Here is a 461,373-nt window from a genome sequence, read left to right on the forward strand (position 1 = left end):
GGTGCAGGTCGTCCTTCTTCGCGAAGTGGTAGGTGAGGTGGTCGAACACCGTGGCGATGCCGTGCAGGTAGCGCTCGCTCTTGGCGGGGTTCTGCTCCAGCAGATGGCCCATGGTCAGGTCGAACGACTCCATGCCGGCCATCCGGCGCATCGCGCGCTCGAGCGTGCGCTTGTGCTCCTCGGTGGGAAACGCGGCGTTGCGCTCGATCTCGTCGCCCAGCAGTTCCGCGAGCCGCTTCGTCCGCGCGTCGAAGCGCTTCGCGTGCAGCTTCTCGTAGGCCAGGTACCCGAAGTTGAACGCGATCATCATCACGCTGATGAACAGGTAGAACGCTATGAGCCACTCGATCTTCACGAGGTGCCGCCCGCTACGACGGCATCCGTCGTCTCACCACCCGTTGCCGCGTCCTCGCGCCACAGCTCCTCGGCCGGGACGCCTTCCGCCCACATCCGCTGCACGATGTAGTAGCTCTCCTTCAGGCGCTCGTGGTACGTCACCTTCGTGCCCCAGCCCTTGAGCGGCTTCTCGAACAGCGGGATGGCCTGCCCGTCCGCGCCGTCACCCACTCCCACGTACATGCGGTCGATCTTCATGTTCTCCACGCCGTAGTGCTCGTAATAGTCGTCGTGGATCTGCATCTCGGAGGGATTCGAGAAGTTCAACAGCTGCCACGGCAGCTTGATCTCCACGAACCCGTCGCCATAGCAGAAGTCGGCCATCGAGTCGAAGTTTTCGTGCGCGGGGTTCGCGTCCCCGTAGACGAGTTTGCCGGTCTCGTAGGACTCGAAGTAGAAATTGTCCGCGATGGCGTTCTTCTGGTTGGCGACCGCATCTGCAATGGCCTGGGTTTCCGTTATGGTCTGCAGCACCAGGTCGATGTGCTTGAACCGGGTCGTGTCCTTCGCAGGGATGTTCTCATAAGGATCCTCGCCGGTCGTGGTGCGCAACGCCATGGCGCGCATGACCTCGTAGCGTTCCTGCACCAGCACGCGGCTCTCGTCCTCGCCGTCGAGCACGATGAGGAAGTCGGCCGCACGCTCGAACGACACGACCGGGTCGGCGCTGGCCGTTGCGCCCGTCTTCTGCGTCGTGTCCACTGGCAGGTACAGCGGCGTGCCCGGTCCGACGTCGCTTCCGCGCACCATGAGGTACACAAACTTCTCGTCGTACTTCATCGACAGCGTGCGACCGTCGGCCTCGCCGATCACGTCTGCGTCCGTCCACTCCTCGTCGTCGCCGTCCGCATAGCTCACGCTGCGCTCCGTGCCAGGGTCGAACGACAAAAGCCCGAAATACTGCTCGTTGGTCTGGTAGTCGCTCCAGTAGGGCGTCTTCAGCAGATCCACGTTGGCCATGGTGTTCCACGTGCGTTTGAACCATTCATCTTGCCAGGTGAAGATCACCGACCCCGCGCATCCCGAAGCCATGATATCGACATAGGAGCGAACGATGGCCCTCCCTTGGTCGTCCTCGCTCATGCCGCCCTGGTTGCGACCGGTGTTCGCGTCCACCTGGGCGCGCCCGCGCGAGCTGGGCACGCCGAACTCCGATATGACAACCGGCACGCTGTGGTGCGCAACGAGCGTCTCCAGATACGCGCGGTAGGTGTTCACCTGGCCCGTATCGTCCACAGCGTTGGCGTATTCGGGCAGGTACTGCAGGTAGTCGGGATAGTAGGGGTACACGTGGTAAGAGGCGAACATGCCCGACACCACGGTCTCCTCGGCCACGATGTTCTCCACATCCACCTGGCTGTACTTCTCGAAGAACAGCTGCAGCGGCAGCGGATAGCTCATCGGGTCGGTGGTGGGCCAATTGCTGAAAGCAAGCAGCCGCTGCTGCTTGTAGCGCTTGGACTCGTAGCCCATCAGGTCATCGCCCACCTGGGCGAGCATGATCTCGAACGCGCTCGCCTCCGACGTGCTGCTCACGTAGGAGCCATGGTAGGTGCCCATGCCCTCGTGCGTGCGATCGGTGTAGATGACGGTAGGCGCCTCCCATTCGACGCCCAGGATGTAGCCGAGCACCCATGGCGAGATGTCCTTCGTGTACATGCCCGTTCCGGACAGCCGGCCAAGCTCGATCCAACGTTGGCCGTGTATCACGTCCACCACCGCGCGCGCATCCTCTTTGAACCGCCCGAGATAGGCGGGGTCGTATGCGTCCATATGGGAGTTCTGCGCGTAGTCATCGATCCACACGCCGTGGATGAGGTAGAGCGGATCGGGATTATCCTTGTTGAACTCGTAGAAGGCCTCGTAGAAGTCGGTGCCCAGCAGGATGTAGACGCGGATGGTGTTCGCACCCATATCCTTGACCTGCTGAAACCATCGCAGGTACGTCTCCTTGTCGATGGCGTAGTCGGTGGCGAAATGCCCGGGGATGCCCGCGCCCATGTCCACGCCGCGTATCTCGAAATCCTCCCAACCGTCGCCGCGATCGATCTGGATCGCACGTCCCTCTTGGCGCACCCAGGCGGTCACGGGCTTTGAGGGGTCGAGATCGATGCTCACGCTCGTGCCGAACACGGTGAACGCCGCACAAGCCGCCAGCGCGAACAGGCACGCGGCAGCGATGATGAACTTCTTCACGGACCCCCCCCTTCCCTAATGGTTGAACTTCTTGACGGCCGACTCATGAGAGTATTGGCGCAGATGCTCGATGGAACCGTCGAGCCACGCACCGCGCTCCGTCACGAACGACTTCAACTGATCGATGGCCTCGTCGAACGAGCGCGGGTTCCGCTCGTCAGGCTCAACCTTCTGCGCATGGGAAACATTTTCAGCGTCGAGCAGATAGCCCCACACCTTGAAGTTGCGCTCCACGACCGGGCCCAGGTACTCCGTCGTCTCGTCGATGTAGGCGTTGAGGTGCTCCTCGCTCAACGCGCCCGCCCGAAGCTCCCTATAGCGGCTGATCACGCGCTCGGTGAACGCCTCGTCTTTGAATAGCATGAAGTACCACGCACGATCGACCAGGTAGAACTTGTCAGTAGGCGTGGCCAGTCGATAATTGTCGAACACGTTGTTGAAGTCCCAAGGAGGCCCCAGCGTGAGCTTGCCCCGAACGTCCTTGTACAGATACGTCGAGTAAGCGGCGAAATCGTCGTTGATGACGAACTCGTTCCACACGAAAGAATCAACGAAGCTGTCGACGTCGATGTAGTTGGCGTATCCGTAGTCGCGGGTGTCGTAGTCGTACGAGAACAAAGCCTTCTCGAACGAGCTCACATCCTGCTCGATCCACGCCTTCTGCTCATCGGTGAGCGTGGTCGCGTTCGGATACTCGATGTTCATGTACTTGCTCAGGCGCAGCGTGTAGCGGAGGAAATCCGAGATGGTCAGCGGACCGGAGCCCGTCAGATCTATGCCGAGCACGTAGCTGGTCGTGGGGCTTTTCGGATCGGCGGGGTTGAGGTCGAGCCGGCCGTCCTCCACCTTCACCGTCTCGGTTGCCAGATAGAGTCCCTGGTACTCGCCGTCGATGAACAGCTCGCAATAGCGCACGTCGGGCACGTAGTCGTTCATGAACTCGCCAGCGATGCCGTACGCCAGGTAGTTTCGCATGAGGGTCTTGTCGAGCGAGGGACCGTGCAGCGTCCACGTCTCGCTCTTCGCCATGCCCAAGAACTCTTGGTCGTTGTCGGTTCCGTCGCTTTTCACGAACGTGATCTGGTAGTTCTTCTTGTCGAAAGCGCGCGATGAGTTGCCGCGGATGCGCAGCAGGCACGAGCTTTCAATCTCAGGCTCGTCGGAGAGCCGGTTCGCGCGCACCGCGTCCTGGCTCTCGGCGTCGAAGGCGACCAGGCTGGCGGTGATGGACGGCTCGCCGGAAGGCGCAGCAGTGACGACGGCCCGGCCGTCTTCGCCTTCGATGGTCTTGCCGTTCTCGTCGCGGACGAGCTCGCCCGGTATCTCCTGCCCGCCGGTGTCGATGCTCACGACCGGCAGGTGCGAGGCGAAGGTGGCCGCATCGGTGTTGGTGCCGGACGCCGCCGCGCGGTCGGCCTCTGGCAGGTCGGCCAGCTGCTGGGCTTTTTCATGCTGATGGTACCGCTCCGGCAGCAGCTTGTTCGCGTCCGCCAGCGTGCCCACGACGCCCGCAGCCACGACGGCCGCGATGGCCGCCACGGCTATGAGCTGGTATTTCCTGCCTCGCAATGCCTCCATGGCCAACGCGCTAGCTGCCTATCTCGTCGTTTTGCGCCACGATGTTCACGTAATCGATGCCACCGAGGGCGTACAGCTCGTCGGTGATAGGGCGCTCGGCCTTCTTCTGCGCGCGGTCGAGCATGCCGCGGGACAGCTCGAACATGAACTCGACGTCGGTTTCCGTGGTGTTCTTCACGCGCTGCACGGCGCGGCCGCCGAAGTACTCGTACACCTTGCCCTCGATGGGCAGCTCCTGCGTGCGCGCGGCGCGCACCACCAGAAGGGTCCGCACGTCGTTGCGCACGCGGCCCAGGATGAGCAGCACGACGAACACGGCCACGCTGCCGATGGCCGCCGCCAGGAACATGCCCACGCCGCAGCAGATGCCGCAGATGATGGCCCAGAAGATGTAGGTGGTGTCGCGCGGGTCCTTGATGGCCGTGCGGAAGCGCACGATGGACAGCGCACCCACCATGCCGAGCGACAGCGCGATGTTGTTGCCGATGACCGTCATCACCGTGGCCGTGAGGATGGTGAGCGTGATGAGGTTGATGTTGAACTTCTGCGAGTAGATGGTGCCCGCATGCGAGATCCAGTACGACACGAAGATGGCCAGGCCGATGACCACCGACACGCCCACGCGCAGCAGGAGGTCCTCCACCGTGGGCGCGCCCGTGGTGCCCTGGAACAGCTGGTACAGTTGCTCTTTCACGCTCTCTCCTCTTTAGAACTGGTACGCCATGCGCGCGCCGCGCGCCAGGCAGTACTTGCTCACCGACAGCTCGCTCTTGTCCGCCATGTTCAGCACCGACCGGACGTAGCTGAGCAAAAAGCCGTCGAACTTCACTTCCAGCACCACGTTGAACGGGTCGAACACCGGATACAGGGGCAGCTTCGGGTCGAACAGGTCGCAGTTCAGCTCGGTCGCGCGGATCGACCGGTCGAACGTCACGCGCGTCTTGTTCTCCTTCGCGATGAAGGCCGTGCGGTCGTACTCGACGACGGCCTTCGGCCGATAGCCGTTGATGCTCATGAGCGCGTGCATTTCCGCGGCGAAGGGCTCCTCGCGATCGAGCAGCACGTCGAAATCGCCGTCGATGAGGCGGCGCGCCTCGGCCTGCGTCAAGGGCAGCGAGCGCTTCCGCTGGTTCTCTCCCTGCTTCTGCTTGAGCTCCAGCAGCGCGAAGTCCGCCGCTGGGTCGTACACGCGCAGCCGCACCTTGCGGCGCGGATCGGTGCCGAACGTCTTCTCGGCGAAGTCGCGGTCGTGCAGCGTGTCGAAGTAGAGCGACCTCACCGGATAGCCGCGTGAGCCATTGTGCGGATCGCCGGGCATCACTTGCGAGAGCAGCCCTTCGAGCTTCTTCGCACTCGTCAGGTCGACGAGGAATTTCTTCTCTTTTCGGCTAATGTTTCTCATGCGTGACTCAGGCTTCTCTTTATTAGAAAGCTGATTTTACCGTTCCCCGAAGGCCCGTGCAAAATTTACGGTTCCGCAACACTTCAACTCAATCAACGGTTGAGTCAACCTACACACCGTCCCTTTCATGCAAAAAAACGCCGCCCCTCGGAAGGGGCGGCGCGTGGCAGATGCACTACTTGTTCGGTCGAAGCTACAGCATGGGCACCGTGATCGTTACCGGCAGGGCCGCCATGACCACCAGGAAGCGCAGCAGGAAGCCGCCTACCAGCACGCCGGCATCGGAGCCGAAGCTGATCCAGTGGGCCTTGCGGCTCTCCTCGAACTCCTTCGGGCTGAAGAACAAAAGCCATGTCTCCAGTGCCGTGGGCAGCACGAGGCCGATAAGCACCAGGCCGATCCAGAACAGCGGCGCGTACTGGCCCACCAGCAAGCTCATGACCGAGTTCCAACCCGCAACGGAGTTGAAGCTGGTAATGAACATGAGCGAGGCCACCAGCACCAGCTCGATGATGGGCAGGCAGAAGTGGAACTTCTTCAGCACGCCCACGCGGTTGAACTCGTCCGCATGGCGGATAACGGCCACCAGCAGCACGCTGGCAGCACCGGCCGAGACGGCCGACACCAAAAACAGGATGGGCAGCAGCGCGTTGTTCCACAGCGGGAACGTCTTGCACACGCCCAAGAGCGCGCCGGTGTACACGGCCACGCACACCGCGAACACCACGCCCACGATGTCCAGCCACACCGGCACCGACTTCTTAAGGAAGTCCAGCACCACCACGACCAGGGCCACCACGGTGAAGCCGCCCAGGAACACGACGCCCCACGTCATCACGGAGCCGAAGTTCGTCAGCAGCAGCGCGAAGCGCAGCGGGTTGTGCAGGCCTCCCTCGGCATCGAACATAAGTAGCACCAGGCCGATGATGACCGCGATGGGGGCGATGAGGTGCCCCACCTTGCGCATCGACACGGCCTCGGGATGGCGCCAACCCAGGAAGGCGGAGGTGATGAACGCGCCACCGCCCAGACCGGCGAGGAACAGGTACCATGCGATGATGGCGCCCCAGATAGGTTCAAAAGACATCGCTCATCACCTCACGTAGAATACTTTGGATTTGGTCAGGTCGCCCGCTATGGGCTGGGCGTTCGTCGCGGCGATCTCCTTCGAGATATCGCTTTCGGGATCGTCCAGGTCGCCGAAGATGCGGGCGTTCGTCAGGCACGCCTCCACGCACGAGCACATCTTTGTGCCGCTCGTCTCGGCCGACACCGTGCAGAAGCGGCACTTGTCAACCGTGCCCGTCTTCTCGTTGTGCACGCGAACCTGGTAGGGGCAGGCGGCCATGCAGTACTTGCAGCCGATGCAGCGCCCCTCGTCCACTCCCACGATGCCATCGGCACCGATGAAGGCCGCGCCCGTGGGGCACACGGCCACGCAGGGGGCGTCCTCGCAGTGCATGCACTGCAGCGGCACCGTCTCGATGGCCACGTTGGGATACGTGCCCGTCTCGTGCTCCTCGTAGCGGATGAAGTCCTGCGTGGGCAGCAGGTCGTTCTGGCGCTGGCAGGCCACGCGGCACGCGTAGCAGCCGATGCATTTCTTGGTGTTGATGAGCATTCCGTAACGGGCCATTACGCACCTACCTTCTTAACGGTCACGACCGCCTCCTGCGTGCATGCGCCCCCGTAAGCCGGCTCCAAATGGAACGGCACGAAGTCCATCTGGCGCAGGCCCACCTCGTAGGCGGTGTGCTGGTCGGGCGACGAGCAGCCGTAGTGGCTGGGCATGTACAGCGCCGTGGGGTTCATGCGCTGCGTCACCTTCGCGCGGACGCGGCCCGTGTGCTGGGGGTTCGACACCTCCACCTCGTCGCCGTCCTCGATGCCCAGGCGCTTGGCCACGTCGGCGTTTATCCAGACGCGGGTCAGGTCGTAATCCTTCGTGATCTGCATGAGGTCTTCGATGTTCGCGGTCTGCGTGTGGCTGTGGATGGCCTGCTTGCCGCCGATGAGGCGCAGCTCGTCGCCCATGGGCATGACGGCCGGCTCCACCCACACGGGTGCGGCCGACAACCCCGCCTTCTCGCACGCTTCGCTTGTGAACTGCACCTTCTCGGTAGGCGTCTTGAACTTCGGCGCCGTGCCGTAGGCGAATTCCTTCTCGGGGAAGTGCGCCGTGCCCGTCTGCTTGAGCGCATCGAGCGAAAGGCCCACCGTCTGCAGCTGCGCGTCGGCCAGCTCGTCCACGCCGAAGCGGAAGTACTCGCCCACGCCGCACGCCTCGGCCAGCTCGGAGAATATCCGGTCGACCGGCTTCGTGTTCGGGTGCACCACGTCGATCACCTGGTCGCGCAGCGCCACGGCCGGCACCTTGCCGCCGATGAACTCGGGCAGCTCCAGGCGCTCCAGGTAGCTCGTGTCGGGCAGCACGTAGTCGGCGAGCATCGCCGTCTCGGACATCTGCACGTCCACGACCACCATGAGGTCCAGCTTGCCCAAGAGCTCGGCGAGCTTCGCCGTGTTCGAGTAGCCGGCGGCCATGTTCGAGTTGTAGAAGAACATGCCCTTCACGGTACCGTCCTCGGCGGCCTGGGCGGCGGCGAGGTTCGTGCCCATGCTCGACAGCGCGAGCGGGTACTCGGCCGCGCCCACCTGCTTGCCCTCGGGCTTCTTCGGGTCGGCGAAGCGCTCGTCGGCCAGCTTGCCGGCCGACACGCTGGGCGTGAACAGGGCGCCGCCCTTCTGGTTCCAGCAACCCAAGAGCGTGTTGAACAGGCAGATGGCGCGCGCCGTCTCGCCCGAGTTCTCGTACGAGCAGCCGAACGCACCGCGCCAGCTGGGCTCGATGGAGGCCGCGGGGGCCGCCTCGGCGAACTCCATGGCCAGGCGCGCGATGGTGTCGGCCGGGATGCCCGTGACGCCCTCGGCCCATTCGGGCGGGTACTCCGCGAGCTCCTTTGCCCACTCGTCGAAGCCGACGGTGTTCGCGGCCACGAACTCCTTGTCGTAGCGGCCGCGCGTCACCAGCACGTTGCTCATGGCCAGCACGAGCGCGAGGTCGGTGCCCGGGTTGATGGGCACCCATTCGTCGGCGAACACGCGGCTGTTGTTGCAGCGCGGGTCCACCAGCACTATGTGCGCGCCCTTCTCGTGCGCCTTCTGCAGCGCGACCACGGAGCTGGGGCGGATGGCGTCAGCGTAGCTGCGGCCGATGAACATGGTCATCTTGGAGTTCGCCACGTCGGACGAGTAGCTGCCCGTGCCGATGGCCTGAGTCATGCCGCTTTCCTTGGACAGGTTGCAGGCGGCGCCGTGCGTGTACACGTTCGCCGACCCCAGCGCGTTCATGAAGCGCTTCGTGTAGTACTTGCCGCTGGGGCGCGGGTCCTGCACCATGGCCAGTGCCTGCGGGCCGTCGGCGTCGATAATGGCGCGCACCTTCTCGGCAATCTCGCTGTACGCCTGGTCCCACGAGATGGCCTCGAACTTGCCCTGCTCGTTCTTCTTCAGCGGGTCGGTGAGGCGATCCTCCGAGTAGGCGATCTGCGAGTAGCCGTAGCCGCGGGCGCAGAGCTTGCCCTTGGAGTAGGGGTGGTCGGCATCGCCGATGAGCTTCGTCAAGCGGCCGTTGACCACGTAGGCCGTGTAGCCGCATTTGCTCGAGCAGGCGTTGCACAGCGTGTGGACGGTCTTGGTCTCGCCGCCTCCCGATGCGTCATCAGCATGCGCCTGCTCCCAAGCGTCGAAGCCCATATAGCCGGCTGCCGCCGTGAGCGCAACCGCCCCAGCGCTGCCAGCCAGGAAGCTTCGCCTGGTTATAGCGTTTTCTGACATAGCTGTTTCCTCTCTGTATGCATGCACGTGAGTTCTCTTATCGTCGGCGCTCATGCGACCACCGCATCGGCGGTCGTCTGCTGCGCGCGAATGGCCAGGATCACGTCGACGAGCCCGATGTAGAAGCGGGCCTCGTCCTCCAAGGTCAAGAGCCGCATGCGGTACGCGGTGAGCCAGGCGAAGCGCTCCGCGAGGAACTGCCGGGCCTCCTCCCGCATGCCGGACCGCAGCATCACGGCCACGAGATCGAGCTCGAGCGCCAGGTGGTCGGGGCACGCCGAGAACGCCGGCGGCACCTCCATGCCCAGCCGCTCGACCAGCTCGCGCAGGTAGTGCGCCGAATCTCCCAGGTACAGCCCCTGTTGCTGCGAGAACGGAGCGGGCGCGGCCCCTGCAGACCACGTGCGGTAGAGCGACTCCACCGGCACGGCGGACTCGGGGAGCCCTCCCGTGAAGTGGCGGGCGGCGAAGGCCTGCTTCTCGTCGTATGCCGGCGGCGCGAACAGCGCGTTCACCTCGCCCGACGACAGGAACTCCTGCAGCGGGCAGCGCTTGCGCGCCCGTGCGAGGGGGGCTGCCTGCACGCCCAGCTCGTCTGCCTGCATGACGCGGCGGGCACCGTCGAGGAAGTCCGACCACAGCGAGCTACCCACCAGCTGGCTCCAAGAGCCCTCGTCCACGGGGCCAAAGCACTGGGCAAGCACCGAGAACACGGCCTCGTCTTCCATCATCGCTCATCCTCCTTTCCGTTTTCGCTGCTTTCCGAGCCAATGGCACGGAAAGCGGGGGCTGCACCGGGCGTCATCACGCCTGCACGAGGGTCGTCGTCCTCACGACGCCCTGGTCGATGACCTTCTGCGCGATATCCTCCCAGTCGATGAACTTGATGGCGCCGTTCGGGCACTGCTCGGCGCAGCGGCCGCACGAGATGCACTTCGTGGACACGCCCGTCTCGGAATCCACTACCGGCATGTTCCACGGGCACGCCTGGCTGCACATGCCGCAGCCGATGCAGCGGTCGGCGTCCACCTTGCGCGCACCGGACTTCTCGTCGGCGTAAATGGCATGCACGGGGCAGTAGTTCATGCACGCGGGATCCTCGCACTGCTTGCAGTGCTCCACGGTGAACTCGCAGTTGCCGTAGGCACCGTCGGTGCTGCCCACGTTCGTGCCGAAGTTGTAGTTGGGCCACACGCGAACGCGCGCGATGTGCTGGCAGACGCGGCCGTCGTTCTTCAGCGTGCACGCCATCTCGCAGCGCTGGCAGCCCGAGCAGCGGGCGCGGTCGGTCACGATCATCTTCGTGGGCGTCGTGCGGATCTCGATGCGCCCGGAGGCGATGGACTTCGACGTCACGCCCCACGAGGCCAGCACGCCGCCGACCACGAGGCCGGCAACGCCGCAGCCCGCCATGGCCAGCACGCTGCGCCGCGTGAAGGTTTTGCTTTTACGATCCCCCTCGCCTGCCACGTTCTCGGGCGCGGGCGCGGTTCCGTTCGTCGCAGGCGCGCCGCTCGGGACGCCCTGGTCCTCGGAGGTGTTCTGGTGCAGATTGGAATCTGACATAGCCTGGTGCTCCCTCCCTCACTTAAGTTCCGTGAGTGTCGTTTCCGTATGCCTCCCCCGCCGGCGCGCTCGTGCTCGCTCGTCTCCCCGCCGTCGCCTTCGCGCGGCGGGCGTGCGCCCTCGGGGTGGCTGCGCTCGGCTCGCTTCCGATTCGCGGTACCACACAACACTTGGAAGTATGCCGTGCGCTGGATGGACGCCCTCCCCTCTTTGAGGGAATTCTGCTTCCTGAACGGCGATTTTGCGGAATTACCCCCAAAGAGGGTATACCCTGGGCGCGCGGGTCGGCATACTGGCGGCACGACGATTGTTGTCAGCGCTCGCATCGCGGCCGACGGTTCCCACACAACACGAACCTCAGTAGTCTATCCAAGATTTGGAGATGCAACATGGCTGACGAAACATCGTACGGATGGGCCGGTAAGATCCTCCGCGTCAATCTGAGCACCGGCTCGGTCACGACGCAACCGACCGACCCCTACAAAGAATATATCGGAGGCATGGGCCTGGCGAACAAGATCATGTTCGACGAGGTTCCCGCCGGCACCGATCCCTTCTCCCCCGAGAACAAGATCGTCTTTGCCGTAGGCCCCCTCACGGCCTCCGGCGTGCCCCTGGCCGGCCGCACCACCATCTGCTCGCTGTCCACGTTCTCGAAGGACCACCTCATCGTCGATGCCCACTGCGGCGGCATGCTGGGCGCGAAGATCAAGCTGGCCGGCTACGACGCCATCGTGGTGGAGGGCGCCTCCAGCAAGCCCGTGTACCTGAACATCAAGAACGACCAGGTGACCATCAAGGACGCCTCCGGCGTGTGGGGCCTGGGCACCCGCGCCGCCACCGAGGCGCTCTGCCGCAAGGAGAGCGTGCAGGCCTGCGTGGCCGCCATCGGCCCCTCGGGCGAGAACCTCACGCCGTACTCCTGCATCATCAACTCGCGCAACCACTCCGCCGGCGCCGGCACGGGCGCGGTCATGGGCTCGAAGATGCTCAAGGCCCTCGTCGTTGAAGGCGACGGCTCCGTGAACGTGAAGGACCCGCAGACGGTGGCCGACCTGTCCGACTACATGCTGCGCGAGATCATCGGCTCGAACAACAACCACGTGGTGCCTTCCACCCAGCAGGAGTGGGCCGAGTACTACGACAAGGGCTCCCGCTGGACGGCGCGCAAGGGCCTGTTCTGGGAGGCCGCCGAGGGCGAGCCCATCGAGACGGGCGAGCCGAAACCCGGCGAGATCAACACCGTGGGCTACCGCTGCATGAAGTCCACGAAGGACCTGGGCGAGGCCGCCTCGAAGTACACCATCAAGATGAACGGCTGCCACAGCTGCCCCATCCACTGCTACTCCGACCTGCGCGTGGAGGGCACGAAGGAGACCACGGGCTACGAGACCGCGGGCAACACCTGCGCGGCGAACTTCCCCGTGAGCGTGTACATGGAGCCCTTCCTGAAGATGGGCCTGAAGGACGACGGCGACCTTTCCATCCTGTGGGACACCACCACGTCCAACACGATGGACAACCTGGGCCTGTGGTGCAACTACGCCCAGCTCTACCGCGACATCGCCTACTGCCACGCCAACGGCGTGTTCAAGCGCGTGCTGCCGGCCGACGAGTACGCCTCCATCGACTGGGGCAAGTTCGACGCCGATCGCCGCGACCCCACGGTCATGATCGAGATCCTCACGAAGATCGCGCAGAACGACTCCGAGATCTCGTATCTGGCCCACGGCCCGTACGTGTGGTGCGAGCGTTGGAACGAGCAGGCGTGGTTCGACAACGCGAAGTCCACGCTCATCAACTACCGCGGCTGGCCCGTGCACCACGCCATCGAGTGCTTCGGCCAGGTGGGCGCCGTGTACAACATGATGTTCAACCGCGACGACATGATCCACTCCGCCGTGAACTTCCAGGGCTGCGGCCTGCCCTTCGAGCTGAAGCAGCAGATCGCCGAGGAGGTCTGGGGCGGCGCCGACGCCATCGACCAGGACAAGAACTACACGCCCATGAACGACCACAAGGCGAACTTCGCCTGGTGGAGCCTCGTGACCGACGTGCTGCACGACTCGCTCACGCTGTGCAACTGGGTGTGGCCCATGACCATGAGCCCCACGAAAGCTCGCAACTACCGCGGCGACCTCGACCTGGAGGCCAAGTTCTTCAAGGCTGTGACCGGCGAGGACCTGACCACCGACGACCTGTACCAGGCCGGCGCCAAGATCATGACGCTGCAGCGCGCGAACACGGTGCGCGGCATGACGAAGGCCGACGGCTCGCTCGGCAACAACGACTTGCGCGCCGACCACGACGTGATCACCGCCTGGGCCTTCGATAAGGACCCGGACAAGAAGCCGTTCACGGAAGGCACTGACAAGATGGACCGCGACGACTTCCAGACGGCACTCGGCATGGTGTACGGCAAGTTCGGCTGGGACGAGAAGCTGGGCTGCCCCACGGCCGCCTGCCTCGACGCGTACGGCATGGCCGACGTGAAGGAAGAGCTGCAGTCGCTCAACCTGCTGCCGTAAACTGACAACCCCGAGCAGGCGCCGGCCTCCCCCTCCTTCCCCTTTCCCGGCGCCCGCACCCTTATACATGCAGAAGGCCCCGACATCGTCGGGGCCTTCTGCATGGAGGCGCGGGAGCTGCATCAAAAGCCTCGCCTCGCCGTCTCTCCCGGGGCGAGCGTAGGGCAAGAGCAGAGCACCTGCCCTACGAGGCGGTCCCCTGTCGGGCTTGCGATCTGGGGTCTTTGATACAGCCCCCTGATTCCCGCTTGGCGCGAGCCACGCGCAACACGGCGTACGCGCCGAACACGACCGTGTAAGCCGCCACGCTCTGCACGGCTGCAGCGCCACCACCGAGAGCGCTCGGCAGGAGCATGGCCAGCACGTGCACGTACGTCAAGCCGAAGAACACGTAAGCCCACTTCTGCACCTTGACCCATATCTGCTTGCTCATACGCGCCTTCACGGAATTGAACGACGTGACGCCCAGCACGACTAGCAGCACGGTGATAGCCGCTGCCACCGCCAACCCGACGGCAACGAAGGGGTTAACGCCACCCGCCCCCATCATGCGCGGCACGTACGACAGGCAGTACGCGACGATATGCCCGCATACCAGGATGCATGCGATGACGGAAAGCTCGGCACGGATGGGCATGAGATGCTTGCGCGGCCCCGAATCGCGCGGGAGCGCGCCGATGAACATCACCACCGCGAACAGCGCAACCGCAAGGGTGCCCTTTTGCAGCAGCAGGAACAGCACGCTGCGAACCGGAGCCGGCAACGGCAGCCAGCCCTGCAGCCCCGCAACGTAGAGCACCATCAGGATGCCTGCCGACACGTACCACGCCACCGGCACCTTTTTGATGGCCGGTTTCAGCAGAAACGCCGCCGCTGCCGTACATGCGAACACGATCAGAAACGTCATGCGATCACCCCTTGCAGGACGCAAAGCTCACAATTCCAATATCGGCTCCCGTTTCGGTCGCCAGTTCACCCAAATAGCGCACACCCAAACGGGCAAATGCACGATATTCTCCCAAGCGGCTGAAGTCCGCCACTTCCTGCATGAAAGCAGGAAGCCACTTCAAAGCATGATCGCTGGCAAACGAGCACAGACGGTCGCGCCATTCCCTCTCGGCGTCACCGTCTCCAACTCGAAGCGCCTCGCCGATACAAGCGTGTAGATGCGCCAGAAACTCGAATTCGTGGAATACGCTGTCGACAGGTTCTCGGCACAGATCGACCGTGACCACGCCCGCTGCTGCCATGCAGCGCTCGACGTCCATCGAAATGCGAGTTCGGAACAGCGACGGAGCTCCTTCGGCGCCCACCATACGATGTAAAAAAGGACTCTCGTAGGGCCAAATCGGCACGTCGACACCAGGTGCCAGGAAAAGGCGGCTGTACTCGCGTCGCAACAGCCCTTCGTCGGTTTCAGCGAAAGCCACAGCACAGCGACTTGACAAGCGCGCATCGCCCGCCGATTCCCTGCCGCACGCATCGACGATGCTCGCACGCCAATCATCGAGAAATGCCCCGTCGGAAAGCGCTTGGGCGAGCTTACCGTCCGGAAAGGAGAAGCCAGTCGCCAGAAGTGATGCGAGGTCGGATAAACCTACAGCCCGATGAAGCTTCCATTCGATGCCTTCACCCATATGAACCACTCCACCTATTGGGGAGCCGTCGCGCACAGCAGGACGCGACGGCTCAAACGGCTACTTTGTGAGATAGAACACATTGGGGCTGGTTCCCGCCGATTCGCGCAACTTGTAGTAGCTGCGCCCTTCGATGGCTTTCGATACATCGGACTCCGGGTCGTCCAAATCGCCCCAGAACCGGGCGCGACCCATGCACAGTTGCATGCACGCCGGCACTTCGCCACGATCGACCAGGTTATGGCAGAACGTGCACTTTTCCACCGTGCCAGCCTCGTGCGTCGGTGCATCAGCTTCACCCACCACAACATCGAGATAATACTCGGGCGCACCTTCGTTCATCGACCGCACGTGATCGTACGGGCATGCCATCATGCACGCGCGGCAACCGATACACAGCGAGTTGTCGACATATACGATGCCGTCAGCACGTTTCTTCGTCGCACCTGTCGGGCATACGCTCAGGCACGGGGGATTGTCGCAGTGCTGGCATTGCACTGGCAGGAATTCCAGCATGCAGTTTGGAAACTCGCCGAATGCATTATCGTTGGCAGTAGCGCCATGCACGACTGCCGTGCCGAAATCGTCCGGGTTGGTGCTCGTCCTTGTATACACCGTGTTGTAGGTTATATCCTTGGGCAGATTGTTGGCGATCTTACATGCCGTGGCGCATGCTTGGCAGCCAACGCAGCGCTCAAGGTCGATTGCCATACCATATCGAGTCATAGTATCAGTCCTCCTACAGCTTCTCGACGGCAACGGCCTGGTCGAAGTAGCACTGATTGCGCGTCACCTGGTTGTAGTCGTTAAACGAGATGGTTGCGAAATCTCCATCGATGTGCTCGCGCGTAAGGAAACTACGCGGGCAGTTGATGGTCTTGGGCGCTTGGCCGGCGTTAATGGTGGCCAACAGCGTTACCGAGCCCCTATCATTGTAGAGGCGCACGGTATCGCCCTCGGCAATCCCCAGCTCCTTGGCGTCATGAGGGTTGAAGCGCGCAACTGGCTGCCTCTCGTATTCCTTCATATAGCCCACATCCCACCACTGCGTGTGGTTGCGCGTGCGCATATGCTCGCCAAGCACAGAGTACGGATACTTCTCGCGAATGGGCGCTTCCAGGTTTGCCTCACGCGCCGGCTCCCAGTACAGAAGCAGGTGCTCCTTGCTCTCGTCGACTTCTTGGCCCAGGTTATATTCGGGAACGACCTTTTCCGTCCAAAGCTTGGCTCGGCCGTTCTGGTAGAAGAATTTACCACCTAGAAGCGGATTGTCTTTAAGTTGGTGATTGCGGGCAATCTTCGTCTCGCGAAGCGATTCGTATGTGACACCCTCCTTCTTTGCCACAGGACTGTCGAGCCACAGAGAAATATAGTCTTTTTCGGTGAAGTCGAAGAAATCACCGAAGCCCATGGCAGTTCCGATCATCTTGTAAATGTCGAAGTCGGGCTTGCTTTCGTACAGGGGCTCAATCGCCTTGTCGTTGTACAAAAGGTACGGCATGTTGTACGAACGAACGCGCACATCTTCGCACTCGAACCAATGGCAAGCTGGCAGCAGGATATCGGCATACAGGGCCGTGTCGCTCATGGTCATTTCCTGGACAACCAAAAACTCTATCTCCTGCAGCGATTTGATGGTCTCGTTCTGCTCGGTCTGGTTCGACACGATGTTGGTGCACGAGCAGTACAGGCTCTTCAGTGGGAACGGTTTGCCCAGTAATTCCTGGTCGTGGACAATGCCGTACAGCGCAGTCCAGTTGATATTGCGACCGGGACCCGCAGGCTTTTCGCCTTTGGAGCTAGGCTGGTTTATGCAGCCCTTTGAGTTGCTGATGCCGAAGCTGCCACCGCCGGAAATGACGCCTGCAGAAGGCTTGCCTATGTTGCCCGTGATAAGCATAAGGGCAAAGATGGCATCATAAGTGTAGATGGCATTGAAGTAATGGTTCAAGCCCTGGTTCATGCCGGTGAGCACGGGGCCCTCCTGGCCATACATGCGCGCAAGGCGCTTGATGTCTTCAACGGGCACGCCACAGGTCTCAGAGGCGCGCTCGGGTGTCCAAGCGGAAATAGCTTCGAGAATCATGCTCCACACCGGACGGATTCTAAAACCTTCTACCTCTCCGGGGATACCCTCGAGCGCAGGCATTTCGGCTTCTGAATAGGGCTTGACGGACTGTGTCGCCTCGTCCCACACCACTTCAGGGTCAATGACGGTAGGTTTGCCCGTCATAGCGTTCACCGGGCCCTCCTTAGCCGGAACACCCAAATCGCTCATGCGCAAGAACGTGTTGTCTTCTTTCACCAGGAAAGGAGCCTCGGTATGGGCTCGCAAAAATTCGGAGTCCTGCCAGCCCTGGGCAATAACTTCGCTCAAGATGCCGAACACAAGCGCACCGTCGGTTGCAGGATGGACAGGGACGTACCAATCGGACTTCGCTACATTGGTGTTGTACTGAATATCGATGGTGGTAAGCTGCGCGCCCGCCTCCTTCGCATCAAGGTAGAGGTGCATCATGCGCTTGCAGGAAACGGCGGGGTTGCAGCCCCAGATGACGATATGATTGGCGCCACTCCATTCTTTGGGGGACACGAACGCACCGCCAGGACCGAACATCTTCGACATGGCCGACTGGAACGCGATGTCGCGATCGGGAAGCACGCTGCAAGCGCCCATGACGGTCTGCAGGTGCTGCATGACCGACCCGTCGGCTGTGCCGCCGCCCAGCACGGCCGTGTTGCCACTGCCCATGAAGAAGGCGATGGATTCCGGACCGAACTCCTCGCGATAACCCTTCCATTTGTCAGCGATCTCCCTGATGGCCTCATCCCAGGAAATGCGCTCGAATTCACCAGCACCACGCTCGCCCACACGGCGCATAGGGTATTGCAGGCGCCCGGCGCTGTAAACGCGAGCAGGGTGGCTTAAACCCTTCGGGCAGATATGTTCGTAGAACGGCTCTTCCTCGATGCGACCAGCCGTAGTGCGCACAATCTGACCGTCACGCACGTGCACGTTCAGATAACAGCCCTGAATGCACTGAGAGCGGCACGCACCTGAGAAGATCTCCTCAACGCCGGCTTTCGACGAGTCGGCCGCATGCGGGGCGAGTCCCTTGGCAGTAGCCGAGCAACCGGACAAAGCGCCGGCAGCAGTGAGGGCCGCGGCGCCCGCGATGAACGAGCGGCGGGTGAAGCCGCGGGATTTGCTGGAAGTAATGTCGGTCATTTTCTCCCCCTTACCTTACAGAGCGTATGCGGCGTAGAAGCCGTAACGGGCCAAGGCGACGCCGACGAAAGCGCAGGCGAACGCGGATAGCACGGCGGTCTTCGGCGACAACTTGCCCGACTTCGCCATGAACTGCAGCACGGCGGCTGCGGCCACGGCCACGGCGCCGATAACCAGCAGTACCATGTCCGCGCCGACACCCGCGAAATGCACGGCTTCCAACGCGATGGCGACGACGGCGAGCACGCCCAAGACGGCGGACGCCGTCAGGTACGTGCCGTCCTCGGCCAGCTTCGCCTCGAACAGCACCAGGAGCGCCGCGCCCATGGCCAGGTTGCCCAAAATGAACAGCGGGAACGTCTGCCACGATGCCCATGCCGGGATGCCGACCGACATGAAGTAGGCGTTGGCCATCACGAACGTGAGGCCGAGCGCCGCGACGGCGCCCACGATGCGCAGCGCACGCGGCGCAGAGCCCTTTACCTTGGAAACCACCAAATCTATGATCAGGATGACACCCAGGCCCATCGACCAGTATGCCTCCTGAGCAATCATGGCGCCGGGCTGCGTGAGCGCGATGAGCATGCGTTCGGGACGACCTAGATGCAGCGGCAGGCCCACCAAGCCAACGGCCAAAAGGATACCGCATACCAGCGGAAACAGCCACGCCTTCTTGGCATCCTTACCCACCGGGAGCACGGCGCTCACCGCATAGGCACCGGCGGCCAGGCCGGCCAAAGTCGTGAACAGGAACAATGGGAATTCAGAAATCATTGCAACACCTCGCTATCAGCTTCGGTGCCGAAGATGGGCAGGTGCTCGCGCGACGCGCCATCCTTCTTCGGACAGACCCCTAACAGGATGTGGGCGACCCACCCTTTGTTACGGTTCGCCCACTGAATGGAAACACGCCATCCCCTCCGCGGCCGACGGACGATGCCGTATTCATTCACTGGTGACATAGTATTGCGATTCACTGTTTCAGTCAATAAGTATTTCCCTAGAGAATCATTTCGTGGGATAATGCCGGAAGACTCGATCGGAATGAATGCGGGGTGCTTTGTACGGATCTTTGGTCATAGTGTATTTGTTCTTGGGCGGCGCAGCTGCAGGCGCGCTTTTCGTCATGTCTGCGTGGAGTTTCGCTTTTCGCCGCTCCGAGAACCCTGCCCGCCTGCTCACAGCATTCGAGTCGTTGCGCAGCCGAACATACACCGTGGGTTTTCTGTTGCTCGCTTTCGCTATGATTTGCCTGCTCGGAGACTTAGGGAACCCCGGGCGCGCTTTGATGGTGTTCTTTCTTCCCCATCCCACTGTCATCACCTTCGGTGCCTATACGCTCGCCATCGAAGCCCTTTTGGCGGCGCTTCTGCTGGCGGCATCGCTGCCGAACAGCCCCCTTACCCTTCGCGGGCGTTGGCTGGATATCGTCGAAGCCCTTTGCTGCATCGGGGCCCTGGCGACGATGGCCTATACGGGAATATTCCTTTTCCAGGGCAGCATCCCCTTTTGGAATCATTGGTCAATCATCGTCCTGTTTGTGTTTTCCTCTCTTTCATCGGGAGTATCCGTCGTGCTGTTAATCGACTGGTTCACGCAAGGTCAGTCCCTTTTGTTGCGCGCGACCAAGCCGCTCCAGATATGCCATGTGGCCTGCCTTGCTGCAGAGGTGGTATTCTTGACCTTATTCGTCAACGCGGCTTTTCGGAACCCCTTGGCAGACGCTTCCCTCAGCCTTTTGATGGAACCCGAGATGCTGGCCATTGCGGGCGTAGGCGTGATTGGCATGGGAATCGCGCTGCCCATTACGCTCGAAACCTACTCGATTACTCGAAAGGAATGCCGTGCCATACCTGTCTCGGACTTCATTTGCTTGCTTGGCGGATTATGCTTGCGTTATTGCCTCATTACATGCGGAGTCCATTGACTGAGGCCTGATACATGGACTCCACCTATTCTATCCAGCTCGATCTAAAAGGTGACAGATTGCAAAGTAACGACGACAACCCGTTGTTTCGCGTGGACGAGACATCCGACCTGCCCATCTGGGCTCAGTTGCGAAACCGCTTCGCCTATCTGATTCGCACGGGATTCTTCAAACCCGGCGAACAGCTCCCAAGCGTGCGCAGCATAGCCGCCGAAGCCAAGATCAACTACAACACCGTGACAAAAGCGTACCGCGATCTCGAGCTTTCAGGGCTGGCTGTATCCGCACGAGGACGCGGCATGTTCGTTCAAAGGAACATCTCGTCGGAAGAATCCGAAGAAGACGCCATCGACGCGCTGCTTGAAAACTGCATCAGGCAATACCGATCGAAAGGCATGACGTACCGCGAAGCACGCGAGCGCATGCTTTCGATTATCGACGAACTGGAACGCAAGGCCCGAAAAGCGGAAGAGGAGAAGAGCGAATATGGGATTGTTCAATAACAGAGCGAAAGCCGGCGCCTCGGGCAGCGCGAATGCTCGATCCGGCGAAATCGAATTTCTCAATTCACCGAGCACCAGGCACGTTGACGACAATGCCTCGAATGTTTTCTCGGCCTTCGTCTTTGTCGCCGTATTCGCGGTCGTCGCTTCTATCGGATATATGTCAACAGGGGAAATGAGCATCTGGGTGCTATGCTCGAGTCTCGTTTTTGCAACCATCGCCATCTTCACGGTACATATTGCCTCGCAGTGGGAACGCGACGTCATCCTGCGATTCGGCGCATACAACCGCATGGCAGGCCCCGGTCTATACCTCACCATCCCGTTCATCGAGCACGTTGCCCTGAAGGCAGACTTGCGCACCATGCTGACGGGCTTCAGTGCAGAAGAGATCCTGACCTCCGACCTCGTGCCTGTTAACGTAGATGCCGCCATATTCTGGATGATCTGGGATGCCGAAAAGGCATGCATGGAGGTGGAGAACTATTACGACGCCGTATCCATGGCGGCGCAAACCGCCCTGCGTGATGCAATCGGACGAAACAGCCTCTCCGACGTAACGGTTCATCGCGACAAACTGGACCAGGAATTGCGCGAAAAAATCGAAGAGAAGACAAACTCGTGGGGCGTATCCATCATGTCGGTGGAAATCCGCGACATCGTCATCCCCAAGGACCTCCAAGACACCATGGCCGCAGCAGCAAAAGCGGAGCGCGAGAAGGACGCGCGCATCGTGCTGGCGGAAGTAGAGAAAGACGTGGCCGCCATGCTGCACGATGCCACCGACATCTACAAGGAAGACGAGCTTGCTTTCAAGCTGCGCCAGATGCATCTCGTGAACCAAAGCCTGCGGGAATCGGGTGGCTCCCTCGTAGTGCCGAGCGCCTACGCCGAGGGCTTCGTTGAAAAGGCTCCCGGCAAAGCCGCTCCTGAGCACAAATAAACCGAATCTCGTGGCAGGGAGGCATGCGAGACATCGCCCCGCCTCTCTGCCACCCAACCCTTCTGCGCGAGACACAGGGACGGGGATGATGCCTCATCCCCGTCACCCTACAAATGCATCTTGCGCTCCACCGCGTCCCATTCGGCCAGCGAGGCGGCGTATGCCGGGCTCAGGTGCTCCGTCGAGAAGTAGTAGACGTCCCCGTTCGAGGCTGTCGTCTGCTGGATGTCGGGATAGGCGCCCGACTCGCGCACGATATCCCATGTCTGGGCGACCGCATCCTCTGCCAGGTTGAACGGCGGGTTGCCTAGGCTGGATGCGGCGAGCGGGCGCGGATATATGCGAGAGTCCTCGCGCACGCAGTCCACGAACGTCACCACGTTGTCGTCCTCAGCCGCCAGGAACGCCCAGTGCGCGTAGGCATCGGTCATGACGGTGCGGTCGTACAGGTAGTAGCTGTGCGCGCCCACCAACGCCACGATACCCGAGCAGTCGATGGCACGCTCCACGGGCTCGGCCTCCTCGTCAGGCACGAGCACGAATTCGCCCTCCATCTCCACCAAGCGGTAGCCAGGGGGAAGCTCCACGCCTGCAAAAGGGTCGCCGCCATCATCGCCCTCGGGCGGCGCCGTGGCCGGCGACGCCTTCACCGTCTCACGGGCAGCAGCCGTCTCCGAGGCCGACGGCGCGCCCTCTAAGGCTTCGCCCGAAGCATCGGCAGCTGCCGGATCGAACGACACCTCGTTGCAAGCCGTAGCCTCGGCATCTGCCACCCCAGCGCTTGCCTCCTCGGCATCCTCCGGCTCGGCATTCGCGAACACGCCGTCCGCCGCCGCCTCGGCAGGCGCAGAGCCCCCGAACGCCCGCGGCACGCCCACCGCCCGCGTGGCCGTGCGGTACACGGGCGCGGCATCCGCCTCGTCCTCGGCCTGGGCCGCGCGCTCGTCCTCCAGATACTCGTACACGAGCATCTCGAACTCCTCGGCATCCAGATGCTCGGGCACCAGGCCGATCTCCGGCCAGCGCGTGGGTTCCACCAGCGCGCTCTGCGCCGACTGCGCGCGCACGTCGTCGAACACGTCCGCCAGCGCGTTGTGCTCGGCCAGCTCACGCGCGGCGGCATCCTCGGACGCAGCCTCGCCGAAACCGTCCGCGCACGCCGGCCCCATCGCCTCTTCGCTCATGCGCGCACCTCTTCCGCCCCGTCGTCCTCGCCGCCGAACAGCAGCTCCACCCGCGCGTCGCGCAGCGAGCAGTGCTCGCACATGGCACAGGGGATGGACAGCTCGTCGCACGGCACCGCACGGTCCAACTCCTCGATGGACGCACCGCGACGGATGAGGAAGTCGCCCACGAGGGCGCGCACGCCTTCCGTGGCGAAGTACGTCGTGTGCAGCTTGTCCGACGGCACGCCGTCAAGGGCAGCCTTCACGTCTTCGGGCCTTATGGCCAGCGCTTCCGCGAACGTCTTGCCCTCTACCATCGAGCAGATCGTGCTCGCGCACGCCGTCATGGCCAGGCAGCCGCGCGACTTGAAGCCCATGCGCACGAACGTCTCCGCCTCCGGATCGATGACGGCGAACAGACGCAGGGCCACCTCGCCGCGCTTCGACTTGCCCACCATGCTCTGCGCGTTGAAGCCCTCGGGGGCGCCGCTGTTCTTGAAGTTCGCCACCACGGCCAAAAGCGTGTCCGAGTAGCCGCCCGTACCCGCCTCGACCTCCGTCTGGTACACGTCGGCCGTGCGGATGACGGCGCGCTCGTCTGGCTCGACGTACACGTTCCTCGACTCTCCCATCGCCTGCTCCTTCTCGTCGTCAGACCGTCCGCCGAACGACGAAGCGCGAGCGGACGGCAGCGGAAAGCTTCACCGAATGGTTCAATAATGCACGTTGCCCCCGCGCCGGCCTACCCTCTTTAGGGATAAAATTCGGTTTCGCGGCGGAAAGTCCTGCTATCCTGATTTCCACGCCGCGCGAGAACGAGAGCGCGGGAATAGTTGACCCAGTTTGTTTACAAAAAGCCGACGACGATTACGCACGGCGGCCGAAGCGTTACCATGTTGCCATTATACGAACGGGGAGGATCGGTTTTGGCATATCAAGCGCCCCATGAGGCAGCGGCCCGCACAGCCGAGCGGGCATCCGGCCGCCTGGAGCCGACCGCAGACGGTCATGCTGGCACCATCGCAAAGCAAACAGAAGACGAGCACAGCGCCCGGCAGACACCGGGCGACTTCTTGCGCACCTGCGCACAGCTCTGGCCGCTCGTGGTGGGCCTTGCGTTCGGACGGGCAGGGCTTATCGTTGCCAGCTATGGCAGCTACACCAGCACGGACGAGGGCATCTTCACCGACGGCGCCATGCTCGTGACCTTGAGCGTACTGGCCGTGTTCTTCGTCGTCATATCGGTTGGCAAGGTCTCCCTCGGCAAGCGCGTCACGAACGCCGCCATGCGCATCTGCATCGCGTTGGAGGCCTTCACGCTCGTGGCCTTGGCAACGCCCGAGCTGGCCGATATCAACAACCCAGCCGTAAGGTTCGCCTTGAGCGCACTCTGCACGCTCGTGTCGTCGGCCACCATCTACTACTGGCTGCGCCGAGCCCGCGGCACCGGCACCATCGTCGCGGCCCTGTTCGTGTTCTCGGCTCTCATCTTGAGCGAAGTCGAAATCTACCTGTGCACGCTGCTGCCCGTCGCCGTGGGGAACCTGGTTGCCACCGTGCTCGTGCTGGTGCAGTACCCGTGCATGCTTTGGGCCAGAAAACGCACGCAGCCGCACGACATCGCGGCAGGAGCATCGCAGTCCAACGACTATTTCGGCTTCACGAAGACCATGATCCAGAGCAAGCAGTTCCTCGCGGCCACGGCCATCGGCATAGGCGTCCTCTCTGTCGTGATCGGCTTGCTGCGCGGCTATCCCAGCGGCGAGGCCATCGCGTTCACACCGGTGACACGCGCAGCGTATGGCCTGCTCACCGTCGGTATTAGCGGTGCTATCATAGCGCTGGTCCTGCACGGCCGCCAGCGGGTGCTCACCGTGGGCATCTTCATCGTCATGGAGCTTCTGGCCTGCCTCGCGCTCGTTGCCTATGCCGCCTTCCCCGACATGTTGGACATAGGCGCCGTGTTCACCACCACGCTCAACGCGCTCATGGTGGCTTTCACCTGGTACGTCGTCATCGCGTTCATGAGCTACGGTTGGCGCGACCCGTACTACTACGCCATCGCCGGCTGGCTCGTGTGGCTGGGATGCCGCGCTATCGCGCGCGTGGCGCTGTTGGGGTCGTTCGACCTTGTGCCGAACGAGACGCTCATGAATGCGCTCATGGGATCATGCATCGTCGTATCGGCCCAGGTCATTTTCGTGCAGTTCCTGAACATCGCACGCCGCGACGTTCAGGAACAGGAGCAGCAGAACGCCCGGCAGGAGAGTGTCCTCGTGAAGATCATGGGACTGGACGAGCACGAGAGCCTGGCCGACGTGCGCCAGGCGTCCATGAAGCACAACGCCGAGGAGATGGGGCGGCAGTTCCTGCTGTCCGACCGCGAGATGGAGGTGCTCGCGCTCTACGCGCTCGGCTACACCCAGAAGCGCGTGGCCGAGGAGCTCTACATCACGCCGGGCACCGCCCATGCGCATATCAAGCGCATCTATGCGAAGACCGGCTTGCACTCGCGCCAGGAAATCCTAGACTATATGCAACAGTACACATCGTAGAACGGGGAGGGGCAACCGGTGCTTCATTTCGATTCGGACTATATGGAGGGTGCGCATCCGGCCATCATCGAGCGGCTGGCTGCAACAAACCTCGACCAGACGAGCGGCTACGGCACCGACGAGGTGTGCGAGCGCGCCCGCGGCCGCATCCGCGAGGCGTGCGCGTGCCCCGAGGCTGCCGTGTACTTCCTCGTGGGCGGCACGCAGGCGAACGCCGCGGTGGCCGACCAGATCCTGCGACCGTGGGAGGGCATCATCTCCGCCACAACCGGGCATATCACCGCCCATGAGGCGGGCGCGGTGGAGGCGTGTGGACGCAAGACGCTGCCGCTGCCGCAGCACGACGGGAAGCTGGACGCCGCCGAGGTGCGGGCGCTCTGCGAGGCGTACTGGGCCGACGAGAACCGCGAGCACATCGTGGCGCCCGGGGCCGTGTATATCTCGCATCCCACCGAGTACGGCACCGTCTACTCGCTGGCCGAGCTCGAGGCGCTTTCGCAGGTGTGCCGCGACTTCGGCATGCGGCTGTTCATGGACGGCGCGCGCCTGGGCTACGGCCTTGCCGCCGTGGGTGCCGACGTCACGCTGCCCGACATCGCGCGTTTGTGCGACGCGTTCTATATCGGCGGCACGAAGGTGGGCGCACTGTGCGGCGAGGCCGTGGTGTTCACCAAGCCGGAGCTCGACGACCACTTCTTCACGCTCATGAAGAAGCGCGGGGCGCTGCTGGCGAAGGGGCGTTTCCTGGGGCTGCAGTTCGACGTGCTGTTCGAGGAGGAGAACAGCGGGCTGCGCTACGTGAACGCCGGCCGCCACGCCGTGGCGCTCGCGCAGCGCCTGGCCGAGGGGTTCCGCGCGAAGGGCTACGACCTGCACCTCGACTCGCCCACCAACCAGCAGTTCGTCGCGCTGGACGACGCCTCCAAGGCGCGCCTGGCCGAGCACGCCTCGTTCGGCTTCTGGGAGCTCACGCCCGACGGCCGCACCGTCGTGCGCTTCGCGACCAGCTGGGCCACACGGCCCGAGGCCGTCGACGAGCTGCTGGCCCTGTTGTAAGGGAAGAAGGGGGCTGCCGTGCCCGATCTGATCGCCATAGCCGAGCGCCTGGCCGAGCGGCCGCCGATGGCAGCGCTCGACGGCGGGCGCTGCCTGCGCGTGCGCGACCGCGAGTCCTCGTGCGCCGCCTGCGCCGAGGCGTGCCCCGTCGGAGCCATCGTCGTGCGTGCGGCGGCCGTGGAGGGGGCCGCGTTCTACGGCTCGGTGGACGCGGTGAGGGACGCCGGCCCGCGCATCGACGACGAGGCATGCGTGCGCTGCGGCGCCTGCGTGGTCGCCTGCCCCACGAACGCGCTGCTAGCGCTGCCGCCGCTCGACGATGGAGGGCTGATCGCGCAGGTGGACGCCGCTGGCACTGCAGCGCGCGAGCGGGCGGCCGCGGAAACGGCGGCCGCGGGCGCATCGAACAGCGTCGGGGAAGAAGCCGCAACGCCCATCGAGCCGCCAACCGCCGGCTTCGCCTGCGAGCGGCTGGCGCAGGCCCTGCGCCTCGACGGCAGCCGCGTCGTCGTGCTGCCATGCCTCGCGTGGGTCGACGTGGCGCTGCTCGTCCACCTGGCCTGCAACGGCGCCGAGCGCATCGCCGTTCCGCTTGATGCCTGCCCGTCATGCGAACTGACCGATGCCGCGGAGCTCGTGCGCGCCGCCGTCGACGGCTCCCGACGCATCTGCGCCGTGGCGGGAATCGACGCCACCTTCGAGACGGCCGACGGCGCCAGCCTGCGCGACCTCGAAGCTGCGCCCGAGGCCGATGCCACCGGCGAGCTTTCCCGCCGCGGCCTGTTCGCCCAGGTAGGAGCCTCGCTGCTCGATACTGCGCGGGCAGAGACCGCCCGCCAGCTGCAATCGCTCGCGGACGCCCCTGTGGGCGACGATGCCCCGATCAAACCCGACACCCGCCGCTGGCAGCTGCTCGACGACCTGCACGCCGCAGGACTCGCTGGCGATGACGCGGTCGTCCCCCGCGTGCTCGCCCCGCGCATGAGCATCGACGTGGAGCGATGCTCGGGATGCGCCCAGTGCGCCCTGTTCTGCCCCACCGAGGCCCTGCGAAGAATCGGCCGGGCGCCCGGCGGCCGCACCCTGCTCGAATTCGACCCCGCCCGCTGCCGCGACTGCGGCGTCTGCGAGGCCACCTGCCGCTACGGCGCCCTCACCTGCGAGGAGACCCTCACCGCCGCCGAGCTCTTCGCCCTCGACCCCCAGGAGATCCTCATACCCAAACGCCGCGTCCTCCCCGAGCGCCAATCAAACGCCTGAGCTCCGCACGGCATGCCAGCAGGCAGTTTGCGAATACGAACGGAGGGGGACGCATGCCGAACCCCCTCCCCGTCAAATTTTATGTCCCTTTACTTCTCCCCCGTTTCAGCCGTCACGGCTATACGGTAGATGTTGCTGCTTCCGAACTCGCAGATATAGAGGTACCCGTCGTGAATGCAGAGGTTGTCGACGAAGATATCGGCGTCCTCCGGGGCGGGTATGCGCTCTATCTGGAAGCCGTCCTTGTCGAACACCAGCACTTCCTTCGCCTCGAGGTGGGCCACGTAGAGGTTGCCGTCAGCATCGACGGTGATGCCGTCGGGGCCATGGCCGCCGTCCATGCGTGCGAACACATAGGGCGTGGCACGGCCCAACGTGTACGCCGCCGACGGGATGCACACGAGCGAGTTCGTGTTGAACTCGGCAACGTAGATGAACTGCCCATCGGGCGAGAGCGTGATTCCGTTCGGGTAGGCAATGCCATCCTGGATGAGCTGCAGCGCAGGCTCGTCCTCGTCGTACTTCACGTAGTAGACGCAACCGATCCTCTTGAAATAGTCCGACTGCCCGGGGTCGGTGAAGTAGGCGCCGCCCTGGCCGTCGAGCACGAGGTCGTTCAAGCCGTTGAACGGAGTGCCGTTGAAGTTGGGAACCCAAACGGAATACTCTCCCGTCTCGGTGTCGTACCGGCAGAGCCCCTGGGAACGGTCGGTGATAAGCATGGTGGTGCCGTCGATGAACTTGGCACCGTTCGGCATCGATTTCCCCTCGTTGTCGTGAACGGTCACGGCCTCGCCGTCCACCACCTTGTGGATGCGGCCCTTGACCACGTCGATGAACCACAATGTCCCATCTTGTGAGAAGTTGAGGCCTTCGATCAGGCCGCCATCCTCCACATGCGCCACCAGCTCCCAGCTGGCACCCTCCGCCAAAACCGACGGCTGGGCCTCCGCTTGCGGCTGCTCCTTCGGGTCGGCATCGTTCGCCGTCGCCGGCTCCGACGAGCAACCGGCGATCATCCCCATGGCCGCCACGCCGCCCATCAGGCCGAGCCCCTTCACGAAGCTCCTCCGGTTTACCATTGTCTCGTCCATAGCTTCCTCCTCGTCTTTGTTTTCCCCTTGCACGCGCCAAGCTTTCCGTTATCCTTCTCGCCGCACCTCCCTCAATCGAACCTGCACGCGATGACCAGGGCAGCCCCCGCCAAACCCGCCGCACACAGCACCGCACCGCAGAGCGCCCACTGCGTCAGGTCGGGCCCAAGCAGAAGCGACGGAACGAACGACCCGAGGAACTGGCCAAGCGACTGCACGAGCAGCAGCACGCCCATCCCGACGCCAAGAAGCTCCGGCTTGCCGAGCATGCGCGGGTACGCGGCCACGACCACGGTCGGTGCGCCCATCGCGAACAATCCCATGGCCACGGCCGCCGCCCACATGACCGGACCCGTCGTCGTCAAGAGCAGCAACGCGCATGGCGCCATGGCGAGCATCCCCGTAAGGTAGAGCGGCTTGTTTCGCCCGAAACGATCGGAGAGCCGGCCGAACGCCAACGACGACACGATGGCCAGCAGCATGGGAAGCGTGCTGGCGAACCCCGATTCCACCGCCCCCGCGCCCCGCTGCTGCATCGCCGTCGGCGCGAACGACAGCACGCTCAGCAAAAGCATCTGGAACAGCGCAAACGGCACTAGGAAGCACCACGTGTCGCGCGCGAGGAACACACGCAGCCTCCCTTCGTCCAATACCAGTCTGCGCGGGGTCGTCCCTGAAGGAACGCGCTCGTCAACAAGATCGCCCGCCGCATCGTTTTGCGGCACCTTCACCGCCACCTGCAAAACCACCCCCGAGAGCGCCGCCAGGCCCGCATAGGCGAGGCAAAGCCCGCGAAAACCCACCGCCTCGTACAGCACGGGCGTCGAGATGCCCGCCAGCGTCGCCCCGAGCATGCCCCCGAGCATCCAGATGCCCGTGGCCGATCCGATGCAGCGAGGATCGACACAGCGCTGCATGACCAACGGCCCGCTCGCGACGATGGCGACCAAACCCAGGCCCTCGAGGGCCCGCAGGGCGAGCAGCATGGGCGCCGCGTTGGCGAACGCCGAGGCCAAGGCGGCAAGGCCGGCCAGGAACGCCGCGCCCACCATGAGCCTTTTCGCCCCGATCCGTCCGGCAAGGCCCCCGACAGGCAGGGCGGCGACAATCCCGACGAGCGTGAACACCGACATGAGCCACGAAGCGCTGCCGGCATCCATAGAGAACTCGTCCATGACGCGTTCCATGATGGTGGGTATCTGGTACTGGATAACCGTCACGGACAGCGCGACCAGCATGAGCGGCAACGCCACCCGCACATAGTGCCGGCGCGCACCGCCTTCGCGCCTCATGGACGCCCGCCTCGCGCTAGCTGGCCGAACCTGGAGGCTGCGGGGCCCCCGGCTTCGCGGGTGCCCCGGGCATTCCCGGCGCCGCCGGCGGCTTCGGCGCTCCCGGAGCACCGGGCGCGCCGGGAGCGCCCGGCATGGGGGGCATTGCGGCCTGGGGCAGGTCGGCGCCACACGCGGAACACGTCGTGGCGTCCCCGGCACAGGTTGCGCCGCACGCAGGGCAGGTCTTGTCGGGGGCGACCGTGGCTGGTCTGAAGCACATAGGATTCTCCTTGTCTGTCGAAACGTTTGCGTTGTCCTCGGCCGGCACCACGCATCGCCGGGTGCCGGCCGCCTCTATCCGGGAGCCTAGGAGAAGACCACGCACCGCGTCTTCTCGGCGGCCTTCGCCGCCAGCTCCTCGGCCGGCCCGAGCGCCATGCAGTGGGCCGGGCAGTGGTGGGCGCAGGCGGCGTCCTTGCCCTCGGCCAGGCGGGAGGCGCACAGGTCGCACAGCGAAGTGGGCATGGGCAGGAAGTTGTACTCCCACCTGCCGTTCTCCAGCTCGCGGGGGCCGTCCTGGAGCACGCGGATGCCGTGCTGGCCCGCGGGCAGGCCCAAATGCTTCTTGCAGGCCACCTCGCAGGCGTGGCAGCCCGTGCAGAACTCGTAGTCGATCATCAATGCGTTAGCGCTCATTTCGAGTACCCGTCCTTCCTCGTCACGCATGCCGTGGGCAGCTCGGCGCTGTTCTCCTCCGTGCAGGCGTACACACGGCAAAGCTGGTTCTTGTACGGGGCACCGTAACCGGTCGGCCCGTTCTCGCACTGCGGCAACAGGTTGTTGATGTTGGAGTCGAACACCCCGAACAGGACAGGTTCCGCGGCCTCCTGCTCCGGGAACCACCAGCCGTGCTCGGCGCGCACCACGCGGTCGTCGAGCGAGGGGTTCACGTGCAGCTTCTGGCGGCAGCGGCCGCGATGGTTCTCCAGCCAGCACCAATCCCCCTCGGACAGCCCTGCGGCCTCGGCAGCCTTCGGGCTCATCTCGAACAGCGGGTCGGGGTGGAACTCGCGGCTCGTCTCCAGCTGGCGATGCTCGGAATGGAAGAACTCCACCGAGCGCGCGCCCGTCGTCAGCACGAAGGGGTACTGCTCGTACAGCTCCGGCGAGGCGTACGGCGAGCAGGATGGCTCCTCCCACTGCGGCAGCGGGTCGTAGCCCCACAGCGCGAAGATGCTGTTGTAGAGCTCGACGCGGCCGGACGGCGTGTTGAAACCGGGCTGCCCGTCGGGGCGCAGCAGGCCCTTCTCGTGCTTGCGGTACTCGAACGCGGGATAGACGTACACGTCCTTGCACAGCTGGTCGAAGTCGCCGTCGTAACCTGGCGTGTCGTTGACGAGGATGTCGTTCGTCCAGCCGATGTCGTCGGTCCAGGGGAAGTTCTCGGGATGCAGGCGGCGTCCGAGATCCGTGACGATGGTGTCGTCGGAACGCACGTCGGCGAACTGCGTCACCTTCTTCATGCCGCGCAGCGGCACCCACCACACGCGCTGCGTGTTGCGCTCGCAGCTCATGGACGCCGGCAGGAACACGTCGGCAAACGCCACGGCCGTGGGGGTGAGGAACGGGTCGGACACCACGACGAAGTCGAGGGTGCGCACCGCCCGGTAGACGCGCGGCGCGTCGGACGCCATGTTGGCAATAGGGTTCGTGGAGGAAAGCCAGAGCATGCGGATGGGATACGGCTTGCCGGTCTCGACGGCCTGCAGGATGGAGTCCGAATGGGCCGTGGAGCTGAACCCGGCCTTGGACATGAGCGGGTACTCCGCGCCGATGCGCTTGGCCTGCACCTCGGCGGGAAGGGTCTGGTAGCCGTAGTTGTACGACACGTTCTGCTCGAACGCGTTGCGGATGATGATGTTACCGCCCGGCACGTCCGTGTTGCCAGTGACGGCCCACAGCGCGTTGATGGCCTGCGCCGTGGGGATACCGACAACCGCCTGGTCGATGGGCAGGCCCCAGTGGATGGTGGCGGGCTTGGCCTTCGCGTAGGCGCGCGCCGCCCCGATTATGGTGTCCTTCGGAACCCAGCACACCGCCTCTGCCCGCTCCGGCGTCCATTCCTTGACGCGCTCGGCAAGCTCGTCGAACCCGTAGCACCACTTCTCGACGAACTCGCGGTCGTAGAGGTCCTCGGAGATGATGACGTTGAGCATGGCCAGGGCGAGCGCGCCGTCGGTGCCGGGGCGCAGGCGCAGCCAGTAGTCGGAACGGGCCGCCAACCAAGTGAGCGACGGGTCGACGGTGATCAACCGGCTGCCGCGCTGCATGCAGTCGACGACCCAGCCGCCGTAGAAGTTGTCGGAGTTCGAGGCGATGGGGTTGCATCCCCAGACCACGATCATCTCGGGCGGAACCCACTCGGTGTTCTCGGTGTCGTAGCGGCTCTCGAACTGCTGCGACATGTCGGCGATGAGGAAGTCGCCGTTCATGGAGGCCATGGCCGCCGAGCGCGGCTGGAAGCACGACTCGCCCGAGAGGAATCCCAGGCAGAAGTTCGGCGAGCCGAACGCCGCATAGCACAGGTACGGGATCTGCCAGCAGTTGTTGCGGCCGGTGCCGATCATGCACGCGATGGACTCGGCGCCGTAGTCCTTCCAGATGGCGCGCACCTTCTCCTCGATGATGTCGTAGGCCTCGTCCCAGGTGACGGGCTCCCACTTGTTCTCGCCGCGCTCGCCCGCCCGCTTGAGCGGACCGGTCGGCCGGTCGGGATGGTTCACGGCTTCGGGCATCTCCAGGCAGCGCATGCACAGCGTGCCCTGGTTGAAGGGGCAGTCGGGATCGCCCTCCACCTTCTCCAGCTTGCCGTCCTTCGTGTAGTACAGCACGCCGCAGCCGTCATGGCAGCCGGGTCCCGACCACACCGTCGTGCGCGTCACCGTGTAGTCGCCGTCTCGCCACTCCACCTCGCCCTTATGGGCCTCGTAGTAGCTATTGGCCTGATCCATTGCTTCTCCTTCCATAACCGCGCCGGGCGGCAGGGCACCCGGCGCGAACCGTCGTTACTGAGCGGGAACGAACAGCGCGCGGTCGACCTTCCCGTCGAACCGTGCCGCCAGCTCCTCGGCCGGCCCGAGCGCCATGCAGTGGGCCGGGCAGTGGTGGGCGCAGGCGGCGTCCTTGCCCTCGGCCAGGCGGGAGGCGCACAGGTCGCACAGCGAAGTGGGCATGGGCAGGAAGTTGTACTCCCACCTGCCGTTCTCCAGCTCGCGGGGGCCGTCCTGGAGCACGCGGATGCCGTGCTGGCCCGCGGGCAGGCCCAAATGCTTCTTGCAGGCCACCTCGCAGGCGTGGCAGCCCGTGCAGAACTCGTAGTCGATCATCAATGCGTTAGCCATAGATAGCACCCACCTTCACGTCGCCGTTGGACTCGTCGATTACCTTGGAATAGCCCCCGCGCCTCGTGACCTGCTCGCCCGGCAGGACACGGCTGTTCTCCTCGGTGCACGGGTACACGCGGCACAGCTGGTTCGCGTACGGGGCGCCGAAGCCGGTGTCGCCGTTCTCGCACTGCGGGGTGAGGTTGTTGATGTTGGAATCGAACACGCCGTACAGGTTCGGCTCCGCCCCCTCGGTCTCGGGGAACCACCAGCCGTGCTCGGCGCGCACCACGCGGTCGTCGAGCGAGGGGTTCACGTGCAGCTTCTGGCGGCAGCGGCCGCGCTGGTTCTCGATCCAGGCCCAATCGCCCTCGGAGATGCCCGCGGCCTCGGCGGCGGCAGGGCTCATCTCGAACAGCGGGTCGGGATGCAGCTCGCGCGACGTCGTGCCCTCCTGGCGATGCTCGGAATGGAAGAACTCGAAGGACCGCGCGCCGGTGGTCAGGACGAGCGGGTACTTCTCGGCGAGCTCGGGGCTGCTCACCGGGGAGCAGCTGGGCTCCTTGAAGTCGGGCAGCGGGTCGTAGCCCCACAGCATGAGGTTCGTGTTGTACAGCTCGATGCGACCGGACGGCGTGTTGAACCCGGGCTGCCCGTCGGGGCGCAGCAGGCCCTTCTCGTGCTTGAGGTAGGTGAACGCCGGGTAGGACCACACGACCTTCTGCGCCTCCTCGAAGCTCTTGTAGGGCAGCTCGTCGTTCGTCTCGTGCTCGAAGATGTGGTTGATCCATCCCACGTTGTCGTCCCAGGGGAAGTTCTCGGGGTGCAGGCGCTTGCCCACCATGGTGACCAGGTCGTCGTCCGAGACGCACTCCTCGTACTGGGTGACCTTGGTGAGCGTGCGGTTCGGAACCCACCAGCAGCGCTGCGAGTTGCGTTCGGGAGACATGGCGGCCGGCAGCACCAGATCGGCGAAGGCGATGGCGGTTGGCGTCATGAACAGGTCGTTCACCACCACGAAATCGACGCTCTTCAAGGCGCGGAACAGGCGCGGCGCGTCGGCGCCCATGTTGGCGATGGGGTTCGTGGACGTCATCCACACCATGCGGATAGGATACGGCTCGCCAGTCTCGATGGCCTTCAGCACGGAGTCCGCATGGGCGGAGGAGCTGTAGCCCGCACGGCTCATCAGCGGGAACTCGGCCCCCAGGCGCTTCGCCTGCACCTCGGGCGGCAGCAGGTGGTACCCGTAGCCGTACGAGAGGTTCTGGTCGAAGGCGTTGCGGATGATGATGTTGCCGCCGGGATTGTCCACGTTGCCCGTGATGGCCCACAGCGAGTTGACGGCGCACGCGGTGGCGGTGGCGTTGGTGGTCTGGTCGAGCTTGAGCCCCCACTGGATGGCGGCGGGGTCGGCCTGGGCGTACAGGCGGGCGGCGCCCACGATGTCCTCGGCCTCGACCCAGCAAACCTCCGCAGCCCGCTCGGGCGTCCAGTCGCGCACGCGCTCGGCAAGCTCGTCGAAGCCGTAGCACCACTTGGCCACGAAATCGTGGTCGTAGAGGTCCTCGGAGATGATGACGTTGAGCATGGCCATGGCCAAAGCCGCGTCGGTGCCCGGGCGCACGCGCAGCCAGTACGCCGAGCGGGAGGCCAGCCAGGTGAGCGACGGGTCGATGGTGATCATCTTGGAGCCGCGCTGCATGCAGTCCACGATCCAGCCGCCGAAGAAGTTGTCGGAGTTCGAGACGACCGCGTTGCAGCCCCAGTTCACGATGACTTCGGGGCAGCGCCAGCCCGTGCTCTCGTCGTAGCGCTTCTCGAACTGCTGCGAGCAGTCGGCGATCATGAAGTCGCCGTTCTGCGACGCCATCGACGCGGAGCGCGGGCAGAAGCAGGAGTCGCCGGCCAGATAGCCCATGGAGAAGTTCGGCGATCCGAACGCCGCGTAGCACAGGTACGGTATCTGGTCGCAGTTGTTGCGCCCGGTGCCGATATGGCAGACGATGGACTCGGGGCCGTAGTCCTTCCAGATGGCGCGTACCTTTTCCTCGATGAGGTCGAGCGCCTCCTCCCAGGACACGCGCTCCCATCTGTTCTCGCCCCGCTCGCCGGCACGCTTCATGGGGTGGCCGAGGCGCGTGGGGTTGTTCACGAACTCGGGCATCTCCAGGCAGCGCATGCACAGCGCGCCCTGGTTGAACGGGTTATCGGGGTCGCCCTCCACCTTCTCCAGCTTGCCGTCCTTCGTGTAGTACAGCACGCCGCAGCCGTCGTGGCAACCGGGCCCCGACCAGGCGGTCGTGCGCGTGACGGTGTACTCGCCGTCCTGCCACTGCCATTCGCCTCGGTGGCTTTCGTAGTAATCGTTCGACATGGATGTCTCCTCTCTTTGTTGCTTCGATGTGCGAACCGAACAGGGGAAGCGGGCAATCCTCCTGGAATGCCGTGCGCTTGGCGCGCCGTCTCGCTTAGGCGTCGTGATGCAGCTCGACCTTGCCGTAGCCGTCATCGTATTCGGACATATCGGTGAAGCCCGCCAGCACGAACTGGAGCACGCCCAGCACCACGATGACGATGCTGCAGGGAAGCAGCAGGTCGGTGACCGCCTGCGCGCCCAGCAATCCCATGACCAGCGTTGCCACCGGGGTCGCAAGGAAGCAGCCGGCCTGATGGAACGCCGTGTTGAACCCCATGGCGCGCGTGGCTGCGCCAATGGGCACCAGGTTCGTGATCATGTTGCCCGTGGCGGGGATCACGATGGCGAAGCCCCAATGCCCCACGAGGAACGTCGCGATGTACACCACGAGGTTGAAGCTGCCCGGCTGCGCGTTGAGGGCGCAGACGACGTACAGCACGCCCAGGAACAGCCCCGCTACCGGCAGCGTCCACTTCTTGAGCTTCTTGTACACCGGCCCCAGCGTGAAGCCCGTGACGGCGCCCACAAGCGTCATGGCCGAGAGCACCCAACCGGAGATGGCCGAGTCGGGCAGCACGAACGAGCAGTACAGGATCGTGGGCATGGCGAACGCAACGATAAGCGTGAGCATGAGCATGTACAAAAAGGCGATGGGCGGTATCTTCGTCTTCACCTCGCCGCCCGTCTCGGCAGCGAGCTCGGCCGCCTGCTCGGAATCACGCTCGGGCTCTTTCAGCATGAAGATGACGATGACGAGCGGGATGATGCCGATCAGGTAGACCAGGAAGCACGCCTGCCAGCTCACAAGCGCAAGGTACCCGCCGGCAAGCTCCATGATCAGGCTGCCAAGATTGAAGAACGCCATGCCGGCGCCGAGGATGCTCGCGCGCTTGTTCTCGTTGTCGAACGTCTTGAACGTGAGCGCCTGGGCGAGCGGGTACGACCACCCTACCGCGAAGCCGAACACGAAGCGCGATGCCAGCAGCATGCCGAACGACTCGCCGCTCCCCATGAAGAACGGCCAGCATCCTGAAACGATGTACAGGACGATGGCGGCTATGATGGAGGTGCGGTACTTGATGAACAGGCCCGTGACCGCGCCCGAGATGATGCCCGACGGAATCATGCCGAGCGCCACCATGCTGATCACGTAGCCGATGTTCGGCCCCGCCTCCGGGAACGCCGCCCCCATGGTGGCCAGGCCAGCGTTGACGCCTCCTTGGGAGGCGCCGAGCGCGAAGATCGCCATGATGGGAATGATCGCCTTGTTGAACCCCTCTTTAACCTGTGCGGAACTCATAGAATTCCCCTTCCTCTCGGCTGTTCTGCCGAATTCGGCCCGCTTCCCCGTTCGGTCCGGCATCGGATGGGGCGCATTATAGGAAGGGCATGCCGCATGGAAATAATGATAAAAAGCTCCGCGATGGATTCTTTTTATGCCTGCCGCCCATGCCACCCGGGAATTCGAACCATGCCGGGCGAATGTGGTATGTTGGTTCGAGCGAGAGGTGGAAAAGGGAATCTCATAGATCGAAAAACACATCGTTGACCTCGGTGGTTATAACAGGGGGCGAGTCGGCTTTGGATATCAGCGCCTTCAACGAGTTCGTCGAGCTGGCCAAGAGGCTGAACATCACGGAAACAGCCCGCATGCTCAACATGTCCCAGCCAACGCTGAGCAAGCACATCATCTCGTTCGAGAAGGAACTGCGCTTGTCGCTGTTCGAGCGGACGGGATCTGCCATGCGCCTCACCGAGGCCGGCAATGCGCTGCTCCCCTTTGCATACAAGATCCTCGATGCGCAGAGCATGTTCTACGAGGAGGCACGCCGCATAAAGAGCGAGGCGCCGGCACGCCTTTCCGTGACGGGACTCACCGACGAGACGGTCGTGATGGCCCTGCTCGGACGCTTCATCACCTCTGCGGAAAGCGAGTACGGCACCGGCTTCATCCAGGTTCGAAGCTGCCACCATAAACGGCCCATCGACTTCGTCAAGGCCGGCTCCATCGACGTCGCCTTCGATTACTTCGAACCCAGCGAGCTCGATGACGACACCGTGGGGGCCGTGATCGTGGGCCGTTGCCCATGGGCCGCCATCGTCGACGCCGGCCACCCCTTCGCAAACCGCGCATCCATCGACATCGAGGATCTTCGCCACGAGACGCTGGTCAGGATAGAGGGCGCGCACGTCAGCGAGGCATGGCGGTTTATCGAGCGGGCCTGCCTGCTCAACGGGTTCGCACCGAAAACACGGCGAAGGTACTCCATGCGCCTGACCGATCTTCTCACGCTCTCGTCGACCATCGGCAACGACGTGCTCATCGCCGGGGTCAACTTCGTGAAGCGCATCGAAGCGGGGCTCCCCTCGTCATGCCGCGTGATCGAGCTCACCGGCGAGGCGACCTCGTTTCCCCTTTCGGCCCTGTACCACATAGGGAACCTCAACCCGGCGCTCGATCGCTTCATCGACTTCATGGAAGCCGACCTTGCCGAGCGCGAACACTGTTAGGAATTGCCATGCCCTGCTACCCGTGCAACCACTGCAACAAATGCGGGATATTCTCCCTCAAACTTGAGCTCACCTGCTCCTCATGCGGCGAACCCGTCAAGCCAGGCGCAGCCGCGTGCCCTTCGTGCCATGAACCCTATTTGCACAACATGAGGCGCGGGGCTATCGGCAAGCCACAGGGAGCATCCGACTATTACACGGCCCAGGAAGCGCTCCGCGCGAATGGCGAAAGCCGAGCACTATGACAAGGGGCGCGCCGTTGCGATAACGGCGCGCCCCTTGCTCTAAAGATCCAACAGCCAGATTCTCACATCCGGCGTTCGCGATAATCGGCAAGCGCCCGCTCGACAATCTCCTTGTTCATGCAAACCGTCCACGTGGGCTCCGAAACGCTTTGCTGGACGGCCATGCCCTCCACACCGAGGAGCACCTGGGGCTCGCCGTTCGTTTCAGTCACCTTTACCTGCGCCTTCATGGCCCCAGGCTCGAATACGTAGTGGTCGATGCCCGTCGCCTCGTCGTACACGTGCTCCGATACCGTCAGCATGTTCTCCTCCTGTCGATCGCCGCCTACTTGACGTTGCTCGCAGTGTAGGTTCTGACCAGCGCATAGGGGAAATGCGGTTTTGCCGAACGCTCTATGCCGTGGCGGCATACCCCGCAACGAAGCGACGGCGGCCCTCCGGCCGCCGTCGCTTCGTTGCGCGCGAAGTTGGGAGCCCCTACCCCCGGTACTCCTCCATGAGCGCCTTGAACGCGGGCATCGAGCGCTCGATGGTGGCGCGCGAAACGCAGTAGCTCACGCGCACCCAGCCGGGCACGCCGAAGCTGTCGGAGGGCACCAGCAGGAGCTCATGGGCCTTCGCGCGGTCGCTGAACGCCTGGGCGTCGTCCTCAAGCGCGCGCACCCACAGGTAGAACGCGCCGTCGGGCTCCACGAACTCGTAGCCCAGCGCGCCCAGGCCCTCGGTAAGCAGGCGGCGGTTCTCGGCGTAGGACGCCACGTCGCTCGGCTCGTCGATACAGGCGGCAATCACGCGCTGGAACAGCACCGGCGCGCATATGAACCCGAGCGCGCGTCCCGCGCCTGCCACGGCCGTGGACACCTCGGCCGCATCGTCCATGAGGTCGGACACGTAGATATAGCCGATACGCTCGCCCGGCAACGAGAACGACTTCGAGTACGAGTAGCATACGATGGTGCGCGGCCACACGCACGGCACGTAGGGAACCTCGGCGCCGTAGGTGATCTCGCGGTACGGCTCGTCGCTGATGACGTAGATCTTGCGTCCCAGCTCGGCCTCCTTGCGCGCCAGCAGCGCGGCGAGGGCCTCCAGGTTCTCGCGCGTGTACACGGCGCCCACCGGGTTGTTCGGCGAGTTGATGATGACGGCGGCCGTTGCGGGTCCGATGGCCGCGTCCAGCGCATCGATGTCAAGCTGGAAGTCGGGCACGTGCGCCGGCACCTCCACGCGCGTGCAGCCGGCGGTCTCTATCCACACCTGGTACTCGGGGAAGAACGGCGCGATGACGACCACCTCGTCGCCCGGCTCCGTGACGGCGCAGATGGAGATGGCCAGGCCCGCCGCGGCACCCGCCGTCAGGTACACCTGGTCGGGCGAGGCCGGCACGTCGAAGCGGCGGCGGATATGGTCGGCCACCGCGGCCCGCACGCGCGGGTCGCCAGCCGCCGGCGAGTAGCCGTGCAGCGCGCTCGGCTCCTCCTCCATGAGCTCGAGCACCGCCTGCTTCACGGCGTCGGGCGCGGGCACGCTAGGGTTCCCGATGCTGAAGTCGAACACGCTGTCGGCGCCGATCTCCGCCTTGCGCGCCATGCCGTACGCGAACAGCTCGCGAATCGCGCTCGGCTCCGCTCCCAGCCCGTACATTCTCTCGTTCACCATGTGCACCACGTCCTCGTCTTCCCGCCTGCTTTAGATGATGAACAGGGTAGCACAACGAACGGCGCGCAAGACCAGCGGCGCGTGTACCGCCCGGCCGGGGGCGTGCCTGCCCGGCCGGGCCCTCGCCCTGAATGCCCGGTCGTGCAATGCGCCCGGCGATTGGTCGCACTTTCACCTGATTGCACGGTCGCACGGTCGGCGGGCTACCCGGTTGCCGAATCGCAACTTCGGAACAGTTTGCCCGAAAGCCTTGCATCCCCCTGGACGAACTCTCATAATGAACAACGTTCATTTATTGCTATTTGAAAGGAATCATATGAAGCGCCTCATCAACACGGCCCTCGTCTACCTCATTGCCGGTGCGGCCGCCGGCGTGTTCTTCCGCGAGTTCACGAAGCTCTCCGGCTTCGCCGGGCAGACCGCGCTCGGGTTCATGCATCCGCACCTGCTGGCGCTCGGCTTCCTCGTGTTCCTTATCGCCACGCTGTTCGCCCTCGCCAGCGACTTCACCGGCGACCGGCTGTTCAAGCCGTTCTACCTCGTATACAACATCGGGCTGGTCATCACGGCTGGCATGATGCTCGTGCGCGGGGTGGCGCAGGTGACGGGCACGGTCCTGTCGCTGCCCGACGCGGCCCTGTCCGGGATTGCGGGCATCGGCCATATCATGGTGGGCGTGGGGCTGGTGCTGCTCGTGATCATGTTCAAGCGCGTCGTCAACCGCAAGGCGGCCGCCGCGCGCGCTTAGCACGCGTCCGCCTGCCGCGCACAGCGGGAATCCAGCGGCGGCTGCCCGACGAACAGCATGCCAGCGCGTCGGGCGCTGCACACCCGCTTACGCGCCGAACAGCATCTGCTCGAACTCGGCCACCGGTACGGGACGTGAGAACACGTAGCCCTGCAGCATGTCGCAGTTGATGGCGCGCAGGCGGGCCGCCTGGCCGGGCTCCTCGACGCCTTCGGCCACCGTGCCCAAATCCAGCTTCTTCGCCAGGTCCACCACGGACTCCACCACGTCCCATTCGCGCTGGCCAGCATCGTCGCCGGCCGAGAAGAACGCGCGGTCGAGCTTCATCGTGTCTATGTCCACGTCCTTCAGCACATTGAGCGACGAATACCCGCTGCCGAAGTCGTCGAGCGAGCAGCGGTAGCCGCGCGCGTGCAGCAGGTCGATCACGCCCATGAACGTCTCGGGATCGCCGAACACCAGCGTCTCGGTCAGTTCGAACTCGATGAGCGATGCCGGCACGCCGTAGCGTGCGCGGATCTGCTCGTAGGGGGTGAGAAAATCCTGCTCGCGCAGGTGCGCGCGCGACATGTTCACCGAGATGGGCACCGGCTGCCGCCCCTGCTCGATCCACGAGGCCAACAGGGCGCACACCTGCTCGAACACGCACAGGTCAACGTTGATGATAAAGCCGTTGCGCTCGAAGTACGGCACGAAGTCGTCGGGCGGCACGAGACCGCGCGCCGGGTCGATCCACCTCACGAGCGCCTCGGCACCCCCGATGGAGCCGTCGGCCAGGCGTTGCTTGGGCTGGAAGTATGCCACGAACTCGCCCCGCTCGAGCGCGCCGTGCATGCGGTTCTCCATGTCCTGCTCGGACAGCAAATTCTGGCGGTCGACATCGCTGTAGAACACGCAGGTGAAATGGCGCGCATTCGACGCTTCCTTGCTGGAGCCGCGCGCGACGTTCGCCCGGTCGCGCACAAGCGTCATGGGCAGGCTCGTGTCGTCGATGGGGTACACGCCCACCGTGAACGAGAGGAAGTACGGCCGCTCCGCATCCACGTTGAAGCGGTTGACGTCCTGGACCATGCCGTCGATGCGCTCGTACATGGCCTGCTGGTCCTCGTTGCGCATGAGCACGTTGAAGGCGTCGGCGTTGATGCGGCCCACACATTCGTCCCCGTCGAGATGCGCGCGCAGGCAATCGTACACATAGCGCAGCACCATGTCGCCGCTTTCCGTGCCCTGTATCTCGTTGAGCAGCTTGAACTTCTTCAGATCCAGCGCCACCAGGGCGTAGGCCCCCGGCTCGGCCCGGTCGATGGCATGGCGGGCGGTCAGGTCGAACCGCGTTTGGTTGAAGCCCTCCGTCACGGGGTCAACGAACGCGAGCCGTTCCAGCTCCTCGTTCGCTTCCTCCAGATGTTGCCGCGCCTCCACCAGGTCGGTCACGTCGGTCATGGTGGTGTAGGACAGCTGGTAGCCGTCCACGTACTCGTCGAGGAACGTCGAGGCGAATTTCACCCATTTATGGCCGCCCTTCACGTTCAGCCCGGCGATGCACTCGTATCCACCCGTGTTCTTCTCGAAAGCCTCCGTCACATGCTCGGCAATGACGGCAAAGTCCTCGGGATTGTCCGCGAAGTAGAGATCGGGCCGATTGTGGAACAGCGCCTCGTACTCGTCTTTGGGATAGCCGATGAAGTCGTAGTAGTAGCGGTTGGCCCACACGAGCGTGAAGTGCTCGTCAACCTTGTGCTTGCTCACGCTCAGGCGAAGCGTGTCCACAAGAACGCTGTCGCCCTCGCTCACGAGCGACGAAGGGGCCGGACGATCGGGAACGTGCGTCATCGCGAGCTTCTCTCTGCCTCCGCCCATCGAACGCTCCGACGCCACATCCGCGGGCACCGCTAAATCAACGTGCCATTTTACGCCTTTTCACCGAGCGAAACCAGCAAGTGCAACCATTAAAGCAAAGATGGAAAACAAGGTAGGGAGCCGGGGCCGATCCGCATCGGATAAGGCTCAGGCCTGCTTCACCACCAGCACGTCGCAGCGCAGGTTGCGGATGAGGTAGGTGGACACGCTGCCCACGAACACGTACTTGATGTTGGAGAGCCCGCGCTCGCCGCACACTACCAAATCGGGCGCGAAGGGCTCGATAAGCTGCTCGGCCAGCGTTTCGGCCACGCGCCCCGCGCGCACCTGCACGTCGACGGACGGGATGGCGGGGTTCTCGCGCACCGCGCGAAGCTCGTCGGCGAGCTCGTCCTCGATGCGCATGACGCCTTCCGCGCACAGGGCTTCATAGTCGGCCCCGTTCGCCTCGTTGGGAACCGAGTCTACCACGTGGCCGAACAGGAGCCGTGCCCCGTTGTCGGCCGCGAGCGCCACAGCCCGCTGGGCCACCGCCTTCTGCGTGGATGCGCCGTCGAGTGCTGCGAAGATGCGTTGGTACTGCGCCATGGATGCTCCTTGCCTCGCCTTGCCCCTATTGTACCGGTTCCGATCCCCGTCCGTGAACCCCCAGCGCACGCCGTTTCGGCAACGGAATCGATAAGCGCGCGGTTGCAGTCGCAGCAGCGGAATGCGAGCAGGAGGAGATGCCGAACCAACGCATCGGCCCTGCCCGGAAGCCCAGCTGCCGTCCGGATCCCGCGGCGCGTACTGCAAGTAGGGCGCCTGCGGCAGCAACAGACGATCGCGATGCACGGGACGGCATGCAGCGCAGGAAGGGCCCGATGCTCCACGCACCGGGCCCTTCCCTCGAGCGCTAGCAGCAGTGGCAGCTGTGGGCTTTGCGGCCCTTCTTCTTGCCGTTGATGCCCTTGTCCTTGCAAGACAGGATGAGCTTCTCGGTAAGGGCGTTCAGCTGGGCCACCTCGTCGGCGGACAGGCAGTCGAGGATATCCTCGGCCGTCTTGTCGTTGGCGGCCACGCGCTTCTCGGCCACCTTGCGGCCCTCGTCGGTCAGCTTCACGGCATAGGTGTGCTTCGCGTCGCAGTCCTCGATGGTCACGTAGCCGTTGCGCTCGGCCTTCTTCACGATGCCCTTGAGGTCGCCGCGGTCCATACCCATGGTCTTCACCAACTCGCGCTGCGTGGTGCCGTCGTCCGCCAGCAGGGCGTTCAGCAGGGCGCCCTGGCCGCGCTTGTAGCTTTTCGGGCCGTTCTTGTGGAACGCGAGGCGCGTGAGCTTGCTGGCCTTCTTCAGTTGCGCCAGGGTCTTGGTTGCTTCGGTCATGAGGGGTTCCTTCTTTCGGTTCATCGTCTCTCTCTGTAATTGACGTTGACACTATAGTCTTGTTCCCCTCATGCGATCTATTATTCATATAATGTTCAAAGAACAATAGTTATCCGAGATGAATACGCATAGCTATATTATTCATGAATAATATAGCGAAAGATGATTCATGCTCCAAGCAAAACGAAACCGAGCCCCCGTCCGCCCGAAAGGGCACCCGTCGGCCAGAACCGTGGCGGGCCTATGACGTCACCAGCAGCACCACGCCGATGAACAGCAGCAGCACGTACGTGAGCTTCAGGAACTTCTCGCGGCTGATCTTCTTCTGCAGCTTGTTGCCCAGCACGGTGGCCACGATGGCCAACGGGATGCACATGACGATGATCTGCACGACGTCGCCCGTGAAGTGCCCTTGCTGGAACGCGATGCACGCGTAGATGAAGTTCAGCACCGTCCAGATGAGAGAGAGCGTGATGCGGAACTCCTGCTGGTCGCGCAACTTCTGCACAGCGTAGATCACCAGCAGCGCGCCGCCCGACACGAACATGCCTTGGATGAGGCCCGCCAGCGCCAGGATGATCCACAGCGCCCACTCCGGCAGGAACTTCTGGCGGGTGAAGATGAGGTTCTTCGCGCCGATGAACACGATCACGGCGCCGTATATCTTAAGCAGCACATGCAGCGGCATGAGCGTATCCAGCCAGATGCCCACCACCATGAACACGATCATGACGGCGATGATCTTGCCGAACTCGCGCCAGTTCACGTGCTTGATGTTCAGCACGGCCAAGAGGCCGCATGCGAAGAAGCCCATCGCGTTCAAGATAGACACCGTGGGGCTCAACCCCAAGAGCGTGGTGCCCACGGGCATGGCGAATATGTTGCCGGCAAAACCCGTGACCGCCTGCACGGTGTAGGCAAAGAAGAACGCCGCAAGAAACAGTGCTTTTTCCATATATGCTACAATCCTATCGAGATAACCGATAGATAAGTGTAGCATTGATGGGCAGAGCCATCGATGCGTACCGGTGGGCGATGCCGGTACCGGGCCCCTGCGGTCGTGCGGCGATGCGGCCGAACCCCTGCAATCGCGCAGCAGCGGCCCAACGGACGAGAAACGGAACCACATGGCGGGATTCAGCATCACCATCGCCGGCGATTCGGCGCTCAACCTGGAGTTCGCACACGCGATCTCCCCGGAGACGAGCGCGATGATCCGCCTGGCCGCGGAGAACCTCACTGCCGACCCCATCGAGGGCATCACCGAGCTCGTGCCCACGTTCTGCTCGCTCATGGTGTACTACAACCCCCTGGTGGTCACGTTCGACGAGCTGTCCGCGCACCTGCGCGGGAAGCTGCGCGACGTGGGCGAGGCCGACCTCTCCGTGCGCAAGATCGTGCAGATACCCGTGTGCTACGGCGGCGAGTACGGTCCCGACCTGGCCAACGTGGCCGCGCATGCCGGGCTCACCCCGCAGGAGGTCGTGAACATCCACACCGCGCACGATTACCTCATAGACATGCTGGGATTCCTGCCCGGGTTCGCGTACCTGGGCGGCCTCGACGAGCGCCTGCACACGCCGCGCCTCGCCACGCCGCGCACGCGCATCGAGCCCGGCAGCGTGGGCATCGGGGGCGCGCAGACGGGCATCTACCCGCTGGCCTCGCCCGGCGGCTGGCAGATAATCGGCCGCACGCCGCTGCGCCCTTACGACCCGGACCGCACCGAGCCCATTCTGTACGCGGCCGGCGAGTACCTGCGTTTCGTGCCCATCACAGCCGACGAGTACGCCGCCATCGAACAGCAGCTCGCCGCCAACACCTACGAGTACCAGATCTTCGTGGAGGACGAATAGCATGGGCCTCGTCGTCAGAAAACCCGGCGTGTACACGTCGATCCAAGACAACGGCCGCTTCGGCTACCAGGGCAGCGGCTTCTCCACGAACGGCGTTATGGACCGCCGCGCCTACGTCATTGCCAACTTGCTGGTAGAGAACGACCCGAACACCCCCGTGCTGGAGTTCGCGCTGGCCGGCCCCCTTTTGCGCTTCACCACCAAGACGATCATCGCCATCACGGGCGCCGACTTCGGCGCCACCATCGACGGGGAGCCCGCCCCGCGCTACACGGCCCTCATGGTGAAGCGAGGCTCCATCCTGCGCTTCGGCGCCGCGAAGACGGGCTGCTACGGCTACCTGGCCATCGCGGGCGGCAGCGTGCGCATACCCGAGATCATGGGCAGCCGCTCCACGAACCTGAAGTGCGAGTTCGGCGGCTGGAAGGGGCGCACGCTCATGACGGGCGACTACCTCCCGTTCGTCACCAAGGGCGTGGACTTCCTGCCGAATTTAGGCTCGCACCGCCTCGATGCGGGCAACGATGACGCCTTCTACGGCTTCGCAAATGACGAGGTGCTCGTGCGCGTGGTGCCCGGGCCGCAGGAAGACCTGTTCACCGACCAGGGCATCGAGACCTTCTACGGCCAAACCTACACCACCACCGCGAAGTGCGACCGCATGGGATACCGCCTGGACGGCCCGGAGATCGAGACGAGGCACGGGTCGGACATCATATCGGACGGCATCGCGTTCGGCGCCGTGCAGGTGCCCTCGCACGGGCGGCCCATCATCATGCTGGCCGACCGCCAGACCACGGGCGGCTACGCGAAGATCGGCACCATCGCCACCGTGGACATCCCCAAGCTCGTGCAGCGCCCGCCGGGCAGCCGCGTGCGCTTCGAGCCCGTGACGGTCCAGCAGGCCCAGGAATTGCTGCGCGCCGAAGCGCGCCAGTTCGAGATGCTGGCGCTGAAAGTGCGCCGACCCAGCGCCGACGGCATCTCGCCCCGCCGCACGGCCCGCCGCCTCACGCCCATCTTGGAGCGCCAGGCGGCGAAGACGCAGGCCGACACGCTGTGGATCGACCGCGCGAACCGCGCCGAGCGGGTGGGGAGCCGCAACGCGCTGCAGTACGACGAAACCCCCGACGAGAAGGCGGGCGCCAACGACGCCCCGCAGAATGCGAGCCGCGGCAACGGCCGCACCGCCTAGAGAAGTGCAAGGAGAAGCGCCATGGACACGAAAGCCATCGAAGAACTCATCGCCATCATGGACAAGGCCGAGCTCACGGCCCTGCGCGTGGACGACGGCGAGACGAAGATCGAGCTGGAGCGCAGCCACGGACCGCTGCCGTCGTCGGCCCTGCCGCTCATGGCCGACCGCGTGAGCGCGCTTCTGGCCGGCAAGACCGAGAGCCACGAGGCCGCGGCGCTCGAGGACGTGGACAAGGACTCGCTGCTGGTGCGCAGTCCCATGGTGGGCATGTTCTACCTGTCGCCCAGCCCCGACGAGGACCCGTTCGTCAAGGTGGGCCAAGAGGTGCTCTCCGGCCAGACCATGGCCATTGTGGAGGCCATGAAGATGATGAACGAGATAACGGCGCCCGCCCCCGGCGTGGTGGTGGAAGTGCTGGCCGCCAACGGGACGCAGGTGGAGTACGACCAGCCGCTGTTCCGCATCGCCACCGCAGAAGCGCGCTAGGGCGCGAGGGCTGCCATGTTCGAGAAGATCCTCATAGCGAACCGCGGCGAGATAGCCGTGCGCATCATCCGCGCGTGCCGCGCCATGAACATCAAGACCGTGGCCGTGTACTCCACGGCCGACAAGCATGCGCTGCACGTGTACCTGGCCGACGAGAGCGTGTGCATCGGGCCGCCCGCGGCGCGCGACTCGTACCTGAACATCGCCGCCATCCTGTCCGCCGCGAAGGGCACCGGCGCGCAAGCCATCCATCCGGGCTACGGCTTCTTGTCCGAGAACTCCACGTTCGCGAAGCTGTGCCGCGAGAACGACATCGTGTTCATAGGCCCCGCGCCCGAGGTCATCGACCGCATGGGTAACAAGAGCCAGGCCCGCAAGACCATGATGGAGGCCGGCGTGCCCGTGGTGCCCGGCACGAAGGAGCCGGTGCATGCGCCAGAGGAGGCGCTTGCGAAGGCGCGTGCCGTGGGCTGGCCCATCATGATCAAGGCGTCGTCGGGCGGCGGCGGCAAGGGCATGCGCGTGAGCCTGTCCGAGGACGACTTCTGCGAGCAGTTCTCCATCGCGCAGCGCGAGAGCGTGGGCGCGTTCGGCGACAACACCATGTACCTGGAGCGCTGCGTGCTGAACCCGCGCCACGTGGAGGTGCAGGTCATCGCCGACACGTACGGCACCGTGGTGGCACTGGGCGAGCGCGACTGCTCCGTGCAGCGCAACCACCAGAAGATGATCGAGGAGAGCCCCTCCCCCGCGCTGTCCGCGGAGGTGCGCGCCGAGATGCTGGACGCTGCCGTGCGCGCGGCGCAGGCCGTGGGCTACACGTCGGCCGGCACGATAGAGTTCCTGCTGGACGACCAGATGAACTACTACTTCATGGAAATGAACACGCGCGTGCAGGTGGAGCATTCCGTGACCGAGATGGTCACGGGCACCGACATCGTGCAGGAGATGATCCGCGTGGCGGCGGGCGACCCGCTCACGTTCACGCAGGACGACATCACGTATCGCGGCCACGCCATCGAGTGCCGCGTGAACGCCGAGCAGCCCGAGCGCGGCTTCCTGCCGTCGCCCGGCACCATCTCCCAGATGCACCTGCCCGGCGGCAACGGCGTGCGCGTGGACACGGCTGCCTTCGACGGCTACGAGATCTCGCCCTACTACGATTCCATGATAGCCAAGATCATCGTGCACGGCCGCGACCGCACCGAGGCCATCGCCAAGATGCGCACCGCGCTGGAGGAGATGGTGGTGGTGGGCGTGAAGACGAACCTGGACTTCCAGTACGCCATCATGGAGAACGAGACGTTCGCCGCCGGCGCGGCGGACACCAGCTTCATCGACCGCTTCATGAAGGGCGAGGTGTAGGGTACGGGGCTGCCGGGGCCCGTGCGGCACCGGCTTTTATATATGACTTTCCATGTCATGGAAGAGATCTTGCGCTATGGCATGATGCGAAGGAGCGCAGCAGAGCGCGATCTGGGGTTATGATGTTCGGAGCGGTATTTTTGCTGCTTCAGATGCAGCAGATCTTGCCATAGCCTCCGATTTCGTCCAGCACTCCTCATCGCCTGCGCGGCGTGCGATAATGGGGGCAGTTATCGAGAAGGGAGTTCTGCCATGTTGAATGCTCCGGAACCTGCCAAGCCCGAGGGCGTTGCCGACGAGGTTTGGGCCCAGATGCTTGCCGCGTCGCCGGTGGAGGCGCGTCGGCTGATCCGCTCGGGCGCGTTCACGGCGCCGACGAGCGGCCTGTGCCCCGGCTATGCGCAGGCGAACCTCATCGTGCTGCCGCGCGAGCAGGCCTACGACTTCCTGCTGTTCGCGCAGCGCAACCCCAAGCCTTGCCCGCTGCTCGAGGTCACCGAGACGGGCGCGCGCGAGGCCACCATCTGCGCCACCGACTGTGACATCGCCACCGACTTCCCGCGCTATCGCATCTACGAGCACGGCCAGCTGACAGCCGAGGTGGAGAACGTCGAGGACTACTGGCGCGACGACCTGGTGTCGTTCGTCATCGGCTGCTCGTTCTCGTTCGAGAGCGAGCTCATCGAGGCCGGCATCGAGATCCGGCACAACACCATGGGCTGCAACGTGCCCATGTACCTCACCGGCGTGCCGTGCACGCCCGCCGGCAGCATGTCCGGCAACATGGTCATGTCGATGCGCCCCATCCCGTATAACCAGGTGGTGAAGGCGGTGCAGATCTCCGGCGCCATCCCCAAGGTGCATGGCGCGCCCATCCACATCGGCAACCCTGCGGCCATCGGCGTGCGCGACCTGGCCCACCCCGAGTTCGGCGACCCGGTGGAGATCCGCGACGGCGAGGTGCCCGTGTTCTGGGCGTGCGGCGTCACGCCCCAGTCCATCGTCATGAACAGCAAGCCACCGTTCGCCATCACCCACGCCCCGGGATGCATGCTCATCACCGACACGAAGAACATCGACCTGAAAGAATAGAACCCCGGAACAACTGCTCTGCGAGGGAAAATCGTCGGGGCTGTATCAGCCTCGACACCAAGCAGCAAAAATCCCCCGCCTTTCTTTTTGGAAGGCGGGGGATTTTTGCTCTTGCAATTAAACCTTCAGTGTATTAGATTATGCGCTACAAAGAACCAGTGCAGGCGCCGCTTCCGAACAGACGGCCCATAGATGGTAGCGCGTTCCCCCGTTGCCCGTACCACGCCTGCAAGATCCAGCAAGATCTTCTCATCCTTGGGAACCGAAGAGGAGGCTTGCCATGTCTTATGAAGAAATCGCATCCTACGAGTCCGTTTTCAACGACATCAAGCGCGTGTTGGAACAGGGGCGTCGGCGTGCTATTGCGCACGTGAACCATGAGATGCTGGTCACGTACTGGAATGTCGGCCGCATCATAGTGGAACACGAGCAGGAAAACCCCGATCGCGCGGAGTACGGCGCTGCAACGCTCAAGCGGTTGTCTCGAGAATTGACCGAGACATACGGCAAGGGGTTCTCGCGCTCGAATCTGCAGAACATGCGCCTACTCTATCTGGATTATCCAATTTGCCAGACACTGTCTGGCAAATTGAGTTGGTCGCATTATTGCGAGCTTTTGAGCATCTCGGATCCTGACAAGCGGCGTTTCTACGAGCGAGAATGCATCGAAGCCGGATGGTCGGTACGTGAGCTCAAGCGACAGATATCGACATCGCTGTACGAGCGGCTGATCCAATCGGGCAGCACTTGGAGCATGCAGCGCAGGCTCTCCCCCTCGAACGACGAAGCCCGCGTCGTGCAACCCGCCGATATCATCAAGGATCCATACGTCTTCGAATTCCTGGGAATTCCCGACGACGCACCCCTCCCGGAGAGCGAGCTTGAACGAGCACTCGTCACCCATATTGAAAAATTCCTCCTTGAACTGGGTCAGGGCTTTATGTTCGTGGGCACGCAGCAGCGGATCACGCTCAACAACACTCACTACCATGTCGACATGGTCTTCTACAACAAGCTGCTCCGAGCATACGTGCTCATCGAGTTGAAAACCTCCAAGCTGATGCCGGAAGCGGTCGGGCAAATCAACATGTACCTGAACTACTATGCTTGCGAAATTAACGACGAGTTCGATAATCCTCCCATCGGCATCATCTTATGCACGGACAAAGACGCCGTCACAGCCGAATACGCGCTCGGAGGATTGCAGAACACCGTTTTCGCCTCGCGATACGTATCTCACGTACCCGGTAAAAAGCAGCTGATACAGCAAGTGGAAAGCGTGCTGGTAGATTGGGGGCAATCCGAAGGCGCGTGAAGTATTCGCAGCGTGCCGACCCTTGCTCTACAATAGGAGCTAACACCGTGGGAAAGAAGGCAGCTTATGTACCGTATCGACCTCAACAGCGACCTGGGCGAGAGCTTCGGGCGCTATACGCTCGGGCTCGACGACCAGATCATCCCGCTCGTTTCCAGCGCGAACGTTGCGTGCGGGCAGCATGCGGGCGACCCGATGGTCATGCGCGACACCGTACGCATGGCAGCGGATGCCGGCATAGCCATCGGCGCGCATCCCGGCTACCCCGACCTGCAGGGCTTCGGCCGCCGCGACATGAACCTGTCGCCCGACGAGGCTTACTCGTACATGCTGTACCAGATAGGCGCGCTGCAAGCGTTCTGCGCCGCCGCCGGCGTCCCGCTTCGGCACGTGAAGCCGCACGGCCAGCTGTACAACCATGCCGCCGTGGACCCGGAGCTTGCCGCCGCGCTCGCCCAGGCGGTGCGCGACGTGGACGATCACCTGGTGCTGGTGGGCCTAGCGAACAGCGCGCTCGTGGACGAGGGGCGAAAGATCGGCCTGGTCACCGCCGAGGAGTTCTTCACCGACCGCAACTATACGGACGAGGGCAAGCTGGTGAGCCGCAACGACCCCGCCGCGCTCATCCGCAACGAGGAGGAAGCTATCGAGCGGGTGAAGAACGCCATCCGCGACGGCGCCATCCTCTCCGTGAACGGCAAGCTCATCGACCTGCATGCCGACACGATCTGCGTGCACGGCGACTCCCCTACCGCCCTCGCCTTCGTGCGCCGCATCCGCGAGGCGCTGGAGCAGGATAGCATCGCCATCAAGCCGGTGGGCGCACGCTAGGCCGAGGATAGGCGTCGCCTGCGCCTGGCGCATAAGCGCCCGCCACGACCCACCGTGAATCATAAACAGATGCGCCCGCCGAACGGCGGGCGCATCTGCGGTTGCGAAGGCCCTAGCCCTAGCCCCCGATGAGCGCCTGGAGCGAGGTGAGGAAGCTGGACATGTTGCGCCAGCACATGAACAGCGTGATGACGATGATCACCACGCCCGCGCAGTTCGCGAAGATGTGGTTGCGCCACTTGCCCAGGTCCTTGCCGTTCGCGCAGTAGATGACGAAGAACGCCATGATGGGCAGCAGGATGGCGTTGGCCGCCTGCGCCACCAGGATCAGCTCGGTGGGGCTCTTGCCCAGCACGACCGCCATGATGCAGCCGGCCAGGAGCACGATCATCCAGATCACTTTGAAGCGCAGGTCCTTCGTCGTCTTCTTCCAGCCCAGCACGCCGTTCACGGCATACGCGGCGGAGAACGAAGCCGTGATGGCGCTCGAGAAGCCGGCGCACAGAAGCCCCAGGCCGATCATCCACGTGGCCCACGAGCCCAGCAGCGGCTGCAGCGCCAACGCCATGTCCTTGCCGTTCGCCACCACGGCATCGGTGCCGTAGATGTTGGCGGCGGCGCAGATGAGGATGGCCATGGAGATGATGCCGCCCAGGCCGATGCTCAGGATGGTGTCAAAGCGGGCGTCGGAAACCTGCTCGGGGTCCTTGAAGCGCTCGGAGGCACCGGACGCATGCAGGAACAGGTTATACGGCACGATGGTGGTGCCGATGAGGCCCACGGCCGTGAGGATGCCCTTCGAGCCTTCTTCGGGCAACGTCGGCACGAAGAGGCCCGTGGCGATGGCGCCCCAGTCGGGCGACGACGCGATGGCCGTGACGAAGAACACCACGCCCATGAACACCACGATGGCCGTGAGGATGACCTCGACCACCTTGTACGAGCCGATCCACATGGCGATGAACGCCAGCACACCCAGCACGATGACGATGGGGATCATCGGCACGTCGGGCAGGACCGCCTGGATGCCCAGGATGCCGCCCGTGATGTTGCCCGTCTCGTATGCGATGTTGCCCACGAAGATGGCGATGATAACAATCACGATCGCAATCCACATCAGCGCCTTGTTGGGAATACGATCGCGGATGTTTTCACCCAGTCCCTTGCCCGAGACGATGCCCACGCGCGACGCCATCTCCTGGAAGATGATGGTGGCCACCGTGGCGAACAACAGTGCCCACAGCATGGTGTAGCCGTAGCTCGCACCCGAAACCGTACACGTGGTGACGGTGCCGGGCCCGATGAAGCCGGCCGCCACAAGCGCGCCGGGGCCCACGTTCTTGAACTTCTGTACCAATGTACTGCTCATACCCTCTCCTTTCCCTTCTCACGTTGGGGCCGACCTTCTTGCCTCCCCAATGATCCCCCTTGCATGTTTCGCCTCGGTTGCGCGAAACCTACGGCGCGGTGCGCCGCGCAGATTCGTCTACTTTAGCAGAACGGAGGACACGCGTATATGGAAGAACGGCGCGGCGTCGCCGGTTGGCAGCGACACCGCGCCGAACGCACGCCCGCATCGCCATCGCTATCGAATCCGGCGTCGAAGCGGGATCGGCCAAGGCCGCTCGCGCGCGGGCCCCGCCCTGGGCGAGGCGCTGTGCAACTACCAGTTCGACTTCCTGGTCAGCGACATCGTGAGCATGTTGAGAAGATGGCTGGCGGAGCAGTAGAGCGAGCGCGACAGGGGAGCGTGCCAAAAGCCCGGGGGCAATGGCACATTTTCCGATGTGCCATTGCCCCCGGGCTTTTGGCACGCTCTAGGCCGTTCTACGATGTCTTCCAGAAATCCTGGACGAGGGCCTGGCGGTTCGGCTGGCCCGTTTTCTGCAGGATGTTGTGCACGTGCACCTTCACGGTGCTCAAGGCCAGGTGCATGGCGGAGGCGATGTTCTGGTTGTCCTTGCCCACCAGCACGTAGCGCAGCACCTCGCACTCGCGCTCGGACAGGCGGTAGCGCTTGCCGTACAGGAGCAGGTTGTCGTCGATGAGCTCCTCCTGCCGGCCGCCCTCGTGCATGGGAGGCCGCTCGAAGCGCAGCGACAGCACGCGGAAGGCATCGCGGCAGGCGAAGAACGCGCAGCACAGCATAAGCACGTTCTCGGCGAAGTTGCGCTCGGGCGCATAGGCGCGCGGCCCGAGCAGGACGGGGTCGGGCAGCAGGAACACGCAGGCGTCCTCCGCAACGATCATCAGGCCCAACACCCACAACAGCACGTAGAGCAAGCGGTGGCGGCGCAAGCGGTTGCGCCCGGACTCGTCCTTCGTCACGAGGAAGCGGAACCCGGCGAACAGCAGCATCCAGAACAGGTACAGCTCGCGCGGGAAGTAGAACAGGAAGCTGCGCAAATCGCCCTTGGGCAGCAGCGCCAGCACGGCCACGCTCGCCGCCACGAACAGCACGGCCGGCGCCACCTTGAACACACGGCGCTCCTCGCCCAGGTAATCGCATACCAGAAGCCAGAACGACGTGAGGAACCCGCCGCCCGTCACCACGAGCACCAGCGACATGACCACCGCATACGCCGCGCCCAGCCCCGCGTCGGCGCCGGTGAAGAAGTCGTCTTGGAACACCCACGCCACGTCGAAGAAGTAGAACAGGAAGCCAGCGAAGGCGTACCGCATGGCGCGCTTGCGCGATACCAGGTAGGCGGAAAGGCATGCAGCCGATGCCATGATAGAACCCAACAGCACGAAGAGCGTGTAGTGGAAGAGCACGAATCCCACGAAGGAGCACCTCTTTCCTCGCTTGCGCACGGCCGTCTGCAACATGACCCATGATACACGAATCGGCATCGTTTCGGAAAAGGCTGCGGCATCCGAGCCGAACGCGCGCGGCCGCAGTGTATGGTTGCAGGATGCGCATTGCTCCCACCTGCGGTTTATTTGAGGTTTAGCGTCTTTCCCGGCCGGGTACACCCCGATCGATGCACCGGTAAACCCGCTTTACATCTTTCCTTCACGCAGCGGAGGGCGCATGGTGAGACCAACGCGTCACGGCATCGCGCCGCGGACGCACTTGGCGAAGAAAGGCCGGCGCGCTTAAAGGACGCGCGGGCCGACAAACCGAAGGAGGGTTGCACATGTCAGGAGTGAACGTCAAGAGCGAGATCAAGCCCTTGAAGAAAGTCCTGCTGCACCGCCCGGGCAAAGAGCTTCTGAACCTGACGCCGAACACGCTCGAAGAGCTGCTGTTCGACGACATCCCGTTCTTGAAGGTCGCCCAGGAGGAGCATGACGCGTTCGCGCAGGCTCTGCGCGACAACGGCGTCGAAGTGTTTTACCTGGAAGACCTCATGGCCGAGGTTCTCGAGGCCAACCCCGAGCTGCGCGAGCAGTTCCTCAAGCAGTGGATCGAAGAGGCCGGCATCCGCACGGATCGCTACCAGAAGATCATCTTCGACTACCTGCAGGAGAACTACCCCGACGCCAAGGACCTCGTGCTGAAGACGATGGAGGGCATCAACCTCACCGAGCTCCACACCGACAAGTCCAACTCGCTGGTGGACCTGGTGTCCGAGTCCTCCAAGATGGTCGTCAAGCCCATGCCGAACCTGTACTTCACCCGCGACCCGTTCGCGATGATCGGCAACGGCGTGTCCATCAACCGCATGTACTCCGAGACCCGCAACCGCGAGACCATCTACGGCGAGTACATCTTCAAGTACCATCCGATGCTCAAGGGCACGCCTGAGTACTACAGCCGCTACAACACGTTCCACATCGAGGGCGGCGACATCCTCAACATCAACGACAAGGTGCTGGCCATCGGCATTTCCCAGCGCACCGAGCCCGATGCCATCGACGCTATCGCGAAGAACATCTTCGGCGATCCGACGAGCCCCATCGAGACCATCCTGGCGTTCAACATCCCGAACTCCCGCGCCTTCATGCACCTCGACACCGTGTTCACGCAGATCGACACGGACAAGTTCACCATCCACCCCGGCATCATGGGCCCGCTGACGGTGTTCGAGATCACCGCCGAAGGCGACGGCATCAAGGTCAAGGAAGTGAACGGCACGCTGGAGAGCATCCTGGAGACCTACGTCGGCCATCCCGTGGAGCTCATCCCCTGCGGCGGCGGCGACCGCATCGCGGCCGAGCGCGAGCAGTGGAACGACGGCTCGAACACGCTGTGCATCGCCCCGGGCAAGATCGTGGTGTACGAGCGCAACGACGTCACGAACAAGGTGCTGCGCGACAAGGGCCTCGACCTCATCATCGTGCCCTCCGCCGAGCTGTCCCGCGGCCGTGGCGGCCCGCGCTGCATGAGCATGCCCATCGAGCGCGAGGACTAAGCTCTTCCGCTATCACCGGTGGTCGCGCGCGACGCGCTCCGCGTGGCCACCTCTTCCCCCTGCGCCCCCTGCGCTGAATCCGGTCCCAAATGGCGAACGAGAACCGGATTCAGCGCAGGGGGCGTTCTCTCTGTACAGCTGGAGGCGCCGCCCCGCATGCGCACTCCCGGCAACGTCCTGCGTCATTCTAAATAACACCTGTTCAAACGTATTGTAAAGCACTTTTGACACAGAAAAGGGTCGCGAAGCGAGACGTGTCAAAGCCCTTTGATGGTACACTTCCCTGCGTCATGGCAACCTTGGATCAACGAAGGGAAACGCATGGAGCTCGGCAGCCAGATCAAACGCCACCGAACGGAACGCGGACTCTCGCAAGACGACCTCGCCGCGAAGATCTACGTCTCGCGCCAGACCGTCTCAAGCTGGGAGAACGACAAGACCTACCCTGACGTGGAAAGCCTGCTGCTCCTTAGCGTCCTCTTCGACGTAACGGTCGACGAACTGATCAAAGGAGACGTGGAAGCCATGAAGGAAGCAATCGAGAAAGACTACCGGAAGATGATCTACCTGGCGTGGGGAGGGACCGCAGTCGTGGTCGTCGGATGTGCGCTCTTCATCGGAGGGTTCACCTTCTGGGATTGGGGGCTCGTGCCGTCCGCCATCATCGGGCTGCTGGTGTGGGGCATCGGCTTGGTCATGCTCACGGTGGTCGAGCACCTGAAGAAGCAGCACGACGTGGTGACGTATCGCGAGCTGGTGGCCTTCTCGAAAGGTGAGCCCATCGACCGCAACAACGCCAAAAGCCTGCGCGCACGGCGGCATCCCGTGCTCAGAGGCGTGCTCCTCACCCTCGCAGCCGCCGCGGTAGGCGCCGTTCTAGGCTACTTCGGCTACCAGCTCTTCGGGTAGAGTCGCAGCGAGCAAAACGCACGTCGTGTGTCGATCAGAAGCAAGTTGATCGCGTTCACGATATCGAATATTCGGCTACGGTAATGGATTTGGAATTTTTTATCGATATATTACCGAATCGCGGGAATTCTTGTCCGAAGCCCGCTTTTGGGCATCCAACGTGCGGCTCTTCCCGCTGTTTTGGGCGGTTTTCTCGCCTTCGGAGGGGATTTCGGGGGCCTGATTGCCCGTTACGGTAAAATATCAGAAATTCTTTTCAATTCTATTACCGTAATCTAAATAAGAGGCCCTTCTGCTTTCCTCCAGCACCGAAAAAGCGCCCCGACCGGGGAGGTCGGGGCGGGGTCGGCGCACTTACTTCTGCGTGGTCTTCGCCTTCGTCTGGACCTTCTCGACCTTGTCGACGGCAGAGCGGCCGCCGTGGTTGAAGCCGGTCTGGATGACGCCCTGGGTGTTGCCGGTGACGAACTTCGCCTTGTTCAGCGTGTCCATCTCCTTCTTCATATCCTCGACCAGCTTGATACACAGCTGCATCGAGAAGTCGGCGCGCGCCACGACGCGCTGGACGGTGGTGTCCTGCATATCGGCGGGCATCGGGTACGCGGGCACCAGCCAGCCGCTCATGCGCAGGCGGTCGGACAGGTCGTACAGCGACCACTCCACGTCGGCGTCGTCCTTCAGGCCCCAGCACACGATCGGAATGTGCGACGCATCCTCGTAGATCTCGAAGATGCCCATCTCCTTGAGCTCGGCGGCCAGGTAGCGCGCCACGTCGAGCGTGCGCTCCTGGATCTCCTTGAAGCCCTCGAAGCCGTTGCGCATGAGCACGTAGTACTGGCCCACGATCTGCGAGGCGCTGCGCGAGAAGTTGATGGCCATCGTGGCCTCCTCGCCGCCCAGGTAGCTCACCCAGAAGATCAGGTCCTCGGGCAGCGCTTCCTTGCTGCGCCACACCACCCAGCCGATGCCGGGGTACACGAGGCCGTACTTATGGCCGGAGCAGTTGATGGACCACACGTTCTTCAGCTGGAAGTCCCACACCAGGTCGGGCTCCACGAACGGGGCGAACATGCCGCCCGACGCGCCGTCGACGTGGATGCGGATCGGCAGCTTCGGATGCTCCTGGTTGTACGCTTCCACCAGCTCGTCGAGCTTCTGCACGTCGTCGAACTTGCCGGTGTAGGTGATGCCGAGGATGGCCGTAATGCCGATGGTGTGGTCGTCCACGTAGTCCATGACCGTGTCCATGTTCAGCGACAGATGGTCCTTCTCAAGCGGCACGAGGCGCATCTCGATGTCCCAATAGCGGCAGAACTTCTCCCAGCACACCTGGTAGCCTGCGGAGATCACCAGGTTCGGGCGCTGCTCGGTGTAGATGTCGATGCCGGCGTCCTTCGCGAGCTTCTTCCAGCGGAACAGCATGCCCAAGCCGCCCAGCATGCAGGCCTCGGACGAGCCCACCGTGGAGGTGCCCATGGGCTCCTCGTCGGGGTTCGCGTGCCACAGGTCGCCGATCATGGCGACGCAGCGGTTCTCGAGGTCGGCCGTCATGGGGTACTCGTCCTTGTCGATGGCGTTCTTCTCCATGGTCTCGGCCATGATCTTCGTGGCCATGGGCTCCATGTAGGTCTGGCAGAACGTGGTGAGGTTCTGCGTGGCGTTGCCCTCGATGGACAGGTACTCCTTGATCATCTCGTAGGCGATGCGCGGCTCGACCGGCTTGTCGTTCATCTGCGTGCGCGGCATGGCCACGTCGGACGCCTCGGAGCCGAAGATGGGCGTGGAGTACTTGGTGCCCTCGTCCATCGTGTCGAGGATCTTGCTGGTTGACGTTTGTTCCTTCATGAAAACCTCCTGGTAAGTAGGGTTGGAACCAGAATCAGAGGGCGAACGGGTGCCCCGCCTGCACCGCGCCCGGCGGCGCAGGCGGGGCGTGCCGGCGCGGATCGCCGCGCCGGCCGTCTACCCGTTGCCGAGAGGGGCCTAGCGCGACGCCGGGCCGTTCGAGTCGGGGCCGTTCGTGTCGATGCCGGTCTCTCGTCGCGGGTCGGGCGAGTCCGGATCGGCACGGGGGACACGCTCGCCCACCACGGCCTCGGTGACGCTCGCACGCAGCGACGGGTCGCCCTCGGCCTCGCGCTCCAGCAAGTCGTCGCGCACCTCGCCGGCATCCTTGACGTTGCTCTTGCGCGCATGCGCCGCCACCCCGCACGAGGGCGGCGCCTCATGGGCGCCGGCGCCCGTATCGAGGTCGATCTCGCGCACCGCCACCTCGTCGCGCATGACAGGCTGGGGCTCGGCCGGCACGTCGTCCGTGGTGACCGTGGGGCCGGAATCGACTGCCATGGGGCCGGAGGGACGACTGGTCACGCTGACCACCGCGGCGGAGATGCCGCGCGCGACCGTCGCGCCGAAATCGGAACCGGGCCCGCCGCCGGCCGACATGCCGGCCGCTCCCGCCCCGCTCGGCTTGCCGCCGCGCAGGTTCTCCGACGCCCGGGTGCGCTTGTTGATGGGCCCGCTGTCGCCGAGCGTGCTCGACTTCGTCGTCGGGGCCGCGCCCTTCTTAGGATCGGCCGCGGCCGGATCGGACGGATGCGCCGCCTTGCGGGCGTTCGGGCCCAGGGGCACCGCGCGCGCCGCCGTGCCCATCGGGGCGCCCTTGCCGACATGCGCGCCGGCAGCATGCGTCCCAGCTGCCGCACCAGCGCCCGCGCCGACAGCGGCACCGACCGCTGCACGGTCGGTCGGGCCCTGCGGCGCCCACCTATGCCGCAGCGCGTAGATGACGAACGGGATGGCCACCGATATCACGAACGCGATGCCGAGCGTGGCCTGGTACACCATGTTCGACTGAGCGTCGAGGTTCGACGACGGGAAGAACGAGATGATGAGCGTCGCCACGGTCATGAACAGGCCGGCGCCCGCCACAATGGCCTTGAACGGCGTGCCGCCCGGCAGCTGGAACGAACGCGGCAGGTCCTTCTTCTTGAAGATCAGATAGAAGTACCCGAGGAAGAACAGCACGTAGCCCACCAGGTAGATGACCACCGTCAGGCCGATGGCCGTAAGGTAGCCCACCGACGAGCTGGACCCGCCGGACAGCGCGATGGAGCCGCAGAGCACCGCATCCCACACCGTGACGATGCAGGCCTGGATGACCACGGTCTTCACCGACACGCCGTGCTTGTTGACCTTCTTGAAGGAGGGGGGCAGGATGCCGTCGTGCGCCGTGTCGAGCAGCGCGCGCGACGGGCCCACGATCCATGCCGAAATCTCGGCCAGCACGCCCAGCGCCAAAAGCAGCGCCACCGCGAACACGATCCAGCTGAGGCCGGGACCGATGTGCTGCACGAAGATGGCGCGGAACGCCTCGATCACGCCGAACGACAGGTTGCCGTCCAGCACCGACGCCGGCAGCGTCGTGGCCACGGCCAAGCCGCCCAGCGCATCGAGCGCGATGGTGAGCACCGCCAGGATGATCATGGCCAGGGGGTAGTTGCGGTTAGGGTTCTTCAGCTCGTTCACGTGCGAGGCGGACGCTTCCACACCCATGTAAGCCAGGATGAACGATGCGAAGATCACGAGCGTGTCCACCTTGCCGAAGTCGGGCACGAACGTGGCCGGCGTCATGTTGATCTGCGACACGCCGCCCGTGGCGAAGTAGTACAACAGGCCCACCAGAAGCACGATGACCGGCAGGATGATGCCGCCCACGAAGCCCACCTTCGAGATGCGCGCCGTGTACTTCGTGCCGCCCAGCTGCGTGAGCGTGAGGATCCACACGATGGCGGCCACGCCGAAGAACATGACCAGCGGGTTGTTGTAAAGCGCGTCCCATTTCACCACGTAGGCGAACGCCGCCAATATGAAGAACGCCATGGTCACGAAGCCCACGGTGATCTGGAACCACTGGAAGAACAGCGCGGCGAAACCCCAGCGCCTCCCCAGCGTGTTGCCAACCCACGAGAAGATGCCGCCGGACTCCCATCCCTTCACCGTGGCCATTTCCGCCGCGCACATGGCAACGGGCAAAAACCACAGGATGCCGCCGATGATCAAGAAGAACACCAGCTGGAACCCGGACGAGGCGAACGAAGGGTACTCGTACACCGTCATCACCATGGACGCGGTGATGGCGAAGAACCCGAAGAACGTCAAAGACCGCTTGAAAGACGGGCGGCTCACCTTGCCCACGGGACCGGGATCGGCCGAGGGCGCGACCGCCTGCTGACGGGTTTCGCTCATGCTCCAACTCCTTTCCTAGACGGGCGACGCCGCCATCCCAAAAGGCAGATGGATGCCGTCGCATTTGCTTGCGTCCGTCCGTTCTACCAGACGCAGGAAAGGGAGAGCGATGGAGGGAAGAAGGTTCACCCTCCCGTCGCTCAAGCGTGAGGTTCGGGATATGAAAGGAGGTGCAGGAGGCTCGGCTGCAGGCGCATGCAGGCGCGGTGCCGGGCAAGGGCGCAACGACGGCGCCGGGCGCAGGTGCGTATACAGCGGTGCCCCTGGATGCGGGATGCGCAAACGGACGACGGCGAAGCCGAGCTAGAGGCTTTCAGGGCCGGCGGGAAAGCCTCTAGCAGCCAGCGGCCTTCGTGTAGGCCTCGATAGCCTCGTCGAGCAGCTTGCCGGTGGTCTCGCGCACGTCCAGACCCTCGGAGATAGAGGCCACGGCGGCACCATCGACGATGGCCACCACGATGCGCGGCGTCATGGGAACGCCCGCCCGCTCGAGGATGCGCGCGATGGCGGCATCCAGCAGAACGCGGCCCTTGCGGTAGGCCTCCGTGACCACGCTCGAATCAGCCGCGCCGATGAGCTGCGCGTAGTGCGCCTTGGGCACGATGGAGTCGTCCGGCAGGCACGCGCGCGTCAGAAGCTCGGTAATGCGCGCGCGGCATTCCTCGGGCTCCAGCTTCTCGCACAAATCCGCCACCCGCTCGGCGCGCTGCGCCCACAGCTGGATGTTGTACATGCCCGCCTCGTGCAAGAGCTCGGTGACGGAGTCGAAGTAGTAGCCCACCGACGAGGACGCCGCCCCGGCCCACTTCGCCACCTTGCGGTACGTGACGGCCTTGGGACCCTCCTCGCGCAGGAGCGCGGCGGCGGCGAGCACGAGCGACGTGCGCGTGATCTGAGCCTTCAATGACTTCGGCGTTGACGATTCGCTCATAGAACCCTCCAACCTGCTCCCTGCCGCTGTTGCAACCGCCCCATTATACGATGAAATACGCGCCGGTGCCGAGACGGCCCGCCGCCGCGGCCCGGACGGCCGCCGAAAGAAGGAGCCGCCCCAACGGAGCGGCTCCCGGCAGGCCTCGCAGCGCGCGGCGCACGCACCCCGCCTACACCTCGGACAAGTCCTTGCCCGTGTGCTCGTGCGACAGGATCATGGCCACCAGCGCCAGCGCGGCGATGAACACCATGTAGAACCCGGGCGCGATGTCGTTGCCCGTCATATCGATCAACCAGAACGAGATGAACGACGCCGAGCCGCCGAAGATGGCATTGGCCAGGTTGAAGCTCAACGCGAACCCGGAGTAGCGCACGTCGGTGGGGAACGTCTCGGTCAGGTAGCTGGACAGCGTGCCGTCGTTGATGGTGAGTATGAGGCACATGACCAGCTCGACCAGCAGGATGATCCAGAAGTTCTTCGTACCCAGCAGCATGAACGCCGGGATGGTGAGCACGATGAACCCGACGCAGGCGATGATGAGCATCTTCTTGCGGCCGAAGCGGTCGGAGATGCGGCCGGACACGAAGATGAACCCGATGTAGGCCACCAGCACGATAGTGGTGATGATGGATGCCGCGCTCGGATCGTAGTTCAGCGTGGTCTCGAGGTAGTTCGGCAGGTAGGTGAGCACCGCATAGAAGCCCACGGCGTTCAGCACGCAGGCGCCGAACGAGATGATGAGCACGCGCAGGTGCTTCTTGAACAGCGTGCGGATAGGATGCTTCACGCTGGAACCCTGCTGCTTCAGATGCTCCTGCATCTCCTCGTACACCGGAGAATCCTCAAGATGCGTTCGGATATAGTGCGTGATGTAGCCCAGCGGCAGCGCAAGCAAGAACGGGATGCGCCAGCCCCAGTCCACGACGAAGTCCGACGTGGCGCCCCAGGTGTTGAACATGAACGTGGCGAACAGCGAGCCCACGAGCAGGCCCGTGGCCGTGGATGCCGGCACCATGGAGCAGTAGAAGCCGCGGTGGTTCTTCGGCGCGTACTCCGCGATGAACGTGGCCGCGCCCGCGTACTCGCCGGCGGCCGAGAAGCTCTGCACGATGCGCAGCAACAACAGCAGCAGCGGCGCACCCACGCCGAGGATGGCGTAGCCGGGCAGGCACCCGATGAGGAACGTCGCCCCGCTCATCATGAGGATGGAGATGGACAGGGCCCACTTGCGGCCCTTCTTGTCGCCCATGTTCCCCCAGAAGATAGCGCCGATGGGGCGCACGAGGAACGAGAGCGCGAACACGGCAAACGTGCTCATGACCGCCACGAAGCGGTCCTCGCCCGGGAAGAACACGAGCGCGATGACCGTGGCCAGATAAGAGTAACTCGCGTAATCGAACCATTCGATAAAGTTGCCGAGGAAGGACGAGAACGTGACCTTTTTCAGGGTTTTATGCTGCTCTTCTTCCGAGAACGACCGGGGAGGAACAGCGTTGGCAGTACCGCTTTCAACATTCATGATAGTCCCCTAAGAAATGCGCGGCTTTGTGGAGCCGGGGACAAAACCGCTTGGCAAGCCTTCGCTTCATGTGGAGCCCTCCTGACAAAAATGGGGAGATACGCTTCCAGCAACCGTTATGATAACGCCAAAACTCGGCCTACCACCAAGATGTAACGTTTACCCGGCAGGCAGCGCTCCGCGACCGGGGTCTGGGAGAAGGCGCGGAACGCGCGGAAACCAGCTGGAGCAAGCGGCGGCAAGGGAAGATCGCAGCGAGAACCCCGACGCTGCGATGCCCGAGGCGCGGCGGCCGGCAGAACCGAGCCGCCGCGTTTTCAGAACCCCTGTCGTGCCCAGTCGGCTATCAGTAATCTTCGAGCAGGTCGACCTGCGCCTTGCTCGCACGCATGATGAAGTTGTGCTTGGCCCGTTGACCGCCCTGGGCCAGCTTGCGCAGGATGACGCGCTTCAGGCGCGGGTACTCGTTCATGCCGTACCAGGCGAACGCCGTGCCGCCCACGTAGCATTCCACGATGCTGTGCACGGGGGCGTTGGCATCGCGCTTGGCGTCGAGCTCCAGGTACTCGCGGATCTCGTCGGCGCATACGTCGCGGATAACGTCGGCGCTGATCTCCAGCTCGCGTGCAAGCTGCTTGAGCTGGTAGGTCACCTCGGCGTCATCGGCATGCGGGAAATACGTCACATCGTAGGTGACGGCCGCCACGCCCGACGCCTGGGCGAACCCGAGGAACGAGTCCAGCGCCATCATCTGCACATGCTCTTCCGTGCGTTCTGCAATGTCCAGCTCGGCGGGGAAGCCCTTGAGGCCGACCGCCTCGAACGCCTCTTTGAGTTGCTCCTCCGTCAGGGCAGGCTCGAACTCGACCTCGGTGGCGATGTGGGTCAGATTGGTCGTGATCTTCATATTGACACACCGTTCCTTTCTTCGCTCGGCCTACTGCAGGTGCTCGTCTTCCTCGGCCTTTTCCAAGCGGGCAGCCAGGTTCTCGCTGATCTCCTCCTGCTGCTTCTGCTTGCGACCGACGATCATGCCCCGGATGGAAGGCACAGCGCCGCCGCCGATGATGAGCAGGCCACCGATGATGGTGTTGATGGTGAGCGCCTCGCCGAACACCACGAGGCCCACGAAGATGGCGACGGGCACCTCCCAGTACGCGATGGTGCCATAGTCCGCGGCAGGCAGGTTACGGCCGGCAACCAGCAGGAAGCCGAGCGCGATGGGACCGCAGATGATCCACAGGAGCACGGCGCCAATCCAGTTGAACGGCGTGAAGTGGATGTTGAGCGCCCAGTTGGCCATGCTCGGGTCGATGCTGCCCAGCGAGTTCAGCACGATGGTGATGGAGCCGGCGCCGATGACGGCGAAGATGAAGTTCCACACGCCGCGCGCCGTGGTGTCGGCGTCCTTGCGGTAGCCGTTGAAGAACATCGAGGCGCCATAGAAGAAGCCAGAGGCCAGGCCGAACGCGTCGCCGATGCCCTTCTGCGGGAACTCCGGCGTGGACGGCACGAGGTTGAAGTCCACGAAGAAGCCGTTGTCGCCGAAGCCCATAAGGTTGTTGCCGAACAGCATGCCGATGAACACCGCGCCCAGGCAAATCCACTGGAGCTTAGACATGGGCTCCTTGCGGAAGATACGCGCGAGCAATACGCACACGACGGGGCCTATGTAGATGAACAGAACCGCATTCGACACGGTGGTGAGCAGCGTGGACGTGACGTAGCACGCCAGCGACATGCCGATCATGAGGCCGCCGAGCGCGATAGCCGGCGTGAGCTTGAGCTTCTTGAACACATGCACCTTGTGCGTGGCAAGAAGCAGGACGACGAAGAAGAGGACGCCCATGCCCATGCGTCCCACGGCCATGAGGGCGCCGATGGAATCGCCGGCGTTCAGGCCCGCCGCCCCGTTGAACATGTCGGTGCGCGTGGCCCAGCGGCTGAACAGCGGCACGAGGCCCATGCCGGTCGCCGAGATGAGCATGGCGATGGTGCCGAAGCCCACCCTCATCTGGTAGCTGCCGGAGCCGTCCTTGCCGTTGCCGAGCTCGGGCTTGTCACCCAGATCCGGCGTGTTGGTGGTTTTGTTGGTATCTGCCATTGGTCCTCCTTAAAACCAGTAGCAAGAAAAAGGAAATCCCCTTTGCCAGCCGCAAATCGGGCCCTGTGAGGCCGAATGGGTATACGGGTACCTAGTCGGCCTCACAGGGCCGAATCGTGCATGCGGTGGTATAGGTTGAAGAGCAGGAAAGGGGATCTGGAGCGATAAACCCTGCCAGATCCCCTTTCTTCTGTTAATCGACGCTTGCTTTCAGCAAGTGGCTTGTTGTGCTAGGCGGCTAAGCGACTAGTCGTTCCACATCTCCGGGCGCACCAGGGTGGGATCCTTGACGCGGTTCGGGAAGTAGTCGAGGCAGTCGCCCTCGCGGTAGACGTCAGCCGTGGAGCAGTGCAGGCCGCCGCCGAACGGATAGGCGTCGCGCAGGTCGCAGGGGATGACGTTCATGCCGAGCTTGTCCATCTGCTCCTGCTGGTGAACCTCGGAAGCCTCCACGATGACCGTCTTCGGGTCGAGCACGAGGCAGTTCATGGACAGCCAGACGGAGCTGTAGCACAGCGCCGGCGGCTCGTCGTGGGCCGGCTGGGCGGCTTCGACGATCTGCCAATCGTTGGCCTCGAAGATGGCGCGCTGCTCTTCGGGGAGCTTGCGGTGCGGGTTGTTGATGATCAGGCCCGGACGCAGCGGCACGAAGGTGGCGTCGATGTGGATCGGGTACGGGTCGCCGGGGAAGTTCACGGCGTGCACGCGGTACTCGGGGTAGTAGCGCTGGAACCAGTCCATGGCCGTGCGGTTCGTGGTCAGGCCGTGCTGGATGAACAGGTCCTTGCCCATGCGCATCACGTCGGCGGCATCCCACATCGGCTCGACCTCGGTGGTCACGAAGTCCTTGTTGGCCGTGCGGACGAGGCGCTCTTCCAGCGTGATCTTCTCGTCGTAGTAGTTGTGCTTGTAGGAGGCGTCCGTCAGGCGGGGACGGGGAGCCTGGGTCCACAGGAAGTCGGGATCCTCGTCGAAGTACTGCTTCATGAGGGGCCAGTAGGCCAGGTACTCGAAGTAGCGGCAGCGGAAGGAGTTCGCGGAGGCCATGATCTCGTTGCCGACGGTGAGCAGGATGTCACGCGGAGGCATGCAGGTCATCATGGAGTCGTTGCGGAAGTCCGGCGTGCCGATGGCCTGGTTCCACTGCAGCGGGGTGGGACGGTCGACGACGACACCGCGGTCCTCGAGGATCTTCACGAGGTTCTCGAGGCACTCGTTGCCACGCTCGACGGTGGCGAGGGGACGCAGGCCCCACATGCCGCGCATCTCGGAGTCGACAGGCACCTTCTCGGAAGTCGCGGGCTCCTCGGGGGGGATCATCGAGTTGTCGCAACGACCGACGATAACGCGCTTCAGCGGATCCCAGTCGTTCCAAGAATTGACTATCTTCGCCATGACAGTCTCCTTTCTGTGGCAGCGCTCTTCGCTACCGTTGGGTGGCACACTACATACTACTGCAGCTTGCTGGTTTTTGCGCTGCAACTCAGAGTGCTGGGAGACTGGTGGTTCATGACGCTCCCGGTTTTCCTACCGTCGCATGCTTACCAGATTTGCCGTTGAGGAAGTTATACCATCTTTTTTGTTCACCTGCAACACAAATTTTCGAATGATTTTTAACAAAAAAACAATGATCTTGTTCATATGCACAAAAATATTACGGTTTGGTGAAGCTTTGCGCGAAACGAGATCATGACCATATTGGATATTCTTCTTCTTTGTTTCCATAGTTCTGCATAAAAAGGAATCAAATCGTAACCTCATGCAGGGGAGCTGCCCGCGGTTGCCGTAGGAAAAACGGCGGCGTTTTGCACAAAACGAGGGGATCCGAAGAATCGCCGGGATAGAGGGGGCGGGAAAAAACACATCTTGCCGCTCATCGGCCCACCTGCAAACGTCCACCGCCGCTTCCATTCAGTCGGCCGCGCTGCTCTTCCATTCAGCCGGCAGGGACCACGCGTGCAGGGGAGGCCGTCCGGCGCATGTGGTCAACCTCGGAGGTTTCTCCATGCGCCGGACGGCTCCCCCGATACGCATGCCCCCAGCCGGCTCTATGCGGGCGACACGCCTTCGGCCGGCTGATCCTACGAGATATGGCCCAGGAAGTCCTTCGTGCGGTCGGACGTCGGATGGTCGAACACCTCTTCGGGGGTGCCCTGCTCCACGATGTGGCCGCCGTCCATGAAGATGACGCGGTCGGCTACGTCGCGGGCGAAGCCCATCTCGTGCGTCACCACGATCATGGTCATGCCGCCGCGGGCGAGCTCCTTCATCACGCTCAGCACGTCGCGCACGAGCTCGGGGTCGAGCGCGCTCGTGGCCTCGTCGAACAGCATGACGTGCGGGTCCATGGCGAGCGCGCGGGCGATGGCCACGCGCTGCTGCTGGCCGCCGGAGAGCTCGGAGGGCCGGTAGTCTATACGCTCGCCCAGGCCCACCTTCTCCAGCTGCTCCTCGGCGATGCGCGCGGCCTCCTCCTTGTTGCGGTGCAGCACCTTCTGCTGCGCCAGCATAACGTTCTTCTTGGCCGTGAGGTGTGGGAACAGGTTGAAGTTCTGGAACACCATGCCCACCTTGGCACGCACCTTGTTGATGTCGGTCTTCTTCGCGGTGATCTCGGTGTCCTCGAAGAAGATGCGGCCGCCCGTGGGCTTCTCCAGCAGGTTCACGCAGCGCAGCAGCGTGGACTTGCCCGAGCCGGACGGGCCCAGGATCACCACTACCTCGCCGCGGCGCACGTCGAGGTCGATACCGCGCAGCACCTCGTTGTCGCCGAACGTCTTGCGCAGGTCCTCGATGCGGATGACCGTCTCGTCCGCAGCGTCCGCGCCGGCGATGTCTGCCGCCCCGATACCCGCCGCGCCGTTGTTCGCTTCGCTCATGATCCGCACCTCCTTAATGGCTGATATGGTTGCCGTTGCGCTTCGCATCCTCGTAGATGCGCGTTGCCGCGTCGGTCTGCGAGGCGGGCCCGGCGAACGTCTCGGACAGGCGGATGCTGCGCGCCACGCCGGCGTCGGAATCAGGCACCACCGAGGCGGCCGACGTGATGCTGCGGTCGGCGGGGCCCTTCTTATGCTTGCGGCGCCCGTTGGACATGCGCGCTTCCATGGTGTTGATGAGCTTCGTGAGCGGAATGGTGACGATGAGGTAGAACCCGGCGGCCACGATATAGGGCGTCACGTTGCCCGTGGCGGCCGTGATGGTCTTCGCGTACATCATGAGCTCGGTCACGCCCACGGCGGCCAGGAGCGAGGTGTCCTTGTACATGAGGATGAACTCGCTGGTCATAGTGGGAATCACACGCCGTACCGTCTGCGGGATGATAACGAAGAACATGGTCTGCGCACCGTTCATGCCCAGCGACCGCGCCGCCTCGAACTGCCCTTGGCTGATGGACTGGATGCCCGCGCGGAATATCTCGGCCAGGTACGCGCTGGAGTTCATGACCAGCACGATGGCGCCCATGGTGAAGTTGTCCATCTGCACGCCCATGAGCGGCAGGCCGAAGAACGCGATGTAGAGCTGCAGGAACAGCGGCGTTCCGCGCACGATGTTGATGTACGTGGCGCCGATGGCGCGCGGAAGGCGGTGCTTCGCCATGCGTAAAAACGACAGCAGAAGGCCCAGGGGGATGGCCAGCGGGAAGCTCACCACCACCACGCCGATCGACACGAGCCAGCCGGCGAACAGCGCCGGCACGGACGTGACGATGATGGCCGGGTCGAAGAACAGGTGCAGGAACTTGTTGGAGTTCCACGCCTTCACCCAGTCCTGCTGGTTGAGCCAGCTGGACAGCTGCTCGGCGGGCGAGGTGCCCGTCACGTTGATGACCTGGTCCGTGGCCGGCATGTCGTGGCGCTGCCCGTCGGCCGTGGTGTAACTGCCCGCCAGGCCGAACGACCCGCCGCCGCCCGGCAGGAGCGTGCGGTTGCACTCCACCATGACGAGCGCACCGGCCGGCGCAGGCTCGGCGAGCGTCACCGTGACGTCGTTGCCGTCCACGACGGCCTCGGACGCCGCATCCAGGCGATCGAGCCCCACGAGCACGGTGGTCTTCACGTTCTCGGCCCCGACGGTGGTGCCCTCGGGCATCTCGATGGTCACGGAGGCAAGGGACTCGTCCTCCGCCGTCTGGCCCTGCCACGTGACGCGCGTCGCCGTGGCTCCCAGAACCGTGGTGTTGTCGCCGTCCTTGTTCGGCTTGGCGGTCCAGCGCTCCACGTCGAGCGCGTGCGCTTGGACCGGCAAGACGAACGAGACCGCCAGCGCCGCGGCGAAGAGAACCGCCGCGGCGCCTGCGAGGTGTTTCCGCGCAAATGCGAATGCGATCTGCATGCTCACCCTATCTGTGCGTTACTGCAACCACTTGGCGGCAAGCTCGTCGTACTTCCCGTTCTCGCGCACGGCCTTGAGCGCCGTGTTGAGCGCCTTGGTCAGCTCGGGGCTGTCCTTGCTCACCGCGATGGCGTACTGCTCGCCCGTGGGGATCTCCTTGATGACCTGGCAGTCGGTGTAGGCCGTCTTCACGTAGTAGTTCGCCACCGGCAGGTCCACCGCAATGGCGTCGATCTGGCCGGACTGCAGCGCCAGGAACACGGCGGTCATCTCGTCGAAGCCCACCATCTCCACGTCCTTGATGTTCTCGGCAGCCCACTCGTAGCCCGTGGTGCCGGTCTGGGCGCCCACCTTCTTGCCCTCGAGCTGCGCCACGTCGGTGACGCCCGAATCCTTGAGCACGGTGATGCTCTGGTTCACGTCGCACACGGCGTCGGTGAAGTCGACCTGGTCCAGGCGCTCGTCGGTGATGGTGATGCCCGAAACACCCACATCGGCCTTGCCGCCGGTCTGGATGAGCGGAACGATGGTGTCGAACTTCGTGGACGGCAGGTAGTTGATCTCCAGGCCCATCTCCTCGGCCAGAAGGCCCATGAGCTCCACCTCGAAGCCCTCGGGCGTGTCGCCGTTCAGGTTCTCGAACGGCGGGAAGTCGAGCGAAGCCGCCACCGTCAGCTTGCCGTCGTTCACCAGCGTGTAGCCGGACTCGTTGCCGGCCGCCTTGTCGTCCTTCGCGCCGGAGTCCTGCCCGTCGCCCGACGAGCAGCCGAACAGCGCGAGCGACGCCGCGAGGGCGCCGGTTGCAACGAGCGCAACCATTTTCTTGATGTTCATTGGTCTCTCCCCTTTCCTCTGCATCTCGCTTTCACGTCATGAAGTATGATGCAGTCGCACTACTATAAAGCGCCAGCCCTCTCTTTTCAAACAGTTATCCGTCGCCGAACGACGTTTTCGATGAATGGGCCCCCGCGAACGGGGCGTTTTGGCATGTGTACGGTTTAGCACACTAAAGCGGTGGAGTGGAAACCCGTCCGGCACGCCCCTACACGAAGGGCGCGCACACGAACAGGAGCACGGCGAGAAAGGCCGCGTTGTACGCGGTGAAGCGGGCGAGGTAGGCACCGGGCGTGACGCGGGAGAGCGCAGGGCGGCCGGGGAAGCCGCGGCGGACGATGCGGTACTCGTTGAACGTGATGAGACTGGCAAGCGATGCCACGAGCGTGCCGGCGCCACCGATGTTCACGCCCACGAGCAGCGCCGCGTAGCCGTCGGCGAAGTGCGACAGCAGCACGGCGGCAGGAACGTTGCTGATCACCTGGCTGGCGCCTGCAGCCACGAGCAGCGCGTTCTCGTGCATCCAGAACGAGAAGAAGCCCTCCACGGCCGGGATGCGCGCCATGTTGCCGGCGAACACGAAGAAGCAGGCGAACGTGAGCAGCAGCCCCCAATCCACCGTCCTCAGCGCCCGCCGGTCGAGCGCGCCGAGCGCGACCACGACGGCGCCCACCGCAACCGGATAGGGCACGATCCGGAACACCGACGCGATGACCAGCGCCATCAGTGCCGCATAAGCGAGCGCTCGCGGCCGGCGCGCCGAGACGATGCGCGGGGCGGCGGTATCGGCATCTTTCCCCTGTTCGGAGGCGGATGTTTCACGTGAAACATCCGTTCGTTCGAGGGGCTCGCCAGATGCGGAGGATGCCGCCTGCTGCCGGCCCTCATCTGCAAGCGAGCTTTCCGTTGCTCGTTCCTCCGCTGACCGATTCTTCCCAACGCGCTTTTCTTCCGCTCGTTTTTTCGTCACGCCTTTTTCTGCTGCCTCTTTTTCCGATGCTCGTTTTTTCGTTGCTTTCGGGGGCTCTGGCTTGGCGAACAAGACGCAGCAGAGGGCGATGAGCACGACCGAGACCGCGAAGGGCAGCGCCATGCTGGAGAGGAAATCACCCAGCGGGATGGAGAAGCGCTCGTACAGGTAGAGGTTCTGCGGATTGCCGAACGGCAGGATCATGCCGCCGAGGTTCGCCGCCAGGTTCTGCATGATGAACGCGAAGGGCAGGGAGCGCTCCCATCCGGCTTTGAGCAGCGTGGCGGCCGAGAGGGGCAGCATCATGATGAGCGCCAGGTCGTTCGTGGCGAACATCGAAAGCACGAGCGTGGACCCCACGAGCGCTGCCACGGCCGACCGGCAGGTGAAGAAGCGCGCTACGATGAGGCGCGCCGCATGCTCGAACAGGCCGATGCCGCGCAGCGCACCCACGACGGCGAGGATCCCGAACAGGCAGGCGAGCGTCTTCACGTCGAAATAGCCGAGATACGCTTCGTCGGGCGGGACGAAGGCCACAGTTGCCAAGGCGGCTAAGGCCGACACGACAAGCACCGTGCGCTCGCGCGCGAACCGGGCGATCCGCGAGGTAAGCGGGCGCATGGAAGCGCTCCCGCATCGGGCATTCGTCATTTCAGGCGCTCCCCTGTGCCGAAGCCCTCGCCGTGCGCGAGTAGGTCGAGCGCGCGGGTGCCCAGCAACTCGCCGCCGAGGTCGAACGCCGCGACCTTCGTATGCGTGCCGCCCACGTCCACGCCGAGAACGACGGGATCATCGGGAAGGCAGCCGACAGGTCCGTCGATCCGGGTGCGCTGCGCGATATGCAAGGTCTGCTTTTCCATAGCTGGTAAGTGTAGCGCGAACAGCAGGCATGGGCCACGGACGGCGATTCAACTTCTCGCCGAAAGACAGCTTTCCGATAAGCCGGCTCCGGATGGCGACCCCGCTTCGTCGGCGTGTGCATCAAGCCATTCAGCCTGCTCCGCATCCGCGCCGCTAAGCACGCGTCATCGGCATGCCGGAACGGCAGAGGGAAGCGAGCTCACACCGGCAAAGCCCGACGGCGGCGGCCGCCAACATCGAGGCATTTTGACGGCAGGGGGATTCGCGGTCAGGCTTGGGGAATGCGGTAGCCCACGTGCGGGATGGAGCCGAAGCGGCCGTGGTAGTCGGAGCCGCCGGTGCAGGCGAGGGCGTAGCGTTCGGCCAGCTGGGCGCAGCGGTCGTGGTCGGCGGGCGTGTGGTCGGGGTGGTGCTGCTCGATGCCGGCGAGGCCGAGGGGGACGAGCTCGGGGACGAGGTCGTAGCTGTCCAGCTGGCCGGGATGCGCGAGCACGGGCAGGCCGCCGTCCTCCGCAATGGCACGCACGGCGTCGCGGACGTCCACGTAGGCGATGTCGCGGTCGCAGATGCCGCCGTCCTTGAACAGGCTGCGGTAGAGCGCGCGGTAGGCGGCGCTCGGGTGCGGCTCGCCGGTGAGCGCGGCCATGAGGTGCTGCTTGTACAGGCAGGTGGAGGCGCGGCCGAGGGCGAGGGCGCGCTCGACGTCGACGGGGAGGCCGGCTTCCACCATGCGGTCGAGCTGCCAGAGCGAGTTCTGGTTGCGGCGCTCGAGCAGCGGGCCGCAGAGGGCGGCGAGCGCGGGCGCGTCCTCGTACAGGCCGAGGCCCAGCACGTGCACCTTGCGGCCGCGCTGGAAGTCGTAGGCGCTCACCTCGATGCCGCCCGTGACCTGGACGCCGTAGCGCGCGCCGAGGGCCGCAGCCCCGTCCAGGCCGCACGTGGTGTCGTGGTTCGTGAACGCGATGCGCCCGATGCCGCGCTCGCGCGCCTGGGCGAGCACCTCCTCGAAGGTGTCCGAGCCGTCCGACATGGTGGTGTGCACGTGGAGGTCGGCTTTCATGCCGTCACCCCTTCCCTGCCGAGCCCGCGCGCACGAGAAACCTTCAGTCGTGGCAGAAAACGACGATAGTTGATCATCGCCTCGGAGTCGGCTCGTTCATAGCGATTCTCGCCACGCTTATGACCAGGTGAAATGCAGGGACGCGTATTCTCTGCCGACACCTTGGCCCGATTCGGCGCTTCCGAATGATCAACTACCGTCAAAAACTGCCACGTAACCGGAGTTCGCCTGCGCGCTGCGTGGAGAGCCGGGCCGTGCGCGGCCGCCGTCGCGATTCGTCCTTGCTCCCGCCCGTTCCTCACGCCATCATCCCTTCCTGCATGTTGAACTCATGATCGCACAAGCCGTCCATGAATTCGAGGTCGTGGAAGATGCCGAGCATGGTGGTGCCCTCGGCCTTGAGCTGCTCGATGAGGGTGCGCACCTTGAGCTTCGACGCGTTGTCGAGCGAGGCGGTGGGCTCGTCCAGGAGCAGCAGGCGCGGGCGCTTGATCATGGCGGCGGCGATGTTGAGGCGCAGCTTCTCGCCGCCGGAGAAGGTGCGCGGGTAGAGCTCCCACAGGCTCTCGTCCAGGTCGAAGTGGCGCAGCATGCGCTCGGTCTCCTGCTCGGCGCGGGCGCGCTCGTCGGCGCCGTAGGCTTCGAGCGCGCTCTTCAGCACGATGTCACGGGCCGTTTGGCGCGGCAGCGCGTTGAGGAACTGGGACACGTAGCCCAGCTCGAAGGCGCGCAGGTAGAGCATCTGGCGCTGCGTGGCCTGCGCGAGGTCGACGAGGCCGAAGCGGGCGGAATCGTACAGGATGCGCCCCTGCTCGGGCAGGTTCGTGCGCCAGATGCAGCGCAGGATGGTGGACTTGCCGCTGCCGCTGCGCCCGGTGATGCCCACGAACTGCCCCGGCTCAATGGCGAAGCTCACGTGCTGGCACCCTTGGATGCGCCGGTCCACGCGATGCAGCAGGAAGGACTTCGAGAGGTCATCGATTTCCAGGAGCGCCATGTCACACCGCCTCGGAGGCGAGGGCGCGCCCGACCTGCACGTGCTCGCCCAGGTCGCGGGCGTAGCCGAGAGGCTGGTCGGGGTAATGCGAGCGGAACACGGAGCGGCCTCCCACGAACGCGCGCGTGACCACGGGCATCGTGCGCGTGCCGGCCTCGCCGCAGGCGATCTCGCGCACGAGCAGCACGTCGGCGCGCTTGCCCACCGCGAGCGATCCCACCTCGTCGGCGATGCCGGCGGCCTTCGCCGGGTTCGCGGACACGAGCGCGAAGGCCCGCGCGATGTCGAGCCCGCACTCGTCGCGCAGCGCGAACACGGCGTCGAGCAGCGCCGCCGGGTAGTAGTCGCTGCACAGCACGTCGATGGCGCCGGCCGCAACAGCCTCGCGCGCGCTCAGGTTGCCGGAGTGGCTGTGGCCCAGCATCACGTTCGGCGCGCCGGCCACCGTGTGCAGGCCGCGGGCGCGCGCCTCGCGGGCCACGTCGAGCGAGATGGGGAACTCGGAGATGGAGGCCTCCAGGCCGTCCATGAACGCGAGCTTCTCCGCGCTGTCGTCGTCGTGCGACGCGATGGAGATGCCGCGCTCGCACGCGATGGACGCCAGGGCCGCGATCTGCGCGTACGTCATCTTGCTGCTCTCCTGCTGCTGGCGGATGATGTCGCGCACCTCGTCGTCGGTGACGTCGCGGTAGCCCTTGAGCGTGTCGCCGAACAGCAGGAGGTCGCGGTACTGGCCCTGGCCGGGCGTGTGGTCCATGAACGACACGAGGTCCACCTTGCCGGAGCGCAGGAACGCCTCGATGTCGTCGTAGAGGTCGACCGAGTCCAGCTCCACGCGCATGTGCAGGCGGTGGCGGATGAGGTGGTCGCGCTCCTCGCCCGCGCGCAGGCCGGCCACACGGTCGATGAGCGCGCTCACGTTGCCGAAGTCGCGGATGGGCTTGTGGTCGAAGATGTGCGCGCCGTACACCGACAGGGAGTGGAAGATGGTGGTGATGCCGTGCGACACGAGCTCGCGGTCGGCCTTGTACAGCGACGTGTTCAGGTCCATGACCACGCTCGGACGCGGCGAGGCGACGTTCTCCACGTAGTCCGAGTGGATGTCGATGAGGCCGGGCGCCACGAACGCGCCGCGCGCGTCCACGATGGGCAGCACGCCCACGGTGGCGTCGGGCTGCGCGTCGAAGTCGGACGCGCCGGCGGGCTCGATGGCCGCGATGCGCCCGTCGATGACCACGACGTCGTGGTCGGGAAGCACCCGGTCGGCGCACACCACCGTGCCGCCGCGGATGATGCAGGAGTTGTCGTTCATGGGATGAGTCCTTTCGGGACTACAGAAGCGAATAGACGAGCTGCTGGGTGTAGGCGTGCTGCGGGTCTTCCAATATCTGGTCGGTCAGGCCGCTTTCGATGACGCGGCCGTCCAGCATGACGAGCGTGCGGTCGGCCAGCATGCGGATGACGCCCAAATCGTGGCTGACCACGAGCATGCTGACGTTGAAGTCGCGACGGATCTGCTGGATGAGGTCGAGCACGGCGGCCTGCACGGACAGGTCGAGCCCCGTGGTCACCTCGTCGAGCAGGAGGATGGGCGGGTTGTTCGACAGCGCCTTGGCGATCTGCACGCGCTGCTGCATGCCGCCGGAGAAGTTGCGCGGCGGCTCGGCGGCGCGCGAGAGCGGGATGTTCACGCGCTCGAGCAGCTCCTTGCCGCGATCGCGCATGGCGCCCACGTGGCGGTTGCCGGCGGCGATCATCTGCTCCGCGATGTTCGACAGGCTGGAGAAATCCATGCGCAGCCCCAGGTAGGGGTTCTGGTACACCATGCCGAACACCGTGTTTCGGATGGCGCGCTGATGCTGGGACGACCGTTCCAGCAGGTTCGCCGCGCCGCCGTCGAACGGGCGGGCGCGCACGTCTCCTTCCGTGGCCTCCTCGTCGAAGAACAGGCACTTCATGAGCGACGACTTCCCGCTGCCCGACTCGCCGACGATGCCGACGATCTCGCCCGGGAACACGTCGAGGCTCACATCGCGCACGGCGTGCACCGTGCCGCACCGCGGGCACACGTTGCGCTCGAGCTGCGCGACCGCGCCGAGGCAGTGCGGGCATCCCACCCCGAAGCGCTTCGACAGGTGCCGCACCGACAGGCACGGCTCCTCGTCGACGCCGAATCGTTGCGCATCAAGCATGGGGAGCTCCTTCCTCGCGTCGCTGCGCGCGATGTCCCACATGGGGACTGTCCCCATTTGGGACACGCGCGCACCATGAGGTGTCGTTGCATTGGTAGTACGTTTCGCCGGTGGCTTCGTCGACGAGCTCGTCGAGGTAGACGCCCGTCGCGCCGCAACGGCGGCAGCGCTTCCCGTCGAAGCGCTCCACCGCGAAGGGGTAGTCCTCGAAGTCGAGGGGGACGACGTCGGTGAAGGGCGGCACGGCGTAGATCTTCTTCTCGCGGCCGGCTCCTAACAGCGTGAGGTGCCGCGCCTGGTTAAGCTTCAGGTTATCGAAGCGCGGGATGGGCGACGGGGCCATCACGTAGCGGCCGAACACCTGCACGGGATGGTCGGCGCCGGTCGTGGTAGCGTCGTACCGCACGATCTGGTCGAACAGCTCGAGCCATGCGCCGGTGTAGTCGGCTTCGGCATGGAGGCGCTTGGTGGCGGCCTCGCTGGGCTCGAAGCTGCGCAGCGGCTCGGGCGTGGGCACTTGCAGCACGAGGATCTGGCCCTCGTCGAGCGGATGCTCGGGAATACGGTGGCGCGACTGGATGAGCGTGGCCGATTCCGTGTCGTCAGTCACCTCCACGTCGGTGGTGTCAACGACGAGCTTCTTGATGTTAACGGCGTTCACGCTGTCGTCGGAGCCTTGGTCGATCACCTTGAGCGTGTCATCGGGACCGATGATGGCCAGCGTGATCTGCAGGCCGCCCGTGCCCCAGCCGCGGCCGATGGGCATCTCGCGCGAGGCGAAGGGCACCTGATAGCCGGGGATGGACACGCCCTTGATGAGAGCGCGGCGGATCTCGCGCTTCGACGCCTCGTCGAAGAACGCGTAGTTATAGCGCTGCTGCATCGGTCGCCTCCTTCGCTTCCAGTGCCGCGATGGCGGCCTGGTCGGCGGCTTGGTCGTCGTCGGGAGCCGCGTCGCCGCGCGTGCCGCGCACGCTGGACAGCTTCGACTGGAACGTCACGTAGTGCGGCAGCTTGAGGTGCGAGATGAAGCCCGTGGCCTCCACGCCGTCCACGTGGTAGAGCACGAACTCCTCGTCTTCCGTTGGGTAGCGCGCGTCGCCATGCTCGAGGCAGTGGTCGAGCACGCTCATGGCAATGGCCTTCGTCTCGGCGCGGCCGATCACGCACCCGTAGCCGATGTCGAGCGCGAGGCCGTCCTCGCCTTCGCCCTCGAACACGCTCTCCACCTCGGTCACGGGGAGCGAGCCCAGGTAGTAGGCGTCGTCCGGCCCGCCCGCCTCGAGCGGATCGTCCACGGCCACCGCCACGCGGCCCTGCCGCAGCTCGCCCACCGTGGGATGCGCCGGGCCGAACCCGCGAATGGCGGCATAGCCCAGCGCCTCCACCGCTTGCGTCATGCCGCGCGCGAGCGTCTGCAAGCGCACGGAGCGCGGCGCGGGAAAAGCGAGCGGCACCATGGTGGCATCCACGGGCGGGGCCTCGTCGGCAGGCACGCGCGCAACGAGCCCCTCGGTGCGCAGGTAGTCGAGCACGCGAGGAAGGGTTGCGGGGGACTCGGGGGCGTCGCCGACGGCTTCCTCGAAGTGGCGGGCCAGCGCGGCGCGCTTCCCGGCCAGCTCCTCGGCACCTTCCGTTTCCAGATCGAACGCGAGCAAACGGTGGCTGTAGTCGCGCGTGGCGCCGAGCACCTGGCCGCCGGGCACGTCCTTGAAGGCGGCCGACACGCGGCGAGCGACGCGCATGGCTCCGGTGTCCACCGGACGCGAGACATAGGGGCGCTCCAGCGTGGAGCGGAACGCGCGCAGCAGGAACACGGCCTCGTCGGGCGAGCCCTGCGCCTGCTTGAGCGCGAGCGCCGCCAGGCGCGGGGCGTACAGCGATGCCTCGCCCATCACCTGGTCCACCAGCTCGGGGAACGTGCCCTCGATCTCGTCGGTTCCCCAGGCGGACGACGCGCTCACGCGCTCGTACTCCAGCAGCTTGAGGCTCTCCTCGATGGCCTTCCCGCCACCGCGGACGGCTACGTAGCCCATCTAGCGCACCTCCTTCGCGGCGGACGCGCAGCCCACGGCAGACGCGGCGGATACGGAGAAAGCGCGGTCCTCGGCGGAAGCGGAGGACGCGCCGCCTGCGACCGAAGCGCCGGTCTCCACGGCCTCGCCGGGCGCAGCCTCGGAATGTTTCACGTGAAACATTTGTTCCCTTGTCGCACCACCTTGTGCCGATTGTTTCACGTCAAGCAACGTCGCGCGGGAGCTGCGCGGCACGGCAACCACGCGGCCGTCCGGATCCACCAGCACGATCTCGATGCCGCAGGGGAACTCGTCGCCCCGCGCGTCGCGGGCACGCAGCCAGTCGGCGCGGTCGACGGCGAAGCGGTTCTCGCGCTCCACGCCCGGGCCGCGCAGCGCCACCACATGGACGGCCGGCTCGGCCACCTGGCCGTCCTCGGGCACCTCGGCCAGACGGGCGCAGCCCATGAGCACGGTCGCGCCCTTCTCGGGCGAGGTCAGCGTGCCGCGGCACGCTTCGGCCACCGCCTCGCGTGCCGTCTGCGCGTCGGCACGGGCGGGAACCACCACGAAGTCGGCATCGCGCAGGGGCGCGCGGCGCGCATGCGTCTCGCTCGTCAGGTAGGCGGTCGTCGCGTCCGTCTCGGAATCGGCAACGCAGAACGTCACCGCCTGATCCACGAACAGCCGCGTGGCCGCCTCGAGCGCGGCGTCGAGCGCGGCCGGACGCGCCGGGTTGCCGGGCGCCAGCTCGATGCTCTGCACGGTGCCGGGCCGTGCGAACGCGTCGAGCACGCTTCGGAACGCCCGCTGCGCCCGGTGCAGCTCGGCATCTTCCCTTATCATCATGCTTCCACCTTCATAGTCGAAAAGTCCACCTTCGTCGTGGCGACGCGGCGCGCCTCGGCCGCCTCGCGGGCCTCGATGCGCGCGAGCTCCTGCCGCAGCCGCCCGTCCCAGCGCTCCGCGCGCGGCGCACCTGCCTCGCCCGCGAACGCCGCGTCCACCACGGCCAGCTCGTAGGCGCGGCAGCGATCGCTGCCCAGCACGAGCCCCAGTCCCACGGACGGGCCCACGCGCACCCGGCACGACGTCATGAGCGCCTCGCCCAGGTAGAACAGGCCGCCCTGCGCCGTCTCGCGCACCTGCACCATCACCAGCTCCTCGCGCGGCGCATCGAGCTCCTCGAGCGCCTCCGCGCCCAGCTCGCCTTCCACCTCCCGCACAATCTCCCGCGCCAGCGACGGATCCCCGTCCACCAACGCCCGCGTTCTCTCGTATCGCTTCAAACTCACAACAATCCTTTCCGTCCGTCTCAAAACCGACTTCTCTTTCCCCAACGACAAGAGAACCGTCCCCCTGTCACGGTCTCCCCCTGTCACGGTCTCCCCCTGTCACGTCCCCCTGTCATCCACAGTCCCCTCATAACGTGCAGCCGCTAATCTGCGGAAACGCCCGCGTGAGCAGTAGGCCATCGACTCGAAGGGCCTCGGGTAGCGCCCACCAAGCGAGTTCCGCACGAGCCGAAACGTCCAGTGGACGTTTCGTGCGAGCCAGGACTGCCGAGCGACTGGGCGCTGCCCGAGGCCCCGCCGCAGGTGGAACCTACCGCTGCACCAAGTACCGTTTCCGCAGCTTCGTCGCCGCCACTTCCAGCACCACGGCCACCGCAAGGCACAAGTACACGATCAGCCCCACCTCGTGGATGTTGTAGTAGAAGCTCCCCGCCAGGAACAGCTGGTAGCCGATGCCGCCCGCGCCCGCCACGGCGCCCACGGCCACGGCGTTCACGAAGTTGATCTCGAAGCGGATGAACGTCCACGACAGCATCTCGTTCACCTTCTCGGGCACCACGCCCTGGAACACCACCTGCCACCACGACGCGCCGCTGGCGCGCAGTGCCTCGATCACGCCGGCGTCGACTTCCTCGAAGCTCTCCGAGTACGCCTTCACCAGGTACGCCACGCTGTGGAACAGCAGGCCGATGACGGCCGCCTCCGGCCCCAGCCCGATGGCCACGCTGAACACGAGCACCCACAGGATGGTGGGCACGGCGCGCGCCACGCTCATGAGCACCTTGATGGCGTTGCTCGCGGCGCGGTTCGACAGGTTGGACGCGGCCAGAAGCCCCAGCACGAAGGCGATCGCCGCCCCGATGAACGTGGTGAGCAGCGCCAGCGCCAGCGAGACGAACAGGCCCTCCACCACGTCGGGCAGCGTGAAGTGCCCGCCGAGGCCCGGCTGCAGCATCATGGTGAGGAAATCGTCCACCGCGGCCGCCATCGCCGCGGGGAACGCCACCTTCCCGTAGTCCATCGTGGCCAGCGCGAACGCCGTCACCAGCGCCAAAGCGGCCAGCACGGCGAACAGCGCCACGTTCGACGGGTTGGGCACCCGCACCTTGATCTTGCCCGACCGGGTCAGACGCGCACCGTTCGCCCGCATCGGCGCGACACCCGCGCCAGCGCCGACGCCGCGCTCGTCGGCCGGCATACTGCGCGTCGCGCCCACCTCCTCCGCCAGGGAGGCCGCGGCGGCTTCGGCCGCGATCTTGTCTGCACAGCCCGTCACAGGATCTTCCTCCTCACGAAGTTCGAGGCGAGCTCGCACGCCACCACGGCCAGGATGATGACGAGTATCACCAAGCCGGCCACGTCGTGGCGGAAGCTCTTGTAGTACACGTCGAACACGAAACCGATACCCGTGCCGGTGAGCAGGCCGATGAGGGTGGCGTCGCGGATGTTCGTCTCAATCATGTAGAGCACCCAGCTGACCACCGACGTGATGCTCATCGGAATGACGGCCTGCACCACGATCTGGCCGTACGTGGCGCCCGCCGCCCGCAGCGCCTCCACCGGCCCGGAGCCCATCTCGTCGATGCTTTCCAGGAAGCAGCGCGTCAGGTAGCCGAAGCTGGTGAGGAACAGGGCGAAGAACCCGGTGAACTCGCTCTGCTTGAACGAGAACAGCAAAATGAAAGCCCAGGCCACCACCGGGATATTGCGGAAGAGCGACGCGATGCCGCGCACGATGAGGGGAACGGGTCCCCCCACCCCCACCGTACGCGAACCGAGCACTGCGACTATATAGGCCAACACCGCCGCCGTGCAGCTGGAAGCGATGGAGGCGAGGATCGTCGAACCCAAGGCGGGAAGGATGGTGCCCAATTTGCCAAGGGAAGGGAGGGAGGGGGCGAATTGGGCGGCCATCCACGCGAACCCGCCCGGGACGTCGAGGATTGCCTGCACGAAATCGAATCCGACGTACGTGCCCGACAGCGCGCCGAGCGCCACGAACACGAGCGCCGCAACTACGAGGGACGCGGTGCGGCGGACGAAGAAGGACGCGTCGTATTGGCCGCGCCGCTGGGCCTTTCCACCGCGCAAGCCAGCGATCAGGCCCGACGGCCGCAATGTGCGCTCCATCATGCGGCCTCTCCCGCCACGGGCGCGGCGCCAGTGATATCGCCGGGACCGCCCGATGCCGGTGCGCCCGCAGCCCCCGCACCACCTGCACCGCCCGCGTCGCCGCCAACCCCTTCGCCATCGCCCTCATCCGTCTCGTAGATAGCGGCGATGGCGGCCTCGTCGAGCTGGGACGGCGATCCGTCGAACACGAGCCGGCCCCTCTTGAGCGCCACGATGCGATCGGAGAACTCCAACGCGAAATCCACCTGGTGCAGGTTCACGAGGCACGCGATGCCCAGCTCGTCGGCCGCCCAGCGCAGGTGCTCCATGACCGTGCGCGACGACTTCGGGTCGAGGCTGGCGATGGGCTCGTCGGCCAGCATGAGCAACGGGTCCTGCACGAGCGCCCGGGCGATGCCCACGCGCTGCTTCTGCCCGCCGGACAGCTGGTCGGTGCGCGTGTAGGCGAAGTCGGCCAGGCCCACCTGGTCGAGCGCCTCGAACGCACGGCGCTTCTCGTCCTCCGAGAACAGCCCGAGCGCGCCGGCCGCCGTGGACTTGTAGCCCAGGCGGCCCTGCAGCACGTTCTCGATGGACGTGGCGCGGTACACCAGGTTGTAGTGCTGGAAGATCATGCTGATGCGGCGGCGCACCTGGCGCAGCTCGCGGCCCTTCACGCGCGTGACGTCGCAGCCGTCGAACGCCACCGTACCCTGGGTGGGATCGACGAGGCGGTTCGCACAGCGCAGCAGCGTGGACTTGCCCGCGCCCGACGAGCCGATGATGGACACGAACTCGCCGCGCGCCACCTCCATCGACACGCCGTCAAGCGCCTTCGACCAGCCGTCGTAGCTCTTCGTCAGGCCCCGCACCGCCAGCAGAGGCTCGGCCATCACGCGGCCCCGCCCAGCTTGCGGATGGGCTCGTACCACGCGTCGTCGGTCTTCACGAAGCACGTCTTGTCGGAATCCTTTTCGAACAGGCCCTTCGCGTTCTCATCCTCGGGATCGACGAAGATGGCCGGGTCGTTGGCCACCGCGTCCGAGCAGAAGTGGTCGACGATCTTCGTGCGGTCCTCCTCGGAAATGGCGTCCTCGTTGAAGCAGAAAGGCGAGTTCAGCACCGGCGTGACGGCGATGATGGTGAACTGCTTGCCGCGCACGGTGTCCATGGGCGCCTCGGCGTCGGCCTTGGCCTGGTACACCGCGCCCACGCTGTTGGGCTCGCCGGACACGAGGTCCAGGTACATGTCCACGTCGACGTCGTCGAACGCGGCAGCGTCGGCGTCGCCCGAGAGCAGGTTCACCACCGAGCCCACGTGCGAGTTGCCGAACAACACCTCGCTGAAGAAGCCGCCCGCCTCCAAGAGCACGTCGGAACTGTCCAGGTCGAACTCCTCCACGATGCCGCTCGAAGGCACCTTGAAACCCGACGTGGAGGTGGCGGACACGAACGAGAACGACCCGCCCTTGATGCCCTCGATGGAGTAGCCGCTGCCGCTCTTGTACGCGTCGGCGTCCTCGGTGCGCACGCAGATGCGGCTGTAGTAGCACGCCCCGTCCAGGCCGCCGTCCTCGTCGCTGTTCGTGAACGCCGCCTGCACGGCGGAGTTCTTCTTGTTGGCCTGCACGTAGCCCTCGGGGCCGAGGAGCGCCATCTGCGCCTTGCCCGAGGCGATGGCCTCGATGGCCACGTTGTAGTCGGTGGTGGTCAGAAGCTCGGCCTTGCGCCCGCAGGCCGCCAGGATGGCTGCGCCGATGGCCTCGCGCGACGACGTCATGTCCGACGAGGAGTTGTCCGGCAGCCACACGAACGTGATCGGCTCGGACGAGCCGTCGCCCGCGCCGCCGCCGTTGCCGGACTGCGGGTCGGCCGCGCCCGCCGCCGCGCCCGACCCCCCGGCCGTGCAGCCCGTCATCACGCCGAACATGCCCGCCAATGCCACAGCCGCTCCGCCGGCCACGAACTGCCGCCTGCTCAGGTACCCGTCTGCCATTCGACCCATCCTTTCGCATTCCCGGCCTTAGCGCCGGAGTGTTGTCTCGTTGCCGCGCCGCCGATTGCTCGGCGCGTTGCAGACCATGCTACGAAAGGCAGGTAAAAGCGGGTTCAGGCGCACGTAAAGATGCTCCCAAGATCAGGCAAAGACGGGATCAGGATGAGGAAAGGGCAGCGTAAAGAGCACCGATTCCGTGACAGAGGGGATTGCCGCTCATGAAACTTTTGAAGATGGAGCAAACTTGCACGGCGTTGCGCGTCCCGCCATGCGTGCTATAATGCAGGAGCACCGGCAAAGCCCGTTCCAACCTCGTTAGAGGTGTTGCTACACGGGCGGCGCGGGTTTACCCAGATCGGCGACTAGTTCCAGCTAGCGCCGATCTTTTTTGCGCTCGGGGTCTCCCCCTCCTCCCACGTCATCCCTCCGCTTATGTTCCCAGACAGCCAGAACGAACCCGGCTATCGTCGCCACCGCTGCGGCGGCGTACAGGATTTCAAGAGCGCATTCGATGCTCATAGGCGATCACCTCCCCTCTCTCGGGAAGCGCCGCCCGCTCGGGACTATGCCGGCACAAGTGGCATTCTAGCAAACATTCCCCGTGCTTTAATTGCTCGAAAAAGCTCTCAATAGATGAGAGCTTTTTCGCGTACGGTATTCGATTAGACGGACCGCCCTGTCCTACTCGAAGTGCTCGGCTGCCGTTTCCAGCTGACGGACGATGTCGATGCTCTGGGGGCACATGGCCTCGCACGCGCCGCAGGCGATGCACTCCGAGGCCGGCTTCACGGCCTGCCACGAGTAGAGGCCCTTCGCGAAGGCGCGGTTGCCGGTCATGAGCTCGAGGTTCAGCAGGCTCATGATCTCGGGGATGGCCACGCCCTGCGGGCAGTCCTTCACGCAGTAGCGGCAGTTCGTGCAGGGCACGGCGGCCAGCTTCTCAAGCATCTCGCGCGCTTCGGCCAGCGCGCGCTCCTCCTCGGGCGAGAACGGCGCGCTCGCCCGGAACTCGGCCACGTTCTGGCGCGTTTGCTCGATCGTGGACATGCCCGAGAGCACCGTGAGCACGTTCGGGAGGTTGTAGCAGAAGCGGTACGCCCATGAAGCCATGCTCAGGTCGGGGCGGCACGCCAAAAGCGGCGCGGCCACCTGCTCGGGCAACTCGGCCAGCCGCCCGCCGCGCGCGGGCTCCATGACCACCACGGGCACGCCGTGCTTGGCGGCCACTTCCATGCAGGCGCGCGACCGCGTGACCGGGTTCTCCCAATCCAGATAGTTCACCTGCAGCTGCACGAAGTCGGCGTCGGGGTGCGCCTCGAGCAGCGCGTCGAGCGCCTCGGGGCCGTCGTGCATGGAGAAGCCCCAGTTGCGAATGCGGCCGGCCGCCTTCTGCTCGCGCACGAAGTCCCACATGCCGTACTCGTCGAACTTGGCCGTGCGCGGGCCGCCCACGTTGTGCAGCAGGTAGAAGTCGATGTAGTCGGTGCCCAGGCGCTCAAGCGACGTGCCCAGGTTGGACTTCGCCTCCTCGGCGCTGCCGATGGCCCACGCCAGGCACTTCGTCGCGATGGTGAACGACTCGCGCGGATGCCGCGCCACGAGCGCCTGACCGAGCGCTTTCTCCGAAGCGCCCTCGTGGTAGACGAACGCCGTGTCGAAGTACGTGCCGCCGCCTTCCAGGAACGCGTCCACCATCTGCTCGAGCTGCGCAAGGTCGATGCTCTGCTGGTCGGCGGGGTCCAGCAGCGGCAAGCGCATGCAGCCGAAGCCGAGCTTCGGCGTGGATTCCAAATCGGGCCTCATGGGGGTCTCCTCTCGTCAGGATTGCCCAACCATCATAGAACTTGGAGCGCACTCGAAGTCAAGCGGAAATTTCGCGCAGGATGCTCGCGGCCTCACACCGAGCGCAGGTCGTCGAACAGGCGGGCGTACTCGTCTCCGAACACGCTGCCCTTGGGGCGGATGAACGTGATGTCGTGCTCGATGAGGTGGCCTGCCAACGGGATGCGCGCGAGCGTGCCGGCTTCGAGCTCGCAGACCACGGCGGCGCCGTAGAGGAAGGCGATGCCGTAGCCGCTGGCAGCGAACTGCTTTATGATGTTGACGCTCTCCACTTCCGTCGCCCGCGCGAAGCTGTCCACCGAAAGGTTCCGGGCGGCCAGGGCGTGCTCGAGCACGGCGCGCGTGCCGGAGCCGCGCTCCCGCACCAGGATATGCTGGTCGAGCAGGTCCTCGAAGTGCTGGGGCTCCTTCACGCCGGCAAGCGGCGCGTCGGGGGCGCAGACCGCCATGAGATGCTCGGTGGCGAACACGCGCCAGTCATAGGCGCTCTTGTCGAAAAACCCCTCCACGAGCGCGCAATCGATCTCGCCGGCATGCAGCTGCGCCAGCAAGCGCTCGGTGTCGGACGAGGCGATGCGCACCTGCACCTCGGGATGGCCCACCAGGTAGTGCGCCAGCGGCTCCGCCAGCACGTACTCGCCGGCGGTGAGCGTCATGCCCAGCCGCAGGCGGCGGCGCGGCCCAGCCAACGCGGCGATGGCGTCGCGCAGCGTGGCCTCGTCGTGCGCCATGGTAGCCGCGGCGTCGCGCAGCAGCTCGCCTGCCGGCGTGAGCGCGAGCTTCTTGCCGCGGTAGGAAAGCAGCTTTGCGCCGTACGCCTTCTCCAGATAAGCGATGTGCTGCGACACGACGGGTTGCGTGATATTGAGCTCCGCCGCCGACCGGGTATAGTTCAACGTTCGGCACACGCTCAAGAACGTGCTCATGCGGAAATCTTGCATGGTAATCCTTTCGTTGCTTGTGCTCGCATGACGGGCGCGGTATCGTCGGCATTACAACGGCGCACATCACCTGCCCTTTTACGGTGCAGAATCGCCGAGCGAACGACAATCTATTATATATAGTTATCAACGCATAACGATATATAATTTTTCTTTTTGATGGGAGCATGCCAGAATGCGTCTAAGCAAATCTAAGGACGGCATTGAAAGGCACGTGACCATGCGCGACATCATAGAGAAAGTACCCATTCCCACGGCGGGCGTCGCCCTTGCCCTCACGGCGCTGGGCAACCTGCTGCAGCCGGCCTACGAGGGCATCCATATCCTCTGCGGCGCCGTCGCGCTGTTCCTCATCGTGCTGCTGGCGGCGAAGGCGGTCATGTTTCCCCAGCTTATCCGCGACGACCTGCATAACTCCATCATGGCCAGCGTGAGCGGCACCGTGTTCATGACGCTCATGCAGTTCTCCAACTACCTGGCGCCGCTGGCCTTCGGCCCCGCGTTCGCGCTCTGGGTGGCGGCCACGATGGCGCACCTGGCGCTCATCGTGTGGTTCACGGTGCGCTTCTTCCGCCCGTTCAAGCTGCACGAGGTGTTCCCCACCTACTTCATCTGCTACGTGGGCATCGTGGTGGCCTCGGTCACGTCGCCCGCGTTCGGGATGCAGGCCCTGGGCCAGGTAATCTTCTGGTTCGGCTTCGCGTGCTACGCGGCGCTGCTGGTGCTGGTGACGTACCGCTACGCCAAGCACGAGGTGCCCGAGGGCGCGCGCCCGCTGTTCTGCATCTACACCGCCCCCATGAGCCTGTCCATCGTGGGCTACCTGGCCGTGACGGACGCGCCGAACGCCCTGTTCGTGGGCGTGATGATGGCGCTGGCCCAGGTGCTGTTCCTGGTGGTGCTCTCCCGCCTGCCGCGCCTGTTGCGCCTGAAGTTCTACCCCAGCTACGCGGCCATGACGTTCCCCTTCGTCATAACGGCCACGGCGCTCGGCCAGGGCACGGCGTTTTTCCGGGCGAACGGCGTGGCGCTTCCCTTCGCCTTCGACGTGGTGTTCTACGTGGAGGTTGCGCTGGCCACGATCATGGTGGCCTACGTGCTGGCGCACTACCTGCGCTTCTTCTTCCGCCGCATCGAGCAGCCGCAGAGCGTGGCCGTGCTCAAGGAGAACGCCCAGATCGCGCGCTTCTCGGAGAACTTCGACAACTAGCCTCCCCTTTTCTTTCGCGAACAGGCCCTGCGATGCGGGGTCTGTTCGCGTTATGGGGGGAGGCGCGCGAAAGCGTTCTGGGGGCAAGCGAGCGCGAACGTCGGGAGGGTGCGTTCGGGCGTGCGAGCGCGGGCGGCTGCGGCGCCTGCTAGTCGTCCACCTCGAGGGCGCCGGCGAGAATCTGCATGCGGGCCTCCACGTCCTCGATGATGCGGCTGCAGTCCTTCAGCTCGTCGTAGGAGTCGATGCCCTCCACCTCGCTCACGGCCTTGTACTTCAGGTCGTGCTCGAGGCTGGCCCAGAAGTCCATGGCAATGGTGCGCAGCTGCACCTCCACGGGGATGAGCTCCTTGTTGTCAAGGAAGTACACGGGGATGCGCACGATGACGTGCAGGCTGCGGTAGCCGTTGGGCTTGGGGTTGGCGATGTAGTCCTTCACCGTGACGATGGTGAGGTCGTCCTGCTTGCGCAAAAGCTCCAGCAGGTTGTACACGTCGTGGATGTACGAGCAGATCACGCGCACGCCCGCGATGTCCATGATGTAGCGCTCCATGTTCTCGAGCGTGGGCTCCTTACCGTAGCGGCCCAGCTTCTCGAAGATGCTCGCCGGCTTCTTGATGCGCGATTCCACGTGGTGGATGGGGTTGCGGTGCTTCTTGAGGTTGAGGTCCTGGTCGAGGATCTCGAAGCGCACCTCCATCTCGCGCATGGCGGCCTGGTACTTCTGGATGATCTCGCGCGTCTTCGCCTCCATGTCCTTGAGGCGGGTCAGCTCGTCGATGGGCTCGCGCAGGTCGTCGGTCACGCTGAACGGGGGGCGCTCCTGCGGCTGTTCCTTCTTCTCCCCCACGGCGAGCCGCTGGTCCGACCGCTGCTGCGATGCGTCTGGCATGTTGTTGCTCCTTGGCGAAAGGTTGCTCTCCTCGGCGCCCATGATAGCGCGAAGGGTTCGCGCGGCGGCGTTTGCGCGCGCAATCTCGCGCAAATCACCAGATGCCTGAAGGAGGGGCGGATGGTATGCTGCACGCAGAGAACGACCGCCGGCACGCTGGCGCGAGGAAGGGGTTCGCATGTACCGCATCAAGGAGTTTGCGGCAATGACGGGGCTGCCGCCGTCGAAGATCAGGTTTTACGAGAAGCACGGCCTGCTGGCCACGCGCCGCGAGGAGAACGGCTACCGGGTGTTCTCGCCCGAGGACGCCTTCCGCGCAAACGCGTTCCGCGTGCTGCTGCAGTACGGGTTCACCGTGGAGCAGGCCGTGGCCATGCTGGATGCCGAGCAGGGCACCGAGGAGTTCAAGCGCTCTCTGGAGGACCAGCAGGCGAAGCTGCGCCGCGAGGCCGACCTGCTGCGCTACCGGCTGGCGAAGATCGAAAGCGCGCTCGCGCTGGTCGACGGGGGCGGCCGGGCGGCCTTCACGCTCGTGGACGCGCCCGACCAGCTGTACGTGAGCGCGTCGGTGGGACGCGACTTCGGCGTTTCGGTTGAAAACGAGCGGGAGATCGCGCTGTTCTACAACCTGCTCAGCATCACCAGCTGCGCGCGCATCATCGCCAAGCGCGACTTCGACGCGCCGGGCGACACAGTGGACCCCAACTACGTCATCGCCATGCCCGAGAGCGAAGAGCACCGGCTGGAGGGGGTCGACCGCACGCACGTGAACCGCCTGTGCCTGGGGAAATGCGTGCGGTTCCGGCGCCGCATGACGCGGGCGGAGAGCGTGCGCAAGGAGACGTTCGAAGATCTGTTCGTCTACCTGGATGACCACGGCTACGAGCTGCGGGGAGACGTTATCCTGTTCCCGTCGTTTCTGAACCTTGACGGGAACGGCAGCGACATCGAGACCCTGTTCGCCCCGGTGAAATAAGATTGCCCCGCCGTTGGAGGGAGAGGAGGGCGGCGGGGCGGTCGGAGAGGGCCCGGGCGGCGCGGGGGGGGGTGCGCCGCCGGGGCCGTTCGGAGTTGGTAAAACCCTACGCCTTGAGCGCAGCCACGGCTTCCTCGGCGGCGATGTAGCCGGAGTCGATGCACAGGCCGTAGCAGTAGCCGGGGATGTCGTAGTAGGGCGAGTAGTATAGGCTGCCCGCGTCGGTACCCGCAGCGTAGAGGCCGGGGATGGGATCGTTCGTCTCGGCGGACAGCACGCGGCAGCAGTCGTCGATGCGCACGCCGCCGAACGTGCTCCAGGCGCTCGGCTCGTTCTCGGTCACGTAGAACGGCGGCGTGGCCACCTTCGAGAGGTACCACGGGTTCGCGCCGAACTCGGCATCGGCGCCGGCGTCGCAGAACTCGTTGTACCGCGCCACCGTCTGGGGCAGCTCGTCAAGCCCGAAGTGCTCGGCAAGCTCCTCCAGCGAGTCGGCCTTGAAGCACCAGCCTTCCTTGATGCCCTCCTCGATGTCGGCGGGCAGGTTCTCGAGGATGCGGTCCTTGAAGTAGTTGCCGATGAACCACGTGTCCTCGGTGGCGCCCTTCGCCGTGGTGTAGTTGTAGAGGCCCTGCGTGCTCATGGCGTCCACGTAGGCCTGGTCGACCACGGCGTACCACGGCGAGTTCTTGAGGATCTGCTCGGAACCGTAGCTCATGGGATAGTCGCACAGCAGGCCCTCGTTGATGAAGCGCTTGCCCTCGGCGTCCACCAAGAGGCAGCCGTACAGGCCGAACTTGAACGCGGTATTCTGGTCGAACTTGTCCTGCTTGGCCGGACGCGACGCGTCGGCGTGCGTGCCGCCGTACTCGCAGGGGCAGTAGCCGTACGTCTTCTCCAGCGCGGCGCCGGCCTTCTCGGCCGCGAGGATGGTGTCGCCCGTGCAGATGGAGTCGCCGCCACGCGCCACGTTGAGCTTGCGCGTGTGCAGGAAGCGCTCCTGCAAATCGCGGTTGCCCAGGTAGCCGCCCGCCGCCAAGATGGTCGCCCTGGCGTTGAACGTGATGTTCTTCTTGTCCTTCTCGACGGCGTTCACCCCGGTCACGGAGCCGTCGTCGGCGGTAGCCAGCGACACGAGGGCCGTGGAGAACCGCACGTCCACGTTGTGGTCGGCCAGCGCCTGCTCCCACAGCTTCGCGCGCTCGTCGGAGGCGTTCGTGATGGCGTGGAAGCCGCCCTTCTCACCCATGAACGGCGTCTCGAAGCGGAAGTTCTTCTCCTCGAACGTGTAGCCGATCTCCTCGAGCTGGGCCACGGCGCTGGCCGACGTCTCCAGGCAGCGGCGCATGAGCGCGGGGTTCGGCGTCCAGTGCGAGTACTCCATGACGTGGTAGAACGCGTCGTCCACGGTGAGCGTGGTGCCGCCGGGCTTGTTCTGCAGCACGTCGGTGCCCACGGCGAACGGGCCGGACACGTAGATGCCGTTCGGGGCCGCCATGCTGTCGCCCTTCTCCAGCACCACCACGTGCGCGCCGCCCTTCGACGCGCGCAGCGCCGCCATGAAGCCGGCCGCGCCGCAGCCGACCACCACCACGTCGGCATCCACCGTCTCCTCGGCCTTGAACGGCTCGTCCTCGCCGCCCTTCGCGCCGTCGGACGCGTCCGCCGCCTTGCCGCCGTTCTGCTGCGGCGCGCATGCCGCCAGCGCGCCCGCCGACGCCACGCCCAGCGCCGACAGCGCCGCGCCCTTCAGGAAGTTGCGGCGGTCCATGCCGCGCCTCGGCGTACCCTCGGCGCGCACGGCCTCGTGGGCTTCCCGCCCGGCCTCGTCCGCCCGGATCTCCCCGTTGTCCTGCTTCTCCATGATGAGTCTCCCTTTCCCCTTGCGGTTTGAAAAGCTGACCTCACCCTACGGCCTGAACCAAGTCGAAGGTCAAGGGGTTTCGGCGGAAAAACGAGCGGGAGCGGGGCTAAGGGTGCAGCCGCAGGAAGCGGGAGGCACGCTAGGAGCCGTAAACCTGGACCCGGTTCTTTCCGGCGCGCTTCGCCTGGTAGAGGGCCTCGTCGGCGCGGGTGAACACATCGCGGTACGTGCGGTCGTCGGAACAGGTGGCGTACACGCCCACGCTGAGGGTGGGAGCGTGGCCCAGCCCGGGCACCGTCGTGGCAGATATCTGGGCTCGCACCTGGTTCAACTTGCGCAGCACCACATCCATATCCACTTCTTTCAGCAGCAGCACGAACTCGTCGCCGCCTACGCGGCCGATGACGTCGCTCTCGCGGAAGCTCGAGCGCAGCACCGAGCCCACTTTGCGCAGCAGCGCATCGCCCTCCATGTGGCCGGAGTTGTCGTTTACCGCCTTGAAGTCATCGATGTCCAGCACCACGCACACGCTGTGCTCGCGAACGGCGGGCTTCGCAAGCGCCGCTGCCACCAGGTCTTGCGTGGTTGCATGGTTGCTCAGCCCCGTGGCGGCATCGTTCTCGGCACGGTAGCGCAGGTCGCGTTCGTCCTCGATGTTCTCGATGAGGCCCACGAGATGCCATGCGCCCGCATTGTCGTGCGCGACGAACAGGTTCGCGCGGTACCACGCGTAGCCGTGACCGTAGTAGTTCGCCCGATACTTCGCGCTCACCTCCGCAGCACCGGCCCGGGCGTCTTCGAACATCCTGCGCACGTCGTCCATATCGTCGGGATGCACCACGCCGCTGCGCGCGCTGGCAAGCTTTTCCAAGTAATGCGGTATGACCTGCGCTTCGACGCCGTCGCCCGTACGATCGATGTACAGCAGGACCGTGTCGGTGTCGGAATCGTAGTCGAAGCTCATCTTGTTCGTCATCTCGGTGAGCAGCCGGTAGCGCTCGTCCTGCCACGCCCGCCTGCGATCCTCGGTGGCCAGGCCCTCCGTGACATCCTTGTTGCAGCACAGCGTGCAGGTATCGGACACGCGGATGAACGTGCTCTGGCACCAGGTGGCGTTGCCGCCTTTCGACAGCTTGTACGTGCAGGAAGACGGCTTTCCGCTGACGTTCGCACGGCATTCGTCAAAGGTTTTGCGCAGGCCGGCGCGCTCCACGCCATCGGGAATGTGCGCCATCCACCGCCCGAGCGCCTCTTCTAGCGGAAGCGCGACGCCGATCGATTCGGGGTGCAGGGCGGAATACAGCACGTGGTACCGGTCGTCCATGCGGTCGAACTCGAATATCTCGTCGTATACCGAGCACAGCACCTCCGTGAAACGCTGCAGATCGAGCTCGTGGCTTTTCCGGCGCCGACCGGACACGTCGAGGAAGGCGCTCTGGATCATCGGTTCGCCCTCCGGGCCCAGCTCGTATGCCGACGTCCCCTCAAGCCAGCCAACGGTACCGTCGCTGCGATAGTAGCGGTACGCGAAGTCGAGGGGCTTCGAGCCGTTCCTCAAGCGCTCGATGCCCGCACGGTGGCGCGGCACGTCGTCCTCATGGATGGGCATGAGCGCGTTGTCGCCCGATGAGGCGATGAACTCCTCCCTGTCACGGTAGCCCAGCAGCTCGCAGCCCTTCTTGTTGATTGAGACGATATGCTGGCCGTCGCCCACGGTATAGCGCACGATTCCACACGGTATGGCGTCGTACAGCTGCTGCCGGGCTTCGTTCTGCCGGCGAAGTCGCTGCAGGCCGCCGGGAATGGAATCACGCGGGGCCGCCAGGCGGTCGCGCAGAACCTGCTCCTCGGTCGTCTCCTCCGCCAGCACGTACAGGCTGATCACGCTATCCGTGCGCGAGAGCGGGCGCAAATGCAGCCGGAGCCAGCGGCCCTTGCCGGCAGCGCTGCGGTAGCGCAGATCGCACGCCGCATCGCCTTCGCTCGCCGCCCGCAGCGCCTCCTCCAATGCGGCGCGGTCCTCCTCCTGCAGCACGCCCAAGAAGTTCTTGCGCACAAGCTCCGCCGACGCCGCTTCGTCGTCTAAATCGAGCAAGCGGGCAAACTCGCCGTTGACGCGGATGAGCTCGCACGTCTCCCCATCGTACTCGGCAATGGCCGCTGGCCCTGCATAGCTGTTGAAGATGAGGGAGAGCTGCGAGTCGACATCCCAAAACTCCGCGGCCCCGTCCTGCAGGCTTTCCGCAAACGGGTGCGCAAGGTCCTCGACAGCCGTGCCTTCGAGCAGCTTCTCGAACGTCTCCCGGTCGACCGGCTTCGAGAACAGGTAGCCCTGCATGTAGTCGCAGCCGACGCTGGCCAGGTAAGCGGCCTGCTGCTTCGTCTCCACGCCCTCGGCGATGAGGGGCAGGTCGAGCCAGCGCGCCATGCGCACGACCGACGCGAGGATGAGCCCGCCCCGCGAGCTGGCGCTCGCGCCGAGGAAGCCCATATCCAGCTTCAGCACGTCAACCGGTACGTCCTTCAACGTGTTGAGCGACGAGTACCCGCTGCCGAAGTCGTCCATCTCCACGACGAATCCGGCGGCGCGCAGCTTCGTGACGGCGCCGATAAGCTGCTCGGGCGCTTCCATGTACGCGCTTTCGGTGATCTCCAGGTGCAGCAGCTCCGCAGGAACGTCGTAACGTTCGATCAGGCCCTCCAAGTACGTGCAGAGGTCGGACCGGTAGATATCGGCACGCGACAGGTTCACGGACAGCCGGGGCGCGCCCTCGATACCCCGCCCGTCGATCCACATGCGCAGGCAGCGGCACGCCTGCTCCCACATATAGTAGTCGAACGTGGCAACGAGGCCGTTGCGCTCGAACACGGGGATGAACTCCGTCGGCCCCAGCAGCCCCTTGGCCGGATGGTTCCAGCGCGCCAGCACCTCGGCGCCTATCATGCGCCCCGTGGCGTAGCGGTACTGCGGCTGGAAGTACGGCACGAACTGGCCGCCTTCGAGTGCCGCGATCATCTCGCCGGCGAGCTCCTGCTCCTTGAGCACCGACGAGCGCAGCTTCTCGTCGTAGAACACGTACTTGCTTCCCACGTAGCCGCTCTTCGCGGAGCGCAGGGCCAGCAGCGCGCGGTCGCACATGAGGTTGACGTCGAGGGAGGGGTCGTCGATGGGGAAGATGCCCAGGCGCACGAAGAAGGTGAAGTCCTCGCGATAGGAGGCGAACCAGGCGTCGAGCGCGGCGAGCATGCGGTCGGGATCGAACGAGGAACGCGAGCAGCAGCAGACGAAGTGGTCGGCCCGCAGGCGCGCAGCCGCCGCCCCGGCGGGCATGAGGTCGCGGATCATGGCGCCGATGTCTGCGAGCAGGCGGTCGCCCGCCGGCGCGCCGAACAGGTCGTTGTAGACCTTGAAGCGGTCGATGTCGCCGTATACGAGCAGGTACGACTCGTTCGGGTGGCCGTCGATGATCATGCGCACCCGCTTGTCGAACCCGCTCCTGCTCAGCAGCCCGGAGAGCGTGTCGTGGTCAGAAACCGGAGATGAGCCCCCCCCCCCGCGTCTTCTTCTTGCACCGACGAGCCTTTTGCGATTCCAAGTTCCCATGCAGGTCGCATCGCCCTCCTCGCCTTCTCAAGCGAAATATGATGTCGGACGTATAGTTTAACGCTTGCGGGAGCCTGGCGCCATCGCACGGCCTGCAAAGATTCGTTTAGGCGGTCGGGTGGACGCGCAGGGCGGGCGCGAGGTGCAGCCGGGGTTCGCCGCAGCCACACCCCGCAAGGCTACGCGCGCTCGCGGTCCTTGGCCTGCTGCCACAGGGCCTCGCGCTCTTCGGGAGCGAGCGCTTCGACCGTCGTTCCCTGCGCCCAGGCCGCGCCCTCCATGAACGACCAGCGGCGGCGGAACTTGCCGCACGTGGCGCGCAGCGCGTTCTCTGCATCGATGCCCATGCGGCGACCCACGTTGACCAGCGAGAACAGCACGTCGCCGAACTCGTCCTCCACGCTGGCCGCCGCCTGCTCGGCCGCCGCGGAATCGCCTTCGGCCGCGCCGGCATCGACCTTGCCGTTCGCGGCCTTCGGTGCGGCGGCGTAGGCGGCGCGCAGCTCGTCGACCTCCTCGCGCACCTTCTCCCACACATCGTCGAGCGAATCCCACTCGAAGCCGGCGGACGCGGCCTTGCGCGACACCTTCTGCGCCTGCATGAGCGCGGGGAAGCTCGTGGGCACGCCGTCGAGCAAGCCCTCACTTTGTGCGACCTGGCCGGCTACGCCGGCGCCTGCCGCCGCATCGGAGCCCGAAGCCCCGGCGCTCGGCACGATGCCTGCCGCATTCTGGGAGGAGCGCTCGGCCAGCTTCACCTGGTCCCACAGGTCCAGCACCTCGGAGGCGTTGTCCGCGCGCGCCTCGCCGAACACGTGCGGATGGCGGCGGATCATCTTCGCGTTCACGTCAGCGCACACGTCGTCGATGTCGAACGCGCCCGCATCGGCTGCTATCTGGCTTTGCAGCACCACCTGCAGCAGCACGTCGCCCAACTCCTCGCGCAGGTGCGCCGTGTCGCCGGACTCGATGGCGTCCACCGCCTCGTAGGCCTCCTCGATCATGTTATGCGCGATGCTCCGATGCGTCTGCGCGCGGTCCCATGGGCACCCGTCCGGAGCGCGCAGTGCGGCGATGGTGGCCACGAAATCGTCAAAGCACGGGTGGTCGATGGGCGCGATAGGCGCGGGCGCAAGTTCGGGCTCGGTGGTCATGGACGCTTCCTTTCAGCCGATGGTCTGCAAGCAGTATACCCCTCGTCAACGCACGCGGCGTCGAATGCGCTACACTCCACGGTGCAGGCGCTTTGGCAGCCCGTGGCAGCGAGCCCGCGACGGGTGGAGCCTCGGCTGGCGGGTCGCTCGCAACATGCGCGGCCACCCATCCCTGAAGCGTAATCTGCGCGCAAGTGTCAAAAAACGGTCGCTCTGGCAAACGGAGACTGCGGTGATCGTCTCCATGGGAACACGTGACCTGCGGTTTCTGCAACGCTATGAGCGAAACACCGGTCGACAGGCGCCGCTTCGCTTGCCAAAGCGACCGTTTTTTGACACCTGAGGCGGATCGGCGCGACATTGACGCGCCGAACCTGCGGAAGCGGGAGCGAGCGACGCCGAACGGCAGGCAGCTTGCGGCTTGCGAGAGCCGACGGCCGGGCGGCGGGAGGCGCACGCAGATCGGCGAGCTGCGTGCGGCCTGCAGCTTCGACCTGCGGGAGGCGGCGGACAGCAGACAGCTCGGCAAGCTGCGGACACGGTGACGGAAGGATACACGACATGGGCAACCGACGCCTGGGCAGCCAGGAGACGGGCAACCGGAAGATGGGCGACCGTCGCATGACGCGCGGCCAGAGGGCAGCGGGCATTGCGGCGCGCGTGGCGGTAGCGCTCGTGTTCGCCGTGAACGTGCAGTGCGCCGCGTCGTTCGTGCTGTGGCCCGAGGCGTTCGCGGGCGGGTTCGAGCTGACGGGCGTTCCGGGCGCGGCCGCCGTGCGCGGGCTGGGCGTGGCCTTCCTCATGTGGAACGCCACTTATCCCCCCGTCATCGCGAACCCGCGCCGCTTCCGCGCGCTGTTCGCCGTCGTGCTCGTGCAGCAGGTCGTGGGCTTGGCAGGCGAGTCGTGGATCCTGCTGTCGCTCCCCGTCGGCCATGCGGCGCTCGCAGCCTCCATCATCCGGTTCATAGCCTTCGACGCCGCAGGCCTCGTGCTCATGGCCGCGGCGCTCGCCTGGCTGGTGCTGGCCGACCGGCGCGCGAGGCGAGCCGCGACGGGATCCGGGGCATAGCGCAGGCATCCCGCGGGGGAGAACGCCGGAGCTGCGGCGGTGGCAGAATCGGATATACTGTGCTGTTGATTCGACGTACCGGCAACGAGGGAGCACCATGACCAGCAACAACCAGCCCGATGCCGCGCGGCTCTCGCCCGCGGCCCTCGCGCAGATCCGCGCGTTCCAGCAGAACGAGGTGACGGAGGCCGAGGTGTACCGCCGCATCGCCCGGCGCACGAAGGACGCGGGCAACCGCGACACGCTTCTGCGCATCGCCGACGAGGAGGCCAAGCACGCCGCCATCTGGCAGCGCTACACCGGCGAGGAGATGCGCCCGCAGGCCGGCAAGGTGCGCCGCTACGCGCTGATCGCGCTCGTGTTCGGCTTCACGTTCGCCGTCAAGCTCATGGAGAAGGGCGAGGCCAAGGCGCAGATCTCCTACGAGGAGCTGGCGCGCGAGGCCCCCGAGGCGCTGGACATCCGCGCCGACGAGGAGGCGCACGAGCAGGCGCTCCTGGCGATGCTCGACGAGGAGCGCCTGTCGTACGTGGGCAGCATGGTGCTGGGCATGAACGACGCCATGGTGGAGATGACGGGCACGCTGGCGGGCCTCACGCTGGCCATGCAGAATACCCGTCTGATCGCGCTGTCAGGCCTGATCACCGGCATTGCGGCGACGCTTTCCATGGCGTCGAGCGAGTACCTGTCATCCAAGAGCGAGGGCCGCGAGGACGCCTTCAAGTCCGCCACGTACACCGGCATCGCCTACCTGGTGACGGTGGCGCTGCTCATCTTGCCGTACCTGTTGTTCGACGAGGCGCACTACCTGTGGGCCATGGCCACCATGATCGTCATCGTGCTGCTGATCCTGGTGGTGTTCAACTACTACATCTCCGTGGCGCAGGACCTGCCGTTCAAGAAGCGCTTCGGCCAGATGGCCGGCATCAGCCTGGGCGTGGCCGCGCTCTCGTTCGTCATCGGCATCTTGGTGAAGCAGTTCCTGGGCGTGGACATCTAGGAGGGAGGAGGGGGCAGGCGCAAGCGCCCGCCCCCAACCCCGCTACTCCCCCTTCGGCTCACGCCAAGATGACGGCGAGGTCTTCCTCGGGCGTGGAGATGGGGCGCACGTCGAACTCGCGGACAAGCACGTCCAGCACGCCGGGCGACACGAATGCGGGCAGCGTCGGACCCAGGTAGATGCCCTTGATGCCCAAGTTCAGCAGCGAGAGCAGGATGCTCACGGCTTTCTGCTCGTACCACGACAGCACGAGCGTGAGCGGCAGGTCGTTCACGCCGCACTTGAACGCGTCGGCCAGCGCGACGGCTACGCGGATGGCGCCGTACGCGTCGTTGCACTGCCCCATGTCCATGAGACGAGGCAGGCCGGCCACCGTGCCGAGGTCCAGGTCGTTGAAGCGGAACTTGCCGCAGGCCAGCGTGAGCACCACGCTGTCGGCGGGTGTCCGCCGCACGAAGTCGCGGAAGTAGCCACGGCCCGGCCGCGCGCCGTCACAGCCGCCCACCAGGAAGAAATGGCTGATCGCGCCCTGCTTCACGGCATCGACCACCGCGTCTGCCGAGCCGAGGATGGCGCCATACCCGAAACCCGTGGTGAGCCAAGCCCCCTCTTCCGCCGCGACGGCTCGCGGCTCGGCGAACCCTCCCAGCTCCAGCGCGCTCTCGATGACGGGGCCGAAGTCCTTGTTCGCGTCGATGCGCGCCATACCAGGGAACGCCACGGGACCAGTCGTGAACACGCGATCGGCGTAGGATGCAGCGGGCGGCATGAGGCAGTTCGTGGTAAACAGGATGGGCGCGGGCAGGTTCGCGAATTCCTCGCGCTGGTTCTGCCACGCGGTACCCAGGTTGCCTCTGAGGTGCGGATACTGCTTGAACAGCGGATAGGCGTGCGCGGGCAGCAGCTCGCCGTGCGTGTAGACGTTCACGCCGCGGCCCGCCGCCTGGTCGAGCACGAGCTTGAGATCCAGCAGGTCGTGCCCAGACACCACGATGAACGGCCCCGGCTCGATCGTGCGCGCCACCTGTGTGGGCTCGGGCGTGCCGAACGTCTCGGTGTTGGCCTGGTCGAGCATCTCCATGCAGCGCAGGTTCACCTCGCCCACGCGCAGCGCGAGCGGCAGCAGCTCGTCCGCGCCGGCCTCGTTGTCGGCGAGCGAAGCCAAACCCTGGTGAAGGAAGGCCGACACCGCCTCGTCGCGGTAGCCGAGCACGGCCGCGTGGTAGGCATAGGCGGCTACGCCGCGCAAGCCGAACAGCACGAGCGACTTAAGCGAGCGCACATCCTCCGGCGCGTTCCACAGGAGGGCCAGATCGTAGTCGGAAGCGGCCTCCACGCCGAGCGCGGCGGCGATGCGGTCGCGCTCGGCGTGCGCTCGAGCTGTGAGCGCACGCAGCGACGCATCATCGAAATCGACGTTGGTGAGCGTGGCGAACAGGCCTTCCATTGCCACGTTATCGGCCTCGTCGCACACCGCCGCCTTCACGCCTTCGACCGCTTTCGCCGCCTGCACCGTGAGTGCGAGACCTACAAGTGCGCCGGTCAACTCGTCTTGCACCTGCGCTGTGGCCGCCGTCTTGCCGCACACACCCGCCGCGCCCATGCACCCGGCGCATCCGGCAGTTTGCTCGCATTGGAAGCAGAACATCGTGGTGTCCATACCGTCGTCCTTCCCTTCGTCTCGCGCCACTCGCGGCCCCATGCCGGGCGATCGCGCGAATTCCTTCTTGCCTGACACGCCCCACCCTACGATACTGGCATAAGATGTTCCGTTGTAATTCCAACGAAGGAGATCGATGGACCGCCATCTTCCCGTCATCAGCCGCTCGTCGCTGTTCGACGACATCGACCACAACGACCTCGAGGCGCTGCTGCACTGCCTGGGCGCACGCGCGCGCCGCTACCCACGAGGGTCGGCCGTGCTGCGCGTGGGCGACGTGACCACGTGCATGGGGCTGGTGCTGGAGGGGGCGGTGCGGCTGGAGAAGGAGGACTACTGGGGCAACCGCACGATCCTGGCGTCGTTCGGCCCCGGCCAATCGTTCGCCGAGGTGTACGCCTGCGAGCCCGGCCTTCCCCTCGACCTCAACGTGGTGGCGGCCGAGGACGCGCTTGTCCTGCTCATGGACGTGCGGCGCGTCACCAGCCTGTGTTCTGCGTCGTGTGCGTTCCACGCGCGCCTCGTCCGCAACCTGCTGGGCATCGTGGCGCGCCGCGCGCACGCGCTCACGCGCAAGATAGAGCACACGTCGCAGCGCACGACGCGCGCCAAGCTGCTATCATACCTGTCCGACCAGGCCAAAGCTGCGGAAGCGAGCCGGTTCGCCATCCCGTTCGACCGCCAGGAGCTGGCCGATTACCTGTCCGTTGACCGCAGCGCCATGTGCGCCGAGCTGTCGCGGATGAGGAAAGAGGGTATCATAGACTTCCACAAGAACGTGTTCGAGCTCGGGGAAGGGAGCACGCTATGATCGATCCGCGCAAGGCGGCCCTCATCGTCATCGACATGCAAAACGGGTTCATCGACCCGGCATCGGCTCTGTGCGTGGAGGGGGCGGCGGCCACGGTGCCCGCGTGCTCGCGCGCGCTCGACCACGCGCGCGAGCTGGGCATGCCCGTGTTCCACGTCGTGCGCGAGTACGCCGAGGACGGCTCGGACGTAGAGGCGGTGCGCCACGCTGCCTGGGATGGCGGCGGCAAGCCCGTGTCGCGGGCGTGCGCGAATCCGCACTCGCTCGACGAGCCGGCGCCGCTCGCGCCGCAACCCGGCGACCGCGTGGTGGTGAAGCCGCGCTTCTCCGCGTTCTTCAACACGAATCTGGACAACGTGCTGCGTCGCCTGGGCGTGGGGACGGTGGTGCTCATCGGCACCACCACGCCGAACTGCATTCGCACCACCTGCTACGACGCGCTCTCGCTCGACTACAACGTGGCCGTCATCGAGGATTGCACCTCGTCGCGCACCCCGGCCGTGCAGGCGGCGAACATAGAGGACATGGCCCACATCGGCGCGCAGATGCTCACCTGCGACGAGTTCTGCACGCAAGGCCTGGCGAACGTGCGCGACGTGGCAGCCGAAGTCCGCGCTGCCTGCAACAGGCGCTGAGGGCCTTTTAGCACAGAAATCACCGAAAGTTGCACATATTTCCGCCTCCAAGGAGGCTCAACCTGCCGCCGCCAGGCGTACTGCGAGCATTTCCGCAGTTCACAGAAATCTGAGCAACAACTATTCGGCCGGCAAGCGCAACATTCGGTGATTTCTGTGCTAAAACCGGGCCGAGCGATTGCCGAAGGGGCGAGGCGTCCGAGCGTTCGGCATAGAGGCGCCGGCTTCTGGTATAGTCCTTGCGAACGATACGGAACGAGGAAGGTACCCGCCATGCCCCTAGTGGAGATCTCGACGCTCGACGACCCGCGGCTCGATGCGTATGCGCGGCTGACCGACGTGCAGCTGCGCAGCCGGCTGGAACCGGAGCGCGGGGTGTTCATCGCGGAGTCGGGCAACGTAATAGAGCGGGCGCTCGAGGCGGGAATGCAACCGTTGTCGCTGCTTATGGAGGCTAAGTGGCTCGACGCCCTGCAGCCCGTGATCGCACGCATCGAGGCCGAGCACCCCGAGGTGCCCGTATTCGTGGCGCCGCGCGAGGAGCTGGCAAGGCTCACGGGGTTCGAGCTGACGCGCGGTGCGCTTGCGGCATTCAAACGCCCCGCGCCGCCGAGCGTGGCCGACGTTGTGCGCGATGCGCGGCTCGTGGCCGTGCTGGAGAACATCACGAACCACACGAACGTGGGCGCCATCTTCCGTTCGGCCGCGGCGCTGGGCGTGGATGCCGTGCTCGTGACGCCCGAGTGCTACGACCCGTTGTACCGCCGCGCGGTTCGCGTGTCGATGGGAACCGTGTTCCAGGTGCCGTGGACGCGCATCGGCGAGGAGGCGGACCCGCGCGCGGGCAAGGGCGCCTGGGCGGAGGACGGCCTCCCGCTGCTGCGCGATCTGGGATTCGCCACGGCCGCGATGGCGTTGTCGGACGACTCGGTGCCGCTGGACGACGCCGACCTGGCCGCCGAGCCGAAGCTCGCGCTGGTGTTCGGCACCGAGGGCGACGGCCTGGCGTCCACCACCATCGCCGCCTGCGACTACACGGTGCGCATCCCGATGCAGCACGGAGTGGACTCCCTGAACGTGGCCGCCGCCAGCGCCGTGGCCTTCTGGGAGCTGCGCCGGTAGTGACGCCGTTTTTTCCCGCTTCTGCCAAAAACGAGCCGGTTTGGCAATCGCGACACGGCTTCGGGGGCTCCCGACGCTCATACAGCGAGCAACGAGGGCGTTTCACCAGGTGGCGTTCTTCGAACATATCCATAGTTACCTCATATGAATTGCCAAAACGGCTCGTTTTTGGCACGAGGGGCCCGATTCGGCGTCGTGAAGCCGGAAAAGCCCTCATGCCCCTACAGCGCGTCGTCCCCTGGGTGGCCGGTGTGGTTCACGCTCTTTGCCAGGGGATTCTCCTTGAGGGTGAGCATGAGGAGGAAGCCCACCACCAGCAGGGGCACCACGTACAGGAAGATGGGCACGAGCGCGTCGGAGTACGCGGTGGTTATGATGTCGCGCGCGGGACCGCCGAGGTGATCGATGAACTGGGGCGTGATGCGGTTCATGCTGATGTTGTCGGTCTTCGGCAGCTGCGCGGCCAGGTCGGCGGCGAGGCGCGACGTGAACAGCGCGCCCACGAGCGACGCCCCCAGCGTGGAGCCGATCTGCCGGAAGAAGTTGTTGGCCGCGGTGGCCGTGCCCACGATGGCGTGCGGGAACTCGTTCTGCACGATGAGCACGAGGATCTGCTGCCCCAGCCCTATGCCGAAGCCCAGGATGAACAGGAACACGCCCGTCATCAGCAGCGACGTATCCGGCGTCAGGCGCGACAGCAGCACGAAGCCCACCGCCGCCACGGCGCACGAGGCGATGGGCATCCACTTGTAGCGCCCGGTCTTCGTGGCCAAAAAGCCCGTGCCCACCGCCGTGAGCAGCACGCCCGCCATCATGGGGAACGTCATGAGCCCGGCCTGCTCGGGCGCGAGGCCGTCCACGATTTGGAAGTACGTGGGCAGGTACGACACCGTGCCCATCATGCCCAGCATGATGAACATGCCCGTGATGGTGCACACCACGAAGTTGCGGTTCTTGAACAGCAGCATCGGGATGATGGGTTCCTTCGCCCGCCGCTCCACCAGCACGAACGCCACGGCCGCAACCACGAACAGCGCGAACAAGCCGATGATCTGCCACGACAGCCACGGGTACAGCGTGCCGCCCCATGCGGTGGCCAGCACGAGCGACGACACGGAAACGGCCATGGCCATCATGCCGCCCACGTCCACCGGCGGGCGGTCGTCGCGGCGCTCGGGGTTCGTGAGGAAGAACGCCACGGCCGCGATGGCCAAGAGCGCCAGCGGGATGTTGAAAGCGAACAGCCAGCGCCAGCCCGTCACCTGCACGAACCAGCCGCCCAGAAGCGGCCCCACCACGGTGGACACGGCGAACACCGATCCCATGACGCCCATGTACTTGCCGCGCTGCCGGGGCGGGATGATGTCGGCGATGGTGGCCTGCGCCAAGATGATGAGGCCGCCGCCCCCGAGCCCTTCCACGGCGCGACCCGCGATGAGGCCGTCCATGCTGGGCGCGAGCCCGCAGGTGGCCGAGCCCACGATGAACACCGAAAGCGCCACGATGAACAGGTACTTGCGGCCGAACAGGTCGCCCAGCTTGCCGTAGATGGGCATCATGATGGTGGAGGCCAGGATGTAGGCCGTGGTCACCCACTGCATGTGGTCGACGCCGCCGAGGTCGCCCACGATGGTGGGCAGCGCCGTGGCCGTGACCGTCTCGGACAGCGTGGACACGAACATGGCCAAAAGCAGGCCCGCGAACACGGCCGCCACGCCGCGCTTGCGCTCGGGCTTGGGCTCGGCGGCGGGCACGTCGCCCTGCCTGGCGGAGGCGGCGGCCAGCTCGCGGGCGCGCTCGGCCGCGGCGGCTTCCTGCGCGTCGCGCACGGCGGCAGCAGGCACACCTTCGGTGGTGGGCGAAGCGGGCGGAGGGACCGTCGAAGGGCGCGCGGGGCCGCTCGCCTCCGCCGCCTTGGCCGTTCGCTGCGTCTCTGCCGCTTCGCGCACCCGCGCCTCATCGGCCGCCGTGCCGCCTGTTCGATCCACGCCTTCCATCGCCGCTCCTTCGCGTCTGCAGAATCTCGAACCTCAAGTATGCAGTCCCGTGCGGTCGCACGCCGACCTTCGCACACAGCGGACACCAACCCGTCAGCAATGCGCCACACGTCCGTTCGCGGAGGATCTGGCGCGGTCTAGCATGGGTTCTTCGCGATATCGACCCTCTCGAGTCACCGTTTTGACCGCGGTGAAGCTCATCGAGCTCGCACGAGAAGGATACGCGGTCGGCGAGCTGGGAAAACGCTCCCGTCTTCTCCGCCACGCCGCGCGAAGGGGCCTCCAAGCCTTGGAAATCGCTTCACAGCGGTCAAAACGGTGCGATTTCAAGCTCGAGAACGATAGGTGAGTGCCCCGCCAGGACATTTCGCGATCCTGACAGGACGAGGCCACTTGTCACACCGAACGCGGGGTTCGCAGGATGACGTAGGATCCGACGCAGGCAGGAGATGACGCAGTGCAAACGGCATCGGAAATCGCGCTGCCAGCGTTTCGAAGACAGGAGGACATGGCGGCGGGAGGAAAGGCGGGAAAGCATGCCAGGAGAACGTGCGCTGTGCGGAGGAGCATCGCGCGCTCCTCCGCACAGCATCGCCCTCGTGGCGGCTTCTCCTTAGTCGATCCCCTCGCGGGGGTCGTGCAGATCGTTCGGTGGTACGCGCACCTCGTCCCAGCCCATCTGCTTCAGGGCGTCGGCGGTGCGCCACGGCGGCGTGACGTCGTCGTACTTCGCGCAGTAGCACAGCGCCTCCACCACGGTGATGGCGTGCATGAGGTCGGCCATGGTGTCCACGTCGGGGATGGGCGGCAGGTACAGCGCCGGAAGCCCCTGCTTGCGCGCCTTCGCGATATAGGCGGGCAGCACGGTAAGGCCGTCGGGATTGTAGAACACGCCCGTGTGGTCGAAGTCCGTCTCGCGCGTCCATCCGATCACCGATACGCCCATCTCCTGGTCCGGCGCCAGCACGATGCCGCCGCCCTCCACGTCGTCCAAGCGGTGCAGCGCGTCGAATCCGGCCATGACGTCGGCTTTCGTGAGCGCCGGCATGTCGGCGCCCATGGACAGCACCGCGTCGGCACCGCGCTCGAACGCCTGCGCGAACGCATGGTTGTAGTGCTCGTCGAAGCTCGAGCCCTCGTCGGCGATGAACGCGAGCGGGCGCGGCCACGAGCCCGCCTTGTAGTACAGGTCGCGCATGACCCCGACGTTCGACGCCGGCGTCGTGGAAATGACCAGCTCGTACACGTCGCGCACGCCCTCGGCTTCGGCCCGCTCGGCCGAACGCGCCTCGAGGTCGGCGAGCGCCGCACAGCAGACCTCCGTCACATCGAACAGCATGCAGTGGTACAGGGCCGAGGCCACCTCGGGCGTGAACACGCCGTCCTTGAGCGTTGTCAGGCGAGTTTTCACCAATCCCGGCGCCGGCGGTTTGCTGAACAGGACCAACGAGTTCTTGCGTTCCCTCAAATTTCTCCTCCTTGCTCTTTGCGGCGGCCCCGCAGGGACGCGAGGCCGCCGCGCACCGCCCCCCAGCGGTGCGCTTGCGTGCAGCTGCTATCGGCGAAACGCTACCGGGCGATAAGCACCGGGAGGCTCGTGCCGTTCAGCACCTTGTGGCTCACGCTGCCCATGTACTCCTTGAGGCCGACGAGACCGCGGTTGCCGATGACCACCATATCGTAATCGCGCTGCTCGGTGAGCTTGATTATCTCCGTCGCAGGGTTCACGCCCGTCATGAGCAGGGTCTCGGTGCGCGCGGCCACGTCTTCGCCCAGGCTTTCCTCCATCTTGGCCAGCACGTCCTCGCCGTCGGATATCATCATGTCGAGGATATCCTTGAAGCTGGCCGTCTGCGATTCGTCAAGCAGCGGGATGGGAACCACGTACACCAGATCGAGGTGCATGTCGGGATCGGGCGCAGCCAGGGCCTCCGCCAGCTCGAGCGCGCGCCGGGCGCCCTCGGACTCGTCCACGGCCACCAATACCTTGTTGATCTTCATGTCGCGCTCCTTTCGCGCACGTCCGCTTCGAACGCGCTTGTCGCCGGCGAGCTTCCTTCACTGACAGTATAAAGGTTTTGGCAGGCTGCGTGCGTCGTTGTTCGGAGGCGGTTGCCTGGACGGCGCGCGGCGGGCTGCATCGCGGTTTGCCAACGGCTCGGTTATCGCACGGCGCAAGGAAGCCCGCGCGACAGGGTATGCGCGCGAGCAAGACGTACGATGGGCACAGCGCGCGCAAAGCGCGCACCCACCAGAATCAACCCGTTGCGCCGTAGGCGCGTGCACGCGGCACCCGGCCGCGCGGGCCCCGAGGAAAGGAAGAGCCATGGACCAGGTAGATGCGGCGATCATAGGATTCGGAGCAGCCAGCAAGCCCTTGGCGCTCGACTTGGCGAGCGCGGGCCTCACCGTCGCCGTGATCGAGCGCTCGAGCCGCATGTACGGCGGGGCCTGCGTCAACACCGCCTGCCTCCCCTCGAAGATGCTCGTGCATGCAGCGGCCGTGAGCGCGTTCGAAGGCGGCGAGTTCCCGGCGCGTGCCGAGCGCTACGAGGCCGTGATCGACGAGAAGAACGAGGCCACGGCCCGCCTTCGCGAGCGGAGCTACCGCACGCTCGCCGACAACCCGCGCATCGAGGTCATCGACGGCGAGGCAACGTTCGTCGATGCCACGCACCTGTCCGTGCGCACGGCCGACGGCGAGCGCCAGCTGGAGGCGGCGCGCACGTTCATCGACACCGGCTCCGTGCCCGCGCTGCCCGACATTCCCGGTGCGGACGGCAAGCGCGTGTACACGAGCGAGTCGCTGCTGGACGTGAAGATACTTCCCGAGCGCACGGTCATCGTGGGCGCCGGCTACGTGGGGCTGGAGTTTGCCTCGCTGTTCGCCGACTTCGGCGTTGACGTGACGGTGCTGCAGGGCGGGGAGGATTTCCTGCCGCGCGAGGACGTCGACGTGGCGCGCGCCGTGCGCGAGGACTTCGAGCAGCGGGGCATCAAGCTCATGCTGGGCGCGCAGGTGAAGAGCCTGGAAGACGATGTGGCGCAGGTGCTGGTCATAGCCGACGTGGACGGCAAGGAAATGCGCCTGCCCGGCGATTTCGCGCTCGTGGCCACGGGGCGCCGCCCCGCCACGGACGGCCTGAACCTCGAGGCCGCCGGCGTGCAGGTGGACGGGCGCGGCGCCATCGTCACCGACGAGCACCTGCGCACCTCCGTGCCGAACATCTGGGCCATGGGAGACGTGACCGAGCCGCAGCAGTTCACCTACGTGTCGTACGACGACTACCGCATCGTGGCCTCCGACGTGCTGGGCGACGGCACGAAGACGAAGGGCACCCGCGGCGCCGTGCCGTCCTGCATCTTCGCCGACCCGCCGCTCGCCCACGTCGGCCTGACCGAGCAGGAGGCGCGCGACCAGGGGTTCGACGTGGCCTGCGCCGTCATGACGGCCGACGACCTGCCGAAGGTGCCGCTCTTGGGCAAGGAGGCGCTGCTCATGAAGGGCATCGTGGACAACGCCACAGAGCGCGTGCTGGGCATCCACCTGTACTGCTCGGGCGCGCCCGAGATCGTGAACCTGGCGAAGCGCTTTCTGGACGACGGCTGCACCGCCGCCGACATCCGCGACGCCGTGTTCACCCACCCCACCGTCACGGAGGAGCTGAACAACCTGTTCGCGAAGGTGGCGGGGTAGGCGCAAGAGGCAAGCACGGGCGGCGGAGCTTGATGCAGGATGGCGCCGTTGCCGGCCATCGTGCAGACCGTCGGCGTTGCCGGCCAGCCACGCAGGCTGCGCCGCGGTCGGAAGAGGATTTTGCCGAAGCCCCTGCCGGTATAAGTGGCGGACGACGCGAGGCCGTGCTATAATGCAGGCGAGCCGCAGGGAGCTGCTAACTCCCCACGGCTCTCGAATCGCTTCGGCGGTTTGGTCTTACTTTGGGGGCTCCCCGTCCTTGCGGATTGGGAGCCGCTCCAGTATTACAGCCACTAACTGCACCGTACTGGCAGCCAGCTCGAGGATTGCCACCGCCATAAGCACCAAATCGGTCATGGTTTCCACCACCCTTCCGTTTCGCCCAACACGCGGGGATAGGAGTGGAAAGGGGTGTGGAACCGCGCCGCCTCCGCGCTTCGTGGCATGTATCCTACCGCCGCAACCTTGCACCGCGACCGTCAGTAAGGCCCGTGCAAAACCGCGAGAACCTTGCGCGGTTCCGACGCAGCATTCCGCCAGATCTTGCGGGGAGCTAACGAGAATCTAGCAGAATCCCCCTTTGTTTTCGCTTGCGTCGCTCGCGGGAGAAATCCTACTGACCGTGTTGACTTTTAGAACTGTATGCTTTATTGTTACAGTCAATAACTGTATCTGAAATGGATACAATAAATGGGAAGGCGTAGGAGGGAGCGGATATGAGAAAAAACAGGACCAGGGGCAGGTCGCTCATCATGGTCGCAGGAGCGCTCGCCTTGACGGCGACGCTCGCGTTGGCGGCCTGCAGCGCGCAGACCGGCGGCATGACGGGCAGCCCGGACACGGGCGAGGGTACCCGATCGGGCGCGGATGCCGGCAGGGGCGCAAGCGCCTACCATAAGATCACGGCGGAAGAGGCCAAGGCCCTCATCGACGAGGGAGGCGTTACCGTGGTTGACGTGCGCACGCCCAAGGAATACGCCGACGGGCACGTGCCCGGCGCCCTCAACATCCCGAACGAGGATATCGGGTCGACGCAGCCCTCGCAGCTGGGCAGCACCGACGACAAGCTCATCGTGTACTGCCGCACCGGCGTGCGCAGCAAGCAGGCCTCCGACAAGCTGGTTGCCCTGGGCTTCACCGAGGTAAACGACATGGGCGGTATCGTCGACTGGCCTTACGGCACCGTGGCCGGCTCCACGCCGGACGGCGCCTAGCCGCGGCGCAAGCACCGTCCTCCCGCATTCCAACCCCCTCCCGCTCTCCCGGCTTGCACGGCACGCCGATCGCAGAACCGGGGGCGTCGGGGAGCGTGCCGCCACGACCGAACTCGTAGTTGTGTGGGCAAACGCAACCTCGACGAGTCGCGCCACGCCGGCACGCTCCCCGACGCCCCCGGCCCTGCGAGCACCACGAGCACCACGAGCAGCGAACCATCCCCCTTTCCTGAAAGGAAACATCATGAGACAAGTCGACGCAGCCGTCATAGGATTCGGCAAGGGCGGCAAGACGCTGGCGGGCGCGTTCGCCGCAGCGGGCAAGACGGTGGCACTGGTTGAGAAGTCTCCGAAGATGTACGGCGGCACCTGCATCAACGTGGCCTGCATCCCCACGAAGTCGCTCGTGCATTCCGCCGCGCTGTCGGCAGCGCAAGGCGGCACGTTCAGCGAGCGTGCCGCGCGCTACGCGACCGCCGTCGACGAGAAGGATCGCGTGACCGGCCTGTTGCGCAGCAAGAACTACCGCAAGCTGGCCGACCTGCCAAACGTGGAGGTGGTGGACGGCACGGCCTCGTTCGCCGACGCGACGCACCTGACCGTGGCCAAGCCGGACGGCACCCGGGAAACCATCGAGGCCGCGCAGGCGTTCATCAACACGGGGGCCCGCCCGTTCGTGCCGCCCATCCCCGGCGTCGACGGACCGCGCGTGCACGTGAGCGAGACGCTGCTCGACGTGCGCACGCTGCCCGAGCGCCTGGTCATCATCGGCGGCGGCTACATCGGCATGGAGTTCGCCTCGATGTACGCCAACTTCGGCTCGCAGGTCACGGTCGTGCAGAACGAGGACGCGTTCCTGCCCCGCGAAGACGCCGAGATAGCCGCGGCCGTGCTGGACAGCGTGGAAGGGCGCGGTATCCGGGTGATCCGCGGAGCGGGCGTGCGGCGCATCGACGACGAAGCCGACCAGGCCGTCGTGACGGTGGAGATCTCCGGCGCCGAGGAACGCCTGCCCGCCGACGCCGTGCTCGTGGCCACCGGCCGCCGCCCCAACGTGGACGGCCTCAACCTCGAGGCGGCCGGCGTGGAGCTCACCGAACGCGGCGCCGTGCGCACCGACGAGCACCTGCGCACCACCGCGCCGAACATCTGGGCGCTGGGCGACGTGGCGGGCGGCTTGCAGTTCACCTACATCTCGCTCGACGACTCCCGCATCGTGAAGGCGGACGTGCTGGGCGACGGCGCGCGAACCACGGCGAACCGCGGCACCGTGCCTTACAGCGTGTTCCTGGACCCGCCGCTCTCGCGCGCGGGCATGACCGAGCAGGAGGCGCGTGCCGCCGGCTTCGACGTGAAGGTGGCGAAGCTGCCCGCCGCGGCCATCCCGAAGGCGCAGCTGCTGCAGAAGCCCACGGGGCTGTTGAAAGCCGTTGTCGATGCCGGCACCGGCCGCATCCTGGGCGCCCATCTGTTCTGCGAGGAGTCTTACGAGATGATAAACACAATAAAGCTGGCCATGGATGCCGGGCTTCCCTACCAGGTGCTGCGCGACGCCGTGTACACGCATCCCACCATGAGCGAGGCGTTCAACGACCTGTTCGCGCAAGTAGGGTAGCACGCGGCCCTGCGCCCGTGGCGGTGCGGGTGCAGATCCCGTGCGGCCCTGCACCCTCGCCGATGGCAGCCGCTTGCGCAGGGACGCGTGCGCCCCCGCGCAAGCGGCTGCCCGGTTTTTTCACCGCGTCGGGGAACTTCCGCTTGACAGGCCCCGCGAAGAGAATTACTGTTACCGTCATAAACTGTAATTATCTTAGATACATTTATGTCCTTCCCCCGCTCGCCGTGTCGGGAAGGGCAGGCGGGAGGACAGCATGGCAGACGGGGAAGGCTCGGTCAAAGTCATCATCACAGCCGAGGAGCAACGGGCGCTCGACTCGGGCGCCTACCACCTGATCTCAAGCGAGGCCGCCGAAGACCTGGTCGACCGGGGCGGCGTGACCATCTTGGACGTGCGCTCGCCGCAGGAGTACGGCGACGGGCACCTGCGCGATTCGCTGAACATGCGCTACGACAGCTTCGACCAGCTTCCTCCGGAGCTCGAAGGGCTCGACCGCGATGCCCCGGTGCTCGCCTACTGCCGCACCGGCAACCGCGCCCGGAAAACCTGCGCGCAGCTCATCAACAACGGCTTCACCAACGTGTACAACATGGACAAGGGCATCCTTGACTGGGCCGGCGTGACGGTAGCCTGGTAGACGGCTCCCGCGCCGCGGACTCGAGCGCGCGCAACCACCTGCGGCAACCCGCGCAGGCCGGTGAGCCCCGCCGTGAGAGAGCGCCAAGCCGCGCGCCGCAGGTGCGCAACCCGAGTCCGCGGCGCCGCCCGTCAGGCCGCAGCCGCGCCCTTCGCATCCTTGCCGTGACGCTTGCCATGCACGAACACGATGGTTCCCACGAGCGACACGCCCAGCAACGCTGCCTGCAGGCCGAACGACACGCTGAACCCGTGCATGCTCACACCCGCCCTGGCGACCACCGCCGCGCCCGCCGACGCGTGCGCCACCACGGCCACCATGACCGACGAGCCCAGGGACCCGCAGATCTGCCGCAGCGAGTTCACGATGGCCGTGCCTTGGGGAAGGTCGTCCCCGCCCAGGTCCGTCATGCAGTACGCCGTCATGGGCATGAGAATGAACGCCACGCCCACCATGCGCACCAGGTACAGGGCCGCCACCAGCACCACGGGCGTTGAATCCGAGAAGAACATGAACGAGGCCGTGCCCGCTATGAGAAGCGAGAAGCCCACGATGCCCACGAGCTTGCCGCCGAAGCGGTCGAACAGGCGCCCCGTCACCGGGTTCAGCAGCGGCATGCACAGCGCACCCGGCAGCAGCGTGAGCCCCGACTGCGTGGCCGAGAACCCGTGGATCTCCTGCAGGTAGAGCGGAACCTGCAATGCCGACGCCATCATGGCCATCTGAGCCACCACCAGCAGCAGCACCCCCGTGCGGAACACGCGGTTGCCGAACAGCCTAAGCTTCAAATACGGCTTGCGCAGGCGCATCTGCCGCGCGGCGAACACCGCCACCAGCGCCACGCCCGCAAGCGCGGGCCCGAAGGCGCGCGCATCGAGGAACCCGAACTGCTCGAGGCCCGTCACCCCCACCATGAACACGACCAACCCGAACGTGTACAGCAGCGCGGACGGCACGTCGAGCGCGATGCGCTCGTGCCTGCCCACGTCGCGCACCACAAGCGACGAGGCCAGAAGCGACGCCACGGCCACGAAACCCAGCAGCAGGAAGATGGTGCGCCATCCGAGCGCATCCGTGATGATGCCCGACAGCGTGGGACCCACGACCGGCGCGAACCCGAACACCAGCCCCACCAGGCCCAGGGCCTGGCCGTACTGGTCCTTCGGGTAGATCTCCAGCGCCACCACCTGGATGAGGGGCATGAGCACGCCCGTGCCGCACGCCTGCATGAGCCGTGCAGCCAGCAGCAGCGGGTAGGCCGTGGCGTTGTACGCGAGCGCGCAGCCAGCCGCGAAGAGGGCGAGCGCGCCCAGGAACAGCCAGCGCACGTTGCAGCGGGTGATGAGGAACGCCGAGAACGCGGCCACGATGCCCAACGTGTACATATACGACGTGGTAAGCAGCTGCCCCAGCGTGGCATCCACGCCGAACTCGCGCATAACAGCAGGAAGGGCGCTCGTGAGCATGCTCTGGCTGACTGAGGCCACGAAGGTGCCCACCAGCATGGCGACCAGCACCACCTTCGGGCTGAACTGTTTTTCGACGAACGGCATGCCTTGATCATACGCCCGCTGGCAACCGCGTGTCAAAGAACGGTCGGCCAACGTGCGCTGTCAACCCTTTCAACTACATTTTAACCGTATTGACATGGGGTTACGGTCAAACGACGATAACAGCGCCAACTATTTTCAAAGGAGAGGAGACCACCCATGGCGGTCGAGGCGTACTGCATGAAGTGCAAGGAGAAGAAGGTCATGGCTGACCCCGTGGCCAGTACCACGAAGAACGGCAAGCCCATCACGAAGGGCACGTGCCCCGTGTGCGGCAGCACGATCTGCCGCATCGGCAAAACCAAGTAACGGCCGGCAGAGGAATCGGCGCGCCCGCAAGCAACCGCGCATCGCGGGCGCGCACAGGCAAGAACGCATCGGGCCCGTGCAGCGCATGAGCCCGCGCAAGCATTCGCTTATCGAAAGCAAGGGGAGCCTCAATATGGAAGCATCATCGATGAAAAAGTACGCCGCAGAGGCGTTCGGCACGTTCGTGCTCACGCTGTTCGGCTGCGGCAGCGCCGCCGTGGCAGGCGCGACGCTAGGCACGCTCGGCATAGCCATGGCGTTCGGCCTTTCCATCGTGGCGATGGCGTTCGTCATCGGCAACGTGTCGGGGTGCCATATCAACCCGGCCGTATCGTTCGGCCTGTTCCTGGACAAGCGCCTGTCGGGCAAGGACCTCGTGGGCTACTGGGTCGCGCAGTTCGTCGGCGGCATCGTGGCCGCGGCCGTGCTCGCGCTCGTCATAAGCATGTGCGACCTGGGAGGCGTGGCTGCCACGGGCCTTGGCTGCGACGGCTACGGAGCCGCGTCCGCCGTGGGAATATCCCTGGTGGGAGCCCTTATCGTCGAGGTGATCCTCACCTGCATCTTCGTGCTCAGCGTGCTGGGCTCGACAGCCGACGAGCGCACGGCGCCCTACGCCGGCATCATCATCGGCCTCACGCTGGCGTTCGTGCACATCATGGGCATTCCGCTTACGGGCACGTCCGTGAACCCGGCACGCAGCTTCGGCCCGGCCCTTATGATGGCCGTCTCCGGCGATGCCGGCGCGCTTTCGCAGGTGTGGGTATTCATCGCGGCCCCGCTCGCAGGCGCCGCGCTGGCCGCGCTCATCTGGATGGGGCTTAAAAAGCGCAAGTAGCGAGAAGGTGCGGTATGAAAGTTTCGCCTCGTCGTCTGTCCCGGGTCGAGCGTAAGGCAAGGGCTCTGCCCTTGCCTTACGGCGAGACCGCCTCGTAGGGCAGAGCCCTTGTCCTGCGAGGCGGTCCCCAGGCCGGGCTTGCGTTCTGGGAGTTTAGATGCAGCCCGTCGTTAAAGGGAGCCTTCGGACGCGCTACTTCAGGAACGGAAGCCCGCCGTCGCCCAAGCGCAGCTTCTCCACCACGGATCGCATCATGGCACCGCGTCCCTTAAGGCAGACAAGGCAGATGGGCACGGGCACGGCGTCTTCCGGCGCCAGCACGCGCACCGTCAGGGAAGGGTCAACGCGGCCGAGCGCGGGAATGCCCGTCGTGAAGATGATGCCTCCCTCGCTAAGGAACCGCACGACATCCGCAAGCGCCAGCTCGACGAAATTCAAGTGCGCATCCTGTTCGCGGTAGTGCTCGACGATGGTGTCGTTCGCGTCGTCGAACCAGCTTGAAAGGCCCATGGGATACCGCGCGAGGTCTTCCAGGCTGACGACGTCCTTCTGGGCGAGCGGATGCCGCGAGCCCATCATGACGCCTGCCGGAACGGTGCCCACGGGGAAGCACTCCACATCGCCATGGCGGAACGCCCCTACGGTGACGATGGCATCGTACGTGCCGTCCGCAAGCCCTTCGAATCCTGCCTCTCCCGTGGCAAGCTCGTACGTCACCTCGATACCGAGACGTGCCCGCGTGAACGAGGCCGTGTTCTCGCGCACCATCTCGTTGCCGGGAAAGGCCGGCGTGTTCAGCGCAAGCCGAAGTCGATCGGGCAGGCCGCCGCGCTCGCCGTAAGACCGGGCGAACGCCTCCAAGCTGTCGAACCCGGCGATAACATCAAGCGCCTTCTTGCCGAACTCCTGGCAGAACGGCGTGGGACGCATGCCGCGGCTCTCGCGCACGAACAGGCGCTGGCCCAGCTCGCGCTCGAGGTCGGCGATGGCCTTCGACACCGCCTGCACGGTTACGTACAGGTCTTTCGCCGCCGCGGTCAGACTGCCGTGCTCGACGACCGCGGTCAAGTATGTGATTTGCTTTATGTTCAACGACGCACCCTATCGTACCGAGAACGAGCGTAACAGCGTGCCATTGTACCCGGCCCTCCCTGCCGCCCACCGATCAGAAAAACCCTTCAAATATTTTTTCAAGTCGCCCTACGATTTGCCATGGCAGAGATACGAACACCGTATCGCACGCTTCCTCATCGAGGGGACGAGGCGATCCCTCCCCCTCCGACCACGATCAGCTCGCTCGCAAGCCAACGCTCGAAGGCAAGGTAAGCCGGCGACTTGCGGTCTTTCATGCTTACCAGGCAGAGGGGAATGGCAACCGCGTCGCCGGAGGCCAGAGGCTTGATGACCGTACCAGGGTACATCTCGCCCAATGCCGGGATATGCACCATGAGGCACACGCCATGATGGACCTCGAGATGCTCGTCGAACTTCTCCGGTATGATCGGCACGAACATCGCGTCCACCTTGCGCCTGCGGTACACCGCGACGATGGACTCGTTGAAGCTGTCGAATTCCTGCGACACTGCAATGGGATAGTCCGAAAGATCGGCCAAGCTCACCTCGTCCTGACCGGCCAGGGGATGCGACTTGGACATAACCACCCCTGGTGCGACCGTCCCAACCGGCATGCAGTCGGTATCGGGAGTCGAAAGCGTGCCGATGGTGATGAGCGCATCATAGTCGCCTGCCCGCAACGAGAACAATCCTTGCGTGCCGGTCTCCAGCATCACGGTCGAATCGAGGCCGAGGCCCCGGTTCGCGAACAAGGCTATGCTCGCGCAAGCCTGCTCGTAACCGTAAAACGCCGGCGAGCACAGCGCGAGGCGAAGCGCATCGGGAAGGACGCTCTCGTGATAGAGCTTGGCGAAGGCCTCCAGCTCGCCGAAATCATCCAGAACCGGCAAGGCCTTTTGATAGAACGCCTTGCCGAACGGCGTGGGATGCACGCCGCGGCTCTCGCGCACGAACAGGCGCTGGCCCAGCTCGCGCTCGAGGTCGGCGATGGCCTTCGACACCGCCTGCACGGTTACGTACTGACCCTTTGCCGCCGCGGACAGACTGCCGTGCTCGACGACCGCGGCAAAGTAGCGGATCTGCTTGATATTCAACGACTTTGCCCCCAAACGCTCCTCGTTACCCTATCCCTTGAACTTTACAGCGACAAATGTCACCTTTTCATGCAGCCAAGCTCATTCAACTTCTTTTGAAACCTTACGGTTGCAGAGCTGTGGCGCGGGACAGCAGCCCGACTGCACCAGATAGCGGCCGCCAGCCCGAAGAGGGGCTGCATGCAGCCCCCTGCGCATTGCCCGGCCCGCGACGCATCCCGCTGCTTGGAAGGTTTGTGGCGAACGCCTGGGTCGGCGGACCCCCCTGGCTGCGAAGCGATACCATGGAGCCATCATCGGGGCGAGCGAAAGGGCCGCATGGGCATCCTCAAACAGGGCGACTGCGCCGACGTGCAGCGCGTGGGCGTCCCGCGGGCGCTGCTGTACTACCGCTACGGCACGCTGTGGGAGACGTTTTTCGGCGAGCTGGGGCGCGAGGTGGTGCTGAGCCGCCCGACGGACCGCGCGCTCATGGAGGCGGGCGAGGCATTGTCCGTGGACGAGTGCTGCCTGGCGTCGAAGGCCTACCTGGGACACGCCGAGAGCCTACTGGGCTCCTGCGACGCGCTCTTCGTGCCGAGCATGGGCAACCTGGGGCGGCGCCAAGGGTTCTGCACGAAGTTCCAGGCGCTGCCCGACCTGGTGGCGAACACCTTCCGCGACCGCGGCGTGCGCGTGGCTTCATGCCTGGCAGACGCAGTGGAGGGGCGCTCGTCGCTGCGCGACGCGTTCCTCGAGCTGGGCGGGCGCTTCGGCGCCAGCCCGCGCGAAGCGAAGCGGGCCTGGAGGGCGGCATCGCACGCCCAGGAGCGCGCCGATCGCACGGCGGCGGGCGCGCAGGAGCGGCTGCTGGCCTCGCTGGAGGCCACGCAGGGCGCGGGGCGGCCGTTGGCCATCCTGCTGGTGGCACACCCCTACCTGGCGCACGACCCCTACCTGGGCGGCAGCGTGACGGATGCGCTCGAACGCCTGGGCGCCACGGTGCTCTACGCCGACGAGGCCGACCACGGGCGCGCGCTCAAGGCCAGCTTCGACTTCTCGGACACCATGCCCTGGGTGGTGAACCGCGAGCTTGTCGGCGCTATCCTGCTGCTGCACGAGCGCATCGACGGCATCGTGCTGGTGAGCGCATTCCCCTGCGGGCCCGACTCCATGACCGACGACGCCATCATGCGCTGCATCCAGGGCAAGCCCATCCTGAATCTCACCATCGACGCTCAGAGCGGCACCGCCGGCCTCGAGACCCGCATCGAGAGCTTCATGGACATCCTGCGCTACCAGAAGAAGGGGGGCTACGTGCATGGCTAACCTCGAGGGAAGCGCCCGGGACCGCGGCAGGTCGAACAGCGGCACGACAGGGGCCGGGGAAATCGCAGGGACCGAGGACGACGCGAGGTTTCGCGACGGCACGGCAGGCATTGCGGGAATCCCGGATGCGGAGGCCGGAAGCGCCCTGGAGATCGGCCGGGCGGACGGCTCGGACGACACGCTGCGCGCCCGCACCGCCGTGTTCTTCGAGCGCAAGCGCCCGCCGCGACTTGTGCTGCCTCATCCGCGCCGCCGCCCGAAGCGCGACCGCCACGCCCGAACGCGCGTGGCCTTCCTACGCTACAGCTACTACGACATCGTGTTCAAGTTCTTCGTGGAGCACGTGCTTGACGCCGACTACCTGCCCCTGCCCGAGCCCACCAAGCGCACGGTGGAGCTGGGCAGCCGCAACTCCGGCGATTCGGTATGCGCCCCCTTCAAGCACATCCTGGGCGACTACATCGAGGCCTTGGAGCTGGGCGCGGACGTGCTCGTGCAGTTCGCCGGCCCCTGCCGGCTGGGCTACTACGGCGAGCTGCAGGAGTCCATCCTACGCGACATGGGCTACGAGTTCGAGATGCTGAACTTCGCCACCGTCACGGGCAAGCCGCTCACGGACTACATCGAAGCGTGCAAGAAGAAGGTGAACCCGAACCTGTCGGTGCCGCACGGCGTTCGCGGGATGCTGGCCGCGTTCAAGATGATCGAGTTCCTGGACGAGGCGCAGGACTTCTACCTGGCGCATGCCGGGTTCGAGGTCGAGCACGGGTCGTTCGACCGGGCGCTGGCCGCCTACCACGCCGAGATGCGCGCCGCGGCAAACGAGCGCGATATCGCCGAGGCGCAGCGCCGCGGGCTGGAGTCGCTGCGCGGGCTGCCGGTGCGCCGCCCGGCGCGCCCCGTGCGCGTGGGCGTGGTGGGCGAGTACTTCACCGCGGCCGACCCGCATTCCAACCTGGGGCTGGAGCGCAAGCTGCTCGACCTGGGCGTGGAGGTGCACCGACAGCTGAACATGACGAACCGCAACCTGCGCTACAACGAGAGGAACCTGCGCGCGGGCATTTCCGACTACGTGCGCTACGACATGGGACCCACGTCCAGCATGACCATCGCCGCCGCGCTGAGGTACGCGCAGGAGGGCTTCGACGGTGTGGTGCACTTGAAGTCGTCGGGGTGCACGCCGGAGGTGGACTGCATCCCCGTGCTGCAGCAGGTCAGCCGCGACACGGGCCTGCCCATCCTGTACCTGAGCTACGACTCGCAGACCAGCGACACCGGGCTGGACACCCGGCTCGAGGCGTTCTACGACATGCTGGCCATGAAGAAGGAGAAGACGATATGACGGAGCAGGAAGAAACTGGCCTGACCACCGACGTCGGCGAGGTGCCCTCCGGCGCCGAAGATTGCCGTGAAAGACAGGCGAAGCGTGCTTCTGCACGTGAGGAGGGCTTGGAGCGGCAAGGTTCGGCGCCGGAGGGCACCGCAGCGTCGGGCATTCCGCTCGTCCCGCCAGGGCGAGCGGAATGCTTCCTGGGAATAGACATAGGGTCCATCTCCACGAAGGGCGTCATCGTGGACGCCGACCGCGCCATCGTGGCGCGGTCGTACCTGTGGACGGAGGGCAACCCGACGGATGCGGCGCGGCGGGTGGTGGCCGACCTGGGCGCGCAGATCGACCATGCGACCATGCGCGTGCGCGCCGTGGGCACCACCGGAAGCGCACGGCGCCTCGTGGGGGCCATGCTGGGCGCGGCCGTGGTGAAGAACGAGATCACCGCGCACGCCGTGGGCACGACGTACCTGCATCCGGACGTGCGCACCATCCTGGAGATAGGCGGGCAGGACTCGAAGATCATCTGCGTGGAGAACGGCATAGCCGTGGACTACGCCATGAACACGCTGTGCGCGGCCGGCACGGGCGCGTTCCTGTCGAGCCAGGCGGCGCGGCTGGGCGTGGAGGTGGAGGAGTTCGGGGAGATCGCGCTGGCATCGAAGCGGCCGGCCAACATCGCGGCGCGCTGCACCGTGTTCGCCGAGAGCGACCTGGTGCACAAGATACAGGTGGGCTACGCGCGCGAGGACATTATCGCGGGGCTCTGCCGCGCGGTGGCGTCGAACTACCTGAACAACGTGGGCAAGGGCAAGAAGATCGTCGCGCCCGTGGTGTTCCAGGGCGGCGTGAGCAAGAACGTGGGCGTGGTGCGCGCGTTCGAGGATATGCTGGGGATGGACGTGCTCGTGGACCCCGACGGCCACCTGATGGGCGCGTTCGGCGTGGCACTGCTGGCCGCCGAGGCGAGTGCGGCGGAGGCCGGCGCGGGGTCGACGGGCGCGGGCGCATCCTCGCGCACCGCCGACTGCGAGGCGTTCGACTTCCAAGCCGTAGGAGACTTCGCGTTCAAGACGCGCGAGATCGAGTGCGCCAAGTGCGCGAACCACTGCGAGATCATCTGCGTCTACCGCGACGAGCAGCTCATCGACTCCTGGGGCAACCGCTGCGACCAAGGAGCCGTGCGGGCGGGATAGTGGATTTCGCAAATTCTGAAAGAAAATTTTCGAAATTTGCAAAGTTTCATCATCGATGCCGCCTCCGCAGGACATGGCATCCACGGCACGCACGGCACATGCCTTCGCCTGCCTACGCCGCCTCGTTTAGCTCAACCAGTGCACACGGTCCTCGGCATAGCGGTCCTTGCCCTTGGCGCGTGGCTCGGACTCCGGATAGCCCAACGCGATGACGGCAAACGGCTCCAGCCCCGCCGGCGCACCCACGATCTCGGACACGGCGGCCATGCGCTCCGGCTCAGGCGCGATGCCCATCCACACGGCGCCGAAGCCAAGGTCGACGGCCTCCAGCAGGATGTTCTCCACGCAGGCGCTCATGTCCTGCACGGCGATCTCGGGAAAGCGCAGGCCCTCCGTGCGCATGCACGGCACGATGGCGCAAGCAGCGCCGGCCGCCGGTTTCGCATAGGGGCTGGCCTCGGACAGCAGCTGCAACGTGGCCCGGTCGCGGGCCACATAGAACTCCCACGGCTGCTGGTTGCCACCCGAAGGTGCTGCCATGCCCGCGCGCAGCAGGGCGCGTACCTCGTCATCGGTCATCGGATCGTCCGTGAACCTTCGCACGCTCGCCCGTTTGAAAATCACATCTGCCATGGGTCCTCCTAGCGCTCGGCTTCGTCATGCGCCGATGATAGCGCTTTCCGCACAGTAGCGCGCGGCACGTGCGAGAACGGGAAACAAGTCGATAACAAAGGAGGGCGAGGCGCGCCTTCCCTCGGATGTTTCACGTGAAACATCCGTTCGCGCGGAGCGCGAATACGGGTGCGCTCCGCAGGAGCCGCGCCCCTCGCGCGCCAGCGCGAGAACAACCGTGCAGGTGGCATGGGCGGGAAGCGCAGCTGCCCGCCCATGCGCCCGGAGGGCGCATAACTGCCGCGCAGGTTGCCCGTGCGGGCGCGCAGCGGCCACACGCTCATGCGCCAGCGCGAGAAGGAGCTCGCAGGTAGGAGCCGGAGCGTCCGCAGCCGGGGCGCCCGCAGGGCGCCCCTTCGCGCCGGAGGCGCGAAAATGGCCGTGCAGGTTGGCGTAGTAAGTCAGCGAGAAGCCCCCTGGTGCCCGAGATTGGCGGGATCGCGGAGGTGAAGCGTACTTCGGTACGCGAACCTCCGGGATCGCGGCAAGATCGGGTGCCAGGGGGCTTCGCAGCGTCGAGTCGTTCCGGCGGCCGGCAGGCCGTCGGAACCTGATTACATCAGCTTCGCGACGTTCTGGGCGAAAGCGACCGGATCGTCGATGGGCATGCCCTCAACCAGCAGCGCCTGGTTGTACAGCAGGTCGGCGTAGAGGCGCACCTTGTCGGCGTCACCGGCCTCGTGGGCGGCCTTCAGCGTGTCGAACACCGGGTGCTTGGCATTCAGCTCCAGCACGCGCTGCGACTTCACGCCGTCGGGGCCCTCGGGGCCCTTCGACAGCACGCGCTCCATCTCCAGCGACACGGGGCCCTCGGTGGTCACGCACGCAGGCGCGTCGGTGAGGCGCGCGGACACGGCCACCTTCGTCACCTCGTTGCCGAGCGCGTCCTTCAGCGCCTTGAACAGGTCCTCGTTCTCCTTCGTGGCCTCTTCGGCTTCCTTCTTCTCATCCTCGGTGGCGAAGTCGAGGTCGCCGGACGCCACGTTCTTGAGCTCCTTCGCGCCCTCGCCGTCCTCGTTCGCACCGTAGTCGCGCATGGCGGTGAAGCAGAACTCGTCCACGTCCTGCGTGCACAGCAGCACGTCGTACCCCTTGCCCAGCACCGTCTTCACGATGGGCATCTTGTTCAGGCGCTCTACCGAATCGCCGGCGGCGTAGTAGATGGCCGGCTGGTCCTCGGGCATGGCCTCGAAGTACTCGGCCAGCGTGACCAGCTTGTCCTGCTTCGCGGAGTAGTACAGCAGCAAGTCGGCCAGCGTGTCCTTCTGCGAGCCGTAGCTGGCGTAGATGCCGTACTTCAGACCGCGGCCGAAGTTCTCGAAGAACGCCTCGTAGCCTTCGCGGTCGTTGTCGCGCATGTCCTCGAGGTCCGACGTGATCTTCTTCTCGATCTTCTTGGCGATGGCGCGCAGCTGGCTGTTGTGCTGCAGCGTCTCGCGGCTGATGTTCAGCTGCAGGTCCTGGCTGTCCACCACGCCGTGCACGAAGTTGTAGTAGTCGGGCAGCAGCTCCTCGCACTTCTCCATGATAAGCACGTTGGAGCTGTAGAGCGCGAGGCCCTTCTGGTAGTCGCGGCTGTACAGGTCGAACGGCGCGCGGCTCGGCACGAACAGCAGCGCGTCGTAGGACAGCGCGCCCTCCGCGTGCACGGAGATGGTGCGGGCCGGGTCGGCGAAGTCGTGGAAGTCGGTCTTGTAGAACTCGTTGTACTCCTCCTGGTCGACCTCGGACTTGCGGCGCTTCCAGATGGGGATCATGGAGTTCACCGTGTCGAGCTCCTGGTAGTTCTCGAACTGCGGCACGTAGTCGTCGCCGGCATCTTCGGGCTTGGGCAGCTCGCGCGACTTCGTCACCTCCATGCGGATGGGGTAGCGCACGTAGTTGCTGTAGCGCTTGACCAGGTCTTTTAGGCCGTACTCGGACAGGTAGCCGTCGTAGGAGTCCTCGTCGGTGTTGTCCTTGAGCGTGATGATGACGTCGGTGCCGTGCTCGGCGCGCTCGGCCGGCTCGATGGTGTAGCCCTCCACGCCGTCGCTCTCCCAGGCCCAGGCCTCGTCGCTGCCGTAGGCCTTCGACACCACGCGCACGCTCTTGCCCACCATGAACGAGGAGTAGAAGCCCACGCCGAACTGGCCTATGATGTCCACGTCGTCGCCCTGCACCTCGTCGTTCTCCATCTTGAACGCCATGGAGTCCGAGTGCGCGATGGTGCCCAGGTTGCGGTCGAGCTCGTCCTTCGTCATGCCGATGCCGCTGTCGCTCACGGTGACGGTGCGGGCGTCCTTGTCGAAGCTCACCTGGATGGCAAGCTCGTCCTTGGAGAGCTCGATGGACTTGTCGGTGAGGCTCTTGAAGTAGAGCTTGTCCACCGCGTCCGACGCGTTCGAGACGAGCTCGCGCAGGAATATCTCGCGGTTCGTGTAGATGGAGTTGATCATGAGGTCGAGCAGCTTCTTGCTCTCTGTTTTGAACTTGCGCATGGCGGCGTCGCTTCCTTTCGGGTACGTTCCTTCGTCAAGCGGTCGGACTGCCCTGTGTGCTAGCAGTCCAAGCCTTCGAGTGCTAAAACGAGATTTTAGTACGACGCGGGGCGATGTCAAGGAGGGTGGGCGGCAATTCCAAACAACGCCTAAGCGGCAGAGGAATACCGCCGAGAGACTGCTGATCCGCCCTGTGAAGCGCTCCGCAGGGCAAGCGCCCTCATATCCCCCGTTCGCAGACAAGCAGCCACTTGCCGCCGGTGGAGGCGGCATGGGGGCAGCCTATGCAGGAAGGCTCCGAGCAGCGCTCGGCCGAGGGCGGGGCGTCGTGGGCGGCGGCGCGCAGCGCGGCGACGCCGGGGAGCGCGACGACGCCCAACGCCGAGCTGCCGCCCAGCGCCGAGCCCGCGGCGTTGTCCGCAGCCTCCATCGCGCGCAACATCAACCCTGCGAATTGGCGCATGCCCCGTGCCGTGGGATGCGTGCCGTCCAAGGCCTCGTAGTCGCGACCGAGTGCGCGCACATCGGCCACGCGGCAGCCGTGTGCGCGGGCGGCGGCGCGGATGGCGTCGTTGTATGCGTCGAAGGGCACGCCGCGCAGGCGGTAGGCGAACGTGGAGCCGTCGCGGCCGACCACGCGACCGGGGCAGAGCGTGCAGCACCACACCTCGGCCTGCGGGTAGGCCGTGCGCAGGCGCGCGAGCATCGACCCGTACGCAGCTCCGAACCGCTCGACCGCATCGGAGGCGGCCAGACCGGGCTCGCGCTGCTCGCCGAGCGCGTCGACGTCCAGGCAGGCCGGCAGCGCGTTGCCCCGTCCGGCCGCCTGCGCGTCGGCGCCGCCCCAGCCGTAGTCGTTGATGCCCATGAACACGAGGACCGCATCGGGGGCCTGCCCGTCGCGCGCGAGGGCCGCGACGCGCTCCGCGCTGTCGCCGGCCGGGAAGCCCGCGCCCTCCACCATGCTGCCCGAGAACGACCCGTTCGCCAGAAGCTCGCCGCCCAGCGCGTCGACCACCTGCGCCCACCACGTGTCGCGCGCCTCGCGCACGCCCGTGGCAGCGCAGCGCTCGCCCTCGTAGAACACGCGGAAGCCCGTCGGGTTGCATCCCTCGAACGTGCTGATGGAATCGCCCAGAATGGAGAACCGTCGCTTTCCCGCCATCGCCTCGGCCATGATCTCGAACTCCCTCGTCCTCGGGCGCTGAGCGCCCGTCCAACAACCATCACGCATTATAAGGCTCTCGAGCCCGGCGCCCACGGTGCCCAGGCAACCGTTTCCGGACAAACTGCGCTAACCGGGCGCAAGCGCGCAGGAGCGCGCTATGGTGGAGCTGCACCGCCGCGCGATCGCCGAGGCAGCTGCGACCGACGCAACTGCCGCCGCCGCAACCGCGCCTCCAACCGCAGCCATCGAAGGAGTTTCCATGGGCCAACCGGAATCTCGCAACCTGCACCTGACCGTAGGGAGCCTGCCCGTAGACGAGACGGTCCGCCGCCTCACAGACGAGCTGGCGGCGCGGTCCATCCCCGTGTTCGCCACGTTCGACCACGCGCAGAACGCCGAAGGAGCGGGCCTCGACCTGCGACCCACCACGGTCGTGGTGTTCGGCTCGCCCCAAGTTGGCACCGCGCTCATGCAAGCCGACCAGCGCATAGCGATCGAGCTTCCCCTGCGCATCTCCATCTGGGAAGACGAGGCGGGCCGCACGCAGATCGCGTTCCCCCAGATGAAGGAGCTTGCCGCCCGCTATGGCCTGGGCGACCTGCCCGTCATCGCGAAGATGCAGCAGCTCCTGGAAACCTTGGCCGGCCAAGCCGCGAGCAACCGATAGGCCCGGTTGCGCCGACCGTGCCCACCGAGATTGCGGCGACGATGCTGCCTTGAGCCCGACGCGCACGCCAATCTGCACGCTTTTCACCGATTATTGCATCTTCGACACTGGCAATTCGCTCTTCGCATCCCGCCCGTGAAGACTTGCGAACATTTCCCCATGTCGCTGTTGCTCTGCTTCCGAAAAAAGAGCGCTCCGAAAGGCCCCGATGCAATAATCCGGTGATTACTGTGCAAAAACCGTCGTCTCGACCTACGCCATCCCCAGCCACACGGTGATCTTCGGCACGTAGCCCATCACGAAGATCACCAAGATGAGCGCGGGTATGCCGAACTTCAGCCACAGCTTCGACCAGCGCGGGAAGCGGATGCCCTTGCCGGTGTCGGCCTCGGCCAGGAAGTTATCCCAGCCCCAGCCGCCCTTCGTCACGCAGAACAGCACGTAGAACAGACTGCCCAGCGGCAGCAGGTTGTTCGACACGATGAAGTCCTCGATGGACTGGATGTCGCCGATAGCCGGAATCTGCACGCCAGCCAGCACGTTGAACCCGAGGGCGCACGGCAGGCTGAGCACCGTCACGATGATGGCCGTGCGCGCGACGGCGGTCTTGCGCGTCCAACCCCACTTGTCCATCGACCAGCTGATGAGATTCTCGAACACCGCGATGATGGTGGACAGCGCGGCAAAGCTCATGAACACGAAGAACAGCGCGCCCCACAGCTGCCCCATCGGCATCTGGTTGAACACACTGGGCAGCGTGACGAACACGAGCCCCGGGCCGCTGTCGGGCTGCACGGCGAACGCGAAGCACGCGGGGAAGATGATGAGGCCCGCCACGAGTGCCACGGCAGTGTCGAGGCCGCAGATGCGCAGCGCCTCGCCGGTGAGCGAGCGCTCCTTGCCGATGTAGCTGCCGAAGATCTCCATGGCCGAGATGCCCAGCGACAGCGTGAAGAACGCTTGGCCCATAGCCGCGTACACCGCGTCGCCGAACGTTGCCCATTGTTCGGCGGTCGTGGTGCCGGCGAACAGCTTGCCGAAGTCGGGGATAAGGTAGAACTTGAGGCCCTCGAGACCGCCCGGCAGCGTGGCCGCACGCACCACGAGCACCGCCATGATGCCCAAGAGGCAGATCATCATCACCTTCGTGATGCGCTCGACGCCCTTCTGCAAGCCCAGGCTGCACACGAGGAAGCCCAGCACGATGACCACGAGCATCCAGCCGACCAGCTCGGTGGGGTTCGCCAGCATGTCGTTGAACACGGCGCCGACGCCCGCGCTGTCCAGGCCGTTGAACGCGCCCGTGCCCATCTTCACCACGAACGACAGCATCCAGCCGCCCACCGTGGTGTAGAACATCATGAGCACCATGCACCCGATGTAGCCCCACCATGAGAACCAGTGCCACTTCCGCGAAGGCTGCAGCGTGTCGAACGCCACCGCCGAGCTCTTCTGGCTGGCACGGCCCACGGCGAACTCCATGACCATGACGGGAAGGCCCAGGATGACGAGGAACACGAGGTACATGAGCACGAACGCCGCGCCGCCGTACTCGCCCGTGATATAGGGAAAGCGCCATACGTTGCCCAGGCCGATGGCGCATCCCGCGGATATCAGGATGAAGCCCAGACGCGAGCCGAACCGCTCGCGCTTGGCGACGTCTGATCCGAGCTCGGCCGCTCTACTCCCCCGCACGGCCCCGCTCGTCGCTCCGCCTCTGTTTGGTTGGTTGGCCTCGGCCATGCCACACCCCTCCGAAAAAGTCTTGTACGATATTGCCCCCACGGCAAAACGTTGCAATTGTACAGCAAACAGGTCGGCGGAGCGCGCACGTTGCCTGTCTTTTGCGCGTCCTTGCGGCTTAGCGCAGCAGGCTCTAAGATATGCCCCGAGGCGAGTCGACCGAAAGGGGTGCGCCGTGAGGGAGTACGAGTACGTGAGCGTCGACTACAAGAAGCGTGAAGTAATCATGGTTGGATTCGGCATCTCGGAACACCGCGAGATCATCGATGATTACGCGGCGCGCGGCTACCGCCACGTCGGCTCCATCATCACCGAAGTCGACAGCAACGCCCGTATACGCAAAATCGACCTGGTCTTCGAGAAAGACGCGTAGGGGAGGCGCGACCCCCGACAAGCCGGCTAGCGCTCGGCAGGGGGCGCGTCGGTGAACATGGCTGCGGACGACGGGTTCGGCGAGGACACGGCGGCGGGTACGGGCGGCGCGGCCTCTGCCGCTCGCTTCCGCCTGCCCGCCCATGCGGCTTCAACGCCAATAGCAGCGATACCCGCCCAGATGAGCGCGAAGCAGATGCCGTGCGCCATGGTGAACTGCTCGCCGAAGAAGGCCACCGCCAGCACAAGCGCGATGGTGGGGCTGACGTACTGGATGAAGCCGATCACCGTGAGCGAGATGCGGTTGGCCGCCGCCGAGAACAGCAGCAGCGGGATGGCCGTGAGCACGCCGCAACCGGCGAGCAGCGCCATGTCGGCCACCGGGCCGGTGACGGCCATCGGGTCGGGCGTGGCGGGCACGAGCTGCCAGATCCACGGAGCGGCCGCGCCCACGATCAGGGCCACCGCGCCGATAAGCCCCGTGAGCAGCGACTCGAACGCCATGCCGGGCAGCGCCGGGTAGCCGCCCTTCTTCTTCACCGCGCCGTACACGCTGAACGTGAGCGCCAGCGCGAAGGCAATCCAGATGTCGCCGCCGTTCGCCACGATGAAGTACCCCACGCCGAGCGCCGCCAGCACCGTGGCCACCGTCTGCATGGGCGTCAGCCGCTCCTTGAAGAACACCATCCCAAGCACGATAGTGAACAGCGGGCACAGGTAGTACCCAATGCTCGTCTGCAGCAGATGCCCGCTGTTGGCGGCCCAGATGTATACGCCCCAGTTGCACGAGACGATGAGCCCCGAAGCCAGAAACGTGCGCACCGCGCGCGGGTCGCGGAACAGGTAGAGAAAGCGCGTCCGCTTGACCAGCACGCACAGCGCCACCACCGCCGCGCACGACCACACCATGCGCCACGCCAGCACCTCGAACGCGGGAACCGCCGACAGCAGTTTCCAGTACACGGGCATGACGCCCCACAGAAGGTAGCATCCGAGACCCTGGAGGAACCCCGTGCGGTCGGTCCGCCGACCGTCCCCGTTCGCGCCTTCTCCTACGCCTTCGTCCAAACCTGCCGTAGCCACCTGCTCGCTCAAAACACGCTCCTTGCCCTCGATCGATCCGCAGCATTATACCCCCGCTCCTTCGCACCCGCCCACGCTTTTCAACCAGCGAGGACATTGGCAGGGCAGGATGCCCCTTGGTTGCGGAGGCGCGAGGATGCCGCTGCACTGCGAGGCCGCCGCGGAGCGGCTGCCGAGCTGCGGGGACGCTGCGGGGTGCTACAGCGTTGCGAGGCGCTGTGAAGCCGCAGCACCCCGCACTGGCAGGAGCTTGCACCTCTGATGTTTCCCTCCGATTAGGAGCACAACATCAGCCACGGGAGATATAATCGTGAGTCTACGAATGGAGGACTGCATGCGGATCGTTCAAGCAGAAGACACCCGCTCAATTGAGCCGCTTCTCAACACCATCATCGAAGGCGACTGCCTTGAGAAGATCAAGGCCATCCCCGACGAATCGATAGACATGGTGCTCTGCGATCTGCCCTACGGGACCACCCAGAACAAATGGGACTCCATCATCAACCTCGATGTCCTCTTCACCGAATACCGCAGGGTGATAAAGTCGCGCGGCGTGATAGCCCTGACGAGCAGCGGCCTTTTCACCGCCAAGCTCATGCTCCATGCAGCCGACCTGTACAAGTACAAGTTGGTCTGGATCAAGTCGAAGGCGACCAATTTCCTCAACGCGAAGAAGCAGCCTCTAAGGAAGTACGAGGATATCTGCATCTTCTACCAATCGCAGCCGACCTACCATCCCCAGATGTCCCAAGGCGAATCGTACGACAAAGGGGTCCGCAAGAACCAGCTGACCGGAAGCTACGGCGACTTCGATCCCAAGCATGTGCAGAGCGACGGCAGCCGCTACCCAACGGACATCGTCTACTTCAAGACCGCCGAATCGGAAGGCCCCGTGTACCACCCCACGCAGAAGCCGGTTGAGCTGGGGAGGTACCTGATACGCACCTATACCGACCCGGGGGACGTCGTGCTGGACAACGCCTGCGGAAGCGGCTCTTTCTGCGTTGCCGCCTGCCTTGAGGGGCGCCGCTATATCGGCATAGAGAAGAACGAGGGCGTCGCCCGCTTCAAAAACGAGCCCATCGACTATATCGAAGTCTGCCGTCGGCGCCTCGAAGAAGCACGGTCCCGCATGGACGAGGAAAACGCGATCGCCTGCCCGGCCTCGTCATAAGCAACGAGGGACGAGGTTGAGCCTATGAGCGCCCAGAGCGTCCATGACAACGAACGGTCATACGCCATCGAGCTTATCAGCGCCATCAACGACCACCTCCACGGCAAGGACATGCACATCAAGCGGGCCGGCGGGGAGTCGACCATCAACGAGCACGGCCGCGTCAAGTTCCCCGACGTCCTGCTCTTCTCAGATCGGCAACGCTCGACCATCCTCCAGGGCTGGGAGATAAAGTGCCCCGACGTCAAGATAGACGACGAGGAGTTCGTCGCCGACGCCCACCGCAAGGCGGACCTGCTGGGATGCAATTCATGCATCCTGTGGAACTTCCAGCACGCCGAGCTTCATGCGAAGACGAAAGGGGGCTCCTTCGAGATTCTCGAATCGTGGACCATCTCGGAGCACATTACCGACAGGGCGTCGATCAACGCGTTCCAAGGCGAATGGATGGCGTTCCTCCACTCCCTCGTCGACAAGATAGAGCTCTTCATAGCGTCGGGAAAAATCAAGCAGCGGGAACTGGGCGAGGTCATCACCGACTCCATCATGCCCAAGATCATCAACGAAAACAAAGATGCCGTGGCCAGCGCACTCAAGAGAAGGGCCGCAGTCGATGCCTTGGTAGACATCGATATCGGATCTTGGTGGCGCACCGTGGCGAAGGAGTACACCCTCGACGAGGTGGACGCCTATCGCGCCTATGCGAAAATGCTCCTGATCGGCTGGCTGAACAAACTCCTCTTCGCGAACCTCATCAAGATCTACTACCAGGACGCACGCGAGGTCGAAAGCATTACGGAGGGATGCACGGTTGAAGATGCCGCGCGATGCTTCGCCCTCATTGCAAGCCGCTGCGGGTTCTACCACATCTTCAGCAGTCCCCCGTACTGCGACTCGCTGCCCGACGCCACCCTGTCCGACCTCGTGCAGTTCAACGGCCTGCTTCAGATGTGCGACCTTGAGCAGCTTGACAGCCGTTATCGGCACCGGCTGCTTGAAGAGAGCATCTCCTCGGCCAAGCGGCAGATCTCCGGCCAGTACCCCACCCCCGAGCCCCTCGCCAAGCTCATGGCCGAGCTTGGCGTGAGAAACGCCACCGGCCACGCATGGGACTGCTGCTGCGGAACGGGAACGATTGGCAAGGCCCTCTGGGAAAGGAAGATGAAGCTGACCGAGCCGGTGATGGACGATGCAGCCGACCGGGCTTACCGCACAACCTGGTTGTCGGACATCCACGATTTTCCCCTTCAGGTGGCCACGCTCGCCCTTTCCCCGCGCGAGCATGTCGATTCCCCTCTTCTGGTCTTCCAGAAAAACGCGTTCGAAATCGAACCGGGGTCCATGGTCGAGTTCATCGACCCTTCCACGGGAGAAGAAGTCGGCAAAGCCGTGCCCCGCTTCGACACCATTGCGAGCAACCTCCCCTACGTCGACTTCAACACCAAGGAGATCGGACGGTATTCCCAGATCAGGGACGAGCTCAAACAGGAGGCGCAGGCTGCGGGCATCAAGCTTCATGACCGCAACGACCTGTACTGCTATTTCTGCCTCTACCTTGAGCGCTTGCTCAACGACGGAGGCGCGGCATGCCTGCTTACCTCGAACACGTGGCTCTTCTCGCAAGCGGGGGTCAGCTTCTTCGAGATGCTTGCACTGAAGTACCAGATCGAAGGGATATTCGTTAACGGGCAGGCGCGCTGGTTCCACAAGACGAAAGTCATGAACGCGCTGTTGGTGCTCAGGAAGAAGAAGCCGGGCGACGTCACCGGAAACGTGCGTATGGGGGTTGTCCACGCGAGCATTGGCGACCTCGACGACCCGGCGAAACGATCCGCGATCGTGGCGAGCATCCTTTCAGGCGGCGACCGCAGCGCCCTCGTAGCGCAGCATCGCTACTCCCTGGAGGACATCCGGCGCTTCCACGCATGGGGGATAACGCTGTACGCGCTCCGCTTCGGGATATCGTCCCTGTCCCCGCTCACCGGGAAGCTTGTCCCCATCGGCTCTTTGTTCGAGGTTTTCCGCGGCGTCAAATCGGGGTACGACGGCGCCCTCTATTCGGACGACCCCTGCTTCGTCGACCCTCCCTTCTGCTTTCCGCTGGTCAAGAACCTGCGCGGCACGCATTCGTACACCCTCGAACCGAACCAGTACGTGCTCATCTGCGACAAGTCGAAAGACGAGCTTGCGAGGGAGGGCTATCTCAAGACCCTCGAACATATAAGAAGGCACGAAGCGGGCGTGACGAAATCGGCGAAGTCGAATGCCCCCTATTGGTACTCTCTGCCGGCGGGCAAGAGCTTCCATTTCGCAACCATGATGAACCCGGGCGACCGCCTGTTCTTCGCGCAGGCGGGGGGAGACACCTGCTTCGCGAACCAGCGGCTCATCTGCCTTCGGGCCCTCTCCGACCATGTCGACCTTCCGCTCGCCCACGCCCTGCTCAACTCATGTACAGGCCTGCTGATGCTGGAGTCTTCCGGAGGGCCTATGGGGGACGGAGCCCTGGACAACCGGAAGGAGAGCCTGGCCGGCCTCTCGATGCTCGACCCCTCCCTAGTAGCTGCCGAATCGAGGCAGGCGATCCTCGACGCTTTCGAGCCCCTGAAGAGAAGGGCCGTGAAGCCCCTTCAAGAAGAGCTTTACGAAGCCGACCGGGAGGCGTTCGACAAGGCAGTTCTCCAGGCATTCGAGCTGGAGGACCTGCACGACCAGATCAGGGACGCCCTGTCGACGATGGTCAAGGTGAGAACCGAGGGGTTATCCTGACGATACGGCCACAACGAGGGCGCGAAAGCGTGAGGGCGCGCGGCCGCCCTCACCCCCGCACCGTGTAGCGCTCCACCGCGTCCTCGTCGAGCGTGAGGCCCAGGCCGGGGCCCTCGGGCGGGTAGACGCGGCCGTTCTCCATGCGGATGCGCTCGTTGACCAGGCTCGGAGCGGCGGGGTCGTCGAAGTCCATGAATTCGCAGGGGTAGCTGATGGTTTTCAGCGCACAGCCTATGTGGACGAGGGTGGCCATCCCCAGGCTGCTCTCGGATTGGCTGCCGATCATCATGGGCCGGTGGTACGCCTCGCACAGCGCCGCGATCTTGCGGCCGTAGGTGAAGCCGCTGCGGGGGATCTTGATCATCATGATGGACAGCGCGTCGATGTCTATCTGGTGAGCTATGTCGTGCAGCGTGAAGTTGCTCTCGTCGCCGGCGATGGGGATGTCGATGGCGTGGGCCAGGCGCACGCGGTCCTTCTCGTTCGTGGCGGCGATGGGCTCCTCGAAGTAGTCCAGCTCGCCGCGCAACGCATCGTGCACCTTCTTCGCGCCGAAGTACGTGTAGCTCTGGTTGCCGTCGATGTAGAGCCTCGTGTCGGACGTGACCGCGCGGCGCAACGCATGCACGCGGCGGATGTCGGCATCGGGGTCCAGCCCGCCCTTCACCTTGAAAGCCCGGTAGCCCTTCGCGTTCAGCTCGCGCGCCTGGTCCACCATGACCTCGTCGCTCGTGAGCCAGAGTATCCGGCTCGGCTCGATGCTATCGCGGTAGCCTCCCAGCAGCTTGTGGCAGGGCAGGCCGCACGACTTGCCCATGATGTCCCAGAGCGCCACGTCGATGCCGCCCTTTGCGGCCAGGTTCCCCTTAATGAAGGCCATGGCCTCGTGCACCTTCTCCACATCGAACGGGTCGAGGCCCGCAACCAGCGGCGCCAGCAGGTCGTTGATCACGTGCACCATGCCCACCTGCGTCTCGCCGTAGATGTTCTCGCGCGGGATGGCCTCAGCGATGCCTTCGACGCCCTCGTCCGTCATGATGCGCATCAGCACATGCGCCTGGCTGGTCATGCGACCGGTGGCCCACTCCATCGGATGGGGCAGGGGCAGGTCGACGGGGATAGCGCGCACGTTCGCAATCTTCATGGTCGGTCATCGCCTTTCGCTTCGTTCTCGCAGAGCAACGCAATACGGTATCAGATTGTAGCACCGGCCATAGGGGAGCCATTCTGGCGATCCCCCCGCAGCAGTCTGGCGTTACCGGTATATAATCTTCGCAATCGTCAATAGCAGAAGAGCCGTCCGAAAGGATCCGGTATGGCCGATCGGTTGTTCATCCGCAATAAGGGCAAGGATTTCAGGGATCGAACAAACGACGCGCATATCGGGGGATGCGACCATCGCGGCAAATATATCATTTCGTTTGGCCCATACAGCGAACCCCTCTATTACAATCCGGAAAACGTCGCAATCGTATCGAGCGAGAACGTTCCCTTCGAGGGTACTGCCCTCTTCGCAAAAGGGGTGCGCCAATACTACGCAATCAAGCTCAATCGACTTAGCTCGCAAAACCCGGCATTCGGCACCCGCTTCGAAATCATCTCGAAGGCTAGCAGCGGGAGAATCTACGCCAAACTGTACTGTCCCTCGGAAATCGAACAAAAAGAACTGGCATCGTCTAGCAGCTTGTTCCGCTACCTCCAGTCGGTGGCCGAGGCCATAAAGCCCGATGTTGAGGACGTTGACAAGCGCGAATACCTTCCTCGGCAGTTCAAGCGGCTCCAAATACTCGAAGGAACGCCCGCAGACCGCATGGCACACCCGGAAAAGGCTGCCCCCTCCGCGTTCCACCCGAAACAATCATCTATCCGTTTGGATCCAACCTTAGTCAGATGGAGGCCGTCGAGAACGCCTTGTCTAATCAACTAAGCCTTATCGAAGGCCCACCGGGAACCGGAAAGACCCAGACCATCCTCAATATTATCGCTAACCTGCTTATGCAGGACAAAACCGTTCTCGTAACCTCCCCTAACAACGAGGCGACGAAGAACGTAGTTGATAAACTGGACGAAGAAGGTTTCGGGTTCATCGCTGCTTTTCTCGGCCGCCGAGACAACGTCACGGCATTCGTCGACAACCAGAAGTCAGCGTACCCACCTGCGCTCGAAACATGGTCGCTCTCAAAAAAGAAGCAGGAAGCACTCTCTGGCTCGATTCGCAAGAACATCGTTATCGCCCGAGACATCTACCTTCGAAAACAAGACATGGCCAAGCAAGAAGCGCGACTCCAGGACCTGGAACTGGAATACGAACGGTTCAGAGAGGGAAACGCTACCGAAGAGCTCAAGGTAAGGAGGAGACCAAATTCCGCGCGCCTCCGAGCCGTCCGCGACCTCGTAGGGTACTTATCCTCTAAAGAAGGGAAGATGACGTTCGCCCAGAGGGCGAGAATTGTCTGGATGTGGGGAATTGGGAGCTGGCATGATTTCGACCATATCACGGTCGATAGGGAAATCAGTCTCAATCGCATGGTATTCGAAGCTCAGATCCAGGAGTGCAAGAACGCCATCAAAAGCCACGAAGTATATCTCAAAATGCACCGAGGCGAAGGTTGCCTCGAAGACATCGAGAAGAAGTCAAGGCGTCTTCTCGAAGCAAAACTTCACGAACACTACGCTGACAAGCTTCGGAAGGGTAGGCGCCTATTCGACGATCCCTGGAGCGAGCCTTCCGGGTTTCGCGCGGAATATCCCGTCATCACCAGCACCACGAATGCTGCAAGAAACCAAAGAGGGAAGCAGGGAAAGCTTTTCGATTACATCATCATCGACGAAAGTTCTCAGGCAAGTCTCGTCACGGGCTTCCTCGCTCTCGCCACAGCGGAGAACGCCGTGGTCGTCGGAGACACGAAGCAGCTGCCTTGCGTCCTAGACACTGCCGACAAGCGCAAAGCGCGGCCCCTTTTCGCTCCGACCGGCTTGCCTCAACGATATAACTTCGTCGACAACAACCTTCTTGATTGCCTCAACGCATGTATAGACCAAGCGGAGCTTCATGCTCCCCGCACGCTCCTCCGGGAGCACTACCGTTGTCACCCAGACATTATCGGTTTCTGCAACCAACAGTTCTACAACGGCGAGCTCATCATCATGTCAGACAGCAGAGGACGAGGAGTCGCAAGCGCACTTTCATGCAACATCAGCAAAGACTTGAACTACGACCGCCGGGCCGACTTCAATCGCGTGCAGGCAGGAGCGTTCGAGCAGGAAGTGCTCCCCGTTTTGAAGAAGCAGTTCGAAACGCATGAGATAGGGGTTGTGAGCCCTTACCGCAACCAAGTCGAAGGGATGAAACAGGGACAGAAAGAGAGGCCCGATGGCGTCACCGTTGCCACCGCCCATAAGTTCCAAGGACGCGAAAAACCCGCTATCGTTTTCGTCACTCGATCCAATGCGCCTAATCGATTCATGGACAACCCGAATTTGGTCAATGTGGCCGTATCGCGCGCGAAAGACTTCTTCTGCCTCATAGCAGCACCCAAAGTTGTCGAAGCTGTCGGCAATATTGCTGATCTCAAGCGCTACATCGAATATCGCGGTGGAGAAATTCGGCAGTCCGCCGTATGCTCTGCGTTCGATTTGGTGTACCCCTGCATGGAAGAAGAGCGCAGAGCCTACTTGCTCGAGCACGGATCCGACGAACACGACGAGTATTCGGAAGTGCGAACCAGCGAGTTTATCGACGACGCGCTCGAGAGCATGGACGCCACATCGCAGATAGGCTACCTCCGCAACTACCCGCTCAAACAGATATTCACGAACCTCGAGCCTTTCAATGTCGAGGAACTTCGCTTTATGAGCACCGTCGCCCATGCCGACTTTATCTTCTATCGCACCATAGACAAGAGTTTCGTATTGGAAATCGAAGTCAACGGTTCACACCACGATAGGGAAGAACAGATCCGTCGGGACAAAACAAAAAGCCGCATCCTTCAAAAAGCGAGTATTCCCCAAGTAGTCATTCGGACGAACGAAGAACTGGAGAGGGCAAAGTCCATGATTCGCGAAGCTCTCGAAAACGCGTTGAAGGCAGACCAGGACTCGAAACGATGCCTCGCAGACCGAGAAGCGCTGTCAGTCGCAATCAAGACTCGAGAAGAACCATGGAGTCTGTCCCCTGAATAGAGAAAAGGCCGGAAGCGTTGCTTCCGGCCTGCTAGTTTCATGGTCGCGGGGGCAGGATTTGAACCTACGACCTCCGGGTTATGAGCCCGGCGAGCTACCAGACTGCTCCACCCCGCAACGTTGGCGCCTGCCCCTCCTGTCCGGTATACTGCAAACAGGAAAAGCGGCAAGATTGAATATTACTCATGTTTCATACAGAGGGCAAGCCTTATCTTTACCTCCACAGAATACACGCAAATCAAGGAGTGAACTCAGCTAAGGAAACGCTGATTAATTGCGCTTCCCAAGCGTCCGGCAGAAGAGACAGCAGAAGGGGCAGGACGAAATCGGAGGCTGTGGCATGATTTCAACGGCGAACTCCGGGGGCGGCTTTTCGCCACCAGGGGTTTCTCGGTTTCGTGCCGGCAAAAACTCGTTCGAGCATGCCATAGCCTCTGATTTCGTCCATGACTTAATCAGTCATGTTAAAAGGGTCGTGTGCGGACGCTGTAAGCCTAGCGCAATCAAGAAGAGTATCGTTGCGTTAATCAGTGCTTCCCTAAGCGGATTTCATTGCGAAGCCCAGCGGTTCGGCCAGACTGATTGGCGCGGGCGCTGCGGGGATGCAGTACAATCGACAGCGAAACCATACGCGCGGTTCGTGACGAGCCGCCTACCCAAGCGAGCAAGGAGCCCAGCCATGACCGCCATCGACGTGCACGCCCATATCTATCCCGAGAAGATCGCCGAGCGGGCGGTCGGCGCCGTGGGCGAGTTCTATCTCGTGGACATGTACGGGCAGGGCACGGCATCGCACCTGCTGGCCGCAAAGGATCGGGCGCCCCTCACGCACTTCGTCGTGCACTCGGTGGCCACCAAGCCCAGCGCCGTGGCCAGCATCAACGACTTCATCGCCGAGCAGTGCCGCCTCCACCCCGAGCTCATCGGCTTCATGGCCATGCACCAGGACCTCGAGGACCCCGAGGTGGAGATAGAGCGCGCCGTCGGCCTGGGCCTGCGCGGCATGAAGCTGCATCCCGACACCCAGAAGGTGAACATGGACGACCCGCGCCTCATGAGCATCTACGAGATGATCGCAGGACGCCTGCCGCTCATCGTGCACACGGGCGACTACCGCACGGACTTCTCGCATCCGCGCCGGCTCAAGAACATCCTGCACACGTTCCCCGACCTCGTGGTGGACGCCGCCCACTTCGGCGGCTGGTCCGTCCCCGAGATCGGCTACGACGTGCTGCACGACGAGAACGTGTTCATCGACGTGTCCAGCTCTATGGCCTTCCTCGGCAACCGGCGCACCCGCGAGCTCGTGAACCTGTGGGGCGCCGACCGCGTGATGTTCGGCTCGGACTTCCCCATGTGGGACCCGGCGCACGAGTACGACACGTTCACGTCGCTCGGCTTCTCCGACGGAGACTTGGAGAAAATGCTCTGGAAGAACGCCGAGCGATTCACGGGCGTGAGGGTTTAGCGGTCCTTTTCCGAACCTTCGACCTCGGGCTTTTGCTCCAACACTACGCGCACCTTGTCGATGCGGTGACGGTCCATGTCCACCACGGTGAACGTGGCCTTGAGGCCGTCATGCTCGATGGTCACGGAATCGCCCTCTTCGGGGATGCGGTCGAACAGCGACAGCAGCAGGCCCCCTGTCGTCTCGCATTCGGAGGCCTCCTCGGGCTCGAAGCCAATGAGCTCCTCCACCTCGTCGATGGCCATGGCGCCGTCCACGAGGTAGCTGCCGTCGTCGAGGCGCACCGCGGCGTCCGAGCCGCCGTGCGCGTACTCGTCGTCGATGCGGCCGACGATCTGCTCCATGATGTCGCTCATGGTGACGATGCCCGACGTGCCGCCGTGCTCGTCGATGACCACGGCTATCTTCGTGTGCTTCGCCTGCAGTATCTGCAGCAGCTTCGCGATGGGAATACCCTCGGGAACGGCCTGGATCGTGCGGATGCGCAGGTCTTCCATCGTGCTGTCGGGCGGCAGCGTGTAGAGGTCCTTCACGTGCACGAAGCCGACGATGCGGTCCTTGTTGCCGCGGCACACGGGATAGCGCGTGTACTTGTACTGCATGATGAGCGCCAGGTTCTCCTCGAGCGAATCCTCGAGGTCGAGGCAGATGACGTTGGTACGCGGCGTCATGATAGCCTCGGCGTCCTTGTCGCCCAGGTCGAAGATGTTGTCCACGTACTCGTTCTGCTCGGGGTCGATGAGGCCGCTCTCGGTGCTCTCGTCGATGAGCAGTTTGATCTCCTCGTCGGTGTACACCTCGTGCTCGTTGGCAATGTCATGGCCGAGCAGCTTCATGACGCCGTTCGTGATGCTGTTGAACAGCCACATGATAGGGTACGTGATGCGGTAGAACCACACGAGCGGCGTGGCCGTGAACAGGGCGTAGCGTTCGGTGGAGAAGATGGCCAAAGACTTCGGTATCAGCTCGCCCACTACGATGTGCAACGCGGTGATGACGATGAAGCCGACGGCGATGGCGATGCCGTGGATGGCCGCCTCGGGCAGGCCGATCGCCAGCAGCGGGCCCTCGATAAGCTGGGAGACGGCAGGCTCGCCCAGCCAGCCAAGGGCGAGCGAGGCCAGCGTGATTCCTAGCTGGCAAGCGGAAAGGTACGCGTTTACGTTGTCGGCCACGAGCTTGGTGTACTTGGCGCCGGAGCGGCCCTCGTCGACGAGGATTTCCACTTGGGATTTGCGCACGCGCACGAGCGAGAACTCGGCGGCGACGAAGAAAGCGTTCATGAGCAGGAAGAAAAGGACAAGAAAAAGGCTTAACGCAACAGGCATTAAAGCAGGTCTCCTTAGTTCGGTTTTCAATGTCTGCTGGGTGCGGCTTGCCTAACCGCATGCTCGAACAGCAGATTTTTGACTGTCCTCGTAATTTGTACCATCCCCCACGCCCGTCGCAGGGAAAAACTACACTCTATACAGAAGTTGACACTGTCCTGCAACGTTCTCACGGACGGCCCGTCCGCCAACATGACGAGAACGTAAGCGAAAGCACAGGCATGTGCAAGGTTGCCGCAAGGTGGGGCCGGTATCGTGGGAGGCGAAGATGGCCCTTACGAGAAGGAGCATGGCATGAAGAGAGTCCTCGTCACTTTGGCAACGCTGGCCGCTATGGGAGGCCTGTTCGTCTACGTGGCGCTGCAGACGCCCCGGCTGGAGAAGATCCGCTAGGCGGGCGGCCATGGGTTAGCGGACGACTCGGCGCAGGCAGCCGCCCTGAACGCAGGTTACGCGGGCGCCAAGTCGCCCTCCTCTGTATCAGGCGCGGAAGAAGGGGTTGGAACCCGGTCGGGAGCCGTTGCCGGTGCGGCCGAGGGCGTGAGCGCACCTGTCGGCCCGCCCGCTGGAGCAGCCGCCACAACTGGAGAGCCCTCCGCCGCATCACCGCGCTCGCCCGCCGCGACATCCATCGCATCCGCCTCATCCGCCGCCTGCGCGTCCCGCGGCAGCACGAGGTTCGCCACCACGGCCACCAGAAACACCACGGCCACGCAGTTCTGCGCGAACACGCTCTGCACGATCTCGGGGAACACCGCGAACAGCGCCGACGCTTGCGTGAAGCCGATCCCCACGGCCAGCGACAACGCGGCGATGGTGATGTTGCGCTGCGTGAAGCCGGCACGCGCGATCATCTGGAAGCCGCTCACGATGATGTTGCCGAACATCATGATGGTGCAGCCGCCCAGCACCGCCTCGGGCAGAGACGAGAACACCACGCTGATCACCGGCAGGAACGCGGCCAGCACCATGATGACGGCGCCGGTGGCGATGGCGCGCCGGTTCACCACCTTCGTCATGGCCACCAGGCCCACGTTCTGCGAGAATGACGTGATGGGCAGGCAGCCGAAACACGCCGACAGCGAGCTCACGAAGCCGTCGCACGCGATGGAGCCGGTAAGCTCCTTCTCCTTCACCTCGCGGTTCAGGCCCACCATCGTCAAGGCCGATGTGTCGCCGATGGTCTCGGTGGCCGACACGAGGAAGATGAGCGTGACCGACACGATGGCGCCCAGGTTGAACTCCGGGGTGAACGGCATGAGCTGGGGCAGCGCGAACAACTGCATGCCCGCGAACCCGCTGAAGTCCACCGCCCCCATGAACAGCGCCACCACATACCCTATCACCAGGCCGAACAGCACGGATAGCTGCTTGGCCTTCCCCTTCGCCAGCACTTGGAACACCAGGCACGACACGAGGGAGACGGTGCCCAACGCCAGGTTCTGCGGCGACCCGAAGTCCGGCACGCCGCTGCCACCGCCGAACGACGTGGCACCCACGCCCAGCAGCGAGAACCCGATGGACGTTACCACCACGGCCGCCACGATGGGCGAGATGATGCGCCGCCAATACTTCGCAAACAGGCCCAGCACGCCCTCGATGATACCGCCCACCATGATGGCACCGATGGCCGTGCTGTAACCGTACGTGGCCACGATGCCGCAGAGCACGGTAACGAACGTGAAGCTGATGCCCATGACGATGGGCAGCCCCGAGCCGATGCGCCCCAGAGGGAACAGCTGGATGAGCGTGCCGATGCCGGCGATGAGCATGGCGCTCTGGATGAGCGAACCCGTCTGGTCGGTGCCGAGGCCTGCTGCGCCCGCCACGATGACGATGGGCGCGAGGTTGGCCACGAACATGGCCAGGATGTGCTGCACGCCGTAGGGCACGGCGCGCAAAAGCGGGATGTCGCCGTCGAGCTTGAACAGCTCCTCGGTTGCGAACGGCTTCATCGGCGGAACTCGATCTCACCGGTCGCCGGGTCCATGGCGTCCACGATGGCGAGCGACTCCAAGCGGTAGCCGCGCTCGCGCAGGCCGTCGCCGCCGGGCTGGAAGCCCTTCTCGATGGCGATGCCGATGCCCTCCACCGTGGCGCCCGCCTCGTCCACCAGCTCGATGAGCCCGTTGAGCGCGCAGCCGTTCGCCAGGAAGTCGTCGATGATGAGCACGTGGTCGTCCGGCCCCAGGAACTTCTTCGACACGATGACGTCGTAGACGCGCCCGTGCGTGAACGACTGGATGCGCGTGGTGTGCATGTCGCCGTCCAGGTTGATGGACTGCGCCTTCTTCGCGAACACCACGGGCACGCCGAAGTGCCGCGCTGCCACGCAGGCAATGCCGATGCCCGACGCCTCTATCGTGAGGATCTTCGTGACGGGCGCATCGGCGAACAGGCGCTTGAACTCGGCCCCCATGGCGTCGAACAGCTCGATGTCCAACTGGTGGTTCAGGAAGCTGTCCACCTTCAGGACGCCCTCCGACTTCACCACCCCGTCGCGCCTGATGCGCTCCTCCAACTGCTCCACGTGCCGCCTCCGTCGTCCGCTTTCTCCGTCTCCCGAGCCGCCGTGCGCACCCCCGCGCGCACGGGCGAAACCTCTGCTGGACAGTGTAAAGGACACGCCCGCAGTTGGGAACGGGTCATTTGCCCGAGCAGCCGGAAAGCGATACGGAAGCGGACGGAGTGCGGGCGCGGCAAGCAGCTGGTACGATGCGAACGGCAAAGTTTCAACCGGTAGGCTGCAAAGCCGCGCACCGCGCTCGTTCCGGCCCTACAGCACGACTTGGCCGGTGACTACCAGGACGATGGATGCCACAGCGGCGGCCAGGATGATGAACACCACCACCTTGTCCAGCGTGCTGCGCAGGTACGGCTCGCCCCGCTCCTTCTTCCCCTTGATGTACATGAGGATGCCCGGCGCGTACAGAAGCGACATGATGGTGAGCCCTACCGCGCCGCTCGCGAACGCCAGGAAGAAGCTGTAGATAACGCCCACGATGCCGAAGATGCGCCAGAACACCAGGCTGCCGCCCACCTTGCCCTTGAATGCCTGCGGCTCCGTGAACGTGAGCTTGGCGAAGTACGCTGCCGACAGCAGGTACGGCAGCAGGATCATGCCGGCGGATATGGTGTAGAAGAACTGGTACGTGCTGTCCGAGAACAGCATGATCACGAGGAACGCCTCGATGATGATGTTCGTGACCACGAGCGTGACGATAGGGGCGCCCTTCTTGTTCGTCTTGGCGAACGCCTTGATGAACACGCCCTGCTCGGCCGCCTCGTAGGGCGATTCGCTCGAGAGCACGGTGTAACCCAGCATGGCGCCCACGAGCGACAGCACCACGCCGCAGTTGATGAGGACGGCGCCCCACTGCCCCACGGCCACCTCCATGACGCCCGCGAGCGCCGGGTTCTCCAGCAACGCCAGGTCGGACAACGGCATGACCCCCATGCTCAAAACGCTTACCAGCAGGTAGATGGTCAGCACGCACACGAACGCGATGATGGTGGCCTTGCCCACGTCGCGCTCCTTCTTCGCGCGCCCGGAGATGGCCACCGCACCCTCGATGCCCACGAACACCCAGATGGTCACCATCATGGTGCCGCTCACCTGCTCCCAGAACGGCAGGCTGGGATCGGCTCCCGTCGCAAGGTTCGCCATGAAGATGCCCAGGTCGAACTTCTGCAGGAAGATGATGGCCGTGATGGCCACGAAGATGGGCACGACCTTGGAAATGGTGATGACGGCGTTCACGCCGGTGACTTCCTTGATGCCGCGCGACACGAGGAACACGTAGAACCAGATGAGGCAACTCGCGCCGACGATGGACGCCAGGTTGTTGCCCTCCCCGAAAATGGGGAAGAAGTACGACAGCGCGCCGAACAAGAGCGCCGAGAAGCTCACCGTGCAGAGAAGCGCGCTGATCCAATAGCCCCACGCGCTGTTGAAACCGAGGAAATCGCCGAAACCGGCGCTTGCGTAGCTGTAAATGCCGCCCTTGAGCTGCGGCTTGATGCGCGAGAGCGCGAAGAACGTCAGCACGAGGCACAGTACGCCCACCGCCGAGATGCCCCACGCCGTGAGGATTGCCGCGCCGCTGGCGCCGTTAGCCGCCTGGTCGCCCGCCAGCGAGAACACACCGCCGCCCAAGATGAGCGTGATGACGGTGGTGACGAGCCGGAAGATGCCGAGGCCTCCCTGCGGGCGGGGGATGTCGGCAGATGCAGCTGGCACGACCGCCGAGGCGGCCTCGATCGTCGATGCGGATTGGTGCGATGCGGAAGCGCTCATGGGACCACCGTTCCTCGTCGGGTTGACCGCATCATGATACTCCACCGCCCTGCATTACGTCAGAGCGTTATGCATTATTTTGAATGCCGTTAACGAAGGGGACGGCGCTGCCGCTCGATGACCGTGCGGTCCACGAGAACGTCGGCCAAGGAGGAGCGGTTGAGGTCGCAGCCCAGGCCGTTCGGATGGCCGGTGCGGTTGAGCGTCACCCGGCCGCGCTCGGCCGTGTACGGCGGATCGGTGACATCCACGGCAAAGTAGCGTGCAGTGGCGCCGACGTCACCGGGCGCGTCGATGCCGGGCAGCGTTTCGAACGCGGCGTGCAAGCGCTTGGACACGCCGGTGTCGTACATGCCGCCCATCCACACGCCAAGGCCGCGCACCTGCGCCAGCCGCAGGAAGTCGAGCGCGGGCTGCACGCCGCCCATCTTGGCAATCTTGAGCGCATAGCATCCCAGTTCAGGATGCTGCAACGCCCGCGCCAGATCGGCCGGGCGGGCGATGGACTCGTCCAGGCAGATGGGCGTATGCAGGCTGCGCTGCAGGCGCGCCAGCCGGTCGAACAGGTCGGTCGGCCCGACGCCGGGAAGGCGGTGCGGGTCGAGCGGCTCCTCGATCCAGGCAGGGCCGCACGCGTCGAGGGCGCGCAGCTCCTCCAGGTCGTGCTCCGCGAAGCTCTGGTTCGCATCCAGCGTGATCATGAGCCGGGGATACGCTTCGCGCACCGCCTGCACGGACGACAGCGAGCCCCCGGGGGCAACCTTCAGCTTCACCCGGCGATAGCCCGCCTCGACGCAACGGCGCACCGCAGCCACCGTGTCGGCAGCCGCCCCCATGCCCACCACGGCGCCCGCCGGCACAGACGCCTGGCCCGCCGCAGCTCCCCCGTGGGGCACTGCGCCGCCGATCAGCTGCCACAGCGGCTTGCCGACGATCTTGCCGTACAGATCCCACAGCGCCGGCTCGAGCGCACCTTGCGCCAGCGGGAACGCGGCCGCCTCCGCGCAGGCGGCGAACGACGCGCTGGCCTCGGAGGGATGCAGGTACGCCTCGTTCAGCACCAGGGGGGCCAGCACCTCCTTGAGCACGCGCACGTCCTGGTCGAGCGTCTCGGGCAGGTACCAGTCCGTGGGGAACGCCACGCATTCTCCCAGGCCCGTGCGCCCGGCATGATCCTCCACCTCCACTATGACGGACTCGCGGTCGCGCAGAACGCCCTTCGCCGTCTTAAACGGCTGCAGGAACGGCAGGCGAATGCGGTGCAGCGTCACGCGCACCACCTCGATGCGCTGCTCGTAGCGTGCCTGGAGCGCCGCACGGTCGATCTTGCCGATGCCGGTGCGGGGGAACTCGTCGAGCACGAAGAGGCAGCGCGGCTGGTAGAGCTTCGACAGACGCGTGCTCAGGCTGGCCCGCACGGTGGCGGCGAACTGCTGCGGCGCAACCGGCTCCGTGCGCTGCGGGGCGGCGGGACGCTCGCGCTCCACGAACGCGATGGGACGGCGGCCCCAGACGGCGTCGGGCGCGCCGAACACGTAGGCTTCGGCGACGCCGGGCACGCGCACGAGCTTGTCGCGGATCTCGGCCGGGTAGACGTTCTCGCCGCCCGACACGAACATATCGGTGGTGCGCTCCTTCACGTACAGCCGTCCGGCCGCCAGCGCCGCCGTGTCACCCGTGAGGAAGAACCCGTCCACCGTGTGCGCCGCCCGCGCGTTGAGGTAGCCCTCGAACACGCCGGGGCCCTTGACCGCCAGGCGGCCGAAGCCCTGCGCGTCGGGGTCGACGATGCGCGCCTCGTAGCCCGGCAGCAGCCGCAACCCCCCGTCGAACGAAGGCGTGACCTGCGCATGGGCAATCTGGCTGGACGTTTCCGTCATGCCATAGCTCGCGTATACGCGAGCACCGGCCGCGGTGGCGCGACCAAGCGTATGCGGGTTCGACGCAGCGCCGCCCAGCAGAATGCACCGGTAGCCCTTCAGCGTGTCCGCCTCGTCCTCGTTCAGCAGGTCCTGCAGCATCTTGTCCACCACCGACACGTGGGTGACGTGGGAGCGCGCCGCATCGGCCAGCAGACGCTTGGCGTCGAAGCGGCGGTAGAGGATGAAGGGCACCTGCCCCAGCAGGCTGCGCACGACCACTTGGAAGCCGCCGATGTGGTACAGCGGCAGCGCCGCCTGCCACATGCCCACGCCGGGGCTGTTGAGGGCGGCGTTCGAAGCCTCGGCGGCGCGACACACCTGGCACCAGGCCAGCGGCACGGCCTTCGGCTTGCCGGTCGTGCCCGAGGTGAACATGATGAGCGCCCGCGCCTTCGCGTCGAACACGTGGGCAGAGCGCTCGGCGAAGTGGATGATCTCCTCGAGCGCGTCCTGCCGCTGCGTCTCGTCGCGCCGCCGGCGCGCCGCACGGTTGGAAGTCGCCCGGCCCAGGCCGCGCGTGGAGCGCGGCGCCGCCGTGGCGGCCGAGGTCCGCGCCGTGAAGCTCGGACGCGCAGGGCGGACGGCGGCTGGATCGGAGCGCTCCTCGCCCGCGAGCAGGGCGGCTGCGTGGTCGAACAGGCCCGCCGCGTTCTCTTCGTCCACGCGGAACGCCACGCGTTCACCCAGGCAGCGCTCCAGCTCCAACAGGCGGGCCAGCTTCTCGCCCGGGGCCAGCCGGTTGTTCACGGTCACGATGGTGAAGCTGCCGTAGGCGGCTGCCAGGACCAGCATCACGTACAGGGGGCAGTTCGGCAGGTCGACCGCGATGCAACCGCCGCGCTGCACGCCCTTCGACTGCAGGTAGCGGGCGAGGGCAGCCGCGAGCATGCGCACCTCGCGGTACGAATACGGCGCCTCCTGACCCGCCTCGTCGACGTACGTGAAGCACGTCCGCTGCGGGTATCGGCGAACCATGCTCTCGAATGCGCTGATCATCGCCTACCCGTTCCTGATTCCTGCCTCGCATCCTGTCTTGCTCCCGGGAAGCCGCCCCGCCGAGCTGCACGACGCTTCCCTGACGACTCTGCCCGACCCTACGGAAATTTCGGGAACTGCGTGAAGTCGGGCGCGCGCTTCTCCTTGAACGCGTCGCGACCCTCCTTCGCCTCGTCGGTGGTGTAGTACAGAAGCGTCGCGTCGCCGGCGAGCTGCTGGATACCGGCCAGGCCGTCGGTGGCCGCGTTGAACGACGCCTTCATGAAGCGCAGCGCCGTGGGCGACAGGGCCAGCATCTCGCGCGCCCAGCTCACGCACTCCGCCTCCAGCTGGTCGAACGGCACCACCTTGTTCACCAGGCCCATCTCCAGCGCCTCCGCGGCCGTGTACTGGCGGCAGAGGTACCAGATCTCGCGCGCCTTCTTCTGGCCCACGATGTTGGCCAGATAGCCCGCGCCGTAGCCCGCGTCGAAGCTGCCCACTTTGGGGCCGGTCTGGCCGAACTTGGCCGTGTCGGCCGCGAGCGACAAGTCGCACAGGATGTGCAGCACATGGCCGCCGCCGATGGCGTAGCCGTTCACCATGGCGATGACGGGCTTGGGCACCACGCGGATGAGGCGCTGGAGGTCCAGCACGTTGAGGCGCGGGATGTTGTCCTCGCCCACATAGCCGCCGTTGCCGCGGATCTTCTGGTCGCCGCCGGAGCAGAACGCCTGGTCCTCGGAGCGCCCCTCGTGGTTGGCGCCGGTGAGGATGATCACGCCGATGGCCGCGTCGTCGCGCGCCACGGTAAACGCGTCGTAGAGCTCGTTCACCGTGAGCGGCGTGAAGGCGTTGCGGCGCTCGGGCCGGTTGATGGTGATCTTGGCGATGCCATCGCAGGTTTCGTAGATGATCTCGCGGTATGCCTTGCCCGCCTGCCACGCGGTATCGCCCATGGCCGTCCTTTCGTTGCGCGCCCCGATCGTCCGAGCACGTCTGTTAGGGAAAAATGTTCGGTAAGATGAGCATATACTAACGCGCCCCGAAGCCTGAAACAGCCGAACGCAGAATAATTCCGAAAAAGAACGGTGGCCGTCAACGAAAACCTGAAGACGGAGCAGGCGCTCCTTCCCCCGGCACGTCTTTGCAGGACCGCACCAGCCAACGTACGGGAGGACGGCGAATCTCGCAGCGGCAGGCGGAGGCGAAAAAAGCCCGGTCCGGTCGTACTATAATGGTGCCCGCACCCGCCGAAAGCCCGAGCGAGGAGGTCCGATGTACGTCGAACCGAAGGATTCCCGACAACGCTGTACCAAAGAGCGCCTGTTCGCGTCGTTCGAGCGGGCGCTGCAGAGCAAGGCCGTGTCGGACATCACGGTAAGCGAGGTCTGCGGCGACGCGGGCATTTCGCGCAAGACGTTCTACAAGTACTACTCGGATCCGTTCGCGTTGTTGCTGGCCATGCAGGACGATCTGTTCGCCGGCTTGGGGCAGCGCTTGGCTAAGCTACCGCCCGACGTGTACGCCATCTCTTCGGATATTATCGACTTCGTGGCCGAGCATCGCGTGGTGGCGAAGGCGGTGTTCGAGAACCGTGGCGAGGGAAACCTCATCGATCGCGTGCTCGCCCACCTGCATGCCACCTATCACGAAAGCTGGGAGCAGGCGAACCCCGACATGTCCGAGCAGGCGGTGGAATTCCTGTTCCACTACGTTACCTCGGGCTGGGTGGGCATCGTCAGGCTCTGGCTCTTCCAGCACCCCGATCTAGAAGTAGGAGAGGTCAAGGCGCAGGCCGAGAGCCTGTTGAAGCTGACGACGCCCCGCGCTTGAGGAACACCGTGGGTCCCGGGAGCGGAATGGCACGGTGCGCAGAGGCCCTTGCGCCATCCCACTCCCGCCGCCGTTCGTACCCGCGCCCCTTCGCCGGGCGCGCGGGCTAAGGGGCGCGGCGCTATCCGGGGAATCCCTCGAGGGCACGCAGGTAAGCCGCAGGCGCCTCGAGGTGGACGTTGTGGCCCGCTCCGGCCACGATGCGCACCTCGCACAGCCCTTCATCCTCCAAGCCCTCGGCAAGCGTGCGGTACTTCACGTCGAGCGCTCCAGCGATATACCGCACCGGCGCGCCGCTGGCGCGCAGCGGGGCGAGCGCAGCAAGGACGTCCACGCGCGCGGGCATGGCGTGCTGGCCAGCATGCTCGAACGTGCGGGCGAGGGCTTCGGCATCGTTCGCCAGACGACTGGCACGCATGCGTTCGCGGGCCGAGGCAGGCAGGTCGCGCTGGGTGGCGAACAGGTCCAGGCGCTCCCAGGCATCCATGAACGCCGAGAGCCCGTCGCGGCGCAGGGCTGCGGCGTTGCGCGCATCGCGCTCGGCAGCGTCTTCGCGCTCGCGCTCGTCAACCGGGCCCAGCCCGGCGCTTTCCAGCACGAGGCCCCCAGCAAAACGGGCGAACGTTTCCGGCTGACTGCTGGCGGCGGCAAGCGCGACACGCCCTCCCATCGAGTAGCCCACCACCAAGGGTTTCCGAGAGCCCTGCGCAGCCGATGCGGAACCTCCGTTTGACCTTCCTGGCGCGGCGAGGGCAGCAACGCCAACCGGAGATGCGAGGTACGCCAGCAGCATCTCGCCCTGCGCCCCGAGCGCATAGGCATCAGCACCCTCTGGCCGGTCGCTGCCGCCGTGGCCAACGAGATCGAGCGCCACGACGGAGCGCGTGCGGCCCAAGAGCTCGGCTATGCCATCCCAGCTTGCGGCGCTCTGGGCAAAGCCATGCAGCAGCACGACAGGCGCGGCTTCGGCAGCCTCGCTTTCCCAGACGGCGAAGCGGTAGCGCGCGCCATCATGCTGGAAGAACCCCTCTCGTTTCGCCATGGTGCGGCCTCTTTCCCTGCGGTGCCGATACGGACAGAAGATAGTGGACAGAATTCAAGGCTATGGTCGAAAATCGGGCCGCACAAGCGAGACCTCGACGTTGGAGACTTGGCAGCCAAGCAATACGCAAGGTTAGATGCTTGCTTTCTTCGGCCTCGCTCGCGCTGTCCAAACGACCCTTGCCATAGCCTTGCATTTTGTCCATGACTCTTTTGGTTATTTATAGCGCCACTCACTTGGAAAGCGTCGCCGTGCCTTCTACCAGTACGGGGCATAGCGATCCTTCAACCCCGAAAGCGGCACGCGAACCTCGACGAGCGAGATGCCGGGGGTGCCGAGCAGCGCGCGGTAGGCTTCGTCGAACGCCGGCACGGTGTCGGCGCGGCGGTACGGCACGCCGAACGCCTGCGCAGCCGCCCGGAAATCCACGTCCTGCGGGGTGAGGAACAGCCGCTCGAAATACGGGTCCTCCGATTTCTGGGGCAGCATATCGAAGATGCCGCCGCCGTTGTTGTTCAGCAGCACGATGACGATGCTCGGAACCGCGCCGGGCGCGACGTTGTCGAATGCCGCATCGGTCGCATGGCCGGGCGTTACGGCGCTGGCCGCCTCGCTGGACGCCGCGTCGAGCGAGGCGGAGACGCACGCCGCTGCCTCCCGCTGCAAGCGCAGCTCGCGCTGCAGCGCAAGGGCGTTCAGGTCGTGCAGCAGGGTGAGATCGCCCGTGACCAGCGTGGTCTGGGCGAAGTGCTGCGCCGCGCCCAGCGCCGTGGACACCGTGCCGTCAATGCCGTTGAGGCCCCGGTTGCACAGGATGGCGAGGCGCTTGGCACTTTTCAGGTAGAACGTGTCGAGCGCCCGCACGCTCATGGAGTTGGCTGCGAACAGGCACGATCCCTCCGGCGCAAGCTCCACGACCCGCCGGACGAACGCGCCCTCGAAGCCGGCCTCCGCATCGTCCACCGAAGCGATGCGCTTGCGCGCGGCGTCGTTCGCGTCGATCCACGCGCGCGCGAAGGCCCGCTGCGCGTCGTCGGGATCGCAATCGATCGTCTGCACGTCGTACGCGAACCCGAGCGACCCCGCCAGCTCCGATGGCCTGCAGCGCACGAACACGTCGGTGGCCGCGTTGCAGTCGCGCGTCTCCAGCGGGTCGACCACGATCTGCACCGGACGCGCCGCGGCAACCAGCTGCGTCGCCTTCTTCGACACCGGATAGCGCCCGAACCGCACGACCACCTCGGGCGCAAGGCCATCGGGAACCGTACCGCCCGGGCCGAGCACGGAGTCGTAGTTGTCGATGACTAGGGGGTCGTCCGAAGACCGCAGACCGGACAACGGATCCGCGAGCAATGGCAAGCGGAAAGCTCGCGCCCAGCTGAGCACCTTGCCGGCTTCGAGCTCGCCTGTGCAGGTACCCTCGCCCGCGTACACGAGCGCACGTTTTCCCGCGAACAGCACGGCCAGATGCTCGGCGTCGCCGAGCGCGAGCTGTCTCGCAACAGGAACAGATGTTTCACGTGAAACATTCGCGCGCTGCGCCGATTCGAACAGCCCCTCCACGCCGAAATCGGGCTTGAGCGGCTCGTCGAACGGGAAGTTCAAGTGCGCGGGCCCGCCGAAGCACCCCTCGCCCGCCGCGATGACCGCCTCGCGCGCGGCCTGGCGGGCGAACGCGAGCGCCGCATCGTCGCCCGAGGGAAGCGGCATCTGCCGGAACGCCCGCACGTGGTTGCCATAGGCGTTCAGCTGGTCGCATGTCTGCGGCGCGCCGAGGCCCTGCAGCCTCGGCGGCCGGTCGCCCGTGAGCACCACGAGCGGCACGCGCGACGACTCCGCCTCCATGACCGCCGGATAGTAGTTCGCCACCGCCGAGCCCGACGTGCACACGAGCGCCGCCGGACGCCCGCTCGCCTTCGCCAGCCCGAGCGCGAAGAAGGCCGCGCCGCGCTCGTCCACGTCCACGAACAGGCGCATCCGCTCCGGCGCGCGCCGCGACAACTCGAACGCCGTCATGGACAGCGGCGTGGAGCGCGACCCGGGGCTCACCACCACGTCACGCACGCCCCAGCGCGCCAGCTCGTCGAAGAACGCGCCCAGGAACAGCGCCGTCGCCTGCGGGTCGGCCGTCATCGCGCCTCGCCCCCGTCGAATGCCGAGAGCACCGTCTTCAGCTTCATGCCTATCTCGTCGTACTCGTCGTCGGCCACGCTGCCCTCCACGATGCCGCAACCGGCGTACACCCAGCCGATCTCGCCGTCGAACACGCCAGTGCGCAGCGCCACCGAGAACTCGCCGTCGCCGGCGCCGTCCACGTAGCCGCACGCGCCCGCGAAGAAGCCGCGGTTGTACGCCTCCACCTCGCGCAGCAGCATCTTCGCCTCGCCCACCGGCGTGCCGGCCACGGCCGGCGTGGGATGCAGGTCCTCCATCATCGACCACAGGTCCACGCCCTCCAAAAGGCGCGCCCGCGCCGGCGTGCACAGGTGCTGTACGTGCGTGAGCGGCAGGATGCCCGGCTCGGCAGGCACGTCAACGCCGTAGCACGTGCGCCGGAACACCTCGCGGATGAACCGCACCACGTAGTCGTGCTCGGCGCGGTTCTTCGGGTCGTCCATGAGCTCGGCGGCCAGCCGTGCGCGCTCATCCTCGGAGCCGCCGGCCGGGCAGGTGCCCGCCAGGCACATGCTCTCCAGCTCGGCGCCGCGCTTGCGCACCAGCAGCTCGGGCGTGCACCCGCAGAAGAACACGTCAGCGTAGCGGTACAGGAGCACCGTGCCGCGCGCCGGCCCGTCTATCAGGTTCACCAGCAGGTCCTTCGATGAGAACGGCCGCTCGGCCACCAGGCGCTGCCGCCTCGACAGCACCACCTTGTCCACGCGTCCCGTCTCGATGGCCGCCAAACCGGCGCCCACGGCCGCGCGCCATGCCTCGCGTGAGTCGGGCTCCAGCCGGTACGGCACCGTCATGCGACGGCGCGGCGGCGCGGCCAGCGCCTGGCGCGCGAACCGCTCGATGCGCCCCGCGTACACCGGTCCTAACGAGTTCACCTGCAGAAGCGTGCCCCGCTCGTTCTCAATAAACACGATCTCCGGCAGCATGAACTTCAGCCGCGGGAACGCCTCGAACAGCTCGTCGGCAGGGGCCGGGTTCTCCGCATCGAAGCGGTTGAACGAGAAGTACACGGGCGGCTGTTCCACCGGCCCCTCCAGCTCGCTCTCGGCCTCGTCGAGCGTCGGCAGCGCAATGCAGCGCCCGAGCCCCATATAACGGCACGCCCGCTGCTTGTCGTAGTACACGAACTGGTCGGTGAACCCTTTCTGCATCAGGCAGAACGCATCGACGATATCAGCCTCGATCGGCAGGGTATGCGAGTGGATCTTGGTCATGACGCTCCTTACCGCGCCGGCTCGCAGCCGAGCGCCGTCTTCACCATGGTCTTCACTTTGTTCACGAGGTCCTCCGATCGTCCGGGAGCAGCAACGCGCGAGATTGCACAGCCCCATAGTATACCCGTCCGAGCGCCGGGTTCCCGATCGCGGCCGCGAGGGGTTGCCGGCGTGCGCCGGTCAACGATTCCATGAACTTCTCGTTTGCACACGGGTCGCATTCTATACTGAAATGAATTTCCGAGGACGAAGCGTCACGATCTACAACGAAAGGGCCTCCATGAAGAAGTTTCTCCAAGAATTCAAGGATTTCATCAATCAGGGCAACGTGATGGACCTGGCCGTGGCCGTGGTCATCGGCGCGGCGTTCACCGCCATCGTCAACTCGGCCGTGAGCGACCTCATCATGCCGATCGTGGGCGCGTTCACCGGCGGCGTGAACTTCTCGAACTTGAAGCTGTATCTGCCGCTGGGAGCGGGCGATTCCGCCATCGCCTACGGAAGCTTCATCAACGCCGTCATTCAGTTCGTCATCATCGCGTTCGTGGTGTTCCTCATGGTGAAGGCCCTGAACAAGGCCCGCTCGCTGGCGAAGCACGGCAAGCAAGCCGAGGAGGAGAGGGCCCCGCACTGCCCGTACTGTCTCGAAGAGGTAACCAAGGGCGCCACGCGCTGCCCCCACTGCACGGCCGAGCTGCCCGAGCCCGCCGGCCTCACTGCCAAGGCGTAGGACGTCCACCTGTCGAGCGTTGCCGCACCCGCCCTCATACCTGCTCGGGCGGCAGGGGCACGGCATCCTCTTCGGTGGAGAACATCCGCTCGCGTTTCGCCACAAACGCCTTCAAGTCGCTCTCGGAGTGGATGTCGAGCTTGCCGTACAGGTTGTGCAGGTGCGTCTTGATGGTGTTCGAGGTGATGTACAGATCCTCGGCTATCTCCTTGCGCGACTTTCCCTCTATCAGGCTGTACATGATCTCCAATTCGCGCTGCGTCAGCCCGAAGTCCTGCGCGACCACCTCGCAGGTGCGATAGCTGTCCGTGGGCTCGTCGGGATCGCCGGGACGCACGAACCCCCAACCTGTGCGCATGTTCGCATTGTTCGTCAGCAGCAACGCCATCATCAGCACCAAGAAGGCCAGAGCGCAGAAGAACACCACGACTTGCTCGGAGCCCGCCAGCACCTGCAGGGCCACGCTGCCCACCACGATGCCCAGCGCGCGCCCCGTCATGAGCGCCGTGCTGGGACAAGAGGCAACCCAGGTGGCCGGCTGGTCGCAGTTTTTGATGAGATACGATCCCAAACCCCATAGCACCAGGTCGAGGTACAGGAAGCCCGTCACCTGCAGCACGCCTGCCATAACCGACGTCGGCCCCAGCACGCCCACCGCCAGCAAACCCGCCCCCGCAAGCGGAAACCCTATCTGGTAGATGGAACGGTTGAAGTCCATCTGCAGCACCAGCACCGCCAGCAAGGCGAGCGATGCCGCGAAGAAGTACCCAACAGAGTCGAGCATCTGCGAGAGAAAGCCCGAGAAGCTCAAGAAGCCCAGCGGTATGCCCAGCGCCAAACCCTGCGTGACGGACGTGGCCATGAAGCGGTAGGGAATAAGCAGGTCGTTCGTAGACTCGCGGTACAGCACCTTCTGGTCGGGGAACGCCTTGCCCTTCGCACAGTAGAACAGCAGCACGACGAAAGCCGGTAAAACGAAGGCGATAACCCACCGCAGCAGCGGGTCGAGCAGCGCGATGCCCAGCGACAGCACCCCCGTGGCAAGTGCCGAGGCAATGCCGAACGTCAGCGTGGGCGTCATTCCCAGCATGCCGAAGATGCGCCCCAGCTCAATATGGATGCCCATGGTTCCCACGGCCAGCAGCACCATGCCCAGCGCCAGCGTCGCGAAACGAAATGCATCGTCCGCGATGCCCGCATGCGTTTCCATGAAGAGGAAGAACACGCCCAGCACCATGCTGCCCACGAGAAACCAGAGGTACGCATCCTTGTCGAACACCTTGATCTTCTTGAAGCGGAACGCGAAGAGCAGGCATACGCCCGCGCAGATGAACAGAAACGGCACGATGGTGGAGAGCTCGAAACCGGCCACCTGGAACGTGCCGGGAAAGAAGAAGCCGTCCAGGAACAGCAGGACGGCGAACGTCTTATAGGCGGTGAAGCCCACGAAAAGCGTCGGCTGCTCCCGCACGTCGTGGACAACTTTGCGCATGCCGCAAGAGCGGGCGCCCTCAGCCTCCATATGGTTCCCCCCGATACCAATCGACTTCTCGATCAAGCGCACAACCCCACGTCAAACCGGCTGCATAGCCCTCTCTCACGTCCATGGCGAGTATACCTAAACCTGATCTAAAAACATCTAATACTTATGGGGTGAGATGCCTAGGAGGCGTAAACCACCTCTGGCGGAGGATGGCGCCGGTCAAGCCAAAACCTCATTATTTTATCCAGCACGTGCGCCTTGCCCGGCATTTCCGAGGAAGGAATACCGCAAGGAGGTGAAACAGGGGGACGGGCACGAGCGCGACAGACTACTGAAGTTTCGCGAGAAAGCGGAAACCAAGTATCACCCCCTGCTCCCCTTCCGGGTCGCTCCCGGAAGGGGAGCGTCAAAATGAAGGGAGGCGTTGTTCGCCATGACCGCCCGAACACCGGCCCAAGGCTCCGAACGCTACCTGGATTTCACGAACGCCCAAGGACTCTGCTTCCGCATGCAGGTCGAGGACGATCCCTTCGACGCCTGCGCATTCACCGTCCGCGTCACCCCGCTGCAAGGCCACGGGGAGTCCAACGCGAGCCAACCTGCCTTTTCGCAGCACGCGCTGCTCTCCGCCCTCACGTCGCGCGAGCGCGACGTTGCAATGCTCATTGCCGAGGGCTTCACGAACGACCAGATCGCCCTCCGGCTTTGCATCAGCCTCTCCACCGTCAAATCCCACATCCAGAACATCTTCGCCAAAGCCCACGTGCCCAACCGCACGGCGCTCGTCGCCCTACTGCACGACGCGGCACGCTAGCCTCTGCGCAGCGCCGCACCAAGCAGAACACAGAAGGCGCGAAGTCGAGGGATATCGTCAAGAAGCCAGCCACCCCCCCCCCGGAGCGAAGGACCCGAGGAGCGCTCCTCGGCAGCCGAAGCACCTTAGCTAAAGCCTTTTCGCAGAAGGCGCCTCTTCGGACGTCCTCCCCCGCCGCGCCTTAACCGCACAGCGCAAAAGCCCCCCGCCGCGGGGACTGAATGCGGCGAGGGGCTCGAGGAATAAGATGTCGAGCGCGCCTGCCGGTGCGCGCTGCGACCGGGTAGTTAAGCCAGCATCGGCATGATCAGGTACATGACGGCGAACGACCATACGGTGCATACCGTGAAGATAGCAACCTGGATCAGGCAGATGGGATGGTAGGTTCCCTTGAAGCGGAACACCTTCAGCACCCACTCGACCAGCGGCGCGAACACCACGGCGCCGATGAGGATGGTGGGGATGACGATGGCCCAGCTGGGCGGATAGGTGCTCACGACGGCGGACGCGAACACGATGCCCGCGAACGTGAAGGCCATGCCCGTCTTCTTCCACTTGGGGTACCAGATGAGGATGGCCAGAGCGCCCGTGACCACCTGCACCATGATGAGCAGGGGGAAGTTGCCGGAGCCGTATGCGGGATGCAGCGGGTTCATGACCCACGAGATGATGCCGCCCACGTACATGCCGATCGTGGCCCACGAGCTGCCCCAGATGGTCAGCTGGCCGATGTCGCCGAAGATCTGGTGCACGAAGAACTTGCTCTTGTTCTGGTCCGTGGGGTTCGCGCCCTCGGCCGGCGCCGGGATGGTCATCCACGGCATGAGGCGGAAGATGAGCGAGCACACCGGCACCACGATGGCCACGCCGGCGGACACGGCGATGAACAGCGGCAGCCCCAGCGGGGACACGATGCCGTACAGCAGGGCGTAGCACACCGGGCAGGTGACGATAGTGCCCAGGATGAGCGACGTTGCCACCTTCTTCAGGTCGGACCCGTAGAAGATCACGAACACCTGCACGGTGAGCACGGTGGCGAACGTGGGAATCCAGCCGCTGGCGAACAGGCCGCCGTAGAGCAGCTGGCCCAGGATGAGCGACAGGCAGGTCGTCACGAACATGGTGGTGAAGATGTGGCCGTTGCCCGCCACGCCGGTGCCGGCGTGGGCCGACTTCTTGCGCTCGAGCGCGGCGGCCACGAAGCCCATGATGATCATGCCGATGGAGGCCGGGAGCGCCGCGATGAACGAGCCCTCGGTCAGGTCGGCGAAGAACCAGGCCACGCGGTAGAGGGGCGAACCCTCGATGCAGCCGGTCATCATGGTGCCGAAGTCGTAGATGAAGTTGTTGTTCATGAGCAGGGGCTGCACGTAGCTCATGAGCGCGTACAGCGCGATGGCGGCTACGACGGTGATGCAGAACGCCGGCAGGATCTCCTTGCGGGACACGGCCGTCGCGGGTGCTTTCGATGATGCGGGTGCGTCTGCGACGATGGTCGCATCGTCGTCGATGATCGTGTTCTCCACGATGACACCTTCTCTCGTTTCCGATTGGTATTGCCACAAAACCCCTGGCGAGCAGGCAGATGGCCGCCCTTGTCGCCCTTTGCAGCACGTTATGGATTTTTCCGAGGAAGGATTACGTTGCGGCCCATCCTACCCCACGCCCCCGCCGGAAGGGAATCGGCCGAAAGTACGATCATACCCGCGATATCGTCCTTACGGCCGGTGGCAGGAAGGACGAGTTTTACTCTATGCTGTGCAGCGGGGATGATTCATGGTTTCACGATAACGCCGACCGGTGCGGCCGCATTGCCGCATGCAGGCAAAGGCGCTCTTCCGCTTTTCCGCGATAGTATCGAAGGAAAAGGAGAACCTGTTATGAGCACTTGGTATCCCGAGGCAGACCTGGTCATCCAGCATCCGAAGATCTACACCGTCGCCATCACGTGCGACGAGGTGAAGGAAGGCAAGACGGACTTCCCCATCATCGAGGACGGCGGCGTGGCCGCCAAGGACGGCAAGGTCATCGCCGTGGGCACGGCCACCGACGTCCAGCAGTTCATCGGCGAGCACACCGAGGTCATCGACGCCTCCGGCAAGATCCTCACGCCCGGCTTCGTCGAATGCCACATGCACTGCAAGTGGACCGGCGAGCAGATGCTCAACCTCGACTTCAACGGCGTGACCAGCCGCCAGGCCATCCTCGACGCCGTGGCCGAGAAGGCCGCGAACACCCCCGACGGAGAGTGGATCGAGGGCGACGGCTGGAACGAGCTCATCTGGGAAGACAGCCAGGAGGTCATCACGCGCCGCGAGCTCGACGAGGTCGCCCCGAACAACCCGGTGTTCCTGCTGCACATGTCCGTGCACACCATCGCCGCGAACTCTCTCGCGCTCGAGGCGTGCGGCTACACGAAGGACACCCCGCAGCCCGAGGGCGCCGAGATCGGCCACTACGACGACGGCGAGCTCGACGGCCTGCTGTACGAGAACGGCGCGCTCCAGCCCATGCTGAAGGCCAAGCCGGCCCTTACCGACGCCCAGCACCTCGAGAGCCTCGTGCTCATCGGGCAGCGCCTGAACTCCTTCGGCATCACCAGCGCCATCGACGCGAACCTCAACTACAAGCAGATGCACATCTACAACGAGGCCCGCAAGCAGGGCAAGCTCACCTACCGCGGCAACCTCATGTTCTACCTGGACCCGCAGTTCGGCTCCTTCGAGGACAACCTGCGCCGCCTGGAGGAGATGGACTGCGTCACCGGCTTCGGCGACGAGATGCTGAAGCTCAACGGCTGCAAGGTCACGCTCGACGGTATCACGGCCGCGTTCACCGCCGCCATGAGCCGCCGCGAGTACCGCCAGCGCCCCGGCTTCTACGGCGACACCATCTACACGCAGGAGGAGATCGACGCGCTGGTGTGCAAGGCGACCGAGCTCGGCTGGCAGTTCGGCATCCACACCATCGGCGACGCGAGCGAGGACCGCGCGCTGCACGCCTTCCAGGAGGCCAACAAGATCCGCCCGGTGAAGGAGCTGCGCCACTACCTGATCCACTACCAGCTGCCCTACGAGGACCAGTGGCCCATCATGAAGGAGCTGGGCGTGGGCGTGTGCCTGCAGCCCACCCTCGTGTCCCAGATGGGCGAGGAGCCGCTGTTCTGGCCCGAGCAGGTCGAGCGCTTCCAGTCGCCGGGCCTCATGTTCTCAAACGGCATCATCGCCGGCGGCAGCTCGGATTGCCCCGTCGTGACGCCCGACCCTCTGCTGGGCATGTACTACGCCATTACCCGTGTCGACGAGACCACGGGCAAGACGCTCTCCAAGGGCGACGAGTCGAAGGTCACGCCCATCCAGGCCCTCATCATGTGGACGAAGAACGCGGCGTTCTTCAGCCACGACGACGATAAGATGGGCTCGGTGGAGGTGGGCAGCTTCGCCGATATGTGCCTGTTCGACAACGACTTCATCGCCGGCAACGTGGAGGATTACCGAACCACCAAGGTGGCGACGACCATCCTGGGCGGCGAAGTGATGTACGAGCGGTAGACGCCCCTGGCGTCAGCTTGTGGCCGTCATAACAATCGCACAAGAGGCGTCCGCCGCAAGCGAACGATCTACAAGGGGCCCGGCCGCAAGCAGCCGGGCCCCCCTTGACTCCGTCCAGCACTATGAAAGCTTTCTGCAATCGGGAAATAGCAATCCTCTTACTTCTTGGCGTCTCCATCCGATACGCAGCCCGTCGCTTCCCAAACCAATCCCTTGCTTGTTCGGTAGGCAACGCGGATGCAGGCCATGGCCAAAAAGCAGATGACCATCAATCCCAGAAAAGCGGGGACGAAGGTGCCTGCGAAATCATATGCCGCACCGACGACAATGCCCGAAAACGATCCGAACACCCCCACGCCGGTACGTATCCACGCATGGATCTGCGTGTAGTTCTTAGAACCGAATACCTCTCGAATGAGCAGAGGAAGGCTCACCGACATAAGCGAATCCTGCACGCCGAACAAAACAGCGGACACGATGAGGAAAACCGGGTTGTGCAGCAGAACGAACCCTAAAATGCCCAGCACGATGAGCACAAGCTCGATGATGGTGGTTCGCTGCACCCCCAGCTTGTCGTTCAGCCAGCCCATGACCAGTTTGTCGACCACCGATCCGACGGACTGGGCCGATACCACAGCTGCGGCGAATGACGAGGTGAACCCGACAGACTCGACGTAACCGGGAAGATGCTGCTCGATGCCTCCATGAATGAACGACGCAATACCGGCGAATACGAACAAGCACCAAAACGCCAAGGAGACCACGGCTACCTTCACCGCAACACCTCGTACAACTGACGCTTTTCCGACTACCTTATTGGGCACGAGCCCATAGGGGACGGCACCCACGTCGGACGGGTTCCTTCTCAGCAGCAGGGCACAGGGAAAGATCACGCAAAACGAGGCGACACCGACGAACAAATAAGCCTCTCGCCATCCGTCGGCCACTATGATGCCGTGCAGAACCTGCGAGAACACTGCCGCCGATACGCTCGAGCAAGCCATGACAATGCCGTATACCATACCGCGCCGTTTGACGAACCAGTTCCCCACCAGCGTCGCGGAAGGCAGCACGAATATGCACGAACCAGCCGCCCCGACGAGAAACCCTGATGCCTGCCACTGCCATATCGCCGTGTAGGTTGACATGACTCCGACGGAGAACGAGAGCACCACGATGGCCAATGCCATGACAACGCGTATGTCATACCGTGAGAGAAGCTTTCCGGCCAAGGGCGTTACCAACGTCGTTCCGACGAAATAGCCTGTCATGTACGTGGCAATCTCCGATCTAAGAAACCCCATATCCTCGCAGACAGGAACATAGAACAGACTTCCACAGTTCAATATGAGGCCCATGCCAAACGCCTGGAGAAGGCAGCAACACCCCACGATCACGAATGCATACGGTACTCTCCCTAGAAGCTTGCCATCGCGAACTAGCATGCGATCCCCCTTCGGCAGAAGAGGCCGGCGGGCGCCGGCCCCGATCACTCGAATCCAGTACAACCATCTTTTACGTGCCGTTCCCCCAACTAGACGGTTTTCTCGATATCGGATTGCTTACCCGGTTCTTTCAGGCCGGCGATCAACTCGGGATGCTTCGCTTTAGTGATAACGATGATAACGGCCACAAGCACGGCCATAGCTGTCGCAAGCGGCCATGCCACGTTCCAACCGGCAAATTGGCCCGTAGCCGCCACGCCCATGAGACCGGCGAAGAACGCAAGCACGTAGGCGGAGAAGTACTGGCACAGATTCTGCGCCGCAGCCAAAAGCGAGAGCCCCAACGTGGCACCTTCCTTGGGCAGAACCTTCACGATCTGCAGGATGAGGGCGGGGTTGAACATGCCGAACGCGAGCCCGTATACAATGGCGCCTGCGTAGTAGCCCGGCACCGAGACGATGTGCGTGAGAATCCAGAAGCCCACGGCCTCGCCGAGTAGAGCGATAGGCAGGTCGAATCCCCGAAGGCGACCCTTAAGAAACGCACCGTAGCAGATGGCGCCCACCGCGGCGGCAAGCGTCTGCGTGGAGCTGATGATGCCAGCGAAGCCCGTGTCGCCCAAACCCGCCTCCTTGATGCACAAGGAGATGTTGGTGAAGTACGAGAACTGGAAAAAGTTCCACACGCCTGCCAAGAGGATGACGATCCATGCGGCTACCGTGATGGATTTGAGCGCGTTACCACGCTTGCCGTCGGCCGTCGTCCCAGCCGGCTTTACGTCGGGCTCCGGAAGCCAGAGCACAATCATCGCCACGATGGGGATGATGAACAGGTAGCCGATGAAGGAATAGCGCCACGACATGACGGCCAGGAAACCGCCGATCAGCTGGAACACCGAACCCGAGAGACCTCCCACTGCCGTTTTGAAACTCATGAGGCGGTCGCGCTGCCTGCCCTCGAACAAGTCGGCTATGAACGATGACGCCATAGGGAATATCATGCCGCGGCCGAAACCCAGCACCACGCGGCACGCCAATATGCCGTAGAAGCCCTCGATGGTCTCCGGCATGAGACCAGCAACCACCCCACCGACGAGGGTGCATGTCATGGCAATGATAAGCATGGTCTTCTTTTTCATATAGCGCTCGAGGATGCCCACGGCGAACGCGCCTACAATAGCCATAAGCGAGGGCAGCCCTTCGATGTTCTTAAGCATGAGCGAATCGACGCCCGCAGGGGCGTATGCCGCTCCAATGGCCGACATGGCCGGCGTCGAGAACGACTTCGCATACTGCAGCGTGATAACGAGCAGCGCGGCTATCTGGACCGTGATGCCGAGCGCCTTCTTCGCGGTAGCTTTCTGTTCTGCGGTCATTTCATTCTCCTCTCTTCCATGAACGCCACGAGCTCCCCGATGTCGTCCAGCTCTTCAAGATGCGTAACCATCTCAACCACCTGTGCGGCAGCCTCGTGCGGCAGCGTGCGAGAAAACTCGATGTTCCGGTAGAATTTGTCGAGAACCTCCCCTTCGGTCAGGGGGCTGCGGTAGATATCGCCTTTGGGCACGTCGCAGCGTGCGTGATAAGACGTGCCGTCCCGCATGACCACGTCTACCTCCGCCGTCTGGTACTCGTCGGGCGGCAAGGAGGGATCGATGGCGATCTTCGCTATCATGCTTTTCAGCGCGGGATCCTCCATGGCCTCCCGGTTCATGTGCTCGGGGCGCACAGCCTTTTCCACAAGGGCGACTGCCGCCGTGTAGATGATGCTGAAAGCTCCGCTCACCTGGGGCTCTTCGCCTACCTCGAACGGCTGCCCCACGAACCCTTGAGCTGTGCGGGGCGTGGTATGAATGGTTACGCTCTCCACTTGCGTTGGATCGAATTCGTGCGCTTCGACGATCTTCATGCAGGCATCGATCGAGGGGTGCGTGGCGCGGCAGGCCGACCACGGCTTGATGACCACATCGCCGTAGAAAACGCGCCCCAAGTCCTTGCACAGCAGCTCCGGCTGCTGCTTCTCGCCGCAGAACAGGAAGAAATACCCTTTCTTGCCCCCGATGGCGTCGTGGGTGGCCGTCATGCCACGGGCGGCAAAGTCGGCCGAGAAGATGGCGTTGCGGGCAGCAAGCGCCATGGGGAGCTTGAACGCGAGCGTCTTGTAGTTGATGTTGTCCATCGACCCGCCCAGCATGTTCAGGCTCAGGCCGAGCGCGTTGTTGAGCTCCTGCTCGTTGAGGCCGCCCAACTTGCCGGCGACAACAGTAGCGCCCAACCCGTTGATGGTGTTGGTGTTATCCCAGCCTCCATACACATCGAAGCCAGATGCCGCTCCCAGACGCGCGGCAACGTCATCGCCCACCACCAAAGCCGTGAGGAACTCCCTGCCGCTCGCATGTACGCGCTCTGCGGCGGCGAAGGCGGTGGGCACCGTCGTACCGCTGATGTGAGCGGCACTGCTCTTGCGATTCTCGTTCTCGGCCTCGATGGCCTCGAAATCGTAGGATCTCATGGCGAAGCTGTTCACCATGGCAGCTTGCGGAGCGCCCATAAGCTCGCCGCGAAAAAACGCCGTGCTTTGAGGCGCTGTTCCATAGCTTTTGAGCAGGTTGAACAAATCGTCGCAACGAGGCGCGTGCACCCCGGCAGCTATGACGCCCACCGCGTCGAGCACACGGGTCTTGACTCGCCCGACGGTGAAATCGTCGAGTATCGCGTAGTCTGCGGCCGCGACGTGCGCGCAAACTTCGTCGGTCATGTTCATGGAACCCCCTTTTCAATGGTTTCCGGGCGACTTCGCGCATGGTTCCCCTCTCGGTCTAAGCCGCCCGGCCCCCTTACTCCTTGGTGGTCGAAAGCGTCCAACGGGTCTTGCCGTCCATTTTCTTGACCAGGTCCTCCGCCTCACCGTAGTACAGACACCATGCCTGGCAATGCTGCACGCACATGGGCATCTTGCCCTCCTTCGTACGGTCGGCGCACAGATTGCATGCCTGCGTCAGGACGGGCATATACGTCCATTCCCATACGCCCTTCAGCCCCTGGTCCCTGCTGTACTGGAACGGCCCCACCTCGCACACCTTAATGCCGAACTCGCCTTTCGGCAGGCCACGCTCCTTTTTGCAGGCCACCTCGCATGAGTGGCAGCCCGTGCAGTAGTCGTAGTTGACGAGAATCGCCTTAGTCACGGTCGTTCGCCTCCTTTTCTTGGGTCGTTTGGGCGGTCAGGCATCCTGCAAGCCGTCGGCGTGCTCTTTCGCGTAGATGAGCGCGTTCCGGCCCTGCATGTCGGCGTCCTCTACCTTCATCTCCTTGGCGCGCCGAGCGGCCTCGATCTGGGCGAGCAAGGCGCTGTTGCCTTCGGCAGCCTGCCTCTCTGCCGATTCTTTGTCACCCGCCATAACGCCGGGCAGGTAGTCGCCCCAGCCGCCCTCGCGGGTGACCTTCTCGCCGGGCATCTGGTCTCCCTCGACGTAGGGGTAGATCTTTGCCAAGAAGCTCTTGATACCGGAACCGATGCCGCCTTGCCCCGTTTCGAAGTTGAGCGCCATGTTATTGATGTTTGAGTCGAACGTGCCGTACAGGCTGGGCTCTGCGGCTTCTTGCTCGGGGAACCACCAAGCGTGCTCCATATGAATGGTGTCCTTCTTGATGCCGGGGAAGAGGAACGCCTTCTGGCGGCATCGGCCATGGGTGGTCTCGATCCACACCCAGTCGCCATCCTCGATGCCGTATTCAGCCGCAGCCTCGGGATGAATGGTCACAAGCGGCCAAGGATGGAACTCGCGCATGGTTTCCAGTTGACGGTGCTCGGAATGGAAGAACTCGTAGGACCTTCCACCCGACGTGGCGATGAACGGGTACTCTGCCAGCTTCTCGGACGTGGATACTGGGCTATCCTTCGGCTCGATGTGGTAGGGCATCGGATCGACTCCCCAATGGTTGTACCCCCAGCTCCAGAACTCGAAACGACCCGTTGCCGTGTCGAAGCCCGGCTGGCCGTCGGGGCGACACATGCCCTTCTGGTACTTGTAGTACTCGGCATCCCACGGGTCATACTTGTAGCCGCCGCGCTCCTGCAGCTCCTCGAAATCACCCTCGTAACGCGTGCCGCCCTCGGCGTACTGGTCGGTGAGGTACCACGTGGCCAACTCCTTGTCGTCTTTCCAGGGCCAGTTCTCGGGCTTCAGTCGGCGACCCAGGTCGAGGATGATCTGCTCATCGGACTTTGCTTCGTAGTAGCTCGCGCACTTGGAGATGGACCGGGCGGGCGTCCACCAGGTGCGCACGGAGTTGCGCTCGCAGCTCATGGCAACCGGCAGCACGATATCGGCATGAGCCACGGCAGTCGGCGTCATATAGGGGTCGGCCACCACGCAGTAGGGGATCTTGTTCATGGCCTCGTACATGCGCGGTGCGTCCATGCCCGAGCAGGATAGCGGGTTGGCACTTTGCAGCCAGATAATCTGGGGCATGAAGGGCTCGCCTGTCTCCACAGCGTGCAGTAGGGCATCTGAGGACGCACAGGCCACGATATCGGATGACTCGATGCCCGCCGACAAAGTAAGCTTGCCTGCATAGTTTTCGCGCGGGATTTTGAAATCACCCAAACCGTAGCGCTTCTCGATATCGAATGCGCACTTGATGAGCAGGTTCCCTCCGGGATTGTCGATGTTGCCGGTAACACCCATGAGATCGCACGCCGCCGCGGTGACGCCCAATGCGGACAGTTGCTGCTCGAACGCGAGGCCCCACTGGATGGACGCGCTTTCCGCCGTAGCGTACAAGCGGGCTGCTCCGCGTATGTCGTCCGCCGGTACACCGCATATCTCGGCGGCCCAATCGGCATCCTTACCCTGCACCGATTCGACGAGCTGCTGGTAGCCGTAACACCAGCTGTCGATGAACTTATGGTCGACCATATCCTCGTTGATGACGGTGTTCAGCATCGCTATGCCCAGCGCGCCGTCGGTTCCGGGGCGCACCTGCAACCAGTACGCGGCTTTGGCTCCGAGCCAGGTTAGGCGCGGGTCGATGGAGATGATCTGGGTACCCATCTGCATGCATTCGACGATCCAGTGGCCAAGGAAGCCGTCGGCATTGGCCTTAAGAGGCTCGTTACCCCAAACCATGATCACATCGGGGCGGCGGAAGGATGGGTCGGCATAGCGCATCTCATGCGTTTCGGACACGTCGGCGATGGTCATTTCTCCCATTTTCGCCGATGCGCCGATCATACGCGGAAGGTAACAGGCAAAGCCAGTGAACCCGAAGTTGCAGACGTTGGGCGTCTCGAGGGCAGTGGATGCGAACAGCGGCAGCTGCCAGCCGATGTTGCGTCCCGTGCCATGCACGAACAGGATGGTGTGGGAGCCGAAGTCTCGCTTGACGGTGTTCACGCGCTCCACGATCTCATCGTAGGCCTCGTCCCACGTGATGCGCTCCCATCTGTTCTCGCCGCGCTTGCCGGCCCGACGCAAAGGGTACTTCAACCGGTCGGGATGGTTTACGGCCTCCACCATGTCGAGGCAGCGCATGCAAAGCTTGCCGTTGTTGAAGGGCGACAGCGGGTCGCCCTCGATGCGGGCAAGCCTGCCCTCTTGGTCGACGTAGAGCAGCACGCCGCACCCGTTATGGCAGCCAGGGGGCGACCAATGATTGGTGCGGGTGACGGTGTACTCGCCCTCCCGCCACCGCCATTCCCCCTCGTGGTAGGCCTCGCGGTCGACCGAATCGAGGAACTCTTGGTAATCCATTCCTCCTCCTTTTCTTGGCGATTCATCGATCTGGGTTTTCGGCAGCCGGCCAACGCTCAAACCTCGGGCGGGCAGAGCGTTGGCCGGAAGCTTACAGAAACGGGACTGTTGCCTACGCGCAACGCTCATGGGTGCGGAACACGGGGCGCTGATGGAGACGCAGGCGGAGCCGGGGCCCCGGGCGGAACGGACACACCGGGGGCACCGGGCATGCCGGGCATGGCCGGCACCTTGGGGAGCGCCGCTCCGCATTGCGGGCAATGCTCGAGATTGAGCGCGCATTCGCATCCGCACTGCGGACACTTGTTGGACATTTCGACCGCCGCAGGCCTAAAACACATACGATCCTCCTTTAACTAACCACTTTTGGCTTAGGTCAATTTGGTTTAGTTTGTGACATCAAAATAATATTATTTAGTATTAGTAATCAAGGTGTCTATTTATACTATTTTTTGGATAAATAAACTGGTGTGTTTATATTTAACAGATGTTTTACCTGCATATTAGGCTTTTTTCGAACTAAGTGTTCCTTTAAAATCCTGTAACATATTCTTAAAATAGAATAGTACATAGTCTTTTTAGTACTATTCATTTAACCCCTTTCGTATTATTTTATTGAAAGGCGATGGCAAAGAATTAATACTATTTCGGTTTAGTCATCGCACGTCGAGAGCATTGAGAGAAAGAGGTTCGCCATGTGCTTCAGACCAGCCGAGACCGAACTGCCCCCCGCCACCTGCCCGTCTTGCGGCAAGCGCATCAACCGCGTAGCGGGGCAGCTGCCCAAGAAATGCCCCTTCTGCAAGTCGCCGACCGAAGGCGCCGAGGACGACGCGCCCGCACCGGCTTCCCCGGCAGTCGTACCCGCACCAACGGCTCATGGGATGCCCAACGCCCCCTCTGCCCCGAAGGCGCCGGGAGCGCCCATCAGCAAGTAGGCCCGTGGCTCCGGCACTTTCCGGCATTTAGAGGTCGCCTTTCTCAGCGAAATCATCCTTGAAACCGGAAAAGTGCCACCACGCGATAAACAGCACGAGAGAGGAGAGGTTATGTCAGAGCGGATAATCGAATGCGGTGACGGCGTGGTCAAGTGCCGCACCTGCGCCTGGTCGCCGCCGGGCGACCACCCGGTGGGGTGCGGCATGTACCTGACCGTTAAAGACGGCAAGGTGGTGGACGTAGAGGGAGATCCGGACCACCCCATCACCCAAGGGCGCCTGTGCGTGCGCTGCCTCACGCTTCCCGAGTATATGTACAGCGAGAAGCGCGTCCTGAGCCCTTTGAAGCGCGCACGCGAAGATCGCGGGAAGGACGCCTGGGAGCCCATTACCTGGGACGAGGCGCTCGACATCATCGAAGAGCGGGTGAGCTACGTCAAGGAGAATTGGGGCGCCGAGTCCATTGTGGCCTTCCAGGGCACGGGCCGCGAGGCCACGCTCTACAAAACACCGCTCGCCTATGCCGCCCTCGGCACACCGAACTCGTGCTTCCCCATGAGCGGCGACTCGTGCTATGGGCCACGCTGCTCGGTGGCCGACTTCATACTCGGGGCGGGCTATCCCGAGCTCGACTACGCAGCCTTCTTCCCCGACCGCTACGACGACCCGCGCTACGAGGTGCCGAAGTACATCGTGTTATGGGGAAAGGATCCCCTGTTCTCGAACCCCGACGGGTTCTTCGGCCATACGCTCATCGACCTCATGAAGCGCGGATCGCGCTACGTGGTGGTAGACCCGCGTGTCACATGGATGGCTGCTCATGCCGATTTCCACCTGCAGCTCCGTCCCGGCACCGATGCCGCACTCGGCTTGGGTATGATCAACTATCTGATACAGGAAGATCTCTACGACCACGACTTCGTTGAGAACTGGTGCTACGGCTTCGATGAGCTCAAGGAGCGTGCTGCCGAGTACCCGCTGGATAAGGTGGAGGAGATCACCTGGGTTCCGGCCGCCACCATCGCCGCTGCCTCACGCGCCATCGCAGAGAACCATCCTTCATCGTTCATGTGGGGGCTCGCCATAGACACGAACGCAAATGGGGTGCAGGCCGGCCACACCGTGCTCATCCTCGCGGCCATCCTCGGCGATCTGGACGTGCCAGGAGGGGTGACACTGGCCGTGCCAGCGAGCTTCATGGGGAAGTGGCGATACGAATGCGCCCAGCAGCTCCCGCCGGGCATGCTCGAAAAGCAGATTACCGACCCCCGTTACCAGGGATTTCGCGCCGCACACCTCATAGCGCATCCCGACTGCATCCTCGACACACTGGAAACCGACGAGCCCTATCCGCTCAAGATGGCGTGGTTCTACGCCACCAACGGCATAGCGAACACCACCAACGCGCAAGGCAAACGCTGGTTCAAGGCGCTCGAGAAGATGGAGTTCAACGTCTGCCAAGACGTCTTCATGACCCCTACGGCCATGGGCCTGTGCGACCTGTTCCTGCCAGTGACCACGTTCGCCGAGCACGACGGCGTGGTGCTTCCCCACTTCGGGCGCAACACTCACATGGTCATGGCCATGAACAAGTGCGTCGAGGTGGGAGATTGCCGCTCCGACCTCGAAATAGATTTCATGGTGGGCAAGCGGCTCAATCCGAAGGCATGGCCATGGGACAACGTGGCCGATTTCTTCACCGAGCAGATCAAGCCCCAGCTCGGTATCACGTTCGAGGAGCTGCAGGAGCTGGGCTGGGTGCAACAGGAGTTCGAGTACCGCAAGTACGAGAAGGGCCTGCTGCGACCAGATGGCGAACCGGGCTTCAACACCCCCACAGGCTTGGTCGAACTATGCTCGAGCCTTTATGAGGATTGGGGTGAGGATCCCCTTCCCTACTTCGAAGAGAATGCACTCACGCCGTTCAGCCGTCCCGAACTTGCCAACGAATACCCGCTCATTATGACCACGGGTGGACGCGAAACCACTTCCTTCCACTCCGAGCACCGACAAGTGCCGTCCTTGCGCGCCCTCATGCCGAACCCTCTTGTGCAGATCAACCCCGAAACGGCAGCACTATACGGCATCGAGGAGGGCGATTGGGTGTGCATCGAGAACCCGCTCGGCAAAGCTATCGAGAAAGCGCACGTCACCCCTATTATCGATCCGCGAGTCATACACGCCCAGCACGGATGGTGGTTCCCCGAACAGGATCCAGAAGCACCCAATCTAAGCGGTGTGTGGAAGTCCAACATCAACAGTCTCGTGCCACATCGTGCTATAGGCCGCATTGGCTTCGGTGCTCCATTCAAAAACGTCCTATGCAAGATATACAAGGTGGACGGGCTCGACGCACTCGGCTCCTTGAGCCCCGACACCGAGCAGGGCGCGATCGGCATTGATCCAGCAAGCCCCGTCGCCACGAGGAAGGAGGCCTAACATGAGCGAATATGCACTGCTGATAGATTATAAATATTGCACAGGCTGTCATGTGTGCGAGGTCTCATGCCGAAAAGAGCATGATCTCCCGCTTGACGAGTGGGGCATCAAGGTCAACGAACTGGGTCCTGCGAAGATGAAAGGCTCTTGGCTCTGGGATTACGTGCCTGTTCCCTCAGATCTTTGCGATCTGTGCGAAGACCGTGTGAAAGCCGGGAAAAAGCCTGCCTGTATTCATCATTGTCTGGCCCAATGCATAGAGCTCGTCGCGCTCGATGATCTGTCCACGGCCATGGCCGATCACGGTAGGAAAGTAACGTGCTTCATCCCCTAGGCAGAAGCAAGCCAGCACTAAACTGTTATGTTCCGGGGCCCTTTTCAAAGGGCCCTTTTGTCGGCAAAAGATTCTTTATCGTTGATCGATCTACTTTGATTACACTATGGATATAATACCCAATAGTATTACTATCAAGGGAAGTGCGGTGTTATGGACGAAAACGAAACGAAGGTGCTCGAAGCGGCAGCCCTGCTTTATAATGCCATTCCCGGCTATCTCGCCGAAACGCAAAGCAAGCAGCAGCTTGGACACCTTCTTGTAGATCTGATCGACGCATTAGATACCATAGAGTTCACCCGGTCGGGAACGCCTTTGTTCGATATTATCGGCGGGAACATTCCCGGCAGGAGAAAGAAAGCCATTCTGGCACTTGAACGGGAATACGGGCTGACCGAACGCGAGGGACATATCCTCCGCTACCTAGCGAACGAGCGAAACCCCACGTATATCTCCAACGCGCTGGGTATTTCCCCGTCTACCGCCAAAGCACACAAGTACTCGATTTACAGGAAGCTGGGCATACATAGCTCATCGGAGCTGAAGAAGCTGCTTGAGCAGAACCAGCAGTGACGTAGCCGCCCTTCATCTTTCTTTCGCGATTTCACCGTCATCGGCAGCCCCTTCTTCCTCTTCCTCGTCGGTCACGCGGCGCAGCACGAGGAAGCCGGCGACGCCGGCCACGAGCGAAGCAGCCAGAATAGCCGCCTTCGCCATGGCGATGGTGCTCGCATCGACGAATGCCAGGTTCGTCACGAAGATGGCCATGGTGAAGCCCACGCCGCCCAGCACGGACACGCCTGCGATATGGCCCCAGCTCACGCCAGCGGGGAGATCGCTTAAGCGCAGCTTCACCGTGAGCCAGGTGGCCAGGAAGATGCCGAGCGGCTTGCCGAACAAGAGGCCGCAGAACACGCCGATGGTCACGGGGTTCGCAATGACGGCGAGAGGGTCCATACCCGTCAGCACCACGCTGGCGTTCGAGAACGCGAACAGCGGCAGGATGAAAAAGTACACAGGGATGTGCAGACGGTAGTCCAACCGCGTGATGGGCGGAATGGCCATGCGCGACACGCGGCCGATCTCGTCGAGTTCGCCCAGGTACTCCTTCTGCACGATGTCGGGCTCGCCGGGGTCGTAGCGCTCGTCGGCCTTGCGCGCCCTCGCCTCGAACCAGCCCGGCGCCCGATCCAGCTTTACCTGCGACTTCGCCGGAATGGCCAGCGCCAGCAGCACGCCCGCAATGGTGGCGTGCACGCCCGAGAGCAGGAAGCACACCCACATGGCCAACCCGATGAGCAGGTACGGCCACAGGTCGTACACATGCAGCCGGTTGATGACGAGCGCACCGGCGAACAACGCCAGGCCGCCTGCCAGCCAGGCGATATCGAGGTCGGCCGTGTAGAACACCGCGATCACCAGAATGGCGATCATGTCGTCGGCTATGGTGAGCGTGGACAAGAACGAGCGCAGCCCCGCCGGTATGCGGCTGCCCAGCAGCGCCAAGATACCCAGGCAGAACGCGATGTCGTTCGCCATGGGAACGCCCCAGCCCTGCTCGAAGCCGCTGCCCATGTTCACCACCGTGTACACGACGGCCGGCACCACGGCACCGCCGGCCGCGCCCAAGATGGGCAGCAGGGCCTTGCGCGGGTTGCGCAGCTCGCCCGCCGTGAGCTCGAACTTTATCTCCAACCCCACCAGCAGGAAGAATATGGCCATGAGGAAGTCGTTGATGAAATGCTCGAGCGACAGGTGCGGCGCGAAGCTGCCCAGCGAGAAGCCCAGGTCGAAATCGTGCCAGAATGCGGCGAAGTACGGGAGCACCGGCGTGTTCTCGATGACAAGAGCCGCCACGGCCGCCGCGAGCATGAGCATGGTCGCCCGGGTGGACGAGTGCGTGAACTCCAGGAGCTTGCGCCTGCGCCGATGATGGTGCCGCACCTCCGGCTCCAAGATGCGCTCCGTAGGCGAGCAAGCCGGATCGCCACTCAAGCAAGCCGGCCCCAGCTCGTCGCGCCCCACCTTGTCGTTCCCTGATGTCATAGGTTCCAGTATACGGAAGACCGCCGAAAGCATCGGCTACGGAAAAGCAACGAACAGAATCTGCCCAACAAGACATGCGCCTTGAACACTTGGATGTGTTTCGTCGGGAAACCATGTGTCCGAAAGGCATGCTTGGCCATGCAGAGATGCCCACGAGGAGCGTATTCCTAAATGCCTTTGAATAACTGCTCCACGGAAATGCCGAATCCGGCAGCAATGCGCTCGACAGTCTTGATCCCCACGTTTATCTGGCCGTTCTCGATAGCGGCCAGATAACTGCGATCCAAACCGGAAGCCTCGGCAAAGGCACGTTGAGGTAGGTCGCGCTCTTCGCGCAACTCCTTGATTCTCAAACCGAGCGCCTTTCTAATGTCCATGTTAAGAACGGTACGAAAAGCTGCTGAACTGGAGTGTAGCAAATCACCAACGAATTGCCGCTAGAGTCCCTCCATCTCATGCAAAAGTACGTTTCCCCTAGATCTTGTACATGTACTGGAAAACGTCCTCGCGCTGGATGATGATCTGCATGCCCAGGTCGTCGCTGATCTTGGCGAGGCGTTCCTGCACGGTGTTGAAGTCGGCCTTCTCCGTGTCGAGGGTGGTGAGCATCGTCATGGAGAAGATGTCGTCCAGGATGGTCTGGCTGATGTCGTCGATGTTCGCGCCGCAGTCGGCCAGCGCGGTGGCAATGGCGGCCACGATGCCGCTGCGATCCTTGCCCAGAACGGAGATGACGCATTTCATAGGTTGGTTCCTTTCCTCGTGGCGCGAATCGGCCTCGCACCTCGTAACGAACGTATGTTTCACGTGAAACATTTCGGCGGTTCGGCTGCCTTGCCGCTCGGCCACGCCGCCAAGTGCGGTGGAGCCCCTAGTCCCGTCGCGCGAAGATGAGCGACAGGGCCTCCGCACGGGTGGCCTGGCTGCGCTCGAAAGCACCGCGGACGGCACTTGTGGTGGTCTTCGCGCCGGCCTTCTTCACGCCGCGCATGCTCATACACAGATGCTCGGCCTCCAACACCACGATGACGCCCTGGGGGTGCAGCTGCTCGATGAGCGTGTCGGCGATCTGCGAGGTCAGGCGTTCCTGCACCTGCGGGCGCTTCGCGAACACGTCCACGAGGCGCGCGAGCTTCGACAACCCGCAGATGCGCCCGTCGGCCGCCGGGATGTAGGCCACGTGCGCCTTGCCGAAAAACGGCACCAGATGGTGCTCGCACATAGAGTAGAACGGGATGTCGCGCACCAGCACCATTTCCTCGTGGTGCTCGTCGAACGTGGTGGCGAAGTGCTCCGCCGGGTCCTGCTCCAGGCCCGCGAACACCTCCTCGTACATACGTGCCACGCGTGCCGGCGTCTCGCGCAAGCCCTCGCGCTCGGGATCCTCCCCCACCCCTTCCAAGATGAGCCGCACCCCTGCTTCGATTTTCGCAGCGTCCATAACCGTCTTTCCTCGTCGTTGGTCGAATGCATGATAGCACGGATGCGCGCCGGCGCCCGCCCGGGCGCCGCGGGGGCCACGGAAAAGGAAGAAGACCCGGCGGGGAGGGAGGGTTGCCGGGTCTTCTAAGGAGGCTCGCCGCCGCAAGGCAGCCAGCCGGAGGCGTCCGCAGGGTCGCAACCGCCTCGAGGCCGCCGAGGGCGCGGCCGCTTCGCCGGAGCCGCAGGATAGCGCGGCCCGGGGGAAGGCGAGGTTCAAGCGCTAGGCCACTTCGCGTTCGCGCAGCTCATGGCAGGTCCCGCATTGGAACACGCCCTTGTGATGGCACTGGGCGCACCACATCATGGCATCCTTCTGCAGGTTCTTGCTATGGATCTTATGGCAGTCGGTGCAGGTGGGCGGGTTCGCGTCGTGCTGCTCGTTGCTCACGTACTCGTGCGGGTTCTGGACCTTGCCCTTCTCGTCCTTGAACTCCGTGTTGTCGGCAGTCTTCACCGCCATGTCGGCCATCGTGCCGTGGCATGCCGGATCTTGGCAGGTGGCCGCATCCACCGTGACCACCGTGGCCTTAGAGGCGGGCTTGTCGGCATAGGTCACACCCTCGTGCGCCTCCTTGAGGGGCGCTTCCAGGGTATGGCATTGGTTGCAGGCCAGGTCGCCATGCTCGGACGCCTGCGGACACTGCGCGTCGGCCAAGGTCTCCGTCTCGGTCGTATGGCAGGTCTTGCAATCGATATCCATGGTCCAGTCTACCTGCTGGGTGGCCATGGGATCTTCCTTCGGAGCCTTAGCGGGGCCTTCGCCCTCACCCGCCTGCTTAGGCGCGCAGCCCACGGCCGTGCCCAGCGCCACGGACAAGGCCACCACGGCCACGGCAACGGCCAGGGCCATGAGGCCCTTGCGGGCGGTATTCGTCGTTTCGTTCGTCATAGCCAGCTTTCCTATCATGGTTGCGGCCCGGCCGGCCGCAAACGGCCGACCGGGCCCGGTCGCAAGTGCGCTCGCGCGCCGCAGGGAGGGAGGGCGCGGCGCGCGGCGTCGTCAGGTTGCGGGACTACTTCTTGTCCCAAGGCTCCAAACCGGCACAGTGACGGCCGGCGATGCGGCCCCACACCATGTTCTCGGAGTTGTTGCCGCCGGTAATGCCGTAGCTGTGGGCCTGGAAGTTGCCGAAGCTGCCCGCGGCGTACAGGCGCGGAATCACGTTGCCGGCCGGGTCGAGCACCTCGGCGTCCACGTTCTTCTTCGGGCCGCCCAGCGTAGAGCAGGACCCGGGGTAGATGGAGATGGCGTAGTACGGGCCGCTCTCGGAGAGCTTGTTCTCCTCGGCCGTGAGCTCGCGGTCGAAGCGCGCGTCCTTGCCGGCGTCGCAGAAGGCCTGGTACTCGGCGAACGTCTCCTTGAGCGTGTCGATGTCCATCCAGTGGTCGAAGTCCTTGATCTTCTGGCCCAGCTCCTCGAGCGTATCGCCCTTGAGCACCCAGCCGCGCTCGATCTCGACCTGGTTGTCATCGGACCAGCCGTCCCACGCGCGGATCTCGTCGGGCAGGTCGGTGGTGTAGTTGCCGCACTCGAACCAGCCGCCCTGCTGCGTGCCCATGGGGCCGCCGTCGATGCCCTTCTGGTCGAAGATCTGCCACGACGGGATGCGGTCGTAGTCGTCGATCTTGTCGCTGAACGACATGAGGGTGTGCCAGCCGTTGTGCGCCGTGCCGCCCGTCTTGGCCTCGTTCTGGTACCGCTTGCCCAGACGGTTCACCGTGAAGAACGCGTCGGACTGCGGGCTGGCGAAGATGGCGAAGTCGTAGTCGGGATCGCGCGTCCACATGGCCGTGGTGGAGATGACCATGTTCATGTGCCAGAGCTTGGCGCCCACTTCCTCCACCATGCGGATGCCGTCGCCGGTGTTGTACTGCCAGCCCTCGAACTTGAAAGGATAGATGCTCAGGTAGGTGTTCTTGAGCTCCTCGTTGAACTCGAAGCCGCCCGTGCACAGCACGACGCCCTTGCGGGCCTTGATGGTCTTCTCGGTGCCGTCCTCGAGGAAGCGCACGCCCACGATCTCCTTGGTGTCGGGATTCTGGACGAGGTGCTCCTCGGTGCACTTGAACCTGATCTCGATGGGCAGGCCCAGCTCGGCGCGCTTGGCCTCCAGCTCATGGAACGTGGTCATGCCGAAGCCCTCGACGTTGGACACGCCGATGCAGCCCGCGTACTTTCCATCGTCCAGGAACCAGTACTCGGGGATGGTGCCGGCGAGCGCCTTCTCGGCCACCTCGTAGGTCATGCCGTACTTGTCGGCGTAGTCGGTGTGCTTCGTAGCCTCGCCGATGTAGGCGTCGATCATGTCCTCTTCGATAAGGCCGTGGCCGAACGCCACGCAGTAGTCGCGGAACAGCTTCTCGTCCTTGATGACCGTCCATTCGCCGTTGTTGATACGGCTGTTGCCGCCACCCTCGACCGGCGCCTTCTCCAGGATGACGACCTCGGAGCCGCCCTCGTCGGCCGCGACGAGCGACGACCACATGCCCGCTCCGCCGTAGCCCACCACGACGACGTCCGTCTCGTAGTCCCACGACTTCGGCATCCAGTCGCCCGAGGCGGCCGATCCGCCCGACGAGCAGCCCGCGAGCGCGGCGGAGCCGGCCACGGCGGCACCGGCAACAGCGGCACCCTTCAGGAAGTTGCGACGTGAAATCTCGCTCATGGTTCCTCCTTGCGAACCGGACGGGCTCCTGTGATCGACGCTCCCCGCATCGACCGTCCCCCTCCTCGGTGACGGCCCGTCCGTCAACAGGCGCATTCTAGGCGCGTTTTCCCGCGAGCACACCAGATGATCGGTGTGATTGTCATGTTTAACCAATTATCAACTTTTGATCAGGCGTGATGTGCCCCTCTCACATTATCGATCCGATTGATGCCGAAGGGCTTCGCCCGTATGATGGAAAGCGGTTCCCGTATCCCACAGACGCGCCGCTCGTTCGATGCGTGCTCGGCGGTGGGATTTTGCGAGAGCGGCATGGGGCCAGGGGTAAGGGGAGGCGCGCGGCACGACGGCCCTGTCGTGCGCGGCATGGCGAGGGGAAGCCCATGAAAAGCAAGACGTCCGCAGCCGATGCGACGCCGGACGGGCAGCGCGCTCCAAGCGCGTCGTCCGTCCGGTTCTCGCTCGACTACCTTATTGTCATCGCGGGGTTCGGCTTGTGCCGGGCCTGGATCGTGTTCAGTCTCTCGGCGTCGGTCTCGAGCTTCGAGGCGCGCGCCGATTGGGTGTTCCTCGTGGCCGGCGCCGTGGCCGCGGCGCTCGCAGCCTTGGTCATGACGCGCTTCGTGGGCAGCTTGCCGCGCATGCACGAGCGGCTCACCGACATCATGCTGGGCCTTGCGGCGTCGTCGGCACTGTGCATCCCCGCGGCAACCTGCCTTGACTCGGCGTCGCTGCTCATGCTCGGACTCATAACGGGAGGTGCGGCGGCAGGCCTTCTGCAGGTCATGTGGGGAGAGCGCTTCGCCGCGCAGGACCTGTACTTCTCGCTCGCCTGCGCCCCGGCAGCCGCTGTGGTCACGGGTCTCGTGCTGGCCATGTCCTCCGACGGAAATCTCATCGCCTTCATCGCGTTGCCTGCCGCGTCGATCGTCCTGTTGGCTTTGGAATGCCGCCGTTGCGGCATCGTATGGAAGACGGGGCTGCCAGAAGGCCAGATGGAGGACGATCCGGAAGAAAGCGAAGCCGCCACCGAGCGAGAAGGCGGAGGAGCCTCCTTCTCGCGAGCCCGCGCATCGCACGGATACCTTCGCCTCGACGCGCCCTCAACGAAGCTCATGGTTTCCATCATGGTGTTCTCGTTCCTCGTCCGCATGCTGGACGCCTTCCCCATCGCCGGCGACGACCCCTTCGACCTGTTGGGAGGGATCGGATCGTTCAGCCTCGTTGTAGTGGGAGCCGTGTTCCTCGTGCTGGTGTTCTTCATCAAGGACCGCATGAACATCTCGCTCGTCTACCGCCTGTCGCTACCGGTGATGATAGGAGGGCTGATAGCACTCGCCCTCGTGTTCGGCGAGCGCGCCCCGCTGGCCGTGCTGCTCATCGCCACGGGCTACGAGCTTTTCGATATCCTGGCCTGGGTGTTGTTCGGCGAGATCGCGCGGCGCATGGGCCCGGGCGCCGCGCCGTACGTGTTCGGCGTAGGCGTGGCCTACATGTTCCTGGGGATGGCTGCGGGATACGTGGCGAGCGCCGTGATGATCCCCCTGGTGCACGAGGGCGTGCTGCAGCTGAGCGCCGTTGCGCTGGTTGCCGTGCTTTGCCTGGTGATCATCGCGTTCCTCGTGCTGCCCGAAAGCGTGGTATCCTCGATCCCCCTCATCAAGGGTGCCGGTCGCCGCGCAGAGAAGCCGGCCGACGAGCAGGAGGAGCGTCCCGACCCACAGCTCACGCTGGAGCAGAAATGCGCAGGTGTGGCCGAGGCGTGCGGTCTGACGCCGCGCGAGCGCGAAGTGCTGCAGTTCCTGGCCCGGGGTCGCACGCTGTCCATCGTGGCGCGCGACCTGCACATCGCGAAGAACACCGCGCGCACCCACATAGAGAAGATCTACCAGAAAACCGACATCCACAAGCAGCAGGACCTCATCGATTTCGTGGAAAGCTGGGAGGAAAACTGACGCGTCCCCGATGTGTGCGAGCCGCTCTACCGCTCGCACACATCGGGGACGCGACGTATGCGCGTGCCCGGGCGCCTGGGCTACACCACGGCCTTGCGCTCCAGCAGGTGCGCGAGCGCCTGCATGGCCTGGTAGGCAGGGTTCGGCACCTCCTGCGGACCATCCTCGCCGTCGACGACGATGGTTTCAGGCAGGTCCTCGTCGCTCGGAAGAGGGGCGGCACCCTCCACGCGCACACTCTCGATGTCGTCCCCGATGCGCAGGCGGTGCATCACGTCGAGACCTTCCTCCACCTGACCGAACACAGTGAAGCGGTCGTCGTATTCCGGATGGTCCGCCAGCGAGAAGAAGAACTGGGAGCTGCCGGTGTTCGCATCCTTCTTGTGCGCGAGCGACAGCGACCCCTCCACGTGGCGGTTGCGCTGGTTCGCCTCCCACTCGTCGGCAATGACGTAACCGGCGTCGCCGATGCCCGGGTGCACGCCGCGCAGCTGCTCGCGCACGGCCATGCGCACCTGCTGCGGACGAAGCGGGCGCGTGACGGGGCAGCCGCCCACCACCACGTCGCCTTCCACACGACCGTGGAAGTTCTGATGGTCGTAGAAGCCCTTCTGCGCCAGCTCCACGAAGTTGCCCACCGTGACGGGGGCGTCCTTCCCGAACAGCCGCGCGCGTATCGTTCCCTTGCTTGTCTCGAACACGGCCACCTCGTTGCCGGTCGGCACGTAGCGCGGCGTGTACAGCGGCTTGACGATCATTCCCATGGCCCTCCCCTTTCCCTCCGTTCTCACGTTCGGGGCAACTCTACTCCCCGCGCGCCGCTGCGGCATCGGATGGAGAATCGTATTTTGCCTTCAGCCCCGATCGTCGTCGGATCGCCTGATCGCAAAGCCTTCGGCTCTGGCACCTCAATCAAGCAGCCAGCTCCAAGCCGGCACAACGTGGATGGTTCCCACCGCGGTCTCTATCGTCTCGGTTTCGTTCAATGTGATGATCTACGACTCGTTCACATCGTACAACGGCATGGCGGCCTCCAGGGCGCGCACTTCGCGACGGCGCGTTCTCGCATCCGCCAAGCTGCACGACACCAGCACGAGCTGCCACGCCTCTTGCAGCAGCGCATCGCCGACGACGAAATCAACCTCGTGCCTGGACGAGCCCTTCTCGAACGACAAGCGGGCGATGCCCCCCGCCGAACCGGGTTCGTCTGGCGTCGAAGCTTGTTGAACACCGCCGTTTCAAGCTTTTACCCTTCGTCGCGCGTCGGGGAGGGCGAGAACGCCGAGAACATGGCCGGATCAACCGCGTACACTTTCGCGCTCGAACGCGCGTTTTCGGAAACCGCCCTCGAGAACTCTTTTACGGCAAGATTGTTGTCGGATCGTCAATCTGTCGGAGGAAGCGAGTTCTGCTTACAGCTCCAACTCCAAACCAACGGGGCAGTGGTCGCTACCGTAGACTTCGTCGTAGATGCAGGCGCTCGCCACCTTCGGGGCCAGCGATTCGCTGACCAGGAAGTAGTCGATGCGCCATCCGGCGTTGTTCTGCCGCGCCTTGAAGCGGTAGCTCCACCACGAGTACGCGCCCGTCACGTCGGGGTGCAGGCGGCGGAAGGTGTCAGCGAAACCGGCTTCCAGCAGGTCGGTGAACTTGCCGCGCTCCTCGTCGGAGAAGCCGGCTTTACCGCGGTTCGGGCCGGGGTTCTTCAGGTCGATCTCCTGGTGAGCCACGTTGAAGTCGCCGCACATGACCACCGGCTTCGGCGAGGTCGTCTCGCCCGGCTCGGTGCGCGGCAGCTCGCTGATGCACACGTGGCCCTCGCCAGGCGCCGGGCGCTGCACCGGCACGCCGGCGGGCAGCACGCCCTCCTCGAGCCCCTTGCAGAAGTCGCGGAACGCGTCGTCCCACTCCATGCGGTGCACGATGCGCGCGAGCTCGTTCTGGGCGTTCGGCGTGTACACGTCCACGAACCAGAACTGCGGGAACTCGAGCGCCACGATGCGCCCCTCGGCATCCAGGTAGTCGCTGCCCAGGCCGTGCAGCACCTGCAGCGGCTGCTCCTTGGTGAACACGGCAGTGCCGGAGTAGCCCTTCTTCTCGGCGTAGCTCCAATACTCACGGTACTGAGGAAGATCGAGCGTGGCCTGGCCCTCCTGCAGCTTCGTTTCCTGCAAGGCCACGATGTCGGCATCGAGCTCGCACACGATGTCCTCGAAACCCTTTTTCTGCACGGCGCGCAGGCCGTTCACGTTCCACGAGATGAAGCGCATGGTGGTGCCTTTCCTCGTTGGTCGACTTGGTCGTTCTGCGGTTACATTTCCCCGTTCCGCTGCTCCGGCATGTCGCCCCCGCCTACGATTTCTCGGTTTCGCTATTATAGCGCTCCCGACAGGGCAAGCTCCGCCCAATGCGAGCGCGCTGAAAGCAACCCCGCCTGTCCCTTACTTGTGGTACGGCTCGCCGCGCGAGATCTTCTGTGCGCGGTAGAGCTGTTCGAGCAGCACGACGCGCGCGAGGTTGTGCGGCAGCGTGACGGGCCCGAAGGACAGCGTCTCGTCCGCGCGGGCTCGCACAGCCTCGCTCACGCCGTCGGAACCGCCGATGACGAACGCGATGTCACTCGCGCCGTTCAGCTTGAGCGCGTCGATGCGCCGCGAGAAGCCCTCGCTCGAACGCTGTTTTCCGTCGATGGCCAACAGCACCACGTGCGACGACGGCGAAAGCGCCCCCACGATGGCCGCACCCTCGCGGTCGCGCGCCGCGTCCACGCCCCCGGCACGGCCGGGATCGACGTCGGCTATCTCGCGCACCTCGGTTTTCGCGTAAGGCTGCAGGCGCTTGAGGTACTCGGCGCACGCGTCCGTCCAGAACCGCTCCTTCAGCTTCCCCACCGCAACCACTGTGAACTTCATGCGCCTCGCCTCCCGAACGGCCCTTCCTTCAAGGAGAGATGATAGCGCACTTCCATGCCGAGCAACCGGCATGCTCAACTTGCTCCAGGGGAGTCCGCCCTGGCATGAAGGCGCCGGCAGTTACCCCAACCCCATCAAAAAGGCCGGGGCCTCGCAAGCGAAGCTCCCGGCCAAACGTTTACCGTGCTTGAAGGACCCGCCCAGCATGTCGGCTGCCTGCGCAAAGGGGGTCGGGGATTGGCCCCGGCGGCCGCAGAGACTAAGCGGGCAGCACGATACCGAAAAATTCCTCCAACAGCGCACGGTACTCATCCTCCGACGCGACCGTCCTCGTTTCCTTGCCCTCCGGAGTCACACGCACGAACTGGTCTTTCGTAATGGACACGTTCCCGTCTTCCGTGCGGCGGTTCACCATCCTCCATTGCGTGAACACGGAGTCGGGGTGCGTCGAGCAGTAATACGAGAGCGGTATGCAGTCGGTCAGCGCCGCCGGGGCGTCCAGTAGGGCGAACACCGGCGTAGGGGCCACGGTCTCGCCACGTTCTTGCGCAGCGGCGAGCTTTGCGGCGGTCCCGCAGTAGATGACATGCCACCAACCCCCATCGTGCAGCTCCACGCGGAATACCTGCCCGCGCGACTCGAGCTCCGCACCGTCGACCAAGGGAATGGCGCACGCCGGCGTCGGGCCGCCGTACCCCACCTCGGCGATATAGCGCCCATCGCCCAGCGTGACGATGATGCCGCGGTGCAGTATAGGGTAGACGTAACCGCGATCCTTCAGGCTGCGGCCAAGGCACGGCATGGTCTCGACGCCCGCGTCCTGCAGCAGCGCATCGAGCAGAGCGTTGAGCTCGAAGCAGTAGCCTCCGCGGTTGCCGACGATGATCTTCTCGAACAGGTCGGGGATGCCGAGCTTGATGGGACGGTGGAAATCGCACACGTCAAGGTTCTCGAAGGGAATGCGGCACTGGTGCGCGAAGATGATGCGATCCAGATCGTCCTTGGCAAGCGGTGCCTCGGGACGGGACAGGCCCAGCTTCTCCCAGTACCGATTCGCATCCGGAAGCTTCTCGTACAGTTCCTCGTACATGGCATTCACCCCTCAAGTAAGCGCCGCTCGGCCACCCGCGCCGCTGCGGCGGTCCCCTCATCGCGTGATGCTATTCTAAGGCAGGGGTGTTGGGAGACGCTTCCTTCCCCAGGGTCGAATGATCCCGGGGATTCGTCCCCGTAGGCTGATTTTGGGGTTTACCAGTCCGCGCCGAGCACCACGAGGAAGTCGCCGTCGAACACGTACTCGCCGGTGTTCTGCTGGGCCTTGCCCACACCGATGGCGTTGGCAATCTCGCGCGCCTCCGTGGCCTGGTCGCCGCGCTCGTAGATGACGATGGTCTGCGTGTAGTCGAAGCTGTCGGCGTTACCCGTCTCAACGGTGTAGCCACGGGCCTCCAGCTTCTCGGCGGCCTCGGCACCCGCGCCTGCAAGGCCGTTGCCGTTCTTCACTACCACGGTGCTGGACTTCTTGTCGTTCGAGGAGGGCGGCGCGCTCTTCTTCTCCTCGTTCGCCTCGCCGGAGCCGGTGGTGGCGAGCACGGTGCCGGACGTCTCGTCGACCTCGTCCTCCTCGGTGGGAGGCAGGCCCTGGTCGACGCGCGACATCATGGTCTTCCACGCCTTGGCATCAAGGTACTCGTACCAACCCCCGTTGATGTAGGCCGAGGTCGTGGGTTCCATGGCCGTGTAGATGTCCTTCTCGGGATCCAACCCGCGCATGCTCTGGGCAATGGACAGGATGTCGGTGATCTCGAGGTCGGTGGTCACGTACTGGGAAAGCGCTTGCACGGAGCCCACCATGGTGGCGGCATCGGATGTGAGGATCTTCTTCGCGATGGCCGACAGCACGAGGCGCTGGTTGGCCGCACGGTAGCGGTCGCCGTCGCCGAACTCGTCGTAGGCGTGCCGTGCACGGCACAGGATGAGCGCCTGGTCGCCGTTGAGCGTCTGCAGGCCCTCGTCCACATGGCCGCCGGCATCCTCGTCGTCGATGGTCATGGGCACGTCCACCTCCACGCCGCCGAGCGCATCCACGATGTCCTTGAAACCGTCGAAGTTGATCTCGGCATAGTGGGTGATGGGCACGCCTGCCAGCTTCGACACCGTCTCTACCGTGTACGATGCGCCGCCGATGGAGTGCGCCGCGTTGAGCTTCTGCTGTCCGTACTCGCCCATGTCCACGAGCGTGTCGCGGTGGAGCGACACGAGCGCCACCTTCTTGCCCTGCGGGTCGATGCGCGTGACCATCATGCTGTCCGAGCGGAACTGGTCGCCCGCGTACTCTGCGGACGCCTCGCGGTCGGATGATCCGTCCGTTCCCATGAGCAGCATGTAGAAGGGACCGCCCTCGTAGGGGTGGGCCGCCTCGGCGGCTGCGAGCGTGCGGGCCAGATCGTCGTCGATGCCCTGGTGAAGGTTGTTCGACACCGTCTGGTAGTAGGCGAACGCCGCGCCGGCCCCACCCAGGCACAGCACCAGCACCACGGCCACCGCGACGAGCGCGATGCGCTTGCGCTTGGCACGCTTGCGGCGCTGGGTGTACTCGGCTTGGGAAACGCGACGGGTGTAGGGATTGTCGTCGTCGCGCGTCGAGCGCGGGGAAGGGGTGCGCGAGGAATCAGAAGAGCGTCCGTACGCCGACGGATCGAACGAATCGCGGCGCGTATACGCACCGTCGCGGGAAGCCCTGTCAGAGCGACCGTCGAATCCCGTGGAGTTGGACGGTCGGCGAGCGGGGCGGCGCTGATTGCTTCTTCTGCTGCTCATGAGGAACTATTTTGACGGGCGAAGCGCACGAGGGCAAGGGCCGGCCAGCGTCTCTAGGAAAAAGCCATAGGGCTCGGCGGAAGGCACGGCACGGCGACGGGAGCAGAGGGCCGGAGCACGGTGCCGCCCTTCCCTAGCCCGCGTTCAGGCGGTTGCGCACGTACTCGTTCGCCGCGTTCTCCACGGCGTCGTCCAGCGGGGCGAGCTCCGGGACGGGCACGCCGGCCCGTCGTGCGCGGCGTTCGAGCGCGCGGGCGAGCAGGGCGTCGGCCACCTGGGGGTTCTTCGGCAGCAGCGGACCGTGCAGGTAGGTGCCCACCACGTTCTTGTAGCGCACGCCGTCGCGCTTGTCGCTGTCGTTGTTGCCGTGGCCCGTCGATGACGCCACGTCGCCGAAAGCCTCCACGCCGGCGCCGAGGCGCGTGCGGCCCGCGTGGTTCTCGTAACCCACCACAACCCGTTCGGCCAACGGCGAGCGCAGTGCGATGTTGCCGATGAGCCGGTTGCCCGAGCCGCCGGGTGCGCGCTCGGTGGTCATGTCCACCAACCCCAGGCCGCGCACCACTTCCTCGCCCAGCAGCCACTCGCGCCCGAGTATCTGGAAGCCGCCGCAGATGGCCAGCAGCACGCCGTCGTCCTCCACGTAGGCATGCAGGTCGTCGCGCATGCGCATGAGGTCCTCGGACGCCAGCCGCTGCTCGCGGTCCGGGCCGCCGCCCAGGAACACCAGATCGACGTCCGCCAGGTCCACGTGCTCGCCGTGGTTCACGCGGAGCACCTCCACGGGAATGCCGCGCTCGCGCGCCCGGCGCTCGAGCACCTTGACGTTCCCGCCGTCGCCGTAAAGGTTGAGCAGGTCGGGGAAGAGGTGCGCGATCATGAGCGGGGCGGGATCGGCGCCGGCGGTTGGGACGTTCTCGTTTCGCGCCGGGGAGGAAGGGCCAACCGGAGCGCGGTCGCCCTCCGTCGCCTGGCTGGCGAGGCGGATCGGGGCGGCGGCGCCATCCGTCGCCTGGGCGGCTCCCGACCCGGAAGGATCCCCGGGCGACTTAGGGGAGGAAGGAGCCCCTCCCGCAGCATCGGGCGCTTCGCCTGCGAGCCTTCCCAACTCTGCGTGCACGGGCGGGAGCGCGGTGTAGTTCGCTATCACGTAGGCGCGGGCGTCGGACGGCAGGGCGTCCATCTGAGCGAACATCGCCGACGCGTCGTCGACGAGCGCGGCATCAAGGCCGGCGTACTTCAGGCGCACCTGCACGTCGTTCTTGCGGATGCCGCCCGCGAACACGCGCAGGCCGGGCTGACCTGCCAGCTCCTCGAAGTCGATGTCCCACAGCCACGACACGTCGCGGCCGTCGCCCTCCTTGTCGTTCACGAAGAAGGCCACCGCCTTCGGCCCCTCGTCCTGCAGGATGATCTTGATGTTCTGGTTGAACCCGGTGGGGTTCTTCGCCAGGTTCAGCAGCGTGCGCCGCCCCGCCACCGAGAACTCCTGCAGGCGGCCGTTGCGCGGGTCGAACGCGTCGATGGCACGCTGCAGCGCCTCGGCCGGCACGCTCACGAGATCGGCTGCCGCCCAGGTGGCAAGCAGGTTGTATACCATGTACGCGCCGCTGAACGGTGCCTCGAGCGCGGCATCTCCCCGCGGCCCGTGCGCGGCAAACGACAGACCGTCGGCGCCCAAGCGCACGTCCCGGGCGGCACAGTCCAGCGCGGGGCGCGCGAACCCGCAGGTGGGACAGCGATAGGCCCCCAGCTGCCCATACTGGCGGTACGCGTATTCCAACATGGTGGAGCAGCGCTGGCACATCTGCGCGTCGGCCACCGTGTTCTGCGGCAGGTGCAGGTCCTCGTCAACGCCGAAGGCGACCGTGGGGTTGCCCACGCGCTCGGCGATGGCGGCGCACAGCGGGTCGTCGGCGTTGAACACGAGCGTGGACTTCGGCGACGCTGCGAGCGCGCCCGCGATGCTCTCCTGGATGCGGTCGATCTCGCCCACGCGATCCAGCTGGTCGCGGAACAGGTTCAGCAGCAGCACGTAGTCTGCCTGAAGGTGCGGCAGGATCTTCGCCAGCCACAGCTCGTCGCACTCGAACACGCCCCAGTCGGCCTCGCGGGCATGCAGCAGCGCCGTGGCCACGCCGGAGTCCAGGTTCGCGCCCGTGCGGTTGCACACCACGCGCTGACCGGCGGTTTCCAGCGCGTCGGCCAGGAGGTTCGTCACCGTGGTCTTGCCGTTCGTGCCCACCACGCACACTGAGCCCTTCTGCAGGCGCGGGGCGAGGTCGGCGATGACGCGCGGGTCGACGTAGAGGGCAACCTTTCCCGGGAAGTTTGCGGCGGGACGGTGGAACACGTGCTTCAAGCCCCACGTGGACACGGCGCTGACGGCGCGCGCGGCGGCGAACTGCAAGCCCATGGGCAATCCTTTCGGTTCGAGACGCGCCCCAGTATAACCCTTATCGCCGACGGGTCCGCAGGCACCGCGGCCTGCCGTCGTGTTCCCTCCATACAAATTTCAGTAGAAAGGCTTGCCGACCTTCCGCGGCAAAGGCTTGAACGTGCTATGGTGTTAAATTGGATCATACGGGCGGCTCGTCGGTGACGAACCGTGCTTTGCGCGCTCGCCGAGCGCATGTTTCGGGTAGAATGAAGCGGACGACGACAACGACGACTAAGCACGGCGTTCGATCGCCATGGGGGCAGAGATGTACGACGAATTCGGAGAACACCCCTCGCACAACGCGGATAGCAGGCGCATGCCGCGGCCGAACGGCCGCGAGCGCACCGATGCCGCCCACCGCCACATCCCCGAAGGCTCCCCAGCGCATCAAGCACGCGCCGGCGTTGCACGCACGCACGTTTCCGCGCGGGACGACGATGCCGCGCCGAGCCAACGCGCTGCAGGACGCCCCGTATCCCATCCCTCGTCGCGCGCGGGAGGACGTCCCTCCCACTCAGGGCGCATTCCCCCGCAAAACCGCAACGGTCAGCGCTACAGCCCATCGGCAAGCGCAGGGGCGCGGCCGCGTCGGGCGAGCGACGCCTCCCACGGCAAGGGGCGCGGTGCGCAAGTCGACGCCGCCTCGGCCCCCTACCAAGATCACGACCGCTATATGCGCATCGCGCAGAAGCCCGAGCGCCCCGGCCGGCGACTTGCGAGCGTGCTCGCCGGCGTGGGCTTGGTGGCCGCCGTCATCATCGGCGTGGTGCTGTTCGTGCAGAGCCTGCCCGCCAACATCACGCTGAACGGGGCGAGCGTCGAAGTGCACGGCGGCAAGACGCTCGGCGACGCCCTGTCCGCCAGCGGCGTCAAGCCCCAGCCGGGCGACCTGCTGGCCGTGGACGGCAGCGTGCTGGAGGCAGGCAAGGGGGAGCCGTTCCACGCCACGGTGAACGGCGAGAAGGTCACCGAGCTTGACACGAAGCTGGGGTCGGGAGACGTAGTGGAGATCGGCGACGGCGGCCCGATCGAGGAGCCGTCCGACTCCGTAGAAACAGCCATTCCCTGGACGGTCGCACAGGAAGGCAACGGCGCCATCCACCTGGTGGAGGGCGAGGGCAAGGACGGCGTAAAGGCCACGAAGACCGGCAAGACGTCCGGCATCACGGCCGAGCAGGTCAAGCAGGAGCCCAGCAACATCGTGCGCCGCAACGTATCGCCCGACGTGGGCGACGACAAGGTGATCGCGCTCACGTTCGACGACGGCCCCTGGGGCGACCAGACCGGCCAGGTGCTCGACGTGCTGGCCGAACACGGCGCCAAGGCCACGTTCTTCACCGTGGGCAACCGCATCGAACAGGACAACGGCGACGCGTTCGTGAAGCGCGCAGTCTCCGAGGGCCATCAGGTGTGCACGCACTCCTACGACCACGCCGCCGGCAGCGGCCAGGGCGTGAACCTGGGCTTCATGTCGCCCGAGGAGCAGAAAGCTGAGGTAGAGAAAGGGCGCGCCGCCATCGAGGCCGTCACCGGCGCCGAGGCGAGCCGTATCTTCCGCACCCCCGGGGGCAATTTCGGCGACGACGTGGTGAAGAACATCGGCCCGCTCATCAAGGCGGAGATCGGCTGGAACATCGATTCGAGCGACTGGCGCAGACCGGGAGCGGACGCCATCGCCAAGCAGATCGAGGATGCTTGGCCGGGGGCCATCGTCCTCATGCACGACGGCGGCGGCGATCGCTCGCAGACCATCGAGGCGCTCAAGAAGGCGCTCCCCCGCCTGAAGGACCAGGGCTACCGCTTCATCACCATCGACGAGCTCCTCCAGTACCCCTTGTCGTAGCCGCAGGGACAGAGCTCGCCCACCGCACCTCCAGCCGGGTGTCGCCGACAGCACGTCGCGGACGCCGTCACGCATAGGGCGATTTCGCCCTGTCGCTTGCTCCCCGATATTGGTATAGTGAGGTGATCTGGCCGCTTGACTGCTTCGAGCAGGCGGGGGGCGGGGTGGACATCGTACAGCCCGGTTCGCAGGGGGAGCTCGCATGGACGTAAGCCAAATCGTATCGATCGCGGTGTTCGTCATCGTCATGGCGGCCATCATGACGGAGAAGCTGCACCGCTCGCTTGCCGCCATCGTGGGCGCCATGCTGGTGCTGGCGCTGCACGTGCTGCCGTTCGACGCGGCCATGGAGCACATCGACTTCAACACGCTCGGCGTGCTCCTGGGCATGATGCTGTTCGTGTCGGTGGTGAAGCTCTCCGGCATGTTCGAGTTCCTGGCCATCAAGGCCGCGAGGCTCGCCAAGGGCGAGCCGTGGAAGGTCATGCTGCTGTTCGTGCTGCTCACCGCCGTGCTATCGGCGTTCTTGGACAACGTGACCACCGTGCTTCTCATCGGCCCCATGACGCTCACCGTGTGCAAGCTGCTCGACGTGAATCCCATACCTTTCTTTATGACCGAGATCCTCGCGTCCAACATCGGCGGCACCGCCACGCTCATCGGCGACCCGCCCAACATCATGATCGGCTCGGCCGCCGGATTCACGTTCTTCGATTTCATCCTGTACGACGCGCCGGCCGTCGTGGTCATCCTGGCTGCAGTGCTGGTGGTGTTCTATTTCCTGTACGGCCGGAAGATGCACGTGAACGAGGAGCATCGTGCACGCATCATGGAGCTGGACGAGCACGCCATGATCAAGAACAAGCGTCTGCTGAAGCAGAGCTACGTCATGATAGGCCTCGTGGTGGTGGGCTTCATGGCGCACGGCGCGCTGGGGCTGGAGTCGAGCGTCATCGCGCTCGGCGCGGCCGGCATCATCATGCTCATCTCGGGCGAGAGCATCGAGGAGGCGCTCGCGAACGTGGAGTGGACCACGCTCGCGTTCTTCGCCGGCCTGTTCGTCATCGTGGGCGCCATGGCCGAGACGGGCGTCATCGAGATGCTGGCGCACGCGCTCATCGACGCCACGGGCGGCAACGTGTTCGTCACCATGCTCGTGCTGCTGGTGGGCTCGGCCGTCATCTCCAGCTTCCTGGACAACATCCCGTTCGTGGCCACCATGATCCCCATCCTGCTGGCCATGGAGTCCACCGGCATGGACGTCACGCCGCTGTGGTGGGCCGTGTCGCTGGGCGCCTGCCTCGGCGGCAACGGCACCCTCATCGGCGCCAGCGCCAACGTGGTGCTGTCCGACATCAGCAAGAAGAACGGCCACGAGATCACGTTCGTGCAGTTCCTGAAGACCGGCTTCCCCATCATGCTGCTGACCGTGGCGATAGCGGGGCTGTACCTGGTGGTGAGGTTCCCGCCGGCGTAGGGCGGGCGCGAGGGGGCCGCCTAGAGCGGCACGATGTCCTTGCGGAGGAAGCGGAGGCGGCCGACCTGCTTCTCGATGTGGAAGTGGCCGCAGTACCAGCGGCGGTAGTCGAGGCGCTGCTCGATGCGCTGCAGCCAGTCCTCCATGGAGGTATCAACCGTGGACTGGTCGATGGATGGCAGCAGGGCCTCCTGCGGGACGAACGCGGCGGGGCAGGTGTGGGAGAGAACGGTGTCGATGCGCCAGCGGCGGCGGTCGAGGGCCTGCTCGACGTGCCGCTTCTCGGCTTCGGTGAGCTGCTCGTCGGGGAACCAGAGATGGCCGTTCGCCAGCCGGTGCCGCTTGTCCACGCTGTAGGCGCCGCCGATGGCGATGGCAGGGCGGCCCTCGAGGCTGAACACGCTGCCGTCGCGCGCGAACAGGATTCGGGGATATGCTTTGTCGGCGTACACCTCACCTCCGTGCCACGGTTGCAGGCGGTAGCCGGAGAGCGCCGCCGGGTTGCGGTCGTGGTTGCCGCGGATGCAGAGGAAGGTGACGCCCGCCTGCGCGGCGCGCACTTTCACGGCGTCGTCGCGCTCGTCGCCGAAGTAGTCGAACCCGGTGTCGCCCAGGCACACGATCACGTCGTCGGGGCCCAGGCTGTGCTCGCGCGCGAAAGCGCGAACGTGCCGGTAGCTGCCATGGGTGTCGCCCGTGACGTAGATCATGCGCAACCACCAGGCATGACGAGCACGATCTTCCCGTCCTTGCCGCGCTCGGCGACGGCGCGATGGGCATCGGCAGCCTCCTCCAAGGGGAACGAACGCGCGACGATTACCCGCATCCCGCCCTGCAGCGCGGCGGACAACGCGTGCATCACCAAATCGAGCTCGTCGGGATGCAGGTTGTTCACGCCCATGCCGCGCACGTCGAGGTCGGCCTTCATGAGCGCACGGGGATCGAAGTCGAGCGAGCCGCGGCTGCCGACGATCACGATGCACCCGCGCACGGCGGCCACCTTCGCATCCTTCATGAGGTTGGCTTGCGCAGCCATGTCGATCACGACATCGACGCCGCGACCCTGGGTGGCCGCAAGAATCTCATCCAAGTAACCCTCGGCGTGGTGGTCGAAGGCGCGCCGGGCACCGAGGCACTCCACGAGCTGCCGACCTCGGGCGTCGCCGGCCGTGCCGTACACGACGGCCCCGATGCGATGCGCAAGCTGCACCGCGAGGGTTCCCACCCCGCCGCTTGCACCGTGGACGAGCACCGTTTCGCCGGGACGCACCCGCGCACGCACGAACAACGCGTCGGCCGCCGCCAGTCCGGGAGTGCCGAGGCCCGCGCCCTGCTCGAACGGAACGGCATCGGGAAGCGGGGCCACGGCGGAGGCGTCGCAGACGACGAACTCGGCATAGGTGCCGGTGCAGCGGCGGGCACGCGCCGCCGCCACGAACACGCGCTCCCCCACGTGCGGAGCGCCCGAGGGAAGGTTCGCCCCGCACGCGTCGACGATGCCGGCGCCGTCGTTGCCTGGAACGTAGGGCAGCTCGGGGAGCTGGGCGTACTGGCCCGCGCGCAGATAGGTTTCCACCGGGTTGACACCGGCTGCGCACAGGCGCACGCGCACCTCGCCTGCATGCGGCTCGGGCATGGGAACGCGCTGCTCCACCAACACATCTGGCCCGCCGAACGCGTTTACCACGATCGCCTGCATGTCTGGCCCTGCGCTCGATTTCACCATCGGACCGCTCCTTCCGCCTTCGTTAAAACCTCTTTGCCGTTCGCAGCCCGATCGTAGCGCGGCATGCGTGCGCTTCTCCGCGTCGTGCGGCCGGCTTGCGAAGGTCGTTACCGGCCTGGCAGCGAGCCGGAACGCCTCGACCGCGCCCTCTCGAACCGCGCCCCCGTATCAGCGTCCAGATGCGCACGGGGGCAAACGACGTTCCAAGATAAATTTGAGGATTGCTCGCAACGGCCTATTGCAGGTCGGAGCACCTTTCGGTATACTGCGTATTCGCGCTTCGCAAAGAAGCCGTGACGCCAACGTGGCTCAGCTGGTAGAGCAACGCACTCGTAATGCGTAGGTCAGCGGTTCGAATCCGCTCGTTGGCTCCAGAAAAAGTGCAGGTCAGCCGGGGAAACTTGGCTGACCTGTTTCTTTGTTCCCGTCTTTCAATCTACTCGCGGAGAAAACTACGGGAAAATTATTTTTGTCCATCGTCATAATACGATCACTATCTTGCTATCATTTCCGAAAGAAGCGCTCCGAGTCCATCACTATTGAGGCCACTTTTCGTCTTCGTCGCGTATTCCCACGAACCCTTCTTTTCCTGCAGAAGCTCGTTATGCGAATACGACGATTCCGCTTGGAACAGGAAATGGCGCAGGATAAACTCGCTCTCATGATAGGCAGCTCAAAAGGAAAAGCGTATATATCACGCATCGAGCTTGACAAGCTCCATATCAGCATCAGCGCGATTCACCGTATCGCCATGGCTCTCGACGTCGAAGTTCGCGACCTGATAAGTTTCTCGGGCAAGAAGCCTACGGCGTGCAAGTTGAAGCCTTCAGCAACCTTAGCAGTCGTATAATGATCGTTATGAAAAAAACTAGGGGAAAGATCATCATTGCACCAGACCTCAACGTCTGGCCGCACGAATACGAGACGGCCAGGTCGCTCGCGATGGCAGGCATGACCGTAGAGTTCATCCGCCGCAGCGAGGAGTACCGAACCACGTCTGCGGATGTGATCATTGACGGCGCAGCATGGGAGATCAAGGCCCCTAAAGCTATCAATCCAAAGGCGATTGAGCGCAATCTTCGCAAGGCAAGCCACCAAGCAGCGAACATCATTTTCGATTCCCGGCGCATGAAGGGTGCTTCCGATGGGATCATAGAACGCGAGCTGAGGAACGGCTGCGCGAAGGTCAAAGCGATCAAGCGTCTGATTTATGTGAACCGTAGCGGAACCGTGATTGACATTAGGTGATTCCGCTGTAATATGTACTTAGCAAAGCGCCCGAACGGTGAGTTATCACCTACCTCCGGCGCTTTCTTCGTTTCTTGGCTACGTCTACTTCTACGATAGCGCGTTCCGAAACGCTTCGCTTGCAATGCGGTCGTTTTCCTTCTCAAAATGCGTGCAGATGTTCATCGTCGTGTCGAAGTTCAAGTGGCCTAACTGCCTTGAGTCATTTTCGCATCCACCACCTGCGTGCATAGGATAGCTGCCTGGCCGTGCCTCAACATGTGGGGCTTGAGGCACCGATAGCCCTTGCCACGCTGATGTTCGACGCCCAGCGAATCAGTGAAGGTTTTCATCACGGTTCCGTGCTCTCCGGGGCCGTGATCTACTGAGAACATCTTGAACCATCGATCAGAGTTAGCGGGGTCGTACAGCCCCAGCGACAAATCGAACACGTTGTTTAGATTAAGCCGGGAACTTGTTCAGAGTCGCCCGGCTTTCTCTTTCATTTCCACTGTTCACCGAGCAAAACAAAGGAACGGCCGACGTGGGAGGTACCCCGACGTGGCCCGGACAGCCTCAGGCGCGACATGCCCCCGAGCATCAGGTTGGTGCACGCCGTTTCGACGGCGGCTTTCCAAAGCTTTCCGTAGGCGGAGAGCTTCTCGCCACGTCCCGCAACCTGTAGAAGGGCGGAAAGCCGCCCGTAGCTGGCATTACTAAAAAAGACTAGCGGAAGCTACCTTCCCGCCAATGCTCAAATTGCAATGAAAGGCATCATTCTCTATACGGCGCATTTTGATTGAGCTAATACCAACTCTTACATTCCCGGCCGAAGCGTGTCCGTTTTAGATCAATCGGTGTGGATATCAGTGATCGCATATAAAGGAAACCGAGTTGCTTCATATCGTGGACGGATATGGATGTTCAATCTCGAAAGAACTTCTCGGGTCGCGAATAAGATAATATCGCGAAGCCGAGAATATCACCCAAGAACGCTTTGCCGACATGGTCGGCAAAGCTCGGTCGTACTTGTGAGCGGCATCGAGGCGGGACGCGTCAACGTGGGATTCGACTTGCTGTGTCGCATTGCCGAAGGTCTCGATGTGTCGCCCGGCGCTTTGGGCGATAGAGACCCGGACAAATGGCAGGAACGCGCTAAGTCCAAGTAGCCGATCCGGCGAGCATGGCCCGCCGGATCATTATCCCGTTACCTCTTTCTGCCGAGGTAGAACACGTAGCCGTAGTGCTGCTGGTATTCCAGGTAGAGCTCGACCTCGTGGCGGTTGTCGGCGACGAAGGCCTCCACGGTCTCGTTGCCGGGGTATTTCCGCAGCAGGCCTTCGAGCGCCGCCTCGCGCGGGGTGAAGTACTCATCCGTCCAGCACGTCTCCGGCAGGGCGAACGCGGCGACGAACTGGTAGCCGCATCGCTGGAGCGCCTCGATGTTGTAGGCCACCGAATCCAACCTACTTCCGGCATCGGCCCAGAACCGCTCGATGACGGCAGGATGCTCGTCCGTGAGCCAGGAGGGGCAGGTAACCGCGACATAACCTCCCTGTTTAAGGAAGCCGTGCCAATACGCCAGACCTCTCTCGAAACCTATGTTGTCGATAGCACCTTCCGACCAGATCAGGTCAAGCGCCTCCCTCTGGAATGGCAGGTCATCCATCGAGCCGACGACGCCCCGCACCCGGTGGGCAACGCCTTGCTCGCGTGCCTGCCCATTCAGGACGTCGACGAAGGCTGGAAACAAGTCCAGGCCGACAACCGATCCCTTCAGGTGCTGCGCGAGCAGCAGCGTCTGGGCCCCGGTTCCGCAGCCCAAGTCAGCCGCGTTCGCAATAAGGTCGAGATCGCCGAGGAAGGCGAGAGCCCTACCTGTCTCCTTAGCGCAGCCGGGGCCCTGCCTCTCCAGCCCGGCGTGCGCTTCCACCAGAAGGTCGATCGGGGACGGTTGCTTGCTCTCCATGTTGAACGCCTTTCCTCACGCCGGGAACAAATTGACTGCCGGCCGGCTTTGGCCCGCCGACAGCATGCTCGTCGAAAGCGGCGACCTCAGAACCTGCCGCCGCGACCCACCTTACCACACCGGCATTCCTTGCGGCGTATCCCGCAGCGAGGGCCACCCCTTCCGTAACCTGCCTGCGTGCAAGCTGCGCTACCTCCGATGATCGTAATGGTGCTTGCGGGAACGCAGCGTGCTCACGGCAATGACCGCGGCGGCAACGGACACGACTGCGAGGGAGCCGATGCCCGCCTGCAAGTTCGCCAGATGAAGAGCGGGCACTCCCTGCAGAATGCCCAGCGTGTAGGGCATGAGCCAGAACAGCCAGACCACGATGCTGAACGTGTGGAACCGCTGCTTTGCGCGCTCGCTGCCGCGCAGATAGGTGAAGGTAGCCCAGGTGGCATGGGCCGCCATGAGCACGATGGCCAGCACGCCGGAGGCGGCGTGCATTCCCAACGCGGCGTTTCCGCCGCTTTGGGCCATGAGCGTCATGATGGTAGTGCCGGTGGTGTCGAAGACGAAACCCGTCCAGAACAGCACGAGGTTGCGCTTCGTCAGCGAGTGGCGGCGCTCGTCGAAAACACCGATGGTGTAGAACACGAGGGCGAGGCTGATAGTGGTTGTCGCCAAGATAAGTTGTAATGACATGGCACGCTCCGTTTCTCCAAAATGAACACTGTTCATATTTCTGAACGGCGTTCATTATAGACGCGATAGCGAAAAGCGCAAGTATTTGTGAACGTTGTTCACTATTGTCACTGTCCGACGCCTCCCCGCCTGGGCGACCGCGCTTCACCTCTTCCGTCGCAGCCTCGATCACGCCCCCCCAGCAACCCGTGCGTTTTTTGCGCATCGTGAAGAACCGCTCCTCGGCCTGTTCGTGCCAGAGCTTGCCAGCGCGGCATTCCTTTCGGTCATCGCTTCGCGAACGGGGGCGTGACGGCTTCGCGACTGCGGCGGAGGCGATGATATCATCGTCGCTCCCCGATGCCGATGCGAGGAGCGCGCATGAGACCGTACTACGAAGGCTGGTACATGAAGCAGCAGCAGGGCGGCGACATCCTAGCCGTCATCCCCGGCCGCGCCCAAGACGAGGCCTTCATCCAAGTGGTCACGGCGGACGGCGCCCATTACCTCCCCTTCCCACTGGAGGACTTCCGCCAAACGGGAACCCGCAGCATGCGCGTGGGCCGCAGCCTGTTCTCGCCCATCGGCATGATGCTGGACGTGCAGGCGCCCGACCTGGAGCTGGTCGGCCGCCTGCGCTACCGCGAGCTCACGCCGCTGCGCTCCGACATCATGGGGCCGTTCGCCTACCTGCCCCTGGAGACGAAGCACACGGTGTTCAGCATGCGCCACCGCGTGGATGGCGAGGTGGAGCTGAACGGCCGCACGCTGCGCTTCGAGAATGCCAAAGGCTACATGGAAGGCGACCGCGGGCACAGCTTTCCCCGCGGCTACACCTGGATACAGAGCACCGACTTCGGCTGCGCGGCATCCGTCATGCTCGCCCTGGCCGAGATCCCGCTCGCCGGCCTGCGTTTCACCGGCTGCATCGGCGTGGTGTGGATAGCGGGCGTGGAGCACCGCTTCGCCACGTACCGCGGGGTGCGCATCCGCGAGGCCAGCGACAGGGCCGTGGAGGTGCGCCAAGGCGATATGACGCTGCGGGTGGAGCTGCCGGAGGCGGGCGGCCACCGTCTGCAGGCGCCCGCGCAAGGATCTATGGCGCGCCCGATCCGCGAGAGCCCTGCCGTGCCTGCGCGCTTCCGCTTCGTGAAAGGCGGTCGCACGCTCCTGGACAGCCCCGACGCCTGCACGAGCTTCGAGCTCGTGGCGCCGTAGCCGCAAGCCCGCCCGCGCCTGCGCACCACCTGTCCCGTCAGGCAGGCGTAAAAGCCGGACCGCCCAACCCGAACCGCCACTCCGCATCTCGCTCCGCCGGACTGCGCCGTTGCCGCAAGCCCGCGTCAAGTGCCCGATCGGCTCGAGCCCGCCCGAAGCCCGGAGGCGCCGGCCCGGCGAAGTTGTGGGCAGCTTGTGTCGAGTGCGGCCCCGTCCCCCTTCCCTTTGTAAGATTCTCGCAAAATCCCCCGGTCTTTCGCCCTCCGCCCGTTATCCTGCACCAGACGCAGCGATCGCGTTGCGCCGCCACGCCGCGGCGCCCACGACACGGCCCGAAAGGCCCCCATGCGCAAGGCGAAAGAGCTTCTCATCAACTTCATCCGCGGATTCTGCATGGCGCTGGCCGACAGCGTGCCCGGCGTGTCGGGCGGCACCATCGCATTCCTGCTGGGATTCTACGACCGCTTCATCGGCTCGCTCGACGACCTGTTCCACGGCAAGGGGCCGGCAAGGGTCGCGGCGCTCTCCTTCCTGGTGAAGCTTGCGTTCGGCTGGATCGTCGGGTTCGGCCTGTCGGCAGCGGCCCTGACCAGCTTCTTCGACTCGCACATCTACGAGGTCAGCTCGCTGTTCATGGGATTCATCGTGTTCGCCATCCCCATCGTGGCGCTGGAGGAGAAGCGCGTGCTGAAGGGACGTGCGCGCAACCTTGCGTTCGCGGTGCTGGGCGCGGCGTTCGTCGTGGCCGTCACGCTGCTGAACCCCACGGCGGGCAGCGGCATGAGCGTGGCGGTAGAGCATCTTGACCTGGGACTCGCCATTTACGTGTTCTTCGCGGCCATGGTGGCCATCACCGCCATGGTGCTGCCGGGAATCTCCGGCTCCACGCTGCTGCTGATATTCGGCCTGTACGTTCCTGTCATGGGGGCGGTGCGCGCCGTGATGGGCCTCGATATGGCGTACCTGCCCGTACTTCTGGTGTTCGCCGCGGGCGTTGCAACCGGCGTGCTGGTGTTCGTGCGGCTCATTCGGCGCTGCCTGGAGCGGTTCCGCTCGCAGACCGTGTACGCCGTCCTCGGCATGATGGCGGGCTCGCTGTATTCCATCGCACAGGGCCCTCTCACGCTGGCGGTGCCGCAACCGGCCATGGAGCTGGCTACGTTCAGCCCGCTCTACTTCGTGGCGGGCGGCCTGGTGGTGGGCGGGCTGCAACTGATGCGAAGGCGGCTGGAGGACCCGGCCGATGCCGCGGGCGCGGCGCCGGAAACGAAGTCGCCCGCATGCGAGCCGAACCGCCAGCCCGACCTTCCTTAAGGCGGGTTTGCCGTGTAGGATAGGGGCAACGCTCTCCCTTCGGGAAGGAATGCCCATGATCACGCCGCCGAAAAGCCTGCTCGCCCGCCTTGGCCGCATCGGGCGAGCGGCCCTTGCCCTCGCGTTCGCCTGTGCGCTCATGCCGCTCATAGCCCATGCGGAACCCGCCGCATCCGCGAAGCACCCTGCCGGCTCCGTGGTGCAAACCGAGCGGGGCCCGGAGTTCGTGCCGTTCGACGGCTCGGCGTACAACCCGAGCCCGGGCATCGCGACGTTCGCCGCGCTGCCGGAGAGGTTCGACCTGCGCAACGTGAACGGCGCCTCGCTCGTCACGAGCGTGAAGGACCAGGGAGTCTACAGCGACTGCTGGGCGTTCGGCACGTTGTCGTCGCTTGAGTCGAACCTGCTCAAAACGGGAAAGGCCGCCAACGTCGACCTTTCCGAACGCCATCTTGCCTGGTTTGCGTACAACGGCGCGGACGGCGACGACGACGCGAGCCTGTGGGCGGCCGGCGATTCCTTCGTCACCGGCAACGGCAACGACGCCTACACGCAGGGCGGCACGCGGGACAAGGCGGCGGCCACGCTCATGCGCGGGTACGGCGCCGTCGACGAGGCGGCCGCCCCGCATCAGGCAGAGGCAGGCATGGGAGGCGTCGACGACGGCTTGCGCACGCGCTCGGACGTGCGGGCCCAAAACGTGAACTACCTGCCGGAGGTCAACGTCTTCGCCTACAACGAGGCCGACGACCGCTACGACTACACGCGCGATGCATCCGCCGTAGACGCCGTCAAGGCCACCCTCATGGAGCGCGGAGCCGTGGATGCGGCGTACCGCTCCTCCGGCCAAGGAGACGAGTCGAGCCTCCACTGGAACCACGAGGAGAGCGCCTACTATTGCGCGTACGAGTACGACCCGTACGAAACGGCCGCGCAGGTGTCGAACCATCAAGTGGCCATCGTCGGCTGGGACGACTCCTTCGAGAAGGAGAAGTTCCCGACGTCCTACGCCCCCTTCCCCTCCTATCCGTCGTTCATCCTCTCCCAAGATCCCCCCGAAGGCGACGGCGCGTGGATCGTCAAGAACAGCTGGGGCGAGGACTGGGGCGACGGAGGCTACTTCTACCTCTCCTACTACGACACCACCTTGTGCGACTTCACGTCCTACGTGGCGGAGGATGCGACGTATGCCGCCGAGAGCACCGAGCACGTCTACGACGGCATCTACCAGTACGACGGCGCGGGCAGGGGCGACGGATGGTGGTACAGCAGCACGCCCATGCAGTTCGCCAACGTGTTCGAAGCGCGCGGCTTTGAAACGGTGAGCGCGGTGAGCGCCCTCGTGAACGAGGCCGGCAGCACGATCGACCTGGCCGTGTACAAGAACCCCTCCACCATCGTCTCCGAGACGGGAAGGCTCGACCCCGCAAGCGGCGAGCCCATGTGGAGCACGACCCAGACCCTGGACTACGCCGGGTATCGCACCTTCGAGCTGGGCAATGCGGCATTCGAGGTGGAGCCCGGCGACACGTTCTCGGTCGTGTCCTCCATCCGTTTTTCCGATGGGACGTACCAGATATCCGCCGAGTGCGACGACGGCTCGTACGACGTCGCATACACGGAGTGCGCGCCCGGCCAGAGCTACTACACCGACGAGCCCACCGGCATCGACAACTGGTACGACCTCGCCCTTGACGACATGGGCGGAGAGGGCGCGAGCGATGATTTCTGGTTCAACAACGCCACGCTGAAGGCCTACACCGTGCAGACACCCGAGCGCGCCTTCGCCATCCTGCACACCAACGACGTGCACTGCGGCGTGGACGAGACCTTCGACAAGGAGGGCAACGCCACGAGCATCGGCTACGCGGGCCTCTCGACGATCAAGAAGGAGGCCGAGGCCGCGTTCGGTGCGGGCAACGTCGCGCTCGTGGACGCGGGCGACGCCGTGCAGGGCAAGCCCATTGGCACGCTCTCCGAAGGGTCGTATCTGGTGGACATCATGAACCAGGTGGGCTACGACGTGGCCGTGCCCGGAAACCACGAGTTCGACTACGGCATGGACCGGCTGCGCTACCTCGTCAACCGGTCGAACGCGGCGTACACGTCGTGCAACTTCGACAACCTGTCAGCCGGCAAAACCGAGTTCGCTCCCTATGTGATGGAAGCCTACGGCCCCACGAAGGTTGCCTACGTGGGCATCGCCACGCCCGAGACGCTCACCGCATCGAATCCCGCCCACTTCAAGGACGCCGACGGAAACCTGGCCTACGGATTCTGCCAGGATGAAACGGGACAGGAGCTCTACGACCGCGTGCAGCAGACCGTCGACGACGCGCGCGCCGCCGGGGCCGACTACGTGGTGGCGCTCGCGCACCTGGGCGAGAGGGGCGTCGCCGCGCAGTGGCGCGCAAGCACGGTGATCGCGAACACTTCCGGCATCGACGTCGTGATCGACGGCCATTCCCATGAGCAGTACGAGAGGCGCGTTGCGAACGAGGACGGCGAGGAGGTGGTGCTCGCACAGACCGGCACGCAGCTGCAAACCTGCGGGAAGATCGTCATCGACCCCGCCACCGACACGATCTCGGCCGAGCTCGTGAAGCCGCCCGTGGCGCAGGACGCGGACACCGCCGCCTTCATCAAGGGCATCGAGGACGAGCTGGGCAAAACGCTCGATGCGGTAGTGGCCCGTTCCGAGGTGAAGCTGCGGGCATACGAGGACGACGGCTTCACCTGGGCCGTTCGCACGCGCGAGACGAACTTGGGCGACCTCGTGGCCGACGCGTTCCGCGCCGAGCTCGGCGCCGACATAGGGCTCGCGAACGGCGGCGGCATCCGCTCGGACGTGGCGCCGGGCGAGGTCACCTACGGCGACGCCATCGCGGTGCTGCCGTTCGCCAACGCGCTCTGCATGGTGGAGGCCACGGGCCAGGCCATCGTCGACGCGCTGGAAATGGGCGTGCGCAACCTGCCCGAGCCGAGCGGCTCCTTCCTGCAAACCTCGGGGCTCTCCTTCGAGGTGCGCACCGACGTCCCCTCGCCCGTGAAGCTGGATGCCGAGGGCGCCTTCGCGGGCGCGGACGGCCCGCGCCGCGTGCAAAATGTACGGGTGAACGGCCAGCCCATCGACCTGGGCGCCACGTACACCGTCGCGTCCATCACCTACCTGCTGCGCGACGGCGGCGACGGGTTCTCCATGTTCGAGGACGCGAACGTGCTGGTGGCGGAACAGGGACTCGATTACGAGGCGCTCATCTCGTTCATCCAGAACGACCTGGGCGGCGTGGTGGCCGCAGACTCCGCCTACGCGAACGAGAACGGCGCCGGGCGCATCACGGTGAAGGGCGGGGCGGATCCTGCTCCCCTGCCCGCGCCCAAGCCCGGCGACGCGCAAAAGCTCGCCCCCACCGGCGACGCCGCCGCAACTACGGCGGTTCTCTGCGCCGCGGCCCTTTCGGCCCTCGCCTGCGCTTGCGGATCGGGCCTTGCGGCGCGGCGTCGCGAACGCGTGGAAAACCCGGCACGGCTGCGGGAGAACCTGCGATAGCCGCCCTGCTATACTGGAGCCAACGTGATCGCGCCCACGACGGGCGCCCGGCGAGAGGAGCGGCCATGCTCTACGACAACATCATGGTTCCCTACGACGGATCGGAATCGGCGCGGGCCGCGCTGGCCGAGGCCGTGCGCTACGCCCGCGAGGACCCGGGAGCCGCGTTGCGCATCGTGCAGATAGTCGACACGGAGCAGTTGGTCATAGAGAAACTGGAGAAGGAAGGCCGCAACACCACCGACGAGCTGTCGTCCGTGCTGCTGCACGCCCACTACGACGAGGCGCTCGCCGAAGCGGACGCGGCGCTCCACCGACAGATCGACGGCCTGTTGAAGGGCCTGATGAACGAGATAACGGTCGAGCTTCTGGACGAGACGGTGCCCGGCGAGCAGATCGTGGCCTACGCCGACGAGCATGCCTGCGACCTCATCGTCATGGGTTCGCGCGGCCTGGGCGCCCTGCGCGGCATCTTGGGCAGCGTGAGCAGCCACGTGCTGCGCGAGGCCGCCATGCCCGTGCTCATCGTGAAGCAGCGCGCAGACCGGTAGGGCCTTCGCCCGAATTGCACGAAGCGGGGTGCGGAACGATGGAGGAAGCACGGCCGTTGATGGTTTGTCGACATTCTCGTGCTATGCTCGGCCTTCGAGCGCTCCAACGTGAGCGGCCGACCGACATCCCGAAGGAGAACCTGCTATGACCGAGTGCGAGCGCCAGGCAACGTTGCTGGTCGCCGACGACGAGCCCGAGATAGTGGAGATGCTGCAGGAATACTTCGTCGGCCGGGGCTTCCGCGTGCTCACGGCCGGAAGCGGCCAGGAAGCGCTCGAGCAGGCCGCGCACGGGCCCGACCTCGTGCTGCTGGACGTGGGCATGCCGCGCCTGGACGGGTTCGAGGTGTGCCGCCGCCTGCGCGAGCACCTGACCTGCCCCATCCTGTTCCTCACGGCGCGCGTGGAGGACGTGGACGCGCTCGAGGGCTTCGCCTGCGGGGCCGACGACTACGTGCTGAAGCCGTTCTCGCTCGCCGTGCTGGGCGCGCGGGTGGACGCCCACCTCGCGCGCGATCAGCGCCAGCAGGTGAAGACGGAGGTACGCTTCGACGGCGACCTTGCCGTGGACTACCGGACCCGCACGGTAGCGGTGGCGGGAGCTCCCGTCGAGCTCACCCGGCGCGAGTTCGACATCGTGGCGTTCCTGTCGAAGCATCCCGGGCAGGTGTTCGACCGCGACCGCATCCACGAGCGCGTGGGCGGTTGGGAGAGCGAGAGCGATTCGCAGGTGGTCACGGAGCACATCCGGCGCATCCGCAAGAAGCTGGCTGCGGCCGGCGCCGAGCACGATCCCGTGGAGACGGTATGGGGCATGGGTTACCGATGGCGCGCATGAGGAAGCGGCGCGCCAGAGGAGGAAGGCAGGGCGCGGAGACGGCCGGCGGTGCCCCGGTCGCCAACATGCCGACGCATCCGGGCGTACCGTCGGATGCGGCCGCCCCGGCACGTTCCGGACGCATCGCCCGCCTGCGCGAGCGGTGGCGCAACGCATCGCTCAAGACCTCGTTCATGGGCTACATGCTGGTGTTCCTGGTGGCGGCCCTCGTCCTGTCCTCCGTCACCGCATCGGTGTTCGCCGCGCTGCAGAACGAAGTGACCGCCGACGCTTACGAGACGTCGGGGCTCTACCTGTACGATACCGGGACGAACGCGCTCGTGCCCGCTCGCTCGCTTGCCATCGACCAGGAGGGCAACGAGCTGTTCGTGCAGCGTGCCGACGACGGGCGTGAGCCGTTGCCCATCGACAACCCTCCGGCAAGCCTACTGGTGGAAAGCGCCCAGAGCTACCCGTATGCGTACCGGGTGGAAACCGGCGAGGGGGGCGATCTCGTTCTCGAAGGGTACCTTGCGGACAGCAGCGAGCTTTCCGCCTTCGAGGGCGAGGAGGGCATCGCGGTGCAGGACGTTCCCGCCTACGACGCACGCGCCCGCAAGCTGTTCGACGAATGGGCGGCCAAAAACCCCGATAACCCGTACCGTGCGTTCCTCGACACGGAGACAGGGAGCGATGCGTCGGAGTCATCGCAGTTCGGCGACCTGCTCGTATCGCCCATAGGCTACTACGCGCACACGGTACCCTCGGAGGATGCACGGGCGCTTTCCACGCTGTTCGGACTGCTGACGTTCCTCATGTTCCCGCTGTGGTTCGGCGCATGCATCTTCGCGGCGGCGCGGCGGTTCTACCGCATGAGGCTGGCGCCGGGCTTCTCCACGCTCGATGCGGCGGCGGCGAAGATCGCCGACCAGGACCTCGACTTCTCCGTGGCATACGGCCGCTCCGACGAATTGGGCAGGCTGGCAGCATCGTTCGAGGCGATGCGCACCTCGCTGGCCGCATCGCAGCGGGCCTTGTGGCGCACGGCCGAGGAGCGCAAGCGCCTGAACGCCGCGTTCGCGCACGACCTGCGCACGCCGCTCACCATCCTGAAGGGAAAGGTGGAGCTGCTGGAGGCACACCTGCAGGCCGGCGATGCGTCCCCCGAGCAGCTGGCATCCTCTGCAGCCTCGCTCGCCGCGCAGGTGGAGCGCCTGGAGCGTTACGTAGCCGCCATGAGCGGATTGCAAAAGCTGGAGGATCGCGCCGTGCGGCCGGATGCGCAGCCGTTCGATGCCGTGGCGGACGCCGTGGAAGATATCGGCCGGTCGCTCTGCGCGCAAGCCGGCGGGACACGGACGACCGTGGAGGTGAGCGAGGCGCCAGCCGGGAACCGGGGCACGGGCCTGCACGTCGCATTCGCGCTCTCCATCAGCGCGCGCTGCAACGTCGAGCGCCCCGTACTCGGCGTCGACCGTTCCCTGGTGGAGGAAGTGGCCGAGAACCTCGTCGGCAACGCCGCCCGCTTCGCCGACGGCCGCGTTGACGCACGGCTGGACGTGCGCGATGGGTTCCTCGTGCTCGCGGTAGAGGACGACGGGCCCGGCTTCTCGCCCGCGGCGCTGGAGCGGGGATGCGCGCCGTTCTTCAGCGAGACGCCGTCGAAGGACCACTTCGGTCTGGGCCTGAACATTGCCGCGCTGCTCTGCGACAAGCATGGCGGCGACTTGGCGCTGGAGAACCGCGCCGAGGGCGGCGCACGGGCGACGGCGCGCTTTGCCTTGATTTTTCCCGCCGTTGACAGCCAGTAGATATTTGCCCCGTAGCATCGGAGGCGTACCGAACGCACCCGAGAAACGGAGCATCCCATGGAAGACACCGCGACCCCTTTGGCCCCCGCCGTCCCGCGCCCGACACCCGGCGACGCCGCAGGGCGCCGGGCGCACCGGGTCGCTGCGGCGGACGCGACGGCGGGCAACGTGCCAAGGCGGGCAGGCGAAACGCACGGACCAGTCGCAACGGTTAGGTCGCGCAAGCCCGTCATCGCAGGCGAGGCGCGCAACGACGCCTCGATGGAAGCGGCTTCGCAGAAAAGCTCCGTCGGGCACCGGGCGATCGTACGGAAGCGCATCGCCGTCGTCGCCGGCCTGCTGTGCCTCACCGCCGCCCTCGCGGCGCTCTGCGTGCGCTTCGGACCGGAGCTGCTGGCGTTCGTGGGCGACGCCCCGCGGTTCCGCGCGTGGGTCGATGACGCCGGGGCGCTAGGGCGCATTCTGTTTGTTGTGGCCAACATGGCGCAGGTGGTGCTCGCGTTCCTTCCGGGCGAGCCGCTTGAACTGGGCGCGGGCTACGCATTCGGCTTCTGGGAGGGCACGCTGTGGTGCCTTGTGGCCAGCGCATTGGGTACCGCCCTCGTCATGGTGCTGGTGCGCACCTTCGGCATGCGCCTCGTAGGGCTGTTCTTTCCACCCGATAAGATAGCGTCGGTGCGGTGGCTGCGTGACGCGCGCCGCTTCGAGCTGCTGCTGTTCCTGGTATTCCTGATCCCCGGCACACCGAAGGACCTGCTCACCTACGTGGCCGGGCTTGGAACGAGCCCCATCTGGCGCATCGTGGCCCTCACCACCATAGGCCGTATTCCCTCCATCGTCTCGTCCACGCTGGCTGCCGGTGCGTTGGGTGACGGCAACTACGCCGTGGCCGCCGTCACCGTCGTGCTCACCCTCGCGCTCGTGGCGACAGGCTTGGTGGCCTACCGCCGTCTGGCCGCCCGGCAGGCCACGGAGCAGAAATAGCCGCACAGCACGCGTGCCAGCTTCCTTCGAGCTGCCGAATTGTGCTTATTGAGAGAAATTCTCAATAAGGAAGATTATTTATCGAGACTTTTGCTGACATCCGCAGTACCATATCCCCCAAGGTAAGAGAGACAACCGCCGCTCGGCGGATCGCCTGCTCGTCCGAGTGCTTCGCGCTTCGGACGGTCGGCCGCACCGCCGCGGCACAGCGAAAGAGAGGGACCATCATGCCCAACTTCCCGAACCCGTTCTCCGGCAACGTCGACCGCAAGATGACGAACGCGGAGCTCATGCAGGCCCTGCGCATCGACATCGCAGGCGAGCTCGAGGCCATCTTCCTGTACGAGGCGCACTACCTGGCCACGGATGACCCGGCGGCCAAGGCCGTGCTGGCCGACATCCGCGACGAGGAGAAGGCCCACATGGGCGAGCTCATCACGCTCATGCGCCATCTGGACCCCAAGGAAACGGAGTTCTTCCTGGAGGGCGAGGGAGAGGTGCAGGAGCAGCTGGCCGAGCTTGGCATCGTGACGGACGGCGAGATTGCCCCGGCGCCCGAGACGCCCGCAGCCGCTCCCACCGTAGGCGACCTGTCAGAGTAGCGAACGCCTGCCTCGAACGAACGTTTCACATGAAACACTCGTTCGAACCTGGGGGCGCGCCCTCCCACCGGACGCTCGCTTCGGCACCTTTTCCCGACGACCGCCCGCCTGACGGCTACCGAATGTTTCACGTGAAACATTTGTTTGCTACGAGGCGGCCGCGCGGCAAGCTGCTCGACCGCCCGGCGCAAGCCATCTGCTCCGCGTATCGTTTTCCCATGAGCGAAAGGACCGCATTATGGACTACTTGGCACGAGAATCAGCCGACCTGTCGGCAGAGCTCTGGAACCGCATCGACGACACCGTCATCGGCACGGCGCGCAAGCAGCTTGCCTGCCGCCGCTTCCTGAAGGTATTCGGGCCGCTGGGCCCCGGCGCCACCACCGTCGCGGTTGACGGCGTGGGCAAGGAAGAGATCTTGGAAGACGGCATCGGCCGCATCGTCGGACGCACGCAGCTGGAGCTGCCGCTGTTCTACGAGGACTTCACCCTGCTCGGACGCGACTTGGAGCTCGCCGCGCAAACCGGCCTGCCCATCGACCTGTCCGCCGCCGTCGCCGCCGCCAAGAAGGCCGCGCGCCGCGAGGACGACCTCGTCCTGAACGGTAGCAAGGCCCTCGGCGCTGACGGCTTGCTCACCGTGAAGGGCTCGGCGAAAGTGAAGAAGGGCGATTGGAAGGCCGGCGAGAACGGCTTCTCCGACGTGGCCGCCGCCGTTTCGCAGCTGGCCAAGACCGGCTACCTGGGCCGCTATGCGCTGGTGGTTGCACCCGATTTGTTCCTGGACCTGCAGCGCCTGCAGCCGAGCACCGGCATGCTGGAGATCGACCGCATCCAGAAGCTCATCGGCGACAACGTGTTCATGACGAGCGCCCTCGCCCCCGGCAAGGCCGCGCTCGTGTGCGCCGAGCCCGAGTATATGGACCTGGCCGTGGGCCTGGACCTCTCGGTTGGCTACCTGGAGCTCGCCGACTTCAACCACACGTTCCGCATCATGGAGACGGCCGCCCTGCGCGTGAAGGACCCCGCCGCCATCGTCGTGTTCGGGTAAAAACGCACAGGTTGGCGCAGTAAGTCAGCGAGAAGGGCCGTGGTGCCCGAGATTCGCAGGATCGCGAAAGCGAAGCGTACTTCGGTACGTGAGCTTTTGGGATCCTGCGAAGATCGGGCACCACGGCCCTTCGCAGCGTCGGCAGGTTCCGACGGCCGTCAGGCCGGCGGAACCCCCTACTCCACTTTCTCGTCGTTGCGCTGCTGGTGGCGGGTCAGCAGGACGCGCCAGATGACGTAGACGCCCAGCACGAACGCGCCCAGGTACCCGAGGATGCCCAGCAGGGGCACGCCCAGCAGCTGGGGCTGCATGGCCGTCTGGGCGATGAGGCTCGAGCCCACGAAGAGGCCGGCCGAGATCAGCGCCATGGCCACGGTACCGCTCACCGCGTAGAGCGCCGCCGTGAAGTCCGCCGGCACATGCAGGTCGGCGCCTACCTCCACCTGGCCGCGATCGAGCATGTCCAGCGTGTGCGACACCTGCGTAGGAAGCCGCGTCGCCGCCTCGGCGGAAGCGGCCGAGGCCATGAGCAGGCTCTTCGCCTTCGATTCCAAGGCATCGAAGCTGAGCGCCTGCCGCTTCACGTGGTCGGAGATGATCTCCACCACGCTCGTTTCCGGCGCGATGTCCACCAGCACGCCCTCGATGGTCACCATGCCGCGCGCGAGCATGGTGAGCGACGGCGGCAGCGTGAGGTTCTGCGTGCGCATGACCTCTATGACGTCGAGCAGCGCCGTGCCCACGTTGATGTCCGCCAGGTCGATCGACGCATACGAATCCAGCAGCGCGCTTATCTGGCCGAGCAGCAGACCGTGGTCCACCGGGCCATGCGCCTTAGCCAACGCCAACAACGCGTCCTTCAGGGCGTATGGGTCGTTCTTCGCCACGGAAGCGAACAGCCGGCCCACGATGGCGCGCTCGGAAGCGGAGAGCGTGCCCGTCATGCCCAGGTCGATCCACACGATGTCCTCGCCGCGCACGAGAATGTTGCCCGGATGCGGGTCGGCATGGAAGAAGCCGTCATCGATGACCTGCGTCACGTAGCTCTCCGCCAGCCGGCGCCCGAGTGCGGCCGGGTCGTCGCCCTGGGCGCGCAGCGCGGGCAGGTCGTTGATGTGCGCGCCCTCCACGTACTCCATGACCAGCACCTTATCGGTGCTGAACTCAGGGTACGGGCGGGGGCTCTCCACATGGGGTTGGCTCGCCAGCTCGGCGCCGAAGCGCTCCAGGTTTCCCAGCTCCACGGTGAAATCCAGCTCCTCGGCCGTCGTGCGCGCCAGCTCGTCCACCAAATCGCCCAGCGTGAGCATGATGCCGTCGGTCATGTGCGTGAGGTCGGCCAGCGCCAGCGCGTGCCGGATGAGCGTGATGTCCTCGGCCATCTGCTCCACCACGTTCGGGCGGCGCACCTTCACGGCCACCACCGGCCCCTGCGCCGTTGCGGCGCCGCCTCCTGCCGCGTTCGTCGTGGGCCGCTCCTCTTGTGCGCCCGCCGCCACCGGGTCGCCCAGCCCTTGCGCCAGCCGGGCACGGTGCACCTGCGCTACCGAGGCCGAGCCCAGGGGCTTCTCCTCGATGTCGGCGAACGTCTCGCGCCATGGGTGCCCGAGCGATTCCTCGATCGTCTGCACGATCACCTCGAACGGCACGGGCGCCACGTTGGCGCGCAGCTGCTTGAACGCATCGGCATAGGCCTTGGGAATGACATCGCTGCGATTCGAGGCGATCTGCCCCATCTTCACGAATGTGGGTCCCAGATCCTCGAGAATGGCCGTGGCCTTCTCGGGCGTCAGGCCGGAGAACGCGTGATGGGCGCGGAGTATCTTCTCTATCTCATGCATGCGGCGACCGGACGTGTTGTCTTTGATGGTGATCTCGGCCGCACGCAGCACCTCGCGGAACGTGGGCATGCTTCGCCTCCTCGTCATGATAACCGCCCCATCGTAGCATGCGCCGTTCGGACGAGGCTTCTGATGCCCTCTTTCAACAGCAAGCTGAAACCTGGACGCCGCCCCGTCGGAACAGCCGTGGTATGATGCAGCGACCATGGCCCGCATCCTGAAAACACCCGCTTCGCTGCCGCTTTGGACGTACAAAGCGTTCTTGCTGGTGGCTGCCGCCATCTGGGGGCTGGGAACCGTCGTCATCAAGTCGACGGTGGATGCGTTCCCGCCCGCATGGATCGTGGGCGTGCGCTTCACGGCCGCGGGCATCATCCTGGGCGTGGTCATGCTGCCCCGCTTCAGGAAGCGCATCGACGCCGAGCACCTGTGCAAGGGCTCCGTGCTGGGCGTGATGGTGTTCCTGGCCTACTGGAGCAACTCCACCGGGCTCACCGACACCACGGCGTCGAACAGCTCCTTCCTCACGTCGCTGTACTGTGTGATCATCCCGTTCCTCGGCTGGGCGCTGCACGGGCCGCGGCCCACGCGCTTCAACCTCGCCGCCGCCGTGGTGTGCGTGGCGGGCGTGGGATGCGTGTCGTTCGCGGGCGCGGCCGGGTTCTCGTTGCGTTTCGGCGACCTGATCACGCTGCTGTCCGCCCTGTTTTTGAGCTTCCATGTGGTGTACACGGCGAAGTTCGCGCCCGGGTGCGACATGACGTTGCTTACCGTCATCCAGTTCTTGGTGGCGGGCCTTCTGGGCCTCGCGGCCGGGCTGGCGCTCGAGCCGATGCCGAACTTCGCGGCGCTCGGCGCCGACACGTGGACGAGTCTGGCCTACCTGGCCGTATTCGCCTCCTGCGTTGCTCTGCTGCTGCAGAACCTGGCAGTGGCCCACGTGGACCCGGCGCCCGCCTCGCTGTTCCTGGCCACGGAGTCGGTGTTCGGCGTGCTGTTCTCGGTGCTGTTCCTAGGCGAGCTGCTCTCGGCACCGCTGTTCGCCGGCTTCGCCCTCATCTTCGCCGGCATCGTGGTGAGCGAGTACCTGCCGCAGCGTGCCGCGCGGAAGGCGGACGCGAGGACAAATGCGCAAGTAGGGTCACAGGCGGAATCGGACAAAACGCAGCTCGAAGCGCAGGCTGCACCGGCAACCGAGCGGCTCTTACCGGACGATTCGAACCCTCTGTCCGATTAGCCGGGTGTCCTACAAAGCAATGGCGGCCCTCCCGAATAGGAGGGCCGCCTTGCTCAAGCCGAAGAGGAGGGAGGGAAGGCTCCTACGACGGCTGCACCGGGGTGTTGGCGTGGCTTCTGCACGCGACGATCTGCAGGTCGTCGCCGTCCATGCGGTACACCAGCAGGTGGTCGTCGGCTATGCGGCGTGTCCAGAGCGACGTCTCGCCTGCCTTCAGCGGCCGGGGATCGCCGATCCCCGCACCCGCTCCGTCGGACTCGATGCTCGTGACGAGCGTCTTGACCAAGCGGTGGACATCCTCGTCCTGGCTCTTCCACGAGCGGTAGTCCGCCCATGCCTCGGGGGCCCACGTCCTCATCCGGTCGTCCGACTCGTGCATTACCCCGCGTCCCTCGTCGAGGGCCTCCACGTTGCGTTCGATGCGAGCCAGATCCTCGGCGCCGCACCCCGCGTCGGCGGGCAGGCCGAGCGGGAGCCGGCCTTCCTCCACCGCCTTCTTGGCGAGCACGATGAACGCCGTGGTCACGTCGATCCCCAGGTCGTTGCACATCTCCCCCATCCGATCCAAGGTGGCGATGTCGAGAGGCACGTTCACCACGCCTATCCCCGCGTCCTCGATGATCTTGGCGAGCGCCGCAGACTGCGCCGGAGCACCTCCCTCGCGGGACAGGGTCGCGGCAGGCACGGGGAAGGCCCCGGGCAGCATCTTCACGTCGTCCAGGTTCGCGGCGGATGCGTTCCCGGCAGGCTCAGGCTGGGCGGCACCGACATCGCCGCCGTCAACCGACGGGCCTTCGCCCGATGCGGGCAGCGAGCGATCGTCCGATGGGACTTCCGCATCGCTTTCCTCGGTGATCTTCAACCCCTTAGGGATGAGCCTCCGCACGAGAACAGCCGCCACCAGGATGATAACGCCACCCGCAAGGCACGTCACGACCAGGGACTGGTTGAACGCGTCCGCACCTCGTTGGATCAGCTCGGGCATTCCGAGCATGTTGCCGATCTCGGTGGTCGCCGCGAACGACTGCTTCGCGGCGTTGATCAGCTGCCCGTCCAGGCCCATGGCGCGCAGGGCGCCGGTGCCGAGCTCCGAGCGGTAGATGATGGAGGCGAGGCTTCCCAGGATGGCCACACCCAGCACGTTGCCCAGGTCGTAGGATATCTCCTGGAGGCTGCCCGCGCTCGACGCCTTCTCAACGGGCGTCTCGGCCATGATGAGCGATGCGCCGATTGCCAGGGCGCCGGTTCCCAGGCCCACCAGGCAGGTGGACACGATGACGACGGTGAGGGAGAGGTCGTCCTGGAAGAAGAACATCATGAGCATGGCCACCGAAGCGAGTCCCAGGCCGGCCGCCACCACGTGCCGCGCCTGATAGCGCATGGCAAGGGCAGCCGCGCCCAAGCTCGAGATCAGCGTGGCCACCGACATAGGAATGAGGTGGATGCCCGATTCGAGCGTGCCGTCGCCGTTGACCAGCTGCAGCCACTGGGCCAGCATGTACAAGAGCACGGCCAGGGCGAACGTGCACGCCATGGTGGCGATGACGCCGGCCGAGAACGTCCGGCTGCGGAACAGGGAAAGATCGACGATGGGATGCGGCGATTTCAGGCATCGGAAGACGAACAGGGCCATGAGCGCCAGGCCGCCGAGGGTTGCCGCCGCGCCGGGAACGTCGAACGCGAGTTCGGCCGCAAGGTGCTTGATGCCCCACAGAAGCGCTACCATGCCGGCGAGGGCAAGCACCGACCCCAGAACGTCGAAGCGCCCGGGGTTCTTGAGCTTCACCTCCGGCATGGCGAACATGCCGAGCAGGAAGGCGACGCCCACGATGGGCACGTTCACGAGGAACGCCGAGTGCCAATTGAAGTGCTCCAGCAGAAAGCCGCCGATGAGCGGGCCGGCCGCCATGCCGATGGCGCTGATGGCCGACCAGGCGGCCACGGCTATCGCGCGCTCCTTCGAATCCGTGAAGATGCTTCGGATCATGGATATGATGATGGGCATGATCATCGCACCGCCGATACCCAAGAAAGCCCGGATGGCAATGAGCTGGCTTGCGTCGTTTATGAACACGACCAGCACCGAGCCGATGCCAAAGATCAGGAAGCCTGCGAGAAGCATCTTCTTCCTGCCGAACCTATCCGAAAGCGAGCTGGTGGCAACGAGGAAGCCCGCCAAGACGAGCGAGTAGACGTCGACCACCCAGAGAAGCTGGTCTGACGAGGGACTGAGGTCCCGAGTGAGCTCGGGCAGCGCGATGTTGAGAACGGTGAGGTCGATGGCGACCACGAACTGTCCCAACAATATCGCGATGAGAGCTGTCCACAAACGGCCCTTCGAGAGCGTTTGCGGCTTGATAACAATAGAATCATCCATAATGGGTGTACCTTCCTACCGGTGTTCTCTCAGATACGTTGCTCTCCTTCTCGACGCTTACAGCTCGATGCTGTCCACGACGCCGTTGATGTCCGCCTTGTCGCCCACGACCGCGATCTCGTAGAGCGTGTCGGTAGTGACGACATAGGCCGTCTTGCTCTCGTACTTACGCTTCTGACCCTCAATGTCCTTGACGAAGCTGTACTCGTACACCGTAACCTGGGCACCGTCGATCACCTTGGACTTCTCTTTGTCGATGCTCCACGCGGTAATCCCATACTTCTTCTCCAGATCGGTCCGCTTGGCCGCGATGGCCTCGGCTGCCGTGCGGGCAACGGGCTTGGCGCTTTCGGCCTTCTCAGCCGGCTTGGCACCCTCTTCCTCGATGACCTCGCCCTCTTGCTCGGCGGCCCCGACCTGTTCCTCGACAACGGCGGCCGTCGGCGCGCCAAGCTTCTCGTAGCTGATAGTCAGGCTGTTGCCCGTCTCGTCCTCATCCAAGTCCTCGTTGTCCTCCGTGAACACGACCGCTCCGCTCGAGCCGTTGCCGCCCGGGCTTTCCAGCCACGTTTTCGGGACCTTGAACGTTATGTCCTGCACGGTCACTTCGCGGTCCAGACTCGCTCCGCAGCCGGCGAGCGCGCAGGCGGCAAACGCGGTCAAGGCGAAAGCGGCTGCCAGGGTGCCTATCCTCTTCATGTTCATCGACCTCTTCTCCCTTCGAAAACCCTTGGAACTTAGTTAATGTACTTATGTACACTACAAAGCATAGCAGCTGGAAAGTTAATGTTCAAGTGTACATTAAGAAAAATTTCGACTAGAATAGGATCACGGAGACAGCAGTAAGACAGCGGACGGCACAGGAGGTTGCCCGTGGAAGAAGACACGACGAAGACAGAGAGGTCCGGGAAGAAGCCGAAGAAGCGCGCGCCGCGAGACCCTGCCGGTCGACGGCAGGCCATCATCGACGCCGCTGCCAACCTCATAGCACGTGAGGGAAGCAGCAAAATCACCAACAGGCGGGTGGCGGAAGAGGCCGGCGTGCCCTTGGGCTCGACCACCCAGTATTTCAAGAGCATCGACGAGCTGCGCCGCGAGGGCTTAGCCGAGGTCGCCCGCAGGATCGAGCACGAGTACGACGAGGCGTTCCGCGTCACCGAGCAGGGAATCCAGAACGCGACGGCGCTTGCCGACTTCATCAACGAGTATCTCTCGGACCAGCAGCGGGTGCACGCCGACGCCGCCCTCTATGCTGCGGCCATCGAGGATCCGGACGTCGAAGACATCACGAGGAGCGCCTTCGAGTCGTTTTTGCGCAGGTGCGCGCCGTTCATGGACGAGCAGCGCGCGAAGATCCTCTGCGCGTTCATGGAAGGCGCCATCATCAACTCCTGCTTCATGGGAGTTCCCTACGACCGCGAAACCATCCAGAAAGCCGTGAGCCTCATTCTGAAAGAGGACGACGCAGCCAAGTAAAGCGCTTGGCCCGGCCGGATCACCGCACGGTCGGGCCATGCTCGCACACTCACTGGCCGCCACACGTAGCGACGGCCGCTCATCCTGCGCAGTACGCTGCACTTGACATGCCCCTCCCTTCGTAGCGTGGCACACGATTTTCAGGAAACTCCCGGCGCGAGCACACCGAGTCCTGGCGAGCATCTCAAGATCTGGAAGGCGAAGCGGCGCAGTCGGAAGCCACTGCCAAAGCAGTTTGGCGAAAACCCCGGACAGGAGAGGTTCAAGGAAAGGCTCCATCGAAGATTCCGGAAAGAGATTCCTGCTCTTCAGAATAATGACGATTGCGTAAAGGATGCCGAGAAGGCAACGGGTTTATGGCAAGATGGAGCATTGCATAGTCATATGCAGGGACACACGGCAACCAGGGTCGCGCAGGCGCGAACCGTTGATGCGCACACGATGCCCGCCCCGCGCACGATGCGACGCTCGGCGCCGCCCCCGCGAGGCAGCCCTCCCGGGCCGGGCGCGTGCTATAAAGGAGACGCAATGGGCTTTCTTTCGAGGTTCGAGGGCAAGATGGAGGACACGTTCGAGGGCGCGGCCGACCGCATGGCCAACGCGCCCATCTCGCCCGTGCAGATTGCCAAGAAGGCCGAGAAGCAGATGCGCCGCGAGAAGATGGTGGGCGCCGGCAAGCAGTACGCCCCCACGCTCTACACGGTGCTGGTGAACCCCGACGACGACCAGCGCCTGTTCGGCTACTACCCCACGTTGGCCGGCGAGACGGAGACGTATCTGGCGGCGAAGGCCGCGGACGAGGGCCTGGTCATGGACGGCCAGCCGCTCGTGCGTTTCATCGTGGACGACGGGCTGAAGCACGGCAAGTTCGACGTCATCGCCGAACCGGTGGCGGCGCCCATAATCGCCCAGCTGCGCGCCGAGGAGATGCAGCGCTACGGCATCGGCGGCGGTCAGGCCCCGGCCGGATACGGCGCCCCAGCGCCCGCGCCCGGCTACGGCGCCGCGCCCGCACAGCCCTACGGCTACGGCCAGCCCGCCCCCGCATCCCCCGCCGGTGGCTACGGCGCCCCGGCGCCCGCCTATGCAGTTGACGCCTACGATGATGCCGCCTACCCCGGCTTTCCCGGGGCGGTCGAGCAGGGCTATGCCCCAGCCGCGCAGCCGGCGCCGGAATATCCCGCCCCGAATGCCGCAGGCTACCCCAACGCTGCAGCGGCGCCCGCCCACCCGCAGCCCCAGCCTTACCAGGACCTCGACGCCGGTTTCGATGAGTTCGGCGCACAGGACGCCTACGGCGACTTCGACCCGAACGGCAAGCCGCCGCTGCCCTATGTGCCCGAGGACGAGATCGACTACTCCATCGACTACGGCGAGTACACGTTCGACAGCCAGGATTTCGACGACTACCGCCAGAACGGCCGCTCGCAGGGTGCGCCCGTCTCCGGTGCGGCCGGCGCCGCCATGGGGGCCGCCGCAGCTGGCATGGCAGGCGCCGCCGCCTCCTACGCTGCCCAGCCCGGCGCAGCCGTACCCGCCGGCGCTCCCGTCGCCGCCGACACGGTGGTGTTCGCAGGCGGCGCGGCGCAGGCGAGCCCCGTGCCGAACCAGGCAGCCGTGCGCGCCAGCCTCATCGACACCACGAACAACCGCACCTACTCGCTGGCTTCGGCGCGCCTGCTCATGGGCCGCGAGTCGAAGAACGACATCGTCGTCCACGACATCAACGCCAGCCGCACCCATGCCGAGCTGCGCTTCGAGCCCCAGGGCGTCTGGACCATCACCGACCTGGGCTCCACGAACGGCACGCTCGTCAACGGCGCGGAGATCGCCACGCACCCGCTGCGCGAGGGCGACCGTATCACCATCGGCATGACGAACTACGTGTTCACCCAGGCCCAATAACGCGAAAGGCGCATGCGTGAAAGTTGTTAACCGCACAGAGCGAGGGGTGTACTCGTGATCGACGTCGTACTGCTGATCGGACGCCTGCTGTTCGTCGCGCTGCTCTACCTGTTCCTGTTCGCCCTCATGAAGACGGGGATAGGCCTCGTGCGCGGCCAACGTAAAAAGGAGCGCACCTGGAACCTGTCGGTGGAGCGCGGGCCGAAGGAGCTGCGCGGCGTGTCCATCGTCGTGCGCGGGCCCGTCATCGTGGGCCGCAGCCCCGGCGCCGACATCGTGGTGGGCGCGGGTTACGTGTCCGGCCGCCACGCGCGCTTCTCCCTCATGGGGCAGAACCTGTTCGTGGAAGACCTGGGATCGACGAACGGCACTGCCGTGAACGGCCAGGTCATCGGCGAACCGGTAGCGCTCAAGAACGGCGACGTGGTCAACGTGGGCGACGTGGCCATCCGCGTGAGGTTTGCCTGATGGCCGCCGAGCGCCCGTACAAGTCCACGCCGCACACGCGCAAGGGCGCCACCACCACGTTCGGGAGCCGCACGGACATCGGCTGCCTGCGCGACCACAACGAGGACAGCCTCGTGGTGGCACCCCCCCTGTTCGCCGTCGCCGACGGCATGGGCGGGCACGCAGCCGGCGAGGTGGCTTCGGAAATCGCCGTGAACGTGCTGGCCGAGCGCGCGCCCGCGCATCCCGACCCCGAGGCGCTGGGACGCGCCGTGGAGGAGGCGAACCGCGCCATCATCGTCGCTGCCCACGAGGGGCGGGGCCGCGAGGGCATGGGCACCACCATGACCGCTGCCATGCTGGAGGGCGAACGGCTCATCATCGCCCAGGTGGGCGACTCGCGGGCCTACCTGCTGCACCAGGGCAAGCTCCAACAGCTCACGCGCGACCACAGCCTGATGGCCGACATGATAGAGGCTGGGCAGCTCACGCCCGAGGAGGCGCGCACGCACCCGAACCGCTCCGTCATAACGCGGGCGCTGGGGAGCGACCCGCATACGCAGCCCGATCTGTACGAGATCAACGTGGAGACGGGCGACCGCCTGCTCATCTGCTCCGACGGCCTGTCGGGCATGGTGTGCGACAACGACATAGAATCGACGCTCGCCCGTGTGCGCGACCCACAGCGCTGCGCATCGCAGCTGGTGAACGAGGCTATCGCCAACGGCGGCCACGACAACGTCACCGTCATCGTGGCGGACGTCACGGGCTTCGCCGAGGTGCGCCGCAAGAAGATGGCGCGCAAGACGAAGCTCTCCATCGCGCTCGTGCTCGTGCTGTTCGCCGCCATCGTGGGCGGCACGGCCTGGGGCACGAACGAGTACCTGCACAACGCCGCCTACCTCGCAAACGACAATGGCAAGGTGGCCATCTACCGCGGCGTGCCGGGCAGCGTGTTCGGCCTCGGCTACTCCGAGCTGGTGAAGACCACCGACGTGTCAGTGAGCGATCTGCAGCCCGGGTTCCAGGAACGGCTTAAGGAAGGCTGGCGCGTCGACAGCGTGGAGGCCGCCGAGTCGCTGGTCAAGGAGTACCAAGAGGACATCGACGCCAAGAGCAAGCCAACCGGGGACGATGCGGCGGATGCCGGCGCTCCCGCAACCGACGCAGCCGGCAGCACCGGCGGCACGCACGACGCGAACCCGCCGGAGCCTGCCAACTTGCAAGGCGGTGCCGCATGACGCGCCGCAACATCGAGCTCGTCCTGCTGTGCGTGGCGGCGCCCATCGTGGTGCTGCTGTTCGCCATGCTGGCCGTCAACCAAGGTCAGAGTCTCGGCCTGACCACGCTGGGCGTGCCCATCGGCATCTTCGCGGCGTTCGTCATCGCGCATTTGGCCGTGCGCAGGTTCGCGCCCAAGTCCGACCCGGCCATCCTGCCCATCGCGTTCGCGCTGTCGGGCATCGGCATCGCGTTCATCACGCGGCTCGCACCCTATGCTGACAAGTCCAGTATCGCCATCAACCAGGTGATGTGGCTGTTCCTGGGCGTGGTGTGCATGTTGCTCGTGCTCGTGCTGTTCCGCAACCTGGACAAGGTGGCCAACTACAAGTACACGCTCATGATCGTGGGCTTCGCATTGCTGCTCTCGCCGCTTCTGCCGGTCATCGGACAGGAGATCTACGGCAGTCGCATCTGGATCGGCATTCCCGGCGTGTTCTCGTTCCAACCTGGCGAGATAGCCAAGATAGCCATCGTGCTGTTCCTGGCGGGCTACCTCGCCCAGAACCGCGAGATGCTCTCCGTGTTCACGTGGCGCGCAGGCCCGTTCAACCTGCCCGACATCCGCACGCTGCTGCCGCTTCTGCTCATGTGGCTGGTCGCCTTGCTCATCGTGGTGTTCGAGAAAGATCTCGGCAGCGCGCTCGTGTTCTTCTTCGTGTTCCTTATCATGCTCTACGTGGCCACGGGCAAGAAGTTCTACCTCGTGGTGGGCCTTGGGCTCATCGCCGTCGGCGGAGTGGGCGCGTACCTGGCGTTCGGGCACGTGCAAACGCGCGTGGACATATGGCTCGACCCGTTCGCCGATGCGCAGGACACGGGCTACCAGCTGGTTCAATCGCTCTACTCCATCGCCGACGGCGACCTGTTCGGCGTGGGGCTCGGACGCGGCCTGGCCGGCGGGGGCAATGGGCTTCCCCAGATCCCCGTTGCGGAAAGCGACTTCATCTTCACCATTATCGCCGAGGAGATCGGCCTTCTGGGCGCGGCCGGCGTGCTGCTGTTGTTCCTGTGCTTCGCCATCCGCGGCTTCGTGACGGCGGCGCGCGCGAAGAGCGACGTCAGCTCGTTCGTTGCGGTGGGCCTCACGTCCATCGTGGTTCTGCAGGCGTTCATCATCGTGGGCGGCATCACGCGCCTCATCCCCCTGACCGGCATCACGCTGCCCTTCATCAGCCAGGGCGGCTCGTCGCTTCTGGCCAGCTTCATCATCGTGGGCTTCCTGCTGCGCTGCGGCGACGAGGGCACGGGCGTGGGCGAGGAAATGGCCAGCGCCACCACCTCGTTGCATGCGAACAGCGTGCTCGGGCGCGTGTCGCTGGGCAAGCGGCTCACCAGCGGTATGCGCATCTTCGCCGTGCTGTTCGCCCTTCTCGTGGCCAACCTCACGCTCATCATGGTGGTGCAGGCGAACTACTACCAGAACATGCCCGGCAACAACCATACGCTGGCTAAGGAGTCGCGCACCGAGCGCGGCACCATATCCACCTACGACGGCGTGATCCTCGCGCAGAGCGTGCAGCAGGAGGACGGCACCTACGAGCGCGTCTACCCGGCCGGCAACCTGGCCACCCACATCGTGGGCTACGCGTCCACCCAGTTCGGCACATCCGGCATCGAGGCCGCCGAGAACGACACGCTGAAGGGCCAGCAGAACTTCGCCAGCTGGACCGACGTGCTGAACTCGCTCGCCGGCATCGGCGCCCCCGGCAACGACGTCACGCTCACGCTGAACTCGAAGATACAGCAGGCGGCCCAGGACGCGCTCTCCGGCTACGCCGGCGCGTGCGTGGTCATGGACCCCGAGACGGGCGCCGTGCTGGGCATGGCGTCGTCGCCCACCTACGACGCGGCCGACTTCGCCGCCGAGATAGAGAAGGCCAACGCCAACCCCGACGGCGAGAGCACGCTGCTGAACCGCGCGATACAGACGCTCTACGCCCCCGGCTCCACGTTCAAGATCGTCACGCTCGCAACGGCGCTCGAGGACGGCGTTGCCAGCGAGGACACCGTGTTCTCGTCGCCGGGCACCATGGACATCGGCAACGCGCCCGTCACGAACTTCAACAAGAACTCATACGGCGACATCACGCTCGCCCGCGCCACCGAACTGTCCAGCAACACCGTGTTCGGCCAGCTGGGCGTTGAGATGGGTGCGGAGAAGCTCGTGGACGGCGCCGACAAGTTCGGCTTCAACCGCAAGATCGACTTCACGCTGAACACCGCCACCTCGCTCATGGCCGAGCCCGACGAGATGACGAAGTGGGAGCTGGCCTGGTCGGCCGCCGGCGAGCCGGTGAACCCCCAGAACCACCCCAGCCCCGCCGGGCCCCAGGCCACCGTTCTGGAGATGGCCCTCGTGGGCTGCGCCATCGCCAACGACGGCGCCATCATGAACCCCTACCTGGTAGAGGGCGTCTACAACGCCAACGGCGAGCGCAGCTTCACCGCCACGCCGAACAAGTTCCTGCAGGCCGTGAGCAAGGAGACGGCCAACCGCGTGAAGGACGTGCTCAAGGGCGTTGTCACGGACGGCACGGGCACGGCCGCCGCCCTCCCCGGCGTGGAGGTGGCCGGCAAGACCGGCACGGCCGAGAAGGAGAACGGCAACGACAGCTGGTTCGTGGGAATGGCGCCCGCTGACAACCCGCGCGTCGTGGTGGCCATCAACCTTGAGCTTGCCGACGAGGGCATGGGCACCGAACGGGCGCAGAATGTGTTGAGAACGGCCCTGCAGGTGCAAGGGCTTTTGTAAATAAGGTATGCTGGTGGCGATCATATCAACCTTGACACGCAGTACCGCCACTGAGCATGTGACCTAAAGGAGCAGAAACGTGACCGGAAACATGACAGGCAGGGTGTTCAACAACCGCTACCAGATAACCGAGCGCATCGGCATCGGCGGCATGGCCGAGGTGTACCGCGCGCAGGACAACGTGCTCGGACGCCTGGTTGCGGTGAAGGTCATGCTGCCCCAGTACGCCGCCGACCCCAACTTCACCAAGCGCTTCAAGCAGGAGGCCGCCGCTGCGGCCAACCTGCAGAGCCCCTACATCGTGAACGTGTACGACTGGGGCCAGGACGACGGCACGTACTACATCGTCATGGAGTTCGTGCGCGGCAGCGACCTGAAGACGGCCATCAACGAGCGCGGGGCCATCAACCAGCGCAAGGTGGCCGAGATCGGCTCGCAGGTGTGCCAGGCCCTGTCGGTGGCGCACAACCTGGACATCATCCACCGCGACATCAAGCCGCAGAACATCATGGTGCAGCCGGACGGCAACGTGAAGGTCATGGACTTCGGCATCGCGCGCGCCAAGAACTCGGTCATGACGCAGACGTCGTCCGTGCTGGGCACGGCGCACTACATCTCGCCCGAGCAGGCGCAGGGCAAGGAGCTCACCGCCGCCAGCGACATCTACTCGCTGGGCATCGTGCTGTACGAGGCCGCCACGGGCAAGCTGCCCTTCGACGGCCCCGATGCCGTGAGCGTGGCCATGAAGCAGGTGAACGATCTGCCGGCCCCGCCGCGAGAGATCAACCCCGATATCGACCCCGCGCTCGAGGCCATCATCATGCGCGCCATGGCGAAGAACCCCGCCGAGCGCTTCGCCACCGCGCAGGACATGCGCTACGCGCTGAACGACTACCTGGCCGGACGCCCTGTGAACGTGGGCAGCGGCTTCACCAGCGCCGAGACGGCCGTCATGGGCGGCGTCGTTCCTCCCATGGGCATGGCAGACGGCACCGCCGTCATGCCCGCCGGCATGGGCGCGGGCGGCACGAAGCCCGCGGGAACCCCCGGCGGCACGAAGAACTACCGTTCCGACGACGGCAAGAAGAAGAACAACAAGAAGACCATCGGCATCGTGGTGGGCATCGTTGCCGCGCTGGCCATCGTGGGCCTTGCGGCATTCGCCCTCATGGGCGGCTTCGCCACGGGCGACCCCGTGCCCGACGTGACGGGCAAGACCGTCGAGGAGGCCACGGCCATCTTGAAGGAGGCCGGCTTCGAGCTGGGCACGACCGACCAGAAGTACGACGACAAGGTTCCGGCCGGGCAGATAGTCGGCCAGGACCCGAAGGCCGGCGACAAGCGCGAGAAGGGCTCGAAGGTCAACGTCACCGTATCGCAGGGCGTGGCGCAGATCACCGTGCCCGACGTGAAGGGTCTCGACGCCGAGAAGGCGAAGCAGGCGATCAAGGACAAGGGGCTCGTGCCGAGCGCGGGAACGCCAGCCTATTCCGACACAGTTGAAAAGGGCCTGGTCATCAGCACCAATCCTGAAAGCGGCACCAAGGTTGAGAAGAACTCGACCGTGGAGTACATCGTGTCGCTCGGCTCCGAGGGCGTCGAGGTGCCCAACGTGGTGGGCCAGCGCGAGGGCGCCGCGGTCGCAACGCTGAACGATGCGGGCTTCTCCGTGACGACCGACTACGCCAACAGCGACACCGTGGCCGAGGGCCTGGTCATCAGCCAAAGCCCCTCCGCCGGCGAAAAGGGCAAAGAGGGCGGCACGGTGAACATCGTGGTGAGCAGCGGCAAGGCGAAGCCCACTAAGTTCACGGTATCCGCCTCGGTCTCGGGCGAGGGCGGCTACGTGTCGCCGTCGTCCATGGAGGTGGACGAGGGCGGCAGCATCACCTTCCAGGTAACGCCTAACAGCGGCTACACGGTGTCCTCCGTCACCGACACGAACGGCAACAGCTACAGCGTGTCGCCAAGCGGCGGCAGCTTCACCGTCAGCAACGTGAAGAACAGCATCGCCGTCACCGTGGTGTTCGCCAAGCAGTCGACGCCCGACCCGACGCCGACGCCTAACCCGACGAACTAACCGCCACTTTTCGTGCCGCGCGCGCACGTTCGGGGCTTCACGCTCGGATCTCTAGGAGGACCGCCTCGGGCGGTCCTCCTTTCTATCCGTCTCATTCCCCTGTCTCGCGCCTGTATCGCGCCTGCTTGACGACAACGCTTCGCCGTCAAGCCGCCAACGAGCAAGGCCCCTCCTCGTCCTGCATGCGAGCTAGCCCTACAATGGGCGGATCACACGTGTGAAAGGACCGCCAGGATGAACCTCTCCCTCATTGCCATCGTCCTCGTGGGCCTTGTCGCCGCGCTCTGCGGGCTCGTCGTAGCCAACTTGAAGGCGCAGCAGCGAGACGTGCAGGCTGCCTGGAACCGCTTGGACGGATTGCGTCGCCGCGGCATGGAGGCGGTGCCGGCGTTCGTCGCCGCCGTCTCTCAGGACGAGGCTGCCGCGCAGCGCGTAGCCAGCAGTCCCTCGGTCGTACACCGCGCCCTGGACGACGTTGCCGCGGCCTCGCGCGCCTCCGCCTCTGCGGAGGACCCGCATGCGGCCGCAGCAGCAGACGACCGGCTCGTACAAGCCATCGAGCGCGTCTACGCGGCGGCCGAAGTCGAACCGGACTTCGTGGCGAGCCCTGCCAGTCGCAAGGCCAGCGCGCAGCTCGATGCGGCCATGGAAGCCCTCGCGCACGAGCAGCAGATCTACAACAACGTGGCCACCATCGCCACGAACGCGCAGCGCTCCTTCCCCGCCCTCCTGTTCGCCAAGCGACTGGGGCTATCCGAACCGCAGCGCTACGAGTCGGAAGCGGCCGCCCGGCGCGCCGCGCTCGACTGGACGCGCGGGAGCCTCCCCTCGCTCGCCGACGCCTCTCCGCATGTCATGAACCCCCAGATGCTCTGGGCCTCCGCCATGGCCGACGCCGCCATAGACGATCGCACCGACGATCGGCGCCGTTAAGGAGCCAGCCGCACCTGCCGCCGAGCCCAGCCCACCCGTCTCGCATGACTGCCGTGCAGCTGGCCGGGAACAGCGGGTACGCCTCGCCTCTTTCGCCTCTCCGCTCGCGCCGCGCCGCCCTTCCCCTCGCTACCTCGCCTTCCCGCAAACCCTCCCTCGTATCTGGATAATTGACGGGTATTTTCATCATGCATGGGTTGCGTGGTAAGATAGAGGGCACATTCGCTCGGACATGCTCCAGGCCCATCAAGGAGGTACCGCATGCAAGAGCCCTCACCCGCCCTTTCGCGGCGCACGTTCGTCGGCGGAGCAACCGCCCTCGCCGCCGCGTCCCTCGCCTTCCCCCAGGCCGCGTTCGCCGTGACCGCCGCCGAGAAGCAGGCAGAGGCCGACGCCGTCCGCAACCAGCTGGTCGGCCTGAACGCCGACCTGGAGGCCGCCGCCGAGCGCTACTACGGCGCGCTGGACGAGCAGAACGCCGCACGCACGGCCATGGAGGCCGAGCAGGCCAAGATCGACGAGGCCACGGCCCAGATCGCCGACCTGCAGGATCACCTGGGCACCCGCGCCCGCAGCATGTACCGCTCGGGCTCCGCCACGTTCCTGGACTTCCTCATGGGTGCCACCTCGTTCGCCGAGTTCACCCAGAACTGGGATATCCTGAACGGCTTGAACGAGAACGACTCCCAGATGGTCGCCGAGACCAAGGAGCTGCGCGAGAGCGTGGAGGCCTCGAAGGCCGAGTACGCCAAGCAGGAGAAGATCGCCGCCGACAAGGCAGCCGAGGCGAAGGCCATCAAGGAAGAGGTCGAGGCGAAGATCGCCCAGGCCGATGCGCTCATGAACTCGCTCGATGCCGAGGCGCGCGTCCTGCTCGAGGAAGAGCAACGCGCCGCCGCCGAGGCGGCCGCCGCGCAGAAGCAGGCCGAGATGGAAGCCGAGGCAGCGCGAGAGGCCGCGAACAACGGCAATACGGGCGGTGGCGGAGGCGGGGGTACCGGCGGCGGCAACCCGCCGAGCGGAGGCGGCGGCAACGGCGTGGACATCCCGTCGCAGGGTTCCGTGGTCGATTACGCCATGAGCCGTATCGGCTGCCCCTACGAATGGGGCGCGGAGGGCCCGAACTCGTTCGACTGCTCCGGCCTGGTGACGTGGGCGTATCGCCAGATCGGCATGTACGTTCCGCATCAGAGCGAGAGACAACATGACGCAGCCCGGCAGATCGTTCCCGTCTCCGAAGCCCGCCCCGGCGACGTGCTCTGGCGCTACGGCCACGTGGGCATCGCTGTCAGCTACGGTGGCACCCACTACGTCCATGCGCCCGACCGGGGCCTGCTCGTGCGCGATACCGACCCGCTCTCCTGGTCGAAGTTCACCTGCGCCCTGCGCTTCTAGCACCGCCGGCAGGAGAACGGCTCGACGCCCGCCAGCGGACTCGGCCATTTCTCTGGGATAAGCGCTGTCGGGAATGCTACAATAGCTGCCGCGCCTCCGTAGCTCAGGGGACAGAGCACCGCTCTCCTAAAGCGGGTGCCGCGCGTTCGAATCGCGCCGGGGGCACCATCGATTTCTCGCGACGCCGCCCTGAGCGGCGTCGTTCTTTTCTTCAATACACGTGCAGTCGCAAATGAAAGCGTCGCAGCAGCAACGGACGATGACAGCGTATCCGCGGCTTCGGCAGCGTTACCGCAACGCGCGTTCCCTGTGGCTCGTTAGCTTCGACAGCAACACCACCGCCCGCGCGCTCGACAAGGGCTCGGGCGGTGGAGAGCCCAAGACCGCTGCGATGCGGCAGTTTTCATAGAGCGGGTTTCGCTGCACGGTGGAAGCTGGGACGAGATTGGAGGCTATGGCCGATCTGGTCGGACGTTTCAAAGAACTGGTCGCGGGAACTTGAAAGGAGAAGTACATCGTGCCAGATCAATATTATTTCCGTTTGCGGCAATAAATGATAGCCTTGGCAAACTCATGCCACCGCCTGCTCTTTCGTCCATGACCTTATTAGTAAGGGAGCGTTTCACGTGAAACACTCCCTTGGTGCGGGCAGGCTAGCGAACGGCGAGGTCGTCGTCGCAATCTTCGAGAGGGCCCGAAGCGACGGAGGTTATCTCGCCGACGGAGGCAGGCTCGTGGGCTGAAGCGGGCTCGTCGGCTCGGACAGGGTTCGAAACGGGAGCGTCCGGCTTCCGCGTGCCGAGCGCGAGGGAGATGGACTTCGTGGGGCAGTTCTCCACGCAGTCGAGGCAGAACGTGCATGACTCGAGCGTCTCTGTCGAGGAATGGGCCACGTCGATGTTCTCCGGGCACACGGTCGAGCACGTGCGGCATCCCTCGCTTGAAACGCAGGTGGCGCAGCTTGCCTGCGGCCGCACGCCGAAACCGAGCCTGGCGCGCAGCTTGCCCACCAGGCCGAAGAAGAAGCCCAAAGGACAGATGGCCGAGCACCAGCGCTTGAACAAGAACAGCTCCGCCAGCAACATGAGCGGGAACACGACAAGCTCCCAACCCGGCTGCAACAGCACGAACACGCGGTTCAAGGCCCACAAGGTGCCGAATACAAGCCCGATAGGGCACAGCAGGCAGAAAACCGGGAACTTGACGACAAACGACACCAGCAGCAGAACGGCCAACACCGCACCTTGCGTTTTGATGCCGGGCCCTGCCCCGGCGCATGCAGAGCAGCCAGCCGCCTTCCCGGCCTCTTCAGATGCTTGCGAGGGGGCCGGGGCGCGGTCTTCGCCCCTGCGCCCGCGCAGACCGCGCGGCGCGTGGCCGCCGAAGACGTTCTTGAGCAGCTGGGAGGGACACGCCCAGGCGCAAAACGCCCGTCCCACCAAAAACACGATGAGCAGCACTGCAAGGACACCCGGCAGCAACTGCCACGGGATGCTGCCCGATGCGGCAGCTATCTGGGCGAAGCCTACCGGACACAGCACGCACAGCGTTCCGATTGCCGCGCCCCCGCCAACATGCGCCGCTCCAACCGCCGCAACCAGCAAGGCAGTGGCAACGACTATGCGGAGAGCCTTGCTACGCGTTTTCATGGGTGGCCCCCTTCCCCTCTCCTGAAGCCGGCCTCAAGGAACCGTCCGGACCATCGGGGTGCATGCCTCGCGAATGCGGGGGCAATGCTTCGGCTGCGGCAGTTGTGCGCAAGGAGGTAAGCTCCGCGTCGGCCACCGCGCCCGATGCGTGCGCAGCCTCGCTCTCGCGTGAGACCACCACGATTCCCTTGTTTGCGATGCTGGGGTTGTAGGCACGCAACGACGAAGACGGGCATGACGTCTCGCACTTCCCGCAGCCGTCGCAAAGATCGGCGTGCACTACCGGCCGATCATGGTCGTCCAGCGAGATGGCGCCCTCCACCGGGCACTCGTCCTTGCACACGGTGCAGCCGGACCAGTCCCAGGCCACGCAGGCATCCTTTACCACTACCGCCACACCCAGGTCGCGCTCGCGCGCACCGCCGAACGCCAGCGCGCCGGTAGGGCACGCCTCGACGCACTTCATGCAAAAGTCGCAGTGGGCCTGCTCGAACGCCAACGTTGGCGTCCCGTAGGCCACGAAGCCGCCAGAGAGCGGCACAGGCGTGATGATGCCGTACGGGCATGCCTGCAGGCAGCGCTGGCAGCGGTTGCACGCCGCCGCCAACCGCGCGTTGGACTCCACGCCAGGCGGGCGCACGAAGGCAGCGTCGGCCTGCTTGGTCGCCGCGCCGAACCCCCCTGCCCCTATGGTTATCGCCCCGACCGCACCGGCGGCGAGAAACCCGCGCCGGGAAATAGTATCCACACCCATCAACCCCTCTCACCTGTCCAACGCCGACAAAGAAGCATCGGAAGCTCCCTTAAGAAAACGCTCTTGCGCGCGAGGCTACCCCACAACCTCGTCCAGCGCGCTCTCGTCGGCTTTAAGGTAGGTTTCGGTGAAGGTGGCCAAATGGGCATAGAAGCCGGTTTCTGCCGATGCGCAGGCGTCAGCCGCGAACGGCTCTATCCACCGCAACAGGTGATCGCGCAAAAATGCCAGCTGGCCGCCCAGCAAGTCCTCCGCCGCCTGGCCCTCGCCCGCCCGCAGTGCACCGGCAGCCTGTTCGCACAAGCGTGCCATGAATGCCAGCTCGACCGCCAGATGGTCTTCCGGCTCCGGGAAGGTGGGGTCCTTCGCGAATCGCGCTGCATGATAGAGCGTCCTTACTTGGGCATACGCTTCCTGCATCATGAGCCCGTCCGGGCTGGTGTACACCGACTCGTAAGGAAACGCCTTCTGTGCGGTGCGCGGCCCCATGCCGAAGAACACGCGGTTGAACACCACGGCCAACTGCTCGAGCGCCGCCTCGTCAAGGTCGGCCAGGCAAGCCTGCAAGGCAGCAAAGCCGTCTGCTAATGCCGCGTCGTCAGACTCGAGGGCTGCATGTCCCGCGAAATCGGCAGCGAACGCAGCATCTATCTCTTTCTCATAGCAGCGCGAAAGCAGCGTATACACCCGCCCGCGGTTTTCGCAAAAGTCGGTTAAGTTCTCGACCAGCTCGGTCGGCAAGGCATTCTCCATGATGCTTCCCCTTCTTCTCCGTCTTGCGAAGACGCCCGCTCGCTGCGAACGCCTTCCCTCGTGCGCAAGCCATGCGGCGAGCGCGCCTTGTCCGTCACGGCTCTGTGACCGGCGGCGCGCTCGCCGCATGGTTTGCCCGCACCTTTGCGGGAGCGGGCGATGCCACGTACCGGCATCGCCCGCCTCGAGGCATCGCTAGTAGATGAACGACTCCACGCTCGTGCCCACACCGTACATGATGACGCGCAAGCACACCGCGCCCACCACCGAGCAGGCAAACGCCGCGAACATAAAGGCAGCCAGCTTCTTCGGATCAGCCAAGCCGGAGCCCGCATCGCCCTTCGTGGACTTTACGCAGGCCAAAGCAGTGAGCGCCACAGGGGCCGCGAGCCCCACCAGCACCACGCCCAGCCAGAACATGACCGCCAGGTCGCCCGCCAACAAACGCTCGATGGAACGCGACGGTGCCTGGTACGGCGCGATGGCTATCCATATTACGTAGGCCACCGACGTCACTGCCATGATGACAACGGCCGCCAACGCAATGCGCAGGGCAAACCCGCCGTCTTCCTTTGCGTTGCCGCGAAGCAATACCAGACCGCACATCAAAAGCGCGCCCATGGCCAGGCCGGTACCCAGGTACATGAGCGGCAGCGCCGCGCTGTCCCAGGCAGGACGGGCTGCGATCAGGTAAGAGGCGCCGGCCACCACCGGCAGCACCAGACCCAAAACCGCGCCCAGGATGCCGAACACCTTGCTGGCACCGGGGTAGTCCTTCTTCGCCAAGACGACGTACACCAAAGACACGATGCCCATGAGCGCCACCACCAGCAGCTCCTTGGACAAGCCGGAGCCGAAGTTGCCCAGCAGGTGCGTCGCGCGCTCCGGATGCCCCATGTGCAGCACCGACACGCAGCCGCCAACCGCCAGGCACGCCAGCGCGATGAGCGCGCCTATGAAGCGGACTTCCTTGAACTTGCCCTTGAGCTCGCCTGCGCCCAAGAACACGAAGATGCCGCCGGTAATGCCCAAGAGCACGCTGAAGATCAGCAGAGGCCACTGAATTGCCATGGCTACTCACCGCCTTTCCAAGTGAACTTGTCCAAGCCGTAGTCCACTCCCGGATGGTTCCCCACGTCGGTGAGCTTATGCGTCTTCTTGGACGCCCTCATCTTCGAAGGCGCGGACTCGGGATCGTCCAAGTCGCCGAACAGGCGCGCCTGGCCGGGGCAGTGGCGCACGCACGCCGGCTGCTCGCCCTTGTCGATAAGGTGGGCGCACATGGTGCACTTCTCGATAACGCCCTTGTCGCGGCCCTCGTCGTAGGCGCGCACGCCGTAAGGGCAGGCCATGACGCAGTACTGGCACCCGATGCACTTGCTGTGGTCCACCAGGACCACGCCGTCCTCGCGCTTGTAGCTGGCGCCGGTGGGGCACACGCTCACGCACTCGGGGTTGTCGCAGTGCTGGCACGCCACGGGCAGGTAGTACATCTCCAGGTCGGGGTAGGTTCCCGAGGGACCTACGGTGAGCACCTTGTTGTAATAGGTGCCCAGGCCCACGCCGTTTTCTTGCTTGCAGACCACCGCGCAGGAATGGCACCCGATGCAGCTGTCCAGATCGATTGAGATAATGTTGCGGGTCATGCTACTTCGCACCTCCCTTCACCGTCACCTGCGCCACGCCGTTCTCCTGGCTGTCGGAAGCCAGGGCCTCGGCGCTCATGGGCAGGAATATCTTCAGGTCTTCCTCGTTCATGCAGATGTTCGCCGGCGCGCCCTCCTCAGCCTTGTAGATCCTGCAGAGGCCGCCGTAGTTGTCGGTACCGACCGCCGGGTCGTAGGGGCCGTTGTTCTCGAACAGCACGTTGCAGTTCGAGTCGAAAGCGCCGTGCAGGTCGTCCGTGGCCTCGCGCTCGGGGAACCACCAGTCGTGCTCCACGTGGATCATGCCCGGCTTGATGGCCTCGGTGAGGTTCGCACGCTGGCGAATCTTGTCCACGTACGTCTCGATGACCACCCAGTCGTCCTGCTCGATGCCGTGCTCGGCAGCGGTGGCGGGGTTGATGTCCACGGTCGGGAACATGTGCACCTCGCGCATCCACGGGCTGTTGCGGTACTCGGTGTGGAAGAACGCATGGGAGCGCCCTCCCGTGATAAGCGTGTACGGGAAGTCCTCCAGCATGTCGGGGCGGGCCAGCGGCGTGATGGGCGGCTCGATGTACAGCGGCAGCGGGCCGTTGCCGTACAGCAGCAGGTCTTCGGACCACATTTCCATCTTGCCGTTGTCCGACTGCGGGTGCGCAGGAATTACCTTGCCATCCGGCGTCTTCGTGCCGGGGAAGCGGTACACCGTCCCCATCTTGTTGCCACGGTACATGGTGTTGAAACCGGGGCGGAAGTCGCTCGTCTTGCGCATGAAACCCGTCTCGTACTTCGGCGCGCCCTTTACGGTGGCCATCTCGACGCCGGTCACGCTGATGCGCTCGCGGAATTCCTCGAAGCTTGCACAGCTCAACTGCGGAGGCAGCATTTCGGGGCCCTTCACCATGTAATCGAAGAACTCGTACTTGTCCTTCCAGTACATGTCCACGTCCATGTACTTCGCGAACTCGAAGCAGATGTCCATGTCGTCTTTGCTCTCGCCCAGCGGCTCGTGGAACGGCTGGCGGATGAGGTAGGTGTGGCTGGTGGGATAGCCGTGGCCCGAGTGAGCCCACTCCACGCGGTCCACCTCGTTGGGGTGCGCGGCCGGCAGGATGATGTCGGCGAGCTCGCCCGAGGGGGTCATGTAGATGTCCACGTTCACGAAGAAGTCCAGGTTCTTGAAGCCCTCCACGATCTCGCGACCGCCCTCGATGGAGAGGATGGGCTCGGACGTCTGCTGCCAGTAACCGTGGATCTGGAACGGATCGCCCTTTGCCATGGCCTTCGTGGTGGCCGCGCCGAATCCGCCCTGCTGGCCGTAGATGACCTGGCCGCCGGAGTTCTGCGTGGTTTCGCGCAGCTCGCCCGTGGCATCGTCGGCAACGAGAATCTGCTGGTAACCGGTGTTCTGGCACACGGAGAGCTTCTTGATGTTCTTCGCCGTTTCCAGGCGGCGCTTGCCCATCCGGCCTTCCTTGTTCGGCACGACGTCGAACATGAACGAGTCGTAGCCGGTGGCGGGCTCGCGGCCGATGTTCTGGCCGCCCTTCGAGTCGAAGTTGCCGGCGAGCGCCATCATGATGGTGAACGCCTGCGAGATGCCCGATGTGTTGATGGAGAACTCCACCTTCTGGCCGCGGCAGAAGCACGCCGAGGGACTGGCCTCGATGTAGATATCGATAGCCTCGCGAATCTTGTCTTCGGGCAGTTCGCAGAACTCGGCAGCGCGCTCCACGGTCCACGGCGTGACGTGCTCGACCAGGATATCCCAGGAAGTGCGGTACGTCTTGCCGTTGATCTCGCGGCTACCGGAAAGCGCCGGCTTCGCGTCCGCCACGATGTTGCCCTCGGCATCGAGCCACTGGAAGGCCTTCGGGCCGCCCACGCCCTGCTTGTTCTGCCAGTCGCCGGACCAGAAGATCAGCTGGTCGTGCGCCTCGTCCCAAGCGGGGTACAGCTCCTCGTTGCCGCCTTCTTTGATCATTGACTCGCGCAGCTGGTAGCCGGTGCCCTCCTCGTCGATGAAGAACGGGGCGTTGGTGTAGAAGCGCGCGAAGTCTTCGGCGCACTTGTCCGAGTGAATGATCTCGTTGATGAACGCCAACACCAGCGCCATGTCGGAACCGGGGCGGATAGGCAGCCACAGGTCTGCCTTGCTGGCCGTGCAGGTGTAGCGCGGATCCACGCAGATAACCTTGGCGCCGCGCTCCTGGGCGCGCTTGACGGTGAGCCAGTCGTAGTAGCCGCGGCTGCGCTCCTGGCGGCACCAGATAAGGATGCAGTTCGTATTGTTGCCGTCCCAACCGGTGTACTGCGTCTCGTCGCCGTACAGGCGCTGGCTGGTGAAGTACGAGCCCACCCAGCACAGGTTGCCCACGCCGAACGTGGCCGTGGAGCCCAGCTCCAGCCATAGCTTGTTGATGGCCTGGAACTGCAGCATGTCGCGACCTGTGCCGTACTGGTGCGCGATGGTGTGCCAGCCGTGCTCCTCGCCTATCTTGGTGAAGCGGTCGGCGGCCTCCTGGTAGGCTTCCTCCCACGTGATGCGCTTCCACTGGCCGGAGCCCTTCTCGCCCACGCGCTTCTGCGGGTAGCGCACGCGCAGCGGGTTGTACAGCTCCTGCGGAATGGCAAACGCGCGCGAGCACAGCGTTCCCTCGCTGAACAGATCGGGGTTGCCCTCGATCTTCACCACGCGGCCGTCCTTGACGTGACCGAACAGCGCGCAGCGGCCGTAACATTGGCGGCACGCACTGGGGATCTTCTTCACGTCGTCGGATGCGGTCGCCCCTGCGGCGCCCGCTGCATCGTCCGCAAAGGCCGTGGCAGCCTGCGAACCCAGCAGCAGCGTCGATGCGGTCGCGGCGGCGGTTGCCTTCACGAAGCCGCGGCGGCTCATCTTAAGTGACATCTCTCCTCCTCCTTTTGCCTCTCGTGGCCAAGATCTGCTTCAGGAGGAAGGCCGCGGGCAGATCCCGCTGGGACTGGCGACGGTTCATGCACAACGCTGGCCGCTCCCCTTGGCGAATCGAGCGCGTGCACCACTCCGATGCGCACGGCCCCTCGTTCACCCGGCGCGTCCCCACGCGCCCTCCCATCCTTGGCAAATTACTTGCAATGCTAATTATATTAACCACAACTATTAGCGCAACAGGTATTTGCAAAGAATAGTCCTGAACTGCTACAAGCGTGCGTAGAGCAACCGATTCGCACGGCAATGAAAGAGGAGATTCGACCGATAATCTTCCGCGTTCTTGACGGGGCCCAGCCGCTTATGGTTTCTTGTAGGCGAGAGAATGCGAAACGCCGCGACCGAACGATCCTGCCACTTCCCTTGCATGGTCGCCTTCCCGTCGCCCGGCGCGATGCGCCCCACCGCACGCGACAACGCAAAAGCCGCCCTGCGCATATCGGAAGGGTTCAACATGGAGAGCAAGCACAACCGTCTCATAGGTTATCTGGTGTACGACGCGCAGAAGCACATCACGAAATCGCTCGAGGTCACGCTTAAGCCCTACGATATCACCCCTGGCCAGTGGAACCTCATCAACCAGCTCGATCAGGCGGGCGAGCTGTCACAGAAAGAGCTGGCTACCATCACGCACAAAGAGCAGGCGACCATCACGCGGTACCTGGACACGCTCGAGCGCAAGGGGCTCGTGGTGCGCAACAAGCACAAGACCGACCGTCGCTCGCATGTGGTGAGCACCACCGACAAGGCCCACGAGCTCATCCGCACCGTGCTGCCCCTTACCGCCATCACGGCGAACCGGCTGATAGAGGGCATCGACCAGCAGGACATCGACACGTTCGTGGAGGTGCTGACCGCCCTCAAGCAGAACGCTGAGACCATTTCCGGCAACTAGCGCAGCGCCTCAGCGCCGACCGATCCGGTACGCGGCGTAAAGGGATATTCCGAGCGCCGCCAACGAAACGGCAAGCGCCGCCAGCGCATAGAGCAGATCGGCCATGGCAGCCTCCTTCGGGTACGGCGGCTCAGGCCGCGCAAACGGATCAACCAGCCCGACAGGGTATTACCCGCAGAGCCTGCCTACAGGGTAGTCCCGCTTTGGGGCCGAACAGAGGCGGGCGGGCGAAGTCAGGACGGCGACAGCTTTCCGAAATTGCCCCGTTGTCCGCAGGCCTTTCCCCTGCTACAATATGCCGGCACAATTTCATAGCATCACCCCGTTGATACGTCCTGGATCGCACGAGACTGGACGAGGAGGGGCCTCTGGAGAATCCCGATCGTCGGGTGCCGAAGGGGCAAGGCGGATGGCCGAAGGCCGCATCGCCGAAACTCTCAGGCAAAAGGACAGAGCAAAGCTGCAGCTTGTTGCGCGCACGCGCCTTCCCTTTTTCCCGCATATATCCTCCAGAGTGCCGCGTCCATGGACGGGGTTCGCCGAAATTGCACGTACATGCTTGTATCGAGGAGGAAACTGGTGGAAGGCTTTTTCAGCGTTATCAACGATGGGCTCGTCGCTATCGACGACTTCATCTGGGGGGTGCCGCTCATGGTGCTCATCCTGTTCGGCGGCATCCTGCTGACGGTACGGTTGCGCGCCGTGCAGTTCCGGCAGCTGCCGCGCGCCCTGCGCTACATGGTGAAGAACGAGAAGGGCGGCGCCGGCGAGGTGTCGAGCTTCGGCGCGCTGTGCACGGCCCTGTCGGCTACCATCGGCACGGGCAACATAGTCGGCGTGGCCACGGCCATCGTCGCCGGAGGCCCGGGCGCGCTGTTCTGGATGTGGCTGGCCGCCTTGTTCGGCATGGCCACGAAGTTCTCCGAAGGCCTGCTGGCCGTGAAGTACCGTCGCGTCGACAAGAAGACGGGGCACGTTCTGGGCGGCCCGTTCTACTACATCGAGCGCGGCATGGGCATGAGGTGGCGCTGGCTGGCGAAGGTGTTCGCGTTCTTCGGCATGTGCGTGGGCCTGTTCGGCATCGGCACGTTCACGCAGGTCAACTCTATTTCCAGCGCTATCACCGGCTTCTTCGACCCCGAGAAGAACGCCACCGTGAGCATTCTGGGCATGGACTACTCCATCTTCACCGTCATCGGCTCGCTGCTGCTGGCCCTGCTGGTGGGCCTCGTGGTCATCGGCGGCCTGAAGCGCATCGCCAAGGTGTCCGAGCGCGTGATCCCCGCCATGGTGGTGCTGTACGTGGGCTTCTCGCTCGTGCTCATCTTCACGAACCTGGACAAGGTGCCCGGTGCGTTCGCCGTCATCTTCCAGAGCGCGTTCGGCCTGCAGGCTGCGGCCGGCGGCATGCTCGGCGCCATCATCGTGGCCATGCAGAAGGGCATTGCGCGCGGCATCTTCTCGAACGAGGCGGGCCTTGGTTCCGCGCCCATCGCCGCTGCGGCCGCGCAGACGAAGGAGCCGGTGCGCCAGGGCCTCGTGTCCATGACCGGCACGTTCCTGGATACCATCGTGGTGTGCTCCATGACCGGCCTGGCGCTGGTCATGACCGGCGCGTACCAGATCCCCGGCCTCGAAGGCGCCGCCGTGACCACGGCCGCATTCCAGGCGGGCCTGCCGTTCCTGCCGCCCGAGGTGGTGTCGTTCGTGCTCATGGCATGCCTGGTGCTGTTCGGGTTCACCACGATCCTCGGTTGGGACTACTATGGCGAGCGTTGCCTGGAGTATTTCAGCAACGGCAACATGAAGGCCGTGAAGGTGTACCGCTGGCTTTACATCTTCTGCGTGTTCATCGGCCCCTACATGACCGTGGCGGCCGTGTGGACCATCGCCGACATCTTCAACGGGCTCATGGCGTTGCCGAACATGATCGCGCTCATCGCGCTGTCCGGCGTGGTGGTGAAGGAGACGAAGGACTACTTCGAGCGCCTGAAGGCTGCCGGCGACGAGGATGCCATGGAGCCGCACCTTCCCGGTGACAACTGGGACATCCCGCCCATCGACCCGCTGAACGCCCCCGACTCCGATACGGCCGGCGCGCGGGCATAGCGACCGCAGGGGCATATGCGCCCATAGCTTTTCCATCGCGCGCCGAGCCTTCCCGCTCGGCGCGCGGCGTTTGACGCCGGTACAGCTTGGAGGGACGGTGCTAGCCTAGCGCGGCGTTGATCTTCAACACAATGGCCGCCAGCTGCTGCTTTTCCGCACCGTCAAGCACCGCCAGTGTCTCGCGCGCGAACGCGCGCTGGTGGTCGCGAGCTTCCTGCGCCTGATCGCGGCCGTGATCGGTGAGCGCGACCCGCCGGGCACGGCGGTCCTGCTCGCCGGCGGCGCGCTCGATGCAGCCGTCGGCTTCCAGCCGGGCCAGCAGCGCCCCGAGCGACTGCGGGCGGATGCCCACGATATCGGCCAGCTCCACCTGCGACAGCGGACGCGGTGCGAACCCCTCGGCCATCGCCTCCTCATGGCTCGCCAGCACCGCCAGCACGAACGAGGCCCCTGTCGCGCCGCCCGCCTGGCGCGATCGGCGCGCGATCACCTGGCTCATATGCGCCATCTCGCGCATGATGGAGTCGTCGCTTAGAGGCTCCATGGCCCATCCCCTCCCTTCGCCCGGCGCCCGCTACGCCTGTTGCGCGGCAGCCTCGCCCAGCTCGCCCGCCGCAACGGCGGGACGCGCTGCGCCACCCGAGGCTTCGCGCAGGCCGCGCAGCTTGCGCACCTCGCGGACCACGAACACCGTCGTCATGAGCGTGGCCAGGCCGTCTGAAACAGGCGCGCTCACCACCACGCCCTGCAGCCCCGTGAGCCCGAACACGGACGTCAGCACCGGAGGCAACAGCAGATACAGCGGGATGAGGAAGATCACCTGGCGCGTCATCTCCAGGATGGCGGCCTTGAACGGCTGGCCGCTGGACTGGAAGTAGCTCGACCCCACGATCTGGAACCCGACCAGCGGATACAGCAGCGTGTAGATCTGCAGCGCCGTGACCGCGAACGACTCCAGGTCGCCCGTCACGCCGAACAGCGCCACGATCTGCACCGGTATCGCGTGCGAGAGCACGAGGAAGAACGCCCCGATGGCCACGCCCGCAACCGACGCCCACTTGAGCGCGTCGAGCACGCGCTGCCACGAGCGGGCCCCGTAGTTGTACCCGATGATGGGCTGCGCTCCCATGATCAGGCCGATGAGCGGCGTGATGGCGAACAACGTGGCCTTCTGCGCCACGCCGATGGCCGCAAGCGCGCCCGTCACGCCGATGGGATCCTGCGCGCCGTAAATGCCGATGACCTGGTTCAACACCACGCTCACCACCGTGGAGGCCACCTGCATGACGAACGACGCCAGACCCAGCGTGAGGATGCGCCCCATGAGACGCGCATCGGGGCGGCAACACGACAGGCGCAGGCGGAACGGCGCGCCCTTGCACATCGTGAAGTACCACACCACCGGCACCATGCCGCACGCCTGCCCCAGCACGGTGGCGCCGGCGCTGCCCGCAACGCCCCAGCCGAGCACGAGCACGAACAGGTAGTTCAGCACGATGCACATCACGGTGCCGAACACCATGGTGCCCAGCGCCAGGTTCGGCTTGCCTGCCGTGCGCAGGAAGTTGTTCAGGCCCATGCCGAGCGACTGGAAGGCGAAACCCACGCAGATGATCTGCACGAACGTCTTGGTAGGCTCCCACAGCTCGTTACTCGTGCCGATAAGCGCGAGGATGGGGTCGATGGCCGTGACCGCTGCCACCGCCACCAGCACGGCCAGCCCGAACAACAGCACAGCCGAGTTCCCCAGCGTCTTCTCCACCTGCGCCTTGCGGCCCTCGCCCAGCTGGATGGCCGCGAGCGCGTTGCCGCCCTGGCCGGCGACCATGGAGAAGCCCATGAGGATGGTCATGACCGGCAGCGCCAGCGTGGTGACGGCCACGCCCGTGCCGTCGGGGAACGCCTGGCCGAGGAAGGCGGTGTCCACCACGTTGTAAAGCGAGTTGAACACCATGCTGATAATGGCTGGGATGGAGAACTCCAGCAACAGCCTGCCGATCCGCTCCGTCCCCAACCGGTCCGTCCCTTTCGCCGCCCCGGCGCCGCCCACCGCTTCAACCTCGTTCGCCATGCACTGCCTCTTTCGCGCTTCCGTGATACCTGATGTACGTCCCCTCCAGTTTATCCCGATTCAGTGTCGAGGAAAGAAAATAATAAGTTAACTTATTATTTTCTCCATAAGACGGCCCAGAGCGCATGACATCGTTTTTGATGCATTGTGCTCTTTTCCCACATCAACCTGTGGCGCCGGCGGTCCTTGCAGGGGCGTCTTGTCTTGGGATCCCACGCAGAAAGACCCCGTGTTTCATGCGAAACACGGGGTCTTTCCTCGAAAAGGCAGCGGGGAGCTGTTTCTGCCTTACCCCAGGCGTGCGCCGTCGGGAACCTCGCGCTCGGGGACGGCGAGGGCAGGGAGGATGCCGTCCTCGTAGCCGATGTCGTAGATCATTCCCTCGGACACCTCGCCGGCCATCTTGCGGGGCGCCATGTTCACCACGAACAACGCTTGGCGGCCCTCCAGCTCGGCCTTGCAATCTGCGCGCTCCTCCTTCATACCGGAGAGGATCGTGCGCGTGAACCCACCGAAGCTCACCGTCATCTTGATGAGCTTCTTGGAACCCTCCACGTCGTCCACCCGCACGATGCGCCCCACGCGGATGTCCAGCTTGTCCAGGTCGTCGATCGTGATGGGCGGCTTGACCGGCGCCGTCTCGATGGTCTCCACGGCAGCGTCCTAGCGCAGCGCGTCGGCCACTTTGCGGGCCGCCGCGGTAATGGACAGGTCGTCGATGTTCACGGTGATCTCGGCGTACTGCTCGTAGAGCGGCTTGCGCTCGTCGTAGAGCTCGCGCAGGCTCATGCCGATGCCGCCCTTCAGCACCACGCCGCGCTCCTGCAAATCGTGCAGGCGGCTCACCAGCTCCTCGTAGGATATCTGCAGGTACACCACGCGGCCGATCTCGGCGAGGTGCTTCATGGCCTCGTCGGAGTACACGGCCGATCCACCCGTGGCAATGATCGAGTTCTCCGCCTCTATATCGCGCAGGATCTCGTTCTCCACCTGGATGAAGCCCTCCGGGCCGCACGCGTCGATGAGCTTCTGCAGCGTTTTGTCGCACTGGTTCTGGATGACGAGGTCAGCGTCGACGAACTGGTAGTTCAGTATCTTCGCCAGCACGATGCCCAGCGTCGACTTGCCCGCACTCGGCATGCCGATCAGCACTATGTTGTTCCGCTCTTGCTCCATGATGCCTCCTCTTGCATCGATTCGACAGCTGCCCTGCCGTCGGCGTCTCGGGCGCCCAGCATGCCCAACGGCTCCGGCGACACCACCGGGCCGCCGGGGGTTTCCAGGGCCAAGGCAGGGGCGTCGTCGCCCGCCTTGCTTTTCAGCGGGAACGTTTCGCTCACCACTATAGCAACGAAGATGAGGGCGAAGCCGCCCACCAGGCGAAGCCCTATCTCTTCCCCATACAGCAGCACGCTGAACAGCACGCCGAACACGCTCTCCAGGCTCAGGAACAGCGAGGCCTGCGCAGGCGGCACGTGCGCCAGGGCCACGTTCTGGATGACGAGGGCCACGCAGGACGCGAAGACCACGAGGTAGGCCATGTTCATCCAGAACGCCGGCGTGAGGGACTCGGCCGGGGGCAGCGTCTCGAAGCAGGCCCCGTATGCCACGCCGCACACGCCGCCCACCGCGAACTGCAGCAGGGTGAGCACGAGCACGTCGCTCTTCTCGGAAAACTTCGACACGTACACGATGTGCACGGCGAACAGCAGCGCCGACACGAGCGTCATGGCGTCGCCGAAGCCCATGGTCAGCTCGGAAAGCGAGCCCGCGAGCGACACGAGCCCTATGCCGCACACGGCCATGACGGCTGCCACGAGGTTGAACGCCGTCGGCCGCTTGCGGGCGATGGCCCACCAGGCGAACGGCACGATGACGCAGTACGTGGCCGTGAGGAAGGCGTTCTTGCCCGGCGTGGTATGGTCGAGCCCGATGGTCTGCACCCAGAACGCCAGATAGCACACCACGCCGAGAATCGTCCCCTTAACCAGGTAGTCGAGAGCTCTCTCGCCCGAGAGTGCCGCGCGCAGACGGCGGAAGAACAGCGCGGCCAGGATCGCACCCGTGGCCAGGAACCGAAACCCTATGAGGTAGGCCGGCTGCAGAACATCCACGGCATCTTTCATGACCACGAAGCTCAAACCCCAGATGACGGTGGCCACAACCAACAGGAGCTTGTAAACGCCTGTCGGAATGCGATGCGCTATGCCGTCTAGTTTTTCCACAGCCGCCCATTATACGGTGCCCCTCGGCCGAATGATAGGGACCGAACCAGCTGGCGGCTTTCGCAAGGCGCACGGCAGCAACAGCCATCGGCAACGAGCCAGCGCCCCATTTCAGCAACCTGGCGGCCATGCGCCGCAGGCCGCGCGAAGCACGTGCCCTGCACGAGTGCCCTCGATCGCCCCGCGCTAGAGCCCCCGCCGGCACGAACGGGAGCGCGCCTCCCGTCCGCGCACGGTCTCGCAGGCAACAGCGGCCAAGCCAACCCATATGAGGAGGAAGCTCGCAAGCTGCCAAGCGTCGGGAAGCTCGCCGAAGCACGTCACGGCAAGCAGCATGACGAGCGTGGGGCTGAGATATTGCAGCAGGCCCAAGAGCGACAGCGGCGCCCGATTCGCGGCGGCCGAGTACAGCGCCAGCGGGCCCGCCGTAACCACCCCGGTTCCCACCGCCAATAAGGCGATTCCCGCGGGCGACGTGAGTGCCAGGGCATCGGGAGCCGTATGCGCAAGCTCCCAGAAACCGGGATCGGCCCAGCCGACGGCGAACAGGCCCGCGCCGAGGACGGCCGCGAACAGTGATTCGACGGCCATGCCGGGCAGCGCATCGTAGCCGCCGCGTTTCTTCACGGCGCCGTATGCGCTGAACGTCGCGGCAAGCACGAGCGCTATCCAAACCGATCCGCCGTGCGTTGCCGCGAACAGCAACGCCCCGCAGGCAGCCAGCATCGTGGCAGCCTTCTGCGCACGCGTCAGGCGCTCGCGGAAGCACACGACCCCCAGCACGATGCTCGTGAGAGGGCTGAGGAAGAACCCGAGGCTCGTCTCCAGCAGATGGCCGCTCGTGGACGCCCAGATGTAGACGCCCCAGTTGGCGGTGATGAGCACGCTCGAAGCGCCGAACGTCGCCCATGCACGGCGGTCGTGCAGCAGCGGCAGGAAGCGCACGCGCATCGCCAGGCAAAGCACCACCGAGAACGCGCACGACCACACCATGCGCGTGGCCAGCGCCTGAAGCGGCGGAACCGCCGAGAACAGCTTCCAGTAAACCGAAACGACGCCCCAGATGGCGTAGCAGAACGCGGCCTGCACCAGCGCACGGCGACCTTCCTGCCCGATGCGCGGCTTCGCGCCTGCGTCCCTTCCGCCTTCCATAGCCGCCTACCCTAGCTCCGACCGTCGGTCCGCGCCCGGCGGTGCAACAGCCGCACGAACGCCGCGAAACCGAGCAGCGCCAGCACCACGATGGCCACCACAGCGGCGTATACGGCGAAGTCGCCGTTCTCGGTACCGCCGGCTCCGCGGGCAAAGCCGGCGGCGAGCGAGCTCAGCACGGCGGCGCTTGCCATGTTGAAGTTGGCGAGCGCCAGGTTTCCGGCGTACTTCTGCTCGCCGAACAGGCTGCGGGCGAACGCCGAGGCGATGACGGGCACGCAACCGTACGAGAAGCCGACGAGCAGCGCGCCCGCCACGAACAGGCCGGGCACGCGCATCCCGGGAGCGAACGAGCCGGCAAGGGCCGTCGCACCTGCCAGCGCGGCGAGAGACGCCGCAGCCATGACCGCCACGAGGCCCTTCCTATCGTACAGCATGCCGATGACGATGCGGGCCGCGCCGTTCGTCGTTGAGACCAACCCCACGAGCAGCGTCGCGAAGCCCGCCTCCAGCCCCACGGCCAGGGCGGACGACTTCGCGTCGCCGATGATCATGAGCCCCGCGCAGATGGCGCACGTCGCCCATAGGCAGTACACCCAGAACAGCGGCGAACGCGCCATGGAAGGCGCTTCGCTGCGCGGCGCAGCCGCGGCGGAGGCGCGGCGGGAAGGCGCAGGTGCTCCCGCGTCGGGCGCGGGAACCAAGCCGGAAGCAAGCCGAACCGGCACGGTCTCCCCGCCACGAACCCCGTCCGCGGCAGCTGCGCCCCGGTCCTGGGGCCGCGGCCGGACTACGAGCGTCGTCGCAACCAGCACGAGCGCGATGAGCACGGCCAGGCCGACGAACACCGCCCTCCATCCCGCCACCTCTATGCAGGCGGCCGCCGCCGTACCCAACACCAGGCCGCCTATTCCGAAGCCCATCATGAGGGCGCCCGACGAGAAGCCCACGCGGTCGGGGAACCACGCGTTCACCGTGGCGATAACGGTGTTGTAGGCGATGCCGCAGCCCGCGCCGCACAGCACGCCGTAGCCCACGTACAGCACCGGGAGGCCGCCCGCATCGACCGCCGCAGCCGTGCCCGCGAAGCCCCCGGCCAGAAGAACGGCCGCCACCAGCAGCGTGGCCCTGAACGACAGGCGCTCGTTCAGCTTCGCTCCGAAGAACCCGCCGAAGCAGAACGTGATGATGGACAGCGTGAACACGAGGCGCATGCTCTCGCGATCCCATCCGAACTCCTGCCCTATCGCGCTGGAGAAGTTCGACCACGAGTAGATAAGGCCGAGAAAAAGCAGCGACAGCACGCCGGCGGCAAGATAGCGCATACGGTGGTTCATGGGTTGCTCCTCCTTCGCGCCGCCGCGCGCTTCGCGACGGCCGTCATCAGCTTGATTCTATTCACCTGGTTGACCTCGCTCGTGCCGGGGTCAACCTCGATCGTGGCTATGTTCGCGTCCACGCCGTCGGCTGCGCACCACGTGCGCAAGGGCTTTATCGCTCCCTGTCCCACCACATGGCCTGCCAGGCAGCCGAACGCGCGGGCGTACACGAGGTCGCGCACGCCCGCGCGCACGAACAGCAGCGCGGAACCCGCGATAGTCCAGCCGGCGCCCTGCACCAAGAAGCGCGGGACGACCTCTGTGCCGGCGCGTTCCAAATCCTGCACGGTTGGGCAGCGCAGGCAGGCGCCCGCATGGCGCTGCAGCACGCGGCACCGCTCGTCGAGCGCGGCGTGCAACGGTACCGCGGCGCCCTTCTCGCGCAGCGCGGCGGCGGCCAGGGGCAGCAGGTACGGCAGCGCAGCCTCGCACCCCTCGCGCTCGATGCACGCGACGAGCCCCGCGTTCATGCGCTCGTCGAACACGGCAGGGGCCGCACCCACGACGCCCACGATGGGCCGGCCGTCGCGCTCGGACACGCCGAAACCTGCGAGCGCCGCCCCGAATGCGCGCAGGCTTCCTTCGAGGACGAACGCGTTGGCGGCCAGCGCACGGCAGGCGCGGGCGCTCGACGCGGCAAGGAGGGCATCGAAAACCGGCGCATCGGCGGGACGCGTGTACGGCCGCACGCGCAAGCGCGCTTGGAGCAGCGCATCCCCGAACGCCAGAGCATCGGCAAGGCGCGCGGCCGCACGCGCATCGGCGGCAAGCGCCTCGAGTGCATCGGTGCCGCTGATCACCGACGCACGCGCTTCGAGGCCGGACGCTGCGAGCGCCTGCGCCAGAAGGTACGGCGCGTCGTCACCGCGGCAGCGCACGCAGGGCGTCGGCACCGCCACGCGCAGCGGCCCGGCGACCGGGTCGGCAAGAGGGCCGAGAGGCTTCTCGGCCATGGGCTGCGCAGCTTCGCCGTGCGCCAAATCAACTCCTGGGCGCGCGGCCGCCGGCCGCGCATGCATGCGTTGTTTCGGCAGGCAGGTGCCACGCCCTGCCAGGGCTGCGCCGGCTGCGGCGCCCTCGCGCAGGAACCCAACCGTGCGGCCGGCGGCAAGGAGGGCCGCATAGCAGGCGTCGTTGTTGACCGTTTCCAAACCGGCGCGCACCACCTCCTCGCCGCCGGCCGCAAGCACGCGGCACTCCTCGCCGCCGGCCGAGAGGGCGGCCTCCACCAACGGCGCGTGCCACGCCGAGAAGAACGGCACGACGATCATCGCGCATCTCCCCTTCCCAGCCGTTCCTCGCGCGCCGCGACCATCGACCGCACGCAGATGCGCGTGGCGGCAAGGTCCACCATCTCGTCTATCTTGAGCGCGGTGAGCGACCGCCCCCGCTTCTTCAGCACGGCGCGCGCCTGGTCGACGGTCACGGCATCCAGACCGCACCCGAACGAGTAAAGCACCACGAACTCCAGGTCATCCCTCCCGGCGGCAAACCGCGCAGCGCGCAAGATGCGCGCTGGGTGCTCCCAGCGGCTCGTGCCCCCGTCATCCGCGCTGCCCGCCCTCACGGGCGCCGCGTCTCCGCCAACCGCCTCGCCTTGCCGACCGCCCTTCGCAGGGCCACTTTCCCCCTTGCCCGCCCCTCCGCCGCAAGCCCCTGCCGGCAGCGCGTCCTCGGTCAGCACGGCGAACCCGTAGGAGCGCAGCAACCCCGGAATCGCATGGTTCGCCGCCGGGTCGCCGTGGTACGGCCGCCCCGCCAACACGACGCCCGGCACGCCGCGCTCGGCCATGAGGGCAAGCGCCGCCCTTCCGGCGGACACCATATCGGCGCGGAACCGCGCCTGCTCGCACGCCGCCGCGCGGGCCGCGCGCTCCACCTCTTCCAAGCCCAGGCCGCACGCCACCGGCTCCAGCGCCTCCTGCAGCGCCGCCGCGAGCCGGCCATCGGGGCCGTCATCACCGAGAACGGCTTCCACCTGCGGCATCACCAGCTGCATGCCCCGCTCGTGCACGAAGCCCACGTTCGCGTCCAGCACGAAGGGATAGCCGGCGAGCACCGGGCACGACCGGCCTTCCGGCCCCTCGGCGCGCACGTACGGCAGGAACGCCGCCGGCACGCCGCGCTCGGCCAGGTCCACGAGGTGCGCGTGCATGAGCTTCGCCGGGTAGCACAGCGACTCGGAGGGGATAGTCTCGAGCGCACGGCCGCGCAGGGCCGCGGGCGGCAGGCGCGACGGCACCACCCGGAAGCCAAGGCGCGTGAGCAGCGTGTGCCAGAACGGGTAGAGGTCGTACATGCCCAGCGCGCGCGGCAGCCCGATAACGCCGCGTGGCGCAGCGTCCTCCGGCAGCGCCCGGTACGCGAACAGCCGCTTGTACCGGTACGCGAACAGGTCCGGCAGCCCGTTGTCCTCGGCACCGTCCCCCAGCCCGCGCTCGCAGCGGTTACCCACCGTGAACGTGCGCACCGCGTCGCCGTCGTCGAACGACGTCACCGTCAGGCGGCAGGCGTTGCCGCACCGGCCGCACACCTCCGTGCGCTTGCTGCTTGCCAGGCGCTCCACCTTCGCGCGCGACAGCAGGCCGGAACGCCCGCCTGCCGCGGCCCGGTCGCGGGCGATGAGCGCCGCGCCGTACGCGCCCATGTGCGCGGCGAGGGCCGGCCGCGCCACCTCGGCGCCGTACAGGTTCTCGAACGCCCTCAGCACGGCATCGTTCATGAACGTGCCGCCCTGCACGACCACGCGCCTGCCGAGCGAGGCGGCGTCGCGCGCCCTGATAACCTTGTACACGGCGTTGCGCACGACGGAATACGCCAGCCCAGCCGCGATATCGCCCAGCTCGGCACCCTCCTTCTGGGCATGCCTCACCCGTGACGTCATGAACACGGTGCAGCGCGTGCCCAGGTCGACGGGGCGCTGCGCATGTACCGCCGCCTCGAGGAAACGGTCGAGGCGCACGTTCATGGACCACGCCATGCCGCTGAGCAACGCGCCGCATCCGCTCGAGCAGGCCTCGTTCAGCACGATGTCGTCCACCGCGCCGTCGCGCAGCCACACACACTTGATGTCCTGCCCGCCGATATCCAGGATGAAGTCGGCGTCGGGCACCAGCTCGCGCGCCGCGCGCACGTGCGCCACCGTCTCCACCTCGCCCGAGTCGAGGGCAAACGCCCGCTTCAGCAGCTCCTCGCCGTAGCCCGTCACGCACGCGTGCGCCACCTCCACCGCCAGCGTGCCGTCGTGGCGCAGCGGCAGATGCTTCCACAGGTCTACGAGCATCGCCTGGGCTGCCTCCACCACGCTGCCGGCCGAGCGCTCGTAGTACGTTCGCAGCACGCGGCCCTGCTCGTCCACCAGCACGTACTTGATAGCCTCGGAACCCGAGTCTATCCCCAAGAACACGCGCCCCTCGGCGCTGCTCAAGTCGGCCCGCGGCGCCGCGAGGGCGCCATGGCGCCGCACGAACGCATCGTGCTCGGCATCCGTGGCGAACAGCGCGGGCAGGCGCTCCAGCGTGGCGCCCCGGTCCCAGGGTACGGACTCCAGCCTCCCGATGAGCTCCCCGAGCCCATACGGCACGCTGTCCCACGCCTCGAACGCAGCGCCCTCGGACACGAAGAGGTGGCCGTCGGGCGGCACTTCCAGGTGCGCGTCGTCCAGCCCCAGGCGCAGCCTGAACCGTTCGCGCAGAGCCGAAAGGAAGTGCAGGGGCCCTCCCAGCAGGGCCACGGTTCCGGAAATGGGCCGCCCGCAAGCCAGGCCGGCGATGCACTGGGCCGCCACGGCATCGAACACGGATCCCGCGATGTCCTCCTTCGGCACACCCTCGTTCAGCAGGGGGGCGAACGTCCATCTGCGCGAACACGGCGCAGCGCGAGGCGATGGCGTGGACGGTGCGACAGCCATGCGCGCAGTAGTTCAACGCCTCCGCGTTCATGTCCAGCATACCGGCGATGGTGTCGATGAAGCCGCCGGTGCCTCCTGCGCAGGTGCTGTTCATGCGCAGTTCCTCCCCGCCGGTGAGGAACAGGATCTTCGAGTCCTCCCCGCCTATCTCGATAGCCACATCCACCTGAGGGATGCGCCGCTCGACGGCCGTGCGCGCGGCGACGACCTCCTGGGCGAACGGCAGGTCCAGCAGGTCGGCGAACTGCATGCCTGCCGACCCCGTGACGCCTATCGTCATCCGCTCTTCCGGGAAGCGCATCCGCGCCCGCGCAAGCGTGTAGCCAAGCGTCTCCCTCACGTTCGACAGATGGCGCTCGTACGAGTCGTAGAGCAGCTCCCTGTCGTCATCGAGCACGACGAGCTTCACGGTCTTCGAGCCTATGTCCACGCCGGCGTGCAGCATGTCCGCCTCCCTCCCCTCTCGGGCGCCGCACGCTACGGCTGCGCCGGCTCGTCCCACGGGTACACCGGTGCGGGGCGCTCCTCCCGCCGTGCCTTCGCGGCAGCCGCCAATTCCAAGATGCGCGCGTGCTCCGCTTTCTTCTGCTCCAGGTACGCCTGCTTGGCACGCTCGCGCATGGCGTCGGTGATGGGCTCTCCACAGGCCGGGCACGCGTCGTCGAGCAGGTTGATCGCACCGCCGCATGCGGCGCACACGCCATGCTTGTCGTAGCACTTGCCGCAACGCGAGCAATCGGTGCACGCGAACGTCATAATCAACCATCTCCTTGGCATCCTCCGAGAACGAACGGTTGCCGGCACGACAGCAACGCCGTGCCGGCAACGAAAGCAACGGTGGCCGCCCGCGGGGGGATGCGGTCGGCCACCGCCGAGAGCATGGCGCTACCGGTACAGCGCCAAATGCCCGTCGGTCTGGTCGGCTAGCTGCTTCATCTCCTCGAGCTCGCCCACGTGCAGCGCCTTCGAGATGCAGATGGCCGCGCACGGTGCGTTGCCCTCCTCCTTCTCCAGGCAGTTAGCACACTTGTCCAGGCGGTAGGCGTACGGCGACATGAACATCTCGTGGCGCCCGTCCACCACATCGGGCTTGCCCAGGAAACAGCGCATGTACGTCTCCGTCACGGGCAGCTGGTAGTAGTCCTGACACGCGAGCTGGCAAGCGGAGCAGCCCACGCAGTAATCGAGCTCAACGAGCACGCCAATCTTCTTAGCCATGGTTTCTTCCCTTCGTCATCGTCGGTTTTCTCATGAAGTCAGGCTATTCGCTGAACTTGCTGATCTTGCACAGGCTGCTGCGCATGGGGGCAGCGCCGAAACCGGGGTCGGAGCCTTCCGCCGTGGTCAGCACGTTCGGGTTGGCCTGGTCCCAGTCGAAGCCGGGCAGGTTCAGCTCCTTGCAGGCGTGCTTGTAGTTCGGGCGGCACATGCTCACCGCTCCCTTGATGACGCCCTTGGAGATGCGGGCCTTCGCCTTGATCTTGCCGCGCAGGCTCTCCACCCACAGCCACTCTCCCTCGGAGATCTGGCGCTCGCGGGCATCCTCCTCGTTCAGCTCGATGTAGGGCCACGGCTCCAGGATGCGCTGGTGGGCGATGTTCGTCCACGCGGAGTGGTAGAAGGCGTAGTCGCGCGCGCCCGTGGTCAGGCACAGGTCGTATTCCTTGTACAGCTCGGGCGTGGAGTACGGGCTCTCGAACGGCTCGTTGTAGCTGGGCAGCGGCGAGTCGTAGCCATAGGACGGCATCTGCTCGGAGTACACCTCGATGCGCATCGTGGGCGTCTGGAACTTCACGAGGCCCTTCTCATGCTGCCGCGTCGTGCGGCTCTCGCCGCCGTACTCGATGAAGTATCCCTGCTTCGCCGCCACCTCGTAGTCGGTGATAGGCTCCTTGCCGTTGGGGATCAGATGGAACTCGTTCAGACGCCACAGCTGCATCTCCTCGGAGCTCTCCCACGGCCACAGCTCCGGGTCGAAGCGCTTGCCCAGGTTGCGCATGAAGTCCCAGTCGTCCCACGCCTCGCCGGGGGCCTTCACGGCCTTCTGCGGGATATTGAACGGGCACGGCTCGGGATACAGCTCCTCGTCGAAGTTGCCCACGCGCTCGGACCAGTGCGCGGCCGGCAGCACGATGTCGGCCAGCTCGGCGCCCGGCGTCATGAAGTAGTCCATGTTCACGTTGAGCTCCAGCACGTCGGACATGAGCGCCTCGTGGATCTTCGTGGCGTTCTCGAAGCAGCCCAGCGGGTCGTTCGCCACCGAGATCATGACCTTCACGGGCCAAGGCTGGCCGGTGAGCATGGCGTCCCACACGTCGTTCGGGATGTTAGCGTTGCCGTACACTTGGGTGTACATGGGATACTTGTCATAACCCAGGCGCAGCTTCGGAGGCACGCGGTCGTAGGCCGTGATCTTCGGGTCGAGCATGAACTCCCAGAACGTGTTGAAGTAGATGCCGCCCTTGTCGTCCAGCGGCGGGTTCAGCAGCAGCTGCAGGATGGTGATGGCGCGGCCGGACTGCAGCGCGTTCGACGTCATCATGCAGGCACCCAGGTACGCGGTGAGCAGCGAGGGCTTGTCATCAGTCGGGTTCGTGATGATGTCGAACATCTCCAGGATCTTCTCCACCGGGGCCCACGTGACGGCCGACACCTTCTCGGGCGTCCAGGCGGCCACCTCGTCCTTGTACGTCTCGAGGCCGGTCTTGCACATCTTGGTGCTGCCGTCCTTGAGCGTGACCTCGAAGGCGCCCATGAGCGAGGGCTTCACGCCCGCGCGGTCGAAGTCCTCGGTCTCGGGACGCCAGATAGCCGGGGCGCCGGCGGTCTTGTCCCACACCACGTAGTGCTCGTCGGACCCGCCTTCAACCAGGTCGGACTCGCGCATCATCATGCGGGCCTCGTTGTCCACGAGGAACGGGGCGTTCGTCCACGTGGTAAGCATCTCCTCGGCGGCCAGGAACTTGCCGCTCTGGAACATAAGGTTCGTGAGTCCCAGCGCCAGCGCGCCGTCGGTGCCAGGGCGCACGGGCACCCAAAGATCGGCCTTCGCGGCGATGTCGCGGAACACGGGGTCCACCACCACGACGCGCGAGCCGTTGCGCTTCGCGTCCATGATGCGCAGGCCGCTGTACTGGCGCGAGCGGATGGGGTTCGTGCCCCACATGACGATGGAGCCGGCGTTGCGGTAGTCGCACGCCTCGTGCGGATGGAACATGCGCCCGTAGGTCACGTGCGTCTGGGCCAGGTTCGGCAGCAAGCACACGTGCGTCGGCCACACCTTGCCGCCGCCGTTCCACGTGTTGTTCAGGCGGTCGAGGAAGTGGTTCGAGCCACGGCCCGTGCCCTGCGAGATGATGACCGACTGCGGGCCGTACTCCTCGATGGTCTCGCGGATCTTCTTCTCGATGATGTCGAGCGCCTCGTCCCAGGTAATGCGCTCCCACTTGCCCTCGCCGCGCTTGCCGGCGCGCTTCAGGGGGTACTTGAGGCGGTCGGGATGCGCGTGGATCTCCTGGGCCGAGAACGCCTTGACGCACAGGATGCCGTCGTTCACCGGATTGTTCTTATCGCCCTCCACGCGCACGATCTCGTCGTTGTCGTTGACCGTGAGGATGACGCCGCACTTGGAATGGCAGTCGAAACAGACGGTCCTGACTTTCTTCTCCATGATTACCTCCGTATCGTTTCTCTTGTCTCTTCACGCTCGTCCGCTTTCCCGGACAAGCGAGCTAGAACTTCTTGTCCTTCGTCTCGGGCCCGAACAGGAACACGAGCAGGCCGGGAATGATGACCATGGCGGCGGCGATGTACATGGTCACGTACACCCCGAAGCTGGTCATGACGCCGGCAAGCACGATGGGGCCGACGATGGAGCCCATGCGCCCCCACGAGGTAGCCAGGCCGTTGCCCGTCGTGCGGATGGCCGTCTCGTACAGCTCGGGCGTGTAGAGCGCCATCATCATGGCGTTCAGGTACTTGCCGAACTGGTAGAGGATGCCCGTGACGATGAGCATGACGAGCGTGGTGGACGCGCCGTAGGCGATGCCGAAGATGGACGTGCACAAGCCTGCGATGAGGAACGTCTTCTTACGTCCGAACTTCTTGGCCGACCAGCTGGCGAAGAACCATGCCGGGATCCCGCCCAATATGCCGATGGTCACGAACCCGGTGGATTGCACCACGTCGAAGCCCTTCTCGATGAGGATGGTGGTGAGCCACGTGGTCAGGCCGTAGTCGCTGAACATGGAGATGAACCACACGAAGAAGCACAGCACGGTGACCTTCAGGTACTTTGACTTGAACAGGTCTTTGAACGACATTTTCACATCGGAGCGCACGATGACCTCGACGGGCGGCAGCTCCTTGTGCCGCGCGATAGCCTCCTGCTCGAACTTCGTGCAGATGGCATCGGCCTCCTCGTAGCGTCCCTTCGCCTCCAGCCACAGCGGCGACTCGGGGCAGGTCTTGATGATGCCGATGACGAAGAACGCCGGCAGCGCCTCGGCCAGGTACACGCCGCGCCAGTCGAAGTGCGGCAGGATGAGCACGGTGAGCACGCCCGCCACGGCGAACCCGACCGGCGTCATAAGCTGGTAGAGCGTCATGAACTTTGGACGGTCCTTGCCCGACACGATCTCGCTCAGGTAGCTCAAGGCCACCGGGAACTGCGCCCCCAGACCCAGGCCCAGCACGAAGCGCATGGCGAACAGGTAGTAGACGTTGGGCGAGAACACGAGCGCGAACCCGGCGACGCCCCAGATGAGCATCGAGGCAACGATGGTCTTCTTGCGGCCCACCTTGTCGGCTATGCGGCCGGCGGCGATGGCGCCGAAGAACATGCCGAGGAAGCAGATGGACGAGTAATACCCGCCCGTCGTGGCGTCCATGCCGAAGTATTCGCGAATGGCCGGCATCAGAAAGCTGGTGCCTCCCAGGTCGATGGTCTCGGCGAACCAGCCCATGAGCACGAAGAAGATGATAAGCGCCGTATGCGGCGAGGTCGGAATGCGGTTCATGCGATCGGCGACCGAAACGCGCCCGTCCTGCCCGCCACGCTCGCTCCCCTTGGCCGCGGGCGGTGCGGATCCTCCGGCGGCGACGGCATCTGCCATACGATCAACCTCCTTAAAGAATTGGATCTCCCCTTTGCCTCACCGCGCTGGCGGTGCGGCCGAATCGGAGCGGATGCGCGCCTTCCCCCTTCCCCGCTCAATCCGCGTCAAACCTTGTGCCACCCAAGATACGCGGCGGCCCGGCGGCGGTCGATCAATGGATCGTTGCAACGGTTAAACGAATTGGCAGGGTGCTTGTACCGGAGCATAAAACGCTATGACCTCGGTAAACGAGGTCTCTGGCAGGATTTCCTGCAAAGTCTATCCGTAGGGCAGGAGCTCTGCCCTTGCCGCTCAACAGAGGTCGCCCAGCAGGCTGTGGCAAGGGCAGAGGCTCTTCCCTTGCCCTACGGGACAGCCTCCATGGCGAACCTGCGTTTCGGGCTTTCGGCACAACCCTTCCGCGCTACACCAGCTCGTAGGTGTCCAGGTAACGCGGCTGCAGGTTCTTCTCGGCAACCGTCTTCCTTATGTAGCGGATCACGGCGTCCACGTGTTCCCGGGAACGGTTCTCCGGCGTGGAGAGCAGCCCGAACTCCGTGCTGAAGAAGCCCTCGGTGGGCTTGGTCACCACGCGGTCCGGCAGCGTGCGCAGGCCCTCGACCAGCTTCGGTGCGAAGCCAACGGCCTGGTGCTCCATGATCTGCACGAAGATGATGGCTCCTGCGTTCGTGACCGTCTTCACGTTGTCCTCGAGGATGTAGTCGTCGAGCGCATCGCCCAGCACGGTGTCCTTGTAGCGTGCCACCGGGTAAGGATCCACGTCGCGCGGTCGTACCGCGTCGCGCCGGGCCAACGGCGAGAACGACGACACCATCGCCACGAGCGGCGACGTGAACAGCGGCTCGTACACCATGCCTCCGTCCTCCACGAGCTCGTCCACGTAGCTGCGGTACTTCTCCGTCATGGGCAGCGATATGATGCCGAACGACTCCTCCTGGTCGCGCGACAGGATATGCGGCACAATGCGGTAGAGGTTCGACTCGTTGAGCTTCACCTCGAACGGGAACTGGCCCGGCCGCTGCAGGTTCAGCAGCGAGATGAGGTACTGGGACACGCAGGATGTCACCGTGATGCGCACGAGGCCCTTCGACGGCGCCATGTCGGCCAGCTTGTACTCGGTGAGCGATCCCTTCGCCTCGTCGTACAGCTCCACGATGGCGTCGATGCGGCGGCTGAGCTCCTCGCCGGCAGGCGTGAGCGATATCAGGTTGTTCTGGTAGGTCATGAGCGTGACGCCGAAGTCTTTCTCCAACTGGTGCAGGGCCCGGCTCAGCCCTTGCGGCGTCATGAAGTAGTGGGCGGCCGTCTTGGAGATCGATAGCGTGCGCGAGAAATCCTTGAAATAGTACAGGTACTCGATATGCATTGCGACCACACCTTCTCGTCTTCCCCTGAAACGTATGTGTGCAGCGCTCAAACGCGACGGCCCCGGATAGCCTCCCCAGTCTACCCGAGGTTCGTCGCACCGGCAATTTCCTGAGAAGCGGCGTCAAGATAACGCCCGTTGGCCGGGAGAGCCGCTTCTGCGCATCCGACGTGCGGTTACGCTTGGGGAGCGGAGGGCGGCCCCGAAGGCTTGGGCGCCGTGGGCGCGCCCGGCGTGGCAGGCATCTTCTGCCCCGGCATGGCAGGCGCCGCAGGCTCGTCGGCCGGCGGCAGCGGCTCCTTGCAGAACGGGCAGGTCACCGGTCGGAAGTTAGGCGACACGATCTTCTTCCCGCAGGCCGGGCAGATTAGCGGTCCCGAGGTCGTATCAGGTGGTCTGAAGCACATGGCAGTCCCCTTTCCCCCTCGCGTAGATGCGAGGAACGTCGTTCGACGTTTTCACTATAGAAAAATGCCGACAAGGGGACAAACAACGAACGATCCCACTCCCCCCAACCGTTCGTTGCGACGGTGGAGCAGGATAGCACGGTGCTGGAAAGGAATTTGGACTGCGATGGCAGAATCGGGCGGATCTTGCGGCCGCCCCCCCCGTCGACGAAGGTTGAGAATCCTGCCATGAAAACGAGATTTCGGCGCGCATCTTTGCTTGCGATCGCCAAAGGGGAAAGGGGGATGCCCCTGCCCGTCCGCCGCCGCGCCTCAGTACTCGCGCTTTGCGCCGCCTATCAGCACGAGCGTGACCTTCGTTCCCACGCCCAGCTCGCTCTCCACTTCCATGTGGGTGTCGGAGCCGAAGTAGCCGCAGATGCGGTCATGGACGTTCTTCACGGCGATGCCGCATCCGGTGGACGATTCGGGGTGCAGGATGTTCAGGCGCGCTTCCTCGGTCATGCCCACGCCGTCGTCCGCCACGCACACGATAACGTCGTCGCCTTTCACCTGGCCCGTCACGCTGATGGTGAGCTTGCCTTCCGACGGCATGGCATGGCGCACGGCGTTCTCCACGAGCGGCTGGATGAGGAAGGGCGGCACCATCATGTCGTCGACGTCCGGCTCGATGTCCACTTCCATGGCTACCCGGTCCTCGCCGAAACGCGCGATCTCGAACGTAAAGTAGCGCTTCGTCTGCTCTATCTCGCGCGCGAACAAGATGAGGTCGGTGGAGTCTTCCAACGTGCGGCGGTAGAACACGGCGAACTCGCGCAGCAGGATGCGCGCCTTCTCGGGGTTCGTGCGGATGAGCGAGGCGATGGTGTTGATGGTGTTGAACAGGAAATGCGGGTTGATCTGGCTCTGCAGCGCCTTCAGCTCCATGCTGGTGGCCAGCTTCGTCTGCTCCTCCAACGCCGAAGCCGCCATCTGGGTGGACAAAAGCTGGCCGAAACCCTCGGCGATGGACTTCTGCGTCTCGGAGATATGACGAGCTCGGCGGTAATAGAACTTCAGCGTGCCCTCCACCGTGCGGCCCACCACCAACGGGACGATGATGGCGGCCTGGATGGTGGACGAGCCGGACGGGAAGCCGATCTCCTCTGGTGTGAACAAGATACGACCGCGCCCATCGGAGAGCGTGGCATGGGTTGCGTGCGTGCGGATAACGCTGCCGGAGGGGTTGTCGGCCTCCTCGTAGCCGGCGTAGCCCAGGATATGGTCCTTGTCGGTCACTGCCACGGCAATGGCCGCCGTCGAGGGCAGCAGCAGCTGGCAGATGCGCTGTGCAGCTTCGCTGGTCATCCCCTCCTTCATGCAGTCGAGCGTCTGGCTGGCCAGGCGCAGCATGGCATCGGACTGGCGCGCGCGCACGGAATCGGGATCCATGAGCAGCCGGATGACGATGACGAGCGAGAGGGTGAACACGATGCCTGCCACGATGAGCACGGCGATGCTGCGGTACGGCGACACGGACGACCAGATGAGCACGAGGCCCGACAGCACCGCTACGGTGAACATGAACATCTCGAGCGTGAAGAAACGGGGCAGGGCGGTCTTCTCCGTCGTTTCCTGTTGCACCTGCTGCAAGGCGAACCTCCTCGTCGTGTCTGAAGGCACCATCCTACCAGCATCCGGCGTGCAATGCACGCCCGTTTGTCAGAGCACCCCCACCTCGTTCAGCACGAGCACGACTGCGGCCACGATGAGGAAGCCGCCGAAGATGAAGCGCAGCGTGCGCTCGGGCACGAGACGCACGAGGCGGGCACCGACCACGGCGCCGGGGATGGAGCCCACAGCCACCGCGATGCCGGCCATATAGTCGATATTGCCGAGCAGCCCCTGCTCGATGGTGCCCGGTATGGCCAGCAGCATGACGGCGATGAGCGACGTGCCCGACGCCTGCTTCATGGAGATGCCCACGAGCGACAGCATGAGCGGCACCATGATGAACCCGCCTCCCACGCCCACGTACCCGGACGCCAGGCCGGCGCCCAGGCCGATGGCGGCGCCGATGGCCAGCTGCTTGCGCGAGAGCTTGGGGAACGACTTGCCCGTGTCCGCAGCGATCTCCGACGAGCCGGCCGGCACATCCGGCTCCACGTCGTCGTTCGCCGCGGCGTCGCCCGCCTGCTCCACGGCGGCCTCCGCGGGGGTCTCGCCCGCAGGCTCCGCCTGCGCGGGCGCCGCGGAGCGGGCGGGCTTCATCTTCCACGCCTTACGCAGCATGTTCACCGCCGAGTAGCCGATGATGAGCGCAGCCGCCAGCATGACCATCCAGGCCGGGGATATGGTGGCAAGCCACACGCCGATGGGCGAGGTGCAGGCACCGCCCAGACCGGCCGCCAGGCCGAGGGACGGCACGCACGTCTTATGCCGCACGTGCGACACGGCTCCCGAAACGGAGGTGGGGATGATGGTGAAAAGCGACGTGGCCGTGGACATTATGGGGCTCATGCCGAACGCCAGGCGGAATATCGGCACGAGAACCGTGCCGCCGCCGATTCCCAGCATGCCCGAGAGAATACCGATTCCGATGCCCACAAGGGCGGGTATCACGAGCGAAGTGAAGATGTCCATGGGCGCGCCTGCCAGTCCCTTCCCCGATCAACGATATGTCCGCGACCCAGTTTAACGGAAACGGCACTGCACGCACGTTAAAGGCGCGTCAATTCCGCAAGCGTCAGGCATGCGTTGCCCAACGTTGCCGCCGCGTCGCCGACGGGCGGCCCCGGAGGATGCGGCAGCTTGCTGAACCTACGCGCAGGCAGGTCGCCGCACGCGCTCGGCTTGCAGCAAGCCGCTCTGGCGGTTGCCCGACCGGCGATGGTCCGGCACCCGCCGCGCTTCCGGCAGCTCGAGCGCTACTCGGCGATGTTGAGGCGGATCTCGCTCGTCACGCCGGGGTCGATGCCAGCCGCCTGAGCAGCCACTGCCGCCGCTTGGCGCGGGGAGTCCACACCCAGCTGTCGTTGCGCGGCCGACTGGATGAGCGCCGTGCGCAGGATCTGGTCGTTCTCCATGCGCGCCATGAGCTCGGGCCAGACGAACTGGAACTCGAAGTACTTCGAGCAGTTGCGCTGCGCGTACGTGGTGGCCTCTCCCGTCGCAGCCTTCGCGGCGCGGCGATAGGCCTTCTTGTCGGGACGCGCCAGGCTGCGCAAAAACGCCGTCAGGCGGATGCGTCGCGTGATGCCGGGCTCCAGGAACGGCCCCGGATACGGCTCGAGCGAGGAGGGCTTCACCTGCAAGAGGTCGATCTGCGTGCGGCTGTACTCCATCTTGCGGAACTCGTAGAGCCAGCGGAAGATATCCTGGCGGAAGCGCGTGCCCTCGCTCTCGGTCTCGGGCGGCAGGTGGCGCAGGCTCCACTGGTTGTCCAGCCAGATGTCCGATCCGTACATGCGCAGGTCCAGCATGTAATCCAGATCCTCGCCGCGCGCGATCCACGGGTCGAACGACAGGCGCTTGAATGCCTCTTTGTGCAGCGCCAGGCAGCCGCCGCACACGTGGTTCGAGCGCGACAGGCGCGGGCCGCGCATGGCCTTCGTCATCATCTTGTTGAACGCCTTGCCCTGCTGCCAGAAGTGGTTGTACCACTTGTCCTGGCTCTTCGAGAGGTACGTGCCCTCGGAGTTGAAGTAGAAGCCCGTCTTGGCCAGGATGGGGATGCCCTTCTTCGTGAGCTTGCCCAGGCCGTACATGGCTTTCTGCAGGAAATCGGCGTCGTCCACCACCTCGTCGTCGTCCAGGAAGACCACCGAGTCGAAGCCGAGCGTGTTCGCCACCACGAGACCCAGGTTGCGGATGGCGCCGTAGCCGGACAGGCCGATCTCCTTCTGAAGCTTGCCCAGGCCCAGCTGCTCCATGCGCTGCTGGATGAGCGCGAGCTCGGGCGCTCCCACCACGGCCACGTTGAGAGAAGGGTACTGCGATACCTGCGTCTGCACCTTCTCGGCCGCCTGGTTCTCGATGGACGGCTCGCTCACCACCAGCACCACGATCTGACCGATGCCGCGCACCTTTTGCAGCGAGTGCAGCAGGCGCGGCAGCTCGCCCGGGGCCGAGATGGGCGTGGCGTGGTCGTAGGTGGTCAAAACGCCGCCGCCTTCCTTGCGGCGACGGGCAGAGACGAAGGTCGGTATGACGATAACCGGGTTCATGCGCTTCCTTTGAAATCGGCGAGCCGACGGTCCCCTTCGACCGCCCTCAAAACTGATCTATTGTACCGCGCGGCCCGCGCTTTGGCCCTGCACCCTTTTGATTACACCGAATTTGCGAAGGGGGACGCGAACGCACCATCCCGGCCAGTGCATGCTCGGAAAGGCGCGCCGCCTGTGGAGCGGCCGCCGGCGCCGCCGATACGCCCATCCGGGCACCGAGGGCGAAAGCGGCCCGGAGAGGCACGATCGGGGGAGGTACGCCTACGACGCCTTCGCCGGCTGCTTCACCACACGGAAGCGCTTGAGCGCCGAAAGCAGCGGCAAACCCAGCACGTACATGACCAGCGCCTCGCCGATACCGGTGGCTACCAAGCCGAACAGGTACATGGGCACGTAGGCGCCGTCCAACGCGATGCTCGTGAACGGGATGGTGTAGAAGCCCAAGCCCTGCAGCAAGAGCGGCAGGTATGCGGGCACGATCACCGCGTTCGCGATCACCGGCCCGAGCAGCGCGAGCTTCGGACGCTCGCGCATCTTCCAACACCACAGCGCGCCCAGGAACGTGGCCAGGCTGCCGAACACCACGTCCAGCAAGCCGAGCGCCCCCGTTCCGTTCACGGCCAGCGCGATAAGGTTCGCCACGATGCAGCCCACCGTGAGCCCCGGCACGGCCGCCGGCGTGAGCACGGCCAGCACGCACACCGCCTCCGATATGCGGAACTGGACCGGCCCCCATGCCAACCCCTGCAAAAGCAGCAACGCGACGAGCGTGGCGGCGGCGTACACGGCCGCGATCATGCCCGCCTGGGCGACGTACGACGATCTTCCCTTGTTCATGGGTTTCTCCTTGTCTCCACACGACCTATCGGCCGCGGGCTTTGGGCAACGGGTAAACCGCGAGTGCAGGGCCCAACGATGCAAACGCGGAGCGCCCCCGCCGTGCGCAACGCACAGCCGAACCGCCGCAGCGAAGTATAGCAGAAACCTTGATCAAGAAGCCGCTGCCATGGTTACGCAAGCTCTTCGACATCCAGGATGATTGAGAACGATAAAGAGGATCGGGTGCGTGCGAAGCGTGGCTGTGCGGGTTTTCGCAGGTCATACGCGGTCGGGCGAAGCCGCATCGACCTTCGATGTTTTTGGATGATAAAGAGGGGCACTCATCTAAGCTGGGCTCCCAACTGGTCGGAGCATTCCGCACGATCTTCTTTGACGAACAGGCTGCCCCGAGAAAAATATAGGAGGGTCTTTCGCAGAGGCGGCAACGGGCGCTAGCCCCTCTTTCCCTTGCGGGATTTGGGTGGGCGGCGCTTGCCGCTGGTGGAGGCTTTCTCGCCGCGCAGGCGTCGGGCTTCCTCGCGGCGCTCCTTCACCTGGGCAGTCTCCTGGCGCAGGCCCTGGTAGGAGGCGAAGCGGGCCTCGCTTAGCTCGCCCGAGTCAACGGCGGCGCGCACGGCGCAGCCGGGCTCGTCCTGATGGCGGCAGTCGCGGAAGCGGCACTGCTCGGCCAGCTGCTCGACGTCGGCGAACGCGGCCTCGATGCCCGCATCGGCATCCCAGAGGCCCAAGCCCCTCACGCCGGGCATGTCCACCACGAAGCCGCCGCCCGGCACGGGGATCATCTCGCGGCTCACCGTGGTATGGCGGCCTTTGCCGTCGCCCTCGCGCACTTCGGCCGTCTCCTGCACCTCATGACCAACCAGCAGGTTCACCAGGCTCGACTTCCCCACGCCGCTCTTGCCGATGAAGACGGCCGTCGTGCCGGAAGGCACGAGGGCACGCACGGCCTCCACGCTTGCCGGCTCCGCCGCCGACACCACCACCGTCTCCGCAGCGGGCCCTGCCAGCTCGCGCACGTGGTCGCGCACGGTGCGCACGGCATCCTCGCTTTCGGCGAGGTCGGCCTTTGTGAGCACCACGGTCACGGCGGCGCCCGTCTCGTAGGCCAGCACGAGCTCGCGTTCGAGCCGCTTGAAATTCATATCGGAGAGCGGCTGCGCCACGAACACGCGGTCGAAGTTCGCAGCCAGCACCTGGGGCAGCGCCCGCTCCGTGGGGTCCTTGCGCACGAACGCGCGCGTACGAGGCAGGATGGCCTCGATGATGCCCTTGTCGTGGCCCGCGGGGACCGTCACCTCCACCCAGTCGCCGATGACGGCGCGCACCTGCTCGCCCTTCACAAGCGCCATGGCGTGCTCGCAGCGCACGAGCCGCCCCCCGTCCGTCCGCACGAGCGGATACCCGCGATCCAGCTTGACAACCTGGCCCTTCTGCAAACGTACCCTCCTTGCCCTAGCGCTGCCGTTCGCGCAGATAGTAGAACACGCCCATGAGCGCGAGCCCCAACGCTGTGGCAATGGCGCCGGGAACGAACGCATTCACGTCGAACTCGTCTTCATGGTGCTTGCCCTTATCCACCACGGTCACGATGTCGGCGTGCAGATCGGTGAGTCCCTCGTGCTCGGTGCAAACCAGGTGGAACGTACCGCGCACCTGCAGCTTCGTGCCGGTGGTGCCGTACTTGCCAAACGTGTCTATCTTCGCCGCCTGCTCGACGGTCATCAGCACCGACACCGTTGCGGTGGAGTCCTTCTCGTTGGCGGCGAGCGTGATCCACCGGTGGCGGTTGTCAAAGCCCTCGCGGATGCTGTCCCCGATGGCCTCGCCCACCACCTGCACGGTCTGGTTGTCGTAGTATGCATCGGCGTTGCCGAGCGCCGCGATGGAGGTGTCGTAGATGAACGAGCTGTCGGGACGCTGCTGGGGGTTCACCAGGTTCTCGTCGTCGTCCGCGAACGCCGAGCCTGGCACGAGCGTCGTCGTCAGCGCCCCAGCCAGCACGAGCGCGGCAAGGGCGCGGCGCAGCCACCCAAGGGCTTCACCGTAGAAGAAACCTGCCTCACGGCCGTGAGGCGCACGGCAACCGCAAGCCCCCTCGCCTTCGGCGCTCCGCGCCCCGCAGGCGCGCTCCCTTGCCTGGTCGGTCGCCCGCATCACAGCACCTCGCCTGTCCGTATCTGCGGCGCGCGCCGGCGCGGCTTGAACGACACGAATATCTCCACGATCAGCGCGAGCAGCGTCACGAACTCCAGACGGCCGGCCCACATCTGCACGATATAGAACACCTCCAGCGTGGCCGGCATGCCAGGCGCGGCCAGCCCCGAAGACACGCCGCCGTTCGATGCCATGGCCACCGACTCGAAAATGGCCTGCGTGGCCTCGTACCCGTGCGAGATGCCCACGAGCGCGCCGATGACGTAGGTGAGCACGTACAGCGTGAACACCGTCATGGCCTCCTTCACCACCTCGGGCGTCACCATGCGACGGCCCACGTGGTTGTACGACACCACCACACGCGCGGAGTCAGGCGCGAGCGCCTCCTTGATGGTGGCCACGATGGATTTCGCTATGATGCCCACGCGGCTGAACTTCACGCCGCCCGACGTGGACCCTCCGCTGCCGCCCACGGCCATGAGCAGGGCCACCACGAGGAACGCGCCCGACGACAGCGCGCCGGTGAGCTGGTTCGTGGTGATGTTCTGAAAGCCGGTGGTGGAGAATGCCGAGATGACCATGAACCCGCCGCGCCTCAGCATGGCCGGTAGGTCGGAGAAGTTCAGGCTGGCGGACAGCGAGGCCGCGAACACGCACGTCATCACGGCAAGCCACAGTACCATGGTGCGTATCTCCAGATCTCGGAAGAACACGGCCACGTGGCCTTTCCATATCTCGGAGTGCAGCACGAAGTTGACGGAGCCCAGCAGCATGAGCATCATGAGCACCACCTCGATGGGGAACGAGTGGTAGTACATGATGCTCTGGCTCATAGGAGCGAAGCCGCCTGTCGTGAAGCCGGATATGGACAGCCAGAGCGATTGCAGGACGGCGCGCAGCGGTTCCATACCGACGAACAGGCACATAAGGGAGAGTATAGCCGTGGCAACAATGATGAACCCCATGCCGATCTTGGCGATGAACTGCGACGTTTGCACCACGTTGGGCACGACGTGCTCGCTGCGCCCCTCCGACGAGTACAGGCTCGCACCCGAGCGCTTGCCGAACAACCCGAACGACAGCGCCACCACGATCAGGCCGAATCCTCCTAAAAGGTGCATCATGAAACGCCACATGTTGTCGGCATTCGAAAGATGGTCGAGATCGAGGATGATGCTGGCGCCCGTGGTGGTGATACCCGACACGCCGTCGAACAACGCGTCGAGGTAGCTGGCAAAATGGCCGGAGAGGTACAGCGGTATGCTCGCCACAAACGCAAGCACGATCCACGCGAAGCCGGTCACGGCCAGCGCCTGCTGGCGGCCGAGCCGACCGGGCTCAATGCGCAGGAAGCGCAGGCCCGAGCCCAGGATTAGCGAGATGCCGATGGTCAGCAGGTAGTGCGAGGCCGGTTCCCACTCGCCGCACGCGATGGCCGTGGCCAGCGGCACGAGCAGCGCAATGGTGGAGAACAGGACGAGCACGCCCAGATAGTGCCCGATGACACGTATGTCGTAGAGGGAGAACCGCTGCCACATGGCCTATCCCCTCCGAAGGCCGGCGCACGGTGCAGCCTGGTTGTCCGTCGTCATCCCAGCACAACCCTCACCACGATGATGAGCGTCCATAGCAGCAGCAGGAAGCACGCGAGCGCCAGCAACACGACGCCGAACCCGATCAGCGGGGTGGTGATAGCCTGCCGTATGCTCTGCTTCGAAGTGCGCATGCCGGTATTCTAGTACAAAAGCCCCGCGCGCGATACGCCTCACGTGCCAACACCGCTAAACGTTGATGCGGCGCTTCTCGTTCGTCTACTCGGGAAAGCCGTCCCGGTGTTTCACGTGAAACACCGGGACGCGAATGCGCCGAGAAAGCGGGCGCGGGCCTCGCGGGCGGAAAGGGCGGTGCCCGGTGCATCCGCACCGGCGAACGCCTCCTCGAGAAAGCACCGCTGATCAGGAGCAAGCGGCAGCTCGTCACGCCAGGAGCCTCCCTGACGCGAGGAGTCGAATGACGAGTACCGCAGGTAAAGCACAAGATCGGCGAAACCGGCGATGTCCGCGGCGCAGGCGGCAGCGAACGCCTCCGCACCTTCCTCCACGAGCCGGCTAAGACCGAAGTCGACGAGCGAGACCCGCTCTCCATCGTACAGGATGTTTGCCGGGCGCAGGTCGCCGTGAGCCGCGCCGGCCTCGTGGAGGGCGATGAGCGCGTCGGCCAGTTGCGCGCCCATGCCCGCGACTTCTACGGCTCCGAACGCATGGTGTCGTTCGAACAGCCAGGTGGCGAGCGAGTCGCCCGGCATGCGCTCAAGCACGATGAAGTAGGCGCATCCTGCGCGCACGATGCCGCGCCACGCCGGCACGGCTGGATGGTCAACGCGGGAGAGCGGCGCCACCTCGCGCCACACGGAGGCGAGGTCGTAGGCAGGGCGAAGGGGACGCAGGAGCTTCAGCGCCGCCGGGGCGCCGCCGGGACCGACGGCGTCGAACACGGCGCCCGAGCCGCCGATGCCCGTCAGCCTTCCTATGCGGTAGCCCTGCACCGTGCGCCCGCAGAAGCGCCGGTACGGCAACGCCACGAGGTGCTCGGCAACGCGGGACACGGGAGGCCTCCCGGCGCGCGCGGCGCTACCGCGGCATGCCGCAGGAGGGACAGAACTTCGCGCCCGGCGGCAGTTGCGATCCGCACGAGGCGCAGAAACCGCCCTGGTTCACCTTCGCACCGCACTGGAGGCAGAATTTGGACCCGGCCGGGATGGCCGTGCCGCACTGCGCGCAAGCCGTGCCGGCGGCGGGGGCGGCCATGGGCGCGACGGCCGTCGGCATGCCGCCCATCGGGCCAGGCTGCTGGTGCGCCTGCACCTGCGCCGGATGCTGGCCGTACTCCTGTTGGCGGTAAGCCGCCTTGCGACGGTCGGAGCTGCTGAACGAGCCGAAGCCCAGACCGGACAGGAAGCCCTTCTGCTGGTACTGGGTGCTGCCGCCCTGGCCGTACTTGCGCTTCTTCTTGCTGCTGAACGAGAACATGCCCATGAATGCCGCCTTTCGAAGGTCGCCCCGCACCTCGGCGCGGCGAGAATCGTTGCAAACGTTGGGACCACGGTAGCAGAACCGTGCAGCACGAAGATCAAATCGAGGTAAAGGATGGCGCCGGGCCGCACCGCTCCCGAAAAACCGCACAAACGTCGCAAGACGCAAAACGACCCGCCGCGCAGCTGGCGGACGGGTCGTTTCAAGTCTTTTTCGCTCACCGCTGGGACACGAGGCTCCTAAGCGGACAACGGCTACTTCTCCAACAGCAGGTCGTCCAAAGCGGTGGCATCGAGCTCCAGCGGGGCCTCGACGGTGCACTCGTAGTTGCCGTCGGCATCGATGTCGATGAGCACGTGGCTGCGGTCGCGCAGCTGGCCCTCCACCACCTTCTGGGCAATACGGTCCACGATCTCACGCTGGATGAGGCGCTTCAGGGGACGCGCGCCGAAGATGGGGTCGTAGCCGTCGATGGACAGGTGCTCCATGGCCGCAGGGGTCACGTCGAGCGTGACGCGGCGGTCGGCCAGGCGGTCGCGCACCTCTTCCAGCTGCAGGTCCACGATGGGCTCGATGTTCGTCATGTTCAGTGCGTTGAACACCACCACGTCGTCGATGCGGTTGATGAACTCGGGGCGGAACGTGGCGCGCAGGGCCCCGTCGATGGCCTGCTTCATGGCCTTCTCGTCGCCGTGCTCGGCGAACTCGCGGATGAACTGCGAGCCCACGTTCGACGTCATAATGATGATGGCGTTCTTGAAACTCACCACGCGGCCCTGGCCGTCGGTCAGGCGGCCGTCGTCGAGCACCTGCAGCAGGATGTTGAACACGTCCGGGTGCGCCTTCTCGATCTCGTCCAACAGCACCACGGAATACGGCTTGCGGCGCACGGCCTCGGTCAGCTGGCCGCCCTCGTCGTAGCCCACGTAGCCCGGAGGCGCGCCGATGAGGCGCTGCACGCTGAACTTCTCCATGTACTCGGACATATCGATGCGCACCATGGCGCGCTCGCTGTCGAACAGGTACTCGGCCAGCGCCTTCGCCAGCTCCGTCTTGCCCACGCCGGTGGGTCCCAGGAACAGGAAGGAGCCGATGGGGCGATCGGGGTCGGAGAGCCCGGCGCGGTTGCGGCGGATGGCGCCGGCCACCGAGGACACGGCCTCGTCCTGGCCCACCACGCGCTCGTGCAGCTTCTCCTCCAGGTCAACGAGCTTCGCCATCTCGCCCTGCATCATCTTCTGCACGGGGATGCCCGTCCACGTGGACACGACCTCGGCTATCTCGTCGTCGGACACCTCCTCCTTCAAGATGGCGCCGTCCTGCTGCTTCACATTCAACGCCTCTTCGGCGTCGTGCAGGCGGCGCTGCAGGTCGGGGATGCGGGCATAGCGGATCTCGGACGCCTTCACCAAGTCGCCCTCGCGCGTGGCGCGCTCCTCTTCGAGCTGGGCGCCCTCGAGCTCGCTCTTGAGCTCCTGCACGTTCACGATGGCATCCTTCTCGTTCTGCCACTCGGCCTTGCGCTTGTCGAGGTCCTCCTGGGCGGCGGCGATGTCGCGGCGCAGCACCTCCAGGCGCTCCTTGGAGGCCTCGTCGGTCTCCTTCATGAGCGCCTGCTCCTCGATCTGCATCTGGGTGAGCTTGCGGTCGGCGGCGTCAACCTCCTCGGGCATGGAGTCGATCTCGATGCGCAGACGGCTGGCGGCCTCGTCCATGAGGTCGATGGCCTTGTCGGGCAGGAAGCGATCGGAGATGTAGCGGTTCGAGAGCTCGGCCGCGGCCACGATGGCGCTGTCGGTGATGCGCACGCCGTGGTGAATCTCGTACTTCTCCTTCAGGCCGCGCAGGATGGCAATGGTGTCCTCCACCGTGGGCTCCGTGACCAACACCGGCTGGAAGCGGCGCTCCAGCGCGGCGTCCTTCTCGATGTACTTGCGGTACTCGTCGAGCGTCGTGGCGCCGATGGCGTGCAGCTCGCCGCGGGCGAGCGCAGGCTTGAGCATGTTGCCGGCGTCCATGGAGCTGTCGCCGGTGGAACCGGCGCCCACGATGGTGTGCAGCTCATCGATGAACAGGATGATCTGCCCCTCGCTCTGCTTCACCTCGCGCAGCACGGCCTTCAGGCGGTCCTCGAACTCGCCGCGGTATTTAGCGCCGGCCAGCATCGCCGGCAGGTCAAGGGCGATGATGTCGCGGTCCTTCAGCGAGGAGGGCACGTCGCCGTCGACGATGCGCTGGGCCAGGCCCTCCACGATGGCCGTCTTGCCGGTGCCGGGCTCGCCGATGAGCACGGGGTTGTTCTTCGTGCGGCGTGACAGCACCTGGATGGTGCGGCGGATCTCCTCGGCGCGGCCGATGACCGGGTCCAGCTTGCCCTCGCGGGCCTGCTGGGTGAGGTTCTGTCCATACTGCTCCAGCGCCTCGAACTGCACCTTGTTCTGCTGGTCGGTCACGCGGGTGTCGCCGCGCAGCTCCTCGTAGGCCGCCTCGATGGTCTTGCGCGTGATGCCGGCGGCGTTGAGTATCTTACCGGCGGCGCCCTTTTCCTCGGCCAGCGCGATGAGCAGATGTTCGCTCGTGGCGTAGCTGTCGCCCAGCTTCTCGGCTATCTTCACGGCGCTGTCGATGAGCCCCATGAGCGCCGGGCCCGGCACGCCGCTCATCATCATGGGACCGCTCGCGCTCACCTTCGGCATGCGCAGGATCTCGTCGTCCACGTTGGCCAGCAGCTGGAACGGCTCGGCGCCGATGCGCTTGATGATGGCCGAAAGGTTGTTCTCCTTCGATTCGAGCAGGGCCTTCAACATGTGGATGGGCTCTGCTTGGGATGCTTCGTTCTCGGAGGCGATGGTGATGGTCTGCTGCAACGCCTCCTGGGCGGTCAGGGCCAGTTTGTTCAGGTTGCCCATGTTCATAGGTTCGTTCCTCCTTCGCTTTCGTCCAATGGCAAAAGCCGAGAATGCAAGGTCAGGGAAGGCGCCGCAGCGCCGTGGGCATGTCGGATGCCCGCACGAGCGAGTTCACGCTCTCGCGCGTTTCCAGCTCGTGCACGCGATCGGCCAATCGGCGCACGCGTTTGTGCAGGTCGTCCAGCTCGTTGTCGCGCTCGTCCAGCCGCCCCTGCAAGTCCAGGATGCGGATGACGCCGGCCAGGTTGATGCCCTCGCCGGTGAGCTCGTTGATGAGCTCCAGCCGCTCGATGTCGGCCTGCGAGTACATGCGCGTGTTGCCGCTCGTGCGCTGCGGCGTGACGAGGCCCTTCTGCTCGTAGGTGCGCAACGTCTGCGGATGCACGCCGGCAAGCTGGGCGGCCACGCTTATCATGTAGAGCGGGCGGTTGCGGTCGGTACGGTCGGTCATTGCCAGCTCCTCACGTCGTCCGTGGTTGCCGCAAGGAAGTCCTCCATGGCCTTCTTCTGGCCGTCGTTCATGGCCTTCGGCACCTGCACGTCTATCTTCACCTTCAGGTCACCGGTGCCCTCGCCCTTCACGCGCGGGGCGCCCTTGCCCTTGATGTTGAGCACCGTCTCATCCTGCGTGCCGGCGGGCACGCGGACGCGCACCTTCGTGCCGTCGGGTGCGGGCACGACGACGCTGGCGCCCAGCGCCGCCTCGGCCACGGTCACGGGCACGTTCACCTCCACGTCGGCCCCCTTCCGAGAGTAGTAGGGGTGCTCGTCGATCTTCGTCGTGATCAGCAGGTCGCCCGCCGCGCCGCCGTTCTCGCCGGGACCGCCCTTGCCCTTGAAGCGCAGGCGGCCGCCATCCACAGCGCCGGCCGGTATCTTCACCGTGAGCGTTTCCTTGTCGGCCCGTCCGGGCACGCGCACGGTCACGAGCTTTTCTGCGCCCTTGAACGCCTCGTCGAACGACACGTTCAGCGTCACGTTCATGTCCTGGCCCTTGCGGGGCCGTGGCTGGCGCGCGCCGCCGCCGAAGCCGGACAGGTCGCCGAAGTCCCAATCGCTTCCGAAGGCGCCGTCGCCGTGGCGGATGCTCTCAAGGATGTCGGCCCAGCTGCCGAACCCGCCGGCGCCGGCTCCGGCTCCGCCGAAGATGTCCTCGACGTTCACGTTGCCGCCACCGCCCCAGCCATGCGGGATCTGGTTCTCGTTCGCGGTCCCGTACTGGTCGTACAACTTGCGCTTCTTGTCGTCGGACAGCACCTCGTACGCTTCGTTGAGCTCCTTGAACTTCGCCTCGTCGCCGCCCGTGTCGGGGTGGTGCTTGCGCGCGAGCTTGCGGAACGCCTTCTTTATCTCGTCAGCCGTGGCGTTGCGCGCAACGCCGAGCGTTTTATAGTAGTCGGGAGTCGCTGCCATGCTCCACCACCTTTCGTTCTATCTCGTATCAAGCAGAAGCGGGCCTTGAATCCGCCCGCTTCCACCTGCCGCTATTTCTTGTCTTTTGTGCCCTCGTCAGGCGCTTTCTCGCGTTTCGGGCCGCCGCTGGTCACGGTCACCATCGCTGGTCGCAAGACTTTCGATCCCATCTTGTAACCTTTCTGATAGACCTCGGCCACCGTCTCGTCGGGCACGTTCGCGTCGTCCACCGTGGCGACGGCCTGAGCCTCGAGCGCGTCGAATGCCTCGCCCTGCGGGTCGATGACCTCCACGCCGTCCTTCTTCAGCACGTCGACCATCTTCGTGTGCACGGCGCTCACACCGTCCAGCAGCCCCTGCTCGCCGTTCTTCGTCGCGTAATCGATGGTGCGCTCGAAGTCGTCCAGCACGGGAAGCAGGCTCGACACCAGCTTCTCGGTCGCGCGGGCCTTCTCGACCTCGCGCTGCTCCGTCGTACGACGGCGGTACGTGTCCCATTCGGCGTGCAGCCGCAGGAACTTGTCCTGCCACTCCTGGGCCTCGGCCTTCGCGGCAGCCACCTGCTCGCTGTCAGTGGGCGCGGCCTCTGCAGGCTCGCCTTCCAGGGCCGCCTCGGCCTCTGCGACGATACGGTCGGCATCGCTGCCGGCGGCCGATCCCTTCGGGTCGGACGACGCGGCGGTGGCACCGGGCTCTGGGGAGGGGGCAGCAGAGCCGGTGACCGCGTCGGCCTGGTTCGCGGAGGGCTGGGAATCCCCGGCCGCCCCGCGCGTGTCCTCGATGGGGATGTTCCTGCCAGCGCCCTGCGCCGGGCGCCCGGACGGGGGTGTGCTCGGCTTGGCCATGGCGGTTACTTCCCTTCCTTGCCGTCGTTCTCGTCGACAACCTCGTAGTCGGCCTCGATGGTGTCGTCGGCCGGCGTGGACTCGGCCGCAACAGCCTGCGCGCCGGCATCCGCGCCCTGCGTGGAGTACACGACCTCGGCCAGCTTGTAGCCCGCCTGCTGCATCTTCTCGGTCGCGGCCTTGATGGCGTCGAGGTCGGAGCCCTCGAGCGCGCTCTTGGCCTCGTTGATGGCCTCCTCGGCAGCGGACTTCACGTCGGCCGGTGCCTTGTCGCCCACCTCGGCGAGCGTCTGCTCGGTGGCGTTCACCAGCGCGTCGCAGTTGTTGCGGACCTCGACCTCTTCCTTGCGCTTCTTGTCCTCCTCGGCGTGCAGCTCGGCGTCCTTCACCATGCGCTCGACCTCGTCGTCGTTCAACGCGGTGGAGCCGGAGATGGTGATCTGCTGCTGCTTGCCGGTGCCCAGGTCCTTCGCCGACACGTTCACGATGCCGTTGGCGTCGATATCGAACGTGACCTCGATCTGCGGCACGCCGCGGCGCGCGGCCGGGATGCCGGACAGCTGGAACTTGCCGAGCGTCTTGTTGTCGTGGGCCATCTGACGCTCGCCCTGCAGCACATGCACCTCGACGGACGTCTGGTTGTCGGCCGCCGTGGAGTAGATCTCCGTCTTGCGGGTGGGGATGGTGGTGTTGCGGTCGATCATCTTCGTCATGACGCCGCCCATCGTCTCCACGCCCAGCGACAGCGGGGTCACGTCGAGCAGCAGGATGCCCTCCACGTCGCCGGCCAGCACGCCGCCCTGGACGGCCGCGCCCATGGCCACGACCTCGTCCGGGTTCACGGACATGTTCGGCTCCTTGCCGGTGAGCTTCTTCACGATGTCCTGCACGGCGGGCATGCGGGTGGAACCGCCCACGAGGATGACCTCGTCGATGTCGCCGGCCTTGAGGCCCGCGTCCTTGAGCGCCTGCTCAACAGGCTTCTTCACACGGTCGAGCAGGTCCTTCGTGATGCGCTCGAACTCGGCGCGCGTCAGCGTGTAGTCCAGGTGCTTCGGGCCGGAGGCGTCGGCCGTGATGAAGGGCAGGTTGATGTTGGCCTGGGTGGTGGAGGACAGCTCCATCTTCGCCTTCTCGGCGGCTTCCTTCAGGCGCTGCAGGGCCATCTTGTCCTGGCGCAGGTCGATGCCGTTCTCGGCCTTGAACTTGTCGGCCATCCAGTCGATGATGCGCTGGTCCCAGTCGTCGCCGCCCAGGTGGTTGTCGCCTGCGGTGGCCGCAACCTCGAACACGCCGTCGCCGAGCTCCAGGATGGACACGTCGAACGTGCCGCCGCCCAGGTCGAACACGAGGATCTTCTCGTCCTTGTTCGTCTTGTCCAAGCCGTAGGCCAGCGCCGCGGCCGTGGGCTCGTTGATGATGCGGAGCACCTCGAGACCGGCGATCTTGCCGGCGTCCTTCGTGGCCTGGCGCTGCGCGTCGTTGAAGTACGCGGGCACCGTGATGACGGCCTGTGTGACCGGCGCGCCCAGCTGCTTCTCGGCGTCGTTCTTAAGCTTCTGGAGCACCATGGCGGAGATTTCCTCCGGGGTGTAGTCCTTGCCGTCGATGTCGACGACCGCGCGGCCGTCCTTGCCCTTCTGCAGCTTGTAGCTCACGGTCTTGCGCTCTTCGGGAGTCTCGTCGTAGGAGCGGCCGATGAAGCGCTTCACGGAGGACACGGTGTTCTCCGGGTTGGTGACCGCCTGGTTCTTCGCGGCCTTGCCGACGACGCGCTCGCCGTCCTTGCGGAAGCCCTCGACGGACGGTGTGGTGCGGTCGCCTTCCGCGTTCACGAGGATTTCGGGCTCCGAGCCCTCCATGACCGCCATGGCGGAGTTCGTGGTGCCCAGGTCGATGCCGAGAATCTTAGCCATTATCGTTCCTCTCTGTTGGAGTTGTTACCTTGTTGGGTCGTGCTGGTTCGTGCCGGGTCGTGCTCTGAGGTTCGCCTTCTATGCAAAGAGGTGCGCAACCGCGCACCCATTCGCCGTACGAACATCGGGCGGCGAACGGGTGCTCTTTGCCGCTCAATCTTCTTTCGACGTTTTGCACTATATAATCTAAGTCTTACGTTGTCAAGTTATATCATAAGTTGCTGTTGATGTTTTGTAACAATGCACACTATACTCATACGGAAGGCAACGAGACGGCTGAGACAAGAGCGTTACGGCCCCTGCATTCGTTCGTTTCCCGCACGATGCCCCAATAGGATCGAATGTGTGCGGTCAATGGAGAGACAGAGGGCGGCGGCGCAGGGAAGGGGTAAGCGTCGGACAATGTTTCACGTGAAACATTTGTGCGCTATTATGCGAGCAACTGCGCGCGTCCTTATTGGGCGGCGCACGCCGCAGACGGAATTCTCGTTTCGTTTTTCGGGCACCCACCGAGCACCTTTGCAGGTTATCCCGAAAAAGCAAAAGCCCCCGCATCTGCTTCCACAGATGCGGGGGCCGGTTGATCCGGTACGGGGATCGCTTGCGAGGCGTTAGTCCTCGACGACCTCCGGGATAGCGCCCATGGGGCACTCCTCGACGCAGTCGCCGCACGCGATGCAAGCATCCTCGTTCACGACGTCGGCCTTGCCGCCAACAACCTCGAGCACTTCCTGCGGGCAGGCGTCGACGCAGATGCCACAGCCAATGCACTCATCGGCATCGATAACCGGGTGAGACATGTCATTCTCCTTCTCGTCCAAAAGACCCGCGAGCACACGGGCAACTTCCCCAAAAACTTACTGCCCGCAAGATACCATGGTTCTATGCAAATGCAAGAAAAATCGGCGATTTTTCAGGGTACGGTACGAATTCTTTCATGGATGCTTGGCGTGCGCTCGGGCAGCGTGAAGATGGCGCGCTTGCGCGTGCGCAGGCGACAACGAGGGGCACGCGAAGGATGCGGGACTTCCGCCCGGAAGCGGCGCCCGCATGCCGAGGGGCCTCCGCACAGGAGCCCTCGGCATGCGTAGAATACTCTCCGCGGGACCTCGGATCCGCCAGCCGACTCTAGCAGATCCGGGGCAGCTGCTCGCCTACGAGCATGTCGAGGATGCGCGTGCCTCCGAACGCCGTGCGCAGGAACACCTTGGGGCCGCGCTCGGGCTGCGCTGCAGCCACCTCGCCGATGATCGCAGCATCCGCGCCGTAGCGGTTCGCGCGCATGGCGGCGAGCGCGGCGTCGGCCTCGTCGGGCGCCACCACGCATACCATCTTGCCCTCGTTCGCCACCTGCAGCGGATCGTAGCCCAGCATCTCGCAGGCGCCCAGCACGGCCGGTTTCACCGGCACGGCATCCTCCTCCACGGTGATGTCGGTGTCCGACTGCGCGGCAAGCTCGTTCAGCGTGGAGGCCAGGCCGCCGCGCGTGGGGTCGCGGAAGCAGCGCGTATGGGGGGCGGCCGCCAGCACGTCGGCGATGAGATGGTTGAGCGGGGCGGCATCGCTTTCAAGGTCGGCCGAGAACGACAGAGACTCGCGGCAGCTCATGATGGTGATGCCGTGGTCGCCCAGCGTTCCAGTGACCAGCACCTTGTCGCCCGGGCGACACCGAGCGCCGCCCAGTTCCACGTCCGGCGCCAGCGTTCCCACGCCGCTCGTGTTGATGAACACGCCGTCGCCATGGCCACGGTTGACCACCTTCGTATCGCCCGTCACCAGCGCCACGCCCGCCTCACGGGCGCACTCCGCCATGGAGTTGCAGATGCGCCTGAGATCGTCGATGGGGAAACCCTCTTCCAGAACGAAACCCACGCTCAGGTAGCGGGGTGTCGCGCCGCTCGTGGCCACATCGTTCACCGTGCCGCACACGGCGAGCCGACCGATGTCGCCGCCAGGAAAGAAATGAGGCGTCACCACGAAGCTGTCCGTGGAGAATGCCAGCCGCTCGCCCGGCGCCGGCGCGGGCAGCACGGCGGCATCGTCGCCGCGCAGCAGCTCGTCACCCGCGTAGGCAGCGAAGAACACGTCGTCGATGATGCGTTTCATCATCGTACCGCCGCTTCCGTGTCCCAACATCACCGTGCTATCCATAACGCTCCTTGCCTCGATTCGTCCATACAAACGAAGGTTTAAGTGAAACATCTTCGACCCGGCTCGTAAAGGGAGGTTTCCGCGGCGCTTGAAACCCTCCTGCTTTCGACCGCCAACGAGCCGACGGGCCTTCTACCTATATATACTGTCCTGTGGTCGTAACTACGAGGCGCCCGTTCTTCACGCCCTTCGTACCCAAGATGAGGTTCGCGATATCCTGCACGAGCCCCGTTTCGCCGCGCAGCACGATGACCTCGAGGCAGTTGTGCTCGTCGAGGTGCACGTGCATCGAGGACACGATGGACTCGAAGTATTCGTGCTGGATGGCATGCAGCTTCTCCTGCAGGTCGCTGGCATGGTGGTCGAACACGATGGTGAGCGTGCCCATGACCTCGGCGCCCGGCGTGGAGCATTCCTCTTCCACCAGCGCATCGCGCACGAGGTCGCGCACGACCTCGCTGCGGTTCTTGGCCAGTCCGCGGCGGGCAACGAGCCGGTCGAAGCGCACGAGCAGGTCCTCGGGCATAGCCACCGAGAACCGCATCAGATCGTTGCTCATCGACGTGCCCTAGACCAGGTTGACGGTGACGTTGCTGGCTGCTGCGGCGTCGTCCTCGAGGGCGTCCTTCGCCTCGCCGAGCAGCGCACGCACGTCATCGAGCAACGCCTGGGCAGCATGCATCTTCTCGGACACGGTGGCGAAGCCGGCGTCGCCCGCCAGATGCCCCAGCGTGTGCGCCCAGCGGCGCTCCAGCTTCACGTGGTCGTCGACCTGCTCGATCATCTGCTCGAGCTGTCCGGTATTCACTCCGTTGGTGCACATAAGGCTGCCTCCTGTATCGTTTCGCGGCGCGCGCCGAAGGGCGCCTCGCCGTTGCCGTCGGTTCTTGTTATCATGATCGTTATACGTGGAACGCCCGGCGACCGCAAGGGACAGTGTGAAAAATTCCGCAAATGGTAACATGTACGAGGTAGCGCTCGAAGAGATGTGGGAGCTGTTCTCGCCCTACCTCGATGGCGCGCGGACGGGCGTCGTGTGCGTGGCGAGCGCGGCCCGGCTCGGCGACGCAGCGCGGAGCGCGCTCGAGAACTCGGCCGCGGCGCTCGGATACGGGCGCGCGTGCTGCACGTACGTCGCCCTGCGGTCGGAAAGCGCAGCCGGGAAGGCCCCGGGCACCGAAGAAAGCGGAACTGACAAGGAGAGAACTGCCGATCACGAGGTTGCCGGAGAGGCAGAACTCGACGGCCAGGCGCTGTTTCTGCTGCTGGAAGGATTAGATCCGCTGGTCGTTGTGGCAGCGGACGCCGAGGCCGCTCGGGCACTCGGCGCCGCATATCTTCAGGAAGTTCCCCTCGACGGCGCCTGCCGCCTGTTCGGGCGAGACGCCGTGTCGTTCAAGTCGTTCGAGCATATGCTGGACGACGCGCAGAGCAAGCAGGCCGCCTGGGCTCTGCTCAAGAAGCTGCCGCGGTACGGTGAGCGCTAGCTACGCCCTCACCACGGCTTCCGCGGCATCCAGCAGCGCATGCACCTCGTCCACCGTCTCGGCCTCGGCGTACACGCGCACGAGCGGCTCGGTTCCGGAGGGGCGCATCATAACCCAGGCATCGCCTTCAAGGTAGAACTTCACGCCGTCGCGACGGTCGACGTCCACGACCTTCTTCCCGCATACCTCGTCGGGCGCATAATCCGGCACGACGTTCGCGCGGAAGCGCGCCATCTGGTCCTCCGTGATGGAGAGGCCGCGGCGCTCGAACTCCAGCTTGCCCACTTTCTGGAACATGTCGTCCACCAGCTGGCCCAGGCTCATGCCGCGCTGCGCCATGGTCTCTGCCAGCAGCAGGGCCATGAGCAGGCCATCGCGCTCCATGACGTGCGTGGGGATGCCGATGCCGCCGGACTCCTCGCCGCCCAGCATGACGTCGCCCTTCTCCATCTCGGCATAGATCCACTTGAAGCCGACCGGCGTGCTGGTGAGCTCCAGGCCCAGGCGCTTGCACTGGCGGGCGAGCATGGCGGACGCGGTTATGGTGGACACGACCCGGCCGTGCTGGCCCTTGTCCTCGGCCAAGTGCGACACGAGCAGCGTGATAATGCGGTGCGGGTTGACGAAGGTGCCGTGCTCGTCCACTGCGCCGATGCGGTCGGCATCGCCGTCGTTGATGAAGCCGGCGTCATAGCCCATCTCGGGCACCTTCGCAATGCAGCGGTCGACCCAAGGCGGAATGGGCTCGGGATGCAGGCCGTCGAAGGTCGGATCCTCCGCGTTGTTGATCTCGCACACCTCCACGCCCAGATCGCGCAGCAGGTCGGCCAGGTAGCAGCGGCCCGCGCCGTAGAGCGGGTCCACCACCACGCGCAGGTGGGCGTCGCGTATGGCCTCTACGTCCACACGCTGCTTAAGGGCGTCGAGGTAGGCGGTCATGAGGTCGGCCTCCTCGCAAGTGCCGTGCTCCACGGTAGCGGCACCGGGCAGCACGGCCTCCACGCGGTCGGTGAACTCCTTGCCCGCCGCGCCGCCGTCGGCCATGCGCAGCTTCACGCCCAGGTACTCGGCCGGGTTGTGGCTGCTGGTGAGCATGATGCCGCCCACGGCATCGGCATCCTGCGCCACCGACCAGCAGAGCGTCGGCGTGGGGCAGTAGTCCTGCGTGAGCAGCGTGCGGAAACCGTGCGCCGCCGCGACCTCGGCCGCAAGGCGGGCATACGCATGCGCGTCCCGGCGGCAATCGTGGCCCACGATGAGGGTGCCGGGAGCATCCGCCGGGCGCCCGGCGGAGACGGCATCCTCCTTGAAGATGCGCGCTGCCGCATCCACGACGCGCACCAGGTTGTCATCTGTGAAATCTTCACCGATGATGGCGCGCCATCCATCGGTGCCGAAGTGTATGTCTGCCACAGGTAGTCCTTTCCACACGGGAAGCCTCGGTTGCGGGCAGGCGCACGCCCGTCCGTATTTCCACTCATTATAAGGCTCATCACCAAGGCTCGCGAAAACGATGCAGGATCATCACCGACAGAGCAGCGAAATAATTAGCACGAATTCGCTTCTCCGGGCGGTGTTTCACGTGAAACACCGCCCGGAGAATGTGCCCCAATCAGGGGTTAAGCAGGTCGAAATGGGTTGAAGGGCAATCCAATGATGGAACACCGGCAGGATGATGGGCCAAGGACAACGTGCAAGCCAAGAGGGGATCTGCTCGTGCGCAAGAACGATAATGCAGATCGAGGCCGCGGGGGGAGCGGCCTCGATCTGGACGAGTGGAGAGAGAAGAGTGGAGGAGTTTTTCTCTTGCTCGCCAACTATATTATCCACGTTATTATACTTTGTCAAGAATATCTTTATCTTTGTATAAATTACCGATCGCCGGGGAGCCACCCCCGGGCTTCTCTTCGCCACTCATGTTGCTTTCGACGAAATCATCCAGCGGTACGCCATCGCCGGTACAATAGCCGTAAGAGAAAAGTTCGTGCGCGGCGCGGCGGCCGCCGGAAACGAAAGCGAGAAGACCATGGCGAACAAAAGCCTTGCTAAGGGACCCTCGGATACCTGCGTGCTGGTCACGGGAGGTGCCGGATTCATCGGCAGCCATACGTGCGTCGAGCTGCTGAACCGGGGGTACCGCGTGGTCGTCCTGGACGACCTGAGCAACTCGAGCGAGGTTGCGCTCGACCGCGTCCGCACCATCACCGGCATCGACGACGACCGTCTGGCGTTCTACGAGGCCAGCATCCTCGACCGTGAGGCGCTCGACCGCGTTTTCACCGAGAACGACATCGACGCCATCATCCACTTCGCCGGCTTCAAGGCCGTGGGCGAGAGCGTGCAGAAGCCGCTTGAATACTACTGGAACAACGTGGCGGGCACCCTCGTGCTGTGCGAGGCGGCGCGCGATCATGGATGCAAGAACCTCGTGTTCTCGTCGAGCGCCACGGTGTACGGCGAGCCCGAGTTCATCCCCATCACCGAGAACTGCCCGAAACACGATGCCACGAACCCCTACGGCCAGACGAAGAGCATGCTGGAGCAGGTGCTCACCGACCTGTATGTAGGAGACAGCGAGTGGAACGTCGTGCTGCTGCGCTACTTCAACCCCATCGGAGCGCATGAAAGCGGGCTCATCGGCGAGGATCCGAAGGGAATCCCGAACAATTTGCTGCCCTACGTGGCGCAGGTTGCCGTGGGCAAGTTGGCGTGCGTTGGCGTGTTCGGCGACGACTATCCCACCCCGGACGGCACGGGCGTGCGCGACTATATCCACGTGGTCGACCTCGCGCGCGGCCATGTAGCGGCCCTCGACTGGATGGGCGGCAAGGTGGGCACCGGTGCGGCCAACACGCTCGGCACCATCGCCGGCGAGCCGGCCGACGACGGAACCCGGCGCGGCGTGGGCATCTTCAACCTGGGTACCGGCACGGGCTCGAGCGTGCTCGACGTCGTGCACGCGTTCGAGCGCGCCTGCGGCAAGGAGCTGCCCTACGAGGTGAAGCCGCGGCGCGCAGGCGACATCGCCGAGAACTACGCCGCCTGCGACAAGGCCCGCGACGAGCTGGGCTGGATCGCCGAGTACGACCTCGATCGCATGTGCGCCGACAGCTGGCGCTGGCAGTCGCAGAATCCGAACGGCTACTCCACGGCCGCACCTATAGCTTAGCAGCCTGGTCGGTACAGCGAATTCGGCCCTCTTTGCCAACAGCCCCCGGTTCGACTTCGAACCGGGGGCTGTTGCTTATTTATCGTCGCGCTCCTGCTTCTCTCGGTACATCGCATGATCGGCAGCATCGAACAACTCCTGATAGTTCGTACCGTCGTGCGGATAGCGCGCCACCCCGATGCTCAGGGAAACCGATACACCCAAGTCCCTCGTGATGGCTTCGGCATGATCGCGCAACGCATGCCGTTTGGCGTCGACCACATCGGCTTCGTCGACATCGCGCACGAACGCCACGAACTCGTCCCCGCCGATACGCCCAACCGGATCATCGCAACGGAACACGTCGAACAGAGCGCGGGCGATGGCGGCAAGCACCTGGTCGCCCACACGGTGCCCGTTGCGATCGTTGATCTGTTTGAAGTCATCGACGTCTATCATGAACAGCAGGCCGCGATCATGCGCGGCAAGCGATGCGGTTATCTTCTCTTCGGCCGTTACCTTGTTGAGCGCCTTCGTCAAACCGTCTATCTGCGATCGGCGTACCAACTGCTCCTCCAAGGCGCGCTGCTGCGTTATGTCGACCATCTTCCCCACTGCGGCGTAGGGCTCCTGCCCTTCGTACAGGTAGCGGCACTTGATGGAAAACCAGCGGTACTCGCCGGTCAGCGTGCATGCGCGCACGGTAGCCCGCCGAGCCTCGCCCGACGGTGCGGGGTGCTCGAGAATCTCCTCAACCAGCGAAACGTCCTCTTCGTGGAAATCGACGAGCGGGATTCCGCGCTCCAAATAGTGTTCGCGTCGTAGGCTGTCGAGTGAGAACACGCTGCGCGCGTTCGGGGTCAATTCCAAAACGTCATCGCCGTACGAGTACTCGAACAATACCGTATCCGAGAACTCCGCAAGCACGGCATAGCGTTCGGCCCCGCGGAGCGCGCGACGACGGAAGCGTCCTATGACCAGGGCAACCGCGACACAGGCTATGGTGCTGATGATGACGAGAACCGTTCCCGCCACTACCGTGTCGTGCAGGATGACCTGGGAATGCTCGGCTATCGTATTCTCCTCGGTAAAGTTCACGATAGTCCAATCGTTCTCATTGAGACGTACGGAAGTGAAGAAAGTCGTCTTGCCATCGCGCTTGCCAATAGCAAGGGTGGCCACATCGCTATCGTTCTCCACGTTCTCCTGCATCTTGCTCACGATAGCGTCCGCATACCCTTGGTTGCGCAACACCTCGTACAGGTTCAACCCGTCGTAGAGCTCCGACTTCTCGGAGTCGACGATAATGGTGCCATCGCCTTTCATGAGCACGGAACCCAGCAGCGTAACCGACGATTTGATCTGGGTCGTATCGATGAGACTATGAGCGTCGACGATACTGCGAAGCACGCCGACGACCACGCCCTCCTTTACCACCGGTTCGGCTATGCTGTAAAAGAATCCGTTAAGCCGATGAGACTTGCGCACGTCCGACACGACGCTCTCGCCGGCCTTGAGCCTTCTCAAGATCTCGAGGTCGCTCTCTTTCCGATTCGACTCGACAACGCCCTCTTCGAGCGAGGCGATGGATACGTAGGTCACACCGAAAGTCGCGCGTTCGTTCCATGAGTTAAGAAAATCGGTGAACACCTCGCCTTCAGGGTCGATATCGGGTGATTCTGCCAACGTCCGAATGGTGAGCACGGTATTGCGAATCTCGTCGATGGACGATTCGGACTCGATTTTCTGCGCCGTGGTGAAATCGTTCATACCTTCGGCCGACATCTTGTTGAACTCCTCGCCCAACGAGACCGAGTATGCGATGAACACGCCGTAGATGATAGCGCCCACGATGAGGATGGACGCGGCGAGGACGGCGAACGTGCGCGGCGACCCAAGCCGACGCCAGCGGCGCGGCCGATTTTCGTGCTTGGTTTCGGTTGGCTCGGCCATCAGGTCAGAATTCCTTGCTTTCACGCGAGCGCACGTGTTCGAGGGCATTCCCGAATTCGATAGCATGTTCTCGGCCAGGGCAAAAAACAAGGTTGACGCGCAAGTGCTTGCGTTCCGTTACACGAAAGCGCCCGCTTCTCTTATGGGGAAACGGGCGTTGAAGAAGGTTTGGCTGCACGATATCGGCGTTCGTGCCGCGCAGCGTATCCCGCGTCGACAGGGGAAGCGGAATAGCCACCGTCACCCTATTCGCCATCCGGCCCGCTTTGCGAGGAAGCCGAGTTGCAGCACGGCTAGTAGGACGGATCGTAATCGTCATACGACTCCTCATCGTAATATCCCGAGCTGCCCGTACCTGTAGAGCTGGCGCTGGAGTAGCCCGACGATCCTGACCCGCTGGTATAGCCCCTGGGACCCAAGCCGCTGACGCCCACGATGTTGCTCGGGTCGCCCCCCTCCTCTATCGTCTCCATCATCTGCTTCGTAGCAGTGGGATCGTTCAGCACGAACGACTGGCCGTCCACCATCTGATCCATGAACACGGTGGGTGCCATGGCCGAGTACACCGTCAGGTCTCCCTTGCCCTTGAACTGCTCGGCCAGCGAGATGATATCGGTAACGGACAAGTCCGTAGTCACGCACTTCGCCGCACCCTGAATAACGCCGGGAAGATCGGTGACGGGCATGTCGAGCACCTTGTTCACCAGAGCCATGATGAGCTTGCGCTGATTGGCCGTCCGCGTGAAGTCCCCGTCGACGAAGGCGCGGCTGCGCGCGAACACGAGTGCCTGCTCGCCGTTGAGATGCTGCAGGCCCTCCTCGATGATGATGCGCTGGCCATACGGGTTGTCCGTGGTGTTGTCGGCATCCGTGTCGTCGATGCGCTCCGTCACCTCCACGTCAACGCCACCCACCGCGTCGACCAATTGCACCATGTTCTCGAAGTTCACCTCAGCATAGTGGGAGATATCCACCCCGAGCAGCTGGCTGGCCTCGCGGATGGTGGACGACACGCCACCGTAGTTGTAGGCGGCATTGAACTTCGAGATACCCACGTTGTCGATGTCGATCATGGTGTCGCGCGGAATGGACACGATGCTGGCTTGGTTTCTCGTGGGATCGACGTACACGACAATGTTCGTGTCGGAACGCGCGCCGGCCTCGTCGCTTCCGGTACGCTCGTCCGAGCCCACGAGCATCATGTAGAACGGCTCGTCGAAGCTCTTCTTCGGAGCAAGCACGTCTTGGATGGCCTGCATCTCCTCGGAAGTCATATCGCCGACCAGCTCGTTGTTGATGGAGTTGACGTACAGGGCGAATGCGGTGCCGCAACCCACGACAGCTACGAGAACGGCAGCCAAAATGCCGATGGCCACCTTCTTGCCGCGGCTCATGCGACGGTTCGCGTTACGGGAGTACTGGGGATTGTTGCGAGAGTACTGGCTAGCGGCTGACTGGCGGGAATAGGCGGTGTTGGCGCTGCGCCCCTGGCTTCCGGGCGTGTAGGCTGAACGGTAGGCAGAGGAGCTGGCCTGCTGCGCACCGCGATTGCGAGAAAACTGCTCGGCGGTTCCACGAGAGGCGATACGGCCCGACTGGGCCGCCTTCGCCGAGCGCACAGCACGTGCTGACTGCGGTGCACGCGAGGAGCGGGCAGCCGGTCGGTTGGTGCGAGAGTTTCGTGACGCCATGTACTTCTCCTCAACAGCCTTGGCTCAACCGCTTGCAGGCGAAACGCAGAGCCGGCGGGCATGCGCGGCACCGCTTTCCCTCCGGCACCGGCCCCTTCACGATTCAACCCTATCGTTCGAGGTCGTATGCGCAAACCGCACAATATACCTTTACATTCTATCATCGATGGGCGAAACGCCATAAAAATGGCATGCTATAGGGACAAACGATACACAGCGGATCAAGCCATGCCCGCTTTTCCAATAATTCCCCAAATCGTATTCCAGCGGTTACGGTACCAGGCGCGAGAGCGGCTAGGCTTTCCCACATGGCGAACAACGTCGGACAGACCGCGAGCTCACAGCATGCAGCCTTGGACAACAGAAGCGAGACTTCCGTCATCCTCGGGCGCAATGTCACGCGCCTTCGCAAGCAAGCAAAGATCACAAAGCAGAAGTTCGCTCTCATGGTGGGCGTGGGACGCCCCTTCCTCAACCGCATAGAGAACGGCACAGCCGACCCGCGCCTGTCCGTCATCCTCCGCTTGGCCGATGCTCTGGAAACCACACCGCAAGAACTGCTCACCAATCCGGGCGAACCGCCAACGCAGAGTATGCCAAAACGCCACACGCGCCTTGGCTGACCATTCCCTCTCCGGCTATCACCTCTTCGGCAACGGCTCCTTGCCCAAGCGTTCTTCGCCTTCCCGCCGCCTCCTCCTAAGCTGGAGGTAGGCCAACCCCGATCCCAGCGCAGCACCGGCGGTGTCTACGAGCCAATCCATCGGATCGCACATGCGCCCCGGCACGAACAGTTGATGAAACTCGTCGGACACGCCGTACAGGCTGGCGCAGGCCACCGCCACGAGGCAAGCACGGCGCAGGGGCATATGGCAGCGCAGGGCATTCGCCAGCAACGCCCCGAAAACCGCATACTCGCAGAAGTGGGCAGTCGACGAGACCACGTCCACCCCGGGTCCGAGCAGCTGCGCCTGCAGAGCTTTCAGATCCTGGAAGACGAGCGAGAACAATCCCAGATCGTCGTTCAAACCGGTATCCGTATTAGACGACATGAAGAAGATGAAGCCGGCGCAGAGCACCACGAGCACCCAGCTCGCCACGACAAACGCCGTCGATTTTCTAACCATAGCGGCAGTCCTCCCAAACAGTCCGAGACAGTGGGCGGCTATCCCAAAAGGTCGAGCAGCGCTCGCGGGTCGTCGATCACCAGGTCGGCCGACGCCGCACGAAGGCGTTCAGCACCGTGATAACCCCACGTGACGGCCACAGCATAGGTGCCAGCGTTGCGAGACACGGCTATATCGCCCGTCGAGTCGCCCACGTAGGCGGTGCGCTCGGGCGTCGACCCCAGCTCCTCGATGGTACGCAGAAGTCCTGTCGGATCAGGTTTGCGAGGGGTATCGGCGCTCTCGCCGCGCGCCACGGCGAACAGGCCGGGCAGATAGGCCCCGACGACATCCTGGACGCCCGCGTCGAACTTGTTCGACAGCACGCCGAGCCGCGCGCCTCGGCGCTTGAGCTCGGCAACCGTCTCTGGAATGCCCGCATAGGCCTTGGTCAGGCGATACCCGTACTGCGGGTAGAGTTCTTTCCAACGGCTCATGGCTGCCTCGACAGCCTCCTCATCGGCATCCTGGGGAACGGCCTGGTACATGAGCGCCTTCACGCCGTTGCCCACATAGCTAAGGATCTCGGCGGACGTGCGCTCGGGAAAGCCGCACTCGCGCAACACGGCATTCGTGAGGACCACGAGGTCGGGTAGCGTGTCGAGCAGTGTGCCGTCGAGGTCGAACACGAAGGTGTTGAACCGGGGCGTCGTTGCGTCTATCATGAGCGCATCCTTTCGCCTTTAAACGAAAAATCCAAGCCGAAGCTTGGACCGTGGTATCGATGGAGCGGGTGACGGGACTCGAACCCGCGAATACAAGCTTGGGAAACGTGAACTCGACTGTTCGCCCGCAAAACAAGTTTTCTTGTTTGAAAAAATTGTACCAGATGAAACGTATGATTTGGCGCAGCGAGCGAAACGGGCATGTTCCCGAATCGGGTGGAGAAACCCTTGTTTTTCCCGTCTCCATCCCGCGCCCATCCCGTCTTTTGGGCGTTTGCGAAACCCGTGTGCTTTCCTGAAATAGCCGGTCTGACCTCCCGATGCGGGAAACCGCAGAAGGAGGTGCATGCACCATGCCATGCAGAACCATCGCCGTTGCTAACCAGAAAGGCGGCACCGACAAGACGGCCACCACCCTTAGCTTGGGGATGGCGCTCGCTAGGAGCGGACGGCGCGTCCTGCTCGTTGACACCGACCCGCAGGGCGACCTCACCAAGTCGCTCGGCTGGCACGACCCCGATGCGCTTGAGACGACCCTTGCCAACCATCTGAACGCGATGATCGAGGGCGTCATCCTCGACCCCCGCGAGGGCACCCTCTCGCACGACGAGGGCATCGACCTCATGCCCGCGAACATCGAGCTTGCCGGGATGGAGATGCCCATTCTGATGGCGATGTCCCGCGAGCAGCTTGTGAACATGTGGATGTCCCCGCTCAAGGCGGACTACGACTTCATCATTTTCGACTGCGCTCCCACGCTGGGCATCATCCCGATAAATGCCTTCGTCGCATCCGACAGTGTGCTCGTGCCTGTGTCGGCCGAATACCTTCCCGCCTCTGCCATGACGGGGCTCTTGAAGACTGTGGGGCGCGTGCGTCGTCAGATCAACCCCTCCCTCGAAGTGGAGGGCATCCTCATCACGCTCTCCGACAGCCGCAACAACCTCGCGCACGAGGTCGAGGAGACCATACGCGAGCGGTACGGGAGCACCTATAGGGTGTTCGATACGGTCATTCCCCGTGCGGTCTCGGCGGCGGAGGCCCCTGCAGCCGGTATGAGCGTCTTTTCCTACGATGGCGAGGGCAAGGTGGCTCATGCCTTCGAGAGGCTTGCGGAGGAGGTGCTTGACCGTGGCTAGGAAGAGAGCACCTATCGACCTTCCCGCCGTGGATGCGCTGTTCACGTCCCAGAGCGAGCGCGAAGGCGCAGCCCTTGAGGGTGTCGCGGAAGTAAAACTCGTGCTCATAGACCCCTTCCCTGACCATCCCTTCCACGTGAAGGACGACGAGGAGATGGAGCGGCTTGCGGAGAGCATCGGGGAGAACGGCGTACTTGTGCCCCTCACCGTGAGAGCGTCGGATGCGGATCGCTACGAGCTTGTGAGCGGCCACAGGCGGAAGCGCGCGGCGGAACTGGCGGGGCTTGAGAGCGTGCCCTGCATCGTGCGCGCCATGACCGACGAGGAGGCCACCATCGCCATGGTGGACTCGAACCTACAAAGGGAGACCATCCTGCCGAGCGAGCGGGCGTTCGCTTATTCGATGCGGCTTGAGGCGATGAAGCGCCAGGGGCGGCGCACCGACCTGACTTGTGCGCAAGTTGCGCACAAGTCAGACGGCAGGAAGTCACGGGACATTCTGGCGGAGGAGCTGGGCGTCAGCAAGGACAAGGTGCAGCGCTTCATACGCTTGACGTTCCTCTCCCCGGAGCTCCTCGCCCTCGTTGACGAGGGGCGTATGAAGATGCTTCCCGCTGTCGAGGTCAGCTTCCTCACGGCCGAGGAGCAGGAGCACCTGCTCGATGCCATCCGCGCGCAGGCGTGTACGCCCTCGCATGCCCAGGCGTTGAAGATGAAGCGCTACTCCAAGGAGGGCGCGCTCACTTCCGCCCTCGTGCGCTCCATCATGGAGGAGGAGAAGCCCAACCAAATCGAGCAGTTCAAGATTCCCAAAAGGAGCATCGCCCGCTTCTTCAAGCCGAGCGCGACCAAAGACGAGATAGAGAGCCGCATCGTGCGCGCCCTTGAGCTGCTTGAGCAGGCCGAGGCGCGCCGCGATAGACAGGGCGGTGCCTGATGGGCAACGTGATTCACAGGGGCAAGGGCTCCTTCACCTTCGTGGAGAACACCATATTCTTCGATCACGGCCTCTCGGCGAAGGCCAAGGGGATCTACTGCCAGATTCGCTCCCTTGAGAACAATCCCGAGTGGGTGTTTACCATCAAGGGCTTCGCCTCGCTCGTGAGGGACGGTGCTGATGCCGTGTCAGCCGGGATAAAGGAGCTGGAATCTTCGGGTTATATCATCCGCGCCCGCAAGCGCAGCGAGAACGGCCGCTTCCTCAAGGCGGAAGAGGCCACCTGGATCACGCTCGACGATCCGGCCATGCACGCGCAGATAGCGGCGGAGCTCAAGGCGGACGGCTACGCAATCCTCTCGGCGTTCACGCGCGAACCGCCCGCCAATGTGGAGTTCGAGACATCCGCTGCTCAACTTGCTGCGACGAGCGATATGCCCGAAAAAGGCCAGGTCGCCACCAGAACGGGAAAACCCGTATCTGGAAAAGCCACATCTGGAGAATCGGCACCTATAAATTACTCATCCGATAAAACCCTTGAACCTGATAAAGAACCCCTCTCTTGTCCCCCCGAGGAAAGCACCAAGAAAGCGAAGCGACAAAAGAAAGGTTTCAGGGAATATCGGAAGGGAGAGTTCCCGGAGGCCTTCGAGCGCCTTTGCGCCATGTCCCTCAAGCCCGTCGCCTCCTTGAAGTTCAAGCGGGACTGCCTCACCGCATGGAAGCGGCGCGTGGCGCAGGGCTTCTCGCCCGAGCAGATCATCGACGCCTACGCCGCCTACGCCAAGAGCTTCTGGATGCGCAACGGCGACGACACCACGCTCGCCAAGAACCTTGCTCGCTGGCTCGAAGGAGAGGGCGGTCTCACGGCGTACTCCGACGAGCCCATCCCGCCGGACCTCCTGGATGCCGACGGCGAACCGCTTGATATGGCAGGCCTTGCCCAGGCGGACCCGGAGTTCGCGAAGATGTGGCGCAAGGTCGAGACGCGCCGCAGCGTCATCCGCTCCCAGATGGCCGTGGATGGCAAGCGGCCGCCAGAGGAACGGGTGCTCGCCGCCTGCGCAGAGGACAAGCACTACCAGCGCTATCTCGCCGCTTGCGAGGAGCGCCACGGACGCTACCTCAAGATATTCGCCCTATTCAAGGCACCCGAGACGCAGCTGCCGCTTGAGGATGCGCACCAGCAGATCATCACTGACGGCTTCAACCCGTATGGAAGGAGGGTAATAGCATGAGAACGGCGGTGAAGTTCATCCGATGGCTGTTCCGCGCGGTGTTCAGATTCATGTGACATACACTCACCGCAAGGCGCGTTTGCTTAACCTATGCACGTTCTCCGAGCGGGTGTTGCGCAGTTTATAATAGGTATGTCACCCTAAATTGAATACGTACGTCAATTACCGGACCGAGGGGCATCTGCCGTTTGGGTAATTGACGTACAGTTCCCACAGGGTGACAACTGAGGTGGATGCCTCTCATCTGACATTCCTAGGGGCTACCATCATCCAATCCTTCGTAATGGAAAGGTGGCCCCTATGGCAGCGAATGAAGATTACGCCCCGCCTAGAGAGCTCGTCAATGTTGTGGTCCACTCGTCGGAGAAGCTGGAAGGCGCAGCGTCGCTCCTGACGATGCTCGAAGACAAGGCCGACAGCGCACAGATAACCGCCGCCGAACTTGCCGCCGTCCGCTGCATAGTGGAAACCTGCGCGAGCGATCTCGGTGCGGTCCTGGAACAGGCCTAGATATAAATAGAGCCAGTCCCAGTAGGACCGGCTCTTGCAAAGCCTCGAAGGCTTTGACATGTACGATTATGTTCGCATCCTCATAGGCTTTTGTCAATGAGCCGCGCCAGAAAGCCGAGATACGACACGAAAGCGTTCTGCTCGCCATACTTCTCGCAAACCTCGCTGATAGAGCCCTTCAATCCGCGCAGATCATCCACGGAATACCGCGAAGACGACGCACAACCCATCCGCTCGAACATGACCAGCGTTTCAAGGAGCTGTTGGATCCTCCTGTTGCGCAGCTTGGCCTTACGGGCACCGCTCCGCTCCAAACCTTTTGAGTCGAGCCATTCGTAGGCGATGCTGGATGCGCGGGTGTCCGCATCGTGCTCGGAATCGAACCCGTTGACGACGCAGGCTCCGTGGGAGCAGCAGTTGCGCACCGCCTTAACGCCTTTCATGGCATAGTGCTCCTGGCGCATCTCCTCGTCGTTCCACCGTTCTGCGCAGAACAAGTAGAACGCCAGCAACGCGCCGAACGACACGACCTCCAAGAAGACCCACACGGGCATATCGGCCGCATACCTCGCGATCAGCGCTCCCGTATAGGCGTCTTCTACCATTCGCACCTTGAGGTTGCTCTCGATGCTGTTCCTGTAGCGCTTCTGCTGCGATGCCATGAACTCCGCGACTATCGCATACCCGTCCTCCGAATCGTCGAGCGATATTCTCTCTATGAGCCTTGCCTTCGCAACGCGCTCTATGTCGTAGGCCACGGACTGGAAAGCGCTTCTCAACCGTGCGTCCAGCGCATCCAAGTTGAGCAGGTCGGCGAAATCGAGCCTCACGTACTGGCCTTCCTTCTCTCCGTCCTGGTGCTTCTGGAACAGTTTGCGGTAGGAGGCGATGTGCAGGAAGCTGTCGCGCTCCGTCAGCGCAGCAATGGCCTCCGCTTCGGTGCAGCGCTCGAACGTGACGCCCTTGGCCTTCAAGAGCGTCACCTGCTCCTCGGGCGTGAGCATGGGCTTGAGGCCCCGCGCCTCGTGCGCGCCGCTGTCTATGCCCCAGGCAGTGTATGTCTTATCCGTTTTCTCCATGCGGCCATTCTACAGCCCAGTACACCGTCCCGATACCATGCGTTCCCATTTGCATGACATCGCCGCATCGAGCGGTTCGGGTCTGTCGTTTCGCTTCGACCTCCTAAGCGCGTCCTCGCCCCAGCGGCCTTATGCGCCCGCATGCTCGGCCGGGAACCGAGCGGCGTGCAAGGGCCGCGAAAACTTTTCATCCGGGCGAAGGACATTCCAAAACCTCCCGAAAACTCAAGCCCTCCGGGTTTCGCATTTCCCCCTTGCACACCGCCCGAACCCCGTCCGGTGATACGGGCACAAGGCCCGCTCAAAAGGGGCGGGCCGCAACCCAAAAAGGAGGTCAAGAGAAATGGAAACGACCAAGATCCCGCTCTCATCGTGCATCGAAAGCAAGCACCAGAACCGCAAGGACCTGGGCGATGTGACCGGGCTTGCCCGCAGCATCGAGGTGAACGGGCAGATCACGCCGCTCATCGTGGTGGCCGACGGCGAAGCCTACCAACTCGTCGCAGGACACCGCAGAACCGCCGCCATGAAGTCGCTCGGACTCGAAGAGGCTGACGCCTATGTGATGGACGGCTGGGACGACGCTCGAATCGCGCAGATCCTCAACGCGGAGAACAACCACCGCAAGGAGCTGACCGAGGCCGAGCGCGGACGCGGCATCCAGACCATGCTCTCGCTGGGTGTGCCCGTCTCCGATGCAGCCGTCAGCGCGGACGTTCCCGAGGAGAAGGCCGAGTCCTACGTGCGCGGCACGAAGCTGGTTCCTGCCGACGCTGTGAACCTCGACTTCGATGTCGTGGCGCTCATGGGCGAGTACGACGACGTGCTCACCGAGGACGACGTGGTTGCCATCTTCTCCAAGAAGAGCCACTGGGACCGCGTTGCTGTCTGCCAAGCGGCTCGTGCGCGAGCTGCCGCAGAGACCGCTAAGGCCGAGCTTGAGGAGCGCGGCGTCAAGATCGTCGAAGACTCCGACATCCGCGAGGGCGACTACCATCACTGCGACGGCGATTGTGACCATGCCGGGCTCGTTGCCACCGTCTCTCCGAACCGATGGAGCGAGAGCGCGAGCATCCACTTCTACTGCGACGACGAGGCCCACGTGCATCAGCCGACTCCCGAGGAGATCGCGGCGAACGAGGCCTATGAGAAGCGCACGGAGGCTTACGAGACCATGCAGGTCCGCATCATCGACTTCGCGAAGAACGCCCTTCCGAAGTTCCCCGCCAAGGGCCAGACGAAGCTGCGCCAGTGGGCATACGAGGCCTTCGAGGCAGCTTACGAGTGCGAGCTCGACGACGCCTGGGAGGGCTTCAAGGAGCCGCGCGGCAAGGCGCTCGACCAGTTCATCCTCATGCGCACCGTCCCGAACTGCGTGCCCGACCTGCCTTGGGGCGCCCTGCGGGAGGGCTACGAGGTGACGTCCTATTGGCTGGACGAACTGCTCGGCTTCATCTCCTTCATCGACGACGTGCTCATGCCCGCTGGTTACGAGCTCTCCGAGGACGAGCGCGACCTCATGGAGCATCTGCATGGACTGTTCGCAGGCGACGACGAGGACGAGGTGTTCGGTGAGGATGAAGCCACCGAAGCCATCGAGGACGCAGCCGAGGCTGATGACGACGAGTGCCCCTTCGACGCCGATACCATCGACGGCGAGTACCTGGACGGCCATCTGGTCATCGCCAAGGCGGCCTAACGCCTTATCTCCGCCCGGCCCCAGCCACGGGTCGGGCGGTCTCTTCTCTTCCATCACATATCAGAAAGGAACAAGCCATGAAGACCACCCTCGAAGCCATAATCGTCCCTGTGGGCGACGCACCCTATCCCAAGACCCTCGAAGCGGACGAGAACGGCTCGTTCCTCCGCGCCCTGCAGGAGTGCGTGGGCGGCCACATCGAGCCTATGGGCTACCTGTTCGACGATGCCCCGACCGTCTACTGCAACGAGGAGGGCAAGCTCGCTGGAAGCGGATGCCGCCCGAATCGCGCAATCTACGCGACCGAAGCGATGGCAAACGCTGGCTACGCGAGCCCCAACGACCCCAGCCGCGCCGTGAGACCCGACGAGCTGTACGACATCGTTTTCGGCGACATGGTGTGCGTCGGCTTCGACCCCGAGACCGGCGAGGACCGCGACATCACGACCGAGGAGCGCGAGCGCGTCATCGAGCGATTCGGCAGCCGCGAGTCTATCGAGTCGGGCGATCTGGAAGCCCTCCGCATCCAGATAGCAGCCCGTCGCCGTTAGGTGCAGGCTATGAGCGCCACGCATCCCATACGACCTCCTCCGTGAGCGTCCTCCCTCCGCACGCCCCGTCCTGGGAGCCAAGCTGCCCGAGGGCGCACGCGGCGGCAAGGGCCGCGAAAAACCTTCCGCTGAATACCCACGAAAGTGACCGAAAGCTCAGGCCTGCGGTTTTCGCTTCCTCCCTTGCCTCCGCATGCGCCCACGGGCGACCGCATCTCCCAGGAAGGCGCATCCGAAGGAAGAACGCGCCGCGAACACTAGGAGGTCATATCATGGGGAATCGAGCCGTCATCACCACGCCCGAGCGTAAGGTCGGCATCTACTTGCATTGGAACGGAGGACGCGACACCATAGAACCGCTTCTCAAGTACTGCGAACTCCAAGGCTACCGCGCACCGAGCAACGACGACTACGGCTGGGCGCGGATGTGCCAGGTCATGGGAAACTTCTTCGGAGGCTCGACCTCACTGGGCATCGGCGTCTACACGAACGACCACCAGATGGATCCCGGCGACAACGGCATCTACATCATCGAGGGCTGGCACATCGTAGATCATCTGCGGACGGAGTACGACTCGGATTGGAACCCCATCGGGATGCGCTCGTTTGGACCCTCCGAGGAGGAAGACTGGCACAAGTTCGACGACATGCTTCGCAGTTTTGACGCATCCATGCCAGAAGAGCTTCGCCTCGGCGAGTTCCTAAACTCGGTGGAGGTGCCCGCAAGCGAGCTTGAGGTCGGCGACGAAGTATGGATGTTTGACGGTATTCGCGGCAAGTGGGAAGTCTTCCCAGTCGTCGGCTTCGGACAGCCGAGCGGTAATCGCATCGCGGTCGAGGTCGATGTCCCAGATGGCAGGAAGAAGGTCGTTTATCCCGACCTGCCATATGTTGCGCATTACGATAACGACGGTGATTTCTCGTGGAACTGCAACAACTACGTCCACGGCGACATGGCGCGCATCAAGCCTCGCAAGTAGCGCAAGCGGATACATCCTCAACTAAGCTCGTCGGCCATGAGGTCGGCGGGCTTTCTCGTGCGATGCGGATGTCGATTCGCGACAGCTCCTTGCCAGTCCATGCACCCGATGGGATAATCCATATGTTCAAATACATCGACAGGACCAGCCATGAAGCTCTGCATTGAGATGGCTTCGGAAGCATACGGACGAGACGCTGACCGGAGCAAAGCCTGATAAATCGTCGGCCCCTGCAACCCGCTACGGGTTGTTTCGGCTTGCGCAGATGAACGATGGGCACGAGAACGGGCAGGCGTCCGTTCTCTTTTTGTTTTAACCCCATCGAAAGGCTTTCCATGTCAAAGACTACAGATCATGCATCATCCCTCCTGGAAGGGAGCGTCCCGAAGCGCCTGGCTGCGTTCTCCGCTCCGCTCGTCGCGGCTAACCTTCTCCAGTACGTCTACCAGTTCGTCGATATGGGCGTCGTGGGCAACGTCGTCGGCGAGGCGGGGCTCGTTGCCGTCAGCAACGCCTCCACCATCGTCTTCATCATCAGCTCGATAGCCATAGGGCTCATGTCGGGCTGCACCGTCGCGGTGGGCAACCGCGTGGGCGCTCGCGACGAGCAGGGGCAGCGCCGCGCCTTCGCCGCGTCCCTCGGGGTCGCCCTTCTGGGAGCGGCTGCTATAACCTTGGCGGGGACGGTTCTCGCGCATCCCATCTTCTCGCTCATGGGCGTGCCGAACGCCTCGCTCGCCCAGACGGTCGCCTATCTCGAAGTGATCTCCCTGGGGGCGGTCGGCCTCTTCCTGCTCAACGCGGCGTGCGCGTTCTTGCGGGCGCAGGGAGATTCCGTCGGCCCCCTCGCCATCATGGCCTTCTCCGCCGTAGCGAACGTGGTTCTCGACCTCGTTCTCATAGCTTGCGTCGGCCTCGGCGTGGTCGGTGCCGCCGTCGCCACCGTGGCCGCCCAAGGCGCGGGTGCGGTCTTCGCCCTATGGCTCGCGCGACGCAGGTACGCTTCCGCCCGAGGCCTGCTCTCTTCCGCACGAAGCACCTACGAGCGCAAGGAAGTATTCGCAGCAGCACGGGCTGTTCTCCGCGTGGGTATCCCCATGGCCGTGCAGCAGGCCGTCATCAACCTCTCCTACGTCTTCGTGACCGCATGGCTCAACTCCTACGGCTCGACCATCGCAGCCGCCTCCGGCGTCGGCCTCAAGATAAGCACCATCGCGGGGCTTCCGTGCTGGGGCATCGGACAGGCCATCTCCGCATCGGTGTCGCAGAGCATCGGGGCTGGGATGCCGAAGCGAGCGGTCGATTTCGCCAGGTCGGGCTGCCTCATGTCGATCGCCGTCACCGTGGGCATCCAGATCATCGTGCAACTGGGAGCGGAATGGTTCGTCTCCCTCTTCGGGGAATCGAGCCGAGAGCTCACCGACGCGGCGGTCCTCTACCTCCGTATCACCTGCAGCGTCAACGGGATCTTCTATGCGTCGATGTACGCCCTCGATTCGTTCGCCCTGGCCTCGGGCGCACCGAAGCTGGCCCTCGCGAACTCCCTTATCGACGCCTTTGCCGTGAGGGCCGGACTGGCCTGGCTTCTGTCCGTTCCTCTGGGTTTAGGCTTCGTTGGGATCTATGCAGCGCAAGCGGCAGCTCCAGTGATACCCGCCATCGTCGGCTTCGTCTACCTCCAGCTATGGACGCGGAGGAACCTGCCCAGATAGTGCCGTCTTTGACTGCATGAATCTTGCTCAATGCTTGCAGTAGATAGTCGAAAAGCCGCCCACCTCATAGAGTCGAAGCGGCAGGAACGAGGCATCAGCGTGGCCGGGCTCGCGCGTCGCATCGGCGTGGACGGAAAGCGGCTCTGGTACGTCCTGCACGGCCAGCGCGAGATGCGCGTGGAGGAGTTCATCAAGCTGTGCGCCTTCTTCGATCTCGGGCTTGGCTGCTTCATCGACAAGGCCACGGCCGAACGCCTGCGCTCTTCGCAACCATTCCGCGAATGACAGCACATCCATCCCCATCATGCCCGTCGGCCATGAAGTCGGCGGGCTTTCCCTTTGCCCGCTCTCGCTCACAACGACCTCTTGCATCCATGCCGACCCTCCTGCCTCTAGCTCCGCACCTTCGCCGAGAACCGAGCCCGGCGGCAAGGGCCGCGAAAACTTTTCGGCAGGGCCAAGCACCGTCCAGAAGCTTCCGAAAACTCAAGCCCTTCGGGTTTCGCATTTCTCCCTTGCGCACGCGCCCGAACCCCGGCGGCGTCCGGGCCACGAGGCAGATCATAGGGACCTGCCGAAACGACATAGGAGGTCATCATGAGTAACTTGAGCATCAGCGCAACGGAGGCGGCCAGCCGCTACCTCGGCCATCGCGGGTACACCGTTCTGGAGACGGCTTGGACGTGCCCTGCAGGAACCGCCGACATCGTCGCTAAGGATGGGGACATTATCGTGTTCGCGGACGTAAGCTCTCGCGATAGCGCTGAGCGCGGGTTCCCGTCGGAGTCGTGCGGCAAGAAGGCTCGCACGAAGCGCGAGAACATCGCCATAGCGTGGCTTGCCGAGCATGAGGACGCTGTGAACGAGGCTATCCGGTTCGACAATATCGCGCTGGTGGTCATCGGCAAAGATCGCGCTATGATTCGCCATCACATAAACGCCTTCGGGGCAGATACGGCATCGCTCGTCCCAGAGGTGCCGAGCATCCCGACCGGCGCAGACCTACAAGCCCTCCCGGAGGCCGCCTAAGACCTCCTGGCCCCTCCGCGGGGATACGCCCTCCGACCCATCGGGTCGGAGGGTTTTTGCTGCTTAGGACTGCTCCTCAGAGGGCAGCTTGCAGACATCGACCCAAACGCCTTCGGGCACGATCTGTGCCAGCTCGTCGGGTGCCAGGGCGATGGCGCTGCTGGAGCTTCCGCATGCCGGATAGACCGTATCGAACCGGCGCAGCGATTCGTCGAAGTACACGTCGCAGCCATCCTTCACGCCGAAGGGGCACACGCCTCCCACCGCATGGCCGATGCGCTCCTCTGCCTCATCTGCCGACAGCATCTTCGCCTTGCATCCGAAGCGCTCCTTGAACTTCGGGTTGGCTATGCGCGCGTCCCCGGCGCACACCACGAGCGCCACGCGGTCGCCCACGGAGAACGAGAGCGTCTTCGCGATGCGCTCGGGTGCGCAACCTACGGCCTGGGCCGCCAGCTCGACCGTAGCGCTCGACACGTCGAACTCCAAGACATCGCCATCGCGTCCGTATTCGGCAAGATATGCCTTCGCTCTCTCCAGTGACATTGACCCTCTTTTCGTCCGTTGCTTTCCTTAATGATAGGTCAGCCATGCAGTGACCTATGGACTAATCTCGCCCAAGGTTCTCGCAACAAAGCAAGAGGCCTATTCCGTGTACACAGCACACGGAATAGCTCTTGGCCGCCGAGCGCCATCGTTCGCAAACGATGGCCTTTGACATCGTTTCGGGCGGTATCGCCATGAGGACGAACCTTCCCGAAACGATACGGCGGCAGCGCGGCCTCGGATGCCCTCGGCTACGCTTTGTACGGGGGATCCCCCGCGCCCCTAGTGCGCAGGCTTCGCCTCCTTATTCAAACTCGGAAGGGGGCAAAGCCCGCGCGATGGAGCGCCATTCCAAACAGATTCACGTGCGCATGTCGGAAGACGAGATCGAACGAGCCAAGCGTCTCGCGACGGACACCGGCATGACGCTATCCGACCTCATCCGCGTCCTCCTGCAGATGCCCGCGACCTCCGTCGGAGAGGATGGCCGCCTTATCGTTATCGACAGGACGACCGCCGCGAAGCTCACCCGCGAGATGCGAAGGTGGGGCCATCACTACAACCAAGCCGTGCATGCGCTCAACGCCATCGCTTACTACCTCCGCGCGAACGACATGGACGCCCCTGATGTTTTGGAGGAGCTTGACCGCGCATCAGGGAAGCTCGCCGCTATGCAGCCCGGCGTCGAGGCTCTGCGCCGGAGCGTCGAGGACGTGGCGGGAAGCGTCATCGCGACGCTCGGGAGGTGATGCCGTGCCGATGCTCAAGACCATCGCGGGGCACACCTCGGCGCGAGGCATCTGCCGATACCTCACGCGCAAGAACCGAGCGCTCGCCAGCGACTACATCAACATCGACGTCCCCGAGGGCACCCGCGATTTCGACTGGGCGGAGACGATGGACGCCACGCGCCGCTCCTTCGGAAACGACCTCCCCTGGCGAGGAAAGCGGGTGCGCACCTACAAGCACTACGTCGTGTCGCCCGACCCCAAAGACGGCATCGCGCTCGAAGCCCTCCGCGATCTCGCGACCTCGTGGGCGCAGGAGCACTTCTCTGAATACGAGGTAGCAATCGTCTACCACGATGACAACGAGCACGGCATCCCCCATGCGCACGTGGTCGTGAACAACACGAACATCGAGACGGGGCGGCGACTCCAAGACCCCGACCCAAAGGCTCTGGCCGCATCGCTCCAAGAGCTCGCCGAGGCGCAAGGGCTCACCGCCTTGAGGCCTCCACAGGCAACGGGCGTGGCGGCGCGCGCCCAAAGGCGCAGCCCGAAGAGAGCGCCCGAGACCTTTCGGAGCGAGTACGTGCGCCGAGCGGAGCAGGAGCTCACCGAGCGCGGCGAGTACTCTTGGACGGCGGACATCCGTGCCCGCGTCCGCATAGCTCGCACGGTGTCGAGGAGCGAGGCGGAGTTCCGCAGCATCCTCGGCACAATGGGCGTGACCGTATCCGACAACTCACCCAAAGCAGAGCGGCGGGACTGGATATACGCGCTCGCGAGCCATTCTTCGAGAAGGATCTCCGGGGAGCGCATGGGGCTCGCCTACGGGCGCGAGCGACTTGAGCCGCTGCTGCACTCGGGAGGCGTGAGGAGGCTCGAAGACGCCGGGGAGCGCGCCATAGCGGCCATAGCGAAGCAGGCTGTCGCGGTCGGGGACCTCACGGAGCTGCGGAGCCTTTCCGGGGCGGTCGCCCTCATCGAGACATCTCATGCCAGATGCTTCGATGATCTGGATGCGCTTCTGGAGAAGGACGGAGGCAGGGCGATGCTGCAGCTCGTTGGCTACGTCAAGGAGAAGGGGCTTCTGCCGGAGGAACGGCCTGCACCCGCCTCCAGAAAACCTGTGGCTAAATCGGGCGTCCGGCCCGTCGGAAGCAGGCGCCAAGACGATGCAGGGAGACCCACCCGCCAAGACGTTCAGGACAAGCGAAGAGAAGGGTCTGAAAGGTGATAGTCAAGGCTTACTACTCCGGCGGTCGCATCGACGTGTTCGACACCGACCGCATGACCGATGGTGTGCCGCAGCCGGGAAACCTGCTCACCAACTACACCCTTGACCTCTCCGATGTGAACGGAGAAAGCCTGTGGCTCTGCTCGTACTACTATGAGGCAGCCCAAGCATACAAGGATGAGAAGGGACCGAAGGGCCTTCCTGTGGCCCGCAGGCGCGACGGTTGGAGCTTCCTTCTCGCCGACGCCGAGGACATGCAGAGGCTCAATCGCGTCACAGTGGACGGAGAGACCGTGCTTGCGCAGATAGCAGGTGAGCTCGTGGACGTATCGGCACTGATGTGGGCATCGGAGGTGGCTGATGTACTTGCCCCGCAGATCGTACAATTTCAGCGTCTACTCGAATCAACTGGGCTTGGCACAATAGAAGATCTAGGCGTCCCGTGTAATGTGCTGTTAGAGATTGCATCCTCTGGCGAACGAAGTAATGAAGAGTCTTCTAGGTTCTAGGATGAAGCAACCTTGCTCTGAACGTCGTTGTCCCTCCACTGTGAGGGCGTTATGCCAAACTGGCGGCGGAAAGCATCAGTGAAGCTGCTCTGATGCGCATAGCCCACAAGACGGCTTATTTCGGCCGCCTTCAAGTCGGTTGTTTCGAGCAGCTTGCGAGCTTCGTCCATCCGGACATCGCGCAGGTATTCTGCAACGCATAACCCCATTTGCTCTCGGAACACTTCGCACAAGCGTGTTCTGCCGACGAAGAGCTCGTTAGCGATCGATTGCAGCGTGATGTTCTCTGCGTAGCGCGCATCGATCATCATCTGTGCTTCGCGCGCAAGCCTCTTCTCTTCGGTCGAGGGTTCCCGAGGATCATCGTTACTCGCTTTAACAGCATCATCCAGAAGCCGCGCAACGATCTCCTTCATTCTGCCCTCGCAGAAACAAGCACCTCCCACGCTCGTCGCCCAAGAGTGCCCCATGCTCTCCAATGCGTCTCCGATTTCACGGGAGTGAGTATTGGTGTCGCAGCTGCAAAGGTAGGAGACGAGCGTTTCGCGCTCGCTGTCAGTAAGGCCGGGAAGCTCATCGAAGAAGCTAGGTGTCATGCATAGCGTGTACGAGCGGTGGTACTCGTTCGGCATAAGATCGAACGACACAGCGCCGCCTTTCTGCCTGAAGGAGAGGATATTGCGCTCCCGGAGATAGCGGGACTGCACAGGACACAGCCTTGCCGAGCAATCGGTCATGGATGTAACGCATACGTAGTCGTCGGGAAACTCTACAAGCCGCGTCTGCTCGTTGATGCTGAATTCGTGAAATGTATACAAGCAGTTCTCGCCTATGCTGTGCGCCCATAACAGTCCTCGACCGAACTCGTCATCGCGCATGCTGAGCGAACCGTGGCGAGACGGCTGCTCTTTCATTCCAAGTTGCTCCATCTGCGGCACGAAGAACGTATGCAGATTGGAGGATACGTCGCTTATCATCCTGAACTCCGTTTTCTGAAAAGGTCAACCTGTTCGCCGACGCTCGACGTCGCGTTGAGGATTGCGTTCGCATCGTTTAGCGTTGCGTTCGCTTTTTGGAAAACCTAGACCTGCGAGAGACTTTTTCAAGAATAATAGCCTAGCTATGTTAGACAAGGGTAACTTAGCAGCATGAACGGTCGTTTTTGGGAAAGGAATTACGCAAAACATGAAATCGACGAAGATAGTATCGCTCCTTCTCGCAGGAGCGCTTGCTGCGGGCGCATTGGCCGGATGCAGCCAACCATCTAGCAACGGTGCCGAAGAGCAGAAGAGCAGCGCGTCCCAAGAACAGGTCGCCCAGAAAAGCACTGCAGAGCAGGAGGCAGAGCAGCTCCTGTCCGATCTTTCGGGAAGCTATCAAGAGCTGTTCCCGGTTCTCTTCGATAAGCAGTATGACCAGCTCTGGCTCGATGATACGGCGTCGATCGTCGGCGAGGCCGATGCCGCTGCGAGTGCCGAAATGCTCAAGGGCTCTGTGAGCGGCAGCATTTGGGGCGAAGAGGCTATAGAGGCTTACGGGGAAGAGGGCGGTCCTTTCTACTGCGGATGGTTGGAGGGTCTTGCGGAGCTAACGATAGACGGCGACGCGATGGAGATCAGCGGCAAGGATGACACTGGCAAAGAGCTCTTCTCTAGCACTTACCACTACAGCGGAATGGCCGGTGACCTTTATGTGTTCGAGAGCGATGACGATGAGGAGGACACCTTCAAATACTTCGCCTTCCTGCCGGACACCCCCGAAAGCACCTTCCATATCGAGTTCCGCTATGGTGCCGATGACGCCGACTTCGGCGAATGGATGGCCGGCGATTACGCTTACTGGATGGCCGCCGGCTTCCCAGTTGATCCCACTCAGCAGATGATCGAAGACTGCATCAAGCTCTTCTGCGACGAGAACTTAGCAGGAGAAGCCGAATAGCATCTTCTAACCAAAGCTCCCTCCAAAGGCGGCCTAGCGATGGGTCGCCTTTCTTTTGCTCAATCCACTCATGGAAGATAGATACAAATGGAGCCCGAAAATACGAATGGGCTAATGGCAATCGCTCGACATGGCATAAAAATGTTAGCCACCCGCAACTTGAGAGAAAGGACGCTTATTTTGAATACTAAAGGAGTAAAGCAGGGACTGAAGCCGAAAGACCTGATAAACGTCGGTATCTTCAGTGCGATCTACATCATCATCGTCATGGCGGCAGCTATGCTTGGCTATATACCTATCTTCATCCCTCTACTTGTTGTCATTTGCCCAATAGTTGGCGGCATTCCCTATATGCTCTATATGACCAAAGTTCATTGTTTCGGCATGGTGACGATAATGGGCATTATTATGGGAGTTCTGATGGGCTTGGGCGGAATGGGATTGTATGCGCTTATAACCGGCCCTCTTTTTGGCTTGCTTGCCGATTTGGTTTTGAAGAGCGGCGGCTACCATAGCCCGAAGAAAGCGGTACTCTCACATGGCATATTCTCAATGTGGCTAATCGGTAATTACATTCCGATAGTGATTAATCGCGCTTCTTACTTCGATGGTCTCGTGCAAGGGTATGGACAAGCATACGCCGAAACGCTCATGGGCTACATTCCAGACTGGAGCCTTGTTGTATTGCTAGCGGGAGCGTTCGTGTTCGGTATCGTTGGTGCGTTGCTTGGCAAGGCTGTCTTCCATAAGCATTTTGAGCGTGCAGGAATTGTTTGATGACGAGTACCGTTCTTGCTTTAAAGCAACAGCAGCGCGGGGTTCTCTTTGACCCCCGCGCAAAGTTCCTAGCACTGATTATCGTGGCTTCGTTGTTGTTAAGCATCGGAAACGAAGGTCTGATGGGTCTGGTTCGAATCGTCTTGGCGTTGGTGCCCTTCGTTCTCTTAGTTCTTTCTCGTAACATCAAATCGGGCGTGACCTATATTTTTATCTACCTCGTCGCTTATGGCCTGTCGGTAATATCATCAATGTTCTTGTCGGGACCGCTCTTATTTCTAGCACTAGGAGCGACTGGGATAATGAGGCAGTTTCTTCCAGGCGTGATGATGGGTTATTGGTTCGTTAGTACTACGACCGTGAGCGAGTTCATGGCGGCTTGCGATCGAATTCGGCTAACGCAGTCGATTGAAATTCCCCTCGTCGTTATGATGCGGTATTTTCCAACCATCGCACAGGACTATTCTCAGATTTCTGATGCGGCCAAGATGAAAGCATTGGGTTTGTCACAGGGGCCGATTACTGCTGTAGAAAACCGCCTCGTCCCCCTTCTCGCAAGCGCCGTTCGAGGTGGCGAGGATCTTTCGGCAGCTGCTTTGACGCGAGGATTAGGCGCCCCCATCCACCGCACGAATATCTGTGAAATCGGGTTCCATGCTTGCGATATGATGCTGCTCTCAGTATGCGCTCTAGGCGCAATCCTCGTATTTTTAATCGGTGTAGCTTAGGACCTCGAATGATAGATTTTCGCAACATTACATATTCATACGGCACCGATATGTCGCCATCACTCGCAAATGTGACCCTGCACGTAAACCCTGGCGAGGTGGTTCTTCTTACTGGAAGCTCGGGGTCGGGAAAGAGCACCTTGCTTCGTTTAGTGAACGGGCTGATTCCGCATTATCACGAAGGCGAGATGTCAGGCACTGTAACCGTTGCTGGTATAGAGCCCCGAGATAGAGAGTTATACGAACTCGCAAAGATGGTTGGTTCTGTATTTCAGAATCCACAGACTCAGTTCTTCTGCCTAAACACGACCGAAGAGCTCGCTTTTTCCTGTGAGAACTTCGGATTGCCGGTGTCTGAGATTGCGCATCGCTTGGACACGACAGTTCAACAACTCTGTCTTGAAGAGTTGTTGAATAAAAACCCTTTCTTGCTATCCGGAGGACAAAAGCAACGTATCGCTTGCGGATCTGCTCAAATGATGAACCAAGAAATCTTTGTCCTCGATGAGCCGTCTTCAAATCTAGATGGACGTTCGGTACGTCTTCTTGCCGAAGTGATCGCATATTGGAAAAAGGAAGGAAGGACCGTTTTAGTCGCGGAGCATCGACTTGGTTACTTGAAAGATATCGTAGACAGAGTCGTTGTGCTGAATAAAGGTTCCCTCATAGAAGATTTCGCCGCCTCTGACTTTTACGCCATGGGTTCAAGTGCCTTTATCAAAAGAGGGCTGCGTGATCCTCATACGGAATGCTGCGTCGCGGTCACCGACCAGATAGATATTGCTGACGCGGGATTTGTTTCCGTCGCAAATCTCCAGTATTCCTACTCGAAAAAGATTAATGGGCTGAGCATTCCTTTGGCAAAATTTCCAATAGGGAGCATAACGGCTCTAGTAGGCGAGAACGGAGCCGGGAAGTCAACCCTTCTGCGCTGCCTCTGTGGGCTCAATAGAAAGTGCCATGGCACACTGGAGATCAACGGTGAACTGTTCGGGCTCAACAAACCAACCGGTCGTGCTTACATGGTTATGCAGAACACAGGAAATCAACTGTTTGCTGAAAGCGTTCGGGCTGAAGTAGAGTCGTCTTGCAGCTCGGCCGAAGAAGTTACCGCCATTCTGGATGCACTTGACCTCGCGGACCTTGCAGCTCGGCATCCGCTGTCGCTCTCGGGTGGTCAGCAACAACGTGTTGCCGTTGCTTCCGCTATTGCATCAAATCGGGGCTTGCTCTTACTAGACGAACCGACAAGTGGCCTGGATTATCAGTCAATGCGCGAAGTGGCTTCGTCTTTGAAGAAGTCGTCTATCATGGGCTGCACGGTGATTGTCGTAACGCATGATAGGGAGTTCATCACGAGTTGCTGTACACACTACGCCGTCTTGAAAAACGGTCGCCTCTCGGAAACAAGAGTTCTTGATGAAGATAGCGCCAGCGAGCTCAATGCTGCTCTTGATGCTATGCAGAGCAGCGTCACTGATACGGCGTGTATGGTTTAGAAGCAAGAGGAAGTCAATGGAGGGAATAACTAGCTATGCCGCGTTGGGTGATAACGTTGAGCGTATAAATCACAGCGGCACCATGAACACCTATCGCGTGATGTGCGAAGACGGTCAGGGAATTATGACCATGTACGAACTGTATCCCGGTATGACTCTGAGCTTCAACGATTTCGTTGGAATGACGTCAACGAAATCAATGTTCAGGCTTAAAGACAACGCCGAGATGCTGTGCTTGAACTATTGTCGTGAGGGTCGTATTGAATGGGATGTGGCAAAAGATGAGAGCCTTTTTCTGGGAGCCGGGGATATAGGTATCGACGATCATACAATGCACTCGAGCGATTTCAGTTTTCCTTTGAAGTACTATCGGGGCGTCACCGCGTCATTTGAAATCGACGTCGCTCAAAAATGCATCAATAAAGGTGTGCTTAGCGGCTTTGCGGTCAACTTGAAAAACATTCAATCCGCTTTCTGCAACAGCTCTCACCACAAAGTGGTGAAACAGGGCGTGTCGGCGTTTGATCATGTATTCTCCGAAATATATACAGCTCCCGACTCTCAGCGGGAAACGTATTTGCGCATCAAGTTGTTAGAGCTTTTGTTTTTATTGGATTCGCTCTCATCTTCGAGTGATGCTGGAGAGGATCTATACCTTCGCAGATCACAAATCGAGAAAGTGCACGCTATCCAAGAAGCGATCACGTGCGACCTTAGCTCAGCCAAGACGCTCAAACAGCTGTCTGACGAATTTGATTTTCCATATGTGAGCATGCAGGCTTGCTTCAAGCAGGTTTATGGAATGAGCATACATTCGTATCTCGTCCACTATCGAATCTCTCAAGCATCGCGCATGCTGCGAGAATCGGATGTACCAATTGGTGAAATTGCCTTATCTGTCGGCTATGTAAATGCATCCAAGTTCTCTTCGGCCTTCAAGGAAGCGACGGGCTTCACGCCGAGCGAGTTCCGCGCGAGCGCTTCTTCTGAGATTTAAAAGAACATAAAGGTCAATCCAATACGGGCGGGTTACCCCCGATCTCACAAATCACGATACCTTACATTACGTCGTTCCTCTTTTTCGGCTTTTGTTCGCAGAGGTTCGGAATCAGTCCGTGCTTTGCTTCTGGTGCCTGAATCTCCGATAGGTTCTAGCTGAACGTTTCGTGAAGCATTGAAAGGAGTCTGTATATATGCAACATGATGAATCGTTGTCCGAATCTCCGGCAAAGCCATCCGGTCCCCCCTCTGACGGCGCGAGCGAATCGTCGCGCAAGCTGGGATTGGGTTATCTTCTCGGTTTTGCAGGTCGAAAGCGCTGGTTGCTCTCTGTCGGTTGCGCCCTATCAGCAGTGGCCATGCTGCTCACGTTCGGTCCCTATATCTGCATCTGGCTCGTCGCGCGCGACCTCATCGCGGTCGCCCCTGACTGGACGGCAGCAGAGAACCTGGCGCTTTACGGGTGGCTCGCGTTCTTCCTGGCCGTTGCGAGCCTCGTGCTGTACTTCTTAGCGCTGCTCTGTACCCACGCATGCGCTTTCCATACGGCGAGCAACTTGCGGAAAGCCTGCCTGAGCCATCTCATGAAGGTACAGCTCGGCTACTTCGATACCCATGCGTCGGGCGCGCTCCGGCGCGTCATCGACGGCTGTGCTGGCTCCACAGAGGGGCTCATAGCGCACAAGACGCCCGATACGGCCGGATCCATCGCTATGGTGCTGGGTCTTGTAGTCACGCTGTTCGTCTTCGACTGGCGTATGGGGCTCGCTTGTCTGATCGCGGCCGCCCTCGCTATCGCGTGCATGTTCTCCATGATGGGGGGCAAGAACGCGCACTTCATGCAGCGCTACATGCAGGCGCAAGTGAACATGGCCAAGACCGGAACCGAATACGTGCGCGGCATCCCCGTCGTGAAGGTCTTTCAGCAGACCGTCTTCTCGTTCAAGGCCTTCCACGACGCCATAACCGAATACTCCGAAATGGCTGAGAACTATACAGTGAAGGTATGCGCCAAGCCGCAGGTGACGTCTCTTACGGTCATCACGGGTATCGCCATCTTCCTCGTACCAGTGGTCATCCTCCTCGCCCCTGGTGCTGAGACGGAGGGCTTCGCCGCGTTCGCGGGCTTTATAGCCGATTTCGCGTTCTATGCGATCTTCTCCGCCATCATCGCCACCGCCATAACGCGCCTCATGTTCGTGATGGAGGAGTTCGAAATCTCAGCTGATGCTGCGAACAGAACCCACGGCATCTTGAGCTCGCCCGTCCTCGCAGAGCCCGCGCATCCCGAGACTCCGCGAGCGCACGACATCGCCTTCGACAATGTCTGTTTCCGCTACGAGGGCGCAGACCGCGATGCCTTGACCGACGTGAGCTTCGAGGTTCCCCAAGGGGCCACGGTCGCCTTGGTCGGACCCAGCGGCGGAGGCAAGACCACGGCGGCGAGCCTGGTTCCGCGCTTCTGGGATGTCAGCGCCGGTTCGGTGCGAATCGGCGGTATCGACGTGCGTGCGATCGACACGGCCAAGCTCATGCAGAGCATCGCCTTCGTGTTCCAGGACAACCGACTGTTCAAAAAGTCCATCTACGAGAACGTCGCTGCAGCTCGCCCGGATGCCACGCGCGAAGACGTGATGTCCGCGCTGGCCGCCGCCCAGTGCGACGACATTCTCGCCAAGCTTCCCGACGGCGTTGACACGGTGGTGGGGACGGCCGGTGTCCACCTTTCGGGCGGTGAGAAGCAGCGCATCGCGCTCGCCCGCGCTATCTGCAAGCAAGCGCCCATCGTCGTGCTCGACGAGGCAACGGCCTTCGCCGATCCGGAGAACGAGGCGCTCATCCAAAAGGGTTTCGCCGAGCTGGCTAAGGACCGCACCGTGCTCATGATCGCTCACAGGCTCTCCACGGTCGTGGGAGCCGACAAGATCGTGGTCATCGAGGATGGCCGTGTCGTGGAGCAGGGAACCCATGACGAGCTCTTAGTCCGTGACGGACTTTATGCCCGTATGTGGGAGGAATACCAGCGTGCGGCCCTTTGGCGGATCAAGTCGGACTCCTCAGTCGAGGACGAGGCCGTGGTCGTGTGCGAATCATCTGCGTCGGAAGGGGGTGAACGATAATGGGAATGAGAGAGAAGTACGCGCTCACTGCGGAGGGCGCGAAGAATATCCGTCTCGGCGCCTTCTGGACCGTGGTCGTGAACCTTGTCGCCATGTTCGGCATAGGGTTCTTCTTCTACCTGATGGAACAGCTCATCGCATCATTGACGGAAGGAGCGGCGCTGCCCGACATGATTCCGTATGCGGTGGGACTCGTCATCTTCGCAGTCGTGCTCTGGGTAGCGCACTGGTTCCAGTACGACTACACTTACGGCAAGACCTATCGCGAGAGCGGCAAACAGCGCATCAGCTTGGGCGAGCGCATGCGAGAACTTCCGCTGTCGTTCTTCGGCAAACGCGATCTGGCAGACCTGACGGAAACCATCATGACCGATGCAACCACGATGGAACACGTCTACTCTCACGTGCTGCCGTATCTTTACGGCACCTATATCTCGACCGCGATCATCGCGGTGTGCCTTCTGGCGTTCAACTGGCAGTTGGCGATAGCGGCCCTTTGGTCGGTTCCGGTCGCCTTCGCTATCCTGTTCTGGTCGCGTCGCTTCTCTGCGCCGCTCATGCGCAAGACGCGCGCTTGCGCGCTCGCCATGACGGAGAACACCCAAGAGATGCTGGAGTGCGTTCGCGAGATTCGCGCCACCAATCAAGTCGCATCTTATCTCAAGCAAGCCGACGGTTACATAGATCGACTTGAGAAGACGATGTTCAAATCAGAAGTCGGAGCCGGAATCCCCGTTCAGTCCACCCAGGCAATCATGCGTTTCGGTATCGCCACAACCATCCTTGCAGGTTCGCTCATGCTCGCCGATGGCTCCATCGGATTCATGATCATGTTCGGCTTCTTGCTCGTGGTCTCGCGCATCTACGCCCCCTTCGATCAGTCGATGCTCATGTTAGCCGAGCTATTCATGGCCACCGAGGTTGCGGCTCCTCGCATGAAAGCGCTCTACGATGAGGTTGCTGCCACAGGAAGCGAGGACTTCTCGCCTCAGGGCCACGATGTGACATTTGAGGACGTTACTTTCTCTTACGGTGAAGGCGACGAACCCGTAGTCAGCAACGTATCCTTTGTCGCAAAGGAAGGCGATGTGACCGCACTGGTCGGTCCCTCCGGATCAGGCAAATCGACCCTCACCAAGCTGGCGGCGCGCTTCTGGGATGCCGATGACGGCCGTGTTCTCGTGGGAGGCGTTGATGCGTCCACTATCGATCCAGAAACGCTCCTAAAGGATTATTCCGTGGTCTTCCAAGACGTGCTGCTCTTCGATGACACGGTGATGGGCAACATCCGTCTCGGTCGCCGCGACGCGACGGACGAAGAAGTGCTGGCAGCCGCCAAGGCTGCCATGTGCGACGATTTCGTGCGCAAGCTGCCGCAGGGCTATGACACCATGATCGGAGAAAATGGCAGCAAGCTCTCAGGCGGTGAGCGCCAACGCATATCGATCGCCCGCGCGCTTTTGAAGAACTCGCCCATCGTCTTGTTGGATGAGGCGACCGCATCTCTCGATGTAGAGAACGAATCCCAGGTACAAGAAGCGCTTTCCAATCTGCTCACAGGAAAGACCGTCATCGTTATCGCGCACCGTATGCGCACGGTGATGAACGCCGACAAGATCGTGGTGCTCGACGAAGGGCGTGTCGTAGAGCAGGGATCCCCGGCTGAGCTATTGGAGCAGAACGGTCTGTTCTCTCGCATGGTGAAGCTTCAATCTGAGAGCTCCGGATGGTCTTTGGTTGGCACAAAAGCATCAGGAGAGGACTAACTTGAAAGTTCAAAAGTGCGATGATCAATCTTATGTAGAGTTTTGTCAGGCCATTTTGCTTGCTAGATAGTCAATGTTCGATCAGCGAAACAATGTCGGCTCTTCGTCTCATGCGAGGTTTGAGCGTGGCAGAGCTTGCTCGAAGGACGAATATTGAGAAGAAACGGCTCTGGTATATTCTCGATGGTCAACGCGAAATGCGCGTGGAAGAGTTCCTTAAGCTTTGCGTTGCTTTAGGAGTTGACCCACGAAAGTTCGTCACTCGCGAGATTGTCGACGAAGTGGCCTCGGCCACTAAGCGCAGCATCGAGAATCACGGTCGCTGGAATGTTCGTTAAACTGACGAGCGCCCTGCATCTGCAGGGCGCTCGCTTTAGGTGGGGCTTCTATTCGCTATCGAAGGCTCATTCGTCCTTGCTGTCCTCCTCTTCCGAACCCTCCTCCTTCTCTTCGCTTTCGGTCTCATCGTCGGCGCGATTGCGGCGCTTCTCGCGCAGCGCGGCCAGCGTTGCTGCCAATGCGGCCACTACTGCAAGGCACACGAGCGGGAGGATCTTGTTCGTGTCGCCTGTCTGCGCGAGGCCGGTCTTGGGGTTTCCGGGGCCGGGCTTCTCCACGAGATCGACGCTCTGGCCCTCGTCCTCGATGTCCTCGTGCGTGGCCACCACGCTCCCGTCGAGCGCAAGGCTCTCGAAGGCCACCGTGCGGTGCCCGGCGAGCTCGCTCCCATTGAAGGAGAACATGACCTCCACCGAGCCGTTCGGCTCTGCGGGAGTGAACGCCACCATGCTCGTCAGCGGCAGCCCGTCCATCTCGATGGGAGCGGCGGTCGTCTTGTCGATGAGCGTGCCGGTCAGCACGTACTCGCGTCCAGGCTCAAGGTTCTCGTAGCTAACCTCGTCGATGATGGTCACGTCGTCGTCCGCCACGGCCTCGTGGTCGCCGTCATCCGCATCGGTTGCGGTGGTGCCTATCTCGGGCACGGGCTCGACCATGCGAACCGTCTGGTTCACGTTGTCGAGGTCGTCATGCTCGAATACCGCCTCGCCGTTACGGTACAGCGTCTCGAAGATCACAATGTCGGTCTCCTCAAGTCCTGTGCCGTCGAACTCGAACGCTACGGTTTCGACGCCGTTCTCCTTTTCGGGCGAGAACTGCGCCTCGCCCTCGATCGGGCATCCGTCAACGGTCACGGGGGTAGCGGTAGCCTTATCCATCAGGATGCCCTTGATGGCATAGTTATCACCGGGCACGAGTCCAGCGTAGAACACCTGGTCCTCGATGCGAACGGTGGAGTCGGCCGAAACCTCGTGGTCGCCGTCGGCCGCATCGGTCGCGATGGTGCCGATCTCGGGGTTGGGCTCTACCTTCACGGTCTGCCCCTCGTCGTAGATGTCCGCGTGCACCGCCACCTCGATGCCCTCATGCTCAAGGCTCTCGAAGGCGACGATCTCCTTGCCCGCGAGAGCGGATGCGTCGAAGGTGAATTCCACCTTCACGTACCCGAAGGGCGCTATGGGGGCGAACTCCTTCTCGGACGTGACCTCGGAGCCGTTCACGATGAGCGGCTGTCCTGTCGCCTTATCCATGAGGGTTCCCTTGACCGTGTAGGTCCTGCCCGGCACGAGGTTGGCGTATATCACCTCGTCGATGACGGTGACGGTGCCCTCGGGCGAAAGCGCATGGTCTCCGTCTGCCGCATCGGTCGCCTCGGTGGCGAGCTTCGGGATGGGCTGGTCATCCACGGTGCCAAGGTCGATGTCAAAGCCGGTGGCCGTGGTGTCACGGCTCACGTTGAAGGTGTCCTCCCAAAGGGCGTAGCCCTCGTTCGCCTCGCAGCGAAGCTCCTGGATACGGTACTCGCCGAAGGGAAGGGCGCCCAGCTTGTCGTCGGGCTCCGCCATGGATCCGTCCTCACCCTGGCCGAACCAGATGCCCGAGTTTTCCATCACATCCGCAGTGTCGATATAGTCCTCTTCGAGCAGCTTGTCGTTCGCGTTCACCGCATCCTGGCGGCTTCTCCATTCGGAGGAGGTGTTCAACATGCCGTTGCGGTCGGTCACTGCCACATGCGCCTCTCCCGTGGTCACGTTGGTGATGAGGAAGGGAACGTGCGCGAGCTTGCTACCGAGGATCGAGCCCTTCTTCTGCAGGTGGGCATCATGGCGCACAACCTGATCGCGCCAGAGCAGGGCCTCGCCCTCGCGGTCGCACGTGACGGTCTTGCCGTCCTCGCGCACCTCGAAGGTGCGGGGAGCGCCATCGGTGAGCAGATAGCTGTCGTTGGTCGCCGTCTCGGCGATGGTGTAGGTTCCGTAGGGCAGCGTGTCGGATGCGGTCTGTGCCGTGTAGGCCCCCTTCTCGGGGTTCCAGGCCGTCTCGATCACGGCCACGACGGTGCCCTTGGGCCTGTAGGTGTCCTCTACCATGACGCCGTGCTCGGATGCGTTCACGACCGTGAACTGGATGCCCTCAAGGGAGCTGCCGAGATACCCCTCCGCATCGAGAGCGGAGTGGTCGGCTCCTCCCAGGGCCTCGCTCTTATCGAGTTCAAGGTCGTCCTTCTCTACCTGGACGCCCCCGCGCACCACCTCGTTCAGCATGCCGTCGGCCTCGACGAGCTGGTCGAACTGGCCGTCCTCGCGGATCTCGATGACATGGCTCAAAATGCCCTCGCGCGTGTAGCCGACGGGGGCCTTTGTCTCGATCACCTCGTAGGTGCCGAAGGGAAGGGCCCGCGCACCGGTGGTCGCCGTCCAGGCGTCGAGCGATTCGTTGTAGCTGGTTGCGATCGTCATGACGGCAGAGCCCACGGCGAACTCCTCGGATGCCTGGAACCTCCCGTCGTGGTTCGCGTCGTACCAGATGGGATTGGCGGAGCGGTTGTACACCGTGAACTCCGCGCCCTCGAAGGTCGCATCGCCCTGGGCGTAGTTCCAGAACTCGCCGTCCTCGTGCTCGTAGCGCTCCGCGTCGCCCTTGCCGACGATGAAGCCCCCGCGCTGCGGGTCCTCTCCGAACTCGCCCTGCGGCTGCACCTCGATGACGGCGGAGCCGCTTTGGGCGTCCGCAGCCGTCACGCGCAGATGGTGGCTCCTGCGGTCGAGCAGGTAGCCGCCGGACGGGTCGAGCTCGCGCACCTCGATGTCGCCGAGGGGGATGCCCTCGAACACCACGGTAGCGCCATTCGTCTCGCCCTTGACCGTCTCGGTGCCGCTGCCCCGCTTGTAGCTCGCCTGGTAGAGCGCCCCGTCGAGGGTTGCGTCGCCCTGCGGGCTTTCGTGCCCTGTCTCGGCGTCGAACTTCTTGAGGACGAGCCGCACGGTGATGGGAGGCTCTGCGGACGCGAACGTGTAGTCGTTGCCGGGGCCCACCTCGTAGACGTTGCCATCGAGCACGTAGCCGGAGGAGGCGCGCACCTCCTTGGCGTAGAAGGTGTCGCGGGTTGCCCCGAGGCTGCCCGACTCTCCCGCACCGCTCGCATCGGTGGTGATGGTGGTGATGCGGTTGCGGTCGGCCTGCGCGTCCGCGTGGCTGCCATAGATGCCGTAAACGGCCCCTGCGAGCGTGTAGTCGGGATCGTCCTGCGCCCAGGACTGGGACGCCGACTTCGATACCTTCACGGTGGTGTGGTAAGTGAACGAGAGGATCACCTGGGTGGAGGAACCGGTGTAGAGCATGAAGGGCTCGAAGGTCGAGGGCACCTCGCCCGCACGGCGGAGTATCTTGCGGCCCGTGGCGTCGTCGTTGATGAGCTGGCCGCTGTCCCCGAAGCCGATGATGTTCCACTGTACCCAGTCCCGGAAGCCCTCGGAGCATCCGAACATGGCGTAGTTGCCGTTGCTGGAATAGGTGTCCGCCATGAGGATATGGGAAAGAGCCATGTAGCGGTCGGGCGTCATGGAGCCGCCGTCGTACCACTGGCTCGGCCACAGCGACGCATCGAAGCCGGGCGATCCGTAGGAGAACCAGATGTCGGCCGCCAGCTCCTCGGTGCGCCCGCTAATGGCGTCGAGCGCGGACTTCTCGTAGGTCCCCGCATCGGGCGTGAGCTTGGAGGGATTGCCGCACCAGGCGGGCTGGCCGTCCACCTCGAACCAGGTCGTATTGTAGGTGTCGTATTCGATTCTTGAGCCGACGGTGAGCGTCGCTCCCTGCGCCGCGTGCGCCTTGGAGGGCGCGAGCGCGAGCGAGGGCACGAGGAGCCCTACCGCCAGCACCGCTGACAGGAGGACGTGCAGCGCCTTTCTGGGGATGCTGTTTCGGGTTGCTTCCATCACATCACCCCTCTAGCGGCTCTCACGGTCCAAAGGGCGCTCGGCGTCCTTCTCCATGGAATCGGAGGCCTCCTTGGCGGCGTCGGCACGCTCGGAGAGGTTGCGATCGTCCTTCGCGTGCTCCTCCGCGTAGCGCTTGCGCGCCTCGGAGAGCGCCGTCTTGATCTGGTCAGGCGTGACCTTGATGACCTCCTTCTCGCGCTTGCCGTAGTCGCCGACGATGGGGTTGCCCTCGATGTCGCGCACGTCGCGGCGCAGCTGAACCTCGCGGTCGGCCAGAAGCGGGATGTCGCGCCAGTGCTCGCCGCGGAACTTCGAGGGGTTCACGTAGAGGGGGCTGAACTCGCAGCCGCCCACGTCCTTGCCGTCGATGATGGTGTCCTTGGGCAGGCGCACGACGTTGAAGGTCTTCTCCTCGCCGGTCTTCTTGTCGGTATACTTGATGCCCTCGTGGATGAAGGACTCGTGGAGCGAGATGTAGACGTTCTTCTTGGGGGTAGCAGTCTCTTCTGCCATAGCTTGTCTCCTTTGCCTCGTTGGCGCAGCGGCCGTTGGTAAACGGGGAAATGCCGTGTGCGCCTTTGTGTTGACTGGTCTTCTGTTTGCTCTTGGGCGCTATGGCCCGCGCGCTCTGGTTCCCATGCCGGTCAGCCTCCCATGATGTCGCGCGCCCACGAACCGCTCTTCACGAGCGAGAGGATGAGCAGCACGCACATGGCGAGGTATTGCAGCGCATAAGAAAGGCCGCCGACGATGGAATCGACCACCGGCACGCCCGCGCTCGCGGCGTTGAGGCCCCCGAGCACTATCGGGAAGGACACAAGCAGCACCAGGATGATGAGCCCGGCCAGGCACACCGCGAGGAAGTTCTTCAAGTACCCGACGCCCATCTGGCGCGTCTCGTCGAGGGAGGTGAGCGCGAGGGGGATGGGGCTGAAAGCCGCCATGATGTAGATCTGGATGGCGCGCGCCCAGCTCACGACGAGGGCGACCACGTAGGCCACGATGACGACGAGCCAGGACACGAGCGCCACCACGAGCATCGCGATGAGGGCCGCCGCATCGTCGTCGGTCGTGGTGATGGACACCGCCGACAGATCGAGCGGCATGCCGGTTCCGAACAGGCCCACAACGCGGTCGATGGCGAGCTTCACCACCTCATAGATGGCCGCCATCAGATCGAAGCTGTTCTGTATGAGGAAGAGGAACACCGCGAAGAAGACGAGCATGAGCACGACTTCCTTCACGCCGGGCATCGAGGCGTTGCCGTCCATCTTCTGCGACACCTTCACGAGCTGCACGGTGAAGACGAAAGAGAGCATCCCGCAGCCGATGGGGAGGATCGCGTGCTGCCACACGCCGCGCACGAGGTCGTACATGGTGACGGTGCCCGCGTGCCCGAGCATCTGGGTGAAGCCGGAGGAGAGCACCCCTCCCGCGCCGATGGTCTTGAGCATGTCGGCCTGGCTTGAGAATATCCAGTTGCAAGTGTCGCGGAGTATCCCGCAGAGCCATGCGTTGATGTCGCCCGCGATGTCGGCGAAGGCGAGGTTCGGGCAAGCGAGCATGAGCGCGCACAGCAGGGCCGTCGCCGAGAACGCCGTGGCGAACCCTCGGCTAGCCATGGCTTGTTTGAGGAACGCTGTCATGTGACGCCGCCTATCCGGCCACGGCGAACGAGCCGTTCTCGTACACCGCCGTGACGATGGTGGAAGCCGCATCGTTCAGATGGAAGGTCGCGCTCACGCGCCCGCCGCGCACGTCCAGGTACACCTCGCCGTCGAAGAAGGCGGCGGTGGCGGAGGGGGCGTGCGCTGCGCACCAGGAGCCTACGGCCGAGGCGAGCTCGCCCGCCTTGCCGTCGATGAGGCCCGTGTAGGGATCAGCAAGCCCGGACACGCTCACGGCTGTGCCAGCGGGCTTGCCCTGGACGTAGCGCGATTCCATCGCGAAGGCGTCGCTCGCAACGGTGAGAACGCCGTCCCTCTCCTCCACGATGATCGAGGCGGGGGTGGTGTAGGGGTCGCCCTCGCGCATGAAGTCGATGTCGAGGTGCTTCTGGCCGTTGCCCTCACCGGCCTCCTTGACATCGAACACGGTGAGCTTGACCGATGATCCGTCGCTCTCCACGAAGGAGCGATCGCGGAACTCAATGGTCTTCTCGGGCGCGCCCTCGGCCTGCCATACGTTGCCCTGGAGCATCTTCGCTATCTCCTCGGATGTGTCCGTGGCGGATGCCGTGCCTGCGGCATCGGCGCCACTGGAATTCTGCACGATGCTCTCGGCAGGCGCCTGCGTTTCGTTCTGCGCGCTCTCCTCGACCGTGTGCGCGATCGAGCAGCGGACCGCCGTGCTGCCGATAATGACGGCCACCATGCCGATGGCCGCTGCGAGCATTACCTTGTTCTTCTTCTGCATGTTCTCTCCTTGTCTATCGGAATCGGATGGCGCACGTGAAGTAGGCGATGCCGCTCGCGCGCCTGCAAACGTCCCCGGTATGGGGCTCGTGGATGTACTCGTCGCCGCCTGCGTAGATGGCGACGTGGCCCGGACGCCAGAGGATGTCCCCGGGCTTCGCCTCGGAGAGCGGCACGCGCCGCCCTGCGGAGGCCTGGTCCTCGGAGTTCCTGGGGATGGAGATGCCCGCCTGCGCGTAGCAGTACTGGGTCAACCCCGAGCAGTCGAGACCGACACCGGGCGTCGTGCCTCCCCACACATAAGGGACGCCGAGCTGGCTCATGGCCGCCGCAACGATGGCGTCACCGTTGGCCGCACCCGAGCGGAAGTCCTCAAGGCTCATGCCGTCGAAACGGCGCAGCCCGTAGGCGTCCATGGCCGATTTGAGGGATGCCACGTAATCCGAGGAGGTGGCGTAGCCTGCGTCCTTCAAGCCCTCCGCCATCTTGTCGGAGCTCTTCTCGGCGATGGCCTGCTGGATGAGGGCGTTTCCCGCGTACCGTGAATTGGCGAGGAGCACGCGGCTCCTGAACACGATGCACTCCCTGTGCCCCTTGAACACGGTGAAGTCGGCCATGATGCCGACCACTTGGCCCCCGTACTCCTCGTTGGTGGCCCACGAGCTCTTGCCCGCAATCTCCGGGCAGCCGAGGAAGGACGAGGCCCACTTGATGCCGAAGAGGTTCTTGTCGCGCTCCGCAAGGAGCGAGAGGTGGTCGCCCGCGCCGCTCTCGCAGATGATCTGGGCGAGCGTGCATCCGGCGGGGTGCCCGTACTTCTCCTGGCACTCAAGGGCCGCCTCAACCATCTCCACCGTGATGTAGGGAGGCAGGCCGTCGAGCGACGCTTTGGCCGCCTCGCTCTTCCAGAAGCCGAAGATGGCGCTCATGAGCTGCGAGACGACCAGGACCGCGAGCACGAAGCATAGGACGCCCGAGAGCGCCCCTGCCACGGGGCCTGCTGCGGAGGCGGCCGCTCCTGCGAGGGTCTTGGCAGCGCCTTTCCTGGCGGCCTCCCCGGCGGCCTTTGCGGCCGTTGCGGACTCGGAGGCGCGAGCCGTCCTGGCTCGCAGCCATGTCCGGCGGGACTGCGCGCGCCGCATCTCCGCCGTCCTCTTCGCGGATGCCTCGGCTTCCGTGCCCTTGCCGATGCGCCTTATCGCCTTGGCCTCCGTCGCTGTCTCTTTCGCAGGCGTGGCCTTATCGGGATTGGCGACGGATGCCTTCTCGCGCCTGGCGGCGTGGATAGCGGCCCTCGACGCCCGGTAGGCGTCTCCCGTCCCCTCAAGCTCGTCGGAATCGTCAGCCTCGTCGGCCGCTGCATCGGCAGCGAGCGCGGCGAGGTGCCTGCGCGCTTGGAGGGCCGACTTCGCCTCTTGCGAAGCGGGTTCGTCGGCGGCCTTGGCATCGGCTCTCCCTTCGCCTTTGGAACGGCTCTGCTTCACGGAGGGCTTCGAGCCTTTGGGCTTGCGCCCCTCGGCCCTGCGGTCGCCCGACTTTCGGACCAGCCCGGAGGAGACGGCATCTGTGCGCGTCGCGCGTGCGACCTCGGCCGCATCGACCGCGCCCTCCTTGGCGGACACGGCGGCTTCCGTGGCCGTGGCGGACGCCTGCGCGCCCTTGGCTAGATGCGTCACTGGTCAGCACCCTTTCGGCGGCGGGTCCTCTTGGCGAAGTCGCTCTCGCGCTTCTTGGCGGCTATCTCCTCGGGCTTGGTGTTGAACAGCTCGTAGAGCCTGCCCTTCGGGAAGTCGTCCTTCAAGGGGACGCGGGCGCCCCCCGCGATGAGCAGCCCTTCTCCCGCGCGCACGGACTCGTCGATGTAGGAGGCCTCCTGGGCGCTCATGTCGAGGAGCTCTGCCCAGGCGCGACGGTCGAGCGGCGACTGCTTGTGCAGGAGCACGAAGTCGGAGTTCAGCACCATGTTCCGGGCCTCCTCGTGGTCGAGCATGTAGACGCTGTTCTGCGTGATGCCCGTGGCGATGAGGTTGAACTTGCGGCCCTCCGCCCAGTACTTCGAGAAGTAGCTGATGATGGCGGGGTGCCCGAAAAGCGACTGCACCTCGTCGATGTAGAGCCAGGTCGTGATGCCGCGCTCGTAGTTGTAGTACATGCGGTTTCGGACGCTCTCAAGGACGGCGATGATGCCGAAGGCGCGCATGTTCTCGGAGAGGTCCTTGAAGTCGATGTTGGTGATGCGCCTCTCGAAGCCTACGTTTGAGGGATGGTTGAAGAACGACAGCGCGCCTTCGACGTAGCGCTCATAGCGAAGCGCGATGTCCCGGGCCTCCGGCTCGGGCTGCTCCTTCAGGATGCGGTGGAAGTCGCCCAGCAGCGGGTCGCGCCCCGTCTCGGCCGCCTCGCGGTAGGCCGCCTCCACGCACCGGCTGATGATGGACTTGTCGGCCTCGGGAAGGCCCTCGGCCCCTTCCGCCATGGTCGCGGAGGATAGCGCCAGGAAGGCGTCGATCTTGAAGGCCATCTGCGCCGAGGGCGACTGGTGCGCCACGTCGGCCAGGTCGAACGGGTTGAGGTGGGTGTCCGAATCGGGCGCGAACCTGATGGACTCGCCCCCGTTGGCGACGACCACCGGCGAGTACTCGCCAGCGGGGTCGAGGATGATGATCTCGTCCTCGGGGTAGGCCAGGATAGTGTTCTCTATCTCGCGCTTGACCGAAAACGACTTGCCGGAGCCGGGCTTGCCCGCGACGAAGCCCATAGGGCTCGCCAGGCGCTTGCGGTTGCAGAGCACGAGGTTGGAGGACTGCTTGTTCTGGCCGTAGTAGCCGCCGCCCGTCTGCGCGAGCTCCTGGGTCGCGAAGGGCATCTGTATGGCGACCTGCGCGGTCGTCATCATGCGGGACACCTCCACGTGGTTGTGCCCGAGCGGCAGAACCGAGTTCAGGCCCTCGCGCTGCCGGAAGTCGAGCGCGTCGGCCTCGATGGAGTTTCGGCGCGCGGTCGATACGATCTGCATCACCTGGTCGTCCAGCTGCTCGCGCGTAGGCGCGTAGGTGTAGACGAGGCCCGTGTAGACGTAGAGGCGCTGGTTGCGGTTCTGCAGGTGGTCGAGGAGGTCTTCGGCCTCCTCCTTGGAGTATTTGAGCTCGGAGGGGAGAATCTGGAAGTCGTAGCCCTTCTTAACCGCGCTCATCTGCTCGTCGATTATCTCTTTGTCCATCCACGCGATGCGCTTCTTCACGAAGGCGACAGCCTTTGACTTGTCCATGGCCTGCACGTGGATGGAGATGGCGAGCGGGATGGGAAGGTCGATGATGTCGGCCAGGCAGCGGTCGGACAGCTCGCTTCCGAAGCGGTTGATCGAGAGCACCTGCCCCCACGTGTCCTCGGTCTTGAAGCAGGTGCCCGAGCCCTCCGGCTTGAAGTCGAGGGACGCCGGGCAGATGAGGTCCTTGCTCGTGAGGCCGCCAGCCGCGCCCACCGCCTCCCAGGAGAACAGGTTGGGCTTGCCAGGACGGAGGAGGCCGTGGATGGCGTCGAGCCGTTCCTCGCCGGAAAGCGGTCTGCTCGCGCTGCGCATCTTGGCGAGCGTCTGCTCCGCGTCGGTCCTCATGCGGGCGAGCTTGGGGATGGCCTCCTCGATGCTCGCGGCACCGACGGAGAACGTGAGGTAGCGCTCGCGCACGAGGTTCGACACGCCCTCGCGCATCTTGTCGTTGAGGATGCGGTTGTACTCCTCCGCATAGGCCGCCGTCGCGGGGTCGCTCGCGTCGAAGAAGCGCTTGCGGCCGATGAGGTCGGCGGGGATGGGGCGGTTCACGACGGCGAGCTGCACGCAGCTTTCCGCGCCGAAGTAGTCGAACAGCTGGCACCACCCGCTGAATATGGCCTGCTGCGTCTCCTCGCGCGCAGACTGGTAGCTGATGTCGTCGAAGGCGAGAGTCTGGCTGAAAAGCCCTTCCTCGACCTGCGCGATGCCGTTCTCGTACATGAGGTCGAAGCCCACGGCCCCGTAGACGTCTCGGGCCGCGCGGCGGCGCTTGCGCTTCTCCGCCATCTGGTCGGTGAGCTCGCGCTCCTGCTCCGCCATGCGGCGCCCCAGGGACTTGGAGCGCTTGGGGCCGGAGCCGGGCCTCACGAGGGCCTTCTGCTCGTTCTGGTTGCTAGAGTTCCAAGACATGCCGCTCCGCCCCCTTTCGCTTGGAGGCGCGGCGCGCGCGACGGTCGATCTTCGCGCAGCCGATGGGACCGGCGATGGATGCCGGGTGAGAGCCCGTGGCGTAGACGAGCTTCCCGTCGCCGAGGACGTGCTCTGCGAAAAGCGGCACGAACTTCTCGGGAACGAGGCCCTTCGGCCGCCAGAAGCCGAGCAGCCAGAACGGCATGGAGGCCGCCATGACGGGAAGCGTCACGGCGTCCACGGGAACGCCGAGGCCGACGTTCGCCACTGCGGCGACGGCCACGGCCGTGACGAGCCCTCCTGCGGTGCAGGCGAGCGTGCGGGCGGAGAGCTTGCCCACCACCTTCTCGGTGTACTCGCCGATGTCCTTGTGCACGGATACGCTCAGCATGGCCGCCCCCTATGCCGGGAGCCAGCTCGTGTCGAGCATTCCGAAGTACACGGCGGCCGCGATGATGATGCCGCCGCCCGCGATGGTCGAGATGGCGCTCGCGATCTGCGCGCCGCCCTGCTGCTCGCGGATGGCGAGGCCCAGCGACACCGCGCCCCAGACGACGAGGAAGCCGCCCAGGAACGTCACGCATCCCGAGACGAGGTTGATGATGTTTGCCAACATGGGGTCTGTTTCTCCTTTGCATCTTGCCGCGCGGCCGGGCGTGAGGCCCGCAGGTGGCCGCGCTATCGTTTAGAATCTTTGCCGGGGACGGGTCGCACCCCGTCTCCTTTGCATCGCGGCGGCCAACGCGCTTCGGGTTGGGAAGCCCGGAGGGCGAACCTCGGCACCGTAGGGTGCGGCCGCCGCACCATCACCTCTTCTGCATCCTCCTTTCTGCGTACTCTGCGAAGTCGAAGGAACGGTCGAACGCCGCGCCCTCGTGCCCCGGGTAGACCGAGTGCCACCTGGGGTGGGCGGTGATGTCGTACTTCTTGTCCTTGAGGGGGTCCGTGCCCGCTATGAGCACGATGGCCTCGTCGCGCGGCAGCTTCGCCACCTCGGCGGGCTGCATGAGGTCGCGCTCGATGGTGTTCCAGTTGCGCGTCGATGAGGCGGACTGCCCACGGCTCTCGTTCCAGGTGATCGTGGCGACGGTCTCCTTGCCGATCGACTCGGCTATCTCCTTCACCGTGTCGGTGGACTTGCCGCCCAGAAACAGCGTCGTGTCGCAGCAGTCGATGATCGTGGCCGCGTCGTCCTTGTAGGCGCTCTTGAGCTGGGAGAGGGATTGGAGCCCGAAGGCCATCGAGATGTTGCGGCTTCGCACCACGGCCACCATCTTCTCCACGTCGGGGAGGCGGCCGATGTTGGCGAACTCGTCCATGAGCATCACCACGGGCGTGGGGAGCGCCCCGCCGTAGCGCTTGATGGCGCGCTTGCAGAGGATGTTCATGGTCTGCCACATCATGATGGCGAAGAGGAACGAGTAGAGCGATGAGGTGTCCGACATGACGGCGAAGATGGCGCGGCGCTCGCCCTCGTCGCCGAGGCGGTCCAGCTCCATCTCGTCATAGCTCACGAGCTCGCGCACCTGCGGTATGGCGAAGGGCTCCATGCGCGTGTTGCAGGACACGAGGATTGATTTCAGGGTCTTGCCCGCAGCGTCCTTGAACATCTTGTAGTGCAGAAGGCAGAAGTCGGCGTCCACGGGGGTCGGCTCGGACACGCGCATCCATCTGTGCGCCCCCGCATCGGGTCGGTACGACACGCGGCGCGTGGGGTCGAAGGGCTCCTCTTGCCCGTCGCGCGCCTTCACGTAGCGCATGCCCGTCTCCACTTCCTCGAAGAGGAGGTCGAGCGGGCTTCTGTAGTCCTCGTCGGACTCTTTGGCCTTCGCGAGAGAGAGCAGCGTCACGAGCCCCGACAGAGACCGGTCCTCGGGCGGGCAGTGATAGACGAGGTATCCGATGAGCGCCACGTAGAGCAGCCGCTCGGCGTTCTCCCAGAAGGGATCGCCCGCGTGCTCCTTGTCGCCCGTCGTGTTGTCGATGAGGCAGGTGACGAACTCAAGGATGTCCGCCTCGTCCTGGATGTACGCGATGGGGTTGTAGTGGAGGGACTTCGAGAAGTCCACGGTGTTGAAGGAGAGCACCCTGTAGCCCTCCGCATCGAGCATGTGGCCTAGGCGCGGAAGCGACTCTCCCTTGGGGTCGGTGATGAGGTAGTTCGCCGACATCTGCATGACGTTGGGCTCGAAGAACCCGCGCGTCTTGCCGGAGCCGGAGCCGCCCACGACGAGCACGTTTCGGTTGCGCTCGTACCTGCGGTCGTGATCGGGTCGGCTCATAGCCATCCCGAAGTGCTCCGTGAGGATGATGTTGTCGAAGGCATCCTCGGTGTTCATGAATCTACGGCCGCCTCGCACGGTGCCCCAGCGGGCGGATCCGTGCTCTTCGCCTTGGCGCTGGGCGGTCCCGTGGGTGAGGGACCATGCCCAAGCGCACCAGACAGAACAGGCGGCCACAAGCCCCGTCGCGAGCGCGGCAGCCTCGAGCGAGAGGGGGCCGTGGCCTATGAGATAGGAGGGAAGATGGGAAAACGCTGCGGTGAGGTTGGAGATGGGGTTGCCGGGAAGCGACAGCAGGCAGGCGGTGTATGCGTTCGCAGCGAGAAAGGATATGACCGAGAGGGCCGCCGCCCAGATGATGCCTACCGCTGTCACTTCGCCCGCATCTCCTGGAAGCGAGGTTCTTTCGTAAGAGCCTTGGTGGTGGACCTCTCGGCCTCAAGGGCCGCCGATGCCTCTCGCGCGTCCTCGGCACGCTCGTCGAGCGTGCGGTCGTCGCGGTCGCGAGAAGGCTCCTTCTCGTGCTGCTCTCTGATCTTCTCGGCAGCCTTGGCGCAGGCGTCGTCGGTCTCACGCGAGAGCTCGTCGAACGACTGCCACACTTCCTTCGCGTCCGCGATGCGGAACAGGAGGTATTCCTTGCCGGTCTCCGGGTCGGGGAACCATGCCGAGCTGACGCTGTGCGCGGCGAGCCTGTCCTCGATGATCCCCTTGATTCCGTCGTAGTCTCCTATTCCCTGGAACTCCTGCATGTCGAGCTTCGCCCACTCGGGCTGCTCGTGCTCGTCAGAGCCGACACCGGCGATCTCCTGTGCAGAGCGGGTGGCGTTCTGGAACGCCTTCTGCATCTGGGCCGCGCGGGTGTACATCGCACGTTCCCCCATGCGCTCCGCGAAGCGCATGAAGTCGTCTATCATCTTGCTTCCGGCTTCGTCGCCGTAATCGCTCGCCATGTTTAAGGCTCCTTCCCAAAGGCGGGAAGAGGCCTCCCCGCGCAGCTATCGAATCAAGTGGTTGCTTCCGATTGGCTGTGGGAGTGGCGATTGCGCGATGGAGAGGTTGGAGGCAGCACGAAGAGAGGCCGCGCTAGCGAGCACGGCCTTGCATGCGTTGTCGGCGCTCTGTGTACCTAGCGAACGCAGCACTCTTCTCCTTTCCTCCTTTGGGGAACGAGGCCGCACAGGCCCGTCCCGTAGTCCTCGATAACCTTCTGGCGGCGATAGGCGAGCTCTTCCTTCATGTCGTTGGTGAGGAAGAAGCCCATATCCAGGCCCATGACGGCGCAGAGCCTAACGAACTCGTCCGCCCTCATCTGACGCTGGCCGTCGAGGATGTACCACAGGCGCTTGCGGTCGATAGATGCGCGACGCGCGAGCTCGGCGACACTGATGCCGCGCGAGTCCCGCGCCTCCTCCATCCTTATGACGACCAGCTTCGCGTGATCCATCCTCTTAATCGCCTGCCATCGGTTCGACTTTTCCACGTGCTCGAATCGAGCACTACACCAGACTAGGCAAAGTCGAAGCGCTTGCATCCATATCTGACCGAATAAGGAAGATGTATTCCCAAATTGGGAACAGTTCCCATACGGCGCGCTTCGCCAGGGCGCGTGCATTATGCGGCTGGGGCTAAAAGTTCCCATTCTGATACCACTTCCACCTTCGCCACATTCAAGCAGCTAGGTTGTTCATCGCGTTGTAGGTGCGTTCTCGCCACTGGCGAAACGGACACCTCGACGAACGAACCTTGATAACCGCATCGAACACTCATTTCGAGTTGCGCCACAACTGCGCGCTCTGCGCAAGCATGCGCTTGGGGCTTTCGCATCGTTGTGGCTTTTATCCAAACACCCCATCATCGCGGTCAGCAACGCTGGCCGCCTCACTTTCGAGAGGAGGCGACTATGAAGGAAACCTATGGCGAGATGGAGATAGACGAGGCACGGCTCAAGGCGGCCGACCCGGACGGGCTCTACCTGTTCATGCTTGAGCAGTACCCCTACATGATGACCCCTGACAACGTGGCGGCTTTCACCGGCACGACGGGTCAGGAGATTCGCAAGCTGCTGAACAAGGGAGAGATGCAGGGATGCCGCATCGGCATCCGTTGGCTCATCCCGAAGCTCGGGCTCTTGAACTATCTCTACAAGGATCGCCGCGAGAAGGAAGGCGATGCCTATGCAGATACTCACATGCGACAAACCGTATAACCTTGATGATGTTCGCAAGAAGAAAGGGAAACCCCGTGTAGCAAGAAGGGACTCCCGAACGACGCTCTATGAACTCACGATTCGAGTACCGAAAGACTATCAGGTTTACCTCGAAGGGAAAACGAAGTTCACCAAGCGAGTGTTCGTTCTGAATCGGCGAGAGCTTCAAGGCGAAGTGAGAGCGTTTGAGGACGAGAAGAACGCAGACCTTGATTCCGCGAAAGATGCTTATGAGAAGTCTCTGGAAGCTGCTGGCAAAGAAGCACCCGCGCTTCCTGTCAATGAGGACGGCTATTGCACGGCACCGCTTATTGACTATGCGGAACGGTATGTTGAGGTTCGTAGCCATGGCTCCGTTTCGTCCGAGACAACAAAAAACGAGCTCAACTATCTACGTTATATTCGAGCAACTATCGGCGGCATAATCCTCTTCAAGGTCACTTCCGATGACATAGAAGGATGCCTGATCGAGGTGCCACGTCTTTCACGTAAGTGGGCCGAGGAGCGGCGGAAGAGCCAGGAAGCGAATCGCAAAACGGCGAAGTGGGCGCAGGAGAAGAAAACGCTCATCCAGCCCTTCAAAGAGATACGTGTGGCAGGGTCAGACACCCAAGCTAAGATCCTCAAGTTCCTGCGTGAGCTCTACAACTACGCTTTCGAGAAAGACCATGTTCCCAAGAACCCTGCGCATGCGCGATTCTTGAGCCGAGTTTTCAAGTCGAGCAAGCCCCTCATCGACCCACTTATGGAAGACGAGGCTGCTCGCTTTCTTGAAGCGGTTATGAAGCTGCCGCTAAGCTGGTTCAAGTTAAGCCTATTGGTGTTATTGGGTATTGGCGCCCGTCCCGAAGAGATGCAGGCCGTCATATCGGGCAGCTTCCTCTTTGGGGAAGAAGAGTCTGCCATTCGTATCACGGGTGCCGTTCCGCGCGGTGGAATCGTCATTGTTGATTACCCGAAGACAGATGCAGGAAGACGCACTATACCGATAGATGATCTGCTTGCAGATACCGGTAAGGCATGGATCGCGATGAAGAGCCAGATGATGGAAGACCTTGGCTTCACTCCGACCCTCAAGATGCCGCTCATGTCGGACACGGTTCACCCTCATGCGTATAACACGTGGAAGAAACTGTGGGATAAGTTCATGGACGAGAATGGTTTTAGCGGCATCAGACCGTATGCGCTTAGACACACCTACGCGACGCTCAACCTCGCCAACGGGGAGAATATCAAGACTGTTTCAGTCCTCATGGGCCATGCAAGCCCTTCCTATACTCTCGACCTGTATGCCGGTTATGTACCGAATACGGGCCTTGGTATCGGAACGAGATATATGAACCTCTTGAAGGCCGCGATCTAGTCTTGTGATTTTGCCGATTTGGGTTTTTGGGTTTACCCAAGTGGCGTATAATTTGACGGCACAAGCGGGCGTCGCCAAGTGGTAAGGCACTGGCTTCCCAAGCCAGGATTTCGCGGGTTCGAGTCCCGTCGCCCGCTCCATAGAAACAGATCGAGCGCCGTCGTGAAGACGGCGCTCGTGCGTTCAGCATTGATTTTGAACCCAAATGAAAATGGAACGATTTTTCCCGTCTTTCATCCCGTGCGCTTGGTAAAATGAAAGATGTCTATTAAATGTTGCGAGGTCAGAAAGGCTTTTCGAGAAAAATTGCACACGGTAGTGCAACAGCTTGGGAAGCTTGGGCCTTACCACTTGGCGACACCCGCATGATGACAGATTATAGCGCAAATACTAGCAGCACGCAGACGGAAAATGTTTCACGTGAAACATCCATGGACGCGAGCCGGTCAGAATACACCACGGCCCCCGCGCTTCTGTTCGGGGGCCGTGGCACGTCCAAGGATTTGGATGAGCCGGAGCTACTTCTTCGCGGCGCCGATACGGCAGATGGTGGTGCCGCAGTCGGGGCATTTGCCCTTCGTGATGGGCTTGCCGTTCTTCGTCGTGCCCTCGACGGGGTCCTGCATGATCTTCTTGGCCTTGCACTTCACGCAATACGCTTCAATAGCCATGGCTTCCAAACACCTTTCTGTTCTTTGTTGAATCGGGCGCAGCGCCCGCGTGAGAACGCGCGAGATTCAAGAAATCTTACGAGCAACACACGGCCGCCATTATACGGTACCGCGATGCAGGCGCACCGGGGATGCCGGCGCGCCTTTATATATTCTTCAACAACTCCATAACGAATTCCGCATTGTTGTTCAACGTCTCCTCGTCGATGTTCTCGAGAACATCGTCCCCTTGCGCGAAGAACGCCGGTTTCGCACCGTTCATGCCGGCGAGGTGCATAGCTTGGAAGCCCTGCTTGATTGCAATCGAAGCCGCACTGTCCTCCCACATGATAGACGCGGCGCCAATTGACAGGCCGGTAGCCTGCGATGCCTTCTTCGTGTAGCGCTTCATGCGGGAGGAGGCTTTGGCCTTGCGATACATTCCTTCGCGCTCGATCATGCAGAGCTCGCCCGCACCCAACGCGTCGATATCGATGATGATGGAACCACGCAGATCCTGGTTGTGCTCGGCGAGGAACGCATGCATGCCGCCGTGCTGCGCCAGCTCGGAGCCCAACGCGACGAACCACACCTCGGTATTGATGTCGGGGTTGCGGAACTGGTATATCTCCTTGAGTTCGGGAGGTGTCGCCGGGTCGTCCGGATGGGCGGCCCGCAGGTCGTCCTCGGGGTTCAGCTCCTCGGGCGTCACGTCGTTGGCACGGCCCATGCGCAGGCGCGAGAATCCACCGCCGTTCCAGCGTCGACCGGCATCGGAGCGGAACGCGTCATCCTCGTACTCGTCCACATCGTCGAGCGAGAAATCGTCATCGGCAAAACCAGCGGCGGGAGAGGCGCTCGTGACGCCCGCGAACGTGTCCTCGGGGCTCTTCCCCACCAAGGGAGCCAGGTAAGAGTCCTCTTCCCCGTCGTCGACGTAGGCATCGTCCTCGTACGTCTCCTCGTAGTAGTCCGGGGCGGCACTTTGCTCTTCGCGGAAACTCTCCCAACCGCCGCGCGCTGCGCCGGCGGTACGGGCATCGAACGTTTCGTCCACTTCGAGCCATTCTTGAGGCGTGGGCTCCTCTTCTTCCTTGCGCTTGCGGAAACGCAGCTTGTCGAGGAAGCGATGCGCGCGCGACTTCGGCATTTCCACGTAACCGGTACCTGCGAAGGCACCCGTTTCGGTATACTCGCCCTCATAGGCGGAATCGTCGGCATCATCCACGTAGATGTCGTCGGGATCGACGTTCTCGAGCAACTCATCGCCTACCGGGGCGAACGCCCCGGTGGCGCCGGCCGGGACGAATGCGCCGGCTGTGCTGACGGCAGCCTCGTCGGGTCGCGCGATGGCACCGGACAACGAGGGAAGCGCTGCGCGCAGGTCGGGTCGCTGGGGAGCCGGCACCGCAGGAGCATCGCCGACTGCAGGGATGGCGGTATCCGATACGGGCTCGATGGACGGCAGCATGGTGAGAAGGCTCTTGGCCGCACTCTTGCCGGACGTCTCGGCCTCGGCGAGCGGGGCACGCTGCTTGGGCAGCTCGGTGATGGGCGTTAAGTTGGCAGCCGCCACGCCAATGTCGGGCAGGACGATGGGACGACGTTGCGAAGCAGGAGCAGCTTCGCCGCCTTCAGGGGACACAGGTACGGGTGCACCAGCAGGCTGCACCGAAGGGGCGCCCTGCGCCGACTGGAGCTCGATACGGCCGCTGTCGCCGATTGGCGCGGCGGTCACGTCGACGCGATTCGCGGTGCGGTTCACCTCGCCGCGCTCCTCGAGCTTCTCGGCCTGAGCCTTCGCCGGATCGAGGAACGAGGGCATGGGCACATCTCCCATGGGCGGCACGTCGCCAAGGCGCAGCTCGCTCACATCGATGGGCGGCATAGCGCACGTAGCACCCGTATCAGGGGCATCCGCACCGTCATGAGATTCGAAGCGCACCTCCGGCATGGTCGCCGAAGCCTGCGCAGGAACCGTTTCGGGAGCGACGCCGTCCATCGCGACGGCGACGGCGTTCGCGAAGGTTTCCGTTTGCCCGCCCGCCGGAGATTCATCCGAGCGGTTCGCTTGCGGTGCTTTGACCTCCATGATGCCTTCGCGCATACTCTGAAGGCGCACCTCCATGTCGGACGGCGGCGCAGGAGGTTCCTCGGCGGGACCTTCCGCGTTGTCACCGAGGGCAGCATCAAGGGCATCGGCATAGCGTGAGCGGTGCACCTGCTTGTTGTCGACGGGTTTCTTAGCCTTCTCCTGAGCTTTCTTGAACCAATCAGGCACCCCGTCGCTGGAAACGGGCTCGGCAGCCGGTGCGGGAGCAGGCGGGAAGGATGTCGGGATACCCGCGGCAGCTGCTGCGGCTGCTTCGGCCCCGTTCAAAGCAGCAGCCTCTGCGTTCGCAAGCGCCGCCTGCACCGTCTCGGCAGGAATGGTGGTGAACGCCTCGCGGGTCTCGCCGCGCTGCGACTGGAAGTCCACGTCGGTCGGACTCGGCAGCGGGGGCTCCTTCACCTGGACAAGATTCTCGGCCAAGTCGGTGGACAGGCGTCCGCTTACCGGCTTGCCCGTGAGCGCGGCAACGGCGGCCTTAGCGGCCGCCAGGCGGGCGGCCTCGCTTTGGGGAGCAAGCTCGGGAGGTTTCACGTTGGAAGCCGCATAGACGATCTCCACTCCCTCGGGCACGAGGCCGGCTGCACGAGCAGCCTCCTCGCCATGGATGGCAGCCCCTTCGGCGCGCGCGGCCAGCTCGGCCTCGCTCACCCGCCCGCGGCCCACCCGACGCGCCACGTCAAGCAGCACGGAGACGCCTGAGGCGTTGCAGTTCGCCGCCTCGTTATAGGCCGCAAACTTGTGTGCAAGCGCTTCAAGAACCGGCAGCGCCACGAGTACGAGCACGATGGCCATGAGCACGTTGAGCACTATCTCGGTGGTGCCGGCAGCATGGAGGAAGAGCGTCGCCCGCAAAACAAGCAGCAACGGGACGGCCGCCATGGCGCCGAGGTTCACCCAACGGAGCACGGGCAGCGCCGAAAGGAAGGGCTGCTTCAACTCGGAGCGCACCTTGCCGCTGTCGTAACGGGCCACGAGAATGATCTTGCGGCGCCGCGAGCCGCCTGCCTCGGACGTGTAGCCGGGCTCGTATTTCGCAACGACATTCTGGCTGACCCCCCGCGCGAATGCCTTTGACAACACCGGTCGGTCGAGCACTTCGACAACCAACAGCAACAAGGCAATCAGGGACACGATAAGAGCAGGGATAACCATGACGGAAAGGAACAGTGCCAGCACGGCCACGACCAAAGTGGCCCCACAGCAGATCGCGCGGGGGGCGTCGGCGCTTCCGGCACCGCTGAAATCCTCGATGACGGCCGACAGGCCAGCTTCCTTCTGCATCTGCTCGGTTATGTACAGCGCAGCCTGCTGCTCTTCTTCCGTTCCGGCAGGACGCGGGCCTATTTGCTGCGACAAATATGCAACGTGGTCTAGAATTTCCGGCATACCCTTTGCCTTTCGCTCACGAACTTGTGACATCCTGCTAGGCATATATGCTGTTAGTATACGCTATTTGCTGGTGGTTCCCAAATAATCACGAAGAAACGCATCCGCTGCTCCAGCTTGTGAACGAGCCGTTGAATACGTCTCGAAAAGCGTGCCGGTTGCCTGATCGTAGGCATCGAAAACCAGCTGCGCCACATCGTCGGGAAGGCTTGCGGCCAGCGTCGCGGCCTCGGCGTCCGCACGGTTGTAGGCATCGTTCTGGGCGACGGCCTCCTCCTTGTTTTTCGCCAGGAACGCGTCATCGGACGCCAGCGCGTAACCCATGGCCTCGATTCGCTTTGCCACGTAGTCGAGCGGGCCCGCCAGATCGACGTCCGCATACGCGGAGTCAAGCGCTTCGAGCGCCGCCTGGGCATCTGCGAAGGCTCCGACGGCCGCATTGGTCTTATCCTTGGAGGCCGTCACATGCTCTGCGGTGGTATCGGCCACCAAGGCGGCGGCATCGCGGGCGAGGGCATCGGCCTCGACGACCCTCTGCCATGCCTCCCTCACGGCGCGCGCCGCCTCGTCCGCCCGCTGCGCCTGCTCGACGATCTGCCGGCCGCTCTCGATCAGCGCGGTACGCGCACCTGTGGCCGCAACGGTCTGGTTCGCCGCCTCCTTGTCCTCGGACTCGCGCAGGTCAACCGACACGCGGCGCGCGGCAGCATCGGCCTCCTCAAGCTGTGCGAGCGCAGCGGGGAGCTTTGCGAGCACGCTGTCGGCTTGGGCCAAGGAGCCGGCATCGAGCGGATTCGCCACGATCCCGTCCAGTGCCACCACCGTCTCGTCAGCCTCCCTGATGAGATCGAGCGCCTCGTCGAGTTGGGCCACCTGATGCAAATGCCGTTGATGATCCTGGTAAAGGTACCAACCGCCCGCGCCCGCAAGGCACAGACCCACCACCACCACGAGGGTAGCCGCCAACATGCGATGAAGGCGGCGCCGGGCCTTGCGGAGGGCTATCTCTTCCTCGGGAGAACGAACCTTCGAGCGAGCGGGCAGGGCAGATGCGGCGGATCCCGCCGGCGCCGCGGAGCCGGCAGCGGCCGTCTTGCGCGGCGCTCCTGTTGGCACCGTAGTCGGACCCCCAACATCGGATTTGGGAGAGCCGACGTCTACCGTTCCCAAAGAAGAAGCTGGGGTCGGGTTCTCCGCCGAGGCGAATTCACCGCTCGAGAGCAGCAGACCGCGCTCTTTTGTGGGGGTGGCGATGCTCTTCTTCCGACGTAGCGGCAAGGTGAACAGAGACACATGACCGAACCGGGAAGGGCGCGCGGCGGCATCCTTCCCGACGTCCCCCTCCAGCTCGTTTTTAGCGGCGTCGAGCACGCTGAACGATATCTCGTTCGACGTGCCCACGGTATGTCGCTTGATGTGGGCGGCCCGTCCCAGTTTGTCGTTTCGCTTACCCATGCATCGGCTCCGCGGGAACCGCCGGCCGTCAGGCGGGCGACTCGTCGTCAGCGGCCGCTGCGAGCTCCGCCACGATCTCGGCACACGTGCACACCTTGATGGTGCGGCTGGGCAACGAGTTCAGGAACGCCTTGCCATAGCCCTTCGTCACCAGGCGCTTGTCCGCCAGGATGAGCACGCCGCGATCGTCCGCCTTGCGGATGAGGCGGCCGGCCGCCTGCTTCGTCTCCAGCACGGCCTGAGGCAGCACGTAACGCCTCCATGCCTGGTCGTCGCGTGCAGCACGCTCGCATGAGAGCGGGTCCGTGGGCTTCGCGAACGGCAGCTTCGGAATGACGACGCCCTTGAGCGTGGCGCCCGGTGCGTCGAATCCTTCCCAGAAGCTCTTGAGCGCGAACAGCGACAAGTGCTCGTCCGCGAGGAAATCGTCCCGCAGGCCTTTGACCGACACGCCCCACTTCTGGCAGACGAGGCGCAGGTCGTCGGACTTGATCGCCGGCTGCACCACGTCGAAGCAACGTTCCATCTCGCGGCGGTTCGTGAACAGCGTGAGCATCGACCCCTGCTGCGCGCGGTGCACGTCCACGAGCAACCCCTGCAAACGCTCCAGGTAGGCAGGGTCGTTCGGTTCGGGCATGTCCGAGGCCACGTACACCGTCATATGCGCGTCGAAGTCGTAGCTCGAATCCAGCTTGCAAGCGCGGCAGTGCGACAGTTCGCCGGTGTTCAAGCCCAGGGCCGCCTCGAAGGCGTCAAATTTCTCGTCCACCGCCAGCGTGGCGCTGGCGAACACCACGGAATGGGTGCGGGCGTACAGCGTCTCGTTCATCGCTTCGCCCACATTGAGCAGCAGGGCCTCCAGCTTGTCGGTGGCCTTGTCGTTCTTGCGGCAGAGCGACGCCGCGTAAGCGTAGCCATCCGGCGCTTGCACGAGAATTAGCTCGACGGCCCTGATCTGGTCTTTCAACTCCATAGCGAGGGAGGCTATCTCACGCTGCACGTCGGCGGCGCCATCAACGTCCTCCAGGTATCCCACCAGTTCCTGGCACGGGGTGACGAGCTTCTCGGCCGCATCGGCCATCACGCGGCCGAGCGACGCCACGTAAGAGAACGTCTCGCTGCTCCTGATGTCGTCGTTGAGCCAAAGCTCCACGTAGTCGTAGGCCTTTCCGCGCTTGTTCGCATCGAAGAACAACAGGTCCTTCAAGTGGGAGGTGAACTCCCGGGCTGCTTCGCCGTAGGCCTTGCCGGCGGCGCGCGCCTTGCTGGTGAGGGCGTAGAACAGCACAGCGCCCTCCCCTTTCTCCGGCGCGATCACACGGCGCTCGGCGCGCAGGAACACATTGCGCGACGCCTCGTCGGCAGATAAGCGCGTGGTCAGGCGCAGGATATCCTCGGCCGAAAGTGCCAGCGAGAAGGCGCGGCGAGCCTCGGCCTCGGCACCGTGAGCCTCGTCGACCAACCAGTAGCGGATCGGCGGCAGCAATCCCCCGTCGGCAGCCAGATCGCAGAACAGAAGGCTATGGTTCGTTACCACGATATCCGCGCTCTCGGCGCGGCGGCGGGCGCCGTGGACGAAACACGACGTGCCGAAATAGGGACACTTGCGTCGCAGGCAGTCGTGGCTCGTCGTGGTGATGGCGAAACGAGGAAGCAGGCGGTAATCGATCTTCAGGCCGTCCATGTCGTCGTACTCGGTCTGCTCGATGTACGAGAGCAGCGCGGCGAGCACGGGAGCCTGCGACTGCTCCTTGCCGGCAACGAGGCGCGTGCCGGGCCCTTCGACGGTCAAGCGGTCGATCTTCCGCAGGCACGGGTAATGGGAGAATCCCTTGAGCGCGGCATAGGTCAGCCCTTCAGGACTTTCACCAAGGGCATCAGCATTATCGCACGGAGCGTTTCCGCCGGTGATCCCCGCTTCGGCAAGCGCGGTGCCCAGCGCCGGCAGCTCATGGTAGACAAGCTGGTCGAGCAGGGCATTGGTCTTCGTCGCAATACCCACGGCAATATTGTTCTTGCGGGCCGTCAAGGCTGCCGGAACCAGATAGGCCATAGACTTTCCCACGCCCGTACCGGCCTCTACTATGAGGTTCTCGGAGGCGGCGAAGGCGGCGCGCACGGCCTCGGCCATCGCCAGTTGCTCGGCACGCGGCTCGAAGTTGCGATAGAGGCCTCCCACCAACCCTTCGGCGGCGAAGGCGGCGGTGATCTCCTCGTCAGAAGGGAATGCCAGATCGCGGAGGGGATCGGCTGCTATGGCATCGGCATCCGTCTTCGGCTTGCGGTCGAACTTCGCCACACGCTCACGGCGCAAGGCGCGCAGCGAGAAGCGCTGACGTGCTGCCTCGGATTCTGGTTTTCCCAATTCTTTCGTTTGACCTGCGCATATGATATCATCATCGCCTCTTTTGCCGGCGAAATAATCGAACACGACCTGGGTCGGCCATTGCTCGGGCGTCGCCATGCGCGCTATCTCGCGCACGAGCGGCACGGGCATCGCCCCGACAGCCGCCAAGAGGATGCGGAAGATGGAGCAGGTGGCCTCAACATCGGCATCGGCCCGATGCGTCGAGAGCGGCGCGCCGAAGGCCTTCACCAAATCGAGCAGGCGATGCGATTTCAAACGCGGAAGCGCGATGCGCGCAAGGTCGAGCGAATCGATCCACGTGTTCTCCAGCAGCGGGTAACCACTGGGATGGCGGGTGGTGAACGTGCGGTCGAACTCGGCATTATGCGCGACTATTTTCGCATCTCCCACGAATTTTACCAGATCAAACAAGGCATCGGATGGAAGTGGCGCATCCGCCACGTCCTCGTCGTGGATATCGGTCAGATAGGCGACATCCTCCGAAATAGGCTTCCCCGGGTTCACGAACGTGATGAACCAGTCAACGATCCTCCCCTGCTCCATGCGGGCGGCGGCGATCTGCGTCAGCTCGTCGTGATTGAACGAGAAACCGGTCGTCTCGGTGTCGAGGACCACTATATTGCGATCAAGATCCCCATAATCGCTTTCAGCGGCGATTGCCGGCAGCGAAGCGTAACGCGCCTCGATAGCTGAAGGCGTCCCATCGCTTATAAAAGTTTGCAGGATACCATGCGCCTGCTCGCTGTGCTTTTCCATAACGATCAGCCTACCATCTCTCAACTGTTCGTACAAACCAAAACGCCCTTGCCCGGGTAAAAGCCCATCCAACATCAGAAATGTTTCACGTGAAACATTCATGGTACACTTCATCCTGCACCTGAACCGCTCGAGGGGATACCATGGAAACCACCTACACTGGATTTTACGCACGCTTCGATACACCATCCAAAAAGGACGCTGCGGTACTGCTTGGAGCCGACAATCTTGTCGGCGACCTTTTCGATGTGGAATTCGTCACCGAAGAAAGCACGGTCGTAGCCTGGATAGTAAACCGTTTCGGACACCGCGTCGCCTTCCTCGATGCGGATACAACGAGACGGCTCCGCGTGCTTCACGCCCGCAATTGGATGATCAAGGCGCTGCTCTCTTTCGTTGCCTTCACGGACAGCCCGGAACCAGGCGAGTACTGGGGCGAGGTTGCCATTCTCTGCTTCTCACCAGAGCACGAGCAGGCTTTCACGACATTTGCAGGCAACGTCGCCCAGCGCTTGATGGAAGGAATCCGCCCCGAAGTCGACCTCGGCGAGCAGGGCATCAAACAGATACTTGATAGCAACGGCACTTGGTCACCTTCGAAAACGGTGCCTCTTCCAACCAAGAAGCCGGGAACGGTGATCATGAAGGGCCGACGCAAGATGTCGGAGAAGCTTATCGAGCAAGGACGCAAAGGTAACAAGGGCTGCTATATAGTTAGTTGGATATTCATACTTGCTGTAGTTGCGCTTGCCCTGTTCGGGCTGAAAACATGTGGAGTATTTTAACTCTCTCCAGATGTTTCACGTGAAACATCCTTGGTGCTTGCTAGAGAAATTGCCGATTGTTTCACGTGAAACAATCGGCAATCATTTTTATTTTGACTCTTCCCCTTAAGTCAATGTTTCACGTGAAACATTGACTTTATATCAGCCGACCCGCACTGATCGTTTTTTCTCCAGTGCGAATTCAATTAGCATCCTACACAGTTCGGGAAACGATATCCCATCAGCACGGGCCGCGTCAGGAAGCAGCGAAGTACCCGTCATACCCGGGATGGTATTCGTCTCGAGTATCCACCACTTTCCCTCGTCATCCAGAATGAAGTCCGACCGAGATACGCCAGCACAAGCGAGGGCCTTATGCGCTTTGACGGCCATATCCTGAATCTTCTTCGTCGTTTCTTCCGAAAGAGGGGCCGGGCAAAGATGCTGCGAAGCGCCCGGCTTGTATTTTGCCTCGTAATCATAGAAGTCGTTTACTGGAACAATCTCGATAATCGGAAGAGCTCGCGGAATATCGTTGCCAATTACTGCCACGGTCAGTTCTTTTCCTTTTATATAGCGCTCGATCAAGATCTCGTTATCGAGCTCGCGAACTTTCTCAATCGCCTCTTGAAGTGCTTTTCGCTCATCGACTATAAAAACACCCAAAGCGCTTCCCTCTGTGGCAGGTTTCACTACGCAGTGCTCTCCCAAGCTGTCTACAATCATATCGATGTCAGCAGGGTTAGCAGAACGCAATGTGACAGATGGGGGTGTTGGAATGCCGGCCGCTTGGTAAAAGACCTTTGATTTCACCTTATCCATGGCAAGGGCACTTGACCACACGCCCGAACCAATATATGGAAGTCCAATCATCTCGAGCATTCCCTGCAACGTTCCATCTTCCCCGTATTTGCCGTGCAGACAGATGAATGCCACATCGAATCCGCCATCGATGAGCTTCTTCAGGTCCTCTTTGTCAGCAGGATCAAGTACCGTCACTCGAAAACCTGCCTCCGTTAAAGCCTGGTGTGCTCCTTCGCCCGACGCAAGCGATACTTCACGTTCACCGCTGATGCCGCCAACGAGCAGCGCAACATGGCAATGCTGGGGGTCAACGCATGCAACCATGAAACGAACCTTCTTTCGTTGAAGAACCAATAGCTTGCTGAGTATAGCAATGTTTCACGTGAAACATTTCAAACAACTATGATGAGATATAATGCGGCCATGATAAAACCCATCAAAACATATTCGCTCGAAGAACTTCAACAGCTGATGAAGGAACTCGGTCAACCGGCTTTTCGGGCAAAACAGCTTTACGAATGGCTTTACTTGCATAATGCGAGCAGCTATGACGAGATGACGAACCTTCCTCGAACTTTGCGTGAGCAACTTTCCATCGACTATCCCCTTTTCGTTTCCAATGTCGTGGATTCTCAAATCTCACAAGATGGAACAGCAAAGTATGTAATTTCTTACCATGACGGGGCACGGGTAGAGACAGTTGCCATACCTTCATCCGATGGCAGGCTCACCGTGTGCTGTTCAACGCAAGCTGGTTGTGCCATGGGATGTGCCTTCTGCGCTACGGGCAAAGAGGGCTTCACCCGCAATCTCTCGGCTGGAGAAATAGTCGAGCAGGTTTTGATTGTGCAGACGCGTATGGGAAAACGTGTATCCAATGTGGTGGCTATGGGACAAGGGGAGCCCTTCCTCAATTACGAGCAGACGCTAAGCGCCCTGCGTATTCTCAACGACGCGAGACTCCTCAATATCGGAGCGCGACACATCACGCTTTCCACCTGCGGTATCCTTTCCGGTATCGACCGCCTCGGCACCGAACCCGAACAGTTTACCCTTGCAGTGTCGCTTCATGCGGCAATTCAGCGTACGCGTGACAAGATCATGCCGGGCGTTGCAAACTATGAGCTAGGCAAGCTTAAAACGGCGCTCCTCAAATACATCGAGCGTACGAATAGGCGCATCACCCTTGAGTATGCCATGATGAACAGCGTTAACGACAACGAAAACGACCTGAAAGCACTCATAGAGTTTTGCGAGGGATTGCTCTGCCATGTCAACCTTATTCCTTTGAACGAAATCGAAGAGTCAGAGTTTTCCCCAAGCAAGATCCAAACAATGAACCAATGGTACCTGTCCCTCAATAAGAGCGGCATAGAGACGACCATACGGCATTCGCGTGGAAGCGATATCGCTGGCGCATGCGGCCAACTGAAGAATGCTGTGAAACATCTCTAGGTGTTTCACGTGAAACATTTCAATCTCATCGCACAAAAAGAGCGCCTCGGAAGGGCGCTCTTTTTTCTAATCTGAAGTGTTTCACGTGAAACATTACGAAGTCGATGCTATCAATTCCTCGAACAGCTTCTCTAATTCCTCTTCGTCCTTGAACTCGATCTCTATCTTGTTCTTACCCTGCACGGTTTTCACCCGGACGTTCGTGTGCAGTACATCCCTAAGCGCTTTCGCCACGGTCTTAAACGATTTCGGCGTCGGTTGGCGCGTTTGGGCCGATTCTGGGCTCTTCTTGCCGGCAAGCAGGCGTGCAATTGCCTCCGTTTCCCTCACCGACAGCTTTTCTTCCACTAGCTTCTGGGTTAGCTTCAGTCTTCCTTCCTTCGAAGGGATGGACAGGATTGCACGCGCATGACCTGCCGTGATCTTCTCCTCGAACAGCAATTGCTGGGCCTCTTCTGGCAATTCCAGAAGACGCAGCGCATTGGCGACCGTCGACCGTCCTTTCGACATTGCCTGGGCGACTTCCGACTGCGTGAGGTTGCGTCGCTCCATCATTCGACGGTAACCATACGCCTCCTCGATGGGATTCAAATCCGAACGCTGGATATTCTCCACCAAAGCCAACTCGAGCGCCATATCATCATCCGCTTCCTTGATGCGGATAGGAACGGTTTTCATGCCGATCGAACGACATGCCTGCCATCGACGCTCTCCAGCGATGATCTGGTACTTATGAGAACCGACCGGCCTTACGAGAATAGGTTGCAGTAGACCGTCTTTTTGGATAGAGGTCGCAAGCTCCTCGATTTCCTCTTGCTTGAAGTTCGTTCGTGGCTGATCGGGATTCGGCGATATTGATTCGAGCGGCACTTCGTCGGTTCGGCGCTGCACCACGCTCTTAATGGTCACATGGTCCTCGTCCTTGATGAAATTATCTGCAGATACGCCTTTATCCTGCGGCACAAGTGGGGGAGCTGGCGCCTCGGCAGATACCGGTGCCGAAAACGCGCGCTTTATCGGCTCGTCAAGCTCCTCTGCCTCGATAACAACCCGAGGTGCCGGTTTTGCCGGCTCCGGAGGAACCGCTTCCTCGTAAGAGCCACCCAACAATGAGTTCAGACCGCGTCCCAATCCGCTTTTCGTCGATTTAGCCACGGTTTATCACCTCCTTTGCAAGATCAACGTACGATTGGGCGCCTTTACCAGACGGATCGTACTGTGTTATCGGTTGCCCGAAGCTTGGAGCCTCGGAAAGCTTAACGGTACGCGGAATGAGCGTATCGAAAACAATTTTGCCGAAATAATTGCGCACTTCTTCGACAACCTGCTTTGAAAGCGTGGTTCTGCCGTCGTACATCGTCAACAACACACCGAAGATATCCAATGACGGATTAAGGCGTGTTTTGACACGTTTCATCGAATCGAGGAGTTTTGTCACACCTTCCAGTGCATAGAACTCGCATTGGATAGGAATGAGAAGCTTGTCAGCGGCCACGAGGGCATTTACGGTAAGCAAGCCAAGCGAGGGGGGACAGTCAATGAAAACATAATCGTATTTACCACGCAACGAGCCAACCGAGTCGCGCAGGCGGTTCTCACGAGCCATCTCGGCAACCAGCTCGACTTCCGCGCCGGCCAGGTTGATAGTGGCGGGAATAACGTCCAAACCTTCGCATACGTCGGGAATGATAACGTCCTCTACCGCTACATCATTCAAAAGCACATCGTAAACGCAATGCTCGACACGGCTTTTCTCGATACCGAGTCCGCTCGAAGAGTTGCCCTGGGGGTCGAGATCTACCAAGAGCACCTGCTTGCCCATTTCACCGAGCGCAGCAGATAAGTTGATCGCGGTCGTTGATTTCCCGACGCCGCCTTTCTGGTTGATGATCGCCATGACCTTCGTCTGGCCCACCACATGCTTTACCGGCGCTTTGTCCTTGAAAGACTTGATAGGTTTAAGGGGTATATCCTTTTCCACCTCGGGAACAACTTCACGTTCGACTACCTCGATATCCTCTATGATGATATCGTCCCCGTACGTCGTATTCTCGATAACGATGGGTTCTTCATTTGATTTGACAGTCTCAGCTGCTTTTCTATCACGTTTCAGACTATCGAACAGTCCCACAAAAGGCCCCCTTTCAAGAGCATTGAAGCTAGTATACCTTGTTTGTGTTTCACGTGAAACACAATAGCGGCGGATTGACAGGGTTCTTGCAAGATCCATGTAAGAACCCTGTCTGATAGGTGCAAGATTCAGCCGGCTGCCATGTTGTATTCCTGCAAGGTCCAAGCAACTGGGAGCCGGTTAAAATACGGTTCTCCGGCAAGGTTGCGGCGCTATGATCTGGATGACAACGTCGATCAACCTAAGAAGGTGCCAATGAAGCGTGCTGCGCGTACCCGCCTAGCTGAACGTGCCAGATACATGAGAAAGAATATGACCGAAGCGGAAAAGATACTTTGGTTTCGCTTCCTCCGTGAATATCCCATTCGATTCTCGAACCAAATTATCGTCGGTCCTTATATCGTCGATTTCTATTGCAGAAAAGTAAGGTTAAGCATAGAGCTCGATGGATCCCAACATTACGAGGAGGTCCACCGAAAATACGACGAGATACGAACTACTTACTTGGAAATGGAAGGAATCAAGGAATTACGTTTCCCGAACTCATATATTTGGGACCATTTCGAAGGAGTGTGCGAGACTATTCACCGAGAAGTCGAACGCCGGAGGAATGACCTTTCGTCTATCCCTCTTTCAGAAGTTCGAAACAAGCGATGATGTTTCACGTGAAACATCATCGCTTGTTGTCGTTCGAACACTCGAATGTTTCACGTGAAACATCCTTTGGTTAAAGAGGCTTCTTTTGGGCAAAACCGACATGACGGGGGAGCTTTAACTTAGAGCGGCCTGATTTCTCGAAGGTTATGATCCTTCGAGAAGTTTCGCCATCGCTTAACATGAGCGTTCTGTCAGAATACAGGCGCATACCAAGTTTCTCTTGCAACGACAGAGCATGCTCCCATTCTTCGTCTTGCACGTTTGCTTTATAACAGATCAGCAGCCCGCCGCTTATAAGCAACGGGCTTGCCAATTCCATGAGAACCGACAGCTTCGAAAGAGCGCGTGCAGTCAACGCTGCGAACGCGCGAGGGCGCTCGAGAGCCAGGTCTTCGATACGGCCACCATAGGTCGACACCTGCTCGGCTATCCCAAGCTCTGAAAGAACTGTACCGACAATAGCCATTTTCTTTTGAACGGAATCTACGAGAACGGTCTTCCTCCCTGATTCAAGTGCCAGAGGAACACCGGGAAATCCGCCACCGCTCCCAAGATCTCCGTACAAGCCTTCAGGAGCCTTCATCAACTCCTCCAGTCCGGCTAGCGAGTCTTCTATATGAAGTTTGCGCGCTTCTTCGAGCGATGAGATACGCGTGAGATTCGTTTTTTCATTCGCTTCAAGGATCTTCTCCAAATAGAGATCGATGAGTGCTTCGTGCTGCATGGGCAATCCTTCGATACGAGGCGAGTTTTCACCACAAGTGTACCATCACGCAGAATGTTTCACGTGAAACATCGCCTATAAAAAAGCCTCCTATTGGGAGGCTTTCAATTAACAAGGGAGGATCACAACGTGTCGGGCGCTTCCTTCACCTTCTGACGCGGTTTCCACGCGATCATCGTCTCGAAGCGTGATATGAACGATACGTCGCTCGTAAGGCGTCATTGGACGGAGCTTGATGCTACGGTTCTGGCTGGCTGCGCGGTTGGCGGATGAACGGGCAATGGATTCCAGCTTTTCACGCTGACGCCCCTTATAACCCTCGATATCGACAACGACCGGATAGCGATACCCTATCGTGCGCACCGTGATGGCAGATACCAGGAATTGCAGGGCGTCGAGCGTTTTTCCATGGCGACCGATAAGCACCGCAAGATCGTCACCTGTGATATCGAGAATAAGCTCACCCTCATCGCCCTCGTACTCATCGATCGTCACTTCGCCGACGTTGAAGTACTTGAGGATATCCTGCAGCGCCGCAATGGCCGTGTCGGCAATGCGATCGAGCTCCTCGTCGGTCAGATCAACCGGCTCCTCCACAGTTTCCCCAGCGCTCTGCTTCTCTTCGACAATTTCATCAGCCATGGCAGACTCCTTCAATAGGCAATCCAAATGAGGCGGGGAGAAACCGATCTTCCGAGCCCCATTGTTTCACGTGAAACAATCGGTGCGAAGCCTAGCGCTTCTTCGTCGGACGAGGCTTCTTAACCTTGCGCGTGACGTCGACCTCGATCGGCTTCACCTCGATGGTCTCGGCAGCCTCCGCGTCGCGCTTCTTCATGATGCGCATGGAGATCTGTTGCTGGCCGAGGCCGATAAGCGAGGAAGCACCCCAGAACAGCAGAACACCAGCCGGAGAGCCCCAGCTGATCCACAGCATGAACACGCTCATGACCGCGGACATGATCACCATCTGCTTGCGCTGCGCGTTGTCCTTGTTGTTCATCTGCTGCAGAACCATCGGGAGGAACGTGGCGCCAGCGAACACCACCATGAGGATCAAATAGGGAACAAATGTTCCAAAACCCTGTGCAAACGCCTCGGACGGCCGCTCGACAAGGCTGGGTACCAGGTTGTAGAACTCGTACGTGGAGCCCTCGGTACGGGCCCCCATCTCGGAGAGCACTTGGAACAGGGCCATGAAGATAGGCATCTGAAGGAGCATGGGCAGGCAGCCCGCCAGGGGATTGAACTTCACCTCGGCATAGAGCTTCTGCATCTCCTCCTGCTGCCGTTGCGGGTCGTCGGCATACTTCGTCTGGATTTCCTTCATCAGAGGCTGGACCTTCTGCATCTGGAAAGAAGACTTCGTCTGCTTGTGCATGAGCGGCGAGATCAGCACGCGGAAGATGACCGTTACGATGATAATCGCCAGGCCCCAGTCCCCGCAGAAATTATAGAAGAACTGGATGATCTGGAATATCAGATCCTTAAATGCGTCCCACATGTAGCTTTTTCCTTCCTATATACCAAAGAAGCCGCACGATCCTCCCGGTCAAGGGACGGGATCGTATCCGTGAGGGCCTCCCGGACGGCATCGTAGAATCCGCTTCACCGTCAGCTTCAGCCCCTTCCAGAACCCGTAGCGCCGAAACGCGATGATCCCGTATTCAGAGCAAGTTGGCGTGAAACGGCAGCACGAGGGAAAAAGCGGAGAGATGGCTGCGCGGTAGAACGTGATCATAAACACCGCGGTCTTGCAGGGCAGGTGTTTTATGAAATCGGAGATCGTCCCCATCGCGTGAACCTCATCGCACCCCGGCTCGCTTCAACGTATCGTCACATGCTGCTAGCACTTTACTATAAGACGCCCGCACGATGTTCGACTTTGCGAGGAAAATCACATCGTAGCCCCTCCAAGGGCCGCCAAGTTCGCGACATATCGCCCTCATGCGCCGTTTGGCGCCGTTCCTCCACACTGCATTGCCCAGTTTCTTCCCAGCAATAAAAGCAGCACGACCGGATGGGTCGTGCTGCTTTTCGTTGCGTACCACGATGAACGTGAGGTAGGGCGTGTGCAAACGCTTGCCGTGGGTAAACAGGGACGATATCTCCGCGTTGGATTTTATGGTCTCCAACCCAGAACCCCTGGCTACACGCAGAGGCGCTTGCGTCCCTTGGCGCGACGAGCAGACAGGACGGCGCGGCCACCCTTCGTCGACATGCGGGCACGGAAGCCGTGGCACTTGGCGCGCTTGCGCGTGTTAGGTTGATACGTGCGCTTCATGGTCATTTCCCTTTCGATACTTTCAAGAGCAACTTCCAAAGTATATATCATGTTGCCGGGCCGTCAAGCGTTTTTCCTCGAAGCAGCGGCAATAAATCGAAGGATGAGTCGTTCGGAGACAAGGAAACGGGGGGATTCGTCATACACGTTTTCCACTTAAGGAAAGAACACCTGTTCACCTCCATACCGTTTTCATAACTCTCTTGAGGGGAAAACCTATGGTAGAGCGCCTGCCACGGCTTTTTCCCAACATAACCAATCAGGATTAATGCTCGAAGTGAGCGATAAATTGTGGAAAATGGGGAAAACTACGATTTCATTCGGCGGCCTTTGTGGAAATCTCTAACGACAGCCGTTTGTCAAGGGTGTGTTTAAAAGGAATTTACAAAGGCCCTATCAGCCATTTTGGATTCCACTCTTAATGAACACGCTTTTGATCTGGTATTTCTCACCGATCCACCATACAAATTATTTTCAGAGGTTACCGTATCGCAATGTTCCTTACACCGAATCGACACCATTTGCATGGGTAGATGAATCCTATCTGGGGAAACCCTTTCCTCTTGCAAGTCAATGAAAATTTCAACAATTCAGGCGCTTTTCAACGTTTTCCAGAATTCTCCATTCAGTCTTGTTCATGGTTTTCCACTTTTTCTGAATAAAATGTTGAAAACTCTGAAAAACCCTCTTCGTTACTGCTTTCATTTTCATTCGATAGTGAATGAAAGCAAATTCAATCCATGAATTCCGCAGGTGAATAGATTCACGCATAAAAAAAAGGTACAATGCCGTTGAATGTCTTTGAAAAATGTTGAATATCGAATCTGAAAAACGGAATACCATTGAACGACCAGATTGAACATTCAAACCAAGGCAATGAACCCGCTGATGGCAACGCCGGTGCGTTCGACTATACCTATGTGCAGACCGTTGCGCGCATAGCTCAGTACGATGATCTCCGCAGCGCGCCGCGTATCACCGAGATCCAGCCGGCACCCACGGCGGACTTCATCGAGCACCTTGCCTCGAAAATCTACGAACAGGCGAAGATGGCGGGCGGTACGATTCCCTATACCGTCATCCGCGAGGTGTCGGAAAACTTCATCCATGCACGGTTCGCCGAGATCATCGTCTCCATCCTTGACGAGGGGAACACCATCAGGTTCGCCGACCAAGGTCCGGGGATCATGATGAAAGACAAGGCGCAGCTGCCCGGCTTCACATCGGCCGTCGAGCCGATGAAACACTATATCCGCGGTGTCGGATCGGGCCTGCCCATCGTGAAGGAGTACCTGGACTTCTCGCACGGCACCATCTCGATCGAAGATAACCTCGGTACTGGCGCAGTGGTCACCATCAGCCTGAAAAGCAATGAGGAACCGGCGGCCTACGTATCGGAATCACCCTATGACCAGCGTAGACCTGCCAATAGCGGAAGAGGGTACGCTCCGCAGCCGGCAATGCCGCCGCTTCCGCCGCTATCGCAGCGCGAGCGCGACTTCCTGCCCATCTTCTTGAGCGAGGGTGCACTGGGCGTCACCGACCTAGCCCGGCTCACCGGAGTGCCCCAGTCGAGCACGTACGTAACCCTCTCGAAGCTGGAAGAGGCCGGCCTTATAGAGAAGACCGCCGGGCAGAAGCGCATTCTGACCGATCTGGGCTTCCACGTGGCGAATTCGCTATAATCGCCACGAAGGGACGGGCACCCGCCGTCGCAGGACGCAACAGGGCGGCATCCGTTCTACCGTAAGTAAAACCTCCTCAAGAGGGGAATAACCATGGAAAGCGAAAAGCTCGAGCAGGTCTGGCGCGCAGTTTGCGATCAGGTCAAAAGCTACAACAACATAGACCCTTCGCAGATCAATGCCTTCTTCTCGCGGCTGCAGCCCCAGGCGATGAGCGAGGATTTCCTCATGCTCACAGCCGACAACGACTTTATCAAGACATGGATCGAGCGGCACTACGTCGACTTCATCAAGCAGGCGCTCATGGATTTGTACCGCACGGCGTTCACCGTGCTCATCGAGGTGGATATCGCAGCGGAGGCGGCAGGAGCGGCCCAGGGCACAGTTGCCTCGGCGCCGGCCGCGCCTTCGTCGGCGACGATAGCGCCGGCAGGGGCACCGGCCGCTGCTGCAGAAGGAGCACCTGCAGGCGTCGGCGGCTACACGGCAGGGGCGCCTACGGCCTCCCAACCCCCCTCCCAGCAGACGGCGGCCGAACAATCGCCCATCGCCTCCCAGATCGCCGACGCTTACGAGCCGGTCGGCGACGATGCCCTGGGAGACGTCTACCAAGACGAAGATGAGCCGGGCGGACCCGATAGGCCCACGTCCACGCTCACATTCGAGAACTTTGTCATCGGCGACTCTAACCGCATGGCTTACTCCATGGCCGTGGCCGTGGCCGAGATGCCGGGCAAGGCGCACCTGAACCCCTTGTTCATCTATGGCAAGTCGGGCCTCGGAAAGACCCACTTGCTGCGCGCCATCCAGAACTATGTGCATGAGGCCATGCCCAACCTCTCTACCATCTACGTGGACTCGGCCGAGCTGCTCTCTGATTACATGGAAGCCAGTGCTGCGCACGACAAGGAGAAATCCAGCTACAAGAACTTCAAGACGCGCTACGAGGAAGCCGACGTGCTGCTCATCGACGACGTGCAGTACCTGCAGGGCAAGAAGCAGACGCTCGATATCGTGTTCCAGATATTCAACAAGCTCACCGGCCAAGGACGCCAGGTGGTGCTCTCGGCCGACCGCGCGCCGAAGAACATCGACATCGACGAGCGCTACAAGAGCCGCTTCAACTCCGGCGGCACGTTCGATATTCAACCGCCGGAGATAGAGACGAAGCTCGGCATCGTGAAGAGTTTCGTGGACGAGTACCGAGCCACCGAGGGAAAAGCCAGCTTCTCCATCCCCGACGATATACAGATGTATATCGCGGAGAGCTCCAGCTCGAACATCCGCGAGTTGAAGAGCGCCGTGACGAAGGTGATCTACCAGATGACGTTCTTCAACCAGCCCGACCTGAGCCTGGACGATGTGCGCAGCCTGTTGGAGAACCACTTCTCAGGCGGACCGTCGAAGCGGCTGACCATCGCCGACATCCAGAAGGAAGTGGAGACGTTCTACAAGGTGAGTCACGCCGACCTGGTGGGAAAGAAGCGCACGCGCAACATCATCTACGCGCGGCAGATCGCCATCTACCTATCGCGGCAGATGCTCGACCTGCCGTTCAACGACATCGGCAAGAAGTTCAACCGCGACCACTCCACCGTCATGTACTCGGTGACGAACGTGGAGGAGAAGATGAAGGAGAGCCGCGAGCTGCGCGAGGAATTGGAAACCCTGAAGCAGCTCATCCGGGAAATATAAGCTTCAGCAGATGACGGGAAAACAAGGAGAGAAGTAAACCCCGCCGGATGTTTCACGTGAAACATCCTATTGGGCGGGCCGTGGCGGGCCTGATCGCACCTCCTGTGTTTCACGTGAAACACGCTCGATTCGACCGAACGCGCATTTCCGTTCGACGGCACCGCTGTGCTGTTTCACGTGAAACACAGGCAACTCGTCCGCACGGCATTCAAGCTCAAGGCTGACGTTGCATGCGAAGCCTTCGCTATTGGAAGTTTTTCCGAGCACCGCAAGATCCGCGGATTGGCATAGAGCGAACGATCGTTCGGCGGAAACATGACTGAAAGATGACTGGCAACTTGGTGAAAACCACCGGTTTGCTTGGGAAAGATAATGAAAGCGATAAAAGATGTTGAGGGAGGGTACGTGTCCTCCACGGCGGAAACAGCAATAAAAAGGGATGTTGAAGAGGGATGATGCAAGTTATCCACAAATCCACCGTCCTTATTATTATCATTATTAAAAACTCAGATAAATTAAAGGAAGACCTTTAGAGAAAAGAATCGCGGCGTACCCGCCGCAGCCGGACAAAACCGTGAGGCAAAATAACCGGGAGAATTTATAATGGCAGCGTAACATGACGTGATGTTTGCCATACTGGGTGGAACTGCGCACGCGCATAGGTGAGAGAAAGGGAACGCCTTGAAATTCAGCATCAACCAATCGGAACTTCAGAACGCCTTGAGCGTGGTGCTCAAGGGCGTGGCCACGCGATCGACGCTTCCCATCCTCTCCGGCGTGTTCCTCGAGGCGGACAACGACTCCCTCACGCTGCAAACCACGGACCTCGAGCTGTCCGTGCAGTACACGGTTGCCGCCCTCGTGGAGCAGCCCGGCCGCGCCGTCGTGCCCGGCAAGCTGTTCGCCGATATCGTGAAGAACCTTCCCGACGCGGCCGTGCATGTGGAGGCCGACGAGGAGAACGCCGTCATCACCTGCGACACGGCCTCTTTCTCCATCAAGGCGCTCAATCCCGACGACTTCCCCGGATTTCCGCATGTCGACGTGACCCAGCGCGTGGATATCCCGTTCGCCCAGTTCTCGTCCATGGTTCGTCGCGTGGCCCGGGTGGTTTCGAAGGACGAGAGCCGGGCCATCCTCACCGGTGTGCTTATCACCATCGAAGACGGGCGCCTGAAGATGGTGGCCACCGACTCGTACCGCCTGGCCATCACCGAGGCCGAGCTGCCCGAGTACGCGGGCGAGGAGTTTCAGGCCGTCATCGCAGGCACGTTCCTGCAGGATATCGCCGCGCTGCCGAAGACCGACGGACCCGTTTCGTTCGCGCTGGCCGAGAACCAGATCGTCGTGACCTACCAGGACACGGTGTTCGTGAACCGCCGCATAGAGGGAAACTTCCCGAACTACCGCCAGCTGCTGCCCGATTCCCACACTACCCGCGTGAGCATGCCCGTGGAACACCTCGTGGCGGGCGTGAAACGCGCGTCGCTGCTCGGCCAGTCCTCCTCGCCCGTGCGCTTCGACATTAACATCGCCTCGCAGACCACGCAGCTGTCGTCCGTGGCCCAGGACGTGGGCTCGGCGCAGGAGACCATCGCGTGCTCCGGAGAGGGCGAGGACGTGGAGATAGCCTTCAACTACGCGTACCTGCTCGACGGCCTTGCCGCCGTGGGAACCGACGAGGTGTTCCTGGAGGTGCAGTCGTCGCTCAAGCCGGGCATCTTCAAGGCAGCCGAGCCGGAGAACTTCCTGTACCTCGTCATGCCGGTACGCATCGCCTAGGCGCATCCGCACCCTCTGCATCCCATGGACCTGCGTATCGAACGCATAGCGTTTCGCAACTTCAGGAACTACGAGACCTTCGAATTGTCAGCCTTGGGGCCGCTGACGGTGCTCGTGGGCCCGAATGCCGTGGGAAAGACGAATGTGGTGGAGGGCATCCAGCTCCTCACGGCGCTGCAGTCGTTTCGCCGCCCCTCCCTCGAGCAGATAGTGCGCCAGGGCGCCGATTTCGCGCGCCTTGACGCGGACGTGACCGACGGCAGCCGCGAGCTCGCGCTGTCGCTCCAAGTGAGCGAGGGGAAGAAGCGCTATCTTCTGAACGGGAAGGGCAAGCGAACAGCCGATCTCAAGGGGCTTGTGCCCTCCGTGACGTTCGCACCCGACGATCTGGAGCTGGCGAAGGGAGCGCCTGCGGTCAAGCGCGCTGCGCTCGACGCGCTGGGCTCGCAGCTCTCGGCGAACCACTACGTCATAAAGAAGGACTACGAGAAGGTGGTGCGCTACAAGAACCGCCTGTTGAAAGACGACGCACCCCCCGAGCTCGTGGCGAGCATCGACGAGACGCTCGTGACGTGCGGAGCGCAACTGGCATGCTACCGCTCCGCGCTCGTGGAGAAGCTGGCGCCTCGCGTGGCCGACTACTACGCCGCCATCGCCGGCGGGCGCGAGGCGCTGATGATGGGCTACGTGCCGTCGTGGGAGCCCCACGATCCGGACCTCCCGGCCACGTTCGCCTTCGGGCGCGACGAGGCGCGCAAGCGGCTTCAGGCCGAGATCACCCGCCGACGCGACGAGGAACGTGCGCGCCGGCGCGCGCTCGTGGGCCCGCATGCGGACCACGTGGAGTTCTTCATCGCAGGGCGCAACGTGGCGCTCTACGGTAGCCAGGGCCAGCAGCGCTCCGTCGTGCTGGCATTCAAGCTGGCCGAAGCCGCGCTTATCCAGGAGATGCTGGGCCAGAAGCCGGTGCTGCTGCTGGACGACGTCATGAGCGAGCTCGACGAGGGCCGTCGCAACGCGCTCGTGTCGTTCATCGAGGGAGACATCCAGACGTTCATCACCACCGCTAACCTCGCCTACTTCGACGAGGACCTGCTCGCCCGTGCCCGCGTGGTGGAACTGCCGCTGGAAGGCGCGGCGGATCCGGGTGAGGCGGGCGCATCGGGCGCGGCTGGTGCGGACGCCGCGGGCGAGCGCAGCGCGGATCGGCGACACGCTGGGATCGGCCCTGCGGCGGCCGGCCTGTCAACGGGGGAGGGTGGACGATGAGGAAGCTCAAGGCGGACCTTGACCGGTTGAAAGCCATGTTGGAGGAGAAGAACCCCAGCGGCGCCGAGGCGCTGCGCTTCGCGGAGGTGAACGATCTGTGGAGGAATGCCGTCGGAGCCGTTTTCGGCGGTGATTCGGCGGATCTCGTGCTCGACCATACGAACAGCGTGTACGTGATGTCGGGCGAGCAGGGGGGCAACCTGCGGCGCTTCGACCGGCCGCGCAGCGAGACCCAAGGGTCCGTGGCGGGCAAGGTGCTGGCCGTGTACTGTGACGACAGCATGGTGCGCTCCGAGCTGGACAACCGCCAGGAGCTGCTGAAGATGAAGTTCAAGGAACAGGGCGAGGACGTGGAAGCGCTGCGGATACTGCCCTCCACCCGCGACATGAAGAACCGCCATCCCTTCCGCGAGGAGGCCGCTCGCCCCGGCGCGCCCGCCCGTTCCTTCGTGCGCCCGGTGCGCACGGCCCGCGCGTTGACGGAGGGCCAGCTGGCCGCCGTGCATCAGAGCGCCGACCAAGTGGAGGACCCAACCGTGCGCCGTGCCCTCTACCGAGCCCTGCTGGCGAGCGCCGCGCGCAGCGATGGGGACGCGGCGGACGCCGCCGCGTCCGCCCCCGGGTCGCCGACGGTGGGCGGGGGCCCGGGGGCGTCCGGCGGGAGCGCCAAGGGAGGGCGTCCCTCTGCGCCGCGCCGTTAGAGGCCTTTTGCGGCCAATCCCGTCCCAGGGGATGCGAAGCTTGCTCCTACAAGGTTCTGAACGACCGTTTCGACAAAATTACTACACATTCGTCCAATCTCCCCTCATACGGCTTCTCAAAGCCTTTAAAAGGCGTTGAAATTGTTGGTGCCGTACCGTGGTTATGGTACAATTTTCCAGTTGCCGTCCCGCCATCCGACCGCCGCAATGCGGCCTCGGTTGAAACGGCCCCGCGACGGCTGCGCCGCCCGCGCCCGTCGCGCGCGGGACCGCGGCGCGTCCTCACGAAAAACGCACTGAAAAAGGAGCATGTCAGTGGCAAACAAACCTGACCATTACGACGGTTCCGACATCCAGGTCCTCGAGGGCCTGGAGGCGGTCCGCAAGCGTCCGGGCATGTACATCGGCTCGACGGGCCCGCGCGGCCTACACCATCTGGTGTACGAGGTCGTGGACAACGCAGTCGACGAGGCGCTCGCCGGCTACTGCGACACCATCGAGGTGTGGATCCACCCCGACAACTCCATCACGGTCGACGACAACGGCCGCGGCATCCCCGTGGACAAGCACCCCAAGGAGAAGATCCCCACGGTGGAGGTCGTCCTCACCATCCTGCATGCCGGCGGCAAGTTCGGCGGCGAGGGCTACAAGGTGTCCGGCGGCCTGCACGGCGTGGGCGTGTCCGTGGTGAATGCGCTGTCCTCGCGCGTGGAGGTGAGCGTGTTCAAGGAGGGGGTGCAGTACGATATCTCCTTCGACCACGGCAAGACGGCCGAGAAGCTGCGCGAAGTGGGCAAGGTCAAGCGCGGCAACGGCACCACGGTGACGTTCTGGCCCGACCCCACCATCTTCACCGATACCACGGTGTACGATTACGACACGCTGGCCAGCCGTTTCCGCGAGATGGCGTTCCTGAACAAGGGGCTGAAGATCATCCTGCACGACGAGCGCGCGAACCCCGGCAGCACGCTGTCCGACCTCGCGCCCGAGCCGCGCACCGAGGTGTTCCAGTATGCCGGCGGCATCGTGGACTTCGTGAAGTTCCTGAACGAGGGCAAGGAGACGCTGAACAAGCCCATCTACTTCGAGGCCGAGAACGATGACGGCACGGTGGAGGTGGCCATGCAGTGGTCGTCGTCCTATTCCACGAACTCCGTCATGGCCTTCGCGAACAACATCAACACGCACGAGGGCGGCACGCATCTCGACGGCTTCAAGCAGGCCGTCACGCGTACCATCAACGAGTACGCCCGCGCGAAGGGCATCCTCAAGGAGAAGGACTCCAACCTCTCCGGCGACGACACGCGCGAGGGCTGCGCGGCCATCATCTCGGTGAAGCTGCACGATCCGCAGTTCGAGGGCCAGACGAAGACGAAGCTCGGCAACACCGAGATCCGCCCGCTCGTGCAGAACGCCGTGACGCAGGGCCTCGCCGAATACTTGGAGGAGAACCCGAAGCCGGCCAAGCGCATCATCGACAAGGCCACGCAGGCCCTGAAGGCGCGCGAGGCCGCCCGCAAGGCACGCGAGATGACGCGCCGCAAGGGCGTGCTCGACTCGTTCGCGCTGCCGGGCAAGCTGGCCGACTGCTCGTCCAAGACCCCGGCCGACTCCGAGATATTCATCGTAGAGGGCGACTCCGCAGGCGGCTCGGCCAAGCAGGCCCGCGACCGCAAGACGCAGGCCATCCTGCCCCTGCGCGGCAAGATCCTCAACGTGGAGCGCGCGGGCCTTCACCGCTCGCTTTCCAGCGACACCATCAGCTCGCTCATCACGGCCATCGGCACGAACATCGGCGACGACTTCGACGCCGACCAGGCGCGCTACCACCGCATCATCATCATGACCGACGCCGACGTGGACGGCGCGCACATCCGCTGCCTGCTGCTCACGTTCTTCTACCGCTACATGCCGGAGCTCATCAACCGCGGCTACATCTACATCGCGCAGCCGCCCATCTTCGGCCTGAAGAAGAAGAACTCGCGCAGCCCCAAGATCGAGCGCTACATCTACGACGAGAGCGCGCTCGGCTCGGTGCTCGCGGAGTACGACAACCCGGATAAGTTCGACGTCCAGCGCTACAAGGGCCTTGGCGAGATGGACCCCGACCAGCTGTGGGAGACCACCATGGAGCCCGAGACGCGCACGCTTCTGCAGGTGAACATCGACGACGCCGCCGAGGCCGAGCGCGTGGTGAGCGAGCTCATGGGCGACCAGGTGGAGCCCCGCAAGGAGTTCATCCAGAAGCACGCCCGCGACGTCCGTTTCCTGGACATTTAAGGAGAATCTAAGTGGCAGACAACAACGATTCTTTCGACGAGTTCCTGAACCGCGCGGAGGAGGACTTCGACGCGGCGAACGGCGACGGGGAAGAGGACGACCTGGAAGGCGCCCTCGCCGATGCCGAGGATGCCGAGGAGGACGACGACGCCCCGCGCGGCCCCGGCTCGGTGATCTCCGACGAGATGCGCGCGAAGGCGCTCATCAAGGACGACCTGCCGAACGCCCATGGCGAGATCGTGGAGGGCGCCAACGGCGGCAACGGCACCATCGTGCGCACGGCGTATCTGGGCAAGGAGATGCAGACGTCGTTCCTGGAATACTCCATGAGCGTCATCGTCGCCCGCGCCCTGCCGGACGTGCGCGACGGCCTGAAGCCGGTCCATCGCCGCATCCTCTACGCCATGAACGAGAGCGGCTACACGCCCTCGCGCCCGCACATGAAGTCGGCCCGTACCGTGGGCGACGTCATCGGCAAGTACCACCCGCACGGCGACTCGGCGGTGTACGACACCATGGTGCGCCTCGCGCAGCCGTTCTCCATGCGCGTGCCCCTGATCGACGGCCACGGCAACTTCGGATCCATCGACGGCGACGGCGCGGCCGCCATGCGCTATACCGAGGCGCGCCTCGACAAGGCGGCCATGGAGTTACTTTCCGACCTCGACAAGGAGACGGTCGATTTCCAGCCGAACTACGACGAGAGCTTGGAAGAGCCCGTCGTGCTGCCGGCCCGCTTCCCGAACCTGCTGGTGAACGGCTCGCAGGGCATCGCCGTGGGCATGGCCACGAACATTCCGCCGCACAACCTGCGCGAGACCATCGACGCCACGTGCCTCATGCTCGACAACCCCGACGTCACCACCGAGGAGCTCATGAAGGCGCTCCCCGGCCCCGACTTCCCCACGGGCGGCATCATCATGGGCAAGAAGGGTATCATCGACGCCTACGAGACGGGCCGCGGCTCGCTCACCGTGCGCGCCCGCTGCGAGGTGGAGGAGAAGAAGAACGGCCGCAGCTCCATCATCGTGAAGGAAATCCCCTACATGGTGAACCGCCAGCGCCTGCTGGAGAAGCTCGGCGAGCTCGTGCGTGACAAGAAGCTGCCCGAGATATCGAACATCCACGACGGCGCCGACCGCCACGGCATCGATATCATCATCGACCTCAAGCAGAACGCCATACCCCAAGTGGTGCTCAACAAGCTGTACAAGCACACGCAGCTGCAGGTGGGCTTCGGCGCCATCATGCTGTCGCTCGTGGACGGCGTGCCGCGCGTGCTCTCGCTCAAGGAGATGCTGCACTACTACATCGCGCACCAGGAAGACGTCATCGTGCGCCGGACGCGCTACGAGCTGGCGAAGGCCGAGGAGCGCGCGCATATCCTCGAGGGCTTGGTGGTCGCGCTCGACAACATCGACGAGGTCATCAGCATCATCCGCTCCTCGCAGACCGACGCCGAGGCTGCTTCCCGCCTCACCGAGCGCTTCGGCCTGTCGAAGAAGCAGACCGACGCCATCCTGGAGATGAAGCTGCGCCGCCTGACCGGCCTGGAGCGCGGCAAGATCGAGGACGAGCTGGCCGCCCTGCGCGAGAAGATCGACTACTACAAGCGCGTCCTGGGCGACATGATGCTCGTGCGCCAGATCATCAAGGACGAGCTGCAGGAGATCAAGAAGAAGTTCGGCACGCCGCGCAAGACGCTGCTCTCGGCCGACGCCAAGGACATCGACGTGGAGGACCTCATCGCCGACGAGAACATGGTGGTGACGGTGACGAAGGCCGGCTACGTGAAGCGCCTGCCCGTGGCCACGTACCGACAGCAGAAGCGCGGCGGCAAGGGCATGCAGGGCGTGAACCTGAAGGACAACGACTACGTGGAGCACCTGTTCGTGGCGTCGACCCATGCCTACATGCTGTTCTTCTCCACGGCCGGCAAGGTGTACCGCCTGAAAGTGTACGAACTGCCCGAGGCGTCGCGCCATGCGCGCGGCACGGCCATCGTGAACCTGCTGCCGCTGGCGAAGGGGGAGACCATCTCCGCCGTCATCGCCACGAAGGACTTCCCATCCGACGAGTTCCTCATGTTCGCCACGTCTCATGGCATGGTGAAGAAGACGTCCATGGAGCTGTACGACCGCACGCGCCGCGACGGCCTCATCGCCATCAACCTGAAGGACAATGACGAGCTTATCTCGGTGAAGCGCGTCGCTCCCGGCGAGAAGGTCATCATGGTGTCGAGCGCCGGAAAGGCCATCAAGTGGGACGAGGGCGAGGTGCGCGGCATGGGTCGCGACACCATGGGCGTCCGCGGCATGAACGTGCCGCCCATCGCCCGCGTGCTGGGCATGGAGATAGCCAAGCCCGGCACCGAGCTGTTCGTCATCACCGAGAAGGGCTTCGGCAAGCGCACCCCGGTGAGCGACTACCCCGACCACCATCGCGGCGGCCAGGGCGTGTTCACCATCACGATGACGGAGAAGAAGGGCCTCTTGGCCGCCATGAAGATCGTGGCGCCCGACGAGGAGATCATGATCATGTCCGAGGAGGGCGTGGTCGTGCGCACCCCAGTGTCCGGCATCTCCGAGCTCGGCCGCTCCACGCAGGGCGTCTGCGTGATGAAGGTGGGCGACGGCGACCGCGTGACGGCTGTGGCCATCTCGAGCCGCGCCAAGAAGAAGCGCCCCGCCGGCGAGAAGCCCGGAGCCGAGGACGAGTCGCAGATCGACCTTCTGGAAGAGGAGTCCGAGGAAGGCGACCTCGCCGAGAACGAGATCGACGAGGCTTAAAGCCGAACGATCGAGCTTCCGGCGATCTGCAGCCGCGCTCTCCGCGCTTGCAGGCGCCGACCCGACTGACGGGCCCGAAAGGGCCCGTCAGTCGTACTTGCCCGACAGTTTCCTCCGTTGCTCGATTACGCTGTCGCTCCCGTTCCTCTTTCCCTTGGCCATCCTCTCCCTTCCAAATCGTTTTTTCATTCCTTTTATCGGTTCGTCCTCCTAATAACGCGATTCAATTTTCGAGTATTCGCTATCTGTTCATAATCTAGCTCGCGACCCATATTTTCATCTGTTTTGTTTCTTCGCTCGTTTCCTCGATCCTCTTTTCGCTTGAGAGGCTCCTCGCTGATCCAGTCTCGATTTCTCGTTCCCCGCCTCACTTTCGTCTTCTGGCGAAATGTTTCACGTGAAACATTTGGTTATTAATTCAATCAACAAATAAATTTTCTAGCTTCGTGAATTAGCGAACGTTCGTACTCATGAATGCGGACTTCGTGGATGGGACGCCCGTCCGTAACGCGGATGTTGACGTGCCGTATACTGCACGCCTCGTGATCGCAAGCGCGTCCGCCGAAGGGGCGGCGCAACGTGATGAAAGGGGGCGGAGAAGCCCATGTCCATAACCGCATTGGCCCAGGGGGCGCGCGGGTGCGCACAGGGAGCCTGGGGGCACGCGCAGGGCGCACGGCGCCGCGCCGGAGAGGCGCGGAGGGCCCGCGCCGGCCGGGCGCCGGCCGAGAAGACCTCGTCGGCCGACGTGTTCGTGCTGTCCGTACCGCTGTTCATCGAGCTGTTCATGCAGATCATGGTAGGCAACGTGAACCAGATGATGCTGGCCCCGCACGGCACCGACCCGGCCGCCGCCGTGGGCAACGCGCTGCAGATACTCAACATCATCACCATCGCGTTGTCAGCCATGGGAACGGCGTCCACCGTGCTGGTCACGCGCGTGCTGGGGAACGCCTCGTCCAAGCGCACGATATCGGAGATCGCCACCGTTGCGCTCGTGGTGAACATGGCCCTGGGCGCGCTCATGACGGCGGTGCTGTTCACGTTCTGGCCGCAGTTCTTCGGGTGGCTGCACATCGACGCCACGCTGTGGGGCATGGGCTCCTCGTTCCTGCTTATCGTGGGCTCCACCACCATCTTGCAAGGTGCGTTCTTCGCCATCACGGCTCTTCTGCGCAGCTTCGCGCGCGTGGGCGACGTCATGGGCGCCAGCCTGGCCATGAACGCGGTGAACGTCGGCGTGGGTATCGTGCTGGTGAACGACCTGGGCGGCGTGCCGGCGCTCGGCGTGGAGGGCACCGCAGCCGCCAACGTGGCGGCACGCGTCGTGGGCCTGGGGTTGGCGGCGTTCCTGCTGCTGCGCCACACCGACGTGCGCCCGTCGCCGCGGCTGCTGCGTCCGTTCCCGAAAAAGACGCTCAAGAACATGCTGGGCGTGGGCATTCCCTCGTCGGGCGAGCAGATGAACTACGACCTGGCGCAGATCGTCATCCTGTCGTTCATCAACGTGCTGGGTACGACGGTGGTCACGGTGAAGGTGTACTGCTCCATGCTGGCGAGCATTGCCTATCTGTATTCCATCGCGCTTTCGCAGGCGACGCAGATCGTGCTGGGCTACCTGTTCGGCGCCGGCAAGTTCGACATCGTGCGCCGGCGCGTGTGGATGGCCGACCTCATAGCGGCCGTGCTCACCACGGCCGTGTCGCTCACGCTGTGGTGGAACTTCGACGCCGTGGTGGGTCTGCTCACCGCCGACCCGGTCGTGCACGAGCTGGGCCGGCAGATCATGCTGGTGGAGGTGTTCTTGGGAATAGGCCGCAGCCTGAACATTGTGATGGTGCGCGCCCTCATCGCGCTCGGCGACGTGCGCACGCCGGTGACGGTGAACGTGGCGTTCTCGTGGGTGTTCGCGGTGGGCGGCGGCTGGCTGTTGGGTATCTGCTGGGGCTGGGGCCTCGTGGGCATGTGGATAGCGATGTGCATCGACGAATGGCTGCGCGCCGGCTTCCTCATCGTCACGTTCGCGCGTGGAGGCTGGAAGCGGCGGGTGCCCGGCTCCGCCCAAGGGAGCGAAAGGGAGCATGCGGGCTCGCGTCGGGGACATCCGGCGTCGACCGGCATCGATGAGGGCGGCGCGCGTGCGTCTGCGGCCCTGGAGAAGCCTGAACTGCCGCCGACCGAGCCGACATTCGGCCCTTTTGCGCCGACACGGGTGAAGCAGGGCGAGATCGTGGGGGTGAACGCCCCCTCGTTCGTGGTGACCACAGCGTTCGACGGCAGCAACACGGCGTCCGTTCTCGACGACATCGCCTCGTCGTTCTGGTAGGCGGGGCTTTCTCGGGCCCCGCCTACCGCCGAACTGCCGCCGCTCGCCCCTTCAGGGCAGCAGTTAGGCAGGCAGGTGCTGGGTTTATCCTTCGAAGTCCTCCGGGGCCAGCTCTTCCAGGAACGTGCGGAAATCGGCGAGCTCGTCTTCCGCGTCCGGCGCGTTCTTGAACACATAGGGGAACGACGCCCGCTCGAGCACGTCCTCCTCGATGAAGATGGGAGCCTGCTGGCGCAGCGCGAGGGCGATGGCATCGGACGGGCGCGCATCCAGGTCGATCAGGCGGTCGTGCTGTTTGAGCGTGAGGCGTGCGAAGAACATGGCGCCCTTCACGTCGTTGATGACCACGTGGTCTACGCGCGCATCGAGGTTCGTGAGCGCATCGAGGAACAGGTCGTGCGTCATAGGCCGCGTCAAACGGGCCTTCTCAAGGGCTATCCCCAGTTGAGTGGCCTCGTTCATGCCAACCCAGATGGGCACGATGCGGTACTTTCCGGGCTGCGACGGTTCCTCTATCGGCTGCAATACGAGAATGGAGGGCGCCGGCGCAGCCGACACGATCAGGGTTTGCACGTTGACGGGTTTCATCGCAGCTCCTCGTTGCCTCGGGTTCGCCGGTACGTCGCTTGATCCCGATTATACCGCTCCCTTGAGGCCGGGACGGTTCGCGAGGAAGGCGTTTTTCTCGTGTGACGGGCCTGTGGCAAACTGTCCGCGAGCCGTCGTCGGTCCCCGTGTCGATCGCGATGTTTCGATAGTCAGTGCAGGGCGGACGGCGCGACAGACCGTCGCTCCTCTCGGCTTTGCGGGAAGGATGCTCGAAAGCGTCGTCAGGGAAACCTTTTGAAATTCCTTTTGAAAATCGCTTGACCAAACAGTTGATTCTGGGTTACAGTATCCAGGCACTTTTTTACGGGCCCGTAGCTCAGTTGGTTAGAGCGCACGCCTGATAAGCGTGAGGTCGCTGGTTCAAATCCATTCGGGCCCACCATTTTTTGCGATAAACGCTCCACCGTGAGCCGAGTTAGCCGGTGGAGCGTTTATTATTTTCCGAAGAAAGTGCCGTTTCCCTTCGCCGAGGCTCGTTCCAAGGCGGCAGGCGCGAGACGAAACAGAACGGGGCATTAGCTCAGCTGGGAGAGCGACGGCTTTGCAAGCCGTAGGTCAGGGGTTCGATCCCCCTATGCTCCACCATATCATCCAACGGCCGCGAGGCCGTTTCTTTTTTCCTCAACCGAACAGCAGCAGGTGCACTACGCCCAGCACAGCAATATGGACCGGGTAGTAGGCGTAGAAGAACCATTTCATGGGAAGCCCGCGGCGGCCGCGATAAGCGTAGAGCAGCGGGATGGTTGCGGGGCAGCCTACGAGCGGGTAGAGGACGAAGGGGAGCAACGACCAGTCTCCGCTCCCGGTAACGGAGCTCGCGAGCTCTCCGAGCAGGGGAAGGCCGTCGGCGATGGCAACCAGCAGGACCGGGGCGGCCACGGCGCCGAGCGGAGTGCGCAGCAGGGCGGGCACGGCGTCGTCGGCGCCGTGGGCGACCGGGGAGGAGCTTGCACTCGCGTCGGGCGCAGCGGCAAGCGGGGTGCCGGGTCCGGCAGCCGAGACGGCGGCGGACGCCTTCTCGGCATTGTCCGTCGCAGCGCCTGCAGGCGAGGCCTTCGATGTGGGAGCCTCTGCCGGCTGTGCACCGCCCTTTGGACACGGGCCGGCGCCCAGCTTCTTGAACAGCACGATCATGACCACGCCGATAAAGCCCCAGTCGCAGGCCAGGCTGGCCAGCGCCCCTGCTGCGGCTATTGCCCAGAACGCACCACGGCTGTGCACATGCTCGTCGGCGTACAGCACGCCCAGGCCTATGAGCAGCGTGAACAGCACGTTGCCGTTGTCGGCGAGGAACAGGCCATAGGGAATCTGGGATACCAGCGCGAACACCCCGAGCCGGAACGCGTACCGCTTGACGTTGGACGTGCGGCGGTATCCTTCGACCAGCAGGAAGGCCATGGTGGGAAACGTGAGGCCGCCCAATCCGATGAGTACGCACGACGCCCAGAAAGGAAGCTCGTTGGCGAAGAGGTAGCCCGCGTGGTTCGCAGTCATGCCGACGATGGCAACCGCCTTGAGCGCGAACGACGACAACCCGCCGGTTCCGGCACATGCTGCCCCTCGTTCGCTGCCTGCCATCGGCTTGCCTCCGTCTCCGCGGCTGTTTCGTGCACCTGACGGTGCAAGGCATCGATTATACTGCATCCCATGAGCCTTCCTGCCTTACGCCGCCGCCACCTCCTTACGTACGTCGTCGCCTCCTGTACGTTGGCCGTCGTGTGCCTGAATGTCGTGCCCGGCGGCTCGCTGGGCGCTATTGCCGCGCAGCCGGTCGCAGCCGGTGCCGCTGTCCTCGCGGTGCTCGCGCTGTTCGATCCGGCGGCCTTGAAAAGCAGGCATCCCGTACCGAGAAGCGCATGCGGCGCCTTCCTCATGTGCGCCGGCGTGCTGGCCATCGCCCTTGCGGCGGGGTTTGCGACGGCCGGCCTCGCAGGGGCGGCGGCCGGGATAAGGCCTCCCGGTTCTGAGGATATCGCCCTGTTCCTGATCCTTTGCCTTCTTACCGGCGTGTTCGAGGAGGCGCTGTTCCGCGGGGTCCTGTTCCGCAGCTTTGCGGAGTCGCTGGAAAGGGCGGGAACCTGCCGCCCGCTGCTCGTCGCAGCAGCGGCTTCGGCTGCGATTTTCGGCATCCTGCATGTTTCGGGAACCGCTGCTCCGCTGGCTGATGCCGTCTCCCTCGTCCAGCTTGCGGGCAAACCGGTGCAGGCGGCCTTGTTCGGCATCATCATGGCGGGCGTGTACGCGCAGTCGGGGAACCTGTGGTTGGCCGCAGGCGCGCATGCGGCGTTCAATGCCCTGTCAGAGCTGCCGTCGTTCGCGACGAGCGGGCAGCTGGTGGAAACCTATGTGACGGGCAGCCCCGCCAACCTGGCCGTTCTGCTGGGAACGATCGCGCTATTCGTTCCTCTTGCCGCCGCCGCGCTCCGCGGCTTGGCACGAGCCGACCGGCTGGCTTGATCCTGCTGCGGCCTTCGTCCCGCGTGCATTCTGTGACGCCCCTTGCCGCGCCGCGGCTCCCCATGCCGACGTGGTACTATACTTCTTCGGCAAACGAACGCGCGAGCAGCGCGCCACCACGATCCTGCGGGGAGCTATGAACCGGACGGAAGCACTGCGCATCTTGGGACTCGACGAGGATGCCACCCTCGCCGACATCAAGACGGCTTACAAGGAAACGGCGCAGATCCTGCATCCCGACCGCTTCGCCACGAACAAGAAGCTCCAAGACCGCGCCACCGAGCAGTTCAAGAACCTCCAAGAGGCATACGAATACCTGACCAGCGGAAAAGGTTCGCGAACGAAGGCCGGCCGCACCGCTTCCGCAACGCGCGCCTATGGGCCGGGCGGCCAGGCCGAGGCGCGCCTCGCCGGTATTGCCGCGGCGCGCACGCAGCTGGTGCACCAGCGCGACGTCGTGTACGACGAGCGCCGCAACGGGCTGGTCATGGCGGGTGTCGGCGCAGTGGTGGCCATCCTGTTCCGCAAGCCGGGGCCGCTGCTCATCCTGGCCACGGCAGGTGTGACGGCCGTGGTGTGGGGCATCATCCAGGCTGTCGGCGCCCAGCGCACCATCGGCACGCTCAACGAGCATATCGACGAGCTCAAGGCCGAGCAGCGCCGCCTGGAAAGCGAGCTGGAGGACTTGGAGTAGCCCCGCCGCCTTTCCGCCTCGCGCCGGCACCCGGCGCACCTGCAAGGGAACCACCGCGGCCCCGAGCTGCGCAACCGATACCGAGAGAAGAAGGAACAGCGTGAAACAAGAGAACCTCCGTAACATCGCCATCATCGCCCACGTCGACCACGGCAAGACCACGCTCGTGGACCGGCTGCTGTACACGAGCGGCGTGTTCCGCGAGAACCAGCAGGTGGACGAGCGCGTGCTCGACAGCAACGACCAGGAGCGCGAGCGCGGCATCACCATCCTGTCGAAGAACATCTCCGTCACCTACAACGGCGTGAAGATCAACGTCATCGACACGCCGGGCCACGCCGACTTCGGCGGCGAGGTGGAGCGCGTGCTCAACATGGCCGACGGCGCCTTGCTCATCGTGGACGCGTTCGAGGGCCCCATGCCCCAGACGCGCTTCGTGCTGAAGCATGCGCTGTCGCTCGGCCTGCGCATCGTGCTCGTGGTGAACAAGATCGACCGTCCCGGCGCCCGTCCCGAGGAAGTGGTGGACGAGGTGTTCGACCTCATGGTTGAGCTCGAGGCATCCGACGAGCAGCTCGACTTCCCCATCATCTACGCCAGCGCCGTGAACGGCTATGCGCGTTACGCCCCGGACGACGACAACATGGACATGCTTCCGCTGCTCGACACCATCCTCAAGGAGATCCCCGCACCCGACTGCGAGCCGAACGGCCCGGTGGCGCTGCAGATCTGCACGGTCGACCACTCCAGCTTCGTCGGCCGCATCGGCGTGGGCCGCCTGTTCAGCGGCACCATCCACAAGAACGAGCAGGCGCTGGTCATCAAGAACGACAACACGCGCTACAACACCGTCATCAAAGACGTGTTCACGTTCGAGGAGCTGGGCAAAAAGAAGCAGCAGGAAGTGCACGCGGGCGACATCGTGGCCGTGGTGGGCGTGGAGGACGCCGACATCGGCGACATGGTCACGAGCCGCGAGAACCCGGTGCGCCTCGACCCCATCGAGGTGGAGGAGCCCACGATGGCCGTCGTGTTCGAGGCGTCCACCAGCCCGCTCATCGGCCGCGAGGGCGACATCGTGGGCGCGCGCCAGCTGAAGGAGCGCCTCATGCGCGAGGCGGAGAGCAACATCTCCATGCGCATCGAGGAACTGGAGGACAAGTCCGGCGTAGAAGTGGCCGGCCGCGGCGTGCTGCACTTGTCCGTACTCATGGAGACCATGCGCCGCGAGGGCTTCGAGTTCCAGGTGGGCCGCCCGCGCGTGCTCATCAAGAAGGACGAGCAGGGCCGCAAGCTCGAGCCCATCGAGGAGGCCACGGTCGACGTGCCCAGCGAGTACGCGGGCAAGGCCATCGAGGTGTTCGGCAGCGCCGGCGGCGAGATGGCCGACATGTTCCAGCGCGGCGACCAGACGCACCTCGTGTTCAAGATTCCCACGCGCGGCACCATGGGCCTGCGCACGCGCCTTCTGAACGTGACCCGCGGCGAGGCCACCATGTTCCACCACTTCAGCGAGTACGGCGCCTACCGCGGAGACTTCAACGGCCGCAAGAACGGCTCCATGATCAGCATGTCCACCGAGAAATCGGTCGCCTACGCGCTGGACACGCTGCAGGAGCGCGGCAAGCTGTTCGTTGGCCCGGGCGAGGATTGCTACGAGGGCATGATCGTGGGCGAGAGCGCGAAGGAAGGCGACATGGTCGTCAACATCGCGAAGTCCAAGCAGCTGGGCAACCAGCGCTCGAGCGGCGCCGACAAGGCCATCCAGCTCACGCCGCCGCAGACGTTCACGCTGGAAGAGGCGCTGGAGTACATCGAGGATGACGAGCTGGTGGAGGTCACCCCCCAGAGCATCCGCCTGCGCAAGCGCATCCTAAGCTCCATCGAGCGCAAGAAGGCCAACAAGAACTAGCAGGTTTCCGCAGGTTTGCATGCGCTTCGACAAGAGGCACCTCCACGTTGGCGTAGGGGGTGCCTCTTCGCATAAGGCCCCGTCCACGCTTCGTGAAGCGAAAGTGGGCATATTGTGCATCGCTAAGGGGGCAATTGCCGCGTGTGCGAAAATACCGATCAGTAACTTACATCATGCACGGCAGCTGCGGCAGCCGGCATGTTCGAGGGAAGGGTTCTATGAAGACTGCTAACATCATGAAGGCCGTGTGCGTTGCCGGGTTGGCAGCCACGTGCGTATGGAGCCTGGCGGCCTGTGCGGGCGGTGCCTCCGCTACCGGCGGCGTGGCGGCCACGGTCAACGGCACGGAGATTCCCGAGGACGAAGTCACGGGCATGGTCGAGAGCATCCGCTCCCAAATGAGCATGACCGATACCGACACCTGGGGCCAGTGGCTTGCTGACAACGCCATGACGCCCGAGTCCGTCCGCGAGGAGATGATCGATTCATTCGCTCAGCAGGAACTCATCAAGCAGGGCGCTAAGGAGAAGAACATCAGCGTCGAGAGCTCCGAGATCGACGACATCGTGAGCAAGACGAAGTCGAACTACGAGGACGACGAGAAGTGGAAGGCCGCCCTCGAGCAGGCCGGCTTCACCGAGGAGAAGTACCGCGAGAACGTTGAGAGCCAGCTCTTGCAGAAGAAGCTGACCGAGTCGTTCGCCTCCGACGAGGAGCCCAGCCAAGAGGACCTGCTGAAGTACGCGCAGATGTACGCCTCCGCCTACGACGGAGCGAAGCGCTCCTCGCACATCCTGTTCGACAGCGGCGACGAGGCCACGGCCCAAAGCGTGCTCGACCAGATCAACAGCGGCCAGCTGGACTTCGCCGAGGCTGCCAAGCAGTACTCCAAGGACAACGCGGAAGGTACCGGCGGCAGCGCGGCGAAGGGCGGCGACGTGGGTTGGGACAAGCTGAACAGCTTCGTGACCGAATACACCGACGCGCTGGGCGGCCTTGAGAAGGATCAGGTCAGCGGCTTGGTCACGAGCCAGTACGGCATCCATATCATCAAGTGCACCGACGTGTTCAACGCGCCGAAGGTAGTCGGCGAGGATGGCACCGAGACCGTCGAGCTCACGAGCCTCGACCAGATTCCCGTCGAGTTCTTGGACAGCGTGAAGGAATCCCTCAAGCAGCAGAACCAGAGCACGGCGGTTCAGGAGTGGTTCAACGAGTACAAGGAGAACGCCGACATCCAGATCAACCCGATGCCGGAGGGCCTGCCCTACGCCGTCGACATGTCGAAGTACACGCCGGCCGAGGGGTCGACGGGCGCCGAGCAGAACGCTGCCGGCGAGAATGCCGACGGCAGTGCCGAGGGCACGGCGGACGGCTCCGCCGACAACGGCGGCGCGGCCGATGCTGCGGATGGGGGCGATGCGACGGGTAGCGCCGACGGCTCTGCCGACAACGCGGCCGGCGACCAGCCTGCAGAAGGCGGCGACAGCGCGAACCAGCAGCCTGCCGAGGCGGCTTAGCGGTACGACCGCACGGTGCAGATGCGCAGACGATTACGAACGGCGGGCATCCTGCGGGGTGTCCGCCGTTTCTCTTTCCTGCTTTTGTCTTCCTCTTGGGGTATCCGCGGCCTTTCCGCTTCAAGCGCCCCTCCGATTGCGTTGCCGCACAACCGCGCCCGGCCACTTCGGAAGTGTTTCACGTGAAACACTTCCACTGAACAGGAGCGATTAAACGAACATGAGCCTCAACCCGCCTCCCTTCCTCCAGCTGCGCAACGCTGTGGTGCGCCGAGCCGGACGCGCCATCCTGACGGTCGACGCGTTCGAGCTTGCGTGCGGCGAGAACATCGCCCTGCTCGGGCCGAACGGTTCGGGCAAGTCGACGTTCGTGAAGCTCGTCACGCGCGAGATGCTGCCGCTGCACCGCGACGAGCCCCCCGTGTTCTTCAAGGGCCGTGATCGCGCAACGCTCGCCGAAGTCAAGCGCAGCCTGGGCGTGGTGTCGTCTACCATGCAGGAGCAGATGACGGTGCACCTGCCGGTCGTGGACATCGTGGCCGGCGGCCTGTTCGGCGCCCTCGGCATCCCGCAGGCCGTTGCCGCCGCCGATGCCGATGGCGCCCGCGACCGGGCGCTCGCCACCATGGGGCTGCTCGGCGTCGCCGACCTCGCCGCCCGCGACGCCATGACGCTCTCTACCGGCCAGGCGCGCCGCGCTCTCATCGCCCGTGCGCTCGTGCACGATCCCGAGGCCCTCGTGTTCGACGAGCCCTGCACCGGCCTCGATCCCGAGGGCATGTTCTACGTGCGCCGCAGCATGCGCGCGCTGGCCCAGGCGGGGAAGTCCATCGTGCTGGTGACGCACTATCCCGAGGACGTCATCCCCGAGATCGTCCGCCTCGTCCTCGTGAAGGACGGTGCCGTGTTCGCCGACGGCCCGAAGGAGCGGCTGCTCTCAGACGACACTATGAGCGCGCTGTTCGGCGTCCCCCTGCGCGTGAAGCGCACGGCGGTTCCCTCTGTCGCGAAAAATGCCGAAGAGGATGCTTATTTCTCGCTTGTGAGCGCCTATTAGCTGTTGTATACTACGTAGCTGCTGCACGTCCGCGCCCAGCGCGAGCATGCACGTTTCGGACGAGCGGAGAGATGACCGAGAGGCCGAAGGTGCACGATTGGAAATCGTGTGTGCTCCAAAAGAGTACCTAGGGTTCGAATCCCTATCTCTCCGCCAGCTTACACCCGCGCCTGCGAGGCGCGTTCCATATGGGGCCTAGCCCCGCACCCCACGCGGAGGGGTGGCAGAGTGGTTGAATGCGGCGGTCTCGAAAACCGTTTTACCCGTAACCCGGGTAACGAGGGTTCGAATCCCTCCTCCTCCGCCAGTTTTCCAGATGAAGCGCCTCCGGGCGCTTTTTTCATCCCATCTGCGCGCCCTGCCTTAACGCCTTCTTAACACCCGCCCTCGCTCCTTAACGGCGCGCTAATCCGCGCAACCTTATCGTTTTCCTAGTTTGCAAAGGTGCCGCTGCGGCGGCCTGGAAACAAGGAAGGAAGACGATGGACTACGTAACCGCCGTCGTTGGAGGGTTGAGCGTCATCGTGGCGTTCTACCTGTTCTACGTTCTGCTTCGAGGGGGTGACGAGCGGTGATGGACGAGTTGCTGGAATACGGCATCTACCTTGCCCTGCTCGTGGCGCTCGCCATCCCGCTGTCGGGCTATATCAACAAGGTCATGGCCGGCGAGAGGGTGGCCGTGCTCTCGCGTGTGCTCGTGCCGGTGGAGAACGTGGTGTACCGGTGCATCCGCGTCGACCGTGCCGACGTCATGGGCTGGAAACGCTACCTGATAAGCGCGCTGGCGTTCTCGGCGCTCTCGCTGGCAGGGTTGTTCGCCATCCTCATGTTGCAGGGCGTGCTGCCGGGCAATCCCGAGGGGCTCCCCGGCCTCACGTGGGACCTCGCGTTCAACACGGCGGTCAGCTTCGTGACGAACACGAACTGGCAGGCCTATAGCGGCGAGAGCGCGCTCAGCTACTTCTCCCAGGCCATCGGCCTGACCGTGCAGAACTTCGTCACACCGGCCGTGGGCATGGCCGTGCTGTTCGCGCTGTTCCGCGGGTTGGTGAGCGAAGGCGCCCCTGGCCTGGGCAACTTCTTCGTCGACGTGACGCGCTCCGTGCTTTTCGTGCTCATCCCGCTCGCGCTCGTCGTGACCGTGGTGGACGTGTGGCAGGGCTCGCCGCAGAACGTATCCGAATATCAGGAAGTACAGCTGCTGGAACCGGTCGGTATCGATGCAGAGGGCAATGTGGTAGAAGCCGACGATCCGGCAGCCGTGCAGGTGATCGATGAGGGCGTGGTGCCCATGGGGCCGCAGGCCAGCCAGGTTGCCATCAAGCAGCTCGGAACGAACGGCGGAGGCTATAATGGCGTGAACTCGGCGAGCGCCCTGGAAAACTCCACGCCGCTCACGAACCTGGTGCAGTGTATCTCGCTGCTGCTCATCCCGTTCGCGCTCGTGTTCAGCTTCGGTCGCTTCGTGGCCGATCGGCGACAGGGCCGGGCTATCTTCGCGGCCATGTTCGTGGTGCTGGTGGCGAGCTTGGCAGTGATAGCCTTCTTCGAACAGGTCGGAACGCCGCAGCTTGCGGCCGACGGCTCGGTGTACATGGGCACGTACGACCAGTCCGGCGGTAACATGGAGGGCAAGGAGGCACGTTTCGGCGTGACCGACTCCTCTCTCTGGGCCGCATTCACCACAGCCGCATCGAACGGCGCGGTCAACTCCATGCATGACAGCTACACGCCCATCGGCGGCATGGTACCCATCATTCTCATGGGATTGGGCGAGATCATCGGCGGCGGTATCGGCTGCGGCTTGTACGGCATGATAGGTTTCGTCATCCTTACCGTGTTCATCGCGGGGTTGATGGTGGGTCGCACGCCCGAGTACTTGGGTAAGAAGATCGGACCCAAGGAAATGCGCATGGCCACGATCCTGTGCATCACCACGCCTATGGTTCTTCTTATAGGCGCTGCGGTCATGTGCCTCGATCCGGCGACGGTGGATAGTCTGAACAACGCGGGTGCCCATGGATTCTCTGAAGTTCTTTATGCCGCCACATCGGCGGGCGGTAACAACGGATCGGCTTTCGCAGGCTTCAACGCTAACACCCCGATGATCAACGTCGTGTTGGGTTTCGAAATGCTGGCGAACCGCTTCATCCCGCTTGCGGCCACGCTCGTGCTGGCTGGCAGCTTGTGCGCGCGGCCGAAGGTGGCGGTGAGTGCAGGCACGCTCTCCACGAGCAATGCCATGTTCGTGTTCCTGCTGATCCTTGTCGTGCTGCTGGTTGGCGCTCTGTCGATGTTCCCAGCGCTGGCGCTGGGCCCGATAGCCGAGCAGCTTCATATGGTGCTCTAGGGAAGGCGGGCGAAAAAAGAAATGTCAACGGCAACTATGAGGAACAATGAAATGACCCATTTGGCGAAGCGCGCCGTGCGCGACTCCTTCGTGAAGCTTGCCCCTCGCGAGCAGGCGAAGAATCCCGTTATGCTCATGGTGTACCTATCGGCCATCCTGACGCTCGTTCTGTTCGTGCTGTCGCTGTTCGGCATCACGGACTCCCAGCCCGGCTTCATCATCGCCATCTCGGCGGTGCTGTGGCTCACGGTGCTGTTCGCGAACTTCGCGGAGGCGCTCGCCGAGGGCCGCGGCAAGGCGCAGGCCGACTCGTTGCGCGCCGCCAAGCGCGACGTGCCTGCGCACAAGCTCAACGAGGGCCTGGTGGCGAAGGGCCATCACGTGGACGACCCGGCGGAGTTCTTCCGCCTGCAGGCCGACGAGGTGAGCTCGGCGGTTCTGAAGAAGAAGGACCTCTTCTACGTGGCGGCTGGCGAGCAGATCCCGGCTGATGGCGAGATCGTCATCGGCGCCGCATCGGTGGACGAGAGCGCCATCACCGGCGAGTCGGCTCCGGTTATCCGCGAGTCCGGCGGCGACCGCTCCGCCGTGACGGGTGGCACCACCGTGCTTTCCGACTGGCTGGTCGTGCGCGTGACGGCCGATGCGGGCCACAGCTTCCTCGACCAGATGATCGCCATGGTGGAGTCGGCTACCCGCAAGAAGACTCCGAACGAGATCGCGCTCGAGATACTGCTCGTGGCGCTGACCATCGTGTTCCTGATCGTGTCGGTGTCGCTGTTCGCGTTCAGCGGCTTCAGCGCGAACCAGGAGGGTATCGCGAATCCCACCACCATCACCTCGCTCGTGGCACTGTTCGTGTGCCTGGCGCCCACCACCATCGGCGCGCTTCTGTCGGCTATCGGCATTGCCGGAATGAGCCGCCTGAACCGGGCGAACGTGCTGGCCATGAGCGGCCGCGCCGTGGAGGCGGCGGGTGACGTGGACGTGCTTTTGCTGGACAAGACGGGCACCATCACGCTGGGCAACCGGCAGGCTGCCGAGTTCATACCGGTTGACGGCGCCACCGAGCACGACGTGGCCGACGCGGCGCAGCTGGCCAGCCTCACCGACGAGACGCCCGAGGGCCGCAGCATCGTGGTGCTGGCGAAGGAGCGCTTCGGCATCCGCGCCCGCGAGCTGGAAGGCTCGGGCATGGTCAGCATCCCGTTCACCGCGCAGACGCGCATGAGCGGCGTGGACTTCGAGGGCCACGAGATTCGGAAGGGGGCGGCCGATGCCGTCAAGGATTATGTGGAGTCGCGCGGCGGCGCGTACAGCGGCGAGTGCGCCGCAGTCGTTGCGGATGTCTCGCGTGCAGGCGGCACTCCGCTGCTCGTTGCTCGCAATCATCGTATTCTGGGCGTTATCCATCTGAAGGACATCGTGAAGCAGGGCATCAAGGAGAACTTCGCGGACCTGCGCACCATGGGCATCAAGACCGTCATGATAACGGGCGACAACCCCATGACGGCCGCCGCCATCGCAGCCGAGGCCGGCGTGGACGACTTCATCGCCGAGGCCACGCCCGAGACGAAGCTGGCCGCCATCCGCCAGTACCAGGCCGAGGGCCACATGGTGGCCATGACGGGCGACGGCACGAACGACGCACCCGCGCTTGCGCAGGCCGACGTGGCCGTGGCCATGAACAGCGGTACCCAGGCTGCCAAGGAAGCCGGCAACATGGTGGACCTGGACTCTTCGCCCACGAAGCTCATCGACGTCGTGCGCATCGGCAAGCAGCTTCTCATGACACGCGGCAGCCTGACCACGTTCTCCATAGCGAACGACCTGGCGAAGTACTTCGCCATCGTGCCCGCGTTGTTCGTGCCGCTGTATCCTCAGCTCGAGGCGCTGAACATCATGCACCTCACGAACCCCTACACGGCTATCATGGCGGCCATCATCTACAACGCTCTCATCATCGTGGCGCTCATTCCGTTGGCGCTGCGCGGTGTGAAGTACCGCGAGGCGTCGTCGCAGAGCCTGCTGTCCCGCAACCTGTTGGTATACGGTCTGGGCGGCATCGTCCTGCCGTTCGTTGTCATCAAGCTGCTCGACATGATGTTGACGGCTTTGGGTGTGGCGTGAGGGTAGTTCTCGTCCTGCAGTTTGGTTTGGCAAAAGCTCTGCATTCAATACTCCGCAGGTCAAAAGCAATAACTGGCCTGCGGACCGAATTGGAAAGGATCACCTCATGAAGCAAGTGAAAATATGGGGAAGCGCAGCGCTCCTCTTCCTCGTTACAACAGTGCTGTGCGGTGTTGTCTACACGGCTGTTTGCACGGGTGTCGCGCAAATCTTCTTCCCTTATCAGGCAAACGGCTCTATCATCGAAGTCGATGGAACAAAGTACGGCAGCGAGCTTGTCGGCCAGGAGTTCCACGATCAGGATCATATGTGGGGCCGGCTCACGAACGCAAACGTCTCTGCGTTTACCGACGACGAGGGCAATCCCGTCATGTGGTACGGCCCGTCGAACCTGAGTCCCGCGAGCGACGATTTTGCCGCTACGGTGCAGGCCCGTATCGACGAGATCCATGCAGCCCACCCCGAGAAGGGCGACGAGCCCATTCCCAGCGACCTCGTCACGAACTCCGGCAGCGGCTTCGACCCCCATATCTCCCCGACTGCCGCCGAGTACCAGGTGGAGCGGTTGGCGAAGAACACCGGCAAGACGCCTTCCGAGATCCGCGCCATCATCGAGCAGTGCACCGAGCAGCCCCAGTTCGGTGTTCTCGGTGATGCTCGCGTGAACGTCCTCAAGGTGAACCTTATGCTCGACGGTATCCTGCAGTAGCCGCCTTCCCAACCGTTCGAAACCGCCGAATCCCCCGGATGTTTCACGCGAAACATCCGGGGGGCGGGAAACGCCCTGAATAACGGCCGCGTATCAATATCTGAAGATACGCCGAATAACTCGCCGTCCGCGAGCGAGGGCTCGCTGGGAAGCCCTACACTGGTCGGCAACGGAAAAACGAGGGCCGCATGCGGGCCGCCTAAAAGAGCGGACAGGCAGCGGCGGCCAGTTGAAAGGACGAGGCTATGGCCGATCGCGTAGTGGAGAGCTCGGACGTAGAAGTACCCGAGATCCCCGAGATCCTGGAAAAGGTACTGCTCTTCTCGCTGGAAGAGGCGAAGGAGAAGATGAAGCAAGGTGCCGACGTGGTGCCGTTCACCGCGCTCGTGGTGAAGGAGAACCTGTTCTTGGAGAACCATCCGGGCGAGTCGGCGGACGAATGCTTCGCCTTCGCGCGCCACACGGTGGAGAACGCCCGCGGCGCCGAGGCGTACGCTCTGTGCTATGACGGCTACGTGGAAGTCGATGACGAGACGAAGGATGCGCTCATCGCCGAGGGCGGCATTCCCGGCGAGGACGAGGGCGTGGCCGTTGGATTCCTTTACACGATGAGCGAAGACGGGGAGCCTGCGTTCGAGGAGGAGCCGGCCTACATCGGCGAGGCGCCGAACTTCATGAGCGGCCTCAAGGAGGCCGACCAGTACGACGAGGACGAGATCGACGAGAAGTACCTCGACGACGAAGAGGACCTCGAGGGAGAGACCGAGTAACTACGCAGGCGCTGATCATCTGCGGCAGCTAAAGAAGCGCCGCGAAGAGGCGGATAATCGAGCCGGCTGTGTCCCACATGGAACACAGCCGGCTCTCTGTTTTCAATTCGGCCATGTTCCAATATTGAGGATCCTTTCAAGAAAGAAGCGGTTACCCGTGTACGCAAGGCCCCTCCGCTCATGCTCATGGCCAGGGTTTTCGAATTACGGAAGCGGTCGTGTCAGATGCGCACCGTACCCGCGTAAAGAACGCGCGGCTGATGCGCAAGGTCCGCACGTCGTCCGCGTCAGATCCGCGTCAGTTCCCCGCGGCTCCACGACGGTTGAATTACGGTCGCCCGGCAAGGTCGCGTTGCTATACTGCTCGCAGAGAAGTTCAGCGGACAAGCGGGAGGCACGCCGCGCAATGATGGTGAAAGCATGTGCGCGCTGGTAAGGAAGAAAGTTTTCCTTGTAGCCCATGAGGCCCTTTGCTAGAATAGGCAAGCTAATCCTGCTCCGGGTTAACTGCCTTCACCAGCCCCGGAGCCGCTAAAGACCAAAGGAGGTGAGCTGATGAAGGCTTATGAATTGCTGTTTTTTGTCGCTCCGTCTATCGACGAAGAATCCCGTGCCGCTGTTATGAAGCGTATTGAGACCACGATCGCCGAGGGCGAGGGTACGGTTGACAACGTCGACAACTGGGGCAAGCGCAAACTCGCTTACGAGATCGACGGTCTGACCGACGGTGACTACACTCTCATCGATTTCCATGCCGATCCCGCTAACGTTGCTGAACTCGATCGCGTTCTTCGCATCAATGACGCCGTTGTGCGCCATATGATCGTCAAGCGTACCGATCGCGATTAAGAGCACGTGGCATTGGGCGCCCGCGGCGCCCCAGCATGAGAAGAAGAGGTAGGTATCATGAGCATCAACCGAGTTATCATCAGCGGAAACCTGACGCGCGATCCCGAGCTGCGCTCCACGGCGAGCGGTTTGCCGGTACTCGGCTTCGGCGTTGCCGTGAACGACCGCCGCAAGAACCAGCAGACGGGCGAGTGGGAGGACTATCCCAACTTCATCGACTGCACCATGTTCGGCGCCCGTGCCGAGAGCCTCTCGCGCTACCTCAACAAGGGCACGAAGGTGTCCATCGAGGGCAAGCTCCGCTGGAGCCAGTGGGAGCGCGACGGCCAGAAGCGCAGCAAGATCGAGGTGATCGTCGACGAGCTCGAGTTCATGTCGAGCCGCAACAGCGATTCGTCCTCATACGGCGGAAACCAGTCGTATGGCGGCAACGCGGGCGGCTATTCCCCGGCTCCGGCCGCAGCCCCCATGGCTGCGCCGGTGGTCGATGCCTCTTCTTCGGTCTACGATGAAGACATCCCGTTTTAAGCGAAACGAAAGAGGTTTGTGAAATGTCCGATTACGCGAAGCAGCCGCGTCGCAAGTTCTGCCAGTTCTGCAAGGACGAGGCGAACTACGTCGACTACAAAGACACGCAAATGCTGCGCAAATACGTTACCGATCGCGGAAAGATCAAGCCGCGCCGGGTGACGGGTGCCTGCACCCAGCACCAGCGCGACATCGCGAACGCCGTCAAGCGTGCCCGCGAGATGGCTTTGATGCCGTACGCGGTGCCCGCCGTCAGCGGTCGCGGCGATCGTCGCAGCCGCTAGGCGCAAGGAGGGTTCCATGAAAGTCATCCTGCTTCAAGAATTGAAGGGCAAGGGCGGTGAAGGCGACGTCGTCGACGTGGCCCCCGGCTTTGCCAACAACTACCTGCTTCCCCAGAAGCTCGCCATCCTGGCGACGAAGGGGAACCTCAAGCAGCTCGAGCAGCGCAAGCACAACATTGCGAAGCGCGAGGAGAACCGCATTGCCGACGCCGAGAAGATGAAGGCCGCCCTCGAGGGTGCCACCGTCAAGGTCGAGGCGAAGGTCGGCGAGGAGGGCCAGCTGTTCGGCTCCGTCACCGCCGTCATGGTCGCCGACGCCATCAAGGCCGCCACCGACCTCGATGTGGACAAGCGCCGCCTCGAGCTCGGCCATGCCATCAAGACGGCTGGCGAGCACGAAGTGGTCTACGGTATCTACCGCGACATCAAGGTGTCCGTGAAGCTGCTGGTGGGCAACGTCGATGAGCCGGCCGAGGCCGAGGTCGTCGAGGTCGAGGAGACCGTGGAGGTTGTCGAGGAGGCCGAGGCTCCCGCCGAGGCTGCCGAGACGGCTACCGAGGAATAAATACTTTTCCACAGGATCCAACTTGTGGAAACGGGGGGAAACCCCCTTTGCCCCGCTGACGGGCGAAGGGGGTTTTCCGTTGCATGTGGATAACGCATCTCATGGTTTTTCGAGAAGAAAAATACACATGAGCTGCGGTAACGTATGCGGTACTATAGCGGGGAACAAGGTAGCGGACACCTGAAGGAGCGAGAAGAGCCACTATGCCGGAAGCGTACCAGGCCAGCACAAGGAGCAACGACTTCAACGACGGATCGGCACCGAAGAACAAGCCGATGCCGCAGAACATCGAGGCCGAGAAGTCCGTCTTGGCGGCCTGCATGCTGAACGCCGAGGCGGTGGAGGAGCTCATTCTGAAGCTCAAGCCCGAGTCGTTCTACCGCCCGGCGCACCGCATTATCTTCGAGTCCATCTGCGAGTTGAACACGCGCCGCATTCCCATCGACCAGATATCGCTCGCCGACAACCTGAACGCAACGGGCCAGCTGGAGGCCGTGGGTGGCAAGCCTTATCTGGTCGATTTGGCCGACAACACGTTCGCGCTCACGAACTGGCAGAACCACGCCGAGATCGTGAAGCGCACGGCCATCCTCCGCGAGCTCATCTACGCCGCCGCCTCCATCAACGCGCTGGCCTACGACGCGCCCGACAACCTGGACGAGGTGGTGGAGGACGCTGAGAAGACGCTGTTCGGTGTGACCGAGAAGCGCGTGTCGTCCACGTTCTCCAAGATGGATTCCCTGCTCACCGAGGCGTTCGAGGAAATCACCAAGCTGGCCGAGCAGCAGAACCATATGGCTGGCGTGCCCACCGGCTTCAAGGACGCCGACGACCTGTTCCACGGCTTCCGCGGCGGCGACCTGGTCATCTTGGCCGCCCGCCCCGGCGTGGGCAAGACGTCGTTCGCCCTGAACCTGGCCGTGAACGCCGCCAAGTCGGGCGCGGCCGTTGCCTTCTTCTCGCTGGAGATGAGCGCGGGCCAGCTGGTCCAGCGTATCCTCTGCGCCGAGGCGCGCGTCAGCTTGTCGAAGATCCGCGCGGGCTTCATATCGGAGGGCGACTGGGGGGCCATCGCCGATGCGTCGAACACGCTTTCGAAGCTGGAGCTGTACATCGACGACTCGCCGGGCCTGTCCATCCTCGAAGCGCGCGCCAAGGCGCGCCGCGAGTTGCGCCGCACCGAAGGCAAGGGCCTCATCATCGTGGACTACCTGCAGCTCATGCAGCCGCCCTCCACGCGCCGCGACGGCAACCGCGCCGTGGAGGTGGGCGAGATATCGCGAGGCCTGAAGGTGCTCGCGAAGGAGATGGACATGCCCGTGATTGCGCTGTCGCAGCTGTCCCGTGCCGTGGAGATGCGCGGAAAGAAGCGCCCGATGCTCTCCGACCTGCGCGAGTCCGGCTCCATCGAGCAGGACGCCGACATCGTCATGTTCATCGACCGAAGCATGGACGAGACGGAGGCGGAAAGCGAGGACCGCCCTGATCTGGGCACGGCGCAGCTCATCGTGGCGAAGCACCGAAACGGTCCCACCCGCGATATCGACCTGGCGTTCAATCCGGAGTACACGCGCTTCATGGATTTCATCGACGATTCGCGCGCAGGCGGCTTCTAGCCGGCCCGCGCGAGCCGCGTACGCGCTACACTGGTGCCCATGCGAAAGCGAATCACATTCATCCATGCGGCCGACCTGCATCTCGGCGCGCCGTTCCGCGGCCTGAGAGCGCTCTCGGAAACGTGGGCGAACCGCCTGCTCACGGCTATCCCCGAAGCATACGATCGCGTGGTGGACGCCGCGCTGGCCCGCAAGGTCGACTTCGTGGTCATCGCAGGCGATATCTTCGACAGCGCACGCGCGTCTTACGGCGATTACCTGCACTTCTTCGAGGGTCTGCGCCGTCTGGACAAGGCCGGCATCCCCGTGTACCTGTGTACCGGCAACCATGACCCCTTCACTTCATGGAGCCGCGACTTCTTCGCGTTCCCGCCGAACACCCTCATGCTGCCGGCCGACAAGCCCGGTTTCGCGGCCTATCGGCGCGACGGCGAGACGCTGGCCCTTATCGGCGGGCGCGGCTACTACAACCAAACGTGGCCGTCCGACGAGGATATCGCTGCCGGCTTGACGCGTGCAGCGGCCGAGCAGGCGCTGGCCGATGCCGTGCCCGACGTCGCGCACGCGCCCTTCGCCGTGGGCGTGCTGCACACGGGATTGGACCTCGATCCGGTGAAGGCGCCCACGAGCCCCGCCGCCCTCCTGCGGTCGGGCATGGACTACTGGGCGCTCGGCCATATACATATGAAATACGCCCATCCCTCGTTCGACGACCCGCGCCTCGTGTTCTCGGGCTGCATCCAGGGCCGTGATATCAAGGAGACGGGTGAGCGCGGCTGCTTTGCCGTGACGTTGGAGGAAGGCGCGAGCCCCGCGCTCGAGTTCGTTCCCACGGCCAGCGTGGTATGGCAGCGCATGGATGTGGACGTGGCCGATTGCGCGAACGTGGCCGAGGTCACCGACAAGATCATGCGGGAGCTGTTCCGCGTGAACGGCAAGGCCCATTGCGAGGAGATGTGCGTGCGCATCACGCTCACGGGCACCACGCCGCTGCACGCGGTGTTCGCGCGCCCCGGAGTGCTGGAAGACCTGCGCAAGCACATCAACGACGGCTACCCGTCGTTTTTCTGCGACGCGCTCGTCGATGCCACGCTACGTCCGTACGACAAGGAGGCGCTGCGCCGGGAAGGCCTGTTCCCAGCCGTGTTCCTGCAGGTGGCCGACGCCCTGCGCGCCGACCGCGAGGACGAGATAGCCTATATCCAGGAAGAGTTCCTGCTCAAGAACATCCAGCTGCCCAGCGCCTACACGCGCCGCATCGACGATTTGGCGGCCGACGCCGAGGACCTGGTGCTCGACCTGCTGAGCCGGGGTGACGAATGACGGCCGAGCACGGTGGCGCGCCGTATCTCAAGCGCATGAAGATCACGAGCTTCGGCGCCTTCGCCAACAAGGTGGTGGGCCCGTTCACCCCGCACCTCAACGTGGTGTTCGGCGAGAACGAGGCCGGCAAGTCCACGCTGGCCTCGTTCGCAGGCGGCGTGCTGTTCGGGTGGGAGGAGGCCCGCGGCGTCCGCAATACCTATAAGCCGCGCAACGCCGACCGCGCCGGCTCGCTGTTCTTCGCCCCGCGCCCGGAAGAGGGGGACTCTCTTCAGGGCGAGAATGCTGACGCCTCCGCGGCCGCCTCGGCATCCGAACCCGGGGTGCTCGCATCCGGGTCTGTCTCCGAGTCCGAAAACGAGCTCGTGCTCTCGCGCGTGCGCAACGCCGACGGCCTGCAAGGTCCGGTCGAGCTGGTGGACGACATCGACCGCGAGACGTTCCAGACCATGTTCTCGCTCACGGCCGACGAGCTGCGCAGCCTGCGCAACACCACCGATATGACCGCGAAGCTGCTCACGGCGGGATCCGGCACGGGCGCGAGCCCCGCCCACGCGCTCGCCGAGGTGCAGGACCGCCTGGCCGAATACACCTCGAAGGCCGCCGGCATCGAGCATTCCATCGCGCGCCTGACCGCCGATCAGGACGACCTGCGCGCCCAGATGGCCGCCGCCGCGGACGAAACGGAGCGCTACAAGGCCCAGGACAAGGAGTTCCACGAGCTGGCGCCGCAGCGTGCGCAGCTGTTGGCGCGCCTGGACGCGCTCAACGCATCCATCGAGGAGCTTGCCGCGCAGCGCGCCAGCCTGGAGAAGCTGGACGCCCAGCGCGACCAGCTGCGCCGTCAGCGCGACAGCCTGCGCGAGGACGAGGCCGCCTTGGCCGCCGAGCACCGTGTGCGCGAGCAGACCTCGGACCCGGCGCTCGTGGCCCTGGGCGCCGCCGACGAGCGCGCCCTGCGCGACCGCATCGACGCGCTGGCCGAGGAGCAGGCGAAATGCGCGCACAGCGTGGACCTGGCCAAGGAGAACTGCGCAACGTCCACCGCCGCCTACGAGGCGCTGCTCGAAACCGAGGACGTGCATCAGGTGCATGAGGGGCGCCGGCGCCAGCGCAGCGTGCAGGTGGGACTGTCCATCGCGCTGCCCCTTGTGTTCGTGGCGGCCGGCGTGCCGCTGTTCATGCACGGCCGCGAGATCACCAGCCTGTCGTTCACCGCGCTCGGCATAGGCCTGGTGGTGTTTGCCCTCATGCTGGCCGCCGCTGCGCTGGTCATGCTGTTCCGACCCGACAAGGCCGCCGAGGCGCTGGAGGCCCGCAAGCAGGATGCCCAGTGGGTCATGCTGCAGGACAAGAAGAAGCTCGAGGCATGCCTGTCGGCGCAAGAGCAGCTGGCAGCACGCATCTGGTTCCAGCTGGACGCTGTCGGCCTCTCGGCTGCGCAGGGTTCTCTTCGCAGCGCCCGCTCGCTTCTGGCCGAGGCGAAGGACGCCCGCGCCGAGACGGGCCTGTTCCAACAGCGCCAGCAGGCGCTGGCCTCGCGCCTGTCCTCCGTGGAGGACAACCTCGCCGATGTCGAGCGCCAACGCGCCCGGGCCGTCGAGCGCGCAGGCTTGCGCGACGGCGCCTCTGTAGAGGACGTGGATGCCGCCATCGAACAGCGCACCAGGCAGCGCGTCGGCCTATTGGAGACCAGCGAGAGCCTGAACCGTCGCTACGGCGAGCTGAAACAGGAGCTCTCCCAGGCCAAGCACGCGCACCGATTCGACGAGCTGAAACTGCGCTACCAGCAGGTGCGCACGCGCCAAGACGAGAGCGCCCAGGACTACGCGCGCCTGCTCTTGGCGAAGCGCATGCTGGAGGCCGCCATCGCCGCATGGGAATCCAAGAGCCAGCCCGAGGTGTACCGCCAGGCCAGCCGCCTTCTCTCGCTCATGACCGACGGGCGCTGGGTCAAGGTGGTCATGACGCCCGAGGGCCGGCTGCAGGTGATGGATGCGGTGAAGACGGAGCGCGAGCCCGTTCACCTGTCGCTGGGCACGTGCCAGCAGCTCTACCTGGCACTGCGCATCGCGCTGCTCATGACGGCCGACAACGTGGGCCGCTCCGTGCCCATCTTGGCCGATGACATCTTGGTGAACTTCGATGCTCGCCGCCGCATCGGTGCCGCCCGTGCGCTTGCGGAACTGTCCCGCACGCGCCAGGTGATCCTGTTCACCTGCCATGAAGAAATAGTAGAGTCCATGCGGTCGGTCGATCCGGCGCTGAACGTTGTGGAACTGTAATATAATCATGAATCTGCGGATAGGTTGACGGCCCGGCGCGCAGGCGCGGGCGCGAAAGGATGCGAACCATATGCCCAGCACGGTACTCGTCGGCGCCCAGTGGGGAGACGAAGGCAAAGGCAAGATAACCGACCTGATCGCACGCGAATACGATTTCGTCGTGCGCTACCAAGGCGGCAACAACGCCGGCCACACGGTCATCCACGGCGACAAGAAGCTCGCGCTGCACCTCATGCCCTCCGGCGTCATGTACGACCATGCGGTGCCGGTCATCGGCAACGGCGTGGTGGTGGATCCCGGCGTGCTTATCAAGGAGATGGCCATGCTTGAGGCCGAGGGAATCTCCTGCAAAAACCTCAAGATCAGCTGCGATGCGCACGTCATCATGCCCTACCACAAGGACTTCGACGGCGCGGACGAGAAGCGCCTGGGCGAGAACAAGATCGGCACCACCAAGCGCGGCATCGGCCCGTGCTACCAGGACAAGGCCGCCCGCAAGGGCATCCGCATCCAGGACCTGCTGGACGAGAAGATATTCCGCCTGAAGCTGGAGACGGCGCTGGCGCAGAAGAACCCCGTGCTGCAGAAGATATACGGCCTGCACACCTACACGGTCGACGAGATCTGTGAGGAGTACCTGCCCTACGCGCGCATCCTCAAACCCTACATGGCCGAGACGGCCCAGCTGCTGAACGAGGGCCTGCGCGAAGGCAAGTCGATACTCTTCGAGGGCGCGCAGGGCACGCTCTTGGACATCGACCACGGCACGTACCCCTACGTCACCAGCTCGTCGTGCTGCGCCGGCGGCGCCGCTACGGGCTCGGGCGTGGGGCCCACGGCCATCGAGCGCGTGCTGGGCATCCAGAAGGCCTACATCACGCGCGTGGGCGAGGGCCCGTTCCCCACGGAGCAGCGCTTCCCCGAGGACGGCGGAGAGGGCGAGGAGGCCGAGGTCGGCGAGATGCTGTGCGCGGTGGGCCACGAGTTTGGGGTGACCACGGGGCGCAAGCGCCGCTGCGGCTGGTTCGATGCGGTCATCGCGCGCTACGCGGCCGAGGTCAACGGCCTCACCGACGTTGCGCTCACGAAGCTGGACGTGCTATCGGCCTTCGACACCATCAAAGTGTGCACGGCCTACGAGTGCGAGGGCAAGGTGTACGACTACTTCCCCATGCAGCAAAGCGTGCTGTTCCACGCGAAGCCCGTGTACGAGGAGCTGCCCGGTTGGAAGGGCGTCGACATCACCGAATGCCGTACCTTCGAGGAGCTGCCCGAGAACGCGCAGCGCTACGTGGAGTACCTGGAGAAGATCACCGGCGTGCCCGTCAGCATCATTGCCGTGGGCCCCGATCGCGACCAGACGATCATGAGAGGGTGGGATCGCTAATGAACATCTTGGTGTTGGGCGGCGGCGGCCGCGAGCATGCCATCGCGTGGTCGCTAGCGAAGTCCCCGCGCACGGACAAGCTCTACGTGGCCCCCGGCAACGGCGGCACGGCCGATATCGCCCGCAACGTGGGCGACCTGGCCGTCGAGGACGGCCGCGCGGTGCTCGCGTTCGTGGAGGAGCACGACGTGGAGCTCGTGGTCATCGGCCCCGAGGCGCCGCTCGTTGCGGGCGTGGCCGACGAGCTGCGCGAGGCCGGCATCGCCGTGTTCGGCCCCGACGCCCAGGGCGCCCAGCTCGAGGGCAGTAAGACGTTCAGCAAGCGCTTCATGGACGCCCACGGTATACCCACCGCGCGTTACGGCAGCTTCGACGATCTCGAGGAAGCGCTGGGCTACCTGTCCGCGCTGGAAGCCCCGGTTGTGGTGAAGGCCGACGGCCTGGCGGCGGGCAAGGGCGTCATCGTGGCCGAGGACAAGGAGACGGCGGAAGAGGCCGTGCGCTCCTGCTTCGACGGCGCGTTCGGCCAGGCCGGCTCTACCGTGGTCATCGAGGAGTGCCTCACCGGCCCCGAATGCTCGCTGCTCGCGTTTGTGTCGGGCGGCAAGGCCCATTGCATGGCTACGGCCCAGGACCACAAGCGCGCCTTCGACGGCGACCGCGGCCCGAACACGGGCGGCATGGGCGTGTACTCGCCCGTGCCCATCGTGACGGCCGACGAGCTGGCCGCCATGCACGAGATCATGGAGAAGTCCGCCGCCGCCACGGCCACCGACTTCGCCTGCGACTACCGCGGCGTGCTGTACGGCGGCTTCATGCTCACGCCCGAGGGCCCGAAGGTGCTGGAGTTCAACGCGCGCTTCGGCGACCCCGAGACGCAGGTTGTGCTGCCGCGCCTGGAGGCCGACCTCGTGGACATCGTGCTGGCCGTGGCCGAGGGCCGGCCCGATGACATCGAGCTGCGCTGGAGCGAACAGTGGGCCGTGTGCGTGGTGCTGGCCAGCGAAGGCTATCCCGGTGCCTACGAGAAGGGCAAGGTCATCCTCGGCATCGAGGAGGCCGAGGAGATAGAGGGCGTGACGGTGTTCCATGCCGGCACGGCCCGCAACGCCGACGGCGAGCTGGTCACGGCCGGGGGCCGCGTGCTCAACGTGGTGGCGCTGGGCGACTCGTTCGACGACGCCCGGGAGAAGGCCTACGAGGCCTGCAGTCTCATCAACTTCGAGGGCAAGCAGTACCGTACCGACATCGGCAAGAAGGCCGCCGCCGGTCGCGAGGCTTGGAACTAACCACTCCGGGCATGCCCCGAGGCGTCCCGCAGGGGCGCGTTTCGGGGCATGCCCGCGCGTTTTCGCAGTAAACGAGAAGAGGTCTTCGCATTGCTATCTGAACGCATGCTCACGGCGGTGGTCCGCCAGTGCACGAAAAGCTACCTGAAGCTCCGGCCCACCGATGACGTGCGGGTTCCCGCGCCGAAGCCGGGGCAGAAGTACATGCTGTACATGCACGTGCCGTTCTGCGAGCGGCTGTGCCCGTACTGCTCGTTCAACCGCTTTCCGTTCGCGGAGGATCGCGCGCGGCCGTACTTCGCCAGCATGCGCAAAGAGATGATGATGCTGAAAGAGCTGGGCTACGATTTCGAGAGCCTGTACGTGGGCGGCGGCACGCCCACCATCATGATCGACGAGCTGTGCGACACCATCGATCTGGCGAAGGAGACGTTCTCTATCAAGGAGGTTTCCAGCGAGACGAACCCGAACCACCTGATACCGGCGTACCTGGACAAGCTGCAGGGCCGCGTGCAGCGCTTGAGCGTGGGCGTGCAGAGCTTCGACGACGGCCTGCTCAAGCAGATGGACCGCTACGACAAGTACGGCAGCGGCGCCGAGATTCTCGCGCGAATCGGCGAGGTCAGCCCGTACTTCACCTCGCTCAACGTGGATATGATCTTCAACTTTCCCGCGCAGACCGAGGACATCCTCATCAACGACATCGAGCGCGTGGTGGAAAGCGGCACGAGCCAGACGACGTTCTACCCGCTTATGGCCAGCCCCAGCGTCGCACGCCAGCTCGCCCGCACCGTGGGGCGCGTGGACTACGCCCGCGAGCGCACGTACTACGAGATCATCAGCGAACTCTTGGCCGGCGGCCCCGACCCGCTGTTCGAGCACGGCAGCGCCTGGACGTTCAACAAGCGCGGAACCGGCGTGGCCGGCGAGGACGCCATGATCGACGAGTACGTGGTGGACTACGAGGAGTACCCCGCCATCGGAAGCGGCGGCATCACGTACCTGGGCGACAACCTGTTCGTGAACACGTTCTCCGTGAACGACTACAACGCCGCCATCGCGCAGGGCCGTATGTCGCTCATGGGCAAGACCACCTTCAGCAAGCATGACCGCATGCGCTACCGCTTCATGATGCAGCTGTTCGGCCTGCGCCTGGACAAGCGCCAGTTCCGAAAGGACTTCGGCTGCACCGTGGAGGCCGGCCTGCCCGTGGAGATGGCCTTCATGAAAGCATCCGGAGCCTTCGACCGCGACACGTCCGACGAGCTCACCCTCACCCCGAAGGGCCGCTACCTCATGGTGGTCATGATGCGCCAGTTCTTCATCGGCGTGAACAACCTCCGCGACCAAGCACGAGCCGCCTTGGTGGGCGAGGAGAGGGAGCTGATTTTCGGGTAGCGAGGCGGTCCAGACGCCGGCGTGTAATTCAGGCTTCAAACTACGGTTTAGTTAACCCCCCGTGTGCAAAATGTTAAGATGTACTTTCAGTACGTCTATGCCCGGCATGCCAAGCGGCGAGAACGAGGGAGCTGAAAGATGACCGGTAGCAAGAAGCATAGCGAGGGCTTCACGCTCGCAGAGCTCCTGCTCTCCATCGCCATTATTCTGGTGCTCGCCGCCATTGCCATTCCTTCTATTGTCAACGCGCAGAACAACATGCGCATGGTGGAGCTGAACAACGCCGCCGAGTCCATCGCCAACGCCGCCCAAACCCAGATGACCGCCAAGAAGGCCGCCGGAACGTGGTTGGCGCTGATCGACGGCCCCGACGGCAAGGTGAAGTACCCTGCCGCAACGGGATCAGCCGATTCCGACACCTACTATATGGTGGCAGACGATCTTGACAGCCTTCAGGGTGCGCGAGGCAACGGCATCGTTCCGAGTCTCTCCATCGACGATGCCGTCCGCAACGGCGACTACGTCATTGTGTTCAAGGCTTCGACTGCCAGCGTGGAGGCCGTCTACTACACCGACGGAAAATCCGGCTTCTTCGGCAGTTCCCCCGCCCGCACGAATGCCGCCCAAACCTACTACGCCAGCCATGGCTCCACCGACCAAGCTGCCCGCATGAAAAACGACCCCATGATCGGTTACTACCAGGGCACCCCCGCCGGCGCCACTGACGCCGTAGCCTTGCAGAACCCAATGATCTGGGTGGGAAGCGAAGGCAAAGCCCAAGGGCTGTTGTTCGTACTCGATCAAAATATTGTCGATCATACGTCATGGAAGACGGTAACCGAGCTATCGCTCTCGAAAACTTTGGACGATGGCAGCGAAGTGTCATTTACGATAGCGGGCATGGACGACGATGCTGGAAAAAACTCGCTAATAACGGTCACGGCTAATGCAAATGGCAAAACGGTCACCGGTTCCTATACTTCTGAAGCCTCCGGACAGCCTGTTCTACAGCGGTTGGATCGCGACGGGAGTCAAGGAAAAGCATACGCGCTTGACCTGAATGCGCTTGTCCGAGCAGTGAAGGCCGACCCTCTTCCAGATGGTAAAAAGCTGATCACGATACTAGATAATTTTAAAGTGCATGATTCTGTGCGCGCCGAAGCAAAGGTGGAAGCGGCGAATCTCCCATGCGTAGCTGCCACCGCAACGGCAAATATCGAATGGCCCCAACAAGTCGGTAAGTTGTCGCTGTACATTAGCACCCCTTGGTCGACGGTGCTTGCGGGCGAAACCGGAGAAGGCGAGAACAATCCCTCTTACCTCTCTGAGTCGAATTACAATCAACCTGAGATGAAAGCGACGACGATCGAAGGTGGATCGTCCCTCACCATCGAAGGCGTTCCCACCCAAGAGGATTTCTCATTACCCAACTCGAAATCCAATGTCACGCTCAAGGGCATTAATAAACAAAATGGCTGGCAGTCGTACCTCGGCATGAATGTGGCGTATGACGCAGCAGCAGCCGATCAGACTTTTGTCCTTGAAGGATCGGTTGGATCGTTCACTAGTATGACGGGAAGTCGCAAAACCCACTACTATCAGCCTTGGGAGCTATGGGCTCAAAATGCCGACAAAGAGTATGTGCGTGTCGGATACGTGCGCAATGGCGATTGGGAGTGGGCGAATGTTAACAATTCGAACTGCTCGTCGCTTGACGATGCCATTTCGTGGGGTTATGAAGATGGAACAACCTTCGACAGCATAACCGATCCTGCTATTGACGTCAGTCGTATTGTCAAGATGCAGATATCGGCGAATAACTGGGGGGACGTGCCGGATAAGCTTAGCTTGAGGGATCCTGAGGGAAGCGTGTCCCTCTATCTTCGGACGGCTCCAAGAACTTCAGAGGTGAGCGAATACTTCGACAAGAAGGCGGAAAACGGTACGCTGATTTCGGATTTGACAGTCGGCGAAGGGCAGGAATACAACAAGATCAGCGCGCGCGGAGTGAACAAGACCGTAAACACGTCTGTTAGCCAGAATTTCGAGAGGGAATTCGGCGCCTCGTCGGCGGACGTTGCATGGTCCATTGCACGTGACAACGATACAGGATTCAATAACGGGAACGTGTTTTCCAATGACCGCGGTGCTGTTCGCGTATATTATTCGATATCTCCGGGTTTGGGGTTCAAGAACATACAGAATAACGCCGATCCTTTCAATTTGAGAAGCACGCAGATAACAAATGCCTCGTTGTTCATGTATCTGAAAAACGAACACGGCGGACTGACGAAGCAGGCAACCGCCCAACCGTATAAAAGCATACCGGGATCGTATACTTTTACGAGTACCACCAACGCGACCGATTATGAGCTTAAGACAACGGAAGACTATCGTTTCTACCGCGCGGTTTCCTATTACGAAAAAACGAAGAATGGCGATCTGGAAATAGAGACCAAGCTGAACATACCCTCCCAATATGTGCCCTATGGTGATCAAGGAACGAAGGTGGCTCAAGGATACGACAAAACAATCGATAAGGTTGACTGGGAGTTTTTAGGATGGCAGACCGAAGATACGAGCACCGGTAAAATCGAAATCTTATCGAGTGGTTCGCTTTTGTCGAGCTATGATAAAACGCTTAGCTACACTGGGGCAAAACTTGTTGCCAAGTATCGCATTGTTCCCAAGTTCGGACTTGCCTACCTCGAAATTAATAAAGAGGGGAAGGTAACCGCATGCTACGGGTATCTTGGTGAAAAAGGCGCTTGGACGGATCCGCTGCCAACCGACAACACGTTCACGTCTTGGGGATACTATGCTGTCGTGGAGCAAGGCACTCTTGGAGATAACCAACAGCTAGAAGTCAACGGCAATGCGATTACGGTGTCGAAAACTGCTCAAGAAGTTGCAATTGGCGAAGTTGCGTACGATGCCTATCTCATTACAAGTAGCGGCAAATCGAGCACCCAGCGAGTGGAGATGTTCGCTACAGGAGCGGATGAGGAAGACAAGTACGATTTCTGGTTCAATGCAAACTTCGCTTGTGCCATAGCTGTAACGAACGACGACGCTAACGCTCTTGGAAGCGAAAACGATCCGTGGAAGGTGCGCCACGCAACGCAATTTCCAGGAGCAATTAAAGCAAACGGTGGGATACAGGCAGTTTACACGAGCGGTCATTTCAAACAAACCCACAGCATAGATATGGCGGATGCGCCTGCCGATGCATATGAAAGAAAGTTTATCAGTACCTTCTCCGGCGTTTACGATGGGGGAGGCGAAGCTGGGTGCAGCATAGAAAACTATTGGTATCGCTTGATGAGCGAGCAGAATCATCGGCAGGGATTATTTCCTTATGCAGAAAAAGCCATATTGAAAAACATCATTCTTCACGGTGCGTCTGCTGCTAAGCATACTGACGTTTGGGATGGGCAAAATGTCAATGCAATGTTTGGGTGCTTGGTAGGTGAGGCCCGAAACTGTATTATTAGCAAATGCTCGATTGTTAACGATTCGATCGGGGACAGATATCTGAGCATTTCGGTAACGAACGTGGGGACAAGCTCGTCCTCGGCCATGGGATCGCTTGTAGGGTTGGCAAGCGATACAACTCTCTCCGATTGCAGCGTGGCAGGGCTCTCCTTGTCGCTTGAAAGTCGAGAGGATACTTGGGGTAATAAGAATTATTCCATGGGAGGACTCGTCGGTCAGTGTTCCAATTCGTCGTTGTCCAATTGCGAGGTAAACAAGGTGATTATGGAGGGTCTCACACCCACCCAATCTTCAAGCTTTTTATTGGCCGGAGGGATGGTAGGCTCTTTTTCTTCAAGTGGCGAGACCGAGAAGCAGATGAGCGGATGCAAAGCGACGAGCGTTCGCTTTGTTGCGAAGAGCCAGAAAAGCTATGCTGTTGGAGGAGTCGTCGGGTTCAAGGATGGCGGCAGCGTGGCTAGCTCCAATAGTTTTTCTGATGCGTATTTGTACTCGAAAACCAACCCTAGCGGGCTGCTAATCCAAACGGCGATCGGGGAAAAGGTGACGCCGAAATGAGCCGCGGCACGAGTGTACATTCGCACTTAGAAGACGAAACCGGCGCCTCCATCGTCATTGCGCTGGTGTTCTTCCTCATCTGCGCCGTCATCGGGTCGGTGGTGCTCACGGCGGCTTCGGTGCAGGCGAAGGCTGTGCAGACGCATAGGGAAATGCAACAGGCAGAGTTTACGGTAGGGTCGGCTGCAGGTTTTATCGGCTCGCAGCTGAAGTATCCGCTCACTGCGGTTTATGATGACAGCGATAACCTCCTCCGCCTTGCACCGGTTTCAGGCGAAACGAACGATGCGCCTTTCTTTTACGTTTTCTGGCAGGCATATGGCGAAAAGATCGCTGAAACCTATCGGAACCACGCTTACTTTGAAGTCGAAAGCCTCAAGGTGCAGCAATCCGAGGTAGGCACGGTCTTTGGGCGCATAGTCGTTACGGGAAACTTGGATTTTGAAATAGACCTTTCTTTGGAAGAGGACATGTCGGCATCTTCTCCCTATAATATGCACGTTTATATCCAAAGCATTCCGACGTTCGATATCAAGGGAGAGCTCAAAGCGGTCGAATACGAATCTCCGGTTATCACAAAAGCCGAGGGGGCCAAGCGATGAGAGCGCGAAAAGCCTTATGGCGAAAGCTTACTGAGCGTTCGGGCGATACGTTGGTGGAAGCTTTAACGGCGATCCTTATCGCGGCTCTAGGTTCTGCGCTTTTGGCCACTATGGTGATGTCGGCGACCAACATCGCATCCAGAAACGAAAGGGCCCTTTCGGCTGTCTATCAGGCAGAAAGCAATCTAGCCACTGCTACGCCGAGCGGTTCTACCGTGTCGGTCAGCATACCGGCGCAGAATGATACAGGCGCCCTCTCAACCGGCGCTATCTACATTGGCCTCTACCAAGTGAACGGGCCGAACGGTATCGAATTCGCTCGATATGCCAAATCAGAGAAGCCAAAATAGAAGCTTTAAAGATGAGCAACGGTGCAACATATCAGTCTTCATACCGGCGATTCCCCCTTCGCTTGCGTGCCAGATTGCGCGACACACGCGGGTTTATGCTGGCCGAACAGTTAGTCAGCGTTATCTTCATCGGGCTGCTGGGCATCATCGTTGCCGCCGGCATCGGTGCGGCCATGAGCGTTTATGCAAACATCACGCGTCAAACCCAGGCTGACCAGATGCTCTTCCAAGCTGTGGCACGGGTGAGCGACGAATTCTCCTATGCTTTGTCGGTGGAGGGAAACAACGATATCGAACGACAAAGTGGGGGAAACGAGATCTACTTTGTCAGTGCGACGCTTCATGAACCGTGTGCTCTTATCAATAGTGAATTTGGGCGCGGCATCGAGCTTGCTGCCAACAGCGGCTACTCGAATTTGGCTCCCACGCAGCACGGCCTCAAAGCGGTGATTTCCGAATTGGTATACTATCGGAAAGCGAAAGACAACATCTCTGCGGGGACCTGGACTTTTCGCATTCAGATAGTTCCAGAAAACGCAACCGAAACCACCGTGTACGCGGAAACCACCATGACCGTGAAAAGAATAGGATCGTAGCAATGGCATACAAGCGCTTGGGAGACGTGTTGACCGATGCGGGGCTCATCACCGATGAGCAGCTGGGGCATGCGCTCGCGCAGCAGAAGGAGTCGAAGCGGCGCCTGGGCGACGAGCTCATCGCCGAGGGCGTCATCACGGAGGCGGAGCTCATCGAGGCGCTGCAGATGCAGCTGGGCATCGAGTTCGTGGACCTTTCCGCCATCGACCTCGATCCCGAGATGAGCCGCGTGGTGTCGAAGAACGTCGCCCGGCAGTACAACGTGGTGCCTGTGCGCACCACGCCCGAGGACGTGTACCTGGCCATGAGCGATCCGCTGAACTTCATGGCCATCGAGGCGGTGAAGAATGCCACCCGCAAGCGCGTTGTGCCCATGGTGGCCACGAACGACTCGGTCATGCGCGCCATCATGACGCTGTACGGCAACGAGGGCGCCGCCCGCGCCATCGAGGAGATGAAGCGCGACGCCCGCGCCGCCGGCACCGACGACGGGGGCAGCTTCCAAACCTCCACGCTGGGCGACGACGCCGACGCGCAGTCCGCCCCCACGGTGCGCCTGGTGAACAGCATCATCGAGCGAGCCGCTACCGAGCGCGCGTCCGACATCCACCTGGAGCCGCGCGAGGCCGACCTGCATGTGCGCATGCGCATTGACGGCGTGCTGCGCACCATCCTCACCGTGCCGAAGGAGCTGCAGGCTTCCGTCATCTCGCGTTTGAAGATCATGGGCGGCATGAACACGTCCGAGCGCCGCGTCCCCCAGGACGGCCGCGCGAACATCCGCCTGAAGAAGCAGGACATCGACCTGCGCATCAACACGCTGCCCACCATCCACGGCGAAACGGTGGTCATCCGCCTGCTGGACAAGAACGAGTCGCTCTTCGACCCCAAGGGCATCGGCCTGGCGGGCTCGAACCTGGAGAAGTACAACCGCCTCATCCATGCTAACAACGGCATGGTGCTCATCGTGGGTCCCACCGGCTCGGGCAAGAGCTCCACCATGTACACCATGATCCGCGAGCTGAACGACGACTCGGTGAACCTGGTGACGCTGGAAGATCCGGTGGAGTACAACATCGATGGCGCGAACCAGGTGCAGATCAACGAGAAGACGGGCATGACGTTCGCCAGCGGCCTGCGCGCCATCTTGCGCCAAGACCCTGACATCGTGGCGGTGGGCGAGATCCGCGACGGCGAGACGGCCGAGATTGCCATGCGCGCCGCCATCACCGGCCACCTGGTGCTCTCCACCGTGCACACGTTCGACGCGGCGTCCACCATCGACCGCCTCGTCGACATCGGCGTGGAGCCGTACCTCATAGCCAGCGGCGTGCGCGGCATCATCTCCCAGCGCCTCGTGCGCCTGGTGTGTCCGCACTGCCGCGAGGAGTATGCGCCGGACCCGGAGGAGCTGGACGCGCTGGGCATGCGCTACGACCCTGCGGTGAAGTTCTTCCGCGGCACAGGCTGCCCCATGTGCTTCGGCACCGGATACCGCGGGCGCACCGGGGTGTTCGAGATACTCGTGCTCGACCGCGCGCTGCGCGCCCGCATCACGGGCGGCGCCACGCGCGAGGAGCTGCAGACCGCCATCGAGCAGTCGGGTTCGTACCGCACCATGGCCGACAGCTGCCGCGAGCTCGTGCTGAACGGCGTGACCACGGTGGAAGAGGCCCGTAAGACCATCACGGCGCTGGAATAGAAAGGCGCGACCATGAGCATCGAACAACTCATCAACCATGCGCACGAGGCGAACGCTTCCGACGTGCATCTGGTGTGCGGCCTGCCGGTGAAGTTCCGCGTGAACGGCCACTTGGTGGATGCGGGCGTGGACGGCGACGCGCCGCTCACGCACGAGGCGTGCGAGCGCTTGGCGCGCGAGCTAGCCGGGCAGGATTACGCCTGCATAGAACGTGCGGGCGAGCTCGACCGGGCCGACACCATCGCCGGCGTGCGCGTGCGCGTGAACCTGTTCCGCCAGCAGGGGCATGTGAGCGCCGCCCTGCGCCTGTTGTCCGACGTCATCCCGCCGCTCGAGACGCTGGGCCTGCCCCCGGCGGTCATGGACTTCCCGAAGATCCAGCGCGGCATTGTGGTGGTGACGGGCGAGACGGGCAGCGGCAAGTCCACGACGCTCGCGGCGCTCATCGACGCCATCAACCACACGCGCGCCGAGAACATCATCACCATGGAAGACCCTATCGAGTATATCTACACGCCCGACCGCTCCATCATCTCCCAGCGCGAGATAGGACAGGACACGGCCAGCTACCACGACGCCCTGCGCGCCGTGCTGCGCGAGGACCCCGATATCATCCTCATCGGCGAGATGCGCGACCTGGACACCATCCAGACGGCGCTCACCGCCGCCGAGACGGGCCACTTCGTGCTGGCCACGTTGCACACGAAGTCGGCGGCCGACTCCATCGACCGCATGGTGGACGTGTTCCCCGAGGGCCTGCAGCGCCAGATACGCATGCAGATATCCACCACGCTCGTGGCGGTGCTGTCCCAGCAGCTGCTGCCGAGCCGCGACGGGGGTGGCCGTGCGCTGGCGTGCGAGCTGATGATGGTGACGCCCGCCATCCGCAACCTTATCCGCGAGGGGAAGACGCCGCAGATCCAGAGCTCGCTGGCCACCTCGGCCGCCGCGGGCAGCGTCACCATGGACAACGCGCTGCTGAACCTGTACCGGGCCCGCGCCATAGACGCCCAGACGGCGCTCGAAGCCGCCCACGATGTCGATTACGTGAGAAAGAACGTCCGCTGATGCCCACCTTCACCTACACCGGCCTTTCCGTCACCGGCGACAAAGTCAGCGGCGTCGTGGAGGCCTACGACGAGATTGAGGCTATGGAGCAGGCGCGCGACCTGTGCCGCATCGTGCAGAGCGTGAAACAGGTGCGCGAGGGCAAAAACATCCTGACCATGGACATAACGAAGCCGCGCGCGAAGCCGAAGCAGCTGGCCATCATGTGCTCGCAGTTCGCCATCATCCTGCAGGCGGGGCTCTCCATCGCCCGTGCCGTGTCGCTGGTGGCCGACCAGACCACCGACAAGTACCTGCACCGCGTGCTGGCCGAGGTGGCCACCGACGTGGCGAGCGGCCATGGCCTGGCCGACAGCTTCGAGAACAAGGGGCCCGAGCTGCCGCGCGTGTTCGTGGAGACCGTGCGCGCCGGCGAGGAGAGCGGCCATTTGCCGGAAAGCTTCGAGCGGCTGCACAAGTACTACGACAAGCGCGCGAAGGTGGGAGCGAAGGTGGCCAGCGCGCTCACGTACCCGATATTCGTGCTCATCATCGCCGTGGTCGTGGTGGCCGTGATGATGGTAATGGTGATTCCCGCCATCGCGGGCATGGTATCGTCGCTGGGCACCGATATGCCGGCCATCACTCAATTTTTGATTGATGCCTCGAACTGGGTGTCGGCCAACTGGCTGATCATGCTTATAGTGATAGTGCTGGCGGCGGTGGGGGCGAAGCTGTTCAGCACGACCGAGGCGGGCAAGACCCTGCTGGCGAAAGCGAAGTTAAGGATGCCGGTGCTGGGCGTGGTGGGCGAGTTCTCCGGCGCCTCGCAGTTCGCGAACACCATGTCCACGCTCATTGCGGCGGGCTTGCCCATGACGCGCGCCGTGGCCGTGACGGGCCGCGTGCTGGGCAACTACGTGCTGTCGCGCGAGGTGGGACGCATGGAGGCGGGGCTTGAGGAAGGCCGCACGTTGGGAGAGTGCATGGAGCAGTGCCGGTATTTCCCGCGCACGCTCATAGAGATGTGCTCGGTAGGCGAGCAGACCGGCGAGCTGGAGGCGACGCTGGAGACGATGGGCGAGTTCTACGACAACGAGACGCAGCGCGTGACCGACCGCGCGCTCTCGCTCATGGAGCCGACGCTGCTCGTGCTCATGGCCGTGTTCGCCGGGTTCGTCGTCATCGCGCTGTACCTGCCGCTTTTCACCATGTACGCGAACATGTAGGCTGTTATGCCACCGGGGGTGTGCTAAATGGTGGTATGATCGTTCGATCATGAACGGGGCTTGTTCTTGGCGGCGAGAGGCTGCCGGGAGAGAGAAAGGAAACAACGGTGAAGGAAATGATTAAGAGGGTAAGGGAAGAGAAGGGCGGCTTCACGCTCGCCGAGCTGCTGATCGTCGTAGCGATCGTACTGGTGTTGGTTGCGATTGCTGTGCCTGTGTTTACTGGTGCGCTAAATAATGCGAATAATGCCGTGAAAAATGCTGATATTCGTTCAGTCAAATCAGTTGCTGCTACGCAGATTCTATCTAGCAAAGACACGACGATTACGAGTGCGAAACAATGGAAAGCAGAAGCTACGGTAGACGCAGAAGGCAATGTTGGCCAAGTGACTCTAACTGCAGACACTACTGCGGATCCAAAAGATTCAGCCGTGACGGACAATAACGGTGGTTACAAAGTTACCGCATATATTGTGTCTTCTGATTTGCCCAATAACGACAGCGGCAAGAAATAGCCCTTGTCCCTCCCGCTCAACATCTTCACTCCTATGCAAGCGGCGATCCTCATCGGGGTCGCCGCTTTGCTCGGTGCGGTGTTTGGCAGCTTCGTGAACTGCCTTGCGTGGCGCCTCGTTCACGGCGAGAGCGTCCTTGCCGGGCGCAGCCATTGCACGAGCTGCGGGCATTCACTCGGAGTGCTCGATCTCATCCCAGTCATATCGTGGCTCGCGCTGCGCGGGCGCTGCCGGCATTGCGGCGAGCGGGTGAGCCCGCGCTACGTGATGGTGGAGCTGCTGATGGCCGCCCTGTTCGTCGCGCTTCTCGTCGTGTACGGCATAGGCGCGCCATGGTTCGCCTACGCAGCGCTCGCATGCATCCTCATGGGTGCCTCGCTCGTCGACCTCGACACGTACACCATTCCCAACGGCTTCGTGATCGCGGCAGCGGCCGTGTGGTTGCTCATGATGGTGGCGTCGTTCGCGTGTGCAATCGGCTTTCCGCTCGTTCCCGCAGCAATGCGTGAGCCCGCTGCGTTGGTGGCTGCCGACTCGCTCCTTGCCGGTGCTGCTCCCGAGGCCGTCTCCTCGGTTTTCGGCGTGGGCAGCCTGTTCGCCCCGCTGGTCGGGGCTGGCTGGCTGGCCGGCCTGCTAGACGGCCTGGCGGGCGGCCTTCTCGTGGGTGGCGGCATCCTGCTGTTCTCGCTCGTGTTCGACGCGGTGACGGGCAAGACGTCGCTCGGCGGCGGCGACGTGAAGCTGCTGTTCGCCGTGGGGCTGTTCCTCGGCGCGGCCCTGTCCCTGTTGAACCTGCTTGTCGCTTGCGTGCTGGGCCTCGTGTTCGCGGCTTTCCGCTTGCGCGGGGCTCCCTCGGCTCCGTGCGGCAAGGCCGTCAAGGACGCCGCGGGCGAAGGCGGGGGCGCCTCCCCGGAGAGCACCCCGCCGCCGGTGGACAAGGCCATCCCCTTCGGACCGGCCATCGCGGCGGCCACCATGCTCACGCTGCTGGGAGGCCCGCTCGTCCTCACCTGGTACGTCGGGCTGTTTTAGGGCTGGCCGCGCGGCCTGTTCCGGCAATGGCGCGGGAATGGCAGGGGGGATGGTATAAACTGTCCTTGAAAGGGAAATGCGGGATCGAAAGGACTTCTCCGCATGGGTAAAACCTACACGGGCGTCGATATCGGCAATGCGAGCGTGAAGCTCGCGGTGTGCGATGACGACGTCATCAAGAACATCGTGGTGGAGGCGCTGCCGGAAGGGCTCATGGCCGAAGGCAGGCTCATCAGCTTCGACGCTATGGCCGACTTCATCAAGGGGCTCGTCAAGCGCACAGGCGGTATTGCGAAGGATGCGGCCCTCGTGCTCTCCTCGACGGATTGCCTTGTGCGGCGGCTGTCCGTTCCGGCCATGACGGAAAAGGAGCTGGAGCTGAACCTGCCCTACGAGTTCCGTGATTACATCGCCCAGGGCAAGGATCGCTACTACTACGATTACGCGGTGCTCGCCACGCACCTCGATCCCGAGGGCGTGCCGGAGGGCATGGACCTGCTGGCCGCCGCCACCACGAAGCAGACCGTGGACGACTACCTGGAGATGTTCCGTCGCGCCGGCATGCGCCTGCGCATAGCCACGCCGGCGGCCGCGGCTTTCCAGAACCTGGTGGGCGGGAATCCGCGCGCGTTGGCGAACTGCTGCGTCATCGACTTCGCGCACAGCGGTACCAAGCTGCACTTCTTCGCCGACGGAGCCTACGACGTCACGCGCGTCATCGACATCGGCGGGGCCGACATCGACCGAGCCATCGCCGCCGAGCGCGGCGTGGACGTCCATGTGGCGAACGGGTACAAGCTCTCCGACTACGACGGCGTGCAACAGGGCGCGGCGGCCTTCGACGTCTACGAGTCCATCGCCGTGGAGATAGGGCGCGCCCTCAACTTCTACGGCTTCAACAACCCGGACACCAACGTGGAGATGGCGTACTGCTGCGGCGGAGGCTCGTCGCTGCAGCCGCTGGTGAACGCCGTGGCAAGCCATATCGATATAGACCTGCGGTCGATATCCGACATCATGCCCGAAGCGAGCGGCGACAACGATTTGCGCGCCCAATGCCCCGGCGCCGTGGGCGCGACCATGAAGGCCAGGTGAGAGTCGTGGTCGATCTCAACAAGGAAATATCGTTCGGTCCGTTCGGGCACAAGAAGGATGGCGCCGAGTCGCCGGAGCCAGGGGGCGCCCCTGGCTCCGGCCGCCGCGCTTCGCGCGGCGAACGTGCCAAGGTCGTGTACCCCACGAAAACCACCATCAACCTTGTCAAGCAAGAGGCAACCCACGGCAGCATCGCAACGCAAGTGGGCCTGTTCGCCATCACGCTCGTTCTCATCGGCGTGTTCGCGAAGTTCGCGGTCATCGATCCGTTGGCAAGCGGCATGGAAAGCTCGGCCGAGGTGGCTGCCGCCCAAGCGCAGCTCGACGAGCTCCAGGCCGCAAACGAGAACTACGCGGCCCTCAACGAGAAGTACGCGCGCTACGTAGTGACCGGCCTCACGGAGGAGGAGGCGAACCTGGCGAACCGCAACGCCGTGCTCGACCTCATCCGTTCGAACCTCATGTCCGTGGGCTATCTGTCCTCGGTCAAGGTGGTGGGCAACACCGTGACGGCGACGTGTCTCGGAGCCGATCTGACCGAGGTCTCGCGCCTGGTGGAGCGCCTTGAGGCGGATAGCCGCGTCTCGCACGTTACCGTGTCCACGGCCCAGGGAAAGGACAACGCGGCAACGTCGGCAACCATCGAGGTCACGCTCAAGGGCGCGCTCGACGATGGGGCCGAGACGGGAGAGGGGGCCGGCAATGGCGCGGCGTAGCATATTGAACCGATCCTTCTCCACGCGCGAGAAAGTGCTTATCCTGGTATTGGTGGCGTTGCTCCTGGTGGCATGCTACTACTTTCTGGTCGTCAAGAACGTGGCCGACACCAAGGCCGAGAACGACCTGCAGCTGCAGGAGATCCAGATGCAGGTCGACACGCAGACGGCCCTTGCCATGGCGCGCACGCGCATGGAGAACGAGCTCGCCGAGTTGGGAGACGTGGGGAAGCTGCCCGTGGTGGCCGCCTACGACAACATCCGCAACGAGCTCGACGAGCTGAACACGCTTCTGTCCGGCGTGGGCACCTACGATGTGAAGTTCAGCCAGCCCGAGCTCGACGGCGAGCTGGTGCGGCGTCCTGTCACCATCACGTACACCGTGGCGGGATACAACGAGGCGCTCGGTATCGTGCAGTCGCTCCAAAACGGCACGTACCGCTGCGACGTCACCGACTTCTCCTTGACCGGCAAGATGCTCGCCGACGGCAGCATCGAGAGCGTGAGCGCCACGCTCGACGTCACCTATTACGAGACGACGAAAGGCGCCACCAATTTGAGCGGCTTGGTTGACAAGAGCGCATCGTAGCTATCTCTAAGCGGTCGTCGCAAGGCGGCCGCTTTTAGTTTTCCCTCAGTCTCTCCAACACGAAGCGGTCCTTGCCGTCGGCCTTGGCGCGATAGAGGGCGCTGTCGGCTTGCTGGTAGGCGTCGCGGTACGGCATGGTGATGCCGGCCAGTTCCACGCCGCCGATGCTCAGCGTAATGGTGCGCTCGACGCCGTGTTGGTCGTCGAACGTCACGCCGTGGCCTACGAGACGTGCGCAGCGTTCGGCCAGCTGGTCGTAGTCGATAGGGCCGTCGATGCATACGGCGAACTCGTCTCCGCCCAAGCGTCCGATAAGGTCGTGGGGGCGGAAGGCGCCGCGCAGCTCTTCGGCAGTTTCGCGAAGCGCGACATCGCCGGTGAGGTGCCCGTACGTGTCGTTGACGCTTTTGAAGTCGTCTGTGTCGATGACCAGCATGGCTCCGCACGTGCCCGATTCCAGCAGCTTCTCGGCCTGCTCGCAGAACGTCGCCCAGTTCAGCAAACCCGTGAGGCCGTCGTGTCGCGCGCGATCCGAAAGGTCCATCTTCTCGCGCACCTCGTTGTCCACGCTCGTGATCTTACCGATGACCGAGATAGGCCGTCCCTCGTCGTTCGTCACCAGATGCGACGCGATGCGAATCCAGTGCTTTTCGCCCGGTCTGGGCTCGTACGGCAGATCTACGGAAGAGTTGGTAGGAGACGTGAGCGCGTCGAGCATCTCGGGGTCGGCATTGGCGGCGATAAGGGCGTGAGCGTGGGAGATGATGCGGTACGATCCGTCGTCCGACTCCTCGCCCACGGAGGCGATCACGCGCGAGCGGGAGCCCTTGGGGTTCGACATGATCAGCGTGTCCGCGGCAAGCGAGTACTCGAACAAAAGCTCGTTCGTCAGGCTGTACAGCTTCTGGAAACGCAGGTTCTCCTCGCGCACGCGGCGGTTGGCAAGCACGCGCGAACGCAGGTAGAGCACCAGCAGCACGATCACCACCACGAGTATGGCGATAGCTGCGATGGCGAACTCCAGCAGGTGGCTCGCAAGGAATGCGCCGACCTGCTCTTCGGAATCGACGAGCACGTTCTCGTATACGATGGAGTCCAGCTCCTCGGTGGAGAGGCCGCGAATGGACTTGTTGATGATAGACAGCAGGTCGGGCTCCACCGGATGCACAAGGCCGAAGCACACTTCGATGGCCTCGGTGGAGGTGGGCAGGGTCAGCAGGTTGCTCAGCCCGTCCACGTTCGTGTAGTACGGGGTGGTGTACGAGGTGCCGTACGTATAGTCAGCCCGGCCGTCGTTCACGGCCTTGAAGCATTCCTCCATCGACCCGTATATGGTTGTGGAGTCGTTAGCGGGCAGGGCGCTTTCCAGTTCCCAGGAAAGGGCCAGCTTCCGATTGGACAGATCGTCGGGATCGACGAACCGGTTGTATACGAGCAGCAGGTTCGTGGTCATGTACGGTGCAGAGAGCGACAGGCCCAAAGTCGAGGCCACGGTGTCGTTGCCGTCTATTCCGGCTACCAAGTCAACGCCGGCCTCGCGGATGGCAGATGCCATGTCGTCGCTGCGCTCGATGCGCACGACCTCGAACGAGAGGCCCGTCTTTTGCGACAGGCAGTCGAGCATGCCCCGCGACACGCCCTCGAGCTCGCCGGTCAGACGGTCGAAGGACTGGAGGGGCGCCCGTTCGGCGATGATTCCTACGCGCAGCGTATCGTGGTTGCGCGCAAACTCCGCCTCGTCGCTCGACAGCGCGTAGCCTGCGCCGTTGTTGGCGAAGTGCTTCTTGTAAAGGGAGTCCTGCAACTGGGGATTGCTCTCGTTGATGCGCTCGATGGTCTGGTCGATCTCGTCGATGATCGTGCGGTCGCCCTTCGGCGCTGCGAAGAAGAACGGTCGCCCGGCGAACGTGGCAACCACGTGGAATCCCTCGACGGGACTGATATCGATGCCAAGGAAGGCGTCGGCCTCTCCCGATATCGTCCTCTCTGTCAGCTCGTTGTTGGCGGAGCATTCTACGGTGGTGTACTCAAGGTTGTTTTTCTCGCAGAAATAGACGAGCTCTTCGCGCCGCTGCTTCGCGGAGCTCAAAAGAGCAATGCTCAACGGCCCCTCGGTGAAGAGGTTGGTCGACGTTATTTTGGCGTTCTCGTTGGGGACGAACAGCGAGGTGTGCGCCGTGCCGTAGCTGTTCCGGGGATACTCGTACATGTCGTCGAGTGCCGGGCTGTACGTCATACCGCACTCGAGGTCGATTCGGCCGTCATCGAGCATGTTCATCAGGTCGACTGCCTGGTCGTTGGTGGTTTCGCCCTCGGCTTCCACGAACTCGTACGTCCATCCGGTGAACTGTGCGATACGCTGCAGGTAATCGTAGGTGTAGCCTTCGAGCGTACCGTCGGCATTGCGGCAGAGCATGCCTGGGATATCCATGTACCCCACCCTGACCACGCGTTGCTCGAAACCGGTTGATTGGGTGCCCGGCGTTGACGCCGTATCCGCGAATGCCCTGCCCGCTGCGCCGTCGTTGGTGGCCGGTATGATGGACATGAGGGTGCAGGCGAGCAATGCGGCAAGGACGATCCTCGCCACAACGGAGAAGCGCGCTATTCGGGATATTCCCACGACCATTAACCCTCTTTCTGCAAGTGCTGTCATTGTAACCCCAACGGGGTGTTCTAACGCACGAGAACGACAACTGGCAAGAAGGGTTCAGCTCTAGGTTGCGGCTCGGAAGCCCGCTTGCGAAAATCCGAGAGGAAATGCCTCATGGGCGCTTGACCCGGACACGCGCGACCGGTACAATATCGTTCCACGTCCTCACGGACGCGTACCTGTGGTCGGGTAGCTCAGTTGGTAGAGCAGCGGACTGAAAATCCGCGTGCCGAGGGTTCAAGTCCCCCTCCGACCACCACTGCAACGACAGCGCCCCGAATCCTGAGATTCGGGGCGCTTTTTGTGTGCCGAGCAGGGCACGCTCTGGTTTATAGGGTTATAGGACAAAACGTGTACCCTGGCCCTAATCCCAATCGCTTCTCCAAGGATCGCTTGTATGCGGGTCGTTCCAAGCGACTGCGGTGCCCCATCGAGGGGTTATAGGCCGAAACGCGTACCTTAACCTTAATCGCAATCAAGTTGGTAGGGACCGCTGGAATGGAGGTGTGCGGGGTATGTCGGGGTGAGCGGCTGCGAACAGGTTAGGGAGACGGGCCGGCTTCTTGCCCTTGCTGCGCCGCCCAGGCGGGAGGTTATGCCGTCTGGGTATCGTCTTCCACCCGGCCGCGGATCTTCTTGACGGTGCGGCCCAGCATGCCGCCCAGCTTGGGCAGGTTCTTGGGGCCGAAGATGACGAGCACGACCGCGAGGATCAGGATCAGCTCGGGCAGTCCCATGCCGAATATTTTCATTGTCCGCCCCTTTCGCGGTCCGGTTTTCCGATGCCTTGGGTAGTATAGCAGCCCTAACTTTATAGCGACTATAAAATTATGGTAAATAAAGAAATGACTCGCGAAACTTCCGTATAATGCAAGAAGTTTAACGGGCAGGACGGTGGGGGGATGAGCAGGCATGGAGAAGCCGGGCGAGCGGAAGAGAGCGCCGAGGGGCGAGAAGCGGAAGGCGCCGGGCGAAGGGGCTCCAGATGCCGTTGGATCACCCGCCGAGCCGGAGGATAGCCCGACGGTTGCGGACGCCGTTGCGGTTGGGGCGGGCGCCGAGGGCTTGCGCGAGCGCAAACGCCGCGAGACGCGCGCGGCTATCGAGCGCGCGGCTATCTCGCTGGTGGACGAGCTGGGCTACGACAACGTGACCGTGGCCATGATCAGCGATCGGGCTGTGGTATCGCAAGGCACGTTCTTCAACTACTTCCCCACGAAGGACGCCGCCATCGTGGGGCTGGGGCTCGTCAACCTCGATGCCGAAGCCGTCCATGCTGCCTACGACCGCATAGAGGGCACGCCGTACCACGCCACGCTCGCGCTGTTCCTCAAGGTGGTGCGCGATCTGGACTGGACGAGCGAGATCGCCGCCATGCGGGCGCGGCTGGTGGCCCAGACGCCGGCGCTTATGAAGCTGTTCCTAGACGGCACGTTCGGCTTCGTGTCCGAGTTCCGCGGCATTTTGACCACCTACTTGGAACAGCATCCCGAGAGGCGCACCTGCCCGGACGAGCTGGCGCCTTCCGAGGAGGCGGGTCTTGTGGTGGCCGAGGCGCTTGAGGCGGCGAAGTTCGCGCTGGCCCGCGCCACGGCCGATCCCGATGCGTCGCTCCCCGAGGCGGCCGAAGTGGAGGCCGTCGTCAGGCGGATCGTCGGGTAGGGCGCCGCGCCTGCCTTCCGCGGTCTGCGTGCAGGACGCGGCCGGTCGATGGAAAAGCAGCGCATGAGCGGGCGCGCGCTTTCCGAAACCCCTACAATAACAGGATCGAACAATACGCGCGCCGCCGCGTCAGGCGGCGCCGAGCGAAGGAGGCCACATGCCCTGCGAGAACAACAATCCGGTCGTCGGCATCATCATGGGATCCGAGAGCGACATGCCCGCCATGGAGCCGTGCATGAAGCAGCTCGACGAGTTCGGCATCACCTACGAGGTGAAGGTGGCCAGCGCGCACCGCAAGCCGGCCGAGGTGCACGAGTGGGCCTCGACGGCGCACGAGCGCGGCATCCGCGTAATCGTGGCGGCCGCGGGCAAGGCCGCTCACTTGGGCGGCGTCGTGGCGGCGTACACCCCGAACCCGGTCATCACCGTGCCCATGAAGACGAGCGATCTGGGCGGCCTCGACTCACTGCTGTCCATGGTGCAGATGCCCTCCGGCGTGCCGGTGGCTTGCGTGGCTATCAACGGCGCGAAGAATGCGGCCATTCTGGCCGTGCAGATCCTCGGCACCGGCTGCGATACCGCCCGCCAGAAGATCATCGACTTCAAGCGAGGTATGGCCGAGGCGTAGGCTGCGCCGACCGCGCCTCGCCCGGACGCGCGCGCATGGAGGCTGCCGGTTTTGCTATCATGGGGTCCACGAGAGTCCGGGCATGAGACGACGAGTGTTTCACGTGAAACATTTGTACGGATAGTTGGCGGCGCATTCTTTCCGTTGCTGTCCTGGCAACGGCCAACGAGTACCGAAGCAGGCGAGACGCATATGACGAAGAAACTTCTGATGGGAAACGAGGCGTTCGCGCACGCGGCGCTCGAGGCGGGCGTGCGCGTGGCGGCGGGCTACCCCGGCACGCCTTCTTCCGAGCTCATCGAGACGGTGGCGAAGCTTCACGCGTCCGGCGCCGCGCGAGGCGTGCACGTGGAGTGGTCCACCAACGAGAAGTCGGCGCTCGAACTGCTGGCCGGCGCCTCCTACGCCGGCGCGCGCTGCCTGTTCACCTGCAAGCAGGTGGGGCTCAACGTGGCGTCCGACCCGCTCATGAGCCTGAACTACGTGGGCGTGAAGGGCGGCCTCGTGCTGTTCGTGGCCGACGACCCGGGCCCCATCTCGTCGCAGACCGAGCAGGACACGCGCCGCTTCGCCGCCTTCGCGAAGATGCCCGTGCTGGATCCGTCCACGCCCGACGAGGGCTTCGCCATGATGCACGCCGCCTTCGACCTGTCCGAGCGCTACCGCACGCCCGTCATCGTGCGGCCCACCACGCGCATCAACCACGCGTCCACGTTCTTCGACGTGGCCGATGCCACCGACGCGCGCCCCGTGCCGCCCGAGGGCTTCGAGCGCGATCCCAAGTGGATCATCTTCCCGCGCCGCGCCTACGAGGCGCACGGCGAGATCAACGAGCGGCTGCGCGCCATCGCGCACGACTTCCACGCCGAGCCCGCGCTGGCAGTGTTCAACCCGATGATGGAGCACGGTGCCGCGCCGCGCCTCGGAATCGTGGCGGGCGGGGTGTCGGCGGCTTATGCGCGCGAGGCGCTGCGCATGCTGGAGGAGCGCGGCGTCGAGTTGCCGGCCTACCGCTTCTGGCAGGTGGGCACGCCGTACCCGTTCCCGGAGGAGACCGCGGCGCGGTTCGCGGAAGGCCTCGACCAGGTGCTCGTTCTGGAGGAGCTCGACCATGTGCTGGAGGACGAGCTGCTTCGCTTCGCCGGGCGCACGCACGCGGCGCTCGAGGTGCGCGGCCGCTTGACCGGAGACGCGCGCGACCGCGGCGAGAACGACGTGGACGACATCGCCGCGCGCATCGCAAGCTTCCTCGGCGTGCCGGGCGCCGTCCCCGACGCCTCGGCAGCGGCGGCTTGCGACGAGCCGCTGCCCGTGCGCCCGCCGGTGCTGTGCGCCGGCTGCCCGCATCGCGGCAGCTTCTACGCCGTGAAGCGCGCGCTGGGGAAGGCCCCGGCCGTGCTGTGCGGCGACATCGGCTGCTACACGCTGGGCAACGCCAAGCCGCTCGACGCCGTGGACACGTGCCTGTGCATGGGCGCGGGCATCACCATGGCGCAGGGCTTCGCCGTGGCCGAGCCGGGCAAGAAGCACGTGGCGTTCGTGGGCGATTCCACGTTCTTCGCCAGCGGCCTGCCGGGCATCGTGAACGCCGTCTACAACGGCCACGACGTGACCGTGTGCGTGCTGGACAACGCCACCACCGCCATGACCGGCTCGCAGCCGCACCCCGGCACGGGCGTCACGCTCATGGGGCCGAGGCGCGCGCCTGTCTCCATCGAGCGCGTGCTCCAGGCCGTGGGCTTCGAGTGCATCGTGCACGCCGATCCGCTCGACCTGGACGCCTCCGTTGCCGCCGCAACCGAGGCGCTGGCGTTCGAGGGTCCCAGCGCCATCCTGTTCGAATCGCCGTGCGTTCAGCTGGTGAGGCCGGGCGCGCCCGCTGCGGTGGACGCGGATGCATGCACTGGCTGCAAGAAGTGCATCACCGAGATAGGCTGCCCGGGCATCGGCTTCGACGGCGATGCGCGCGGCCCGAAGAGCGGCGAGCGCGGCCAGGCGTTCGTGGACGCGAGCCTGTGCAACGGCTGCGGCCTATGCGTGCAGGTGTGCCCCTTCGACGCGCTTCGTGTTCCGTCGGCTTGCCAGCCGACGGATGCGGTCGACGCTGCGGCTTCCCGCAGCACCCGACCTCGCCGCGCTGACGAAGGCTCGCGTACCGAGGTACGCCACGCCTCCGCCAGCCCGTCGATCTCGGGCACTGCGGAAACCCTCGCTGACGTTGGCGGACCTGGAGCTTCGGACGAATCGGCGGCGGAAGGAGACACCCATGCGTAACGTGCTGTTGGCGGGCGTGGGCGGCCAGGGCACGGTGCTGGCTGCGAAGGTGCTGGCCCAGGCCGCGCAGGAGAAGGGCTGGCAGGTGCGCACGGCCGAGACCATCGGCATGGCGCAGCGCGGCGGCAACGTGGTGTCGCACGTGCGCATGGGCGATGGCGGGGAAGAGGTGCTGGCGCCGCTGCTGGCACGCGGCACGGCCGACCTCGTGGTGGCCTTCGAGCCGGCGGAGGCCGCGCGCGTGGTGCCGTTCCTGGCGCCTGGCGGCACGCTGGTCACGGCCACGACGGCGCTTCAGCCCGTCACGGCGGCGCTGTCGAAGACCCCGTACCACGCGGCTGCCGTGGTCGCGCGCCTGCAGGAGCAGCTGGCCGGTGCCGCCATGTTCGTGGCCGTGGACGACGCGGCGCTGTGCGCGCAGGTGGGAAGCCGCAAGGTGCTGAACACGCTGCTCCTGGCCAGCGCGCTGAAGACGGGCTGCCTGCCGCTCGACCTGGACGACCTGCGCCGCGCCATCGCCGCCTGCGTGAAGCCGCGCTTCGTCGACCTCAACCTGGTCGCCATCGATGCGGTGGCGGGCGCGTAGGTCCTTCGGCCGCGCCTTCGTCTTGCGACTTTCCGGCCACCTCCCATGCAAATGAGCAGGGGGGTGGCGGATACCCTGTTATACTGAACGGTGAAGCAGGAGCGGCATGCCGAATCCGAACCGGAACGAGGGACGACATGGACGAAACGATGGAGCGTGCATGGCTTGACGAGGCCGTCGAGCTGACCAAGGCACTCTGGCACGCCTACCTCTTGGAGCCCACCGAAGAGGGCGTCCATTTCATCTTCGACTCGCTCTTCCAAAGCGATTTCTCGCTCATCGGCACGGGCAAGCACGAGATGTACCCCAGCCTTCCGGCGTTCATGGCCGGCCTCGAGCGCGACCAGGAAGAGGCCCAGGACATAACCTTCGAGATACTCGACGACTACTACGAGGCCCGTCCGCTCGACGAGCGTTGCTGCATCGTGTTCGGCACGCTGTGGGTGCGCGAGAAACCCAGCAAGCCCAAGCCGCTGCTCGTGGAGATGGACACGCGCTTCAGCATGGTGTTCCGCCGCGAAGGCGACCGTTGGCTCCTTGCCCACCTGCACCATTCGACACCCAACGTCGACCAGCGCCGCGACGAGTACTACCCCAAGACCGTGACGGAGCAGGCGAACGCCGCGCTCGCGTATTCCAAGACGCTCGAGCGCCGCGCAGAGATGGATTCAATGACCGGCCTGTTCAACCACGTTGCCTTCGAAGGTTACGTGAGCGAGGCCCTGGCGCGCGGCAGCGCGGACAGCACATTCTTCATGATCGACCTGGACGACTTCAAGTTGGTGAACGACACGCTCGGGCACCCCGAGGGAGATCGCGTCATCGTGGAGTTCGCCGACGTGCTCTCCGACGTGTTCGCACGGGATGCGTACGTGGGGCGCATGGGCGGTGACGAGTTCGCCGCATTCACCGAGTGCCCGCTCACGGACGCGCAGGCCGAGGCGAAGGCGCGCACGCTCATCGAGCGCTGGACGGAGCGGTCGGACGGGCGCGTGAAGCTGGGCTGCTCCATCGGCCTGGCGTCCGTCGCGCGCGGCCAGTCGTTCCACGACCTGTACCACGCCGCCGACAAGGCGCTCTACGCCAGCAAGCGCAACGGCAAGGGGCGCTTCAGCTGGTAGGGCAGAGTAGCGGTGATTGCTCTGGGGCGAAGCGCGGAGGCGCTGTGGAGGCGCTGCGTTCCATGCGCCTCGCCTGGTGCTTGCAAGCCGCTGCGCGGTACGCCTCGTCCTCGTGCGAAAAAACGGCTTTGCTTTCCGCGGCCGTTCGCCTAGAATACCAAGCATGGTAATCGCGAACGACATCGTCTTCCTCCCAGCCGTGGTTTCGGCTGGTCGATGGCTCTAGCTTCAAGACTCGCCGTGGGCGAGCTTGAAGCGACCCCTGCAACCCCGCCAGCCATCCAACGAAACGAGGATCTCCCATGCAGCTGACCACCGACCAGTTCGCGCTCGTCAAGGAGCAGTTCAAGACTCTGAAAGCACGTTCGCCGTTCTATGCCATGAAGTTCGAGGGCATCGATCTCGCCGACGTGCAATCCCAGGAAGATTTCGAGAAGCTGCCGTTCTCCGAGAAGGACGATCTGCGCCGCGTGTACCCGCTGGGCCTGCAGGCCGTGCCCGATGAGGAGGTCGTGCGCATCCACTCGTCGTCCGGCACCACGGGCACGCCGGTCATCGTGCCTTACACGCAGCAGGACGTGACGGACTGGGCTATCCAGTTCGCGCGCTGCTACGAGACGGCGGGCATCACGAACACCGACCGCATCCAGATCACCCCCGGCTACGGCCTGTGGACGGCCGGCATCGGCTTCCAGCTGGGCGCCGAGCACCTGGGCGCCATGGCCATTCCCATGGGACCCGGCAACACCGAGAAGCAGCTGCGCATGATGAAGGACTTGAAGTCCACCGTGCTCTGCGCCACCAGCTCCTACGCGCTGCTGCTGGCCGAGGAGATCGCCGAGCGCGGCATCCGCGACAAGCTCTGCCTGCGCAAGGGCGTCATCGGCTCCGAGCGCTGGGGTGACAAGATGCGCGCCCGCATCGCCGGCGAGCTGGGCGTGGAGATCTACGACATCTACGGTCTGACCGAGGTGTACGGCCCCGGCATCGGCATCTCGTGCGACGCGCACCATGGCATGCACGTGTGGGAGGATTACGTGTACGTGGAGATCGTCGACCCTGCGACGGGCTTGCCCGTGCCTGACGGCGAGGTGGGCGAGCTTGTGCTGACCACGCTGCGCAAGCAGGGCGCGCCGCTCATCCGCTACCGCACGCACGACCTCACGCGCATCATCCCCGGCGACTGCACGTGCGGCTTCGGACATCGCCACCCGCGCATCGATACGCTCACCGGCCGCACCGACGACATGTTCAAGGTGAAGGGCTGCAACATCTTCCCTGCGCAGGTGGAGGAGGTCATCGCCGCCACCGACGGCACGAGCTCGGAGTACCAGGTGATGATCGAGAACATCAGCGGCAAGGACGTGCTCACCGTGCTGTTCGAGACCCCGCTCGACGGCGAGGCGAAGACCCGCGCCGAGGAGGAGCTGGCGCTTATCTTCAAGGCGAAGTGCGGCTGCACCCCCGACGCGAAGGGCGTCCCCATGGGCGAGCTGCCCCGTTCGGAGAAGAAGACCAAGCGCATCTTCGACAGCCGGTACTAGTTCCGTTTGCCTACGGCAAACGGAACCAGCCGATGCTGCGGGCGGCTGCGGTACCCGATCTTCGCGCGATCGCAGAAGATCGGGTACCAAAGTACGCGTCGCCTTCGCGATCTCACGAACCTCGGGCACCTCAGCCGCCCTCGCTGACTTACTACGCCAACCTGCGCGGCCGTTATGCGGCCTCCGGCCGCATGGCCGGGGCGCTGCGCCCCGGCCAACCAACCGCGCGGCCGTTTTCGCGCCTGCGGCGCGAAGGCCGCCCTGCGGGCGGCCGGCGGCGGCTCTCCCGTGGTTTTCGCGCCTGCCGGCGCGAAAGGGCGCTCTGGCAAGCGCCCTGCTCAACCTGCGAGCCCGTTATGCGGCCTCCGGCCGCATGGGCGGATCGCTGCGCTTCCGCCCGATCAACCTGTGCGCTCCGTATGTTTCACGTGAAACATACGTTCGCTAGCGGGAGAAACGAGGCGGTCTGCTCACTTTTTCGCTGACCGAAGCGCTCCACTGTGATAAAGTATGCGCATGCATTCCGCGAAGGGACATATCGTCGTTGACGAGCGCTGGCGTTTCGAGCTGGCCGTCGCGGCCGTGTGTCGCGCCTTCGCTCCGCGTGCTTCCGAATGCCTCTCGCCGTCTGCCTTGCAGCGCACGGTCGCACAGCAGGATGACGGAACCTACCGCGCCATCTCCTATTATTCCTATCGATACCTCTAGCACATGGGTTTGCCCGTGGTGCTGCGACGTGTCGAACTCCGGCATGAAGCGCCCCGCAGCCGGCAAAGTCATGTGCGCCACCGCGCGGGCCTGTTCTTCGCGTGACGTTTCATGTGAAACATTTGTTCTTAAATCGCAGGACATTGAGACGAGTGTTTCACGTGAAACACGCGGGGGAGAGGGCTCGGATTACTCGAGCAAGCGCTGCCGCCAGGCAGCGCGCGATACGATGGGAATACTCCAATGATCGAAAAGATATGCATGGTGCTCATTTTCGTGGGCGTGGCGGTGGGCGTGGGCATATACTGCCGACGCCACACCGGCACTGTCGACGGCTTCATTCTGGGCGGCCGCAACGTGGGGCCGTGGCTCTCCGCGTTCGCGTTCGGCACGAGCTACTTCTCCGCTGTCATCTTCGTGGGATACGCCGGTCAGTTCGGCTGGAAGTACGGCATAGCGGCCACGTGGATCGGCATCGGCAACGCCATCCTCGGCAGCTTGCTGGCCTGGTGGGTGCTCGGCCCGCGCACACGCGAGATGACGCACCGGCTGGGCGCGTCCACGATGCCCGAGTTCTTCGGCGCGCGCTTCCAGTCGAAGGGCTTGCGCATCGCGGCCGCGGCCATCATCTTCGTGTTCCTCATCCCGTACACGGCCAGCGTCTACAACGGCCTGTCGCGTCTGTTCGGCATGGCGTTCGGGCTGCCCTACGAGTGGTGCGTCATCGGCATGGCCGTTATCACCTGCATCTACGTGGTGCTGGGCGGCTACATGGCCACCGTCATGAACGACTTCATCCAGGGCATCGTCATGCTGCTGGGCATCGTGGCGGTCATCGTGGCCGTGCTGGTGAACAACGGCGGCTTCACCGAGGCCATCACCACGCTCTCACTCATCCCAGCCGAGGGGTCCGAGATGGCCGGCCCGTTCGTGAGCTTCTTCGGGCCGAACCTGCCTGACCTCATCGGCGTCATCATTCTCACCAGCCTGGGCACGTGGGGCCTGCCGCAGATGGTGCAGAAGTTCTACGCCATCAAGAGCGGCCCGGCTATCAAGCAGGGCGCCATCATCTCCACGGTGTTCGCCATGATCGTGGCCGGCGGAAGCTACTTCCTAGGTGGGTTCGGCCGCCTGTACGGCGGGCAGGTGGAGATGACGGCCGTCGGCACGCCGGTGTACGATTCCATCATCCCCACCATGCTGTCCACGCTGCCCGACCTGCTCATCGGCATCGTGATCGTGCTGGTGCTGAGCGCATCCATGTCCACGCTGTCGTCGCTCGTGCTCACGTCGTCGTCCACGCTCACGCTCGACCTCATCAAGGACAACCTTGTGAAGAACATGAGCGAGAAGAAGCAGCTGTCGTACATGCGCGTGCTGTTGGTGGTGTTCATCGTGATCTCGGCGGTGCTGGCGCTCGTGCAGTACAACTCGTCCATCACGTTCATCGCGCAGCTCATGTCCATCAGCTGGGGCGCGCTGGCCGGTTCGTTCTTGGGCCCGTTTTTCTGGGGGCTGTTCTCCAAGCGCATCTCGCGGCCGGCCGTGTGGGCCAGCTTCATCGTGGGCGTGGGCCTGACCACGGGGAACATGATCGCCGGGTTCGTGGGCACGGCGTTCATCGCCAGCCCCATCAATTGCGGCGCCATCGCCATGGTACTGTCGCTGGTCATCGTTCCGGTGGTGAGCCTGTTCACGAAGCGCGTGGACTTCGAGGTGGACCCGCCGCGCGTGGAGGGTGCTATCGACCGCGAGTACGAGCAGGAGCTGGAAGCGGAATAGGGCTGCGCGGCCGCCCCGCGCGAGGGGCGGCAGACGCGCTCCCAGCGCGGGCATGCTCGGGCTAGGGAGCGGTCGCGCCATCCCATTCGTCTGTCGCACGAACGGATGCTTCATGAGAACCATCCGTTCGGCGGGCACGGAGCGGAAGCGCCCGCGGACGTCGCGGGCAGCGGTCGACGTTTTTTCATTTGCTCGCCATTTGCTTTTCTGGGAGCGCTCGATGCCTTTCGCCGAGCGCTCCGAGGTCGATTCGCCTCTCGCAGCGCTTCTGACCAGGAGCGCTGCGGTCCTTTTCGCCCCAAATCCGCCCCGAATCTCATTTGCTCGCCATTTGCTCAGCACGCCGCGTTAACGCGTGCCTCACATGAAGCACGCGGCCGGCCGCTCCAAAAGGAACAATTCGGTGACGGCGGGGCGTCGAACGCTATACTATCCGATGACCGTACCCATCCTCCCGAACCCCGTCGGAAGCCAGTCTATGTTCTTCACGCTGCTCCTCATATACTTTCCCGCGCTGGTGTTCGGGTTCCTGTTCATAAAAAACTACCGCAAGGAGCCGCGCCAGTTCCGCAACGCTTTGTACTTCCTGCTGTTGTGCCTGTTCGCGCTCTATGGCTTGTCCATCCAGTTCGAGCTGCCGTGGCTCGTGCTCATCGGGTTCGCCGCTATCCCCTTCGGCACGGTGGCGCTTGTCGTGTTTCTAACGGCGAACACGTTCGTGGTGGTGAGGCGCGAGGGGCTCAGCTTGTCGCATTTGCTGCCGGGGCTCCTAGCGCTCGGTATCGTGACGGCTTGCGTAGGCGGGCCGGTTCTCCTGCTTGTGCAGGCACCCCCGTTGCTTTTGGCGCTGTATCTGCTCGTGCTGATGGAGGGCTCGTACGTGGCGTTCACGTTTGCGGCGCTGCTGCTGTACTCGTGGCTGTACCGACGGCTGCCGAAGCGCCGCGACTACGACTACATCGTCGTGCACGGCGCGGGCCTGTCGGGAACGAAGCCCACGCCGCTGCTGGCCGCGCGCCTCGACAAGGCCGTCGAGCTCTGGGAGGCCGACGGGCGCCGCGCGATCATCATCGCGTCGGGCGGCCAAGGCGCCGACGAGGCCGTGTCGGAAGCGGAGGCCATGCGCACGTACCTCGTCGAGGAGCGCGGCGTGCCTGCCGACGCCATCATCGAGGAGGACCGTTCGACCACCACGATGGAGAACCTGCGCAACTCCAAGGCCATCATGGACGCGCGGTCGGGCGCGGGCGCGTACCGCGCCGCCGTGGTGACCAGCGATTACCACGTGTTCCGCACCGCCGAGTACGCGCACAAGATCGGGCTCGCCGCCGACGGCGTGGGCAGCAAGACCGCGCGCTACTTCTGGCCCACCGCATTCATCCGCGAGTTCGTGGCCGTCAGCAACGCCCATCGCTGGCCGTTCGTGGCGATCTTCGTGCTCTGGCTTCCCTTCGCCGCCGTCGCGCTGCTCCAGCTCTAAGCATTCCAGCTGCGGCCACCCTCCTGGCCGCAAGCTGCAAGCGCCGCGATCAACCGCTGTCCGTGCCGGCGCAAAAGCGGTATTCGCGCTGCTCGCGACGCTTCCGTATCGTATACTAGGGCGCATGACTCAAGCGCCGCACTCGTCGGCGCTGACGGATCCGATGCGACTGAAGGGGACGCATATGGAAGGCTTCGACCTTATCAGCACGGGCGTGTGGTCCATCATCCCGCCCATCCTGGCGCTGGCGCTGGCGCTCATCACGAAGGAGGTGTACTCCTCGCTCGCCATCGGCGTGTTCACCGGCATGGTTATCTACCAGTTCAGCCTGAACGGCGCCGGGTTCGAGCAGCTGGTGGATTCGTTCACCATGGTGCCGCAGATGATGGCCGAGCAGATAGCCGGCAACGGGGCGCTGCTCTTGTTCCTTGCGCTGTTGGGCGCGCTCGTGGTGGTCATTGCCGGCGCGGGTGGTTCGCGCGCGTACGGCGAGTGGGTGGCCACGCATATCAAGAACGCGAAGATGGCGCAGATCCTCACGGCGGTTCTCGGCATCATCATCTTCGTGGACGACTACTTCAACTGCCTCACAGTGGGCGCGGTCATGCGCCCCGTGACCGACCGCTTCAAGATCAGCCACGAGAAACTCGCGTGGATCATCGACTCCACGGCCGCGCCCATCTGCATCATCGCGCCCGTGTCTTCGTGGGCCGTGGCCGTGGGCGGCTACCTGGGCGAGGGAGGCTTTACCACGTTCGTCCAGTCCATCCCGTACAACTTCTACGCGCTGCTCACCATCGTGTTCGTGTTCTTCATGTGCGCCACCAAGAAGGACTTCGGCCCCATGCGCGTGGCCGAGGCCGAGTTCCAAGACGAGGGCGCCAAGCAGGATATCCCCCCGAAGGACAGCGCGCTCGAGGCCATGGCGACCGTCGGCCTGTCCGACCGCGAGGCCGCCGACACGCTGCCGCCGTTCAATATGGAGACGGTGGTGGCCGAGCGCGACGAGCTGGACGAGGCGGCGCAGACGGCGGTGGAGGAGTTCAAGGGCATCGCCATCTCCGAGAAGGGCCGCGTGTTCGACCTCATCGTGCCCATCGTGGTGCTCATCATCTTCTCCATCTTGGGGATGCTGTACGCGGGCGGGTTCTTCAAGGGCGTCGACTTCGCCACCGCCGTGGGCGAGAACCCGGTGTTCGGCCTGTGCATCGGCGTGTGCGTTTCGCTCGTGGTGGCCGCTATCATGTTCCTGCCGCGCAAGCTCATGACGCTTTCCGGCTACATGGAGGGCATCTCCGAGGGCGTGCGCTCCATGGTGGGCGCCATCATGATCCTCGTGCTGGCGTGGAGCCTCGGCGGCACGTGCCGCTACCTGCTGGGCACGGGCGAGTTCGTGAGCGGTTTCCTGAACAGCATCGGCGTGGGGCTGGCGCTGTTGCCGGCCGTGATTTTCGTGGTGGCCGCGTTCATCGGGTTCGCCATGGGCACGTCGTGGGGCACCATCGCGCTCATCCTGCCCATCGTGATCGGCGTCTTCCCCGCCGACAACCCGCTGTTCCTGGTGGCCATCGGTGCCACGCTGGGCGGCGCGGTCTACGGCGACCACGTGTCGCCCATATCGGACACCACCATCCTGTCGTCGGCCGGTGCGCAGTGCAACCACCTGCGCCACGTGGCCACGCAGCTGCCGTACGCGTCGGTGGTGGCCGTGATCTGCCTGGTGGGCTATCTCATTGCCGGGTTCACGGGCAATCCTTGGATCTCGCTCGCCGTGGGCGCCGTGCTCATGGTGGCGGCCGTGCTGGTGCTGAACAAGTCCAGGTACGGGGCTTTGAAGGGCTAGCGCGCCTCTGCCGTTGCTTGTTTTGCCGGGCCGTGCGCCGCGAAGAGGCGCACGGCCTGTTATTTCAAAAACCCCGACTGGTTCGGTCGAAATGACGAAAAACCAGGAGGGTGGCATTCCGGCCGTTCGTGCATCCCCGCCGTCTACGCGTGGACGATGCGGGCAAGTGGGCGGTCGTGCGGTTCGCAGGGCACGGCTGGCACCCGTTGCTCGTCGAAGGCCACGCCCACGACCAGCGCGTCGTCCCGGAGAAGGGGGAGCAGGCGGTCGTAGTTGCCGCCGCCGTAGCCAAGCCGGTTCCCCGCATCGTCGAAAGCTACGAGCGGCACCGCCACTGCATCGAGGTCCGTGGGCTCTGCTTCCTCGTAGCCTCCGTCGGACAGCGCGGCGCAGGGCAGACAGCGCAGCGGGCTGTCCAGGAATGCCGTGCGCGCCTGGTCGAGGCGCTCGCGGGGCACGCGGTAGAATGCCATGCGGCTTGGCCCCCGATCATCCGCCCCCGCGCGCACCATGCAGGGGAAGCACACGTCCCACCCGCGTGCGAAGGCGGCGTGAACGAACGCTTGCAGGTCCACCTCGCTGCGCATGGCGGCGTACACGGCAATGCATGGCGGGCGGCCGAAGTTCCGATATGTCCGAACTTCATGTGTCGGTCCCTGCTGGTTCGCTTCCGCGGAATCACCGGCGGGAGGGCATGTTCTGCCGGTGCCGGTGTCCGGCGCGCAGGCTTCCTCAACCAATCGTTCAAGCGCGCGGCAAATCGTCGCGGACTTGTGCGCCCGCGTTTGCGCATCCAGTGCGTCGCGCCTTCCGAGCACGTCTGCGCGCATGTTTTTCTTCTCGTCCATGTCGCCAGTATAACACCGCGGCAACGCCGGTAATGGACGGCTGCATTCGATGGCCCAGATAGTTAACGATAGTCGATAACTGCAGGTCAAGATTGCGTAGACGTAACCGTTTCCATTCGATTTGCTATGCAATCGGCTCAATGACCTTGCTATAATCGTTCTGCATTCGGTACACTCGAATCGTCCCGGAACGCCCTGCTGGTCTTCGGAGCGTACATGTTTGAAAGACGCTGTTTTACGGCGTCTTTTGTGTTATTCGGGACATGTTTGAGCATTTAGCGTATATATATGAAAGTCGCTTATAGCAGGCACCTTAGCCTACCGAAAGCAGCGGCGAGTTAGGAGACATCGTGCAATTCAAGGCATCGACGGACTATGGCATGCGCGCCATCCTGTACCTGGCCGCACAGGGTACCACGTGCTCCTCCAAAGACATTGCGCAGGACATGTCCATACCGCGTGATTATCTCATCCAGCTGGCCCAGTTGCTGCGCAACGCGGGCCTCATCGAGGCGCGGCCGGGCAAGCACGGCGGCTATCGGCTGGCTAAGGAGCCGTCCGATATCACCGTGCTGCAGATCATGAAGGCGCTCGAGGAAGATGCGAAGGCCTCCACCCGCGCCAAGCGCTCGTCCCGCAAGGGCGGAGCCATGGTGCAGGGCGTGAAGCAGACCTATCAGCTTATCGAGGAGAGCTTCGACGCCTACCTGGACAGCCTGACCATCGAGATGCTGCTCGAAAGCGTGAAGAACGGCGACAACCGCCGCCTCTTCCTGGCCGAGCGCCTCGAGGACGAGGGCAAGCGCCTCGCCGAGAACGCCTAGCGTCTGAAAGACGCGCCCCGTACGTCGGCCGTCTATGCCGCCTGCCGGCGTGCTCGGCGATATTCCGCTGCCCTGGGCTCCTTAGGCGCCCTGCGCAGCTTGCCGTTGCGGCACCGCCTCGGCTCCAGTGCCGATCGCCATCCTGGCCTCGCGCTCCTAGCCGATGCCCAGCATCTGCATGACCAACAGCGCTGCCGTAAGCACGGTGACGATGCCCACGGTCAGCCAGATGAGCACGCGGGAAACCGGGCGCGTGCGGTATGCGCCCATCACGCGCTTGTCGGCCGAGATGATGGCCATGAATACCAGCAGCACCGGCAAGATGAGGCCGTTCACGAACTGCGCCGTGAGCATGACCCCCATGAGGTCGATTCCCGGGATGAGCACCACGATGGCCGAGAACGCAATCACGAACGTGAAGATGCTCTTGAACAGCGGTGCCTCCCTCCACTTGAACGACACGCCTGCCTCCCAGCCGAACGCCTCGCAGATCACGAACGACGTGGTAAGCGGCAGCACGCACGCTGCCAAGAACGATGCGGCTATGAGTCCGATGGCGAACAGCGCCTCGGCGTAGTGTCCCGCGAACGGCGCCAGGGCCGATGCCGCGTCGGCGGCCGACTCTATCTCGATGCCCTGCGGGAACAGCACGGCGCCCGTGGTCACGATGATGAACCACGCCACGAGGCACGCGGCGATAGTGCCGGCGATCACGTCCACCTTCTGCGAGAAGAAGTCCTTCACGCCCACGCCCTTCTCCACCACGTTGCTCTGGGCGAAGAACATCATCCACGGAGCGATGGTGGTGCCGATCATGGCGATGACGAGCGAGACGAAGCTCGTGTCGCTCACCACGTGCGGCACTACGGTGCTGACCAGCGCATTGTCCCAGTCAGGCTGCGCCATGAACGCGGCCACGATGTACGTGACGAACACGAGCGACAGCACGAGGAACACCTTCTCCACCCGCTTGTAGCTGCCGCCCACCACCAAGAGCCATACGGCCACGGCTGCCACCGGAACGGCCAGGTACTTCGACACGCCGAACATCTCCATGCCGCTGGCGATGCCGGCGAACTCCGAGAACGTGGTGGCCACGTTGCCAATGAGCAGCGCCAGCATGGCCAGCGCGGTCAGGCGAATGCCGAAACGCTCGCGGATGAGCGCTGCGAAGCCCTTGCCCGTGACGGCGCCCATGCGGGCAGCCGTCATCTGCACCACGATGAGCAGCACGCACATGATGGGTATGACCCAGAGCGTCGCGTAGCCGAACTTCGCACCTACGGTGGAGTACGTGGAAATGCCGCCTGCGTCGTTGCCGGCCATGGCCGTGACCACGCCGGGACCGAGCGCGGCCAGCAGCAGCCACAGCTTGCTCGGCTTCTTCTCGGCGGGCATTTGGGCGGGATCGGCGCCCCCCTCCACGGCATCGGCGGGCATGGCGCGCGCAGGCGCCTTGCCCTCGCCTTCGGCCTTCGTCATCTTGAAGCTGCCCCATTCGCGCTGCGCGCGGGCCGGGCGCTCCTCCCGGTTCCTCACCATCATGGCCTACCTCCCGGCGTAGCCGATGACCTGCAGCAGCACCAGCGTGTACAGTCCCAGGAACAGCAGGGAGGCCAGCACGATACCCACCGCCTTGAGGGCCGTGGCCTTCGTCTTGTCGCCGCTCACGTCCTCTTCGATGGCATCCCAGGCGTCGTCGACGGTGACGATGCCCAGCAGCATGTTGTGCTCGTCCACCACGGGCATGGCGGGAAGCTCGTACTTGAAGATATCGGCCGCCACGTCCTCCTCCGTCTCGTCGGGCGGCACGGAGATCACGTCCTCGTACATCACGTCGCCCACGGGCCTCGCGTCGTCGGTGAGCACGAGGGTGCGCAGGCTAAGAACGCCCTCGAACTCGTCGTACTCGTCGAGCACGTAAACGTAGTGAACGGTGGGGTGGTCCTCGGGAAGCTCGCGCAGCACCTCGATGACCTCGCCGACGGTGTCGGTGGCGTGCACGGACACGAACTGCGTGGTCATCATGCCGCCGGCCGTGCCGTCCTTGTAGCCCAGCAGGCGGCGGATCTCGGTGGCGTCCTCCACGCCCATCAGGCGCAGCAGCGTCTCGGCCTTCTCGTAGGACAGGTCGCGCACGATGTCGGCCGCGTCGTCCGGGTCCATGCTGCCCAGCAGGCCGGCGGCACGGGCGTCGTCCAAGTCCTCGATGAAGTCGGCCTGGTACTCGTCCTCCATCTCGGAGATGGCCTCGGTGGCCTGGGCGTCATCCAGGTGCTGGAACACGTTGGCGCGCTGCTGGGGGTCAAGCTGCTCCAGGATGTCGGCCACGTCGGCGGGATGCAGCTCGTCCAGGCGCTTGTGCGTCACGGACAGCTGCACCTCGGACAGGTCGCGGTCGAGCAGGTCCATGTAGTTCCAGGCGATGATCTGCTCGTCGATGCGCTTGCCGAATACCTTTGCCACGGCCACCACGGCGCGCTCGAGCCACGGCGCCAGGCCGCGCAGGATGCCGCGCGCGCCCACCTCGGCGCCCAGCAGGCGCAGCTGCGTGCCCGAGATGGAGAGCTTCAGGTCGTTCACGCGCACGACCTTCATGCCCTGCGTGTCCACGATCTGGCGATTCAGAAGGTCGCGCGCCAGCAGGATCTCCTCGGGCTGCAGATAGCTGAAGCGGATGTCGTGAGCCGGCACGGACAGCCTGATGCCGTCCTCGTCGAACTCCTCGACGTACTTGCGCCACGAGATCATGAACGGAACCTTGCCCGGCCCCTGGAAGGCCAGGCTGGTGATGCGGGGGAACACCTCGCCGGTGGAGATGGCCAGGTCGGAGATCGTGCCGATCTTCTCGCCGGTCGCATCGACGACGGGCTTTCCCATCATTTGAGAGAGATAGAGCATGTGAATTCCCTTACGTGTTTGCTCGCAGGCAGTCGTCCTTCGACCGCCGACGTAAGGGAATCGAAGGAGGACTACTTACTGTGAGGTTTCGATTTTCGAACCTTCAACAAAGTCCCTTTCGCTCGACCAATAAAAAAACCGCACGTGCTGCTGCCAGTCGTTGCGGAATGAAAGTGCTGAAATGGTGCGCCGTGAGGGATTCGAACCCCCGACGTACTGATTCGTAGTCAGTCCCTCTATCCAGCTGAGGTAACGGCGCACGTCGAAACAGCAAAAGCTATTATGCCGGTAACGATCTTCTCTGTCAACGGCTATTTTTAAGAAGTTTGAGAAATATTTCCCGTGAAGCGTTGGTTGCGCGCAGCTTGCCGGTGCCCGAGCACCAAGCGCTGTCCGCATCGGGCGCACGCCTGATGCGGACAGCAGGAATGCAGAGGCGCGTCTTGGCTGCCTACTTGGCTTCCGACCAGTTCTCGATGATCTTGGCGGACTCCTTGTTGCCCACATCGATGACATCGATCTCGTCGGGCGTTTCGACGACTTCCAAGACCTCCTCGTTGCTGGGGATGACGATCTTTTCCTCGGAGCCGTTTTCCTCGGGCGTTTTCTTGTCGGACATGGTTTCTCCCATCTTTCGGACGAACGGTACGCTGGAACCAATCGTAAGGCGCCGACACGGCGAGCAAGCTCGGCATGGGCATCGTTTACGTGCGCGTAGCGGAATGTTTGGGGGCGTGACAAAGGGACGGGGATAATGTCACACTCTCAGGAGCCCTACTGCTTTCGAGCACAGCGGGGAGTGAGACATTATCCCCGTCCCTTTGTCACGCTCGTGCGGCCCTATCGCGCGTACACGCTCTGCTTGCGGGAGACCAGGCGGTCGACGAACTCGGTGGCGGGGCTGCGCAGGATCTCGCAGGGCGGCGCGAACTGCACGGCGCGGCCGGCTTCCATGACCAGCACCTTGTCGCCGAGGTCGAGCGCCTCGTCGATGTCGTGTGTCACGAACAGCACGGTGATGCCCGTCTGCCGGTGGATGCGCTTGATCTCGTCCTGCAGGCTGCTGCGGGTGATGGCGTCCACGGCGCTGAACGGCTCGTCGGCCAGCAGGATATCGGGGCTGGCTGCCAGCGCGCGGGCGATGCCGACGCGCTGCGCCTGACCGCCCGACAGCTCGGCGGGGTAGCGGTCCATGATGTCGCGCGGCAGCCCGATAATGTCCATCCACTTCTCCACGGCCGCCTCGGTGCGGCGGCGATCGCGCTTGTTCAGCAGCGTGGGCACGTATGCGATGTTCTGCTCCACGCTGAGGTGGGGGAACAGCACGCTGCCCTGGATGGCGTAGCCGACGGTGCGGCGCAGCTCGATGGGATCGACGCTCGACGTGGCCTGCCCGTGCACGAGCACCTCGCCCTCGTCGGGCATCACCAGCGCGTTCACCATTTTCAGCAACGTGGTCTTGCCGCAGCCCGAGCTGCCGATGATGGCGACGAAAGCGCCCTCTTCGATGGCGAGGTCCACGTCGTTCACGGACACGGCGTCGCCGAAGCGCTTGGTCACGTGCTCGAACGCCACCGCGGGCGCGCACGTGTCGTCCTGGGCGGAGGCGGTACGGCATCGTCCGTCATTCCGAACGCCGTCAGCGGCTTCCCTCTTGTCGTCCCGAGCGGAGGCGGTGAGGCTGCCGGGGTCGAAGGATCCTGAGCGGCGCGTCTGCGCGGATGTTGTTTCCATGTTACATCAGCCCCTTCTCGGCCAAAAACGCATCGGCCACCGCTTTCGGTTCCTGCCCCTGCGTCTCAACGGCGTTGTTCATGCGCGCCATGTCGGTGTCGGTGATGGCTCCTTGCAACTTCAGCAGCTCGTCGCGCAGCTCGGGGTGCTTTTCCAGGGTGTCCTGGCGCACCACGTTGCCGCAGAGGTACGAGGGGTAGAAGTGCTGGTCGTCCTCGAGCACCACGAGGCGATCGTCAGCCACTTTGCCGTCGGTGGTGGATACGACGATGGCGTCCACCTTGTTCTCGAACAGCGCCTGGTACTTCAAGCTGATGTCCATGTCGCGCGTGCTGCCGAAGTCCATGCCGTAGGCAGCCTGCAAGCCGAGGTAGCCGTCCTGACGGTCGTAGAAGTCGGGCTCCGCGCCGAGCGCGAGCCCGCCCGCAACCTCCGCAAGGTCCGAGTATGTGCGAAGATCGTAGCGTTCGGCCACGTCCTTGCTCACGGCCAGGCCGTACGTGTTGTTGAAGCCGTACATCCCCACCCAGGTGAGGCCGAGCTGCGACTCGTATTCCTGCCGCATCGTGTCGAACATCGACTCGTCGTAGGTGTTCTCGTGCTTCAGCACGGCGTTCCAGCCTGTTCCGGTGTACTCGGGGTAGAGGTCGAAGTCGCCCTTCTCCATGCCGGGCTCGATGTTCGACGTACCGCCTCCCACGCCTTGCGTCAGCTCCACGGCGAGGTCGGTGTCGTGCTCGATCAGCGTGTTCAGCATCTCGCCCAAGATGTACTGCTCGGTCATGGGCTTCGTCGCGATGTTCACCACGTTGTCGCCGCCGCCGCGATTCGCGAACGCGAAGGCCCCGCCCGCGATCAGCACCACGGCCGTGCCCGCGGCCACGACGGCACCCGTGCGCCGACGAAAGTCCTGGCCCGCTTCCTTCTGCGTTCCGGTGCGCTTGCGACGGTGCGCGCTCGACGGCTCGAGGTGGCGGCGCGTCGACTTCTCGGCCAGCCCCAGCAGCAGGTCAACGACGATGGCCAGCAGCGCGATCAGCACGCTGCCCGCCAACGTCATGGCCTCGTTGCCTGTCGTGATGCCGCGGTAGATGGCCACGCCCAGGCCGCCCGCGCCGATGAAGCTGGCGATGCCGGCCAGCGCGATGGTCATGGTGGCCATGTTGCGGATGCCGCTCATGATGATGGGCGCGGCCAGCGGCAGCTCGATGCGGTAGAGCAGCTGGCGGTCGGTGGAGCCCATGCCGCGCGCCGCCTCGATGATGGCGGGGTCGATGGTGGTGAGGCCGGTGTAGGTGTTGCGCACCATCGGCAGCAGCGCGTACACGGTGAGCGCCACGATGGCCGTGAGGTCGCCGATGCCCGTGACGGGGATGAGGAAGCCGAACAGCGCGATGGACGGGATGGTGTACACGAAGTTCACCAGCGCGAGCACCGGTTTCGCGCCGCGCCGCCACTGGGCGATGGCAATGCCCAGCGACAACCCGATGAGGACCGCCAGCGCAATGGATATGAACGAGATGCCTATATGCTGAAGGAACAGGTCGAAAAACCAAGCGCGCTTCTCGATGAGCAGCTGGAACAGGGATGAGAGCATGGACGCCTCGTTTTCACTGGATGGGCACCGTGTCGTACCGGCTATTTTAGCGCTCCGCCCCTTGAGCCATCGCCCGCCCTGCCGTCCGCATACGAACCGTCATTTGCCCGTCACCGCCGCTCCGTGCGCGCATCCGCCATTTCCGGTCGGATGGCGGCGCGCCCTCCTCCGCTCCGCTGACCTTCCACATGAAGATTCCCTCTGTTATTCGCCGGAAAGTGCTGTGAAGGCGTATCCCAAGGCTTTATCATACTAAAGCACGAACGGACGACCATCCGATTTCCCCGCCATTCGCTTCGCATTGCGCCCGGTCTCGCCGGGTCTCGGGCAATGCACGGCGGGAGCGGGGCCGTCCATGACGCAGGGAGGTTTGCATGCAAGAAGAAGAGAAGAAGATCGCTCTCTACGAGAATTTCAAGACCATCAACTCCATCGACCCCGCCTACTACGAGCAGTACGACGTGAAGCGCGGCCTGCGCAACGCGGACGGCACCGGCGTGGTGGCCGGCCTCACGAACATCGCGAACGTGCACGGCTACGTGGTGTCGGACAACGAGAAGATCGCCGACGAGGGCCATCTTCGCTACCGCGGCTACGACGTGTACGACCTCTTGGGCGACCAGTCCGCCGAGCACCGCTTCAACTTCGAGGAGGTGTCGTACCTGCTGCTCATGGGCGAGCTGCCCACGCGCGAGCAGCTCGACCGCTTCATCGAGGTCCTCGACGGCCAGCGCGAGCTGCCCGACGGGTTCACCGCGTCTATGATCATGCGCGACACGCCGCCCGATATCATGAACGTGCTGGCACGCACCATCCTCTTGCTGTACGCCTACGATCCCGACGCGGAGGATCGCTCGGCCCACCATGAGATCCACACCGCCATCTCGCTCATCTCGCGCCTGCCGCGCATCATGGTGCTCACGTACTACGCCAAGCGGGCCCGCTACAACAACGAGTCCATGATCATGCACCGCTTCATACCCGGCCAGTCCACGGCCGAGACCATCCTTTCCATGCTGCGTCCCGACCGCCAGTTCACGCCGGAGGAGGCGCGCATGCTCGACGTCATGCTGTGCCTGCACGCCGAGCACGGCGGCGGCAACAACTCCACGTTCACCACGCGCGTGCTGACCTCGTCCGACACCGACCCGTACTCCACGTATGCCGGCGCCATCGGCTCGCTGAAGGGCTGGAAGCACGGCGGCGCGAACCACCAGGTGCTGGCCATGCAGCAGGAGATCAAGGAGAACGTGGCCGACTGGTCAGACGAGGGCCAGGTGGCCGACTACCTGGCGAAGATCGTGCGCAAGGAGGCCTTCGACAAAACGGGCCTCGTGTACGGCATGGGCCACGCGGTGTACACGAAGAGCGACCCGCGCGCCATCATCTGCAAGCAGTTCGCCGAGGGCCTTGCCGTGGGCACGGAGTTCGAGGCCGAGTTCAATCTGCTGAAGTCCATCGAGCGACTGGCCCCCGAGGTCATCCTGCGCGAGAAGGGCACGGCCAAGGATATGTGCGCGAACATCGACATGTACTCCGGCTTCGTGTACTCCATGATGGGCATCCCCGAGGATTTGTTCACCCCGCTGTTCGCCTGCGCCCGCATGTCCGGCTGGGCCGCCCACCGCTTCGAGGAGATAGTCTCCGGCAAGCGCATCATCCGTCCCGCCTACAAGTCCACCCGCAGCGGCAAGCGCGACTACGTGGCCATGGAAGAGCGGTAGGACAAGCCGCGCGGCCAACAAGGGAACGGATGCCTCATGCGAAGCATTCGCTACCGCAGGACCGGCAAGATCGGCGCTCGAAGGGTTTCGGCGCGGCATCGCTTCGGCGGTGCCGCGCCTTTGTTGTTTCTGTGGGTCGACGATTGATATATCAACGAACGTGCTAGCATGGGCGTATGAACACTCAAGACTCCATACCCGTGAATCTGGCGCAACGCCTTGTGTTCACGGTGAACCAGTATCAGGCGTATCTCTCGCGGCACCTCAAGGAGTACCGGATTGGGTCGTCGGAGTATCCCGTGCTCATCTACCTGGTGCATCGCGAGAGCGAAGGCGACGGCACGCTGAAGGTCAGCCAGAGCGACATCGCGCAGCGCCAGCACCGCGACCCGGCGCTCATCACGCGCGCCGCGCGCAGCCTTGCCGAAAAAGGGCTGATCACCGTGCATCCCGATCCCGAGAACCGCGCGCGCAACGTGCTGCGCCTCACGCCCGCGGGCCGCGAGGCGGCCGTCAAGGTGGAAGAGCTCGTTTCGGCATGGGAGGAGGAGGCCCAAGGCGGCCTCGACGAGCAAGAGCGCCGCCAGCTCGGCGACCTCCTCGCCCGCCTGGAGCTCCCGCGCTAAAGGGCGATCTGGGCGATCCGCTCGCCTCCTGCCGCCTGCCCGAAAACCCGCCGCGGCACGTGGCAAATTTCTCCCTGCTGCTTCAAATAATCGAACGAATATTCTGACCCTCCCTTTGACGCATAACCAACTGCAATGGTAAAAACTACCGAATTAGGAAAGATCGCACGGTCTGACTATATGAATATTTTTATTCACCAGGCATTTTGCAGGGAAGCACCCTCAGATTCGGCCGTAAAGCGGTCCTGATCTTCCGAATTCGGTAGTTTTTTATCAACGGGAGGCGCGCTGCGCGTCAAAGGGAGAATCAGAACGAATGTTTCACGTGAAACATTCGGGTTGGTTGCCGCGCGCAGAGCGGGCGGCGAGCGCTTCGAGCGCGGCCCTGCCGTACGCCGTGCGCGCGTGGGGAAGCGCGGCGGTGCAGAAGGCGGCGACCCAGGGGAGGTGCTCCTGCTCGAAGGATTGCCTCTGCTGCGCGTATGCGGCGGCTGCGGGACCGTCGCCCCGTGCGTATGCGGCCTCCTCGGCGCGGACCAGGCAGTCGAGGAAGGCCAGTTCGACTCCCAGATAGTCGTCGCGCTCGGCCGTGCCGTCGAATCGGACGCCGGCACGCCGGTAGCTGGCAGACACATCGCCCTCGACGGCACCTTCGCGATAGTACGCCTCGTAGGGGGGCAGCGGGCCGTCCTGGCTGACGCCGCGGCAGAGCCGCGTGCGGTCTGCGGCGACGGCCCGCTGCTCCTCGGCGAGCGCATCGGCGCCTTCCACCCCGCGCGCTACCAGATCCTCCACGCGCTTGCACCAAGCGGCAAGCCCGCTACGCCCGGCAGCATCCGCCTCCCCGGCTGCATCCGCCGCCCCGGTCGTGTCCGCCGCCCCGGCCGCGCATGCCGTTCCTGTCGCTTCTGCTGCAGCCGTGACGCCTACCGCGCCCACCGCCCCCGCCGTATCGGCAGCGCCCGTCGCGCCTGTCGCGCCCGCCGCTCCAGCTTCCTCGGCCTCGGTCGACTCCAGCAGCATCCGCGTGCGTTTCGCCAGATCGACGACGTAGGCTGTTCCCGGTACCTCTATCGGGTCCAGCAGCACGTGCGCGCCGTAGCCGTACCAGGCTGCCGCTTTCCGGGCGTCTTCCATCCTGCATCCCCTCGCTTCGCTCGTCCTTCGCTGGTGAAGAATATACGGTCATTGTCTTGACATGTCAACAGCCGGTTGCTAGGATTCACAAATGACAAGTCAATAGACATGTCAATAAGCATACCGGGTAATGGGAAGGAAGCCCGGTCTGCGCTTCCAGACGACCAAGAAGAAGGAGGGATTCATGGAAAGCGATCTGTCGAAGTCGGCCGCACAGGCGGCGACGGGAGAGCCGGGGGCTGCGATCGCGCCGCCGCCGAGGGCCGTGTGGGTTACCGGCATCGTGCTGGCCGTGGTCGGCGCGGCGGCGTTCGCCGTGCAGATGGCGAACCAGAGCATGGCGGGAGGCTCGCACTACCCCTGGGGGTTCTACATCGCGCTGTTCTACGCTGCGGCCTCGGCCGGCGCGGGGCTGCTGATGGTTACGGGCATCGCCCGGTGGGCGGGCGCCATTGGCGCGCGCGACATGGGCGTGCTCTACGCCGTCGCATGCGCCCTGTTCGTGGTGGCATCGGTGCTCATCGTGGTCGACCTGGGCAACCCGGCGGCCATCCTGCTGACGTACGCTTCGGCCAACCCGGCCTCGCCGGTGTTCTTCGACGCCATCGTGCTGCCGCTGTGCATCGCATTCGCCGTTGCGGCCGCGCTGTTCGCCGGGAAGGGCGAGGCGGCGGGAAGGACGTTCGCCCTCGCGGGCGTCGTCGCGGGGCTTGCGCTGCTGGCGGTGGAGGCATGGCTGCTCACCACGTGCAGCGGCCGCGACGCGTGGGGCGTGCTGCTGGGCGCGGGCCCGGCGCTCATCCAGGCGGCGGCGCTCGGCATAGCCATCGTCGTGCTGTGCGGCCCCGCGCGCCGCGGATGGCGCGCGCTGCTGGCGGGAGCCGCGCTGGTCATGACGGCGTCGCTCGTGTTCGACGTGGTGCTGAACCAGGGCGATGGCACCGTGCTGGGAGCCCAGTTCGCCGCCATCGCCGCTTCGCCCTTGTTCTGGGCTGCGGCCGTCATGGGTCTCGCCGCCGTCGTACTGCTGGCGCTGCCGGCCGCCTCGGCCCTCGTCGCACGGGTGGCCGCGGCATGCGCCGTCGCCGCCGTGCCGCTGTTCAAGCTGGCCATCTTCCAGGCGACCCAGTCCGTCGTGCCCCTCGCCGAGCTCGAGGCCGCCGGTGCGGCGCCGTTCGACGCGATGGAACTTGTCGTGTTCGCGGGCGCCGTGGGCGTGGGGACCCTCGTGTACGCGGCGGCCCTGCGCATTCTCGCCGCCCGTTCCACCGCCGCCGCCAATCCGGCTGCGGCCGCCAACGCAAAGGAGGTGCAGGCGTCATGACGCTCACACGCCGCACGTTTTTCAAGGGCGCCGCAGCGGCGGGGGCCGCCGCCATGCTGGGCGCCGAGGCTGCCGGTGCCAGCCCCTGGTTCTCGCCGCTCGCGCCCGAGCAGGCGCACGCCGCCCCCGTCGAGGAGTGGAAGCCGGCCACGTGCCCGGCCTGCCACAACCCCATCTGCGGCACGCAGGTGAAAGTGGTCGACGGCGTGGCCGTGGAGATCAAGGGCGACCCGAATTCGCCTACGAACCAGGGCAGGCTCTGCCCGCGCGGCCTGTCGGTTCTGGGCGGGCTGTACCACCCGTACCGCGTGAAGAAGCCGCTCAAGCGAACGAACCCGGAGAAGGGCCTCGACGTCGACCCCGGCTGGGTGGAGATCAGCTGGGACGAGGTCCTGCAGATCACCACCGAGAAGCTGAAAGCCTGCCTGGAGAAGGACCCGCGCACGCTGTTCACCCAGACGGGCTTCGGCAACGAGGACTCGTTCAAGCGCCTGATATTCGAGAGCGCCTTCGGCACGCCGAACGGCCTGACCACCTCCGGCCCGCTGTGCGCCGACCACTTCGGCCCCATGTGCACCAAGGGTACGAAGGTCGACCGCGCCGACACCGAGCGCTGCAACTACCTGGTTATCATGGGCCGCTCCGTGGGTGACGAGTGGGGGCTCGCGCACCGCAACACCAAGGAGTACGTCGATTCGGTCGCGCGCGGCATGAAGATCGTCTGCGTGAACCCGCGCAAGACCAACGCGGCGCAAACCGGCGAATGGGTGCCCATCGTGCCCGGCACCGACGTGGCCATGTGCTGGGCGCTGGTGAACGTGATGCTGTACGAGCGCCAAGACGTCGACGAGCACTTCCTCAAGGTGCGCACGAACGCGCCGTACCTCATAGAGGACGTGCCCGAGGAGCTCAAGGGCACGAAGGTGTGCTTCCAGGACTATGCGCGCGACGAGGCCACGGGAAAGCCGCTCGTGTGGGACGAGGGGGCAGCCGCGGCGGTTCCGTTCGACACGTCGTCGGGTGAGACGTACGCCCTGTTCGGAGAGTACGCGGTGGGCGGCAAGAACGTGAAGACCTGTCTGCAGCTCATCAAGGACTACACGGCGGACATGACGCCCGAATGGGCGGAGGAGATCACGTCGGTGCCCGCCGACACCATCCGCCGCATCGCCAACGAGCTGGTGGACCACGCGCTCATCGGCTCCACCATCGAGCTGGACGGCGAGACGTTCCCGTTCCGTCCTGCGGGCGTGCTGGCGCCCGGTCGCGGCTCGAACTCGAATCCGCTGAACGTCGAGCTGTTCAAGGCCATTGAGGTGGTGAACGAGCTGTTGGGCTGCATCGATGTGCCCGGCGGCATCCTGGGCCTCGAACATGGCGACCTGCACGTGATGGACACCGACGACGACGGCATGCTGCTCCCCCCGGCCTCCGACAACTTCAGGAACCAGGCGGTGGGCCAGGAAAAGCTGTCGTTCCCGCCCAAAAGCTACAAGCTGGAGTGCTTCTACCCCCACGAGCTGCACGTGATGCAGCTGGTGTGGCGCGCCGCGCTCGACCCGGAGAGCTACTACCTGGACTACAAGCCCGAGGTGTACATGGTGCTGGGCGGCGGCAACCCGCTGCGCTCGAACTCCAACCCCGAGGCGGTGGTGGAGGTGCTCAAGCAGATCCCCTTCACGTTCACCATCTCGCTGTGGATGGACGAGATGACCCAGTTCGCCGACGTGGTGCTGCCCGAGCACCACGCGCTCGAGCGCTACGCGCTGTGGAATGCAAGCTGGATATCCAACAAGAGCGCGTCGGACTACGTGAAGAGCCTGCGCGTGCTGGAGGCGCGCAAGCCGGTGGTGGAGCCGGTGTTCGACACGCGCCAGCAGGAGGACCTGCTGATCGAATGGGCGTCCCGCCTGGGCATCCTGCCGAAGATGACCGGCATCGCCAACAAGGGCTTCCAGGGGAAGTTCCTGCCCGGCAAGCCCGGCGGCATCGCCGACGAGTACGCGCTCAGCCCAAAGGAGCCCTACACATACGCCGACGTGTGCGAGCGCAAGCTGAAGACGCAGTTCGGCGAGCAGGGCTGGGACGCGGTGAAGGAGTGCGCGGTAGTCGGGTACACGCAGCCCGACGTGGAGTCGGGCTATATCTGGCACTGGCATCCCGAGAACGCGTACCGCGTGCCGCTGTACTTCCGCTACAACGCCCGCAGCGCCCAGATGCTGCGCGCGCTCATCGAGGAGAACGGCATCGAATTCCCGCACGCCGACCTGGACGAGGTGCTGCGCCAGTACTCGGGCGCACCGGTGTTCTTCGAGTTCGAGGGCATGCACCCCACCGAGGAGTTTCCGCTCAAGGTGCTCCAGTTCAAGACGCACTTCCAGGTGAACGACTCCACGGGCTTGTCGTACAACCACTGGCTGCACGACATCGAGCAGCGCTTCGACCCTCATCTGAAGAAGGTGCTCGTGGCGCCGTCGCGCGCCGACGAGCTGGGATTGGCCGAAGGCGACCAGGTGGTGGTCGAGTCCATGTACGGCGGCAAGACCACGGGCGTGCTGCACCTTTCCGAGATGATCCATCCCTCCACGCTCGCCATCTCGGGCAAGTGGGGCGCGAAGGGCGCGGGGCTCGTCGACTTCGCGCACGAGGGGCCGCACTACAACACGCTGCTCAACGACGACGAGCGGGACATCGGCTTCATGATGGGCAACTTGAACAACTCGGTTGCCGTCAAAGTCTACAAGGCGTAAGGGGGACTTTATGAGATACGGAATGGTCATCGACCTGCGGCGCTGCGTGGGATGCAACGCGTGCACGGTCGCGTGCAAGCAGTCCAACGGCACGCCTCCCGGCATGTTCTACTCGCATGTGTCGCTGCGCGAGGAGGGCGCGTACCCGAACGCCACTGCGCGCTACACGCCCATGCTGTGCGGGCATTGCGAGGAGGCCGCCTGCGTGTCGGTGTGCCCGACGGGCGCGTCGTACCGCGACGAGGCCGGCGTGGTGCGCGTCGACCACGGGAAGTGCATCGGATGCAAGTACTGTATCGCCGCCTGCCCTTACGAGGTGCGCACGTTCCTGAGCGAGCGCATAGAGGGGTACTTTCCCGGAAGCGGCCTGACCGAGCAGGAGCGGGTCATGTACGGAGGCTTCGAGGTTGGCAAGGTGTACAAGTGCGACTTCTGCCGCAGCAAGGGCTACACCGACGGCATCGGGCCCTCGTGCGTGCGCGCCTGCCCCGGCGATGCGCGCGTGTTCGGCGACCTGGACGACCCCGAAAGCGAGGTGGCCAGGTTGCTGGCCGCCGAGCAGGTGCGGGTGCTCGGCGAGGAGTACGGTACGAAGCCGAACGTGTACTACGTCGCGCGTTCGGGAGCATAGCGAGCCCGAGGGCTCGAACCTCCCCGATCCGTCTTCCCGCCCCCTCCGCGATGGCCGGGCGCTGCACACCGTGCGGCGCCCGGCCTTGCATATGCGGGGAAAGCCGGTATCATAGGACGTGGAATTGACATGTCACTATTGAGCGGGGAGAGCGGCAGACGGGGGAGCGATGGGTCGGCCCGGCAGGAGGGAAAGCGCTTCGGGGCGCATGGCGTCCCGCGCCGCCGTGCGCATGGGCTCCGATCCCGTCGGGCGGCTGCTGGCGCGGTTCGCCGTCCCCGTGGTTGCGGGGCTTCTGGTATCGCGCTTCTACATCCTCGTGGACGGTATGTTCGTGGGCCAGGCGCTGGGCTCGGCGGGCGTGGCCGCGACCGCCATCGCCATGCCGTTCGTCACGCTGCTGAACGCCCTGGTCATGCTCATCGGCGACGGGGGCACCGCCGTGGTCGCCCTGCGCCTGGGCGCCGGCGAGCGGCAGGGGGCGGCTTCTGTGCTGGGGAACGCTTTGGTAATGCTCCTCATCCTGACCGTCGTGCTGGGGGCGACCGTGCTGTGGTGGGCCGATCCGCTGCTGGGGCTGGCGGGAGCGTCGGGGGCGGTACTCGGGCAGGCGAAGACGTACCTGGTCGTCACCGTGTTCGGCACGTTCGCGCTGGGCTTCTCGCTGGGCATCGACACGTTCCTGCGCGCCGCGGGCTTCCCGAACCGCACGCTGCTGGTGCAGGTGGCGGGTGCGCTGGCGAACATCGGCTTGGACTATGCGTTCGTCGTGGCCTGGGGCTGGGGCATAGCGGGCGCGGCATGGGCGACGATCCTGGGACAGGGGGTGTCCCTGGTGGTTACGCTGGCGCTCCTGTTCAAGCGCGACATGCCGTTTCGCCTGCGCGTGCGCGACCTGCGGCCCGACGCCCCGCTCATGGGGCGCATCGCGCTGCTGGGCATGCCGTCGTTCATCGTGCGCGGATCGGATGCCGCGCTCAACCTGGTGATGAACGCGCTGATCGTGGGCTATGGAGCCGCGACGGCTATCGGCGGGGACGACGCGCTCGCCGTGTCCGGGGCCATCAACCGCGTGCTGCAGTTCGCGCTGGTGCCCGCCATCGGCATTGCGGTGGCGGCGCGCCCGCTGGTCGGCTTCAACTACGGCGCGGGGAACCGCGTGCGCGTGCGCGCCATCGTGAGGGTGGCCCTTGCATCAGGCGCGGCTTGCCTGACGGCGGTATGGCTGCTGGTGGAAACAGACCCGGCGCTGCTCATGGGGCTGTTCGGCTTCCACGGGGAAACCGCAGCGTTCGCGGCGTGGGCGCTGCGGGTGTCGCTGCTGGCCATGCCCATCCTCATGGTGCGCATCACGGGCACCAACTACTTCCAGGCCATCGGCGGTGCGAACAAGGCCATCCTGCTCACGTTCTGCCAGCAGGTGGTGTTCCTGCTGCCCTTCATCGTTGCAGCGCCCCTGGTGCTGCCGCAGCTGACGGGCGCCACCCCGCTCGAGTCGGTGTTCTGGGGCATGCTGGCCTCCGACGTGGCCTCGACCGCCCTGGTCGCGGTGTTTTTGCTGCGCGATCCTGCGCTGCGCAGGGCGTGACGGCGACGTGCGCGCCGGCCCGCGCCCGGCCGGCCGCCGCAGTAACCGGCGGGCTGCCGCAGCACCCGCCCGGCCGGCCGGGCGCCGCAATACCTGCTCGGACGACGCAGTAACCGGTCGGCTGCCGCAGAAAAAAGCGCCCGGAGCCGCTGGCTTCCGGGCGCGTTGCGCTCTGGCGGAGGAAGTAGGATTCGAACCCACGGACGCGTGAACGTCAACAGTTTTCAAGACTGCCGCCTTCAACCACTCGGCCATTCCTCCGCGATGGGGGATGCGGGCGCTGTCCGCGAGGGGCGCTCCGCACGGCAATGTTTCACGTGAAACATTTGTTCGCCGCATGCGCTTTTCGAAAAGAGGTTCCGAAAAGCAAGCAAAGGATACCATATAATAATCCGTATGAACGACGAAGACAACAGAGCCGACGCTCCCCCTTGCGAACCTGCGGCCTCTGCGTCCCGAACGTGCAGGCCGGAGGAGACGGCGGTGCCGAGCGGCCTGACGGCGCAGGAGGCTGCCCGCGTTTCCGCTCATTGGCGGCCGCGCCTTTCCGACGAGGACTATATGCGCCTGGCGATCGACGAGGCGCGTCGCGCCGAAGGGCTGGGCGAGGTGCCCATCGGTGCCGTGGTGGTGTACGAGCCCATCGACCCTGCGACCCGCCGCCCCCTGGCCGAACCGCGGGTGATCGCGCGAGCGTGCAACTTGCGCGAGACGACGCGGGATCCGGCGGGGCACGCCGAGTTCCTGGCCATGCGGCAGGCGTCGGCCGCCCTCGGCGCGTGGCGGCTTGCCGGCTGCACGGTGTACGTGACGCTGGAGCCGTGCATCATGTGCGCGGGCCTCATGCACCAGGCGCGCATCGACCGCTGCGTGTACGGTGCGCCCGATCCGAAGGCCGGCGCGCTGGGAACGCTGTACCGCATCAACGAGGACGAGCGGCTCAACCACAACTTCACCGCGGCGCCCGGTGTGCTGGGCGACGAGTGCGCGGAGATGCTGCGTGCGTTCTTCGCGCGCAAGAGAAGGAAACGAACGGAGCCCCGATGACGAACCAGAACGAAGAGAACCTCCCCGGCACCCATGTGTCCGACGCTCCCGAGAGGGCGGCGTCTGCCTGCTCCGACCCGGGACGGCAGGCGGCCGCCGCAGGCTCGCAAGCTCCCGCCTGCCCGGCTTCGGCGCGGTCGGCAGCTGCGAACCCGCAGCCTGCAGCCGGCACGCCCGCGAGCGACCCGCATGCGGTGGACATGCTGGCGGCGGCGCGTGCCGCGCAGAAGGTCGACGAGGCGGCGTTCGGTGGCCCGGGAGCCGTCAAGGTCATCGCGCCTGCCAAGGTGAACCTGTTCCTGGGCATAGGGCAGCGGCGCCCCGACGGCTACCACGAGGCCCTGAGCGTCATGCACGCGCTCACCATGCACGACGTGCTGCGCATGCGGCTGGCGCCCGCGCAACCCGAAGGCCCCGCCGGCCTCTCCATCGCCCTCGACTGCCGCGTGGCCGAGGGCCTGCCCCCGCTCGATGTGCCGCCCGAGGACAACATCGTGAGCAGGGCGATCCGCCGGCTCGCCGAGGCAATCGGCCGCAGCGAGTGCGAGCAGGTGTCCGTGCTGCTGGAGAAGCGCATCCCCGCCGAGGCGGGGCTGGGCGGCGGCTCGTCCGATGCCGCCGCGGCGCTCGTGGGCGCGGCACAGCTGTGGGGGCTGGCCGCCGACGACCCGCGCATCGAGGAGGTCGCGCGCACCCTGGGCGCCGACGTGCCGTTCTTCCTGCACGGCGGATGCGCCGTTCTGGATGGCGCGGGCGATGCGTTCGTGCGCGAGCTTGCGCCCATGGGCTCTCCCGTGGTGCTGGTGAGGCCTGCGGGCGGCGTGTCGACGGCTGCCGCGTACCGGGCGTTCGACGAGTGCCCGGTGCCCGTGGCCGCATCCGACCGCGACGCGGCGCTTGCCGCCGCACGCGCCCAGGACGTGCCCCTGCGCAACAACCTGGCGGCCGCCTCCGAGTCGCTGCTGCCCGCGCTGGCCGACGTGCGCGCGTGGGCCGAGGCGTGCCCGGACGTGCAGCAGGCCCTCATGTCGGGCAGCGGGTCGGCCGTGTTCGCGCTCTGCGACACGTTCGAGGCCGCCGGTCGCGCCGCCGCCCAGGCCCGTCTGCGCGGCTGGTGGGCCCATGCCACGACGTTCGGCCGGGTACGCGCCGCCGCCGTCCCCTCCCGCTGAGCGCACCCGCCCGAAGCCGCGCCTCCCGCTCCGGTCGACGGCGCCGTCCCGATTGCAACCAGCCCGCAATCTGCCCCACCGGCGCCGTCCCGCCTATGACCGTGAGCCGTCCTACCGCGGCCCGTCCCGACAAGCTGCTGCTCCCGCCGCCCGCTATGGCCCGAAAGGGGGATGCAGCGCTCCGCTGTCCGCCTACGGCTCGTACTAAAGAAGGATGCCCTGGGTTACAGATTCAATCTATGTTCCCCATACGTGACCCAAGATGTTAAAATCCCAGTTACGTAATAGCAAAGGAGAGCTTATGAGCATCCCACTGATTGTCATCCTCGTCATCGTTGTCGTCCTGGTCGTTGCCATCATCGGCCTGTACAACAACCTGGTGAAGCTGCGCAACATGGTGGACAACGCCTGGGCGCAGATCGACGTGCAGCTGCAGCGCCGCTTGGACCTGATCCCGAACCTCGTGGAGACGGTCAAGGGCTACGCCTCGCACGAGCGCGGGACGCTCGAGGAGGTCACGCAGGCGCGCACCGCCGTGATGAACGCGCCCACGCCGGAGGGCAAGATGCAGGCCGACGGCATCCTTACCGGCGCCCTGAAGAACCTGTTCGCCGTGGCCGAGGCTTACCCCGACCTCAAGGCCAACGCGAACTTCCAGCAGCTCCAGGCCGAGCTGTCCAACACCGAGGACAAGATCAGCTACATGCGCCAGAGCTACAACGACACGGTCATGAAGTTCAACACGGCCATCCAGACGTTCCCGGCGGTGCTGTTCGCGGGGATGATGGGCTTCAAGCAGCGCGACAGCTTCGATGCCGCAGCCGGGGCGGACGTCGCCCCCAAGGTTCAATTCTAAGAGCGATCACCGCGCGCGCCCGAACCAACGAGGCGGGCGCTCCATTCTAGCCTAGCCAAGATCCGTTCGCGCAGCCACGCCGAGCGGCGCGGTTGCGCGAACGGATATGCCCGGTGGCCTTCTCCATTCGGGCGCTTGTCGGAGACAACAGGTCGGAAGTGATTGTATGACGCATGGTTTCCGCTACCATCGGATGCTCGACCGCGACCAACTCGCGCGGGTGCTCGACACCCGCATGCTCTCGTTCGCAATGACGTGCGCCCTGGTCGTTCTTCTTCTTGTGTTCTACACGGTGACGATGGTGAACATGGGCGCCATCTCCAGTCGAATCGACGAGATAAACGCGCATCCCTATCCGGTGACGGTGGCGGCAGGCGAGGTGGAAACCAACCTGGTTCAGCTGCGCACGCTTTCGGACCGGCTCGTGTACGTGAGGACGCCCGAGGCCGTGGATGCCGTCGAGGACGAGTATGCGAGCATCGATCGGGCGATAGCGGATCCGCTGGCCACCATTGCCAGCCAATGCCGGTCGTCCCCCGAGAAGGCGGGCGCGCTTTCGGCTGACTATGAAACGCTGAAGGCCGAGCAGCGACGGCTCATCGACACGTGCCGCGATCCCGCCACTACCGACGCCGAGGTGCAGCGCACGGTAAGCGAGCAGGTAGACCCGCTGATCGGGGCAATGCTCGCACGCAATTCCGAGATCATCGGGAGCTCGCACCAATCGTTCGACGCCCTGTTCGAGCTGGCCGTCAAGGCCTGTGCGGAAACCGCGCTGTACGCTACCGTGCTCATGGCGGGCGTGTTGGCCGTGCTCGCTGTCTTCTTGGTTACGTTAAGGCGCCGCAATGCCGAGCGCGACCGGCTCCAGAAGAACCTCGAGGCAGCGCTCGAAACGGCCCGCCACGCCAGCCAGGCGAAGTCGCAGTTCCTTGCCAGCGTGTCGCACGACATACGCACGCCGTGTTCGGCCATCGTGGGGCTGACGGAGATTGCCGAGCGCCATGTGGGCGAGAAAGACCGGGTGGAGGAGTGCTTGTCGAAGATCACGCTCTCATCGCACCACCTGATAAGCCTGATCAACGATGTTCTGGAGATGAGCAAGATCGAAAGCGGGCGGTTCATGCTGAATGACGAATCGTTCAGTTTGGAAGAGCTCGTGTCCCTGGTCGACGTTATCGCCCAGCAGCAGGCGCGCACGAAGCAGCTCGTGTTCCACATGGAAGCGGACGACGTTTCCGGCGTCTACGTGCGCGGCGATTCCCTGCGCTTGCGTCAGGTGCTGCTGAACCTTATCGGCAATGCCGTGAAATACACCGAGCCGGGCGGCGAGGTTCGCCTGCGCGTGCGGCTGGAGCGCCCAGGTTGCGTGTCGCCCGATCGGGCTCCCTGTACCGACGAGTCCCTGATGCTGGGCGAGAGCCGCGGCACCGACTTTCCCGAAACGCCCTGCGGCGGAGAAGGAGCGTGCGGTTGCGCGCTGTACCGGTTCGAGATCGAGGACAACGGTATAGGCATGGCGCCCGAGTTCGTGGGGCGTATCTTCGAGCCCTTCGAGCGAGAGCGCTCCGATGAGACGCGCAGCATCGAGGGAACCGGGCTGGGCATGTCCATCACGAAGAGCATCGTCGATCAGATGGGCGGCGCCATCGCCGTGAAAAGCGAGCGTCATCATGGCACGACGTTCACGGTCGACCTCCCGCTCTGCCTGGAGAGAGCCGATGCTGCCAAGCCCCTGCCCGCCGACGACGTGGTGCCCACGCTGCCGAGGCGCGTGGATTTCTCGGGCGTGCGCGTGCTGGTAGCAGAAGACGATGAGATCAACGCCGAGATAGCTTGCGACATCGTGGGACGCACGCATGCCGAGGTAGTCTGGGCGCATGATGGCGCAGAGGCGGTCGAGACGGTGTTGGGCGCCCCCGACGGCTGGTTCGACCTCGTGTTCATGGATGTGGAGATGCCGAACATGGACGGCTTGGAGGCTTCGCGCACCCTGCGGGATGCCTGCCGTCGCGAGGGGCGGCCGCAGCTCGTTATCGTGGCCATGACGGCGAATGCGTATGTGGAGGACCGTCGCCGCGCGTTCGATGCCGGCATGGACGACTACCTGGTGAAGCCTTTCGGCTTCGCCGACGTATGCGACGTGATGGACCTGCGCCTGCCAGCCCGCAGCGAATCGGATGGGCAGCATGCGGCAAACGAGTCGGCGGAGCCCGCCTTCTCTTTGGTATGATGGTGGCGAAGGAACGTAGGCGGGAGCGGCATTGAAGGGAGTGGACCGATGGTAGCAAGGCTTTCGCGTATCGTGCCGCTGCTCATCGTGTTGGCCGTTGTCGCGGGCATCGTGTACCTTGTTGCCGCATGGCGCTACTCGCCGAACCGCGGCAAGGAGATACTCATCAGGCTGTTCACATGGTTGACGGGGGCTCTCTCGGTCGTGTTCCTGCTCATAAGCCTGTATGCGCTGCTTGACGGCAATGCCCTCATCCTTGACTTGGGCGCGAGCTTCCTCGTGGCCGCGCTCATCGGCCTGGGCATAACGCGCATCTGCCGCGCCGTGTTCGTGCGCAATCACCCCGGCTGGAAGCAGAAACCCGTGCGGACGACGCACCCGGACGATCATCCTCGGCGCCCGTTCACGCCGCCGTGGAAGCGGTAGGGAGGACGGGCGAAGGTGCAAAAAAGAAAGCACCCCAAGAGGGGTGCGAAGGATGTCTCGATGGCGGAGAAGCAGGGATTCGAACCCTGGATACCCTTGTGGGGTATACTCACTTAGCAGGCGAGCACCTTCGGCCTCTCGGTCACTTCTCCGCGCTATAATAGGTGCGATTCGCTATGATACCGTGACCATCTCGAACTTGCAAGGAGATTGACCGTGCAAATCACGAGTGATCCTCATAATACCGGGGCGCGTGCTGCGATAGCCGCCCCTGCACGCCGTGCGAGCCATGCCGCTGCAGATGCTCGGGCCGTGCGCCGTCCCGTTGCGGCGCGCCTCATACTGCTGGCATCCGCGCTCGTCTTGGCTGCCGCAGCGCTGCTGGCTGCCGCGCCGGGCGAGGCGTTCGCGAAGTCCTACGACATGACGAAGGTGGACATAACGGCGCAGGCCGAGACGGATGGGTCGCTGCATGCGGTGGAGCAGCGCACGTTCGACTTCAACGGAGACTTCACGGCGGTGTGGTGGACGTTCGAGGGATTGCCTTCGAACGCGGAGCTGAAGGTGAACTCCGTGCGCATGGCGCGCGTGGACGGGGACGGCAACGTGGTGGGCGAGTGGGAGACGCTGCCCGGCGTGCCGTTCGTGCTGGACTGGCGCGATGCGGGAGGCCCCGGAACGGATGCGTACTCGGTCGACGCGCCGAAGAACACGGTGTACGCCTTCTTCGATGTCTCGGATGAGAAGGCGGTTATCGAGCTGGACTACACCGTGGTGAACGGCGTGCAGGCCTACAAGGACGTGGCCGAGGTGAACTGGAAGTACGTCGGCGACCAGTGGGAGGAGTCGTCGGCCGACATCACCATGACGCTGGCGCTGCCGGTGCCGCAGGGCGTGGCGGTGGAGCCCGGCGAGAACGTGCGTGCATGGGGCCATGGCCCGCTCGACGGGTCGTTGGCCATCAATTCGGACGGCAGCGTCACGTACACCGTGCCGAAGGTGAACGCCGGCCAGTACGCCGAGGCGCGCGTGCTGTTCCCCGTGGCGTGGCTCACGAACCTCTCTCCCGATGCGGCGAAGCTCCATGCGGACGAGGCGCGTCTCGACAAGGTGCTGGCCGAGGAGGAGGACTGGGTCGACCAGGCCAACCACAACCGCATGCAGTCGCTGGCCTTCGTCATCGGCTGCGGTGTGCTGTGCGTGCTGCTCATTGCTTGGGCGCTGTGGTCCTACTTCCGCTACGGCAAGGAGCATGCCCCGAGCTTCACCGACGAGTACTGGCGCGACGTTCCCGATCCGCGCGTGCACCCGGCCGTGATCGGCCGCCTGTGGCGCTGGGACCGCGAGAGCCAGGACGACTTCACGGCCACCCTCATGCACCTGTCGCACAGCGGCGCCATCCGCATCGACCGCGGCACGTATCAGGACCAGAAGTCCTTCGGCCGTACCGAGACGGTGGAGGACTACTATCTGACGCGCGTGCCCGCCGTGGCCGACGCGGTGGAGAACCCCATAGACCGGCAGGCGCTCGACCTCCTGTTCGGCACCATTGCCGCCGGTGGCGACTCGCTGTGGTTCGGCACCATCCAGCAGTATGGGAAGGACCACCCCGAGAAGTTCCTGGATGCCATGAAGACCTGGCAGGGCATCGTGTCGGCCGAGACGAACCGCTGGGACTTCTTCGAGGTCAAAGGCAAGCGCTACCAGGGGTACCTCGTTACGCTCGCCATTCTGGTGGGGGTGGCCGGCTTGGGCGTCGGGCTGCTCACGGACAACTTCATCCCGCTCATCTTCATGCTGCCCACGGCCATTGCGCTGGGCGTGATAGGCAACTACCTGCCGCGGCGCAGCGTGGAGGGGAACAACCTGGTGGCGAAGTGCAAGGCGCTGCGCAACTGGCTGCGCGACTTCTCGTCGCTCGACGAGCGCCCTCCCACCGACGTGAAGGTGTGGGGCGAGTTCATGGTGTACGCCTACGTGTTCGGCATTGCGAAGCAGGTCATGAGCGAGCTGCAGACGCACGTGCCCGAGCTGTTCGAGCCCGCGGCGGGCACGGCGTACGGATACGGCTACGTGCCATGGTGGTTCTGGTACGCGCCCACGCACGGCGCCGGCGGCGCGGTCATGCCGGCAGCGGGCGACCTGCTGCACACGGCCGTATCGAACACCGTGAGCACGGCGCAGGCCGCCATCTCGGGCGCGAGCGGCAACTTCTCCAGCGGCGGCGGCTTCGGCGGCGGTTTCAGCGGCGGCGGAGGCGGCGGCTTCGGCGGAGGAGGCGGCGCCCGGTAGCGCGGGGCGCGATTGCGGGCGGCTGGCGGCGCGGCATATCGTCGGATCTGCGCATCGGCGCATCGAGGCGTTATTGCTGACGGTGCGGCGCTGCGGCGCCCGATCTGCTCACCGTTCCGTCAGTTTCCGTAAACCGCATGAGACACCCTCCTGCTCCCGAGCGTGTTAGGGGCAGGAGGTGAATACGTGAGAAGAGAAAAAGAACGTGCCAGCGGGCGCCCCCTCAGGTCGGATGCGTTCATCCGGCAGGCCATGGCCGCCTGGGGCGGCTCGGTCTGGCGGCTCGCCCTGGCGCAGACGGGCTCCAAGGAAGATGCTGAGGACGTCTACCAGGACGTGTTCTTGCGGCTCGCCCAGAACACGACAGAGTTCTCCGGCCAGGAGCACCTGAAAGCCTGGCTCCTGCGCGTGGCCGTCAACCGCTGCCATGACGTGGCCCGCCTACGCAGCCGCCGTCCGGCGGTGCCCCTCGACAGCATGCCCTTCGAGCCGACCGATGCGGGCCCGCTCTCGCCCGACGAGGTGCGCGCCCTGTGGGAAGCGGTGGGGGAGCTGTCCGAGAGCATGCGCATCGTCATCCATCTGTATTACCAAGAGGGCTATTCCGGAAAAGAGATCGCGGAGGTGCTCGGCATCGAGCCGTCCACCGTGCGCACGCGCCTGCAAAGGGCGCGCGCACAGCTAAGAACATCTTTGGGAGGTGTCGACTATGGCCAGTGCGAACCAGTACAAAGCGATGATGGACCAAGCGGAGCCACCTGCCCATCTGCAGGATGACGTGATGGCGCGCCTCGGCGAGCTGCGCGGGGAGAAGGCTGCCGGACGCGAGGGGGCAACGTGCGGGCCGCAGGCGTTCATAGCTCGCGCCGGGGGAAAGCGCCGAGCGGTGCCTAGGGCGGCGAAGGTGCTGACCGGTGCGTTGGCTGCCGCGGTTGTGGCGGGCGCCCTGATCGCCGTGCCCGCGCTGCTGCCCGGCGTTCCGGGCGGCTCGGAAGGCGCGGGTGCCGGGACGCCCGCATCCTCGCTGGCCGAGCAGTTCGGCTTGGCGCTCTACGCGGATGCCGACGAGGGCGGCCAGACGGTGAGCGTTGCGACGGCTGACGAGGGCATTGTGCCGTTCGGCGGCGAAGGGGGGCCGCGGCCGAGCGCTCTCTCGTACCAGTTGAACCTCGCCTGCGTGGGCGAGGGCATCGAGTCCGTGATCTACGCCATCGACGGCGAGGATGTGGCGTTCGAGCTGATAGACATGAAGCCGCTGGAAGACGGGACGCTGGTGCCGTCGACGTACACGGCATCGCAGGAATTCACCCTTGACTACGCCGACCAGCAGCCCGAGGATCTGTGCCGACTGGTCAAGGTGGATCTGCGCACGCCGGAAGAGCGCGATTGGAGCGCACGCGTCGCTGACGTGCTCGCACGCCTGGATGCAGCAACTGATCCCGCTGAAAAGGAGGCGCTGAACAATGAGCTGACCGAGCTCGACAAGGAGCAGGCAGATAGCATCAACGGTGGGTACGAGGCGCTTGGCCAAGATGAGGATGCGCGCTACGCCGCCATGGACGAGCTCTTCTTCGAAGCATCCTGCGAGGCTGCACAGAAGATCGGCCAGGCAACGCTTTCGGCCACCGCCACGTTCACTGACGGAACCACTCTCATGCGCCGGTACCGCATCATGCCCGTCGAGAACTTCGAGCAGGTGTTCGCCGACCGCATGGCCGCCAACCGCGAGCAAGGCCGCCCCGACGACGACCCCCGCCTCACCGCCCCCCTTTTCGAGATCACCGAGCTGGCGTAACAAGCTCCAACGCGCAATCAGAAGGGCCCTGGTCGTTGACCGGGGCCCTTCTGCATTCAGGCGCCTTCGCATGTCGGCGGTAATGTGCTCTGCCCAAGAGCGGGTAGCTGCTGTGTAGCATGCTATAATGAGCAAGTTCGGTGCTTCGTCGCCCGGGCGGCTTCGAAAGATCGGAGAAGCCTATGGATCCCCAAACGATCATTGCGGTATGCGCGCTTCTTACGGTGGCAATCGGAATCGTGAGTTTGGCCAGAAGGGAGTGACGAACGGCCTTGTGCGTGAAAAAGCCGGTAACCCCTGTGCAAGAGTAAACCGGCTTAAGTAAGGAACAAGTGCTGCCCGAGTCGGCGGGGCACCGTTCGATTCGGATTGTACCACACTCGCGCAAACGACGCAGGGCTCGGCACATTGCTGTGCACCAACGAAGCCACACTTGCCGACAACGAAAAGAGCCCCGGATTCCGGGGCTCTTCCAAGTTCAAATGGTGCGGGTGAAAGGACTTGAACCTTCATGGGGTTGCCCCCATACGGACCTGAACCGTACGCGTCTGCCAATTCCGCCACACCCGCATCTGCTCTCCGACCTCGGTCGAAAGCAAGAACAGATGATACAGGACTTCATCCGCCTATGCAAGACTGAAATTTGCTCCTGCGGAGAAAAACGGCCTATAACGAGCAATCGCAGAGAGCTTCCACGCGTCTCCCGCGCTGCGCTCTCCGGGTACGTGCTGCGGAGGCTCCTTACAGGGCGGTGCCGCGCTTCGGCACGTAGAGGCCGGTCAGGTCGGCGCCCTCGTGCTCCAGCAGCCAGGCCTTGCGGGCGATGCCGCCGGCGTATCCGGTCAGGCTGCCGTCCGAGCCGATCACGCGATGGCAGGGCAGGATAATGGAGATGGGGTTGCGCCCGTTCGCCGTGCCAACGGCGCGCGCCGAGGCCTTACCACCGCAATCGCATGCGATCTGCGCGGCGAGCTCGGCGTAGGTGCGCAGCTCGCCGTAAGGGATGTCGGCCAGCAGCTTCCACACGCGCTGCTGGAACGGGGTGCCGCCCGGCTTGAGGGGCAGCGTCGCTACGGGAAGGGGGTCGCCGTCGAAGTAGCGGTCGAGCCAGGCGCGCACCTGCGCGAACACGGGAAGGTCGTCGCGGCGCTGCAGGTTCCCCGCCACCTTGCCGGCGAAGTACTTCTGACCCTCGATCCATAGCCCGACGATTGCCTCGCCGTCGCTCGCGATGGTGAGGTCGCCCAGCTCGGCATGGGGGTACACGGTCGAGTAAAGCATGAGGTCCCCGCTCTCTTCCATGCGCTAGAGCGCCGTGCCCTTCTTGGGAACGAAAAAGGCCTCCATGTTGACTCCCTCGTGCTCCAGCAGCCATATCTTGCGCGTCAGGCCGCCGGCGTAACCGGTCAGGCTGCCGTTCGCGCCCACCACGCGGTGGCAGGGTATGATGATGGAAATGGGATTGTGCCCGACGGCCCCGCCCACGGCCTGGGAGGACATTTTCTCCTTGCCGTTTTCCTGTGCGATTTCCCGGGCCAGGTCGCCGTAGGTGCGCACGCAACCGTAGGGAATCTCTGCCAGCTTGCGCCACACGCGCTGGCGGAATGCGGTGCCGTTGGGCGCCAGCGGCAGCTCGGCTGTCGCTGGTCGCTTGCCGGCGAAGTAGCGCTCAAGCCAGTCTTTCGCCTGCGCGAAAACGGGCAGGTCATCGGCCGGCACCATCTCGCCGTCCACCGTGCCGCCGAAGTGCTTCTGCCCGGCCATCCACAGCCCCACGATGCTCTGGCCGTCGCTTGCTATCGCGACCTCGCCGAATTCTGGATGGGTGTAGCTCGTCCGATATACCATGTGCCTTCCTTCCTATGCGGCCAGCGAGTTCCACAGGCACAGCACCGCGTAGCTGCGCCACGGGCGCCACTGCTCGGCCAGCGCCAGCCGTTCCTTCGGTTCCAGGTGGGGTAGAGCGTGTTTCACGCCGGCATCGGTCTCCATGAAGGCGTCGGGATGGTTGAGCACCCTCATGGCCAGGTAGTTCGCCGACCAGGGGCCGATGCCTTTCACCGCTAGCAGGCGTTCCATCTGCTCCGCCACCACGGCACCGGTATCGAAGCGCAGCTCGCCGGTCTCAAGCAGCCGCGCGATCTCGGCGATGGTACGCGAGCGCGTCCTGATAATGCCCAGCACGCCGAGCGCGTCCTCGATGGGTTCGAGCGCGGCGACCTCCGCCGCTGTGGGGAACGCGTGCGTGAGCCCTGGGATGCCGGTGTCCACGGGCTTGCCGTAGCGCTCTACGATGCGCGCCGCCAGCCGGTTGGCGGCCACCACCGTCACCTGCTGGCCGAGGATGGCCCGCACGGACGTCTCGAAAGGGTCGAAGCAGCCGGGCACCCGCGTTCCCAGGACCGCCGCGCCCGGAACCGTATCATTCAGCGAGGCGATGCCCTCGTGCACGGCCTGCGGGTCGCAATCGACGTCGAACATGCGGCGCACCCGGGCGATGACCTGCGACGTCACCGGCAACAGCGACGCGCTCATCGTGACGGCAAGCGCCCCCCGCCGCTCGTTGTCGGTCACGCGCACCCAGCCGAGCACCTCCTCGTTGCCGTGCTGCATGCGCACGACGCGCGCGTAGGCGTGCTCGTCCACCGCTTCCACGCCTTCCAGCTGGCGGGCACGGAAGAACGCGAGCAGCTCGGCGAAGCGGTACGGCGGACGGTAGCTCAGCGTGAAGGCCACTCCGTCGCCCGACGGCGTGCGCCGTCGGGCGCTCTTGCGCACGGCGGTGGGGGTGAGTCGATAGCGTTCCTTGAACAGGTCGTTGAAGCGCCGCACGCTCTTGAACCCGGCGGCCGCGGCCACCTGGCTTACCGGGAGGTCCGAGTCGGTGAGCAGGCTCTTCGCCAGAAGGAGACGGCAGGTTTGCAGGTACTGCACCGGCGTCACCTCGAACTCGCGTTGGAAGGCGCGCCTCAGGTGGCGGTCGGTGTAGCCCAGCCGCTCCGCCATGCGCCCGAGGCTTTCGCCGCTCGTGCAGTCCTCGCGCAGCAGCGAGGCCGCACGCCGTGCGAGGTTCGCGGACGCGTCGGCGATGGAGTGGCCGGGCGCGAGCTCCGGGCGGCACACGAGGCACGGCCGGTATCCGGCAGCCTCCGCCTCGGCCGCCGTCTCGTAGAACGTGCAGTTCTCGTACTTCGGCATGTGCACGTGGCAGACGGGGCGGCAGTACACACCCGTGGAGGACACGCCCACGAACGCCTGTCCGTCGAATCGCGCGTCTTTGGACGCGAACGCCGCATACAGCGCCCGCTTGCGCGATTCGGGATGGTTGAGGTCCTGCCGCAGGGTGCTCTCCTGTTCTTCTGCCATGGGGCGCCGCCCTCCTTCCAAGTAGCCCGCACTGCGAGAGGCGGTGCAGCTGCCAAGCCGCCTCTAAAGTCGCCGTACCGTGCAGCGCCGCGCCGCCAGCCGCCACGCCGCACCGCCTCTCTGACAAGAGTCTAGCGCGAAAGGCTGGAGGGAACTAGCCGTTTTCGGACGTCAAGTTGAAACCTCTGCGGAACAACGCCGCATTCGCGCGCCCGGCGCTGCTTCCTGAAATCTCGCGTTCGCGGCCCGTTCGCCCGGTTCCGTCGCCTGACGTCGAAAACGCCCGCCGCTGTCAAAAAAGCGCCGGATTGGCAATCTAGATGTCAGCCTTGGAAGGTCTTCTCTGCGAGGAACTAGAAAAAGGCCAGGTCGCGTTACACACTGCACCACCTTCGAAGTGGCAGCGGTTGCCAAACCGGCGCTTTTTTGACAGCAGCGGGCGTTTTTGCCGGCAGGCCGGTAACTACGGCCAGACAGCAGGTCCGGCTGGACCAGAAGAATGACTGCTGGTTTCGAGGAGCGCCGTCGCTCGTTCATTCGACGCTTCCGGGTGGGGAGCGTGCCGTGGAGGGGCGAATTGCGCTATCATGGTCGGTGCAGGCGCGCGGTGCTCGCCTGCCGCTTTCTGAAACGAACCCGCAACGACCGCAGAGAAGGCGCATGGCACGCAACCAGCTCATATTGGATCGGTACCGACCCATCGGGGAGTCGCGCTCGGGCGGCTTCGGCACGGTGCGTGTTGCGTGGGACACGCGCATCCAGCGCAAGGTGGCCATCAAGTGCATCGAGCTCGACGAGGTGGATGCCGCACGTGCGGCGCTGCCGGGTGCCGATGCGGTGCGGCGGCAGACGACCGCCCCCGCCTCTGCGCCTGTCGAAGCCCACGGCTATCCCGAGCAGGCGGGTGCCGGCGCGATGCCGCGCTTCGACGAGGTCGACTGGGACGATATCCCGTCTTGGGAAGGCGAGGATGTGTTCCCGGGCGAGGAGCCGCCCGTCGCGCAACGGCGCGCGGCCCAATCCGGCGTGGCTGCGGGACGCAATCCCGACGACGTCCCGCCTTGGGAGGACCTCCCCGCCGCCCCTCCGCCGCCTCCCGACTTCGAGAGTCCCTTCCGTAAGCGGGACAAGGCTGCCGCGACCGCAGCCGCGCGCCCCTCATCCGCCGCGCCCCATGGTTCCCCGGCTGCCGCAGCCTACCGCGACCCCGCGGCCGACCTGGACGACGACCTGCCGCCGGTGCGCTCGCTCTCCCACATCCCCGGCTTGGACGAGGCGCGCACGGCCGCCATGCTCACCGACCCGAACATCGTCACGGTGTACGACTTCGAGGTGCAGGGCCAGACGGCCTACCTTATTATGGAGTACATCGAGGGCATCACCCTCACGGAACTGCTGCACGACTACGCCGACTACCTCACGCTCGACATGGTGGCCGCCGTGTTCGGCTCCGTCGCCCACGCGCTGGAGGTGGCCCACGAGAACCAGGTGCTCCACCTGGACATCAAGCCGGACAACGTATTGATCAACCGCCAGGGACAGGTGAAGGTGACGGACTTCGGCCTGGCCACGCTCGCGGATGCCGGCGGCTTCGGCGCGGCGGGCGGCGGTACCATCGGCTACATGCCGCTCGAGCAGATGCGCGGCGTGAGCCTGGACGCACGTTGCGACGAGTGGGCACTCGCCTCCGTCACGTACGAGATGCTGGCCGGCGAGAACCCGTTCCTTGCGCCCGATCTGGCCCGCGCGGAGTCCGCCATCGAGGATGCGGAGCTCGTGCTGCCTTCGCTGTGCTGGGACGAGCTCGATCCGGCGGTCGACGACGTGGTGTTCTACGCGCTCGACCCCGACCGCGAGCAGCGCTACGACAACGTGACCGACTTCGCCGAGGAGATGGAGAAGTTCCTGGGCGACCCGAGGACGGGTCATCGCGAGCTGGCCGTCATCGTAGGCGATGCGCAGGGCGACGACGAGGCGGAAGAGGAAGAAAGAGCGCCGCACCCGCCCCGTCCCCCGCGTGTGCCGCTGCGCGAGCGCATCACGCGCCGGCAGGCGGCCGTGGCGGCGCGCATCGTGGGCGCGGCGGGCAGCGGGGCCGTGGCATTCGTGGCGCTGGCGAACTTGCCGCAGATAGGCGGCCTGGAGGGTATCTTCGGCCTGGCGGGGCCGGCCCTGCTGCTGTTCTGGGGGCTGTTCGCGCTCATTGCGCTGGCCGGCGCGCTCAAGCCGCACCTGGGAGCATTGCTGGCCTACTTCGCGCTGGCCGCGGCGCTCATCGCGCAGGGCGCGCCGGCTGCCGGCTGCGTACTGCTGGCGGCTACGGCGGTGTGGTGGTACTTCGCCGGGCGGTTGGGCAACGCGGCGGCGAACGCCACGTTCGCCGTGCCCCTGGCCGGCGCCGTGGGCGGCAACCAGCTGGCGCCCGTGGTGGCCGGGTTCTTCCTGCCGCCAGCCCGCGCGCTCGGCACGACGGCGTTCGCGCTGCTCGTGGCCGCGCTGCTGGCATCGTTCGGCTCCGGCAACCTGCTGGGATGGGACGCGTTCGCCCGTTGGGACTTCGCCGGCACCGACGTGCAGGCGAACCTGGGCGCGCTGCTCTTGCAGCCCGCCACCTGGTGCGTGGCCGTCAGCTGGCTGGCCGCCGCCGCAGTTCTCTCCGCGTGTCGGTGCCGTCTGTCGCGCATCCTCGCGGTGCTCGGCATCGTGCTGGTCGCCGCCGCGCTCGTGGCCGGCATCTGCGCTGCAGCTTGGCTTGCCTCGGGCCAGCTCACCTGGATGCCCTCGGTTGCGGCCATCGTGTCCACGGCCGTGGCCGTCGCCGTCCTTGTCGTTGCCAGCCACCTGGAGCCACCTGCGCTCGACCTGCAGGAGGAATGGGAAGAAGCCGCGTCGAGCGAAGGCTGACCGGCATTTCCTCCTAAATAGCGCGTGCGTTCGCGTTCCTTCTGGAGTATCGTGTGATGCGCCAACGGTAGAGCGCTCTATTGCGCAGGAGCGTTGCGGCCATGGCGTCAGAAGAATACGAGCAAGCGAGACGAAGAAAGGGGAAACCCATGCATCAGCTAGGAGACGAGTGCGTGCTGTTCGCGTTCGCGCGCGACCTCGAACCGGCGCTCCGGGTGGCGTCGGGCGACACGGTACGCATCCGCACGCAGGACTGCTTCGGCAACCAGGTGCAGGCGCCCGAGGACCAGCTTGACGAGATCGACTGGGACGCCATCAACCCGGCCACGGGCCCCGTGTACGTGGAGGGAGCCGTCCCCGGCGGCGCACTGAAGGTGAGCATCGACAACATCGAGCTGGACGCGCAGACGGCCTCGTGCACCGGCAAGGACGAGGGCGTGTGCGGCGACCGCTTCGATGCGTGGAGCACGCGCCTGTGCGCCATCGAGGACGGCAAGCTCAGGTGGAGCGACAAGCTGTCCATCCCGCTCAACCCCATGATCGGTGTTATCGGCGTTGCCCCGGAGGGCGAGCCCGTGAACTGCGGCACGCCGGGCAGCCACGGCGGCAACATGGACAACACCGCCATCACCACGGGGGCCACGCTCTACTTCCCGGTGGCCGTGGAAGGCGCGCTCTTCGGCTGCGGCGACATGCACGCGGCCATGGGCGACGGCGAGATCAGCGTCTCGGGTGCGGAGGTGGCCGGCTGGGCCACGGTCACGCTCACGGCACTCCCGGACCTGTATCTCGCGGACCCGCTTATCGAGAACGACACGCACTTCGGCGTGATCGCCTCGGCCGAGACGCTCGACGCAGCAGCCGACCGCGCCGTGCACGAGATGGTGGACCTGCTGCATGACCGCACCGGCGTGGCCCAAGACGAGCTCGTCATGCTGCTGTCGCTCGTGGCAGACGTGCAGGTGTGCCAGATGGTCGACCCGGAGAAGACCGTGCGCTTCATGGTGCCGAAGTACGTGCTGGACGCGCTCGGCTTCGCGCTGTAGGGCAAAGACAAACCAAGAAAACAGGGGGGATCCAATGACTGAAGAGCAGAAGGCGGTCTCGTCCGCCAACGACGCGGCCCAATCCCAAAGCGCCGCCTCCGAGGCCGCGCTGGAGGCCATGGGCTACAAGCAGGAGCTCAAGCGCGCCATGTCCGTGCCCGACATGCTGGTGTACGGGCTCATCTTCATGGTGCCCATCGCGCCGTTCGGAATCTACGGCGGCGTGTTCGGCGACTCGGGCGGCATGCCCGCGCTCGTGTACCTGGTGGGCATGGTGGCCATGATCTTCACGGCGTTCTCCTACGCCACCCTCTCGCAGGCGTTCCCCGTGTCCGGCTCGGTGTACGGCTACACCAGCCGCGGCATCAACAAGCCGGTGGGCTTCGTGACCGGCTGGACCATGCTGCTGGACTACCTGCTGGTGCCCACGCTGCTGTACGTGGTGGCCGCGCAGGCCATGAGCGGCATCGTGCCCGAGGTGCCCGCGCTCATCTGGGGCATCCTGTTCGTGGCCATCAACACGTTCGTGAACATCCGCGGCATCGAGCTCACGGTCATCGTCGACCGCGTGGCCGTGGTGCTGGAGATACTGTGCCTGGGCGTGTTCGTGGTCATGGGCGCGCTGTGGATCGCCACCGACCCGCTGTCCAACGGCTTCACCATCCAGCCGTTCTACAACCCCGAGACGTTCAACCCCGGCCTGGTGATGAGCGCCGTGTCGCTGGGCGTGCTGTCGTTCCTCGGCTTCGACGGCATCGCCACGCTGTCCGAGGAGGCCAAGGACGCGAAGAAGGGCCCGTCGAAGGCCATGGTGGGGTCGCTCCTGATCGTGGGCTTCCTGTTCATGCTGCAAACCTACATCGCGGGCTGCATCAGCCCCGACGGCGCCGTGTTCGCGAACGACCCCGACAACGCGTTCTACCTGGTGGCCGAGGTTGCCGGCGGCAAGTTCCTCTACGTGCTGTGCGCGCTGGCCACGGCCATCGCGTGGGGCATCTTCAACTCGCTGGCCGCTCAGACGGCCATCAGCCGCATCCTGTTCGCCATGAGCCGCGACGGCAACCTGCCGAAGGCGCTTGCAAAGGTGCATCCCAAGTTCAAGACGCCCTACGTGGCAGCCGCGTTCGTGGGCGCGCTGTCGCTCGTGCTGGTCATCGTGTTCGAGCAGCTGGGCATCGACGCCATCTCGCGCCTCGTGAACTTCGGCGCGCTCACGTCGTTCTGCGTGCTGCACGTGACGGTGGTGTGGCACTTCTTTATCAAAGAGCGCGACGGCAAGGTGTTCACGCACCTCATCCTGCCGCTTCTGGGCTTCATCATCGTGGGCTACACGTGGATCAGCCTCGACCCGGCGTCCAAGACCATGGGCATCATCTGGGTCGTCGCCGGCATCGCGTACTATTTCGTGCTGCACAAGGTGATGAAGAAGAACGTCGACCTGGAGGTGTAGCGCCCCAACCGCCCGCTGGAGCATAGCGCAAAAACGCCCTCGGGAACCCAATCCCGAGGGCGTCGCCTGTCGACTGCGTGATGCGATCGCGTCCCTCTACAGCAGTTCGCACACCTTTCCCAGCAGGGGCTCGAAGCTCACGCCGCGGTCGCGGAACTCGGGCTGCTTCGCACTCACGATCATGGCGTCGTGCACGAAGTCGCCGGCGAAGCGCACGGCCTCCTCCAGCGTGCGGCCCGCCATGACGGCAGCCATCAGGCACGATGCGTACAGGTCGCCGGTGCCGTGCAGCATGTAGGGCAGGTACTCGTTGTGCACCTCCACGGTGTCCATGTCAACGCCGCCCACGAAGTTGCGGATGCACGTCTCGCCCTCGCGCTGGATGCCCTTGAGCACCACGTGCTTCGCGCCCTTCGCAACCAGCGCGTCCACCAACCGGTGCGCCTCCTCGTCCGAGATGTCCGTGCCGGCCCACTCGTCGCCGATGGGCTCGCCCAGGATGATGGCGGCCTCCGTCAGGTTCGGCGTGAGGATGTCGGCGCCGCAGGCCAGCTCGGCCATGGCGTCGCAGAGCTCGGGCGTGTAGGTGGGGTACACCTTGCCGTGGTCGGCCATCACCGGGTCGACCACGCGCAGCGCGGCGGGGTACAGGGCATACAGGTCGCGGATGCGGTCCACCTGCTCGGGCGCGCCCAAGAAACCGGAGTACACCGCATCGATCTCCACGCCGATGTTCTTCCAGGCCGCCAGGTAGTCCTTCAGCATGGAGGTGGTGTCGTGCATGTACCAGCCGGGGAACGCCGTGTGCGACGAGAACAGGCCGGTGGGCACGGGGCACACGTCGCAACCAGCGGCCGACAGCACGGGAATGGCCACGCCCAGCGAGCACTTGCCGTAGCCGCACAGGTCGTGCACGGCGGCAACGCGCGGGATGTAGTCGCCTTCGCGGGAGTACAGGGTGGTTTCGCTCATGGTTCGCTCTTTCTCGAAGGGGTCGGTGTCTGGCTCGTTGTCTGGCAATGGTACGATGCGGCGGGTGGGCGGCTCGAACCGTTGCCAAGTTGAAAACGGGCGCCGTGGGCGCCCGTTGGTGTCCTCTGCTCGAACCGATGCGGTAGGAGCTTCTGTTACTGGTCCTTCTCCTCGTCGTCATCATCGTCGAAGAACGACCAATCGTCTTCTTCGGCCTCGCGGCTGACGAAGCGCTTGCGCGTACGCCTCTCCATGATAATGCAGGCTATTATGCTGATGACCAGCCCGATGGCGATCAGGCATCCGATGCCCTCGAACGTCTCGAACAGGAAATGGTACAGTTGACCGAAGTCCATGGCAGCCTCTTCGTCCTATCTACGCAAAGTCCGCCCGCAGGCGTCACTTCTCCGATTAAGTTTTGCGGGTAGAGTATACTATGCCCGTGCAAATTCGGGATACCTCCACGACGAGAATCCTTCATATACGTGAACGCACCAACTGAAGACTGCGAAGGTGGGCGCATGCGCGCTGGAAACCAGGCGGGACGCGGCAGGCGGCTCGCTCTCTATATCGTCGCCGCCTTGGCAGCGGTTGTTGTCCTGGGCACCTCGCTCGGGCTCATGGGTTACATCGACCAGAAGCTCAAGCAGGGAGCCGAGCAGCAGGTGGTCACGTTCACGCAGCAAGCCGCCTCCAATGTCGCAGACCGCATCTTCATCGTGCAGAACGCTATCGGGGCGTTCGAGGTGCAATCGGCCGATCCGGTCACCGTCGTGCCGGCGCTGCAGGGCCTGCGCGACCAGTTCGGCTTTGCCGAGGTTGCGTTCTCGGGCATGGATGGCCGAGGGGTCCTCTCGGACGGCACGCCGTTCTCCGTGGAAGAGATGGCCCAGCCCGAAACGGCCCTCTCGCAGGGCAAGGACTCGTACTCCTCCACGTTCGAGCTGGACGATGGCCGCCGCGTGCGCCTGGCACAGCGTCCCCTCTATCTCGATGGGCAGCAGATAGGCGCGCTGTACGTGCAGATTCCCCTGTCCATGTTCTCCATGAGCAAGCAGTTGGACATGTTCGACGGACGCGGCTACTTCATGCTGTTCCAAGGGACGACGGGCGAGATACTCGTGCCTCCTATCGAAGACACGAAAACGCCGGTGAACAGCGGCATGACGGTCTACTCGTTCCTCGACCAGGCGGCGGAATACGAGCGACCTCCCGACGACGGCATGACGGAGATGATGGCCTTGTCGTTCGGCGAAGATGCGGAAGATCTGCCCACGTTGGACGAGACGGTCGCGGCGGGCGAGACGGGGCTTGCCGTCGGGTTCGTTGACGGCAAGGACAGCTACGTGTGCGTGGCGCCGGTGGGAGAGGGCAGCTGGTACGTATGCAACGTCATACCCGTGGAGAACGTGCGCGCCGAGGCGTCTATCGTGCTCACCGCGTTCCAGGTGGTGTTCGCCGTGGTAGTGCTGTGCTTCGCCGCCGTCATCGCGCTCATGTTCTCCTCGTATCGCAAGCGCATGCTCGAGCGCAACGTGGCCATGAAGTCGCGCCTGTACAAGGCCCTGTCCGACAGCTTGGATATGGCGGTTAACCTGTACTGCCCCGTAGACGGTACCGTCACGCCCATCGTGGCGAAGGCTGCGCGCATCCTGGGCTTCACCATGCCCGAGATCATCGCAGACCCCCGCGTCGCCGACGAGCTGCAGCTGTCGGAGCAGGGCCGCGGCCTGCTGGACCGCCTGCGCGAAGGTGCAGTGCAGGCCCCGCAACAGGGCCAGTTCTCATTCGTGCACCTGCAGACAGGCAAGGTGCGGTGGATAGCGTATTCTGCCAGCCCCTTGAGCTACGAGGGCAAGCAGCGCATCCTGGTGGTGTTGCGCGACGTTACCACCGAGAAGGAGCTGCAGCTGTCCATGAAGGATGCCATGACGGCCGCCGAGGCCGCCAACCAGGCGAAATCCGAATTTCTCTCGCGTATGAGCCATGAGATACGCACGCCTATGAACGCCATCATAGGCATGCTGCAGATAGCGAAGCTGCATACCGACGATGCCGAGAGGACCGAGGAGAGCCTGCGGAAAATCGGTGCGGCGTCCGACCATCTGCTCAACCTCATCAACGACGTGCTGGACATCTCGAAGATCGAGAGCGGGAAGATGGTGCTAACGAGCGAGCCGTTCCGCTTGTCGGTGCTTTTGGAGCGCGCGGCCGCCGTCATCGGCCCGCAATGCGAGCAGAAGGGCCAGGCCTTCGAGGTGGTCGTTCCCGAAGACGACGAGGTGTTCGTGGGCGACGCCGTGCGCCTGCGCCAGCTCCTCATCAACCTGTTGACGAATTCCGTGAAGTACACGCGGCCGGGCGGCCATGTGAGGCTGGAGGCATCCATCGACGCAGACTCGATCGTAGCCTACCGCTGCGTGACCTTCGTGGTGGCCGACGATGGCATCGGCATGACCGAGGAGTTCCACGAGCACCTGTTCGAGCCGTTCGTTATGGAGGGGCGCGCGAACGTGCAGGGTACGGGTCTCGGCATGCCCATCGTGAAGAACATCGTTACCATGATGGGCGGCGACATACACGTGCGCACCGCGGTCGACCAGGGCACGACGTTCACCATCACGGTGAACCTGCGGCTGGCGTTCGAGCCCGAGCGCCGCGCGCTGGCGGCGGCCGAGCGGGCGGGCGATGCGTGGGAGGGCTCGCTCGACGTGTCGGGTCGGCCGCAGAAGCAACCGCAATCGCACTTAACCGAGGTGGCTTTCGACGGCCTGTACGGAACGGCGTCGCGTGTGCCCGCGCCGTCCTCGTTGTCTCTCCCGTCGGCCACGAGGTCGCCCCTGCTGCGGCCCGACGGCCCCGCGACGGCCCCTCTGCCCACGGCGGCGAGCCTCGCGGGCACGCGCGTGCTGCTGGCCGAGGACAACGACTTGAACGCCGAGATAGCCTGCGAGCTTCTGGGCGAGTCCGGCCTGGAGGTTGAGTGGGCCGAGAACGGCGAGGAGGCGTGCCGCCTGTTCGCCGAGTCCGAACCGGGCTACTACGACGTGGTGCTCATGGACGTGCAGATGCCGGTGATGGACGGTTACGAAGCCACCCGTTGCATTCGCGCGCTCCCGCGTACCGACGCCGCCGACGTGCCCATCATCGCCATGTCGGCGAACGCCTTCGCAGAGGACGTGCGCGCCTCGCTGGAGTGCGGCATGGACGCCCACCTGTCCAAGCCCATCGACATGCGTCGCGTGCTCAAGGAGATAGCCATCCACCTTCAAAAGCGCCGCAGCTAGCGGGCGCGCGGGCGAAAGAGGCGCTGCTTGCGGAACTGGCCGGGAACATGCCGAGCGAGTGAAGGATTGCATGAGGCGCTCGTGGGTGCGATATACTGAAGTTATACTGAAACGATAACCGGGTCCTACCGAGAAGGAGCGCGTCATGCTAGACATCAAGTTCGTCCGCGACAACCAGGCAGCCGTCGCCGAGGCGATGGAAAACCGCCATGCCTCGTGGGATGCCGCTCGCTTCTCCGAACTGGACGAGACCCGTCGTGCCGCCATCGCGAAGGAGGAGGCGCTGCAGGCCGAGCGCAACGCCGCCTCGAAGTCCATCGGCGCCATGATGGGCGCCGGCCAGAAAGACGAGGCCGAGGCTGCCAAGGAGCGCGTGCGCGCCATCAACGACGAGCTGGCCGTGATCGGCAAGGAGCGCGAAGCCGCCGACGAGGCCCTGCGCGACCTGCTGCTGGCCACGCCGAACATGCCGGCCGACTCCACGCCCGTGGGCGAGAGCGAGGACGACAACCCCGAGGTGCGCCGCTGGGGCACGCCGCGCGACTTCGCCGCCGAGGGCTTCGAGATGAAACCGCACTGGGACCTGGGGCCGGAGCTCGGCATCATCGACTTCGAGCGCGCGGTGAAGCTCGCGCGCAGCCGCTTCATCCTGCTGGGCGGCCTGGGCGCCCGCCTGGAGCGCGCCCTCATCAACTTCATGGCCGACACGCACTCCTCGCGCGGCTACAAGGAATGGTGGTGCCCGGCCATGGCCAACGCCGAGACGCTCACCGGCACGGGCCAGCTGCCGAAGTTCGAGGAGGACCTGTTCCACACCACCGAGGGCCTCTACCTCATCCCCACGGCCGAGGTGCAGCTCACGAACATCCACGCCGGCGAGGTGCTCGACGCCGGACAGCTGCCGCTCAAGTACTGCGCGTTCACCCCGTGCTTCCGCGAGGAGGCGGGCAGCGCCGGCCGCGACACGCGCGGGCTCATCCGCGTGCACCAGTTCGACAAGGTGGAGATGGTGAAGTACGCCAAGCCCGAGGAGAGCTTCGACGACCTGGAGGCCATGGTGGCCGACGCCGAGAACATCCTGCAGCTGCTGGGCCTGCCGTACCGCGTGATCAGCCTGTGCACGGGCGACATCGGGTTCTCGGCCGCCAAGACGTACGACCTCGAGGTGTGGCTGCCGTCGTACAACGGCTACAAGGAGATCTCGTCCTGCTCGAACTGCACGGACTTCCAGGCGCGCCGCGCGAACATCAAGTACCGCGACCCCGCGAACTTCAAGGGCTCGCGCTTCGTGCACACGTTGAACGGCTCGGGTCTGGCGGTTGGCCGCACGATGGCCGCCGTCATCGAGAACTACCAGCAGGCCGACGGCACCGTGCGCGTGCCCGACGTGCTGGTTCCCTACATGGGCGGCGTCGAGGTCATCGCGCCCGAATAGGCGCGGCGGGCTCGGTCAGGGGCGAAGCGCGTGGTAACGAAGCGCAAGTCGGTAAAGAACGCAAAGAAGATCTCTAGCACGCCGGACGCGGCGAAGGCCGCACCTGGCGTTTCGGCGAAGGCTTCCGCCACAAGTCCGGTTAAGGCCGCGCCCAAAAGCCCGGCGAAGGGCGTGGAGAAGGAGCCCGCCGAGGTTCCGGCGAAGGCAGCTTCGGCGGATGCGGCCAAAAGCTCGGCCAAGCGTGCGGTCGAGGGCCTGGCAAAAGGCCCCGCCAAGGGTCCTGCCGAGGGCGCGGCCAAGGCGGGCGGCGCGAAGCCCAAGCCGTCCGTTGCCTCTGCGCGCAAGGTTGCCGTTCCGCCGGCGCCGGCGGAAGCCTCGGCATCGACTGGCGCGCGGTCGAAAAAGGCGGCGAAGCGGAAGGGCGCACCAGGACAGAGCGGGCGTCTCGAGAAGCAGGCGAGCGCCGCGGCCGGAACGGGCGAGGATGCGGAGGCAGCCCCGTCCCGCGAGGGCGCGCCGCGCAAGCACGCAGGAGGCCGGCGCCGCTGGCCCTGGTGCGTGGCGCTCGGCGTGCTGGCGGTGCTGCTGGTTGCCGCGGCCGGGTTCTCGTGGGACCGCTGGCTGCGTTACGACGACGCGCGCGAGCTGCAGGGAGAGTGGCAGGTTGACGGCACGACGCGGGTGATCGTGATCGACGGCGCGTCTATCATGCTCACCGACGACGTGGCCTACGCCTACACCATCGATCCTACGGCCAAGACCATCGAGTTCACGTTCGGGAACATGGAGGGATCTGGCCGCTACCGCTTCTCGGCCGATCGGTCGCAGCTCGTGGTGACGGAGGGGTCCTCTTACTCCGCCCTGTCCACGCTGTTCGAGGATATCGGCTGGATGTGGGACGGGCTCGTGCGCTTCGTGCAGGGGCAGGCCCCGGCGCAGCCGGAGGCGGGGGAGGGCATCACCGTTCTCGCGCGCGTCTCGCACGACGCTGCGGCGCAGCCGCGTAACGACGAGGGGCTTGCCGCAGGTGCAGCAGGCGACCTGGCAAACGGCGCCCCGGGGGCCGGTTCGTCCGACGCTGCCAACGGCTCGGCAGGCGATGCGGGTGCGAACGGCGGCGCCTCCGCGGATGCGGGCGGCACGGGCACCGACGCGCCCGCCGGCGATGCGGGTTCCAGCGGGGATGCCGGCGGCAGCGGCGCCAACGCGGACGGCGGGAACGCCGCCAACGCCGGCGCCTCGAACTCGAATGCCTCCCCGTCCAACGGCCCGGGTTCGAATTCCCCCGCGCCCGACAATCTGTTCGACCTGAACGACGTGAACGACGCGGGTGCCTGATTGGACGCCCTCGCCATCGAGCGCCTCGTGGTGGGTGCGGGACGCATCGGCTGCGACGTGGCCCTTGCCGCTCAGGCGCCGCGCACCACCGATCCCGTGCTCGCCGCCCGCGTGTGCGCGTCGTTCCCCAACCTGCCGCGCCATGCCTGCGTGAACGGGGCGGGCGACACGTTCGGCGCCGTCATGGAGGCCACGTCGCTGCCGCATTTGCTGGAGCACCTCGTCATCGACCTGCAGACGCAGGCGGCGCCTCCTGATGCGTCCCCCGACACCGCCTACGTGGGCATCACCAGGTGGACGGACGAAAACGCCGGGCGGGCGCACATCGAGGTGAGATTCACCGACGATTTGGTAGCTTTGCGGGCTTTTCGCGACGCGGCGCGCTTTCTGAACGAAGCGGTGGTACTCTAACGCAATGACTACGGCACACCTCACATTCGACCAGACGGGCGACAAGATTGCCGAACGCGTCGTGAAGATGCGCTCTTCCGCCGTGCGCGACCTGTTCGCCGCCGCGTCGAACCCCAACATCATCTCGCTCTCCGGCGGCATGCCCGACGTGTCGCTGCTGCCGCACTCCGCCATCCGCACGGCCGCGCGCGCCGCGTGCGACGACGAGCGTGCCGTGGCGCTGCAGTACGGCTCCACCGACGGCCGCGTGGAGACGAAGCAGGTGTTCTGCGACCTCATGCGCGACATCGGCGTGCGCGCCAAGCCCGAGAACGTCATGATAACCACGGGCGCTCAAGAGGCGCTCGACCTCATTGCCAAGACGTTCCTGAACCCGGGCGACATCGTGCTGGCCGAGGGCCCCACCTACCTGGGCGCGCTGCAGGCGTTTTCCGCCTACGAGCCCGACATCCGCTGCATCCCCTTCGACGACGAGGGCATGCGCATGGACCTGCTGGAGGAAGAGCTCGCACGCATCGGCAAGGGCAACCCGCGCCTGAAGTTCCTCTACACCATCCCGAACTTCCAGAATCCCGGCGGCGTGACCATGGTGCCCGCCCGCCGCAAGCGCCTGCTGGAGCTGTCGGAGGAGTACGGCTTCATGGTGGTGGAGGACGACCCCTACGGCCGCCTGCGCTACGACGGCGGCCACGTGCTGCCGCTGAAGGCGCTCTCGGACGACGTCGTGTACCTCGGCACCGTGTCGAAGGTGTTCGCGCCGGGCCTGCGCACCGGCTGGATCGTGGCGCCGAAGAGCGTGCTGGCGAAGATCAACCTGGTGAAGCAGGGCACCGACCTCTGCGGGAGCGCCTTCAACCAGGTGGTGGTGGAGCACTACTTCACCGACACCCCGTGGCAGAAGACGCTGCAGAAGTTCGTGAAAACCTACCGCACGCGACGCGACGCCATGCTGGCCGCGCTGGACGAGCACTTCCCGGCCGAGGCCACCTGGACGCGCCCCGAAGGCGGCTTCTTCGTGTGGGTGACGCTGCCGCCGTACGTGGATACCGGCTCCATGCTGTCCGTGGCGCTGGAGAGGGGCGTGACGTACACGCCGGGCGACGGCTTCTATCCCGGCGGCTCCGCCGGCAAGAACTGCATGCGCATCGCGTTCTGCTACGAGAGCCCCGAGAACCTCGCCGAGGCCGTCAAGCGCCTCGCCGCCGTCATCAACGACCGCCTGGAGCTCTACCGCGCCTTCCTGGAGGCGGGCGCCATCAAAGCCGAATAAGCCGAACAAGGAGTTATCGATGGGCCTCAAAGTTGCAGTGTTGATGGGCGGCGCTTCGTTCGAGCGCGAGTTTTCCCTGGCCAGTGGCAAGAATGTGTGTGCTGCGCTCGAAGAGGCCGGCCACAAGGCGGTGCCGCTCGACACCACGGGCGAGCTGGTGCCCACGCTGCGCAGCGAGCGCCCCGACGTGTGCTACAGCGCCCTGCACGGCAAGCACGGCGAGGATGGCACCATTCAAAGCCTGCTCGAGTTCCTGGACATCCCCTTCATCGGCTCGCCGTCGCACGTGTGCCATCGCTCGTGGAACAAGGACTCCATGCACTACGAGCTGGCCACGTACCGCGCTATCACCGGAGAAGCGCCGGTCGCCTCGTGGCCGCAGGGCATCTACCTGGCGCGTGACGCGTTCAAGGACATGGGCGCGGCCACGGCGCTCGATCTGGTGCAGGAACGCGTGATCGGCGGCTTCCCCGTGGCCGTGAAGCCCGCGCATGGAGGCTCCGCCCTGGGCGTGCACAAGGTGGATTCCGTCGACGATCTGGGCGAGGCCATCCTCGACGCGCTCTCGTTCGACGAGGCCGTGGTCATCGAGCAGTGGGTGGACGGCGTGGAGATGGCCGTGTCGGTGCTCGGCACCGGCTGGGACGCCTACGCGCTGCCGCCGGTGGAGATCGTGCCCACGAAGGGCCTCTACGGCACCGAGGCGCGCATGGAGCCCGGCGCCGTGCAGTACTTCGCGCCCGTGCGCCCCGCCTCGCTGTCCGACGACGAGGGCGACGCCCAGGCCATCCGCGCCGAGATCGAGCGCGCCGCGCTGGAGGTGTACCGCGCCTACAACGCCCGCGACCTAGCCCGCATCGACCTCATCTGGGACGGCGCCCAGGCCCGCGTCTTCGAGGTGAACGTGTCGCCCGGCATGGCCGAGCGCTCCCTGTTCCCCGCCGCCTGCGCCGCCGCCGGCCTGTCCCTCTCCAGCGTGCTGAACGAGCTGGTATCCCAGTACGCGAAGTAGTATCGCGGCGCTTTCGCTTCTGGCAACGAAACGGCAACTGAATCATAGAGCGCTCGTGTTTTCCCTACTGGTGGTTGGCGGGTGCCCCTATAATGGGCTGATCGACAAACGTCCAGGACATTCCTTTAGGAGGCAGATATGGGCAACAAGGTAGGAACCTTCCTCATCGGCGGTTTGGTCGGCGCTGCCGTCGCACTGCTGTACGCTCCCCGCTCGGGCTATGAGACGCGCGCCATGGTCACCGACAAGATGAACGCGGCGTGGGGCGAGGCCCAGGAGTTGGGCGCGCAGGCGTCTGACAAGGCGCAGCAGGTGTACCAGGACGCCACGTCCAAGGGCCAGGAGGTCGTGCACGACGTGGCCGCCAAGGGCCAGCAGGCCGTTCAGGACGCCCAGACCAAGGGCCAGGAGCTGTACGGCGCCGCCAGTGCGCGCGTGCAGGAAGCTGCCGACAACATCAAGCCGGTGTTCTCCGAGAAGAACGACGACCTGCGCGAGAAGATCGAGGCTGCCCGCCAGCGCATCGCGGCCCAGGTGGCCAAGAACGCCGAGCAGGCGCATGACGCCGTGAGCGACAAGATCCCCGTAGCCGCCGACAACGCGCACGAGGCGGTGGACAACGTGGCCGGCAAGGCCAAGGAAGCCGCCGATACCGCGACGAACGCCGCCGAGTCGGCCGCCGGCAAGATCGCCGGCGACACGGAGGTCCCGGTCGACAAGGGCCCTGCCGAGAGCAAAGAGAACTAAGTAGCCTGCACGAATGAAGGGTGCACCGCGCCAAGCCGGACGGCGATGACCGTCCGGCTTCCGCATGCCCCCTTCGCGTCATCGGCACGCAGGAAGACAGCGGCCGACGCGGCCTGAGAGAGCCGCGCCGCTACACAGCTGCGCGCCTGGGGGAAGATCGAACATGGCCAACAAACTTATCACGACCGACGAGCTCACGGGCGTGCGCGTCGTCGGCGGGAAGAAGGGCACGAAGCGCATCGGCAAGGTGCGTCGTTTCGTGTTCCACCCCAAGGAGAAGCGCGTCGTGGGCTTCGTGGTGAAGCGCCCCGACCTGCTGTGGATGTTTCGTCGCAAAGACCTGTTCGTGGCCGTTAACGGCTACGAGATAGAGGACGGCCGCATCGTGGTGAGCAACGATCCGGCTGCCACCAACCGCGCCGCCTGCAAGGAGCTCGGCGTTGACTGGGACGCGTGCGTGCTGTGGGTGGGGCTGCCCGTCATGACCGAGGACGGGGATACGCTCGGCGTGGTGGGTTCCGTGGCGTTCGATCGCAGGACAGGGGCTATCGCCTCCGTCACCACCGACAGCGGTGCGACGGCCAATGCGCTGCTGGGCAAGCGCGAGATTCCGGCCAATCTCGTGAAGGGCTTCAAGCGCGGCATGGGCGCAGCTCTCGCCCAAACGGGCGAGGAGGGCGAGGAGTCCGAAGAGGTGGTGCTCGGCGCCATCCTCGTGGCCGACGAGGCGCGCGACATCGCCGTGGAAGGCGGCCTGGCCGAGAAGGCTGGCGAGGCCACGGCCGTGGTAGTGGACAAGGCCCATACCGCCGTCGACAAGGCAAAGCCCGTCGCCAGCGCCGCCGCCAAGAAGACCGGCGAGGTGGTGAACAAGGGCGCGTACGCCACAGGCAAGCAGATCGCCGCCACGAAGGGCATGTTCTCCGGCTTCAAGGAGGAATACGACAAGGCGCGCGGCCCGAAGCCCTCGCAGGAAAAGGCTCTGGAGAAGACAGGCGAGCTCGAAGCGGATGAACTGCCTGAACCGTCATCGCAGGCCGAGAAAGCCCCCGCCAAGCAAGCTGCGACCAAGAAGCAGTCCGCCAAGAAACCGGCGCCCAAGAAGAACATGTTCTCCGCATTCAAAGAAGAGTACGACAAAGCGCGCCACGACGATTAGGCATACCATTGACGCAGAAACCAACGCATGAATTCGATACCGGCAAACTGAAGCAGAAGGCGGCCGAACGCACGCACGAGCTGCACGAGAAGGCGCAGCAGGAGACGACCGTGCACGGCCACAAGATGGAGAAGGGCGACATCTTCAAGTTCGTCGGCCTGATCGCATTCTTCGCCATTATGGTGATTATCTGCCTGCTCATCTGGCCGTATGTGGCCGACATCTTCGAGCCGGGCGGCATCGACCGCGTCATCGCGGACGTGCGCGGCGCAGGGCCGGTGGGCTTCCTCATCCTGCTGGGGCTTCAGTTCCTGCAGATCGTGGTGGCGTTCATCCCGGGCGAGGTCGTGCAGATAGCGGCCGGCATGCTGTACGGGCCGTGGTTGGGCGCGCTCATCATCCTGATGGGCTGCGTCGTTTCCAGCGCGTTCATCTTCGCGCTCGTGCACAAGCTGGGCGCGCCGTTCGTGCAGAGCATGGTGCCCACGAAGTACCTGGAAAAGTTCCGCGCCTTCGAGAAGACGGGGAAGCTGAGCATCGTGGTGTTCATCCTGTTCCTTATCCCCGGCTTGCCGAAGGACACGTTCACCTACCTGGTGCCCCTCACGGACATGAACATGCGCACGTTCCTGCTGCTGTCGAACATCGGGCGCATAC

382 protein-coding genes, 13 tRNA genes, 1 pseudogene and 1 riboswitch (2 of these 397 running past the window's edge) are annotated in these 461,373 nt (G+C 64.1%); of the genes and pseudogenes, 186 read left to right on the top strand and 210 right to left on the bottom strand.

The features are described 5' to 3' along the window. The 10 genes from K9U15_RS00230 to K9U15_RS00275 form a co-directional block, all read right to left on the bottom strand. A protein-coding gene (locus K9U15_RS00230) for a HEAT repeat domain-containing protein (protein ID WP_301155404.1) crosses the window boundary here: on the bottom strand, nt 1-355 show its beginning. It extends 761 nt beyond the left edge of the window; the window shows 355 of its 1,116 coding nt (coding positions 1-355); its start codon is at nt 353-355; the stop codon falls past the left edge of the window. Further along, nucleotides 352-2,592, bottom strand: coding sequence for a hypothetical protein (locus K9U15_RS00235; RefSeq protein ID WP_301155405.1), 2,241 nt, complete (start codon nt 2,590-2,592; stop codon nt 352-354). The genes K9U15_RS00230 and K9U15_RS00235 overlap by 4 nt, the downstream gene beginning before the upstream one ends. 15 nt (nt 2,593-2,607) lie before the next feature. Continuing rightward, nucleotides 2,608-4,170 (bottom strand): CotH kinase family protein, encoded by a 1,563-nt coding sequence (locus K9U15_RS00240; protein WP_123673189.1) that lies wholly within the window; start codon nt 4,168-4,170, stop codon nt 2,608-2,610. Between the two features lie 10 nt (nt 4,171-4,180). Then, the gene (locus K9U15_RS00245) at nt 4,181-4,864 is read right to left on the bottom strand and encodes a DUF4956 domain-containing protein (RefSeq protein ID WP_123673186.1); all 684 of its coding nucleotides are present in this window, start codon (nt 4,862-4,864) and stop codon (nt 4,181-4,183) included. Between the two features lie 12 nt (nt 4,865-4,876). Next, entirely contained in the window at nt 4,877-5,572 is a 696-nt protein-coding gene (locus tag K9U15_RS00250; protein WP_123673185.1) for a polyphosphate polymerase domain-containing protein, read from the bottom strand. A gap of 193 nt (nt 5,573-5,765) precedes the next feature. Further along, nucleotides 5,766-6,659: an NrfD/PsrC family molybdoenzyme membrane anchor subunit gene (gene nrfD, locus K9U15_RS00255; RefSeq protein ID WP_087190083.1), complete on the bottom strand. Its 894-nt coding sequence runs from the start codon at nt 6,657-6,659 to the stop codon at nt 5,766-5,768. Between the two features lie 6 nt (nt 6,660-6,665). Beyond that, on the bottom strand, nt 6,666-7,208 hold the full coding sequence (locus K9U15_RS00260) for a 4Fe-4S dicluster domain-containing protein (protein ID WP_096227701.1): 543 nt from the start codon (nt 7,206-7,208) through the stop codon (nt 6,666-6,668). Next, complete coding sequence (locus tag K9U15_RS00265; RefSeq protein ID WP_096227700.1) at nt 7,208-9,409, bottom strand: molybdopterin-dependent oxidoreductase; 2,202 nt, start codon at nt 9,407-9,409, stop codon at nt 7,208-7,210. Before K9U15_RS00265 ends, K9U15_RS00260 begins: the two co-directional genes overlap by 1 nt. A 50-nt stretch (nt 9,410-9,459) precedes the next feature. Beyond that, nucleotides 9,460-10,140, bottom strand: a complete 681-nt coding sequence (locus K9U15_RS00270) for a molecular chaperone TorD family protein (RefSeq protein ID WP_301155406.1) — start codon at nt 10,138-10,140, stop codon at nt 9,460-9,462. Between the two features lie 73 nt (nt 10,141-10,213). Then, nucleotides 10,214-10,975 carry a ferredoxin-like protein gene (locus K9U15_RS00275; protein WP_096227698.1) on the bottom strand — a complete coding sequence of 254 codons (762 nt, stop codon included), beginning with the start codon at nt 10,973-10,975 and terminating at the stop codon, nt 10,214-10,216. 389 nt (nt 10,976-11,364) lie between these two features. Between K9U15_RS00275 and K9U15_RS00280 the strand changes: the two genes are divergently transcribed. Next, on the top strand, nt 11,365-13,503 hold the full coding sequence (locus K9U15_RS00280; RefSeq protein WP_096227697.1) for an aldehyde ferredoxin oxidoreductase: 2,139 nt from the start codon (nt 11,365-11,367) through the stop codon (nt 13,501-13,503). A 184-nt stretch (nt 13,504-13,687) separates the two neighbouring features. Here K9U15_RS00280 and K9U15_RS00285 read toward each other — a convergent pair whose 3' ends face one another. Genes K9U15_RS00285 through K9U15_RS00305 form a run of 5 tightly spaced genes read right to left on the bottom strand, consistent with a single transcriptional unit; the run spans nt 13,688 to nt 19,143 of the window. Then, nucleotides 13,688-14,410 carry a ferric reductase-like transmembrane domain-containing protein gene (locus K9U15_RS00285; protein WP_123673183.1) on the bottom strand — a complete coding sequence of 241 codons (723 nt, stop codon included), beginning with the start codon at nt 14,408-14,410 and terminating at the stop codon, nt 13,688-13,690. Between the two features lie 4 nt (nt 14,411-14,414). Then, complete coding sequence (locus tag K9U15_RS00290; RefSeq protein WP_301155407.1) at nt 14,415-15,140, bottom strand: molecular chaperone; 726 nt, start codon at nt 15,138-15,140, stop codon at nt 14,415-14,417. A gap of 60 nt (nt 15,141-15,200) precedes the next feature. After that, nucleotides 15,201-15,866: a 4Fe-4S dicluster domain-containing protein gene (locus K9U15_RS00295; RefSeq protein WP_096227694.1), complete on the bottom strand. Its 666-nt coding sequence runs from the start codon at nt 15,864-15,866 to the stop codon at nt 15,201-15,203. A gap of 13 nt (nt 15,867-15,879) precedes the next feature. Further along, nucleotides 15,880-18,369 carry a molybdopterin-dependent oxidoreductase gene (locus tag K9U15_RS00300; RefSeq protein WP_096227693.1) on the bottom strand — a complete coding sequence of 830 codons (2,490 nt, stop codon included), beginning with the start codon at nt 18,367-18,369 and terminating at the stop codon, nt 15,880-15,882. Between the two features lie 15 nt (nt 18,370-18,384). Further along, complete coding sequence (locus K9U15_RS00305) at nt 18,385-19,143, bottom strand: DmsC/YnfH family molybdoenzyme membrane anchor subunit (protein WP_301155408.1); 759 nt, start codon at nt 19,141-19,143, stop codon at nt 18,385-18,387. Nucleotides 19,144-19,429: 286 nt separating this feature from the next. Between K9U15_RS00305 and nrfD (K9U15_RS00310) the strand changes: the two genes are divergently transcribed. The 3 genes from nrfD (K9U15_RS00310) to K9U15_RS00320 are packed head-to-tail and all read left to right on the top strand — an operon-like array spanning nt 19,430 to nt 21,742. Continuing rightward, on the top strand, nt 19,430-20,296 hold the full coding sequence (gene nrfD / locus K9U15_RS00310) for an NrfD/PsrC family molybdoenzyme membrane anchor subunit (RefSeq protein WP_161959720.1): 867 nt from the start codon (nt 19,430-19,432) through the stop codon (nt 20,294-20,296). Between the two features lie 14 nt (nt 20,297-20,310). Beyond that, nucleotides 20,311-20,799, top strand: a complete 489-nt coding sequence (locus tag K9U15_RS00315; protein ID WP_087190054.1) for a GntR family transcriptional regulator — start codon at nt 20,311-20,313, stop codon at nt 20,797-20,799. Beyond that, nucleotides 20,783-21,742 carry a slipin family protein gene (locus K9U15_RS00320; protein WP_227115124.1) on the top strand — a complete coding sequence of 320 codons (960 nt, stop codon included), beginning with the start codon at nt 20,783-20,785 and terminating at the stop codon, nt 21,740-21,742. The genes K9U15_RS00315 and K9U15_RS00320 overlap by 17 nt, the downstream gene beginning before the upstream one ends. Nucleotides 21,743-21,849: 107 nt before the next feature. Here K9U15_RS00320 and K9U15_RS00325 read toward each other — a convergent pair whose 3' ends face one another. Both K9U15_RS00325 and K9U15_RS00330 read right to left on the bottom strand, forming a co-directional pair. Continuing rightward, entirely contained in the window at nt 21,850-22,926 is a 1,077-nt protein-coding gene (locus K9U15_RS00325) for a hypothetical protein (RefSeq protein WP_301155409.1), read from the bottom strand. Continuing rightward, complete coding sequence (locus K9U15_RS00330) at nt 22,923-23,540, bottom strand: iron-sulfur cluster assembly scaffold protein (protein ID WP_087190057.1); 618 nt, start codon at nt 23,538-23,540, stop codon at nt 22,923-22,925. The genes K9U15_RS00325 and K9U15_RS00330 overlap by 4 nt, the downstream gene beginning before the upstream one ends. Nucleotides 23,541-23,834: 294 nt before the next feature. On the opposite strand from K9U15_RS00330, the gene K9U15_RS00335 reads away from it, so the two are divergent. The 3 genes from K9U15_RS00335 to K9U15_RS00345 are packed head-to-tail and all read left to right on the top strand — an operon-like array spanning nt 23,835 to nt 27,779. After that, nucleotides 23,835-25,463: a LuxR C-terminal-related transcriptional regulator gene (locus K9U15_RS00335; RefSeq protein WP_227115125.1), complete on the top strand. Its 1,629-nt coding sequence runs from the start codon at nt 23,835-23,837 to the stop codon at nt 25,461-25,463. 18 nt (nt 25,464-25,481) lie between these two features. After that, on the top strand, nt 25,482-26,519 hold the full coding sequence (locus tag K9U15_RS00340; protein ID WP_096227686.1) for a low specificity L-threonine aldolase: 1,038 nt from the start codon (nt 25,482-25,484) through the stop codon (nt 26,517-26,519). 18 nt (nt 26,520-26,537) lie between these two features. After that, on the top strand, nt 26,538-27,779 hold the full coding sequence (locus K9U15_RS00345) for a 4Fe-4S binding protein (protein ID WP_241557634.1): 1,242 nt from the start codon (nt 26,538-26,540) through the stop codon (nt 27,777-27,779). Between the two features lie 89 nt (nt 27,780-27,868). Here K9U15_RS00345 and K9U15_RS00350 read toward each other — a convergent pair whose 3' ends face one another. The 7 genes from K9U15_RS00350 to K9U15_RS00380 all read right to left on the bottom strand — a co-directional run bounded on the left by K9U15_RS00350 (nt 27,869) and on the right by K9U15_RS00380 (nt 37,249). After that, complete coding sequence (locus K9U15_RS00350) at nt 27,869-28,873, bottom strand: SMP-30/gluconolactonase/LRE family protein (protein WP_123673269.1); 1,005 nt, start codon at nt 28,871-28,873, stop codon at nt 27,869-27,871. Between the two features lie 71 nt (nt 28,874-28,944). Continuing rightward, a complete protein-coding gene (locus K9U15_RS00355) occupies nt 28,945-30,165 on the bottom strand; it encodes an MFS transporter (RefSeq protein ID WP_123673173.1) in 1,221 nt (406 codons plus the stop codon). Between the two features lie 348 nt (nt 30,166-30,513). Then, nucleotides 30,514-30,843 (bottom strand): 4Fe-4S binding protein, encoded by a 330-nt coding sequence (locus K9U15_RS00360; protein WP_123673171.1) that lies wholly within the window; start codon nt 30,841-30,843, stop codon nt 30,514-30,516. Then, nucleotides 30,840-33,158 carry a molybdopterin-dependent oxidoreductase gene (locus K9U15_RS00365; protein WP_301155410.1) on the bottom strand — a complete coding sequence of 773 codons (2,319 nt, stop codon included), beginning with the start codon at nt 33,156-33,158 and terminating at the stop codon, nt 30,840-30,842. The genes K9U15_RS00360 and K9U15_RS00365 overlap by 4 nt, the downstream gene beginning before the upstream one ends. A 54-nt stretch (nt 33,159-33,212) precedes the next feature. Beyond that, nucleotides 33,213-33,548: a 4Fe-4S binding protein gene (locus K9U15_RS00370; RefSeq protein ID WP_301155411.1), complete on the bottom strand. Its 336-nt coding sequence runs from the start codon at nt 33,546-33,548 to the stop codon at nt 33,213-33,215. Beyond that, a complete protein-coding gene (locus K9U15_RS00375; RefSeq protein ID WP_096227679.1) occupies nt 33,541-35,907 on the bottom strand; it encodes a molybdopterin-dependent oxidoreductase in 2,367 nt (788 codons plus the stop codon). The genes K9U15_RS00370 and K9U15_RS00375 overlap by 8 nt, the downstream gene beginning before the upstream one ends. A gap of 94 nt (nt 35,908-36,001) precedes the next feature. After that, nucleotides 36,002-37,249 carry an MFS transporter gene (locus K9U15_RS00380; RefSeq protein ID WP_301155412.1) on the bottom strand — a complete coding sequence of 416 codons (1,248 nt, stop codon included), beginning with the start codon at nt 37,247-37,249 and terminating at the stop codon, nt 36,002-36,004. A gap of 281 nt (nt 37,250-37,530) precedes the next feature. Here K9U15_RS00380 and K9U15_RS00385 point away from each other — a divergent pair, with 281 nt between their 5' ends. Beyond that, a complete protein-coding gene (locus K9U15_RS00385) occupies nt 37,531-38,460 on the top strand; it encodes a LysR family transcriptional regulator (protein WP_049784142.1) in 930 nt (309 codons plus the stop codon). Nucleotides 38,461-38,767: 307 nt separating this feature from the next. On the opposite strand, the gene K9U15_RS00390 is transcribed toward K9U15_RS00385, so the two are convergent. Next, nucleotides 38,768-39,007: a hypothetical protein gene (locus tag K9U15_RS00390; protein ID WP_015540025.1), complete on the bottom strand. Its 240-nt coding sequence runs from the start codon at nt 39,005-39,007 to the stop codon at nt 38,768-38,770. Between the two features lie 175 nt (nt 39,008-39,182). Further along, on the bottom strand, nt 39,183-40,364 hold the full coding sequence (locus K9U15_RS00395; RefSeq protein ID WP_015540026.1) for a pyridoxal phosphate-dependent aminotransferase: 1,182 nt from the start codon (nt 40,362-40,364) through the stop codon (nt 39,183-39,185). A gap of 316 nt (nt 40,365-40,680) precedes the next feature. Here K9U15_RS00395 and K9U15_RS00400 point away from each other — a divergent pair, with 316 nt between their 5' ends. Then, nucleotides 40,681-41,112, top strand: a complete 432-nt coding sequence (locus K9U15_RS00400) for a DUF2871 domain-containing protein (RefSeq protein ID WP_301155413.1) — start codon at nt 40,681-40,683, stop codon at nt 41,110-41,112. Between the two features lie 87 nt (nt 41,113-41,199). Here the strand turns inward: K9U15_RS00400 and K9U15_RS00405 are convergent, their stop codons facing one another. From K9U15_RS00405 to K9U15_RS00420, 4 genes are all read right to left on the bottom strand, one after another. Then, nucleotides 41,200-42,945 carry a bifunctional diguanylate cyclase/phosphodiesterase gene (locus K9U15_RS00405; RefSeq protein WP_301155414.1) on the bottom strand — a complete coding sequence of 582 codons (1,746 nt, stop codon included), beginning with the start codon at nt 42,943-42,945 and terminating at the stop codon, nt 41,200-41,202. Nucleotides 42,946-43,119: 174 nt separating this feature from the next. Then, nucleotides 43,120-43,560: a universal stress protein gene (locus K9U15_RS00410; protein WP_301155415.1), complete on the bottom strand. Its 441-nt coding sequence runs from the start codon at nt 43,558-43,560 to the stop codon at nt 43,120-43,122. Between the two features lie 307 nt (nt 43,561-43,867). Next, nucleotides 43,868-44,338, bottom strand: coding sequence for a MarR family winged helix-turn-helix transcriptional regulator (locus K9U15_RS00415; RefSeq protein WP_301155416.1), 471 nt, complete (start codon nt 44,336-44,338; stop codon nt 43,868-43,870). 241 nt (nt 44,339-44,579) lie between these two features. Next, complete coding sequence (locus K9U15_RS00420; protein ID WP_087191745.1) at nt 44,580-45,293, bottom strand: sulfite exporter TauE/SafE family protein; 714 nt, start codon at nt 45,291-45,293, stop codon at nt 44,580-44,582. A 172-nt stretch (nt 45,294-45,465) separates the two neighbouring features. Between K9U15_RS00420 and pxpB the strand changes: the two genes are divergently transcribed. The 7 genes from pxpB to K9U15_RS00455 all read left to right on the top strand — a co-directional run bounded on the left by pxpB (nt 45,466) and on the right by K9U15_RS00455 (nt 52,481). Beyond that, on the top strand, nt 45,466-46,194 hold the full coding sequence (pxpB, locus tag K9U15_RS00425) for a 5-oxoprolinase subunit PxpB (RefSeq protein WP_087191744.1): 729 nt from the start codon (nt 45,466-45,468) through the stop codon (nt 46,192-46,194). A gap of 1 nt (nt 46,195) precedes the next feature. Beyond that, on the top strand, nt 46,196-47,389 hold the full coding sequence (locus K9U15_RS00430) for a biotin-dependent carboxyltransferase family protein (protein ID WP_301155417.1): 1,194 nt from the start codon (nt 46,196-46,198) through the stop codon (nt 47,387-47,389). A 21-nt stretch (nt 47,390-47,410) separates the two neighbouring features. Next, nucleotides 47,411-47,878, top strand: coding sequence for an acetyl-CoA carboxylase biotin carboxyl carrier protein (gene accB, locus K9U15_RS00435; protein ID WP_087191742.1), 468 nt, complete (start codon nt 47,411-47,413; stop codon nt 47,876-47,878). A gap of 15 nt (nt 47,879-47,893) precedes the next feature. Continuing rightward, entirely contained in the window at nt 47,894-49,243 is a 1,350-nt protein-coding gene (accC, locus tag K9U15_RS00440) for an acetyl-CoA carboxylase biotin carboxylase subunit (RefSeq protein ID WP_087191741.1), read from the top strand. Nucleotides 49,244-49,495: 252 nt separating this feature from the next. Further along, nucleotides 49,496-50,335: a putative hydro-lyase gene (locus tag K9U15_RS00445; RefSeq protein WP_096227671.1), complete on the top strand. Its 840-nt coding sequence runs from the start codon at nt 49,496-49,498 to the stop codon at nt 50,333-50,335. Between the two features lie 280 nt (nt 50,336-50,615). Next, nucleotides 50,616-51,650: a YhcG family protein gene (locus K9U15_RS00450; protein ID WP_096227670.1), complete on the top strand. Its 1,035-nt coding sequence runs from the start codon at nt 50,616-50,618 to the stop codon at nt 51,648-51,650. A gap of 66 nt (nt 51,651-51,716) precedes the next feature. Then, nucleotides 51,717-52,481, top strand: coding sequence for a LamB/YcsF family protein (locus K9U15_RS00455; protein ID WP_096227669.1), 765 nt, complete (start codon nt 51,717-51,719; stop codon nt 52,479-52,481). Between the two features lie 118 nt (nt 52,482-52,599). On the opposite strand, the gene K9U15_RS00460 is transcribed toward K9U15_RS00455, so the two are convergent. Beyond that, complete coding sequence (locus K9U15_RS00460) at nt 52,600-53,850, bottom strand: Nramp family divalent metal transporter (RefSeq protein ID WP_096227668.1); 1,251 nt, start codon at nt 53,848-53,850, stop codon at nt 52,600-52,602. A gap of 458 nt (nt 53,851-54,308) precedes the next feature. Next, a complete protein-coding gene (locus tag K9U15_RS00465) occupies nt 54,309-55,265 on the bottom strand; it encodes a LuxR C-terminal-related transcriptional regulator (RefSeq protein WP_227115127.1) in 957 nt (318 codons plus the stop codon). A 356-nt stretch (nt 55,266-55,621) separates the two neighbouring features. On the opposite strand from K9U15_RS00465, the gene arcA reads away from it, so the two are divergent. Both arcA and K9U15_RS00475 read left to right on the top strand, forming a co-directional pair. Further along, nucleotides 55,622-56,839: an arginine deiminase gene (gene arcA / locus K9U15_RS00470; protein WP_096227667.1), complete on the top strand. Its 1,218-nt coding sequence runs from the start codon at nt 55,622-55,624 to the stop codon at nt 56,837-56,839. Nucleotides 56,840-57,160: 321 nt separating this feature from the next. Beyond that, on the top strand, nt 57,161-57,748 hold the full coding sequence (locus K9U15_RS00475; protein ID WP_301155418.1) for a helix-turn-helix transcriptional regulator: 588 nt from the start codon (nt 57,161-57,163) through the stop codon (nt 57,746-57,748). Nucleotides 57,749-58,102: 354 nt separating this feature from the next. Here the strand turns inward: K9U15_RS00475 and K9U15_RS00480 are convergent, their stop codons facing one another. The 28 genes from K9U15_RS00480 to K9U15_RS00615 form a co-directional block, all read right to left on the bottom strand. Beyond that, nucleotides 58,103-59,593 (bottom strand): glutamate decarboxylase, encoded by a 1,491-nt coding sequence (locus tag K9U15_RS00480; RefSeq protein WP_096227665.1) that lies wholly within the window; start codon nt 59,591-59,593, stop codon nt 58,103-58,105. 138 nt (nt 59,594-59,731) lie between these two features. Beyond that, nucleotides 59,732-61,996: an amino acid permease gene (locus K9U15_RS00485; protein WP_096227664.1), complete on the bottom strand. Its 2,265-nt coding sequence runs from the start codon at nt 61,994-61,996 to the stop codon at nt 59,732-59,734. Between the two features lie 334 nt (nt 61,997-62,330). Next, nucleotides 62,331-62,927: a TetR/AcrR family transcriptional regulator gene (locus K9U15_RS00490; RefSeq protein WP_096227663.1), complete on the bottom strand. Its 597-nt coding sequence runs from the start codon at nt 62,925-62,927 to the stop codon at nt 62,331-62,333. A 172-nt stretch (nt 62,928-63,099) separates the two neighbouring features. Then, the gene (locus K9U15_RS00495) at nt 63,100-64,449 is read right to left on the bottom strand and encodes an MFS transporter (RefSeq protein WP_301155419.1); all 1,350 of its coding nucleotides are present in this window, start codon (nt 64,447-64,449) and stop codon (nt 63,100-63,102) included. Nucleotides 64,450-64,795: 346 nt separating this feature from the next. Then, nucleotides 64,796-65,356, bottom strand: a complete 561-nt coding sequence (locus tag K9U15_RS00500; RefSeq protein ID WP_301155420.1) for a hypothetical protein — start codon at nt 65,354-65,356, stop codon at nt 64,796-64,798. A gap of 30 nt (nt 65,357-65,386) precedes the next feature. Beyond that, entirely contained in the window at nt 65,387-66,553 is a 1,167-nt protein-coding gene (locus K9U15_RS00505) for a DMT family transporter (protein WP_227115129.1), read from the bottom strand. A gap of 246 nt (nt 66,554-66,799) precedes the next feature. After that, the gene (locus K9U15_RS00510; protein ID WP_015540044.1) at nt 66,800-67,948 is read right to left on the bottom strand and encodes an N-dimethylarginine dimethylaminohydrolase; all 1,149 of its coding nucleotides are present in this window, start codon (nt 67,946-67,948) and stop codon (nt 66,800-66,802) included. A 132-nt stretch (nt 67,949-68,080) separates the two neighbouring features. Further along, nucleotides 68,081-68,464, bottom strand: a complete 384-nt coding sequence (locus tag K9U15_RS00515; RefSeq protein WP_301155421.1) for a hypothetical protein — start codon at nt 68,462-68,464, stop codon at nt 68,081-68,083. A 170-nt stretch (nt 68,465-68,634) separates the two neighbouring features. Continuing rightward, nucleotides 68,635-69,432: an amino acid ABC transporter ATP-binding protein gene (locus K9U15_RS00520; RefSeq protein WP_015540045.1), complete on the bottom strand. Its 798-nt coding sequence runs from the start codon at nt 69,430-69,432 to the stop codon at nt 68,635-68,637. A 13-nt stretch (nt 69,433-69,445) separates the two neighbouring features. Continuing rightward, nucleotides 69,446-70,888, bottom strand: coding sequence for an amino acid ABC transporter permease (locus K9U15_RS00525; RefSeq protein ID WP_015540046.1), 1,443 nt, complete (start codon nt 70,886-70,888; stop codon nt 69,446-69,448). 18 nt (nt 70,889-70,906) lie between these two features. Beyond that, on the bottom strand, nt 70,907-71,722 hold the full coding sequence (locus K9U15_RS00530; protein WP_015540047.1) for an ABC transporter substrate-binding protein: 816 nt from the start codon (nt 71,720-71,722) through the stop codon (nt 70,907-70,909). Nucleotides 71,723-71,930: 208 nt separating this feature from the next. Then, on the bottom strand, nt 71,931-73,313 hold the full coding sequence (locus tag K9U15_RS00535; protein ID WP_194073876.1) for an SLC13 family permease: 1,383 nt from the start codon (nt 73,311-73,313) through the stop codon (nt 71,931-71,933). Between the two features lie 26 nt (nt 73,314-73,339). Further along, nucleotides 73,340-73,537, bottom strand: coding sequence for an ROK family protein (locus K9U15_RS00540; protein WP_096227658.1), 198 nt, complete (start codon nt 73,535-73,537; stop codon nt 73,340-73,342). A 284-nt stretch (nt 73,538-73,821) separates the two neighbouring features. Further along, complete coding sequence (phnPP, locus tag K9U15_RS00545; protein ID WP_123673126.1) at nt 73,822-74,613, bottom strand: phosphoribosyl 1,2-cyclic phosphate 1,2-diphosphodiesterase; 792 nt, start codon at nt 74,611-74,613, stop codon at nt 73,822-73,824. A gap of 298 nt (nt 74,614-74,911) precedes the next feature. Next, a complete protein-coding gene (locus tag K9U15_RS00550; RefSeq protein ID WP_096227656.1) occupies nt 74,912-75,610 on the bottom strand; it encodes a phosphonate C-P lyase system protein PhnL in 699 nt (232 codons plus the stop codon). Between the two features lies 1 nt (nt 75,611). Then, entirely contained in the window at nt 75,612-76,922 is a 1,311-nt protein-coding gene (locus K9U15_RS00555) for an alpha-D-ribose 1-methylphosphonate 5-triphosphate diphosphatase (RefSeq protein WP_123673124.1), read from the bottom strand. A 19-nt stretch (nt 76,923-76,941) separates the two neighbouring features. Next, nucleotides 76,942-77,802: an ATP-binding cassette domain-containing protein gene (locus K9U15_RS00560; protein ID WP_096227654.1), complete on the bottom strand. Its 861-nt coding sequence runs from the start codon at nt 77,800-77,802 to the stop codon at nt 76,942-76,944. Beyond that, complete coding sequence (locus K9U15_RS00565) at nt 77,795-78,685, bottom strand: alpha-D-ribose 1-methylphosphonate 5-phosphate C-P-lyase PhnJ (protein ID WP_096227653.1); 891 nt, start codon at nt 78,683-78,685, stop codon at nt 77,795-77,797. The genes K9U15_RS00560 and K9U15_RS00565 overlap by 8 nt, the downstream gene beginning before the upstream one ends. Beyond that, nucleotides 78,669-79,838: a carbon-phosphorus lyase complex subunit PhnI gene (locus tag K9U15_RS00570; RefSeq protein ID WP_096227652.1), complete on the bottom strand. Its 1,170-nt coding sequence runs from the start codon at nt 79,836-79,838 to the stop codon at nt 78,669-78,671. The genes K9U15_RS00565 and K9U15_RS00570 overlap by 17 nt, the downstream gene beginning before the upstream one ends. Then, the gene (gene phnH / locus K9U15_RS00575; protein ID WP_096227651.1) at nt 79,839-80,666 is read right to left on the bottom strand and encodes a phosphonate C-P lyase system protein PhnH; all 828 of its coding nucleotides are present in this window, start codon (nt 80,664-80,666) and stop codon (nt 79,839-79,841) included. It lies immediately after the preceding gene. Beyond that, entirely contained in the window at nt 80,663-81,112 is a 450-nt protein-coding gene (phnG, locus tag K9U15_RS00580; RefSeq protein WP_227115130.1) for a phosphonate C-P lyase system protein PhnG, read from the bottom strand. The genes phnH and phnG overlap by 4 nt, the downstream gene beginning before the upstream one ends. Before the next feature lie 310 nt (nt 81,113-81,422). Next, entirely contained in the window at nt 81,423-82,388 is a 966-nt protein-coding gene (locus tag K9U15_RS00585) for an ABC transporter permease (protein WP_096227649.1), read from the bottom strand. Beyond that, the gene (locus K9U15_RS00590; RefSeq protein ID WP_096227648.1) at nt 82,385-83,245 is read right to left on the bottom strand and encodes a phosphate/phosphonate ABC transporter permease; all 861 of its coding nucleotides are present in this window, start codon (nt 83,243-83,245) and stop codon (nt 82,385-82,387) included. Before K9U15_RS00590 ends, K9U15_RS00585 begins: the two co-directional genes overlap by 4 nt. Further along, a complete protein-coding gene (gene phnC / locus K9U15_RS00595) occupies nt 83,242-84,117 on the bottom strand; it encodes a phosphonate ABC transporter ATP-binding protein (RefSeq protein ID WP_227115131.1) in 876 nt (291 codons plus the stop codon). The genes K9U15_RS00590 and phnC overlap by 4 nt, the downstream gene beginning before the upstream one ends. Continuing rightward, the gene (locus tag K9U15_RS00600) at nt 84,117-85,220 is read right to left on the bottom strand and encodes a phosphate/phosphite/phosphonate ABC transporter substrate-binding protein (RefSeq protein ID WP_096227647.1); all 1,104 of its coding nucleotides are present in this window, start codon (nt 85,218-85,220) and stop codon (nt 84,117-84,119) included. Before K9U15_RS00600 ends, phnC begins: the two co-directional genes overlap by 1 nt. A gap of 372 nt (nt 85,221-85,592) precedes the next feature. Further along, nucleotides 85,593-85,739 carry a hypothetical protein gene (locus tag K9U15_RS00605; protein WP_170163332.1) on the bottom strand — a complete coding sequence of 49 codons (147 nt, stop codon included), beginning with the start codon at nt 85,737-85,739 and terminating at the stop codon, nt 85,593-85,595. 162 nt (nt 85,740-85,901) lie between these two features. Further along, nucleotides 85,902-87,023 carry an aldo/keto reductase gene (locus tag K9U15_RS00610; protein ID WP_301155422.1) on the bottom strand — a complete coding sequence of 374 codons (1,122 nt, stop codon included), beginning with the start codon at nt 87,021-87,023 and terminating at the stop codon, nt 85,902-85,904. Nucleotides 87,024-87,115: 92 nt separating this feature from the next. Then, nucleotides 87,116-88,003 (bottom strand): LysR family transcriptional regulator, encoded by an 888-nt coding sequence (locus K9U15_RS00615; protein ID WP_301155423.1) that lies wholly within the window; start codon nt 88,001-88,003, stop codon nt 87,116-87,118. A gap of 220 nt (nt 88,004-88,223) precedes the next feature. Here K9U15_RS00615 and K9U15_RS00620 point away from each other — a divergent pair, with 220 nt between their 5' ends. Further along, entirely contained in the window at nt 88,224-89,213 is a 990-nt protein-coding gene (locus tag K9U15_RS00620) for a TDT family transporter (protein WP_096227644.1), read from the top strand. A gap of 148 nt (nt 89,214-89,361) precedes the next feature. Here K9U15_RS00620 and K9U15_RS00625 read toward each other — a convergent pair whose 3' ends face one another. Further along, on the bottom strand, nt 89,362-90,105 hold the full coding sequence (locus K9U15_RS00625) for a GTP pyrophosphokinase family protein (protein WP_087191704.1): 744 nt from the start codon (nt 90,103-90,105) through the stop codon (nt 89,362-89,364). Between the two features lie 178 nt (nt 90,106-90,283). On the opposite strand from K9U15_RS00625, the gene K9U15_RS00630 reads away from it, so the two are divergent. Continuing rightward, nucleotides 90,284-91,081 (top strand): MerR family transcriptional regulator, encoded by a 798-nt coding sequence (locus K9U15_RS00630; protein WP_123673117.1) that lies wholly within the window; start codon nt 90,284-90,286, stop codon nt 91,079-91,081. A 106-nt stretch (nt 91,082-91,187) separates the two neighbouring features. Here the strand turns inward: K9U15_RS00630 and K9U15_RS00635 are convergent, their stop codons facing one another. From K9U15_RS00635 to mazG, 3 genes are all read right to left on the bottom strand, one after another. Then, nucleotides 91,188-92,945, bottom strand: coding sequence for an FAD-binding protein (locus K9U15_RS00635; RefSeq protein WP_123673115.1), 1,758 nt, complete (start codon nt 92,943-92,945; stop codon nt 91,188-91,190). Nucleotides 92,946-93,084: 139 nt separating this feature from the next. Continuing rightward, nucleotides 93,085-96,417, bottom strand: coding sequence for an EAL domain-containing protein (locus tag K9U15_RS00640; RefSeq protein ID WP_301155424.1), 3,333 nt, complete (start codon nt 96,415-96,417; stop codon nt 93,085-93,087). A 311-nt stretch (nt 96,418-96,728) separates the two neighbouring features. Further along, nucleotides 96,729-97,703, bottom strand: coding sequence for a nucleoside triphosphate pyrophosphohydrolase (mazG, locus tag K9U15_RS00645; protein WP_096227640.1), 975 nt, complete (start codon nt 97,701-97,703; stop codon nt 96,729-96,731). Between the two features lie 561 nt (nt 97,704-98,264). Between mazG and K9U15_RS00650 the strand changes: the two genes are divergently transcribed. Next, nucleotides 98,265-98,774, top strand: coding sequence for a hypothetical protein (locus K9U15_RS00650; RefSeq protein ID WP_241557623.1), 510 nt, complete (start codon nt 98,265-98,267; stop codon nt 98,772-98,774). Between the two features lie 97 nt (nt 98,775-98,871). After that, complete coding sequence (locus K9U15_RS00655) at nt 98,872-99,774, top strand: VIT1/CCC1 transporter family protein (protein ID WP_096227639.1); 903 nt, start codon at nt 98,872-98,874, stop codon at nt 99,772-99,774. Nucleotides 99,775-99,832: 58 nt separating this feature from the next. Here the strand turns inward: K9U15_RS00655 and hcp are convergent, their stop codons facing one another. Then, the gene (gene hcp / locus K9U15_RS00660; RefSeq protein ID WP_301155425.1) at nt 99,833-101,434 is read right to left on the bottom strand and encodes a hydroxylamine reductase; all 1,602 of its coding nucleotides are present in this window, start codon (nt 101,432-101,434) and stop codon (nt 99,833-99,835) included. Nucleotides 101,435-101,570: 136 nt separating this feature from the next. On the opposite strand from hcp, the gene K9U15_RS00665 reads away from it, so the two are divergent. The 3 genes from K9U15_RS00665 (at nt 101,571) to K9U15_RS00675 (ending at nt 104,002) form a co-directional block, all read left to right on the top strand. Then, nucleotides 101,571-102,245: a Crp/Fnr family transcriptional regulator gene (locus K9U15_RS00665; RefSeq protein ID WP_123673107.1), complete on the top strand. Its 675-nt coding sequence runs from the start codon at nt 101,571-101,573 to the stop codon at nt 102,243-102,245. Next, complete coding sequence (locus K9U15_RS00670; RefSeq protein ID WP_123673105.1) at nt 102,242-102,880, top strand: cysteine hydrolase family protein; 639 nt, start codon at nt 102,242-102,244, stop codon at nt 102,878-102,880. Before K9U15_RS00665 ends, K9U15_RS00670 begins: the two co-directional genes overlap by 4 nt. Nucleotides 102,881-103,153: 273 nt before the next feature. Further along, nucleotides 103,154-104,002: an RNA methyltransferase gene (locus K9U15_RS00675; protein ID WP_123673103.1), complete on the top strand. Its 849-nt coding sequence runs from the start codon at nt 103,154-103,156 to the stop codon at nt 104,000-104,002. 221 nt (nt 104,003-104,223) lie between these two features. Here the strand turns inward: K9U15_RS00675 and K9U15_RS00680 are convergent, their stop codons facing one another. The 3 genes from K9U15_RS00680 to K9U15_RS00690 form a co-directional block, all read right to left on the bottom strand. Continuing rightward, on the bottom strand, nt 104,224-105,999 hold the full coding sequence (locus tag K9U15_RS00680) for an MDR family MFS transporter (protein ID WP_096227634.1): 1,776 nt from the start codon (nt 105,997-105,999) through the stop codon (nt 104,224-104,226). A 613-nt stretch (nt 106,000-106,612) separates the two neighbouring features. Further along, nucleotides 106,613-107,467 carry a DUF2064 domain-containing protein gene (locus K9U15_RS00685; RefSeq protein WP_301155426.1) on the bottom strand — a complete coding sequence of 285 codons (855 nt, stop codon included), beginning with the start codon at nt 107,465-107,467 and terminating at the stop codon, nt 106,613-106,615. Between the two features lie 101 nt (nt 107,468-107,568). Beyond that, nucleotides 107,569-108,000, bottom strand: coding sequence for a universal stress protein (locus tag K9U15_RS00690; RefSeq protein WP_087191789.1), 432 nt, complete (start codon nt 107,998-108,000; stop codon nt 107,569-107,571). 325 nt (nt 108,001-108,325) lie between these two features. Between K9U15_RS00690 and K9U15_RS00695 the strand changes: the two genes are divergently transcribed. The 4 genes from K9U15_RS00695 to K9U15_RS00710 all read left to right on the top strand — a co-directional run bounded on the left by K9U15_RS00695 (nt 108,326) and on the right by K9U15_RS00710 (nt 113,165). Next, nucleotides 108,326-109,696 (top strand): NAD(P)/FAD-dependent oxidoreductase, encoded by a 1,371-nt coding sequence (locus K9U15_RS00695; RefSeq protein WP_123673101.1) that lies wholly within the window; start codon nt 108,326-108,328, stop codon nt 109,694-109,696. A 716-nt stretch (nt 109,697-110,412) separates the two neighbouring features. Beyond that, entirely contained in the window at nt 110,413-110,910 is a 498-nt protein-coding gene (locus tag K9U15_RS00700; RefSeq protein WP_301155427.1) for a rhodanese-like domain-containing protein, read from the top strand. Between the two features lie 244 nt (nt 110,911-111,154). Further along, entirely contained in the window at nt 111,155-112,525 is a 1,371-nt protein-coding gene (locus tag K9U15_RS00705) for an FAD-dependent oxidoreductase (protein WP_096227630.1), read from the top strand. Between the two features lie 256 nt (nt 112,526-112,781). Continuing rightward, nucleotides 112,782-113,165: a rhodanese-like domain-containing protein gene (locus tag K9U15_RS00710; RefSeq protein WP_096227629.1), complete on the top strand. Its 384-nt coding sequence runs from the start codon at nt 112,782-112,784 to the stop codon at nt 113,163-113,165. A gap of 131 nt (nt 113,166-113,296) precedes the next feature. Here the strand turns inward: K9U15_RS00710 and K9U15_RS00715 are convergent, their stop codons facing one another. Then, on the bottom strand, nt 113,297-114,718 hold the full coding sequence (locus K9U15_RS00715; protein ID WP_301155428.1) for a DHA2 family efflux MFS transporter permease subunit: 1,422 nt from the start codon (nt 114,716-114,718) through the stop codon (nt 113,297-113,299). A 156-nt stretch (nt 114,719-114,874) separates the two neighbouring features. Here K9U15_RS00715 and K9U15_RS00720 point away from each other — a divergent pair, with 156 nt between their 5' ends. After that, nucleotides 114,875-115,024 (top strand): DUF5679 domain-containing protein, encoded by a 150-nt coding sequence (locus tag K9U15_RS00720; RefSeq protein ID WP_166521691.1) that lies wholly within the window; start codon nt 114,875-114,877, stop codon nt 115,022-115,024. A gap of 133 nt (nt 115,025-115,157) precedes the next feature. After that, nucleotides 115,158-115,862, top strand: a complete 705-nt coding sequence (locus K9U15_RS00725; RefSeq protein WP_167380494.1) for an aquaporin — start codon at nt 115,158-115,160, stop codon at nt 115,860-115,862. Between the two features lie 192 nt (nt 115,863-116,054). On the opposite strand, the gene K9U15_RS00730 is transcribed toward K9U15_RS00725, so the two are convergent. Both K9U15_RS00730 and K9U15_RS00735 read right to left on the bottom strand, forming a co-directional pair. Next, nucleotides 116,055-116,954, bottom strand: a complete 900-nt coding sequence (locus tag K9U15_RS00730) for a LysR family transcriptional regulator (protein ID WP_096227627.1) — start codon at nt 116,952-116,954, stop codon at nt 116,055-116,057. A 155-nt stretch (nt 116,955-117,109) separates the two neighbouring features. Then, on the bottom strand, nt 117,110-118,045 hold the full coding sequence (locus K9U15_RS00735; protein ID WP_123673097.1) for a LysR family transcriptional regulator: 936 nt from the start codon (nt 118,043-118,045) through the stop codon (nt 117,110-117,112). Between the two features lie 303 nt (nt 118,046-118,348). Here K9U15_RS00735 and K9U15_RS00740 point away from each other — a divergent pair, with 303 nt between their 5' ends. The 3 genes from K9U15_RS00740 to K9U15_RS00750 are packed head-to-tail and all read left to right on the top strand — an operon-like array spanning nt 118,349 to nt 121,864. Beyond that, nucleotides 118,349-119,338: an acyl-CoA dehydratase activase-related protein gene (locus K9U15_RS00740; protein WP_123673094.1), complete on the top strand. Its 990-nt coding sequence runs from the start codon at nt 118,349-118,351 to the stop codon at nt 119,336-119,338. After that, the gene (locus K9U15_RS00745) at nt 119,331-120,680 is read left to right on the top strand and encodes a hypothetical protein (protein WP_241557621.1); all 1,350 of its coding nucleotides are present in this window, start codon (nt 119,331-119,333) and stop codon (nt 120,678-120,680) included. Before K9U15_RS00740 ends, K9U15_RS00745 begins: the two co-directional genes overlap by 8 nt. Further along, nucleotides 120,677-121,864, top strand: a complete 1,188-nt coding sequence (locus K9U15_RS00750) for an acyl-CoA dehydratase activase (RefSeq protein ID WP_301155429.1) — start codon at nt 120,677-120,679, stop codon at nt 121,862-121,864. Before K9U15_RS00745 ends, K9U15_RS00750 begins: the two co-directional genes overlap by 4 nt. A gap of 126 nt (nt 121,865-121,990) precedes the next feature. Here the strand turns inward: K9U15_RS00750 and K9U15_RS00755 are convergent, their stop codons facing one another. From K9U15_RS00755 to K9U15_RS00765, 3 genes are all read right to left on the bottom strand, one after another. Next, nucleotides 121,991-122,497, bottom strand: a complete 507-nt coding sequence (locus K9U15_RS00755; RefSeq protein WP_096227623.1) for a nitroreductase family protein — start codon at nt 122,495-122,497, stop codon at nt 121,991-121,993. A 593-nt stretch (nt 122,498-123,090) separates the two neighbouring features. Next, on the bottom strand, nt 123,091-125,016 hold the full coding sequence (gene htpG, locus K9U15_RS00760; protein ID WP_123673092.1) for a molecular chaperone HtpG: 1,926 nt from the start codon (nt 125,014-125,016) through the stop codon (nt 123,091-123,093). Nucleotides 125,017-125,236: 220 nt separating this feature from the next. Further along, complete coding sequence (locus K9U15_RS00765; RefSeq protein ID WP_227115322.1) at nt 125,237-126,193, bottom strand: SGNH/GDSL hydrolase family protein; 957 nt, start codon at nt 126,191-126,193, stop codon at nt 125,237-125,239. A 250-nt stretch (nt 126,194-126,443) separates the two neighbouring features. Here K9U15_RS00765 and K9U15_RS00770 point away from each other — a divergent pair, with 250 nt between their 5' ends. Then, nucleotides 126,444-126,851 (top strand): DUF302 domain-containing protein, encoded by a 408-nt coding sequence (locus K9U15_RS00770; RefSeq protein ID WP_197702179.1) that lies wholly within the window; start codon nt 126,444-126,446, stop codon nt 126,849-126,851. 252 nt (nt 126,852-127,103) lie between these two features. Here the strand turns inward: K9U15_RS00770 and K9U15_RS00775 are convergent, their stop codons facing one another. Next, on the bottom strand, nt 127,104-128,594 hold the full coding sequence (locus tag K9U15_RS00775) for a sodium-dependent transporter (RefSeq protein ID WP_301155430.1): 1,491 nt from the start codon (nt 128,592-128,594) through the stop codon (nt 127,104-127,106). A gap of 175 nt (nt 128,595-128,769) precedes the next feature. Between K9U15_RS00775 and K9U15_RS00780 the strand changes: the two genes are divergently transcribed. Beyond that, a complete protein-coding gene (locus K9U15_RS00780; protein WP_301155431.1) occupies nt 128,770-128,967 on the top strand; it encodes a DUF4177 domain-containing protein in 198 nt (65 codons plus the stop codon). A gap of 26 nt (nt 128,968-128,993) precedes the next feature. On the opposite strand, the gene rarD (K9U15_RS00785) is transcribed toward K9U15_RS00780, so the two are convergent. Next, entirely contained in the window at nt 128,994-130,061 is a 1,068-nt protein-coding gene (gene rarD, locus K9U15_RS00785) for an EamA family transporter RarD (protein ID WP_096227619.1), read from the bottom strand. A gap of 322 nt (nt 130,062-130,383) precedes the next feature. On the opposite strand from rarD (K9U15_RS00785), the gene K9U15_RS00790 reads away from it, so the two are divergent. Both K9U15_RS00790 and K9U15_RS00795 read left to right on the top strand, forming a co-directional pair. Next, on the top strand, nt 130,384-131,223 hold the full coding sequence (locus K9U15_RS00790; RefSeq protein WP_301155432.1) for a site-specific DNA-methyltransferase: 840 nt from the start codon (nt 130,384-130,386) through the stop codon (nt 131,221-131,223). 24 nt (nt 131,224-131,247) lie between these two features. Then, nucleotides 131,248-133,992 (top strand): N-6 DNA methylase, encoded by a 2,745-nt coding sequence (locus tag K9U15_RS00795; protein ID WP_301155433.1) that lies wholly within the window; start codon nt 131,248-131,250, stop codon nt 133,990-133,992. A gap of 49 nt (nt 133,993-134,041) precedes the next feature. Here the strand turns inward: K9U15_RS00795 and K9U15_RS00800 are convergent, their stop codons facing one another. Continuing rightward, nucleotides 134,042-135,136: a mandelate racemase/muconate lactonizing enzyme family protein gene (locus tag K9U15_RS00800; RefSeq protein ID WP_096227616.1), complete on the bottom strand. Its 1,095-nt coding sequence runs from the start codon at nt 135,134-135,136 to the stop codon at nt 134,042-134,044. A gap of 171 nt (nt 135,137-135,307) precedes the next feature. Here K9U15_RS00800 and K9U15_RS00805 point away from each other — a divergent pair, with 171 nt between their 5' ends. Together K9U15_RS00805 and K9U15_RS00810 are read left to right on the top strand one after the other, a co-directional pair. After that, entirely contained in the window at nt 135,308-135,919 is a 612-nt protein-coding gene (locus tag K9U15_RS00805; protein WP_301155434.1) for a hypothetical protein, read from the top strand. Then, entirely contained in the window at nt 135,883-138,174 is a 2,292-nt protein-coding gene (locus tag K9U15_RS00810; protein ID WP_301155435.1) for an AAA domain-containing protein, read from the top strand. The genes K9U15_RS00805 and K9U15_RS00810 overlap by 37 nt, the downstream gene beginning before the upstream one ends. 40 nt (nt 138,175-138,214) lie before the next feature. On the opposite strand, the gene K9U15_RS00815 is transcribed toward K9U15_RS00810, so the two are convergent. Further along, nucleotides 138,215-138,291, bottom strand: a tRNA-Met gene (locus K9U15_RS00815). Nucleotides 138,292-138,853: 562 nt separating this feature from the next. Between K9U15_RS00815 and K9U15_RS00820 the strand changes: the two genes are divergently transcribed. Further along, entirely contained in the window at nt 138,854-139,642 is a 789-nt protein-coding gene (locus K9U15_RS00820; protein ID WP_096227614.1) for an amidohydrolase family protein, read from the top strand. Here K9U15_RS00820 and K9U15_RS00825 read toward each other — a convergent pair. The 6 genes from K9U15_RS00825 to menB all read right to left on the bottom strand — a co-directional run bounded on the left by K9U15_RS00825 (nt 139,639) and on the right by menB (nt 149,123). Then, nucleotides 139,639-140,970 (bottom strand): hemolysin family protein, encoded by a 1,332-nt coding sequence (locus K9U15_RS00825; protein WP_087192213.1) that lies wholly within the window; start codon nt 140,968-140,970, stop codon nt 139,639-139,641. The genes K9U15_RS00820 and K9U15_RS00825 overlap by 4 nt on opposite strands. 449 nt (nt 140,971-141,419) lie before the next feature. Next, nucleotides 141,420-142,925 (bottom strand): uracil-xanthine permease family protein, encoded by a 1,506-nt coding sequence (locus K9U15_RS00830; RefSeq protein ID WP_096227613.1) that lies wholly within the window; start codon nt 142,923-142,925, stop codon nt 141,420-141,422. Next, nucleotides 142,922-143,500, bottom strand: a complete 579-nt coding sequence (locus K9U15_RS00835) for a xanthine phosphoribosyltransferase (protein WP_096227612.1) — start codon at nt 143,498-143,500, stop codon at nt 142,922-142,924. The genes K9U15_RS00830 and K9U15_RS00835 overlap by 4 nt, the downstream gene beginning before the upstream one ends. A gap of 246 nt (nt 143,501-143,746) precedes the next feature. Then, entirely contained in the window at nt 143,747-145,267 is a 1,521-nt protein-coding gene (locus K9U15_RS00840; RefSeq protein WP_096227611.1) for a basic amino acid/polyamine antiporter, read from the bottom strand. 89 nt (nt 145,268-145,356) lie between these two features. After that, a complete protein-coding gene (gene menC, locus K9U15_RS00845) occupies nt 145,357-148,185 on the bottom strand; it encodes an o-succinylbenzoate synthase (protein ID WP_096227610.1) in 2,829 nt (942 codons plus the stop codon). Between the two features lie 98 nt (nt 148,186-148,283). After that, nucleotides 148,284-149,123, bottom strand: coding sequence for a 1,4-dihydroxy-2-naphthoyl-CoA synthase (gene menB / locus K9U15_RS00850; protein WP_096227609.1), 840 nt, complete (start codon nt 149,121-149,123; stop codon nt 148,284-148,286). 319 nt (nt 149,124-149,442) lie between these two features. On the opposite strand from menB, the gene K9U15_RS00855 reads away from it, so the two are divergent. Beyond that, a complete protein-coding gene (locus K9U15_RS00855; RefSeq protein ID WP_096227608.1) occupies nt 149,443-150,000 on the top strand; it encodes a TetR/AcrR family transcriptional regulator in 558 nt (185 codons plus the stop codon). Between the two features lie 121 nt (nt 150,001-150,121). On the opposite strand, the gene K9U15_RS00860 is transcribed toward K9U15_RS00855, so the two are convergent. The 3 genes from K9U15_RS00860 to K9U15_RS00870 all read right to left on the bottom strand — a co-directional run bounded on the left by K9U15_RS00860 (nt 150,122) and on the right by K9U15_RS00870 (nt 154,431). After that, complete coding sequence (locus K9U15_RS00860) at nt 150,122-151,042, bottom strand: alpha/beta fold hydrolase (protein ID WP_301155436.1); 921 nt, start codon at nt 151,040-151,042, stop codon at nt 150,122-150,124. 258 nt (nt 151,043-151,300) lie between these two features. Then, nucleotides 151,301-153,175: a 2-succinyl-5-enolpyruvyl-6-hydroxy-3-cyclohexene-1-carboxylic-acid synthase gene (gene menD, locus K9U15_RS00865; protein WP_301155437.1), complete on the bottom strand. Its 1,875-nt coding sequence runs from the start codon at nt 153,173-153,175 to the stop codon at nt 151,301-151,303. Then, nucleotides 153,172-154,431 (bottom strand): isochorismate synthase MenF, encoded by a 1,260-nt coding sequence (locus K9U15_RS00870; protein ID WP_301155438.1) that lies wholly within the window; start codon nt 154,429-154,431, stop codon nt 153,172-153,174. The genes menD and K9U15_RS00870 overlap by 4 nt, the downstream gene beginning before the upstream one ends. Nucleotides 154,432-154,711: 280 nt before the next feature. Between K9U15_RS00870 and mscL the strand changes: the two genes are divergently transcribed. Continuing rightward, a complete protein-coding gene (gene mscL, locus K9U15_RS00875; RefSeq protein ID WP_096227604.1) occupies nt 154,712-155,161 on the top strand; it encodes a large conductance mechanosensitive channel protein MscL in 450 nt (149 codons plus the stop codon). A gap of 34 nt (nt 155,162-155,195) precedes the next feature. Here the strand turns inward: mscL and K9U15_RS00880 are convergent, their stop codons facing one another. Continuing rightward, nucleotides 155,196-156,683, bottom strand: a complete 1,488-nt coding sequence (locus tag K9U15_RS00880) for a helix-turn-helix transcriptional regulator (protein WP_301155439.1) — start codon at nt 156,681-156,683, stop codon at nt 155,196-155,198. 394 nt (nt 156,684-157,077) lie between these two features. On the opposite strand from K9U15_RS00880, the gene K9U15_RS00885 reads away from it, so the two are divergent. Then, nucleotides 157,078-157,458: a response regulator transcription factor gene (locus K9U15_RS00885; protein ID WP_227115342.1), complete on the top strand. Its 381-nt coding sequence runs from the start codon at nt 157,078-157,080 to the stop codon at nt 157,456-157,458. Between the two features lie 287 nt (nt 157,459-157,745). Here K9U15_RS00885 and K9U15_RS00890 read toward each other — a convergent pair whose 3' ends face one another. Beyond that, nucleotides 157,746-158,984, bottom strand: coding sequence for a hypothetical protein (locus K9U15_RS00890; RefSeq protein WP_301155440.1), 1,239 nt, complete (start codon nt 158,982-158,984; stop codon nt 157,746-157,748). A gap of 354 nt (nt 158,985-159,338) precedes the next feature. Here K9U15_RS00890 and K9U15_RS00895 point away from each other — a divergent pair, with 354 nt between their 5' ends. Beyond that, complete coding sequence (locus tag K9U15_RS00895) at nt 159,339-161,009, top strand: amidohydrolase (protein ID WP_301155441.1); 1,671 nt, start codon at nt 159,339-159,341, stop codon at nt 161,007-161,009. 158 nt (nt 161,010-161,167) lie between these two features. Here the strand turns inward: K9U15_RS00895 and K9U15_RS00900 are convergent, their stop codons facing one another. The 5 genes from K9U15_RS00900 to K9U15_RS00920 form a co-directional block, all read right to left on the bottom strand. After that, nucleotides 161,168-162,367, bottom strand: coding sequence for an MFS transporter (locus K9U15_RS00900; protein ID WP_367316857.1), 1,200 nt, complete (start codon nt 162,365-162,367; stop codon nt 161,168-161,170). A 176-nt stretch (nt 162,368-162,543) separates the two neighbouring features. Then, complete coding sequence (locus K9U15_RS00905; RefSeq protein WP_015540110.1) at nt 162,544-163,830, bottom strand: MFS transporter; 1,287 nt, start codon at nt 163,828-163,830, stop codon at nt 162,544-162,546. Beyond that, nucleotides 163,827-165,212 (bottom strand): MmgE/PrpD family protein, encoded by a 1,386-nt coding sequence (locus K9U15_RS00910; RefSeq protein WP_167536668.1) that lies wholly within the window; start codon nt 165,210-165,212, stop codon nt 163,827-163,829. Before K9U15_RS00910 ends, K9U15_RS00905 begins: the two co-directional genes overlap by 4 nt. A gap of 79 nt (nt 165,213-165,291) precedes the next feature. Continuing rightward, on the bottom strand, nt 165,292-165,642 hold the full coding sequence (locus K9U15_RS00915) for a hypothetical protein (protein ID WP_041239613.1): 351 nt from the start codon (nt 165,640-165,642) through the stop codon (nt 165,292-165,294). Nucleotides 165,643-165,678: 36 nt separating this feature from the next. Next, entirely contained in the window at nt 165,679-168,210 is a 2,532-nt protein-coding gene (locus K9U15_RS00920; protein ID WP_015540112.1) for a molybdopterin-dependent oxidoreductase, read from the bottom strand. 695 nt (nt 168,211-168,905) lie between these two features. On the opposite strand from K9U15_RS00920, the gene K9U15_RS00925 reads away from it, so the two are divergent. From K9U15_RS00925 to K9U15_RS00940, 4 genes are all read left to right on the top strand, one after another. Next, a complete protein-coding gene (locus K9U15_RS00925; protein WP_083809137.1) occupies nt 168,906-169,148 on the top strand; it encodes a hypothetical protein in 243 nt (80 codons plus the stop codon). A gap of 111 nt (nt 169,149-169,259) precedes the next feature. After that, the gene (locus K9U15_RS00930) at nt 169,260-171,587 is read left to right on the top strand and encodes a molybdopterin-dependent oxidoreductase (RefSeq protein ID WP_015540114.1); all 2,328 of its coding nucleotides are present in this window, start codon (nt 169,260-169,262) and stop codon (nt 171,585-171,587) included. A gap of 1 nt (nt 171,588) precedes the next feature. Continuing rightward, entirely contained in the window at nt 171,589-171,921 is a 333-nt protein-coding gene (locus K9U15_RS00935; protein ID WP_041239615.1) for a hypothetical protein, read from the top strand. Between the two features lie 153 nt (nt 171,922-172,074). Next, the gene (locus K9U15_RS00940) at nt 172,075-172,494 is read left to right on the top strand and encodes a response regulator transcription factor (protein ID WP_015540115.1); all 420 of its coding nucleotides are present in this window, start codon (nt 172,075-172,077) and stop codon (nt 172,492-172,494) included. Nucleotides 172,495-172,506: 12 nt separating this feature from the next. Here K9U15_RS00940 and nhaA read toward each other — a convergent pair whose 3' ends face one another. The 6 genes from nhaA to K9U15_RS00970 all read right to left on the bottom strand — a co-directional run bounded on the left by nhaA (nt 172,507) and on the right by K9U15_RS00970 (nt 178,115). Continuing rightward, a complete protein-coding gene (nhaA, locus tag K9U15_RS00945) occupies nt 172,507-173,877 on the bottom strand; it encodes a Na+/H+ antiporter NhaA (RefSeq protein WP_301155442.1) in 1,371 nt (456 codons plus the stop codon). Nucleotides 173,878-174,134: 257 nt separating this feature from the next. Beyond that, nucleotides 174,135-174,320: a helix-turn-helix domain-containing protein gene (locus K9U15_RS00950; protein ID WP_231847646.1), complete on the bottom strand. Its 186-nt coding sequence runs from the start codon at nt 174,318-174,320 to the stop codon at nt 174,135-174,137. A gap of 121 nt (nt 174,321-174,441) precedes the next feature. Continuing rightward, entirely contained in the window at nt 174,442-174,711 is a 270-nt protein-coding gene (locus tag K9U15_RS00955; RefSeq protein WP_087192184.1) for an ACT domain-containing protein, read from the bottom strand. A gap of 127 nt (nt 174,712-174,838) precedes the next feature. Then, nucleotides 174,839-175,408: a GTP cyclohydrolase I FolE gene (gene folE / locus K9U15_RS00960; protein ID WP_015540119.1), complete on the bottom strand. Its 570-nt coding sequence runs from the start codon at nt 175,406-175,408 to the stop codon at nt 174,839-174,841. Between the two features lie 261 nt (nt 175,409-175,669). Next, nucleotides 175,670-176,338 carry a cytochrome c3 family protein gene (locus tag K9U15_RS00965; RefSeq protein WP_241557616.1) on the bottom strand — a complete coding sequence of 223 codons (669 nt, stop codon included), beginning with the start codon at nt 176,336-176,338 and terminating at the stop codon, nt 175,670-175,672. Between the two features lie 124 nt (nt 176,339-176,462). After that, on the bottom strand, nt 176,463-178,115 hold the full coding sequence (locus tag K9U15_RS00970) for an FAD-binding protein (RefSeq protein WP_301155443.1): 1,653 nt from the start codon (nt 178,113-178,115) through the stop codon (nt 176,463-176,465). Between the two features lie 383 nt (nt 178,116-178,498). Between K9U15_RS00970 and K9U15_RS00975 the strand changes: the two genes are divergently transcribed. Next, nucleotides 178,499-180,070 carry a helix-turn-helix transcriptional regulator gene (locus tag K9U15_RS00975; RefSeq protein ID WP_301155444.1) on the top strand — a complete coding sequence of 524 codons (1,572 nt, stop codon included), beginning with the start codon at nt 178,499-178,501 and terminating at the stop codon, nt 180,068-180,070. An 80-nt stretch (nt 180,071-180,150) separates the two neighbouring features. Here the strand turns inward: K9U15_RS00975 and K9U15_RS00980 are convergent, their stop codons facing one another. The 7 genes from K9U15_RS00980 to K9U15_RS01010 all read right to left on the bottom strand — a co-directional run bounded on the left by K9U15_RS00980 (nt 180,151) and on the right by K9U15_RS01010 (nt 188,218). Further along, the gene (locus K9U15_RS00980) at nt 180,151-180,834 is read right to left on the bottom strand and encodes a peptidylprolyl isomerase (protein WP_096227585.1); all 684 of its coding nucleotides are present in this window, start codon (nt 180,832-180,834) and stop codon (nt 180,151-180,153) included. A 231-nt stretch (nt 180,835-181,065) separates the two neighbouring features. Beyond that, nucleotides 181,066-181,245, bottom strand: coding sequence for a hypothetical protein (locus K9U15_RS00985; RefSeq protein WP_206613318.1), 180 nt, complete (start codon nt 181,243-181,245; stop codon nt 181,066-181,068). Nucleotides 181,246-181,482: 237 nt separating this feature from the next. After that, nucleotides 181,483-182,340 carry an exodeoxyribonuclease III gene (locus K9U15_RS00990; protein WP_301155445.1) on the bottom strand — a complete coding sequence of 286 codons (858 nt, stop codon included), beginning with the start codon at nt 182,338-182,340 and terminating at the stop codon, nt 181,483-181,485. 171 nt (nt 182,341-182,511) lie between these two features. Continuing rightward, complete coding sequence (gene rlmH / locus K9U15_RS00995; protein ID WP_096227582.1) at nt 182,512-182,982, bottom strand: 23S rRNA (pseudouridine(1915)-N(3))-methyltransferase RlmH; 471 nt, start codon at nt 182,980-182,982, stop codon at nt 182,512-182,514. A 259-nt stretch (nt 182,983-183,241) separates the two neighbouring features. Continuing rightward, nucleotides 183,242-184,072 carry an arylamine N-acetyltransferase gene (locus K9U15_RS01000; protein ID WP_123673057.1) on the bottom strand — a complete coding sequence of 277 codons (831 nt, stop codon included), beginning with the start codon at nt 184,070-184,072 and terminating at the stop codon, nt 183,242-183,244. Between the two features lie 158 nt (nt 184,073-184,230). Continuing rightward, a complete protein-coding gene (locus K9U15_RS01005; protein ID WP_278807114.1) occupies nt 184,231-185,802 on the bottom strand; it encodes an LCP family protein in 1,572 nt (523 codons plus the stop codon). A 133-nt stretch (nt 185,803-185,935) separates the two neighbouring features. Further along, the gene (locus tag K9U15_RS01010; protein ID WP_278807116.1) at nt 185,936-188,218 is read right to left on the bottom strand and encodes a MurT ligase domain-containing protein; all 2,283 of its coding nucleotides are present in this window, start codon (nt 188,216-188,218) and stop codon (nt 185,936-185,938) included. Between the two features lie 697 nt (nt 188,219-188,915). Here K9U15_RS01010 and K9U15_RS01015 point away from each other — a divergent pair. Continuing rightward, nucleotides 188,916-190,085 carry a polysaccharide deacetylase family protein gene (locus tag K9U15_RS01015; protein WP_123673053.1) on the top strand — a complete coding sequence of 390 codons (1,170 nt, stop codon included), beginning with the start codon at nt 188,916-188,918 and terminating at the stop codon, nt 190,083-190,085. Nucleotides 190,086-190,287: 202 nt separating this feature from the next. Continuing rightward, nucleotides 190,288-191,562: an ArsB/NhaD family transporter gene (locus K9U15_RS01020; protein ID WP_301155446.1), complete on the top strand. Its 1,275-nt coding sequence runs from the start codon at nt 190,288-190,290 to the stop codon at nt 191,560-191,562. A gap of 20 nt (nt 191,563-191,582) precedes the next feature. Here the strand turns inward: K9U15_RS01020 and K9U15_RS01025 are convergent, their stop codons facing one another. Together K9U15_RS01025 and K9U15_RS01030 are read right to left on the bottom strand one after the other, a co-directional pair. Continuing rightward, nucleotides 191,583-192,272 carry a metallophosphoesterase family protein gene (locus K9U15_RS01025; protein ID WP_301155447.1) on the bottom strand — a complete coding sequence of 230 codons (690 nt, stop codon included), beginning with the start codon at nt 192,270-192,272 and terminating at the stop codon, nt 191,583-191,585. Then, nucleotides 192,269-193,288, bottom strand: a complete 1,020-nt coding sequence (locus K9U15_RS01030; protein ID WP_278807121.1) for an NADPH:quinone reductase — start codon at nt 193,286-193,288, stop codon at nt 192,269-192,271. The genes K9U15_RS01025 and K9U15_RS01030 overlap by 4 nt, the downstream gene beginning before the upstream one ends. 298 nt (nt 193,289-193,586) lie before the next feature. On the opposite strand from K9U15_RS01030, the gene K9U15_RS01035 reads away from it, so the two are divergent. From K9U15_RS01035 to K9U15_RS01045, 3 genes are all read left to right on the top strand, one after another. Then, nucleotides 193,587-193,662: transfer RNA gene (locus K9U15_RS01035), tRNA-Thr, on the top strand. A gap of 230 nt (nt 193,663-193,892) precedes the next feature. Continuing rightward, nucleotides 193,893-194,138 carry a helix-turn-helix domain-containing protein gene (locus K9U15_RS01040; protein WP_087190756.1) on the top strand — a complete coding sequence of 82 codons (246 nt, stop codon included), beginning with the start codon at nt 193,893-193,895 and terminating at the stop codon, nt 194,136-194,138. Beyond that, complete coding sequence (locus tag K9U15_RS01045; protein WP_301155448.1) at nt 194,138-194,536, top strand: hypothetical protein; 399 nt, start codon at nt 194,138-194,140, stop codon at nt 194,534-194,536. The genes K9U15_RS01040 and K9U15_RS01045 overlap by 1 nt, the downstream gene beginning before the upstream one ends. A 1,186-nt stretch (nt 194,537-195,722) precedes the next feature. Here the strand turns inward: K9U15_RS01045 and K9U15_RS01050 are convergent. Both K9U15_RS01050 and K9U15_RS01055 read right to left on the bottom strand, forming a co-directional pair. Beyond that, nucleotides 195,723-196,484, bottom strand: a complete 762-nt coding sequence (locus K9U15_RS01050; protein ID WP_301155449.1) for a class I SAM-dependent methyltransferase — start codon at nt 196,482-196,484, stop codon at nt 195,723-195,725. Nucleotides 196,485-196,673: 189 nt separating this feature from the next. Continuing rightward, entirely contained in the window at nt 196,674-197,171 is a 498-nt protein-coding gene (locus K9U15_RS01055; protein ID WP_301155450.1) for an HsmA family protein, read from the bottom strand. A 360-nt stretch (nt 197,172-197,531) separates the two neighbouring features. Here K9U15_RS01055 and K9U15_RS01060 point away from each other — a divergent pair, with 360 nt between their 5' ends. The 9 genes from K9U15_RS01060 (at nt 197,532) to K9U15_RS01100 (ending at nt 209,048) form a co-directional block, all read left to right on the top strand. Further along, on the top strand, nt 197,532-198,368 hold the full coding sequence (locus K9U15_RS01060) for a tocopherol cyclase family protein (protein ID WP_096227572.1): 837 nt from the start codon (nt 197,532-197,534) through the stop codon (nt 198,366-198,368). A 345-nt stretch (nt 198,369-198,713) separates the two neighbouring features. Next, nucleotides 198,714-199,682: a DUF368 domain-containing protein gene (locus tag K9U15_RS01065; protein ID WP_301155451.1), complete on the top strand. Its 969-nt coding sequence runs from the start codon at nt 198,714-198,716 to the stop codon at nt 199,680-199,682. A gap of 55 nt (nt 199,683-199,737) precedes the next feature. Further along, nucleotides 199,738-203,232 carry a 5'-nucleotidase C-terminal domain-containing protein gene (locus K9U15_RS01070; protein ID WP_301155452.1) on the top strand — a complete coding sequence of 1,165 codons (3,495 nt, stop codon included), beginning with the start codon at nt 199,738-199,740 and terminating at the stop codon, nt 203,230-203,232. Between the two features lie 65 nt (nt 203,233-203,297). Further along, a complete protein-coding gene (locus K9U15_RS01075) occupies nt 203,298-203,783 on the top strand; it encodes a universal stress protein (RefSeq protein WP_301155453.1) in 486 nt (161 codons plus the stop codon). A 145-nt stretch (nt 203,784-203,928) separates the two neighbouring features. After that, the gene (locus tag K9U15_RS01080) at nt 203,929-204,621 is read left to right on the top strand and encodes a response regulator transcription factor (protein ID WP_087190748.1); all 693 of its coding nucleotides are present in this window, start codon (nt 203,929-203,931) and stop codon (nt 204,619-204,621) included. Beyond that, nucleotides 204,618-206,411 carry a HAMP domain-containing sensor histidine kinase gene (locus K9U15_RS01085; protein ID WP_241557612.1) on the top strand — a complete coding sequence of 598 codons (1,794 nt, stop codon included), beginning with the start codon at nt 204,618-204,620 and terminating at the stop codon, nt 206,409-206,411. The genes K9U15_RS01080 and K9U15_RS01085 overlap by 4 nt, the downstream gene beginning before the upstream one ends. Nucleotides 206,412-206,468: 57 nt before the next feature. After that, nucleotides 206,469-207,395: a TVP38/TMEM64 family protein gene (locus K9U15_RS01090; RefSeq protein WP_301155454.1), complete on the top strand. Its 927-nt coding sequence runs from the start codon at nt 206,469-206,471 to the stop codon at nt 207,393-207,395. A gap of 227 nt (nt 207,396-207,622) precedes the next feature. Next, nucleotides 207,623-207,997, top strand: coding sequence for a demethoxyubiquinone hydroxylase family protein (locus tag K9U15_RS01095; protein WP_087190747.1), 375 nt, complete (start codon nt 207,623-207,625; stop codon nt 207,995-207,997). Between the two features lie 238 nt (nt 207,998-208,235). Beyond that, a complete protein-coding gene (locus tag K9U15_RS01100) occupies nt 208,236-209,048 on the top strand; it encodes a family 1 encapsulin nanocompartment shell protein (protein ID WP_087190746.1) in 813 nt (270 codons plus the stop codon). A 176-nt stretch (nt 209,049-209,224) separates the two neighbouring features. On the opposite strand, the gene K9U15_RS01105 is transcribed toward K9U15_RS01100, so the two are convergent. Beyond that, nucleotides 209,225-210,958, bottom strand: coding sequence for an AarF/UbiB family protein (locus K9U15_RS01105; protein WP_301155455.1), 1,734 nt, complete (start codon nt 210,956-210,958; stop codon nt 209,225-209,227). Between the two features lie 136 nt (nt 210,959-211,094). On the opposite strand from K9U15_RS01105, the gene K9U15_RS01110 reads away from it, so the two are divergent. After that, the gene (locus K9U15_RS01110; protein ID WP_301155456.1) at nt 211,095-212,126 is read left to right on the top strand and encodes a DMT family transporter; all 1,032 of its coding nucleotides are present in this window, start codon (nt 211,095-211,097) and stop codon (nt 212,124-212,126) included. An 82-nt stretch (nt 212,127-212,208) separates the two neighbouring features. Here K9U15_RS01110 and K9U15_RS01115 read toward each other — a convergent pair whose 3' ends face one another. Together K9U15_RS01115 and K9U15_RS01120 are read right to left on the bottom strand one after the other, a co-directional pair. Further along, nucleotides 212,209-214,503, bottom strand: a complete 2,295-nt coding sequence (locus K9U15_RS01115; protein ID WP_301155457.1) for an MFS transporter — start codon at nt 214,501-214,503, stop codon at nt 212,209-212,211. 57 nt (nt 214,504-214,560) lie between these two features. After that, on the bottom strand, nt 214,561-215,208 hold the full coding sequence (locus K9U15_RS01120; protein ID WP_154269962.1) for a hypothetical protein: 648 nt from the start codon (nt 215,206-215,208) through the stop codon (nt 214,561-214,563). Nucleotides 215,209-215,376: 168 nt separating this feature from the next. Between K9U15_RS01120 and K9U15_RS01125 the strand changes: the two genes are divergently transcribed. The 9 genes from K9U15_RS01125 (at nt 215,377) to K9U15_RS01165 (ending at nt 226,943) form a co-directional block, all read left to right on the top strand. Beyond that, the gene (locus K9U15_RS01125; protein ID WP_301155458.1) at nt 215,377-215,979 is read left to right on the top strand and encodes a TetR/AcrR family transcriptional regulator; all 603 of its coding nucleotides are present in this window, start codon (nt 215,377-215,379) and stop codon (nt 215,977-215,979) included. 528 nt (nt 215,980-216,507) lie between these two features. Next, nucleotides 216,508-217,884 carry a DUF3662 and FHA domain-containing protein gene (locus K9U15_RS01130; protein WP_096227565.1) on the top strand — a complete coding sequence of 459 codons (1,377 nt, stop codon included), beginning with the start codon at nt 216,508-216,510 and terminating at the stop codon, nt 217,882-217,884. A 54-nt stretch (nt 217,885-217,938) separates the two neighbouring features. Next, complete coding sequence (locus K9U15_RS01135; RefSeq protein ID WP_041239204.1) at nt 217,939-218,352, top strand: FHA domain-containing protein; 414 nt, start codon at nt 217,939-217,941, stop codon at nt 218,350-218,352. Then, the gene (locus K9U15_RS01140) at nt 218,352-219,572 is read left to right on the top strand and encodes a Stp1/IreP family PP2C-type Ser/Thr phosphatase (protein ID WP_301155459.1); all 1,221 of its coding nucleotides are present in this window, start codon (nt 218,352-218,354) and stop codon (nt 219,570-219,572) included. Before K9U15_RS01135 ends, K9U15_RS01140 begins: the two co-directional genes overlap by 1 nt. After that, nucleotides 219,569-222,367 (top strand): FtsW/RodA/SpoVE family cell cycle protein, encoded by a 2,799-nt coding sequence (locus tag K9U15_RS01145; protein WP_154269959.1) that lies wholly within the window; start codon nt 219,569-219,571, stop codon nt 222,365-222,367. Before K9U15_RS01140 ends, K9U15_RS01145 begins: the two co-directional genes overlap by 4 nt. Before the next feature lie 91 nt (nt 222,368-222,458). Further along, the gene (gene pknB, locus K9U15_RS01150) at nt 222,459-224,447 is read left to right on the top strand and encodes a Stk1 family PASTA domain-containing Ser/Thr kinase (protein ID WP_301155676.1); all 1,989 of its coding nucleotides are present in this window, start codon (nt 222,459-222,461) and stop codon (nt 224,445-224,447) included. 234 nt (nt 224,448-224,681) lie between these two features. Continuing rightward, nucleotides 224,682-225,380, top strand: a complete 699-nt coding sequence (locus tag K9U15_RS01155) for a LemA family protein (RefSeq protein ID WP_301155460.1) — start codon at nt 224,682-224,684, stop codon at nt 225,378-225,380. Between the two features lie 261 nt (nt 225,381-225,641). Next, nucleotides 225,642-226,775 (top strand): NlpC/P60 family protein, encoded by a 1,134-nt coding sequence (locus K9U15_RS01160; protein ID WP_301155461.1) that lies wholly within the window; start codon nt 225,642-225,644, stop codon nt 226,773-226,775. A 92-nt stretch (nt 226,776-226,867) separates the two neighbouring features. After that, nucleotides 226,868-226,943, top strand: a tRNA-Arg gene (locus tag K9U15_RS01165). Between the two features lie 43 nt (nt 226,944-226,986). Here K9U15_RS01165 and K9U15_RS14480 read toward each other — a convergent pair. The 7 genes from K9U15_RS14480 to K9U15_RS01195 all read right to left on the bottom strand — a co-directional run bounded on the left by K9U15_RS14480 (nt 226,987) and on the right by K9U15_RS01195 (nt 234,488). Continuing rightward, nucleotides 226,987-227,175, bottom strand: a complete 189-nt coding sequence (locus K9U15_RS14480; protein ID WP_367316865.1) for an ATP-binding protein — start codon at nt 227,173-227,175, stop codon at nt 226,987-226,989. Between the two features lie 253 nt (nt 227,176-227,428). Next, complete coding sequence (locus K9U15_RS01170; protein ID WP_096227555.1) at nt 227,429-228,424, bottom strand: 4Fe-4S binding protein; 996 nt, start codon at nt 228,422-228,424, stop codon at nt 227,429-227,431. Further along, nucleotides 228,411-229,178 (bottom strand): 4Fe-4S dicluster domain-containing protein, encoded by a 768-nt coding sequence (locus K9U15_RS01175; protein WP_087190733.1) that lies wholly within the window; start codon nt 229,176-229,178, stop codon nt 228,411-228,413. Before K9U15_RS01175 ends, K9U15_RS01170 begins: the two co-directional genes overlap by 14 nt. Nucleotides 229,179-229,253: 75 nt before the next feature. Next, complete coding sequence (locus tag K9U15_RS01180; protein ID WP_096227554.1) at nt 229,254-229,931, bottom strand: molecular chaperone; 678 nt, start codon at nt 229,929-229,931, stop codon at nt 229,254-229,256. 195 nt (nt 229,932-230,126) lie between these two features. Beyond that, entirely contained in the window at nt 230,127-231,002 is an 876-nt protein-coding gene (locus K9U15_RS01185) for a DmsC/YnfH family molybdoenzyme membrane anchor subunit (RefSeq protein ID WP_301155462.1), read from the bottom strand. A 2-nt stretch (nt 231,003-231,004) separates the two neighbouring features. Next, a complete protein-coding gene (locus tag K9U15_RS01190) occupies nt 231,005-231,577 on the bottom strand; it encodes a 4Fe-4S dicluster domain-containing protein (RefSeq protein ID WP_087190730.1) in 573 nt (190 codons plus the stop codon). A 1-nt stretch (nt 231,578) separates the two neighbouring features. Next, a complete protein-coding gene (locus K9U15_RS01195) occupies nt 231,579-234,488 on the bottom strand; it encodes a molybdopterin-dependent oxidoreductase (RefSeq protein WP_154269956.1) in 2,910 nt (969 codons plus the stop codon). A gap of 514 nt (nt 234,489-235,002) precedes the next feature. Between K9U15_RS01195 and K9U15_RS01200 the strand changes: the two genes are divergently transcribed. Together K9U15_RS01200 and K9U15_RS01205 are read left to right on the top strand one after the other, a co-directional pair. After that, on the top strand, nt 235,003-235,443 hold the full coding sequence (locus K9U15_RS01200) for a MarR family winged helix-turn-helix transcriptional regulator (RefSeq protein WP_096228625.1): 441 nt from the start codon (nt 235,003-235,005) through the stop codon (nt 235,441-235,443). A gap of 358 nt (nt 235,444-235,801) precedes the next feature. After that, nucleotides 235,802-235,906: riboswitch (glycine riboswitch) on the top strand. Between the two features lie 92 nt (nt 235,907-235,998). Further along, entirely contained in the window at nt 235,999-237,552 is a 1,554-nt protein-coding gene (locus K9U15_RS01205; RefSeq protein ID WP_173011732.1) for a sodium:alanine symporter family protein, read from the top strand. Nucleotides 237,553-237,652: 100 nt separating this feature from the next. Here the strand turns inward: K9U15_RS01205 and K9U15_RS01210 are convergent, their stop codons facing one another. The 35 genes and pseudogenes from K9U15_RS01210 to K9U15_RS01375 form a co-directional block, all read right to left on the bottom strand. After that, entirely contained in the window at nt 237,653-238,096 is a 444-nt protein-coding gene (locus K9U15_RS01210; RefSeq protein WP_096227551.1) for a MarR family transcriptional regulator, read from the bottom strand. Nucleotides 238,097-238,126: 30 nt separating this feature from the next. After that, nucleotides 238,127-239,623, bottom strand: a complete 1,497-nt coding sequence (locus K9U15_RS01215) for an MATE family efflux transporter (RefSeq protein ID WP_227153606.1) — start codon at nt 239,621-239,623, stop codon at nt 238,127-238,129. A 288-nt stretch (nt 239,624-239,911) separates the two neighbouring features. Then, complete coding sequence (locus K9U15_RS01220; protein WP_227115337.1) at nt 239,912-240,277, bottom strand: tRNA-binding protein; 366 nt, start codon at nt 240,275-240,277, stop codon at nt 239,912-239,914. A gap of 9 nt (nt 240,278-240,286) precedes the next feature. After that, entirely contained in the window at nt 240,287-240,799 is a 513-nt protein-coding gene (locus tag K9U15_RS01225; RefSeq protein WP_015539373.1) for a shikimate kinase, read from the bottom strand. Next, a complete protein-coding gene (locus K9U15_RS01230; RefSeq protein WP_096227549.1) occupies nt 240,775-241,848 on the bottom strand; it encodes a DMT family transporter in 1,074 nt (357 codons plus the stop codon). Before K9U15_RS01230 ends, K9U15_RS01225 begins: the two co-directional genes overlap by 25 nt. Before the next feature lie 186 nt (nt 241,849-242,034). Further along, nucleotides 242,035-243,000: an EamA family transporter RarD gene (gene rarD, locus K9U15_RS01235; protein ID WP_301155463.1), complete on the bottom strand. Its 966-nt coding sequence runs from the start codon at nt 242,998-243,000 to the stop codon at nt 242,035-242,037. A gap of 11 nt (nt 243,001-243,011) precedes the next feature. Next, entirely contained in the window at nt 243,012-244,337 is a 1,326-nt protein-coding gene (locus tag K9U15_RS01240; RefSeq protein ID WP_154269955.1) for an MFS transporter, read from the bottom strand. Further along, nucleotides 244,334-245,650: a hypothetical protein gene (locus tag K9U15_RS01245; RefSeq protein WP_096227545.1), complete on the bottom strand. Its 1,317-nt coding sequence runs from the start codon at nt 245,648-245,650 to the stop codon at nt 244,334-244,336. The genes K9U15_RS01240 and K9U15_RS01245 overlap by 4 nt, the downstream gene beginning before the upstream one ends. Then, nucleotides 245,647-248,205, bottom strand: a complete 2,559-nt coding sequence (locus K9U15_RS01250) for an acyl-CoA dehydratase activase-related protein (protein WP_301155464.1) — start codon at nt 248,203-248,205, stop codon at nt 245,647-245,649. The genes K9U15_RS01245 and K9U15_RS01250 overlap by 4 nt, the downstream gene beginning before the upstream one ends. A gap of 19 nt (nt 248,206-248,224) precedes the next feature. Continuing rightward, nucleotides 248,225-248,734, bottom strand: a pseudogene (locus K9U15_RS14485) (BadF/BadG/BcrA/BcrD ATPase family protein); the annotation flags it as partial. 32 nt (nt 248,735-248,766) lie between these two features. Continuing rightward, on the bottom strand, nt 248,767-249,045 hold the full coding sequence (locus tag K9U15_RS01255; protein ID WP_161959431.1) for a hypothetical protein: 279 nt from the start codon (nt 249,043-249,045) through the stop codon (nt 248,767-248,769). A 129-nt stretch (nt 249,046-249,174) separates the two neighbouring features. Continuing rightward, nucleotides 249,175-249,507 (bottom strand): hypothetical protein, encoded by a 333-nt coding sequence (locus K9U15_RS01260; RefSeq protein WP_087190720.1) that lies wholly within the window; start codon nt 249,505-249,507, stop codon nt 249,175-249,177. 43 nt (nt 249,508-249,550) lie between these two features. Next, a complete protein-coding gene (locus K9U15_RS01265) occupies nt 249,551-251,959 on the bottom strand; it encodes a molybdopterin-dependent oxidoreductase (protein ID WP_096227543.1) in 2,409 nt (802 codons plus the stop codon). A gap of 61 nt (nt 251,960-252,020) precedes the next feature. After that, nucleotides 252,021-253,403 (bottom strand): MFS transporter, encoded by a 1,383-nt coding sequence (locus K9U15_RS01270; protein ID WP_096227542.1) that lies wholly within the window; start codon nt 253,401-253,403, stop codon nt 252,021-252,023. Between the two features lie 406 nt (nt 253,404-253,809). Next, nucleotides 253,810-254,772 (bottom strand): LysR family transcriptional regulator, encoded by a 963-nt coding sequence (locus tag K9U15_RS01275; RefSeq protein ID WP_087190717.1) that lies wholly within the window; start codon nt 254,770-254,772, stop codon nt 253,810-253,812. Between the two features lie 176 nt (nt 254,773-254,948). After that, nucleotides 254,949-255,179 (bottom strand): hypothetical protein, encoded by a 231-nt coding sequence (locus K9U15_RS01280; protein ID WP_123649807.1) that lies wholly within the window; start codon nt 255,177-255,179, stop codon nt 254,949-254,951. Between the two features lie 312 nt (nt 255,180-255,491). Further along, nucleotides 255,492-256,802 carry a histidine kinase gene (locus K9U15_RS01285; protein WP_096228624.1) on the bottom strand — a complete coding sequence of 437 codons (1,311 nt, stop codon included), beginning with the start codon at nt 256,800-256,802 and terminating at the stop codon, nt 255,492-255,494. Between the two features lie 78 nt (nt 256,803-256,880). Next, nucleotides 256,881-257,801 (bottom strand): sulfite exporter TauE/SafE family protein, encoded by a 921-nt coding sequence (locus tag K9U15_RS01290; RefSeq protein ID WP_096227541.1) that lies wholly within the window; start codon nt 257,799-257,801, stop codon nt 256,881-256,883. A gap of 284 nt (nt 257,802-258,085) precedes the next feature. Beyond that, a complete protein-coding gene (locus K9U15_RS01295; RefSeq protein WP_087190715.1) occupies nt 258,086-259,384 on the bottom strand; it encodes a glycosyltransferase family 2 protein in 1,299 nt (432 codons plus the stop codon). Between the two features lie 261 nt (nt 259,385-259,645). Then, the gene (locus K9U15_RS01300; protein ID WP_087190714.1) at nt 259,646-260,221 is read right to left on the bottom strand and encodes a QueT transporter family protein; all 576 of its coding nucleotides are present in this window, start codon (nt 260,219-260,221) and stop codon (nt 259,646-259,648) included. 434 nt (nt 260,222-260,655) lie between these two features. Then, a complete protein-coding gene (rsgA, locus tag K9U15_RS01305; protein WP_301154488.1) occupies nt 260,656-261,660 on the bottom strand; it encodes a ribosome small subunit-dependent GTPase A in 1,005 nt (334 codons plus the stop codon). Between the two features lie 16 nt (nt 261,661-261,676). Beyond that, nucleotides 261,677-262,378, bottom strand: a complete 702-nt coding sequence (locus K9U15_RS01310) for a hydrolase (protein ID WP_301154489.1) — start codon at nt 262,376-262,378, stop codon at nt 261,677-261,679. Then, nucleotides 262,378-263,916 carry a TrkH family potassium uptake protein gene (locus K9U15_RS01315; protein ID WP_096227537.1) on the bottom strand — a complete coding sequence of 513 codons (1,539 nt, stop codon included), beginning with the start codon at nt 263,914-263,916 and terminating at the stop codon, nt 262,378-262,380. Before K9U15_RS01315 ends, K9U15_RS01310 begins: the two co-directional genes overlap by 1 nt. Before the next feature lie 50 nt (nt 263,917-263,966). Then, the gene (locus K9U15_RS01320; RefSeq protein ID WP_167380492.1) at nt 263,967-264,104 is read right to left on the bottom strand and encodes a hypothetical protein; all 138 of its coding nucleotides are present in this window, start codon (nt 264,102-264,104) and stop codon (nt 263,967-263,969) included. Nucleotides 264,105-264,215: 111 nt separating this feature from the next. Then, on the bottom strand, nt 264,216-264,983 hold the full coding sequence (locus K9U15_RS01325) for a protein kinase (protein WP_096227536.1): 768 nt from the start codon (nt 264,981-264,983) through the stop codon (nt 264,216-264,218). A gap of 25 nt (nt 264,984-265,008) precedes the next feature. Further along, nucleotides 265,009-265,413, bottom strand: coding sequence for a zinc ribbon domain-containing protein (locus K9U15_RS01330; protein ID WP_301155465.1), 405 nt, complete (start codon nt 265,411-265,413; stop codon nt 265,009-265,011). A 251-nt stretch (nt 265,414-265,664) separates the two neighbouring features. After that, the gene (clpB, locus tag K9U15_RS01335) at nt 265,665-268,325 is read right to left on the bottom strand and encodes an ATP-dependent chaperone ClpB (protein ID WP_096227534.1); all 2,661 of its coding nucleotides are present in this window, start codon (nt 268,323-268,325) and stop codon (nt 265,665-265,667) included. A 52-nt stretch (nt 268,326-268,377) separates the two neighbouring features. After that, entirely contained in the window at nt 268,378-268,770 is a 393-nt protein-coding gene (locus K9U15_RS01340; protein ID WP_015539357.1) for a helix-turn-helix transcriptional regulator, read from the bottom strand. Further along, entirely contained in the window at nt 268,767-269,732 is a 966-nt protein-coding gene (locus K9U15_RS01345) for a DnaJ C-terminal domain-containing protein (protein ID WP_087190707.1), read from the bottom strand. Before K9U15_RS01345 ends, K9U15_RS01340 begins: the two co-directional genes overlap by 4 nt. A 71-nt stretch (nt 269,733-269,803) precedes the next feature. After that, the gene (locus tag K9U15_RS01350) at nt 269,804-270,577 is read right to left on the bottom strand and encodes a nucleotide exchange factor GrpE (protein WP_096227533.1); all 774 of its coding nucleotides are present in this window, start codon (nt 270,575-270,577) and stop codon (nt 269,804-269,806) included. Between the two features lie 5 nt (nt 270,578-270,582). Then, a complete protein-coding gene (dnaK, locus tag K9U15_RS01355) occupies nt 270,583-272,493 on the bottom strand; it encodes a molecular chaperone DnaK (RefSeq protein WP_096227532.1) in 1,911 nt (636 codons plus the stop codon). A 611-nt stretch (nt 272,494-273,104) separates the two neighbouring features. Beyond that, nucleotides 273,105-273,293, bottom strand: coding sequence for an ATP-binding protein (locus K9U15_RS01360; protein WP_087190704.1), 189 nt, complete (start codon nt 273,291-273,293; stop codon nt 273,105-273,107). A 328-nt stretch (nt 273,294-273,621) separates the two neighbouring features. Next, nucleotides 273,622-274,644: a hydrogenase expression/formation protein HypE gene (gene hypE, locus K9U15_RS01365; RefSeq protein ID WP_301154496.1), complete on the bottom strand. Its 1,023-nt coding sequence runs from the start codon at nt 274,642-274,644 to the stop codon at nt 273,622-273,624. A gap of 136 nt (nt 274,645-274,780) precedes the next feature. Then, on the bottom strand, nt 274,781-275,203 hold the full coding sequence (gene nikR / locus K9U15_RS01370; protein ID WP_096227530.1) for a nickel-responsive transcriptional regulator NikR: 423 nt from the start codon (nt 275,201-275,203) through the stop codon (nt 274,781-274,783). A 9-nt stretch (nt 275,204-275,212) separates the two neighbouring features. After that, complete coding sequence (locus K9U15_RS01375; RefSeq protein ID WP_015539352.1) at nt 275,213-275,467, bottom strand: hypothetical protein; 255 nt, start codon at nt 275,465-275,467, stop codon at nt 275,213-275,215. 115 nt (nt 275,468-275,582) lie between these two features. Here K9U15_RS01375 and K9U15_RS01380 point away from each other — a divergent pair, with 115 nt between their 5' ends. After that, on the top strand, nt 275,583-276,131 hold the full coding sequence (locus K9U15_RS01380; protein WP_301155466.1) for a hypothetical protein: 549 nt from the start codon (nt 275,583-275,585) through the stop codon (nt 276,129-276,131). Here K9U15_RS01380 and K9U15_RS01385 read toward each other — a convergent pair whose 3' ends face one another. Further along, nucleotides 276,132-277,544: a phosphoglucosamine mutase gene (locus K9U15_RS01385; protein WP_301155467.1), complete on the bottom strand. Its 1,413-nt coding sequence runs from the start codon at nt 277,542-277,544 to the stop codon at nt 276,132-276,134. Between the two features lie 613 nt (nt 277,545-278,157). On the opposite strand from K9U15_RS01385, the gene galE reads away from it, so the two are divergent. Further along, complete coding sequence (galE, locus tag K9U15_RS01390; protein WP_096228623.1) at nt 278,158-279,300, top strand: UDP-glucose 4-epimerase GalE; 1,143 nt, start codon at nt 278,158-278,160, stop codon at nt 279,298-279,300. Between the two features lie 75 nt (nt 279,301-279,375). On the opposite strand, the gene K9U15_RS01395 is transcribed toward galE, so the two are convergent. From K9U15_RS01395 to K9U15_RS01405, 3 genes are read right to left on the bottom strand one after another with little or no spacing between them, the layout of a single operon-like run. After that, complete coding sequence (locus tag K9U15_RS01395) at nt 279,376-281,232, bottom strand: GGDEF domain-containing protein (RefSeq protein WP_301155468.1); 1,857 nt, start codon at nt 281,230-281,232, stop codon at nt 279,376-279,378. 4 nt (nt 281,233-281,236) lie between these two features. Next, nucleotides 281,237-281,551 (bottom strand): hypothetical protein, encoded by a 315-nt coding sequence (locus K9U15_RS01400; RefSeq protein WP_123649808.1) that lies wholly within the window; start codon nt 281,549-281,551, stop codon nt 281,237-281,239. Next, complete coding sequence (locus K9U15_RS01405) at nt 281,526-282,626, bottom strand: LCP family protein (protein WP_096227526.1); 1,101 nt, start codon at nt 282,624-282,626, stop codon at nt 281,526-281,528. Before K9U15_RS01405 ends, K9U15_RS01400 begins: the two co-directional genes overlap by 26 nt. 605 nt (nt 282,627-283,231) lie before the next feature. Here K9U15_RS01405 and K9U15_RS01410 point away from each other — a divergent pair. Continuing rightward, nucleotides 283,232-283,546 carry a helix-turn-helix domain-containing protein gene (locus tag K9U15_RS01410; RefSeq protein WP_301155469.1) on the top strand — a complete coding sequence of 105 codons (315 nt, stop codon included), beginning with the start codon at nt 283,232-283,234 and terminating at the stop codon, nt 283,544-283,546. An 18-nt stretch (nt 283,547-283,564) separates the two neighbouring features. Here the strand turns inward: K9U15_RS01410 and K9U15_RS01415 are convergent, their stop codons facing one another. Continuing rightward, nucleotides 283,565-284,050, bottom strand: coding sequence for a VanZ family protein (locus tag K9U15_RS01415; protein WP_096227525.1), 486 nt, complete (start codon nt 284,048-284,050; stop codon nt 283,565-283,567). 38 nt (nt 284,051-284,088) lie between these two features. Next, on the bottom strand, nt 284,089-284,754 hold the full coding sequence (locus K9U15_RS01420; protein WP_096227524.1) for an HAD family hydrolase: 666 nt from the start codon (nt 284,752-284,754) through the stop codon (nt 284,089-284,091). A gap of 353 nt (nt 284,755-285,107) precedes the next feature. Between K9U15_RS01420 and K9U15_RS01425 the strand changes: the two genes are divergently transcribed. The 4 genes from K9U15_RS01425 (at nt 285,108) to K9U15_RS01440 (ending at nt 288,578) form a co-directional block, all read left to right on the top strand. Next, on the top strand, nt 285,108-285,893 hold the full coding sequence (locus K9U15_RS01425; protein ID WP_301155470.1) for a ParA family protein: 786 nt from the start codon (nt 285,108-285,110) through the stop codon (nt 285,891-285,893). Then, nucleotides 285,886-286,830 (top strand): ParB/RepB/Spo0J family partition protein, encoded by a 945-nt coding sequence (locus K9U15_RS01430; protein WP_301155471.1) that lies wholly within the window; start codon nt 285,886-285,888, stop codon nt 286,828-286,830. The genes K9U15_RS01425 and K9U15_RS01430 overlap by 8 nt, the downstream gene beginning before the upstream one ends. Further along, complete coding sequence (locus K9U15_RS01435) at nt 286,830-288,068, top strand: hypothetical protein (protein WP_301155472.1); 1,239 nt, start codon at nt 286,830-286,832, stop codon at nt 288,066-288,068. The genes K9U15_RS01430 and K9U15_RS01435 overlap by 1 nt, the downstream gene beginning before the upstream one ends. Before the next feature lie 300 nt (nt 288,069-288,368). Beyond that, a complete protein-coding gene (locus K9U15_RS01440; RefSeq protein ID WP_301155473.1) occupies nt 288,369-288,578 on the top strand; it encodes a hypothetical protein in 210 nt (69 codons plus the stop codon). An 80-nt stretch (nt 288,579-288,658) separates the two neighbouring features. On the opposite strand, the gene K9U15_RS01445 is transcribed toward K9U15_RS01440, so the two are convergent. Then, on the bottom strand, nt 288,659-289,657 hold the full coding sequence (locus K9U15_RS01445; RefSeq protein ID WP_301155474.1) for an Abi family protein: 999 nt from the start codon (nt 289,655-289,657) through the stop codon (nt 288,659-288,661). 343 nt (nt 289,658-290,000) lie between these two features. Between K9U15_RS01445 and K9U15_RS01450 the strand changes: the two genes are divergently transcribed. From K9U15_RS01450 to K9U15_RS01465, 4 genes are all read left to right on the top strand, one after another. Beyond that, nucleotides 290,001-291,356, top strand: coding sequence for a ParB/RepB/Spo0J family partition protein (locus K9U15_RS01450; protein WP_301155475.1), 1,356 nt, complete (start codon nt 290,001-290,003; stop codon nt 291,354-291,356). A gap of 77 nt (nt 291,357-291,433) precedes the next feature. Continuing rightward, nucleotides 291,434-291,907 (top strand): DUF3846 domain-containing protein, encoded by a 474-nt coding sequence (locus tag K9U15_RS01455; RefSeq protein WP_301155476.1) that lies wholly within the window; start codon nt 291,434-291,436, stop codon nt 291,905-291,907. Nucleotides 291,908-292,179: 272 nt separating this feature from the next. After that, nucleotides 292,180-292,887, top strand: a complete 708-nt coding sequence (locus K9U15_RS01460; RefSeq protein WP_301155477.1) for a hypothetical protein — start codon at nt 292,180-292,182, stop codon at nt 292,885-292,887. Nucleotides 292,888-293,222: 335 nt separating this feature from the next. Next, nucleotides 293,223-294,599 (top strand): MATE family efflux transporter, encoded by a 1,377-nt coding sequence (locus tag K9U15_RS01465; RefSeq protein WP_301155478.1) that lies wholly within the window; start codon nt 293,223-293,225, stop codon nt 294,597-294,599. A gap of 27 nt (nt 294,600-294,626) precedes the next feature. On the opposite strand, the gene K9U15_RS01470 is transcribed toward K9U15_RS01465, so the two are convergent. Further along, a complete protein-coding gene (locus K9U15_RS01470; RefSeq protein ID WP_301155479.1) occupies nt 294,627-294,971 on the bottom strand; it encodes a hypothetical protein in 345 nt (114 codons plus the stop codon). A 225-nt stretch (nt 294,972-295,196) separates the two neighbouring features. Between K9U15_RS01470 and K9U15_RS01475 the strand changes: the two genes are divergently transcribed. After that, on the top strand, nt 295,197-295,628 hold the full coding sequence (locus tag K9U15_RS01475; protein ID WP_301155480.1) for a YraN family protein: 432 nt from the start codon (nt 295,197-295,199) through the stop codon (nt 295,626-295,628). A gap of 63 nt (nt 295,629-295,691) precedes the next feature. On the opposite strand, the gene K9U15_RS01480 is transcribed toward K9U15_RS01475, so the two are convergent. Further along, on the bottom strand, nt 295,692-296,174 hold the full coding sequence (locus K9U15_RS01480; protein WP_301155481.1) for a YbaK/EbsC family protein: 483 nt from the start codon (nt 296,172-296,174) through the stop codon (nt 295,692-295,694). A gap of 338 nt (nt 296,175-296,512) precedes the next feature. Between K9U15_RS01480 and K9U15_RS01485 the strand changes: the two genes are divergently transcribed. The 3 genes from K9U15_RS01485 to K9U15_RS01495 are packed head-to-tail and all read left to right on the top strand — an operon-like array spanning nt 296,513 to nt 298,645. Next, a complete protein-coding gene (locus tag K9U15_RS01485) occupies nt 296,513-296,923 on the top strand; it encodes a hypothetical protein (protein ID WP_301155482.1) in 411 nt (136 codons plus the stop codon). A gap of 10 nt (nt 296,924-296,933) precedes the next feature. Continuing rightward, nucleotides 296,934-298,136 carry a relaxase/mobilization nuclease domain-containing protein gene (locus tag K9U15_RS01490; RefSeq protein WP_301155483.1) on the top strand — a complete coding sequence of 401 codons (1,203 nt, stop codon included), beginning with the start codon at nt 296,934-296,936 and terminating at the stop codon, nt 298,134-298,136. Continuing rightward, nucleotides 298,133-298,645 carry a hypothetical protein gene (locus K9U15_RS01495; protein WP_301155484.1) on the top strand — a complete coding sequence of 171 codons (513 nt, stop codon included), beginning with the start codon at nt 298,133-298,135 and terminating at the stop codon, nt 298,643-298,645. Before K9U15_RS01490 ends, K9U15_RS01495 begins: the two co-directional genes overlap by 4 nt. Here K9U15_RS01495 and K9U15_RS01500 read toward each other — a convergent pair. Continuing rightward, entirely contained in the window at nt 298,642-299,622 is a 981-nt protein-coding gene (locus tag K9U15_RS01500) for a helix-turn-helix transcriptional regulator (protein WP_301155485.1), read from the bottom strand. The genes K9U15_RS01495 and K9U15_RS01500 overlap by 4 nt on opposite strands. A gap of 208 nt (nt 299,623-299,830) precedes the next feature. Here K9U15_RS01500 and K9U15_RS01505 point away from each other — a divergent pair, with 208 nt between their 5' ends. From K9U15_RS01505 to K9U15_RS01540, 8 genes are all read left to right on the top strand, one after another. Continuing rightward, nucleotides 299,831-300,583, top strand: a complete 753-nt coding sequence (locus K9U15_RS01505) for a hypothetical protein (protein ID WP_301155486.1) — start codon at nt 299,831-299,833, stop codon at nt 300,581-300,583. An 87-nt stretch (nt 300,584-300,670) separates the two neighbouring features. Continuing rightward, nucleotides 300,671-301,360: an MptD family putative ECF transporter S component gene (locus K9U15_RS01510; RefSeq protein ID WP_301155487.1), complete on the top strand. Its 690-nt coding sequence runs from the start codon at nt 300,671-300,673 to the stop codon at nt 301,358-301,360. Then, nucleotides 301,360-302,088, top strand: coding sequence for an energy-coupling factor transporter transmembrane component T (locus tag K9U15_RS01515; RefSeq protein ID WP_301155488.1), 729 nt, complete (start codon nt 301,360-301,362; stop codon nt 302,086-302,088). Before K9U15_RS01510 ends, K9U15_RS01515 begins: the two co-directional genes overlap by 1 nt. An 8-nt stretch (nt 302,089-302,096) precedes the next feature. Continuing rightward, a complete protein-coding gene (locus K9U15_RS01520) occupies nt 302,097-303,587 on the top strand; it encodes an ABC transporter ATP-binding protein (protein ID WP_301155489.1) in 1,491 nt (496 codons plus the stop codon). Between the two features lie 16 nt (nt 303,588-303,603). Beyond that, the gene (locus tag K9U15_RS01525; protein WP_301155490.1) at nt 303,604-304,584 is read left to right on the top strand and encodes an AraC family transcriptional regulator; all 981 of its coding nucleotides are present in this window, start codon (nt 303,604-303,606) and stop codon (nt 304,582-304,584) included. A gap of 361 nt (nt 304,585-304,945) precedes the next feature. Next, complete coding sequence (locus K9U15_RS01530; RefSeq protein WP_367316858.1) at nt 304,946-306,706, top strand: ABC transporter ATP-binding protein; 1,761 nt, start codon at nt 304,946-304,948, stop codon at nt 306,704-306,706. Nucleotides 306,707-306,711: 5 nt separating this feature from the next. Then, the gene (locus K9U15_RS01535; protein ID WP_301155492.1) at nt 306,712-308,472 is read left to right on the top strand and encodes an ABC transporter ATP-binding protein; all 1,761 of its coding nucleotides are present in this window, start codon (nt 306,712-306,714) and stop codon (nt 308,470-308,472) included. 110 nt (nt 308,473-308,582) lie between these two features. Then, nucleotides 308,583-308,810, top strand: a complete 228-nt coding sequence (locus tag K9U15_RS01540; protein ID WP_331458092.1) for a helix-turn-helix transcriptional regulator — start codon at nt 308,583-308,585, stop codon at nt 308,808-308,810. 66 nt (nt 308,811-308,876) lie between these two features. Here the strand turns inward: K9U15_RS01540 and K9U15_RS01545 are convergent, their stop codons facing one another. The 11 genes from K9U15_RS01545 to K9U15_RS01595 all read right to left on the bottom strand — a co-directional run bounded on the left by K9U15_RS01545 (nt 308,877) and on the right by K9U15_RS01595 (nt 323,075). Continuing rightward, nucleotides 308,877-312,749: a VaFE repeat-containing surface-anchored protein gene (locus tag K9U15_RS01545; RefSeq protein WP_301155493.1), complete on the bottom strand. Its 3,873-nt coding sequence runs from the start codon at nt 312,747-312,749 to the stop codon at nt 308,877-308,879. 12 nt (nt 312,750-312,761) lie between these two features. Beyond that, entirely contained in the window at nt 312,762-313,265 is a 504-nt protein-coding gene (locus K9U15_RS01550; protein ID WP_301155494.1) for a DNA gyrase, read from the bottom strand. A 131-nt stretch (nt 313,266-313,396) separates the two neighbouring features. Then, nucleotides 313,397-314,398, bottom strand: coding sequence for a conjugal transfer protein TrbL (locus K9U15_RS01555; RefSeq protein WP_301155495.1), 1,002 nt, complete (start codon nt 314,396-314,398; stop codon nt 313,397-313,399). A 10-nt stretch (nt 314,399-314,408) separates the two neighbouring features. Beyond that, a complete protein-coding gene (locus K9U15_RS01560; RefSeq protein WP_301155496.1) occupies nt 314,409-315,167 on the bottom strand; it encodes a hypothetical protein in 759 nt (252 codons plus the stop codon). A 13-nt stretch (nt 315,168-315,180) separates the two neighbouring features. Then, nucleotides 315,181-316,842, bottom strand: a complete 1,662-nt coding sequence (locus K9U15_RS01565; protein ID WP_301155497.1) for an NlpC/P60 family protein — start codon at nt 316,840-316,842, stop codon at nt 315,181-315,183. Further along, nucleotides 316,839-319,304: a VirB4-like conjugal transfer ATPase, CD1110 family gene (locus K9U15_RS01570; RefSeq protein ID WP_367316866.1), complete on the bottom strand. Its 2,466-nt coding sequence runs from the start codon at nt 319,302-319,304 to the stop codon at nt 316,839-316,841. The genes K9U15_RS01565 and K9U15_RS01570 overlap by 4 nt, the downstream gene beginning before the upstream one ends. 25 nt (nt 319,305-319,329) lie before the next feature. Next, entirely contained in the window at nt 319,330-319,737 is a 408-nt protein-coding gene (locus K9U15_RS01575) for a PrgI family protein (RefSeq protein WP_301155498.1), read from the bottom strand. A gap of 9 nt (nt 319,738-319,746) precedes the next feature. Then, nucleotides 319,747-319,962: a hypothetical protein gene (locus tag K9U15_RS01580; protein ID WP_016310179.1), complete on the bottom strand. Its 216-nt coding sequence runs from the start codon at nt 319,960-319,962 to the stop codon at nt 319,747-319,749. A gap of 190 nt (nt 319,963-320,152) precedes the next feature. After that, nucleotides 320,153-322,003, bottom strand: a complete 1,851-nt coding sequence (locus tag K9U15_RS01585) for a VirD4-like conjugal transfer protein, CD1115 family (RefSeq protein ID WP_301155499.1) — start codon at nt 322,001-322,003, stop codon at nt 320,153-320,155. After that, nucleotides 322,000-322,581: a hypothetical protein gene (locus tag K9U15_RS01590; protein WP_301155500.1), complete on the bottom strand. Its 582-nt coding sequence runs from the start codon at nt 322,579-322,581 to the stop codon at nt 322,000-322,002. The genes K9U15_RS01585 and K9U15_RS01590 overlap by 4 nt, the downstream gene beginning before the upstream one ends. A 176-nt stretch (nt 322,582-322,757) precedes the next feature. After that, nucleotides 322,758-323,075, bottom strand: a complete 318-nt coding sequence (locus K9U15_RS01595; protein WP_301155501.1) for a helix-turn-helix transcriptional regulator — start codon at nt 323,073-323,075, stop codon at nt 322,758-322,760. A 456-nt stretch (nt 323,076-323,531) separates the two neighbouring features. Between K9U15_RS01595 and K9U15_RS01600 the strand changes: the two genes are divergently transcribed. From K9U15_RS01600 to K9U15_RS01610, 3 genes are all read left to right on the top strand, one after another. Next, nucleotides 323,532-323,837, top strand: a complete 306-nt coding sequence (locus K9U15_RS01600; RefSeq protein WP_301155502.1) for a helix-turn-helix domain-containing protein — start codon at nt 323,532-323,534, stop codon at nt 323,835-323,837. Then, the gene (locus tag K9U15_RS01605) at nt 323,806-325,200 is read left to right on the top strand and encodes a site-specific integrase (RefSeq protein WP_301155503.1); all 1,395 of its coding nucleotides are present in this window, start codon (nt 323,806-323,808) and stop codon (nt 325,198-325,200) included. The genes K9U15_RS01600 and K9U15_RS01605 overlap by 32 nt, the downstream gene beginning before the upstream one ends. Before the next feature lie 64 nt (nt 325,201-325,264). Continuing rightward, nucleotides 325,265-325,340 (top strand) — tRNA-Gly (locus tag K9U15_RS01610). 378 nt (nt 325,341-325,718) lie between these two features. On the opposite strand, the gene K9U15_RS01615 is transcribed toward K9U15_RS01610, so the two are convergent. The 4 genes from K9U15_RS01615 to K9U15_RS01630 form a co-directional block, all read right to left on the bottom strand. After that, on the bottom strand, nt 325,719-325,871 hold the full coding sequence (locus tag K9U15_RS01615) for a DUF5679 domain-containing protein (protein ID WP_015539288.1): 153 nt from the start codon (nt 325,869-325,871) through the stop codon (nt 325,719-325,721). Nucleotides 325,872-326,016: 145 nt separating this feature from the next. After that, nucleotides 326,017-329,349: an aminopeptidase gene (locus K9U15_RS01620; RefSeq protein ID WP_301155504.1), complete on the bottom strand. Its 3,333-nt coding sequence runs from the start codon at nt 329,347-329,349 to the stop codon at nt 326,017-326,019. Between the two features lie 63 nt (nt 329,350-329,412). After that, nucleotides 329,413-330,720 (bottom strand): hypothetical protein, encoded by a 1,308-nt coding sequence (locus K9U15_RS01625; RefSeq protein ID WP_301155505.1) that lies wholly within the window; start codon nt 330,718-330,720, stop codon nt 329,413-329,415. Nucleotides 330,721-330,832: 112 nt separating this feature from the next. After that, nucleotides 330,833-333,928 (bottom strand): helicase C-terminal domain-containing protein, encoded by a 3,096-nt coding sequence (locus K9U15_RS01630; protein WP_301155506.1) that lies wholly within the window; start codon nt 333,926-333,928, stop codon nt 330,833-330,835. 143 nt (nt 333,929-334,071) lie between these two features. Between K9U15_RS01630 and K9U15_RS01635 the strand changes: the two genes are divergently transcribed. Continuing rightward, nucleotides 334,072-334,713, top strand: a complete 642-nt coding sequence (locus K9U15_RS01635; protein ID WP_301155507.1) for a hypothetical protein — start codon at nt 334,072-334,074, stop codon at nt 334,711-334,713. Between the two features lie 141 nt (nt 334,714-334,854). On the opposite strand, the gene K9U15_RS01640 is transcribed toward K9U15_RS01635, so the two are convergent. After that, nucleotides 334,855-335,820, bottom strand: coding sequence for a D-alanine--D-alanine ligase (locus K9U15_RS01640; protein WP_301155508.1), 966 nt, complete (start codon nt 335,818-335,820; stop codon nt 334,855-334,857). A gap of 99 nt (nt 335,821-335,919) precedes the next feature. Here K9U15_RS01640 and rlmN point away from each other — a divergent pair, with 99 nt between their 5' ends. Further along, nucleotides 335,920-336,951: a 23S rRNA (adenine(2503)-C(2))-methyltransferase RlmN gene (gene rlmN, locus K9U15_RS01645; RefSeq protein WP_301155509.1), complete on the top strand. Its 1,032-nt coding sequence runs from the start codon at nt 335,920-335,922 to the stop codon at nt 336,949-336,951. Nucleotides 336,952-337,044: 93 nt separating this feature from the next. Here rlmN and K9U15_RS01650 read toward each other — a convergent pair whose 3' ends face one another. Beyond that, complete coding sequence (locus K9U15_RS01650) at nt 337,045-338,106, bottom strand: ParB/RepB/Spo0J family partition protein (RefSeq protein ID WP_301155510.1); 1,062 nt, start codon at nt 338,104-338,106, stop codon at nt 337,045-337,047. Next, nucleotides 338,099-338,980: a ParA family protein gene (locus K9U15_RS01655; protein WP_367316868.1), complete on the bottom strand. Its 882-nt coding sequence runs from the start codon at nt 338,978-338,980 to the stop codon at nt 338,099-338,101. The genes K9U15_RS01650 and K9U15_RS01655 overlap by 8 nt, the downstream gene beginning before the upstream one ends. A 357-nt stretch (nt 338,981-339,337) precedes the next feature. Here K9U15_RS01655 and K9U15_RS01660 point away from each other — a divergent pair, with 357 nt between their 5' ends. Next, nucleotides 339,338-339,739, top strand: coding sequence for an endonuclease domain-containing protein (locus K9U15_RS01660; RefSeq protein ID WP_301155511.1), 402 nt, complete (start codon nt 339,338-339,340; stop codon nt 339,737-339,739). Nucleotides 339,740-339,809: 70 nt separating this feature from the next. On the opposite strand, the gene rsmG is transcribed toward K9U15_RS01660, so the two are convergent. From rsmG to rpmH, 6 genes are all read right to left on the bottom strand, one after another. After that, entirely contained in the window at nt 339,810-340,463 is a 654-nt protein-coding gene (rsmG, locus tag K9U15_RS01665) for a 16S rRNA (guanine(527)-N(7))-methyltransferase RsmG (protein WP_157007074.1), read from the bottom strand. Between the two features lie 108 nt (nt 340,464-340,571). Beyond that, nucleotides 340,572-341,105: a R3H domain-containing nucleic acid-binding protein gene (locus K9U15_RS01670; RefSeq protein WP_301155512.1), complete on the bottom strand. Its 534-nt coding sequence runs from the start codon at nt 341,103-341,105 to the stop codon at nt 340,572-340,574. A gap of 91 nt (nt 341,106-341,196) precedes the next feature. After that, on the bottom strand, nt 341,197-341,967 hold the full coding sequence (locus tag K9U15_RS01675) for a YidC/Oxa1 family membrane protein insertase (protein WP_096227515.1): 771 nt from the start codon (nt 341,965-341,967) through the stop codon (nt 341,197-341,199). Between the two features lie 48 nt (nt 341,968-342,015). Beyond that, nucleotides 342,016-342,249 (bottom strand): membrane protein insertion efficiency factor YidD, encoded by a 234-nt coding sequence (gene yidD, locus K9U15_RS01680; RefSeq protein WP_096228620.1) that lies wholly within the window; start codon nt 342,247-342,249, stop codon nt 342,016-342,018. 19 nt (nt 342,250-342,268) lie between these two features. Further along, nucleotides 342,269-342,598, bottom strand: a complete 330-nt coding sequence (gene rnpA / locus K9U15_RS01685) for a ribonuclease P protein component (protein WP_123672957.1) — start codon at nt 342,596-342,598, stop codon at nt 342,269-342,271. 14 nt (nt 342,599-342,612) lie between these two features. After that, a complete protein-coding gene (gene rpmH, locus K9U15_RS01690) occupies nt 342,613-342,747 on the bottom strand; it encodes a 50S ribosomal protein L34 (RefSeq protein WP_041239173.1) in 135 nt (44 codons plus the stop codon). Between the two features lie 842 nt (nt 342,748-343,589). Between rpmH and K9U15_RS01695 the strand changes: the two genes are divergently transcribed. From K9U15_RS01695 to K9U15_RS01730, 8 genes are all read left to right on the top strand, one after another. Beyond that, nucleotides 343,590-344,432: an ATP-binding protein gene (locus tag K9U15_RS01695; protein WP_301155513.1), complete on the top strand. Its 843-nt coding sequence runs from the start codon at nt 343,590-343,592 to the stop codon at nt 344,430-344,432. A gap of 93 nt (nt 344,433-344,525) precedes the next feature. Continuing rightward, on the top strand, nt 344,526-346,127 hold the full coding sequence (dnaA, locus tag K9U15_RS01700) for a chromosomal replication initiator protein DnaA (RefSeq protein WP_301155514.1): 1,602 nt from the start codon (nt 344,526-344,528) through the stop codon (nt 346,125-346,127). Nucleotides 346,128-346,808: 681 nt separating this feature from the next. Continuing rightward, a complete protein-coding gene (gene dnaN, locus K9U15_RS01705; protein ID WP_096227512.1) occupies nt 346,809-347,909 on the top strand; it encodes a DNA polymerase III subunit beta in 1,101 nt (366 codons plus the stop codon). A gap of 24 nt (nt 347,910-347,933) precedes the next feature. Then, complete coding sequence (locus K9U15_RS01710; RefSeq protein ID WP_301155515.1) at nt 347,934-349,178, top strand: DNA replication/repair protein RecF; 1,245 nt, start codon at nt 347,934-347,936, stop codon at nt 349,176-349,178. Further along, nucleotides 349,175-349,879: a phosphoadenosine phosphosulfate sulfotransferase gene (locus K9U15_RS01715; protein WP_301155516.1), complete on the top strand. Its 705-nt coding sequence runs from the start codon at nt 349,175-349,177 to the stop codon at nt 349,877-349,879. The genes K9U15_RS01710 and K9U15_RS01715 overlap by 4 nt, the downstream gene beginning before the upstream one ends. A 309-nt stretch (nt 349,880-350,188) precedes the next feature. Further along, a complete protein-coding gene (gene gyrB / locus K9U15_RS01720; protein WP_204244325.1) occupies nt 350,189-352,159 on the top strand; it encodes a DNA topoisomerase (ATP-hydrolyzing) subunit B in 1,971 nt (656 codons plus the stop codon). Between the two features lie 11 nt (nt 352,160-352,170). After that, nucleotides 352,171-354,948 (top strand): DNA gyrase subunit A, encoded by a 2,778-nt coding sequence (gyrA, locus tag K9U15_RS01725; protein ID WP_301155517.1) that lies wholly within the window; start codon nt 352,171-352,173, stop codon nt 354,946-354,948. A 604-nt stretch (nt 354,949-355,552) separates the two neighbouring features. Continuing rightward, nucleotides 355,553-357,274, top strand: coding sequence for an MATE family efflux transporter (locus tag K9U15_RS01730; RefSeq protein ID WP_301155518.1), 1,722 nt, complete (start codon nt 355,553-355,555; stop codon nt 357,272-357,274). 84 nt (nt 357,275-357,358) lie between these two features. Here K9U15_RS01730 and K9U15_RS01735 read toward each other — a convergent pair whose 3' ends face one another. Next, complete coding sequence (locus tag K9U15_RS01735) at nt 357,359-357,862, bottom strand: bifunctional nuclease family protein (protein WP_087191160.1); 504 nt, start codon at nt 357,860-357,862, stop codon at nt 357,359-357,361. Between the two features lie 326 nt (nt 357,863-358,188). Here K9U15_RS01735 and K9U15_RS01740 point away from each other — a divergent pair. Both K9U15_RS01740 and K9U15_RS01745 read left to right on the top strand, forming a co-directional pair. After that, nucleotides 358,189-358,265, top strand: a tRNA-Ile gene (locus K9U15_RS01740). A gap of 127 nt (nt 358,266-358,392) precedes the next feature. After that, nucleotides 358,393-358,468 (top strand) — tRNA-Ala (locus K9U15_RS01745). A gap of 36 nt (nt 358,469-358,504) precedes the next feature. On the opposite strand, the gene K9U15_RS01750 is transcribed toward K9U15_RS01745, so the two are convergent. Continuing rightward, nucleotides 358,505-359,461, bottom strand: a complete 957-nt coding sequence (locus K9U15_RS01750; RefSeq protein ID WP_301155519.1) for a TraX family protein — start codon at nt 359,459-359,461, stop codon at nt 358,505-358,507. Between the two features lie 69 nt (nt 359,462-359,530). On the opposite strand from K9U15_RS01750, the gene K9U15_RS01755 reads away from it, so the two are divergent. The 33 genes from K9U15_RS01755 (at nt 359,531) to K9U15_RS01915 (ending at nt 396,533) form a co-directional block, all read left to right on the top strand. Continuing rightward, on the top strand, nt 359,531-360,340 hold the full coding sequence (locus K9U15_RS01755) for a CPBP family intramembrane glutamic endopeptidase (RefSeq protein ID WP_301155520.1): 810 nt from the start codon (nt 359,531-359,533) through the stop codon (nt 360,338-360,340). A 136-nt stretch (nt 360,341-360,476) separates the two neighbouring features. Further along, nucleotides 360,477-361,034, top strand: a complete 558-nt coding sequence (locus K9U15_RS01760) for a J domain-containing protein (RefSeq protein ID WP_123672941.1) — start codon at nt 360,477-360,479, stop codon at nt 361,032-361,034. A gap of 100 nt (nt 361,035-361,134) precedes the next feature. Next, nucleotides 361,135-362,946 carry a translational GTPase TypA gene (typA, locus tag K9U15_RS01765; protein WP_123672939.1) on the top strand — a complete coding sequence of 604 codons (1,812 nt, stop codon included), beginning with the start codon at nt 361,135-361,137 and terminating at the stop codon, nt 362,944-362,946. Nucleotides 362,947-363,164: 218 nt separating this feature from the next. Beyond that, nucleotides 363,165-364,466, top strand: a complete 1,302-nt coding sequence (locus K9U15_RS01770) for a peptidylprolyl isomerase (protein WP_123672937.1) — start codon at nt 363,165-363,167, stop codon at nt 364,464-364,466. A gap of 220 nt (nt 364,467-364,686) precedes the next feature. Then, entirely contained in the window at nt 364,687-365,523 is an 837-nt protein-coding gene (locus tag K9U15_RS01775; protein WP_123672935.1) for an ABC transporter ATP-binding protein, read from the top strand. A gap of 65 nt (nt 365,524-365,588) precedes the next feature. After that, nucleotides 365,589-365,679 (top strand) — tRNA-Ser (locus tag K9U15_RS01780). A gap of 58 nt (nt 365,680-365,737) precedes the next feature. After that, nucleotides 365,738-365,830 (top strand) — tRNA-Ser (locus tag K9U15_RS01785). A gap of 267 nt (nt 365,831-366,097) precedes the next feature. Next, the gene (gene kdpA, locus K9U15_RS01790) at nt 366,098-367,873 is read left to right on the top strand and encodes a potassium-transporting ATPase subunit KdpA (RefSeq protein ID WP_154270087.1); all 1,776 of its coding nucleotides are present in this window, start codon (nt 366,098-366,100) and stop codon (nt 367,871-367,873) included. A 51-nt stretch (nt 367,874-367,924) separates the two neighbouring features. After that, nucleotides 367,925-370,003, top strand: a complete 2,079-nt coding sequence (kdpB, locus tag K9U15_RS01795) for a potassium-transporting ATPase subunit KdpB (protein ID WP_173011751.1) — start codon at nt 367,925-367,927, stop codon at nt 370,001-370,003. 106 nt (nt 370,004-370,109) lie between these two features. Further along, entirely contained in the window at nt 370,110-370,712 is a 603-nt protein-coding gene (locus K9U15_RS01800; protein WP_123673247.1) for a potassium-transporting ATPase subunit C, read from the top strand. Between the two features lie 245 nt (nt 370,713-370,957). Then, a complete protein-coding gene (locus K9U15_RS01805; protein WP_123672929.1) occupies nt 370,958-371,482 on the top strand; it encodes a hypothetical protein in 525 nt (174 codons plus the stop codon). 555 nt (nt 371,483-372,037) lie between these two features. Next, nucleotides 372,038-372,331, top strand: coding sequence for a 30S ribosomal protein S6 (gene rpsF, locus K9U15_RS01810; RefSeq protein ID WP_015539264.1), 294 nt, complete (start codon nt 372,038-372,040; stop codon nt 372,329-372,331). Between the two features lie 57 nt (nt 372,332-372,388). Next, nucleotides 372,389-372,859 carry a single-stranded DNA-binding protein gene (locus tag K9U15_RS01815; RefSeq protein ID WP_087191170.1) on the top strand — a complete coding sequence of 157 codons (471 nt, stop codon included), beginning with the start codon at nt 372,389-372,391 and terminating at the stop codon, nt 372,857-372,859. Between the two features lie 23 nt (nt 372,860-372,882). After that, the gene (gene rpsR, locus K9U15_RS01820) at nt 372,883-373,143 is read left to right on the top strand and encodes a 30S ribosomal protein S18 (protein ID WP_015539262.1); all 261 of its coding nucleotides are present in this window, start codon (nt 372,883-372,885) and stop codon (nt 373,141-373,143) included. A 16-nt stretch (nt 373,144-373,159) separates the two neighbouring features. Further along, nucleotides 373,160-373,708, top strand: coding sequence for a 50S ribosomal protein L9 (gene rplI / locus K9U15_RS01825; protein ID WP_123672927.1), 549 nt, complete (start codon nt 373,160-373,162; stop codon nt 373,706-373,708). Nucleotides 373,709-373,911: 203 nt separating this feature from the next. Beyond that, a complete protein-coding gene (gene dnaB / locus K9U15_RS01830; RefSeq protein ID WP_087191172.1) occupies nt 373,912-375,324 on the top strand; it encodes a replicative DNA helicase in 1,413 nt (470 codons plus the stop codon). Between the two features lie 39 nt (nt 375,325-375,363). Then, nucleotides 375,364-376,647 (top strand): DNA repair exonuclease, encoded by a 1,284-nt coding sequence (locus tag K9U15_RS01835; protein ID WP_123672925.1) that lies wholly within the window; start codon nt 375,364-375,366, stop codon nt 376,645-376,647. After that, nucleotides 376,644-378,932, top strand: a complete 2,289-nt coding sequence (locus tag K9U15_RS01840) for an AAA family ATPase (RefSeq protein ID WP_301155521.1) — start codon at nt 376,644-376,646, stop codon at nt 378,930-378,932. The genes K9U15_RS01835 and K9U15_RS01840 overlap by 4 nt, the downstream gene beginning before the upstream one ends. A 70-nt stretch (nt 378,933-379,002) precedes the next feature. After that, complete coding sequence (locus tag K9U15_RS01845) at nt 379,003-380,319, top strand: adenylosuccinate synthase (protein WP_123672921.1); 1,317 nt, start codon at nt 379,003-379,005, stop codon at nt 380,317-380,319. Beyond that, a complete protein-coding gene (gene purD / locus K9U15_RS01850; RefSeq protein WP_087191175.1) occupies nt 380,319-381,608 on the top strand; it encodes a phosphoribosylamine--glycine ligase in 1,290 nt (429 codons plus the stop codon). The genes K9U15_RS01845 and purD overlap by 1 nt, the downstream gene beginning before the upstream one ends. A 90-nt stretch (nt 381,609-381,698) precedes the next feature. After that, complete coding sequence (locus K9U15_RS01855; RefSeq protein ID WP_123672919.1) at nt 381,699-383,006, top strand: coproporphyrinogen III oxidase family protein; 1,308 nt, start codon at nt 381,699-381,701, stop codon at nt 383,004-383,006. Between the two features lie 138 nt (nt 383,007-383,144). Further along, nucleotides 383,145-387,059, top strand: coding sequence for a Tfp pilus assembly protein FimT/FimU (locus K9U15_RS01860; RefSeq protein WP_301155522.1), 3,915 nt, complete (start codon nt 383,145-383,147; stop codon nt 387,057-387,059). After that, complete coding sequence (locus K9U15_RS01865; RefSeq protein ID WP_123672917.1) at nt 387,056-387,661, top strand: hypothetical protein; 606 nt, start codon at nt 387,056-387,058, stop codon at nt 387,659-387,661. Before K9U15_RS01860 ends, K9U15_RS01865 begins: the two co-directional genes overlap by 4 nt. Continuing rightward, nucleotides 387,658-388,011, top strand: a complete 354-nt coding sequence (locus tag K9U15_RS01870) for a hypothetical protein (RefSeq protein WP_123672915.1) — start codon at nt 387,658-387,660, stop codon at nt 388,009-388,011. Before K9U15_RS01865 ends, K9U15_RS01870 begins: the two co-directional genes overlap by 4 nt. An 11-nt stretch (nt 388,012-388,022) precedes the next feature. Then, nucleotides 388,023-388,607 carry a hypothetical protein gene (locus tag K9U15_RS01875; protein WP_123672913.1) on the top strand — a complete coding sequence of 195 codons (585 nt, stop codon included), beginning with the start codon at nt 388,023-388,025 and terminating at the stop codon, nt 388,605-388,607. A 2-nt stretch (nt 388,608-388,609) separates the two neighbouring features. Beyond that, entirely contained in the window at nt 388,610-390,310 is a 1,701-nt protein-coding gene (locus K9U15_RS01880; protein WP_278806840.1) for a GspE/PulE family protein, read from the top strand. A gap of 12 nt (nt 390,311-390,322) precedes the next feature. Then, nucleotides 390,323-391,378: a type IV pilus twitching motility protein PilT gene (locus K9U15_RS01885; RefSeq protein ID WP_301155523.1), complete on the top strand. Its 1,056-nt coding sequence runs from the start codon at nt 390,323-390,325 to the stop codon at nt 391,376-391,378. Continuing rightward, nucleotides 391,378-392,586: a type II secretion system F family protein gene (locus tag K9U15_RS01890; protein WP_123672906.1), complete on the top strand. Its 1,209-nt coding sequence runs from the start codon at nt 391,378-391,380 to the stop codon at nt 392,584-392,586. The genes K9U15_RS01885 and K9U15_RS01890 overlap by 1 nt, the downstream gene beginning before the upstream one ends. A 116-nt stretch (nt 392,587-392,702) precedes the next feature. After that, on the top strand, nt 392,703-393,101 hold the full coding sequence (locus K9U15_RS01895) for a prepilin-type N-terminal cleavage/methylation domain-containing protein (RefSeq protein ID WP_154270092.1): 399 nt from the start codon (nt 392,703-392,705) through the stop codon (nt 393,099-393,101). Nucleotides 393,102-393,104: 3 nt separating this feature from the next. Beyond that, nucleotides 393,105-394,133, top strand: a complete 1,029-nt coding sequence (locus tag K9U15_RS01900) for an A24 family peptidase (protein ID WP_154270083.1) — start codon at nt 393,105-393,107, stop codon at nt 394,131-394,133. A 102-nt stretch (nt 394,134-394,235) separates the two neighbouring features. Next, nucleotides 394,236-395,228: a pilus assembly protein PilM gene (pilM, locus tag K9U15_RS01905; protein ID WP_154270082.1), complete on the top strand. Its 993-nt coding sequence runs from the start codon at nt 394,236-394,238 to the stop codon at nt 395,226-395,228. A 5-nt stretch (nt 395,229-395,233) separates the two neighbouring features. After that, a complete protein-coding gene (locus K9U15_RS01910; protein WP_301155524.1) occupies nt 395,234-395,944 on the top strand; it encodes a hypothetical protein in 711 nt (236 codons plus the stop codon). Next, nucleotides 395,931-396,533, top strand: coding sequence for a hypothetical protein (locus K9U15_RS01915; protein ID WP_154270081.1), 603 nt, complete (start codon nt 395,931-395,933; stop codon nt 396,531-396,533). The genes K9U15_RS01910 and K9U15_RS01915 overlap by 14 nt, the downstream gene beginning before the upstream one ends. A 34-nt stretch (nt 396,534-396,567) precedes the next feature. Here K9U15_RS01915 and K9U15_RS01920 read toward each other — a convergent pair whose 3' ends face one another. After that, nucleotides 396,568-399,162: a diguanylate cyclase gene (locus K9U15_RS01920; RefSeq protein WP_241675381.1), complete on the bottom strand. Its 2,595-nt coding sequence runs from the start codon at nt 399,160-399,162 to the stop codon at nt 396,568-396,570. A 207-nt stretch (nt 399,163-399,369) separates the two neighbouring features. Here K9U15_RS01920 and K9U15_RS01925 point away from each other — a divergent pair. Beyond that, nucleotides 399,370-399,445, top strand: a tRNA-Phe gene (locus K9U15_RS01925). 334 nt (nt 399,446-399,779) lie between these two features. On the opposite strand, the gene K9U15_RS01930 is transcribed toward K9U15_RS01925, so the two are convergent. Next, complete coding sequence (locus tag K9U15_RS01930; protein ID WP_087191187.1) at nt 399,780-399,938, bottom strand: twin-arginine translocase TatA/TatE family subunit; 159 nt, start codon at nt 399,936-399,938, stop codon at nt 399,780-399,782. 160 nt (nt 399,939-400,098) lie between these two features. On the opposite strand from K9U15_RS01930, the gene K9U15_RS01935 reads away from it, so the two are divergent. The 10 genes from K9U15_RS01935 (at nt 400,099) to K9U15_RS01980 (ending at nt 412,814) form a co-directional block, all read left to right on the top strand. Then, nucleotides 400,099-400,848: a TetR/AcrR family transcriptional regulator gene (locus tag K9U15_RS01935; protein WP_227153964.1), complete on the top strand. Its 750-nt coding sequence runs from the start codon at nt 400,099-400,101 to the stop codon at nt 400,846-400,848. Nucleotides 400,849-401,005: 157 nt separating this feature from the next. After that, nucleotides 401,006-401,476: a 5-(carboxyamino)imidazole ribonucleotide mutase gene (purE, locus tag K9U15_RS01940; RefSeq protein WP_123672896.1), complete on the top strand. Its 471-nt coding sequence runs from the start codon at nt 401,006-401,008 to the stop codon at nt 401,474-401,476. Between the two features lie 192 nt (nt 401,477-401,668). Beyond that, on the top strand, nt 401,669-403,750 hold the full coding sequence (iorA, locus tag K9U15_RS01945; protein WP_227153965.1) for an indolepyruvate ferredoxin oxidoreductase subunit alpha: 2,082 nt from the start codon (nt 401,669-401,671) through the stop codon (nt 403,748-403,750). Beyond that, nucleotides 403,743-404,336, top strand: a complete 594-nt coding sequence (locus K9U15_RS01950) for an indolepyruvate oxidoreductase subunit beta (protein WP_123672894.1) — start codon at nt 403,743-403,745, stop codon at nt 404,334-404,336. Before iorA ends, K9U15_RS01950 begins: the two co-directional genes overlap by 8 nt. A 137-nt stretch (nt 404,337-404,473) precedes the next feature. Further along, nucleotides 404,474-405,457 carry a diguanylate cyclase gene (locus K9U15_RS01955; protein WP_123672893.1) on the top strand — a complete coding sequence of 328 codons (984 nt, stop codon included), beginning with the start codon at nt 404,474-404,476 and terminating at the stop codon, nt 405,455-405,457. Between the two features lie 302 nt (nt 405,458-405,759). Next, entirely contained in the window at nt 405,760-407,001 is a 1,242-nt protein-coding gene (locus K9U15_RS01960; RefSeq protein WP_301155525.1) for a phenylacetate--CoA ligase family protein, read from the top strand. A 516-nt stretch (nt 407,002-407,517) separates the two neighbouring features. Continuing rightward, nucleotides 407,518-407,709, top strand: a complete 192-nt coding sequence (locus K9U15_RS01965) for a hypothetical protein (RefSeq protein WP_096227500.1) — start codon at nt 407,518-407,520, stop codon at nt 407,707-407,709. A gap of 243 nt (nt 407,710-407,952) precedes the next feature. Next, complete coding sequence (locus K9U15_RS01970; protein WP_096227499.1) at nt 407,953-409,491, top strand: sodium:solute symporter; 1,539 nt, start codon at nt 407,953-407,955, stop codon at nt 409,489-409,491. A 436-nt stretch (nt 409,492-409,927) separates the two neighbouring features. Next, nucleotides 409,928-410,971 carry a YdcF family protein gene (locus K9U15_RS01975; RefSeq protein ID WP_227153967.1) on the top strand — a complete coding sequence of 348 codons (1,044 nt, stop codon included), beginning with the start codon at nt 409,928-409,930 and terminating at the stop codon, nt 410,969-410,971. A 184-nt stretch (nt 410,972-411,155) separates the two neighbouring features. Continuing rightward, nucleotides 411,156-412,814, top strand: coding sequence for a Na+/H+ antiporter NhaC family protein (locus K9U15_RS01980; protein WP_123672891.1), 1,659 nt, complete (start codon nt 411,156-411,158; stop codon nt 412,812-412,814). A 143-nt stretch (nt 412,815-412,957) separates the two neighbouring features. Here K9U15_RS01980 and K9U15_RS01985 read toward each other — a convergent pair whose 3' ends face one another. Beyond that, nucleotides 412,958-413,662, bottom strand: a complete 705-nt coding sequence (locus K9U15_RS01985) for a 5-formyltetrahydrofolate cyclo-ligase (RefSeq protein WP_367316859.1) — start codon at nt 413,660-413,662, stop codon at nt 412,958-412,960. Between the two features lie 350 nt (nt 413,663-414,012). On the opposite strand from K9U15_RS01985, the gene K9U15_RS01990 reads away from it, so the two are divergent. Then, nucleotides 414,013-414,486, top strand: a complete 474-nt coding sequence (locus K9U15_RS01990) for an Rrf2 family transcriptional regulator (RefSeq protein ID WP_041239157.1) — start codon at nt 414,013-414,015, stop codon at nt 414,484-414,486. Between the two features lie 156 nt (nt 414,487-414,642). On the opposite strand, the gene K9U15_RS01995 is transcribed toward K9U15_RS01990, so the two are convergent. The 6 genes from K9U15_RS01995 to K9U15_RS02020 form a co-directional block, all read right to left on the bottom strand. After that, nucleotides 414,643-415,926 carry an Nramp family divalent metal transporter gene (locus K9U15_RS01995; RefSeq protein WP_367316869.1) on the bottom strand — a complete coding sequence of 428 codons (1,284 nt, stop codon included), beginning with the start codon at nt 415,924-415,926 and terminating at the stop codon, nt 414,643-414,645. A 108-nt stretch (nt 415,927-416,034) separates the two neighbouring features. Then, entirely contained in the window at nt 416,035-417,387 is a 1,353-nt protein-coding gene (locus K9U15_RS02000; protein ID WP_087191196.1) for a magnesium transporter, read from the bottom strand. 182 nt (nt 417,388-417,569) lie between these two features. Continuing rightward, nucleotides 417,570-417,646 (bottom strand) — tRNA-Arg (locus K9U15_RS02005). 192 nt (nt 417,647-417,838) lie between these two features. Further along, entirely contained in the window at nt 417,839-418,006 is a 168-nt protein-coding gene (locus K9U15_RS02010) for a hypothetical protein (protein ID WP_154270079.1), read from the bottom strand. A gap of 221 nt (nt 418,007-418,227) precedes the next feature. Then, entirely contained in the window at nt 418,228-419,121 is an 894-nt protein-coding gene (locus K9U15_RS02015; protein ID WP_301155528.1) for an ABC transporter ATP-binding protein, read from the bottom strand. Nucleotide 419,122: 1 nt separating this feature from the next. Beyond that, a complete protein-coding gene (locus tag K9U15_RS02020; protein WP_096227492.1) occupies nt 419,123-420,718 on the bottom strand; it encodes a glycine betaine ABC transporter substrate-binding protein in 1,596 nt (531 codons plus the stop codon). Between the two features lie 374 nt (nt 420,719-421,092). On the opposite strand from K9U15_RS02020, the gene K9U15_RS02025 reads away from it, so the two are divergent. Together K9U15_RS02025 and K9U15_RS02030 are read left to right on the top strand one after the other, a co-directional pair. After that, nucleotides 421,093-422,442 (top strand): citrate/2-methylcitrate synthase, encoded by a 1,350-nt coding sequence (locus tag K9U15_RS02025; protein ID WP_096227491.1) that lies wholly within the window; start codon nt 421,093-421,095, stop codon nt 422,440-422,442. Between the two features lie 176 nt (nt 422,443-422,618). Continuing rightward, a complete protein-coding gene (locus K9U15_RS02030) occupies nt 422,619-423,068 on the top strand; it encodes a MarR family winged helix-turn-helix transcriptional regulator (protein ID WP_096227490.1) in 450 nt (149 codons plus the stop codon). Between the two features lie 321 nt (nt 423,069-423,389). Here the strand turns inward: K9U15_RS02030 and K9U15_RS02035 are convergent, their stop codons facing one another. Then, entirely contained in the window at nt 423,390-424,205 is an 816-nt protein-coding gene (locus tag K9U15_RS02035) for a molecular chaperone TorD family protein (protein ID WP_096227489.1), read from the bottom strand. Nucleotides 424,206-424,389: 184 nt separating this feature from the next. Between K9U15_RS02035 and K9U15_RS02040 the strand changes: the two genes are divergently transcribed. From K9U15_RS02040 to K9U15_RS02055, 4 genes are all read left to right on the top strand, one after another. Then, on the top strand, nt 424,390-425,529 hold the full coding sequence (locus K9U15_RS02040) for a hypothetical protein (protein WP_301155529.1): 1,140 nt from the start codon (nt 424,390-424,392) through the stop codon (nt 425,527-425,529). Then, entirely contained in the window at nt 425,526-428,279 is a 2,754-nt protein-coding gene (locus K9U15_RS02045; protein WP_301155530.1) for a molybdopterin-dependent oxidoreductase, read from the top strand. The genes K9U15_RS02040 and K9U15_RS02045 overlap by 4 nt, the downstream gene beginning before the upstream one ends. 10 nt (nt 428,280-428,289) lie before the next feature. After that, nucleotides 428,290-428,910, top strand: a complete 621-nt coding sequence (locus K9U15_RS02050; RefSeq protein ID WP_096227486.1) for a 4Fe-4S dicluster domain-containing protein — start codon at nt 428,290-428,292, stop codon at nt 428,908-428,910. Between the two features lie 208 nt (nt 428,911-429,118). Next, nucleotides 429,119-430,498 (top strand): MATE family efflux transporter, encoded by a 1,380-nt coding sequence (locus K9U15_RS02055; protein ID WP_301155531.1) that lies wholly within the window; start codon nt 429,119-429,121, stop codon nt 430,496-430,498. Between the two features lie 173 nt (nt 430,499-430,671). Here K9U15_RS02055 and K9U15_RS02060 read toward each other — a convergent pair. Further along, nucleotides 430,672-430,759, bottom strand: a tRNA-Ser gene (locus tag K9U15_RS02060). 234 nt (nt 430,760-430,993) lie between these two features. Between K9U15_RS02060 and K9U15_RS02065 the strand changes: the two genes are divergently transcribed. The 5 genes from K9U15_RS02065 (at nt 430,994) to K9U15_RS02085 (ending at nt 436,232) form a co-directional block, all read left to right on the top strand. After that, a complete protein-coding gene (locus tag K9U15_RS02065) occupies nt 430,994-431,545 on the top strand; it encodes a nucleoside deaminase (RefSeq protein ID WP_264465350.1) in 552 nt (183 codons plus the stop codon). Continuing rightward, on the top strand, nt 431,542-432,717 hold the full coding sequence (ispE, locus tag K9U15_RS02070; protein WP_227153969.1) for a 4-(cytidine 5'-diphospho)-2-C-methyl-D-erythritol kinase: 1,176 nt from the start codon (nt 431,542-431,544) through the stop codon (nt 432,715-432,717). The genes K9U15_RS02065 and ispE overlap by 4 nt, the downstream gene beginning before the upstream one ends. Before the next feature lie 301 nt (nt 432,718-433,018). Next, the gene (locus K9U15_RS02075; protein WP_087191493.1) at nt 433,019-433,573 is read left to right on the top strand and encodes a LemA family protein; all 555 of its coding nucleotides are present in this window, start codon (nt 433,019-433,021) and stop codon (nt 433,571-433,573) included. A gap of 166 nt (nt 433,574-433,739) precedes the next feature. Continuing rightward, nucleotides 433,740-435,806: an ATP-binding protein gene (locus K9U15_RS02080; RefSeq protein WP_301155532.1), complete on the top strand. Its 2,067-nt coding sequence runs from the start codon at nt 433,740-433,742 to the stop codon at nt 435,804-435,806. 48 nt (nt 435,807-435,854) lie between these two features. Further along, nucleotides 435,855-436,232, top strand: a complete 378-nt coding sequence (locus K9U15_RS02085; RefSeq protein ID WP_087191495.1) for a guanylate cyclase — start codon at nt 435,855-435,857, stop codon at nt 436,230-436,232. Between the two features lie 61 nt (nt 436,233-436,293). On the opposite strand, the gene K9U15_RS02090 is transcribed toward K9U15_RS02085, so the two are convergent. Then, nucleotides 436,294-436,384, bottom strand: a tRNA-Ser gene (locus K9U15_RS02090). A 64-nt stretch (nt 436,385-436,448) separates the two neighbouring features. On the opposite strand from K9U15_RS02090, the gene K9U15_RS02095 reads away from it, so the two are divergent. The 3 genes from K9U15_RS02095 (at nt 436,449) to K9U15_RS02105 (ending at nt 440,319) form a co-directional block, all read left to right on the top strand. Then, nucleotides 436,449-438,524, top strand: coding sequence for a DUF2207 domain-containing protein (locus K9U15_RS02095; protein ID WP_301155533.1), 2,076 nt, complete (start codon nt 436,449-436,451; stop codon nt 438,522-438,524). A 186-nt stretch (nt 438,525-438,710) separates the two neighbouring features. Further along, on the top strand, nt 438,711-439,301 hold the full coding sequence (locus tag K9U15_RS02100; protein WP_301155534.1) for a sigma-70 family RNA polymerase sigma factor: 591 nt from the start codon (nt 438,711-438,713) through the stop codon (nt 439,299-439,301). Beyond that, nucleotides 439,234-440,319, top strand: coding sequence for a hypothetical protein (locus tag K9U15_RS02105; protein ID WP_123649813.1), 1,086 nt, complete (start codon nt 439,234-439,236; stop codon nt 440,317-440,319). Before K9U15_RS02100 ends, K9U15_RS02105 begins: the two co-directional genes overlap by 68 nt. A gap of 483 nt (nt 440,320-440,802) precedes the next feature. On the opposite strand, the gene K9U15_RS02110 is transcribed toward K9U15_RS02105, so the two are convergent. The 4 genes from K9U15_RS02110 to K9U15_RS02125 form a co-directional block, all read right to left on the bottom strand. Then, nucleotides 440,803-440,889: transfer RNA gene (locus K9U15_RS02110), tRNA-Leu, on the bottom strand. Between the two features lie 171 nt (nt 440,890-441,060). Further along, the gene (locus K9U15_RS02115; RefSeq protein WP_096228613.1) at nt 441,061-441,600 is read right to left on the bottom strand and encodes a methylated-DNA--[protein]-cysteine S-methyltransferase; all 540 of its coding nucleotides are present in this window, start codon (nt 441,598-441,600) and stop codon (nt 441,061-441,063) included. A gap of 24 nt (nt 441,601-441,624) precedes the next feature. Then, nucleotides 441,625-442,167: a methylated-DNA--[protein]-cysteine S-methyltransferase gene (locus K9U15_RS02120; RefSeq protein WP_096227481.1), complete on the bottom strand. Its 543-nt coding sequence runs from the start codon at nt 442,165-442,167 to the stop codon at nt 441,625-441,627. A 12-nt stretch (nt 442,168-442,179) separates the two neighbouring features. Further along, the gene (locus K9U15_RS02125; RefSeq protein WP_301154655.1) at nt 442,180-443,685 is read right to left on the bottom strand and encodes an AlkA N-terminal domain-containing protein; all 1,506 of its coding nucleotides are present in this window, start codon (nt 443,683-443,685) and stop codon (nt 442,180-442,182) included. A 660-nt stretch (nt 443,686-444,345) separates the two neighbouring features. On the opposite strand from K9U15_RS02125, the gene K9U15_RS02130 reads away from it, so the two are divergent. The 3 genes from K9U15_RS02130 to K9U15_RS02140 all read left to right on the top strand — a co-directional run bounded on the left by K9U15_RS02130 (nt 444,346) and on the right by K9U15_RS02140 (nt 449,085). Continuing rightward, the gene (locus K9U15_RS02130) at nt 444,346-446,589 is read left to right on the top strand and encodes a serine/threonine-protein kinase (RefSeq protein WP_227153972.1); all 2,244 of its coding nucleotides are present in this window, start codon (nt 444,346-444,348) and stop codon (nt 446,587-446,589) included. Between the two features lie 149 nt (nt 446,590-446,738). Beyond that, nucleotides 446,739-447,635, top strand: a complete 897-nt coding sequence (locus K9U15_RS02135) for an acetamidase/formamidase family protein (protein WP_301155535.1) — start codon at nt 446,739-446,741, stop codon at nt 447,633-447,635. Between the two features lie 34 nt (nt 447,636-447,669). Next, nucleotides 447,670-449,085, top strand: a complete 1,416-nt coding sequence (locus K9U15_RS02140) for an APC family permease (protein WP_096227478.1) — start codon at nt 447,670-447,672, stop codon at nt 449,083-449,085. A 96-nt stretch (nt 449,086-449,181) separates the two neighbouring features. Here the strand turns inward: K9U15_RS02140 and K9U15_RS02145 are convergent, their stop codons facing one another. Together K9U15_RS02145 and K9U15_RS02150 are read right to left on the bottom strand one after the other, a co-directional pair. Beyond that, on the bottom strand, nt 449,182-450,057 hold the full coding sequence (locus K9U15_RS02145; RefSeq protein ID WP_096227477.1) for a bifunctional hydroxymethylpyrimidine kinase/phosphomethylpyrimidine kinase: 876 nt from the start codon (nt 450,055-450,057) through the stop codon (nt 449,182-449,184). 155 nt (nt 450,058-450,212) lie between these two features. After that, nucleotides 450,213-450,413, bottom strand: coding sequence for a DUF6724 family protein (locus K9U15_RS02150; protein WP_087191501.1), 201 nt, complete (start codon nt 450,411-450,413; stop codon nt 450,213-450,215). A gap of 165 nt (nt 450,414-450,578) precedes the next feature. Here K9U15_RS02150 and K9U15_RS02155 point away from each other — a divergent pair, with 165 nt between their 5' ends. From K9U15_RS02155 to K9U15_RS02195, 9 genes are all read left to right on the top strand, one after another. Beyond that, nucleotides 450,579-453,344 carry a PAS domain-containing sensor histidine kinase gene (locus K9U15_RS02155; RefSeq protein WP_123672879.1) on the top strand — a complete coding sequence of 922 codons (2,766 nt, stop codon included), beginning with the start codon at nt 450,579-450,581 and terminating at the stop codon, nt 453,342-453,344. 145 nt (nt 453,345-453,489) lie between these two features. Beyond that, a complete protein-coding gene (gene serS / locus K9U15_RS02160) occupies nt 453,490-454,779 on the top strand; it encodes a serine--tRNA ligase (protein WP_096227476.1) in 1,290 nt (429 codons plus the stop codon). Nucleotides 454,780-454,809: 30 nt separating this feature from the next. Further along, entirely contained in the window at nt 454,810-456,117 is a 1,308-nt protein-coding gene (locus tag K9U15_RS02165) for a hypothetical protein (RefSeq protein ID WP_194073872.1), read from the top strand. Then, on the top strand, nt 456,118-456,528 hold the full coding sequence (locus K9U15_RS02170) for a hypothetical protein (RefSeq protein ID WP_123672877.1): 411 nt from the start codon (nt 456,118-456,120) through the stop codon (nt 456,526-456,528). It begins immediately after the preceding gene. Between the two features lie 4 nt (nt 456,529-456,532). Further along, entirely contained in the window at nt 456,533-457,798 is a 1,266-nt protein-coding gene (locus K9U15_RS02175) for a PLP-dependent aminotransferase family protein (protein ID WP_087191506.1), read from the top strand. Between the two features lie 19 nt (nt 457,799-457,817). Next, a complete protein-coding gene (locus K9U15_RS02180) occupies nt 457,818-458,810 on the top strand; it encodes a D-alanine--D-alanine ligase (protein WP_096227472.1) in 993 nt (330 codons plus the stop codon). Between the two features lie 138 nt (nt 458,811-458,948). Beyond that, nucleotides 458,949-459,557, top strand: coding sequence for a YtxH domain-containing protein (locus K9U15_RS02185; protein WP_087191508.1), 609 nt, complete (start codon nt 458,949-458,951; stop codon nt 459,555-459,557). Between the two features lie 163 nt (nt 459,558-459,720). Continuing rightward, entirely contained in the window at nt 459,721-460,716 is a 996-nt protein-coding gene (locus K9U15_RS02190; RefSeq protein WP_096227471.1) for a PRC-barrel domain-containing protein, read from the top strand. 8 nt (nt 460,717-460,724) lie between these two features. Then, nucleotides 460,725-461,373, top strand: partial view of a TVP38/TMEM64 family protein gene (locus K9U15_RS02195; RefSeq protein ID WP_227115371.1) — the 5' portion only. 164 nt of this gene lie beyond the right edge of the window; 649 of the gene's 813 nt are visible here — the first part of the coding sequence; its start codon is at nt 460,725-460,727; its stop codon lies off the right edge, out of view.

The sequence above is a fragment of the Gordonibacter sp. RACS_AR68 genome (genome assembly GCF_030418485.1).
Lineage (GTDB): Bacteria > Actinomycetota > Coriobacteriia > Coriobacteriales > Eggerthellaceae > Gordonibacter > Gordonibacter urolithinfaciens.

What these genes read in the sequence shown, in the direction of transcription:
- K9U15_RS00320 (WP_227115124.1), top strand. Translation starts at nt 20,783, where the DNA reads ATGGGATTGTTCAATAACAGAGCGAAAGCCGGCGCCTCGGGCAGCGCG.
- K9U15_RS01300 (WP_087190714.1), bottom strand. Translation starts at nt 260,221, where the DNA reads ATGAACAAGGGAAGATCGTCGTACGTCGCCCAGGCGGGCATGATCGCG.
- K9U15_RS01015 (WP_123673053.1), top strand. Translation starts at nt 188,916, where the DNA reads ATGCGCATCGCGCAGAAGCCCGAGCGCCCCGGCCGGCGACTTGCGAGC.
- K9U15_RS01505 (WP_301155486.1), top strand. Translation starts at nt 299,831, where the DNA reads ATGAAATCGACGAAGATAGTATCGCTCCTTCTCGCAGGAGCGCTTGCT.
- K9U15_RS00300 (WP_096227693.1), bottom strand. Translation starts at nt 18,369, where the DNA reads ATGACCGACATTACTTCCAGCAAATCCCGCGGCTTCACCCGCCGCTCG.
- K9U15_RS01010 (WP_278807116.1), bottom strand. Translation starts at nt 188,218, where the DNA reads ATGGGCTTGCAGTTCGCCGCCGCGCGCGCCGTCAGCGCCGTGTCCACG.
- nikR (WP_096227530.1), bottom strand. Translation starts at nt 275,203, where the DNA reads ATGAGCAACGATCTGATGCGGTTCTCGGTGGCTATGCCCGAGGACCTG.
- K9U15_RS01615 (WP_015539288.1), bottom strand. Translation starts at nt 325,871, where the DNA reads ATGGCTATTGAAGCGTATTGCGTGAAGTGCAAGGCCAAGAAGATCATG.
- K9U15_RS01555 (WP_301155495.1), bottom strand. Translation starts at nt 314,398, where the DNA reads ATGACAGCGTTCCTCAAACAAGCCATGGCTAGCCGAGGGTTCGCCACG.
- rpsF (WP_015539264.1), top strand. Translation starts at nt 372,038, where the DNA reads ATGAAGGCTTATGAATTGCTGTTTTTTGTCGCTCCGTCTATCGACGAA.
- K9U15_RS00975 (WP_301155444.1), top strand. Translation starts at nt 178,499, where the DNA reads ATGAAAAGCAAGACGTCCGCAGCCGATGCGACGCCGGACGGGCAGCGC.
- K9U15_RS00990 (WP_301155445.1), bottom strand. Translation starts at nt 182,340, where the DNA reads ATGCGCTTCATCTCGTGGAACGTGAACGGCCTGCGCGCCGTGCAGAAA.
- purD (WP_087191175.1), top strand. Translation starts at nt 380,319, where the DNA reads ATGAACATCTTGGTGTTGGGCGGCGGCGGCCGCGAGCATGCCATCGCG.
- K9U15_RS00715 (WP_301155428.1), bottom strand. Translation starts at nt 114,718, where the DNA reads ATGCCGTTCGTCGAAAAACAGTTCAGCCCGAAGGTGGTGCTGGTCGCC.
- K9U15_RS02015 (WP_301155528.1), bottom strand. Translation starts at nt 419,121, where the DNA reads ATGGAAACAACATCCGCGCAGACGCGCCGCTCAGGATCCTTCGACCCC.
- dnaA (WP_301155514.1), top strand. Translation starts at nt 344,526, where the DNA reads ATGGAAAGCGAAAAGCTCGAGCAGGTCTGGCGCGCAGTTTGCGATCAG.
- K9U15_RS00640 (WP_301155424.1), bottom strand. Translation starts at nt 96,417, where the DNA reads ATGATCATCGACGGCCACCCGAACGAGTCGTACCTGCTCGTATACGGC.
- K9U15_RS00285 (WP_123673183.1), bottom strand. Translation starts at nt 14,410, where the DNA reads ATGACGTTTCTGATCGTGTTCGCATGTACGGCAGCGGCGGCGTTTCTG.
- K9U15_RS00675 (WP_123673103.1), top strand. Translation starts at nt 103,154, where the DNA reads ATGCCCCTAGTGGAGATCTCGACGCTCGACGACCCGCGGCTCGATGCG.
- K9U15_RS00250 (WP_123673185.1), bottom strand. Translation starts at nt 5,572, where the DNA reads ATGAGAAACATTAGCCGAAAAGAGAAGAAATTCCTCGTCGACCTGACG.
- K9U15_RS01865 (WP_123672917.1), top strand. Translation starts at nt 387,056, where the DNA reads ATGAGCCGCGGCACGAGTGTACATTCGCACTTAGAAGACGAAACCGGC.
- iorA (WP_227153965.1), top strand. Translation starts at nt 401,669, where the DNA reads ATGACGAAGAAACTTCTGATGGGAAACGAGGCGTTCGCGCACGCGGCG.
- K9U15_RS01880 (WP_278806840.1), top strand. Translation starts at nt 388,610, where the DNA reads ATGGCATACAAGCGCTTGGGAGACGTGTTGACCGATGCGGGGCTCATC.
- K9U15_RS00710 (WP_096227629.1), top strand. Translation starts at nt 112,782, where the DNA reads ATGGCAGACGGGGAAGGCTCGGTCAAAGTCATCATCACAGCCGAGGAG.
- K9U15_RS01895 (WP_154270092.1), top strand. Translation starts at nt 392,703, where the DNA reads ATGATTAAGAGGGTAAGGGAAGAGAAGGGCGGCTTCACGCTCGCCGAG.
- K9U15_RS00775 (WP_301155430.1), bottom strand. Translation starts at nt 128,594, where the DNA reads ATGGCCGAGGCCAACCAACCAAACAGAGGCGGAGCGACGAGCGGGGCC.
- K9U15_RS01915 (WP_154270081.1), top strand. Translation starts at nt 395,931, where the DNA reads ATGGCGCGGCGTAGCATATTGAACCGATCCTTCTCCACGCGCGAGAAA.
- K9U15_RS01595 (WP_301155501.1), bottom strand. Translation starts at nt 323,075, where the DNA reads ATGGATCACGCGAAGCTGGTCGTCATAAGGATGGAGGAGGCGCGGGAC.
- K9U15_RS02185 (WP_087191508.1), top strand. Translation starts at nt 458,949, where the DNA reads ATGGGCAACAAGGTAGGAACCTTCCTCATCGGCGGTTTGGTCGGCGCT.
- purE (WP_123672896.1), top strand. Translation starts at nt 401,006, where the DNA reads ATGCCCTGCGAGAACAACAATCCGGTCGTCGGCATCATCATGGGATCC.
- K9U15_RS00415 (WP_301155416.1), bottom strand. Translation starts at nt 44,338, where the DNA reads ATGACCGAAGCAACCAAGACCCTGGCGCAACTGAAGAAGGCCAGCAAG.
- K9U15_RS01935 (WP_227153964.1), top strand. Translation starts at nt 400,099, where the DNA reads ATGGAGAAGCCGGGCGAGCGGAAGAGAGCGCCGAGGGGCGAGAAGCGG.
- K9U15_RS01470 (WP_301155479.1), bottom strand. Translation starts at nt 294,971, where the DNA reads ATGCAAGAGGTCGTTGTGAGCGAGAGCGGGCAAAGGGAAAGCCCGCCG.
- K9U15_RS01145 (WP_154269959.1), top strand. Translation starts at nt 219,569, where the DNA reads ATGACGCGCCGCAACATCGAGCTCGTCCTGCTGTGCGTGGCGGCGCCC.
- K9U15_RS01490 (WP_301155483.1), top strand. Translation starts at nt 296,934, where the DNA reads ATGCTCAAGACCATCGCGGGGCACACCTCGGCGCGAGGCATCTGCCGA.
- K9U15_RS01065 (WP_301155451.1), top strand. Translation starts at nt 198,714, where the DNA reads ATGCGCAAGGCGAAAGAGCTTCTCATCAACTTCATCCGCGGATTCTGC.
- K9U15_RS02190 (WP_096227471.1), top strand. Translation starts at nt 459,721, where the DNA reads ATGGCCAACAAACTTATCACGACCGACGAGCTCACGGGCGTGCGCGTC.
- K9U15_RS01060 (WP_096227572.1), top strand. Translation starts at nt 197,532, where the DNA reads ATGAGACCGTACTACGAAGGCTGGTACATGAAGCAGCAGCAGGGCGGC.
- K9U15_RS01540 (WP_331458092.1), top strand. Translation starts at nt 308,583, where the DNA reads ATGCGAGGTTTGAGCGTGGCAGAGCTTGCTCGAAGGACGAATATTGAG.
- K9U15_RS01535 (WP_301155492.1), top strand. Translation starts at nt 306,712, where the DNA reads ATGAGAGAGAAGTACGCGCTCACTGCGGAGGGCGCGAAGAATATCCGT.
- K9U15_RS01965 (WP_096227500.1), top strand. Translation starts at nt 407,518, where the DNA reads ATGCATTCCGCGAAGGGACATATCGTCGTTGACGAGCGCTGGCGTTTC.
- K9U15_RS01450 (WP_301155475.1), top strand. Translation starts at nt 290,001, where the DNA reads ATGGAAACGACCAAGATCCCGCTCTCATCGTGCATCGAAAGCAAGCAC.
- K9U15_RS00830 (WP_096227613.1), bottom strand. Translation starts at nt 142,925, where the DNA reads ATGAAGCCGTTCGCAACCGAGGAGCTGTTCAAGCTCGACGGCGACATC.
- K9U15_RS00670 (WP_123673105.1), top strand. Translation starts at nt 102,242, where the DNA reads ATGATCGATCCGCGCAAGGCGGCCCTCATCGTCATCGACATGCAAAAC.
- K9U15_RS01465 (WP_301155478.1), top strand. Translation starts at nt 293,223, where the DNA reads ATGTCAAAGACTACAGATCATGCATCATCCCTCCTGGAAGGGAGCGTC.
- K9U15_RS01195 (WP_154269956.1), bottom strand. Translation starts at nt 234,488, where the DNA reads ATGTCACTTAAGATGAGCCGCCGCGGCTTCGTGAAGGCAACCGCCGCC.
- K9U15_RS00795 (WP_301155433.1), top strand. Translation starts at nt 131,248, where the DNA reads ATGAGCGCCCAGAGCGTCCATGACAACGAACGGTCATACGCCATCGAG.
- K9U15_RS01985 (WP_367316859.1), bottom strand. Translation starts at nt 413,662, where the DNA reads ATGGACGAGAAGAAAAACATGCGCGCAGACGTGCTCGGAAGGCGCGAC.
- K9U15_RS01320 (WP_167380492.1), bottom strand. Translation starts at nt 264,104, where the DNA reads ATGCGCACTTCGAAGCAGAGCATACGGCAGGCTATCACCACCCCGCTG.
- K9U15_RS02050 (WP_096227486.1), top strand. Translation starts at nt 428,290, where the DNA reads ATGAGATACGGAATGGTCATCGACCTGCGGCGCTGCGTGGGATGCAAC.
- K9U15_RS01520 (WP_301155489.1), top strand. Translation starts at nt 302,097, where the DNA reads ATGATAGATTTTCGCAACATTACATATTCATACGGCACCGATATGTCG.
- K9U15_RS00475 (WP_301155418.1), top strand. Translation starts at nt 57,161, where the DNA reads ATGGAGCTCGGCAGCCAGATCAAACGCCACCGAACGGAACGCGGACTC.
- K9U15_RS00260 (WP_096227701.1), bottom strand. Translation starts at nt 7,208, where the DNA reads ATGGCCCGTTACGGAATGCTCATCAACACCAAGAAATGCATCGGCTGC.
- K9U15_RS01080 (WP_087190748.1), top strand. Translation starts at nt 203,929, where the DNA reads ATGACCGAGTGCGAGCGCCAGGCAACGTTGCTGGTCGCCGACGACGAG.
- K9U15_RS01845 (WP_123672921.1), top strand. Translation starts at nt 379,003, where the DNA reads ATGCCCAGCACGGTACTCGTCGGCGCCCAGTGGGGAGACGAAGGCAAA.
- pknB (WP_301155676.1), top strand. Translation starts at nt 222,459, where the DNA reads ATGACAGGCAGGGTGTTCAACAACCGCTACCAGATAACCGAGCGCATC.
- K9U15_RS01055 (WP_301155450.1), bottom strand. Translation starts at nt 197,171, where the DNA reads ATGTCATTACAACTTATCTTGGCGACAACCACTATCAGCCTCGCCCTC.
- K9U15_RS01330 (WP_301155465.1), bottom strand. Translation starts at nt 265,413, where the DNA reads ATGGGCATGTTCTCGTTCAGCAGCAAGAAGAAGCGCAAGTACGGCCAG.
- K9U15_RS01950 (WP_123672894.1), top strand. Translation starts at nt 403,743, where the DNA reads ATGCGTAACGTGCTGTTGGCGGGCGTGGGCGGCCAGGGCACGGTGCTG.
- K9U15_RS01480 (WP_301155481.1), bottom strand. Translation starts at nt 296,174, where the DNA reads ATGTCACTGGAGAGAGCGAAGGCATATCTTGCCGAATACGGACGCGAT.
- K9U15_RS01105 (WP_301155455.1), bottom strand. Translation starts at nt 210,958, where the DNA reads ATGCCCACGTTCCGCGAGGTGCTGCGTGCGGCCGAGATCACCATCAAA.
- K9U15_RS01630 (WP_301155506.1), bottom strand. Translation starts at nt 333,928, where the DNA reads ATGGAAAAGCACAGCGAGCAGGCGCATGGTATCCTGCAAACTTTTATA.
- K9U15_RS00935 (WP_041239615.1), top strand. Translation starts at nt 171,589, where the DNA reads ATGAGCGAATATGCACTGCTGATAGATTATAAATATTGCACAGGCTGT.
- K9U15_RS01140 (WP_301155459.1), top strand. Translation starts at nt 218,352, where the DNA reads ATGGCCGCCGAGCGCCCGTACAAGTCCACGCCGCACACGCGCAAGGGC.
- K9U15_RS01975 (WP_227153967.1), top strand. Translation starts at nt 409,928, where the DNA reads ATGACCGTACCCATCCTCCCGAACCCCGTCGGAAGCCAGTCTATGTTC.
- K9U15_RS00565 (WP_096227653.1), bottom strand. Translation starts at nt 78,685, where the DNA reads ATGCAGCAGCGCTATAACTACGCGTTCTTCGACGAGGCGTCGAAGCGC.
- K9U15_RS01635 (WP_301155507.1), top strand. Translation starts at nt 334,072, where the DNA reads ATGGAAACCACCTACACTGGATTTTACGCACGCTTCGATACACCATCC.
- K9U15_RS01260 (WP_087190720.1), bottom strand. Translation starts at nt 249,507, where the DNA reads ATGGCTAAGAAGATTGGCGTGCTCGTTGAGCTCGATTACTGCGTGGGC.
- rarD (WP_301155463.1), bottom strand. Translation starts at nt 243,000, where the DNA reads ATGGAAGGCGGAAGGGACGCAGGCGCGAAGCCGCGCATCGGGCAGGAA.
- K9U15_RS02010 (WP_154270079.1), bottom strand. Translation starts at nt 418,006, where the DNA reads ATGTCCGACAAGAAAACGCCCGAGGAAAACGGCTCCGAGGAAAAGATC.
- K9U15_RS00745 (WP_241557621.1), top strand. Translation starts at nt 119,331, where the DNA reads ATGGCTAACCTCGAGGGAAGCGCCCGGGACCGCGGCAGGTCGAACAGC.
- K9U15_RS01280 (WP_123649807.1), bottom strand. Translation starts at nt 255,179, where the DNA reads ATGTGCTTCAGACCACCTGATACGACCTCGGGACCGCTAATCTGCCCG.
- K9U15_RS01175 (WP_087190733.1), bottom strand. Translation starts at nt 229,178, where the DNA reads ATGGGTGTGGATACTATTTCCCGGCGCGGGTTTCTCGCCGCCGGTGCG.
- K9U15_RS02040 (WP_301155529.1), top strand. Translation starts at nt 424,390, where the DNA reads ATGGAAAGCGATCTGTCGAAGTCGGCCGCACAGGCGGCGACGGGAGAG.
- K9U15_RS01995 (WP_367316869.1), bottom strand. Translation starts at nt 415,926, where the DNA reads ATGCCCGCCGATGCCGTGGAGGGGGGCGCCGATCCCGCCCAAATGCCC.
- K9U15_RS00480 (WP_096227665.1), bottom strand. Translation starts at nt 59,593, where the DNA reads ATGAAGGAACAAACGTCAACCAGCAAGATCCTCGACACGATGGACGAG.
- K9U15_RS00515 (WP_301155421.1), bottom strand. Translation starts at nt 68,464, where the DNA reads ATGGAAGCGGCGGTGGACGTTTGCAGGTGGGCCGATGAGCGGCAAGAT.
- K9U15_RS00635 (WP_123673115.1), bottom strand. Translation starts at nt 92,945, where the DNA reads ATGGAGAAGCAGGACAACGGGGAGATCCGGGCGGACGAGGCCGGGCGG.
- K9U15_RS00450 (WP_096227670.1), top strand. Translation starts at nt 50,616, where the DNA reads ATGTCTTATGAAGAAATCGCATCCTACGAGTCCGTTTTCAACGACATC.
- K9U15_RS01970 (WP_096227499.1), top strand. Translation starts at nt 407,953, where the DNA reads ATGATCGAAAAGATATGCATGGTGCTCATTTTCGTGGGCGTGGCGGTG.
- K9U15_RS01405 (WP_096227526.1), bottom strand. Translation starts at nt 282,626, where the DNA reads ATGAGCCGCGGCAAGAAGGTGGCCATCGGCATTTTGGCTGCCGTTCTC.
- K9U15_RS00295 (WP_096227694.1), bottom strand. Translation starts at nt 15,866, where the DNA reads ATGACTCGATATGGTATGGCAATCGACCTTGAGCGCTGCGTTGGCTGC.
- K9U15_RS01255 (WP_161959431.1), bottom strand. Translation starts at nt 249,045, where the DNA reads ATGACGTTCGCGTGCACCGATTGCTCGCGTTGCGGCAAGTGCTACGAC.
- K9U15_RS00615 (WP_301155423.1), bottom strand. Translation starts at nt 88,003, where the DNA reads ATGCAAGATTTCCGCATGAGCACGTTCTTGAGCGTGTGCCGAACGTTG.
- K9U15_RS02135 (WP_301155535.1), top strand. Translation starts at nt 446,739, where the DNA reads ATGCATCAGCTAGGAGACGAGTGCGTGCTGTTCGCGTTCGCGCGCGAC.
- K9U15_RS02085 (WP_087191495.1), top strand. Translation starts at nt 435,855, where the DNA reads ATGGTAGCAAGGCTTTCGCGTATCGTGCCGCTGCTCATCGTGTTGGCC.
- K9U15_RS01185 (WP_301155462.1), bottom strand. Translation starts at nt 231,002, where the DNA reads ATGGCAATTCAGTGGCCTCTGCTGATCTTCAGCGTGCTCTTGGGCATT.
- K9U15_RS00610 (WP_301155422.1), bottom strand. Translation starts at nt 87,023, where the DNA reads ATGAGGCCCGATTTGGAATCCACGCCGAAGCTCGGCTTCGGCTGCATG.
- K9U15_RS01755 (WP_301155520.1), top strand. Translation starts at nt 359,531, where the DNA reads ATGAGCCTTCCTGCCTTACGCCGCCGCCACCTCCTTACGTACGTCGTC.
- K9U15_RS01530 (WP_367316858.1), top strand. Translation starts at nt 304,946, where the DNA reads ATGCTGCTCACGTTCGGTCCCTATATCTGCATCTGGCTCGTCGCGCGC.
- K9U15_RS02140 (WP_096227478.1), top strand. Translation starts at nt 447,670, where the DNA reads ATGACTGAAGAGCAGAAGGCGGTCTCGTCCGCCAACGACGCGGCCCAA.
- K9U15_RS01435 (WP_301155472.1), top strand. Translation starts at nt 286,830, where the DNA reads ATGGGCAACGTGATTCACAGGGGCAAGGGCTCCTTCACCTTCGTGGAG.
- K9U15_RS00550 (WP_096227656.1), bottom strand. Translation starts at nt 75,610, where the DNA reads ATGGCGCTCCTGGAAATCGATGACCTCTCGAAGTCCTTCCTGCTGCAT.
- K9U15_RS00400 (WP_301155413.1), top strand. Translation starts at nt 40,681, where the DNA reads ATGAAGCGCCTCATCAACACGGCCCTCGTCTACCTCATTGCCGGTGCG.
- K9U15_RS01090 (WP_301155454.1), top strand. Translation starts at nt 206,469, where the DNA reads ATGGAAGACACCGCGACCCCTTTGGCCCCCGCCGTCCCGCGCCCGACA.
- accB (WP_087191742.1), top strand. Translation starts at nt 47,411, where the DNA reads ATGGACACGAAAGCCATCGAAGAACTCATCGCCATCATGGACAAGGCC.
- mscL (WP_096227604.1), top strand. Translation starts at nt 154,712, where the DNA reads ATGAAGAAGTTTCTCCAAGAATTCAAGGATTTCATCAATCAGGGCAAC.
- K9U15_RS01265 (WP_096227543.1), bottom strand. Translation starts at nt 251,959, where the DNA reads ATGGAGAAGAAAGTCAGGACCGTCTGTTTCGACTGCCATTCCAAGTGC.
- K9U15_RS01870 (WP_123672915.1), top strand. Translation starts at nt 387,658, where the DNA reads ATGAGAGCGCGAAAAGCCTTATGGCGAAAGCTTACTGAGCGTTCGGGC.
- K9U15_RS01075 (WP_301155453.1), top strand. Translation starts at nt 203,298, where the DNA reads ATGCTCTACGACAACATCATGGTTCCCTACGACGGATCGGAATCGGCG.
- K9U15_RS00370 (WP_301155411.1), bottom strand. Translation starts at nt 33,548, where the DNA reads ATGGCTAACGCATTGATGATCGACTACGAGTTCTGCACGGGCTGCCAC.
- K9U15_RS01130 (WP_096227565.1), top strand. Translation starts at nt 216,508, where the DNA reads ATGGGCTTTCTTTCGAGGTTCGAGGGCAAGATGGAGGACACGTTCGAG.
- K9U15_RS00490 (WP_096227663.1), bottom strand. Translation starts at nt 62,927, where the DNA reads ATGAGCGAATCGTCAACGCCGAAGTCATTGAAGGCTCAGATCACGCGC.
- K9U15_RS01290 (WP_096227541.1), bottom strand. Translation starts at nt 257,801, where the DNA reads ATGGACATCTTCACTTCGCTCGTGATACCCGCCCTTGTGGGCATCGGA.
- K9U15_RS01445 (WP_301155474.1), bottom strand. Translation starts at nt 289,657, where the DNA reads ATGGAGAAAACGGATAAGACATACACTGCCTGGGGCATAGACAGCGGC.
- K9U15_RS01640 (WP_301155508.1), bottom strand. Translation starts at nt 335,820, where the DNA reads ATGGTTGCATGCGTTGACCCCCAGCATTGCCATGTTGCGCTGCTCGTT.
- K9U15_RS00275 (WP_096227698.1), bottom strand. Translation starts at nt 10,975, where the DNA reads ATGTCAGATTCCAATCTGCACCAGAACACCTCCGAGGACCAGGGCGTC.
- K9U15_RS01670 (WP_301155512.1), bottom strand. Translation starts at nt 341,105, where the DNA reads ATGGCTGATGAAATTGTCGAAGAGAAGCAGAGCGCTGGGGAAACTGTG.
- rsmG (WP_157007074.1), bottom strand. Translation starts at nt 340,463, where the DNA reads ATGCAGCACGAAGCACTCATCGATCTCTATTTGGAGAAGATCCTTGAA.
- K9U15_RS00825 (WP_087192213.1), bottom strand. Translation starts at nt 140,970, where the DNA reads ATGCCTGTTGCGTTAAGCCTTTTTCTTGTCCTTTTCTTCCTGCTCATG.
- K9U15_RS00655 (WP_096227639.1), top strand. Translation starts at nt 98,872, where the DNA reads ATGACCAGCAACAACCAGCCCGATGCCGCGCGGCTCTCGCCCGCGGCC.
- htpG (WP_123673092.1), bottom strand. Translation starts at nt 125,016, where the DNA reads ATGCGCAAGTTCAAAACAGAGAGCAAGAAGCTGCTCGACCTCATGATC.
- K9U15_RS01155 (WP_301155460.1), top strand. Translation starts at nt 224,682, where the DNA reads ATGAACCTCTCCCTCATTGCCATCGTCCTCGTGGGCCTTGTCGCCGCG.
- K9U15_RS01270 (WP_096227542.1), bottom strand. Translation starts at nt 253,403, where the DNA reads ATGGCAGATGCCGTCGCCGCCGGAGGATCCGCACCGCCCGCGGCCAAG.
- K9U15_RS00750 (WP_301155429.1), top strand. Translation starts at nt 120,677, where the DNA reads ATGACGGAGCAGGAAGAAACTGGCCTGACCACCGACGTCGGCGAGGTG.
- K9U15_RS00530 (WP_015540047.1), bottom strand. Translation starts at nt 71,722, where the DNA reads ATGAACATCAAGAAAATGGTTGCGCTCGTTGCAACCGGCGCCCTCGCG.
- K9U15_RS02115 (WP_096228613.1), bottom strand. Translation starts at nt 441,600, where the DNA reads ATGCTTTACTCGACCGTGTACCCCCATGCCGAGCTGGGCGACCTCACC.
- mazG (WP_096227640.1), bottom strand. Translation starts at nt 97,703, where the DNA reads ATGACCACCGAGCCCGAACTTGCGCCCGCGCCTATCGCGCCCATCGAC.
- K9U15_RS01225 (WP_015539373.1), bottom strand. Translation starts at nt 240,799, where the DNA reads ATGGAGCAAGAGCGGAACAACATAGTGCTGATCGGCATGCCGAGTGCG.
- K9U15_RS00315 (WP_087190054.1), top strand. Translation starts at nt 20,311, where the DNA reads ATGGACTCCACCTATTCTATCCAGCTCGATCTAAAAGGTGACAGATTG.
- K9U15_RS00940 (WP_015540115.1), top strand. Translation starts at nt 172,075, where the DNA reads ATGGACGAAAACGAAACGAAGGTGCTCGAAGCGGCAGCCCTGCTTTAT.
- K9U15_RS02120 (WP_096227481.1), bottom strand. Translation starts at nt 442,167, where the DNA reads ATGGTATATCGGACGAGCTACACCCATCCAGAATTCGGCGAGGTCGCG.
- K9U15_RS00265 (WP_096227700.1), bottom strand. Translation starts at nt 9,409, where the DNA reads ATGTCAGAAAACGCTATAACCAGGCGAAGCTTCCTGGCTGGCAGCGCT.
- K9U15_RS00445 (WP_096227671.1), top strand. Translation starts at nt 49,496, where the DNA reads ATGTTGAATGCTCCGGAACCTGCCAAGCCCGAGGGCGTTGCCGACGAG.
- K9U15_RS01605 (WP_301155503.1), top strand. Translation starts at nt 323,806, where the DNA reads ATGCAGATACTCACATGCGACAAACCGTATAACCTTGATGATGTTCGC.
- K9U15_RS00395 (WP_015540026.1), bottom strand. Translation starts at nt 40,364, where the DNA reads ATGGTGAACGAGAGAATGTACGGGCTGGGAGCGGAGCCGAGCGCGATT.
- K9U15_RS00560 (WP_096227654.1), bottom strand. Translation starts at nt 77,802, where the DNA reads ATGCTTGATGCGCAACGATTCGGCGTCGACGAGGAGCCGTGCCTGTCG.
- K9U15_RS02105 (WP_123649813.1), top strand. Translation starts at nt 439,234, where the DNA reads ATGGCCAGTGCGAACCAGTACAAAGCGATGATGGACCAAGCGGAGCCA.
- phnC (WP_227115131.1), bottom strand. Translation starts at nt 84,117, where the DNA reads ATGGCCGAGCCTCTGCTGGCGGTGCGGGGCCTGACGAAGAGCTACGAC.
- K9U15_RS00405 (WP_301155414.1), bottom strand. Translation starts at nt 42,945, where the DNA reads ATGACGCACGTTCCCGATCGTCCGGCCCCTTCGTCGCTCGTGAGCGAG.
- K9U15_RS01180 (WP_096227554.1), bottom strand. Translation starts at nt 229,931, where the DNA reads ATGGAGAATGCCTTGCCGACCGAGCTGGTCGAGAACTTAACCGACTTT.
- K9U15_RS01410 (WP_301155469.1), top strand. Translation starts at nt 283,232, where the DNA reads ATGGCGAACAACGTCGGACAGACCGCGAGCTCACAGCATGCAGCCTTG.
- K9U15_RS00810 (WP_301155435.1), top strand. Translation starts at nt 135,883, where the DNA reads ATGGAGGCCGTCGAGAACGCCTTGTCTAATCAACTAAGCCTTATCGAA.
- K9U15_RS00905 (WP_015540110.1), bottom strand. Translation starts at nt 163,830, where the DNA reads ATGACCGCAGAACAGAAAGCTACCGCGAAGAAGGCGCTCGGCATCACG.
- K9U15_RS00410 (WP_301155415.1), bottom strand. Translation starts at nt 43,560, where the DNA reads ATGGCGCAGTACCAACGCATCTTCGCAGCACTCGACGGCGCATCCACG.
- K9U15_RS01375 (WP_015539352.1), bottom strand. Translation starts at nt 275,467, where the DNA reads ATGTGCACCAACGGAGTGAATACCGGACAGCTCGAGCAGATGATCGAG.
- K9U15_RS01005 (WP_278807114.1), bottom strand. Translation starts at nt 185,802, where the DNA reads ATGAGCAGCAGAAGAAGCAATCAGCGCCGCCCCGCTCGCCGACCGTCC.
- K9U15_RS00740 (WP_123673094.1), top strand. Translation starts at nt 118,349, where the DNA reads ATGGGCATCCTCAAACAGGGCGACTGCGCCGACGTGCAGCGCGTGGGC.
- K9U15_RS00725 (WP_167380494.1), top strand. Translation starts at nt 115,158, where the DNA reads ATGGAAGCATCATCGATGAAAAAGTACGCCGCAGAGGCGTTCGGCACG.
- K9U15_RS01800 (WP_123673247.1), top strand. Translation starts at nt 370,110, where the DNA reads ATGAAGCAAGTGAAAATATGGGGAAGCGCAGCGCTCCTCTTCCTCGTT.
- K9U15_RS01960 (WP_301155525.1), top strand. Translation starts at nt 405,760, where the DNA reads ATGCAGCTGACCACCGACCAGTTCGCGCTCGTCAAGGAGCAGTTCAAG.
- K9U15_RS00390 (WP_015540025.1), bottom strand. Translation starts at nt 39,007, where the DNA reads ATGCTGACGGTATCGGAGCACGTGTACGACGAGGCGACGGGCATCGAC.
- K9U15_RS00600 (WP_096227647.1), bottom strand. Translation starts at nt 85,220, where the DNA reads ATGGCAGACGGGTACCTGAGCAGGCGGCAGTTCGTGGCCGGCGGAGCG.
- K9U15_RS00365 (WP_301155410.1), bottom strand. Translation starts at nt 33,158, where the DNA reads ATGGATCAGGCCAATAGCTACTACGAGGCCCATAAGGGCGAGGTGGAG.
- K9U15_RS00965 (WP_241557616.1), bottom strand. Translation starts at nt 176,338, where the DNA reads ATGACGAACGAAACGACGAATACCGCCCGCAAGGGCCTCATGGCCCTG.
- K9U15_RS00305 (WP_301155408.1), bottom strand. Translation starts at nt 19,143, where the DNA reads ATGATTTCTGAATTCCCATTGTTCCTGTTCACGACTTTGGCCGGCCTG.
- K9U15_RS01215 (WP_227153606.1), bottom strand. Translation starts at nt 239,623, where the DNA reads ATGGCGAACGAGGTTGAAGCGGTGGGCGGCGCCGGGGCGGCGAAAGGG.
- K9U15_RS01345 (WP_087190707.1), bottom strand. Translation starts at nt 269,732, where the DNA reads ATGGCAGCGACTCCCGACTACTATAAAACGCTCGGCGTTGCGCGCAAC.
- K9U15_RS01245 (WP_096227545.1), bottom strand. Translation starts at nt 245,650, where the DNA reads ATGATCGTCGTGCCGTTCTTCTCGGCGTGGCACGCGCCGTTGGTGGAG.
- K9U15_RS01455 (WP_301155476.1), top strand. Translation starts at nt 291,434, where the DNA reads ATGAAGACCACCCTCGAAGCCATAATCGTCCCTGTGGGCGACGCACCC.
- kdpB (WP_173011751.1), top strand. Translation starts at nt 367,925, where the DNA reads ATGACCCATTTGGCGAAGCGCGCCGTGCGCGACTCCTTCGTGAAGCTT.
- rplI (WP_123672927.1), top strand. Translation starts at nt 373,160, where the DNA reads ATGAAAGTCATCCTGCTTCAAGAATTGAAGGGCAAGGGCGGTGAAGGC.
- K9U15_RS01515 (WP_301155488.1), top strand. Translation starts at nt 301,360, where the DNA reads ATGACGAGTACCGTTCTTGCTTTAAAGCAACAGCAGCGCGGGGTTCTC.
- rlmN (WP_301155509.1), top strand. Translation starts at nt 335,920, where the DNA reads ATGATAAAACCCATCAAAACATATTCGCTCGAAGAACTTCAACAGCTG.
- K9U15_RS00380 (WP_301155412.1), bottom strand. Translation starts at nt 37,249, where the DNA reads ATGAGTTCCGCACAGGTTAAAGAGGGGTTCAACAAGGCGATCATTCCC.
- K9U15_RS02125 (WP_301154655.1), bottom strand. Translation starts at nt 443,685, where the DNA reads ATGGCAGAAGAACAGGAGAGCACCCTGCGGCAGGACCTCAACCATCCC.
- K9U15_RS01000 (WP_123673057.1), bottom strand. Translation starts at nt 184,072, where the DNA reads ATGTACGAGGAACTGTACGAGAAGCTTCCGGATGCGAATCGGTACTGG.
- K9U15_RS01715 (WP_301155516.1), top strand. Translation starts at nt 349,175, where the DNA reads ATGAGGAAGCTCAAGGCGGACCTTGACCGGTTGAAAGCCATGTTGGAG.
- K9U15_RS00720 (WP_166521691.1), top strand. Translation starts at nt 114,875, where the DNA reads ATGGCGGTCGAGGCGTACTGCATGAAGTGCAAGGAGAAGAAGGTCATG.
- K9U15_RS01600 (WP_301155502.1), top strand. Translation starts at nt 323,532, where the DNA reads ATGAAGGAAACCTATGGCGAGATGGAGATAGACGAGGCACGGCTCAAG.
- K9U15_RS00930 (WP_015540114.1), top strand. Translation starts at nt 169,260, where the DNA reads ATGTCAGAGCGGATAATCGAATGCGGTGACGGCGTGGTCAAGTGCCGC.
- K9U15_RS00455 (WP_096227669.1), top strand. Translation starts at nt 51,717, where the DNA reads ATGTACCGTATCGACCTCAACAGCGACCTGGGCGAGAGCTTCGGGCGC.
- K9U15_RS01500 (WP_301155485.1), bottom strand. Translation starts at nt 299,622, where the DNA reads ATGATAAGCGACGTATCCTCCAATCTGCATACGTTCTTCGTGCCGCAG.
- K9U15_RS00330 (WP_087190057.1), bottom strand. Translation starts at nt 23,540, where the DNA reads ATGGGAGAGTCGAGGAACGTGTACGTCGAGCCAGACGAGCGCGCCGTC.
- K9U15_RS00925 (WP_083809137.1), top strand. Translation starts at nt 168,906, where the DNA reads ATGTGCTTCAGACCAGCCGAGACCGAACTGCCCCCCGCCACCTGCCCG.
- serS (WP_096227476.1), top strand. Translation starts at nt 453,490, where the DNA reads ATGCTAGACATCAAGTTCGTCCGCGACAACCAGGCAGCCGTCGCCGAG.
- K9U15_RS01475 (WP_301155480.1), top strand. Translation starts at nt 295,197, where the DNA reads ATGAGTAACTTGAGCATCAGCGCAACGGAGGCGGCCAGCCGCTACCTC.
- K9U15_RS02000 (WP_087191196.1), bottom strand. Translation starts at nt 417,387, where the DNA reads ATGCTCTATCTCTCTCAAATGATGGGAAAGCCCGTCGTCGATGCGACC.
- K9U15_RS01580 (WP_016310179.1), bottom strand. Translation starts at nt 319,962, where the DNA reads ATGTTGGCAAACATCATCAACCTCGTCTCGGGATGCGTGACGTTCCTG.
- K9U15_RS01425 (WP_301155470.1), top strand. Translation starts at nt 285,108, where the DNA reads ATGCCATGCAGAACCATCGCCGTTGCTAACCAGAAAGGCGGCACCGAC.
- K9U15_RS00620 (WP_096227644.1), top strand. Translation starts at nt 88,224, where the DNA reads ATGCGCGACATCATAGAGAAAGTACCCATTCCCACGGCGGGCGTCGCC.
- K9U15_RS00765 (WP_227115322.1), bottom strand. Translation starts at nt 126,193, where the DNA reads ATGGCCGAGGCGATGGCGGGAAAGCGACGGTTCTCCATTCTGGGCGAT.
- menB (WP_096227609.1), bottom strand. Translation starts at nt 149,123, where the DNA reads ATGGGCGATACCGCGTGGCAGGCGGGCAAGGCATACCGCGAGATCATC.
- K9U15_RS02035 (WP_096227489.1), bottom strand. Translation starts at nt 424,205, where the DNA reads ATGGAAGACGCCCGGAAAGCGGCAGCCTGGTACGGCTACGGCGCGCAC.
- K9U15_RS00755 (WP_096227623.1), bottom strand. Translation starts at nt 122,497, where the DNA reads ATGGCAGATGTGATTTTCAAACGGGCGAGCGTGCGAAGGTTCACGGAC.
- K9U15_RS02030 (WP_096227490.1), top strand. Translation starts at nt 422,619, where the DNA reads ATGAACACTCAAGACTCCATACCCGTGAATCTGGCGCAACGCCTTGTG.
- K9U15_RS01730 (WP_301155518.1), top strand. Translation starts at nt 355,553, where the DNA reads ATGTCCATAACCGCATTGGCCCAGGGGGCGCGCGGGTGCGCACAGGGA.
- K9U15_RS00520 (WP_015540045.1), bottom strand. Translation starts at nt 69,432, where the DNA reads ATGAGCGAAGCGAACAACGGCGCGGCGGGTATCGGGGCGGCAGACATC.
- K9U15_RS01160 (WP_301155461.1), top strand. Translation starts at nt 225,642, where the DNA reads ATGCAAGAGCCCTCACCCGCCCTTTCGCGGCGCACGTTCGTCGGCGGA.
- dnaB (WP_087191172.1), top strand. Translation starts at nt 373,912, where the DNA reads ATGCCGGAAGCGTACCAGGCCAGCACAAGGAGCAACGACTTCAACGAC.
- K9U15_RS01240 (WP_154269955.1), bottom strand. Translation starts at nt 244,337, where the DNA reads ATGAACCACCGTATGCGCTATCTTGCCGCCGGCGTGCTGTCGCTGCTT.
- K9U15_RS01485 (WP_301155482.1), top strand. Translation starts at nt 296,513, where the DNA reads ATGGAGCGCCATTCCAAACAGATTCACGTGCGCATGTCGGAAGACGAG.
- K9U15_RS01660 (WP_301155511.1), top strand. Translation starts at nt 339,338, where the DNA reads ATGAAGCGTGCTGCGCGTACCCGCCTAGCTGAACGTGCCAGATACATG.
- K9U15_RS01775 (WP_123672935.1), top strand. Translation starts at nt 364,687, where the DNA reads ATGAGCCTCAACCCGCCTCCCTTCCTCCAGCTGCGCAACGCTGTGGTG.
- K9U15_RS02180 (WP_096227472.1), top strand. Translation starts at nt 457,818, where the DNA reads ATGGGCCTCAAAGTTGCAGTGTTGATGGGCGGCGCTTCGTTCGAGCGC.
- K9U15_RS02130 (WP_227153972.1), top strand. Translation starts at nt 444,346, where the DNA reads ATGGCACGCAACCAGCTCATATTGGATCGGTACCGACCCATCGGGGAG.
- K9U15_RS00970 (WP_301155443.1), bottom strand. Translation starts at nt 178,115, where the DNA reads ATGAGCGAGATTTCACGTCGCAACTTCCTGAAGGGTGCCGCTGTTGCC.
- K9U15_RS00270 (WP_301155406.1), bottom strand. Translation starts at nt 10,140, where the DNA reads ATGATGGAAGACGAGGCCGTGTTCTCGGTGCTTGCCCAGTGCTTTGGC.
- K9U15_RS02075 (WP_087191493.1), top strand. Translation starts at nt 433,019, where the DNA reads ATGAGCATCCCACTGATTGTCATCCTCGTCATCGTTGTCGTCCTGGTC.
- K9U15_RS00895 (WP_301155441.1), top strand. Translation starts at nt 159,339, where the DNA reads ATGAGCACTTGGTATCCCGAGGCAGACCTGGTCATCCAGCATCCGAAG.
- K9U15_RS01545 (WP_301155493.1), bottom strand. Translation starts at nt 312,749, where the DNA reads ATGGAAGCAACCCGAAACAGCATCCCCAGAAAGGCGCTGCACGTCCTC.
- K9U15_RS00770 (WP_197702179.1), top strand. Translation starts at nt 126,444, where the DNA reads ATGGGCCAACCGGAATCTCGCAACCTGCACCTGACCGTAGGGAGCCTG.
- K9U15_RS01875 (WP_123672913.1), top strand. Translation starts at nt 388,023, where the DNA reads ATGAGCAACGGTGCAACATATCAGTCTTCATACCGGCGATTCCCCCTT.
- K9U15_RS01560 (WP_301155496.1), bottom strand. Translation starts at nt 315,167, where the DNA reads ATGCAGAAGAAGAACAAGGTAATGCTCGCAGCGGCCATCGGCATGGTG.
- K9U15_RS00855 (WP_096227608.1), top strand. Translation starts at nt 149,443, where the DNA reads ATGTACGTCGAACCGAAGGATTCCCGACAACGCTGTACCAAAGAGCGC.
- K9U15_RS00590 (WP_096227648.1), bottom strand. Translation starts at nt 83,245, where the DNA reads ATGATGGAGCGCACATTGCGGCCGTCGGGCCTGATCGCTGGCTTGCGC.
- K9U15_RS00800 (WP_096227616.1), bottom strand. Translation starts at nt 135,136, where the DNA reads ATGAAGATTGCGAACGTGCGCGCTATCCCCGTCGACCTGCCCCTGCCC.
- K9U15_RS00840 (WP_096227611.1), bottom strand. Translation starts at nt 145,267, where the DNA reads ATGAGCGCTTCCGCATCGCACCAATCCGCATCGACGATCGAGGCCGCC.
- K9U15_RS01205 (WP_173011732.1), top strand. Translation starts at nt 235,999, where the DNA reads ATGCTTGTATCGAGGAGGAAACTGGTGGAAGGCTTTTTCAGCGTTATC.
- rlmH (WP_096227582.1), bottom strand. Translation starts at nt 182,982, where the DNA reads ATGAAGTTCACAGTGGTTGCGGTGGGGAAGCTGAAGGAGCGGTTCTGG.
- K9U15_RS01050 (WP_301155449.1), bottom strand. Translation starts at nt 196,484, where the DNA reads ATGGAGAGCAAGCAACCGTCCCCGATCGACCTTCTGGTGGAAGCGCAC.
- K9U15_RS01735 (WP_087191160.1), bottom strand. Translation starts at nt 357,862, where the DNA reads ATGAAACCCGTCAACGTGCAAACCCTGATCGTGTCGGCTGCGCCGGCG.
- K9U15_RS01440 (WP_301155473.1), top strand. Translation starts at nt 288,369, where the DNA reads ATGGCAGCGAATGAAGATTACGCCCCGCCTAGAGAGCTCGTCAATGTT.
- K9U15_RS00790 (WP_301155432.1), top strand. Translation starts at nt 130,384, where the DNA reads ATGCGGATCGTTCAAGCAGAAGACACCCGCTCAATTGAGCCGCTTCTC.
- K9U15_RS01770 (WP_123672937.1), top strand. Translation starts at nt 363,165, where the DNA reads ATGAAGACTGCTAACATCATGAAGGCCGTGTGCGTTGCCGGGTTGGCA.
- K9U15_RS00555 (WP_123673124.1), bottom strand. Translation starts at nt 76,922, where the DNA reads ATGAACGACAACTCCTGCATCATCCGCGGCGGCACGGTGGTGTGCGCC.
- K9U15_RS02145 (WP_096227477.1), bottom strand. Translation starts at nt 450,057, where the DNA reads ATGAGCGAAACCACCCTGTACTCCCGCGAAGGCGACTACATCCCGCGC.
- phnH (WP_096227651.1), bottom strand. Translation starts at nt 80,666, where the DNA reads ATGATGATAAGGGAAGATGCCGAGCTGCACCGGGCGCAGCGGGCGTTC.
- arcA (WP_096227667.1), top strand. Translation starts at nt 55,622, where the DNA reads ATGTCAGGAGTGAACGTCAAGAGCGAGATCAAGCCCTTGAAGAAAGTC.
- K9U15_RS00290 (WP_301155407.1), bottom strand. Translation starts at nt 15,140, where the DNA reads ATGGGTGAAGGCATCGAATGGAAGCTTCATCGGGCTGTAGGTTTATCC.
- K9U15_RS00695 (WP_123673101.1), top strand. Translation starts at nt 108,326, where the DNA reads ATGGACCAGGTAGATGCGGCGATCATAGGATTCGGAGCAGCCAGCAAG.
- accC (WP_087191741.1), top strand. Translation starts at nt 47,894, where the DNA reads ATGTTCGAGAAGATCCTCATAGCGAACCGCGGCGAGATAGCCGTGCGC.
- K9U15_RS01920 (WP_241675381.1), bottom strand. Translation starts at nt 399,162, where the DNA reads ATGGTCGTGGGAATATCCCGAATAGCGCGCTTCTCCGTTGTGGCGAGG.
- K9U15_RS00900 (WP_367316857.1), bottom strand. Translation starts at nt 162,367, where the DNA reads ATGGGCCTCATATTGAACTGTGGAAGTCTGTTCTATGTTCCTGTCTGC.
- K9U15_RS01095 (WP_087190747.1), top strand. Translation starts at nt 207,623, where the DNA reads ATGCCCAACTTCCCGAACCCGTTCTCCGGCAACGTCGACCGCAAGATG.
- K9U15_RS02175 (WP_087191506.1), top strand. Translation starts at nt 456,533, where the DNA reads ATGACTACGGCACACCTCACATTCGACCAGACGGGCGACAAGATTGCC.
- K9U15_RS01930 (WP_087191187.1), bottom strand. Translation starts at nt 399,938, where the DNA reads ATGAAAATATTCGGCATGGGACTGCCCGAGCTGATCCTGATCCTCGCG.
- K9U15_RS01120 (WP_154269962.1), bottom strand. Translation starts at nt 215,208, where the DNA reads ATGAACATGAAGAGGATAGGCACCCTGGCAGCCGCTTTCGCCTTGACC.
- K9U15_RS01170 (WP_096227555.1), bottom strand. Translation starts at nt 228,424, where the DNA reads ATGAAAACGCGTAGCAAGGCTCTCCGCATAGTCGTTGCCACTGCCTTG.
- K9U15_RS02155 (WP_123672879.1), top strand. Translation starts at nt 450,579, where the DNA reads ATGCGCGCTGGAAACCAGGCGGGACGCGGCAGGCGGCTCGCTCTCTAT.
- K9U15_RS01190 (WP_087190730.1), bottom strand. Translation starts at nt 231,577, where the DNA reads ATGACCCGCAACATTATCTCAATCGATCTGGACAGCTGCATCGGGTGC.
- K9U15_RS02025 (WP_096227491.1), top strand. Translation starts at nt 421,093, where the DNA reads ATGCAAGAAGAAGAGAAGAAGATCGCTCTCTACGAGAATTTCAAGACC.
- K9U15_RS00360 (WP_123673171.1), bottom strand. Translation starts at nt 30,843, where the DNA reads ATGAGCGCTAACGCATTGATGATCGACTACGAGTTCTGCACGGGCTGC.
- K9U15_RS00630 (WP_123673117.1), top strand. Translation starts at nt 90,284, where the DNA reads ATGTACCGCATCAAGGAGTTTGCGGCAATGACGGGGCTGCCGCCGTCG.
- K9U15_RS00430 (WP_301155417.1), top strand. Translation starts at nt 46,196, where the DNA reads ATGGGCCTCGTCGTCAGAAAACCCGGCGTGTACACGTCGATCCAAGAC.
- clpB (WP_096227534.1), bottom strand. Translation starts at nt 268,325, where the DNA reads ATGAACATGGGCAACCTGAACAAACTGGCCCTGACCGCCCAGGAGGCG.
- ispE (WP_227153969.1), top strand. Translation starts at nt 431,542, where the DNA reads ATGACGAACCAGAACGAAGAGAACCTCCCCGGCACCCATGTGTCCGAC.
- K9U15_RS00680 (WP_096227634.1), bottom strand. Translation starts at nt 105,999, where the DNA reads ATGGAAGGCGTGGATCGAACAGGCGGCACGGCGGCCGATGAGGCGCGG.
- phnPP (WP_123673126.1), bottom strand. Translation starts at nt 74,613, where the DNA reads ATGAAAGCCGACCTCCACGTGCACACCACCATGTCGGACGGCTCGGAC.
- K9U15_RS01395 (WP_301155468.1), bottom strand. Translation starts at nt 281,232, where the DNA reads ATGGCCGAGCCAACCGAAACCAAGCACGAAAATCGGCCGCGCCGCTGG.
- K9U15_RS00910 (WP_167536668.1), bottom strand. Translation starts at nt 165,212, where the DNA reads ATGACCGACGAAGTTTGCGCGCACGTCGCGGCCGCAGACTACGCGATA.
- K9U15_RS00500 (WP_301155420.1), bottom strand. Translation starts at nt 65,356, where the DNA reads ATGAAGATCACGACCAATCTGACCCACATCGCCACCGAGGTCGAGTTC.
- K9U15_RS01815 (WP_087191170.1), top strand. Translation starts at nt 372,389, where the DNA reads ATGAGCATCAACCGAGTTATCATCAGCGGAAACCTGACGCGCGATCCC.
- K9U15_RS01210 (WP_096227551.1), bottom strand. Translation starts at nt 238,096, where the DNA reads ATGGAGCCTCTAAGCGACGACTCCATCATGCGCGAGATGGCGCATATG.
- K9U15_RS00375 (WP_096227679.1), bottom strand. Translation starts at nt 35,907, where the DNA reads ATGTCGAACGATTACTACGAAAGCCACCGAGGCGAATGGCAGTGGCAG.
- K9U15_RS02045 (WP_301155530.1), top strand. Translation starts at nt 425,526, where the DNA reads ATGACGCTCACACGCCGCACGTTTTTCAAGGGCGCCGCAGCGGCGGGG.
- K9U15_RS00240 (WP_123673189.1), bottom strand. Translation starts at nt 4,170, where the DNA reads ATGGAGGCATTGCGAGGCAGGAAATACCAGCTCATAGCCGTGGCGGCC.
- K9U15_RS00625 (WP_087191704.1), bottom strand. Translation starts at nt 90,105, where the DNA reads ATGCCAGACGCATCGCAGCAGCGGTCGGACCAGCGGCTCGCCGTGGGG.
- K9U15_RS01575 (WP_301155498.1), bottom strand. Translation starts at nt 319,737, where the DNA reads ATGCTGAGCGTATCCGTGCACAAGGACATCGGCGAGTACACCGAGAAG.
- K9U15_RS01030 (WP_278807121.1), bottom strand. Translation starts at nt 193,288, where the DNA reads ATGGTGAAATCGAGCGCAGGGCCAGACATGCAGGCGATCGTGGTAAAC.
- K9U15_RS01750 (WP_301155519.1), bottom strand. Translation starts at nt 359,461, where the DNA reads ATGGCAGGCAGCGAACGAGGGGCAGCATGTGCCGGAACCGGCGGGTTG.
- rpsR (WP_015539262.1), top strand. Translation starts at nt 372,883, where the DNA reads ATGTCCGATTACGCGAAGCAGCCGCGTCGCAAGTTCTGCCAGTTCTGC.
- hypE (WP_301154496.1), bottom strand. Translation starts at nt 274,644, where the DNA reads ATGGATAGCACGGTGATGTTGGGACACGGAAGCGGCGGTACGATGATG.
- K9U15_RS01350 (WP_096227533.1), bottom strand. Translation starts at nt 270,577, where the DNA reads ATGGCCAAGCCGAGCACACCCCCGTCCGGGCGCCCGGCGCAGGGCGCT.
- K9U15_RS01070 (WP_301155452.1), top strand. Translation starts at nt 199,738, where the DNA reads ATGATCACGCCGCCGAAAAGCCTGCTCGCCCGCCTTGGCCGCATCGGG.
- K9U15_RS01525 (WP_301155490.1), top strand. Translation starts at nt 303,604, where the DNA reads ATGGAGGGAATAACTAGCTATGCCGCGTTGGGTGATAACGTTGAGCGT.
- K9U15_RS01510 (WP_301155487.1), top strand. Translation starts at nt 300,671, where the DNA reads ATGGAGCCCGAAAATACGAATGGGCTAATGGCAATCGCTCGACATGGC.
- K9U15_RS00510 (WP_015540044.1), bottom strand. Translation starts at nt 67,948, where the DNA reads ATGGCGAAGATAGTCAATTCTTGGAACGACTGGGATCCGCTGAAGCGC.
- K9U15_RS00350 (WP_123673269.1), bottom strand. Translation starts at nt 28,873, where the DNA reads ATGGACGAGACAATGGTAAACCGGAGGAGCTTCGTGAAGGGGCTCGGC.
- K9U15_RS00955 (WP_087192184.1), bottom strand. Translation starts at nt 174,711, where the DNA reads ATGAAATGCGTCATCTCCGTTCTGGGCAAGGATCGCAGCGGCATCGTG.
- K9U15_RS01460 (WP_301155477.1), top strand. Translation starts at nt 292,180, where the DNA reads ATGGGGAATCGAGCCGTCATCACCACGCCCGAGCGTAAGGTCGGCATC.
- K9U15_RS01980 (WP_123672891.1), top strand. Translation starts at nt 411,156, where the DNA reads ATGGAAGGCTTCGACCTTATCAGCACGGGCGTGTGGTCCATCATCCCG.
- K9U15_RS00605 (WP_170163332.1), bottom strand. Translation starts at nt 85,739, where the DNA reads ATGAGCATCGAATGCGCTCTTGAAATCCTGTACGCCGCCGCAGCGGTG.
- K9U15_RS01590 (WP_301155500.1), bottom strand. Translation starts at nt 322,581, where the DNA reads ATGGCGAGCGATTACGGCGACGAAGCCGGAAGCAAGATGATAGACGAC.
- K9U15_RS00280 (WP_096227697.1), top strand. Translation starts at nt 11,365, where the DNA reads ATGGCTGACGAAACATCGTACGGATGGGCCGGTAAGATCCTCCGCGTC.
- K9U15_RS00870 (WP_301155438.1), bottom strand. Translation starts at nt 154,431, where the DNA reads ATGACCAAGATCCACTCGCATACCCTGCCGATCGAGGCTGATATCGTC.
- K9U15_RS00355 (WP_123673173.1), bottom strand. Translation starts at nt 30,165, where the DNA reads ATGAGGCGCGAAGGCGGTGCGCGCCGGCACTATGTGCGGGTGGCGTTG.
- K9U15_RS01275 (WP_087190717.1), bottom strand. Translation starts at nt 254,772, where the DNA reads ATGCATATCGAGTACCTGTACTATTTCAAGGATTTCTCGCGCACGCTA.
- K9U15_RS01955 (WP_123672893.1), top strand. Translation starts at nt 404,474, where the DNA reads ATGGACGAAACGATGGAGCGTGCATGGCTTGACGAGGCCGTCGAGCTG.
- hcp (WP_301155425.1), bottom strand. Translation starts at nt 101,434, where the DNA reads ATGGACACCACGATGTTCTGCTTCCAATGCGAGCAAACTGCCGGATGC.
- K9U15_RS01760 (WP_123672941.1), top strand. Translation starts at nt 360,477, where the DNA reads ATGAACCGGACGGAAGCACTGCGCATCTTGGGACTCGACGAGGATGCC.
- K9U15_RS00665 (WP_123673107.1), top strand. Translation starts at nt 101,571, where the DNA reads ATGGACCGCCATCTTCCCGTCATCAGCCGCTCGTCGCTGTTCGACGAC.
- K9U15_RS00880 (WP_301155439.1), bottom strand. Translation starts at nt 156,683, where the DNA reads ATGGAGGCTGAGGGCGCCCGCTCTTGCGGCATGCGCAAAGTTGTCCAC.
- K9U15_RS00705 (WP_096227630.1), top strand. Translation starts at nt 111,155, where the DNA reads ATGAGACAAGTCGACGCAGCCGTCATAGGATTCGGCAAGGGCGGCAAG.
- folE (WP_015540119.1), bottom strand. Translation starts at nt 175,408, where the DNA reads ATGGACGCTGCGAAAATCGAAGCAGGGGTGCGGCTCATCTTGGAAGGG.
- K9U15_RS01315 (WP_096227537.1), bottom strand. Translation starts at nt 263,916, where the DNA reads ATGTGGCAGCGGTTCTCCCTCTACGACATACGTGTCATCGGGCACTAT.
- K9U15_RS01860 (WP_301155522.1), top strand. Translation starts at nt 383,145, where the DNA reads ATGACCGGTAGCAAGAAGCATAGCGAGGGCTTCACGCTCGCAGAGCTC.
- K9U15_RS01675 (WP_096227515.1), bottom strand. Translation starts at nt 341,967, where the DNA reads ATGTGGGACGCATTTAAGGATCTGATATTCCAGATCATCCAGTTCTTC.
- K9U15_RS00980 (WP_096227585.1), bottom strand. Translation starts at nt 180,834, where the DNA reads ATGGGAATGATCGTCAAGCCGCTGTACACGCCGCGCTACGTGCCGACC.
- K9U15_RS01550 (WP_301155494.1), bottom strand. Translation starts at nt 313,265, where the DNA reads ATGGCAGAAGAGACTGCTACCCCCAAGAAGAACGTCTACATCTCGCTC.
- K9U15_RS00700 (WP_301155427.1), top strand. Translation starts at nt 110,413, where the DNA reads ATGAGAAAAAACAGGACCAGGGGCAGGTCGCTCATCATGGTCGCAGGA.
- K9U15_RS01805 (WP_123672929.1), top strand. Translation starts at nt 370,958, where the DNA reads ATGGCCGATCGCGTAGTGGAGAGCTCGGACGTAGAAGTACCCGAGATC.
- K9U15_RS01045 (WP_301155448.1), top strand. Translation starts at nt 194,138, where the DNA reads ATGATCGTTATGAAAAAAACTAGGGGAAAGATCATCATTGCACCAGAC.
- menD (WP_301155437.1), bottom strand. Translation starts at nt 153,175, where the DNA reads ATGACGGCCGACCCGCAGGCGACGGCGCTGTTCCTGGGCGCGTTCTTC.
- K9U15_RS00505 (WP_227115129.1), bottom strand. Translation starts at nt 66,553, where the DNA reads ATGGCAGATACCAACAAAACCACCAACACGCCGGATCTGGGTGACAAG.
- K9U15_RS01620 (WP_301155504.1), bottom strand. Translation starts at nt 329,349, where the DNA reads ATGCCGGAAATTCTAGACCACGTTGCATATTTGTCGCAGCAAATAGGC.
- K9U15_RS01415 (WP_096227525.1), bottom strand. Translation starts at nt 284,050, where the DNA reads ATGGTTAGAAAATCGACGGCGTTTGTCGTGGCGAGCTGGGTGCTCGTG.
- K9U15_RS00420 (WP_087191745.1), bottom strand. Translation starts at nt 45,293, where the DNA reads ATGGAAAAAGCACTGTTTCTTGCGGCGTTCTTCTTTGCCTACACCGTG.
- gyrB (WP_204244325.1), top strand. Translation starts at nt 350,189, where the DNA reads ATGTCAGTGGCAAACAAACCTGACCATTACGACGGTTCCGACATCCAG.
- K9U15_RS01885 (WP_301155523.1), top strand. Translation starts at nt 390,323, where the DNA reads ATGAGCATCGAACAACTCATCAACCATGCGCACGAGGCGAACGCTTCC.
- K9U15_RS01110 (WP_301155456.1), top strand. Translation starts at nt 211,095, where the DNA reads ATGGCCCGCATCCTGAAAACACCCGCTTCGCTGCCGCTTTGGACGTAC.
- K9U15_RS00525 (WP_015540046.1), bottom strand. Translation starts at nt 70,888, where the DNA reads ATGCAGATCGCATTCGCATTTGCGCGGAAACACCTCGCAGGCGCCGCG.
- K9U15_RS01710 (WP_301155515.1), top strand. Translation starts at nt 347,934, where the DNA reads ATGGACCTGCGTATCGAACGCATAGCGTTTCGCAACTTCAGGAACTAC.
- K9U15_RS00860 (WP_301155436.1), bottom strand. Translation starts at nt 151,042, where the DNA reads ATGGCGAAACGAGAGGGGTTCTTCCAGCATGATGGCGCGCGCTACCGC.
- menC (WP_096227610.1), bottom strand. Translation starts at nt 148,185, where the DNA reads ATGATCAGCGCATTCGAGAGCATGGTTCGCCGATACCCGCAGCGGACG.
- K9U15_RS00535 (WP_194073876.1), bottom strand. Translation starts at nt 73,313, where the DNA reads ATGCGCCCGCTTACCTCGCGGATCGCCCGGTTCGCGCGCGAGCGCACG.
- K9U15_RS02020 (WP_096227492.1), bottom strand. Translation starts at nt 420,718, where the DNA reads ATGCTCTCATCCCTGTTCCAGCTGCTCATCGAGAAGCGCGCTTGGTTT.
- K9U15_RS02055 (WP_301155531.1), top strand. Translation starts at nt 429,119, where the DNA reads ATGGCGTCCCGCGCCGCCGTGCGCATGGGCTCCGATCCCGTCGGGCGG.
- dnaK (WP_096227532.1), bottom strand. Translation starts at nt 272,493, where the DNA reads ATGGCTAAGATTCTCGGCATCGACCTGGGCACCACGAACTCCGCCATG.
- K9U15_RS00495 (WP_301155419.1), bottom strand. Translation starts at nt 64,449, where the DNA reads ATGAATGTTGAAAGCGGTACTGCCAACGCTGTTCCTCCCCGGTCGTTC.
- K9U15_RS01295 (WP_087190715.1), bottom strand. Translation starts at nt 259,384, where the DNA reads ATGAACCCGGTTATCGTCATACCGACCTTCGTCTCTGCCCGTCGCCGC.
- K9U15_RS01340 (WP_015539357.1), bottom strand. Translation starts at nt 268,770, where the DNA reads ATGACCGACCGTACCGACCGCAACCGCCCGCTCTACATGATAAGCGTG.
- K9U15_RS00650 (WP_241557623.1), top strand. Translation starts at nt 98,265, where the DNA reads ATGGGCAACCGACGCCTGGGCAGCCAGGAGACGGGCAACCGGAAGATG.
- kdpA (WP_154270087.1), top strand. Translation starts at nt 366,098, where the DNA reads ATGGACGAGTTGCTGGAATACGGCATCTACCTTGCCCTGCTCGTGGCG.
- K9U15_RS01025 (WP_301155447.1), bottom strand. Translation starts at nt 192,272, where the DNA reads ATGATCTACGTCACGGGCGACACCCATGGCAGCTACCGGCACGTTCGC.
- K9U15_RS00820 (WP_096227614.1), top strand. Translation starts at nt 138,854, where the DNA reads ATGACCGCCATCGACGTGCACGCCCATATCTATCCCGAGAAGATCGCC.
- K9U15_RS01100 (WP_087190746.1), top strand. Translation starts at nt 208,236, where the DNA reads ATGGACTACTTGGCACGAGAATCAGCCGACCTGTCGGCAGAGCTCTGG.
- pilM (WP_154270082.1), top strand. Translation starts at nt 394,236, where the DNA reads ATGGGTAAAACCTACACGGGCGTCGATATCGGCAATGCGAGCGTGAAG.
- K9U15_RS00885 (WP_227115342.1), top strand. Translation starts at nt 157,078, where the DNA reads ATGACCGCCCGAACACCGGCCCAAGGCTCCGAACGCTACCTGGATTTC.
- nrfD (WP_087190083.1), bottom strand. Translation starts at nt 6,659, where the DNA reads ATGTCTTTTGAACCTATCTGGGGCGCCATCATCGCATGGTACCTGTTC.
- K9U15_RS01835 (WP_123672925.1), top strand. Translation starts at nt 375,364, where the DNA reads ATGCGAAAGCGAATCACATTCATCCATGCGGCCGACCTGCATCTCGGC.
- K9U15_RS01200 (WP_096228625.1), top strand. Translation starts at nt 235,003, where the DNA reads ATGGAGAGCAAGCACAACCGTCTCATAGGTTATCTGGTGTACGACGCG.
- K9U15_RS00805 (WP_301155434.1), top strand. Translation starts at nt 135,308, where the DNA reads ATGGCCGATCGGTTGTTCATCCGCAATAAGGGCAAGGATTTCAGGGAT.
- K9U15_RS01040 (WP_087190756.1), top strand. Translation starts at nt 193,893, where the DNA reads ATGCGAATACGACGATTCCGCTTGGAACAGGAAATGGCGCAGGATAAA.
- K9U15_RS00920 (WP_015540112.1), bottom strand. Translation starts at nt 168,210, where the DNA reads ATGGATTACCAAGAGTTCCTCGATTCGGTCGACCGCGAGGCCTACCAC.
- K9U15_RS01400 (WP_123649808.1), bottom strand. Translation starts at nt 281,551, where the DNA reads ATGACGATTACGATCCGTCCTACTAGCCGTGCTGCAACTCGGCTTCCT.
- K9U15_RS00460 (WP_096227668.1), bottom strand. Translation starts at nt 53,850, where the DNA reads ATGAGCAGTACATTGGTACAGAAGTTCAAGAACGTGGGCCCCGGCGCG.
- K9U15_RS00690 (WP_087191789.1), bottom strand. Translation starts at nt 108,000, where the DNA reads ATGAAGATCAACAAGGTATTGGTGGCCGTGGACGAGTCCGAGGGCGCC.
- K9U15_RS00570 (WP_096227652.1), bottom strand. Translation starts at nt 79,838, where the DNA reads ATGGGCTACGTAGCCGTCCGCGGTGGCGGGAAGGCCATCGAGGAGAGC.
- rpmH (WP_041239173.1), bottom strand. Translation starts at nt 342,747, where the DNA reads ATGAAGCGCACGTATCAACCTAACACGCGCAAGCGCGCCAAGTGCCAC.
- K9U15_RS01890 (WP_123672906.1), top strand. Translation starts at nt 391,378, where the DNA reads ATGCCCACCTTCACCTACACCGGCCTTTCCGTCACCGGCGACAAAGTC.
- K9U15_RS00485 (WP_096227664.1), bottom strand. Translation starts at nt 61,996, where the DNA reads ATGAGCGAAACCCGTCAGCAGGCGGTCGCGCCCTCGGCCGATCCCGGT.
- K9U15_RS01115 (WP_301155457.1), bottom strand. Translation starts at nt 214,503, where the DNA reads ATGGATGATTCTATTGTTATCAAGCCGCAAACGCTCTCGAAGGGCCGT.
- K9U15_RS01420 (WP_096227524.1), bottom strand. Translation starts at nt 284,754, where the DNA reads ATGATAGACGCAACGACGCCCCGGTTCAACACCTTCGTGTTCGACCTC.
- K9U15_RS00325 (WP_301155409.1), bottom strand. Translation starts at nt 22,926, where the DNA reads ATGAGCGAAGAGGCGATGGGGCCGGCGTGCGCGGACGGTTTCGGCGAG.
- K9U15_RS01840 (WP_301155521.1), top strand. Translation starts at nt 376,644, where the DNA reads ATGACGGCCGAGCACGGTGGCGCGCCGTATCTCAAGCGCATGAAGATC.
- galE (WP_096228623.1), top strand. Translation starts at nt 278,158, where the DNA reads ATGGCGAACAAAAGCCTTGCTAAGGGACCCTCGGATACCTGCGTGCTG.
- pxpB (WP_087191744.1), top strand. Translation starts at nt 45,466, where the DNA reads ATGGCGGGATTCAGCATCACCATCGCCGGCGATTCGGCGCTCAACCTG.
- K9U15_RS01020 (WP_301155446.1), top strand. Translation starts at nt 190,288, where the DNA reads ATGGACGTAAGCCAAATCGTATCGATCGCGGTGTTCGTCATCGTCATG.
- K9U15_RS01085 (WP_241557612.1), top strand. Translation starts at nt 204,618, where the DNA reads ATGAGGAAGCGGCGCGCCAGAGGAGGAAGGCAGGGCGCGGAGACGGCC.
- K9U15_RS01360 (WP_087190704.1), bottom strand. Translation starts at nt 273,293, where the DNA reads ATGTCTCACCCGGTTATCGATGCCGATGAGTGCATTGGCTGTGGCATC.
- K9U15_RS01310 (WP_301154489.1), bottom strand. Translation starts at nt 262,378, where the DNA reads ATGCGGGCGACCGACCAGGCAAGGGAGCGCGCCTGCGGGGCGCGGAGC.
- K9U15_RS02150 (WP_087191501.1), bottom strand. Translation starts at nt 450,413, where the DNA reads ATGGACTTCGGTCAACTGTACCATTTCCTGTTCGAGACGTTCGAGGGC.
- K9U15_RS02080 (WP_301155532.1), top strand. Translation starts at nt 433,740, where the DNA reads ATGACGCATGGTTTCCGCTACCATCGGATGCTCGACCGCGACCAACTC.